Raw genomic sequence first — 392,510 nt, 5'->3', positions numbered from 1 at the left:
TTTTTATTGTATTTATATTTTCATCTATTTTTTTTGTATTATTTTCGTTGTATTCTATTGCTAGTTGTATTTTATTCCTGTTTTCTTTTACTTCACAAAATAGCTCATCTTGTTTTGTTAATATATCTCCACTAAAAACGGTGTATATGCTAAAGGGCTCGTCACTGTAAATTTTACTTAAAAAGTTGTCCTTGACAAGTGATGCTATCGAATTCTTGTTTAGAACCTCCAGCTGGCAGGCATAGCTATATATGGAGTTTATATTTTTAAAAGCATTGAAAAATTTTACATATTTGTTGTAGCTATCTTTTGCGCTAGTTGTTAAAGAGTCAACCTGGGTTGCTGGTTTTGTTTTTGTCTGATTGTTAATGATTCCCATTTTGTCTACGTTGTCTTCTTCTTGGCTCCTTTCCAATTCTTTGCTAGGATAACTTTTTATAAGGTATATCTTTTCCAAAAATTTATCAGGGTCGCTAGTAAATATGTTAAAGGAGGAGTCCTGTACACTTAGTTGGTATCTCAGCTGGTTAAAGTTGTTTATTTCAACCTGAACTTCTCCATTTTCTTTTACTCTAGTAAGTCTATCTTTTACTACTTCTTTCTTATTGAAGTCATATACTATTCTAGTACGCCTTCTGCTATTACTATCTTTGTCCTCATTTCCTTTTGCAGATTTAGTTATTTGCGTGGAGTCTTTCCCTTCTTTTTTATCGGTATAAACTTCACCTATGGCATCTTTACTACCATACAAAAAGGCAATAGAAAGAATTAAAAAAAGTTTAAAAGTTTTGCTTTTCATGGTTTATTCGGTTTGCGAGCAGTTTATATGTTTATGCAAGTTCAAGCCTGCCTCAATGTGGTGGCTTAACAAAAATCTACTAATCGAACGTTCTACGAAAACGCCTTTTACCCCTCTAATCAATCTCCTTCTTTCGTAAAACGATATCCATTTTAATTGGGGTGTTATCGGCAATAACCTTTTTTCTGTACTCCTCGTGGCACCCAATTTTTATGAAGGTCAGGTCTACCACATCGTAGTCAAATTTTCCGATGCGTAGCGTTCCTCCAGGTCCCGTGGTTCGCTCTAAAAGAACCAGCGGCTTGCCATTTTCAAAGCGTGTAGTCGAAGTTATTATCACCTTAGTATTTTCAGCAGGCTCTAAGGTTCCCTCGTGCACCACCCTTATCAGGATAGGCGTTTCGTTGCTCGAAGGTTCCTTTCGGTTATCGCGGTAAAATCGGTACGCTTCTGGCTGGGTCAGCCTTATAGTCTCCACAAGGTTGTCGGATTGCTTCATCAGCTTTCTGATCTTGCCGTTTACTAGATTCTGGATGTCCTGCAGCTGCTTGCTACGGGTATCGTCGTACGTCTTTATGTCGCTTTGCGCCTTGTTAAGCAGCGCCATGTGGCCATCAAGCTCCTCTAGCTCTACGTTGGTAATATTATATTTGGTTAGCTCGGTTAGGCACGAGGCGGTAACCTCCTTAATCTGCTTATAGATGGATGTTAGGGTATTACCTCCGGCAATCGTAATATCGGTAGAGGTGTGGTGAAAGCGGTTGGCCGATACGGCGTCGTGCTTTTCTTTAAATATAATCTCTAATGTTTTGGTTAAGTTATGTATACGGCTTTGCACTTTGTTGCGCGCGTCGTTATACGCAATCTTATGCGAGCAATCCTTCTTGTGGGCTTCCATTTGGGCGAGCTGTTCTACTACCTGTTTTTCAATAGCCTCCATTTCTACGATAAGCTCCTTTATGGCAGGAATGGAGTTCAATGCTGGATTGCTCTTTAGGGCTTTAATAATTGAGAGGAAGATGCTAAAGTTGTCTGTCAAATCTTTTCTCATGGCTGCGGTATTAGTATTTATTTTAATTTTTACAACTATAAATTTAAGTACAAAACATAAAAAATCACATATAAAAGTTAAAAGATATTTTATTTTCTTGATGTTTTTTTATGTCTCTATGTAAAATGGTGGATATAATGCATATAAGCGTGGTTTTATCTCTCTATTTATTTTTGTCGTAAGCTGTAAAACTTAGGTAGCTAGCGTTTTGTGAAACGATAATTCCGTATAAAAACACCTTAAACCGCATTTCGTGTGCATAAAAAGTGTTATAACGCGCTGGCAAACCTCAATTCGTCTGCCGTAAAATGGAAAAAGTGAAGCGGTAAGGCTCACTTCGTGCAGCACGAAATGCACTTAAAATGGTCGCAAAGTCTAATTAACGGGACTAAGTATGGGTAATTATCTCGGTATGTATTGTTTATACCCGCCTAAGTTGGCTGTAACATGGCGGCTAGCTCTGTAAGTTGGTGCTGAACGGCTTTAAAATTGTGCTTAAACCTATAAGGAGTGGCGGCAAGCCTACTTTTTATAGGCTAAAGTGCTGCATGTCTGCTCGCAAAAGCGTTCGGTGTAGGGCGAAGCTGCTTTTGAAAGCCGTAAAGCATCATAAAAATACCGTAAAGGGCTACTGGTGGCGGGCGAATCTTCTCATAGGTGTAGCCAGCTGCCAAAATATCGGAGGGTACCTTGTAAGTAGGCGCACGAAGTGCCTTTTGTATGGTGCTATAGGGTTACTAGTGCGCTGCCAAATGCGAGCTACCAGGTGGTGAATGGGTATAAAATCAAGGCGAAGGCTACTTTTAAAAGCATGGAATGCACCTATCGGTAATCCGAAGTAGGATTTAAGGGTGCAGAAGGTGTGGGTGTACCAGTCTAGGTTCGCCTACTCCTTGTTGCTAATCTTAAAGGTGTAGTGCTTTTGCGAAAAGTAGCTGTAAATGGCCACTATTACGGTGGTAATAGTTTTCGAAATGGTTGGGTACCATCCAAAAAATTCGACAAACAGCTTTAAAAATAGGTAGTTTAGGATGATGCACATCAGTACTGTCACCCCGTAACGGAAAAGCTGCACGTGGCCGCGTAGGTCCGACTGCGTAAAGGTGATGTACTTGTTAAGCAGAAACCCGGTTGGGAAGGTTATGCAGAACGACATGATAAAAGCCGCGATGTGAGGGCTTATAGCCACAAAGCCAAGCTCCACAATATGCTTTTGCAGCACAAAGTTGTAGAAGATAAAGTAAAGAAAAATGTCGAATACGGTATTTCCTCCTCCGCACATCAGGTACAGAAAGGTCTCTCGGGGCATAAATCGCGAGAAGAGAGGGTAAAACCAGTCGGCTACTTTTACTATTACGTTACGAACTTTAGAGGCAATAACCATTTTACGTGTTGTACGTTATCTGTCGTTTTTGCAAAGAAAGTAAATTGTTGGTTAAAAACGGCATGCTACCTGCTGGTGCTCCCCAATTCTTTGCCGATGTTAATATAATTTAGACGGATATTGGCCCGAGTGGCTGCAAATATGGCTCTCAGATAGATTTGTACGGTGCGCGATGCTCATTTTTTTGCCCCATTTCTAATTGTATTCTAATTTGATAGTTTGGCTATTTTATCTCGGCTTTAGTTTCTATAATTGGGAAAAAAATAAATGGAGCCAAGATTCGAAATGCTGCCGCCTAAGGTCCTCGTAGGCCAGCATCTTACCATGACATATGCCAGCAACCGTACCGCCGAGCTCTGGGGTCGATTTATGCCGCGCCGAAGGGAGGTTACCCAAACGGTTGACGGCAATTTCTACTCCTTGCAGGTTTTGGGGGATGACTTCGACTTTCAAAAGTTCGATCCGTTAAAAGATTTCGAGAAATGGGCCGCTGTCGAGGTGTCCAGTGCAGGCGATATTCCCGATGGGATGGACGCTTTTTTGCTCCAAGGCGGACTTTATGCGGTATTTACCTATAAGGGAGCCGCCAGCCAGGGGGCTAAATTCTTTCAGTACATCTTTGGCACCTGGCTTCCCAGCTCAGAATACCTGCTCGATAAACGTCCACATTTCGAGATACTTGGCGAAAAATACCGGAACGATCATCCCGACTCGGAGGAGGAGGTCTGGATTCCCGTCCGGCCACGCTAGCCGAGGGGCAACCCGTCTATAACAAAACTGCATCAACTTATAACGAATGCTTAACCGCTGGCGCGTGGCGGTTTTAGCTTTTTATGTCGGCGCTTAGCGTATAGATTTGCCGTCCGAATACAACAAATCAACCTCAAAAAAACAACCATGAAGAGAAAGATCACCTTATGCCTGTTGCTAACGGCCATATCGTCTATTCTATTTGCTCAAAACGTTGAGCTTAAGTTTAATGGAGATAGAAAGTTTAAAATTGTACAGCTAACCGACTTGCATATCCGCTGGGAAGATCCTCGTTCGGCCGTAGCCTTCGAATGTATCAGCAGTGTGGTTACTACCGAAAAGCCGGACTTTATTATGCTTACGGGCGATATCATTTATAGCGCACCTGCCGCCGAAAACTTTCGTAAGGTGATGCAGTTTGTGGCTAACTTCAATATTCCTTTTGGTGTAGCCTTCGGAAATCACGACAGAGAGCAGGGAATTCCCAACTCCGAGCTGCTAAAAATTGCCCAGTCCTTTCCAAACTGCGTAACTACCTCGGCAAAGGGGATTACTGGCGATGGTAACTGCGTACTAACGGTTAAATCTTCCGACAAGGGAAAACCTGCAGCTGCGCTTTACTGCTTTGATAGCCACCAAAGCTCTCAGTTTAAGGCTCAAGGGGTAAATGGTTACGACCACATCCGCCTCGATCAGGTAATGTGGTACGTTGATGCCAGCAAGGAGCTTACCAAAAAGAATAACGGCAAGCCGCTACCTGCTTTGGCCTTCTTCCATATTCCTACACCCGAATTTTTGCAGGCTGCCATCGATCAAAATGCCGCCTTGTACGGTATTCGTAAGGAGAAGGTTTGCTCGCCAGAGCTCAACAGCGGTCTTTTTACCGCCTTTAAGGAGCAGGGAGATGTGATGGGGGCTTTTGTGGGCCACGATCACGATAACGACTATGCGGTGTCGTGGTTTAACGTGCTGCTGGCCTACGGTCGTTTCTCTGGTGGACCAACCGAATATACTCATATTCCAAATGGCGCCCGTGTAATAGAGCTTACCGAGGGCGAACGCACCATTCATACCTGGATTCGTCAGCGCGATGGAAAGGTAGAGCAGGAAACTTTCTTCCCAAAGGATTATACGAAGTAACAGCTACCATATAGTGGTATGGTAAAAGGATATTTTTCAAGATTATCTTGATATTAGCATCATGTATCACGAAAAGTCATTGCTGTTTATGGTAACATTGGGCGCTTGTCGTGATGCGCATACCCTGATACGTTATACCTTTTCCTAGAGGGTCGTTTTTCGTGTCATAGGTAACAATACTGGCAGGTAGTAGCCGCTTAACGCGCTACTACCTGCCAGTTTGCTGTTTTTATGTGGTCTATGTACGCTACCGCGACTCGCTAATAAAGTCGTCGGTTAGCCTTTTTACGTCGTCAAAGGTTTCCGTTTCCATAAGGCGTGCCCTAAGATGCGCCGCATTGGGCAGCTGGTTGACGTATATCTTAAAAAAGCGGCGGAGTATGGCAAAGTTTTTTCCTCGTCCCCAGGTTTGCTCGTAGAGTAGGGCATGCTTCAGTAGCAGCTCAATTCGTTCGTCGAGGCTTACCGCGTGATTAGGGCCTGCAAATAGCCAAGGATTGTGGAAAATGCCTCTTCCAAACATGGCACCCTCGGCTCCTGTGCTCTGTACAAAGGCTTCAGCCTGCTCGGTGGTAAAAATATCGCCGTTGCCCAGCAGTACGGTTTCGGGCGATACGGCATTTCGCAGGGCTACCGCTATTTTCATCTGCTGGTAGTCTGCTGGTCGTTCCGACATATCGCTTTGGGTGCGGCAGTGGAGCGTTACCGCCGTGGGGTGGCACTCAAAAATATGGCTCAGCCAGCTTTCTGTCGTATGCTCCTTCAGCCCGGTTCTTGTCTTTACGCTTACAGGCAGGTGGGTTGCCTCTTGGGTAGCCCTGATTATCTCTTTGGCCAGCGTTGGGTTGCCAATTAGCGCCGAGCAGCCTCCCTGCTGCACAATCTTCCTTACCGGGCAGCCCATGTTGATGTCTATTCCATCAAAGTTGTACTCGTTGGTGATGAGCTTTGCGGTTTCCTGAAACTTCTCGGGGCGCGTTCCCCATATTTGAGCTACTATTTTGACGTTCTTCTCCTTTAGCAGCGCTCTTTCCGTTTCGTTTACCTGCAGGCGATGGATTACTTTGTCTTTCCCAACAGGATGGCAGAGGCCATCAGTCGAGCAAAACTCGGTGAACACCACGTTTAGCTGCTCGGACTGGCTAACGGCCAGCACAATCTCCCTAAAAACGGTGTCGGTAACATCCTCCATGGGCGCAAGCGCGTAAATGGGGGTGCTGATATCTTTCCAAAAGTTGGTTGGCATTGCTTATGCGCTAGGGTTGATTACTGTTGTGGGGCCATAACTATTTTTTGACCGCTGCTGCGTCTCCAGGTCTTACCTTTAAAGGGAACGCCTTTGGCTGCAGCTGGATTATCTAGCGCATCAGTACACTCGGGGCTGCAGCAGCTACGATTTTTGGCGGCACACTCCTCGCATTGAATAAAGAGCATGTGGCATTGGTCGTTGGCACAGTTTACGTGCGTGTCGCAAGGCTTTCCGCACTGGTGGCAGCTGGCAATAACATCCTCGGTAATGCGCTCGCCCATGCGGTTGTCGAAAACAAAGTTCTTTCCAATAAACTTTGACTCCAGGTTCTGCAGCTTTACCTGTCGGGCATACTCAATAATTCCACCATGCAGCTGGTTTACATCCTCAAACCCATGATGCTTAAGGTAGGCACTTGCCTTTTCGCAGCGCACACCTCCTGTACAGTACAGGAGTATCTTCTTATCTTTTTGCTCTTGTAGGATATCGGTTACCTGTTGCAGCTCCTCGCGAAAGGTTACCGCATCGGGGGTAATGGCAGTCTCGAATTTACCCACCTCGCTTTCGTAGTTGTTGCGCATATCCACCACAACCACACCCTCTTGTCCTACTAAATTATGAAACTCCAGCGCGGTAAGATGGTTTCCTACGTTGGTGGTGTCAAAGGCGTCGTCGTTAAGGCCATCGGCCACAATTTTATGGCGTACTTTTACAATAAGCTTAATGAATGATTTCCCGTCATCCTCCACAGCCCACTTTATGGGCATGTTGGCCAGCTCGGTAACGGAGTCTAGCCAGCTTAAAAAGGCGTCAAGGTTGGGGCTGGGCACGCTCATCTGCGCGTTGATGCCCTCTTTGGCAACGTAGATGCGCCCAAGGCATCCCATAATGTTTAGCGTGCGGTAAAGGCTATCGCGAAATTCGGATGGATCGGCAATGTTTACATATCGGTAAAAGCTAAGTGTCGTACGGGTAAATGTTTCCGCCTGTAGGCGTTCCTCCAGCTCCTTTTTTCCAAGTCTATTGTGTAGCATTTCTCTCTTACGTTTTTGCGATCAACAGGTTAGCTGCTTATTTGTTGGGGTACATTTGCAATTGTAAGCTAAACGTTACGTTTATCAACGTATTTTGGGATAATGGGGAAGCGAACCTGCCACTTTTGGGCGGCTACTGCCTATCGAAACCCGCTCTTGCCCATTTTTATGGCTGCTTGGTAAATATTTAAGGATGGTGAACAACGAGGTGCTTAATGTGCTATATTTATTGCTAAAATATTTGCTATGAGAATTATTGGTAACTTAATATGGCTAATCTTTGGTGGGGTAGCAATTGCTGTAGAGTACGCAATTGCCAGCCTTTTGCTGATGCTAACCATCGTGGGTATTCCTTTTGGGCTGCAAACGCTAAAAATGGGGATGCTGGCCCTTTGGCCGTTTGGCAGCGAGGTGGTTTACAAGGGCAGTACCCCCGGTTGCCTTCATACCATAATGAATTTAATATGGTTCTTTATCGGTGGGGTGTGGATTTGCCTAAGCCATGTTGCGATGGGGGTGCTTTTTACCATTACCATCATAGGTTTTCCTTTCGCCTTGCAGCATTTTAAGCAGGCAGGGTTGGCGCTAACCCCCTTTGGGCGCGAGGTTATTACTAGGTAGGATACAAAAAGCGCCGTGGAGTACTTTTCCGCGGCGCTGCTTTAAGATGTATGGTGCGGTTACCTTTTTTCGTTTAGGATGTAGTTTTCTAGCGCAAGGGTAATGCGTACAATTCGCTTGCGTAACCCTTTTACCACAATGGGGTTATCTTTATGGTTAACCTCTATGGCATCCTCAAAAAACTGGTCGAAAAATCTTTTAAGCCTGTTGGTTGGGCGGAAGAATACCGATGTCTCCGTTTCGTAGGTTAGCTCGTAGCCGTACTGCCCAAATATGTCGATAATGGCCTGCTTCTCCTGCGAGAAAGTTTTGTTGAGGTAGATATTTTTCTTCCCAAAGCCAATAAAAGGGTAGCTTAAGCCAAAAGCAAAGCCAAGTATTAGCAGCTGGTAAACCCGTGCAAGCTTGGCATACTCAATAAACGAAAAATCGTTGCCTCGCTGCAGCAAAAACATCAGAAGCGTTACCAGTATCATTAGCAAAAGAAAGTAAACAGTCGACTTTAGTGCTCTTATAGCGTATCTTTCCATGGGCTTAAAATTTTGAGGTTAAAATATGAAAAAAAACTTACGGATTAAAACCTTTTTTTGAATTATATTAAGGCTCTTATTCTTAATGTTGTAGTATTACAATTATGTGGATAAAGCATCTATTCAACCTTTTTTATCCGAGCATTTGCCGGATGTGCGCCAACCCCCTGCTTCGTGGCGAGTCCGTTTTATGTACCAGCTGCGTAGCCTCGCTACCCTACACGGGATACTGGAGGTATGCCGACAACCCTGTTGCCAAAAAGTTTTGGGGGCAAGCTGATGTTGCCGCAGCCTGCTCGTTGCTCTTCTTTCAGAAGGGGTATCGGGTGCGGAAGCTGGTGCATCTGCTAAAGTATAAGGGTGAGGTGCGGGTTGGCTACAAGCTGGGCTTTTTGCTTGGTGTACAGCTGCGCGAGTCTGCCCTTTTTTCTGATGTGGATTACGTGATCCCCGTCCCTCTCCATCCTAAAAAGGAGCGAAAGCGTGGCTTTAACCAGAGTATGGTAATTGCCGAGGGGGTTGCCGAGGCTCTTGGCGCAAAGGTTGGCCGAAATTTTGTGCGGCGTACGGTAAACACCCAAACCCAAACCCAAAAGAATCGGATAGAGCGCTATGCCAACGTCCGCTCCATCTTTTCGGTCTCCAATGTCCACCGATTAGAGGGGAAGCACCTGCTTGTGGTCGACGATGTGATTACGACAGGCGCCACCATAGAGTCGTGTGCGGCAGAGCTGCTTAACGCCGCAACGTGCCGAGTTAGCATTGCCTCCGTTGGTACCGTGTAGGTTTCACAAGCTGCTGCTACCCCCTAAAAGTAGGGTGGGGCATCCCTTTTGTGGATGAACTTGCTGCATCTTCAGCTGCGGATGTTCCATTTGTAGCTAATTCTGTTTCATCTTTAGCTTCAAATGCTCCATTTGTAGCTGATTTTGTTCCATCCTTAGCTACGGATGCTCCATTTGTAGCTGATTCTGTCGCATCTTTAGCTGCAAATGCTCCATTTGTAGCTGCGTTTACTCCGTTTTTAGATAAGGTTATCCCATCGTTGGTATTGTAGAAAGCATTGCGGTACTCATATCTTTCTTGCTGTATCGTGCACATATTTATGCCAGTAGTTCAGAATTTGAAGTGGTTAGATGGGCGTTGGGGTTCAATTTCTTCGTGTTATTCCGTTCCGCAGTAGGGAGGGACGGCGTTGGTTCCGATTATTAGTGAGGCATGCTGCTTATGCCTGTTTTATTGGTTGGCGCCGCCGTAGCAGCGCTTTGTAGGCCTTTTATAGTTTGGGCAAAGTAGGGTTACGACAGGAATTGTAGCAGGTGGTTGTGCCATCTGCCCTAGGTATCTACGGCCATCTTTTTTAGCCTTCCAAAAAAAATGTTTCTGACAATGAAAAAAAATCATCCATTTTTTGAACAAAAATAGGGGGGATTATTGTTTTAAAATTAGTTGCTAAATAATTAACAGCATATCTCTCTACGTGCAGGTGTCAAGCATCTTAAAAGCGGCAACGTGTATGCTTTGGTACCATTTGCAGGTAGGTTAGGAGGGTGTAGTATTAACAACCAACCTTTATTCATTTATGAATAATATTGAGTTACATGTTGGCTACAGCAACAAAAAGGATGACGAGCTGATTCCTTTTTGCGAGGGTGTAGTTTTGGGAGTAGAGAATAACCCTAACTTCAACGTGTCCAAAGAGGTGATTACCGAGCTACGGACTGCGACGAACGTATATCGGGTTGCTTTGGGTAAGAGCAAGAATGGCTCTACCTTGGATACTATGATAAAGAACGAGGCTAAAGCTTCGGTGGTTTCTATCTTAAATGGATTGGCCTTAAACCTTTGTTTTCAAGCGGATGGTGATCGTACAAAGCTTGCTACAACCGGGTTTGATTTGATAAAGGAGCCTGAACGTAAGAAGCAGCCTTCTAAGCCAACTGGTTTTACTTTCAGCTATGGAAATAACCCAGGTAGCGTAATTCTATCGGTTGATGTTTGTAAGGATAGCCGTATTTACCTGTTCTACTACACCTCTGATATAAACGCTGATCCAAATCCTACCTCTTGGACGACCATTGCTTCAACCGTTCGTAAGGTAACCATCGAAGGTTTAACGCGTGGTGTAGAGTATCGTATGTGCTGTGCATATCAGGGTACCGACAATAAGCCAGTTATTGGTAATGTACTTAATATAATGGCCATATAGCTAATATCCGCTTATATTTACGTCTTGACTTAAAAGAGCTGCATTAGTGTGGCTCTTTTTCTATTTTCACCCGTTAAATATTCTGCCGCAATTCAAAAATTATGGGTAATTCATGTCTGCTAAACAAGAGTATCTTACATGGTGATAGGGGGCGGAGGCTTTCCGTTGTTCTGCTAAGTGTTGTCCTAACGTTGGTACTAACGCTGATGGCCAACGAGGCATTTTCGAGAGCCGGAAGCGCTCCACGTGGAGGGGCTTCTGGAGTTGTAGGAGAAGGGTTTCGGATTATAGGCTACTGTATTGGCTGCGTTGTAGCCGCAGTAACGGGTATTTTGCTGGGTATGGCCCTTCATCGAAAAAAGAGGCGCAGCAAGGCGGTAATACTCGAAAGCCGCCTAAGCGACACCTTCTGGCATTTGGGCGAGATGGAGAAGCATTCGAAAAGAGTTTTTTTGGAGATGCAGAAGGCCTGGAAGGGGCGGGATATGGCCTCGGTTAGAGCGCTTGTTAGCGATAGCCTCTACAAAGACTACGAGCTGAAGCTCGAAAAAATGCGCGACAAGAAAGAGGTGAATATACTGAACTCCATCACGGTTAAAAATGTGGATATTATAGGTGCCGAAGACTATCTGAAGAATGAGGATGACAGGTTTTCGGTGTACATCGATGGGGAGATGCAGGACTACATGGTAAACGAGTGGACGGGCGACCTTCTGTACGGAACCTCGTGTGAGGTTAGGCCATTTTCCGACATATACCACTTTATTCGGGTAAACAACCAGTGGATTCTGAATAGCATAGATGGCAAGGTAACGGTGCTCGACGTGGTGATGTCGAAGAATAGTCGCGAGCGGGAGCCCGTGTAGCAGCAGGTGGTACCGCGTTGCACCACCTCTGCGTTTATCTTGTAAAAGGAAGGCTTAGCCTACTGGCACTCCTTTAGGAGTATCTCCATAAGCTGTAGCACCCCCACGCTGGCCTTTTCGCGGATGTAGGTAACCCGGTTCCCTTTAGACGAAACGGTTACGTCGTTGCTCGGATCTATGACGTAAAGCGGCGCATGGGTTGGGATGTAGCGGTAAAGGCTTGCCGCAGGGTACACGTTGAGCGACGTGCCCAGCACCACAAAAATATCGGCTTCCGATGCGATGTCTATCGCTAGATCCATGGCCGGAACCGCCTCGCCAAACCACACAATGTGGGGTCGAAGCTGCGACCCTTTCTCGCACCTATCGCCCAAGTTGATATCCTTGTAGCCAATATCGTAAACAAGGCGCTCGTCTACGCTGCTGCGCACCTTGGTAAGCATTCCGTGCAGGTGTAGCACCTTGGTGCTTCCTGCCTGCTCGTGCAGGTTGTCTACATTTTGGGTGATGATGGTAATGTCGTAGCAGCGCTCGAGCTCGGCCAGCCCGGTATGGCCCGCGTTGGGCTTGGCATTCTGGAGCTGCCGGCGGCGCTCGTTGTAAAAACGAAGAACAAGCTCGGGGTTGCGGTGCCATCCTTCGGGACTGGCCACGTCCTCCACCTTGTACTCCTCCCAAAGGCCGTTCATGTCCCTAAACGTTCTCAGACCGCTCTCGGCGCTGACACCGGCGCCCGTCAGTACAACTAGTTTTTTTCTGTTTGATTCCATCGTATAAGCTGCTGTTGTGCTACATTTAACTCAATAACTAGTATCTTTGACCATCAATTTCATCTATAAAGATAATACAGGGCAATGATAGACAAAACAACTGTTGACAGAATTATTGATGCCGCCAACATTGTTGACGTTGTGGGGGAGTTTGTTTCTCTTAAAAAGAGAGGGGTTAACTACCTTGGTAACTGCCCTTTTCATAACGAAAAAACGCCCTCTTTTACCGTATCTCCTGCTAAAGGTATTTTTAAATGTTTTGGATGTGGTAAGGCTGGCAACTCGGTATCCTTTGTTATGGAGCACGAGAAGCTGGAGTACGCCGATGCGCTTCGCTACTTAGCCAAGAAGTTTGGGATAGAGATTAAGGAGCGCGAGCTTTCGCGCGAGGAGGTGCAGGAAAATAACGACCGCGAGAGCATGATGGTGCTTTCTGCCTTTGCGCAGAAGTACTTCTCCGATATGCTCCATAGCCATGTCGATGGAAAGACGATCGCCATGAGCTACTTCCGTGAGCGGGGTTTTCGGGATGATATCATCAAAAAGTTTCAGCTTGGCTACTGCCTCGATACGCGCTCCTCGTTTTCGCAGTATGCGGCAAAGCAGGGGTACAAAAAGGAGTTTCTGGTAAAAACTGGGCTTTCGGTTGATCATAATGGCGACCTGTTCGACCGCTTTCATGGGCGGGTAATGTTTCCCATTCACTCCATAAGCGGTCGTGTAATTGCATTTGGTGGTCGTATTCTGAAGAATGATAAGAAGATTGCCAAGTATCTGAACTCTCCGGAGTCCGAAATCTACCACAAAAGCTTTACGCTTTACGGGATCTTCTTTGCGAAGAAAAGCATCACGCAGGAGAACCAGTGCTTTTTGGTGGAGGGCTACACCGATGTGCTGTCGATGCACCAGGCGGGGATTGAGAATGTGGTGGCCTCGTCGGGGACATCGCTAACAACCGAGCAGATTAGGCTTATAAAGCGCTTTACGCCCAACGTTACCGTTCTTTACGATGGCGATGCGGCGGGGATAAAGGCGTCGCTTCGGGGAATCGATATGATTCTAGAGGAGGGGATGAACGTAAAGGTGGTGCTGCTTCCAGAAGGCGAGGATCCAGACTCGTTTGCCAAGACGCATTCTGTTACCGAGCTCAAGGAGTATATCTCGGGTAACGAAACAGACTTCATAACCTTTAAGACGCGCCTGCTCCTGAAGGATACGAACAACGACCCCATCAAGCGAGCGGCTCTTATTACCGATGTAATGCACTCGGTGTCGGTTATTCCCGATTCAATTGTTCGTTCGGTTTACGTTCGCGAGTGCTCCCGCATGTTCGACGTTGCTGAAGAAACGTTGCTGCAGGAGGTTAATACCCAGCGAGGGAAAAAGATTGGGGCTACAGTTGCCCAAAATAGCAGTATAGTACAACAGGCTAAACCTGAATTTCATACGCCTGCCATTCCTACTTTTGTAAATAATATTGTTTGCGAGGAGCAGGAGAAGGAGCTTATTTACCTACTTTTAAAGTATGCCAACGTAAAGCTCTTTGCCTATACCGACGAAGCAGGAGAAGAGCAGGTTATGACCGTTGGGGAGTACATTATCTCCGAAATAGTTAACGATGATTTGGAGCTACAGAATTTGGAGTACCGCCAAATTTTTGACGATTTTGCCGAGATTATAGCCAACCACGAGGAGCCTAAAATAACCCGCTTTATTCATCACGAAAACCTGAAGATAAGCGAGCTGGTTATCAACATCCACTCGGGGGAGTACACCTTAAGCAACATTTGGAAGAAAATGGGGGCTGCAGAGGATAACGAAATAGACTTCCTTTCCGCGGCAGTACCAAAGGCGGTGACTAACTATAAGGCAAAAGTTATTGCTATGGCAATTAATAATTTGAGCGAGGAGCTGAGAACGGTAACCGAGGAGACGTTTGAGCAAACTGTTACCCGAATAAGCGCCCTAAACCAGGTGCGAACTGAAATTTCTAAGCAGCTTGATAGGCCGGTATTAAACTAAAATGAAAGGTATGAATGCAAAAATGCTAAAAGGTTTGTTTTTTGTGGCTGTTGTAGCGCTATCTGTTGCAGCAAGCTCGTGTGGGAATAAAAAAGCTGAAAACAAAGATAAAACGCTGAATAAAGACGAGGTGGTTAAGGATGTTATTAAGTATCCAATCCCAACACCTGCCGAAATAGCCAAGGCGCTAAATGATGCAAAGGCTCCTTTTATTTTTTCGCTTTGTAACCCGGTCGAAAAGGTGGATCTTTATATAACCGATAGGGATAAGGCGTTAAACTTGGGGGTGTATGGGGCGAACTTAAGCTATTCTAGTACCTACGGAATGAAGCAGGAAACCTTAAATTATCTTAAGGTTTCAAAGGTGCTGATTGATGAATTGCAGATATCAACCCGTTTTAATGCTGCTTTTGCTGAGCGAGTTGAACGGAATATTGACAATAAGGATTCGCTAACCGTTATTATCTCCAACTCGTTTTTTGACACCTATGCATTTTTGCAGAATAATGGAAAAGACTATCTTTCGATTCTTGTTATGACCGGAAGTTGGGTTGAAGGATTGTACACAACAGTGCAAATTGCCATCTCAACACCAAAAAATGGAGTCTTTTTAAAAGTAATTGCGAATCAGAAGCGAACATTAGATAAGCTTTTGGAGTTAATGGATCAGAATAAGGAGAGTAAGAATGTGGAAGATTCAATGTCGTTGCTTTTCCCTATTAAAAAGGCTTACGAAACGGTAAATGACGAGAATCTGACCAAGGAGCAGTTTGAGGCAATTGCATCGGCTGTAATAAGAGTGAGACAATCAATTGTAATGTAATAGAATGATTAACAATTTAGTATATACGTTTATCTGTTGTTGTTGTAAGGCAACATGTTGCGGCAAAACGCCACGGCAAGGGTAAACATATACTATATAGGAAACTATAACGTGTACCCCCTGCCATTGGCAGGGGGTTTTTTGTTATATAGAAAATTAGAAAGGATAATATGCAACAGGAAAATAAAAATCGGCAGCTGGAGGTTATCGTTCGTTCGAAAAACTACTTGAGTAGGCTTATTGCTCATGTTCATCCGCATGTGCTCTGCGAAACGTTATGCTACCCGCTGAAGGTGGAGTCGGAGGTGGAACTGAAGACGGAGCTTGTTAATATACTGTCTCTTATGAAAGTGTCTAACGTCGAAATTGTGAGCATCGCAGATCATTTCTTCGGCAACTTGCCCTTAGTTCGCGAGCGCCTACTCGAGGATGCTGCGTTTATTGCCGATAACGACCCTGCTGCATCGTCACCCGAAGAGGTTGCCATGGTGTATCCCGGATTTTTTGCCATAGCTACCTATCGAATAGCCCATTTGCTGCGGATTGCTGGGGTGGATATTATACCTCGCATTTTTACGGAGATGGCTCATAGTAAAACGGGTATTGATATAAACCCAGGGGCTCATATTGGGCGCGAATTTTTTATAGATCACGGTACGGGTGTTGTTATTGGCGAAACCTCCATAATCGGCGACCGTGTCAAAATCTATCAGGGCGTAACCATTGGTGCGCTATCTGTCCATAAGGTTGATGCCGATGCCAAGCGCCATCCAACAATAGAGGATGATGTAACCATTTATGCTGGAGCCACCATTCTTGGCGGTGCTACGGTTGTTGGAGCCGGTTCGGTAGTAGGTGGCAACGTGTGGCTTACAGAGAGTATTCCACCTATGACTAAAGTCTTTAATACGCTAGAATCGAAAATTGTTTTACAAAATAAATAACGAGATGAGAGTTAATTCTGTAGTAGATGTTATTGGGAACACCCCACATCTAAAGATCGGCAAGCTTTTTACTGAAGATGTTGAAGTTTGGGTAAAGTTGGAACGCCAGAATCCAGGAGGGAGCGTAAAAGATCGAATTGCGCTGTCGATGATTAGGGATGCAGAAGCGAGAGGAGTTCTTACGTCCGACTCTGTGATTGTTGAGCCAACCTCTGGTAACACTGGAGTTGGTTTGGCGATGGTTGGTGCAGCTTTGGGCTATAGGGTTGTGCTGGTTATGCCGGAGTCTATGTCGGTAGAGCGTCGTGCAATTATGAAGGCTTATGGAGCCGAATTGGTACTTACTCCAAGGGAAAAGGGGATGAAGGGGGCAATTGAAAAGGCAACCGAAATTCAGTCTGAAAATCCGAAGGTGTGGATTCCTATGCAATTCGAGAATCCGGCCAATAACGCAATCCATGAGCAGACTACTGCGCAGGAAATTATTGCAGACTTTCCAGATGGTTTAGACTACCTGATAACCGGAGTTGGTACTGGCGGTCATATCTCTGGAGTTGCAAAGGTTTTGAAAGCAAAATTTCCGAACCTAAAAGTTTTTGCGGTAGAACCCGTTAAATCGCCTGTAATTAGCGGTGGACAGCCATCTCCTCATCCAATTCAAGGGATTGGTGCTGGGTTTATACCAAAGAATTTAGAGGTAAACCTTCTTGATGGTGTTATTCAGGTGGATGAGCGCGATGCTTTTGAATTTGCTCGTCGTGCTGCTAGAGAAGAGGGGCTTTTTGTTGGGATTTCGAGTGGAGCTTCGCTATCTGCCATTAACCAAAAGCTACCTGAAATGCCTAAAGGCTCAAGGGTTTTGACCTTCAACTATGACACCGGAGAGCGCTATCTTTCTGTTCCAAACCTATTTATTTCCGACAGTGAATTGTAGAAAAAAAAAGGAGCCACTTATTCCGGCTCCTTTTTCTATTGTGTTTTTAATATTTACGGATTTAAGACCCAAGCATCAACGCCTAACTTCGATTTTGCATTTCGGGCGGCAGTAGCTGCTTGGCGCGAGTTGGGATATGCACCTATGCTGATACGAATCTTGCCTGAACCATTGTCGATGATTTGGGGTGTAAAGCCTTTTGCTTTTAATCGGGCAACTTCCCGTTGTACTTCGCCCTGAGTTCTTACGCTGGCTGCAATAACGTTGTAGTTACCGCCTGTTTGAACTTGTGCTGCAGCAGGTTTCGTTTGTGCTGCTTGCTTGGTTGTCGCTTTGGCATCGTTAACAGGTCGAGAAGATGCAGCCTTTGGCTGAGTATCTGACGTCTTTACGGTATTGCCAAGCTTGAGCTTTTCGTTGATAATGCTTTCCACCTCTTCCTTGGTCATTCTTCTTGTTTTGCCATCTTTTATAGTTGGCTTGGGAGAAGGTTTGGCTCCCGATTTAGAGATGCTATCAATCTTTTGCAGGTTTGCTCTTGCGCTATCAAGTCTTGCGCTGTCATTAATCGTCGCAGTGTCGTCTAGCGTTCCTGTGATTGCTTTATAGTACGAAGTATCGGAATCTGTTGGAATCTGAGGTTCTTCAATTTTGGTTGTGTCGTTCCAGCTCAAGAAGGAAAAAAGAGACGGCTTGTAGTGATATAGCGCTACAAAAGCGATGGCTAAAACACAAATAACAATTAGGAACATCCATATCCAGCTGTTTTTGCTTCTCTCAACTGGAATTTCATCATCTTTAGATCCTGGAATCTCTAGAATAACTTCTGGTTCTGCAGCCTTTATTGCTGCGGCTCTCGACTCTGCTTTGAAAGGTTCTTCAATCTTTTCGCTTGTAGCAGCAGAACTTTTTTCTGGCTCTTTAGCTTCAGCAACCTCCTCTTTTGTTCCAAAGGTTTCAACAGGAATCGCTTCCTCCATCTCTTCAACTTTTGATATTTCGGCAGAATCTTCAATAAGCTCAAAAGAATCTTCAATTTCGAACTCTGTTATCTCAGGAGATGAAATGTCTGCTTTTTTCTCTTGAGGAACAGCCTTTTCTGCTTGGGTTTGAAGGTTGATTGTTGGTAAACCAAAAGATTCACCAAGGCTACTATAGGTAGATATGGGCAAAAAAATGATTGATCCAGACCCTAGCATACGGAGTACGCCAATGCCATCAAGCTCGAATTCGTTTCCTTTTCCGAGGGTCTCTAGTATTTGGTTGGAGAATTCGTTTACCTCTTCTATTGCCTTACTTGCAGAAATATTGCACTTTTTGGCAATAAAGCTGGCAAGCACGCTATGTCCAGAGTCCTCGTTAAACCTAAACTTAATGGTTTTGGAGGGTGGCGTAATTGTTCCTGTAGCACTATCGATATGCGCTGGTTTGCTAACAAATTCGAAGGTGCCAATATTAGGTAGCGCTACCTGCTGCTTTGAAAAGAGCAACTCTTGTATGTAATGGCTAATATTCACGGGAAATTTTTTTACAAAATTATTTAAAAAAACGTCCGAAGGCTACTGTAAAAAATTACATTTTTTTCTTAGCCTATTTATCAATATAAATTAACGAAAAAAAAACAAGATTTTGCCCATTCAGGTTCTTTTTCTTTAATTGATTGGACGACTATTGTTCTTTATGGTTGAAAAAAATCATTGCTCGCAAGCATAAAAGTTGTACAGATGGTATTATGGGGCATGCTATAACCTTAAAAATGGGAGAAGACCAAACGTCGTAGATGATGAGGAGTATAAATGCAAAGAGAAGCATTACATCCAAAACCAGCATTAGCTTCATTTTTAATGGATTTAGCATGGATGCTTGGGTCAAATCGAATCGCTCGGCAAAGCCTAGCAGTAAGTTTAGCAAGCAGTAGCTGAAGATGCTGGGGATTAAGGCTCCACAAAAGAGCAGAATAAGCCAGCTGTAGGTAGGGTAGGTTATGCTAATTAGCCCTGCCACTGTAAAGCCAATCATATTTAGGAGTAGCCTTGCCGGTGTTCCAACAAGGTCAAAAGTCCATCTTAAAGTATGCGGGTTAGGGTACTGTTGGGGCATTTCAAAAATTTGTGCAAAGATAGCATAATGTATTTGACTTTTTCTTTGCCTTGTTTTTTTATGCAAAAGTCAGTTATCGAAAATGTTACGAGGAGGTAAATGTTTTCGCCTTTAAATTGTTGATAACTATTTTAAAGTTGTTAATAAAATAATATAGATTTATTTGCAAATAAAGTGCAAATAGTTTTATTTGGAGACGACTTCGGTTAAGGAGTGTATTTTAGTGTTCTTTGAGTATTAGATAGATAGTTTTAAACATAAAAAAAGTAGCTATGCGAGTATTTGTTTTCGATGAGGATGTGCTCAAAAAGTTATTAATTGAGGCCACCTACAGATTCTTAGTATTTGATGACCAAAGTGCCTATTCATTGCCATTAAACTACCGGTTAACAGCAACCTCTCGTCATTTTTTGGCAAACGATGTGAGTAGTGGCCAAGAAAATAAAATTTTAAAGTATAGTGCAATTAAAAGAGTCGTAGTAGACGACAAGGAATTTTTTATTAGCTAATTATTTAAGTTAAGGGCAAGACAATGTCCTGATGCTTTTGTCTATAAGCATCCATGTGCGGTTATGCCCTCTTTTATTCGGCGATTTTTCTTGAGGAAGAGCTGTTAGCGATTCTTAAAGTTTGATGGTCATTCTCTGGTAATGATTATTTTTGTCAAAACTTTAAGGTTTTCGATGGAGGATATTTTTAACGAACAGCGCCCAAGAGGAATTAAAGAATGGCTGATAGCTCATCAGGTTGGGTTATTGGGTACTGTTATATTCCACCTTGTTATCCTTATTTTAGTTCTAATAATGAAGTTAAATCCGGTAAAACCATCTAACGATATGGTTTATATGGAGCTTCAGCCAATACAACAACAAATTCAGCCTAATCCACAGAAGCTGGCAGATGAGATACTAAAAAAGGAAGATCCAAAGACAGAGGAGGCCGCAAAAAGAAATAGCGTATCGACAGTTCGAAATGTGGCGGTTAATAGCAACCTGAATAAGCTTACCGATAAGCTGGTAGACGATAAGTTTGGTAAAGCGAATCCGGTATACGATGAAGCTCGGAAGCTGGAGGAGAAAATGCGCGCCAATAGGGAACTTTATAAAAAATCTCTAGAGGCAAGTAAAGCTCCAGAGCAGCAATCCGGTTCGCAAGCAAGCTCAAGAGCTAGCTCTGAAAAGGCTTATCGAGGAGTTTCAGTTTTAGCATACTCATTGGGAGGAAGGCAAGGGGTCGAGTTACCTGTTCCTGCATACCTTTGCGAGGGCGGTGGCGATGTTGTTGTTGATATAGTTGTTAATCAAAGGGGTGCTGTTACTTCTGCCTCCATATCGTCTCAAACAAAAGCAAGCGAATGCCTTTTTGCAGAAGCATTGAAGGCCGCTCGTCGATCAAGGTTTACTGTTAAGGCCGATGCACCATCTGTTCAGAAGGGGTCTATTACCTACCGTTTTGTTGCTCAGTAATCTATTAAAAAGCAGCCATCAACAGGTCAATATCCTTAGATGGAATGTTGTAAATCTCGCCTAAATAGCTGTTGGTTAGCAATCCATTAAAAACATACACGCCATTTCTGATTCCCGGATTTTCTTTAAGGTACGTTGTTATATTGGGAGCATCTGCCATATTTAGAAGCAGCTGAGTATAAATGTTGCTGAGCGCAATGGAGGCTGTTCTGGCAACTCTAGATGTAATGTTTGGTATGCAGTAGTGAATAACGTTGTGCTTTACAAAAGGAGGTTCGTTATTTGTTTTGTACTCTGACGTTTTGAAACTTCCTCCTCTGTCAACAGTCATGTCGATAATGACCGCCCCATTCTTCATTTGCTTAACCAAGCTTTCATCAATTTGAATGATGTTTTTAGGATCTTCGGGGATGATAGTAGCTACAACAACGTCGGCTGTTTTGAGGATTTTTTCGATGATTTGGGGGTGGAAGTTGCTTGTGTAGATGCGCTGTCCGAGGAGATGCTGTATCTCGGTTAACCTTTTAATGGAGTGATCAACAATTTTTACCTCGGCTCCTAAGCCGATAGCTGCACGAGCTGCGTATTCGGCCGCAGTGCTTGCTCCGAGGATAACAACTTCGGCCGGTGTAATGCCTGGGATACTGCCTAGTAAAACGCCTTTTCCTTTATTGGTTGTGCTCATTAGCTCTGCAGCAGCAAGGATTGCGGTAGATCCAGCAATGGCGCTCATTGACCGAAGAACAGGATAGCAGTTTTCGCTATCTTTAATACCATCGGATGCAATTGCTGTCACCTTTTTGTGCATTATCCCTTTAATGTAATCTGGGGTGTAGTTGTTGATATGTAGAGCCGATATTATTGTTTGGTTGTTGTTCATCAGCTGAACTTCCTCTAGGCTGAAAGGTGAAACCTTGATAACAATGTCTGATTGAAAAACTTCCTTGGCTGTTTGCACTATTGTTGCTCCATTTTCGGCGTAGTGCAGGTCGGAGAAGTTCGAGTTTTTTCCAGCATTCGACTCAATAATTACCTCATGTCCGTAAGTCGAAAGAATTTTTACGGCTTCAGGAGTAAGCGGGACGCGAGTTTCTCCACAGGTCGTTTCCTTTGGTATACCAATGATCAGCCGTTTTGTTTTACGACCTATTTCTAGCATCTCCTCCAAGGGTTGTAATCCGCACGAAATGGGGAAGTTTGGTCTTATTTTGCTATTCTCCTGTACCATTAAACTAAAGTTTAATTAATTTCTATTACTCTTTTGTTTTCATCAACAACCTTGATGTGGAGCTTTACCGCATCATCAGGAATAAGCTCGTCTATGATCTCGGGCCATTCGATGAGGCAGAGATGGCCGCTATAGAAATATTCTTCGTAACCAAAATCGTAGGCTTCCTCTAGCTTGTTAATTCTATAAAAATCAAAATGGTATATCGGTTCTCCGTTTGGCTGTAGGTATTCGTTAACCAACGAGAAAGTGGGGCTGTTAACCACATCAGGTACTTGTAGAGATTCGCAAATTTGCTTTACTAAAGTAGTTTTCCCTGCTCCCATCTGGCCGTAAAGCGCTACAATTTTTCGATCGCCAATTGCTTTTACAACCTGCATCGCAGCATTTTCTAAATCGGACAACCCGTTTACCGTAATAGTCATTTACTTATGTTTGAAAGAAGTAGCGAATATAGTAATCGTCGTTAGATTTCAACGAATCTTACGTTATTAATGTTCAAGGCCACTTGCTAGGGTGGCCTTGAGTTATACGTAAAAATTTTACACTTGTTATACTTTATTTTAAGTATTCCTTCATAAAGAAGTCGGAATAGGTTGTTAGAGCCTTGTCCTTCAGTAGCAGCTCTAGGTTCTGAGCGGAAATGGCAAATAAAGCAAAGTTGCTAGCTCCCGATTGGTTTATCAGATCTTGCTTCTGTAGCAGCAAAAAGTAGTAATCAAGCGACTTTTTCTTACTGTCAAAGGCTTTTATTCTTACAATATCATTATTGCTATCGAATGATTCCTTTGTGATGTTGAACTCGGTGTCAGGGAATGATTCGAGGTTAAACGATATTAGGTTGAATTTAAGTTGATTAAAGTTTGTGTTTTGTGGTATTATAATGACTAGCTCATGGCTACCGTCTGTTGCAAGATATCTGGTTGTAGCGTCCGAATTATGGGTGGCTGCAATCTCGTTAGGAGTCGCTGATTTAGGTTGGTCTTCTTTGGGGTTTAAGCGATTGAGTGCAACCTTGTCTAGTTGAGCGACATATTCTGCAGCCGTTTTGGCTACTTCTGTATTCGGAAATTCTTCTATCAGAGACGAAAGTTCTTTTCTGTATGCATCTTTTCCTTCTAATCCTCCAATGGCAAGTGCTTTAGCAAGCGCAAATTGGGGAGTAAGCGGATTCTTTTTGTCTGTAAATGGCCTACTAATCTCTAAGCTTTCTTTGAATTTGCCCACATTAATTAGCTCGATGCATTGTTCTAGCGCTTTGCTATCTGCATTGCTCATATTCGAGATCGATGATGCTGTTTCAAAAGATTGTTTAGTTATACTCTGAGGGTATTTAGTTGCAATAAGTTTTTTATAGTGTTCTGCATTTGCCATGTCGTTAAGCGCTGTGTACGACTGATAGCAAATAGTATAGGCTTTTAGCCTATTTTCTGCTGATAAATCTTCTTTTAGCAGCGATTCTGCAGTTGTTATGGCTGATTTTGGATCTTCAATATCAACACGGTAAGCATCGGCAGCATCGAGTAGTGCGTCTTGTGCTTTTTTGATTGCAGCAGCTCTTTCATTCTCGTTTTTAGGGATATCAGCGAAGTAGTACTCGCGTGTTAGTGGCGAGCGAGTTTCTTCTGATTTTTTTTCTTCGGACTTGGCTGCCTCTGCAAAATCTGCAATGTTTCCCTTATTTTTTCGGCGCCAGTTATCTTCGAGCTTTCGTTGTCCCCATCTCATTTTAAATTCGGCTGCTCCAAAAGCTAATGCAGACTGGTTGTAAAAATACCAGCTGTTGCTTTGCTGGTTTCCCAAAGCAAGATTGTTTTGGTTCATCAGGTACGATTGCTGGCGATTCTGTTCTTCCTGAACTTTTTCCTGTTGCGTTTTTAGCTGTTCAATTTTTTTATCAACGAGCCGAGTAAGCTCATCTTTGTTGAGCATGGAAAGTTTTATGAGGCTATCCTGCTTTTGGTATTCACGCATGCTACTAGCGAGTCTTCCTAATTTTTGAGAACGCGTTTGAACGTCCGAGTACAACGGGTGGCTATCTGGGAGGAGTGTGCTTGCGCTATCATATAACGCTTGTGCCTTAAGAAAATCTTTTTTAGAAAAGGCTAAATCTGCTAAAGTAGCGAAGGTTACACCTTTTTGGTTGCTATTGGGGGATGCATACTCTAGCGATTTCTGAAAATTAGACAATGCTTCTTTTTCGTTGTTATCTTGAAGGTAAATTTTTCCAATCGTATAGTAGATCTGATCTCTATAAGGAGTATTTCGTTCGCTCTTCGCCATCTTTTGCAGCTCATTCTTTAAGTTTCCAGAATTTCCAGAAGAGTAAGAACGGGCCTCTTCCAAGCGGGCATTAAAGGTCATCTCGTACGATGAAGCACGTTTTGCTACCCGATGAAAGGTTTGCTGTGCGGCTAAAGTATTACCTGTTTTTTGGTAAAGTTGGCCTAAGATGTAAAGATAGCGGCACCTGTTTTCTTTCTGAGTTTCGAGGCGTGCAGCCTGCTCCAAAGATTCGATGGCTTTAGCGTAACTTTTAATTTTAATGTAGTAGTTTGCTAGTGCAGCCTGTAGTAAAGGCTGTAAACTGTTGGGGCATTTACCGTATTGTGTTATTGTGTTTAAGGCATCTTCGTATTGAACTAAATCGCCTTCGGCACCAGCAATTAATGCTAGCCATATTTGGGCTTCAACCTTGGTGTCGGTATTTGGATAGTTAAGGACGATTTGGTTAAAGGCTTGGCGGGCTTTATCGTAATCGTGCAGGTAGGTATTGCCTAGGGCTATTAGGAGGTAAGCATCATCAACATATTTGCAGAACTCTCGCTGGTTGTAAAAGGCTCTTTGGGCAGCCGTATTTTGCTTTGCTTTTGACGGCTTGGCTGTGATGGAGTGGTACTTAATTAAAAGACCGCTTTTCATGATTGCCCGATCCATTCCCTCGCTTGTTTTAGAGGGGGCAGCCTTATCCTCAAAAAGGAAAACAGGAAGAAGCGAATTGTACTCGTAGCTATATTCTTTGCTGTATTTTTTTGTGCTCAGGTTGTAGCTTTCTTGAGCGTTGAAAAGGTAGTTGTATTTTGCGGTGATGTTGTGGTAGGTACGGCTAACCAGCGTGTTCTTTTGAGTAGAACAACCAACCAGCAACCCTGCGAAAATGAGTATAATTAGCTTTTTCAATGATTAGGTGTTAATTGTAAAATGCCTAATGTTTTGCAGTAGGCAATAATAGCAAAAAAAGGTGATTATAAATATTAAAAAGGCACTCTTATTGATATTCAAATGAATATAAGAAGAGTGCCTTTCGGTATTTTTTCTCTATAAGCAGCGAGGCTATTCTTCGTCCTGAATGGCAATAACCTCCTTTATTTCGGGGACTTCCCTTTTTACTGCTTGCTCTATTCCATTTTTCAATGTCATTATGCTAAAGGGGCAGCTGCCACAGGCGCCAAGTAAAACAACTTTGGCCACCATCTCTTCCGAAACTTCTACAACCTTCACATCCCCTCCATCGTTTTTTAGAAAAGGGCGAATGGCATCTAGTGCTTTGTCAACTCTTTCGAGTAGGTTGATATTGGGGTCCATACAACTTTAGTTTGAGAATTTAGAAAACTCTTGAACAACCTTTTGGGCTATTTCATTGAACTTTTCGGCAATGAGCGTATTGGTTAGCGATGAAGGTTCGCCATTGTCACCCCCTTCGCATACGCTTTGCACGATAGGAATTTGTCCTAGCAGAGGAAGGTCATATTTTTCGGCGAGCTTTTTGCAGCCGTCTTTACCAAAAATATAGTACCTATTATCAGGGAGTTCGGCAGGAGTAAACCACGCCATATTCTCGACAATTCCTAGAATTGGAATGTTGAGGTTTTGCCCTGTAAACATTTTTATGCCTTTTATTACATCGGCCAGAGCCACCTCTTGAGGTGTACCCACGATGATTGCACCATCGGGTCTGAATTCGGTAGAAAGGGTGATGTGTACGTCACCTGTTCCTGGAGGTAGGTCGAAAAGGAGGAAGTCGAGCTCACCCCAGTTCACCTGCTGAATGATTTGGCGAAGGGCATTGGTAGCCATTGGTCCGCGCCAAACGAGGGCGTCTTCTAGCTTTACAAAAAAGCCTACAGAAAGCAGCTTAACTCCGTATTTTTCTACAGGTTCTATAAGTTCTTGCCCATCAACTTCCACCATAAAAGGTTTGGCATCTTCCACTCCAAACATTTTGGGCATAGATGGACCGTAAATATCGGCATCTACCAATCCGACCTTATAGCCAAGTTTTGCTAAGGTGACTGCAAGGTTTGAGGTGACAGTAGACTTGCCTACACCCCCTTTCCCAGAAGCAATTGCGATTCGGTGCTTGATGCCAGATAGCGAGTCGCTGTTTGGCTTAGCCGCTTTTGGCTTTGGCGCGGTTTCCTTTACCAGCTCTAGGATGTTTCCTTTGATCTGAAAATTGGGGAATGCCTGTTCTATAGCCAACTCGCAGGCTTTTTTTATGGATGAAGCAAACGGGTCGCGAGCTTTCTTAAAAGAAAGGGTGAATTTTATGTTATTGTCCTCTACCCTAATGTTCTCCACCATCCCTAAGGCGATGATGTTTTCTCCATTCTCAGGGTGAATTACTTGCGATAGGACTCTATTGATCTCTTGAATATCTAAGCTCATGATCGACAATTTGAGGTGTTTAAACACCATTTACAGGCTTTAGTTTAGCTCGTGCAAAATTATTGTTTATCTGGGTTATCGCAATTGGGCGTGCTATGCTTAATAACAGTAAATTATCGTTGACGGAGATGCCTCCTGCTGGATAGTGTTTTACGGTTCATAAACTTTCAGCTCTTCAAAAACGATCAGCCTTTGACGGTCTAAAAGTTTCTGTTCTGATGGATAGCTATTCTCCAGTCACCACTATTTTTTTTGCGATACGCTTGCCTCCTCCCACAACTTCTAGGATATAAAGCCCAGCCTGTACGTAAGGTAAGCTGAAATCAACTTGATCGTTGGGGCCCTTGAAAAGTTCTGCTTTTAGCTTTCGTCCCATGATATCGTACATATTTACGGTTACATCTCCATCAAAAATGTCGTATGAAGATTGCTTATCATCAGCGGGTTGTAGTTTTATATGAACGATCCCGTTTTGAACAGGAACAGGGTAAGCCACAATGTTTTGAGGTTGTATAAAATCAGAATAGTTAACGATTATGGTATTGGAGGTGCTAGCACAGCCAAAGGGAGTAAACGCTTTCATGGTGTAGCTTCCCTTCCCTTGAATTTGGATGCTTGATGTTGTGGTATTATTTAGCAAATTTCCATCTAAGTACCATTGTTTTAAGTCTAAGGAGGAAGTTTCGAGCGTAAGTCCTTTCTTATAGATTGTAGGTATAGCGGGGAAAGGCTTAACAGAAACCAAGAATACAGAGCCTAGCGGTGTACCGTTAAGTTCTAGGCTGGCGTAGACATCTTTGGCTTCACTGCCAGTTAATGTCCATGTTAAAGACTTAGTTCCAACTCCGTTAACTTCATTATAGCTATCAGCTTGTAGGTTGGTTATTTTCAAATTCGGATCTTCTGGAGTTATCGTTAAGTTGACAACTTCACCAGAGCAAGGAAACGGGTTGCTAACCTGGATTTGATATGGTAGGTTGGTGGCATATGCTCCATTGCAGGTTGAATCTCCTTTACTAATAGGATCTAGCCAAGCTTTTAGCTGGTAGCGAGGGTCGTTGTAATCGCTCCATGCCCGGTTTATGGCAGAGTAGTAGTCGTCTACAGATTGTTCGCAGCTTGCGAGTCCGCCAGAAAGATCACCTACAACTAGATGATTGTTGCTGAATAATGGGGATCCAGAAGAACCTCCTTCTGTTGTTCCAACGTCCCATTTTTCGACATGCCAGTGAGAGTTGGGGTCGAAGCTGGCCGTATTATCTAGCTCTTTTTGGTAGTCGCCAACAATGGGGGATTTAGCGGAAATTGATATTTTTTTTACATCGCCATTGGGGTGATGCAGGCAGGTTGCTCCTGCTGTTTTGAAAGGATTTTTGCGGATATCCCATCCTGCATAGTAGGCTTGGTAGCTTTGAGGAGGTGTTTGATTGAGTTCTACTAGCGTGAAGTCGAGCTTGCTTTCAAGGCCAGTTGCTCTAAGGGTTGATCCAGAGATTGATTGCCCTTGAATGATGGCATCCTGCCCGCATTCCTTTTTTTCGTAGCCAAAATAGAAGATAGAGTTTCGTGCTTGATCTGCCGTTTGGATACAGTGGTTGGCGGTTAGGATGTAGGGGCGTCTGTTGTTAGCCGTGTTGTTGATGAGAGTTCCCGTGCATAATCGGATTCCGTTTCCGGTATGAATTTCGATTTTAACGATGCTGGATTTTTCTATCTGCCAGTCCTTCCCTTCGTTACAGGCAATATCTACGTTGCAACTTTGCGAAATGTCCTTATCAATATCGTAGGCTTTTAGGGGTGATATATCTCCGTGGACAACCTCTGAAATTGAGAATTGAGCATTTTCTCCCAATCGTTCTTCTACTTCAACTACGGCGCAATCCCCAGGGATGGTTGGAAGTATAATAGAGGAACCTTCGCTAATTTTTGCAAGCGTGTTGAAAACGTATCGCCTATCGGGGGTGTAAATGAATATTTTTCGGCTATCGAAGGAGGTGATGTTTGTTGCAGAAATCTTTAACCCAAGACTTTTGGCACCAACCGATTTTACCATTAGGCGATGGATTACGGTACTGGTTACCGTATCTTTTCGGCCCTCTGCGGTCAGATTGATGTTGGTAGAGATGGTGGTTCCGAACTCCCTTTTCTTAAGAAAGCTCGCATTGTTTTGTTGCGCCTTTTTTGCAGAAAGGGATTTAAGCGGAATCGGTGCCAGTATTTTTACGGGGATGTCATCGAATCCTGCTCTGTTTTGAGAGAAAGATGGCGGCAATTGCTGCTGCCCGAAAGCGTTAATTAGCGAAAAGCAGCCAATTAAAGTAGCTACTAAAGTCGATCGGCTAAGCATAACGTTAGTTTTTTGAGCGGACGATTTAACTAAGTTAAATTCATCCTTATAATATGCTAATTACCCTAAATAAATATCTTTGCAAAACTAAGAGAACTTTGCTATAAATTTATATTAATTGGCGACATGTTTGAATACATTAAGGGCATACTAGAAGAAATTACACCTTCGAATGCAGTTGTTGAGGCAGGGGGAATCGGTTATAGCTTGAATATTTCGGTAAATACTTACTCACAGATACATCAGCAGAAAAATGTAAAACTTTTTTTGCACCACGTAGTTCGAGAAGATGCGGAGCTGCTTTATGCTTTTGCTGAGAAATCGGAGCGTGATCTTTTTCGTCTTTTAATTAGCGTATCGGGGGTAGGACCGAATACTGCGCGAATTATGCTTTCGTCTTTGACTCCATCCGAGGTGGCAACGGCAATTACTTCTGGCGACTTGAATCGCATAAAGAGCGTGAAGGGTATCGGGTTAAAAACGGCCCAACGCGTGCTGGTTGACTTGAAAGATAAGGTTGGCATGGATCTTTTAGATGGAGCAAACGCTCTTACTGGTGGTAATGCGGCTAAAGAGGAGGCTCAGGCTGCGCTGGTTATGCTTGGTTTTGTAAAAGCAAGCGTAGAAAAGGTGTTGGATGCCATTGTAAAAGATGCTCCAACCTTAAACGTAGAAGAAATAATAAAGGCAGCCCTGAAGAGGCTTTAAGAAGCGAGAATATAGGGGAATGATAAAAAAATTACTGATTGCAATTGCTCTATTGGGGAGTACATCTGCATTTGCAGGGACGCCGTTCCGAACGGTAAACTTTGCCGATCTTTCTCAGCAAGAAGAGGTGACCAAGAAGGATGGTGCCGGTATAAAGCCTCTTTATACAGACCCGGCGTCTGGCGATTACGTGGTTTACGATCCTAAAAGCGATCGGTATATTTTCTATAAGAACCAAAGCGCAGGAAGGGGAATTCCGTACAAGGTGATGAGCAGAGAGGAGTACCAGCGGTACCGAACTCAGACAGCCATGCAGGGGCTACTCCTTCAGCAACGATCTAATATGAGCACAGTCGGTGCTCCATTGGCCAATGCCCTAATCCCAACGCTCACGGTTGGAGGCGATGGCTTTGATAGAGTATTTGGAAGCAATACCATATCTATTATTCCACGCGGTTCTGTTGAGCTTATTCTTGGGATTAAATCAAACAGGACTGACAATCCTATTATTGCGCAGCAGTTTCGAAGGAGTACCATTTTCGATTTTCAGTCGAAACTGCAGATGAATGTTACTGGGATGGTTGGTGATAAGCTGAAGATGGACATCAACTACAACACCGAGGCAACATTTGATTTTGAGAATAACGTAAAGGTAGAGTATACCGGCTCGGAGGATGAGATAATCCAAAAGATTGAGGCGGGTAATGTATCCTTGCCGCTTCCAGGAACGTTGATTACTGGAAGCCAATCGCTTTTTGGATTTAAGACGCAGCTGAAGTTTGGTAACCTAACGATGACTTCCATTTTTAGCCGCCAAAGAGGGCAGAGCCAGTCGGTGGAGCTAAAGGGTGGTGCGCATAATCAACAGTTCGAGGTTGCCGCCGATAGCTACGATGCCAACCGTCACTTCTTGGTAGGCCACTATTTTAGGGAGAATTATGATAAGTCGTTATCAACATTTCCGCTAATTCAGTCGGGAATCAACATAACAAAGATTGAAATTTGGGTTACCAATAAGACCGCACAGTTTGAAAATGCCCGTAATGTGGTTGCCTTTCTAGATTTAGGCGAGTCGCAGCGGAACATATATAAGCCAGGAATATTTACGGGTAGTCCATCTGCGATTTTCCCCGACAATGGGAGCAACACCCTTTACTCCATGATGAATGGAGCCTACTCAGGAATTCGCCAAATCGACCAAACAACATCTATATTATCGGGACTTGGGCTAGCGCAAAGCGAAGATTTTGAGAAGTTGGAAAATGCGCGCCGTCTAAATCCGAACGAGTATACCGTAAATAGTAAGCTGGGCTACATCTCGCTTAATACGGCACTTAATAACGACGAAATATTAGGGGTTGCCTACGAGTATATGCTCAATGGTAAGACCTATAAGGTGGGGGAGCTTTCGACAGATGGGGTGGAAGCACCTAAGGCTCTAATTGTAAAGCTGCTAAAGGGAACAAACTTAACCCCTAAGCTGCCGAACTGGCATCTGATGATGAAGAACATCTACTCCATTGGAACCTATCAGGTTAACAAGGATAACTTCTACATGGATGTGCTTTACGAGGATAGCAAGGCAGGGACGAGCGTTAACTACATTCCGGAGGGAGCCATTAAAAACAAGCCTTTGCTTAGCGTAATGAATTTGGATAGGCTAAACTCTCAGGGCGATCCATATCCCGATGGCGTTTTTGACTTTGTAGATGGAATTACCATTCTGTCGCAGGGAGGAAAAGTTATTTTCCCTGTTTTGCAGCCTTTTGGAAGCTACCTAAGAAGTAGAATTGGGGATAATGCCATAGCCGACAAGTATGTATTTCAAGAGCTGTACGACTCGTCGCTTACCAAGGCGAAGCAGATGGCCGATAAGAATAAGTTCAAGATGTTTGGAACATTCCAATCTTCTTCGGGCTCAGAGATATCGTTAAATGCGATGAATGTTCCTCAAGGTTCGGTTTTGGTAACTGCTGGAGGATTGAAGCTGGCCGAAAATATAGATTATACGGTAGACTATGCTTTGGGTAGAGTAAAGATTATTAACCAGGCATATCTTGAATCGGGAGTTCCCATCAAGGTCTCCTTAGAAAGTCAGGCATTGTTTAATATCCAGACAAAGACGCTGGTTGGTTCGCATTTCGACTATAAGATCTCCGATAATTTTCATGTCGGAGCAACAATCTTAAATCTGACCGAGCGTCCGTTGACCCAGAAGGTATCCTTTTCGGATGAGCCTATATCTAACACCATTTGGGGATTGAACCTTTCGTACCAAAACAAGGCTCCTTGGCTAACCTCTTTGGTTCAGAAGATACCGCTGATAGAAACACAGGCTCCGTCGAGCATTCTTTTCGAGGCCGAGTTTGCCCACTTTATTCCAGGCCATTCAAAAACGGTAGGACGTGCAGGAAACTCCTACATTGATGATTTTGAAGGAGCAAAGATACCAATCGACCTGCGTAGCTGGAATGCTTGGGTTTTGGCTTCGACCCCACAAGGGCAGCCCGATAAATTTCCCGAAGGTAATCTTTCGAATAACCTAGCGTACGGGTATAACCGAGCTTTACTAGCGTGGTACTCCATCGATCCTCTTTTCTTAAGGAACAACAGCTACACTCCTGCACATATAAAAAGGGATAAGGAGCAGCAATCGAGCCATTGGGTTCGGGAAATTCGAGAGCGGGAACTTTTCCCCGAGAAGGATGAGGTGGCTGGGATTCCCAACGTGATTCCTGTTTTAAACCTAGCCTACTATCCTAAGGAGAAAGGTCCCTATAACTACGACATTACCAGCTCGACCTATTCGAAGGGGCTAACTCCCAATGGAACGTTGGCAGCGCCAGAAACACGTTGGGCGGGTATCATGCGCTCGCTACCCATTAATGACTTTGAAACAGCAAACGTTGATTACATCGAGTTTTGGATGATGGATCCGTTTGTTTACAATCCGAAGAAAAACGGGGGAGATTTAATTTTCAACCTAGGAAACATTTCGGAGGATATCTTACGAGATGGGAGAAAGTCGTTTGAGAATGGTTTACCCACAAGTAGCACCGTAACCAAGGTGGATACAACAGCCTGGGGACGAGTTCCGCTAGTTCAGGCGCTTGTGAATGCCTTTGATAACAACTCGACTGCACGGAAGTATCAGGATATTGGTTTTGATGGATTGGGAGATAATGATGAGAAGAGCTTTTTCTCCGATTACCTCAAAAAGTTGGAGCTGATGTTTGGTGCTGACTCAAAAATATATAAGGATGCGGCGAATGACCCATCGAACGACAACTACCGCTATTTTAGAGGGAAGGTGCTCGATGATCAGAAGATGAGTATTCTTGATCGCTACAAGCGATTTAATAATATGGAGGGAAACTCTCCTGCCTCGGAGCAAACGGGCGAATCCTATTCGACCTCGGCAACATCTATACCTGATGGCGAAGATATCAACCGCGATAACACAATGAGTGATGCGGAGTCTTACTTCCAGTATCGTATTCCGCTATCGGCGAATGGGCTAGAGGTTGGCAAGAACTTCGTTAGCGACAAGCGCGATGTGGAGGTTGACACGCCTACGGGGAAAAGCAAAGTAAGCTGGTACCAGTTTAAGATTCCCGTTTCGGATTACGAAAAGGTAATTGGAACCATCCAAGATTTCAAGTCTATTCGTTTTATTCGTATGATGCTACGTGGTTTTGACGATACCACTATTCTTCGTTTTGCTCGATTAGAGCTGGTTAAGGGAGAATGGCGAAAGTATAACTACTCGTTGCTGGATGGCCAAACAGGAACCGTGCCTAATATCACCAACGGATCGTTGGATATTTCGACCGTGAATATTGAGGAAAACTCGGCCAGAACGCCGGTAAACTATATTCTACCTCCAGGTATCGACCGTGTTATAGATCCAAGCAACCCGCAGATACGCCGGGAGAACGAGCAGGGGATGCAGCTAAAGGTGCTGGATCTTCAGGATGGCGATGCTAGGGCTGCCTACAAAACAACGGGATACGATTTCCGCCAGTATAAGCGACTAAAGATGGAGGTCCATGCGGAAGCTATTGATGGCCAACCGCTGAAAAATGGCGACTTATCGATTTTTATTCGCCTAGGAAGCGACTACCGTAATAACTACTACGAGTATGAAATTCCGCTTCAGCTAACGCCATACGGAAAGTACAGCAGCGATAGGGAGCACGACCGCGAGATTGTTTGGCCTAAGGAGAATGCATTCAACTTGGCGCTAGAGGTGTTCCAGAATATCAAGCTAAAGCGGTACGATGCCATGCGTGCGTTGGGCTCGGCGGTAAGTACAACCCAGCTTTTTGCGGTGAATGATGGAGCAAACATCGTTCGAATTTTGGGGAATCCCAGCTTGAGCAACGTTCGTACCGTAATGATTGGTATCAGAAACCCTTCCAAGCAAAATGGTATAGCAGATGATGGACAGCCCAAGGCAGGTATTGTTTGGGTGAACGAATTGCGACTAAGTAACTTTGATGAGTCAACCGGATGGGCGGCCAATGCGCGGATGATGGCCAAGATGGCCGATTTTGGTGTTGTTTCTCTTGCCGGAAGCACGATGACCCCCGGCTTTGGATCGTTGGAGAGCAAGCTGAACAACCGTAACCAGAAGGAGATATACACCTACGACCTTGCAGGTGATTTTGAGCTGGGGAAATTTTTCCCCGATAAGCTAGGAGTTCGCATTCCTATGCACGTAGGCTACTCGGAGGCAATAGCAAACGAGAAGTGGAGCCCAACAGATCAGGATATTCCGTTGCATACCTCTTTAAGCTACATTCCTACGCAGAGCGCTCGCGACTCGGTACGTAATTTGGCGCAGGAGTTAACTGTACGAAAGAGCATCAACTTTACCAATGTTGGAATTTCTAAGCCATCGGAAAGCTTTGCGCTCATTTCGCCATCTAACTTCTCGGTTACCTACGCCTACAACGAGATGTACTCGCGTACGCCGCAAATGGAACGCCAGCTGCAGAAGAACTACCGAGGAATATTTAGCTACGCCTACAATACAACGCCTAAGTACTTCGAGCCTTTGCGACGGGTTAACAACCGGGTTGTTAGTTCGCCCTATTTGAGGCTGATAAAGGATTTCAATATAGGCTATGTACCTTCGCAGCTTAGCTTTATATCGGAGATAACCCGCAACTACAACGAGATAAAGATCCGAAACCTATCGCCTAAAAGCGGAGTGGACATACCATCGTCGTATGCCAAGGATTTTTATTGGAATAGGGTTTACGCATTGCAGTGGGATATTACCCGCAACCTCAAGCTTACCTTCTCGGCAAACAACCTAGCGCGTATAGATGAGCCCGAAGGCATTGTTGATAAGCGAAGGGATAGGGATGCCTACAAGGTTTGGAAGGATTCGGTTTGGAGAAACATTGCCATGGGAGGACGTAACGTTCACTACGACCATGCCTTCAATGTTCGTTATACCATTCCAATAAATAAGATTCCGTTGTTTAACTGGGTATCAGCATCGGCTGGGTATGATGCCCGATACGATTGGGATGCAGGGCCTATAATGCCAGCAGGGTCGCAGTATTCGGTTGGTAATACCATAAAGAACATGAACCAAACTTCGCTGAATGGAAGTTTGAATATGGTAACGCTTTACAATAAGATTCCTTTTCTGCGAGCTATTAACCAGGAGTTTGATAATCCAAACTCCAAGCCGGTGGTGCTGGTTAAGAAGACGTATAAGACCGAAAAGATGACCCTTTACAAGGGGCGAAAGCGAAATATCTCCCACGACTTGGAGGGTGTAGATATAAAGATAGCGGTTTACGACGCCAACGGCAAGGCCGTGGATGCTGTTACGCAGGTTGTCTCTAAGGGGCGTGTTTCGGTTCAGGTTGCCGAGACTGTTAAGGGGGCTACCGTGCATATTACGGGTAAGGTGGAGTATACCCCTAACCCCTTAATCTATGCTGGCAAGCTCGGCTTGCGGATGCTGATGGGGCTTCGAAATGTAAGTGCCACCTACACGCTAAATCAGGGAACCATTTTACCAGGATACAGCAAATCTTCGAGCTGGTTTGGAACCAACAGCTCGTCGACAGGGTTGGCTCCGGGCTTAAGCTTCATACTTGGGCAGCAGGATGCTGATATCTACGACGTTGCTCAGGCAAAGGGATGGCTGGTAAACAATAGCGACTTTAACTCTCCATTCGTAATGACGAATATGGAGGTATTCTCTTATAGGGCATCCGTAGAGCCGATAAAAGATTTGATTATTGACCTAACCGGTAACCGTTCCTACTCGCGCAATCAGAGCCGTTACGGAACCGCGCAGGATGCTGGGACGGTGTTTAACGGAACCTTTAGCATCTCGGTGTTGGGTATTGGTTCGGCCTTCGAAAGTCCCACTTCGGGGAATAACTATAAGTCGGCGGCATTCGAACGATTCCTGTCAGACCGATCTGTTATCTCCCTTCGGTTGGCACAAGAGCGGGCCGCTGGTTCTACCAACGGGTATACGGGCAACGTTAAGGATGGCTATGCCGATGGCTACGGAAAGCTGGCGCAGGATGTTATGCTTCCGGCCTTCTTATCAGCCTACACCTCGTTTACACCAGGTAAAGTTGGACTAAAGCCGTTTTCAAGCATTCCTTTTCCGAACTGGACTGTTCGTTACCAGGGATTATCGAAAATGAAGGTGCTGAAGCCCTACATAAAGAATGCGGATTTGGAGCACTCGTACCGAGCTGTTTACACTATTGGCGGCTACAACTCTAATCCGACCTACGATCCGTTTACCGACGGATTTAGCTACGTCCGAAATGCGCAGAACGACTTCATTCCTCGCCACGAGATTGTGAACGTGAGCATATCGGAGTACTTTAATCCGCTGTTTGGTGTTAATGTGGGCTGGGCAAACAACCTTCAGACGCAGGCGCGTGTTAATAAGACAAGGGTTATTGCCTTAAGCCTTACCAACAACCAGATTACCGAAATTAGAACTAACGAGTGGAACTTCTCGGTTGGCTATCGCCTAGATAACCCGATTCGTTGGATCGATAACGAGACCCAAAAGGTGGTTGCCAGCTACCTAAAGGTTGATGCCGGGCTGGCCTTTAACAACAATATGACCATTATTCGGAAGATTGTGGAGGATTTAGTACAGGCTTCGGACGGGCGAAATACCGTTACAATGAAGCTGAGCTCGGACTATATGTTTAACGAGAAAATAAACCTTCGAGTTTTCTTTGATAGGGTCATAAATAAACCGTTGATATCCAACACCTATCCAACTGCAAATACTTCTTTTGGATTCAGTGTAAGATATAACATCGGACAATAGTTTAAGTTGGAAAATTGTTTAACTTTGGAAGCAAATCGAAAGGATTTTAGAGCGGTATGCTAACAATAAAATACTAAAGCTATGAATATTCCATCAAATCTTAAGTACACCAAGGATCACGAGTGGGTTCTTGTAGATGGCGACGTTGTAACTATCGGTATTACCGATTTTGCTCAAGGTCAGCTAGGAGATATCGTTTTCGTTGAGATCGAAACAGAAGGCGAAACTCTTGAAAAAGAGGAAGTTTTTGGTACCATCGAAGCGGTTAAGACAGTATCTGACGCATTTATGCCTCTTGCTGGTGAAGTTATTGAAGTTAATGGTGGTCTTGCTGACCAACCAGACAGCATCAATAAGGATCCATACGGAGCAGGCTGGATGATTAAGGTTAAGGTTGCTAACCCTGCCGAGCTAGAAGAGCTTCTTTCTGCAGAGCAATATGCAGCTCTTATTGACGCATAGTAAGATATCTTAAACGCAATTATAAAAAGTAAGGCTACCCAACGGGTAGCCTTACTTTTTTGGTGAAAGGGGATATCCGTTCCGTTTAGCCCCTTGGCTTATGGTATAGGCAGGGTAGCGTCGCTATGTGTGGCAGCACTTTGGCTGCTGCTGCTTTTTAAGGCGGGCTCCCATACTTTTTCCTACTGTCCGTTGCTGCCTTTCAGGTTCGGCTCCCTTTGATATTTTTACTTCCCGCTGGCGTGGTGGTCGCTTTTTGCTGCAGCGGCTACTACCGCCCTGCAGCTAGCAGGTAATGGAGGCCATCCCTTACACGATAGCTGCACCTAACGGCATTTCTGGCTAAGGGGTCCTGCTTAGGTAGCGATGGGTAAGGGCTCTGTGGCACCTACTCCTTATCAAGGTAGTAGGGTTCTTTCCTTTTATGGTTACACCTGCTTCTAAATCCGTTCGGTGCAATTGCTGTTTCTTATACACTTAAAACATCTTGAAATATAGTGCTTTGTCGTCGTTTGGTAAAAGGTTTTTGCTGTATTATATTTGGTAGTGAAGGGGGCATATATGGTCTAGTTTGCTTCATATATTACCTAGTTTGGTTCATATATTATAATATTTGCTTCATATATTATCGTATTTGTCTCATATATTATCGTATTTGCTTCATATATTGTCTACTTTGATCCATATATTACCTAGTTTGGTTCATATATTGTCTAGTTTGATCTATATATTATCGTATTTGTCTCATCTTTGATCTTGTTTGCATCATCCTAGATCTAGCTTGTGGAATCCTTGACCAAGGTTAAGGCACTATGGGGCAGGGCTGCGCTGCCTCTCATCTTTGGGCTTGTTTTAGCGCGCTACTTGCTCGTATTTCGCTCAATTTGGCAGTGCTGCCTAAGAGGGAACATGCAATTCTGAAAAGCGGGTGCGGGTAAGGTGACCGTCAGCACCTCGAAGCCGCTACTTTTGTGGGGGGATATGAAAAAACGCATACCCCTATGATGGAGGTATGCGTTACACTTATAGAAGAAGCGCTACAGCTAGGTCGCCTTCAGCGCTCTACCCTTCTTGGAGCCGGTAGCCCTAAAAAGGCTTGTAGAGGCGTAAGGCTTCTAAGCTATGCTATATGGATTCATGCTCGGTGCGAGTGATAATTTCGTTTTGGAGCTCAGGACCCAGATCGTTGAAGTAGTCGCTGAAGCCCGCAACTCTTACAATCAGATCGCGGTATAGCTCTGGTTGCTTCTGCGCTTTTCGGAGCGTGTCGGCATTAACCACGTTAAACTGAATATGGTGGCCATCTAGCTTAAAGTAGCTGCGAACTAAGCTGGATACACGCTTAATAGCCTCCTCGTTTTTAAAGAATTGGGGAGCAAATTTCATGTTTAGCAGCGTTCCTCCTGTTCGTACGTGGTCTATTTTGGAAGCCGACTTTATGGCAGCGGTAGGTCCGTTGGTGTCGCAGCCTTGCGAGGGGGATATACCTTCAGAAAGAGGGGTGTTGGCCTTTCTTCCATCGGGTAATGCTCCGGTTACCTTACCAAAGTAGATGTGGCAGGTGGTTGGAAGCAGGTCTACTCGGTGTACGCCACCTCTGGGGTTTGGCTTTCCGTCAACCGCGTTGTAGTATATCTCAAATACCTCGTTTAGGCATCTATCTGCGCGATCGTCGTCGTTACCATACTTTGGCGTATTGAATATAAGCTCGTTGCGCAGGTTTTGGTAGCCTTCGAAGTTGCTTCTTAGCGCTTGCAGCATGATGCTCATGCTTACGTTCTTCTTTTCGAAGACGTGGAATTTGATGGCCGAGAGGCAGTCGGTAATGGTTCCGAGTCCTACACCCTGTACGTAGGTGGTGTTGTAGCGTGCTCCGCCTGCGTTGTAGTCTACACCGTTGGTTATGCAGTCGTCCACCAAAATGGAGAGGAAAGGAACGGGCATAAACTGGGCAAATATGCGCTCGTTCTTTACGTTACCCTCAATCTTGATGCGCATAAAGTGGTTTACCTGCTCCTCGAAAGCTTTAAGCAGCTCCTCGTAGGAGGTGAAGGCGGCGGCGTCGCCTGTTTTGGGGCCAAGCTGCTGCGAGGTTCTGGGGTCGTATCCGTTATTTAGGGTAAGCTCGAATATCTTGGGGATATTGAAGTAGCCCGAAAGCCAGTAGGCCTCGGTTCCAAAGGCTCCCACCTCCACGCATCCGCTGGCTCCTCCGCGTCTGGCGTCGGTAATGCTTTTTCCTTGGCGGAGCATCTCCTGGATCATGGCGTCTGTGTTGAAGATGGAGGGCTGCCCGAAGCCAGTTTTGGAGATGTGGATGGTTCGATCGATAAAGCTGTCGGGGTTCTTCTTCGATAGCTGCACCATAGAGCTGGGTTGAAGCAGGCGCATCTCCTCGATAACATCGAGAATCATGAAGGAGACCTCGTTAACGCCATCGCTGCCATCCTCCTTAACACCTCCCACGTTTATTAGGCAGAAGTCGGTGTAGGTGCTGCTCTCCTGCGCGGTGATTCCTACTTTAGGAGGTGAGGGGTGGTTGTTGAACTTCACCCAAAAGCATTGGAGCAGCTCTATGGCCTCCTCTTTTGTTAGGGTTCCATTCTCTATGTCGGCGATATAGAAGGGGTAAAGGTGCTGATCTAATCGGCCGGGGTTGAAGGCATCCCAAGGGTTGAGCTCGGTGATTACGCCAAGGTGGATAAACCAGTAGTACTGGAGCGCCTCGTGGAATGTTTGGGGCTTATTGGCCGGTACGTTGCGGCATACCTGAGCCATCTTGCGGAGCTCCGCCTCGCGAGCCGTATCCTGTTCGGTTGATGCAAGGATTTCGAGCTCGTCGGCGTGCCTGTTGGCGTAGCTGATGATGGCTTGGGCTGCAACCCGCATCGACTTTAGCTCCTCGAGCTTATTGCTGTCGATATCCTTTTGGACGCAGATCTGCTTAATAACCCCATCAATTTGTTCGATGAAGTCGTTCATTCCCATCTGGTAGATTTTGCCACCGCACACCGTATGTCCGGGAGCGCGCTGCTCCATAAACTCGGTAAAGATGCCCGCTTCGAAGGCTTTCTTCCACTCCTTATTCTGGGCTCTCATTATTCGGTCGCGGTTGGTACGACCAGTCCAGTAGGGGGTAATGATATCCCTAAAGTCGATGCGTGTTTGCTCGTCGACCTTAAAGGATACATGCTTACGGTTGTTGAGGATTTCGAGATCGTCCTGGGTGTGGACGCAAATCTCGGGGTAGGTTGGTGTAGCCTTGGGCTTTGGACCTCTTTCGCCCACGATAAGCTCCCCTTTACCTATATATATTTTTTTATTGTTGAGGATGTAGTCGAAGGACATGGCCCTAAGCATAGGTACCGATATCTTATGATCCTCCATACTTTTAAAGAACTGGGTTATCAGTATCCCCCGTTCGGACGAAAGGGTGTTTACAGCATTTAAGCTCTCCTCTCGTAGTTGTTTAACTCTTTCGTTCATTGTTTGTCGTCGTTTATGTGATTTTAGTACTCTAGCCTCCAATAGTAACAGGTACATTAAGGTTGCGGAAGAGCTCGGCGTAGGATTGGAGATCCTCTGCGCCAAGCGAGCGCTCCTCAAACAGCTTGTTGGTAATGCCCATTCGTTCGTATTTAGATTGGGCTACCTTGTGGTAGGGCAGCAGGTCTACCTGCCTAATTCCCTTTAGGGATGTCAGGAATGTATAGATTCGCTGCATCTCCTCATCGTCGAAGTTGAGGGTGGGAATTACCGGTATCCGTATATGAAAGGGGATGCCGGTGCCCGATAGCCGTTTTAGATTTTCGATAATAGCCGCGTTCGATACGCCTGTCATGCGGATATGCTTGTCGTTATCGATGCATTTGAGGTCGTACAGGTAAAGGTTGGTGTAGGGATTTATTTTTTCAAATATATTCCAGGTGGATAGGCCCGAAGTATCTACAGCGGTGTGTACACCTCGCTGTCTTAGGCCCTGTAGCGCCTCCTTTAGAAGGTCGTGCTGCAGTAGCGGTTCGCCGCCAGAGAAGGTAACCCCTCCTCCCGAATCCTCCATGAATATTTGATCCTTCATAACCTCGGCAATAAGCTCGGTTGATGACGTTTCGTACCCTATGCGGTGAGGCATGCAGTAGCTTACCCCATCTACTTTTACGTTTTTGGTGCAAAGCTCTATATCCCTGCTTATTCCTTCGGGATTATGGCACCATTGGCATTTTAGGGGGCAGCCTTTTAGGAATATAACAGTCCTAATACCTGGGCCATCATTAACGGCAAAGCGTTTGATGTCGAAAGCAATTCCTTTTTCCATGACAATGCGAAGGAGTATCTATCTCCTTACGGCTATTAGTTATGTAATATGATGATTAAGGCACGAGGAAGAACTCCTCGCCTTTTTTATGTAGACGGGTTAAATCAGCAAAGCCAGCAGCTATATAGCCCCTTGCCTGATAGATGGTACATGTTATTAATGCGATCTTTAACCATGTGCGAAATATATTATATTTTTTTCGATTTATAATACATATGGCTGTAAAAAGCATCTATTTAGATGTTTTATAGCTTGCAGATGGCATCAATTATGTGATTATGAATGGCTGTTGACTGTCAAAATAAGTTTAAAAACGTTGTATTGGCTTATAATCTCGGAATGTGAAAGGCTATTGTTGGGGATCCTTTTTTGCCTCTGTGAGCTTCCTATCCTTTGCAGGGAAGATGTAGAGGTGGGGAGCCTTGAGGAAATCTTTTAGGATGTCCTTTAGCAGACGAACATATTCGGATGGATTTGCGCCGTGCGAGTAGAGCGCAATGGCTATGGATAGGCCAAAGCTTACAAAAACGTTTACCAATCCGATACCGAAAATCCCGATAGCAACTCCAGCCAGCATGTTAGCTGGTATTAGCCCTGGATATTCGGCCAACGCTATGCCAAAGTTGGCCGCAGAGAAGGTTACGTGCCTAATATCAATTGGGATACCTATAAAATGTCCGATAGTGGAGGTTACGCCAAGGAATACGCCAAGGAAAATATTTCCGGCAATATTGCCGAGGTTGTTCGAGAGGTAAAGCGAAAGCTTATCAAGGCGTCGTTGACCTAGAATTTTTCGTAATCGGTAGTGGCTCTTTAGGCGTAGGTAGAAGCTGTTATGCAGTATTAGGTTGTCGTAGTATCCGGCAATTAATCCCGAAATCATGAGATAAACCCCGGCAACAGCAGCATAGTAGAGCGATAGGCTAAGCCACGGGTTTATATCGTCCATAAGGGCAATACTTTTGGCGGGTGTTGCAATATGGCTGCCAAGGGCTAGCGTAAAGAGCTTTGTTAGGAGCCATGCAAAGGGGAGCGATGCGGCAACATTTCCTACTAGCGATACAATTTGGCTTCTTGCAATCTGTCTTATAAGTAGCCTGGTCTCGTTGGTAATAACGTTGGTGGAGTCCCCGTTGGCCAATGTTTTGGCTATGGTAGAGGCGGTCATGGCTGGCTGCTTGGTTGCCAAGGTGAAGTGGAGCATGTATATTGCAACAAAGCCCATTGCATAGTTTATGCTGTATCCTAATGCGGTTCCTAAAGGCGAGAAGGGAAGGTACGATATTCCTATCTTTAGGCAGGCTAGCAGGCCAACAATCAATCCTCCGCCGAGCGCCGATTTTAGCATTATAAAGTATTCCATTCGCGAAGCTACCTTGTAGTGCTCGCCTACCTTAGAGGTGTTAACGGCAATCTTATAAAGTAGCAGCTGCAGGTTGGAGTGTATGTGCTTTTGTATGCTGTTTTGTTGCTTCTCGGCCTTTAGCAGATGGGCTAGTAGGCGATGTATGCTGGTAGACTCCTGCCTTGTTCCTCTTGTAAGAACAACATCTGCTAGCAGCTGCAGCCGGTTGATTTGCTGTTCGAGCCTTTTAATAAGGTATACAAAGTGCATGTCTACTCCATACTGATCCTTGTTCTCATATATCTGCTCTACGCCTTGCCTGCATTGGGTAATGAGCTGCATGAGCTCCTCTCCACGGGTGCGAACAAGCTCGGGCTGCTCGTTTGCTTTAATTGCCTTTATGAAGAGAATTGCGCCTCTGGTTAAGTCGACATATGGCGAGGAGATATCCTCTATATCTGGGAGCTTGGAGTCGATCTCGGGTTCGTAGGCAATGGCCGTAATTCGTTGTGCCAGTATCTGAATAGATTCGAGGAGGTAGCTTGGATTGCTGTATATTGTCGAATCTGACTTGTCGGTTGTTTTTATAATATTGCAAAGCTGCTCCCAGGTTTCGTCAGATAGCGCCGATAGCCAAATGTAGTCGGTAGCGCGATGAAACACCTCCCTAATAAGGTGGCGAATGTCATCCTCTGGATAGTATTCTGGCAAGAATTTACGGTTTGCTTTTGCAAAAAAATCGGACCAGAAGCTTTTGGTCGAAACAATTCCGCATTCTGTAAAGAACTTTTGCAGGTGGTAGGAATCTGCTATTCTTAGGATTATTTCCGATAGGGTGGTTCCTAGACTTGAATCTTTAGTAAGAGCATCAATAATTTCCTTAAAACTGGCATTTGCTGCCTTGGTATCGGAAGCTGTAGCAGGGCGTACCATCCCAACAAGTGCACTTACTCGTTGTAGATCGGAGGCTCCTTCGGTGTATAGTATTTCTCTAAGTTTTGCTTCTACTGAAGTCGGATTCATATGCTCTTACTTTGCTTTTTTTGTGCCTAATTTTCAGAATGGTCACAATTTTTTGCTATAGGTCGCTATCTAGCCTTCAAGTAACTAAAAATTCTGCTGAAATTGTTGTTGTTGGCTGATAGATTTCTTAAGAATATAAAAATGGAAGCAAAGTTTATCTTTTTCCTCTGCATCTTATTTTGGTTACAAACAGCAAAGCCTGCTCTATAAAAGAGCAGGCTTTGCTGTTATTACGAGTTCCTGTTATTCTATTATGCCAACAAACCCACCTCCTTTGGCCATTGGGATGGTGATTGTTTGCCCTTTGCTAACTGTTATCTTTTTGGTTATGCAGTCTACCGCTGCCTTATCGGCGTTGGGGCCATCCTGCCAAAGCGTTAGCGTGTGCTCCCCTTCTGGCAGAAAATCGAGCTTAATGGTTGCATCTCGCGAGGTCCAGTCGGTCATTCCTCCAATGTACCATTGGCTGCCGCTGCGGCGAGCCATGATAATGAAATCTCCTACCTTTCCATCAATTCCTATGGTTTGGTCCCAAACGGTAGGAACTTTTGATAGGAAATCCATAGCAGCTGGTTCGTGGTAGTAGTTCGAAGGGCTATCGGCAAGCATTTGTAGCGGACTTTCGTAAATTACATACATTCCCAGCTGATGGCAGCGGGTTCCGTAAGCCATTGGACGACTCCAGTTGGCTTTAAACTCATCTTTGGTAGCGTTAAGCATTGCTCCAGGCGTAAAGTCCATTGGCCCTGCAACCATTCTGATGAAAGGAAGCGTTACGTTGTGGTCTACGGTTTCGTCGTCTGTCCACTTATTTTGCTCTAGGCCGTAAACACCCTCGAAGCTTATTACGTTCGGGAAGGTTCGCTGTAATCCGGTTGGCTTGTAGGCGCCATGATAGTCGACTAGCAGCTTATGTTCGGCCGCTTTGCTCGCTGTGGTATAGTAAAACTCTACCATCTTTTGATCGTCGCGCTGCATGAAGTCAACCTTAATGCCCTTAACTCCCCATTTTTCGAATTGGGTCAAGGCTTCATCCATCTTTTCGTTTAGGGCTTTCCATGTAACCCAAAGTATGATATCTACGTTCTTCGATTTGCCGTAGCTGATTAGCTCCTCTATATTCACCTCCTTTTTTACCTTTAGCACATCTTCGAGGTGGTACCATCCTTCATCAAGGATGATGTAGCGAAGGCCATATCTGCTTGCAAAGTCGATATAGTACTTGTAGGTTTCGGTATTTACACCCGATTTGATCTCTGTGTTGTATATGTTTAGATCATTCCACCAGTCCCAGGCAACTTTCCCAGGTTTAATCCACGATGGATCTTTTATTCTATTTTCGGATGCCAGCTTGTAAACCATCATCGACTCAGCCAACTTTATGTCGTTGTCGGTAATTACCATTAGGCGCCAAGGAAATGTTCTGGAGCCTGCGGTTTTAGCCAAAAAATCGGCATACTGGGTTACCACCTCGTCTCTATCCGATTTTGATTTTACCTCAAGCGGATATCCTGCAAATTTTCCGATCAACGAGTTTGGCTTTGATGCACTACCTCGTAGAAACATTCCTGGATACTCTTCCAAATCCGATTCTGAGAGGTAAACCTTAGCTTTCCCTAAGTCAACAAGCATTCCTGTTGATCCGAATCGGGTTGGTCCAACTTCCGCTAGGTTAATGTAGCTGTATTTACGCTCCTGATGCGAGTAGATGCTTTTCTCTTCCGGAAACCATAGCTTTGCTTTGTCGGGAAAGGCAAATTCAACCAGCTCATCTTTTACAATATGCTCTCCTTTGATGGTGGTTTGCCAGCGGTATGCAACACCATCGTTGTATGCGCGGAAAGCTATAGCGTATCCTCTCCTAAATTTGATAGTTAGCTGGTTGTAGCTATCGGCAATCTTGGAGGATTTTTGGGCAACTACCGCATCAATTATTTCGTCAACAGAGGTTTGTTTGGCATTTGCAACCTTGGGTTTAACGCCAAAGGTCTTTAGTCCGCCAAAGGTGAGCGTTAGCTTCGATGGTTGTAGGACGGTCTCTCCTTTGTAATCGACTTTATAGGTAAGGGTATCGCCTGCCGTAATTGTTGCAGTGATTTGCTTATCGGGAGATGTTAGGACATAGCGTTTTTGCGCATTTGCTATGCTGCTAATAGAAAGCACTCCTAGTAAAGCTATTAGAATTTTTCTCATAGTGCTTAGGCTTGTGTTTAAAAGAATATGCAAAGTAGGTTTTATTTGGCAATTGGCAATTGCTAAAAAGGCTCCCGTAGGAGCCTTTTCTTATCTTCTTCTTTTGCTGCTTGATTTTTTTCCTGCTTTCTTTTCACCGCTTTTTCGGCTTCCCGATTTTCGCTCTGTTTTGCGTCCTTCCGATCTGCTTTTATGCGGTTCTCTGCTGGTTCGGGCGCTTCCTTTTCCTGAGAATCCTGTGTTAACGGCAGGTTCAAAGGAAACTTCTTGGCCGCCAACTCCAATTAGCTCGTAGTCTAGCTGCTTGCGCGCTAGGTTGGTTCGTAGAACACGTATGCGCACTTCATCTCCAAGGGTAAAGCGTCTTCCAGTGTTGCGGCCAACTAGGCTGTAGCTGTCCTCATCAAAGATGTAGCTATCGTCGGTTAGGTCGCGGGTCGAAACCATTCCTTCAACCTTGTTTTCCTTGATCTCTACGTAGATGCCCCAATCCGTAACGCCAGAAACGATACCATCGAACTCCATCCCAACTTTATCCACCATGAACTCTACCATTTTGTACTTGATGGATGCTCTTTCGGCATCGGATGCTTTGATCTCCATTTCGGAGGATTGTAGGCATAGCTCTTCGTACGATTCTTGATCCTGAGAAGAGGCACCATGATCGTACATGTCGAGCAAGCGATGCACCATCACATCCGGGTAGCGTCGAATAGGTGAGGTGAAATGGGTATAGTAGTCGAACTGTAGCCCGTAGTGGCCTATGTTTTCAGTCGAGTATTTTGCCTTTGCCATCGAGCGTACCGCTAGGGTCTCTATCAGGTTTTCCTCAGTCTTGCCTTTTACGTCAGATAGCAGCTGATTTAGCTCTTTTGAGATGCCTTTGCTGTTGCTTGCTTGTAGGTAGTAACCAAATTTCACAACAAAACGGCGGAAGGTGTCGTACTTTTCGGGATTAGGCACGTCGTGAATACGGTAAACAAATGTTTTTGGTTTACTTCTTCCTTTTACCTTACCAATATGTTCTGCAACTTTCTTGTTGGCCAAAAGCATAAACTCTTCTATGAGCTGATTGCTCTCCTTTTGTGTCTTAAAGTAGACTCTTAGAGGCTTTCCTGTCTCATCTATTTCGAATTTGGCCTCTTCTCTATCAAAGGCAATGGCTCCGTGCTTGAATCTGTCGGCACGTAATTTCTGGGCCAGCTTATGTAGGGTTAGAATCTCATCTTTGTAGTCACCATTCCCTGTTTCAATAACCTCCTGAGCTTCCTCATAGGTAAATCTACGATCCGAGTGGGTAACGGTTCTGCCTATCCATGTGTTAATTACATTGGCATCTTCGTCCAACTCAAATACAGCCGAGTAGGTAAGCTTGTCCTCGTTAGGACGAAGCGAGCAGAGGAAGTTTGATAGCCGCTCTGGTAGCATCGGAACGGTTCTATCTACAAGATAAACGGATGTTGCTCTTTCTACAGCCTCCTTATCGATAATAGAGCCTGGCTGTAGGTAGTGCGAAACATCTGCAATGTGTACGCCAACCTCAATATGGCCATTGGGGAGCTTACTAAACGATAATGCATCGTCAAAGTCCTTGGCGTCAGCAGGGTCTATAGTAAACGTGGTAATGTGGCGCATATCTCGGCGCTTGGCAATTTCTGATGGAATTATGTCATCTTTAATGAAATCTGCTGCGCGCTCAACCTCTTCAGGAAACTTATATGGTAGTCCGTAATCGGCTAGTATTGCGTGCATTTCTACCTCATTGTCGCCAGGCTTTCCTAAAACTTCAACGATTTCTCCAATTGGATTCTTCCCTGTTTTAGGCATCTCGATAACCTTAACAATTACCTTGTCGCCATTTTGGGCATCGCCAGCATGGCGCATTGGTACAAATATGTCGAACGGCATTTGCTTGCCATCGGGTACTACGAATATATAGTTGGGCGACATCTCTACCGTTCCAACATATTGACGCTTTCCTGCTTCAAGTATCTCTACGATTTCTCCTTCTGGGCGTTTTTTCCCTTTATAGGGATAAACGTAAACGCGAACCGTATCGCCGTGTAGCGCTTGGTTCATTTTACTTGGCGAAATGAATACATCTTCTTCGGTATCTGGTGATATGATAAAGGCAGAACCACTCTGCGTCATATCTACCTTGCCGACAACAAATCCCCCCTTGGTAACAACCTTAAATACCCCGTGCTCAATCTCGTTCACCATGCCCATGCGCTTGAGCTCTGTTAGGCAAACCATCACGGTGTGCTTTTGTCCGTTATCCTTCAATCCCAAAGTTTTAGCAATCTCTTTGTAGCTAAATGATTTGTTGGGATGCGTGGAGATAATCTCAAAAATGTGCTTTTCGATACTTTTTTTCTTAATGCTTTTGCTGCTTGATTTTTCGTCGCTTTTAACTTTCTTCATAAAGTTATTCTATTAAAAATGAACGGGGGCGGGTGAAATGAACTATTCACAAAGGTACAAAAAACCAAGAAGCTTATTGCCATATTCTCGAATAAACTGCCTTCTAGCCTTTTTTAAGGGCTATAGAGCTGCGGTAATGCCTTTACGATATTCAGCAAAATGCAGTTTTATGCCAGTAGCATAGGTGGCTGGCTTTGCTATATTTCCATTTTATCTTTTCAGATGCTCGTCATTCGCTCATAAATCATTAACTTTGTGTTTCGAACTATTTTTTTTAAGTGATGGAAGGCAAATTGCAGATTTACAATACGCTTACGCGAAAAAAGGAAGATTTTATACCAATCAACCCTCCACATGTAGGACTATATGTTTGCGGTCCTACGGTTTATGGCGATCCGCATTTGGGGCACGCTCGTCCAGCCATCACCTTCGATTTGCTGTTTCGTTATCTCAAAAATAGAGGGTACAAGGTTCGCTATGTGCGTAACATTACCGACGTTGGCCACCTTGAGAATGATGCCGATAGCGGAGACGATAAAATAGGCAAGAAAGCCCGATTAGAGGAGCTGGAGCCCATGGAGGTGGTGCAGTATTACACCAACCGCTACCATGATGCAATGAAGCTTCTTAATGTGCTTCCCCCAAGCATCGAACCTCATGCTTCGGGCCATATTATCGAGCAGATCGATTTGGTTAAGAAAATCCAAGATGCCGGCTTTGCCTACGAAAGCCAAGGCTCTATTTACTTTGATGTTGAGGCATACAACCGCAAGTATCCTTATGGAAAACTTTCTGGTCGTATTTTGGACGATCTCCAAGCCAATACTCGCGAGCTAGATGGGCAAAGCGAAAAGCGCAACTCGTTCGACTTTGCGCTTTGGAAAAAAGCACAGCCCGAACATATAATGCGCTGGCCTTCTCCTTGGAGCGATGGCTTCCCCGGTTGGCACCTCGAATGTTCTGCTATGAGTACCAAGTACCTTGGCGAAAAGTTTGACATTCATGGAGGTGGTATGGACTTGATGTTTCCTCACCACGAGTGCGAAATCGCTCAGAGCACCGCTGCTCTTGGGCACGATTCCGTAAACTACTGGATGCATAATAATATGCTTACCATCAACGGGCAGAAGATGGGAAAAAGCTTAGGTAACTTCATTACCTTGGAGGAATTGTTCAACGGAAGCCATAAGCTCCTTGAGCAAGCCTATGGTCCTATGACCATTCGTTTCTTTACGCTTCAAGCTCACTATCGTAGCACGCTCGACTTCTCTAATGAGGCGTTACAAGCTGCCGAAAAGGGGTTACAACGACTTCTTACCGCAGCCAATACGCTTAGCAAGCTAAAGGCTTCGGATGTCTCTACCGTAAATGTCGACGAGTTGGAAACGGGCGTTTTTGATGCGCTAAATGACGACTTAAACAGCCCAATTGCTATCTCTGTTCTTTTTGACTGGGTGCGTAATATCAATTCAATTTACGATGGTAAAGAAAAGATCTCTGCTGCCGATCTCGAGCGCCTATCAAGCATCTTTAATACCACGGTATTCGAGATTCTAGGCCTACGCGACGATAGCATTGCTGGCGATACCAAAAGTAACCTTACCGCTGATCTTATTAACATGTTGCTTAATATTCGCATGCAGGCAAAGGCTAATAAAGACTTTGCCACTTCCGATAAAATTAGAGATGAGCTAAATAAAATTGGGGTTATCGTTAAAGATCGCAAGGATGGCTTTGATTGGGAAATTGCCTAACCAAGTTCTGCTGCTTTAAAGCGTACTGCTTACCACATAAAAACATCCGTTAGTAGAGAGGGACTCTATTAACGGATGTTTTTCTTTTAGAATGTGCAATATTTTAGCTTTTTCTGAAACAAAATTAGTTTCTTTATGTTTAAATACTTAATAAATGTAAACGAAACGCGATGGCAAGAGTCAGTACCTATCTCAATTTCCCTCGAAATACCGAAGAGGCTTTTAAGTTCTATCAATCTATTTTTGGGGGTGAATTTACTCGTGGTGGAATAGCCCGATTTGGCGATATGCCTCCTATGGAGGGAATGCCTCCTCTATCCGAAGAGGATAAAATGCTGGTAATGCATGTCGAACTTCCAATCCTTGGTGGTCATATCTTAATGGGAACAGACGCTCCCGAATCCTGTGGATTTCATGTTAACGCAGGTAACAACGTGCACATAAACCTCGAAACGGATACTCGCGAGGAGACTAAAAGGCTTTTCGACGCTTTGGCAAATGGCGGAAAGGTTACGATGGATCTTCAAGATATGTTTTGGGGGGCTTACTACGGCAGCTGTACCGATAAATTTGGGGTTCAATGGATGTTCAACTGCGAGAACCGCTAAAATCCTTCTAAATATATAGGTATGAATGCAAATAGTAAAATAGTTACGTTACGCATTGTTGTAAACGCACCAATCGATGTTGTCTGGAGCCGCTGGACTTCTCCTAGTGATATCCTAATATGGAATTGTGCTTCTGACGATTGGCATACTACTCGTGCCGACAACAATTTGCGTCCCGATGGGCGCTTCTGCTACCGAATGGAGGCAAAGAGTGGTTTGATAGGTTTCGATTTTAGCGGTAAGTATACTGCTGTGGTTCCTAAAGAGCAGCTTGCTTTTCTGCTCGACGATGGAAGGTCTGTGTCAATTCTATTCTGGAGGCAAGGTGGTTCTACCGAAATTGTGGAAACCTTCGAAACCGAAAATACGCATCCTATCGAAATGCAGCGCGATGGTTGGCTTTCGATATTAGTTCGATTTAAGAATTACTGCGAGTCGCTTAGCACAACGTAGGTAGTATTATTTTTTTGTCAAATAGATTTTGTTGAGCGAGCAAACTAGCTCAACCACCATCTGATTTAATTCTGCTGGCTCTTCCACTTTTGTCTCTCCTGCAGCCATTAGTACCCATCGGGCAAATCCATTTAAATCTCCGTTTCTGAAAAATAGCCGACGCCATCCTTCTGTAGCAGGTTCGTCGTAGGTAAATCCATACCAGTATTTCGAATCTTGAATGTAGCTCAGGCTATCTTCCTTTACTAGCAGCGTAATTCGATGCACTTGATGGTCTTGCTGCATTTGTTCAAAGTATTCCTCTAGGCAAATGTGTTTTTCCTTTGTAAAAGGTTCTTTTGTTCGCTGTAGCTGCTGTATCCGATCTAAGCGTAGGTCTCTATACTCATTTCTGAGCAGGCAGTAGCCTATAAGGTGCCAGCTGTTGCTGTAGTACACCATTCCAATGGGTTCTATCCTTCGTTGCGTTGTTTTATTGTTGTAGTAGGCGTGGTATTCTATATCGAGCACAGTTCTGCTTACTATTGCTTGCTGCACATCTACTAGCAGCGCCCTCTCTCTGCAATCGTTTGGCTGTTGACGTCCAAACACTCTAATGTTTTCTTGTAATACGTCAATCTCATGCTTCTCTTTGCTATTTAGTACCGATTTTATCTTGAATAATGCCGATCGGTAGGCTTCCCTAGTATGCGAATCGCTCATCTGCTCTACAAACTTGCCTCCAATTAGTAGGGCTGATGCTTCGCTATTGGTAAAGCTAACTGGTGGAAGGTGATAGCTCTCGTCAAGATAGTATCCGAGCCCAGCTTCTGCTCCAATGGGAACTCCAGCCTCCTCCAACGCTCTGATATCCCGGTAAACGGTGCGTACACTCAGGTTAAACCGCTCGGCCAGCTCTGCCGCGGTTACCACCTTCTTACTTTGTAGATGAATCAGTATGGCTTGTAGGCGATCTATTCTATTCATGGGGCAAAAGAGGATATTGTTTTCGAACGTACTACAAAATGCAAAAGTAAGCAACAGAAAAACGGTCGCTTACTTTTTGCTTCAACAGGTAATGTCTTAATTTTTTTGAGCCTACCTTCTTTTTATTGTTTGAGCCCCTTTTTCCGCCATCTCAACCGAGTAGGCCAGGTATCCCACCTCTTTTATGCGCTCAATACACTTTCCTCTGTCCGAGTTAAAGAGTACGCCAAATAGCTTGCCCATAAAATTGTTGAAATACGCACATTGCGCATGGCCAACCGTTTTGCAATCGGCGCAGCTGGCAATATTATTCTCCATGCAGCAAGATCTAACCTTGCACCATGTTGCTTTTACATTATCATGGCAACCCGGGCATTTACCGCTGGTATACCTTCTGCATGCTCCACAATAAAGACCGCAGTATGCAATCAAAGCCGTATCTGCCGTTATCTTTGGTTTATTTTCCATGGTAGTATAGTTAAAGGGGGATTAGCGTGCTACGCTACCTCCATCTGTATTTCTGTTACGCAGTTTTGCTGATTTTCAAAATCGCAATTTAGGTAAATCTCTCGAGATGTACCTACAAGGGTCAAGCCAGCATTGGCGATATTCGATACCAGCTGCTCGTAGGCAGCAGCAAGCTCGCTCCAGGGGCCTTTATGTATTACCGATACGTGGCGATAGCTTGGCAGGGTTTCAAATACAAAGCCATTTTGCTCTTTTCCCTCTTTAGATACGGGTATAGCTATAAGCAAATCAAATTCTGCCTCTGCCGATGTTCCGTCGCAGCCCGTGTAGCACCAAACCTGAGGTCCAACAGGGGCAATCTCTTGTGCAGCGAGCTCCTTCATTAGTGCTTCGGGTTTTACTCCTACGTGTTCCGTAATTTTGCTCATCGATGTACGTACTTTTATTCCGCACACAAGCATTGAACCAACTTCTTTTACTTCCATAATCGTATCATTTATAGTTTATAATGTAAAAGTAGCATGGGCTGGTGACAGCTGTATGTCAGTAGTCGTTGAAGGTATAGTTTTTTTATTTAGGCGGCTTTCATTTTATTTTTGATGCTTTTTCTTTTGCATGCAGCGGCTATTGGAAGTTGTGTATGGATATCTTGGACTGGTAGCTTTAAAAAAGTAACGCTCATCTTATCGCAAGAGGAGCGTTAACTTCTTCTACAAGTTTCTGCATGTTGCGTGGCTTGTAGTACAATAGGGTAGTATGGCTAGTACCCTTTTAGTCTGTAACAAAATTCTACTAAACAATCAAATGTGAATAACCATATTCTAACAACGTATCATCCTGTCGGCAGGTAGATTTTAATCCTCTATGCCAAATATTTGTTGGCTAAGAGGTATATTCTGATGGATTAAGCCTTTATTGCTAAGCCTAATCTTTTAGGTATTTCGTACTAAGAAAACTTCTATAATGGTGAGTTCGTTATCTGCAACGTATACGGTTATTACCTGGGTTTCGTATCCTGGTTTCGATATGGTAACGGTGTAGTTTCCTGCGGGTATCGATTTTACATGAAACGATCCTTTGTTTGCCGTCTTCTTTATTAGTATTGGACGTGTCCTTCCGTGTGTTGCATTTGGCTGCTGATGATTCTGTTCTGGAACGAACTCAAATAGCACACCCTTTATCCCCTCATTGCTTGCATGGTCAAATGCATGGGCTTTCACTTTAAGCGAGCTGCCTTGTAGCATTACTACTTTACGTACCTTTTGATAGTGGTTGTAAAAAATGGGGTGAATCTTTTTTTGGGTATTTACTATAAGGTCTACTTTTGATAGGATGGCATCTATTTCCGTAATCAGCTCTTCTATTCGTTTGGTTGCAACCGACTTTTCGGTTACCGTTATTCGGGGAGTTGTGATGTTTTTTTCAAAATCCTTAACCATTGCATTTAACGCGTCTAGCTCTTCTATTGTAAGATGGTACTCTTCCATCTTGGCTACATGCTCTCTTCCAGTAGTCTCTATAATGAAGCATCGTTCAATTAGCGTACTATCCGAAGAGCGCATTAGATTAGATTTGCTGAAGTTTATCTTTTGCGATATCCCTTTAACTTCTTCTAATCCAGCATAAGCAAGTATTTTATCCTTTATCTCGGTACTTAATTCGACAATCAGTCTTTTCTGGCTGTTTTTGTCTATTACAATACCTGTATTATTTACTGCTTGCTGATTTTTTGCTGTTGTTAAGCTGTTAAGAGATACTTTTAAGCTGTTAAGCAGCATTGAACCTTTAGGAAGGCTATTTACGATTGGTTCATTGAGAATAAGAAAATCTCGAGAAACATAGTACATCGCAGCTTTTGATTCTTGCCTGTTGTTCATATGTTCGAATATTGAGTTAGACATGTTCAATTTACAAAACATTCATCAAATAGCTTTATGTTTAATATAAGAATTTTTACATGAAATAATAAACGTTAGCTTGTGGGTTGTTGTTTTTGAATTTCAGTTTAAGTGTAATTATTGCAATACAGGCTTTTTAAAGCGGATTGATATGATTGTATTTATGTGTAAATGTTTGTTAGTTTGATTTATATGTATTTATGTGGTTAGATTGCTCGTTATAGCCTTAAAAATGCCTATTTTTTGCACACTGTTTCTTTTATCGAGGGATGTTTTATGCTATTCTTCCTAATTTTATTTAGATGATGGCTACTCTTTTGTTTTTTATGGTAGGGCTAACGCTTTTAATGGAGGTTAATGGTCTACTTTCTTTCCTAGGAGGTTATTGTTGCTCGTATTTAGTAGAAGATTTATTTGGTGTGTTATAGGTGTATATGTGAGCAGGTGCTTGCTTTTAGTACATGTCATTTCCTTTATGTTAGTAATGCTTCACCTCTGTTAGTACAAAAAACAGGTATGTCAATCGTTATGCAGATGCTGTAAAATATAAATGCAAGGTTGTAAGATGTATTACAGCGTATGTAAAGCTAAAAAACGGGCATGTAAACCGTAAAAACATCTGTGTAAATGGTAAAAACGGGATTGTAAGATGGTAAAATGGCATGTTAATCGCTTTAAAATGGCTGGTAATCGTTTAAAATGGCTATGTCAAACGGGTTACAGGTTATTTATTTGTAGCAAACATGCTCACATGATGGGTATCGGAGGCTGTCAATTTGCATAGCTTTTTATGCATTTGTTTTCTGCAGGATGTAAAAAAAAGAGATCGAAAACGTATTTGCTTCCGATCAATATTTACTAGGTTAGCTAGATTACTCGCAGTCGTATTTTCTATTTATAGGCCATTACCTGTTTGCTGTTATAGCATTTTCTTTTTGTGTACGCTATTTTGTATAGCGCTTAGTGGGTAGCGGGAGTCTTCGGCAGGGGTAGGGGACTGTAATCCTTTTTACATTAAATATATTACGTTTCCCTTCTCCACGACTATTTTATAATCTCATTGCTTTCCCCTGCTACATTCTCACCGTTACTTTCTCGGTAGGCTCACTCTCGTTGCTTAGCCTGTCAAGTGCTGTTACGCAGAAGCGTACCTTTCCCCGCTCAAGCGCTTGCCTTCTTTTTAGGGTGATACTTGTATCTCTTGTAATGGTATATATGTTGGCTGGGTTATTTAGGTCATCATCATCATCAAACCGGTAAACCACGTAGTAGCGACTTTTTTCCCCATCGGTAGCAGTGCTATCTCCTGCAGCCCAGCTCAGCTTTATGATCGAAGCTCCTTTTTTAGCCACAAGGTTGGTGGGTTTGGCGGGGGCAATGCTATCTAACCGTGGTGTGGTCGGAATAAGCGCAGGGTAGCGGTAAAATTCTTTTTTTAGCTTGCTGTTTAAGCCCATCGGATTTTGCATAAACGACTTGGCGCTATAGAAAAAGCTTCCCTGTATCTGTGGTATGCTTCGGTTCAGGGTTATTTGTCGTGCTATCTCCTTTCCATCTGCCCATGCCTTATCTTTTGATTGGGCATCTATCTTGTAAACACCCTGTCCAATATAGAGTGGTACCCCGTGGCAGTTGGCTGCCCACCATTTGGCCAGCGTTTCGTAGTTGGCCGATTTCATTCCGATATGCCAGTACAGCTGCGGCACAATGTAATCTACCCAACGGTTTTGTAGCCATAGCAAAATATCGGCATACAAATCGTCGTAATTTTGCCCACCGTTCGTTTCCGATCCGCGCGCATCCGATTTCTTATTTCGCCATATTCCGAATGGCGATACTCCAAACTTTACGTATGGTTTAGCGGCGTGTATGCTGTCGGCAAGCATTTTAATGATAAGGTTAACGTTGTCCCTTCGCCAGTCATTCTTTTGCGATGGCTTAAAACCTCGCGAATGCGCTGCAAAAGAGCTCTTATCGTTAAATTCAACGCCTTTTATTTTGTAGGGGTAGAAGTAGTCATCTAAGTGAATGCCATCCACGTCGTACCGACGTACAACATCCATAATTACCTGCGTTACGTATTCGCGCGTTTGCGGTAACCCTGGGTCTAAAACCTTTAGCTTGCCATACGTAACGAGCCACTCCGGATGCTTACGGCTTACATGCTGCGCATTCACCTCTGCATCGTCTGTCTTGGCTACCCTGTAAGGGTTAAACCAGGCATGAAGTTCCATGTACCGCTTGTGGCACTCCTCAATCATAAACGACAGCGGATCAAACCCCGATTGCGGTGCTACACCTTGCTTCCCTGTTAGGTATTTCGACCAAGGCTCTATTTTCGACTCGTAAAGCGCATCGCCGTAGGGCCTAATTTGTAGTACGATAGTGTTGATTCCTACCTCATTTAGTTTTTCAACTAAGGCGGTTAGCTCCTTCTTTTGCTCCTCAGCCGATAGCCCAGCTTTCGATGGCCAATCTATGTTTTCAACCGAGGCAATCCAGGCCGCCCGCATCTCCCGCTTGGGGGCAATGCTCTTAGCAGGACCGGCAAGACAAGTAGAGATAAGCGTAACAAGCGTAAATACGAGGGTCAATACCTTTTTCATACCGTTAATTCTCCGAGATAGGGCAGGGCACTCCCTGCATGGTGCTGGGTAACGCAAAAAAGGGCATCAAGTTCGATGCCCTTTTGGTATATGCTAAATTTGCTCTATTAGTCAAGCGTTTTCTTAATCTCAACCACTTCAAATCCTTCAATGAAGTCTCCCTCCTTCAGGTCGTTGTAGTTCTTGATGTTCAAACCGCATTCAAAGCCTGTCTTCACCTCTTTAACGTCATCCTTAAAGCGTTTCAACGAGCCCAAATCTCCGGTGTAGATTACAATACCGTCGCGGATGATGCGAATCTTGGTATTACGCGTTACAGTTCCTTCTCTTACGATACATCCTGCAACCGTACCCACCTTGGTGATTTTGAATACGTTCATTACTTCAACCGAGCAGGTAGTTTCCTCCTTAAGCTCTGGCGATAGCATACCTTCAATTGCATCCTTCACCTCGTTAATGGCGTCGTAAATAATCGAGTAGTGGCGAATTTCAATTCCTTCCTTCTCGGCCAAACGGCGTGCGTTAGTCGATGGGCGAACTTGGAAACCTACAATCACCGCGTTCGATGCTGCTGCAAGCAGTACGTCCGACTCAGAAATCTGTCCAACCGCTTTGTGAATCACGTTAACCTGTACCTCCTCATTCGAAAGCTTAATCAACGAGTCTGTAAGCGCTTCAATCGATCCGTCTACGTCACCCTTAACAATAACGTTAAGTTCCTTGAAGTTTCCAATTGCAATACGACGACCAATTTCGTCGAGCGTAATGTGCTTGGTGGCACGTAGCCCTTGCATACGTTGTAGCTGCTCGCGCTTGTTGGCAATATCCTTTGCCTCACGTTCGTCTAGCACGTTAAAGGTTTCTCCCGCAGTAGGTGCTCCGTTCAATCCCAGCATTAGTACTGGTGTCGATGGGCCCGCTTTGGTAATCTTCTTTCCGCGTTCGTTAAACATTGCCTTCACGCGACCGTAGTATTGTCCAGATAGAACAACATCACCGATATTAAGCGTTCCAGCATGTACCAGCATCGTAGTTACGTATCCACGTCCCTTATCAAGGGTCGACTCAATTACAGTACCTACTGCATTCTTATTTGGATTAGCTTTCAACTCTAAAAGTTCCGATTCAAGTAGCACTTTCTCAAGTAGCTCCTCTATTCCTAGTCCTTGCTTTGCCGAAATTTCTTGTACTTGGTACTTTCCACCCCAGTCTTCTACCAAGTAGTTCATGGCAGCCAGCTGCTCACGAATCCTATCAGCATTCGCTCCAGGCTTATCTACCTTATTAATGGCAAATACCATTGGCACGCCTGCAGCCACTGCGTGGTTAATTGCTTCCTTGGTTTGAGGCATCACGCTGTCGTCTGCCGCAATAATAATGATTGCAACGTCGGTAGCTTTCGCTCCACGGGCACGCATCGCTGTAAACGCTTCGTGTCCTGGTGTATCAAGGAAGGTAATTCTTCTATTATCGTCAATCTTTACAGAGTAAGCTCCAATGTGCTGTGTAATACCACCAGCTTCGCCTGCAATAACGTTTGCTTTACGAATGTAGTCGAGAAGCGAGGTTTTACCGTGGTCAACGTGTCCCATCACCGCTACAACTGGAGAACGTGGTAGTAAATCTTCTGGAGAGTCTTCTACCTCTTGAATTGCCTCCTGAATATCCGCAGCAACGAACTCTACCTTGTAGCCAAACTCTTCAGCTACTAGTACAAGTGCTTCCGCATCCAAACGTTGGTTGATAGATACCATCAACCCGAGGTTCATACAGGCTCCGATTACATCCGTTACAGGTGCGTCCATCATGTTTGCAAGTTCGTTTACGGTAACAAACTCGGTAACCTTAATGATGTTACGTTCTGCGTCGGCCATCTCCTGTTCTTCCATCATACGCTGGCGAACATCGTCTCTCTTATCTCTACGATATTTTGAGCTCTTCGTTTTGGCTCCCTTAGAGGTCAAACGGGCAAGTGTATCCTTAATTTGTTTTTGTACATCCTCATCGCTAACCTCCTTATGTACTGGGCGCTTGGCCGTAATCTTCGGACGGTTTGCATTGTTTCCTCCTGCATTGCGATTTGGTAAACTAGGACGGTTACCTCCCTGTCCTTGTTGTGCATTTCCAGGTTGGTTAGGTCTATTTCCACCTCCTTGCTGACGGTTTGCGTCAGTTTGCTTAGGCCCCTTTTGAAGCGGCTTGTCTCTTGGAGGGAATTGAGGGCGTTGTTCCTGTGGCTTAGCAGCGTTCTCTACGTTAACCTTTTGGTCCGGCTTTATACGCTTACGCTTCTTTTTATTCTTATCTGCCGCTGCTGCTGCGTTTGCAGCCGATGTTGCAACAGGTTTTTTCTTTGGCGCGAATGCTGATAGATCTATTTTTCCTACTACTGTAGGGCCCGAAAGCTTCTCAACTTCGGCTCTGTACAGCTCTTCGCCGTTTTCGGAGGCTGCTTCAGCCACCATCTCGTTTTCAACTTCTTTCACTAATTCTGTTTTCGTTTCTTCAACGCCCACCTTGCCCTCTACAGGTTTTGCCACCTCAGGTTTCGACGTTGGAGTTGGCTCTGGGCGATTATTATGTTTGCCTTCGCTTGTTTCGGTTTTCTTAGCAGGTTTAGCCTCTTCAGCTGGCGCTGCATTTTCTTTTGTTTCGATAAGGGTAACCGTGGCAGCAGCAGGTTGTGCAGGTTCAACTTTGGCTACTACAGGCTCTGCAACTTTGGTGGGTTCTTCCGATTTTAATTCTACTAGAGGTTTTTCAACCTCCGCAATCTTAACCGGTTCCTCCTTTGCCATAACTTGTTCCTTAACCTCTGGTTGTGCAGGCTCTTCCTCAGCAGCAGGACGTTTAGAGCGCATATCCTCAAGGTTAATTTTGCCAACTATGCTTGGACCCTTTATTTGGGGCACTTCAACCTTCTCAACTTCCGGTTCGGCAGGCTTACGGCGTTCCGTGCTCGTTGTATCTTTAACGATGATTTTCTTTGCAGAATCGTCATCATCGCCCTCTTCTTCATCGTCATCGGTAAGGTCGCGATTCTTGCTCACATCGTCTATAGACACGGGAGCTTTCTTCTCGCGCATGCTTTTTAAATCCACCCGGCTGGCTTCTTCTTTAAGCTTAAATTCCTTACCAAATTCTTTCTCGAGCAATAGGTATGCATCGGTATTTATTTTGGCGTTGGGGTTCGCTTCTACCTGAACTCCTTTTTTATGAAGGAAATCTACAATAGTTTGTACCCCTACATTAAACTCTTTCGCTGCTTTAAAGAGTCTGGTTGATTTGTCCTGCGTCATACTTATCCTATCGATTTTTATGAAGGCTAAAGTTAAAAACTATTCTTTACATATTACTACTCCTCAAATTCTGAGCGTAGTATGTTTACAACCTCGAGAACGGTTTCCTCTTCAAGGTCTGTGCGGCGAACCAGCTCGGCGACAGATATCTCCAAGATGCTCTTTGCCGTATCGCAGCCAATATTCTTGAGCTGCTGGATGATCCATCCTTCAATTTCGTCGCTGAATTCATCTAGCGATACGTCTTCTTCATCCTCAACGCTTTCGCGGTATACATCGATGTCGTATCCAGTCAGCTGTCCGGCCAACTTAATGTTTAGGCCACCCTTACCAATAGCCAACGAAACCTCGTTTGGTTTTAGGTAAACATCAGCCTTTTTGTTTTCTTCATCCAGCTTAATTGTGCTGATCTTAGCAGGGCTAAGCGCGCGCGAAATAAAAAGTTGGGTATTATTCGTAAAGTTGATTACGTCAATATTTTCGTTGCGTAACTCACGTACTATTCCGTGGATGCGGGAGCCCTTCATTCCAACGCAAGCTCCTACTGGATCAATGCGTTCATCGTAACTTTCTACGGCAACTTTTGCACGCTCGCCAGGTACGCGAACAATCTTTTTAATGGTGATTAAGCCATCAAAAATTTCTGGAACTTCCTGCTCAAATAGCCTTTCTAAGAATACAGGTGATGTTCTAGAAAGTATAATTAGCGGACTTGCGTTGCGCATTTCTACGCGTACAACTACTGCCTTTATAGTATCTCCTTTTCGGTAGAAATCGGCAGGAATTTGTTCGGTACGTGGGAGGATAAGTTCGTTATTTTCCTCATCAAGCACCAAAATCTCCTTCTTCCATACTTGGTAAACCTCGCCATTTATTACCTGCCCAATGCGATCTTTGTACTTGTCAAAGATGCTTGCCTTTTCTAAGTCAAGAATGCGGCCAGCTAGGTTTTGGCGTAGTGCAAGTATGGCGCGACGTCCAAATTTTTCAAATCGAACTTCTTCCGATACTTCTTCTCCTACCTCGTATTCTTCATCGATTTTTTTTGCTTCGCTAAGTGGAATTTCCTTGGTTGGATCCTCTAGTTCGCCGTCGGCTACTACAATACGGTTGTGGTAAATCTCCAGATTACCCTTGTCTATGTTGACAATGATATCGAAGTTCTCGTCGCTCCCGTAAAGTTTGATAAGCAGGCCTCGAAATACGTCTTCGAGTACGCTCATCATGGTAGGGCGGTCGATGTTCTTGAGCTGCTTAAACTCCGCGAACGTTTCTGTAAGGTTTAGATTTTCCATCTGCAACGAACTTATCTACTTGAATGATACTACTTCTTTTGTTGTTTTTACCTCGGTAAAAGCGAACTGCTTCTTTACCTCTACGGCTTGCTTTTTCTTAGTTCCCTCTATCAGCTGCTTTTCGCTGTAGGTAACCTCGAAATATTCTGTGCCAACATCGCTTAGCGTGCCTGCAATTTTTGTTCCATCGTTTAAAACGACCTCTACCTTGCGTCCTACGGATTTTAGGTATTGACGATGCACCTTAAATGGTTGTCCAACTCCAGGAGAGGCTACTGTTAACTCAAAATCCTCCTTTTCTCGGTCTAACGAACCTTCTACGGCACGACTTACTGCGATGCATTGGTCTATCCCAACGCCGTTGTCTCCATCAATGGCAATGTCAATTCTGTTGGCGGTATCTATTTTTAGATCCACTAAAAATAGGCCTAGTTCCACCAGCTTATCATCAACTATTTTTTGTACAAACGATTGATCTACCATACTTTTTTGATAACAAAAGGGGGGACAAACGTGTCCCCCGCGGTATTGGATCTTCTCCTTTACGGCGCAAATATAGTAACTTTCGCCCAAAATTAAAAATATTGCTGAAAATTAAGGAAATATATGTGGCAATACTGCGCAATACAGCCCCATATTGCTGTAATTCCGCTAAAAACAATTAGCGTTATTTATGTTGGTGGGTATTTATTTATGAGATAGCAACGCTTCCGTTAATCCCAAATTGTGATTTGGGAGCGCTGCTATTGCTTATTTTTTAGTCTACTTTTTGGAGTACAATTGCTGTTCGAGTCGGAATGTATAGTTTTAACCATCCCTTCCTCTCTTCCCTGTGTTGGGAGTCGGGCTGCGTGAAGTATTCAACGTTTTGGTCAACTAATCCAAAACCTCCAAATTCTATAAAATCGGTGCTTAACAGCAGCTGGTACTTCCCTTCTTTGGCTAGAATTCCGTAGTTGGTGAAAGAATTTGTTGGATGGAAGTTAAATACAAATACAAGATGGTTGCGGCTGAACGCAAACACTTGATCGTGCTCATTATCCCATAGCTTATGCAACGATTGTGTCTGAAAATTTCTCTCTTTTTTTATGAGTTGGATCATTGCTTTATCGAAAGCGTAAAGGTAGGTGTATTTAAGATCATTGTTTGTGCTCAAACTCCACTGTCTTCGTGCATACTTATACGACCATCCGTTGCCTTCTCTCGGAAAATCAATCCAATCAGGATGGCCAAATTCATTTCCCATGAAGTTAAGGTAACCTCCGTTTATGGTAGCGCACGTGATTAAGCGTATCATTTTGTGTAGTGCAATGCCCCTGTCAACCGCTAAAGATGCTGACGACCTCATCATGTGGGTGTACATTTTTTCATCAACAAGCCTAAAGATGATAGTCTTATCACCAACAAGCGCTTGGTCGTGACTTTCAGCGTAGCTGATCGTTTTTTCTTCCTTTCTACGGTTTGTTAGCTCCCAGTATATATCTCCAGGGTTCCATTTTTCGTCTTCGTAATTTTTAATAAGTCTTATCCAGTAGTCTGGAATGCCCATTGCCATTCTAAAATCAAAACCGAATCCTCCATTTTCTAGCTTGGTTGCTAATCCAGGCATTCCACTCATCTCTTCCGCAATGGTAATAGCGTAAGGATTGACTTGGTGGATGAGCTTGTTCGCTAGCATGAGGTAAACAATGGCATCTTCGTCCTGCTGCCCGTTGTAGTAGTCGTTATAGCCGGTAAATTCCTCGTTCAGTCCATGCGTATAGTAAAGCATGGATGTTACTCCATCAAACCGAAAGCCGTCAAATTTAAATTCGTCTAACCAGTATTTGCAGTTAGATAACAAAAAATGAATGACTTCGTTTTTCCCATAATCGAAGCAAAGAGAGTCCCATGCTGGATGCTCTCTTCTCGCTCCTCCATGAAAGTATTGAGTCTCTGTTCCATCAAACTTTCCTAATCCTTCAATCTCGTTTTTTACTGCATGCGAGTGTACAATGTCCATAATAACCGCAATTCCTAGATCGTGAGCGGCATCAACTAGCTGTTTTAACTCCTCTGGAGTTCCAAATCGCGATGATGGTGCAAAAAAACTGGATACGTGGTAGCCAAACGATCCGTAGTAGGGGTGTTCTTGTATTGCCATCACCTGAATGGCGTTATAACCAAGATCAGCAACTTTGGGGAGTATATTCTCCCTGAATTCGTTGTAGGTAGCTACTTTTTCCTCTTCAGAGGCCATCCCAACATGGCATTCGTATATTACAAGGGGTGATGTGTTTGGTCTAAAGTAGTCATGCTTAAACTTATACTCTACAACTGGGTTCCAAACTTGTGCCGAAAAAATTTTAGTATACTCGTTTTGTACAACTCTTTTAGCCCAAGCGGGTATTCTTTCAAATTTACCGCTATCTCCGTGAATGATCAGCTTGTAGTGTTGTCCATGTTTTAGCTGATTTGGATTTAGCCATATTTCCCATATTCCATTTTCAATATGAAATAGGCGATACGACTCCCGCTCCTGCCATTGGTTAAAATCGCCAACTAGGTAAATTCGTTTTGCGTTCGGAGCCCATTCCCGAAATACCCATCCGTCGGCTATCTTGTGCAGCCCAAAGTAGATGTAACCATTGGCAAACTCAGAGAGGGTGCTTTTGCCTCCTGTTAAGTTGATTTCCTTACAAATAGCTTTTGAAAACCTTTTCTCAATGATTTCAGCATATGGTCGTAAGTGCTTGTCGTGCTCAATGTATCCAAATTCCTTACTCATTGGTAAAATCTTGGTTTTGTTAATAAGCAATTCTGCTCGTTGTTAAATGTAGCGATTCTGCACTACATCTGGACATTAATTTAATATAGAAAATCAACAGATGTTGCTAAAAATGGTTTTACTCTCTAAAAGAATAGTTCCTTAAGGATGGAAAGTTTAAAAATTTCACGGGAGTCTAGGTTATTCAAACGGTATTTTTGTACATTGTAGTGCACCTAGATTTTGAATCATCTAAACAGGCAGAAGCTAATCAAAGCGTTGAAATAGGAATTCTTTAAACGTATTAACACTTAGCTGATATGGTTGTAACTTTCAATTTAAACTATCAAACAGCTTGGGGGCAAGAGCTACATATGAGCGGCTCTTGTAACCTTTTAGGAGCACTAAATGAAGAGAAATCGATTCCGATGGTTTATACGGGTAATGGAGGATGGTCTCTGTCTCTCGAAATTGGCGAGCTGGCAAATTTTGCTTATGGCTACCTTCTAAAGCGTAATGGGAAGGTTATTCGTAGAGAATTTGGCAAGTTTAGGACTTTCATCCCAACGGATAGGTGTACTAGCTATCGGATTTTTGACCATTGGCGTGATGTCCCATCTGAAAAAACATTCTTTTCTCTTCCGTTTACCGAGGTGTTTTATAAGCACAAGAGGCATGCTAAAAAATCTAATCATTACTCTAAAACGATAACTCTAAAGGTTTATGCTCCAATGGTAATGCCTTCTCATAAGGTTGGAGTTATTGGAAAATCGAAAGGATTAGGAAGTTGGCATGTCGAAAACGTAATTCCTATGGAGTGTCCCAACTTTCCTGAATGGGAGGTGAGTTTGGATGCGTCAAAGATTAGCCTACCCTTGGAATATAAGTTTGTTATTCTTGATGAGTTAAATCAGGTTGTTGTTTGGGAACACGGAGAAAATAGGCGTTTTTACCTGCAACCTCTTATTAAGGAAGAGTGTATTGTTATTGCTGGCCATGTATTTAATAATCCCTTGCCTCGGTGGAGGGGGGCTGGCGTAGCTATTCCTGTTTTTTCTCTTCGTACTGATCAAGCTATGGGAATCGGTGAATTTCTGGATCTAAAAAAATTGGCAGATTGGGCATCGCAAACAGGCCAGCGATTTATTCAGATTCTGCCAATTAATGATACTACAATGACGAAAACGTGGGTAGACACCTATCCATATAAGTCAATATCTATTTTTGCCCTAAATCCAATTTACCTGAATATTGAAAGCATTGGGAAGCTTAACTCTGAAACGGATATGAGCGAATTTGCTCGTATTAAAAGGGAGTTAAATAGTTTGGAAAACATTGATTTTGAATCTGTTTTTAGAGTTAAATGGGATTATTTTAGGAAGATATACGATCAAGAGGGAATAATGACGCTTGAAAGTAAGGAATTTAAAAATTTCTTTGCTAAAAATAGAGAATGGCTGGAGCCGTATGCCGCATTTTGCTATTTAAGAGACAAGTTTGGAACGTCCGATTTTAGTCAGTGGGGTAAATACGCGAGATATGACGCCTCTTTGGTTGCTTCGTTTGGGGAAAAGCGTTCTGCGGCTTATAAAGATATTGCTATTAGCTACTTTCTACAGTTTCATTTAGATAAGCAGCTGACGGAGGCTGTAAACTATGCCCATGAGTGTGGTGTTGCACTAAAAGGTGATATTCCTATAGGTGTGAGTAGGCATAGTGTGGAAGCCTGGGTCGAACCTCTGCTGTTTAACATGAATGGACAAGCAGGTGCGCCACCTGACGATTTCTCTGCGCTGGGCCAGAATTGGGGTTTTCCGACCTATAACTGGGAGGAGATGGAGAAGGATGGATATGGCTGGTGGAAAAAACGCTTTATGAAGATGGCTGATTATTTTGATGCCTATCGAATTGATCATATTTTGGGATTTTTCCGTATTTGGGAGATTCCTTTGCACTCTGTTCAAGGTTTGCTTGGTTACTTCAATCCAGCAATGCCTTATACTCGCGACGAAATTCAGTATTTTGGGCTCTACTTTAATGATGATCGATTTCTGAAACCATTTATACGTCGTCACTTTTTGGAGAGTTTTTTTGGAGAGCAGACTCAACTTGTTATTGACAATTTTTTAGTAGATAAGGGGTTTGGAATATTTGATTTAAATCCAAGCTTTGCCACTCAGCGACAGGTTGAAGCCTTTTTTGCTGGAAAAACGGACGAGCAGAGTATTCGAATACGAGACGGCCTGTATGGGCTAATTAATGAGGTTCTTTTTATTCGAGATCCCAATCAGTCGTATAATTTTCATCCTCGTATATCTGCACAGTTTTCGCATAGCTACAAGCATTTAAATGAAGGTGAAAAACGAGCCTACGACAGGTTGTATAACCATTTCTTTTACGAGCGTCATACCGATTTTTGGAAATGGGAGGCGATGAAGAAACTACCTGCCTTATCTAATGCTACGGATATGCTGGTTTGTGGGGAAGATTTGGGGATGATTCCTGATTCTGTTCCAGATGTTATGCATTGGTTACAAATACTAAGTCTCGAGATTCAGCGAATGCCCAAAGACCCCAAGGTGTTGTTTGGTAATACGCATCATTATCCCTATAATTCAGTTTGTACCACGTCTACTCACGATATGTCTTCTATTCGTGGTTGGTGGGAAGAGGATCGTGCTAAAACACAAATTTTCTATAACCACGTGCTGAACGAGTCTGGTGATGCACCATTTTTTTGTGAGCCATGGATTTGTGAGAAAATTGTAGATCTACACTTGTCTTCCCCATCTATGTTGTGTATCCTTCCGCTCCAAGATTGGTTATCTATGGATTCGGATTTGCGGCGAAAATTGCCAGATGATGAACGCATAAACATTCCTGCTAACCCCAACCATTACTGGCGTTACCGAATGCACCTCTCACTCGACCAATTGAATGAGTCTAAAATGCTTAATCAAAAAATTAGAGAAAAACTTAACTACTACGACCGTTAAAGCCTGTAGTAATTAATCGTTATAGGGAGACCAAGCGTGTTCCATTTTGGGTTACATCTAATTTGTGCATTCTTCCGAACAGGAGCGCCATATTTGGCTCTAAGTGTCCAGACGGAAAGTTAAAGGCAACAGGAATTTGGAGATCTTTCGTATGCTCGTGTATTATTTCTTCTGCTGTTTTCCCAAAAGGTACAGCGTTGTCGTGCATATCGTTCATATGCCCAATGACGATTCCTTTTAGCATCTTTAAAACGCCACTTTGCCTAAGGTTGAGGATAATTCTATCTATATGGTAGAGATATTCGTCTAAATCTTCAAGAAAGAGAATCTTATTAGTAGGGTTTACCTCAATTTCAGTTCTTTGCATGGCGTATACTAAAGATAAGTTTCCTCCAATTAGTATACCTTCTGTGCTTCCTTGGATATTTTGCGCATGAGGCTTAGCTTCTATCTGGCTAGACTTTCCTGTTAGCGCATTAATCAAACTTTGAACGCTATCATTGCTAATACCATCTTTAGGAAAATTGATTGGCATAGTGCTATGAATACTTGCTATTCCTAACTTATTGTAAAGCAAATGAAGGACGGTTGGGTCGCTGTAGCCACAAAGCCATTTAGGGTTGCGTACAATTGCGCTATAATCCAAATGCGGAAGTATACGTGCCGTTCCGTATCCTCCTCGCGCGCACAGGATCGCTTTTACATCCGTGTTATCAATCATTTGCATTAGATCGGCTGCGCGCTCTTCATCACTTCCTGCGAATTGGTTGTTTTCGCTAAAAAGATTGGAGGCAAACTTTACCCTAAAGCCAAAGTTTTGAAGCATCTTCGCTGCAGGTTCTACTTCTTCTCTGGATATTTTTCTGGCTGTTGCTACAATGCCAATGGTATCACCTTGCTTTAAATATGGAGGAATTATCATTCTACAGATCTTTTTTGCAAATATACCGAAGCAAATTGGGATGATATCCTGCTTATTCCAATTAGTTTAAGCTCTTGATGACAATATCCGATATGTTTTTTTTAATTTGATGAATGGGTTTGCCTTGTATGGTGTATCCTAGACTCCAGTAAAGGTATTGTGCTTTGCTAAAGTTGGTGGCTCTAATTCCGAATGTTCCGAACAGATTTTCCTTTAAGTAAGCCTTTATTCCCATTACCTGATACAGGCGTTGGTCGCTTTTATTTCCGTGAATAACGTTGTACCCAAGGTTGGCAAAAATGGAGTACATGGGCATAACAAGTTCTCCTTTTGCCGATATTCCAACAGAGATACGCTCTCCAAAACGCCCGAGTTTTACCCTGTCGTACAGTTTACCATCTTTCGTATTAAGTTCGCGCCATGCGCTCGCGCCCGAACTTTCATCATATAAAATATCTACTCCTGCTCCATATTTGTACTTATAACTTTTTACGATCATAGGGGCAAAGGTGATTCCAAATACGCTGAAGTTTTTATCGATGAAAGGGGATGGAAGTTTTGTTCCGGTGGTATCAAATTTTTTTTGACGCGATGAGATGTTAACTAAAAAATCGTAGTCGAATCGAGGCTCAATGCGTGGTGGTGTTAGCGTTTTCCTGAATTCGTATTTGGTGTTTTTGTTGAAATTGTATTTAAGTTCTACAAATGCGGATATAAGGTTGAGACCTTTGTTTGGAAGGCGTGACGCTCCATTCGAAAAATGGCTAATTCCTACGCCTGTATGTAGGTCCCAGTTGGGATTTAACTCAAACTTTGTATAGATATTGGCTCCAACGTAGACATTGGTTGTAGACCCTAAAGCTATATTGTCTGGATTGTCGAATGGATCGTAGGGTTTCCAGTTGAAGGATGCTCCTAAATTCCATTCGAAGTTCAGCTTTGTCTTTGCAGAAAGCTGCGAAAGCGTTGTGCCTTGAAAAGCGTACAGGGCAAACGGGTTTCCGAGCGCTTGCTGATCAAAAAAGCTGGCAACCATAAATCCGACACCTCCATATGGCATTCCGTAGGCGTAATCCTGCCAACGGCTACCTGTCGATGCATATCCGTATTTTAATGATGCGGAGGAGAAAGTCGGGGTGCTTTTACTTTGTATGATAAAGTCGTTTGTAGGCAAAACAACGCCTCCGTTAAGAGCTAGCGTTATAAATGGCTGTCGTTTTAAATGCGTTTGGGTGGTGTCATTTTTCGAATTTTGCGACCAAGATGCGTATGCAAAAAGTAAAATTCCTGTTAGTAGAATAAATTTTCTCATATAGTAAGTAAACCTTGTGTTGGATTTGGCTCCTGCAAAAATACTTCCATTTGACGAAGAATTAGGAAAATAAAGCAGTGGTGCCTGATTGTTTTAAGTTAAAAATACCAAAAGCGTCTCTCAACAGAGCTGTATTTCGCGTTTTTGTACTCGAAACTTGGATTAATGAGCCATTTTTTCTGCAAAAAAAGAGGTGATTGTAGAAAATTCGGAATGATGATCCACATTTTGGGGAACAAAGGCTTCCTGAAATATTTCATTTTGCTAGTTTTTGGTAAAATAGTCCTTTTATGCCAATCGGTTTGCTATTTTTGTTAGGTAGATCCAACAACGAGCAGAACGAATGTTATTTAAAGATATAGTAGGGCAGCAGGAGATTAAAGATAGGCTTATAAAAAGCGTTACAGATGAGCGTATAAGTCACGCGCAGATGTTTTTAGGAGAGCCTGGCTCTGGAACCATTCCGCTTGCTATTGCTTATGCTCAATACCTGAACTGCGAGAATAGAGGGGAGCACGATTCGTGCGGAGTATGCCACTCCTGCCACAAGATGCAAAAGTTGATGCACCCCGACGTGCATTTCACCTATCCGATAAACAAAACGTCGGAGGTGGATGATAAAATCGTCCTTAGCGACATGTTTCTTGATTACTGGCGTTCTATTGTCGGCGAAATGACCTATTTTGACGAGCAGGACTGGTACTCGCACATCGAGTTAGGAAATAAGCAGGGGATTATTAGCGTTCATGAGGCCGATAATATTATCAAAAAGCTTTCGTTTAAATCTTTCGAAGGCGAGTACAAAATTTTGATCATGTGGCTACCCGAACGGATGAACCTGAATGCATCCAACAGCCTGCTAAAGCTGGTTGAGGAGCCTCCGGCTAAAACTATCTTCCTGCTAGTTGCTCAGGAGGAGGGAAAGGTGCTGAAAACAATCCTGTCTCGTACGCAAATCATTCGAATCCCTCGAATTCGCTACAATGATTTGGTAGAATCCCTCGAAAAGAGGTATCCAAGCTCGTCCTTCCCGGTATCAAGCATTGCACGTCTTTCTTCGGGCAGTATGGTAGAGGCACGCCGTCTGCTGGAGCTGGACGAAGAGGGGAATGACTTTTTTAACTACGTTGTGACCATGCTTCGGCTCTGCTATCAATCTAACGTAATTGGTTTGCTAGAATGGAGCGAAGAAGTGGCCACTCTGGGGCGCGATCGTATTAAACGCTTGCTTACTTATGCCGAAAGGGTGATTCGGGAGGCTTTTATGCTTAACCTCCAAATGGAAAAAGTTAGCTATCTTCCGCTCGATCCTGCGCAGCAAAATTTTTACAACAATTTTAAGCCGTTTATTCGGCCGGGCAACATCGAAGAGGCATTTATGCTGCTTAATGGGGCCATCCACCATATTAATGCTAACGGAAATCCCAAAATCGTGCTGAGCGATATGGCGCTAAAAATGGTGAAACTCATTAAGCCGTAATTTTTTATTATTTTTGCCGATTGCAATACAACACTATATACCAAAGATGAACGAAAAACCCCAAAATATAGATTTTTCACGTGGATGCTGCTTTACCCACAACGATCAGGACGAAGCAACAGCGATAAGTCTCGATGGTGGCCAAAAGTTGAGCACCTACGACTGGCTGAGCGATTTACCGCAGTCGGCGATTGAGCACGATGTTTTCGAGATTCGATTTAAGAACACCCGCAAGAGTTACTACCGGAACGCCAATAAACTTTCCCTCAAAAAGGGAGATATTGTTGCCGTTGAGGCATCGCCAGGGCATGATATCGGAATCGTATCGCTTACGGGCGAACTTGTTGCCCGCCAGATGAAGAAAACGGGCGTGCACCCCAATAACCTGGAGTTTAAAAAGATTTACCGTAAGGCAAAGCCTGCCGATATCGAAAAGTGGCAGGAATCCATTGCGAGGGAGTTGGATACGATGATTCGTTCGCGACAAATCGCCAACAACCTAAAGTTGAACATGAAAATTGGCGACGTAGAGTTCCAAGGCGATAATACCAAGGCGATATTCTACTACATTGCCGACGAGCGTGTGGATTTTAGGCAGCTCATCAAAGATTTGGCCGAAGCGTTTAAGATCCGCATCGAGATGCGCCAAATTGGAGCACGCCAAGAGGCTGGACGTATTGGCGGGATTGGTTCTTGTGGCCGAGAGCTTTGCTGCTCGACTTGGATTACCAGCTTTTCGTCTGTAACCACCAACTCTGCCCGCCATCAGGAGATTTCTTTGAACCCACAAAAGCTCGCAGGCCAGTGCGGTAAGTTGAAATGCTGCCTAAACTACGAGTTGGATAGCTATATTGATGCGCAGAAGGACTTCCCGAAGATTAACGAACCGTTACAGCTCTTTGATGGGGTAGCCTTCCTGCAAAAAACGGATATATTTAAGCGCCTGATGTGGTTTAGCTCGGCGCCAGACTCTACTATGAATCTTACAGCCGTTCCGGTTGATCGTGTAAAGGAGATCATCGAGTTAAACCGTGCTGGGGTAAAGGTTGATAAGCTGCTTGGCGAAATATCGGAGGAGAGCTTGGCCAAAGCTAGGCTTATGCAGGAGCCCGACTTTAAGAATGTGGTGGGCGAAGATAGCATCACCCGTTTTGATCGCTCCAAGAGGAGTTCTGGGAACTCAAGGAATAAAAATTCTCGTCGAAAGCCAGGTGGGGCGCCTCAAGTTGGCAATCGTCCTTCGCAGGAGCGCCAACCGCAGCAGTCGCGCCCAAGCCGTCCGCAGCAGCCCGAAAGAGGCGAGCGCAGAGATGCTCCTAGCGTAAACAGGGGGCCTCGTAACGAGCAACGTTCGGAGCCGCGCTCTGAACCTCGCGAACCACGCGAACCACGCAACGAGCAGCGTCGTAACGATGCTTCTCAGCCTACCCAAGGTGGTGTTCCAAGAGAGGGAAGGGATAACCGCTTCAACAAAAACCGTCGTCCGAATCGTGGTAGAGGCGGAAATGGAGGTGCGAGCAACTCTGGAGGCGAACAGTAGCGTTTTTTTTAGTGTAAAAGGGAAATATTGCGTCTAATGAAGATGATAAAAAGCATAGCACTCCTATTCGTAGGGGTGCTTCTAATTTCGCTGGCATCGTGCGATAGAGCGCGAGTTTACGAAGGCAGTAAGGAGATAGGAAACCTCTGGTTTAAGGATTCTCTGGCTCGTTTTGAGGTTAACATCGAAGATTCGTTGAGCATCAACAATATTTTAGTTACCGTACGAAATACCAGCAGCTATCCGTACAAAAATTTGTTCCTCTTTGTTACAACCGTGGCTCCATCGGGCGTTTACGTGCGCGATACCATGGAATGCTTGCTGGCCAACGACGAAGGAAAGTGGCTGGGCAAAGGATTTGCCAAATACTGGGATCATCGCTTCCCAATGCGTAAAATGGTGAAGTTTCCCGAAAAAGGAATCTATGCCATCACCATCGAACAGGGTATGAGGCTCGACGAGCTCCCTGGGATCCACGATGTGGGCGTAAGAATAGAACGAGTTGAATCAAAATAGAATTTTAAGGTGGGAAAGAATAAGCTGCAGCGTTTTGCCGAAAACAAAACGTTTAAAATACTTGTACAGCCAGAGTTTGATGAGATTTTTAATAACGACTACCAGCTAAAAGGTTGCTGGCACGCCAATTTCTTCGAAAATAGCAAACCCATTGTGCTCGAGCTCGGATGTGGCCGCGGAGAGTATACCGTTGCGCTGGCGAAGAAATATCCAGAGAAGAACTTTATTGGAATAGACATAAAGGGCGCGCGCCTTTGGCGTGGAGCCAAAACGGCCGTCGAAGATGGCATGGGAAACGTTGGTTTTATCCGTACGCGCATCGAATTCATAAAATCGTTCTTTGCGGGCAACGAAGTTTCGGAGATATGGGTAACTTTTCCCGATCCGCAGCTAAAAAAGAGCCGACTTAAGAAACGCCTTACCTGCTCGGGCTTTTTAAATGCCTACCGCGAGTTTTTAGCACCCGATGGTATTGTACATTTGAAGACAGACAACCAAAATCTCCATTTCTATACCAAAAAATTGCTCGAAGAGAACGGAATGGAGATTCTTTATGCTACGAACGATCTTTACAACAGCGATATTGTTGACGATATCCTTTCTGTAAAGACGAAGTACGAGCAGGATTACCTAAGCAAGGGAATGCCCATCACCTACCTTAAATTTAAGATTGCCGGGGACAAACCGTTGGTTGAACCTGCCGATATTGAGCCTTTTGTTATATAATCGAGGGTTAATATCCAAAATTTAAGATCTTCCAGTGCTGTATTTTATTTTGAAGTTGATAAAAAGAGGGTGATTGCCCTCTTTTTCTTTGTGAAAGTGCTTAATATTGCTGTCATCTGTAATAACGGAACCTGTCCGGCTCGGAATTTTTAAAAATGTTGCCTGCTTGTGTTTAACTTCTTTACAATTCCCATAAAACACATTGAGCTTCCCTCTCAATTTCCTTCGCCATTTCATGCCGAGCCACATCCGATATGCGAAGTGGCCGCCCAGCAGGTGAAGGAGCATGTTTTGCTGCAAACGGGCTGGCACGACGAGCTGCAGCAGGGAAAAATGTTCGGAGTATTGGTTGTAAAGGATGCTAAAGGTCAAATCGGTTTCCTTGCGGCCTTTTCTGGAAACCTTGCGGGCAAAAACTACCACCCATTCTTTGTTCCTCCGGTTGCCGACCTGCTAAATCCTAGCGGATTCTTTAAAACTGGCGAGCAAACCATCTCTTTTATCAACCAACAGGTGGAAAACATGGAGGCAAATGCCGATTTTGCAGCTTGCAAGGCGCGGTACGAGCTTGCCAAGCAGCAGCGTGATGCCGAAATGGTTGCCGCGAAGGCTGCCGTAAAGGCTTCGAAGGTTTTGCGCGAGGAACGCCGCCGGCAGCAGCCAACCGACGAGGAGCGAGCCGCCATGGTGCGCCAAAGTCAGCATGAAAAGGCTGAAATGAAGCGGCTAGAACGTAAGTGGGTCGAAAAAATTGCTGCGCTGCAGGCCGAATACGAGATTTACGCACTACCGATAGAGGAGCTTAAGGTACAACGCAAAACGCTCTCTGCCGATTTGCAGCAGCGGCTTTTTGATGAGTTCCAGCTGCTGAATATTCGGGGAGAGGTGCGGGGATTGGCCTCCATTTTTCAAAACACGGTGCAAAAGGTTCCTCCCGGAGGGGCGGGGGAGTGCGCCGGACCGAAGCTGCTTCAGTACGCATTCCTACATGGCTTTACGCCTGTTGCAATGGCCGAATTTTGGTGGGGAAGCTCTCCCAAAACGGAGATACGCCACCATGGCAGCTACTATCCCGCCTGTAAGGGTAAGTGCGAGCCAATTTTGGGGCACATGCTGCTTGGAATGGAGGTGAAATATCCAGAAAGAAACGGTAATGAGGCGTTGCAGAAGGCGCTAGAGGTTGTTTTTGAGGACGATTGGCTGCTGGTAGTTAGCAAACCTGCCGGAATGCTGTCGGCTCCTGGAAAAACGGGAGACAAGTCGGCTGTTGAGCTGGTTAGCGAGCGATTTTTGGGAGGTGAAGGGGCTTTTTTGGTGCATCGTTTAGACATGTCAACCTCCGGATTGCTGCTTATTGCCAAGTCGGCACCGATACATAGGCAGCTTCAGGCTCAATTCGAGCGCCGTACGGTAAAAAAACGCTACGTCGCCATTCTCGATGGCCTGCTTACCGACAATGCGGGGGTTATCGACCTTCCTATTTCTCCTAATTTCCTCGATCGTCCGCGGCAAATGGTAGATTACGACCATGGAAAGCCAGCCATAACCCGATGGGAGGTTACTAACCGAAGCGAAACCCAAACGCGAGTGGCCTTTTATCCGCTCACAGGTCGTACCCACCAGCTGCGGGTGCATGCAGCCCACCGTTTGGGGCTGGGTTGCCCTATTGCGGGCGACGAGCTTTATGGAACCAAGGCGTTGCGCCTTTACCTACATGCCGAGTACCTCGAATTTTGCCATCCAGTCAGCGCCCTTCCCGTGTGCATCGAAAAGAAGGCTCCGTTTTAGTATTCCTGAACGTAACATCCCTAAAATATATTCCTAAGGGCTGCTATTGGCAACTGCGTTAGCCTTCAGTTGGTTGATGGGTTATTTTAAACCCCTTTCGGCTACTTATTTTTGTTTTTTGTAGCCAATCAGTTAGTGAAAGGGGCTCTTTTTTTGGACAAAATCTGATTTTTTTAGATTAAGGCACCTGTTTAATAATAAATAAAGCTAAATATTTATTTCAATCTATGGGAAATTACCTTAAGGGGTGGAATTTGACTGAAAACTTTCGGAATTTTATATCAGATCCTGATTTTCAGCATCTATAAACCATTTAAAAAATCAAAATCATGAAGGCTTCAGTTATTGCATTTGTAAAAAACTTTAGTGCAGTTACAAAGTTTTTCACGGGTTCAGAAAAAATTCAGTCGTACCCAGTTGCCAAGACTTTAACGTCGGTAATGGAGGGGTATGAGTCAGAAATGACGGAGATATTGACCGATTTGGAGAAAGATGATCAAACCTACGCCAACAGGATTGCGGCATCTGCTTCCAACGTAACAAGGGTAGCCTATCCTTTGGCAAAAGCGGTTGAAGACATTGTTCTTAATAGTGGCGACACCGTTTCTTCTAAGAAGATCCATTTTACCTATACCCAAATGATGAGTAAGGGGAGCGGCACCGTTTTAGCCGGCGCTCAGGAAATTTTGGAGCAGTCATCCAAGTATGTTTCCAACCTCGCTGGCTACAAACGTGGGCAGGAGAATATCGATGAGCTTAAGGAGGCTATCGATCAGCTTATAAAGGATAAAAAAGATCTAACCACATATAACGAAGGGCGACAGAAAAAGGCCGATCGGTTAGATGTCGTAATTGGGCTTGCAAAGAAGTGCGTAGAGCGTGCCGACCTATTTGTAGAGACTATACGTATTGACTATCCTAATATTCATAAGGGATATCAGGATGTTCGTAAAAGTAAGGAGGAGGTGCCTCGCTTATCGATGATTAAGATTATGGATAGCGTAACCAAGGAGCCCGTATTGGAGGCAACGGTTAGTGTTTACTCTACCACTCGCATGGTAAACGGGCAACCGCTTAAGATTATGGAACGTAAAACGGGTGTAAACGGTTTAATTCGGGTAGATAAGGCTGATTATGATGTTTACCGGGTGGTTGCTAAAAAAGTAGATCGTAACGACGGAGAAGGGATGCTGATAATTGCCGATAGCCGACCTGTCGTAGTTGAAATAACCATGCAGAAGCGTGATTTTAATTAGACTTGAATTTTAGATGGAAGAGACGCTAGCAATGGCGTCTCTTTTTTGTTTTCTGCAGGCCTATAAGGAGCTCGGAGTATAGGATGCATGCGGTATCGCTTTAAAAGAGGGATTTTTGCTTGCCTATGCGGTAGGTTTATGCAGTCATCTTGCCGTATAGTAGGCATTGGCTTCTTTTCTTCTACCACGAGTACCTGCAAAAGCTGTTGTTTGCTGCGGTACTGCTTGCTATAGGTTTCTATAAGTTACTCCCAATGGCCCCGCTTAAATCCCAACGATTCGATACACTCCTTTACCTCATTTTCGTGCTCTGCTTTATGTAAAAGCACCACGTATTCGTCTGCTTCGGTATCTATTAAGCTCAGCTGAAAGCCTTCCATTCTAAGTGCGCTATCAAACTTTTCAAAAACGCCTAGCGACGATATGCTTTCATTCTCCTTAAAGTCCCACGATTTAGGTATGGGCACTATTTTAAAGAAGTTATCCTCCAAAGCGGTTCTTATTCTCCATTCCAAATCGGCAATATCGGCTTTCCAATCTAGCGACATAATGAAATGGAACTCCTCGTTATCCAACCTTTCCGTAAAGTAGCTAAGCGTGGCGTAGCGGTTGTCTTCCGTATCGTAGCTTTTAAGGACATCGATAACCTTCATCACCCATCCTTTTCGGAAGTTGCGGTTTAGGCATATCTCGGCCAGCTTTTTATATGCCTCCTTTTGTTGGCTGGTAATGTAGGGCCTGTTTTCTTCCCTAAGCCGCTTTTTCTTCTCCTCCTTTTCTCTTTTTTCATCCTCTGCCTGCTTGCTGTAGGTTGATTCTATGGCGCGCTTCACCTCTAGTAGCGTATTTTTTACCCTTACCATAATTTTGGTATCGGTTACCTCTTGGTGCAGGTCGGCAATTTGAAACCACTGCACATCTGGACCTCCTTTACACTGCCTTAGCTCCAGCTGGTTGCCTATCTTAGCTACAAAGTAGAAGGTGGACGGAAAGTTGTAGTCCTCCTCGTCGTAAAATATGATGGCGTTTGGTAGGTAGAAGCTTCCCTGCATGGAATTGTAGGTTATGCCATCTCGACTTAGGAGCGTGGTCTTAAAATTGGAGCTCCTGCCTTTAAATATGCCCCATACATTCTTTTTTAGCGGGTCGTCTACTCTTTCAAACTTGCTTTCGTAGGTATTATCGAGTATAAAGTCGAATTCTTCAGTGGTTAAAATGCCGCTATCGATCGGGGTGCCGCATATCGCTTCTTGCCTGTAGTAAATTCGTGCCATAAAGTAGGAGTATTAGCTTATACCTTTTATTTGCAGCTTGCTGCAAGCTGGTTGTACTGTAAATTTACCACTATTTTTATTTAATGCTGCAGCTTACTCGTTTTTTGAGACGAGAATTTTCTGTTGCGGCCCGCCATTTTCTGTTGCGCCATAAATTGGCTGCTAATATGCTTCTCCAGCTCGGCGAAGCTGCATTTTAGCGTGCTGCTGGTTATGGTTATGGGGGTGCCGTACATTTTCATGTTTCCCATTACTATTTTTTTATAGAAGCCAGCCTTCCGTGCAATATACTTTTCGGGATTGGCGGTATAGATTAGCAGAAACTTGTTCGACATTATCTGCCCCGTTTTTATTTCGGTTATATCCTCCCAGCTAACAAGCCCCACGCTAGAGGCGTTGGTGTTATCTGTAATCCCGCGGGCATCAACGGTAAGACCAATGGTTTTATCAAGCAGCTTTTTTACGCCGTATGCTCCGGCAAAGCCAAAAAATAGCGCCGAAAGGATGCCCACCACGCGTACTACACCGGGACTGGGGGTTACTGGAGATAAAAAAGTGCTGGGTGTAGCCGTAAAAACTACGCCTAGGGCTACAAAAATGGCTGATGCCGCTACCAGAAGGGCAATCTTGGTTTTACTAAGTGGAATTTCTATTTTGTCCATATTGAGTTCTATTTTTTTTGTAGGATAGCTAAAGTTGTTGGTGTTGAGGCTTTTTTTTTGCAGCCTACCATGCTCGTTGCAGTGGCTATGCTAGCCGTTTTTTTCGAGGCGCGCAATAATTTTCAGGATACCGTCTCTATTTTTTGCCAATTTAATAAAATTCGGAAGCTTCCAGGTTAGCGCATGCCTTCCTCCGCTTGCCGATTCTCTCAGCTTTGCCTGCACGTACTCCTTTAGGTAGGCTAGGTGCTTGCGGTTGTATGCCCAAACCGTGTGGCTGCCAAATGGAGCCTGAAGCCATAGCGGAAGACCAAAATAGGGGTCGCTGGCCTGCTGACTGTTGGCGTACGTGCGCTTACAGGTCGTATCGTACAGGCGTGCCTGCCCACAGGCGGTGCAGGTAACCTCCATTTTGCTTTTGTACTCTTTTACGATGCGCCAAGCAGATTCTAGCGCCGATCCGCAGTGTCCGCATTGCGCATTTACCGGCGCGATGGCAACGGGACCATACCAGGCGTCTTCCTTTATGGATTTGTAGCAGCTGCTGCAAGCAAACCTCGCTTTAGGCGCAGGGCAGGGGTAAGGCACCGAGTTGGATGGCACATCCGACAGTATTGCCGCCTGCTGGTGGCAATGCGGGCAGCGTACCAGTATTTCGTCAGAGAATGCGGCTAAATTTTTAAACGATCGGTCTATTCTTTTACTTAAGGCTTTTGTTTTTACCATTTCATTCTGTTTTGAGGCACGGCTAGCCTCTGTTACTGATAGTAAAGCAGCTTGTAGCATAGCTTCGAGTCGCTAACATCGCTTCTCTACCGTCTTCAATTTGCGTGCATATGCCTCCGAAAGATTGCTGCACTATTTTATCAGCAAGATCCCCACCTTTTTGCTGTTGCTCAAGTTTATTTTGAGGGATACTACTCGGTTTGCAAAGATATTCCCGTTTTATTAGGGTTCGAGTATCTCTATCACATTTCGTGGAGGATTAACGAACGCCGTATCCAGCCTACATTTCCATTTTGTGTACGGATCTATCCCTTCTACCGTATTTCCATCCTTTATTACTGGTCCCTGCTCGTAAATGTAGCGTGCATACGCATGTAGGTAGCTGGCCACCTCGTTGGGGTTAAGATCCATGAACTGAAGCTGAAAATCGGGCAGCCCGATGCCGTATAATCCAACCGTATCCATTAGCAGCCCGCCTTCCTGCATATTATAGGTCCGAACGTTTAAAAGTCCGTAAAGCCAATCCTTTCCATCGGTCAAAACTTCCGATAGGTAGGCCGATGGCTTAACCATCTTTTCGCTTGTTGGAAAATAGATGGCCGTGGGCTGCAACGCTCGGCTAACGGCGCATACAAACTTCTGAAAGAGCTCCACACGCTGCTTGTAGTGCAGCGGTTTCGACATAAGATCGTTTAGTATGAGCTCGTACCTGCAGTTTTTTGTCTCCTGCCTTATTTCGGGCCAGTGTCCTGCCTGATGGTAGGCGGTTTGTAGGCATTCGTTTATGTAGCACGGCGTTTTGGAGGTAAAGATGGAGCATTGCGCCGGAAGCTGCTCGTCGAGGTACTGCACCATGTAATCGTGGAAGAAATACTGGCGCGAGTTCTCGTAAAGCTCGTCGGTTAGCGCCGCTTCGAAGTTTTGAAATAGAACGTGCAGCTCCTTCTCAATAAGCTCGTCGTTTATGGTTGGCTCCTCATCGAATAGCAGGCGAGCAACAAGTATTTGGCTTTCATTTAAAGCGCATTCATTCATCTCGCCTTCGGCTCTTTGTCTATTGCAAAATATTGACATATGGAGAGGTGTTAATGTTAATAATCGCGATATGGAGGCCAGATGCTGGCCATATTCCATATACTTTGGGTTGCAGATCATTTCCTACGTCGGTGCTTGTTTTGATTTTACGAATCCAAGCATGTCGGCTTTGCATATAGGTTTTCGAGGGTCTCCTTTCGTTGTAAATAGGTGAATATTGTGGGTTAATTATACATACAAATTAGCTGTTTTATAGTTTGATACAAGCGTGCTTCCTAAAACTAAAGGATAGTAGCGGTACTGCCATTACCTCCCTTTTTTGTATGGGTTAAGTGCTCCTATTTCACGTGTGTCTGCTTATTTTTGGTGACGAGTGCTGCCGCTATTGGCTGGAGGTAGTCTTAAAACGCAAATAATAGTATAGCGTACCCATTAAGGGTGTCGCTTGTTTTGGTCTGCCGTCTGCCGTTTGCCTAAGCTGGCTGTACGAAGGCCGATGCATCCTGTTTTTTTGCTGATAGCTGCATGCTGCTTGTTGCTGTCCAAAAGTTGTTCTCTTCGGCTCTCATATTTGCGCTGATGCTTAAAAAATATGCGATAATTCGGCAAAATGGCGGCACTATATTTCCATAAAATTGAACTAACACCTGCTTTTGCCTGGTAATCAGTGTAAATTTTAAGGGTGTAGGTATTGTTTAGCCTTTTACATTTTACCTTGCTCTGTTGATTTCTTCTTTTATTTTTGCATATCAATAAAAAGAATCTCAACTAAGCCACTTAAATAGGTTATATGCCCTCAAAAATTTATGAAGGGGTACTCATACACCCCGATTTGCCTTCCGGACGTTGCGGAGGCGAGATATCGGTTAGCTCTTTTGCTATCACGTTTACTTCTGGTGCTACACGCCACGCCATTTCCCTTTCCGAGCTGCAAATATCGGCAGGAGGAGCAGGTAACCGCTTTCTATTTTTTACAACCAACCGAGAATCGGACATCTCCATCTATACTGCCGACCGTTCTATCCTAAAAGAACCGGTGCTGGCTAGCAACACACGCCTCGAGTCCCAAATAAAATCGTCGTCTAAGGTTTTACGTAAGCTGGCTATTGCCTCCATGGTGGTGGTAGCCGTTGTAGGACTTGGCATCCTAGGTTTAGCGTTGTCTAAAGACCGTATCGTAAGGGGAATTGCCAACCAAATACCCGTATCGTGGGAGGAAAAGGCGAGCGACCAGCTTTTTGGAACGCTTACCGCTGGCCGCGAAATGGTGAAGAACGATTCCTTGAAGCGGGTGTTCGAGCGCGCAGCCCAGCCGCTGCTCTCCGAGGTGCGCCGCAAGGGATTTAAGATAGATCTTTACTTTGTAAAGGATGGAACCATCAACGCATTTGCCCTTCCGGGCGGTAAGGTGGTTATCCAAACAGGATTGGTGGAGAATGCCCAATCGTGGGAGGAGGTTATGGGCGTTTTGGCGCACGAGCTTGCGCACGTAACCAACCGTCATCACGTACGCGGGGTGATTGATAACGTTGGACTGTTCGCTTTGCTTTCCGCGATGTTTGGAGATGTGAGCGCGCTGGCTGGTACCTTTGCTAACATGGGCGGAGAGCTCGCCTCGTTGGCCAACAGCCGCTCATTCGAGTACGAGGCCGACGCCGATGGTTGGAACTACCTGGTAGCGGCCAAGATTAACCCTCGCGGAATGATTTCGTTCTTCGAAACGCTGCAGAAGCGCCAAACCACGCTCGAGAAGCTGCCCCTATCCATCATGTCTACCCATCCCGATACCAAAAGCCGTATCGAAACGCTTAAAAAGATGGGACAGGAGCTCAAAGCCCCATTTACGCCTATTGCGGGTAGCTTTGCCGACTTTAAAAGGGCGCTAAATAGGTAGGCAACCGCTTTTTTGCGGTAAAACAAGTAGAAACGTATTTCAGTAACTAAATACAATTAATCGATGAAGGTTAGCATTGAAGGGAAGCCGGTTTTTGCCCACGTAAAGGTGGAGCTCCAGCCGGGAGAATCGTTTATTGCCGAGTCCGACGCCATGTCTAGTATGGCTGCCGAGCTCGACATGGAGGCAAAGTTTAACGGAGGCCTCCTACGTGGCTTGCTAAAGAAGTTCTTTGGTGGCGAAAGTCTTTTTGTGAATCATTTTACCAACAACACCTCAAAACCGTTAACCCTCGAGCTTACTCAGGGCACTCCTGGCGATATGATGGTTAAGGAGCTTAACGGCGAAACATTCTGTATCCAACGTGGAGGCTACATTGCCTCAGAACCAGGCGTTAACTTGGGCGTTTCGTGGGCTGGTATCAGCTCCCTGATTGGTGGAGAAGGACTTTTTAGGCTTGAGGTGTCGGGTCACGGTAAGGTTATCTTTGGCGCCTACGGTGGGCTGGTAGAAAAGGAGATTAACGGCGAATATATTGTCGATACGAGCCACCTGGTAGCTTACGAGCCAGGAATGAAGCTGAAAACTCAGCTTGCGGGCGGCTTATTCGGTAGTTTTTTTGGCGGCGAAGGGTTTGTAACGCGCGTAGAGGGAAAAGGAAAGATCTACCTTCAAACTCGCAGCATCTCTGGTCTGGCCTCTTGGGTTAATCGTCATTTAAGATAGCATGGAAACATATTCAACAACAGATACGGCAGCAGGCGTTAAGGTCGAGCTGCAAATGCGTCCGGGTTCGTCGGCCGCAAAAATCACGCTGGCACCAAACAGCCAGCTTACAGCCGAAGGCGGAGCCATGATTGCCATGAGCCCCAACATTGAGATGACCACCTCGACGCACACCAAGCAATCTGGTGGCTTTATGCGTGGTTTAAAGCGCATGATCTCTGGCGAAAGCTTCTTCCTGAACCATTACTACGGTGGCAATCAGGGCGGAACGGTATGGTTAGGGGCAACTCTACCCGGCGATATGATGGTACACGAGCTTAATGGCGAAGGAATCATCGTGCAAGGTGGATCGTACGTGGCCAGCACCCAAGGAATTGATATCGATAGCAGCTGGCAGGGCTTTAAATCGCTTATCTCGCGCGAGCCTCTCTTCTGGCTAAAGGTTAAAGGTAACGGAACGGTGGTGGTAAACTCTTTTGGCGCCATCTACCCCGTAAAAGTAAACGGCGAGTACATCGTCGATACCGGACATATCGTGGCATTTGAGGAAAGCCTTAACTTTTCGCTTACAAAGGCAGGAAAAAGCTGGATGAGCTCCTTCCTTGGCGGCGAAGGGTTGGTGTGTAAGTTCCGCGGCAACGGAACCATCTGGCTTCAGTCGCACAACTCCTCCTCATTTGGTTCTACCCTTGGTCCAAAACTTAAACCTAGAAAATAGATGCAAACTTTAGATAAGAAGGGCTTAGATTTTCACTTCGACTGTAAGCCCGACTACGGTTTTATCACCGTACAGCTCCCTTCGGATGTTACGCTAAAGGTGGAAGCGGCCGCAATGGCAACGATGGACACCAACATCGAGATGAAGACCAAGCTTAAGGGTGGCTTTTCCCGCTTTTTAACGGGCGAATCGCTTTTTATTAACGAGTTCACCGCCCGCAACGGTGCTGGAGAGATTAAATTAGCCCCTTCGGCCCCCGGCGATGTGGAGCACGTGTATCTCGAAAACGAAACGATCTTCTTACAGAACACCGCGTTTGTGGCATCGGCCAATACGGTTAATGTAGAGTCTAAGTTTCAGGGTTTGATGAAGGGATTCTTCTCGGGCGAGAGCTTATTCCTTATTAAATGTTCCGGAACCGGCGATCTTTGGTTCAACTCCTACGGTGGTATCATTCCAATCGACGTCGAGGATGGCTACGTGGTGGATACAGGCCATATTGTTGCTTTTACCGAAGGTCTGCAGTACGATATTAGCCGAGTAGGAGGGTACAAGTCGTTATTCTTCTCGGGCGAGGGCTTGGTGTGCCGTTTTAGCGGCCGTGGTAAGGTGTGGATTCAAACCCGTAAGGTAAATCCGTTCCTGTCGTGGGTAAATCCATTCCGTCCGGCTAAAAATAACTAGAGACACTTGTATTTAACATAAAAGCGCAGACGTAAAGCCTGCGCTTTGTGTTTTATGCCCACTGCTGGCGATTTATGTCTTTCTTACGCAGTTAACTGGTTGATGCTTTTCTTCAATTAGTTGATTGTAAAGGGCGTATACAATAAGAGACGCGGTTAATCGCGCCTCTTGCAAGCATCTGTTCCCATATCTGTGTCTAATCAGATTTCAAGTTAAAATAAAGGTAAACCAGACGCTCTTGTTCACTATGTATATCTGCTACGTATTCAGTTTTGTGCGATTTACAAAAAATGCCTGCCTCCTGTCTCTTTTATCAGCTAAAATATATGTAAAGCCATCAAATTAAAGGGGCGTGAGTCTTTATTAATTTAGGCCTATCACAAATCCAACCCGAAGGCTAAAGTTTACCGGCTTTTCCTTATAAATCGTTTCATTTTTACTGCCGTTGCTAAAGTAGTAGCTCACGCCTGGCTCGGCATATATCCCAACATTTCGTAGTAGGCTGTACTGGATACCTGCTGCACCATTCACCGACCACTGTAGCGGTTCTATCTCTACATTTTCACTTCCACTCGACTCCTTTTGGCCTTCTACAATGTAGTCGGTTGTCATTTTTCCCGATATGTTTTTCTCCGCAAGCGCTCCTCCCGTTACGTAGAGCGACATATGGTTATACTTAAAGGCATTGTAGCAAATATTTACCGGGATACCAATATTATGGAGCGTTTGCTTGCTGCTGTAGTAGTTATGCTGGCTTCCCGATCGTAAAGTCGACGAAAGGAGGGTGTATACCAGTCCGCTTCTTATGCTTACCCTTTCGTTCAGGCTGTAGCTAAGCGAAATACCAAATGTTACTGGTTTTTTATGGTTGATGTTGGAGTAAACGGTGTTGTTCTTATTATTGGCAATGATGCTTCCATACGATTTTTGTTCTGTAGTTGTGGTATCAAGGCTTTCCTCATTAACCGTAATGCTTCCTCTCATTAAATTGGCATAACCTTCCTCCTTATTGGGGCTGCTGGGCCCTAAATTTACGGCATATACGTTTGCCTCCCATTTGGGGATATCTTTTTTGGGGGTATCCTGCTCTAGCAGTTTCGTGAAGTCTTGCTTATTTACCTGCTCCGAAAATCTGGTATTCCACGAGTAGCCAGGCTTGTAGTTTGGGGTATTTATTGCAAGGGCTGCCATCGGATTTTCTATGGCTACCTCATTATTCGACTCAATATACTGTTCTGCAGCAATAACTCTTACCGAATCTACCGCTGCAACCTCTTTTTCTACTGGCAAAGAGGCTTGCTTTGTGGTATCGGCTCCCGATTGCTCCTTACGGCTGGTAGCGGTTAAGGCGCTTGCCAAAACGTTTGCCTCATCTGCCTGTTGCGTTACCTTTACTTGTTGTGCAAAGGGCATAACATGCTCGTTGTAGCGGTTAAGAGTATAGTCTCCCATCAGCAGCACTATTATTGCTGCCGCAGCTACGGCTCTAAAACGGTTACCCCACGATACTTCCTTCACCTTCTGAATTGGCAGTACCGTCGAGCGTTCCTTTTTCATTGCCTGCTCAATACCATCCCACAAACCATCCGGCGTAGGCTCTACATGGGATTCCATCCTATCTCTTAAGTTATCACGCCACTTGCTGTTCATAGTTCCCCTATCTCTGTTAATCTGTATTCATTTATCTGTTTTACTAAGTAATTTTTAGCCCTGTATAGTTGCGATGCAGATGTATTTTCTGTAATGTTTAGTATCGATGCAATCTCCTTATGGCTTTTTTTCTCAAAAACGTAGAGGTTAAATACGGTTCTGTAGCCAACAGGAAGCGACTGTATTTTTTCTAAGATAAGCGAGGTAGGAATATCTGCAAAATCAGACTCCTCTTCTTCCTCTTCTACCTCCGGCAAGTCCCATGTCGGTTTAATAATCTCCTGCTTCTCTTTTTTCTTTATCGCCCTTAGCGACTCGTTCACCACAATACGAGTTGTCCACGCCTTAAGCGATCCTTTTCCTTTGTATTCAAAATTTTCTATCGAACGAAATATTTTTATAAAGCTTTCCTGTAAAATATCCTTAACATCATCCTTATTCGAGATGTACCGAGCACATACAGCAGTAAGATATCCCGAATAGCAGCCGTATAGCTCCTTCATTGCAGCGATATCTCCTCCTACTATCCGATTTATTAATTCCTGCTCTTTGCCCTCTTCCCCTATCATCAACTAGTTGGGTACACCTAATTTATATATAAACGAAAATTGTTGGCTGCTCGCCTCCGTGGCAAACAACCAACAATTATTATTCCTTACTATTTCTTTACCGAAGCATCGTAGGTTACCACGTCGTAAGGAGTTAATACAACATCGTCAACCATTACCTTTTCAGCTGTAAGTACAAATTTTAGGGTTTTGTCGTTGGCATATGTGCCAGCAGCCTTTGCAGCAAAGGTAACTACCACTTTTTTCTTTGCACCATCAACAGGAAGCTGAATCTCTAACGCCTTAGGAGCAAATGTTAGCGATACGCTCGTTTTGGTAGCCGATAAAGCAGCTGTGTAGTCTAACGAATACTTCACCTTGCCAAGATCCTTTAGTACGGTCTCAACTTTCTTTGCATCCTTCACGATAGAAGTTACAATCTCCTTTACAGGTAGATCTGCTATGGTAATTACGTTTTTGTCTGCAGTAAATGCTATAGTATTCTCGCTCTTTACCTTATTCTGTTCGGTGATTAGCTTTCCGGTGTAGCTTCCGTTTACATCTTCAACTTTTAGTGGGGCAGGAGTCTTATCATCATCCTTGCTGCACGATGCAAACGATAAAGCCAAGCAACCAACAAGTAATAGTCCACCTACATTTCTTAAACTTTTCATTTTACTCTTTTTAAAGTTTTACATTGGTATTCTTTTGAGCGCTCACTTACTAAACCCCGTTTTTTTAAAACCTTGCATCACTATTTTTTAAAATAAAGCTATTTAAAGTTGATGCATGTTTGCTTTTTGGCGCTTACTACCCCTTAATTACTGGCATCCAGCGGTGTAATTCTAGCTTTTGATGCTTTCTCTGTTTTCCATTATTTTTTCTTAGCCGGCAAAGCTTCTTCTCATACCTGTTTTTGATGCTGCTTTACTAGTCTGCACTCTCCTTTATACCTAGAGCCATTTTTATATGCCTTGTACTTGTTCGAAAAAGGCCTTAAGTTCCTTTATTTAATGCCTATCCCTTTTAATGTTGTCTCTCTGATCTTATTTTTTACCTTTTACTTCTGTTACCAACCAATGTAGCTAAGGTTCGCTGTTGCATTGCTCCAACCAAAAGCAAATGGGCAAACTATTTGGACTCCCTCTTACTTTCTTTTTATTCTGTTTTTTTTCGAGGAAATGAAGGTGATTTTAAAAACTATTTGGAATATTCATTCCATTTTCATTTCTTTGCCGCATGGAAAAGAAGGAGCAAATTATACTTAAAGCAATTCATCTGTTGGTAACCAATGGCGAGCATAGCACTCCTATGAGTCTCATTGCCAAGGAAGCCAATACTGGAATGGGTACAATTTATAACTACTTTCCAAGCAAGGAAGATTTAATCAACGAATGCTACAGCTACTTGCGCCAGAAGCAGCAGCTGTTTATCCAGCTGGAATCGAACGATGCTGGTGCAAAATTTTTAATTCAAAGCTACTGCCGTTGTGCCATAGCCTACATGCTAAGCAATCCCACCGAGTATTTATTCTTGAAGCAGTTCTACTTTTCTCCGATATTACGCGAAGATGTTCGTCGGAAAGATCAAGAATTCTTCTCGCCTATAATTAAGGTGGTTGAGCAGGGGCAAAAAGAGGGGTACATTAAGAATATCCCTACCGTAGAGCTTTTTTACTTTGTATTGGGCGGCGTTCGTTCCTTTATTTCTTATGCGCTTCTTACCAATATGCCTGTTTCTGACGACATGATCGAGCGTCAGGTTGCTTTGGTATGGGATACGCTTAAGGGATAAAAAATTTTCGCCTAAAAATGGAATGAACATTCATTCTGGATGAAAAACGATCTATTTTGAATAATATTTTAAAGTTAATGTTACACCACAACTTATTGAAGGTATGAAATTGACAGGTTTATTGGGACTTCTTCTAGTTATATTCGGATTTGGGTGCTCGAAGGAGGATGTTGGAACGGCTCCTGCTGTTACTACCGCTTCCTTTAGCAATCTTAGCAGCACCTCCGTAGTCACAGGGGGTAATATCCTATCCGACTCTAAGATTATTTTTGTCGAAAAGGGTATTTGCTACGGAACTGCTGCTAATCCATCTGTTTCAGATAGGACGGTTCTCGCTACAGAGAAGACGGCCAACTTTACCGTTACGCTTAACAATCTTACACCTAAAACGTCCTATTACGTTCGTGCATATGCAAAAAGTTCTACTGGAATGCTGTTTTACGGCAATCAAGTAAGCTTTACAACTCCCGAAGTTGCTGCTACCAGCCTGTTTTCCGACGTCCAGTATTCTTACACTGCCGGAAATATTCTTTTTAGTGGCACCAATACCTACACTTACTCTGCGGGCTGTAATCTTTACTGTAAATCAAGTGGAGGAGAGTTTCGTGTCGAAACCTTTAAGTCGCTAAGCGTTTACGGTGGTTGCTCTAAGGGGCAAGCCTTTTATTTTACCGTTAAAGCGCCTCAAATTGAGGTCGGGAAGGAGTATTCGCTGGTGGTTTCTAGCTCTGGAGATGCCGCTAATTGCAATTGGGCAAACTTTGCTAATCCCTCCGAGCTTGATAGCCATTTTTATATCTGGGATAACGATGTATCAAAGGTTACCTTCTCGGTATTTACCCCCAATCAGATAAAAGGAAAGATATCGGGTAAGTTTACGCGTTTCGCTACAGGTGTCAAGTCAGATGCCGAAGTTTCTTTTGATTTTAAGAAGTAAAATAGCTGTTCAGGTTGTGATTTTTTCTTTTTATTGAGATACATATATCTCCTTCATTGCTACAAAACAACCTGTTGCACAAACAAGCGAATACATATGTTTAGATTTAAAGTTTCTCTTGCATTTCTTTTAGTTATGCTCCTAATCGGATGCGCCAAAGAGGATGATAAGGTTGCATTAACTGTAAAAACCGCACCCGTAAGTAGCATAAGCGGCACTTCGGCTATTGCAGGCGGAACGGTTGAAAATAGCACAGGAATTGTTATTACTGAAAAGGGAATTTGCTATAGTACGACTTCTTCTTTAACGGGAGCGATTAAAAAGATCGTTTCTACAGCTAAAGATGAGAATTTTACAGTAACGCTTGCCGATCTAGCCGCGAAAACTACCTACTATGTTCGTGCTTATGCTGTAAGTAGTACGGGGACGGTATTTTATGGCGATCCAGTTAGCTTTTCTACTACCGAGGCGTCCGTTGTAGGGCTTTTCCCCGATGCTCAGTACTCCTATACCTCAGGAAGTATTCTTTTTGCTGGCGCAGATGCCTATAGTTACACTACAGGCTGTAATCTCTACACTAAAGCAGGCAAATATGGATTTAAACTCGAAGTCTTTAGGTCTTTAATAGTTAAAGATGCTACTTCACAAGGTCTGAAGCTTAGTTTTGCGATTAATGCTTCTCAAGTTGAGGTTGGAAAGGAGTACACTTTCGGTGTTCCTCTATACGGAGAGGCAACGTCTGATTTTTATGGGAATTTTGCCAATCCTACCAAGCTAGATGATCGTAACTATGTGTGGTATGATGATCAATCGACCGTTGTTTTTAGCATTTTCACCCCCAATCAGATAAAAGGAAAGATAACAGGTCGAGTTGCAAGGTTTAGCACGGGTATTCGTTCGCGTGCCGAAATATCATTCGACTTTACTAAATAAATTTTTTTCAATCACGGTAGCTTCCAAACAACCGCCAGTTTCTAATGTAAGTAAGTCACGTTATTACTTAGAAACAGGAAAGCCTGCGTCCCCATGCAGGCTTTCCTTATATCTAAAGGTTGCCTCAGCTAAATTTTAAGTTTAACAAAAACATGCAAGCAATGAAAAATGTAAAAGCTCTTTTTTGCCTAACCCTTATCCTATGGATGGCAGCCGGCTCCTCCGTTGCGCAAGATTCCCGCCAAGGAATGGTCGCCTCCATCTCCATCGAGGGTACCCAAGATACCGAAATGGCAACCTTTGGTAGTAGCTCTCGGGTCGCGGAATTCAACGAAAGCGTTAAATGTAAAACGCTTAAGCGTTTGGTTCAAATTTTTAAGCTCGACTCAGTAACCGTTAGTCCCAGCTTTGAAATAAAGTATAGGGAGGGGTTAAATCGGTTTGCAGGCATATCTAAGCTTAATGCAGAGCAGAAAGTTGCGGCTAAAACCTACTTCTATACCTTTAAGATTAAATGCGACATTGCTTTCGACCAAACCGTTGGTGGATTTATCTTAGACCAAACCTCCTCGCGCGCCATCGTCTACATAACCCTGGCTGTTTTTGATGCCAACGGCGAAAAAGTGACTACCTACAAGGGAAAAAGTAAGGATGGTATAATATTTTTGGGTAAAAATGCTCGTCGTGCACAGTGGCTAAGCGCTCAAGACTTCGAAAGCGTTTACCAATCTGCCTTAGAGCAGTTACAGCCTAAGTAGCCCTAGCCGTATATTCAGCAGCATAAGATGCAATGCTGCCTCTTTATTGCGGTTTCTATTTTCTTTTTTTATTTATGATTAAGAAAGGTTATCTGTAGATGTTTTAGAACAATTTTTTGATGACGTGTTGTATTTTAATATTTATACTTTTGTTGAATAAATCTTAATTTTTACATTAATGAAAAGTTTAATAATCTATTTTGTGTTCATCTCTCTGTTATTTTCATGTAGTGAGGTTCGTGAAGAAAATTTCAAGGAAAAATTTGCAAGTGAAGGTCAAAGTGAGTTATCTCGAAGAAAAAGTCTAGGAAATGCTGATTTTTATTCCTACTTGGGGTTTGGTGTTAAGGATGTTACTGACGAAATTACAACAAATAAAATTTTTATTGATAATTTTCTTGTTAGACCTGTGGATTGTAGTGAACAGTCTGAGTGGGACTATATTGTGACTACTAATGAATCAGAATTGCGGGATAAGGTTGAGAAAAAGTTTTCAACAAGTGCTAAGGCTGGCTATGCAGGATTTAGTTTTTCTGCAAGTTATGAAAAAATGCTTACCCAGGAAACTGTTTCAAAATCAAATAGCATTGTGGGGGTAGCAATTATGAAAATAGTAAAGGGAGAGATATCTATGGCTCCATTTGAACCATCTTTTAAGAATTCAATTCAGGAATCTATTTATAAAAGTAGAAATCCGGCTGATTTCAGACAAAAATTTGGAGATAAGTTCATTTCAGGTGCTGTTTTAGGAGGCGTTGTGATGGTAAAGTTTGAGTTTACTAATGTTAGTTTTTCAAATAGTACTTCATCTACTGTGAAGATGAGCGCGGAAGCTGCTTTCAAAAGTATGATATCAACAAAAGTTAGTTTTGAAGAAGTAAAATCGCAATATTCTGAATTCAAGAATTCTACATTAAAAATTAATTGTACATCAGGGGGGCCTATTCTTAATTTTACTGATAATATAGGTGGTGTTAGTGATATAATAAATAAAGCAATTGCAGATGTTGATCAAAATAAAAATCTTACAAGAATTTTAAATAGATATACTTTTTATAAAGATATAATAAATGATTATCCTTTTGTAAATACAACAGAGTTTTTAGAACTTAAGAATCAATGGGTATTTTATAGGTCTAATCTTATAAATGTTGAACCATGTTTTATACCTAATTCAGATAAACATACTGAAATAGTTAAAAAAATTATTGATTGCAATAATAATCTTACTAAAATATCAAAACTGGAAACTGTTAATCCTCCTGCAAATGATGCAAAACGAACATGCCTAATGCCTTGTGATCGAAATTTGAAAGTTTTGGGGAATTTATCTGGAAATTTTAAAATATCAGATACAAATATTCCATATAAAAATTTATTTGAGAGAGATGTGTATATTTTTTCAAATTCAGATATTTTCCCAGATCAGTTAGTCCCATTATATGCAGTTTCAAATAAGAATAAATACATTTATTCAACAAGTTCTAATCATGAAGGATGTGAAGTTAATCTAGTTGGATATATTTTTAGATCATATCATGAAGGGGCAATTCCTTTAGTAGAGCGTGAATTTGATTTTACAAAAACTAAACTAGGGAAGGTCGTTGGATTTCCTTCATATCGAGATGAAAATTTCACTATATCAGGAAATAGCCCCATTGAAAAAGGGATATTAGGTTATGTTGTTGAGAATCCTAATCTTTTATTAGACATCTAGACAGATTCAAAAATAGAAAAGGGACAGCATTAATGCTGTCCCTTTTCTATTAATGCTCAACATGAAATAAAATATTAAGAGGGAGTGTGTGAAAAAAATCATAATTCTATTATAGGATATTTATTGGAAGCATTGATCGAAAGATGAATAGAAATCTTTAGTTGATTTTTGTAATACTTTCCCCTTCCCCTGCTCCTCCATTTTTTAAACCAAACTCTAATCCCCATCCTCCCATCCCTATTTCCCGGCAGCAAGCACCTCTATGCAGGCCCCATATCCGTAGCAAATGGCAAAAAAGCAACAGCCATGGCAGGTAGCGCCATGGCTGTTTGTCAACCCCAATAAAATAGCACGCTCTAGCTAAGCTGAAGCCGCTCTAACTTAATTTCTAGCTTTATATGGCTGTTATCCGACACCACCAGCTTGGCAGCGGTCGCTTTACAGCCAATTTTGGTTACCATCACGTCATAAATATCGTAGTCCAGCTCCGAAATCCGCAGCTCGCCATTCTTTCCAGTCTTGCGCTCCACCACCGTTAGCGGTTTTCCATTTTCCATCCTTGTTGTCGAAATTATGGCCACCTTAGCCTCCCTTACAGGTTCGCCCGTCTCGCTATCGTACACTTTTATCTGCGTTATGCCGTTGATGTTCTCCTTTTCTTTCCGAATGGCGATATACATCTTGTAAAGTTCAGGTTGCTGCATTCGAAACGTTTCCATAAAGACGTCAACCTGTTCTATGTACGTTCGGCTTTGTTTTAGGTACTGCTCCAGCTGCATATTCTTATGCTTTCGATTTTGCTGGAAGTCATCCAGCTCTGCAAGCGTACGCTTCAGCTCCGTAAGGTCGTTGCCGTAATCTACCAGCATCTGCTCATCAATTCGGTACGATTTAAGCTGCTCAAGCAGGCGTAATGCCTCTACTTCTATCATCTTCCCATAATTATACGTTGCGTTGCAGCCTGCTCGGTTGATTTGCGTGTAGTTGGTGTGGATACGCTTTGCCAAAAACGGATCCTTCCTATCAATCGCGTAACTTTCTACTGCTTTGCCAATCGGGTACCCATTTTTGGAGATATTCTTTACCAAAAGGTTTACTTTATCCTGTAGGTAGCTCGAGTCCTGTTGCAGCTCCTCGTAAATGGGCGCTATCGCCGCGCTGTTGGCAACCATATTGCTAAGAATCGTTTTTGCTGCCGGGTAGCTCTGTATATCTGGCGAACTTTTAATAAAACGAATAATGTTGTTTAATGCCCTGTAAAAGTTAATGGTAGTTGATTTCATTTCTGTTGGTTTTTTAAGTTCTGAAAATAAATTTCGGGAATAGCCAATAATTTTTCCACTTTTTTAACCCCTTTTTACTAACAAAATGCAATTTATATTAAATCTAAATAACACACACAGACAAAAGCCGCATTCCCGAAGCCATTCTGCTTACCTTAAGCGCAATATGGCCTATTTTAGGGGCTACTTTAGCTATTCATGGCCACCTCATCTAAATGCATCTTTTAGTAGGTGCATGGCTGGCGCCATTTGCTCCTTTTCGCGGGCTGACTCCCCGTTTGCTAGGCGAGGGTAGGGGAGCATATGCACCAGCTTCTTAAAGTAGGCAGCGTATTGTGAAAAAACATGCGGCCACTTAGCTGCTACACGCTACCACTCTTCTACAAAAAAGGGAAGCTCCTCCAAAACATGGAGAAGCTCCTTTATTTTATGCAGGCATTTATTTGTCCCAAGCTGGCACTCTTCCGCTACACGGCGCCACTTACCCATTACCAAACCCCCATTCCTTTATAACCACACCTCAACTTACCGTTACCACACTCCAACTTACCATTACCACACCTCAACTTACCGTTACCAAACAGCCAACTTACCATTACCACACCGCAACTTATGGTTACCAAACCCCAACTTATCATTACCAGACCTCAACTTATGGTTACCACTCCGCTAATTTACCATTACAAACTTACTATCTTATCACTACTTACCGCCTCAACCACATTTTTCCGCTTCTTATGGCAAAATATGGCATTAAACGTTGATTGCCAGCTGGCCTTCAAGCACATTTCTTCGCTCTGCTTCTTTACTCAACCAAGCAAGAAACCCCAACTCTTCACCGCTTCCATTCACATTTTGGGTGAAGGGTTTTCTATAAACCTTAACGCAGTCGGGAACACCCTAACTGCCTACATACAAAGTTTATGTGTTGGTTTAACCAGCCGCAAACCATTTGGGTTGGTAGTAACTATTTTTTAATCACTCATATTATTCTACTGATTCAAGTTTAAGCCTTAGTTCACCGTATAACTCCCTAAGCAACATATATGTAAAAAGGTCTTGTTTTATTATCTTATTATAAGCAAAAGGCGTCTGTACCAATGCCGCCTTTATTAAATCAATCGTTTGGTTTCTAATTAACCCCAACGCCATCCCATTCTGCTTCACGGCCTCCATAAGAATTTCTTCATTTTGGAATTCGGCATACCTTAACGCGAAACCGTTCTGCTTCACTGCCTCTAAGCATATTTCTCTACTCTGTACCCTAACGCATTCAAGAACTAACCCGTCAACCCTTACCGCGGCCATACACAACTCTGGTGTTTGCTTTATTCTCAACCTTATCACATAAGGAAAATGTTTAACTACCTCCATCAACTTAGCATGACCCATGTTTATGTAATCTTGTTCCGTAAACTCTCTGTATTGTCCCATATTGTTGTTTTTATTATAGCCCAAATTTAACCAAGAGAAAAAAGCATCGACCATTATAACAGCCTATTTTTTTATAATATCAGCAACTGATATTATAAATGGGGTATTATTAACAATTCTAATAGCCCTCATATCTCTCCAACTTATGGTTACCACACCCTCACTTATGCATTACAAACCTCCAAACCTTCATTTCACAGGGGCACTTTTTCGCTCCTTCAAGGCGGTTACCCCATTCTACAAGGCGTATATCCATGTTTTTACGTAGTTGCCGCATTGTACAGCGGCTTTGTTCCGCTGCATGGGGCCTTTTTTTGTTTTGCACACCCAAGTTTACTTTAGCTTCGGCCTATTCTTTTTAGCTCCATTCAACTTCTTTGTAATCAATTAGCTCCTGCTGCGCTTTACGGTGCGCCTAATGTTATTTTGTGCTATAATTTTAGTTAAAATCGGAGGGTGTTAAGGGGATAACAGGCCAACATGCCTGATATTTCATCGTTTATACCCTTAAAAAAGGTGTTAACTGCTTAACAGCGTTGGTTGAACAATTTCCCGAAGGGCTATTGGAAAACGAAATTAAGCCTTTACTTTTGCCGCATTCTAAAAGCCAAAATAAACAAGATTATTAATTACTAAACTTTTGCGAATGCAAAAAGCAAAGCTTGGCTACGATTTGGCACCCCCCGTTTAGACGCTCGGCGTCAGGCTGTAAGCCTATTTTGTTGGCAACAATAGCGTGCTAGCGGTAGCCCCTATTGTGTTAACCGAAGAATGACTTATTAAATCAATATACTACTAAAACAGGTAATTAGTATGGGAAGTGTTTCACTCCTACTGCTAATGTTTTGCGGAATTTTCTTCGCTGCATTGGCTATTGGGCTTGGTAACGCCATGTCGGTGAGCAAGACCAATGAAGTAAAGGGAGAAGCTTACGAGTGTGGTATCCAAACAGAGGGTACCACCTGGGTTCAATTCCACGTAGGTTACTACCTTTTTGCCCTCGTATTCCTGCTTTTCGACGTCGAAATCGCCTTCATGTACCCTTGGGCCGCGGCCTTCAAGACGGTAGGCGTTACGGCATTTGTCGAAATGCTATTTTTCGTTATCGTATTGTTCCTTGGGCTTCTTTATGCCTATAAAAAGAAAGCGTTACAATGGATTTAACTCAGAAACCAGATTTTCCGGGCGAGGTATTTGCCGACGAAACCGGCAAAACCAACTTTTTGGTTACCTCAGTTGATGCGCTAGCCAACTGGGCACGCAGCAACTCCCTGTGGCCGCTAACTTTCGGAACAAGCTGCTGCGCTATCGAGATGATGTCAGCCGCCTCGGCTAAGTACGACTGGTCTCGCTTTGGTTTCGAGGTTGCCCGCGCAACCCCTCGTCAGGCCGACTTAATCATTGTGGCCGGTACCATCACCTACAAGATGGCCCCCGTGCTCAAGAGGCTTTACGACCAAATGCCAGAGCCCAAGTTCGTAATCGCCATGGGCGCTTGCGCCGTTTCCGGTGGCCCTTTCTTCTACAACTCTTACTCGGTGGTTAAGGGCGTAGACAACGTAATCCCCGTGGATGTATACATCCCAGGATGCCCTCCTCGTCCCGAAGCGCTGCTCGAGGGAATGATGGCCCTCCAAGCTAAGATTAAAAAGATGCGGGCTTACGTTATTGATAAACCTAAAAAGGTACAAGAGGATGAATAGAGAAGAATTGAAGGGATATTTGGAAACCACATTCCCTCAGTACACCGTAGAGGATACGTTCGACTTCCCCCTACTTTGGGTTCCTGCTGCCGAGCTGCTACAGGTGCTAACTGCGCTTAAGCAGGGCGACAAAACCAAGTTTAACTTCCTATTCTGCGAAACAGCTGTCGACCGAAACACCCACTTCGAGGTGGTTTACCACATCCACTCGTACGACTTTAAGCACGACATGGTGGTAAAGGTAAAGCTCGACGATCGCGACAACGCCGTGGTCGATTCGGTATTCCCCCTGTGGGCCGGCGCAGAATTCATGGAGAACGAGATGTACGACCTCTTTGGAATCCGCTTCAACGGGCATCCAAACCTTCGCCGCTTTATGCTAGGCGACGAGTGGCCTGGCCACCCGCTTCGTAAGGATTATGTAGATGAAAATATGATTTCGTTGTAACCTAAGACATGGAAATAAAAAATATTAGCAACGAACCGGGCGAAGACCAAAGCTTTATCATAAACATTGGTCCGCAGCACCCTTCAACCCACGGTGTGCTTCACCTAAAAATGAAGCTCGACGGGGAAACGGTAATGGATGTCGAGCCTCACCTTGGCTACATTCACCGCGGTATCGAAAAGATGAACGAGGCGCTTACCTACAAGCAGTGCGTTCACCTTACTAGCCGTATGGACTACCTATCGGCGCATATGAACAACCAGGCGGTTGCTTTAGCCGTAGAAAAGGGGCTTGGAATACAGGCACCTCCTCGCGCTCAGGCCATCCGTATAATTATGGCCGAGCTACAGCGCCTTGCCTCGCACCAGCTGTGGTGGGGATGCTTGGGATTGGACATGGGAGCCGTTACTCCTTTCTTCCTCGGATTCCGCGAGCGCGAAACCATTCTCGAAATTTTCGAAGAATCTACCGGAAACCGCCTTACCATGAGCTACATTACCCCTGGTGGCGTAATGCAGGACGTGCATCCTAACTTCGTAGCCGATGTTAAGAAGTGGTTGGTGCAGTTCAAAAAGAACCTTCCCGAGTTCGACCAGCTCTACACCGGTAACGTAATCGTACAGCACCGTCTTAAAGGTATCGGACATCTTTCTATGGAGGATGTAATCAACTTCGGCGCCTGCGGTCCTGTTGGTCGCGCCTCCGGACTAGCCTGCGACGTGCGTAAACGATTCCCCTACGATGGATACGATAAGCTAGACTTCAAGGAAATCATCTACACCGAGGGCGATAACTTCGCTCGCTACATGGTGCGCATGGATGAAATGCTGGAGTCTATCAAAATCATCGAGCAGCTCATCGATAACCTTCCCGAAGGTCCCTACCGCGAGAAGATTAAAGGTGTGCTAAAAGTTCCTGCAGGCGAATACTACCAGCGCGTAGAAACCGCACGCGGCGAGCTTGGCGTTTACCTGGTTAGCGATGGCGGTGCAAAACCTTACAGGTTGAAGTACCGTACACCAAACTTCGCCAACCTTGGGGCACTTCGCCAAATGTTCGTGGGACAAAAGATTGCCGACATGGTCGCAATCATGTCTACGCTCGATTTAATTATCCCAGATATTGATAGGTAGATGTTTCAGAAGAGAGATATGAGAAGTGAGATATGAAATAAGAGATGCGCGATAAGAGATGTGAGATTTTAGAAGAAAGATCATTAATCTCCTACCGCAAATAACGTATCGCATATCACAAGTCACAAATCGCATATCGCTGTACAAAAAAACAATAAGATGTTACTAACAATTACATTGTCAGATATTATCAAAACGATTGACGGTTGGCTCCACCAAACCTTCTCGCCCAACCTCGCGTTGGCAGCCGAGCTGGTTCTTGGCGGTGTTGCCATCATCGGGCTGGTAATTGTAATGGCCATTTTGATGGTTTACGCCGAGCGTAAGGTGGCAGGCTTTATGCAGATGCGCTACGGCCCAAACCGCGTAGGAAAGTGGGGTACGTTACAGGCTGTTGCCGACGTGCTCAAGCTATTCATGAAGGAATGCCTTACTCCAAAGAATGCCGATAAGCTCATGTTCTCCTTGGCACCTTTTATGGTGACTGCCGTGAGCTTCGCAACCTTTACTCCCATGTCATTTGCCCCTGGCGTACAGTTCTGGGACATCAACATCGGGGTATTCTTCGTTAGCGCCGTAAGCTCGCTTGCGGTAATCGGTATCCTTATGGCCGGATGGTCGTCCAACAACAAGTACTCGCTTCTCGGATCGATGCGTAGCGGTGCGCAGATTGTCAGCTACGAGCTTTCATCTGGCCTCTCGCTCATCACCATCGTTCTCATGGTGGGTAGCCTTAGCATCAAGGATATCATCGAGAGCCAAGGCGACATGTGGTGGATCTTCAAGGGACATATCCCTGCCATCATCGCCTTCGTTACCTATATCATTGCCTCTACTGCCGAGCTTAACCGTGCTCCATTCGACTTAGCCGAGGCAGAGCAGGAGCTTACCGCAGGTTTCCACACCGAATATTCGGGTATGCAGTTCGCCATGTTCTTCCTTTCGGAGTACACCAACATGCTCGTGCTTTCGATGCTTGCCGTTACCGTATTCCTTGGCGGATGGCAGCCTTTCCACATCATCGGTCTCGATAGCTTCAACCATTTCATGGACTATATCCCTGGCGTGGTGTGGTTCTTCGGTAAGACCTTCGGAATTATATTCCTAATTATGTGGTTCCGCTGGACATTCCCTCGCCTTCGTATCGACCAGCTCCTAAAGCTAGAGTGGAAATATCTGCTACCAATTAGCATTGTTAACATGATGATTGCCGCACTTATTACCCTTATGGGCTGGCACTTATAATCCGTATCCCGATGAAGTATTTATATAACTATTTCAAGACCATTTTCCTTGCCTTCCGTTCGCTTTGGCAAGGGATGAAGCTTACGGGCTACTACTTCACGCACCCTAAGGAGATGCTTACCCAGCCTTATCCTGAGAACCGTGATTCGCTAGTAATCCCAAGCCGTTTTAAGGGTGAGCTTATCCTTACTCACGACGAGAACAACGAGCACGCTTGTACCGCATGTACCATCTGCGAAATGAACTGCCCTAACGGCTCTATCAAAATCATTTCTAAGCAGGAGGAGCAGGAAGACGGAAAGAAGAAGAAGGTACTCGACAAGTGGCAATACCACATGGGCCTTTGCACCTTCTGCGGCCTTTGCGTAGACTCTTGCCCTAGCGATGCCATCACCTTCGTAAACACCTTCGAGCATAGCGCCTACAAGAGCACTACGCTTAACAAGGTGCTAAATAAACCAGGTTCGAAACTTAAAGCAAAATAGTATGAGCGCAGAAGCAGTAATATTCTACATCTTGGCGCTAATGGCGGTTGCTTTTGGTGCCCTAACCGTTTTCTCTCGCATGATTTTCCGTTCGGCGGTATACCTGCTGTTTACTATGGTAAGCATCGCCGGTATCTACTTCCTCATGAACATGGAGTTCGTTGCGGGTCTACAAATCTTGATCTACGTGGGTGGTATCGTGGTGCTCATCATCTTCTCGATATTCCTTACCCACCAATCGGGTAAAAAACTTCCTCCCGCTAAGCGTAAAAACGCTATTATAGGTGGAATTCTTGCTCTAGCTGGGCTGATATTTACATCAACCATCCTGCTGCAGCATGCCTTTACCCCAACTACGCAAGCTGCTGTTGATAGCTCTGTTAAGAATATCGGTGTGCAGATGCTCGATTACCAAAACCACGGCTACGCGCTACCTTTCGAGGTGATAAGCTTCCTGCTTCTTGCCGCGCTTGTAGGTAGTATCGCCATCGCCATGAAAGAAAAAAAGGAGTAGACTATGGAACAGATACCATTGACCCACTTTTTGGTGCTTAGCACCATGCTGTTTTTCCTAGGCGTATACGGTTTCTTTACCCGTCGTAACATGATTACGATGCTTATGTCTACCGAGTTAATTCTAAACAGCGTTAACATCAACTTTATTGCGTTTAACAAGTATCTCTACCCACATCAGCTCGAGGGGATCTTCTTTACCCTCTTCGTAATTGCCATTGCGGCAGCCGAGGTTACGGTGGCCATCGCCATCATCATCAACCTCTACCGCAAGTTCAATACGGTTGATATGGACGAAGCAGATAACCTAAAATACTAAGCTATGAATTTGGATATTGCAACTATTCTCATCCCCCTGCTACCGCTGCTAAGCTTCGTGATTATCGGGCTTGCTGGTAAGCGTATGGGGAATAAGATGGGCGGTGTTATTGCAACCACCGCAATCCTTGCTTCGTTAGCTTTGGCGCTTTTTGTAGCAAAGGGTTACTTCTTCGACTTTGGAAAGGTAAACGGAGCCTACGCTCCACACATTGCCTTCGACGTAAAATGGCTCGTATTCAACTCTGCGCTTAGCATCAACTTCGGGGCTATCCTCGATCCTATTTCGGTAATGATGCTCATCGTGGTTACGGCCATCTCTTCTATGGTGCATATCTTCAGCGTGCAGTACATGCATGGCGAGGAGCGCTATAAGAACTACTACTCGTACCTATCGCTATTCACCTTCTCCATGCTGGGATTGGTGCTTTCGATAAACATCTTCCAAATGTACATCTTCTGGGAGTTGGTGGGCGTGTCGTCGTTCCTTCTTATTGGCTACTACTTTACCAAGCAATCAGCTATTGCTGCGGCTAAAAAAGCGTTCATTGTTACTCGCTTTGCCGACTTAGGCTTCCTTATTGGTATCCTTGTTCTTGGTTTTGGTGCCGATTCTTTTAGCATTGCCGACATCAACTCTCGCCTAACCGAGGCTGGTTCGCTGCAAATGTTGGGTATGAAGTCCGTAACCTTCCTTGGCCTATCGTCATTAAGCTGGGGGGCGCTACTTGTATTTATGGGAGCTGCTGGTAAGTCGGCTATGTTCCCGCTACACATTTGGCTACCCGATGCAATGGAAGGTCCAACTCCTGTTTCGGCCCTTATCCACGCTGCAACAATGGTAGTTGCTGGGGTTTACTTGGTGGCTCGTCTATTCCCTGTTTACTCTATCTCCGCTCCCGATGTGCTTCACTTTATTGGCTATGTGGGTGTGTTTACCGCTATCTTTGCGGCTATTATCGCCACCACACAAACCGATATCAAGCGCGTACTTGCTTTCTCTACGCTATCGCAAATTGGTTTCATGATGTTCTCAATTGGCGTTGCTGGTTGGGGAGCAGAGCAAAGCGAAGGATTTACCGGTTCGATGTTCCACCTTTTCACCCACGCGTTCTTTAAGGCGCTTCTATTCTTGGGTGCAGGTGTGGTAATTCATGCTGTTCATAGCAACGACATGAAGGATATGGGAGGCTTGCGTAAGGCTCTTCCAATTACCAACATCACCTTCCTTATTGCATGTTTGGCTATCGCAGGGGTTCCTCCGTTTGCCGGATTCTTTAGTAAGGAAACCATTCTTAGCTCGGCATACCATGCCAACACAACCATCTTTGTGCTAGGAATCATCGCAAGCTGCTTAACGGCTTTCTACATGTTCCGTCTTTACTTTAACATCTTCTGGAGCAAGCCTGCTACCGATCACCATAACCACGAAAAGGGCAGCGGATTTATGACTATTCCGCTCATCATCTTGGCTATTGGCTCTGTTTTGGCCGGTTTTATTCCTTTCGGAGACTTTGTTACTGCCGACGGTAAGCCAATTGAAATAGTATTCCATGCTAGCTTCTCTATCCTTCCTGTTTCGGTAGGATTGTTGGGCATCATCATTGCCTACGTGCTTTACTTTAAGAAAAACGATAAGGCCGATAACCTCGCCAAATCGCTTGGTGGTATTTATACAACCGTTCTTAATAAGTTCTACATCGACGAGGTTTACCTCTTTATTACTAAGAAAATTATCTTCCCATTCATGGGCCGTCCTGCCGCTTGGTTCGACCGTAACGTTGTTGACGGAACCATCCAAGATTCGGGCATTCAAACAGAGAAGTTGTCTTATGGTATTAAAGGCGTGCAGTCGGGTAAGCTTCAAGGCTACACTATGTGGTTCCTTGGCGGTGTGATTGTGCTTGCAGCACTCCTAATCTTTAAATTCTTGTAATTATGAGCTTGCTAGTAATACTACTCCTCATACCAACGGTAACATCGCTGCTGCTTCTTTTCCCTAAAAAGGGCGAGCAGGTTAAGCAGATTGCTCTTACAGGTAGCATTATCCAACTTGGGTTTGCCACTTGGCTAACCACCCACTATATGGCGCTTCGCGCAGCGGGCGAAAAGGCTCAAATGCTATTTACAACTACCTACACTTGGTTTGCTCCGCTTAAAATCAACTTCGCAGTTGGTGTAGACGGAATTGCTTTGGCAATGGTAATGCTTACTGCAATGGTGGTTGTGGCTGGTGTATTGGTTTCGTGGAAGATTGAAAGCCGTGTAAAGGAGTTCTTCTTCCTGCTAACCTTCCTTAGCGTTGGAGCCTACGGCTTCTTCGTTTCGTTAGACCTATTTATGCTGTTCTTCTTCCTAGAGCTGGCCGTAATACCTAAATACCTTCTTATCGGAATTTGGGGTAGCGGACAAAAGGAGAAGAATGCCATGAAGCTAGCCCTTATGCTTATGGGTGGTTCGGCTCTAGTATTCCTAGGTTTGATTGGTCTTTACTTAGCTTCTGGCTGGTACTATGGCCACAACACATGGAACCTTATCGAACTTTCGAAGATGAGCTTCCCAATGGTTGTTCAGGCTCCAATTTACCTGTTGACATTCATCGGTTTCGGAATCTTTACCGCCATGTTCCCATTCCACACTTGGGCTCCAGACGGTCACTCGTCGGCACCAACGGCTGCTTCTATGTTCCTTGCAGGTATCTCTATGAAGCTGGGTGGATATGGTGCGCTTCGCGTGGCAACTTACCTGATGCCTAACGCGGCTGTCGATCTTTCTTGGATCTTCATCATCCTTGCAACAATAGCAATCTTCTACGGCGCGTTTGCCACTCTTATGCAGCGCGACCTGAAGTATATGAACGCATACTCTTCCGTTTCGCACTGTGGGTTTGTGGTACTTGGTATTGCCGTTGTTACCCAAACGGGGATGACGGGTGCTGTAATGCAAATGGTATCTCACGGTATCATGACAGCCCTCTTCTTTGCCGCTATCGGTATGATATACGAGCGCACGCACACGCGTAACGCCGATGAGCTGGGTGGAGTATTTACTCAAATGCCATTTATTGGTACCGCGTTTATCATTGCAGGTCTTTGCTCGCTTGGTCTTCCCGGATTCAGCGGCTTTGTTTCTGAAATGACCGTTTTTGTGGGTGCTTGGGAACGTGCTGGTATCTACTATAAGATTGCAACCATTCTTGCTGCATCTTCAATCGTGGTAACAGCAGTTTATATCCTTCGTGCGGTGGGTACTGCCATTTGGGGAACCATAAAGAACGCCGAGTTCAAGCAGCTTGTTGATGCTACTTGGAATGAGCGCGCTGCGGTAATCCTGTTGGTAGCAGGCATCGTGTTTATTGGTACTATGCCTTTCTGGTTGACAGATTTGATTAGCACCGATGTTCAGGAGATTGCTAAACGCCTAGTTATTTAACCCGTAAATTGAACGAAATGCTTCTTCAATATTTTACCCTAATGCGCTTTGAGTGGATAATGTCCCTTATCATCATCGCGCTGTTTATCTTCAACCTTTCTGGTTTCGATAAGAAGGAGAAATGCTTTCTTAATACCGTAAACTGGCTTTTGGGGATAAACTTTGTAGCTGGTTTTATTCCTATGATAAGCGGAACGCTCTTTACGGGCTTCTTTAACACCACTCCGCTAATTGTTTTCGAGAAGAATATCCTAAACCTAGGCCTACTTCTTATCTCGTTGGCATCGCGTAGCTGGTTGCTTACCCTAGGCAAGCGTACCGAGTTTTATATTTTGATGCTCTCCAGCATCCTTGGTATGTTTGTTATGCTTTCGAGTGGACACATCCTTCCTCTTTACATTGGATTGGAGCTTTCTACAATTCCAATTGCTGCTTTAGCTGCTATTCAAATCAACAGCAAGGCATCGTCTGAGGCTGGTATTAAGCTTATCATGTCGTCAGCTTTCTCAACTGGTATTACTCTTTTTGGTATATCGCTTCTTTATGGTGCGGTTGGTAGCCTTAGCTTCGAGAATATCATCGCAAACATCCATGTAACGCCACTTTTGCTTTTTGCATTTGTGCTTATTCTTAGTGGTTTTGCGTTCAAGATGTCTATCGTTCCTTTCCACCTATGGACTGCCGACGTTTATGAAGGTGCTCCAACGCCTGTAACCAACTACCTTTCGGTACTTTCTAAGGGTGCGGTGGTTTTTATCTTCATTACCGTTCTTTACCGCGTATTTGGTTCGCTTAGGGACGAGTGGCTTTACGCCATCAGCATCCTATCAGCGTTGAGTATGACTGTTGGTAACCTATTTGCCATGCGTCAAACCAACCTTAAGCGCTTTTTGGCATTCTCTTCAATTACTCAAGTTGGTTTTATCCTAGTGGGTATTGCTGGTGCTTCGCAAACTGGTATAGATACTGCTGTATACTTTATCATTATCTACCTGTTTAGCAACATTGCGCTATTTGGTATTATTGGCGCTATTGCCGATAAAACTGGCAAGGAGGATATTGAGAGCTACAGAGGATTGTTTAAAACGAATCCGTTCTATACGCTTATCTTTGCTATTGCGCTATTCTCTTTGGCTGGTGTTCCACCAACCGCCGGATTCTTTGGTAAGCTATTCCTGTTAACTTCTGGTTTAGGCTCTAAGGTGTACATCCTTTTAGGTATTGCTACGCTTAACTTGGTGCTATCTCTTTACAACTACCTACGTATTGTAAGAGCAATTGCTATTAGCCAGCCAGGAGAGGAGACCGTTCCAACAGTTAAAGGTTCGTTGGCCACCAACGCAGTGCTTATTATCTGCGTTATTGCGCTTATCGGACTTGGTTTTGTTGGTTCGCTTTACGGTTTTATCGATAAAATTAGCTCAGCACTATAAACGAATACAGCTATGGCAATAAATGCAAATCATACCGTTGAGGTGTTAAATGGCACCGCTTGTTCGATTGTAGAAAAGTCGGCTACTCCCGAGCGCGCTAAGCATATTACCGATATTCTTAAGGCAAACGGGTACGAGGTTATCTCCATCGAAGAGGAGGGAAAGGTTAAGGTTGGAGTTTCTGACATTCTTTTCTGCCCCGTAATGGCTGTTTACAACCGCAACCTAAAAACCACAGAAGGTAAGGTGGTAACTCCTGCAATTTGGTACCATAACGACCCAAGTTACAAGGGACTTTACTGGCTTCGTAACCGCTAAAAAAAGGTAAGGGCTGATTTTACCCTTACAAGATATAGTTAACCCCTGCTAGAGTAATCTGGCAGGGGGTTTTATTTGTTTGTAATCCTCTTTATGGCTTATTGAGATTTAAAGAGCCTCAATGCGGAGGCTATTCGGGGGGATATCTCCTGAAATATCTTTGTATGATAAAAAGAGGAGGATACGTATACTTTATCCTCCTCTCTTTTGCTTCTTTATGGTAAAAATTTATAGTCGGGGTAAATTGTAGAGAAAGGTTTGTAGCTTTTTCCGAGTATTCCAAAGTCTCCTTTTTCGTAAATATTTCCTAACTTATTAAATTCGGCTATTGCATGATCAAGGCTTAAGTTAAAGTCCATTTTAGGAAAGGTTGTGCTCCTGTTAACAACAGTTTGAGTTTCCTTTAGATACCTGCTAGCTGCTGTAAATTTGTCCCAAGTTGTTTTTCCCATAAGAACTTGGCGTAATCCAGCAATCGTTTCTAGTATTACAGCATCCTTACCGCTCTTCACATCAAAATTTGTAATGGTAATATTGGCTCCTGCAAAGTTGCCAAGTGTCATCGAGTTGACATATGAATTTCCATAGTTATTGTAAAATTGCTCTGGGGTTAGTTTAATCTCGCTTTTCTGTACATTTTGAACAAGCGACGTTTTGTAGGTTAGCAGCTCATTAATTTTCTCGTTTTGTAGGTTTAAAGAAACAGTTCCGAATCGTTTATATAGTATAAAACGGATGTAAAGCGTTGGATTTTTAGAAGTTGAATAATGAGAAAAATTGGAGATAAAGCTTTTATCCAACTTCAATCCTTTTTGGATAATTGAGTCTTCTAGATAATCTGTTCTATTAAGTTCCCAAGATGCAATAATTTGGGTGGAAAAGTATTCGTCCAATGATGTTTCTATGATGGGGCTTAAGGAAGGATTAGGATTGAAAATGGAAATTTTAGTTTCTTCTGCAATGCCATTTGTGCCTACTCCTAAATTATTTAGAAGGTTATTATCAAAGGTTAAGTTGTTAGAGTTTTCTTTCGTGAAATAATGAGTATTAGGGGTTACATCCTCTATTACGTAGGCTATTTTATCCTCTACTGTTGGAGTTAAATCCTCCTCTTTCGAGCTGCATGAGGCTAAGAATAATCCTATACCAATAATTAGGATTTGGTTGATTGTTTTCATTGTTAAACTATAATGTAAGTAATTAGGATAATCTAGATGTCCTGTTTATTCTGCAAAAATAGTAAAATAGGATCAATTCCAACGGAAGGAAAATTCTTCGGTTATTCCTATTCCATCTGTATGTTTTCATGTGCGTCGAAGGATAAAAAGGCTGTCCTAAACGTATTGCGACACAGGTATCATGTATCACGAGTTGCAACCACAACTTGCTACAACGTGGGGCAGCCTGTTGTGATGCGCATATCGAGATACGTGATACCTGCTTTTAGATAGCTCCTTTACATTGGAGATTAGTTAACCGCAATATCTAGCATTGTACTTTCCGACTCTACCACAAGGGAGACATTTTGAGATGTTGCAATGGTTGCGGCGGAGTAGAATACATGTCCTCCTTTGGTTTCGACTCCCATTACAGGCTGGTAGTTGGCTAAAAGGGTTACCAGTAGCGTTCCGTTGCAGATGGTAACCTCTCCAATAAATGGCTCTCCCTTGCGTAGCATATCCCAGCGCTGAAGCTCTTGGGTTTTATCGATCGTATGGTCGCAAAGAAGCATGTTAAACGACTCCATAAAGTCGTGATCGACCCCAAAGGTTTGAAGAAACTTCCCATTTGCCCACTCCAGATTCCCTTTTAGGTCGAATTCGGCAAGCAGAAAGGCCGCCCCAAAGGCATCCATGGTTCGTTTATGTACGGCTAGGCGCTCTAGGTAGTTGGCGCGCTCCCTATTTGCTTCGGCGCGTTCCTGCTCCATTTGTTCTTGGAAGAGGTGCATCTGCTCGCGCATTTCGTCCTCCCGTACCATAAGCGACTCCTGAGTGGCGTGCAGCTCTTCTAGGTTTTGACGCAGCTCCTCCTCCTGTGCAGCCATCTCCTGCGCTTGAAGTTTGGTTTGTTCGAGTAGCTTGGAGGTTGCAACGCTCGTTCTTAGCCCAAGTAGGCGTGCCGCAAGTATTCCTACCGAGCGCTCAAAGAATTCAATCTCGATTCTTTCAAATACTTTGAAGCTGGCCATCTCTATTACTCCGATGGCAATGTTATCTACCAGCAGCGGAAGTATTATCACGCATTTTGGGCTTGCTTCCCCTAAGGCCGACGATATGGAGCTGTAATCTTTAGGAACATCGGTAATGTATATCATTTCCTTTTCCCAAAAGCACATCCCCGCAAGGCCGTCGCCTATTTCCACCCTTTTTTGGTAGAATTTTCGGCGGTTAAAGGCGTAAGTTGCTACCATTTTTAGGTAGGGATTTTCGTCTTCGTCTACCTCTTCGAGCATGATGCCTGCCTGATTGAGGCCGGCGTACTTTACCACTCCGGTAATAAACTCGTAGCAGAGCTCCTCTATGTCGTCCTTCCCTTTGTTTACGATGTCGTTAACCAGCGTAATCCCCTCGTTGATCCATAGGCGCTTCTGGTTTTCTTCGGCTTGCACCGTGCGCTCCACGGCAACCTGCGAGAGCTTTTTGCGCATTTCCTGCAGGCTTTCGCCAACTTCGCCCGAGTTGCTAAACACGTTGATATCTGCCTCAAAGTTCCCGTTTCCTACCTCGATGGCAAAGTCGCGGGTGTTGCGTAGCGCTGTTATCAGCTCGTTAAGCGAATCCTCCATCTGCGCAACCTCGTCTTTACCCATAACGGTTATTTTCTCGGGCAATTCGCCCTTACCCAACCGCAGTATGTAGTTTTGCAGCTTTTTTATCGACTTTAGAATGTGGTTGGAGGAGACGTATAGAACGATGATAACCAATCCAGAAAGCAGAATGATGACCGCAAATAGAACAAAAAGCGACTCGTTGGTGCTGCTTTGCTCCTTATCTTTTACAACAGCCCGTGCGCTATTTAGCGCCGACTCAAAGGCGGCCGAATTTCTGGTTACGGCTGCATTTACGCCGCTATTTTCGTTTAATCCGATCTTTTGGTCTAGCGTTACGTACTCCTCGAAGTACTTTTTGTAGGTATACAGCAGGCTAATCATGGTTGGCGAGGTAACTTTGGATAGCATCGTGCCCATCTGCCCATCAAACTTGGAGATGTAGGCGGTATCCTTGCGGAGCATGTAGTCTTTTTCGTGGCGGCGCAGCATTAGCATCTCGCTGATGAGCTCAAAGCTGCTTTCGGTGTTGAGCTCGTTTTCCACCTCGTGAATGGCGCCGCGCATTTTGCCTATAACGCCTTCGTCCTTAAAGCCCAGCTCGCGGTGCAGCGCCACCAGCTCCTTAAAGGCCTTCCCATATCCATTTAGGCCAGTCTCCATTTGGGTTAAGTTACCCTGCAGCTCGTCGGTGCTAAACACATTGTTGCGCTTAAGGCCTTCGAGCAGCTTTTTGGTTCGCAAAAAGGTGCTGTCGAACTGTACCGTGCTGCGGCTTTGTCCCGATAGGAAGAACTGCGGGCTTTTAGTGTCGAGCATCACAAAATCTTTCTCGTTTTTTTTGAGCCTCAGCGCGCATTCGGTAAGCTCATCCATCTGGCTTAGGGTGGTGTAGTTGCTGATGGAACTTTTAATCGAGAAGTTGGTGGTGAGTAAGATGGCTAGGAGTACGGCAACAACGCCAAAAGAGGAAAAAAGGAGTAGCTTCTTGAGCGATAATCTGTAAAGAACCATAATTGCTTATACGTTATTTGATGTCTAAAGCTAAAAACATAGCCGATAGGCTGCGCAAAGCCTCCGTTATCTTTAGGTTAAGAATAAATATTGTTGGGGTAATATTCATTTAAAATATAATGCTGATATTTATGGGGCAATAGAGAACTAATGAAGAGCATGCTAGTAGATTTACACTCCCATACGACTTTTTCCGATGGGCACAGCAGCCATACCGAGATGTACCAGGCTGCCCAGGATAAAGGAATCGCCATCTACGGAATTACCGACCACCTCTGCTTTCACGACAACTTCTGGACCACCCCCAAGCACCGATTCCCCGAGATGAGGAACATTTTTCGGGAGATGAAGCTGCACGCCAACGGCACTAAGCTGCTTTTTGGAATGGAGGTAGACTACGTGCTGGGCTGCGAGCAGGAGGTTGTTCGCCTAAAGGAGGAAAATCAGTGGGACTACATAATCGGGTCGGTGCATTACATTGGCGATTGGAATATCGACAGCAACGCCGAAGATTGGGTGGGAAAGGATGTGAATGCCACCTACGCTCAGTACTACAATTTGCTCGAAAAAATGGTGGAAAGCCGCCTTTACCATATTGTAGGGCACTTCGATTTGCCCAAGAAGTACGGTTTTCATGCTACGGAGGATTTTACACCCAAGGTGGAGGCCATTGGTAGAAAGATAAAGGAGGCCAATATGGCCTACGAGATAAACACCGCAGGCAGGATAAAGGTGTGCAACGAGCTATATCCGACCCCAAGCATCGTTAGGCAGCTTTTTGAGTTGGGGGTAGACGTTACCTTAGGCTCCGATGCGCACCATCGCGATAACGTGGGGCAGTTTTTCGACGAGGCGCTTAGCTTGCTGCACGAGGTGGGCTACCGGCGAGTTTGCTACTTCGAAAAAGGGGAGAAGCGGTACCTTGATATTTAGGCGCAGCAGCGTTTGCTGTTCGGGTTATCGGGTCGCTCAGGAGTAGTAGGCCGTAACCAGGCTCACTGATGGTCTTAGCCTTTTCTGGGCTCTGTTTTCTATCTTTTCACCTCGATTTCTCTATCCAAAAGCTCTACTTTCCGATCGAAAAGCTCAACTTTTTGATTCAAAAGTCCAACTTTTCGATTCAAAAGCTCAACTTTTCGATTGAAAAGCTCAGGTTTTCGATTCAAAAGCTCAGCTTTTTGATCCGAAAGCTCAGCTTTTCGATTCAAAAGTCCGACTTTTTGATTCAAAAGCTCAACTTTTCAATTGAAAAGCTCAGCTTTTGCATCGCGAGGAAGGCCTTTTTGATTGAAATAGCCTGTGTCTAAAAGGGGAGATAGCCCTGCTGTGGGGTGCTGTAGGCCCTTTTTTTCAGAAACCACCCCCGTTCTTCTCCAGTAATGCCGTTAGCGGTACTCCACCAGCCCGCGGAAGGCTGTAGCGCCGCTTGCTTGGTTGATTCCCTCAAAGGCGAAGGAGCCATCGTCTGCTTTGCCCCTGCAAATGGCAACCGTATCACCCAGCATTGTCTCCTTTAGGTAGTTGATGGTTAGCTTGGCGGGGTAGGCGGTCAGCAGGAAGTCGGTAGGTAGCGTATCCACCATCCAATCGATATACCGGGTGGAGGTTACGTGGCGGTTGAGGTCGATATCGAAGAAGGTTGGGGTAACAATGCCCTGCTGCGATAGCTCGCAGGCTGCCGCCGATAGCTTAATGGGGGCGTAGGGCAGCGCATTCTTCTCCTTTAGCTTGGTAAAGTAGAGCATCTGCTCGCTGTTGAAGCGCTTGGGGCGCTTGGTGGCAAAATCGATGGCTAGCCATCCGGAGGTTGCTCTTGCTACCACCTGTTTTTCCGAGTCGCGTACCACAAAATCGCGGAGGTAGAGTACTCCCTCTATGTTTTTGGGCCAAGTTTCCACCTCTACCACCTCGCTCCACTTTATGGGGCGGTAAATTTCGACGGTAAGGTTGCGCAGCACCCAAAAGAGCTGCAGCTCGCGCAGGTTGCTAAAGCCAAAACCGAGGTTATCGGCCGACGATATGGCCGATTGGATCAAAAAGTTGACAATACCGCCCAACCGTAGGCGCGACTCCATGTCGGTATCGGCCGATGTGGTATTGTATGAGGTAAAAAGCGTTAGCTGCTGTTCTGTTAGCTCCATTATTTTGCTGTTAGATGGCCAGTAGGGTCATTTTCAAACCAAAATTAAACAAAAAAGGGGTTCGTCGAACCCCTTTTGCTGCTTTATGGTACACTTGCGGCGGCCATTGGTAGAGATGGTGCCGCAGGCTTTCTTTTTTACATTTTGTAAACCACCGCGTTGATGCTCATTCCGGCTCCAACCGAAGCTAGAACAACGGTATCGCCCTTTTCGATGGCATGTCCCTCCATTCTCGATTTCAGGATAAGGTCGAGTAGCGTTGGTACGGTGGCAACCGACGAGTTGCCGAGCTTGGCAATGGTCATCGGCATTATATCTTCGGGAACCTCATCAATTCCGTACAGGGTGAAAAGCCTTTTAAGGATCGCATCGTCCATCTTTCCATTGGCCTGGTGTATGAGCACCTTCTTAATGTCGCTAAATGGGGTGTTGCTCTTTTCGATGCACTCCTTTACGGTTGTCGGAACCGTATCTAGGGCGTACTGGTACAGGCGACGGCCATTCATTTTTATAAACGTATCGCCTCCTTCCTTTAGCTCGGGATTGTACGATGGGCCAACATGTAGCATCTGCGAGTAGAGGAGCGAATCGGTGCGGGTTTTGTGGGCAAGAATTCCGATAGGAGTATCGCTTTCTTTTCCCTCAAAGATGGTGGCTCCAGCGCCATCGGCATACAGCATGCTATCCCTATCGTGCGGATCGCTAACGCGCGATAGCACATCTACGCCAACAACAAGCACGCGCTTGGCGTCGCCCGATTTGATGAAGTAGTCGGCTTGTATGACCGCTTGAACCCAGCCTGGACATCCAAAGATGATATCGTAGGCAACCGTATTTGGATTTTTTATTTTAAGGAGGTGCTTTACGCGGGCGCCAAGACTTGGTACCATATCAACCCGATTACTGCCAGCGGCCACATCACCAAAGTTGTGGGCTACAATAATGTAGTCGAGCGTTTCTCGGTCTACTCCCGACGACTCGATGGCATCAAGCGCGGCTAGGTGGGCAATATCCGATGCCTTGAGGTTATCGGTTACGTACCTGCGCTCTTCGATGGTCGTAATCTCTAAAAACTTGTCGATAATATTGCGATTCGAACTATCAAGTAACTTCCCGTCACTTCCGTAGAAGGAGTTGCCAATAAAATCTTCGTTTGCCACGCGATTGGATGGGATATAGCTCCCAGTTCCTGCAATTACGCTGTAAATTTTGCTCATAGGTGTGAATAACTAGTTTGATTTACTTCACAACCGTTTCCCTATTGGCAGCAAATAGAATAGCCTGCCTTACAACCTTTTCAAATATGGTTTCTCAACCATTTGACTTTAGCAAAGATAAATGAAAAGATGAGAAATGGTGATTGAACGAGGGCTTTTATGTGTTATTAAATGTTTTGGATGACTTGCCCCGCAATATACGCTTTTTGTTTGGGCTAAATTAGCTCACTTGAAGCGCCGCTTCGGCCTATATTCTTTTATTTTGTTGGCACCTCTACATCAGGTATTGTAAGTAACCATTAGCTAGCAACGAACTCAGATAAAATGTTTGAATTCCCAGAGCCAGCGCGCAGCGTCCATCAACACGATGTGATTAAGCTGGCGTGCGAACCCATTGAGACGGTTAGAATTGCCTTTATTGGGCTAGGAAAAAGGGGAAAGGAATCGTTTAACCACTACTTGCATATTCCCAACGTGCAGGTGGTAGCCGTGTGCGATGTTAATCAGTCCAACTTGGCTTTTGCGGTCAACCTACTTAGCGAGCATGGCCTTCCGGCCGCTTGCACCTACAGTCAGCCCGATGATTGGAAGGCGGTATGCGAGCGTACGGATGTCGATTTGGTTTACGTTTGCACGCACTGGCTGCTCCATACCCCTATTGCCGTTTATGCCATGCAGCAGGGAAAGCACGTGGCGCTCGAAGTTCCTGCCGCGCTTACCGTGGCCGACTGCTGGGCGCTTGTTGATGCTGCAGAGCTTACCAGAAGGCACTGCCTTATGCTCGAAAACTGCTGCTACGGCAGGTTTGAGCTGGCGGTGCTCAACATGGTGCAGCAAAACGTGCTTGGCGAGGTTGTTCATTGCGAGGGAGCTTACATCCACGACCTCCGAGGCTTAGATTTTGAGACCAAACCCGACTATTTGGCTACTTGGAAAATGCACGGAAACCCATATCCAACTCATGGTTTGGGACCGCTGTGCCAAATCCTGAATATTCATCGTGGCGATAGGCTGGAGATGCTCGTATCCATGTCTAGCGGACAGTTTTGCGCCCCAAGTGCAGCCACATTTGAGAAGGGGGAAGCGGTTTTGGGTAATATGAACACCTCCATAATACGTACAAACCAAGGTAAGACAATTGTGCTGCAGCACGACATTAGCAGCCCGCGTCCCTACTCGCGGAGCTACCTGGTTAGCGGAACAAAAGGCTTTGCCGATAGGCGTGCAGCACCGGGTATTGCGCTGGAGGAGGCGTCCTGTACCTATCTACCCGATTCGGAAATGGAAAAGTTTCTACAAAAGTACGATCATCCTTTTTATGGGGAGCTGGGCGAGCAGGCCGTCAGGGTAGGTGCGCATGGCGGGATGGATTTTATAATGGATTACCGCCTAATTCACTGTCTCCGAAATGGGCTGCCGCTTGATATGGACGTGTACGATGCCGCCGAGTGGTCGTGCATGGTGGAGCTAACGCGCCAGTCGGTGCTGCTGGGATCGGTACCAGTAAAAATCCCCGATTTTACTCGGGGAGCGTGGCGTAAGCTGGATGGACTAGCGTTTGCTAGGTAGCCTAGTACATCTCTATAAACTCGTAGGAATTTCCTTGGTGCTCCAAAAAACGAACCAGATCGTCTTTTTTAATGATGAGCGAAGCGGTATTTACAAGAGGATGAAAGCTGAGCCTTTCGGCGTTCTGTAGGTTCTGGTCGATAAAGACGTGCACGTGCCTATCCTTATCGTTGATAAGACCGAATGGCGTTACCGATCCGGGTTTTACGCCGAGGTATTTAGCCATTCTTTCTGGCGACGCGAAGCTTATTTTTCCCTGCTTCAGGCGCTTTTCCAAATCGTGAATATCCAGCGCCTGCGAGCACTCCAGCAAAACGAGGTAGTGCTTGTTTCCTTTGTGGTTTCGGAAGAAGAGGTTTTTACAGTGGGTGGAGTCAAGGCCATCCCAGTACTGCATGGCAATTTCGATGGTTGGTGCCTCGGGGTGCTCGTGATACTCAAAGCCGATGTTTAGCAGCTCTAAAATCTTATAAAGTTCTGGACTTCCATTCATGACAATCTACGCTTATGTTGTAGCTACACTTTTTTTGGTGCAAATGTAATCATTTGATAATGTCATGCTTCTGAGCGCTAGAAACGCGAAGTGTTAAATTTGTGTTTGTTAAATCAGAATGCTACTTTTGCGCCATCAATTTATGCTTGACAAATGATTGTAATTTACAACCTGCTGCTGCGAATTTATTACATTTTGGTATTGATCGCCTCGGCATCCAATGGTAAGGCCAAGAAGTGGATAGATGGTAGGCGAAGGTTGTTTATGCGATTGAGGGAGGATATTCCTGCCGACGCCAGTATCGTTTGGTTTCATTGTGCGTCGTTAGGGGAGTTCGAGCAGGGGCGTCCGGTGATAGAGGCCTACAAGAAGGAGCATCCTTCGGTAAAAATTCTTCTGACATTCTTCTCCCCATCGGGCTACGAGGTTCGAAAAAATTACGACGGTGCCGATTTTGTTTACTACCTTCCTTTAGACACCTACTTCAACGCTAAGCGCTTCATCAGCATCGTTCGTCCCCAAGCAGCCATCTTTGTCAAGTACGAGTTCTGGTACCACTACCTTCAAGCCCTCCACAAAAACAGCATACCTACCTACGTTATATCGGCCATCTTTCGTCCCAACCAAATATTTTTCAAGTGGTATGGCGGAATGTTTCGTCGGATACTTAAAACGTACCGCCAGATATTTGTGCAAAACCAGCAGTCGTGCGATTTGCTGAAGTCGATCAACGTTACCAACGTTACCATCTCGGGAGATACCCGCTTTGATAGGGTTGCCGCCATTGCAAAGGGCGTAAAGGAGCTTCCTATTGTAGAAAGCTTTGCCAACGGGCACTTTACTATTGTTGCTGGGAGTACTTGGCCCGACGATGAGACCATTTTGGCAAAGTACGTGGCCGAGAATCCCTCGTTAAAGATGGTGATTGCGCCCCACGAGATTGGCGAGAGCCACATCCAGGATATACTGGCTAAGCTCGAAGGGGTAAAAGTAGAGCGCTATACCCAAACGTCAGCAGAAAAGGCAGCAGACGCTCAAGTGCTGCTGGTTGATACCATTGGAATTCTGTCTTCGGTGTACCACTACGGAAAAATCGCCTACATAGGTGGTGGTTTTGGTGTTGGAATTCACAATACGCTCGAAGCAGCCACTTTTGGCATGCCTATTCTGTTTGGACCAAACTACCATAAATTTCAAGAGGCAAAGGATTTAATTGAAGATAAAGCCGCTTTCTCGATAGAAAGCTATGAACAGTTAAGGGAAAAGTTTAACGACTTAGTGATTGATGAGAACGTGTTGAAAACTAGTTCAGAACAGGCTAAATTATATGTTTTATCAAAAGTTGGTGCTACCGAAAGTATTCTTGGGGGAATGAAATAGAGAAAATTTCGTGTTAAAGCGAAGAAAATTCTTGTTTTTATCTGGAGATTAACATAAATTTACAATCTCTAGCACTATTTGTATTCGTGTTATCCACAGGGAGTAGCTTAAACTTAATGCAACGTTAATGTCAGGCTGCCTTTTAGGGCAGTATTTACCGATATTTTTGCAAAGGAAACATAAGTTAATTTAAACGGTTCATAACATGAGAATTTCAATCAAAAGGCTACTGCTTACCTTAGCAGTCGCGATGATCACGACGTTTGCCTTTGGGCAGGGGGCCACTACGTCAGCCTTTAATGGGAAAATTTATGATGCGAAAGGAGTTTCCCTTCCAGGAGCAACAGTTCAGTTTACTCACCTTCCAACAGGAACCAAGTATGGTACAGTTACCAACGCCAATGGGGCTTATTTTGTGCCAAACGTTAAGTCGGGTGGCCCTTACTTGTTGACCGTAACTTTTGTTGGTTTTAGCGAATTTCAAAAAAATGACATTCAAGCAGAATTAGGCGAAAATGTGCAGGTTAATGCAAGTTTATCCGATAAGGATGTCAAAATTCAAGAGGTAGTAATCACAGGAACACTGAATAAGGTATTTAATTCGTCAAGAACAGGAGCGTCTACTAATGTTTCCACTAAGGACATGACCTCGATGCCTACTATTTCTCGTTCAGTTGCGGATTTTGCTAAACTTTCTCCTCAGGTATCTACATCAAATAACGGAATTTCAATAGCAGGTACTAACAATCGCTATAACAATTTCCAAATTGACGGAACTGTTAATAATGACGTTTTTGGTCTTTCAAGTTCAGGAACTAATGGAGGACAGGCCGGAACTACCCCTATTTCAGTAGATGCAATTGAAGAGATAAGCATCGTTGTTGCTCCATTTGATGTTCGTCAAAGTGGATTTACAGGAGGAGGTATTAATGCAATTACTAAAGGCGGAACTAATATGATAAAGGGAACTGCCTATATTCTTGGAAACAACGAGTCTCTTGTAGGTAAGTATAGTGTTGCTCAAAAGAAAGATGTGAAAGTTGGTAACTACGATGACAAAACCTACGGTGTAAGCATTGGCGGTCCAATAATTAAGAATAAGCTTTTCTTATTTGTTAATGGTGAATTTTCAAAAAAGTCGGTTCCTTCATCGTTTAACATTGATGGTGGATCATTAATTTCGAAGGCACAGGCACAGTCTGTTCTTGAAGAATTAGAGAAAAAGGGAATTATGGGCCATGGAGGTTATTCTTCTTTCAATACTAATACCGAATCAAAAAAACTGTTTACTCGTTTAGATTACAACATTTCTGAAAAGCATAAGCTTGTTTTAAGGTACAACTATGTTGATGCATTTGATGATAAGCTAAGTAGAAGCGACAAGAGTTTGACTTTCAATAATGGTGGATATAAGTTTAATAATAAAACCCATGGTTTGGTTGCGGAATTAAACTCTAGATTCAACCCTATTTTATCGAACGAATTTCGATTTGGGTATACGCGAATTAGAGATTCACGAGTTGGGATGGGCGGTCGAATTCCAAATATTACCATTGAAAATTATACATCAGGAGATGGGTTAAAGTTTTATGCAGGTTCTGAGCCATTTTCTACCGCCAACTCTTTAAATCAGGATATTTATACCCTAACGGATAACTTTAATGTTTTCTTAGGAAAGCATACCTTTACTATAGGTACGCATAACGAGCTGTATAAGTTCAAGAATATATTCATAAGAGATAACACTGGATCGTATGTGTTTTCAACATTTAATGATTTTGTAAACCTTAAGGCGAAGAGTTACAACTACTCATTTGCAGATCCTAATACTACAAATGGTGATAAAAGTTGGGGACCAACTTTCACCGCAATGCAGCTGGGCTTTTACGCACAAGATGAATTTAAGCCTTATGATAACTTAAAGTTAACGCTAGGTGTTCGTGCTGATATTCCAATATTTATGGATAAACCATCTTTGAACGCCCGCTTTGACACGCTTAGCGTTGCTGTTGCCAATGGTGTTAGCACTAATAAGTTACCAAAGTCAAGAGTTTTATGGTCTCCTCGATTTGGATTTAATTGGGATGTATTCAGTGACAAGACGACTCAGGTTAGAGGTGGTGCAGGCGTATTTACCGGAAGAGTTCCATTTGTATGGGTGTCAAATCAATTCTCGAATACAGGAAACGAATACGTTCGTGTTAGCTACGGTGGATCTAGCCCATTTCCTTCTGATTTCGCATTTAATAGCGATGCAGAGCAGCAGTATTATCCAGCAGCAGCTTTGACAGATCCAAAATTTAAATCTTCAGAAGTTGATGTTACTAGTAGAGATTTCCGCTATCCACAGGTATTTAGATTAAGCTTAGGTGTTGACCAAAAGCTACCTTATGACATTCAATTTACTGGAGATGTATTGTATTCAAAGACTTTGAATAATATTCTCTATAAAAATATTAAGTATACCGAAACTTCTACTACTATTAAAGAAGGTGGTTTAAGCGAACGTGTGCTCTATACTCAAGCGTATCCTTCGTCTATCTCTAACTTTACAGATATTATCTTGCTTGATAATACAAACAAGGGCTATTCGTATACAATTTCAGGTCAGCTATCTAAAAAATTCAACTTCGGTTTGAATACTATGGTTGCTTACACCTACGGAAAATCTAAATCGGTAAACGACGGAACATCAAGTCAGGCATTGTCAAACTGGAAATATAACTATGTATACACCAAATCGAATAGTCCAGAGTTGAGCTATTCTCAATTTGATGTGCGTAATAGGGTAATTGCAAGTGTTGGTTATACCCACAACTGGGGTAAAATAACATCAACTACAGTTTCATTATTCTATACAGGTTTTTCAGGAAATCCTTACTCATTAAACTACGGCTACTCAAGCAACGTTTCTGGAGTAGTTCGTGCAAATGCAAGTATCAACGGAGACTTCCAAACAGGGAACGATCAGATGTATATCCCTACAGATGCTGAAATCGATGCGATGAAGGCGAATAATCAGTTCCAAGCGATAGGTACTAGTGTTACTGTTGATGCAATGGTAGATGCTTATAAGAAGTTTTTGGCAACTGATGATTACACCAAAAACAATAGAGGTAAGTATGCTGAAAGAAATGGAGCGCGTACTCCTTGGGAAAATAGAATCGATTTGCATCTTGCTCAAGATTTCTACTTCACAATTGCCCAAAAAAAGCAAACCATTCAGGTTACTTTTGACGTTCTTAACTTTGCAAATATGCTAAATAAAGACTGGGGAGTATCTTATGTTACCAACTATAATGTACCAACGATTAGTTTCGTAGGATTTAGACCGACTACAACAGGAGGATCAACACCAGATTATACTAAACCTGTATTCCAGTTTAATCCAACTGCATTTAAAACTAACCAGACTTATACCCAACATGATTTCTTTTCTCGTTGGAGAGGTCAAATTGGTATCCGTTACATCTTCTAGTATTTGCTAGATTATAAAATAGAAAGAGGATGTCTAAAAAGACATCCTCTTTTATTTATGGAAGCTCTATCATTATCTCTTTCGATAAAACTCCGAGCCAGCCTTCCATTTTGGAAAAATACGGCTATTCGCCAGCTTATTTCCCAGACGGTAGAAAAGGATGGCATCCTCATAAACGCCGTCGATTTTGCTTCTTCCCACAATAAACCGATCGGTAGGCTTGTGGTATACTGTTTTCCAGTATTCAGCGTTGGTTAGCGCGGTATTTTCCTTTCCTAGGTCGATTGCCTCGACGTATCCTTTGGCAAATAGGGCTGGTACGCCAGCTTTAAGGAATGGCTGTTGGTCCGAACGGTAAAACATCCCGTTTTCGGGGGTTGGATCGGCCGTTACGTAGCGTCCTTGCGTGGCGGCAGCTTCGGTTAGCATTTCGTCGAGCTGAGAGTGACCAAGTCCTGTAACCGTAACATCCTTAAACTTGCCAAGAAAAACGAAGACATCGGTATTGAAGATGGCAACGGTTTTGCTCATTGGGAACCGAGGGTGCTTAACGTAGTATTCGCTACCTAGTAAGCCAGATTCTTCGGCTGTAGGCGACAGAAAAAGAATAGAGCGTTCGGGTGCGGGACCAGTTTTAAATGCCTTTGCAATTCCAAACATCCAAGATATGGCAGAGGCGTTGTCTGATGCTCCGTGGCAGATAGAGTCTCCTTCAATAGGGGTGGTAATGCCAAGGTGATCCCAGTGTCCAGTGTATACAATAACCTCGTTGGGGTATTTGCGTCCCTTTATGTAGCCCGCTACGTTCATCGATTTACATCGCTTAAACTCATTTTTGATGCTGATTGAGATTGTCGATTTAAGATCGATGGGAGAGAAGCTACGCTTAGCGGCGGCATCCTTTAACTGCGAAAGCTGGTAGCCGGCTTGAGCTAGCAGCTCATTGGCAGCTTGCTCTGTAATCCAGCCGTTAACCATGCATTGGCGTTTTGCCAAGGTGGGCTCGTCTATGTAAAATTCTGTACCGTTTGTGTGCTTATCTACAACGCTCCAAGGATAGCCTGCGCCAGATTCGTTGTGAATGATTAGGCAGGCTGCAGCACCTCTTCTTTCTGCCTCCTCAAACTTGTAGCGCCAGCGGCCGTAGTAGGTCATCGCCTTTCCTTTAAAGAGGGTGGTATCGTGGTTGTAGAATCCGGGATCGTTTACCAGCACGACAATCGTTTTCCCTTTTACGTCCATCTTTTTAAAGTCGTTCCATTGGCTTTCGGGTGCATTTACGCCAAATCCAACAAATATAAGCGGAGAGTTCTTTAGGTTGATCGAATGCTTTTTAGTAGGACTCCAAGCGGTGTAGTCTAGACCAGCACGAAGCGAAAATTCGCCACCCTTGGTGCTAACCTTAACGGTATTGGGGAGTAGGCTGCGTATGGAAACTAGCGGAACTGCCTGCGTGTAGCTTTTTCCAAAGGCAGGCAAAAGCCCAATTTCCTTCATTCGCGATTTTAGGTACGCGATGGTGCGTGTCTCGCCAATGGTGCAGGGTTCGCGCCCCTGTAGCGAGTCGGCTGAGAGGGTAAGGATATCCTTAACCATTTGCTGCGGGTTGATTGCCTTTTCGCCTCGCTGTGCTGAGGCAAAGGAGGTGATACAAGCTAGCGCAGCAACCATTATTTTTCGTTGCATAGTGCGGTTTTATTAAAGGAACAAAGCTACACTATTGTATAAAAGGGCAAAACTTTTTGAGGAAATCTTTCTTTTTTAACGCTGTTCGTTAGCTGTATGTTCTAGGTGGTTGCTCCTACACTTTTCACAATAGTAATCAGCGTTGATGAGCTTTTAAGTAGGAGAAAGGATGCTGTTGTTTCATTTTTTTGAAGGCTACTTACCTGATAGGGACGGAGAAGTTGTAGACGTTGTCTTAATGGATTCGGAAGCAGGTTGTGTTATGTCTAGAAAAGGAGCAGAAAGCAGGGGAATAATCGTATTCCCCTGCGGTTTTTATTGCTGATAAATTTTACCTCGTAGTTAAGCGAAAAGAGGCAAGTCCCGCTTTATGGTCGGTTGGCCATACGCCTGCGGGAATATCAAAAACATCCTCTGACGTTTCGACGATTCGCTGATTTTTGGCAACTGATCCTTTGGGTCCTACAATCGTTACTCCCTTTAGCCTTAATCGGGAGTCGGGGTGGTAAAAAATAAAGTCTATTCGATCTCTATCGTCTGCTTTAGGCGACCAGGCAAGTTTTTGAATGGCCACAGCAGGATTGTCGGCAGGGAAGGTGAAGCCCGGATGGGTTAGCGGATTGGGATATTGCTTTCTAAAGGCATCCACAAAGCCATTTTTCGAGAGTTCGAGCGTGTTTCTCCACGGCATAACCACTCCGCGATGATCGTATAGGTTTTTGGTTGCTTCCACCCAATCCTGATGGGAGGGTTCGTTAAAGTCACCCCCAAGCATTACGATTCTTCCCTTTGATCTTTCGATCTTTGCATCGGCAATGAAGGCGTCAATGGCTTCGTCGCGCTGCGACTTTAGGTTATCTTCTGCTATTGTAGCAGTATTGGTTATTGGTGCTGGGAGTTCGTCCCAAGTGGAGCCGTCGTATCCTCGGGGAAGGTATAGGCTGCAGTTTCTGTAGTCGAGATGCGCGCTATAGAGGGCTACCATTGTTCCCTTTACATCAATAAGCGCTTTGGTGATGGAGCCTCGGTCGTCCTTAACAGGGAAAAAGGCCCATTGCTGTACTATGGGATATCGAGAGAGAATTCCAGAGTCTTCGCTTCGCTCTGAGTAAAAGGTGTAACCTTTAGCTTTTAGCGCCTCTACCAGCCGTTTGTCTAGGCTGGTTCCGTTGTAGTTTCGAACCTCGCTTAGCGTAATGAGATCTGCCTTGGTGCGGATTATTTCGTCAATAATGGCGTCAAAACCACCTGCAACGATGGTTCCCTCTTGCCATATATTGAATTGAAGAACTTTTAGAGAAAGTTCTTTAGAGGAAGTCTTCTTGTTAGTTTGCGCCATACTGCTTAAACAGAGCCCTAGCAAGGCAATGAGGGTGGTTACCCGCCTGATGTGTTGTGCTACTTTCTTTACCGAATACATTGGTTCTTGATTTTTGTGGTTTAAAATAGAGGTTGTGTATAACGGTTACAAATATGTTCTATTTTGGCTGTGCAATTTTCGGTTTAACGAAAATAAATAGCTAAAAGTGACAAATATATGGCGTTTTGCAGACCAGTAGGCTGTTGTTTTTTAAGGATGTAGCCATTCTCAGTTGCTTTTTCGTATATCTTTAGCGCATCTTAATCTAAACTACCAACCATGAGAAGACACTTACTAGTAGCGCTGTTATGTTGCTTTGCCGGGGGGGCAGGTGCTCAGTCAATACCTGCTGAGCTGCAGACTCCGCAAGTTGTTGAAGTGAATAGGCAACCTATGAGAGCCTCGAGCTTTGCTTTCGAAAACGAAATGCTGGCAAAAAATCTAAAGAAGGAGAGCTCTTCCCGATTTCTTTCGCTAAACGGCAGCTGGAAATTTTGCTGGGTAAAGAACCCTAATGATCGTCCTAAGGATTTTTACCTTCCTGATTTCGATGATTCGAAATGGGATAACTTTAAGGTACCAGCCAACTGGGAGGTTAATGGCTATGGAATTCCAATTTATACCAACCATGCCTACGAGTTTACCGGGAAGGCAAAGATGGGGGGACGGTTAGATCCTCCGTTTGATATTCCCGAAAATTATAATCCAGTAGGTTCCTATCGTAAGACTTTTGAACTTCCCGAGGGATGGAAAGATCAGCAGGTGTTTATCCATTTAGGTGCGGTTAAGTCTGCCTTTTTTATCTACGTAAATGGGAAAAAGGTTGGCTACAGCGAGGATAGCAAGCTGGCAGCCGAATTTGATATAACCAAATGGGTAAAGCCTGGTAAGAATCTCGTAGCCCTTCAGGTGTACCGATGGAGCGATGGCTCGTATCTCGAGTGCCAAGATATGTTCCGTATCTCGGGTATCGAAAGGGAGGTGTACCTATTTGCTACTCCTCAGGTTGCTATTCGCGACTTTAAGCTGAAGTCTGAGCTTACCAATGGCTATACAGATGGGGCTTTTAAGCTCGATGCCAATGTTGCAAGCTACGTAGTTGATAAGAATACGCTTCATAGTAAGCCTCAGCCGTTTTTTGTATCGGCACGAATTGTAGATGCAGATGGGAAGGAGGTATTTCGCCAGCGGACAAATAAGAGCGAGGTGCTGGGTCAGTACCATAAAATGGTTTCGGTATCGGGAACTATTCCAAATGTGAAACCATGGTCGGCAGAGATCCCTAACCTATATACGCTTTACATTACGCTAGAGAATGAAAAAGGAGAGGTGCAGGAGGTAATCCCTCAGCGTATTGGATTTAGAACAATAGAGGTTAAGGGTGTTGATGTGCTTGTTAACGGGAAGCGAGTATTTTTTAAAGGGGTTAACCGCCACGAGGTAAGTCTTCGTAATGGGCATACCCTAACTCACGACGAGATGCGCAAGGATATCGAGATGATGAAAAAGCTTAATGTGAATGCTGTTCGTTGCTCTCACTATCCTCCCGATCCTTACTTTTTTGACTTATGCGACGAGTATGGCATTTATGTGATTGATGAGGCCAACATCGAATCGCATGGTCGTTACTACGATCTGGAGTACACGCTTGGTAACGATAAGGCTTGGTACAATCCGCACATGCAGCGTATTCTTCGGATGTACGAGCGCGATAAGAACCGTACATGCGTTCTTTTTTGGTCGTTGGGTAACGAAGCTGGCAATGGCTGTAACTTCTATGCAGGTTACGACTGGTTAAAGGCTAACGATAGTCGTCCTGTTCAGTACGAGCGTGCCGAGGATGACTATAATACCGATATTATTTGTCCTCAATATCCCGATCCTAACTGGATGGTTCAATATTCGAAAGAAAATCCAACACGTCCGTTGATTATGTCGGAGTATGCCCACATAATGGGGAATAGCCTTGGTAACTTTAAGGAGTACTGGGATGTTATTGAGCGCTATTCTTCGTTGCAGGGCGGATTTATCTGGGAATGGATAGACCAGGGGATTGACACGGTGAAAAATGGGAAGCGAATACTTGCTTACGGAGGTGATTTTCCTCTAGAAGGACCCGTTAACGAGCATTTTTCTGATAATAACTTCTGCGTAAAAGGGGTTGTAACAGGGGATAGGGGCTATACGCCAATGGCTCGCGAGGTAAAAAAGGTATACGAGCATATCAAAACAAAATCAGACGATCCTAAATCAGGGAAGATTATGGTAACCAACGGCTACTTCTTCCGCGACCTCTCTAACTTTCAGCTAAACTGGAGTATTCTAGAAGATGGGGTTGTAAAGGAGAAGGGAATTATTGCTGATATTAATACCGCTCCTCAAACATCTAAAAATATCACCATTCCTTTTAATACAAAGTTGAGGTCTGATAAGGAGTACTTCTTAAACATCAGCTATGTATTAAAAAAGGAGGAGCCATTTTTGCCAGCAGGCTATGAGCAAACCTACGAGCAGTTGGTACTTCAAGCAAAGGCTCCTCAGGTGGATGTTGCTCCTGTCAAAGGTAAGCTAACCATTGTGGAGAACGGGAAAAATATTGCCGTTAGCGGTGGATCTTTCGAAGTTAACTTCAACTTTGAAACAGGCGTACTGGTTTCTTACAAAGTAGGTAAGGAAACTGTTATTGGAGATGGTCCAAAGCCAAACTTCTGGCGCGCTCCAACCGATAATGATATGGGAGCTGGTTTTAATAGAAACTTCCGTATGTGGCGTAACGCTTACGATGGAGGAAAGGTTACTGCCGCTACTGTAAAGGATAACGGAAACGGTACGGTAGTAGTGAGTATCACAAAAAGTATTTTAAATGGCGATGCTAGCACCGAGCAGGTGTTTACCATTGATACGAAGGGAAATGTAAAGGTTAAAAACTCCTTTAATGCCATTAAGGGAGCCTATAAGGGAATGCTTCGTGTTGGAAATGCGATGAGCTTAAATAAAGCGTATAGCAATATAAGCTGGTATGGACGTGGTCCATGGGAGAGCTACTGGGATAGAAAGGCATCGGCAATAGTCGGTATTTACAAGGAGAATGTGAAGGATTCCTACTTCCCTTATGCCCGTCCTCAGGAGAGTGGAAATAAGTCTGATGTTCGCTGGTTGACGATGACTAATGCCAAGGGAAAAGGAATCAAAATAGAAGGGGAAACCTTGCTTAATGTTGGCGCTCTTCCTTACTCTGTAGACGACCTAGACCCTGAAATGGATAAGAAGCAGTACCATTCGGGTGAGCTTCAGCCAGCCCCATTTATCAACTTTAATGTCGATTTTGAGCAAATGGGGGTACAAGGAATTGACAGCTGGGGTTCATGGCCTTTGGATCAGTATCAGCTTAAGTTTAAGAGCTACAGCTACACCTACTGGATTAAGCCAATTTAGCAGTTTGTAAAAATAGGTTTTGAAAAACAACGGAAGGGACGTAACCCATATTGGGAGCGTCCCTTTTTTTATTTCTTTATAGATACATTTTTATTTAATAAGTTAGATTTTGTATTAAAAACAATTAAATTTGCAGCAATTGTGAATAAAACTATATCTTAATTATGAAATCATTGATGCGAGGGCTTCTTTTTGCAGCTATTCTATGCTCGGTTGGATGTGGAAAAGATTTGTCTGTTGATAATTGTGCGAAGGTTTATGTTGATCAATCTTCCTATTCTTTTGAAGACATGAGATTTGTTTCAACTAACAATTTGTTTAGTATCTCAAATAACATCAATAGCGGTATGGATCTTGATATCGTTCTAGATGGGGAAAAAATAGGAGATTATACAATGGGTTACTGGAATCGTGTTTCTTTCTCCATAGGGAGTGACTACTATACTTCTGTTTCGGGTGTAATTACTACTACTCTTTTCGAGAGTAATGTTATTAAAGGGTCTTTTGAAGGTGTTTTTGCTAAAAATGGAAAAGCAACTCAGCAGTATCGCGCTTCAGGTACTTTTAAGGCGTTTTATGCTGCTCCCAAATAAATCTAAAAAACGTTTAACTATATATTTTAATTAATGAAAAAAATACTCTTTTTCTCAATGCTAATATCTATTAGCATGTCCGTGTTTTCTCAATCGGTTGATTTAGACAGATTTCATGCAAAGTTTAACTATCGATCGCTTGCTAAGAAACCGCTACCCAAAGATCAACGCACGTTTTCTGTAAAAGCCAACTTTAGCGATGTCGTTAGCGCTGCTTATAGCAGGAGCGAATACGAGCAAAATGCAATAAAAATTGAAGGGCTTAAGAAAGTTGATGCAGATGCTGGTTTGAAAGTTGTCTATTCTTTTTCGCCTATCAATGTTTCTGAAATTAACGTTTTGGAAATTAAGCATGAAGATAAGGATAAGGATGGGAATGTAACTAAGGTATATTATACCTATGCGGGTATAATGAAGTATCGTCTGCAAAGTTCTGTTCAATTCTTGGATAAGTCTGGAACGGAGATTTTTGTGCAACCACTCAATTCTTCATCTAGTGAAAAAGTTTACCAAAGCCAAGATTACAAGGAATATAAAGAAGCTGCTACTTATATTAAATTGAATAAGGATATGCTTGTTGATAAGTTGACAGTTCAGTTTATAGCCAACGATAATAAGGAAGTAAATGCAACCGCTAATGAGTTGTTTGGTTATAAAGCATATTCTGATAATATGTTATTCTGGTATTTAGGTTCGGAAAAACATCCTGAATTTAAGGCGCACTCTGATAACTTTGCTCAGGTAAAAGCTATTATTGAAAAAATGACAGCTGATGGAGGTGTTGGCGAAGCTCGTGATTTGGCTAAGCCATTAATTAGCTACTTAGAGGATGTGAAAGCACGTTACACAGAGGACAACAAGAAGCATAAGAAGATGCGTTACGCTTCATTTTTTAACTTGGCTCAAATTTACTATTTAACTGATCAGCCAGATGAGGTTATTAAACAGGCTGAGGGCCTAATTGCAAATGATTATGACTCTGGCGATGGTAAAACCTTTATTAAGAAAGCCAACGAATTAAAGCAACTGTTACAAAATAATGGGGTTGAAAGTAGGCACTTTCAACTTGATTAGAAGAAATAAAAAAGAGGCAGCCTTGGCTGCCTCTTTTGCTTTTCGGATGAGCTTATTCGATTACTTTCCTTTAGCCTCAATGCTTAAAGTGGCGTGTGGAACAGCCCTTAGGCGTTCCTTCGGAATCAACTTTCCCGTTTCACGACATATTCCGTAAGATTTATTCTCGATACGAATAAGGGCAGCCTCAAGATGCTGGATAAACTTAGACTGGCGTTGAGCCAACCTTCCAGATTCTTCCTTCGAAAGAGTTGCCGCTCCTTCCTCCAACGTTTTAAAGGTTGGCGAGGTATCTTGCGTGTCGTTGCTTTCGCTGTAGTTGATAGCCGACTTAAGCAAGTCATAGTCCCGTTTAGCCTTTTCGAGCTTCTCTAGGATTAACTCTTTAAATTCGGCTAGCTCCTCATCCGAGTAGCGTGTTCTTTCCTTTTCTGACATACGCTTAAGTTTTAGCTAAAGTTAGTAAATTATTAGTTATACTATGGCTTTTTGAACATCGATTTTTAGAATAAGTTCGTTATCCAAATCGATTTCTACTCCATTGTTTACAGTTTCTGCTAGAATTATATCTGTAGCCAAGGTTTGTCCAGCGATATAATCCTTAAAGTTGGCAATTGCGGCATCAATCTCCGCATGCTTTTGAAGGGTGATAACCACCTTGTCGGTTACGTCGAAGTTGCTATCCTTACGGATATTTTGAATACGGTTGATTAGCTCGCGGGCAATACCTTCCTGACGTAACTCGTCGGTAATGGTGATATCCAGCGCAATAGTTAGCTTACCTTCCGATGCTACCAGCCATCCTGGAATATCCTCAGAGGTGATTTCCACGTCCTCGATGGTCATCTCAACCACGCCTGAGGCTAGGTTAAGGGTATACTTTTGCTCACGTTCAATTTGGGCAATATCCTCTTGGGTAAACGCTCCTACTGCAGCCGAAATTTCCTTCATCTGCTTGCCGTAGCGTGGACCTAGTGTCTTAAAGTTTGGCTTTATCTTCTTAACAAGGATCCCGGTTGTTTCGTGCAGATACTCCAGCTCTTTTACGTTTACTTCGCCAAGAATAAGCTGCTCTACCGCCTCTATTTGAGATTGTAGCTGCGCATCGAGCACCGGAATCATGATTTTGGTAAGCGGTTGACGCACCTTGATGTTTACCTTGCGGCGCAGCGCTAGTACCATCGAAGAGGCTAGCTGTGCGATATCCATTTGCTCCTCTAGGTTCTTGTCGATGTGCTGCTCGTTAGCCTCGGGGAATCGGGCAAGGTGAACACTCTTTTCGTTGTTACGCTTGCTGATTGCGTTAAGGTCGGTGAAGAGCCTATCCATATAGAATGGAGCAATTGGAGCACCTAGCTGGGCAACTGTTTCCAAACAGGTGTATAGGGTTTGGTAAGCGGCGATTTTATCTTTCGAGTATTCGCCACCCCAGAAACGCTTACGGTTTAGGCGAACGTACCAGTTCGATAGGTTTTCGGTTACAAAATTTTGGATGGCACGGCCAGCACGGGTTGCCTCGTAGCTATCGTATGCCTCTTCGCACTCTTTTACAAGCGAGTTTAGAAGCGAGATTATCCAACGGTCGATCTCAGGACGCTCCTCTACAGGAACTTCTGCCTCGCTGAAGGTAAATCCATCAACGTTGGCGTAGAGGGCAAAGAACGAGTAGGTGTTGTAAAGCGTTCCGAAGAACTTTCTACGTACCTCGTCAACGCCAGCGATATCGAACTTTAGGTTGTCCCAAGGCGACGAGTTGGTTACCATGTACCAGCGAAGCGGATCGGAGCCATACTCCTCAATTACTTGGAATGGTTCAACGGCATTACCAAGGCGCTTGCTCATCTTATTTCCGTTCTTATCGAGCACCAGACCGTTCGATATTACGTTTTTAAACGATACGCTATCGAATAGCATTGAAGCGATGGCATGAAGCGTAAAGAACCAGCCACGAGTTTGGTCTACCCCTTCGGCAATAAAGTCGGCTGGATAAACCTTTTCGAACTCCTCCTTGCTGATGGCAAAAGGATAGTGAACCTGCGCGTATGGCATGGCTCCAGAGTCGAACCAAACGTCGATAAGGTCTGTTTCGCGGGTCATCTTTTCGCCCTTGCTCGATACGAGTACAATGTTGTCCACATGAGGACGGTGAAGGTCAAACGACTCGTAGTTATCTTTAGTGTAGTCGCCATCCGTATAGCCAGCAAATGGGTTGCTGGTCATAAATCCTGCGGCAATAGACTTTTCAATTTCTGCTTTGAGCTCAGATACCGATCCGATGCACTTAATTTCACTATAGTCCTCGTTAGCCCAAACGGGTAGCGGGGTCCCCCAGTAGCGCGAGCGCGAAAGGTTCCAGTCCACCAAATTCTCTAGCCACTTTCCAAAGCGACCAGTTCCTGTTGACGCTGGTTTCCAGTTGATGGTGTCGTTTAGCTCGATCATCTTTTCGCGGATAGCGGTGGTTTTGATAAACCAAGAATCGAGCGGATAGTAAAGCACTGGCTTGTCGGTACGCCAGCAGTGTGGGTAGCTGTGCTCGTACTTTTCAATCTTGAATGCCTTATTTTCAGCCTTCAGCTTAACAGCAATGTCAACGTCAACCGAGTCGGTTCCCTCTACGTAGTTAGGGTCGTACTCGTTTTTCACGTAGCGACCGCTAAATTCGCCGCAGCCGTCGATGAACTTACCCGATTTATCTACCAAGGTAAGCGAGCCAATGCCGTTTTGCTTCGCTACGCGGAAGTCATCGGCACCAAAGCTAGGCGCTATGTGAACAATACCGGTACCATCTTCGGTAGATACGAAGTCGCCGCAAAGTACGCGGAACGCATCGCCATCTTCGGGTTGGTGGTAAGGCATTAGCTGCTCGTAGCGTAGCCCTTCAATATCTTTCCCCTTAAACTCTTTAAGAATTACGTATGGGATATTCTTATCGCCAGCTTTGTAATCTTCTAGCTTAAGCTCCTTATTTTTTTCGGAGAAATATTTTGCAAATAGCGGCTTTGCAAGAATCAGCACCACTGGAATGCCCGTGTATGGGTTAAAGGTGCGAACGCTTACATAGTCGATCTTTTCGCCAACGGCAAGTGCCGTGTTGGATGGTAAGGTCCAAGGGGTGGTAGTCCAAGCCATAAAGAACATCTCCTCTTCAACTCCTTCGAAAAGGAAGGCCGAGCGATCGTTCTTTACCACCTTAAACTGAGCCACAACGGTGGTGTCCTTCACATCGCGGTAGCAGCCAGGCTGGTTTAGCTCGTGGGTACTTAATCCGGTACCCGCAGCAGGCGAGTAGGGTTGTATGGTGTATCCCTTGTATAGTAAACCTTTTTGGTGAAGTTCCTTAAGCAGGTACCATAGCGTTTCGATGTAGCGGTTGTCGTAGGTGATGTATGGATCTTCCATGTTCACCCAGTAGCCCATTTTATGGGTAAGGTCTTGCCAAGCGCCGGTGTACTTCATTACCTCCTTGCGGCAGGTGTTGTTGTACTCTTCTACGGTAATCGACTTGCCGATGTCGTCTTTGGTGATGCCTAGCATCTTTTCAACACCAAGCTCTACGGGTAGCCCGTGGGTATCCCAGCCTGCTTTACGGTGTACTAGGTAGCCTTTTTGAGTTTTGTAACGGCAAAATGAGTCCTTAATGGTACGTGCCATTACGTGGTGAATGCCAGGCATTCCGTTTGCAGATGGTGGTCCCTCGTAAAACACGAATGTTGGATGACCTGCTCTTGTTTCGATACTTTGTTTAAAAGTATCGTCTTTGTCCCACGTTTTAAGAACGTCCTTGTTGACTTGTGAAAGGTCTAAGCCTTTGTATTCAGGAAATTTCGAACTCATTTTTTTTACCTCGTTTTCTCAAAATTCCCCAAAAATAGAATTCGCTTTTATTATATGCAACTTTTAGGCGGAATAGGAAACGTCTATATTGCTTCTGGCAGCTAAAAGAAGCTAGCGTTCTATAATAAAGTAGCTTTATTACCCCTAAATTTTGCCAGTAGCGACTTTGGAGTGCTTTTTCATGGAGCGTTGCTTAGACGGTTAATGCAGGGTGCCGCAACGTAAAAGGCGGAGGGGAATTTGGGTGATGATGTTTTTACATGCAAAGAGGCTCCTTCGATTGCCATCAAAGGAGCCCCCTCTATTTTTTGCTTATACTTAAATCGTCGGATTCATGGTTAGCGATTCGGAGCGGTTAATGCGCTGCGCATCGACGGCGGCAATGGTTGCCATGTTAACGATGTCTCGAACGTTGCTATCTAGCGGTACCACATGGATCGACTTAGGCATGCCTAGTAGGATTGGCCCAATAACTTCGAAGCCTGCAAGGTCTTGCATTAGCTTGTAGCCAATGTTGCTCGAAGCAAAGTTGGGGAATATGAGGGTATTTACCTCCATATCCTTAAGCTTGCTAAAAGGATACTGCGCCATGCGCTTTTTGGAGTTCAGGGCAAATGGAACCTGCATTTCTCCATCAACAATTACCTCGGGATAGTGCTCGTGTAGCAGCTGCACCGCCTCGTGTACAACGGCAGGGCTACCTTCTGCAACGGCTCCAAAGTTGGAGTTGGAGAGTAGCGCAATGCGGGGCTCCACGCCGTACGAGCGAACCTCGTCGGCCACCAAAAGCGTGGTGTTTACCAGATCTTGGGGCGTTGGATTCATGTTCATGGTGCTCGAATCGGCAAAGAAGATAGGGCCGCGCTTGGTCATAACGATGTACATACCGGCCAGCTTGCTGCCCTGCTTGGTCATACCGTAGTACTCTAGCGCAGGGGCAATGGTATAGGCGTAGCGCTTGGCGTAGCCCGAGATAAAGGCATCGGCATCGCCTGCTTCCACCATCATCGTACCGAAGTAGTCGCGGGTGTACATGCGCTCGATGGCCTCGGAGTAGATAATTCCGTTGCGCTCTAGCCTGCGGTGGTAAATCTTGGCGTAGCTTTCGCGGCGTTCGCGCTCCTCCTCGCCAAAAAATTCGATGATTTCGGCACCGGTAAGCTCCAGGTTATTCTCCTTAATGGTTTGGCGAATCTTCTCCTTGCTTCCCAACAGGATGGGGATACCGATTTTCTCGGTAAGCACGTTTTGTGCGGCGCGTAGGATGTTGATGTTGCCTCCCTCGGCGAATACGATGCGCTTAGGGTTATTTTTGGCCTTATTGCGTAGGCTGCGGGTTAGGCGGTTGTCGTAACCCATTCTGCGTTCTAGATCGAAGGAGTAGGTTTCCCAGTCGGTAATAACGCTGCGCGCCACGCCAGACTCGATAGCAGCCTTGGCTACCGCCACCGATATGGTGGAGATAAGGCGAGGATCTAGCGGCTTGGGGATAAGGTATTCGCGGCCGTAAACAATCGAGTTGTCGTTGTAGGCAATGGATACCACATCGGGTACTGGCTCTTTGGCCAGCGCGGCAAGGGCCCTAACGGCGGCCACCTTCATGGCCTCGTTGATGGTGGTTGCGCGCACGTCGAGCGCACCACGGAAAATGTAGGGGAATCCGAGCACGTTGTTTACCTGGTTGGGATAGTCCGAACGGCCCGTTGCAAAGATGATGTCGGGACGCGAGGCCTTAGCCAGGTCGTAGCTGATTTCGGGATCGGGGTTGGCCAAGGCAAAGATGATTGGATCTTTAGCCATGGAGCGAACCATTGCTTGGGTAAGCACATCGGCGGCCGATAGCCCAAGGAATACGTCGGCACCAACCAGCGCATCCTCTAAGGTGGTTACGTCCTTATCGGTGGCGAAGTAGGCCTTTGCGCCCGATAGGCCTTTGCGCGAGGTGGTGATGGCGCCCTTGCTGTCGCACATGATGATATTCTCCTTGCGTACGCCCAGCTCGATGTAGAGCTTGGTGGAGGCCACCGCCGAGGCACCAGCACCGTTCACCACGAGCTGTACCTCCTCGATCTTCTTACCCGCAATGTCGAGCGCGTTGAGCAGCGCTGCCGACGAGATGATGGCCGTGCCATGCTGGTCGTCGTGCATTACGGGGATGTTGAGCTCGTTCTTTAGGCGCTCTTCGATTTCGAAGCACTCGGGTGCCTTGATATCTTCGAGGTTAATCCCCCCAAAGGTGGGGGCAATGGCCTTAACGGCCTCAACAAACTTGTCCACATCGGGTTGGTCTACCTCAATGTCAAACACGTCAATATCGGCAAATATCTTAAACAGGAGCCCCTTGCCCTCCATTACGGGCTTGCTGGCGAGCGCTCCTATGTTCCCTAAACCTAGAACGGCGGTACCGTTGGAGATAACGGCCACTAAATTTCCTTTTGCGGTGTACTTGTAGGCATCCTCAGCATTCTCCTCGATGGCCAAACAGGGGGCGGCAACTCCAGGAGAGTAGGCCAGCGCCAAGTCGTGCTGCGTGCTGTAGGGTTTGGTCGGAACTACCTCTATCTTACCTGGTTTTCCTTGGGCGTGATAGCTTAACGCCTCTTCTTTTAACTTTTCCGATGACATTCCAATTAGTTTTAGAGCTGGCAATTTAGTAATGAATATCGAGATAACCTTTAAAAAAGCCGTTTGTTGGGTTGACGTGTGATAAATAGCACTAATTTCGTCCCATCAAAAAAATATGGAAAGATGGAATTCGATTTCTTTAATTCGATTGATGGTAGTATTACCGTAAGCGATACCGAAGGCAAGGTTCTTTACATGAACGAAAAGGCGGCCAGCGTTTTTGGCAGCATGGTTGGTAAGAACATGATGGGATGCCACAACCCCCGCTCTCAGGAGATCATCGCTAAGCTAATTGAGCAAAAGGAGACCAACGCCTACACCATCGAAAAGAATGGGGTAAAGAAAATCATCTACCAAACGCCCTGGTATAAGGATGGCGTGGTGGGTGGCCTGGTGGAATTCTCGTTTGTGATTCCGATGGAGATGCCCCACCACATACGTACCCCTAAGGCGGAGTAGCAGGCGGAGGGCCAAGCCCCCATTTGCACCAGCACCGCTGCCCCTAGGGCCATCCCGATACGGCCTGCCTCTTTGGCGCGCGCCCCTGTCGGCCTGTTAGCAACCGTTTAACCCCGCTATATCAACCATATGCTAGAGCTTATTCAACACCTTATCGACTTTATTCTGCACATCGATAAGCATCTTTTAGAGATTGTTACCGACTACCAAACGTGGACCTACCTGATCCTCTTCGCCATCATCTTTTGCGAAACGGGGCTGGTGGTTACCCCATTTCTTCCGGGCGACTCGCTGCTGTTTGCCGCTGGCGCCATTGCCGCCATGCCCGGGAATCCCATCGACGTAAACCTGCTGGTACCCATGCTGCTGCTTGCCGCCGTGCTGGGCGACAACACCAACTACTGGATTGGCCACTTTATTGGCGATCGGATTTACCACAAGGACTACAAGCTCATCAAGCGCAGCTATATCGATAAAACCCACTCGTTTTACGAGAAGCACGGGCGCATCACCCTTATTGTTGCCCGCTTTATGCCCATTATCCGCACCTTTGCGCCTTTTGTGGCGGGAGTTGGCCACATGAAGTACGTCCGCTTTTTCAGCTTTAGCCTTATCGGAAACGTGCTTTGGGTGTGCCTGTTTACCTATGCGGGTAACTTTTTTGGCAACATCCCGGTTATCAAGCAAAACTTTACGCTGGTGGTATTTGCCATCATCGGCATTTCGCTGGTTCCGCCGGTGTACACCTTTATCAAGGTAAAGTACTTTAGCCGCTAGGCGGATAGGCTCCTGTACGGGCGCTGCCACAACGGCTTTTTACGATACGATGCTAGCAGCCTCAACCCCTCACCTTAGGTGGGCGGTTGGGGCTGCTTTTTTTGGGGTTGATGGCACTTTTTTCGACCCTAAATTTTACGTTGGGCGGGTTAACCGGCCCCCTTCTTAGAACTCGAAGTGGTGATTAGTATAAAAAATGGGATTAAAGTTTTAATTATTAGGTTATATATGCGGATAGAAGGTTCTGAGTTTAATTTTGAAGAAGCGTGAGCAAAGTGTAGTTCTCTTTTTATCGAATAGGATTGAGGTTAAAACAATATTACTATCTTCCTGTTTGAACGATTTAAAATTCGAATTATGGTAAAAAAAATAGTATCGGTAGTGGCAGCGCTGCTTATCATCTACGGTTTTAGCCTACTGCATAGGGAAACCTACGGAATGGAGCGCACGGGAGGCATTCTAATTGGGGTAGGTTCGTTGTACTTTATTGTGCTGCTCTACCTGAGCAGCCGTAAGGGCGAGCAGAAGCAGTCAGACGAGGAGTAGTCCTTAAAACGAAGTGTCTATCTGAACTAGTTGAAATTCTTTTAGACGCATCATTTTGAATGATAGGCGATACCCCATTTAATTTGAAGATGACAGCTCTTCGATAAGCGAATGGTAGATATGGCTGTTTATGCGATAGGTGTATTTCAAGGTTCTTTTTTTGTAGAACGATGATGAATCTTTCACTCCCATTTTTGTGAAATAGTCGTAAAGTAGGTAGTTGTTATAAAAGTATGATCCATTGGACAGCGATTTGCGAGCGAACGCATGCATTTTTTCGTAATTACCTTCCAATTTTGCAACTGTACTTTTAAGCGCATCTGATAAAACTAGAAGTTCATTACTTTTACTAACATCACCTGCAATGTGTAATGGGGTGCTTTTTGTTCTTTTCGAAATAATTGCTTCTGTATTTTTTTTAAACTCATCTAATCCTCGTACCGCACCAATGATATTATATTCCCTGTCAATAATATAGGTAGTTGGAAAGCCAGGGGGAAATAGAGCCTGAGAAAGAAGCAAATTGTGATCGCTAAACTTGTAGTCTAGAGTAACTCTAGATGCGTTTAGCTTCTTGTCGATACTAACTTTACCAAGCTCGTGGCATAGGAGACAATCACTTGTGCCAATGGTCACAACTGCATAACGGTTATTTTTTAACAGGCTATCCAGAAGCAACTTCCCAAAATCAGATCGGCTGGTATACCAACCTTTTACTACTTGCTGCTCTAAATTTTTGGGAGTTACTGCCATTTTTGTATTTGTTTTTTGCTTGTTGTAGTATTTAATACCAACAAATGCAATAGTGACAATAAGGACAATACTCCATGCGGAGTAAATCAAAGATTTTGTAGTTTTTTTCATTGTAGAAATTTTTAAGAGGCAAATTTTTGCAATGTGTTTATTATTTTCTGTTATCTTAAGCAGCTACATCTATTATCGGGCCAATCACACGCCTTGATATTGCAGTTAAAAAATAGGCCTTCGGAACATTTTCCAACGATATACCCTCCTGGTACAAGGTAGTACCTAAAGGTAGTATAGAATACTTGTCTAACGCCACCATTAACACTATAAGCGTGGGTTATGGTCCCTGCGGGAGCTTGCCAGGCGTCATAATCATTTTTTGCGGCTTCTTTGTAATCTGAAGAGTTTTCAGAGTCTCCAACGTATGAAGACAGTGTAAATGCTAAAACAATTAATGTTAGCATGAAATTTACTTTGAAAAAAATTTTCATAATTGAGGTGTTTTAAAGTTTATTTTGCAAAAAATTGCCTCTAGTTGGTTTTGGTTTCGCTAGCAGAGTATCCGGTTATAGCAGCCTTATTTTGGGAGCCACGCACTGGTTTTACGTTAAATCGACCGAAGTTGTATTTGATACTAAGGAAGATGGGAGTTGCATTTCTTTCTATTCGTTCCACATATTCGAAATCGGCAGCATGCGTAGTGGAGGTGCGAGCCTTGCTCCAATCCAAAAGGCTACATTGCATAAGTAGCTCCCAAGTCGTTTTGTCTTTGATTACTACATTATATCTAGCGGACCAGATTAAATATACGGGTATAGAATTTCGGGTCTGCTGGTATCCCTTGCTCCATGTCTCGTAATAGTTGGTTATTAGCGAGGTACTGAAGTTTTTAGTAATGCGGACTCTACATGGCATAATGCAATGCATGCTAATACTCCTAGTTTGCTCTCCTGTAGATGTTTTGGAGCCTGTGAGATTTGTACCAGAAGTTAAATATAAGCTAGCGCTGTTCTTAGAGAGTATTGAAATTAGAGGGTATTCTATGGAAATGCTTTTATAGGAACCACCATTTTGCCAGCTGCTCACTATCTGCCCTTCCCTATTTAAATAGTTATAGGGCGTAATTTGGTTGTTAGAGAAAGAGTAGTTAACAGAAAAGCTGCTGTAGCGGGTGGAAATAGTATGCAGGAGCTGCGAGCGAAGATTTGGATTACCCTTTTGAATAAAATTTGGATTACCGGTACTGCTTAGCGTGCCCAACTGGCTAGGGCTGGGACGCGTTTGTGTAAAGGAGTATCCAAATGAAATTGTTATGCTTTTTGCCTCATTCACCAGATATTGAAAACTTAACGAGGGGGCTAAATTTAAGCCATTTTGGTGTATGTGGGTGGTGCCATTACTGGTGATGAACGTAAGCCCTCCTGCGTTTAGTAGGTAGTTAGCATTTGCTAAACCTGTAAATTGGAGTTTCTTGTAAATATTGCAAATAAAAACTGCAGTACCTTCCATCAACCGGTGGTTTTGGCTTAGCTGGTTGAGGGCATTTGCGTCCTCAATTTTGCTTCCTGTTTTGGTAAAAATGAATCGACGGTTGGTGTTGTCGAATGCGGTATTGGTAAAACCAGCAGATACATTCCACAAGATTTTTCTCGAGGAGTAGTTTTGGTAGCGGATCTGTAGCTTGTGGTTTGTTTGCTGAGCGTTGTACTGGCTTAAGCTGCTGCTGGGGTTGCTGCCATCTAATTCGTTAGAGGTTAGCCACTCATTTGTATTTTGGGGGTTGGCGCTAAATAGGTACGATAGGCTTAAGCTATTGGTGGGCTTACGAAGTTGCAGCTCTAGGGTAATGTTGGTGCTGAAGGAACTGTTTTCTTGCTGGCGCTTCAAGTCAGTAGCGTACTCGTTTACTACAATGCCATGTAGGCTCTCGCTAGAAAGGCTGCTTTGCCCAACATGAGCGCTCCTTTTGTTGTAGTTTACATCTACCAACAAGTACTGCTTGGGGCTAATGTCGTAGCTCATCATTAAATTCGATCCGTACTCTTTTCCCGAGCTCTTGTCCTTTTGTTGGGATGTAAGCAACGAATCGGAAGCAATGTAGCGCCTGCTGCGAAACACCCCAGCCCCGGGTGCGCTGGTATTGGTGAAATTTACCCCTGTAGAACCTCTTAGGTCGTTTTCAACGCTTCCAATTATGCCTACTTGAATTGGGGTAGATCCTTTTTGGATATTGTCTTCAAGCGTAGTACTGCCTATTGCTCCAGATACGAGGTTGCTCTTGTCTGTAATAATGTCTAGCAGGTAGTCTACCTTGCCATACTTCAATGGAGGGTTAGTAACTACGCACACCTTTGTAAATCCCATGGCCGACAGCCTATTCATTATTTGGGAGAGCGACAGCCTGCGCGTATCGAATAGCGCGTCGACTCTGCCGTTTCTCGTAATTACGTAGTTGCTGCTATTGGTTTCGCCCATCGTAATGTTTCCATCAATGTCTACCTTTATATGCGGCACTTTACCGAGAATTTGCAGCATGGTCGATTTTTCGCGTTCGGGATCGGCGGTAATGTTGTAAACTATCTCGCCAGCCGAAACTTCCACTAAGGGTTTTACAACCACCTCTTGGAGTTGTATTGGTGCAGGTGTTAGCTGTATATCGCCCAAATTTATGGTTGTATTTGAATCGGCACTTACCAATTTTTGGATGGGTTTGTAGCCAAGAGAAACAACATCAACCTTAAGTGCTTGATCTTGTGGTACGATAAGATGAAATTTACCATCGTCGGAAGAAAGGGTCCCTTTAAAGTGTTTTGCTTCTCCCATTTTTGTAGCAATAACGGAGACGTACTTAAGAGGCTTTCCTTGTTCATTGAGTATGCGGCCGGTGATGGTTTTTACGTTTTGGCCAGATAGGGATACAGCAAAGGCAACACCTAGGATTGTGTAGAGTATATTTTTCAAAATTGTAAGTGGTTAAATATTCTGGGCTAAAATACAATACTGTATTAAATAAGCAAAAAAAACATTAAAAACTGCGATTTTGATTTGTGCTAATATGTGATACTGGGAAGGATGTAATTTCGAAGTGGGCTGACGTCTTAAGTATAATATGTGCTATCATCCGATGGATGGGGTCAAAAATATTTGGGTAGATAGCAAATATTAGCGTAAAAGATGGTAGTTAGAAAAGTATCTGGATAGAATTTATTTTTAGAAGTTTTTTATAAAGGAATAACGGGAGGCATTCTAATTGGGGTAGGATCGTTGTACTTTATTGTGCTGCTCTACCTGAGCAGCCGTAAGAGCGAGCAGAAGCAGTCCGACGAAGAGTAGCCGGTAGGAAATTTATAGCCAAAAGGCCCCGCAGCATTGCAGGGCCTTTTGTATTGGATGGGGCTAGCCTATCCGCCTTATTTCGACGTGCGCCTTTAGGAATAGCAGCACAAACGCAGCGGAGGCCACAACGGATGCTACCAGTACTGCCATCCCGTTGTTTAGTACCGTTGTATCGTACCTGTCGATGTTGGGGATGCAGCAGATGGCGTTATTTATGAAGTGTAGTATCATGCCAGGGATGATGCTGCCCGTTTTGTAGAAAATCCAACCGAAAAGAAGGCCCATTAAAAACGCTCCGGGGATTTGTGCCGGATTGACGTGTATTAGGCCAAAAATAAGGGCAGAAAGGAAGATTGCCTTTGTAGGGGAGTACCTGTTGAGGAGTATTCGGGTAACAAAGCCTCGGAATAGGAGCTCCTCGCCTATGGGGGCAATAATTACCGCCATGATGATAAACGAAAAGGATGAGAGGTTGATGTTTTTAAGTACCAGGTCGGGGAGCGGGAAGAATGTATCAAAGGCGGTAAGCGGGATAGCCATGAGCAGGAAGAGCGCAAAGCTGTACAGGCTTACCTGCTTGGATACGGTTGAGAATAGCTCCCTTTTTAGCAGGCCCTCCTTGTTGGCTAGGTAAATGGCTCCTGCAAAAAAGAAAAGATCTACGAGGATGGCGCTAGCTGCATCAAGTACCGCTGCTGGTAAGCCTAGATGTTGGAGCCCGATCGTGATAATGGCGAGAGGGAATGCAAGAAAAATGGTCCAGAGAACCGGAAGTCCGATAATTTTTAAGATTTTACCCATAGATGTTTTATTAGAGAATAATTAATGGACCGAAAATAGTAAAAAACAAAAAAGCCTCGCATTTATGCGAGGCTTTTATTTTATGCGGTTACCGAGCTTACTCGGCAAGCTTAGCGCAAAGGAATTCGCGGTTTAGGCGAGCGATGTGAGAGATAGAGATACCCTTTGGACATTCTGCCTCGCAAGCACCGGTGTTGGTACATCCACCAAAACCAAGCTCATCCATCTTAGCTACCATGCTCTTAGCACGACGAGCACCTTCAACCTTACCTTGTGGAAGAAGGGCTAGCGACGATACGCGAGCCGAAACGAATAGCATAGCCGAACCGTTCTTACAAGTTGCAACGCAAGCGCCACAACCAATACAGCTGGCGGCATCCATACTTTCATCAGCTTTCTCCTTGCTAATTGGAATTGCGTTACCATCAGGTATACCACCTGTGTTTACGGTAACGAAACCACCAGCTTGAAGAATTTGATCGAAAGCTTGACGGTTAACCACCAAGTCCTTAATTACAGGGAATGCAGCCGAACGCCAAGGCTCGATGGTGATGGTATCGCCATCCTTAAACTTGCGCATATGCAGCTGGCAGGTGGTGATATCGTCATCTGGACCGTGTGCACGGCCATCGATGTATAGCGAGCACATTCCACAGATACCTTCGCGGCAGTCGTGATCGAATGCGATTGGCTCCTTGCCCTCGTGGATAAGGTTGTTGTTAACGATGTCCAACATTTCAAGGAACGAGCTGTCAGTTGAAATGTCGGTTACCTTATATGTTTCAAATCTTCCTTGGCTTGTTGCATCGGCTTGGCGCCATACTTTAAGCGTGAGATTTAGCTTGTTTTCCATAATTGTTCTCCTCCGATTACTCTTTATAGTTACGTTGAGCCACCTTAATAAACTCGAAGTTTAGTGGTTCTTTGTTAAGCTCTGGCTTTTGGCCTTCGCCCTTGTACTCCCAGCATGCTACGTAGGTGTACTCTTCGTCGTTACGCTTTGCTTCGCCTTCCTCAGTTTGGAACTCTTCGCGGAAGTGACCACCACAAGATTCGTTGCGGTTGTAAGCGTCGTAAGCCATTACTTCGCCAAGTTCTAGGAAGTCGGCCAAACGAAGTGCCTTTTCGATTTCTGGGTTGAATGAGTTGTTGGTTCCTGGAACGAAAACGTTCTTCCAGAACTCCTCGCGAAGTACCTTGATGCGCTCGATAGCCTGCTCAAGGCCTTTTTCGTTACGAGCCATACCAACTAGATCCCACATAATGTGGCCTAGCTCCTTGTGAAGCTCATCAACAGTCTTCTTACCCTTGATGCTGAATAGCTTTTCGATCTTAGCCTTAACTGCGTTTTCAGCCTCTTCGAACTCAGGAGTGTTGGTGTTGATCTTTGGAGTTGTAATCTCGTGAGATAGGTAATCTCCAATAGTGTATGGTAGGATGAAGTATCCGTCAGCTAGACCTTGCATAAGCGCAGAAGCTCCTAGGCGGTTTGCACCGTGGTCAGAGAAGTTTGCCTCACCGATAGCGTATAAACCTGGGATGTTGGTCATCAGGTTGTAGTCGCACCAAAGACCACCCATGGTGTAGTGAACCGCTGGGTAGATCATCATTGGCTCTTCGTATGGGTTTACGTCGGTAATCTTCTCGTACATTTGGAATAGGTTACCGTAGCGAGCTTCGATAGTCTTTTGTCCAAGGCGGTTGATGGCAGTAGAGAAATCTAGGAATACGGCCAAACCTGTTTCGTTAACACCGAAACCGGCATCGCAACGCTCCTTAGCAGCACGCGAAGCAACGTCACGTGGTACAAGGTTTCCGAATGCAGGGTAACGACGCTCTAGGTAGTAGTCGCGATCCTCTTCAGCGATAGAAGAAGCCTTGATTTGCTTCTTGCGAAGCTTCTCAACATCTTCCTTCTTCTTAGGAACCCAAATACGTCCGTCGTTACGTAGCGACTCAGACATAAGGGTTAGCTTAGACTGCTGGTCGCCGTGTACTGGAATACAGGTTGGGTGAATTTGAGTAAAGCAAGGGTTAGCAAACATAGCACCCTTCTTGTACACTTGCCAAGCAGCCGAACCGTTAGAGTTCATGGCGTTGGTAGAAAGGAAGAATACGTTACCGTATCCACCAGTTGCAAGAACAACTGCGTGTGCACCGTGACGCTCGATCTCTCCGGTAACAAGGTTGCGGGTGATAACACCACGAGCCTTACCATCAACGATAACTAGGTCTAGCATTTCGTGACGAACGTAAGACTTGATGTTTCCACGGGCGATACCCTTGTTAAGGGCTGCGTAAGCGCCAAGAAGCAGCTGTTGTCCAGTTTGTCCTTTAGCGTAGAAGGTACGAGATACCTGAGCACCACCGAATGAACGGTTGTCTAGAAGACCGCCGTAATCGCGAGCAAAAGGTACACCTTGGGCAACGCATTGGTCGATGATGGCACCGCTCACCTCTGCCAAACGGTAAACGTTGGCTTCACGAGCGCGGTAGTCTCCACCCTTGATGGTATCGTAGAATAAACGGTAAACAGAGTCGTTATCGTTTTGGTAGTTCTTAGCAGCGTTGATACCCCCTTGAGCGGCGATAGAGTGCGCACGACGAGGGCTATCAGAGATGCAGAAAACCTTTACGTTATAGCCAAGGTCGGCAAGAGAGGCAGCAGCAGAGGCTCCACCTAAACCAGTACCGATGATAATAACGTCTAGCTTTCTCTTATTAGCAGGGCTAACTACCTTGATGGCAGCCTTATGATTTTTCCATTTTTCCGCCAATGGGCCAGCAGGAATCTTAGAATCAAACTGTTTCATATCGTAATCTTTTTTCTTTTCTATTTAGTACGATTGCTCAACCAAATTAAGCGTCGAGGCCTAAAAGGAAGAATAGTGGAATGATGGCAAAGCCTACAGCAACGATAGTAGCGTAGATGTAAGCAACCGCTTTCCAACGTTTAATCCAAATTTGGTTGTTTAGACCGATGGTTTGGAATGCACTCCAGAAACCGTGAGTAAGGTGGAACCAAAGAGCAATCACCCAAATAACGTATACAACAGAGTAAATTGGGTTACGGAATAGCTCAACAACTAAGGCGTAGGCATTTTCCATTTGAACACCGTCTACATCTACCTCTGCAAGAAGTGGAGATCCTGTAAATTTGATTTTTACAAAGAAGTTAGCAAGGTGAATAGCCAAGAAGCCAAGAACAATCACTCCAAGAACGAACATGTTGCGAGAAGCAAATGTAGCGTTGCCCGATTGGTTGTTAACGGCATACTTTACAGGGCGAGCTTGCATGTTGCGAAGGGTCAAAACAAAGGCCCAAACGATGTGTAGCAAGAATCCAAGCGCCAAAACAGGCTCGAAAACCTTGATAAGAGGGTTGGTTGCCATAAAATGAGCGCCAAGGTTGAACAATCTTCCTGTGTTGTCGAACATCAGAAGAGAGTTAATTCCAAGGTGCACCAACAGAAATACAATTAGGAACAAACCGGATAGACTCATCACTAGCTTTTTCCCAATAGAAGAACTAAAAATGTTACTCATGTCGGAATTATTTGTTTAAATTTTAAGCTGTTCCAAATTTGCGATGTAAGTTATGAAAATAGAACTTCATGGCGCAAATGATTCGCAAAATTATCCCCTTGTTTACCAATTAACAAAAGAATTGCAGTTAATTTATAGGTTTTACAGCATAAATCGCCTAATTTAAACCGATTCTAGAATAACACCCGAAGCTATTTTTTACGGTTCGCTCTGTTTTTGAGCTATCTTTGCGCCAAAATACGGAGTATGGAAAAGTTTGTATTGTTTGGGGGAACTCCCATTTTTTACATCGATGAAGGGAAAGGGGCTCCAGTCGTTCTGCTTCATGGCTACTTGGAGTCGTCGTTAATTTGGGATGATTTTGCCAGCAACTTAAAGAAGACCAATCGGGTTATTCGCCTCGATCTTCCGGGGCATGGCCTCTCGGGCGTAAATGGAGAAGCGCATACCATGGAATATCTTGCAGATGCGGTTCACTACATATTGGATTTAGTAGGAGTTGAGAAGTGCACCCTTGTAGGGCATTCGATGGGCGGCTATGTGACGCTGGCTTTTGCCCAGAAGTACGCCAGCCGATTGAATAATTTTGTGCTTTTTCATTCGACACCTAACCCCGACACTGAGGAGAAAAGAGCAAATCGAGATCGCGAAATAGCGCTGGTTGAGGAGGATAAGATAGAGCTAATTGCTCGTACGAATGCTCCAATGGCATTCGCCCGCGATAATCGCAAGCGCTTTGCTAATGCGATAGAGGAATGCATCGAAATGTATGCCATTAATGAGAAGGAGGGAATTGTAGCGTTGCTAAATGGAATGAAGATTCGTCAGGATATGAACGAATTCTTGGCGTCAACTGCGCTGCCATTTATGTTTATTTTTGGGCGTAAAGACAACTACATAAGTAACGAGATGGCCGATTTGCTGATAGCGAAGTATCCACAGGCAGCGGTTTTGCTCCTTGAAAATTCAGGGCACATGGGCTTTATAGAAGAATCCAAGGTGTCGTTGGAAGCAATTCAGAAGTTTGTAGGATAGAGTCTTTAGTAAAAAATGCTTTTCTTTTGCGCAAAACCTGTTTGTGTTAGCTTAATTCCTGTGATTTTGTTTTTAATTATGTAAATAATAGTTAAATTTGCAGTGGAAATCTATTGAGATGTTTACCACTTTACTCTTTTTATTGTTTTAATCTACAGAAGGTTTGTAAGTTGTTTTAGTGCGAACCATTATGGACAGAGTTAATTTTAATATAAAGAGTGGCATGTGAGTTGATAAACCTTAATAAACTGCAGCTAGATGAGGAAAGTATTATTATTACTTGTGGGGTTTGTGATGTTGGGTTGTAGTGAGCAGGAAAAAGAGTTCTCAAAGGTAGAATTGCTTACGTTGACTCCAAATTCGGAATACACTTTAGGAAAAGGTGTGTTTTTGAAGACGAAGTACGTTATTGATATGCGTAAACCTATAGGTTCGAAGGTCGATTGGCGGGGGGATGCAAAGTTGCGCATTCAGCTCTATACTGGTAAGCGAACCGTTGATACTGTGATAGGAACCATATTTCCTAACGAGCTACTTCTCGATGGGTACCGTATAAGGTTAATGTCAATATATCCTTATCCGCAGCTAAATAAAACGAGGCATCAAAAGGATTACAGCATACGGGTTGCATGGGATAAAAGAAAGTAAGATAAATTAGCAGCATAAAAAAGGGAGCGAAAGCTCCCTTTTCTTTTTATGATTTCCCATTTAAGGGAGAATGGTAAGGTTCTTTTTGGATGTCTGTGTTGTCTCCCCACTTCTCGTTGATGCTATCGAGTACCACAAATAGCTCTTCTAAGGTAGCTAAGGTAACCAACTTCATTCTTGTTTCCTTAAAATTAGGAAGGCCTTTGAAGTAGCTGCTCAAATGACGTCGCATTTCAAGGATTCCTGTGCGCTCTCCTTTTATGTCAACCGATTTTTGTAAGTGGCGTTTGGCTATCTCTACGCGTTCGGGGACCGAAGGGGGGGCGAGAATTTCTCCAGTTTGTAGATGGTGCTTAATTTCTTTGAATATCCAAGGGCGGCCATAGGTGGCTCGTCCAATCATAATTGCATCTACCCCATAGCGATCAAACATTTCTTTTGCTTTCTCAGGCGACGTTATATCTCCATTTCCAACAATAGGAATGTTTATTCTCGGATTATTTTTGACATCGCCAATAAGCGTCCAGTCCGCCTCGCCTGTATACATTTGAGCACGTGTCCGTCCGTGGATTGTTAGCGCTTGAATTCCTACATCCTGTAGTCTTTCTGCAATTTCAACAATGTTTTTCATCGAGTCGTCGTAGCCTAGGCGGGTTTTGACAGTAACGGGCAGCTTTACGGCATTTACAATTTGGCGCGTCATCTCAACCATAAGGTCGGGTGTTCGCATCATTCCAGAGCCAGCGCCTCTGCCTGCAATTTTACGAACAGGGCAACCAAAGTTGATGTCGATAAGCTCGGGGCCAGCCGCTTCGGCAATTTTAGCGGCCTCTACCATGCTTTCAATAATATGACCGTATATCTGAATTCCAATAGGACGCTCGTAGTCGTAGATGTTTAGCTTTTCGACAGAGCCACGACCATCGCGGATCAGTCCGTCTGAAGAAATGAACTCGGTGTACATCATGTCTGCGCCAAATTCCTTGCAGATGAACCGGAATGACGGGTCGGTTACATCTTCCATTGGTGCGAGAAAAAGTGGCTGCTCACCAAGCTCAATTGTTCCAATTTTCATAACGTTCAATTTGAGCCACAAAAATAGAAAGAATTATTACAGTTTGCGTTAGGTACATTTTTGTAGATTTGCAGTAAATCTGAGCAAATGATAACAACCAAATCCGTCCTATTTAAGATCGTTATAAGCTTCTTGATCATTGCCCTTACAACGTTGGTAACGCTGCTATTAGGCGAAGCTATTTTTCCGAACTCTGCAAATGCAGTGGAGCTTCTGCTGAAGGATGGGGTAAAGCTTACGCCTCAGATACAGTCGCTATTGCTGCAAATGAAGCTGTCGCAAGGAGTACAAACCGTCGGAATATTTTTGATTCCAGCAGTGGTGGTTCTTTTTGTTTTCTATCGAAAAAGTGGGGTTCTTCTTCCATTGACTTCGAAAGTTGGGGGCTATGATGTTCTATATGTGCTCTTTCTTATCATTTTCTCGAACACGTTTCTTGCGGTTGTTGCTCAGTATTCTCAAATGCTGCCTTGGCCGAAGGAGTTTATAAGTGGTGCGGAGCATAACGAAACGTTGACAAAGCTTCTTTTGATAGGAACTGGATATGGAGATCTTGCGCTCAATCTTCTTATAGTTGCTGTTCTTCCAGCATTCTGCGAGGAATTTTTCTTTCGAGGTTTCTTGCAGCGGGTTTTAATGAAATGGATTAAAGATGTTCACCTATGTATTCTTATTGCAGCAGTTGTTTTCTCCGCGTTTCATTTTGACGCAGTTAATTTTCTGCCTCGTTTTCTTTTAGGGGCAATGCTTGGCTATCTATTCTATTGGACAGGTTCACTTTGGCTGCCCATTATTGCCCACTTTTTAAATAACGCCCAGTTTGTGGTGGGGATGTTTGTTATAAACAAATTAAAGGGTAGTTTAGGCATGGGGGATATTGATGCAAGCCTATCGGTAAGTTCCTTTCATCTTATATTATCCGTTGCTTTTATAGGGCTTTTGCTTTTATCCATTTATCGAAGATATATGAGCGTAAAGGATTATAGGTTGTTGGAATAATGATCTTTTTAATTCAAATTTTTAAGATAGACGAGGATATTCCCTTCATATTTTCACACCACATTGCCATATAATTCCTACTTTTGGTGAGTTAATCGCATAACACCCAAAAAAGGATTAGAGCTATGTACGGTAAAATTCAAGAACATCTTCAAAAGGAACTTGCCGCTATTGAGGAGGCTGGTTTATACAAGAAGGAACGAATTATAACAAGCCCACAAAAGGCTGATATTACAATTAATACTGGTCAGGAAGTTTTAAACTTCTGCGCTAACAACTACCTTGGCCTTTCGGATAACCTTCGTGTTGTTAAGGCTGCCAAAAAGGCAATGGAAAAGCGCGGTTATGGAATGTCTTCGGTTCGCTTTATTTGTGGAACGCAAGATATCCATAAAGAGTTGGAGCATGCTATTGCAGACTACTTTGGAACTGAAGATACCATTCTTTATGCAGCCTGTTTCGATGCAAATGGGGGCGTTTTTGAGCCGCTATTCACCGAGGAGGATGCCATTATCTCCGATTCCTTGAACCATGCTTCTATTATCGACGGTGTACGTCTTTGCAAGGCCGTAAGATACCGTTATGCAAATGCCGATATGGAGGATTTGGAAAATCAGCTAAAGCTGGCTCAAGCACAACGCTTCCGCATTATCGTTACTGATGGGGTTTTCTCGATGGACGGTAACGTGGCTCCAATGGATAAGATCTGCGCCTTGGCAGAGAAGTATGATGCGCTTGTAATGGTAGATGAGTGCCACTCTGCAGGTGTTGTAGGTAAAACCGGACGTGGAGTTACCGAGCTGTTTAACCAACGTGGAAAGGTTGATATCATTACAGGAACGCTAGGTAAGGCTTTCGGTGGTGCTATTGGAGGTTTCACAACAGGTAGAAAAGAGATCATAGATCTACTTCGTCAGCGTTCTCGTCCATACCTTTTCTCGAACTCTATTCCACCAGCAGTTGTTGGCGCGAGCTTAGAGGTATTTACTATGCTAGGCGAGTCGGATGAAATTCATGATAAGCTGGTTCGTAATGTAGAGTATTTCCGTACAAAAATGGTTGATGCAGGCTTCGATATCAAGCCAACCCAATCGGCAATATGTGCTGTAATGCTATACGATGCTAAGCTATCTCAAGATTTTGCAGCAAAGCTTCTTGAAGAGGGTATTTATGTTACCGGATTCTACTATCCTGTTGTTCCTAAGGGGCAAGCTCGTATTCGTGTACAAGTTTCAGCTGGACACGAAATGGAGCATCTTGAAAAGTGCGTAAATGCCTTTATCAAGGTAGGAAAGGAAATGGGAGTTCTTAAATAGAGCGTTTTTATTTCTCGATATGGAAGGAGGCTACCGTAAGGTGGCCTCCTTTGCTTTTGTACTAAGCGTAATTGGCGCGGTCTCTTGCCCTTTTATTGTTAACTTTGCAGCAAAGTTAATCGTAAACAAGAACCTCTATCGAGGGTTTTACTAATAAAAATTGCACTACATTATGTTACGATGGAAGGTTTTATCGCTCTTATTCATCTTATCTACTCCCTTTTTGTCTTTCTCGCAGCGTATTGTTGGCAAGGTGACCGACAATCAGGGGAACCCTGTTCCTTTTGCTACCATTTTTGTGAAGGAGATGAGCAAGGGGCTCTCTGCAAATGACAAGGGGCTATACCAGATATATGTTGAGCCAGGAACTTTTACCGTAAAGTTTCAGTCTATTGGTTTTAAGGCAAGCTTGCAGGAGATTAAGGTCGGAAATAAGGACGTAACTCTTAACGTGCAGCTCGAAGAGGCCGTGTACAACCTCTCTCAGGTTACTGTTTCGAGTAAGGATAATCCTGCCCTTTGGATTATACGGAAGTCGATAGCTCTGGGGCAGCAGTACAAGCGCTCTGTGGCTGCCTACAACTCCGATATATACATTAAGGGAAGCTTTAACGTGCGGAAGTACTCCCGTTTGCTGAAATACATGACTCCTAAAAGTATTGATATACCCAAAGAGGGAAAGACTTATTTTGCGGAGATGTTTACCAAGGTCAACTTTAATGCGCCCGACACCTATAGCCAGCGCATTGTCTCCTTTCGATCTACCTTACCAGGTGCCGATTCGAAGGATAACTTTCCTGGATTGGAGTTTTTAAATACAAGCATCTACGATAACTCCTTTAGCGATATCCCTTCGCCTCTTGGGCTTAACGCCTTTTCTTACTACAACTACAATTTGGTAGGATCTTCGTTGGAAAATAATGTTCCTGTATACAAAATTAAGGTTACCCCCAAGCGTCCATCTGGAAAGTTCTTTAAAGGCTTTCTTTACATTGCCGACAATACCTATGCGGTGAAGAATGCCGACCTTACCTTTGAAATGAGCTTTGGTATGGCAAACTTTAAGATCGCTTTCGATTTGATAGAGGAAAGTGCGGTGCTACCAACTAGCTACCAGCTCTTTGCTGATGGCGGTTTGCTAGGAAGCGCTGGTTGGGTAAAAAGTAGTGGATCGCTAAAGTATTCGAACGTATCAATTATTGGTCGTCGATCTAAACCAACTCCTAAGCCAGTTGCTGTAGATGCTAATGCGGCTCGCATTGCGCAGGAAAAGCGAGCTGCTGCTGAGCGAAAAAAGGAGGAGCAGCAAGCAAAGAGGCAGGCAAAGATTGATGCGCTTATGAATAAGACCGCAATGTCTAAGTCTGACATGAATAAGCTTGCTAAGCTGGTTAAAGCAGAGGAGGAGGCTAAGCGTCCGGATACGCTAAAAACCTTGGAGCTTCGAGGGCTGGATAAGGTCGATTTTTCTGATGACTTTAACCAGAAAGATTCGTCCTACTGGACAAACCTTCGTCCGATCCCGTTGGAAGAGGAGGAGAAAGAGGCATTTGTCAAGGTTGATAGCGTTAAATCATTTAAGGATAGAATTGCGGCTTTCGAGAACCTGACACGAACAGGCGAAAAGGTAACTCCTCTTGCGCTTGCAACCGGAGGTTACCTGTACCGAGGTAAGGGGCTTGACATTAAGACAAAGGGCTTTTTCAATCCAAACTATACCTACTTTAACCCCATTGATGGCTTTACCGTAGGCAACCGATTTGCCATTTTTAAAGATTTATCAGGAAGCCGCGAGCTGACAACCTACCTAATTCCGATGTACTCTTTCAACCGAAACCGGTTGATGGGAGTGGGGCATGCCAGTTATCTTCTTTTTCCAAGAAGGATGGCGTGGCTGACAGTTGGAGGAACCTACGCTTCGCGCGATCTTAATATCGATCAGCCGGTTCAGCCTTTGGTAAACTCGGTAACCTCGTTGCTGATGAAGGATAGCTATACCCGAGCAATGGATGTTCGTGGTGGCTATGTAAAGCTTACCTACGAGGTGGCAAACGGCCTTACTGCCGAAGGTATATTCTCGTACTACGATAGAAAGCTGGTGAGCAACAGCACCAACTTTTCGTTTCTTAAGCGTAGTAGCCAGTACGACGAAAACATTCCGGTAAACGAGTATCTCTCTACCCATCCGCTTACCGATCATAAGCAAGCATCGCTAGAGGCTTCGCTTACCTATACGCCAGTTCAGTATTACCGAATGGATGGGGAGCGTAAGCGTTACGTGAAATCGGACTATCCAACCTTTCAGCTCCTTTACCGTCGAGGTATACTCGATGAAAGCGCGAGCCAGTACACCCTGCTTAAGGCTGCGAGCTGGAAGAGATGGGATTTGGGCTTTCTTTCGGAGCTGTGGTACAAGGTGGAGGGTGGAACCTTTCTCAACTCGAAGAAGCTGCAGCTGCCCGACTTCTATTTCCCAAAAGTGGATTATACAATGGTTACCCTGCAGCCCACCAAGCAGTCTTTCCACTTAATCCCATTTTACCGTTTTGCTACGCCGGGCTGGTTTGTTGAGGGGCACATGCTTTACGAGGCCGACAACATCATTATTAAGCAGCTGCCCTTTTTTAAGGGAACCGTGTATACCGAAAATATCTACCTAAGCTACTTCAACAGCAAGCAGCTGCGTAACTATGTCGAGATTGGCTACGGCATAGATAAGATTTTTGTGCTAATGGAGATTAAGGGGATTGTCGGCTTTGAGGATGGCAAGTTCAGATCGGTTGGCTTGAGCATATCCTTTAACCGCGACTAGGATATATAGCAGCATATAGGGGCCGCAGGTTGGGTTGCACACCTATACCTGCGGCCTTTTCTGTTTTTGGAAGAGGCGGCGGGCGTTAGCTCGATGGCTGTAGCTTATTTGTAAGAGGCCAGTTTTATGGTTGATATATATGTCAATATCGGAACCCTAATCTTCAAATTTAGCAGTGGTATACGCTGTAAAGCTTTAGTAGCTTTTTCTAGTACATGTTTGTTAATTGGCGGATTCTTTCACGCAACCTCGTTTGGCTGCATTGTAGGAGTGTGTTTTGTTTTAAGTTGCTGTAATTCAATACAAAATAGATGGTTTTGTTTTGAAGTTTGCTGCTTTTGCTTTAGCAATTGGAGGTTTTGCTTCAACGAAATAAGATATTACTTCAACGAAATAAGGTTTTGCTCAAGCATTATGAGGTTTCCTTTAAACAAAACCTTATATCGTTGAAGCATTATAAGGTTTTGCTTAAGCAATATGTCATTTCCTTTAAGCGAAATAAGGTTTTGCTTAAGCATTTTGAGATTTTCCTTAAGCGTTATCTCTTTTTGCTTTTACAAATGTGCATGCTGCTAAAGTCAAACGATGTAGCTATTATGGGTTTAGGAAAGCGGGAGAAAGGTGCAGAGGTAAGGCTCAAGTTTATGCTGTTTAGGTTGCCGCTTTATGGGCTAAGCTCCATTCGTTGCAACCTACCTTGCTGATAATGGAGGGATTGGGAGATGCGTAAGGGGAATAATGTAGAGCTGCAGTAGTTTGGCCTGTTGCGAGATAGGCTTTTGCCATAAAAGTAGCCTAATAGGTAAAAACAAAAGAATCCCAAGCACAAGGTTGTTGGACTTGGAATTCTTTTAGAGGCTTATCGTACCCGAACAACTGCGGGTACCAGGTAAATGAGCGAGCAAATTAGAAGAAAGGCTCCCAGTGCGATCGAGCCGCCTGGGTATATAAACTCGGCAATCAGCCTAACAAAGAAGAAGATGGCAGATAGGAAAAGCACCGCTTTGCCAAGCCCAGAGTTAAGGATGTCGCGCTTAAAAAAGAGGAGCACGCACCCCAGGGCCAGCATCATTACAATAATCCCGATGTTCATCATCTGCATCAGGTTGCTGTTTACCAGATTCAATTTTAAAAGTTCGGTTTTCCAATCGAATATCAGCCAAAAGGACATGTGGAATAGGCCGAAGAATAGGAAGGTAATCCCCCCGATGGAGACCATTGTTTTTCTAAATTTTTCCATTGCGTATAAGTATTATAGTTTAACATAGATTTATTTATTAATGTGGCAAGGACGCTTGCCGTTAAGCCGCTAACCTTACTTATATATTTATACAGAAGCAACAACATTCCATCAGCACTAAACCATCCTCTGCATCTAAGGGGTGGGTATCTGCAGCCCAATCTGCTGTTAACCCACTAAAGATAGCAATTTGTCGGTCTCGTGATTCATCTCTCTTAAAATATTTTGACTTTTAGGTTTGCTATTAGCCGAATGCTGCTGCTTGTATTGGGGTTGCAAAGCGGAAGATTGCAGAGGGTGCCTAATGGCGGCCTCTACGATGTAGATTACGGCATAAAAAAATACCTAGCCATAAGTTGGCTAGGTATGTATCATTTGGGGTAACGATTAGTACATGTTATTATCGAGCGATGCGCCAAACTTTCGGTATCGGAATGCCAAATTTTCGGTGAGCACGCCCTCGCTGTTGTAGTATTTACGCTGCGAGATACGTCCCGAGTAGTAAACAATCTCCTCCTTGCCTAACATCTTTCCCATTTCGTCGTATCGGGTGGTAGATTCGAGCTTGCCTTCCTTATTGTAGGTGTAGGCGTAAAGGATGTTCTCCTTTTGCTTGTCGGCCTTTACGCTTTTGACCATCTTTTTGGCTACCCTGCCCAGCGAGTCGTAGGTGTAGGTGGTTTGGCGGCTAAAAGTGGAGTCGGCATCAAGGATAACCTTCATCGACGCCTTCATCTTAACCTCGTTGCCTTTAGCGTCGTACGAGTAGCTGAGGCTGGCAATAGACTTACCCTTGCCGTCGTACACCTTAATCTTCGAGGCGCGTCCGTTGGCATCGTTCGTAATCACATCCTTACGGGTTAGAACGGTGTCTGTTCCGTTTAGCTGGAAGTGCTCGCGTTGGGCCAAAAGGTTACTCTCAATTCGGTATAGGATTCTTCTATCGAGCTTCTCGTTGATGTAGCGTTCGAAGCGGTTGAGGCGCTTGTTGGCATCGTAGAAGTACCAGCGGTAGTTCTTGATGGCCAAGTTGGGCTGCTCCATGTCCAAATCGCGCGATACGTTCCAAAGGGTATCGGCCCATTTGAGGTTATAGATGGTAAAGTCGCTGGTGGGCTTTCCATCAACAATGTGTAACCGCGATGCGGTGATGGTGTACAGCGTGTCTCTTTTTGCCTTTTTGGCCTGCGCGTTTACGCCGGCAACGCCAATTAGCAGCAGTAGCAGAGATAGTAAGATTTTTTTCATGGCTGGTTAGATTTTACCGCAGTAAATGGCCTTCATCTCCCTTGCAGGAGCGTATCCCATCTTAATGGCCGTGTCGAAGTCGCTGCAAGCTCCCTGCATGTCGTTGATATTAACGCGCGAAATACCGCGGTTGTAGTATGCTTCGGCGTTTTTGGGGTTAAGCTTAATGGCGATGTTATAATCGGCAACTGCCTCCTTGTGCATTAGGAGAATACCCTTGCTTACGGCGCGGTTGTAGTAGGCATCTATATATTTAGGGTCTAGCTTAATGGCGGCGTCAAAGTCAGCAATCGAACCTTTGTAGTCTTTAGACATGGCCTTGGCGGTTCCGCGGCTATAGATGGCCTTCTTGAACTTAGGGTTCGCCTTGATGGCTTGGTTTAGGTCGGCGATGGCATTCTTAAAGTTGTTTTGGTACAGGTACTCCATGCCGCGGCTGTAGTAAACCTCGCTATACTTGGGGTTAAGGGTTAGCGCCTTGCTGTAGCAGCTCATGGCCTTTGCCAAACCCTTAGAGTTGGAGTAGGCGATACCCATTTCGTAGTACACCTGGGCATCTTGTCCGTTAATTTGGGCTGCCTTTTCAAGATCGGCAATTGCACCCTTGTAGTCCTTTAGCCCATTTTTGAAAAGTCCACGTTGCTTGTAGGCATCGAAGCTTTCTTTTCCGTTTCCTAGGAGCTTATCGTAGTCGCCAACGGCGTTCTTAAAGTCGTTAATGTTAACAAGGGAGTTGGCCCGGCTGTAGTAGGCCTCCATGTTGGTTCCATCTAGCTTAATAGACTTGGTGTAATCGGCAATGGCACCGTTGTAGTCGTGCTTAGAGGCTTTAATAAGGCCACGGTTGAAGTATGCCTTAGAGTTAAGAGAGTCTAGGGCAAGCGCCTTGTCCACGCTTTGAAGCGCGCCGTCGAAGTTGTTAAGCTTGCGTTGTGTTCCGGCTAGGTTAGACCAGTAGGCGGCTACAGCATCGTCCTTGTCAACCGCTTTTTGGAAATCGGCAAGCGCCTCATTGTCCATTTTTTGTGCCTCGTAGGCTAAACCTCGTTGGTTGTAGTACTCTGCCTTGCCGTTCCAGAAAATGGCCGATCCGTACATCTCAACCGCTTCGCTGTATTTCTTCTGCTTGTAAAGCTCTTCTGCCTGCTCAAACTTACTTGCTGCAATACGTGGTTTTACCACAAAAAACGCGATAGCAAGCACTACCACAAGCCCAATTCCAACAACAACTTTTTTCATCTTTGGTCGCTATCTAAAAATTCTATTTTAACTAACTAAGTTTTAGAAGCTCAAAGTAAAAACATTCTTGTGATAGTTAAAAATATTTAAGGTTAAAGTCCCAATTAATTTGAGGTTACCAAATAGAAAACATCTTAGGGGCATTCTTATGCTCTCCTTTGGCAAACCGTTTGAATAAAAAGATATCCAGCAGGCTAAATAGTAGAACGCCGAGCGATATTACGATAATGGTTTGCTGGTTTATGACGGAGCTTAGACCTAGCTGCTTGAGTAGCGTGCTTACTTGTGCGTAAATGGGCTCTAAGCTGACAGTAAGCGAAAGGATCGGCAACAGTATAGCCAGAAAAACGATTAGGCTGGGTATCTCCACCTTTGAACTTTGTGTTGCTTTTTGTGTCGCTACCTTACCTAGCACCTTGCTGGTAAAGTTTGCAGATGGCTGTTCGATGCCGTTGGCAAGTATCTCCTTTAAAAATTTATCCTGATCCATGGTTTAGAGTAAGTTTTTGGTTTCACCTTTTAGGAGCTTTTCGAGCTCCTCGTGCAGCTTTTTGCGAGCTCGATAGATTTTAACCTTTACGTTGGAGTCGGAGTATCCCGTTATTTGCGCTATCTCCTCCATCGACTTGCCATCGTAGTAGAACAGTATCAGCAGCAGGTTGTCGTCGCTATCGAGGCGCTCCATCGCTTTTTTGAGGAAGCGCTTCCGATCGTCCTGCTCTAAATCGCCAAACGCCTTGGCCTGCTGCTCGAACGACTCGGTTGCAACCACCTCTTCCTCGTAGGCTTTGGCGCGCTTCTGTTCGCGGGTTCGCGAGATTGCCGTGTTGTAGGCAATGCGGTATAGCCACGATGAGAAGCTGCTGTCCATTCGGAACAGGTTGAGCTTTGTAAATGCCTTGACAAAGACATCTTGTGCCACCTCTTCGGCTTCCTCCTTATTCTTCAGTATGTTTAGGGCAATGGTATACACCATTCCCTTGTAGCGGTTGATTAGCTCAGCCACTGCAGGGGAATGGTTCTCTTTGGCCCTTTGAATTAGAATAAGGTCAGAAGTCGCTTCCTGGGTGGTTACGCTCATGCCTAGAATAAATTAGGTAAAAAATAATCAGACCTAGTCCTCCAAATAGCATTGTAAAAGAGAAGTAGGCTGTAACTTCGTTAATCGAAGTTGTTTCGCTAACAATTCCTGCAACGAGTAGACCTACGGCTACTCCAATAAGGAAAAGTCCATTCTTTAATGAGGCATGCCTAGATATTTTCCTATTTGCATACACCTCCTCTGGTGTTGCCCCTCTTTCTATTAGCGCCATTCGTTCGCGGTTTCGCGATTTTATGGCGAAGTAGGCAATTCCAAATGCAAGCGCATTGCCAAAAACGATGGCGCAAATTGGAATTAGCATTGCCAATACTTTAGTTACCATGATTTAAAATTTTTAGTTCTTATCAGATAGACGCACAAGCGGCTACTTGGTTACAAGTTATTATACTTTATTACTTAAAGGTAGCATTTTTATGCATCGCAAAAAGCAGTATGGAATTGCGTTGGTAACATTTTCTTAAATCTGGTTAGATGGCTATCTTTGCAACAAACTCATCGACAATGTGGAATAAGCTCATTTGCGGAACACGCACCGGGAAAGAACATGCTTCTAGCACAACAACGCCTACCATTGGACGTTCTCATTTTCAGCGCGACTATGATAGGCTCATTTTCTCGTCGGCCTTCCGTCGGATGCAGAATAAGACGCAGGTTTTTCCGCTACCTGGTGCCGTTTTTGTGCATAACCGTTTAACTCATTCGTTAGAGGTAGCCTCTGTTGGGCGTACGCTTGGCTCTCTTATTGCCGATGAGCTGGTAAGCTGCCATCCCGATCAGGCAGAGTCGATTCGAGAAATCCCTCATATTGTAGCGGCTGCTTGCCTAGCGCACGACATGGGAAATCCTCCATTTGGGCATGCCGGCGAAACGATCATCTCGGGATACTTTCGCGACAACCATTCCGATTTGCAGGGACAGCTTACTAAGGGGCAGTGGAACGATCTGGTTTTTTTTGATGGTAATGCCAACGCACTGAGGCTGCTTACGGCTAAAATGAACGGTCGTCGCGATGGCGGATTTGGCCTTAGCTATTCTACGTTGGCCTCCATTATAAAGTATCCCTACGAATCGTCGCTTACCAATAAGAATAAGTTTGGTTTTTTTCAGGCGGAGAAGGAGCTTGCCCATAATATCGCCACCACGCTTGGACTAAAGGAGATAAGCAGCGATCCTTTGAAATTCGAACGCTATCCGCTGACCTTTTTGGTGGAGGCGGCCGATGATATTTGCTACCTGCTGATGGATTTGGAGGATGCCCATAAGCTCGGAATCCTCTCAAGCGATGAGGTGTTTAATCTTCTTTATCCGCTAGCCTACGATCCGAATAACGAGGGGGAGCTAACCGAGAATCTGAACATTGTTACCGACCCCAACGAGCGCATAGCGTATCTTCGAGCAGTGGCTATTAGCCGACTTATACAGCAATGTGCTGCTGCTTACATTGCGCATATTGGCGAAATTGAAACGGGGAATTTCCACACGCCGCTCATTAAGCTGCTGCCCCAGTCTTTTCTCGATGCCGCCGACCGTATTGTAGATATTTCGGTTAAGAAGATATACAACCATCACTCGGTTGTGGAGATTGAGATTGCGGGTTATCGTATTTTATCCACCCTCTGTAACGAGTTTACCGAGGCGATGCTTCACCCAGAGCGTAACCTTTCCAAGAAGCTCATAACCCGTATTCCTGTACAGTATAACACCCAATGCAAGGAGCCTTACGACCGCCTGATGACGGTTGTTGACTTTATTTCGGGGATGACAGATGTGTATGCGCTCGAACTTTACCGTAATATCACCGGAATATCCATCCCCGGAATTGTAAAGTAAGCTTTACAGGTGCAGGGTTGGATATCCGTGATGTATGTTTGGCGCTGGTAAGCGTTTGGATTTCGCTTTAGTAGCGTAGGAACTTGGTGAAAGAGAGCTCCACGCTTCGGTAGTGCATTCTCGGTTGATCTTCCATCATACGCTTAAAGCCGTAGCAGCAGCGTAAGGCCACCTGATTGTTCATTCCAATACCCCCAACCATTACGCTTAAGCCATAGTCATTCTTGTCTTTGCTAGCCATTGGCATCTTATCGCCGCTAACATAACGTTGAAAGGAGTAGCTGTAGTAGGGGCCAATGCCGAAAAATCCACGGCTTGAATTGTATGGAGAGATCAGCATAAAGTGTACTGGAACAAATATGCTGGGCATTATAATATTTCCGATGGCCGAACGCGATGTCTTTGCCTTAAGCAGCACATCAGATTGTATGGCACTTCTTTTCCCAAGCTGAATTAGTGACGAAATTCCAGCATTGAAGGTTAGGGTTGACTTATTGTCAACGCCTCCGCTAGTAAGCCTAAAGTGGTTTAGTCCTCCACCAAAGGTAAAGCCAAGGGCAACTGTAGGGATTGGATTATGGAAAGTTACATTGGGTTGTTCTGCAATAACCTCTACCAACTTTTTTAAGTTGTCTACAACAAACGCCATTCCTTCATAGTCAAGCGTATTGGCATCATCTTCGGGCTTGTGGTAAAAACCTTTTAGACCCGTGTCAATATATAACGCTGGAATGTTTTTTCTGAAAAATGGACCAGTATCGGTTCTAAAAACCATGCTAGATGGGCTTTTAACCAGCTTAACTTCACGATTCTTTTCGGACGAGAATAGAGAGGGAGAGATGGTTATACCTTTAAGCGATCCAATACCCGAAAAAATAACCCCATTGATAAGATCGGCACGTCCAATCATATCTACGCTCATCATTGCCTTAATCTTATCTAACGGTATAGGCGAGTTTTTTACAAACTTGGTCGATCCAACAAGGCCAACCTCTTCCGCATCAAAGGCAACAATCAAAATACTTCGAGCTGGTCTTTGATTATTAGAAAGTAGCAACCTCGCCAGCTCTATTATTCCAGAAACACCCGACGCATTGTCGTCGGCACCATTATAAATAACGGTATCGCCATCAGCGGTATAGCCAACATGATCGTAGTGGGCTCCGATAACCAAAAATTCATCCTTCAGCTTTGCGTCGCTTCCCTCTATATATCCCACAATGTTGGTAACCTCCTGGTTTCCGTCAAGCTGTTCGTGCCAGCTTACCTTATGCTCAAAGCTATTGCCGTAAGGCTTAAGTCCAACCTTTTGAAAGTTCTCGATGATGTACTCTCTGGCGAGCTTTATCTCTTCCGACTTGTAGGCTCTCCCCTTAAGAGAGTCGGAAGCAAGCACCTCCACCACCTTTCGGAGATTCGACACCGAAGCCTTTTGCTGGGCAAAGACAGGTGTGGTGAGTAGCAGTAAAATGATAACTCTAAAATTCATATTACGATTGTTTTAGTTTATATGTGGCTATTTTCCATTATTTGCTGATGATCTTAGCACCGCTTAAAAGCAGCTTGCTCTTCTTTGACGCATACCTATAACGAAGGTTACAAAAATAGTGTTCTTGCAATATTAGTAGGGAGAAAAGGTCGCCAATATTTGTATCGCCATTTAGGCATGTAGCTTTTGAACAACGAACCTTTCCGCTATATTTAGCCCATAATAAATTATAAAAATCCATCGGTAACACCTTAACAGAATATATCGGGATCATGGGAAACACTACAAAGCCATCTACAGAACACATCAATAGCGTGATGAATGAATCGGTTGCCGAACAAAGGGCAAAGGCAACGATTGAAACAGTAAAAAAGGAATTTGAGGCAGATGACGCCCTCCGATACCTAAAGAATGACTCGTTTAGCGCTGGTCCAGCATCATTGCTAGGGAAAATATTTTACGAAAAGGAAGGTGAGCCTACCTTAAAACGTTGGGCCCTATCTATTACACCTAAAGTTGACGAAGCATCGGTTCTTAAGGAGCCTATTACTCGAATGGAGCTTATTGTGGAGAACAAGGTGGCTGCAAATATTGAGTTTCTCTCCTTTCTATCATCGAGCCTTAGTAGCGATGAGATTTACGAGGTAAAGGTAATAGACAATGCGGTTGTCCGTTTGGTGGATCATGGCGAAGAGTGGGAGAAGTGCCTTATTAGCTGGATGCAATCGCCCTTTAATCATGAAATAATCAACGACCCCAAGGTAAAATCTATAGGTATTGTAACAGGTGTTGTTCAGAAGTTTATCATATCCAAGAAATATAAAAAATTTGATGCTTCGGTAAAAGGCGGCGCATACGGAGTAAACGTGGGAGGCGAGCTGTATACGAGCACCACGGAGTATTCGTTCGATACGCGTTACGGTATAGATTTGGTGTACCTACCTGCGGTGAAGTCTGTTGCCGAATTTTCTGATGTGGTGAGCAAAGGTATTAAGGTTCAAAATAGTAACCAGCTTGCGGCCATTAACAGCATGCTGAAGGAGGCCGACGAGAAAGCCTTTTTTGAAAGCATCTATATTTCGTAGCAAGCAGGGATGTTGCTGAATGCCTCCATTTTATTTAAAGGGCATTGAACTAGGTTCTAGAATTGGTGTTTAGCATACCTAATTCGTAAAATAAGGCTTATGGCAGCTACAGAATCTAATATGATCCCACTGGGAACAAAAGCCCCCGACTTTGCTTTGTTGGAACCATCAACAGGGAAGGTGCGAGGGCTTTACGAACTCAAGTCTAGCAAGGCTACTTTGGTAATGTTTATCTGCAACCACTGCCCTTTTGTGAAGCATATTAATGAAGGGCTGGTTGCCTTGGCAAACGACTATATGGAGAAGGGTGTTAGCATTATTGCAATCAGTTCCAACGATGCAGAGGCATATCCCGACGACTCTCCAGAGAAGATGGCAGAGGTGGCCGATCTGCTGAAGTATCCCTTCCCGTACCTGTACGATCAAACGCAACAGGTTGCAAAGGCGTACGATGCTTCCTGTACCCCCGATTTCTTCCTTTTTGACGGGGAACTATCGTTGGTATATAGGGGACAGCTGGATAGCTCGCGTCCATCAAATGGCATTCCAGTTACAGGTGAGGATATTCGTGCAGCAATAGAGGCTGTGCTAAATGGGAATAAGCCCACGGCAAAACAAATTCCAAGTATCGGATGCAGCATTAAATGGAAGGGCTAGCACATTTTTATAATTATTCCCTATTTGGTAGTAGGGATTTCGAGTAAGAATGCTATATTGGCCCTTGGTTAACTTTATTTTATTAACAAATTTAAATAGCTATGGTTGATATGGGATTAGGCGTTTTGATCGCTATTGTCGTGTTTGTGCTACTTCTGATACTGATGACTATTAAGGTTGTTCCTCAGCAGACTGCCTATATTATCGAACGTCTCGGTAAGTTTCACGAAGTTCTTAAACCTGGTATAAACTTTATCATTCCTTTTTTTGATAAGGTTGCCTACCGTTACACTTTAAAAGAGCAAACCTTCGATATACCCGAGCAAGTTTGTATTACCCGCGACAACGTGCAGGTAATTGTAGACGGTGTGGTTTTCCTTCAGGTTGTTGAACCTCAAAAGGCGGCATACGGAATTAGCAACTACATCTTTTCGGTAACCCAGCTGGCGCAAACAACAATGCGTAGCGAAATGGGTAAAATAGAGCTAGATCGTACCTTCGAAGAGCGAACCACCATTAATCGTGCAGTTGTTGAAGCTATCGACGAGGCTTCTCAGCACTGGGGTGTAAAGGTGTTGCGCTACGAGATTAAGAATATTACTCCTCCACAATCAGTTCTTCATGCCATGGAGAAGCAGATGCAGGCCGAGCGTGAGAAACGCGCCCGTGTACTTCAGTCGGAAGGAGAAAAGCAGTCGGCTATTAACGTTGCCGAAGGACAGAAGCAGAAGGTGGTTCTGGAGTCGGAAGGTGTTAAGCTGCAACAAATAAACACAGCCGAAGGACAGGCTGCAGCAATTAGAGCTGTTGCTGTTGCAACTGCCGACGGTATAAAGGCTGTTGCCGCTTCTATTAAGGACGAAGGAGGCTTTGAAGCCATTCAGTTACGTGTTGCGGAGCAGCTTGTTGAGCAGTTTGGAAAGCTTGCTAAAACCAACAATACGCTTATCTTGCCTGCTAACTTTGGCGATATGGCATCAATTGTTTCTGGTGCCCTAACCGTTGTTAAGCAGCAGCTACCACAGAATTCGGGTAACCCAACTCCTATAAAGTAATGATGGACGTAATTAGCCATTCGCAGCTTTGGCTCATCATCGGCTTTTTAATGCTGGTGATTGAGATGTTCTCGCTCTCCTTTTTCGCCTTCTTTCTTGCTATGGGAGCATTGCTTACAGCGCTTCTTACCTTCTTTGGTATTTTGCCAACAATTACCTTACAGGTTGTTGTTTTCAGCGTAAGCTCCGTAGCGTTTTTACTCTTGCTTCGTAAATTTTTAAAACAAAAGTTCTCGCAGGCAAAAGATGGGGTAGGATACTCCGAGTTTTCTGGAGAAAAGGTAAAGGTGGTGCGTGAAATTCCCGAAAATGGGAGCGGTAGAGTTTTCTATCGAGGAGCCGAGTGGGAGGCTGTTAGCCACGATGGGGCTAGCATTCCTTTAAACGCAACTGTTACTATTGTAAGGATGGATGGAATCGTTGTTATTGTAAAAGAATAGCATTCCTCAAAAAATATCAGCCAGCATTTTCTCGAAATATGCTGGCTGTTTTTTATTCATAAGTGTGATTTAAAATCAGGTCGTGCATCTTTCAAGTTATTTCTATTTATTCTATTTTTAGCTAACTTGCGATGTGTCGATTAAGACTACTTAAAGGCAATATTGAACACCTTCCGACTTTACCCGTTACTTGGGTTGGATAGCGTTGGTGTTTATATCGTAGGATTCAACCTTAATAATAAATGTATTAGGATGAAATTAAAAATAGTTTTTTTGTTAGCAGCATCACTTTTCTTTTCGGCAGCAGGAGATGCGCAGGAGACTTGGACTCTTGAAAGGTGTATTGAATACGCGCTAAGTAATAATATAACCATTAAGCAGCAAGGGTTAAACGTATCCAACGCCGAAAATACATTAAGGCAGTCGCAATGGAGCCAAACACCCACCATCTCGGGAAGCGGAAGCCAGTCTCTTTCTTTTGGACGTTCGCGAGATAACTCCAACTTCTCGGCTGTAGATAAAAACTCTTGGAGTGGAAGCTTTGGGGTTGGTAGCCAAGTCGAACTTTTTGGCGGTTTGAATAAGCGGAATACCATTGCCAAGAATAAGCTCGATCTCCAATCGGCTCTGCTAGATGTTGAGAAAACACGGAATGATGTATCGCTAAATGTTGTTGCGTCCTACCTGCAGGTGTTATTTAATGAAGAGCAGGTGCTAATCTCGCAAAGGCAGGTGGAGCTAACCAAGAGTCAGGTTGAAAGAACTCAAAAGTTGGTGGATGCGGGCAACCTCTCCCAGAGTAATCTTTTGGAGATTCGTTCTCAGCAGGCCCAAGAGGAGGTGGCATTGGTAAATGCGCAGAACCAGCTCGATATTGCCTACCTAACGCTTAAGCAGCTGCTCGAACTTTCTGCTGATACCCAGTTTAAGATAGATCATCCTAGTAATATCCCCATGAACGAGCAGTATGTGCTTGCCTCTCCTGGCTCTCTATTCGAAAGCTCGCTTGGACTTCCACAGATTAAGTCGGCAGAGGTGAAGGTGGAGAGTGCCGAACGTGGAGTAAAGGTTGCTCAAAGCGGTTACTACCCTACGTTGTCCTTTTCTGCTCAGTATGGAACAAGCTTCTTTAACCAGGCGCAGGAGCTGAAGTCGATGACAACCGATGCCAGCGGAAATCCGGTTGCCATCTACGGAAAGCAGGCTATAAGCGATCAGCTACGAAAGAATCAGACAACAAACTTGGGGCTCAACCTAAGCATCCCAATATTCAGCAGCTTTAGAAATAAGTACTCGGTTAATAACGCTCGTATAGGATATACTGCCGCGCAGCTTAACCTTCAGCAGCAACGAAACGTACTATATAAGGAAATAGCGCAAGCTCATGCCGATGCGGTTGGCGCTTTGAAAAAGTTTCATGCAACCCAAAAGGCTCGCGATGCCTTTGCCGAGACTTTTACCAATGCCGATAAGAAATTCAACGTAGGAGCAGCAAACTCCCTCGACTATAATACTGCAAAGAACAACCTTTCGAAATCGGAATCGGACTTGCTACAGGCAAAGTACGAGTTCATCTTTAAGACAAAAATTCTCGATTTTTACAAGGGTATTCCTATAAAACTGTAAGGCAATGAAAAAGAAAAATCTTACGAGATACATCATTATTGGCGCGGTTGCGCTTGTTGTTTTGCTTATTGTTGGAAAGAAGGCCGGATGGTTTGGTAAAGATGCCGTTACCAAAGTTGCCGTAGAAAAGCCTTTAGAGCGACGAATTGTGGAAACCGTTTCTGCTAATGGGAAAATACATCCTGTAACAGAGGTAAAGATCAGTTCCGACGTTTCGGGTGAAATTGTGGAGCTTCCTGTAAAGGAAGGGCAGCGGGTAAATCGTGGAGACCTACTGTTTAAGGTAAAGCCAGATCTGTATATATCTCAACGAGACAGAGCTGCTGCAGGCCTAAATACAGCAAAGTCGCGAATTAACCAAGCTCAGGTGCAGCTGCAAAAAGACGAGCAGGCATACAACCGTAATAAATCGCTTTACGAGCAAAAGGTAATATCTAAGTCGGAGTTCGAAAACTTCGAAGCCGCCTATAAAAACTCAAAGAGCAGCCTTCAGGCAGCGCAATCCGACTACCAAAGTGCGGAAGCCTCATTGAAGGAGGCTAATGAAAGCCTTTCCAAAACGACCATCTACGCTCCAATGAGCGGTGTAATCTCTAAGCTGAATGTGGAGCTAGGCGAAAGAGTTGTAGGAACAATGCAGATGACCGGTACCGAGGTTATGCGTATTGCCAACTTAAACCAAATGGAGGTTTATGCCGACGTAAACGAAAATGACATCGTAAAGGTAAAGCTGCACGACACGGCTTTTGTCGAAATAGACGCCTATCTGGGAAAGAAGTTTAAGGGGATAGTAACCCAAATAGCCAATTCGGCCACCACTAACGCTTCGAGCACCGATCAGGTTATCAACTTCGAGGTGCGTGTGCTTCTTTTGGAAGAGTCCTACGCTAGCTTGGTAAAGCCTAATAGCCCAAGCCCATTCCGTCCAGGTATGTCGGCATCGGTCGAGATCGAAACAAATGCTATACCACATGCCCTTTCTATCCCAATACAGGCCGTAACCAACTATATCGACTCTGCTAAGATAAAGGCACAGAAGGATAAGAAGGAAGAGGTAAAAGACCAGGAGGAGGCGACTCCTATTGACGATTCTGTTCTTGAAAAGTCGGGAGGCGAGGAGGTTGTATTTGTTTACAAGCCTAAAGAGAAAACGGTTAAAAGGGTAAAGGTAAAAACAGGAATTCAGGATAATACCTACATCCAAATCCTTAGCGGATTAAAGAAAGACGATCAGGTTGTTGTAAGCCCCTTTAGCGCCATATCGCGTAAGCTAAAAGATGGAACAGCAGTCGAAGTTGTTGCTAAAGATAAGGTATTTGAATAGAGCGCAATATTTAAGTATCTTTGCCGCCACAAGCCAAATGAAGGCTTAACAGCAAGCAAAAGATACATGAGCATCATACTTTGTATTGAAACGGGAACGGAGGTATGCTCCGTTTCCCTTTCAAAAGATAATCAGGTTATAGCCATACGCGAAAGTTCGGAACCGCAAGCCCACGCGCATTCTCTGGCGGTATTTATCGACGAGCTACTAGCATCTAACAACCTTACAGCAGCCGATCTTTCGGTCGTTGCCGTTAGCGAGGGACCCGGATCCTACACCGGCCTGCGAATTGGCGTCTCTACAGCAAAAGGAATATGTTTTGGAAGTAAGCTCCCAATGATTGCCATCGGTAGCTTGGCTGCGCTTGTTCAAGGAGCCCTAGGTCAGGTAACGGACCAAGGAGCGCTATACTGCCCAATGATAGATGCCCGTAGAATGGAGGTTTACACCGCGCTTTATAACGCTAAAGGCGAGAAGCAAACCGATGTTGAGGCGCTTATTATCGACGAAAACTCCTTTGCTAGCGAGCTCGAGCGTAACGTTATCTACTTCTTTGGCAATGGCGCTGGTAAATGTGCCGATGTAATTACCCATCCCAATGCACGCTTTATCGATGTAAAGGCCTCTGCCGCCAATATGGTTCCTATTGCACTAAATATGCTTTCTGCAGAGGTATTTGTCGATGTTGCCTACTACGAACCTTTTTATTTAAAGGACTTTGTGGTTACTAAATCGAAGAAAAATTTGCTAGGACTGTAATTTAGTGCAACCATTTTTAAAATCAATGAATTATATTTGCAACAAAATAAACTTGTAAACCTTTTATGGCAACTACAGCAGATATCAAAAACGGACTTTGCATCGAAATGAACGGTAAGCCATTTACAGTTGTTGAATTCCAACACGTAAAACCAGGTAAAGGTGCCGCATTCGTTAGAACAAAGCTTAGAAATCTAGAGAACGGACGTGTAATCGAAAATACCTTCAACGCTGGCGTTAAGATCGACATTATCCGCGTTGAGCGTCGTCCATACCAATTCCTGTACGAGGACGAGACTGGATACAACTTCATGCACAACGAAACTTTCGAGCAAATTACCCTAGAAAAGGATATCGTTGAAAACGCAGACCTAATGAAGGAAGGTCAGTACGTTGAAATGATGGTACACGCCGATAAGGAAGAGGTGCTAACCTGCGAGCTTCCTCCTTTCGTAGACCTAGTGGTAACCTATACCGAGCCAGGTCTAAAGGGCGATACCGCTTCTTCGAATGCGCTTAAGCCAGCAACCTTGGAAACTGGTGCTGAAATCCGCGTTCCGCTATTTATCAACCAAGACGAAAAGATTAGAATTGATACCCGTACTCGCAGCTACTCTGAGCGCGTAAAGTCTTAATTCTACCTTAAGAAATAGAACGAGGGGCTGTCCAAATGGGCGGCCCCTTTTTTATTCTGTAGGCTCCCTGGGTGATGCGTAGCGTACGGATCGCTAGCCAAAAGAAAATTCCGCTTGGCCGTGTAATTTTAGGATAGAGGCCAAAGCGGTCAATCCCCTGCAGTAAAGATTGCCTTACGTTACAAGCTGCTGGTGCGGATTTATTTGGACCGGTAGAACCAACTTTTGGAGCGAATCATCTCTAATTAATAGTATATATGTTTCTGATTATGTGGGCATATCCCGCCTGACGGCTATTGATAGTCGAGATGATCTGCTTAACTTTGCTCAGGATGATTGATTGAGTATGTGAAAGAGGTTAAGCATTAGGGGCTGTTAAGGCAGCAGCCGAATGCTCCGAATTAGACGGATAGTTTGTATGTGAAACCCTTTAAAATTTAATTTTCTATCCATAATTAATACTTTAATATATCCAACGGCCAGAAAAGGAGTTCTATCGGTGTGACACTGGCGGAGCTCCTTTCCTTACGTAAAGAGCGAAGCTTTTAAACGCTGCTTTATAAAACGGCACAGCCGTAGCTGACGTTGATTAGGGAGGGTACATCTCCGCTTATTGAATGAATTAATAGTTAACCTGTATTCTAATATTCCCAACAGCTGAGAAGCTCTACCGATGCGATACCGGTGGAGCTTTTGTTTCTTGTGGTTTTCTCCTTTTGGCAAGGGAAATACGTCTATAAGTAGCGTTTTATTAATGGTTGATATTTTTTGTAATCGTATGGTAATAATTTATATATGTATACACGGTACTTTGTTTTGCGCTTTAGTAAATCTTCTTTAATTTTAATGATCATCTATATCAGTCCAAGGCTAGATTCTGTTTGGTAGGATTCCTCAAATTTTACCGATTTGCAAAACCAAAAGTGTAATTTTTAAATTCGTTTAATATGGATTCCAACATTAAAGGTAAAGCCTCTGTTGGTGTGGTTGTGTTTTGAATATGAGCATTTATTTTTATTTAATCATAGTCTTAGACTACGACTTAAATTAGAGGAGTTCAATTACAAATTCCGACGATTTTTACACTTCGACTTAAATTATGTCTAATGAAAGTTACAGATCAAATTTGATTTGATTTGATGTAAATATTCTAGTGGTTAATATTTTAATCGTTTTTGAATCGTAAAAACCTTTTATTGATTCAATTTTTTCTATAAAAGAACTAATCTCAGAATCATCTTTTATTATTAAGTATTTAATATCTTGAGGTGTGAATTTTAAACTATAATAATTGCAAATTTTTTCGTTGTATATATCTCGTGTTTTCGAGTCATTAAAAGTTTTTTTATCTATACTTAAAGGTATTTCATCATTTGCAATATTAGGAATCCATCTCCATTCTCTTTCATCATAAAATTTTGTGAGTTCATATTTTCCGTTCCTGTACATCTTCCCTTCATAAGGCTTTATATGCATGAGTAATTCTGAAGTTATAAGCTTTATATCATCAGAATCTTTTAATTCATTGTTATTTAAATACCAAGTGATTAAATTTTCTATTGCATTTGAAGTCTTGGTGTTTGGCCTTGAATAAATTAAAGGGGTTAAGTTGTTTTTAAAGCCCCAATCTTTACTAAGACCTATACCGTATTCACCATATGTAATAAGGTGTGATTTAATTTTTGATAGAGGAATATCACAAAAGCAAACCATAGGATATGCTTGTTCTGTATTACTATATCCTTTTATAGAAAAATAGGATGAATCTTCTAGGCAATATCTAGGACTAAAGTTGGTTTTCAATATATTGACTAAATGGTCTATACTAGAAGTAAAATGAAAAAGAGTTTCAGCGCTTAAGTTTTCAGCAATTTTAGACATTTGTTTTATTTGAAAATTGTGTTTGTAATTTAATTAACAAATGCGATTTTCAAAATGTATTATATATTGAAAATCGCATTTGTAGATTGTTATTTATTTTTGTTTATATCATCTAAAGTGTCAAATACTTCGAATAATTTTATTAAAATCTCATTTCTTATCAATTCATCGATAGGCATCATTACCTCTTGCTTCATTAACTGATTGTATCTAGTTGATAATATAACGAGTCTTTTTTTTGTTTCAATGTCTTTCAACAGATCTACGATTGTCAAGCCTATTTTTATTGCTTCTTGAAATTTACCTAACCGCAATTTGTCTTTTGCGTTTTTTATTTTTTGTTCAATAGTTTCTTCTTCTTTTTCTTCTTTTTCTTTAATTACTTGTGATTTGTAATTGTTAATAGCAAGAGATGCAACATCTGATATTAATTGTAACGCTTTAATATCATAACTTGTAAATGTTGATGTGCCAATTTTATTTTCCGCTTTTATTACACCAAGTATGTTGTTGTCTATTTTTAATGGAGTTCCTATTAAGTTTTTAAATTCCCATCCTTTCTCATAATGTCTGTCTCCTAATTTTTTTGCGATTCCTTCTTTTTCCAAATTTGACAATTCTTCTTTACTATTAATTATCCAAAGTTGTCGGCTATCTGCAATTGCTCCTGTCAAACCATAGTAATCTCCAAGTTTATATTTAACTTCTTTCCTCCCTATGACAGATTGAGCATATCCAGCGCCTGCAGCACATTCTAAATAACCATCTTTTTCTAAGTAGAGAAAACAAACTTCTGTATTAAGAAAGTTCATTGTTAGTTTGACAATGTCTTCTAGTAATGTTTCAAACTTATTGTCTTTCTTAAGAAGGTTGGGAATTCTTTGAATAATAGACTCAAATTGTTCTGATTTTTTCCATTTTTGGTAGAAATCAATTTGAGTAATTGATAAAGAAAGTAATTGTCCTGCAAATTTCATCGCGTTAAACTCTTCATCAGAAAAGAATTCATCATCTATTTTGTTCTCTACTTTTATTAGACCAATTGATTTTTCATTTTGAAGTAAAGGAATTGCTATTAAATTTCTAAAATGTCGATTCCCAGTCCAAAGTATATCATCATATTTACCACTTGTGTTTATTTTGTGTGTTTTTATTTTTTCTATTAACTCAGTTTTATTTTTTATATTAAAAGGTTCTTGAGTGCGTAAGATGAAGCCTGTAAAACCTTCATCTTTTCTATACTCCGCTTTATTTACGATATCGCCTGCGTACCCACTACCCGCAACGCACGAGAATACTTCGTTATCTTCTTCTTTTTCAAGAAAAATCGAAAATGCTTCAGCTTTAAAATAATCAGTAACTTTCTGCAGAACTTCTTTTAATAATAAAAGTTTATCAAAGCTTCTTTTATCTCGTACACTTCTGGTAACAGTTGAAGAGATCGAATTTAAAAAAGAGTTTGTGTTTTCCATTTTTGTTGTTTTTAGTAAAAGTAAATGTAAGTTAGTGTTTTGTGGTGTTGTAATTTCATTTCTTTATAATTCAAGGTCTCATTCTTGTGTGAACATGAATTTCTGAGTATTGTTTTTCTTAACCTACTCGTCTTCGTAACTCTAGTTCTATACATCTAGTTTTGGCAAATGTAGAAAGAGACTATGGAATAATGTAGGAATGGATATCCTTGCATTCATCTAAATAGAAGTTCTACCACACTTCGAAGACGGTTCAACTTGAAAGGCCTAATTTAAGTATCTGTAGTGTATAATTCGATTTAAATGATGGCTACTAAATTAGCGCTTATTTGTACTTATTGTTATTTTTTATCAAAAATAAGACTATTCAAATATATGTTTTGCAACATCCAATTCCTGACGAAGTATGTTTTAAGATATAGAGAATAGAAAGAGCATAACAGAGGATGTTAAATGTTGTATGGAATTTTGTAAATTTAAATCATTCTAACAGCGAATGTTTTAACCCTAATAAATCACGCTATGGCTAGTACTTCAGAGACAGGCAACGCCAAAAATGTCGACAACTTTGGTGTGCTAATAGCAGACATCATTTCGTTTGGCGCTAAGTACAATCCCTCCAACCCTTTTTTACTGGTAACGGCGTTAAAGGCAAAGGAAACCTCGGCTCGCGCGTCCATCAATGCGGTTAGCTCGGCCTCCGTTCTGTACTCCAACGTAAGCAACAGGCGCGAAAATGCCTTTAAGCCGCTCAACTCCATCGTTACCCGCGCGCTCAACTCGCTGCGCTCCTCCACATCTACCCAAAATACCGATGCTGCTATGGCTGCCATTGCGCGAAAAATTTATGGTACGCGCGCCGCATCGACCAAGGCTGCCGCCAGGAAGGCCGCTGCGGCCAACCCCGAGGCGAAGGCCGTAACCGTATCTGTATCGCAGCGCAGCTACGATAGCCTAACCGACAACCTCGACCGCTACGTTGAGGCGCTGGCCAGTACGCCCGAGTATAATCCCAACGAGGAGGAGCTAAAGATTGTATCGCTCAAAGCCTTTGCTGCCGAGCTTCGCGCGCTCAACAGCGAGTGCAACACCGCATCCTGTGCCCTCTATGGTGCCCGTACAGCGCGTAACACGGAGCTTTATGCGCCCAACACCGGGTTGGTCGATTTGGCCATTACCGCAAAGACCTACGTAAAATCGGCCTTTGGGGCTGCAAGTCCCGAGTATAAGCGCATTGCATCCATCAAGTTTAAAACCATAAAGCCCTAAGCGACGGACAAAGAATCTCCCTAAATGGGGGATGCGCATCATACCATCTACAATAGTAGCGGAGGTTGCCTAAAGCGTCACTTCCGCTTTCTCTTTATGCATAGTTGATACTGCACTCAGCACAGCTGCCGCTGCCTCAAGCATAACAGCCACTGAATTCTGCACAATTATTGCTGCAGCTAACACAAAGCGTACTGCATTAAGCACAATTACCATTGTGCTGACAGTTGCTACTACTGCATTGAGCACAATTAGTACTTCATCAAGCACAATAGCTACTGTATTAAGCACAATAGCTACTGCTTCAATAACAATAGCTACTGCGTTGAGCGCAATGCTTACTGCTACGAACCGCTTTGTTCTCTTCCATCAATAATTCAGGTCCCACTTGCTATTGCTAGCTCCTCCATTTCTTACTCATAGTCTTCAGCAGCGTCTTATCCTTATTTTTTACTATTTTATCATGATGCTAGCGTAAGCAAGCAGCAGGAGGGGCCACTCTTCTACCTTTCTGTACTTTCGTGTACACCTTATTGCTCCTTTTTTGCATGCTATCAAAATATCTCCTACATTTGCATACCAATCGTTCAGTATTTTTAGATGAGTGATACCAAAGAGTACATAGTTGATAAGTGTTACGACCTGTTTTTGGCCCATAGCTACGAGGCTGTTTCCATTAGCGATATCAGCAAGGCTATAGGGATGACCAAGGGGGCGCTGTACCACCATTTTGCCAGCAAGGAGGATTTGTTTAGAAGCGTTGTGGAGAAGCACTTGGTGCTGCCGGTGGCAAGCTGCGATTTGGCAACCATCTCCTTTAGCGACTTTTTAGAAAGTAACATCCAGGAGATGCGTACCCTTATCGATACCTACATGAACTACAGCCCGCAGTTTACGCCTCTTAACTACATATCCTTTATTATCGATGCTTCGAGGCACTACAAGGGTTTCTTGGATGATAAGGAGAAGTACGTAAAGGAAGAGACCGCTAAGACGGAGCTTGTTTTAAAAAATTCGATAGAGCGCGGGGAGATTCGAGATGATATCAGCGTTTCGGTTACGGCCTACATGTTTACCACCGTATTTATGGGCTTTGCCGGTAACCTGGTGATGAGCACGCAGGATACCGACGAGGCGTTTAACATGCTGAAGCAGCAAATTTGGGAGTACTACAGGTTGCTAAAGAAGGAGTAGCGTTGTACAATTGCGTACGACGTTTTTTAGATAGCGTTGCATACCGTTCGGTCGGTATTTTTTTGAGGAATAACACATACCAAACGTTTAGTATTTAAAGGCAGGTTTTATGAGATTACTAGTTATTGCTACCGTTGCCGTGTTTGTGCTAGCAGGTTGTAGCCACAAATCTAGCAGCACGAAGGGCGAAGAACAGGGAATTAGGGTTAACGTGGCTAGCGTTAAGGAGGTAATGGTAAATCAGGATTTGCGCTACAGCGGGACTGTAGAGCCGCAGCAATCCATTCCGTTAACCTTTCAGTCGATGGGGATTGTAACTCAGGTGCTGGTACAGGAGGGCGATGCCGTAAGGAAGGGGCAGCTGCTTGCCAGCGTAGATAAGAGCGACAACGAGTCGATGTACAACGCGGCCGTAGCCAAGTACCGTCAGGCAAAGGATGCCTACGACAGGCTAAAGAGCGTGTACGACAAGGGAAGCCTCCCCGAAATAAAGTGGGTGGAGATGGAAACTAACCTCCGACAGGCGGAGTCGCAAATGGAGCTCTCGAAGTCGAACCTTTCGAAGTCGTACCTACGCGCCCCCGTTGCGGGAATTATTGGCCGCAGGAACATAGAGCCCGGACAGCACACCACCTCGTCGTTTAATCCGCTAGAGATTGTCAAGATAGAGCGAATTCAGGTAAAGATTTCGGTGCCCGAGAATGAGATTGGCAAGATGCGTAAGGGGATGAAGGCTACGTTTAGCATCTCGGCCCTAAACGATAAAAAGTTTGATGGAGTTGTAACCAACATCGGGGTGGTTGCCGACCAGATATCGCGTACCTACGAGGTAAAGGTGGAGGCTGCTAATCCGCAGCTCGAAATGAAGCCGGGTATGGTTTGCGACGTGTTTATACATCCTACAACGCAGATTAAGGCGATGGTTGCCCCCTACCAGGCGGTGGATAGGGATGCTAGCGGCGCCAGCTTTGTTTATGTGGTTGATGGTGCATCGAAGAGGGTAAAGAAGCAGCTCGTAAAGACTGGGACGTATGACGAAAATGGCATTATAATCCTATCGGGATTAGCGGCCAGCTCGCTGGTGGTTACCGAGGGTAGGGATAAGCTGGTAGATAACGCCCAAATAGTTTACTAGCATGAGCAATAGACGAATTGGCCTGATAGAGGCCGCCATGAAATACCGCAACATCGTGTTTACGCTGGCTGCGCTTCTGCTACTTATTGGAGCTTGGGCGTTAAAGGAGATGCCGCGTAACGAGTTTCCAGAGTTTACCATCCGCCAGGGGCTGGTGGTAGGTATCTATCCTGGGGCAACCTCGGCCGAGGTGGAGGAGCAGCTTACCCGCGAGGTGGAGAACTACATTTTTGGCTACAAGGAGGTAAAGAAGGCTAAAACCTACTCGCTATCGCGCGATGGGGTAATGTACATATTTGTCGAGCTGAATGACGATGTGAAGGATGCCGATAGGTTTTGGTCTAAGCTACGCCACGGGCTAAACGAGCTTAAGGCCTCGTCGCTGCCGTCGGGGGTGCTGGCGCTTGTTGCCAACAACGACTTTGGCGATACGGCTGCGCTGCTTATTACCCTCTCGTCCGACAAGAAGTCGTACAAGGAGCTGGAGCAGGATCTAAAGCGCCTGGAGGCCGAGTGCCGGAAAATACCATCAGTATCTAAGATAAAGCACTACGGCATTCAGAAGGAGCAGATACATGTAAAGGTTCGCCCCGAGAAGCTGAACGAATACCATATTAAATCGCTATCGCTGCTATCGTCGTACCAGTCAAACGGCATGGTGAATAGCGCAGGGGTTTTAAAGGATGGTAAGAATGATCTTACGGTGCATTTCCCTGCCAACTTCGAGTCGGAGAAGGAGCTCTACGAGCAGATTATCTACTCCGATCCAGCCGGGAATGTTGTTAGGCTAAGGGATATTGCCACCCTAGAGCGCAAGTACGAAGATCCGGACAGCTACATTCGTCAGAATGGGAAGAAGACCATTCTGCTATCGTTGGAGATGCAGCCCGGCAATAACATCGTTCAGTTTGGTAAGGATGTCGATAAGGCAATAGATAAGTTTGGCTCGTACACCTCTAAGGATGTGGCGGTCGAGAAGATCTCTGAACTTCCGAAGTATGTCGACGAGTCGATCTCGCACTTCCTAGGGGAGTTTGGCATTGCCATCATCTCCGTAATATTTGTAACCATGCTGCTGCTGCCCCTAAGGGTTGCCTCGGTGGCTGGGATTACGGTTCCTATCTCGGTTCTTATAACCCTTGGCATTCTATATTTTCTGGGCTTTGAGCTTAACACCGTAACGTTGGCCGCCCTAATTGTGGTGCTAGGGATGATTGTTGATAACTCCATTGTTGTTATAGACAACCATGTGGAGAAACTGGATCATGGAATGAATCCGTGGAAGGCCGCCATTAAAAGCGCAAGAGAGCTGGTGGTGCCAATCATTGCGGCAACGCTGGCTATCATTTCGGCCTACTTTCCGTTGGATATTTTCCTTCCGGGCGTCTCTGGCGAGTTTGTATTCTCGTTTCCTTATACTATTGCCATTGCCCTTTTCGTGTCCATCCTTGTGGCACTATTTATTGTGCCCTACCTTAACTTTCACTTCATTAAAAAGGGGCTGCTGCACCACGATGTAGAGGCTGGAACCAGCAAAAAGGAGAAGGAGGGAAAGAGCTTTTTGGATAGGCTTCAGGGTTTCTTTGATAAGTCGTTGGAGAAGGCGTTTAGGCATCCTAAGATTACCATTTCGCTGGGTGTTGCCTCTGTGCTGCTATCGTTCCTGCTGTTTAGTCAGGTAAAGCAGCAGCTTTTTCCCGAGATGGATCGTAACCAGCTGGCAATAGAGGTTTATCTGCCAACAGGCACGGCGCTGGAGGGAACCAGCCAGGTGATTGATAGCGTGGAGAAGGTGCTGAAGAGGGATAGCCGGGTAACCAACGTAACCTGCTTTATTGGTACCAGCTCGCCTCGATTCCATACGGTATATGCGCCTAATATGCCCTCGCATAACTACGGGCAAATACTGGTGAATACGACCTCAAACGAGGCTACCAAGGAGATATTTAACGACTACTCCTCTAAGCTGATGAATGCCTACCCCAATGCGCACGTCAAGTTTAAGATTCTATCGCTGTTGGCAACCAAGGCGCCTATCGAAATACGCCTTTCGGGCGATTCCATCTCCGATTTGCGTGCTGCCGAAAAGCAGGTAAACGCAATTCTGGCTAAAACACAGCATATCGATTGGGTTAGGACAGATTGGGATCAGTATCAGCAGAATATCCGTGTCGAGATGGATAAGGATAAGGCCAACAGAATGGGATATTCGAAGGGGTTGGTGGCTACATCGCTGCTGGCATCGCTCAATGGGCTTCCGCTGACAACCATTTGGGAGAACGACTATCCCGTGGCTGTAAAGCTCTACAAGGATAGCAACGCCCCTAAGAGCATAAAGACGCTTCAGGACGAGTATATAACCTCTCCTGCCACAATGTCGGGAATTCCGTTGCGCTCCTTTACCAAGCTAACGCCCGAGTGGACCGAAGGTACCATCGTACGACGTAATGGAGTAAGAACGCTTACCGTTCAGGTGGATGTATCCCCAGAAATGGTGCCATCGGAGGTGTTCTCGGTGTTGAAGCCTCAAATCGATAACCTTAAGACTCCTAACGTTACCATTTCGTACGGAGGCGAGCTGGAGTCGCAAATCGAAACCTACATTCCGATGGCCATTGCCCTTATGGTAAGCGTGCTCATCATATTCTTTATACTTCTCTTTCAGTTTAAGAAGATTAAGCTGTCGCTACTTATAATGAGTACCATGCTACTTGGGTTGCCTGGTGCTGCAATTGGGCTGTACGTAATGCAGTTTCCTTTTGGGATGACAGCCTTTATGGGAGTTACCAGCCTTTGTGGTATTGTTGTACGTAACGGGATAATACTGGTAGACTACGCCCACGAGCTGGTTGAAAAGAATGGCCTTTCGATATATGAGGCATCGCTTGCTGCAGGCAAACGACGTATGCGCCCAATCTTTTTAACCTCCGCCGCCGCATCGGTTGGTGTAATTTCGATGATCGTTAGCCGATCGCCGCTATGGGGACCATTGGGTACGGTTATTTGCTTTGGTTTGATGATTTCGATGGTGCTAACGCTATTTGTGCTGCCGGTGCTATACTGGTTGGCCTACCGCAAGGAATCGAATACAAAAGGAGGCAGAGAGATGGCAACAGCAGGCATTGGTATTATAGCCTTTCTGATGCTGCTACCTGCTGCTGGTAATGCTCAGGTAAAGCCAGCATCCCCCTCCCGTCTTTTGACGTTAGACTCCTGTAAGGCTATAGCGTTAAGCAACAGCAAAGCCTTGCTGCAGGCTCAGCAGGAGGTGTTGGAATCGGAGGAGCAGAGGAAGGGGGCTTTTACCAGCTACTTTCCGGTTGTAAAGGCAAATCTTACCGCGTTAAGAGCTACCGATTACCTTATAAAAACGCCAGCGTTAAACCTACCCGTGTACGATGGAAATCCGGCCAACTTGGCGCATCCTACCCAGTTTACCTATATTCCCGGCTTTAACCTTTTAGATAAGGCAAGTATGGCCATCGTTAGCGCAACACAGCCAATATATGCCGGTGGACGTATTGTGAATGGCAATAGGTTGGCGTCATTGGGTAAGGAGGTAAGCCAAAAGAAGCTTGAGCTGAGTACAACCGAGGTGATGGTGCATACGGAGGAGCTCTTCTGGACCATTATTTCGCTGCAGGAGAAAATGAAAACGGTAGATCGCTACCAGGGATTTCTGGATACGCTTGCTCGCGATGTAAGCAACATGTGTAAGGCTGGTTTGGTGCAGCGTAACGATTTGCTAAAGGTTCAGATTAAGCAAAACGAGCTGAAGATGAATCGGCTTAAGCTGCAGAATGCAATAAAACTAAGCAAAATGGCGCTTAGCCAGCATATAGGCTTACCTACCTCTACGGATATCTCTCTCTCTTATCAAATAGAGGGAGAGCCCGGTAAGCCTCAGCCGATTGGAAAGCAGCAGGCAACCCAAAATAGGATGGAATACCAGCTGGTGGGTAAGATGCTGCAGGCCGAAAAGCTGCAGAAGAAGCTTGTTTGGGGGGAATACCTTCCGCAGCTAGCGCTATCTGCCCAATGGAACTACATAGATGTAAACAACAGCAGCATGAAGCAGGCTTTTGCATTGGCCACATTAAGTATTCCTATTAGCGATTGGTGGGGTGGTTCGCGTAAGATTAAACAGCAGCAGTTTAAGGTGCAGCGTATCCAAATGCAGCTTGACGAAACCGCCGAGAAGCTGGATCTACAAATGAGCCAATCGGAGAATGCCGTAACCGAAAGCGTAAGCCAGATAGAGCTTTCTCAGAATATGGTTAAGCAGGCTACCGAAAACTTTAGGATATCTAACGACAACTATAAGGCGGGTATTATTGCCATTTCGGATTTGCTGGAGGCACAGGCATTGCTGCAGGAGTGTCAGGATGGGCTTTCGGAAAAGCTGTGCAACCACAGGGTGGTTGTTGCTAAATACAATCAGGCATTTGGTATATACACGAAGTAAGGAACGGCTACGGTGCTCATCCAGCACCGTAGCCTCCTTTATCTCTAGAAAATATAAGGGAGTATAGCTATGCGGTCGAAGAAACTTTACTATACGCAAAAGATTGCAGAATTCTTTATTGCACAAGGAAACACCACAGTTAAGGTAGACGAGTTGGCCTATCAGCTGGGGGTAACAAAGAAAACTCTTTACAACTACTTCGAGAGTAAGCAGCAGATGATAGAGAGCGTTGTAGATCATCTGTTAAAGCAGAAGATGGAGGAGGTACGGCTAATTCATTTGATGTATCCTTCGCCAGTTGAGGCTTTGAGGGCGATAGCCGGGAGCGTGCTGTCGTTTGCCAACGAGTATTCCTATATTCTTCGGATTTCTACGTCTGCCAACGTCTCTCCGTCCTTAGAAGGTGCCTTTATTCGTCGAAAGGAGGAGGTGGCAGAGATTGTTGAATGCTGCTTTGCAAAGGGGATTAGGGAGCATCTTTTTGAGGATGATACGAACATTGCCCTGCTGAGCCACTACTTCGTTTTTCAGCTGCAGCAGGTATTTACCGCCAACTGTAGGTTTGATAGCTTTGAAGAATATAAGGCTCAATTCATGGAGCTGCTATTCCTATTTCTTAGAGGTATCTGTACTCCTCGTGGACGCGATGCTTTGCGTAAGGCATTTAGCATGCAGGTGACGGAATGCTAAAAAGGTGGGTGATGGCTGTATGAAAAAGAAAAACTCTCCTCGTGCTAGGTGGCGTGAGGAGAGCTTCATATTTTATATCGTATCTGGATCTACATGTTCCAACGGATTCTTGGTAATCTCGTTGTAAAGGGTGCGATTGCGATGAACGTCTATTGCTAGGTAGATGGCGCTACGGAAGCTATCTGCCGATGCAATATCTTGTCCAACTAGATTGTAGGCCGTACCGTGTGCTGGAGATGTTCTAATTACAGGGATACCTGCGGTATAGTTTACTCCGCTGCTAAATGAGGTTAGCTTAAATGGAATCAATCCTTGATCGTGGTACATGGCAAGGATGGCATCGAACTTGCGGAAGTTATCTGTTCCGAAAAATCCGTCGGCAGGATATGGTCCAAATGCCATAATTCCTTCCTCGTTGGCAGCATTGATTGCTGGGATAATTACCTCGTTCTCCTCTATCCCAATTAAGCCGCTATCGCCCGCATGAGGGTTTAGCCCAAGCACAGCAATGCGTGGTCCGCGAATTCCAAAATCGGCAATTAATGCATGGTTTAGCGTCCTTAACTTTTCAAGGATAAGCTCCTTCGAGATAAGAAACGGAAGGTCTTTTACGGGAACGTGGGTAGTAACAACACCAATCTTCATAACATCGCTAACCATTACCATGAGCGATTTGCTGTTGTATTGGCGCTCTAAATATTCCGTGTGGCCTGGAAAGTTAAACGCATCCGACTGCACGTTCTGCTTGTTGATCGGAGCGGTAACCAGCACGTCTATCTTACCATCAGTTAAATCTTGAATGGCTGCTTCTAGGGATGTAACCGCAGCTGCTCCGCCCATTGGCGTTGATTTCCCTGCATCAACGCGAACGTTGTCGTCCATCACGTTAATTAGGTTCGAACGTCGAGGGTGAATGTCATCTATATTCTTTGCCGGATTGAAGGCAAAGTTGTCTAGGTTCATTTGTTTGCGGTGAAATGCGGCAACTTTAGGAGATCCGTATACAACAGGAATACAAATCTCGTTAATGCGGGCATCGGCCAGTGTTTTCATAATAACCTCGTAACCAATACCGTTTATATCGCCTTGTGTGATTCCTACAACTACTTTTCCGTCTATCATTGTAAATTTTTTTACAAAGTTATGTTTTGGCCTGTAAGGTAGCAATTATCTTGCTACAAATAAGCACCATTATATAAATGGAGTTTGACGCTATATGTTTAAAATAGACTGGCTAAATTGCTGATACAGTGCTGCGGCATTGCATCTTTCGCTCCATCTTTTTTTTGCGCTATCTCTAAGATTTTTTTCGCACACTCTTTTGGCTATTCTCTCAATGGCAGCAGCCAGCGCTTCTGCCGAAATATCAGAAGGTATCAGCTCGCCAACCTCGCTATCGACAATTTCGGGAGTCCCTCCAACAGCCGTTGCCAAAACGGGAATGCCCATAGATAGAGCCTCCATTATGGAAACAGGGACACCTTCGGAGCTGCTTACGTTTATAAATAGATCAACGGAATTATTGGTAAGGTAGGTAATCACCTCCTTGTTTGGCATTTTCCCTAAAAACTGGGCGGTAACATTGGAGGGTAGCTGCGCCGCAATCGATTTGACCTTTTCTGCCGTTTCGCCATCTCCAATATGAACCCAGCTTACCTTTGCTTTAACGTTGAGTAGGGCGCTGGCCAGCAGATCAAGGCGTTTTAGAGGCACCATGTTCGATATGGTGAGTATGCGGAAAATATCATCGGTGCTTTGAGGTGAAAGCCCTTGCTCATGAACGCCCAGTCTCGAAATCTCCGAAACGTTTTTGACAAAGGGATATTTGGATTCAATGTAGCTCTTCCCATATTCGGAGCAGAAGTAGGCACGGTCTACCCTCTCTAGCTGTCGCTTGCGTAGGGGGATATAGCCTCCGTTTGTCTCCTCGTAGGTATCGGAGCCATGAAACCGAATGGCAATCTTTTTATTTAACGATTTGGAGAGGAGCGGTATGATGAAAGAAGCCCTTATTCCCCAGTAAAAGTAAAAGGTGTCGTAGCTTTGGTCCTTCAGAACCCGCTTTACCTCCTTGTTGGCAAGAATGGTTCGAGCCATTAGTAAGCCAATTCCCCAGCTCCAAATTTTTTTACCAGACCGATATGCTCCAGAGGTAAATAGATCTTTGACATACGCACAAAAAGGCGAACTATTCAGTACTCCTTTTATGAGAAGCTCATCCTTTGCCTTGGAGTTATTCATGATAGGCGTGGTGTAGCTTACATTGTGGGGTACAGAACGGGTTTCGCGCGAAGTTCCGTAGTTTAAAGGAATTATCTTTATCTCGTCAAAGGTAAGGCTAAGATAGTCGAGCTCATTCCTTAAGAAGGGTTCTGCGCTTCCGTAGGGGTAGCTATCGGTGAATATGGTTAATTTTCTGAGGGGCATATGAAAACCAGTTTCTGACGTTGAATGGCTGTTTGATGGCGTTAAGCCAAAGAGTTTCTCGAACCCTTTGGCTTCTATTTGAGATTACATCGATTTACTCTGTAGCCCATCCTTGAGCCTGCAGCGGTATTTCACCTCCATCTGGGGTAACAATGTAGTTACCTTTGCTTTCTGCGGTTATATGGCCAATTACATCAATTCCTCCAAGGTTTTTCACCTCGTCATGTTTCTCTATTGGTATGGTAAAGAGCAGCTCGTAGTCTTCGCCTCCATTAAGGGCTGCAATGGCCGGGTCGAAGTTTAGCTCTTCGCCAGCCCTGAAGGTTTCGCTTGCAATTGGAATCTTCTCGAGGTAGATGCGTACGCCAGCCTTTGAGCTTTTGGCTATTTGCATTAGGTCAGAAGCAAGGCCATCCGAAAGGTCTATCATCGAGGTTGGCTGTATTCCCAGCTCGCGAAGCTGGTCAACAATATCCTTACGAGCCTCGGGCTTAAGCTGGCGCTTTAAAACATAGTCAAAACCCTCTAGCTGAGGTTGAACCTTGTCATTTCCGGCAAAGACCTGCTTTTCGCGCTCTAGTATTTGCAGCCCCATAAATGCGGCACCAAGGTTTCCGCTAACGCAGATCAAATCGTTTGCTTTTGCTCCGCTACGGTAGGTGATCTTATCCTTATCAACAAAACCCACAACGCTTACGCTGATGGCAAGTCCTGTGAGCGAGCTGGTGGTATCGCCACCCACCAGATCAACCTGGTAGGTTTCGCACGCAAGGCGAATACCGTCGTATAGCTCGTCGAGCATTTCAACCGAGAATCGTTTCGAAATTCCGAGCGATATGGTTAGCTGGGTTGGCGTTCCATTCATGGCGTAGATATCCATGATGTTGGCTACTACCGCCTTGTAGCCAAGGTGGCGTAATGGTGTATAGGTGAGGTCGAACTGGATACCTTCGAGCAGCAAGTCGGTGGTAAGTAGCATGTACTTATCGCCAGCATCGATAACAGCAGCATCATCGCCAACCCCGGTGCGGGTAGTTGGTTGATTTAGCTTGATTGATGAAGTGAGGTGATCGATTAGGCCAAACTCTCCAAGGGTAGCAAGCTCTGTTCGCTTTACATCGTTGTTCGACATTGTTTTTAAAACTCTTTTGGGTGAATAATGTGGATTTATGTGTTGTTAAGCGAGTCTATTTTCTAAAAAACTGATTATCTTTGCGCTAATTTAGATTAATTCTACATAACAACGCGTTGTCCGCTACAAAGGTAAACATTAATAGGTTACCTTTGTTAGTCCCGCAACCAAAGATTAGCGTAATGGAAAATCAAGATAATATCTTGGACGAGGTAACCAAAGGCGAATACAAGTACGGCTTTGTTACCGATGTTCAGGAGGATAAAATTCCGAAGGGGCTTAACGAGGATATTGTCAGGCTGATCTCGGAGAAAAAGGGCGAACCAGAGTGGATGCTAAACTTTAGGTTAAAGGCATTTCGCCATTGGCAAACGCTTAAGATGCCAGAATGGGCGCATCTTAATGTTCCTGAGATTGACTATCAGGACATCATCTACTATTCGGCGCCTAAGCAGCAGGCTAAGTATGCCAGCATGGACGAGGTTGATCCGGAGCTGAAGGAAACCTTCGACAAGCTGGGAATTCCTCTCGACGAGCAGGCACACCTTGCTGGTGTTGCTGTTGATGCAGTAATGGATAGCGTTTCGGTGAAGACAACCTTTAAGGAGACACTTGCTGAAAAAGGGATTATCTTTTGCTCGTTTAGCGAGGCGGTAAAGGAGCATCCCGATTTGGTTCAGAAGTACGTGGCCTCGGTTGTTCCTTATACCGACAACTACTTTGCTGCGCTTAACTCTGCTGTATTTAGCGATGGCTCGTTCTGCTACATACCACAAGGGGTGCGTTGCCCTATGGAGCTTTCCACCTACTTCCGTATTAATGCAGCCAACACGGGGCAATTCGAGCGTACGCTTATCGTTGCCGACGAAGGTGCCTACGTGAGCTACCTCGAAGGATGTACAGCCCCAATGCGCGACGAAAACCAGCTGCATGCTGCCATCGTAGAGATTGTGGTGATGAAGGACGCAGAGGTGAAGTACTCTACCGTACAAAACTGGTATCCTGGAAATAAGGATGGCGTTGGAGGTATCTACAACTTCGTAACCAAGCGCGGTATCTGTAAGGGTGAAAATGCCAAGCTGTCGTGGACACAGATCGAGACCGGCTCGGCCATCACCTGGAAGTATCCAAGCTGCATTCTGATGGGCGATAACTCTATTGGCGAGTTCTACTCGGTGGCCGTTACCAACAATCACCAGCAGGCTGATACGGGTACCAAGATGATCCATATCGGAAAGAATACCAAGAGCCGTATTGTATCGAAAGGTATTTCGGCAGGCTTGAGTAACAACAGCTACCGAGGATTGGTAAAGGTTACCAAGAATGCTGAGAATGCGCGCAACTTTTCGCAGTGCGATTCGCTGCTGATGGGCGATAAGTGCGGAGCGCATACCTTCCCCTACATCGAAACCAACAACAAGTCGGCCATTGTAGAGCACGAGGCAACCACCTCCAAAATTGGCGAAGACCAGATCTTCTACTGCAACCAGCGTGGATTATCAACCGAAGAGGCGGTAGGAATGATCGTAAACGGCTATGCCAAGGAGGTACTCAACAAGCTGCCAATGGAGTTTGCCGTTGAAGCCCAAAAGCTGCTGGCCATTAGCTTGGAGGGGAGTGTAGGGTAAGCTTCGCAGAAGTTAAAGAATTGAGAAGTTAAAGAAGAAAAGAATGGAAGGAACGAAGACATTTGAAGAATTGAAGGCTTGGCAAAGAGCACATCGGTTTACTCTTGATGTCTACAAAATATCCGAATCCTTTCCTAAGCGAGAAGATTTTTGTTTAACGAATCAATTCCGTCGTGCCGCAATTTCAATAGCAGCAAACATTGCAGAAGGTTACAAGAAAAAAGGGAAACTAGATAAGTTGAGGTTTTTTAATATGTCACAAGGTTCATTGGAAGAGTGTCGTTATTACTTAATCTTATCAAAAGACTTAAATTATATAACGGAAGATGAGAAAGGTAGATTGCTTGAATTGCTAAATGACTCAAGTAGGTTGTTAAACAGTTACTGTAAAGCTATATCAGATGATATTCATTAACTTCTTTAACTTCCGATAACTTCTTTGACTTCCAACATTGTAGTGCAAAACAGAACGAAATGCTATCAATAAAAAATCTTCACGCCAATATAAACGGCAAAGAAATTCTTAAGGGTATTAACCTTGAGGTGAAACCTGGCGAGGTACACGCAATTATGGGCCCTAACGGTTCAGGTAAAAGCACCCTAGCCTCGGTTTTGGCTGGCAAGGAGATGTTTGATGTTACCGAAGGAGAGGTAATATTTAACGGTAAGAACCTGCTAGAGCTGGCTCCTGAAGATCGCTCGCGCGAGGGTATTTTCCTTGGATTCCAGTATCCGGTAGAGATTCCGGGCGTATCGATGACCAACTTTATGCGTGCTGCGGTAAATGCGCACCGCGAGTACAAGGGTATGCCGGCACTTTCGGCTTCCGACTTTCTGCGCATGATGCGCGAAAAGAGCCAGATCGTGGAGATTGACGCCAAGCTTACCAACCGATCGGTAAACGAAGGTTTCTCGGGCGGCGAAAAGAAGCGTAACGAGATCTTCCAAATGGCCATGCTGGAGCCAATGCTTTCCATCCTAGACGAAACCGACTCTGGGCTCGATATCGACGCGCTACGAATTGTGGCTACCGGCGTTACCAAGCTAAAGAGACCCGATAACGCTACCATTGTAATTACCCACTACCAGCGTTTGCTCGACTACATCGTACCCGATTTTGTGCACGTGCTGTACAACGGCCGCATCATCAAGTCGGCGGGTAAGGAGCTGGCGCTCGAGCTGGAAGAGAAGGGTTACGACTGGCTAAAGAATGGCGAATTCTAATGCCCCAAAACACGAGCAGAAATGAGTAAGCCAATAGAAAATAACGTTGTTAAATCGTTTGTCGACCTCTACATCTCCAACATGGAGCTGATAACAGAGGGCGTATCAAACGAGGTAAACAACGTACGTGCCGATGCCATCGAAAGCTTCCTGCTGAATGGCATCCCCAACAAGAAGTACGAGAAGTACAAGTATGTCGATCTTCAATCGCACTTCGAAAAGGAGTTTGAAAAGTATTTTGCCACGCAGAACATAGGCGTACAGCAGTCGGACTTATTTAAGTGCGATGTGCCGAATCTTAACGCGCACCTTGCCATGCTGGTAAACGGCTTCTACTACGGCGATGCGCTAACCGAGCTTCCCAACGGGGTAGTATTTGGCTCGTTTGCCGCTGCATCTACCAAGTATCCCGAGCTGTTCGAGAAGTACTACAACCGCGTAGCCGACAACGCTACCGAGGGCTTAACGGCGCTCAATACCGCCTTCGCTCAGGATGGCATCTTTATCTACGTGCCCAAAAATGCCATCGTAGATAAGCCCATCCAGATTGTGAATGTGCTTTTAGCCAACGAGGACGTGATGGTGCAACCCCGCAACCTGTTTATCTTCGAGGCCAACAGCCAGGCAAAGGTTGCCATTTGCGATCATACCCTTTCGCCCAATAAGTTCCTAACCAACTCGGTTACCGAAATATTTACTGCCGACAACGCCATTGTGGAGCAGGTAAAGATGCAGAACGAGAATAACGAATCGGTAAACATTTCCAGCGTTTATGTCGATCAGGCATCCAACAGCCACTTCACATCCAACGCCATTACCCTACATGGAGGCGTGGTGCGCAACAACGTTACTGCATCGCTCAACGGCGTGGGAGGCGAAAACAACCTTACCGGGCTATACCTGGTAGACCAAAACCAGCATGTTGATAGCCGTACGGTGGTAAACCACAACGTGCCGCGCTGCCTAAGCAACCAGCTCTTTAAGGGTGTTTTGGACGATAACGGCGTTGCCGCCTTTAACGGGATGATTTACGTTGCCAAGGATGCGCAGAAAACCGAGGCGTTCCAAACCAACCGCACGCTGCAGCTTACCGACGAGGCCAAGGTGTACACCAAACCTCAGCTCGAAATATACGCCGACGACGTGAAATGTAGCCACGGAGCAACCGTTGGTCAGCCCGACACCGACCAGGTGTTTTACATGCGTGCCCGCGGTATTGGCGAGCGCGAGGCAACCCTGCTGCAGATGTTCGGTTTTGCCCACGAGGTTATCCAGCACATCGGCATAGAGCCGCTCCGCGACCGCATCGACGAGCTGGTGAACAAGCGCCTGCGCGGCGAGCTATCGCGCTGCAACGTGTGCGAGATGCACTGCATGTAATGAGATGCATCACGATTTACGACACACGTATCACGATAAAGGGTACTTAACCGTGTCTGAATCGTAAAGCATCCATAAAACAGGTAGAATAGATAGCACCATATCTTCACAATTGCGATGTCGTGATGCATGATACGTGATTCGTGATACTAAATAGAAGACATGTTTAACGTAGAAAGGATAAGGGAAGATTTTCCGATACTTAGTAGGGAGGTAAACAAGCGTCAGCTGGCGTACTTAGATAACGGCGCAACCACGCAGAAGCCCCGTGCCGTGCTCGACTCGGTAAACCAGATGAGCACGCTGTGGAATGCCAACATTCACCGTGGGGTGCACTACCTCTCGCAGCAAAGCACCGAGATGTACGAGGGTGCCCGCGAAACCGTTCGCTCGTTCCTAAATGCCGCCAGCACCCGCGAGATTGTCTTTACCGCTGGGGCTACGGCCTCCATCAACGCGGTGGCCTACTCGTTTGGCGAGCGCTACATTAGCGCGGGCGACGAGGTGCTGATTACCGAAATGGAGCATCACGCCAACATCGTACCCTGGCAGCTGATGTGCCAGCGCAAGGGCGCCATCCTTAAGTATATCCCATTCGACGATAACGGCGAGCTGCGCCTCGACCTGCTCGACAGCCTGATTACCGAGCGCACCAAAATCGTTTCGGTGGTGCAGGTATCCAACTCGCTTGGAACCATCAACCCCGTTAAGGAGATTGTTGCCAAGGTACACGCCAAGGGCATTCCGGTGCTGGTGGATGGCTCGCAGGCCGTGCCCCACATGCCTGTCGACGTGCAGGATATCGGCTGCGACTTCTACGTCTTCTCGGGCCACAAGCTGTATGCCCCAACGGGTATCGGCATCCTTTACGGTAAGGAGACGCTCCTCGAAGAGCTGCCACCCTACCAGGGCGGAGGCGATATGATTGCCCACGTACGCCTAGATGGCACCACCACCTGGGCCGAGCTGCCGCTCAAGTTCGAGGCGGGTACCACCAACTATATTGGTGCCGTTGGACTGGGCGCCGCCATCCGCTACATGGAGGAGATTGGCCTTAACAGCATACAGGCCTACGAGCAGGAGCTGCTGGCCTACGCCAACCAGCGTTTTGCCACCATCAGCAGCCTAAACATCTACGGAAAAGCGCCACACAAGGCCGCCATCATCTCGTTTTTGTTGGGCGGCATCCACCAGCTCGATACGGGCATGGTGCTCGATAAGCTGGGCATTGCCGTACGCACCGGCACTCACTGCACCGAGCCGGTGATGACCCACTTCGGAATCGAAGGAACCGTGCGCGCCTCGTTTGCCATGTACAACACCAAGGAGGAGGTAGATCGTCTCTACGAGGCCATCCTGGTGGTGCAGCAGATGTTTGGTGGAGCCTACTAGCTAGCTAAGCGGAGCAAATATAAAATAGTACTACGGAGGCGCCTTGCAAGGCGCCTCCGTGCGTTTTACCCCCTCTGGTGGCGCATACAGCATCGGCCTAAAGCCTTAAATGGGAGCCAGAGGTGCCTGCTTGGCGGTTTGCTGGCGGACTATCATTCTGGCGGAGGTCGGGATTTTAGGTGATTGGCCGCGTCGGCTCGCAAATGCCATTTTTTTTGCGCCATCCTTTTGCACACAAAATGCCAAGTTGAGGCCCGTAGCCCCATGTTATAGGGTAAGTTCGCGAAATGTGTATCGGCATATTTGCTACTTTGCGCCCCATTTTAGGGGGAAAACTGCCATTTTTTTGGGGGCATGGCGGTAGGTTCGCTGGCCTGCTGCCGTGTGCAGCTAGAGACATCTGCTCCAAAAAAAGGAGGTCGGCATCTCACGATGACGACCTCCAACATTTTGTCTATGGAACTAAATAATTACAATTTTTCTTCATCCTTCTTCTTCTTGGCAACGGTAGCGCGCGTTTTAAGAACGGGCATCACCTTGTCTATTTCCGGATTTATCTTCTGTATCATTTGTAGGTATTCGGTCTGCTCGGTTACGTGGTAGCAATCCTCCACCAGCTCCATGATGTACGAAAATAGCCTCGATGCCTTCTTGATAAGCTCGTACATGGCCGCTTCGGGCTTTTCCTCCATCAGCACCCCGTGGCGGTAGCCGTACTGCTGCTCAAATCGGCCCTGCTCCGACCATACCTCGAACCACTTGTCGGTGGCATGAAGCGTCTGTAGCGCCTCGTCGTAGCGCGGGTTGGTGGTAAGTAGGGTGTTGAGCTCGTGCAGCGCGGCCGTCTCCTCCTTTAGGCCAAGGTCGCCGATGCTGCCCCGCGTTTTGAGCTCGCGGTAAATCAGCGTGGCAGCCTCCACCTCCTTGGGGTCGGTGCTTAGGCGGCACGACTGGATGTACAGGTCGAAGCGGGTTAGCTTGCGGTCGCGCTGCACATCGGCCTCGGTTACCTGCTTGGTAAGCTCGGCCTGGCTACCCGTGCGCTGCGCCACCTCCATGGCCACCATGGTTTGCGCCAGCCCCTCTATAGCCTGCTTGAGCTTGCTGTTCATGGTTGGAAATACTTTTAGGTATGGGAGTACAATTGTTAAGAATGCATAAGCCTCGCCAGTTCGCATTGAGGACATTCTGAGTGGGTTAAATTTTATTTTCATACATCAATATTTGGTTTTGAGATATAAAATTATGAGATAGTAGCTAAAAAGTCAATATTTTTAAGAATTATTTTTTGGCTTGATGTTTCTGGCGATCCTAGCAGTGCTCTCCGCAGCTGCGGAGAGGGTAGGAAGGTGGAGGTGCGAGGCCTACTGGGCGAAGTAGTCGGATACGGGCTCGCAGGCCGCAAAGTACTGCGAGGGGGTGACGCCCGCCAAGGCGCGGAAGTCGTTTACCATGTGCGACTGGTCGTAGTAGCCGCAGGTGTAGGCCAGCTCGGTGAGCGAGAGGCCGGGGGTGCGCGCCTTTTGCAGCAGCGCATTTTGGAAGCGGAGTATCCGCAAAAACTGCTTGGGCGAAATGCCCACATGCGCCAGAAAGCGGCGCTCGAACTGCTTGCGGCACAGGCAGGCCTCGGCGGCCAGCGTACCGATGGCCACCAGCCCGCGGTGGTGGTTGATGATGCCCAAGCTGTGGCCCATGCGCGCCAGCTCGTGGGGGTCGGTTGGGGCTAGGCGCTGCAGCAGGAACCGTTCTGCGATGGCCACCCGCGCGGCAAACGAGGTGGCCTCCTGCAGGCTCTCCTCGAGCTGCGGCAGGCCATCCTTTAGAATATCCCTTAGGGGGATGCTGTGGTTGAGCAGCTCGTTGGCGGGGATGCCCAGCAGCGCCTTCACCCCGCAGGGCTGGAACGAGACGGTAAAGAGCAGCAGGCGGGGCGGCACCTCGAGGTCGAAAAAGGAGGTGGTGTGGCCGCAGAGCGTGAGGCCGCCGTCGAAGCGGTGGTGGGAGTTGAGCACGGTGGGGGTGTCGGCCAGGTAGAACACCAGCTCCATGAGGCCGTTGGGCACCACGCGCTGGATGGGCGCCTCGGCCTGGGGCGCGTACGCTTCGAGGCACCAGTACTGCTTGACGTAGGGGGCCAGCGCGGGCGATGGCTTTGCTTGGTGGAGGGTCACGGGTTGCTTGTTTGGGGTAAAGTTAGCCAAAAAAAGGGGCGCTACGGCGGGCGGTTACCTCGCCGCTGGGATTTCGATTTTACCATTTCATTCTGCTTTGAGCGCAGCCTTGGCCACAAGTAAGGGCAAAGGAACGTCCATAAGGATGATTGGAGATGCGAACATCGCCTCCGCACCTGTCTTAATCGGCGAAATTGGGTAGAGACGCATTGCATGCGTCTCCCGAAGATGGAGGCGCGGCTTTAAAGGCGCTACGGCGGCCGTTACCTCGCCGCAGCGCCTGCATCAAACTTGTTACCTGTTGCCGTAAAGGCCTACGCGGTTGCCCTCGCTGTCGGTAAAGAGGGCGAAGTAGCCGAGCCCCTCCACCTCAATCTTGGTTTTGGGCTGGGTGATGGTGCCGCCTAGGGCCACGATGCGCTCGATGGTGGCGTCGAGGTGGTCGCCCGTGTTGAGGCTCACCAGCGTGCCATCCGCCGAGGGGTTGAAGCCCGGCGAGTAGGAGATGGCCCCCTCGCCCGTTGGGAAGCAGGCCATCTTTTCGTTGGCGTGTACCGAAATGTTGAAATCGATGTTGAGGATGCCGCGGTAGAAGGCTACCGCGCGCTCGAAGTTGGCCGCTGGGATATCGACCCACGAAACTAGCTTTTCCATTGTCGTTTTTATTTTGGTTGACAATGCAAAAGTAGGGCGCGGGCGCGGGGCAAAATTGGAAAATTGCGACCTTCTTTACAGGGCCTTCAGCAGCTGGCCTAGCACGTGGGTCAGCCGGTTGATTTCGGTGGTGGTTATCACCAAGGGGGGCATCAGCCTAAGGGTGTTCTGCTTGCAGCCTACCACGATGCCCTCGTCAAAGAGCTGCCGGCCGATGGCATCGCCATCCACCTCGGGGGTAAGCTCTACGGCAAGCATCAGGCCGCGTGCCCTTACCTCCCTTATTTTGGTGGGATACTTGGTGCGCAGCTGCTCGAGCTGCTCCTTAAGGCAGGTGCCCATCTTCTGCGAGATGTCTACCAGGTTAAACTCCTCCATCATATCCAGCACCTTGGCGCCGATGGAGCAGCCCAGCGGGTCGTTTTGGTGCGACTGCGCGTGCCTAAAGGTGTTCTTTGCCAGCGCGGCGGCTAGGGGCTCGCTGACGGTTATCCCGCTAATGGGGTAGCCGTTGCCCAGGGCCTTGCCGGTAACCACCATGTCGGGGGTAACCTCGTAGTGCTGAAATCCGAACCACCTGCCGGTGCGGCCCAGCCCGGTGGTTACCTCGTCGGCAATAACGAGGCAGCCGTGCTCCTTGGCGCGGGTGGCCAGCCGCTTTATAAAGTCTTTGGAGGGGAAGCGCACCATGTCGTACGACGCTCCGCCTGTTTCGAGGACAAAGGCGGCCACCTCGTCGAACCGAAGCTGGTCGATGGCGGCGGTATCGTTTAGGGCGATGGTTACGGCCACCTCGTTTTCGGGGGATGCCTGTCCAAAGCCGTAGGCGCTCAGAAACGAGCTCTCTATCTTAACAATCTTGGGGCGCCCGGTAACGTGGCGGGCCACCACAATGGCGAGGTTGATGGCCTCGGAGCCCGAGCTCAGGAACACGCTGGCCCCCTCGTCGAAGCCCGTTAGCCGCAGAAGCTTTTCGGAGAGCTCCTCGGCGTGCTCGTTGCGGAAGTGGTAGCCGTGGTGTACCGAGGTGTACAGCTGGCTTTTCATCAGCTTGCTGATGCTCTCGTTGCAGTGCCCCAGGTTGGTGCACCACACGCCCGACTCAAAATCGATGTACTCCTTTCCATCGCTATCGTAAACGTAGCACCCCTTCGATCGTACCAGTACCCTATCGGAGGGGGTGTATAATGGAATAATAGCTTGCTTCATAAAGAAAGGTTTAGAGTGAAACCTAGGTATGCTGTTGCATGTAGTATGTAAGCGTATGCGCTAGAGCTTAACCAACCGTTCGGCACCAAAGCGGTAAACGGGCTCCTTTTTCATGGCGGTAAAGGCCGTGTCTTCCACCTCGCGGATGGAGGTTACCTCCACCTGCCACACGTGGAAGGAGAGCGTTCTCTTTGGGTTGATAACCTCTACCATTGCCTTTAGCCGGTTGGTGTAGGCGGTCATGGCCTCCTCGTTTTCCTTTTCGTAGAATAGCAAGTAAACCACGGCGGCCTTCTCGCTGCCGGCGCACGCCGAGGCGGTGCGGTGGTAGAACTGGTAGTCGAGCGAGTGCTGCAGCTGCGGGTTAATGCCCTGCGAGAATGGTTCGATGAGGCTAGTCCATCCCTCTAGCACCTGCTGGCGGTTGTCGCTGGTGGCTTTTTGCAGCCAGCCTTCGATATTTTCGGGGTGGCCATTTTCGGGCAGGTATTCGGTAAACTTAGCCTCGATGGCTATCTTGCTGTTTCCGCATATCACCATCAAATCGGTCATGGAGGCTTTGCCGTGGCCTTTAGGCGATACGGTGGGGTACTCGAAGCAGAGCGTAACGCTGTTGGTCGACTCCTTTAGGGCGTCGAGCAGCTGCTTGGTTCGTTGGTTGGTATCCTTCCAAAACTGCACCAAAGGAATGGTGGAGGTACGAATGCTATTGGTGTTTAATCCCGAGAAATGGTCGAGAAGAATTTCGTAATCGTAGCTGCAGGGCTTTCCGTAACGGACATTTGTAATCATTTCGACTAGCTATTAATAGGTCTTTAGGTTAGGTTTACTATATGCAAGGAGGGCTTGGCGCAATGTATTCTTAGCGATGAAAGAAGCCCTCACTTCGGATTAAAGCCGCTGCCAGGCGTTGCCTAGTGTCGGCAATAAATCTCAGGGGGTGAATATAGCTGAATAGCGCTACCGTTGTAGCGTTAACACTAATTTTATTTTGAAAAAGATGAAGTTAGCCCTACTGGGTGCGTAAAAACAAAAAGCCATAAGGTGGCTGCTAGCGGATATGGGTTAGCGGCTTGCGTAGGGCAGATGGCAAAAAAAATGCTACTTTGCGCGGCTAAATACAAATAAAATTACCGATGAAAAAAGCTATTACGATACTTCTTATGTGTGCCCTAACGGCCATACTTGTGCTTCCAGCATTTTACAGGAACGATGTTACGCTGCTACTTGCCAAGGGCGTTAAGTTTGCGGCAACCGTATCGATACTGATATGGCTATTCCGAAGGCATAGGAGCCGGGAGGAGCGCTTTATTGGAAAAGAGTAGGTAGGGCGCTGCCTACCCCAAAAATTCTTTAAGTAGGGCTAGGTTAACCTCGCGGTTGGGGTGCTTGGCGGCAATATCGTCGAAGGTGACCTTAAAGGTGCACCCCTCCTTCCAACGGCTGCAGCCAAAGGCGCTTTTGCCCTGCAGAATTTTACCCTGCTGGCAGGTTGGACAGGTTAGCTCGGTTACGGGAGCAGGCTTGGCTTCGGCCTTTTGCTCGTCGCGCTGCAGAAGAACTTGCCCCTGCTCGTCGAGGGTGAGGATGCCGTCGCACTTGGTGCCATCAACCGAAAAACCTTTAATCTTAGGCGTTTTCCCGGTGGCAATAAGCGTTTCGACCTGCTTGTCGGTTAGCTTTTTTCCGTAATGATCGAACGCCAAACGGAAGGTGCATCCCTCCTTAAAGGCGCTACAGCCGTACGAGCTGTTACCTCGTAGTACCTTTCCCTTCTTGCACTTTGGACAAATGAGCTCGGCGGGTTTATCGTCCTTAGCCTTTTTGGCACGCTTGCCTTTTGCCTTTTTCCCCTCCTCCGAGTCGTCGTCGGAGGCCTTCTTTTCGGGCTCCTCGGCCTCGATGGTGATGCTGCGGTTTTGCCTTTCGGTTAGCACCTCTACCACGAGCGATTTCACCATCTCCTTCATCTCTCCAATAAACTCCTCGGCCTTGTAGTCGCCCTTTTCGATTTGGCGCAGCTTGCGCTCCCAGATTCCGGTAAGCTCGACGGACTTAAGCAGCTCGTTGTTGATGGTTTGAATGAGTTCGATGCCGGTTACCGTAGGCTCGATGTTTTTCCGCACGCGGCGTATATACTTTCGCTTAAAGAGCGTTTCGATGATGTTGGCGCGGGTTGATGGGCGCCCAATGCCATTTTCTTTTAGTGCATCGCGCAGCTCCTCGTCGTCGACCTGCTTGCCGGCGGTTTCCATGGCGCGGAGCAGGGTAGCTTCGGTGTAGGGCTTTGGCGGTTGGGTTTGCTTTTCCTGCACGCCTGGCTCGTGCGGTCCGCTTTCGCCTTCGACGAATTCGGGCATGAGCTGGTCGTCCTTATCGGGCTCGTCGTCGTCCTTCTCGTCGTCCTTCTTTTTGAAGAGGATGCGCCATCCATCTTCGAGTATCTGCTTGCCGGTTGCCTTAAAGGGTATCTGGGCTGCCTCGCCCAAAACGGTGGTGTTGGAGACGATACAGTCGGGGTAAAAGGCGGCAATAAAGCGGCGAATTATGAGGTCGAAGACCTTCTTTTCGTTAAAGGCAAGGTTGGGGTTGAACTCGCCCGTTGGAATGATGGCGTGGTGGTCGGTAACCTTGCTGTCGTCGAATACCTTTTTGCTTTTTTTGATTTTGGAGGCCAGCAGCTGCTCGGTAAACTGCTCGTAGGGCTTTAGCCCTTTGAGTATTCCGGGAACTTTTGGGTAGATATCGTTGGGAAGAAAGGTGGTATCGACGCGCGGGTACGACACCTGCTTCTTCTCGTAGAGGCTTTGTATGTAGTTGAGGGTTTCCTCGGCGGTAAATCCGAACTTCTTGTTGCACTCGACCTGCAGCGAGGTTAAATCGAAGAGGCGAGGCGGCGCTTCGGTGCCCTTCTTTTTCTCGAACGAGGTGATGGTGAAGAGGCTCTCGCGAATCTTTTGCAGGATGTCGGCAGCGTCGGCCTCGGCGGTAAAACGGCCCTGCGTGGCGGAGAAAATGACGCCCCGGTAGAGCGTTTTGAGCTCCCAGTAGGGTTCGGGCTTAAAGTTGACGATGTCGAGGTGGCGGCGAACGATGAGCGCCAGCGTTGGCGTTTGCACGCGGCCAATTGAAAGCACGCCCTTGCCGTTGCTATACTTGGAGGTGTAGAGGCGGGTGGCGTTGATGCCCAGCAGCCAGTCGCTGACGGCTCGCGCATGGCCTGCAAAGAATAGCAGATCGTACTTGCTACCCTCCTGAAGGGAGTTAAATCCCTCCTTGATGGCCTCGGCGGTTAGCGAGGATATCCAAAGGCGCTTAAGCGGCTTGGCATTCTGCGCCAGGGTAAGCACCCAGCGCTGAATAAGCTCCCCCTCCTGTCCGGCATCACCACAGTTGATTACCTCGTCGCATTCGGAAACTAGGCGCTTGATGGTTTCGAACTGCTTGCGTATACCGGTGTCGTCTATCACCTTTATTTGAAACCGCTGCGGTATGATGGGCAGGGTGTAAAGGCTCCAGCGCTTGAGATCGGGGTGGTAGTCTTCGGGAAGCTTGAGGGTGCAGAGATGCCCAAAGGTCCAGCTAATCCAATAGCCGTTACCCTCGTAGTAACCGTCGCGGCGCGTACTGGCGCCTAGTATTTCGGCCAACTCCTTGGCAACACTGGGTTTCTCGGCAATGCAAAGCTTCACGGGTGAGGTATAAAGATAAACGAAGCACGAAGATAGCGATTTTAGGGGGAAGTTGAAAGGCTGCAGCTGGGTAAGAGGTGGCGCAAAGGGGGAAAAGGGGGTCGCAAGCTGGTGTTTTGTCCTACTATTAGCTGACATAGGCTACTTTTTTGTGTCAACCTATTATTAGGACGAGATAGCTGCCTGTCTAGCTATTTTGACAGGCAGCTTTATATTCTGTATCATTTTTTTAACGAGCGACTAAGAAGGGGTTACAACTCTTTTAGAGGGAGTTTTTCTGCCTGTAGAAGGGGAAGTAGCTTTTTCAAACCCTCTTCGGTATTTTTTATTGAACCCGCATTGATAGCATCTTTGAGTGCTTTGTTTTCGCTTATCCAGCTAGGGCACTCACTTATAGAAACAATTTGGGAGAGACGATAACCTCTTCTTTTGGGATTATTGGCGATTGGCTCGATAATGAAGGCATTGTCGCTATAGGCAGTTCTGTCTACAAGGACGTTAAATCCGTTGATAGAAAACTTGTATTCACAAAGAATCTTAATGTTAAAAATGGGATTATCTGTGATAAGAATGGGAATGAACACATTTTTACTTGAATCTTTCGCTGTTGTTATTACAGACTGAATGTCGCCTAAAAAGCGTGTTGTACCATAAGGGAAGTGAATGTATGTTTTAATGTGGGTACCACAAGATGTAGATAGATTGCCATTTGCATCTAGATCGTAAAATACAATATTAGAATAGCAGCTGCGATATGTTCCATTTTTGTAGTTTACAATTGTTTGTGCTCCATAGATGTTGCGCTTATCCATGGTTGCATTTTTATTTTTAATGCGCTCTTGGACTGCGGCCAAATCTGCAATTTGCTTTTGAGTATCAGCCAAAATACGAGCATTGAGCTCTTTTTCGAAGTAGTCGTTTAGCGTCATAGATTCAATGACATCTTTCTTTTCGTCAAAGGATTGGTAGTAGCTTCGATACGAGAATACGTTGAATAAGTCGAATAGAACAGAGCGGAGACTCCCAAAAACTCTGAAGCCAATGTTATCGTGGTCGCGAATCAGAAGGAAGGCTTGGTTGATATCCCCTATTAAGATGCGAGAAATTGCTGCATTTTTTAGGCAGGCAAGCTTTAAGTTTTTGTCTAAATTTTCCTTTTTAGCATAGGATTCGAAAAATTCGGCCGATTTTTTTAGTTTTTCGTTGTTCTCTTTAATAGCATCGAAGGAGGTAGTGGTACTTAGAAAGGAGAGAAGCTCGTTGGCATACTGGTTGTAATCTTCATAGGAAGAGGCCTCTTTAGGATTTACTATATTTATGGGAATTGTTGTTTTAAAGGAATATTCGCCATATAGGTTGAGTAGCGCAGTGCATGCCCTATTGTATATTTCGCAATACAGCTTATATTCGGCTAAGAAGCAGAATTTCTTAAGGGTGGGGCTGCCTGCTTTTAACGCATTTTCAAGAGCATCAGCAGAAGGAAAACCGACGTAGGGCTGCTGATAGTTGCTAGGATCTAGCCTATAATTGTCAAAAAGAGTTACCTTATAGGGTTGCCCACCATCATCTACCACCAATTCATGGATTAATTCTTTCCCTTTGTAAACTTTAAGCTTTGCAGGGAAGGTACATTGAAAATCTTGAACAAAACCGTCTTTGTAATCGGGACTGGTATAGGGAGCTCCTATGCGCACTAAAGGGGTTATACCATCAGTAATTAGCTCGAATGTGTAATCGGTAGGGATGTCGCCAAATATCTTCTTTGCGAGTAACCTGCGAGGATAATCGTTAACATCACCGTCGACATCGCAGAATTCTCGAGTATAATTATTCAAATTACTTTCGATGTAATGTCTTAACTCTTTTGGGTAGATAAACTTGTAGGTTACATCTTTTGATAGTAGGTTTTCGAGGGGAGGCACTTGAATTTTTAAAGTTGCCTTTTCCTTTTCTAGTTTAAGATCACCTGCCCATAAGCTACAGGTTATAAAAGCAGCGGTTAGAAGCAATACCAATTTTTTCATTTAGTAGAAAAATTTAAATGTTATTTGATTAATAATTTGATGCAAAAATAGGATTTATTATAGTTTTTTGCCTAAAGTAGGCTAGCGGTTGATTGTTGTTTAGGCAATCTCTATATGCATATCAGCCGGCTTATGTGCTGAAGATAGGTTTGCAGCTAAAATATGAGTATAACGTATATCCATATTTCTTTGCGCCAAAAAAACGTTACGTGGGAGTTCCCTGCTGCTATTTCCAACTTTCACTTAAATTTGTACACCGACGCAATACGATTTGAGAATGAAGGACGATAACAAGCTGCTGTACTACTTGGGTAAGTGGTCGGCTATAACCGAGGAGGATGAGGCCAAAATACGATTGGCTTTCGAGCCGGTGATGGTGAAGAAACGGAGGGAGGTTTTGGCTGCTGGTGAGGTTTGCAGCTACCTGTACTTCGTTACCAAGGGGTGCTTGCGATCGTACTACATCGACATGAAAGGGGGCGAGCATATCTACCAGATTAGGATGGATAACAGCTGGATTAGCGACCTGGAAAGCTTCTTCTCGCAAAGGCCATCGAGGTACAACATGGAGGCGTTGGAGGATTCGAACTTGCTGCGGATCTCGCGCGAGCGGTTTGAGGAGCTGCTGGCCGACATCCCAAGCCTTGAGCGGTATTTCCGAATTCTGTTTCAGAAGGCATACGTAAATGCGCTGAGCCGGCTAAACGCAACGATGTGGGAGTCGGCCGTTGATAGGTACAACGAGATGCTAAAAGAAAATCCCGAAATATTTCAGCGCGTGCCGCTGGTATACATTGCGTCGTACTTGGGCATCACCCCCGAGAGCCTTAGCCGAATTCGGAGGCAGCGATAGCGGAAGGGTGGGAGTCGATCTCCTTACCATAGGTCAGCTGCATTTCTTACCATAGATCAAGTGTAAAAAAAGGGGCCTTCTCTACCTTTGTATCGTAATGAGCTGCTAGTAGCGGCTTAAATTTTACGGTATGACACCCGCATGGCTTGCAGCCGCAGCTAGGAATGGGTAAGCGCTGCTGATGCGGGTTGCATCCAACCATTTAAAACAACTTGTAGGATGAAAAGAGTGAAAGTTTTAGGTGTTCTTCTGCTAGCAGGAGCCCTATCGGTATCGGCCCAAAAGAGTGAGATCGACGTTACAAAATCAGCCGTTAGCTGGACTGGGAATAAGATTGGTGGCTCTCATACGGGAGGAATTAAGGTGAAGAGCGGCTATCTTGAGGTGAAGAAAGGCAGCATTGCTGGCGGAGAGGTGGTGATGGATATGAACTCGATCACGAATAGCGACCTTAAGGATGCCGGCTACAACCAAAAGCTTGTTGGTCACCTAAAGTCGGACGACTTTTTTGGCGTGGAGAAGTTTCCAACCTCGGCATTTAAGGTAACAAAGGCCACCCGATTTGCCAACGGTAAGGCTACCTTGACGGGTGTGCTAACGATAAAGGGGAAGTCGGACAAAATTTCGGTTGATATTACCAAGAAGGACAACGCCTACTTGGCCCAGCTGAAGGTAGACCGCTCTAAGTTCGATGTACGATACGGGTCTAAATCATTTTTCGATAGCCTTGGCGATAAGGTTATTGATGACATCTTCGTGCTTGATATCCGAATTGTGCTAAAGTAGAACGATAGTATTGTTTAAGCGAAAATCTACGAGCATGTACGATAACCTAAAATCATTTTCGATGGCGGGCTGCGGGCTAAAGGAGGCTTTTATGCTGCGTGAGGTGGATAGGTGAAGATTTTTATAATCGCCCTTAGCCTTGCCATTGGGAATGGTAGTGGGTACAAAACTTGATGAAATGCGTATAGTTGGTGAATGGATGGCGAGCACGCCGAAAATGCCAGTTCTTTTTTTGGGACATGGCAGCCCGATGAATGCCGTTGAGGAGAATGAATTCGTTACGGGGTTTAGGGATATTTCGAAGGAGATTGAAACGCCCCAAGCTATTGTTGTTATTTCGGCCCATTGGGAGACGCAGGGGACGAAGGTGACGGCCATGGAGCAGCCTGCCACGATTCACGACTTTGGCGGTTTTCCGAAAGAGCTGTACGACATCCAGTACCCAGCCCCAGGAATGCCGCAGCTGGCCAGGGAGGTTAAGCGCATGGCGGCGAGCACCGAGGTGGTGCTGGATGAGAAGTGGGGGCTAGATCATGGCGCGTGGACGGTAGTTAGGCCCATGTACCCCAAGGCAAACATTCCGGTAATAGAGCTAAGCCTCGATTACTACAAAACGCCGCAGCAGCATTACGAGCTGGCCAGGGAGCTTTACAGCTTGCGCCATAAGGGCGTTTTGATTGTGGGAAGCGGCAACTTGGTTCATAATCTTGGAATGATTCGTTGGCAGCAGCTTAACGAATGCTACGGCTACGATTGGGCCAATGAGGCCAACGATAAAATGAAGGAGCTTATCTTGGATGGGAACCACCAGGCGTTGGTTGGCTACTCGAAGCTGGGTAAGGCTTTTGAGCTGTCGATACCGACCCCCGAGCACTTCCTGCCGCTGCTTTATGCCGTTGCGCTGCAGGATAAAAACGAGGAGATTAAGTTCTTTAATGATAAGCCCGTTGGTGGCTCATTAACGATGACATCCTTAAAAATAGGGTAGCCATCGATACAAATTTGGTCGATGGGTATGCAAATTTGGTCGGTGCCGATACTTTTTGGGTCGATGGGGATGCAAAAAGCATCGATGCCGATACTTTTTTGGTGGTTGCCGATGCAAATTCGGTCGATGCCGATGCAAATTCGGTCGATGGGGATGCAATTTTGGTCGATGCCGATACTTTTTGGGTCGATGGGGATACAAAAAGTATCGATGCCCCCTCTCGGAGATCCCCCATCGATATAAAATGGGTCGATGGGTATGCTACTTTGCGTAAGCTACTCTTGGGGAACTTCCTTGGCTATTTCGTGGAGTATGGCATCGATTTCCGTTACGGATTTTTTCATTTGGTCATTTATGGACGATGATATAAGGAGAAAGTTTTGGGCTTTTGATTTTACGCGGTTGGTGCAAACGTAGCTCATCAGGTTTTCGGCGTTATCGAAAATGGTTTCGATAAACTTGTTCGACTCCTGGCTGTAGTAGGTTTGTCCAAATTTTAGGTTGGGAATGTTGTCTTCGTAGTAGGCGAGCAGCTTTTTCTTGAGCTCCTTGTTTTTGATGTAGCCAATTTTGCCGCTTGTCTTAAAGCCCTCGTAGTTGCCGCATGATAGGTTGAGGGATCTTACCACGAAGTTGATCTTTATCTTGGTGGTGTCGGAGCTGCTCTTTGTTACCCGGATAATCTTTTGGTAGAGGAGGGAATCGCTGTTGTGGTATTGAACGTGGCGGAGGTAGGTTGCCCTATCTTTTAGCAGATCTTCTTTTATGTCGGTTAGGAACTCCTTAACCTCCTCCTGCTGATGCTTCTTTTCGTTTTGGTTATGAAACCATACGGATATGCTTACGGCGATAAAGATGATGAGTATTTCGAGAAGTACTTCTCTTACTTTTTTGGCTATGCTGGCGTTGCGATTGCCAGCAATGCTAAATATTTTCTTGCTGTGCTTTTTTATTTCCTCCTGCATCGGTTGTGTTATTGGTTATTTACCTGCTTACTTTTTGTAATTTTTTATGCGACGTTTGTGGCGTCGGTATTTATCGAGTTTCAAAAATAGCAACAATTGTGTAATGGCAACCGCATGGCGCTATTTTTTCAGGTTTTGTCTACAGTCCACAGCCCCTGCTACGCTGGATAGCAGGGAGAAGGATGTGGGGATTTGGAGGAGTGGCAAGGGCTACATCCAAGGCTCGTGGTCGCTTTCGGCTAGGTATAGCGCGTAGTCGCGAAGGGCAAAGGCTATGCTGGCCTCCACTTGGGGAAGCGTGATGGTTTCGCCAGCGGTGTATAGGCTTACGCTGGCTCTTGCTCCTTTTTTTTGCCAGATAGACTGCCGAACCGATATCCCCTGAATCTTGCGCAGCGGAATCATTACCTTTTCGTGGCTGATGCTGCCGCTTGATGCCACAAGCGTTGTTTCGTTTAGGTAGAAGTAGCGCTTTTTCCATGCAAGGAGGGCAAAGGGAATGTAGGCAAGGGCCCAAATCCAACCCCATACTAGGTTGTTGCTAGCCAAGTAGCCCGTGGTGGTTGCTAGGGCGGCAGGGATCAACCCAAATACGAGCCAGAGGTTTCGCATGTATAGCCAGTGGCTACGATGCACGGCTGCTGGCTGGTTTACCATATTGGTTCCCCATACCGATTGCTCTATGCTGGCCACCTGCTGGGCGCTGCAGCCCGGTATTTGTACTTTCATCTTTTCGGTTTCCACAATGCCCGACGCTTGGCTGATGCTTACCGAGTATAGCCCCAGAAGCTGGCGTAGCGGGTTGGATGTCCATCGAATGGCTTGTATCTTTTTGAAGGGGACAATAATGCGCTTGTGGTTGATGAGGCCAGCCTCGAGGGTTAGGCTGCTGCTGCTGTGGGTTAGCTTAAGGTTGAAAAACCAGGCAAAGCTGGCAACCACCGCTCCGGCTACCGATAGTACGATGGCGCTGACGATGGCCAGCAGCACGTAGAGGATGGCTTGCTGGGCGGCATGGTTGGAGATGGTGTCGAGGTGATGCTCGACCAGCACCTGGAAACGTTGCGGCAAGTCGTTGTATAGGCCCACGAGAAACGAGAAGGTGATAAGAATAACCTTTACGTGGTTGTTGGTGATGCCTACCTTTAGCAGATCGAGCGGCGAGAGGTGCAGAATGGGGTGCACCTCGTCGGTGGGCTGTTCGGTAAGGGGCGTATTTTCGTCTGCTGCCTTTTTTTCGATTAGGCTAACCTGGCGTTCTATTTCGCGGATGGCAGCCAGTCCGAGCGCCGGTAGCTTTACCTCGGCCCCCTTGGTGCCGGCCGTATTAATTTCGAGGGTGTATATTTTGATGAGCTGCTGGACGATGTTCTGCTTAAGGTTTAAGCTTTGGATCTTAGCCAAGGGGATTGAAACCTTCTTTTTACGGATGTAGCCGCTGCTAACGGTGAGCTCGCTGTTGACGATGCAAAAGGTGAAGTTGAGGTAGGTGAGTATGGCGTTGGCAACGGCAATGGCTACCACTGCAGCTGCAACTCCCCAAAGTAGCCAAGGCGATCTATCCCTATCAAAAAGGTAGATGACGATGATGGGCCATGCGCCACGAATGGTGCGCTGTATTGACATGCCAAAGAATACGAGCATGCCGCCAAGGTGCATACGCGTTGGGGTCGATATGTCGGTTGACCTACTGCTCATGAGCTATGGCTTTGGATAGGTGTTCCTTAATTTTTTCGGCATCGGCTAGGGTCAGTCCTGGTATTTTTAGGTCGACGGCGCCGCTGCCAGCCGTAAAGATTTGGAGGCTTGCCAGCTCGAATATTCTCGAAAAGATGCCGCGCTTGATTTCGAGGTGCTGAATTCTACTAAGCGGTACCGAAACCTGGCGTTTAAAGATGAGTCCACTGCGGTAGAGCACGTCGTGCTGGCGGATACAGAATCCTTTACACTTAAATCCTGCAAGAATAACGTAAACCTGAAGTCCGATGCATGCTAGAAACAGGGCAGCGTATAGAAGCATCGAGAGGATGATGCTATCGGTAAATAGCTCGAATCCGAATAGGAGTACGAGCAGCAGCGCTATAAATAGCGAAGCGTATAGGAGTATGGCGCTAAATAGCTGCACCATTATGTAGTCTTTTTCGAGGGGCTGGTAGGTTACCTCCGAGGCGTTGGGGAGGTTCTCTATGCTGATGGTGGGATTCTCGAATAGCATTTTTTCTTTCAAAGATAGCCATCGGGGGCAAACGGACAAGAGGGAGAGGTTATTATACACGTAGGGGGCGAAATTTTTTTCGCCCCCTACAATGTGTGTATTGTACTATTCGAATTATCCTACCTGCGAACCAGCCTTAACAGCCTCGTTAGGCTGAACTAGGCGTAGCTTGCCGTCGGCATCCTGCGCCATTAGGATCATACCGTTGGAGGTGATGCCCTTAATTTCGCGAGGGGCTAGGTTTACCAAGAAGCAGGCTTGCTGGCCAACGAGCTGCTCTGGCTCGAAATGCTCGGCAATACCCGATACAATGGTACGGGTGTCGATGCCTGTGTCGACGGTAAGCCTAAGCAGCTTTTTGGTTTTGGCCACCTTTTCGGCTGCCTTTATGGTTCCTACGCGGATGTCCATCTTCATAAAGTCGTCGAACTGGGCTTCGTCCTTTTGTGGTTCGGCCTTGTACTCCTTAAGGGCGTTGGCCAGCTTAGTATCCTCGAGCTTCTTTAGCTGAGCATCAATAACGCTATCCTCTATTTTTTCGAATAGCAATTCGGGCTTGCCCAGCTCGTGACCAACAGGTAGCAGCGCGGTATCACCCAACTTTTCCCAGCCAAACTCGTCGGCATTAATCATCTTAAGGAGCTTCTCGGTTGAGAAGGGAAGGAACGGTTCGAAGGCAATAGCCAAGTTGGCCGTAATTTGTAGCGCAACATTCAGGATTGTTCCTACTCGCTCCATGTCGGTTTTTGCAACCTTCCAAGGTTCGGTATCGGCAAGGTACTTGTTTCCTAAGCGGGCTAGGTTCATAGCCTCCTTTAGCGCATCGCGGAAGCGGTATCCCTCGATGTAGTCTTCAACTGCCTTTTTGATCTTAGGCATTTCGGCTAATGTCTCCTTGTCGAAGTCGGTAAGTTCGCCTGCAGAGGGAACCTTGTTGTCGAAATACTTTTGGGTAAGTACCAGTGCGCGGTTTACAAAGTTACCAAATATGGCTACCAGCTCGCTGTTGTTACGAGTTTGGAAGTCTTTCCATGTAAAGTCGTTATCTTTTGTCTCAGGGGCGTTTGCACAAAGCACGTAGCGAAGCACATCCTCCTTACCGGGGAACTCTTCGAGGTATTCGTGCAGCCAAACGGCCCAGTTGCGCGATGTTGATATTTTGTCGCCTTCGAGGTTAAGGAACTCGTTAGCAGGAACGTTTTCGGGTAGGATGTAGCTGCCATCGGCCATCAGCATTGAAGGGAAAACGATGCAGTGGAAAACGATGTTATCCTTTCCGATGAAGTGCACCATCTTACACTCGTCGCTTTTCCAATATTTTTCCCACTCGGGGGTAAGATCCTTGGTTGTGGATATGTAGCCAATAGGAGCATCAAACCAAACGTATAGCACTTTTCCTTCGGCACCTTCAACGGGTACAGGAATACCCCAGTCTAGGTCGCGGCTTACGGCGCGAGGCTGAAGACCTAGGTCGAACCAGCTTTTACACTGTCCGTATACGTTGCTTTTCCATTCCTTGTGGTCGGTTAGAATCCACTTTTCAAGATCTTTTTGGTACTGGTCCAGGGGGAGATACCAGTGCTTGGTTTCGCGCATTACAGGCTTGCTGCCGCTGATCATCGACTTAGGCTCGATTAGATCGGTGGAGCTAAGCGATGTTCCACATTTTTCGCACTGGTCGCCGTAGGCGCGGTCGTTGCCACAGTGGGGGCAGGTACCCATGATGTAGCGGTCGGCAAGGAACTGTTTAGCTTCCTCGTCGTAGTACTGTTCGGAGGTTTGCTCAACGAACTTACCCTCTTGGTGCAGCTTTTTGAAGAAGTCGGATGCTGTTTGATAGTGGGTAGGCGTGGTTGTACGCGAGAAGATATCGAACGAGATACCCAATCCTTTAAATGAGTCGCCGATAATCTTGTGGTACTTGTCTACAATATCTTGAGGCGTTACGCCTTCCTGCTTTGCCTTAATGGTGATGGGTACCCCATGCTCGTCGGTTCCACAAACGTGAATCACATCCTCGCCCTTAAGGCGCAGGTAGCGGGTGTAGATATCCGAAGGGATGTAAACCCCAGCAAGGTGCCCAATATGCACCGGACCGTTGGCGTAGGGTAGAGCCGATGTAACAAGGTGTCTCTTAAACTTCTTCATTGCTATGCTGATGTCTTTGTTATCGAAGATGAAACGTTAAACGTAGTAGAAACGCAAAGTTAACCAATTGTGCCGATAGCGCAAACAGGAGGCTAACATAATGAGGGCAACATGTTAAGATGCGGTAAACTGTGATGGTTGAAATCGGGCTTGAGGGCGTATTGCTTAAGAAGGAATATGGATAGGCAGATGTAGGCAAAGGCAGACCTAAACGAACCGATTTTTAAGCGTTCCCTCTTCGGGGGCAATCTCTCCGATATGGTTTTCTCGCCAAAAGCCTACGAGGGTTTCTCCGATAGCTTTGTAGATAACCTGCCCGTAAAAGCGGGTGCTTTCTTCCGTATAGTAAAAGTCGAGGGCAACTAGATCGCCCTTTATGAAGCCAAAGCCATGCTGAGGAGTTCGGGTGTGTCCAATTTCCCAGTAGGCCTTTATCAGGTTGCCTTTTGCCTGTAGGGATAGCGTTCCGAAATAGTCGGAACCTGTGCTGCTCGCATTTCGTCCCCTGATGGCGTAGTTCCCTGCAACATCGCTTGGTGTTAACTCGCAGCCATTGGGTAATGAAAAGCCAAAACCACTACTCCATTCTGTAAATAACGTTTCGACGTTAGAATGAAGCAGTGGTTCAATATCTAGTACCTTTTTCTTTTTAAAAAGGTGTTTTATCCAGGCTGTAAGCAGCTTCAATGGGAGCAGGATTAATGATGGCGGTTAAAGCAAGTTTTGCTCTAGCGCCTTTGCCAAATCTTCGGGGGTGTCAATCCCAATGCTTTGGTGTTCGGTGCGCTCTACCTTAATACTGTAGCCATTTTCGAGCCAGCGTAGCTGCTCTAGCGACTCAGCTACTTCCATGTTGCCCTGGGGAAGTTGGGTTAGCTGGTGGAGCACCTTCGTGCGGTAGCCATACAGGCCAATGTGCTTTAGGAAGGTGTGCTTTTGCTGCCACTCTTGTTGATCAACTCCACGAAGGTAAGGGATTGCCGATCGGCTAAAGTAGAGCGCAAAGTTGGTTGCACCTACCACCACCTTTGGCGAGTTGGGGTTGAATATATCCTCGTCGGCAGAAAACGGCTTAACAAGCGTAGCGATGTCCGTTTTGGCATCGTTAAAGCAGCTCATCACCTTTAGCAGCATTTCGGGGGCAATAAAAGGCTCGTCGCCTTGGATGTTAACAACCACATCGTAAACTTCCTCCCTTTCCTGTTCTGCTTTTTTTACCGCCTCCGAGCAGCGGTCGGTTCCGCTGCTATGCTCGGCTGATGTCATAACAGCGTTTCCTCCGAACGATTTTACGGCATTGTAGATGCGCTCGTCGTCGGTAGCAACGTAAACAACCGGAAGGACTTTAGAGGCCTGCTCGTATACGCGCTGCACCATGGGTTTGCCTTTAATATCAGCAAGAGGTTTTCCAGGGAAGCGGGTTGATGCATATCTAGCAGGAATGATTCCAATAAACTTCATTAAACATTAAAATTTAGGCAAAGATAAGAAAGAGTAAAGAAGCATTGGTTCGGATGTGTTACAAATAATGGTAAAAATAGGCGGATGTCGGTATGGAAGTTGATTTAGAAGGAATCTCTGATTGGACGTTGTCTGCTCTCTCAAAGTATGACAAAATGTCAATAAGGGTTTTAAAATAAAGTCTACCGCATTTTGAAATGTAGTTTGAATGCGTAATTTTGTCAGTATGCTAATTAGTTTACGATGAGTTTACAGAAGATTAAGCAGCGATTTGGGATAATCGGTAATTCACCGCTACTGGATAGGGCTATTGACATAGCCCAGCAGGTTGCTTTTACCGATTTGTCGGTTCTTATAGTTGGGGAAAGCGGGGTCGGGAAGGAGATATTTCCGCAGGTTATTCACCAGCTAAGCTCGCGAAAACATGCGCAGTACGTGGCCGTAAACTGCGGTGCTATACCAGAAGGTACGATTGACTCGGAACTCTTTGGTCATGAAAAGGGATCGTTTACAGGTGCACACGAAACCCGTAAAGGGTATTTCGAGGTGGCCGATGGCGGTACAATCTTTTTGGATGAGGTTGGCGAGCTGCCGCTCTCGACCCAGGTGCGGCTACTTCGTGTTTTGGAGACCGGCGAATTTATGAAGGTAGGTTCTTCTAAAGCGCAGAAAACTAACGTACGCGTAATAGCGGCTACCAACGTAAACCTGCCTAAGGCAATTCAGAATGGGAAATTCCGTGAGGATTTATACTACCGTTTAAATACGGTGCCCATAAATATTCCTCCCTTGCGCGAGAGAAAATCGGACATCAGCCTTCTCTTTAGAAAATTTGCGGCTGATTTTGCCGAGAAGTACCGCATGCCTGCCGTTACGCTTACCGATGATGCCAAGGAGATGCTGGAGGCATACCGTTGGCCTGGAAATATCAGGCAGCTTAAAAATGTCACCGAGCAGATATCCGTGATAGAGGAAGAGAGAATGGTTGATGCCTCTAAGCTGGCGCTGTATATTCCTAAAATTGAAGATAGAGCGCTACCGGCACTATACGTTGGTGGAGGTGCTGTGGCCGAGGAGAAGTCGTTTGCAAGCGAGCGCGAGATTCTTTACAAGATCCTTTTTGATATGCGTGATGATATTACTATTCTGAAAAAAAGGGTAGAGGATTTATCACGTGGAGCAATATATCAGCCCGACAATGTGGAGGCTACATCAACTTTTTCGCCTCGTGCGGTTTCGCAATTTGCCGATTATACAACCTTGCACAAGCATCCGATGGACGACCTAGAGGAGGAAAAGGAGGTTGAGGATGTTACTCACCTAGATATTTCTGGGGAATCTCAACCAGAGACACTATCTTTGGCAGAGAAAGAGAAGGAGTTAATCCGAAAAGCCATTGCAAAGTACAGAGGAAAACGTAAAGATGCAGCGTTAGAGCTTGGTATTTCGGAGCGCACGCTCTACCGTAAGATTAAAGAGTACAATTTGAACATTTAGAACGTATGAAATTAAATTCGCTACTTAAAACGCTGGCTCTGGTTTCCGTGTTTTCGATATTTTCTTCGTGTAGCATAAAATATTCATTCTCGGGAGCCTCAATTTCTCCCGAGTCTAAGACATTTTCGGTTAGCTATTTTCAAAATTTGGCACCGCTGGTTGTTCCTAGCCTAAGCAACACCTTTACCGAGGCGCTTAAGGATCGGTTTATTAACCAAACCAAGTTGAATTACGTGAATAATAACGCTGATTTGTCGTTTGAAGGGCAAATTGTAGGTTACAGCATAGAGCCAGTAGCCATAACGGGAGGCGATAAGGCTAGCCAAAATAGGTTGACGATTACCGTAAAGGTTAAGTTTACCAATAAGCAAAATCCCGAGTTTAACTTCGATAAGGAATTTAAGCAGTATAAAGATTTTCCAAGTTCCACTAACCTAGCTTCGGTACAGAGTGCCCTTAACAAGGAGATTACCGATTTGCTAGTTGATGCCATTTTCAATGCTTCGGTTGCTAACTGGTAAAACCAAAACTATGGATGCTCGAGAGTTTGTCGACTTGCTAGATAACCCACAAAACATAACCCCGAAATTGCTCGAGGATTTGTCGCGTGTGGTGAAGCAGTATCCCTATTTTAGTACAGGCGTATTGGCCTACTTAAAAGGACTAAAGGATGCGGATGATCCCAGATTCTCGAGTTTCTTGCCCTATGCCGCAACGCATGCTCAAAGCGGAGAGTGGCTATACCTTTTTCTAAATTCGAGTAGTGACTACTTTGGTGAAGAGATTGTTTCTACTGCTGTAGAGACTGTTATTTCCGAAAACAGATTTACCGAGGAGTTGGCTCCCGAATTAACTTCTGATGCGGTTGTCGAAGAGCAGAACGAAGTAGAAACCTCCCCCGAGCCGGATCAGGTGTTGGAGCATGAAAGCCTTACAGAGGAAACAGAACTAGAGGTTCAATTACAGAATGAAGGAATGCCTCAGGAAGAGGAGGCTGTTTTGGTCGAGGATGCCAATGTAGCGCCAGTTCCTGAGCCTGTAGCCATAGCGGAGCCTGACGTTGTAGAAGAAGAGGAGATATTAGAGCTAATAGATGACGATATTGACGAGAGTAGGCTTAATGAAGACCCAATATTTGAAATATTAGATCAAAAACTTTACACGCTCGACGAAACGGCGAATACGCTAGAGGTACAAAATAGCCTAATCGATCAGTTTTTAACAACGAACCCACGTATAACACCAAAAGGGGAGTTACCTCCTGTTATTGAGGATATTTCGGTAAAATCGCTGGTGGATGATGGGGAGATTGTAACGGAGATGTTGGCTAAAATTTATGCTGGACAAGGATTAATTGCGAAGGCAATCAATGTTTACGAGAAATTAATTTTGAAATATCCAGAAAAAAGAGCTTATTTTGTAGCCGAACTCGAAAAATTAAAGGAGTCAAAGTAATTAACATTCAGACAATAAACTATGTACACCCTTTTTTCTATATTAATCATTATTGCGGCTATTTTGTTGATACTTGCGGTTTTAGTGCAAAACTCAAAGGGTGGCGGATTGGCTGCAAACTTCTCTGGTGCTAACCAAATTGTTGGTGTAAGGCAAACTGCCGACTTTATCGAGAAGTTTACTTGGATTCTTGCTGTTGCTATCGTGGTTCTTAGCCTTGCAGCTACTGTTGTTATCGACAGAAAAGCAGGTCGTCAGGCAACAGAACTAGAGCAAAAGATTGCTAACCAGCCAGCTGCTGGAATGCCTCAGTTCCCTAATGCGGGAGCAAACAAGCAGCAACAGCCTGCTCAACCAGCACAAGAGCAACCTGCTAAGAAATAATTTTAGACAACTATAACAGTAAAGGGACTTCGTATTCGAAGTCCCTTTTTGTTTTTTACTATACGTATCCGTACCTTTAGGTTTCATTTTTTTGATGTAGGCCGTACGTTGCGGGTTTGGGGTATTGATAGGACATTGTGTGCTGCCTATTTTTGTTGCACCTGACAAAGCGGCATACAACCTGACAGAAGTTAGGCCTACAATCTGAAAAAATTGCAGACATATCTACTTTTGTACGCTTGGCACAAAATTGGATAGTTCTAGAATCAAACGTTGAATTAAATGTCAAACTAAAAATAAAAACGCAATGATTAAACCATTAGCTGATAGAGTAGTAGTAGAGCCTTCTGCTGCTGAGCAAGTTACCGCTAGCGGTATTTACATTCCAGATACTGCAAAGGAAAAGCCACAAAGAGGGAAAGTTGTTGCAGTGGGTACAGGTACAAAAGAGGTTACCATGGAGGTAAAGGTTGGTGATGTCGTTCTTTATGGAAAGTACGCAGGTACCGAAGTGGCCATTGATGGAGTTGACTACATCATTATGCGCCAATCGGATATTTTAGGAATTATCTAATTCACTTTAATTGTAAACTGTAAAATTGAGATAAAATGGCTAAAGATATTAAGTTTAACATCGAAGCTCGCGATAACCTAAAGGCTGGTGTAGATAAGCTAGCAAATGCAGTAAAAGTAACCCTAGGCCCAAAAGGTCGTAATGTGGTTATTGATAAAAAATTTGGTGCACCACAAATCACTAAGGATGGTGTAAGCGTAGCTAAAGAAATTGAACTTGCAGATCCATTCGAAAATATGGGAGCTCAAATGGTTAAGGAAGTTGCTTCGAAGACTGCTGATATGGCAGGAGATGGAACAACTACTGCAACTGTTCTTGCTCAGTCTATTATTGCAGTAGGACTTAAGAATGTTACTGCAGGAGCTAACCCTATGGATCTAAAGCGCGGTATCGACAAGGCGGTTTCGGCAGTTGTTGCTAACCTAAAATCACAAAGCGTAGAGGTGGGTGACGATATCAAGAAGATTGAAGAAGTTGCTACCATTTCTGCAAATAATGATAACACTATTGGTGCTCTTATCGCAGAGGCAATGGGTAAGGTAAAGAAGGAAGGTGTAATTACCGTTGAAGAGGCAAAGGGTACTGACACTACCGTAGAGGTGGTAGAAGGTATGCAGTTCGATCGCGGCTACCTATCTCCATACTTTATTACCGACACCGAGAAGATGGAAGTATCCCTAGAGAATCCTTTCATTCTTCTTACCGACAAGAAGGTGTCTACCATGAAGGATCTTCTTCCTGTGCTCGAGCCTGTAGCTCAGCAAGGTCGTGCGCTTCTTATCATCGCAGAGGATATTGATGGCGAAGCGCTTGCAACTCTTGTTGTAAACAAGCTTCGCGGTGCCCTTAAAATTGCTGCGGTTAAGGCTCCTGGATTTGGAGATCGCCGTAAGGAAATGTTGGAGGATATCGCTATCCTAACCGGGGGTACTGTAATTTCTGAAGAAAAGGGATTGCGTCTTGACGGTGCTACGCTAGAAATGCTAGGACGTGCTGAGAAGGTTTCTATCAATAAGGAAAATACAACTATTGTAAACGGAGCTGGCGCTAAGGATGCTATCGAAAACCGCGTATCACAAATCCGTAAGCAAATCGAAATTTCAACATCAGACTACGATAAGGAAAAACTTCAAGAGCGTTTAGCTAAGCTGGCTGGTGGAGTTGCCGTTCTTTACGTAGGAGCTGCTACCGAAATGGAGATGAAGGAGAAAAAAGATCGCGTGGATGATGCTCTAAGCGCAACTCGTGCTGCTGTTGAAGAAGGTGTTGTTCCTGGTGGTGGTATTGCCTACATCCGTGCTATCGACGCTATCGAAACTCTTAAGGGAGACAACGAAGATGAGACTATCGGTATCCAAATCGTTAAGCGTGCGATAGAGGAGCCTCTTCGTCAGATTGTTGAAAATGCTGGTGGAGAAGGAAGCGTAATCGTACAAAAGGTAAAAGAAGGCAAGGGTGATTTCGGTTACAACGCTCGTCTTGACAAGTTTGAAAACCTATTTGAGGCTGGTGTAATTGATCCAACTAAGGTTTCTCGTATTGCTCTAGAGAATGCAGCGTCTGTTGCTGGAATGTTCCTAACTACTGAGTGCGTTCTTGCTGAGAAGAAGGAAGAAAATCCTGCTCCAATGATGAACCCAGGCATGGGTGGCATGGGAGGCATGATGTAATCCAAAAATATAAAGAGAAAGCCCCAGATTGCAATCTGGGGCTTTCTTATTTTGATGCCATGAGGATTTACCGGTTGGTGTCTGACGCTATTGTTTGTAAAAAAGGCTCCGATGTAAATCGGAGCCTTCTGTATTTTTAGATTGCTAGATGTCCAAATCTTCGGCTTTTGCTCTCCCCTTGTATCCTTTTATAATACCTCGCTTGGAGTTCTTAATAAAGTTGACAATATAGTCGCGGAATTCGCTTTGTGGCACTTCTGCTTCGATTACTTCAACCGCTTTTGATACGATATATCCACTTTGGTAAAGAAGACGGAAAATATCCTGTATTTGATGAATTTCTTCGGGGTTAAACTGGCGACGACGTAGGCCAATAGAGTTAATTCCTACGTATGATATAGGATCGTGGCCTGCTTTTACAAATGGAGGCACATCCTTGCGAACGAGAGATCCTCCCGAAACCATCACGTGGCCACCAATACGGACAAACTGGTGAACAAGTACGTGCGCGCTTAGGATTGCAAAATCATCAATCTCAACTTCACCAGCGAGCTGTGTTCCATTCCCTAGAATTACGTTGTTCCCAACAATAGCGTCGTGTGCAACGTGAACGTATGCCATAAGGAGGCAGTTGTTACCAACAACAGTTTTTCCTTTAGCAACGGTTCCTCTATTAATCGTAACGCACTCCCTCACGGTGGTATTATCCCCAACTTCAGCAGTAGTTATCTCTCCCTTAAATTTCAAGTCTTGAGGGATAGCCGAAATTACGGCTCCTGGAAAAATTTTGCAGTTTTTCCCGATACGGGCACCATCCATGATGGTAACGTTGGCTCCAATCCAGGTGCCGTCGCCAATCACAACATCTTTGCCAATCCAGGCAAAGGCGTCGATGGTTACGTTAGCCCCAATTTTTGCTTCGGGATGAATGTAAGCCATTGGTTGACTCATCTTATTTACGATTTATTTATTCTTTACTACTTGTGCGGTTAACTCGCCTTCGGCAACTAGGGTATTTCCAACAAATGCTTGTCCCCACATGATGGCAATTCCTCTACGAATTGGCTCCATCAGCTCCATTTTGAAGATAAGGGTGTCGCCTGGGACTACCTTTTTTTTAAACTTAACCTTATCTATTTTAAGGAAGTAAGTCGAGTAATTTTCAGGATCTGGAACTTGTCCTAGAACTAAGATTCCGCCCACTTGTGCCATTGCCTCAATTTGAAGAACACCAGGCATTACGGGTTCGTCTGGGAAGTGGCCAACGAAGAACGGCTCGTTCATGGTCACATTTTTAACGCCAACAACCACTTCCTTATCTAGATGGATAATTTTATCGACCAATAGGAATGGTGGACGGTGGGGGAGCAGCAGCTTAATTTTGTTGATATCCATTACAGGATCCACGCAAGGATTATAGAAGGGGACTGGTACTCGCATGAATTCGCGCTTCATGATCTTGCGAAGCACTTTGGCAAATTCGGTATTTGCGTGATGGCCTGGGCGCTTGGCAATGAACTTCCCTTTAATTCTATGGCCAACAAGAGCCAAATCTCCTACCATATCAAGCAGCTTATGACGGGCGCACTCGTTAGGGAAACGAAGATCAAGGTTGTTCAAAATACCATCAGGACGACGTTCTACCGATGGCTTGTTGAAAAGCGTTGCAATACGATCAAGCTCAATTTGAGGAACTTCTTTTTCGAGAATCACAATTGCATTTTGCAGGTCGCCACCTTTGATAAGGTTGTTTTTATGAAGAAACTCGAGCTCGTGGAAGAATACAAACGTACGGCATGGAGCAATCTCGTCATTAAAGATTTCAATGGTTTCCATGTTGGCATACTGGTTTCCTAGCACCTTCGAGTTGTAGTCAATCATTACGTTGATGCTGAAGTGGTCATCGGGATAGGCAACAATTTCGATATTGTGCTTATCGTCGCGCCAAGCCGTTTTTTCCTTAATCTCGAAGTAAAGTCGCTCTGCACTTTGCTGCACTGTACCTACTTTAAGTATTGCATCGAGGAATGGCTTTGCGCTTCCGTCCATAATTGGAGTTTCAGGCGCATTAAGTTCTACAATTGCATTGTCGATATCGGCACCAATAATGGCAGCCATTACGTGCTCAATGGTGCTAACCCTTACGCCATGCTTTTCGAGGGTGGTTCCACGAGAGGTGTCCACTACTAGATCGGCAATAGCCTCAATAATTGGCTGGTTTTCTAGGTCAACACGCTTAAACTTGATGCCGCAGTTTGGTTCTGCAGGAAGTATTGATAGCGTAACTTCAAGTCCTGTATGGAGACCTCTGCCAGTTAGGGTTACCGCTTCTTTTATCGTTTTTTGCAATTCAGACATGTTCTTCTTCTTGTAAAAGTACCTCTTAATAAACGCACAAATCCCCTCGATTTAGATCTCTAGGGGAGTGTGGTATCCTATTTATTGGCCTTTAGGGCTTCAATTTCCTTTTTCAGCTGGTTTACCAACGTTGCTAAAGCAGGTAAATTTTTATAGTGGATCGAGCTGCGGTGGAAGTTGCTCATTTCAATAGCAGGTGTTCCACCATAGATATGATTCTCTTTTTTTAGAGAGTTGCTTACGCCTGTTTGTGCGGTGAGCTTTACTCCATCGGCAACTGTAATGTGCCCAGAAACGCCTGTTTGACCACCAAACATGCAGTTGGCTCCTATTTTCACAGAACCTGCAACTCCCGATTGTGCCGCAATTACGGTATTCTGTCCAACTTCTACGTTATGGGCAATTTGGATTAGGTTATCCAGCTTAACTCCCTTGCGAATGATTGTTGATCCCATTGTAGCGCGGTCGATGCAGCTATTGGCACCAACTTCCACATAATCTTCGAGTATAACGTTCCCTATTTGGGGTATCTTTTTATACTGGTTATCGGCTGATGGCGCAAATCCAAACCCATCTGCTCCGATAACGGTGCTTGCATGAATGGTTACATGGTTTCCAAGAACGCATTCGTGGTAGATTTTTACTCCAGAATATATTGTAGCATTGTCGCCAATGGTTACATTGTCGCCAATGTAAGCGTGTGGGTAGATTTTTGCGTTTTTACCGATGGTTACATTTTCTCCAATGTAGGCGAATGGACCAACGTAGGCATCCTCACCAACTTTGGCGCTGCTCTCTATAAAAGCTTGTGGGCTAATTCCAGATTTCTGCGCTTTAGCGTTTTGGTATAGCTCCAGTAGCGAGGCAAATGCGCTGTAGGCATCTGCAACACGAATGAGGGTACACGAAACGGGTTGCTCTAGCTGAAGATCCTTGTTGATTAAAACAATGGAGGCTTTGGTTGTATAAAGGTAGGGGGTATACTTAGGGTTTGCCAAAAAGGCTAAAGTCCCAGGTGTTGCCTCCTCTATCTTAGCTACATTGGTTACCGCAACATCTGCGTCACCTTCTATTTCGCCATTTAAAAATGCTGCAATAATTTGAGCTTTGAACTCCATTTTACGCTATTTATAAATTTGCACAAAACTAAGAATTAAAATTTAAACTCATAGTTACTTTTAGGGTAGCACAAGAAATATTTGGTCGTAACACCCCCAAAAGCAGCACTATTTAGCACATCGGAAGCGATATCGATGTCCTCTAATTTCCCTTTTTTATCAAGAATTTTTATTGATTGACTTTTAGGGCTGTATGCCTTGTTGCTAACCTCGTTCGAAAGTACAAAGTAGGAGGCTGTTTTTGCATCAATATGGAATTGTTGGCAGATTTCGCCTGTTTTTGTGGTAACTTTTTCGGTTTCGAAGGGTAATTTGCCGATCTCTATTTTTAGGATATTTCGGCTGTTAAGCATTGCGCATAGATTCTTTAAAATGAAGTCGCCCGAACGCTCCCACTCTTTGAGGCAAACAATAATATCCGAGTCGTCTAGCTGCACAAAGCGATCTATTAGCTCGTCGTTATTGGAGTGGTAACCCTCTTCGAATGTCTTATTGAGGAAGTAAAGTAGAGTTGGAGTTGTGTAGATGGGTATGCCACTTTTGATGCACTCTTTTGCCCTTTTGAATATTTGGATAAGCAGCTGCTCGGCGGCTACCACCGTTTTATGGAGGTAAACCTGCCAGTACATCAGCCTGCGTGCAATCAGAAACTTCTCTATCGAGTATATTCCCTTTCCTTCCACCACCAGCTCATCGTCCACAATTTCGAGCATTTTGATGATACGATCGAGCCCTACGGCTCCTTCTACAACGCCTGTAAAAAAGCTGTCGCGGCTCAGGTAGTCGAGCCTATCTACATCCAGCTGACTTGATATTAGCTGGTGCAAGAAGTGTTTGGGGTATTCGTTCTTAAAGATCTGAATGGCCAGCGTAAGCTTTCCGTCAAACTCAAGGTTCATTCGATTCATCATCATCAGCGATAAATCTTCGTGGCTTATGCCCTCGGCAATACTAAATTCGAGCGCATGCGAGAACGGGCCGTGCCCAATGTCGTGAAGTAGAATCGCGCAAATCGTCGCCTCCTCCTCCTGTTCGGTTATTTCGTGGTTTTTGCTCCGAAGCGCATCTATGGCCAGCTTCATGAGGTGCATGGCACCCAGTGCATGCTGAAAACGCGAATGTACGGCACCTGGATATACGAGATGCGTAAGCCCAAGCTGCTTAACACCTCTAAGGCGTTGAAAGTAACGATGCTCTATCAGCTCGCCACCAAGGTGGTTAGGTATGTCTATAAATCCGTGTACCGGATCATTGATTATTTTTTTGAGGCTTTTTTTCATAAGAATCTGTATGTAAACTCTTCGGCCACAATATAGGCAATATAGGTAACTCTATCGGACTTTGGCCTATAATTTTAAGGAGTAGTGATCAACCAGAAAGGGGATAGGACAAGCGGAGAGCTGTATCGTTCTCTAGAAAAGGGGAAAATGGCCAGCTGCTGCTTTATGCCTGTTATCGTCTATTCAAAACCCAGAAACAGCTAAAATTAGTTATTCAACTAACGTTGTAAAGCGCTTAAACCTAAATATAAACGGCTAATATGTGCTCATTTTCTTTCCTTATCAATTCTTTTTTTGCTACTTTTACATCTGCAAATTTTCGACTAGTTAAGTGTCAGTCATACTAACATCAATTCATAATGCAAACATTAGACAGCTACAACTTCAGCGGCAAAAAGGCCATTATTCGTGTAGACTTCAATGTACCATTGGATATGGAAACATTCGAGGTAACCGATGATACTCGTATTCGCGGTGCTCTTTCAACCATTAACAAGATTCTTGCCGATGGTGGTTCTGTAATCCTAATGTCTCACCTTGGTCGTCCAAAGGGAGTAGAGGAGAAGTCTTCTCTTAAGCACATCATCCCTGCATTGGAAAAGAACTTAGGCAAGAGCGTTAAGTTTGCCGACGACTGCGTTGGTGCTTCGGCTGTAGAGATGGCCGCTAGCCTACAACCAGGCGAGGTGCTACTGCTCGAAAACCTTCGTTTCTATGCCGAGGAAGAGGGTAAGCCTCGTTTACCTAAGGATGCCAGCGAAGAGGAAAAGGCTGCAGCCAAGAAGGTCGTAAAGGAAAGCCAAAAGGAGTTTGTTAAGAAGCTGGCTTCTCTTGCTGATGTTTACGTTAACGATGCGTTCGGTACTGCACACCGTGCACACGGTTCTACTGCGCTTATTGCCGATCTTTTCTCTGCCGAAAACAAGATGTTTGGTAACCTTATCAACAGCGAGCTTAAGGCTATGGACACCGTTCTTAAGTCGTCTGAAAAACCATTCACCGCAATTATGGGTGGTGCAAAGGTTTCTGATAAGCTGCTTATTATCGAGAACCTACTAGAACGCGTTCAAAACCTAATTATTGGTGGCGGTATGGCCTACACCTTTATTAAGGCGCAAGGCGGACAAATCGGAACATCTATCTGCGAAGACGACAAGCTAGAGCTTGCGCTAGACCTACTTGCTAAGGCAAAGGCTAAGGGCGTTACCGTTTACCTTCCTGTAGATGGTTTGGCTGCTGACAAGTTTGCTCCAGATGCAGACACTATCATCTGCAAAATCGACGAAGTACCTACCGAGAGAATGTCGCTTGACATCGGTCCAGAAAGCGCTAAGATTTTTACCGAAGTTATCGCCAACTCTAAGACCGTACTTTGGAATGGTCCAATGGGCGTATTCGAGTTCGACAAGTTTGCCGAAGGTACAACTGCCGTTGCTAAGGCGGTAGCAGCAGCCACTGCAAACGGCGCGTTCACCCTAATCGGTGGTGGCGACTCGGTTGCGGCTATCAACAAAAACAAGCTGGCCGACAAGGTAAGCTACGTTTCGACTGGTGGTGGCGCTATGTTGGAGTACATGGAAGGCAAGGTGCTTCCTGGTATTGCAGCTATTCGTGGCGAGTAATCGTATATCCGAATTCAATAAATAAAAAAAAGGTCGACATCACGTCGGCCTTTTTTCACAAACCACTCAAAAAACCATTAACGTTTTAACATTAATACTTAAAGAAATAACTATTAATTGGCCTGTGCTGCAACTTGCACACTCTTTATAACGCAAAACGCGAACCAATAGTTTCCAATCTTACCTCTTTTTAGTCTAACCTCACGAAGCTTAATACTGGTAAGCTTAAATTGCTGATAATCTAGCAGTAGTTAAGAAATCCGAAGATCGGCAGCAGCCGTTTTTTACGGTTGGATAGCCGTCCATTATGGGGGCGTGCCCCTGTCGGGTCGGGCTTTCCGCTGCAAGTCCTCGCCCTACGCTCTGCTGCGGGCTCTGGGCTTTTCGCTGCAATCCCTCACGCACGCTTTTGGGTGCCTCGGCCCGGTTTTGGAGTGCTCCCCTATCAATCCGATGTCGGAAATTCCTTTTTTTGATGCTAAATTTCTATATTAGAGGTATCCTACGGTTACCCTCTCGCTTCCCGATGGCGGCCGCAGGCCATCCCCAAAACCATTAACACGATACGCTATGTCTAAAGAGCTATACGAGCAGCAGGCCGAGGCTATCGAGGCCATTCCAAATGCGGTAAAGCCCAATATTCCCATTTCCGTAGCCCTACAGGAGGCCGAGGAGCTCCATATTTGGGTGCAGCCCGACCAGGCGGCGCTCGAGCAGGTAGGTTTGCAGTGGACGCTGGTGCAGGAGCTGCCCCGCCGTGCCGCCGCCTGCCGCTACATCGAAACACTGTGGCAAAGCCACCTCTCTACGGCCAGCGATGCCGAAAAGGAGTGGAAGCAGAAGCGAAGTACGGCCTCGCAGCTGAGCATCGACCTGACTCGCGCCCTGCGCTTTGCCTTTCGTGGTAAGCCTAACTTCTTGGGTAGGCTAAAGCCCATGTCGGGTTACCTTCGGCACGAGGCCCTTATCGACTACTACTACAACATTGGCTCGCTGGCCACCGAGCACATCGAGCTGCTGCGCTCTGTTGGCTTCGATGTTACGCGCCTCGATGGTGCCTGCGACGACGCCGAGCACCTTTCGAGGCTGCTGGCACAGGTGCGCACCGAGCAGCGCGAGCAGTACCTGCTTCGCGACCAGCGCAACAAGGCCTACACCTACCTTAAGCTCGCCGTCGATGAGGTTAGGCGGTGCGGTAAGTTTGCCTTTGCCCAGCAGCCCGATCGGCTTAAGGGCTACGCCTCGTCGTACTGGCGTAAGCGCTAGCTGCTGCTGGCGCAGACCTTCTTTCAGGTATCCGGTTACCATCCCTACCTTATGGGTTAAGCATTCAGCTGCCCATTGGTGTAGCGTAATGCATATCCTGATATGCTTAATCTTTATTCTGTAGGATAAATAGAAGTCCTGTAAGTTGTGCAATGCTTCCTGCTAGCTGTAGTAGGTGGTATGGCTGTATAAGTAGCCATCCTGCCTAGCAGGAATCTATTTTGAATAGGCAGAATAAAAAAATAGGCTAGCAGAAGGCAGCCTATTTATGAAGGATTGTATTTATGCTCTTGGGATAGCCGTAAATGGTAGCAGGAGGTACTTTATGCCGCAAGCTACTCCATTGCCCCGCTGTCGGTGCTGTTTACGTAGCCGTAGTCTACCTTTAGGTTCTTTTTGTCGGCGGCGGCGGCCACAGCTAGGCGGTCGCAGCGCTCGTTGCCCGGGATGTTGGCATGGCCTTTTACCCAAATAAACTTAACGCTGTGCTTGCGGTACTCGCGGAGGAACTCCATCCACAGGTCGGGGTTCTTTTTATTCTTAAAGCGGGTCTTTTCCCAGCCAAAAACCCAGCCTTTATCCACCGCATCCACCACATACTTGGAGTCGGAGTAGATGGTAACGTTACATTTAGGGAATTTGAGCGCCTGTAGGCCTCGGATAACGGCCAGCAGCTCCATTCGGTTGTTGGTGGTTAGCTCAAAACCTTCGGAGAGCTCCTTAACGTGTGGTCCCCAAATGAGCAGGGTGCCGTATCCGCCAGGACCGGGGTTACCGCTGGCTGCTCCATCGGTGTAGAGGGTGATATTGTAGGTTTCGTTGTTTTCCATGCCGGCAAAGGTACAAAAAAGAGGTGGTTGTGCCGTGCGACGAGGTGGACGTGCCCTCTAAATTTTGTAGTACGCCCTGTCTTTCCAATGCTGGCTGCCCTTTTTATGGCACGAGATGGCTTGGGGATGCTAACGGTATGAAAAAGGGAGAGGAGGCTCCCTGTTGGTGAGCCTCCTCTCGAAAAAAATGTGCGCGTATGGAACTATTTTGCAATAGTCATTTCGTCGATCAGGTGTTTTGCACCTGCAAACTTGTCTACAATAAATAGCACGTAGCGGATGTCTACGCTGATGGTACGCTGTAGGGCTGGTTCGAAGGCGATATCGCCGCTCATAGCCTCCCAGTTACCGTCGAAAGCGGCACCAATAAGCTCGCCTTTGGCGTTCATGATTGGGCTACCCGAGTTACCACCGGTGATGTCGTTGTTTGATAGGAAGGCAACAGGCATCTTTCCGTTTTTCATGGCGTACTGACCGAAATCTTTGGCCATGTATAGCTCCTTAAGCTTGGCTGGCACTACGAATTCCCAGTTGTTTGGATCTTCCTTCTCCATGATACCGTCCATGGTGGTGTAGAAGTTGTAGTATACCGCATCGGCAGGGTAGTAGTCTAGCACGTTGCCGTAGGTTAAGCGCATGGTGAAGTTGGCATCGGGGTAGTGAGGCTTATCCTTCTCCATGTCTAGTAGGCCAGCGATATATCCGCGTTGTCCCTTAGTTAGCTTCTCCATAAAAGGGGTAACCTTTTCAGAAAGGCCCTTAAGGGTGGTGTTGATGCTTTGCGATGCCAGGTAAGCTGGGTCGTTTTTGATTGCGTCAACCGATGGGTTGGCAAGGAAAGCGTTAAACTTCTTTTGGTTTGCAAAGATGGAGTTGTTGTAAAGGTCGTTTACGTATGCCTCGATGCTACCGTTAAACTTGTTTTGGATATCGGTATATACCGAAGGGTAGTAGGTTGGGGCAACATCCTTCTTGTAAACTTCGAACATGGCTACGGCCACCTTGCGGTCTAGCGCCTCGTTGTAGTCTTTGTAGAATTCGGCTGCAGCTTCTTTAACCTTATCCATATCCTTCTTACTTTCGATGGCTTGAATGGCCATGTTGCTGTAGCGAGCAGCGGCTCCAACAACTTCTATACCGCGGATGCTTTCTGCAATGTACTGTATAGCGTTGTAGTAGTCTTTGCGTCCTTGAACAGCCTCCTTAATTAGGCCAAGGGCGCTACCGTAGGTGGCAACTCTTTCTGGCGACTGGTTTACCCAAGCGGTAAAGGCTGCTTCCTGAGCTTCCTTCTTGTCGTGAACCTTTAGGCGCTTCAAGCCGCGGCTCATACCGATAGAGTTCTTCCAGTAGTTAGACGAACCAGCATATTTAGAGGCGTACTGAATGCGTACGGTGTCGTTAGCCTGCATGTCCTTCATCCAAATATCTTGGCGGATGCCACGAATTTTGATGCGGCTAGGGTTGCTGATACCCAACACCTCTTCAATTTCCCAAGAGGTCATGTAGCGGTTGGTACGGCCAGGGTTACCCATAATCATGGTGTAGTCGCCCTTATTTACGCCCTTTAGCGAGATGGTAAGGTGCTTTTTAGGCTTGAAAGGAACGTTGTTGGCTGAGTATTCGGCAGGATTTCCATCCTTATCGGCGTACACGCGGAACATCGAGAAGTCGCCAGTGTGACGAGGCCACATCCAGTTGTCGGTATCGGCACCAAATTTACCAATCGATTCTGGAGGAGTTCCAACCAGACGAACGTCGGAGAACACCTTGTAAACAAAAAGGTAGAACTGGTTGCCGGCATACATTGGAGTAACCTGCGCTTTAATGAACTTGCCCGACGATGCTTGGTCAGAGAGCTTCTTGCTAAGCTCAGCGATGGCTTTTGCACGCTCAGTTTCGCTCATCGAAGGGGTAAGCACCTTGTTGAACTCTGGGGTTACGTCCTGAATTCTTTCGAGGAAGGTAACGGTAAGGCCAGGTGCAGGAAGTTCTTCGCCCTTGCTCATTGCCCAGAAGCCATACTTTAGGTAGTCGTGTTCAACAGAGCTAAGCTGTTGGATAGAGCCGTATCCACAGTGGTGGTTGGTAAGAACAAGCCCTTGATCGGAGATCATTTCGCCAGTACAGCCACGGCCAAAGATCACAATGGCGTCCTTAAGGCTGCTCTTGTTGATGCTGTAGATATCTTCGGCCGAAAGCTTAAGCCCAGCCTTTTTCATATCCTTCATGTTGAGCTTTTCAATTAGGGGAAGTAGCCACATTCCCTCGTCTGCTCTTAGTGTTGTAGAGCCGAAAAGCAGCAACCCAACTAGCAGAATGCTGATTTTTTTCATACTTATAAATTGTTTTTCAATGGTTCTATGTCGCTCGCCATGCTGCGAGGTTCATATATGTTACTTTTCATTGTGGAGGTTGATTTTTCTCCCACCTAAATGTACAGCAAACACGGGTATTGGACACAACTTGAAATAAAAACTTGTGCGAATAGCTTAAATTTTTAACAGATCAAGGGTCGAAAACCTAATGATTGAAGCTTATTCGAATTTTATGCTCAGTTGCTCGTCGGTTAGCTTAAACGATTTGCGGTGGTACGGGCTAATGCCATGAAGCACGATGGCTGCCCTATGTTTTTTGGTGGGATACCCTTTATTCTTACTCCAATCGTATACGCTAAACTCGTTGTGAAGCGTTTCCATGAGCTCGTCTCTGTAGGTTTTGGCCAAAACAGAGGCTGCGGCAATGCTGGCAAACTTGGCATCGCCGCCAACTACGCACTGGTGGTTATACTCTTGGTGCTTTTTAAATCGATTTCCATCAATTAGAAGCAGCTTGGGGGCGATGGCGAGCTGATCTACCGCCTGCTGCATCCCCAGAATTGATGCGTTGAGAATATTAATTTGGTCGATGGTTTCGTTGTCGATAACGGCTACAGCCCAAGCCAGCGCCTGCTCCTTTATTTGCCCTTTTAGCGTTTCACGAACTTTATGGCTCAGCTTTTTGGAGTCGTCGAGAAGCGGAAGGTCAAATTCTTTTGGGAGAATTACTGCCGCAGCAACCACAGGTCCTGCTAGGCAGCCTCTTCCTGCTTCGTCGCAACCTGCTTCGAGCAAATCGGCATGTAAGTAGGGTTGGAGGTTACTCATGGGCTACTCTATTGCCTTTTGAATGGTGCTCCAAAGCAAGCTTGCCGTGTTGTCCCAGTTAAAAAGCTTCCCTCTTTCAAAGGCCAACGATGCTTGCGTGTTGCGGAAGTTATAGTCGGTAGCCATTTTGGTCATGGCATTTTTTATTTCGATGATGGAGAACGGATCAACCAGTAGGGCCGCATCGCCAGCCACTTCGGGCAGCGAGGTTACCGAAGAGGTTATAATTGGCACGTTGGTTTTCATGGCCTCCACTAGCGGAATCCCAAAACCTTCGAATATAGGAACGAAAACCAACGCTTCCGCAGCACCAACTGCTTTAGAGAGGTGCTCGTTTGATAGCCATCCAGCAAAAATTACATCCTTTTTGTGGTGCATCTCTCGGTAAATCTTTTCGATTTTAGGTGCTTTGAAATCTGGATTACCAACCATCAGGAACTTATAGTTCGAAGGCGTTTCATCCTTAAACCTATCAAAAGCGCGGAGCATTCTGCCCACATTTTTTCGAGGATGAATGGAGCCTACGTATATGAAGTAGGGGCATCCGTCGGTCAAATCGAAGCGTAAATCGTCTATTTGATTTTGGGTAAGCGGTGCAAATATTGGATCGGCTGCGTTGTAGGCTACATCTATTTTGTGCGGCGATATTTTGTAGCTGCCGCAAATGTCGGACTTGGAGAAGTTCGATACGGTAAGAATTCGGCTGGCTTTTTCCGCAAAGCGAGGGAAAAAGTGCTGGAAATACTTGCGTCTTCCCCACTTTTCGAGTTCGGGATAGTGCTCGAAGCTTAGATCGTGAATAACGGCCACCTGCGCTGTTGGTACTGATAGCGACAGAAAGCCATCGGGAGCAACAAAAACATCCGGTTTTATTTTTTTGAGCTGATCGGCAAGCAGCACTTCGTGCCAATACCACCAAGCCAGCGGATGCTTTGCTGGTGGTCCAACAACGATAGGCTCTACATTCCGTCCAAAAACGTGGTTATGCTGGTAGTTTCTATCAAAAATGAAATAGAACTGATGTTCTGGATGTGCCTTTACAATCCTACTGAAAGTTTCGTAGGTAAATCTACCAACGCCATCGCTATTTCCCTTGTTGAGGGCTTTAGCGTTTACCGCTATTTTCATCGTAACGTCTTGTTCTTGCTTTAATAATATCTTTCAAATATAATTGTTTATTGGGCTATTGGTTAAGGTGGGCAATAAAAAACAAAGGATGGCGATCCCCTAGGTTGTAGAAAACTTAGGGGATCCCTTTTTTAGTGTAATATATCTTCCTTCTGAGGATTTCCTGCTGCATCTGAAACCGACTGTGGTGGCTGCTGTTTTTTTGCGCCTTTAAGCCATATCGGAATTGCATCTGCAATAATAACGACAACACTTGCGAGTATTATTCCAGTTAGGGTAAGGTTTATTAGCCCAACTGTAAGCGTGCTGCTATCCGAAAGCAGAGGGAGGTATAGGTTTATGATGTTTAGGAATCCTGCATATATGGTGGTTACGCCTACAAAAGTCATTGGTACAATTGTTATCCATGCATAGCGACCTTTTCCTTGGTTGATGATGTAGGTGGTGCCTACAGTCAAGGCGATGGTTGCAAGAAGCTGGTTGGCGGTTCCAAACATGGGCCAAATGGTCGATACGCTTCCTGTATAAATAAAATATCCCCAAAAAAAGACAACAATTGCGCTTGCCAGTAGATTTCCGGCAAGGTTGGAGGAGTTGCTGAATGGCTTGTACGCCTTACCCATAATGTCCTGAAGAAGGAATCGGGCAATGCGGGTCCCAGCATCTATGGTGGTTAGAATGAAGAGCGCTTCGAACATGATGGCAAAGTGGTACCAATAGGACATAAGGCTATTCATTCCAGGTATTTTCGAGAAAATTTCGGACATTCCAACAGCAAGAGATACGGCGCCCCCTGTTCTGCCGGCAATATTCTCGCCAACTCCTTGAGAAAGCCTCGTAAAATCAGTTTCGGTGAAGCCCATTGCTTGTAGTTGCGGTAGCAGCTCCTGAAATTTCTCAGGCGAGAGGTTAATTTGGAAGTAATCGAGCGGGAATAGGCTGGCAGCAGCAATTAGGGCTAGGATGCTTACCATTCCTTCGGCTAGCATTGCTCCTGCTGCAATAGGACGAATATGCGACTCTTTCATAACCATTTTGGGCGTTGTTCCAGAGCTAACAAGCGCATGAAATCCGGAGATGGCTCCACAGGCAATCGTTATAAATAGGTAAGGGAAAAGAGTTCCTTTGATTATTGGGCCGCCTCCATGAATAAATGCAGTTACTGCTGGCATTTTTAATTCTGGAGCAACAACAATAATTCCAACGGCTAGCATGCCAATTACCGCTAGCTTCATGATGGAGCTAAGGTAGTCGCGAGGAGATAAAAGGAGCCAAACAGGAAGTACTGAGGCTAAAAATCCATATAGCGCAAGGATAATGGTTAGCTGCTTTTTATCAAAAGTAAACCAAGATTCGAACGGAGAGCCAGGGATGTATCTTCCGAATATAACGGCACCACTTAGCAGCAAAACTCCAATAATAGTTGCCTCTGCTGTTTTCCCTTTTCGAAAAACATACATCCAAACACCCATTAGTATGGCTATGGGAATTGTGCTCGCAATTGTGAATGTTCCCCATGAGCTTTCAGCCAAGGCGTTGACTACAACTAGCCCTAATCCTGCCATGGCAATAATAATTATTATAAAGGTTGCTATAGATGCGGTAACAACGCTTCCTGTTTTTTTTATTTGAGATTTGACAATTTCTACCAGCGACTTTCCGTCGGTACGGACGGATGCCGTTAAAATTACAATATCATGAACGGCACCTGCCATTACAGAACCTATTAGCATCCATAAAAAACCAGGGAAGTAGCCAAACTGGCAAGCAAGCACAGGTCCGACAAGTGGGCCTGCCCCCGCAATTGCTGCGAAGTGATGACCGAATAATACCCACTTAGAAATGGGAAAATAGTTTTGTCCGTCGTATAATCTGCCAGAAGGGGTTGCTGAGGCATCATTTAGTGTTAGAACTTTGGCAGATATAAAGCCAAAATAGAATCGGTAAGCTAGCGCAAATATGGCAAGAGCGGTAATTACCAATGGCATCGCATTCATAGGCCAGAAGTATATTTGTTTAGATTAGGTTAAAATTCTCCTAACAAATATAAACTCTTAGTGCATAAAATGAATCTGCTGAAAAGAAAACAGTATGCTATTCGTTGCTGATTGCCAGCGGCAACTCAACGAAAAAAGTGGTGCCAATACCTAGCTCAGATTCAAACCATATTCTTCCATTATAAGTTTCTAGTAAGTTTCGAGAGATAGCGAGCCCTAATCCCGATCCCGAGGTTTTGGTAGTGAAGTTCGGCGTGAAAATCTTGCGCTTGACTTCTTCGTCCATTCCTTTTCCATCATCCTTTACCGAGAGGATAACCAAATTATCGGTTCGTTCTACCTTAACGGATATGTGGGAGTACTTATCCTTATCTACGGCCTGTGTCGCATTTTTCAGGAGGTTGACAATAACACGCTTCATGTGCTCTTTGTCTATTTTTATTGATGCCTCTTTTTCGGAGGTGTGAAAGACGATTTCTAGATTAGGATATCCATCGTAAATGGGTAAAATTTCGTTTACGAGCTCTCGGAGGTCGAATACAGGTGTTTTTTCGTCGAAGTTTATTTTGGCAAAATCAGAGAATTCGGAGGCAATTTTTGCGAGCGAGTCAATTTGCTCTATTTGTGATGTGGCATATCTGTCAAATTGATCGAGCCAGCGCTCGTCTTTCTTACTTTTCATCATCATTAGGTACTGGAGGCTAAGCTTCATTGGCGTCAGCGGATTCTTGATTTCATGGGCTATTTGTCGTGCCATTTCGCGCCAAGCCATATCCCGCTCGGATGCTGCAAGCTTTTGTGCGCTAACTTCAAGCTGGCTTATCATTTTATTAAACTCAACAATAAGATCTCCGATTTCGTCATTTTTGATGTATGGAATAGGGTCGGGGTTGGTTTTGAGGTCAAAAGTCCTCATTCGGCTCCGAATAAGCGCCAGCGGACGGGTAATGGAGTTGGAAATCAAAACTCCAATGAAGATAGCAGGGAGAAGTAGCAGGATAAATATGTTGATGGTGGCTATAGCTATGGTATAAAGTTCTCTGCGTAAATCGTTATACTGCATAAAGTAGGGCAGGTTAACGTAACCTTTAAGAGCTCCATTATTATCGAAAATAGGTGCGTACGACGAGGTGAAGCTCATGTTTCCAACATGTTCCTCATCTACAAAGAAGCCGTCATGATCAATTACCAGCTGTTTATACGCCTTGGGCGATAGCTTAAATCCCTGCAGTCCTTCATAAAATATTTCGGGGCGCGAAGTTGCGAACAGTTCTCCTTTGGTATTGTATAGGTTTACATCGACATACAGGTAGTTTGAAACTTTTACCATTTCTGTAGATAGCGCATTAGGATTTGGGTTGTTAAGCGCGGTTTGTACGGCGGGTATTGCGCTTTTCATTTTGTCCTGAATGTTTTTTTGCTTGGTTGTGTTGAATCTGATCACACCAAAAACTAGCGAGGCTACGGCCGTTAGCAGCAGCGCTACGGTAAGAACAAAAATGAAGGATAGGGTTATTTTGCCTTTGAACGTTTTAAGCGTCAAGGAGTCGTCAAGGGGGAAGCGGCTTCGTTTTAGGATAATAAGACCTAAAAATGAGAGAAATAAAAAGATGTATGAGAAGCAGGAGGCTATATCGAAAACCTTGAGGTTTGGGCGCGATACTACCATGGTATTGTTTTCATCAAAGCGGTAGTAGAGGTGAGTGTAGCCGTTTGCTTTTTCGAGTAGTGTTTTTTGCTTTAAGGTTGGGGGGGTAATCATGGATGGAAACGAGTAGCTGCCGTACTTGGCTGCTAGTACGCCATTCATGTAGTGCGCGTAGTCGTATTTGTCGTTGTTATTATTTCTGGTAAATACTTTTTTTAGGAGAAGCTCTGGGTATCCAGGATTATTGTTGATGGTTTTTGCGTCAAATTCAACGTAAAGAGTTGTTTTGTCTTTTTGGGTAGGATAATCGATATACCCCATGTAGGATATTTGTCCAGGATAATTCCTGATATAGTAAAACTGGGAGTCAGGAACTTTAGAGCCCGATTGCAAGAACAAATTTTCGAAGTACTGCTTACAGTTGGTCGTTTTCTTTTCAGCAGATAGATAGAGGTTTGCATTGAGTGGACATATTGTAATAATAAGGCTGTAGCGGCTCATGTAGCCTCCAAAATACTTGTTTTTTATATGGTTGTAGATGGAGTCGTCGTTAAGGCTCGGATTTTGGATTAGCTTAGTAATGGTGGCATCCTTCTTTAGCATTTCAGTAATATCTGGTAGCGATGCCTCCACAATCGGGTCATTTTCGTTGTACAGCATTTCCGCAAATGCGATGCGATTCTTTGTATCTCTCGAAACAATAAAGTGGCTCACACAAATCGCCGTAGAAATAGCCCATGCGACAATTATAAGCGAAAGTCTTCCAATTCCAATTCGTTGGTAGGATTTGAGAACAAAGACAAGAATAGAAAAAGTAACTATTGACGCGGCAAAAAACAGGAAGACGGTTAACTCTGGTATGGCTATTTTAGCAATGAGGCTTACAATGGATATTGGCACTGCTAGTATTACGATCTTATTTTTTGCAGATAAGGAGCCAAATAGCCTAGCGAAAATTCCAACCAGCAGTATAATAGATATAACCAGCAGCGATATGATGGAATAGGTAATAAGCGTATACCTGCTCAACTCCGCAATTCTTATAACTCCAAATGCTATGGTTGAATCGTTAACAAGACTGTATATAATATAGTTGACAAAAATAACAGTCGTTGCTATGAAAAAAGATAATAGCCACGCATAAGGTTTGTACATCTTGTTTTTCGGTATTTTGTAGTCGACATAATGAAAGTATGCAACAGAGCAGGATACTACAAATACTAAAACATATATGGTAAGCGTACCTAGCGATGGGGCTATATTGGAGGAGTAAAGTTCTGGAGAAAATAGGTATAGATCGGTGAAGAATTTGGAAATCCAGCTGATGGAAAGGGCAAAAAGTAGGTTGAAGGAAATCAGCGAAAAAAAGAAAACTCGGGCATTCCTTCCGAATCCAAGCGAAAAAAACACCGACCAGCATCCGATAATAAGAAGTATGAAAGATAGGTAGGCGAAGAAATCCTTAAGAGTTAGATTATATCCTGGATTGGTTCCTTTGTTTAAAGCAAATATTGGTTTCCCTTTGTGGCGTACTACAAATTCATGGGTCGGGTTTTCTTTTCCACAAGGCTCGGAGGTTAAGGTAAAGGACGATGGAATGCCTAAGGTTGGATTAAACTTATTTTCGAGGAACTTATTGTTGATTCGATATTCCGATTGAACTTGGATTGACAGAACCGCTAGCTTCTGTTTTTTTTCTATACAAGAAACAAGGTACCATCCATCATTAAACTTCATCATCTTTAATGTTGAATCTAGGGATGGTATTATTTCTGAAGGGAAATTAGGGATGTTGCTCCACGCAACAAGCTGAGTGCTATCGTAAAAATAGACGGCGAGGTTTTCTTTATCGAACTTGTTGATTGTTTTTATGGGGAGTAAATCAAATGCTGATTTTTCGGTTTTGCACGTGTCGTTTAGCCATTTATTTCCAATTTCGGAGAGCGTTTCAAGGCGCTTATTTATGATATTCTCGAGGCGGTCTGCATCAGAAGTGCTAAACTGCGAGAGCTGAGGTGCAAAGAATGTCGCCAGAAAAAGGAGCAGGGATATCCCAACTATGGTTATTCCATGGTTGAATATCCGAGGACGTTTAACTATTTTTTTTAGCTTACTTATGGTGGTAAGGTTCTCCATTAATTATGGTAAATGCTCGATAAAGCTGTTCTACAAATATTAGTCGGACCATTTGGTGCGAAAAGGTCATTGCAGATAGCGACATTTTGGAGGTCGCTTTGGCGTACACTTCCTTAGAGAAGCCGTAAGGTCCACCAACCACAAAACACAGTTTTCGGGTTCCTGCAATTTGTCTTTTCTCTATAAAGTTAGCAAATTCTGTAGAAGAAAACCGATCACCTCGCTCGTCAAGTAGCATAAGAAAGTCGGCGTCTTTGGCCATATTGAGAATCTGCTCGCCTTCCTTTTCTTTTTGCTGCTCTTCGCTCATATTTTTGGTAGACTTAATATCTGGAATAACCTTGAGTTCGAAGGTGCAGTAGTGCTTCAGCCTTTTTAGGTAGATGTCAATTCCCTCCTGTAGGTATTTTTGATCGCTTTTGCCAATTAGAATGAGGTCTATTTTCATTTGAAGTGCTCTTTTATAGGGTAATTTATGCCGTTAAACGCACAAGAGGTTGGTTGTACGCTTACCGCCTATCTTCTAACGTTGTTTAAAAATCATAAAGAAATCCGGCTTAAGGCAATTCTGGCATGGTTTCCGCTAGAAGAATGGATACTATCAGCAAACATAAAATAATAATGAAATGAATGCAAGCCTGAAAGTTATACTTTTATCAGCATGCTTGCTTACTTTTGTTACATTTGTGGGAGGAACAAGGCAGCAGGACGATACTACTTTTCGGAGTATTGTGTTTTCTGGTCAAGTTCTGAAGCTTAGACCATACTTTGGTGAACGTCTTCAACTTAAGATAGACGGAGTGGGGCATATTTATAGCGCTCGGCAAGCCGCTGTGATTCTTGAAGATTTTTTGTTAAAAAATAGAATAAAAAGTTTCAAGAAAAAGGTGAAAGGTGGAAGTGGAAGCAAAATGTACATAGTTGGTACGCTTTATACTGATAACGGAAACTTTAATGTGTCGATTTACTACACTCATTACGATGGGCATCAGGAAATCGTGCAGCAGATTAGAATAGAAAAGCATGAAAAATAGTAGTTCAGATTTGGTTGATAAGCTCATAGAGCTCGCAATTCTGGAAGATATTGGGGATGGCGATCATTCATCGCTATCGTGCATTCCAGCCTCCGAGCAGGGCAAGATGAAGCTTCTTGTAAAGCAGGAGGGAATTATTGCTGGAATAGAGATTGCCAAGCTGATTTTTGGTCGGATAGATGGCGAACTAAAGATGGAGCAGCTGCTTACTGATGGCGCTCACGTGAAGGTTGGCGATGTGGCATTTTTTGTTGAAGGTCGTGTACATTCGCTACTTCAGGCAGAGCGCCTAGTTCTTAACGTAATGCAGCGTATGAGCGGGGTTGCAACACAGGCGAATGTTTATGCCCAAAAGTTGAAAGGATTAAAGACTAAAGTGCTTGATACTCGCAAAACAACGCCTGGCATGAGGATATTGGAGAAAATGGCCGTTAAAATAGGAGGTGGTGAAAATCATCGCATAGGGCTCTACGATATGATCATGCTGAAGGATAACCATGTTGATTTTGCAGGGGGAATTGAATCGGCAATAAAGAAGGCGCAGGATTATCTTAGAGTAAAAGGGCGCGATCTTAAAATAGAGGTGGAGACTCGTTCTATAGACGAAATTCGCAAGGTGATGGAGGTTGGCGGCGTACACCGAATTATGCTCGATAACTTTGATCTGGAAAAAACGAGGGCGGCCGTAGAATTAATTGATGGAAAATTTGAAACAGAGTCCTCCGGTGGAATAACTTTGGAAACGTTACGTGATTATGCGGAGTGTGGTGTCGATTTTATATCCGTCGGAGCACTTACGCATCAAATAAAGAGTTTAGACATGAGTCTAAAAGCCATATAATTCAAACTGACATTAGAATTTTTGGTTCGGCAGCCTTTTATAGGCTGCCTTTTTTGTTTTACAGCTTTGGTTGTTAAACAAACATCATTTTTTTGTGTTAGTGAAACCTCACAGAAACCGTCTTTTAGCAAGATTATTAATGTGGATTATTTTGTTAGCGGGTGCTTGTCTGGAGGGTAATATCGTTTCGATATTCTTTTAGACAGCTGGTTAAATTTTTATTGTATGAAAAGAAATATTGCTAATATAAGGAAGGAGTACGGGCAGCAGGAGTTTGATGAAGCAAATATAATTTCAAATCCTTTTGAGCAATTCGAGGTGTGGTTGCAGGACGCCATTAAGCGTGATGTTTTGGAGCCAACGGCGATGACGTTGGCAACGTCGACTTTTGAAGGGAAACCTTCGGCTAGAGTTGTTCTTCTTAAATCTGTAAGTGAGGATGGTTTTGGCTTTTTTACCAACTACGAAAGCCGTAAGGCTAAGAATATCTTGCAGAATCCTTACGGAGCATTGGTCTTTTATTGGGCAGAGCTAGAGCGTCAAGTTCGCATTGAAGGTAAAATTCAAAAAGTATCGGAGAAGGATTCCGACACCTATTTTAAAACCAGACCCGAAGGGAGTAAAATAGGGGCATGGGCTTCGCCTCAGAGTCAGGTGGTTCCTAATAGGCGCTATCTTGAAGATTTAATGGTTGACTTTAAGGAGGAATTCCGCGATAAGCCAATAAAGCGTCCTAAAAATTGGGGTGGTTATATTTTGAGTCCGACATTGATTGAATTTTGGCAGGGGAGAAAAAATAGGTTACATGATAGGATGCAGTATCGGTTGGATAATGGGATATGGACTATCGAACGGTTGGCTCCATAAAAAAGAAAAAAGCGACCCTCCCGGGGCGCTTTTCTATTTTACACCTTTTCCCTTAACTTGTGAGCATTAAATTTAAGAATACAAAGTGTCAATCCTAAACATTAAGTGTACTCGGTGTAATGAAGAGAGCAACTAATTACATCACATGCAAATACTTATCGACTAAAGCAGCAATTTGTTCTTCTTTACCATAGAGCACTTCGCTCAACTTGGCGTCATTATGTGATTTTAGAATCTTAATCTTATTGTCAATCAATCCTTTTGTGAAGATGCCGTATTTTTCAAAAACTTCACGTTTGGCTTTGAGCCTATCTGCAGATTCCCAGCATGATGCAGGAAGTTGGTCAAGCTTTTCTAGGATATGCTTGTTCTCATCCCTAAAGATGTTGCAGCCAACGTAAAGGTTTTCTGCTTTTTCAAGCGCATTCTCCATTTGTAGCCCATGCAATGATCCAACAACCAGGCCAGTCATAAGCAGGTAGATGTCAGCAGAACCATCTGGGGCTCTAAACTCTACAGTTTGCTTGCTGTCACGATTTAGTTTGAGAGGAGCACCGTTAGGATTTGCATCTTTAACCATATTTTCGGTACCAATGCCTCCAAGAGGAACTCTTACGAGTACAGAGCGGTTTCTATCTCCCCAGCAAATGTTGGTTGGGGCTTCTTGATGAGGCACTAGCCTTAAGTATGAGGTTGGAATGGTATTTCCAAAGGCTGTTAGCGCGTCGGCGATATCAAGAATACCTGCGATCATTTTTTTAGCGGTATCGCTAAGCTTACTTTCGCTAACCATCTGGTTTTTGCCATCCTTTTCTAGCATCATGTGGACGTGAAGTCCGCTACCAGCCTTTCCTACTGTAATTTTTGGGGCAAAGCTAATGGTTACACCGTACTTGTATCCAAGCATACGGATAATCCATTTGGCAACAATAAGCTGTTCTGCTGCGTCTTCAATTGGAGTTGGAAGGAATTCGATCTCCTGTTGCTCATAGTAGATGCCATCCTTTACGAAGCAGCCTACTTCTGAGTGTCCGTATTTCACCAATCCGCCTGCCTTTGCAATCAAGCTTAATGCTTCAACTCGGAGCATTTCCCATTTAGCATATGGAGTAGATGCGTGGTAACCTTTTTGGTCAACGCCAGGATAGAATTTTTCATCATCCGTAATGACGTAGTACTCTAACTCTCCAAGAGCCTTGAAGGTATATCCAGTTTCCTGCTTAAAGGTGTCAACTGCTTTGCGTAGCATGTACTCGGGAGAACTTTCCAGAGGTTGACCTTCGCTGTTGTAGAACGAGCAGATAAGGTTCAAGGTAGGCACTTCCGCAAATGGATCAACAAATGCAGTTCGGTATTTAGGGATCACGTACAAATCGCTCGAGCCAGCTTCGATGAAGGAGAAAAGGCTTGAGCCATCAACTCTTTCGCCTTGGCAAAGAATGGTTTCTAAGTACTCCTTGTTGTTGATAACGAAATTTAGCGTTTTAAGCTTTCCGTCTTCAGCAGCATAGCGAAAGTTTACCATCTCGATGCCATTTGCCTCGATAAACTTGATGATATCCTCGCAGGTAAACTCCGACGAGGGTTTCTGTAAGTATTTTACAAGCTCGTTCTGTGCGAGCTCAGTGTATTTTGTATTCATAGTCCGTCAGCTAAAAAAATCACCATCGATGATGGCGTCAAAAGTAATGAATTATTATTTCAATCCAATTTATATGGGTAAATTATCACAAAAATCTTTTTAAAACCGAAAAATAGTTATCAAATCAACCTTTGCAAACTACAAAAGTGAATGTTAAATTGAACAGAATCAGGCCTCGCTATCGCCTATACATCTTATAATGGCGCTATTTCTTTTTTTTACTAAAAGTTGCTTGGCCAAACAATAGCTTTACTAAACCGATTGTTTGTTGTACTTTTGTAGCCTAAAATACGCGTAATGTCTCATAGATCAGGCTTTGTAAATATCCTAGGTAATCCCAACGTGGGAAAGAGCACGCTCATGAACGAGCTGGTAGGCGAACGGTTGTCCATAATAACGGCTAAGGCGCAAACAACCCGTCACCGTATCATGGGTTTGGTGAATACTGATGACTACCAAATTGTGTTTTCTGACACCCCTGGGATACTGAAACCGAACTATAAGCTGCAGGAGTCGATGATGAAGTTCGTAAATACGGCTATCACCGATGCAGACGTATTTTTATATGTGACTGACGTAGTCGAAACTGCGGATAAAAACATAGAGTACGTAGAGCGGCTTAAGAAGACGGCCACTCCAATTATCCTTATTATTAACAAGGTTGATTTGACTACTCAGGAAAAGTTGGAGGAGATCGTAGAGCAGTGGAAGGTGCGCCTGCCAGAAGCGATGATAATTCCTGCATCGGCGAAGGAAAAGTTTAATACCGATGTCATAATGGGTACGATTACGAAGCTCTTGCCAGAAGGTCCTCCTTTTTTTCCAAAGGATCAGCTAACAGATAAGCCATTACGCTTCTTTGCATCAGAAATAATACGGGAGAAAATTTTTCTAAACTACGATAAGGAAGTACCTTATTGTACCGAAGTTGTCATAGAATCCTTTGTTGAGGATGCTAAGTTAATGCGTGTTTCTGCAGTTATCTATGTTGCCCGCCAATCGCAGAAAGGGATAATAATAGGTAAGCAGGGAAGCGCTCTGAAGAAAGTTGGAACGGAGGCTAGAAAGGAAATGGAGGCGTTTTTAGGAACAAAGGTCTTTCTCGAGCTTTTTGTAAAAGTGAATGACAAATGGCGCGACAATGAGCGCGATTTGAAAAATTTTGGATATATACAGGACTAAATAGCTGCTATGAGCAGCATATAAGCAAGTAAAATGGCAAACATTGTAGCAATAGTAGGGCGTCCCAACGTTGGTAAGTCGACCCTTTTCAACCGATTGGTAGGAATGCGTAAGGCCATAGTCGATGAGACTGCTGGTGTTACTCGCGATCGCCACTATGGTAAGTGCGACTGGAATGGACGTGATTTTTCAGTAATAGATACGGGCGGATATACCGTAAACTCTGACGATATCTTCGAGGAAGAAATTCGCAAGCAGGTGGAGTTAGCCATTGAGGAGGCTGATGTAATTCTCTTTGTAGTAGATGTAATGGGCGGAATAACAGACTATGACGCTGCGATTGCACAGCTGTTGCGTAAGTCTGGGAAAAAAGTATTCTTAGTTGCCAATAAGGTGGACAGTAACGATCGTGCATACTATTCTGCTGAATTTTATGGGCTAGGATTGGGCGACCCTTATAGCGTTTCTTCCATGAGCGGCTTCGGAACAGGCGATCTTTTAGATGCGGTTGTTGATAACCTGCCTAAAGAAGAAAACCTAGAAGACGAGGAGGATGTTCCTAAAATTGCAATCGTTGGCCGTCCAAATGTGGGGAAATCATCAATTGCTAATGCGCTTTTGGGGCAAGATCGCAATATTGTTACTCCCATTTCAGGAACCACCCGCGACTCTATTTTATCGCGATACAATAAGTTTGGTCAAGACTTTTTCCTAATTGATACAGCAGGACTTCGGAAGAAGGGAAAGGTAAATGAGGATATAGAGTTTTACTCTGTAATGCGCTCCATTCGCACCATCGAATCTTCGGATGTATGTGTGCTTATGTTGGATGCATCGCAAGGAATCGAAAATCAGGACTTAAACATCTTTAACCTCATTGTTCGTAATAAAAAAGGGGTTGTTGTTGTTGTAAACAAGTGGGATTTGGTTGAGAAGGATAACAATACCATGAAGAAGTACACCGAAATGATCAAAGAGCGGATGGCTCCATTTAACGATGTACCAATCATATTTACGTCTGTAATTACAATGCAGCGCGTGTATGATGTTATCCAATCTGTGATGCAGGTATATGAAAATCGCAAGCGTCGTATTCCAACCGCCCGCTTAAATGAATTTTTTCAGCCAATATTGGAGGACTATCCAGCTCCTGCAGTTAAAGGTAAGTATATTAAGATCAAGTTTGTAACGCAACTTCCAACTGTTACTCCTTCGTTTGCCTTTTTTGCAAACCTACCACAGTACGTAAAGGATCCTTACAAGCGATTTTTGGAAAATAAGCTTCGAGAAAACTTTGATTTTAAGGGAGTGCCTATTCAGGTGTATATCAGACAGAAATAAAATAGTCACAAGAAATGAGCCTTCGTATTTTAATACGGAGGCTTTTTATTTACGAAGGCATAAACTTCTGAAAGGCTTTGATGTTGATACTAACTCTTGATTTGTTGCTAATTTATAAAGGAAATGATTTCAAGTTCATCAAAAATGGCAGAGGTGATTTATCTAAATCACCATCTTTTATCGGTTATTCATAAAATTGGGATTTCTTTAGGTTTTGGAGATGCTACTGTGCGGGAGGTTTCCTTAAAAAACGGGCTTAATCCTGATTTTGTTGTAGCAATACTGAATACCTATAATGATCCGCACTACTTTCCAGAAGAGCATCTTACTACCTTCTCTGTTGGAGAGATTGTGAACTATTTGAGAAGGTCACATAGGGCGTATATTTTAGAGCAACTCCCCGAGTTGGCAAATCTGTTTGAGTTGTATGCGAGCGAGACAAAATCATCTTCCTATAACGGTTTGATTCGCAACTTTTTTAACGAGTATAGAAGCGAAATGGAGAAGCATTTTTATGCGGAAGATGAGTATATGTTTCCGTACGCTTTGGCAGTGGAGCAATCTTTTGAGGAGGAAGCATTTCCGGTAGAAATGGCGCGTAAATTTAAGGAGTATACTATTACGGATTTTCTTCAGGAGCACACCAACATTGAAGAAAAGCTTGATGATCTAAAAAATTTAATCGTAAAGTACGTTCCGCAAGAGAGCGATAGCATATTGGCATTTGATATTCTAGAAAAACTATTCCATTTAAATAACGACCTTGATGATCATTCTCGTATAGAAGAAAAAGTGCTGATACCTAAGGTTGTTGCGATGGAAGAGGAATTAAAAAGGAGGAAATAATGAGCTTCTCTGTCATATCATTATTAAGTCCAGATTTGCTGCAGCTGGGGGTACGATCATTAATAGAGGGGATCGATAAAAGTATTATTCAACCCGAAATTACGGAAGAAGATGTTGCTATGGCTGTCGCTCGAATTCGTCCTAACATTCTGGTTGTGGGGGAAGATTTGTTTAGTAATTCATGCATGGAATCGATCCTACGGGCATGCTTTTGCTACAATATTCTGATTGTTTGCATGTACAACGAGAAACCGCAAAGTTTAGTTGAGGGAGTGGAGTATCTTTGCGTGCAGCAGCAGTTACCTGAATTACAGCAGCGTTTTGAAGCCTTAATTTCTGATAAGCGGGCAAGTATAGGTGATGATGCTACCGAGGAACTTACTATTCGAGAGAAGGATATTATTAGGGACGTTGCTTTGGGGTTATCGAGTAAAGAAATCGCTGACAAAAACTTCATTTCTCCACATACGGTTGTTACCCATAGGAAAAATATATCGAGAAAGTTGGGGATTAAATCAATCTCGGGATTGACAATATATGCTATTATCAACAAGTTGGTTAGTGTTGATGATATTAGAGATAGCGAACATGGGTAAAATTCTTGCGCTTTACTTCTATTTTTTGAAAAATGAGAAACAATGAGTTCTCATTTTTCCTATTTTGCGGTGGGAATAAATCAAACACACACTTGATCATGAGGAGATTATTTTGGACAAAGATGGTGGCCTTTGCTGCGGTAGCACTATTTGTGATTGCAACTTCGTTGAGCGCTAGTGCTCAAAAAGTTGATAAAGCAACCATGATGGAAAATAAGGTTAAGCTAGCCGAAGAAAAGGTAGACAAGGCGCAAGCGAAGGTTGATCAGGCTGACAGCTTAATTACTGTTGGTAAGGAGATGCAGAAGGAGGGAAATCTGGAGCTCAAAGAACTTCAGGCTGAGGAAAAGTCGCTGATTAAGTCGTTTGAAAGTGAAGTTAAGCCAATTGAAAAAATGCTTAACAGTAAAGATAAGGATGATGTTGCCTCTGCAAAGAAGGATAAAAAGGAGTTGGAAACGAGGTATAAGGCCGAAATGAAGGCTCTGGAAGCAAAATTCAAGGAGGCAGATAAAAAAGTTCAGACAGGAATAAAGAATGTAGAAAAGGGAAAAGAGAAGAAGAAGGTTGCTGATGATTCTTTGAGGGAAGCACAACGTGCTCTGAAGGAGTTGGAAAAAGCGCTTTCAAAAGCATCAAAATAAGAGAAGGTGGCTTGACCACCTTTTTTTATGAATAGCATTTAAATTTTCTTTTACTGACGAAATATTTTACCTTGGATCGAATTAAAGACCAATTCCATGAGGAAAATTCTATTCTTTTTTATTGGGTTATTTTTTGCAGGAGAGGCTTTGTCTCAAGATCAGTATGTTGTGCTGGTTTCTATGGATGCATTTCGTTGGGATTATTCGAGAATATATAGCACTCCAAATCTGGATAAAATAGCCCAATCGGGAGTGAAGGCAAATTCGTTGATTCCTTGTTTTCCGTCAAAAACGTTTCCGAATCATTATAGTATGGCTACAGGGTTATACCCTGATCACCATGGGATTGTGAATAACTCATTTTATGCTCCAGAGTTTAAAGAGTCGTTTTCATTGGGAAATGAAAAGGCGAAGTACGATCAAAAATTCTATGGCGGAGAACCTATCTGGAATACAGCAGAGCGCCAAGGTGTGAAGGCTGCCTCTTTTTTCTGGGTTGGGAGCGAAATTTCAATAAATGGACGCCGTCCTTCAATTTGGAAGATGTATGATGCCAATGTCCCTTTTTCAGCACGAATAGACAGCGTTGTTAGCTGGCTAAGGCTACCTGAAAAGAATAGACCGCATTTGGTTCTTCTCTACTTTCAGGAGCCAGATGCTATAAGCCATAAGTTTGGCCCCATTTCTAACCAAACTAAGCGGCAGGTAGAGCAGCTTGATAGCCTTATGGGGGTGTTACGAATGAAATTAAAGGCGTTGCCAATAGGCGAGAAGATTAATTTGATTATAGTATCTGATCATGGGATGGCTCCCATATCCCACGATATGGAGGTAGAACTTTCTTCAGGCGTGAAGAGCGAATGGGTTGATGAGGTACAAGCGGATAATCCTGCGATGAATTTATCTGCCAAATCACAATATTATGACTCTGTATTTTCTGCGCTTACGAGAATGGAGCATATTAAAGTCTGGAAAAACAAGGAAATTCCAGCAAGATTGAACTACGGGAAGAATCCCAGAACCTTAGACTTTACGGTTGTTGCAGATAGCTTGTGGAGCGTAACTTGGAAAAGGCGGGTAGGTGCGTCGGGATATAATATGGGGACTCATGGTTACGATCCTGAGTATAAGGCCATGCACGGTATATTTTATGCAGAGGGGCCAATGTTTAGAAAAGGAATACAAACTCAATCATTTGAAAATTTGAATGTTTACAATATTGTAAGCCGTATTTTAAATATTTTGCCGGCTCCAAACGATGGAGATCCTGCTGTCCTTGAGATGGTTCTGAAAAAATAGAAAAAGGAGTGTTGCACTCCTTTTTATTTTATAGCAAGCCTAACTCAAGCATTGCTTCCTCCGACATCATGCTCTTATCCCAAGGTGGATCAAAGGTTAGTATGACGGTAACGTCACTAACGCCTGAGGCCATTCGAACCTTATCGTTAACATCTTGAATTACTGCCTCTGCCATCGGACAGTTTGGTGCGGTGAGCGTCATGCGCACGGTGGTATAGCCATCGGCTTCCACATCTATTTCGTATATGAGGCCAAGATCGTAAACATTTACAGGAATTTCGGGATCGAAAACTGTTTTTAGCAACTCTACGATTTCTCGTTCAACCTCAAGTATGCGGTTTGCGTCCATTTTAGTCATCAAATTTATTCGCCTTTTGCTTGGTAGGCCAATGCGTATAGCTTCATTTGCTTAATCATGGCTAGCAGCCCATTTGCACGGGTGGGCGAAAGGTTTTCTCTTAAACCAATTTTATCTATAAAAGTTAACTCGGCGCTTAAAATTTCTGCAGGAGTTCGTTCCGACAGTACTCGAATTAGCAGCGCTATGATACCTTTCGTAATGATAGCGTCGCTATCTGCAGTAAAGTGTATTCTTCCATCATTGAATTCGGCGTTAACCCATACGCGCGATTGGCAGCCTTTTATTACGTTTTGTTCGGTTTTTTGCTTTTCTTCGATAGGAGGAAGCTCTTTGCTGAGTTCTATCAGGTAGTTGTAGCGGTCCATCCAATCGTCGAAGATGCTGAATTCCTCTACAATTTGATCTTCTACTTCGTTTATAGTCATTGCGGAATCGTTTAAAACGGTGCAAAGATAGGAATCTAACCTTAGATTGGGAATTTTATAGCATAGAATCGTTTTATTGAAAAGGAATGGTTTTGTTTATACGTAAAATTGAGGCAATATAGTTGACTATTGCGCAGAAATATTCATAAAAGAACTCCAGATAATGTATATCGATGTTCTCTCTCCTTAATAAACGATAATTCAAGTTAATAATTGAGTGTTAAAATTAGGTTTTGTTGGCTTAAAAGACGTGTAATTGAGCTTCTCGAATTTTACATAACAACCTATTTGTTAATAATGACAAAACGATTTTAGGAGAGCGTGTCGTATTTTTACATTTGTACACAAATTGAAAAAGATGGGGATGATAAAGAGGGTGAAGGAATATTACCTTAATAGTAGTATTAGGGTAAAGATTAACATTTCAATTGTAGGGGCTGCTGGAATTATTCTTTTGGTGTTGCTATCAATTGTATCGTTACGATCTAGAAGTATTGTGCTGGATAATGCGGAAAAAGCAGCAACAGCGCTGGGGAAAGAAAATTCGTCTAAAGCGGTTGAGTTTGTTAACTCCAAGGAGAGCGCGCTACAAATGATGGCATCAAGCTTCGAGAGCCAGTCGGGAATGCTCGATATGAAGTTTGACCTGTACAAAAACACCATTAGGCATGTTTTGGAGGAGGATCAGGAGGTTTACGCTATCTGGTATATCGAAGACTTTAAGGTTAGCGATTCTTCGCAGGTACAAAAATTCTTGCATTGTAAAGAGGCTGCTGTTGACTCTAAAATGCTGCTTAGTAAGGTTGAAACCGATTTTGGTTATAGCCAAGTTAAAAGTACAGGGGAGGTCTGGATTAGCGATCCTATAAATGTAAGTGGAACGTGGCTTTTTGATATTGCAGTACCGCTTAAAGTTGACGGGAAAATAGTTGGAGCCGCAGGCTATATAATTAAAGTTGATTACCTTAATAAGATAGTCTCAGAAGCGCTAAAAGCAGAAGATGGTGCTTGTAAGATAATTACTGGTACTGGTATCGTGGTTGCCCATGCAGATAAGGGGCAAATTGGACATAAAACGGATGAAGGTGATGATACCGATGCTATTATAGAACGAGTTAAAAAAAATGAACTCTTCTCTGATTACGTTTACTCAAGCACCTTTAAGGGTGAAGCCTATAAAGTTTTTGTGCCAATCTCATTTGACGGAACAAAGTATACTTGGTCGTTTTGTACGGTTGTTCCCACAAGCAAAATGCTTCACGAAACGCATATGCTGGCTCTGGTTACCATATTTCTTATAATTGTAGGTCTGTTGGTGTTGGTATATGTCACCAATATTTTATCTAGAATGCTTACTAGGCCTGTTGTGTTGGCTTCCGAGCAGCTGTCTTTGATATCGGAAGGGCGTTTGGGTATGGCCAAAGAATTAGACATTCATTCGAATGATGAAATCGGACAGATGGTTGAAGGTTTAAACCAGCTTACTTTTAGTTTAAAGAATTTGGCCCATTTTGCCGATGAGGTAGGCCATGGGAATCTAGATGTAAGTATGGAAGCTAAAAATGAGCAGGATGTCATTGGCAAGGCGATGGTTGAGATGAAGCAAAACCTTATCGATGCGCGAGAAGCGGATGAGAAGCGTAGGCATGAAGATGAGCTTCGTAGCTGGAAGATAACCGGAAATGCACGAATTCATGAGGCTGTTCGTCGCGAAAATACCAGCATTAAGCAGCTTTGTACAGCCATTGTTAAGGAAATTATTTCGTACACTGGCGCCATTCAGGGTGGTATATTTGTTATTGACGATACTGATACCAACGAACGTTATATCGATTTAGTTGCCTGTATTGCTTATAGCCGTAAGAAAATGATGCAAAAGCGTATTCCTATAGAAGAGGGACTTATAGGGCGTTGCATTTACGAGAAGGCACCTATTTTGCTATCAGAAATCCCTCAAGACTATCTTTCTATAACATCGGGTTTAGGCGATAAGAATCCAAATTTCTTGGCCATCATTCCTTTGATGAATAATGAAGAGATTGTAGGTGTGTTTGAAATCGCCTCATTTAAGGAGTTTGATAGCCATGTAATAGAATATCTAACAAAAGCAGCTGAAGGGTTGGCTTCTGCAATTTCAAGCGTAAAAATTAATGAGCGTACTCAGCGTTTATTAGATCAAACGAAGCAGTATGCCGAAGAAATGGGAGCCCAAGAAGAAGAGTTGCGCCAGAATATGGAAGAGATGCAGGCTGCCCAAGAAGAAATGTATAGAAAGTCGAGAGACTATGAGGATACGATTGCAAGACTTAAAGATGAGCTTGCACAGAAAGCGTAGGGGTGTTGGAATATAGGGAAAAAAGCATGAGGGAGTAAGATTGGCTATTGGCATGTTTTCCCCCTATAAATGTACGCCGATCTTGCCCCTCATTTTTGAATCATTTTATGTATTGGGAATAGGGCGCACCATTTTTTGGTGCGCTTTTTTTATGCTGTAACCTGAGTATTTTTTAAAGTAAAAGCCCCATCCACCGATAGAGCTTTTACATTAAATGAACAGAACCAGCCTTTGTCGTAACAACTAAATGTTGTTAATCGTTTTTCCTATAGTTATTAGCATATGTTTATGAAAACAAAGAAAACCACAATCCATCAAACATAATTATGTCATCGTTGTCATTTTTTTTCATTTGTCTGTATGCTTCCTATCTGAAACTGGAGTTTGTGTTAAATAGTTTTTTAGACGAATAGCATCTTATTTGATAATAGGGGGTAGATACGATTTCAAAATCATAACTTTGGGCTATGAATTTGGAAAATGTGACAGAAACAAGTCGTGCTATTCGCGAAATGGCTGCCGCGTTAGGGGTTGATGCCGTAGGTTTTGCTCGTGCAGTGAGACTTGATGGAGACGCTTTGCGTTTGCAAGATTGGCTAAGCTCGGGTTATCATGCCGATATGGCGTGGATGGAAGGGCATTTCGAAAAGCGAGTAGATCCAATGCTACTTGTAGAGGGGACTAAGTCTGTTGTTGTTGCTCTTTTCTCTTATAAGCCAGCAGAAGTGCAATCTTCCAATCTTCCTCAAATTGCAAAATATGCCTATGGCACAGATTATCATATTGTGGTTAAGGACAGGCTATGGGAATTGTTGAAGGTGATACAAAAGAAATACCCAGAAGTGGAAGGTAGACCTTTTGTCGATTCTGCACCTGTGATGGAACGCGCTTGGGCGGTACGCGCTGGATTGGGGTGGATTGGAAAAAACTCTCTTTTGCTCAACAAAGATTTGGGCTCATTCTTTTTTATAGGGACGCTCATGCTAAATGTAGAGCTTGATTATGCTACACCTTTAAAGTCCTCTTGTGGTGGTTGTACGCGTTGCATTGATGCATGCCCAACTCGTGCGATTGTTTGGCCTAAAGTTGTAGATGCCCGTAAGTGTATATCTTATCATACCATCGAAAATAGGGGTATTATTCCAGATTCGATTAAGCCTCTGATAGGCAACCGAGTATTTGGTTGTGATACTTGTCAGGATGTGTGTCCGTGGAATGTGCGTGTCGCTCCTCATAATCATCAGGAGCTAGCACCTCGGCAGGCTATTTTAAGTAGTAGTCTAGAAGATTGGACTGCATTGAACGAAGATAGGTTTGCGGAAATTTTTAGAAAATCGGCAGTAAAGCGAACGAAATACAGCGGTTTTACAAGGAATATGCAGATTGTGGTTGAAAATCAGGCTTCATCTCGAATTGATAAATGTGAATAATTTCATATTGTTAATAATTGCAAATCATCCTACCTTTGTTTGTACTCTTAACCATAAAAAGATGAACATTAAGTTAGCAAGACTTACGATGCTAGTAGCAATGCTGTTTTCTTCGGTGGCTACTCATGCACAAATTTTTGATTCAACTGCAGTTGGTAAAGTAAAAGTAAGCGGTCGTGTTAATATGGATGGGGCTTACTTTACTCGTCAGCCTGATTTTGTAATGAGCGATGGGGTAACATTTAGCGAGCTGAGGGTGCGCTTTTCTACGATTCTTTCTTCTCGAACAGATTTTAGGGCTGAGATTGATTTTGCTTTGGGTAGCGTTGTTCCCCGAGATGTTGCCTTTCGTTACTTTGTTGACAAAAATCTTACGGTGACGCTTGGCAATTTTCGAGAGTCTTTTTCTCCTGCTGCCTATGCGAGCTCTACCGAGAATTTCTTTATATCTGTGCCAACTCCGGGACAAGCCTTTGGTTGTAGCCGTAATCTTGGCGTTGCTGCTCGCTATGTGGTTTCTAATTTTTTTGCGGAGGCAGGTGTTTTTGGGCAAGATTTGTTAGACCAAATAAAAGGAAGTAAGGGTTATGCTTTTACCAACCGAGTTCTTTATCGTCCACTTAATAGCGGTAGCCATGTTCTGCAGTTTGGTTTTTCAAACACCATCCGTCGGTCAGATGCTAATAATCTTTCGAAGGATGCTAGTGGCAAAGAGATCGAATTACGAACGGTGAACTATGGTTCGAGGGCCGAAACCAATGTCGACAGAAATCAGCTCATATCTGTAAAAAATCCGTTTGCAAAATATCAGGATAAGCTAAGTGTAGAGTTTCTTGGAATTTGGCAGAAGCTGGCTGTTCAGGGGGAATACATGAATGCTTTTGTGAAGGCGAAGTCGGGATACGATAATCAGCACTACCAGGGATACTATGCGCAGGCTATTTACCAGGTTCGAGGTAAAGGAATTGCGTATAACGACCTAGATGCTGTTCAAGCAAAATCTGGACTGGGAAGTATTAATGTTGGGATTCGCTACTCTTATACCGATTTGAACGATTCCAAAGGCTATTTGGTAAACGGAATTTACACCGATCTTCCCAACGGAAAAGAAGCGAATGGCTCTTTTAATGGAGGCGTTGTAAAAGGCTTTTCGGCGGCTGTATCATTCTATCCACTGAAAAACTTTATACTAACAATGGAGTACAACTGGGGGAAACTGTCAAGTATTACATTACCAAGTGGAAGTTTTCAGATGGCACAAGCGCAGGCTATTATCCAGTTCTAGCAAAAATACCTCAGAAGACCTGCTTTGGCAGGTTTTCTTGCTTTAGAGCTTCATCTTGCTTTTGTTGTATCTTTGTTTAACAAGATTGTTATCATGTTTAGTTTCGATAAATTTCAGACAGAGGTAGATATTCCCCAATTAGAAAGTAAGCTAGGTTACCGCCGTCCGTTTATGATGATGGGCTCCTGCTTTGCAACCAACATCGGGCAGAAGTTGGTGAGGCTGAAGATGCCAGTGATGGTAAACCCTTTTGGTGTTATTTACAACCCCTTATCTGTTGCTCAGAGCATTCATGCTTTGGCTTCGCCCTGTCATCTTGAAGCCTCAGATCTTTTTGAGCAGAACGGAATTTGGTGCAGCTATAGCCATCACTCCTCCTTTTCTGGACCTGATAGGGACGATTGCTTGTCGAAAATTAATCAGACTATAGATGTGGGGGCAATCATGCTGCGTGACTCGTCTCATTTGATTATTACGCTGGGTACATCTTGGGCTTACCGATTGAAAGATACCGGAAATACTGTGGCAAACTGCCATAAGACTCCCTCTTCAGCCTTCGATAGAGTATTTGTTGGCTGTGCTCAGGTGGTCGAACTGTTGGGCACTGCCATCGAAGCGGCAAGAAGGCTGAATCCTTCGCTAAAAATAGTGCTCACGGTAAGTCCCATCCGGCATGTAAAGGATGGGTTAGTAGAGAATCAGCGAAGTAAATCGAATTTGTTGGTTGCTTGTCACGAACTTGCCGAACGGGTGGATGGTGTATACTATTTCCCTTCGTACGAAATAATGATGGATGAGCTCAGAGATTATCGCTTTTATGCTGAAGATATGGTGCATCCATCTGGCCAGGCTGTCGACATCATCTTTAAGCGATTTGTGCTTGCGGCGGCTGATGAGGAGTCGCAGCGGGTAATGGCCGATGTGGAAAAGGTGATACGCGCGGTAGAACATCGGCCGTTTAATGCAAATACGGTGGAGCATTTTAAGTTTAAGGCAAAGATGGCAGACGTTTCTGAACGTTTGCAAAAAAGGTACTCCTTTTTAGACCTTTCTTCGGAGATTAGCTACTTTCGCCAATAGTTTTCAGTGCTACTTTTTATATACTTGCATCAGAAATTTTAAACGTTTAAATGGCCAAAAAGAATAGTAAGGCTGCAGGGGATGCCAACTTTGTCTGTCCATCATGTAAGAATGAAGTAAAACCTACAATTGGTACAATAACAGGGATTTCTCCACAAAAATGTAAGTGCGGAAAGTTTTTGGTAATTCCAATCTGGCTGTCTGCTTTGATTTTGGGGCTTTGTTTTGCCGTTTGGTATGGTGCATTGCTCCTTGTAGGCGTAATTCTACCACTGATAGTGCAGATATTCTTAATTCCGGTGTGGGCTTTTTTCGGTTATCGCATTTCGCGGAAGGTGGTATTTTTCCTTGTTACAGCAAGGGATATTAAGCAGTAAGCTATCGTAATAAATATACTAGAGGGAGTTGTATGGCTCCCTCTTTTTGTTTACTCTTCGTCTAATCTTTTTAGGAGTTCTAGCCCCCAGTGCCACTTGCCGTATCCCGAAGCGGGGTTAATGTGCCCTGCTTTTCCGATGTTTACCAGTTCGCTTCCCCAGCACTCGGCAAAAGCTTCCGCCCTTTCGTAGTTAACGAAGTTGTCGTCTAAGCTCGTAACCAAAATGGTGGGAAATGGCATCTCAATTTCAGGAATCGGTTCAAAGCCTTCGATGGTGAGAGGGGCGGTAACGGCTTCTGTATCGCAGGGAGCAACCAAAAGGGCGCCTTTTATGTAGGGGGAGTAGCGTTCGCACCAGTAGGCAAGGGCGATACAGCCAAGACTATGGGCGACTATTATTACATTCTCCGGATCGTGCTTATTAACTTCTGCTTCTATTGCTTCTACCCAATCGTCGCAAACTGCGTTTATCCAATCTTTTTGTTCGATGCGCTTAAAGCCAAACTCCTTTTCCCAAAGGGTTTGCCAGTGTGTTTCTCCAGATCCTGCATGGCCCGGTAGTGTTAGTATTGTCGAATTGAATTCCATAGAATTTCAATGTTTTGGCTGAATAATATTGGCTGTTTAATCCTCTGTCGGTTGGCGATGCGCTCTTTTATGGCTACTGGTTTTGCTTTTGGTCATAACCTTTAGGAGGCAACAGGTATTTCACAATACCATCCTACTAACTTGTGGACGTGGCTTCTGTTTCATTGCTGCGTTGGTACTCCAAGCGTGGCTATTTATTATAGCTGGACTAAAATAGCAATTAAAGTAAATTGTCAAACGGTTTTAAGGAGAAATGTTTAAAAAAGCTTATTTGTCGGCGGGTTGTTGAACTTTGTCCTTCGAAAAAACTTTAATCGAGTAATTTTGAAGTTATGTTGCAGCTAAGGCAAAAACTACGGATAGCTATTTCGACGGCATTGTTGTCTGTCTTTCTGTATCCGCTGTTTTTAAAGGCGGTTCACCACCACGATATTGCCTATGTTGCTATCGACAGGGTTAATACCAACATTCACCAACCGGTAGAAAGTTGCGAAATTTTCCAGTTTGAGTACCTTTCCTTTATTGTTGATGGAAACGGAGTCGCGCTTCCATCGCTTTCTGTCCTATTCCGATGGGTTGCCCTAAACGATTCTATTCCTTTTGTCGCTACCCAGTTCTACTACTCACTACGCGCTCCTCCTCACTCTTGCTGATAATCCAAGGGCCTTTGGGTATGCTAGCTTAGCACTACTCCTGGCATTCTATTGCCTGTGCATTTAGGATATGGCTTCAATAGCCCTGTTCTGATGTGCTATTGTTATTCATCAAAGAGATTAAAATGAGAAAATATATTTTTATGCTATTCATGCTGCTTGCTGTTGGAGCGGTGGCGCAGGGTGGTATTAAGGGTGCGGTGGTAGATACGAGAAGCCAAGCTCCGCTGGTTGGGGTTTCCATCTACCTACCTGATTTTAAAATGGGAACTACTACCGATTCTACGGGTAGATTTCATCTCGCGAATACTCCCGCATCGAAGGTGCTGCTTCAATCTTCGTTTGTAGGGTATAGGACAAGCGTTGTGGAGGTATTTCGGAACTCCGAGGTGCTGATTAAAATGGAGCCTGCCGCTACCGAGATAAACGAGGTGGTGGTTACAGGAATGTCTAAGGCTTCGGAGCAGAAAAGGGTGGCCTCTCCAGTGGCTGTTGTATCTCAAAAGATGCTCACTCAGATCTCCTCTACCAATATTATAGATGCCCTGTCGGTTCAGCCCGGCATTTCGCAGATAACAACGGGTGCCGGCATCTCTAAGCCTGTTATTCGGGGCTTGGGCTACAACCGTGTGCTGGTTGTGAATGATGGCATTCGGCAGGAAGGCCAGCAGTGGGGAGACGAGCACGGCGTTGAGGTTGACCAGTTTGGTGTTGATAGGGTAGAAATACTAAAGGGACCGGCCAGTTTGGCCTACGGCTCCGATGCAATGGCTGGTGTCATTAACCTGATATCTGCTCCGTTGCCTGCCGATAAGAAGATGGGCGGAAGTGTGACCTCCGAGTACCAAACCAACAACGGATTGATTGGAACATCGGCCAACGTGACGGGTAACGCGGGATTCTTTGTGTGGGATTTTCGTGCCAGCGGCCGATTGGCCCACGACTACAAGAATCGGTATGATGGCTATGTCTTTAACTCCGGTTTTAGGGAACATAGCTTTAGTACAACGCTCGGCATAAAGAGAGATTGGGGGTATTCCAACCTAATTCTTAGCTACTACAACCTAAAACCAGGAATTGTAGAGGGCGATAGGGACGATTTGACGGGTAAGTTCATAAAAAAAGTGGATGTTAATGGCGCAGAGGAGAGCCGCATTGTATCCTCCTCCGATTCGAAGAGCTACAATCCGAGCGTTCCCTTTCAGAAGGTGGGGCACTACAAGGCGGTGCTAAGCTCCTTTGTCCGTTTGGGCGATGGCCACCTGAAGAGCATTATCGGTTTTCAGCAGAATAGGAGAAAGGAGTTTGCTAATGTTCTGGAACCGTCTACCCCAGAGCTCTACTTTAAGCTCAGTACGGTAAACTACGACTTTCAGTACCAGCTACCCCAAGTTGGTGGCTTCGACATTGCCGCTGGCGTTAATGGCATGTTCCAACGATCGCAGAACTTGGCCGAAGAGGTGCTTGTTCCCGAGTATCACCTCTTCGATTACGGTATCTTTACCATTGTAAAGCGAAACTTTGGAAGGTTGGATGTTACAGGTGGCATTCGTTTTGATAACCGCCGTATTGACTCCAAGGCTTTATTTGTAGGGGCGAACGAAGAGACCTCAGAGCATCCGTTTGCTGGGGCCACCGAGCGTTTCTCTGCCTTTACGAGCACCTTCAACGGCATTTCGGGGAGCGTCGGAGCCACCTATCAGCTCTCAAAGGTGGCCTATATCAAGGCAAACCTCTCGCGAGGATACCGGGCTCCTAACATTGCCGAGCTCGGCTCCAACGGCGTGCACGAGGGAACCTTGCGCTACGAAGCTGGCAACGCTGCGCTTAAGGCCGAGCATAGCCTGCAGGCCGATTTGGGCGTTGGCCTTAGCACCGAGCATATCTCGGCCGAGCTAAATCTCTTTAGCAACAGGGTATTCAACTTTATCTACCTGCATAAGCTGCAAAATCGGTTGGGGCAGGACTCTACAATCGACGGTGCCTCGGTATTTAAGTTTACCTCGGGCGATGCGCGCCTTTTAGGGGGCGAGGTCCGTTTTGATATTCACCCGCATCCGTTCGATTGGATACATCTCGAAAACAGCTTTTCGTACGTTCTAGCTCGGTTAAAGGATCAGCCAGACACCTCGAAGTACCTTCCGTTTACACCTGCGCCAAGGCTGCTATCCTCCATCAGGTTCGAGGCACGCAAGGTTGCCCGCGGTTTGGGTAATGGCTTCTTTATGTTCGACGTGGAGAGTACCTTTGCCCAAAATAACGTTTATACGGCGTTTAACACCGAAACCCGCACGCCATCGTACGTGCTGCTTAATGCGGTGCTGGGTGTCGATCTGATTCGAAAGGGAATCACCCGAGCATCCTTGCAGGTAGGGGTAAACAACCTTACCGATAGGGCCTACCAAAGCCATCTCAGCCGGCTAAAGTATGCACCCGAAAATTTGGCTACCGGCCGATCGGGGGTGTACAACATGGGCCGAAACGTTACCTTTCGGGTAGCTGTTCCGTTCTAGCTTACACATAATAAAAAGGGGGATTCGGCATGCCGAATCCCCCTTTTTGCGTATCATACCAATCGCTATTTCTCTTTTAGCAAGTCTCTAATTTCGGTGAGCAGCGTAACTTCTGCGCTAGGTGCAGGTGGAGCCGCTGGTGCCTCCTCCTTCTGCTTTTTCAGCTTCATAAGCCCCTTAAGCATTAAAAATATGAATAGGGCGATGAGCAGGAAGTTTACCGTAACCTGAATAAAGTTGCCGATGTTCATGGTAACAGCCGGTTTGGCAATGCTGCCGTCTGCCGCCACCATGGCCTCCTTAAGCGTAATCTTGAACGATGTAAAGTCGATTCCGCCAATAACTGCGCCGATGATGGGCATCAGCAGGTCGTTTACGGCCGATGTCACAATTTGCCCAAAGGCGCCCCCAATTACTACCGCTACGGCAAGATCTATCACGTTGCCTTTGGCGATAAAGTTTTTAAATTCATTAATAAAGCTCATATCTATGGAATTTAATGGTACAACGTTGGTTTATCTCAGCAGGTTTATGCCGCTTTTAAGTTAACCACAATTTAGCGAAAATGTTTTTTTGAGGCCAATAAGAGTGCATGCTTGCGCTATTCGAAAGTTTTTTTGACGAAAATGTTGCCTTTGGGATGAAAAAGTGTAATAAAATCTTGACTTTGTGAGGATGTCGCCATAAATTAGCTTTAGTGGTTTTTGAAATAGCGGTTAAAATGGTTGATGCAACCGTGCTGTAGGAAGAAGAGCTTAGGTGCTTGGCAGAGGCAGCAGGTAGGCTGGCAGAGGTTGCTTGCCGGGAGGTGGAACCCTTTTTCCGGCTGGCAGAGGTGGCAGGTTGGCAGGTTGAAACCATTTCCCGAAGGGCTGAGGTAGCAGGTTGGCAGGCAGACGCCTCCTTCTGGCGGGCAGAAAAGATTGGTTGGTTGGCAGACACCATTTTCTGGCTGGCAGATTCCACCTTCTGAATGGTCGAAGTCGTTTTACGTTGGGCGCTGGCCAAATGTCGGCTCCGCAACGAGGCGCTGGTGCTCGGTTGAGTGTCAGCTTAAGGTTAGCATATAGTAAAAGTTTACCGGAAGGTAGACCACCCAAATAACTTTTAAAGATAGCAGCTATGTCAGGTTATAAGACAAAGGACGAAATCCTACAGCAAGCGGGGACATCGATTACCAACGTTGAGGCTAACCCTGTAATTGCTCAAAAGTTGACAACTTTTGGTTTTGACGAACAATCGTTGGCCGAGGGTAAACGTTTGGTGACGGATGCTTCGGCAAAAACGCAGCGGCAGCTGCGCGAGGTAGGCGAGCAGCGCAACGCTACTGCACGCAGCAACCAGCTCTTCGAGGTGGCCGATGTACGTTTTAAGGTAATCTATAAAATTTCTAAGCTGGCCATTAAGGAGAAGGGGCTGCTTGCGCAGCTGGGCGTCGAGAATCTTGATAAAACTTCGTTCCATAACTGGGCGCAGCGTAGGATAGACTTTTACGCCAACGCGCTAAAGAGTCCGGTAATCCTAGAACGTTTCGAAAAGTTCAACATCAAGGCTGCCGACTTGGAGGCCGCCCAAAAGATGGTGGAGCAGGCTGTAGAGGCCAACCAGGAGCAGATAAGGGAGAGCGGAGAGGCGCACATTGCTACCAGCGAGCGCGACGATGCCTTCGGCGAGCTGCAGCGCTGGTACTCCGAGTTCCGTCAGCTGGCAAAGCTGGCCCTCGATAAGCACGAATGTGAGATTGTAGGTTTCTGATCATATAGTAAAATTTAGATTTGGTCCCGTGCATGCTTCTGGCATGTGCGGGTTTTTTATGGCAATAATTATCGGCCAAAAAGGGGCTCTCTACCTGTCGCTTTTACGGGCGTTCGATCTTTATTCTGCCATCTTTTTACTACTTTCGCCTTGTAAAAGAGTAATTACATAGTTTATGGAGTACAATTTTGTCGATATAGAGAAGAAGTGGCAGCAACGCTGGCGCGAAAATAAGACCTACAAGGTTGATGTGGATGCTTCGAAGCCTAAGTACTACGTGCTGGACATGTTTCCTTACCCTTCCGGGGCAGGGCTGCACGTTGGTCACCCGCTGGGATATATTGCATCGGATATTTACTCGCGTTTCAAACGTTTAGAAGGCTACAACGTACTTCATCCTATGGGCTACGACGCCTTTGGGCTTCCTGCCGAGCAGTACGCCATACAAACCGGACAGCATCCGGCCATCACCACCGATATCAACATTAAAAGATACCGCGAGCAGCTCGATAAAATCGGCTTCTCGTACGACTGGAGCCGCGAGTACCGCACCTGCGATCCGTCGTACTACAAGTGGACACAGTGGGCTTTCATTCTGATGTTTGAGAGCTACTACAACAACCAGTCGCAAAAGGCCGAGCCTATTGCCAACTTGGTAGAGGCGTTTAAGGCTAACGGCAACCTTACGGTTGATGCTGCTTGCGGCGAGGTGACCAAATTCTCGGCTGCCGAGTGGGCCTCTATGCCCGAGGTGGCGCAGCAGGAAATTCTTATGCAGTACCGTATCGCCTATCTGGCCGATACCATGGTAAACTGGTGCGCCGAGCTCGGAACCGTGCTGGCCAACGACGAGGTGAAGGATGGTCTTTCAGTTCGTGGGGGATTCCCCGTTGTTCAGCGTAAGATGCGCCAGTGGTCGCTACGCGTTTCGGCGTATGCGCAGCGCCTGCTCGACGAGATGGAAACCATCGATTGGACCGACTCGCTAAAGGAAATCCAACGTAACTGGATTGGACGTTCGCAGGGTGCTCAAATGTTCTTCGACTTGGAAGGAACTGATAAGAAGCTGGAAATATTTACCACCCGCCCCGACACCATTTTTGGCGTTACCTTTATGGTAATGGCTCCAGAACACGAGATGGTAGGCGAGCTAACTACTCCAGAGTACGCCGAGGCGGTAAAGAATTATATCGAGGAGACTAAGAAGCGCAGCGAACGCGAGCGCATGATGGAGGCAAAGCGCGTAAGCGGTCAGTTTACGGGTGCCTACGCCATCAATCCTTTCAACGGAAAACAAATTCCAATATACTTAAGCGACTACGTGCTTATTGGCTACGGTACTGGGGCTATTATGGCCGTTCCGGCACACGACAGCCGCGACTACGCCTTTGCTAAGCACTTTGGTATCGACATCATCGAGGTGGTTTCGGGTGGCGACATCACCAACGAAAGCTACGACGCCAAGGAAGGTAAGCTGGTTAACTCCGACTTCCTAAACGGGCTCGATGTGAAGGAGGCCGTAACCCGCGCCATCGACGAGGTAGAGTCGCGCGGTATCGGAAAACGTCAGATTAACTATCGCCTGCGCGATGCCATCTTTAGCCGTCAGCGCTACTGGGGCGAGCCATTCCCAATTTACTTTAAAGACGGAATGCCCTATCCTGTTAGCCTCGACAAGCTACCTTTGGAGTTGCCCGAAGTTGATGCCTTCCTACCAACCGAAACTGGCGAGCCACCGCTTGGTCGCGCTAAAAGCTGGCAAACTGAAGATGGCTACCCATTCGAGCTTAGTACCATGCCGGGCTTTGCTGGGTCGTCGGCCTACTACCTTCGCTACATGGATCCAACCAACGATAAAGCGTTGGTGTCTAAAGAGGCCAACGAGTACTGGCGCAATGTCGACCTGTACATTGGCGGAACCGAGCACGCAACCGGTCACCTTATCTACTCGCGCTTTTGGAACAAGTTCCTTTACGATCACGGCTACGTGGTGGAGAAGGAGCCCTTCAAAAAGCTGATTAACCAGGGGATGATTCAAGGTCGCTCGAACTTTGTGTACCGTGTTCAGGGAACCAATAAGTTTGTTTCGTTAGGACTAAAAGATAGCTACCAAACGCAGGAAATTCACGTTGACGTAAACATCGTAAGCAACGATATCTTGGATGTTGAGGCATTCAAGAATTGGCGTCCAGAGTTTGCCAACGCCGAGTTCGAGCTGGAGGATGGCAAGTATGTTTGCGGATGGGCCGTTGAGAAGATGTCAAAGTCGATGTTCAACGTGGTAAATCCCGATGATATTGTAGAGAGATATGGCGCTGATACGCTTCGTATGTACGAAATGTTCCTTGGCCCATTGGAGCAGTCGAAGCCTTGGGATACCAAGGGAATAGACGGCGTTTACCGTTTCCTGCGTAAGTTCTGGCGCTTGTTCTTCACCAACGAGGGGAACTTCGAGGTGACCGCCGAAAAGGCAACTGCCGACGAGCTAAAAGCTTTGCATAAGACCATCAAGAAGGTTCGTGAGGATATCGAGAACTTCTCGTTCAACACCTCCGTATCGGCCTTTATGGTTTGCGTAAACGAGCTAACCGAAAGCAAGTGCAACAAGCGCGAAATATTGGAGCCACTAACCGTGCTGCTTTCTCCTTTCGCACCTCATATTACGGAGGAGCTTTGGTCGCTATTGGGTAATGCCACCACAATAAACGACGCCAAATATCCTGTTCATAACGAGGAGTATTTGGTGGAAACCAGCTTTGAGTATCCAGTTTCTTTTAACGGAAAGCTTAGGTTTAAGAAGAATTTACCGCTTAACCTTAACCCTAAGCAGATTGAAGAGGCCGTTCTTGCCGATGAGCAAGCTGCCAAATTCTTGGAAGGTAAGGCTCCGAAGAAGGTGATTGTTGTCCCCGGAAAGATTGTCAACATCGTTATATAAAATAATACTATGAAGAGCTATTTAAACGCACAAACCATTTGGTCGGAGTTTAAAAGTTATCTTGTAATGGCGTTCGGCTTGGCGTTGTATTCGCTGGGCTGGACAGCCTTCCTAATTCCTGCCAAGCTTGTTGGTGGTGGTATAAGCGGCGTTGGTGCCCTTATCTTCTATGCAACCGGAGGAGAAGCCGACGGTGGCTTTAAGATCGCCTACAGCTACCTAATCATTAACGTTGTACTGCTATATCTTGGGATTAAAGTCTTGGGAGGGAAGTTTGGCTTTAAATCGCTGATCGGAATCCTAATGACCTCCTTTTTTCTTTGGATCGGGCAGCAGCTTGTAACCGAATCGCCACTAAATGTGGAAACCGATAGGCTGCTTGCAACAATAATTGGAGGTGGACTTTGTGGTATAGGTTTGGGAACCGTTTTCACTCAGGGAGGCTCTTCTGGCGGTACGGATATCATTGCGATGATAATTAACAAGTATCGTAATGTGTCAATAGGTAGGGTTATCCTGCTTTGCGACGTAATAATAATAGGTACATCCTACTTCGTGCTTAAGGATTTTACGTCGGTAGTATATGGCTACATCAGCGTTGGTATTGTGTCTGTAACGCTTGATATGGTGCTACAAGGAACCCGCCAATCGGTACAGATGTTTGTTGTTTCGAAGAATTACCAAGTTATTGCCGACAGGCTTTCGAACGAAGTACAACGTGGGGTCACTGTTCTAAATGGTCAGGGTTGGTACTCGAAGGAGGATCAAAAAATAGTGATGGTGCTTGTCAGAAAGTTTGAAGCAAATCAGGTGTATAAGATTTGTAAGCAGGAAGATCCGAATGCATTTATATCCGTGGTGAATGCAATGGGTGTTTTTGGCAAAGGATTTGATACGATTAAAGCCAAGTAATTTTATCTTTGGCCCGTTAATCGGATTTTATGAGCATTCTACAAAAGTTCAAGAATAAAAGAGCCGTAACAATTACGGCTCTTTCTTTTGTTATTTTATTGGCTGCATCTATCGTATTGTGGCCTGTTATTCAGGAAATAGAGGAGCATTGGTTTAGGGAGAAGGTAATTCCTCCTGTTGTGCTGGAGTATGGTATTCCAGTCGATTCGTTTACGGTGGTTACCGGCGAAGTTGCACCGGGCCAAAATCTATCTCAGATTCTTGGCGATTTAGGTGTTACCCCCAGCCAAGTTGATAGCATAGGGAAACTTTCTGAAGGCAAGTTCGATTTGCGTTCTATACGTGTCGGAAATACCTATAAAGCGTTTGTATCGCCAGATTCTACGCAGAGTTTGGCGTACTGGGTTTACGAAATAACGCCCATTCAGTATGTAGTGTTTTCATTTAAAGGCAAGTTAAAGGTTGACGTTGCACAAAAGCCTGTTCGTATTGTAAGAAGGGTTGGTGAGGCTACTATAAAGTCTTCCTTATGGAACGCAATCGCGGAATCTAAGCTAAATACAGGGCTCGCGTTGGAACTTTCTGAAATATATGCTTGGGAGGTTGACTTTTTTGGACTTCAGAAGGACGATCACTTTAAGGTTGTATACGATGAGATGTACGTAGATTCGACTTCAATTGGTGTCGGAAAAATTTATGCTGCAGTTTTCAACCATCTTGGTAAGGATTTTTATGCATTCTTATTCATGCAAGATAGCTTAAATTCCTACTGGAACGAGAAAGGTGAAAGCCTAAAGAAGGCCTTCTTGAAGGCACCTCTGAAATTTTCTCGAATAACATCAGGTTACAGTAACCGCCGTATGCATCCAGTTCTAAAAATAGTTCGTCCTCACCATGGAATCGATTATGCGGCACCTACGGGAACGCCTGTTGTTTCGATAGGAAGCGGAGTTGTTGTTGCTAAGGCTTACAGCGGTAGTGCTGGGAATATGCTAAAGATTAAGCATAACTCGGTATACACATCGAGTTACATGCACTTAAGTAGATTTGCCAGTGGAATTCGTTCTGGTAGCCGAATTCGTCAGGGACAGGTTGTTGGCTATGTTGGATCAACAGGTTATGCAACAGGCCCTCATCTTGATTTTAGAATGTGGAAGGGAGGAATCCCAATTAATCCGTTAAAGGTACAAGCTCCGCCAGAAAAACCTATAAAATCGGTTAATATGGCAGCGTTTTCTGCGCATCGAGATAGCCTTTTGAGATTGTTAAAATAGATATAGTAAGCTCATCCTACAACGTAGCGATGAGCTTTTCTACTATCTTGGGGAAATGTTCGTACTCAAGGTGATGCACTTTGTCGGCAACCATTTCTGGAGTGTCGCTAGGGTTAACGGAAACTTTGGCTTGAAAGATAACGTTCCCTTCGTCGTATCTGCCATTTACGTAATGAATTGTTATGCCCGTTTCTGTCTCCTTTTCTGCAACAACTGCATTGTGAACGTTCATTCCAAACATGCCTTTACCACCATATTTGGGTAGTAGCGCAGGGTGTATATTTACAATTCGGCCGTCGTATTTATCAATTAAAGATTGAGGAACCAGCCATAAAAAGCCGGCAAGCACAACCATATCAATTCCTTGTTCTTCTAAAGTGCGAACAATTTTATTGCTGTTGTAGAAATCTTCGCGGTTAAAGGAGATCGAAGGAACGCCTAGCTGTTGAGCTCTTTCTAGCACGTACGCATCCTTTTTATTGGAAAGAATAATGGTAACACGAGCTAAATCATTATTCCTGAAAAATTTAACAATATTCTCTGTGTTGCTTCCCGAACCCGATGCAAAAACGGCAATTCTCTTCATTCTGGATTGATTTTCAGCACTAAAAGTGCCAGTGAAGTAAAAAATACAAATTGGTTTGACAAAAATAAGAACAAAAAGTTATACATTTGTCCCCGAATTTCGAAAAGAGAGCGATTTCGATTTTAGAAAAAATGTTTTTCTTTGCGAAGTTATTTTTAAGGTCAAATTCAGTACTAATCAAAATTTACCGTTATGTCTGATATCGCATCAAAAGTTAAGGCTATCATCGTTGAGAAGCTTGGCGTAGACGAGAATGAAGTTGTTCCAGCCGCTAGCTTTACCAATGATCTAGGCGCAGACTCGCTTGACACTGTTGAGCTAATCATGGAATTCGAAAAGGAATTTAGCATTTCTATTCCAGATGAGGATGCTGAAAAAATCGGAACTGTTGGCGATGCAATTTCTTACATCGAGCAACACGTAAAGTAAGAAGGAAGAATTAAGCAGAAAATTTTGTTATAAAACTTGGACGTATGGAATTAAGAAGAGTTGTAGTTACTGGTATTGGAACCATCAACCCGTTAGGTAATTCAGTTGAGGAATATTTCGCTAATCTTGAAAAAGGCGTTAGTGGAGTCGAACTGATCACCTCTTTCGATACATCCAAGTTTAAAACAAAATTTGCTGGCGTTGTTAAGAATTACGATCCAAATAACCACTTCGACCGGAAGGAAGTTAAGAAGTTAGACCTCTACGCTCAGTATGCTCTTGTGGCTTCTGAGGAAGCGTTTGGAGACTCTGGCCTTAGCGTTGAAACAATCAATCCTGACAGAGCAGGTGTTATTTGGGGTTCTGGTATTGGTGGTATTATCACCTTTTACCAAGAAGTAAAGGGCTTTGTCGAGGGAGGAGAAAACCCTCGATTCAACCCTTTCTTTATACCAAAGATGATTGCAGATATTGCTGCTGGCCACATTTCGATGAAGTATAACTTCCGTGGACCAAACTACAGCACGATTTCTGCTTGCGCATCATCTAACCACGCTATCATTGACGCCTTCACCGCAATTCGTATGGGAAGAGCAGACATAATGATAACAGGTGGTTCTGAAGCAACCGTTAATGAGGCTGGTGTTGGCGGATTTAACGCACTTCAAGCGCTATCTACCAGAAATGATGAGTATAAAACAGCATCTCGCCCGTTTGATTCGACCCGCGATGGTTTTGTGATGGGAGAAGGCGCTGGTGCGCTAGTACTCGAAGAGTACGAGCATGCAGTGGCCCGTGGTGCAAAGATTTATGCTGAAGTTCTAGGTGGTGGTATGACTGCTGACGCTTACCACTTGACGGCTCCTCATCCAGAGGGATTAGGGGCTAGCAATTCTATGCGTATGGCACTTCAAGATGCTGATATTTTGCCTACAGATATTGACTATATCAATGTGCACGGTACTTCGACACCTTTAGGTGATATTGCTGAAATTAAAGCAGTGAAAGATGTGTTCGGCGATCATGCAAAATCTGTGAATATCAGCGCAACAAAATCTATGACCGGACACCTTTTAGGTGCTGCTGGTGCTGTTGAAGCGCTTGCTTGTATCTTTGCTATTACGACAGATACAGTTCCTCCAACAATTAATAATGTAAGTTTTGATCCTGAGTTAGATCCAGAATTGAACTATACGTTGAATGTAGCCCAGAAGCGTGTGGTAAATTATGCTTTAAGCAACACTTTCGGCTTCGGAGGACATAACTCGACTGTAATTCTAAAGAAACATACAAAGTAGCATTTGTTTAAAAGGTTTCTACATCCGGTAAAGGTCACATTTTCTAAGGACAAAAAGTTGTACTTGGCGTTGAAGAATATGTTTGATCTTTACCCTTCAAACATTTCTCTTTATAAAGTTGCTATAACCCATAAGTCGGTATTGAATAGCCACCATCCAGTTATACATAACGAAAGATTGGAATTTTTGGGTGATGCCGTCTTGGATTTAATAGTAGCCGACTATTTGTACGAAAACTATGCTGGAAGAAGCGAAGGTTTTCTTACTAAAATGAGGGCAAAAGTAGTAAGCCGCTCTACCTTAAACCAGCTATCTATAGACATAGGGATCCCATCCTTACTGGTTTTACATACCAATCCTAACCATCAGGTAAAACACATATATGGAGATGCGCTAGAGGCCTTAATTGGTGCCATATATTTGGACAAAGGATTTACCTACACCAAGGGACTTATCATTAAGTTTATAAGCAAGCATATCGATTTTGCGAGTTTAGAAAACACCGAAACCGATTTCAAAAGCCGACTAATTGAGTGGGGACAAAAAAATAAGAAGGAATTGGCGTTTGAATATAACGAATCGTTTGCAGAAGAGGTAAAGACGATTACCTTTACGGTTAGCATTCTGTTAGGTTCATACGTTTTAGGTCGCGGAATAGGGCAATCAAAAAAAGAAGCAGAACAGAATGCTGCGAGGGAGGCTCTTAATTCGATTGCAGACCATCTCTCTTTGAATCTCAACTAGTAGATAATGGCTGGTAAGAATGCAGAAACGAAAATTATCCGAAAAATTAAGCTAACAGACTCTCCTTCTGATCCTGTAACGCTGGTAGCAATATGCTCGTCAGAAAATGAGTTTCGGCTAAGTTGGTTACTTAATGCCGAACTATCCACCAACTTTAGCCGTTATGTTTCGAATTCAACCGATAGTTCATCTTTAAGTGAAGTTGATATTTATCTAAGTCCTGATCCTAATTGGGCAATATTGCTTTCAAATAAGCTGGAAAATGGAGGGCTCTTGCTACCCAAACATAAGAAATTCGATTTTATATTAGGTCTTAAGAGTGTTGACGAGGAGCAAGTAAAGGCCCTTGTTGCTAAGATAAGAAAGGTCCCTGGCGTGATTACGGCAATTCTAGTAGAAGATCAGTCGAAAGCGGTACAAAATTTGCTTAGTTTATTTTAGCAGTTTGAACTTTTTTTATAGCTTAAGCTAAAGTTGTAACTATTTTTACCTTACTACCTTTACATGGTAGCAAAAAATCAAATGGTTTTGTAGATTTAAAAGTTAAATTAATAGCATTTAGCTGGCTCTTGATTATGAACAAAAAACAAATTTGGCTTTTAATTTCCATTATATTTTTAAGTTCTGTAGGATTGATACTCGTTCAAACAATCTGGATTCAGAATTCTCTTAAAATAAAGGAAGACGAGTTGGAGGATCAGCTCGATAACGTAATTCGGCAAGTCGTTCAAAATGTTCAGCAAAGTGAGATACTTAGCCAAACACAGCGCTCTATTTCTCCATATTCAAGCAAAGAAGGGGTTAACCCTTTTTCTGAAGATCAGTACGACATCATAAAAAAAACGCGATCTTCTATAAGAACAATAAGCAAAAACGAAAAAATATATAGTGTTGATCCGAAAGATTCCGCTCGGTTTATAAAGCAAATCAAGGGTACAATTGGTGACAGCAATGCGGCAAGTAGCCTAATTAGTAGCGTATATAATTTTGATAGTAAAATATCGGATAGGTTAGATGGAGATAGAATGAGCTTTCCTCTAAATGAAAAGTATAGAAGGAAAACAGTTTTTATCACAGAAACTATTGATAAGCTGATTCGCATTGAAGAGCCTATTACGCAGCGAGTTTCAAAGCAACAGCTCGACTCTTTGATAAAAAAAGAGCTAAAAGATAGGGGAATTAAGATCCCATTTGAATTTGCAGTTACAGATGAGGGTGCGAATGTTATTTTTATGACGGATAATTTTACCCGAAACCCGAAGGACGCTCTGCCGATACATCAGCAGCTTTCTCCTGAAGGCTACCGAAAGACATCTTTCCTGCATGTTAACTTTCCAAATACGCAAAAAGTAGCCTTTAGGTCAATGGCTATTTTAGCTTTAGTGTCGGTTGGATTAACTTTAATCATAATTTTTGCCTTTTCTCTAACTTTACTTGTTATATTTAAACAAAAGAAGCTATCCGAAATTAAAAACGATTTCGTTAGCAATATGACGCACGAACTAAAAACGCCAATATCTACAATTTCGCTTGCTGCTCAGATGCTGCAGGACAAAAATTTACCAAGTTCGGCAAAAAATTATGACTATCTTTCGAAGATAGTTGGTGATGAAAGTAAAAGGTTAGGATTTCTTGTCGAAAAGGTGCTACAGATGGCAATCTTTGATAAGGGCAAGCTGAAATTGAAAGAAAAAGAAATAAATGTACATCAAATAGCAAGTAAGGTTTGTGATAACATGCAGCTGCAGCTGAATAGTAAAGGGGCAGTACTAGAACGGTCTCTTTTGGCAGAAAAACATATAATTTTGGCAGATGAGGTGCATATTACAAATATTATAGCTAACTTGTTGGACAATGCGTTAAAGTACAGTAAGGAAAAACCTAAAATAAGGTTGAGTACATACAATAAGGATGCTGGTCTCGTTATAGAAGTGCAAGATAACGGAATCGGGATTAGCAAGGAGAACTTGAAACGCATATTTGAGCAGTTTTACCGAGTCCCAACCGGAAATGTTCATAACGTTAAGGGATTTGGCTTAGGACTGAGTTACGTAAAAAAGATTGTTGAAGCGCATGGAGGACGTATCTGGGCCGATAGTGAAATGGGCATGGGGAGTACCTTCAGCATCTACATACCATTTAAAAGTGAACTAAGTAACAATTAAACCTGTATAGAAATGGAAAACAAGGCAAAGGTTCTTTTAGCAGAAGATGATGAAAACCTTGGTATGTTACTAAAGGAGTATCTGAACGCCAAAGGTTATCAAACAGATCTATTTGTTGATGGAGAAAAAGCTTTTGACGGCTTTAAAAACAACAAGTACGACATCGTAATATTGGATGTTATGATGCCTATTAAGGATGGTTTTTCTGTCGCAAAAGATATTCGTATGATTGACGACAAGGTACCTATTCTCTTCCTTACAGCAAAGTCGATGAAAGAAGACGTGCTTGAAGGATTTTCGGTAGGTGCAGATGACTACATGACAAAGCCATTTAGCATAGAAGAACTTCAGTATAGAATTGAGGCTATTCTTCGCAGAACAAAGGGTGCTGGTGGTGTTGCGAGTCAAGATCAGTTTGTCCTAGGTGCATACACCTTTGATGCAACTAAGCAAATCTTAGGGCATGGTGGTATTGACCAGAAGCTTACTGCAAAAGAATCTGAACTTCTTAAGTTTTTATGTATTAACCGTAATGCGGTGCTTGATCGTAACTTTGCTCTCAAGACTATTTGGTCTGACGATAGCTACTTCAATGCACGTAGTATGGATGTGTATATCACAAAGTTAAGAAAGTACTTAAAGGAAGATCCTTCTATTCAAATTTTGAATATCCGTGGTAAAGGCTTTAAGCTGATTGGCTAGCCTCAAGAAAAAGTTTTAGGATTGATTTTTATCAATCCTAAAACTTGCTTACATTTAAGCCAAAATAAAAGTTGGCTTAAAGGATATGGGCAATCTTTTTGGAAATATTTCTTTGGCGTTAAAGCTGAAGTTGGGATACATTCCCTCAACTCTACAGTATGAGGCTAAGCTTCAGAAGAGTTGGGAGGATGTAATTTTTTTTCAACAATTTCCGGAAGGAAATTTGTGGAAGGAATATGTGGAGTTGAAAGGGAAGAAATATTCCTCAAAAAATGAGCAAAGAGCCTCTCAGGTAAGGTTGAAAAACATTGAAAAATCGGATGAATGGAGGCGCTATAAAAAACTAGCAAAATCATCACAAGTTTCTCGGATGATTAAGATGGAGGAGACATTTGCCGATAACTTTGACGGTAACAGTATCAACCAGGATAGATGGCTCCCTAAATACTTTTGGGGAGATAAGCTGATAGGGAAAGGATATTCGCATTCTGAGGAATTCCATCATTATACGGAAGGCCAAAATCTTCACGTCAAAAATGGGCGATTGATTATCAAAACGGAGGAGGGATCTCACGCAGGAATGGCTTGGGATAAGAAATTCGGGTTTATTCCCAAGAAATGTGATTTTACATCTGGTATTATTAATACAGGGCATAGTTTTCGGCAGCGTTATGGCCGATTTGAGGCTAAGGTAACGTTCTCTAGAATTGATGGAGTATACAACGCTTTCTGGATGATTGGAGACAACGCAACCCCTCATTTGAACGTTTTTAAAATTAATCAAAACCTTGAATTGGGTGTGATTAATGGAATAAAAGAGGTAAATCAGTCAAAGGTGTCTTCTGACCTACTGAAAGAGAATACCTATATTGTTGGATTGGAGTGGGGAAAAAAAGATCTAAAATGGTTGATAAATGGAGTTGTTGTAAAGAAAATGAGCAATAATCTGCCAGATACTCCTCTTTACTTAGTTTTTTCTTCGGGGGTTCAAAAGAAACCGAGCGGTAAAATAGCGAATGACTTTATTATAGATTGGGTACGATGCTATAAAAGAAACTAGATATAAAAAAGCCGTTGCATAAACAACGGCTTTTTTTATTAGAAATATGATTAATCTCCCATCTTGAGAACTGCAAGGAAGGCTTGTTGTGGTACTTCAACATTGCCAACTTGGCGCATTCTTTTCTTCCCTTTTTTCTGTTTTTCTAGAAGCTTGCGTTTACGCGAGATATCTCCACCATAACATTTTGCTGTAACATCTTTGCGCAAGGCTTTAATTGTTTCGCGAGCAATCACTTTAGCCCCGATTGCGGCCTGAATTGCAATGTCGAACTGTTGTCGAGGGATCAAATCCTTCAGCTTTTCGCACATTTTTCGACCAAAATCATAGGCATTATCGCGGTGGATTAGGCAGGAAAGTGCATCTACGGGCTCTCCGTTTAGTAAGATGTCTAATTTTACAAGAGTTGCCTGCTGATATCCATTTAAGTAGTAGTCGAACGAAGCGTAGCCACGTGAAATACTTTTTAACTTATCGTAAAAATCAAAAACGATTTCGCTTAGAGGCATGTCAAAGTTTACTTCAACACGATCGGTAGATAGGAAAACCTGGTTACGAAGAATCCCTCTCTTGTCAATACATAGCTTCATGATAGCGCCAAGGTACTCTGTTTTTGTAATCACTTGGGCATGTATAGTTGGCTCCTCAATAAAATCGATAAGGGTTGGGGCTGGTAATCCCGATGGGTTATGAACCTCCACCAAATCTCCTTTAGTTGTATGGATTTTATAGGAAACGTTTGGAACGGTGGTGATAACATCCATGTCAAACTCGCGGTACAAGCGTTCTTGGATGATCTCCATATGAAGAAGGCCTAGGAAACCTGCACGAAAGCCGAAGCCAAGAGCAAGCGACGATTCAGGTTCGAAGGTAAGCGATGCATCATTAAGCTGCAGCTTTTCGAGCGAGGAGCGTAGATCCTCGTAGTCATCCGAATCTACAGGATATAGGCCTGCAAATACCATTGGTTTAACATCCTCAAAGCCATCAATTGCTTTTTTACAAGGGTTTCCAACAGAGGTGATGGTATCTCCTACTTTAACTTCGGCTGAGGCTTTTATTCCCGAAATGATGTAGCCCACATCTCCAGCACGGAGCTCTTGTCGTGGATGCATTTTCATTTTAAGAACGCCAACTTCATCTGCGATGTATTCGTGCCCTGTGTTGAAAAATTTCACTTTCTCCCCTTGGCGAATTACTCCATTCACAACCTTAAAGTAGGCAATGATACCACGGAAAGAGTTGAATACGGAGTCAAAAATAAGCGCTTGGAGTGGGGCTTCAGCATCTCCAGTAGGCGCAGGGACCCTATTTACAATAGCCTCCAGTATTTCAGGGACTCCAACACCTGTTTTGGCACTGGCTGGGATGATATCTTCAGGTTTGCACCCAATAAGGTCAACAATTTGATCGGTTACTTCCTCAACCATTGCCGCTTCCATGTCAATCTTGTTGATTACAGGAATGATTTCCAAGTTGTGGTCTAAGGCAAGGTAAAGGTTAGAGATGGTTTGCGCTTGAATTCCTTGGGTTGCATCAACAATCAGGAGAGCACCCTCGCAAGCCGCTATTGCGCGTGATACCTCGTACGAAAAGTCTACGTGGCCAGGGGTATCGATTAGGTTTAGGATGTAGGTTTCATTACCATGGATGTATTCCATTTGGATGGCATGGCTCTTAATGGTAATACCCTTTTCGCGCTCCAAATCCATGTTGTCTAGAACTTGGTTTTGGAACTCCCTATCGCTAAGCGTGTGGGTAGCCTGTAGAAGTCTGTCAGCCAAGGTGCTTTTACCATGGTCGATATGGGCTATAATACAAAAGTTTCTTATGTTCTTCATTAACCGCTATTCTTAATGGACGCAAAGATAACTTATTAGTTTGAATTGTTGATATATTAAACAGTTACGTAGGCAAATGGTAGGTGTTTATTGGGGGCTAACATTATTATTTAGCTTATTATTTACGATCAAAATTTTTATAAAAAATGGAGAGCTCTCGCAAGAGCCCTCCATTCACCCTTAATTAACTAACACTTTTAGGCAATGATTCTGTCTACAGATACCACGATGGCAGCAACTCTTATTGCATCAAAAACTCTATCTTCACTAGCACCTAACTCGCGAACCGAATGTTCGTGCGAGTTAACGCATGCTTGGCAGCCATTCACCGCAGAAACTGCAAGACTAATTAGCTCAAAAAGTTCTTTGCCCAACACAGGGCTCATCATTATGTTCATGCGGATGCGCGCAGGCATATCGCTATATTTTTTATTGTCGCAGAAGTGGCGGAATCGGTATAAAATGTTGTTGGCACTTAGTAAGGATGCTACTGCCGCAGCTTCAGCAACCTCTTCGGTGTTTGCACCTGCTGCTGTTGCTCTTTTTTTGAAGGCCTCCTGAAGCGGAGCGTTTTTGGCATTAACAGCAACGGCATAAGCCGTAAGTAGGGCATCTTTCTCTCCTAAATTTTCGGATGAAAGGGCTGTTTTTAGGTTCACCTTAAGATCTCTAAGGTATTTTGTGCTGCTTTCACTTAGAGTTTCTAGTGCAGGATAGCTTTTATCAGCGCTTAGTTCAAGGTCGTTTAGTAATTCTAGTGCGGTTTCGTTGTACATCTTCTTTTAGTTTTATTGGTTGTTGGTATTCATTTTGGGTGCTACATCTAATACTCTAGGTAGCAAAAAAGGGCTTGTCTATTTGAGTTTGGTTGCTTTTAGTTGTAGAAGGGGGGCTTTTAAAGCCCCCCAATCTTTTTATGTGGTTATAGCTTAATGGTATCTTGACCTTTTTCCCAGTTACATGGGCATAGCTCATCGGTTTGAAGCGCATCTAGCACTCTAATTACCTCTTTAACGTTACGTCCTACGCTTAGATCGTTTACGCTAACAAAACGAATTGTTCCTTCAGGGTCTACAATGTAGGTTACGCGGTAGGCAACCTTCTCATTTGCCTCTAGAATTCCTAGCTCTTCGGCTAGAGACTTTGAGGTATCAGCTAGCATTGGGAATTTAAGCCCTTTTAGGTCGCTGTGGTTGTTGCGCCATGCAAGGTGTACGAATTCAGAGTCGGTGGATGCACCTACAAGTTCTGTATCGCGGTCGGCAAACTCGCCGTAGGCTTTATTAAACTCAGCAATTTCGGTTGGACAAACAAAGGTGAAATCTTTTGGCCACCAAAATAGCACTAGCCATTTGCCTGCCTTCTTGTGATCTTCTGAAGTGATGGTTGCAAACTCCTTACCATGTTCTAGAGATACTACTGCGGTCTTGCTAAATTCAGGAAGCTTGCTTCCTACACTTAAAATTCTGTTTGACATGATCGTAATTTTTTTATTTTTTGATTGTTCTTGTTTACTTATTGAGGTATGCCGATAGCATCCACACTGTCTTCTCCTGTTGCGAGATGTAGTCACTTAAAAGCGTTACCGAACCTTCATCTCCCGCTTCTTGAGCAACTTTAAGCAGCTCGCGTTGCTTAATAAGCAATGTTTGGAAGTTATTTAGAGTTGTATCTAGGGTAGATTTTGCATCGCTTAGGTTTTTAGCCTCTGCAATGAATGAAGTCTTGATGTAGTCGCTGTAAGAATGTAGGGGTGTATTTCCCAAAGTAAGTATTCGTTCTGCAACCTCGTCTATTTTTAGAATTGCATCGTTGTACAGCTCTTCAAATTTCAGATGGAGCTCAAAAAACTTCTCTCCTCTGATATTCCAGTGAAAGCCTCGCAGGTTTTGGTAAAAAATTTGGTAGCTAGCAAGTAGTTCATTTAGTCCGCCAGCCAATTGCTGCGCTAGATTTTTATCTAGTCCGATTGAATTAAGATTTGTGTTCATGGTTGATTATTTTTAAGTTTCTAGCTTCTTGTTCTGTTTTACGATACAAACATACGATGGGTTGTGATATAAATCAAATCGATAATATTTATATGTCGATAGATATAAATTATATTTGCAGAATATCATTGCATTGCAGCTGCGTTTAGTGGCTGCTTATATCAAAAAAAAGGAGATATGGTTACTTTAGTACAGCTCGAATATATTGTTGCGGTGGATACCTACCGCCATTTTGCGACTGCGGCCGACAGGTGTTTTGTTACGCAGCCTACGCTTAGCATGCAAATAAAAAAGTTGGAGGACGATTTGGGTGTGACGATCTTCGACAGGTCTAAGCAGCCCATAATTCCTACCGATGTGGGCGTCGAAATTATCGAGCAGGCTCGCGTTATTCTTCAGGAAGCAAAGGGAATCGATGCGATAGTGGCTAACCACCTTAAGGAGGTGACCGGAGATCTTCGAATAGGGATAATTCCCTCCTTGTCGCCCTACCTACTTCCTTTGTTTATGAACGATTTAACTAAAAAGCACCCGCAGCTTTCCATAAAGGTTCGCGAGATGATTACGGACGACATTGTAGATGCTTTGAAGAAGGATTTACTCGACGTGGGGATTCTTGTAACGCCTTTGCACGACGCTACCATCAAGGAGGAGCCTCTTTTCTACGAACAAATAGAGGTTTACGCCTCCGTGGGGCACAACTTTACGGGTAAGTCAAAGATTGCCATTAAGGAGCTGGCCTCGCCCGACCTTTGGTTGCTCAGCAGCGGGCACTGCTTTCGCTCGCAGGTGCTTAATCTCTGCTCGTACCACGATACTCAGCGACATTCGCTTCCTTTCGAGTACGAAAGCGGCTCTTTTGACACGCTGATGAAGATGATAGACCGGCATGGTGGCTTCACCTTGCTCCCAGAGCTGGCGGTATCGGAGTTGGACGACTTAAAGCGCAAGCAGGTGCGTACGTTTGTCGATATGGTGCCTTTGCGCGAGGTTGGATTGGCCTTTACCCGAAGTTTTGCCAAACGAAACATGCTTAAAACGCTTAAAGAGCATATTCAGGCAGCAGTACCTGCCGAGATGCTTAACAAGGAGCGTGGAACGATTATAGAATTTCGTTAGCCTCCCTTAAAAAGGTAGACGAGGAGTACCAGCTCACGCTGACCGCTCCTCGCCCTGATAGGTAAATTTGAAATTATAGGTTTTTCTTTTCTATAGGAAGATCTTAGCCCCAAAGGTTAGCGTGCGGGGCAATGCGGGGCCGTATACGTACTTTGCGTCGCGTAGGGCTCCCTTATCGAAATCCTTTTGGTAGCTATCAAAAATGTTTTGCATGCCTGCGTTTAGCTGCAGGTTCACCTCTTTAGATATTTTTAGCGTATAGGCTAGCTTTATTCCCATATCGAAGAATGATGGCGTAGTCTTTTCGGCAAAGGTGGTTATCGTTTTATTGCTATCGTTCGGGTCAACCGAGCCAATGTTGTGTTGGACTAGCATTGGCCCCGTATAGGTGCCCGATAGCGATGTTACAAAGTCCTCGGTTAGCTCATAGTTAGCCGAGAAGAACCCGTAGCTGTCCGGAGTGCGGAACATTTTACGCTGTGGCTTTAGTACGCCACCTCCCGACCAGTCGAAGGGCTTCTCGTAGCGGCTTTGTTGCTGCGTGTAGCCCATTTGGACGTCGAAGCGATGCGAAAAGACAGCTTTTGCCTCCACATTTACCCCTGTTACGTAAGCTCCAGGACCGTTAACTTTCTTTCTAAGGATGTTTCCATCGGCATCGCTACCGCTTTCTACTATTTCAAACTTATCGTTTAGCGTCGTGTAGAAGCCTTCCACCAAAAAGTTGGTTTTAATACCTCCTAAGTTGGGGTAAATATCCACCGAGGCGCTGTAGCTATGAGACTTTTCGGGCTTTAGGTTCGGATCGTTACTGATTAGCGCCACCTCGCCGCTAACGGCTAGAATATGCAAATCCTCGTCGTAGGTTTGCGGCGCACGGAAGCCAGACGAATAGGTAGCCCTGAAGTTAAAAATGCTCGACGGGTTGTATCGAAGGTTAATGCGGGGGCTTATAATCGCATCTTTTACCATATTATGCTTATCGAAGCGGGCTCCAACCAGAATGCCGAGCTTTTTTGTCGTCCATTCGTTCTGTAGAAACACGCTCGCTATTTTTGCCTTCTGATCGGTGAACCTATTGTATCCTGGGGCGTCATCTTCGAGGTGATTGAAGTTGTATTCGGCACCTGCCGTAAGCTCCGAGGGCATAAAAATCAGCTTATCGAAGGTTTTGGTGTACTGCGCACCTCCTACCCAGGTTAAGTCGTTGCTATTTCCGTATGCGTTGGGATCTTTTCCTGCTCCGTAGTAGCTCGAACGCTTATTGTGCTGAAACGAGGAGTATAAGTTAAGGCGCTGCTTCAGATCTTTGCCCAGCAAATCGAACTTGACACCCCCGCCGTTGGTATAGTACTGCGTTTGCTCGGCTATGTCGGCCATGTGAGGGGGTAAGTCGAACGCGTTACCACCCCTGCGGTACTCGTTAAGGTTATGGTACTCCACGGTAATCTTGCTAAAGTCGCTTGTCTTATGGTAGCCACGGAATCCGATGGTGCTAGCTTTGTTTTCGCCCAGCTCCGAGAAGCCATCGCCATCCTTGTCAAAGTGATTGCGGTTTCTCACCATCCCAAAAATGTACATTCCCGACTTAAAATCGTTGGTAACGAGCGATGCGTTGAGCATAGTATTCACATCGGGCGTTTTCATATCCATCAGCATGGTGTTGTTGGCAATGCTAAACAGGTTGCGCGTGGGTTCTTTGGTTATAATATTGATAATTCCGCCTACAGCATTCGATCCGTAGAGGGCAGAACCTCCTCCGCGGGTTATTTCAACGCGTTCCACCATGTTAGTGGGCAGCTGTTCTAACCCGTAAACCCCCGAAAGCGAGCTAAAAATCGGGCGGCTATCAATTAGAATCTGAGAATACTGCCCATCAAGCCCGTTTATTCTTACTTGTGGGAAGCCGCAGTTCTGACAGCTGTTCTCAACCCTTACTCCAGCTTGAAAATTTAGCCCTTGCGAGAGGTTGTTCGAGTTTGTTGTCTCAAAAACCTTAGGGTTGATGATGCTTACAATGATTGGGGCCTCCTTTTTATTCCTTTCGTTGCGGTTGGCCGACACTACGACCTCGTCCATCGATATATTTTCCTCCTCCGTTTCTATTTTGAGCTCGATTGGCTTGCTCCCGAAAGCGTCTAAATGCTGTTCGACCTTGCGAAAACCTACCCCGGAGGCGATTAGCGTGTGATGGCCCTTGGGAATATTCTTTAAAATGAACTTTCCCTCGGCATCGGTAATGGCGCCAATGGTGGTGCCCTTTATCATTACGTTTATAAAAGGGATGCTACCCTTTGTTTTGGTGTTTACTATTTGTCCAACAACCGATATGGGGTTATTGGCGCTAGCTGTACCTGCCCCAAACACGAGCAGCACTAGCAAGAATATGATGGTATTCCTTTTCATTTACTTCCTTCTTATTTAGCTGGTTGACACAACAATTTAGACCCTTGCTGTAGGGGTATAGCAGCTGCATAACGCTAGTAACATGGCCATAATATTGGCTACGCAAAGCAATAGCGCCAGTAAGTGGGAGGTAGGGAAGCCCTCGAATCGGCTAAGCCCTATTTAGAAGGATTGGTGGAGCCCTTAGCTGCTTAATGGCCACATCGTTGTAGCGGCAAATCTCGCTAAAGCTCCTATACTCCACCTTGATGGACGATAGCAGCGCTTCGATAATGTTCAGCGCAATCTCATCCAGCGAGTGGAATGTCGAGAGCTCGGAAATTTGCTGTACTTGGTTGGATGAGTGCCCGTGGCAGGGGTTAGAAAAGGGGTGGGAGTGGGTTACATTCTCCCCGTGGATGATATGGCTGTGTAGAAATAGGGTGGTGCTTCCATAGTACCCCATAAAGAGAACTACGAGTAGCAGCTGTACTATCTGATTCCACCTTTTAGTTGCCATTTTCACCTTTTGTTTGCCAAAACTATTCAAATATTAGCATACCACAATGGCTCCAAACTAAAATACCAACATGTAGGTATTCCCCTTTTATAGCTATATTTATGGGTAAGTTAAACCAATGTGTCGCCGATATGAAGCATTATGCGCCTATTGTACTGCTGCTTGCGCTCTGCAATTCGCTTTGGGGGCAGGCCGATTCTGGCTCAAAAAACGCCTCGCCTTTTACGTACTCCATCCTATACAAGGGAGATTGGGTTAGCTCTTTTAAGGGAGGGGTAAAGTCGGGCTCGAGCTATGCGGGTATTGCCACGGCGCATCTTGCCTTCGATTTGGAGAAGGCGCGCTGGTGGAAGGGGGGCCTGCTGCAGGTTTATTTATCCAATACGCATGGCCAGCAGCCATCAGAAAGGCTTGTTGGCGCGTATCAGGCCGTTAGCAACATCGAGGCGGGCAATAGAACCTTCTTTCAGGAGTTTTGGTTCGAGCAAACGGTTGGTCAGCTGAGCCTAAAGCTGGGCATACAAGACTTGAACGTCGAATTTTCGGCAAACGACTTTGGTAGCAGCTTCATAAACTCCTCTTTTGGCATACAATCTACCTTTAACGACAACCTGCCGGCCTCTATTTTCCCGGTAACAGGCTTTGGCGGCATCCTAAAATGGTCTATCAGCGCCATGCATACGGCTAAAATCGGACTTTTTGAGGGTAATCCCAGCTGCCTTTCAATTGATCCTTGGGTTTTTCGCATTCCATTCTTCGAAAAGTCGGGTACGCTTAATATTTTCGAGTATAGCTACAGCGGTGCAATTCCTGTGGGGGCCAATGGTTTTTACAAGCTCGGAATGTACTATCACAACCATACTTCGCCTGCTCAAGCAGCCGATACCAACCATGCAGGCCACAACTACGGCTTTTACTTTGTAGGCAACCAGCCTCTTTACCGGCGTTCCGACCATTCGTCGCTCAACCTTTTTACCCAGCTATCGCTTAGCCCAATTAAGCAGAGCAGCAACCATCTCTACTGGGGCGTTGGCCTCTCCTATAAGGGGCCATCTTGGCATGTGCCCGACGAGCTGGGCTTGGCCTTTGCCCAGGCCCGTTTCAACGAGAGCAATGCTCCGCTCGAGTCGGTTTGGGAGTGCTTCTACAGGTATTCGTTTGGACAATACTTCTACCTGCAGCCTTCGGCGCAGTATATCGTAAACCCCATGCGCTTTGGCTACCCTTTAAACGATGCTTTCCTAGCCATCGTACGCTTTGGCTTCCACTTCGAACCCCGCTAGCATACCTTCGCAGTAGTTTATCAGCTGCTCCAACGTTAGCGGAGGCAATAGCAATTCTCTTATACCTTTAGGCCAATCTTTCGCATTAGTATGGAGGCGTTAAGGCTGGTACAAACACCCGTTTTTACCTTATAGTCGAAATACAGCTCGTCCTTTTCATCTACCTGCACATCGAAGTGGTAGTTCGCAATGGCTTTGGGGTAGGTGTGCTGCGCTTCGGAGAGCGATAGGTCGTGCGTGGCAATGATGCCGCACACTTGGCTTTCCACCAGCAGGTCTACGAGCGCTTTCGAACCTATATGGCGGTCGTTGGAGTTGGTTCCGCGGAGTATTTCATCCAGTAGGAGGAACGCCTTCTCGCCCTCTTTTACCGCCTTTACAATTTCGCCAAGGCGTTTAATCTCCGCGTAAAACGACGAGGTGTTCTCTACCAGCGAGTCGGTAATTCGCATGCTGGTCCGAATGGGTACGTAGCTCACCGTAAGGCGCTGCGCGCAAACGGGCGCACCTGCGTAGGCTAGCACCATGTTAACGCCTAAGGTGCGGAGGAAGGTGCTCTTTCCGGCCATGTTAGATCCGGTTAGAAGGATGGTTTTACTATCTGTAATGCTAAACGTATTGCATACGCGCTGCTTAGCGGGTATCAGCGGATGGCCCGCCTCGGTTGCCTCAAGCCTAAAGTAGCCTTCGGCCACTTCGGGCATCGTCCAGCTGGGATTGTTGTACGCTAGCGTAGCCAAGGATGCCAGCACCTCCATTTCGCCAACCACCGCTACCCATTCGTCTATCAGCAGCTGGTACTTGCGCTTCCATCGGTTTAGCTTAAATACCACCCTAAAGTCCCAGAAGATGTATGCGCCCACTAGGAGCATGAATGCTGCATTGTTGCGGACATCGAGCTGCTGTACAAGCTGCGCAAACTCGGCTGTGATGGCCGATGGCTGCCTGCCAGACTTGGTGATTCGGCTCTTTAGCTCCATCAGCTGTGGCGAGCGGAACGTTTTTGCCTCTACAACCTTCAGCAGGCGCGCATAGGAGCGCAGCTCGTCGGCCGATTTACCCACCAACGACTGTACAACGGCAATCCGATTGCCATATTTACCGTATATAATAAAGTAGGGGAACAGCGACAGCGTTACAAGGCCGTTGAGAATGCCTACGCCCCAAAGCACCATCAGCCCGACAACTAAAATTGGGTATCCAACTACCATAAGGCGTAGCCCAAAGCTGCTCAAACCGTCATTGTCGGCCGTTAGCCACGTTTTGATGCTGGTCAGATTCTCCTTGTCGGCCTCCATTTCCGTTGCAACGGCCTGCAACTCCTGTCTCCACTCCATCTCGTTAGCTAGTTCGTCTACCGACTGCTGGTTGCGGGCAATTTCCTCCCTCTTTAGGGGGTGTTGCAGGCGCTGTGCCAGCAGTTGCTTACCTTTGGCGGTGCTGGCCCGGCACAGCAGCTGAAAAATTGACCTGTCGCCAAAAATATCCAAATCGTACGTGTAGGCATGCCTTATGTCGAAGTAGATGGCGCCTGTATCAAACGCGCTGGTGTCTCCGTTGATGCAAGCTACCTCGTTGCGGCATATCGCTATTAGGCTATCGTAGTAGGCTACTAGCCGCTGGTTTTTCACGTCGCGCGTAGCAACAAGCGCAAATAGCCCCATTAGCAGCAGGCTTAGCCCCACCGCTGCCACCACCGAAATGGCAAATAGCCCAAATAGTGCAGCAACAGCCGCTGCAAAGGAGAGCAGCCTCATCCACATAAGCCTTTTGCCACGCTTAATGGCCATCTCCTTCTGCCTTTCGAGCGCCTCAATGCGCTTCTCGTATATTTCTATTCTGCTAGTCATTTATTGCAAGCCTTTATTTGAAGCCAAATCTAGCTTAAAAAATGCTCATTGCTTACGCTTATGCTGCTGTTATGGCCTGTGCCCTGCCGAATAGCCGCCGCCGCTGGCTGCCTGTTCTTGCAGAATTACCAATGGCTATAGCTAGCAATAATGAGGGTTTAGTAGCTTGTTTCTGGCTTTTAGCTGCAAAGAATGGTGGTTTATATACGCGTAAAGACTTTCTGCCTAGTCTTTTTCTTTTTTTTAATGGGGTTGTACATGTTTAGCTACGCGTTTGGTAAGCTTAGCATTACACTTTTTTTGTTTAGCTGGCCACAATCCGCTCGGAATTCCGCTTTTAGCTTTCGGAAACGTGTAGCTAAACGTCGGAAAGGTGCAGCTAAATGGAGGAAACCTGCAGCTAAGCTTTTGCATTGTTAGGCAGATATAAGAAAGGTTATGCTAAGATGGGCAAGTCTGCCGCTAAATGCCGAAAAGGCGTTGCAAGGTGTAGCTAAAAGTTTACTAAACGAATTTGAGCTTCCGCAGGTCTTAAAAATTATATGCAGTAGATTCTGAGTGGATAACAGATGGAATATGGTGATAGCCGTTATAAAAGCAGCTTAAAAATATGTTGTAAAACATATAAAAATATTTGTAAAAATACTTGCGCGCTATTTTTTAACTTTCGTAACTTGTGTCTATAAGAGGCTAGCGAAGCATGATTTATTTCAACGTTGGTAGCTTAACTTCCTTTCGTGCTGTACCTAGCTTTTAGAGTTAACGCTTTATTTATTAAAAAAGTAAGACAATGAAAGATGTGAAACGATCTTACGCCATGTCTGACGACTCTATGCTTGGGGAGGCAAATACCATATTTGCTTTAGCTCAGAATGATTTTGGAGAGCTATCTGCAGTAGAGCCAGAATTAACCCGCGACCAGCTAACCACCTGGCAGAACGAAGCAAAAGAGTGTTCCTCCGACTTTTCGAGCCTAGGCTCTAAAAGTGCCATATCCTTAGAGACAAAACGGGTAAACGACGCAATGGATGTTTGTAAGGGAAAGACGTCCCTATTTTACTACCATCTTGATCGGGCCTTAATCGATATCCCTAACATTGAGGTTTTATTTGGACGAAGGGGTTTTGATGAGGCCAGAAAGAACCCTGAGAAGATGGTGCGCCAAATTAACCTTATTGTAACTACCGGCAAAAAGCCAGAGTATATGGCTAAGCTAACTAAGCGTCTTGGGGATAATTTCTTTACCGAATTAACGGATTTGCAAGCGAATCTACAGGCTGCTTTGGCAGCCCAAAACTTGGCAAAGGCAAATCAACCAGCCGAAACTGAAGCCAGAGTACTTAGGTATAATGCTATTTGGAACAATATTCGTTTTATAAACGAGGTCGCTAAGATTGCTTTTTATGGTAGACCTGCAAAATTGCAGCAGTACCAGCTATACGATTCTCCTGCTCCTAAGAAGCCAGAGAATCCAGACGAGAATAAGAACGATATGCCAGATGATATTTAGGAGTTGCTAAAGGAGGTATTCCGATTTTAGTGATGTTGCATTGGTGTTGGTCCCATAGCCTTGCTTGCAGGGCTGTGGGATATTTCACAGCCAGGTTTGTTAGGCTAAAAGGATATAAAATGGTAGGATATAAAGCATTTTCTTGAATGAGTTAGATTTTTTTTTCTTTGTTAGAGATTCATTTTTAGGTTACTAAAGCAAGGAGTTGATGTGAATCTGAACCCTTGTTTTGTAAAAGCAGAGCTTATCTCATAGCCGCCTAAAATGGGATGCTGTAGCTAATTTTTCGGTGCTAAGTTTGGCTAGCTGGGTGTAAGCCTGCTTTTAGGAAGGAGAAGTATCTACTATCACATTCTACATAAAGATAGCTGCTGTAAGGTTTAAGCAGCTTGGTATAATGTAGGATTGAAAGCCGCATAGAGGTAAGAATATTATATAGGTTTTGGATTTTAGGAATTACTATTCATAATCGTGGAATTTTTGTCATTCTTAATATTCTTAGAGTTAAGGTTCGATGTGAATCGAGAACTTTTTAGTATTTGGATTAAAACCATCCCATAGCATCCTTTACTAAGGTGCTATGGGAGATTTTAGGGATGCTAAGCAGGTGTAGCGGAGATTCACAAGCTATTGGACGCGTAAGATCTTTAAGCTTTAGCTTTAGGCTGCTGCTAATGCTGTAAGATTTAAGTCAAACGGATTAATATTTTGCATGGAAGCCATATAGAAAGAATATATACTTTGTTTGTTATAATCAGACTTTTTTAGGTTTTTGTATGCCCCTATAGCCTTTTTGAAGGGATATGGGGGTATACTTATTTAATGTGGGTGTTTTTGATGGCCTATTAAATTAAATAAAAGGGGAGCATAACTGGTAGAATGGCAGGCTTGTAGTTCGCTATGTGTGACCTTTTTTGTAACTTACCCTTTAAATAATGCAAGGTGTATGAAAAGAGTGCTTAAGGGAATGGCATGCCTTACCCTCGTTTTTATAGGGGGTGTTGCATTGGCGCAGGCTGGGAATGTGGCTCAAACGAGCGATTCTCTCAATTCTGCAGCGCTGCATAGCTACCATAGGCAGATGGCCGATATCGAAAGGAATCGGATTGCCGACTCGGTGAAAAAGGCCGATCTCGAGGCGCAGTTGAAGCGCTTAAAAACTACCGATAACCTGCAAAAGGAGGAGCTGCTGCGTAAACTAAAGGAGATTGCGGACAACGAGCAGCAGCGCATTGCCGCCAAAAAGGCGCGTATCGATTCCTTAAGGCGTTCGGCCAAGGGCTACCAGGCGGTGGGCGTTATGGAAGATACGCTATTTACCCTTTATGCCCGCTTGGGATCGCTCACGGCACAGGAACGTGCCGCGAACATCAGCCGGCGTATACAAAAGCTCTACGATGACGATTTTTTGAAGGTCGACTCCATTTTGGTGGTCAAATCGGAGAATGCTTACGACATTGTTTACGGCGAAATGGTGGTTATGTCGGTTACCGAAAACGACGCGCTTTGGTCGGGAGAGAACCTTTTAGCGTTGACCACCCACTACCATAAAGCTATAAAGGATTCCATCGTTAAAGCACGTCAGGAGAACAGCCTAAAGAAGCTCGGTATCCGTATAGGGCTGGTGCTGCTGGTTATAGCCCTTACATGGCTTATATTTTGGGCTATCGGCCGAGGTTATAGGCGGCTTTTGCTCCATATAAGAACCAACAAGGGGAGGTGGCTTAAGGATTTATCGTATAAAGACTACACGTTTCTTTCGGCAGAGCAGGAGCTGCAGGTTATACTCTTCTTTCTGAAGATTTTTAGATGGTTTATCTATGTCATGCTGCTCTACATCTCCCTCCCAATCATTTTTAGCATCTTCCCGTTCTCGCGCGATTGGGCCGATTCGCTGTTTCACCTTGTTTGGGCGCCTTTTAAAACCATTTTAATGGCGGTATGGCGCTATCTGCCCAACCTGTTTAGCATCTTGGTTATTTATTTTGTGATGAAGTACTTTATACGCTTTGTGAAGTACATTTTCCACGAAATAGAGGCCGACAAGCTGAAGCTAGCGGGTTTTCATGCCGATTGGGCAATGCCAACCTATAGCATTGTGCGGATACTGCTTTACGCGTTTATGTTTGTGCTAATTTTTCCCTATCTGCCGGGCTCCGATTCCAATATTTTTAAGGGCGTGTCGGTGTTTATCGGTATTTTATTTTCGCTGGGATCTTCCTCGGCCATTGCTAACATGGTTGCAGGATTGGTAATCACCTACATGAGACCGTTTAAGATTGGCGATAGGATAAAAATTGGCGACGCAACGGGCGATGTGGTGGAAAAGACGCTGCTGGTAACCCGCATAAAGACGATTAAGAACGAAATAATAACGATACCCAACTCCTCGATCCTATCGAGCAATACCACAAACTATACTAGCGAGGCCGAAGGTGTTGGTTTGATTATCCATACCACGGTAACCATTGGCTATGACGTTCCTTGGAAGGACATGCACCAAGCGCTGATCGACGCGGCGCTTCGAACGGATTTTGTGCTGGATAATCCGCGTCCTTTTGTGCTTCAAACCAGCCTCGAGGATTTTTATGTTGCCTACCAAATAAATGCCTACATCCACGAGGCGAGTCGGCAGGGTGGCATCTACTCGCAGCTGCACCAAAATATACAGGATGTGTGCAACGAGCGGGGAATAGAGATCATGTCTCCCCACTATCGTGCCGCTAGGGATGGTAATACCACCACCATACCGGCCAGCTACTTGCCTAAGGATTACCAGGTACCTTCGTTTAACGTAAAGGTGGATAAAAAGGAGGATTGAAGGACTTAGCTAAGGTCGTCATCGGCTTCGTCGGCACTTTTTTTAACCATAGAAAAGAACTGGCGAAGCTCATCTTTTCTGGGCCTATCGATAAGATGCCAGCGTATGCCTCGAATGGCTCCCTCTATGGCACAAAGCTTGCTAAAGCAGGCTTCGCTATCTACAGCCATAATTCTGATGAAGGTATTCTCCGTACCAACCTCCTGCAGCTTTTGCGGGGTGTCTATCTCCACCTTCAAGAGCAGCTCCTCCAACGATTTGCCTATATTCGGAAGCTTTGTAAGCTTGCTAACCTGTTTTGCCATAGATGAAGTTGCTATTAGTAGTTCGTAATATAGTATGTGGATTTTAATATTTGTGGCAATGTATAAAAAAAGGATTAAACATCAGGTCTCAACACAAACTATGGTTAAATAGGTTGTGCTTATATGTTCTTGTTGCTATAAAATGATGTTAATTTGCGGCAAAATCAGGGAAAGTATGTATTAAAAGCTTCTTTATTTGGTAAGGAAATATTTTTGAGGCTATATATCTTTCTTTTAAGTTAACATCATAATCATTTAATGTAATGAAAAAAATCCTTCTTTTATTAAGTTTGGTTGCGGTATTTGGGTTTAGCGCCCAGTCTCAGGAGAGTGTTAAGAAGAATGAGGTTGGTTTATTCTTTCAAAATCTAAATGCGTATGGTTTCAGGTATAAGCATGGAGGTGATGTTTGTAAACTTAGGGTTACAGGCCTATCTCTTTCGTTTGGTAAAGCAGAAAGTTCGGATAATGCCGTAGAGAAGGAGCGAAAAACGGCTGGATTTGGTTTAAATGTTGGGTTGGAGTGTCCCATAAAAATAGACGACAGTTTTAGCTTTTTCTATGGTGGAGAAATACAGAGCAGCTACAATTCTATAAAGAGAGATGGTGATTATAATATTTATATTGAGCCGAAAAAGAGCAAGAAAACATATGGAGTGGGTTTAGGTGTTGTTCTGGGTTTTTCTTACGCTGTTAATCCTAAAATATCGGTATCAGCCGAAATAGTTCCGAATTTTATGTTTGTGCGAGATGAAATAGATGATATAGAATCAACAAGATATAATTTGGGGATTACCAATAATGGAGCAGGAATAACTATTGGCTACAAGTTCTAGCTTATAGCCGTTTTATGCTGTTCAGAAGAAATAGTAAAAGCGCAGATGAAAAATCTGCGCTTTTTATTTGCAAAAAGGTCAACCTATTTAATGTATTCCACAATCCTTCGTCCAACTTCTGCGGTCGAAACGGGATTGACGGGGTTTAGGTCAACAGTAAGATAATTCTCGTTTACAACATTGTCTATCGATTGGTAGATGGCCTTTGCCGCAGCCACCTCGCCAAGATCCTCGAGCATCATGGCGGCCGACAAGATGGTGGCGATGGGGTTTGCAATGCCCTTACCCTTTGCCTGGGGGAAGCTGCCGTGTATTGGCTCGTAAAGTGCCACCTTCGAGCCCTTAGAGGCGGATGGCAGCATGCCGAGCGAGCCTGTAATAACGCTTGCCTCATCGGTCAAAATATCTCCAAACATATTCTCGGTTAGCACTACGTCGAAATAGGAGGGTTGCTGTATGAGCTTCATGGCCGCATTGTCTACAAACATGTAGTCAACTTCTACCGAAGGGTAATTTTGCTCCATCGATTGAACGGTTTCGCGCCACAGGCGAGATGTGGCCAGTACGTTGGCCTTATCTACCACCGTTAGCTTATTTCTGCGGGTTTTGGCGTACTCGAAAGCCATTTTGGCAACGCGCACAATCTCTTCGCGGGTGTATACGCAGGTGTCGAAGGCTGTTTCACCATTCTCACTACGTCCGCGAGGCTCTCCAAAGTAGATTCCACCGGTTAGCTCGCGTATCACCACGAAGTTCGAACCTTTGGTGATCTGCTCCTTAAGGGGCGAAAGCTGTAGCAAGCTGTCGTATGCCTTTACTGGACGAATGTTTGCGAATAACCCAAGGGTTTTGCGCATCTTCAAAAGGCCCTGCTCGGGTCGCACCTTGGCGTTGGGGTTATTATCAAACTTCGGATCGCCTATCGCACCGAAAAGAATGGCATCCGAAGCTTCGCAAATGGCCTGCGTTTCGGCGGGAAAGGGATCTCCAACGGTGTCGATGGCTATTCCACCAACCAGTCCCTCATTATAATCGAATTCGATGTTGTACTTATGTCCAACCGCGTTTAGCACGTTTATGGCTTCGTCTACTATCTCTGGTCCAATGCCGTCGCCCTTAAGTACGGCTATTTTGTAGGTGTTCATACACGTTTCTGTTCAAATTCAACAATCTTTTCCTTTAGGCTGATGAGGTAATCAACATCATCGTAGCCATTCATAAGGCATTCCTTCTTATATCCTGAAATGGGGAATGTTTCCGAAACGCCATTTACGGTTATCTGCTGCTTTTCTAGGTCTATCGAGATTTCCGTCGCCGGATTTTTGTCGATGGCGTTGAATAGCAGGTCCAGAAATAGTTCGCTTACCTGTACCGGAAGCAGCGCGGTGTTGAGCGCATTGTTTTTGAAAATGTCAGCAAACATGCTGGAAACTACCGCTGCAAATCCGTAGTCTTTTACAGCCCATGCGGCATGCTCGCGGCTCGATCCGCAGCCGAAATTTTTGCCGGCAACTAAAATTTTACCGCTGTAAAGCGGATTGTTTAGGGGAAAAGAGGTAACCTTTTCGTTATTCGAATCGTAGCGCCAGTCTCTAAAAAGGTTATCACCAAATCCTTCTCGGGTGGTTGCCTTCAAAAAGCGGGCGGGTATAATTTGGTCAGTATCCACATTGTCCACGTTAAGCGGTACGGCTGTCGATACTATTTGTTTTATCTTCTCATTTGCCATGATGCCTTTTTATTTCAGTTAAAAGTCGCATTAAATGGAGGATGTGCTTGTTTTAGACCTATCCATTTCCATCTAAGGAGGTTTTACGCCTTTCCTATTTGCGTTAAACGTATTTTATAGGGTAAGGGGGCCTTTTTATGCGCACATTTTTTGTTGATATTCGTCACGCCAGCTTACGAGGGTCGGTGATAACTCCCATAATGGCAGCAGCGGCAGCTGTAAGCGGACTAGCCAGTATTGTGCGGGCTCCAGGCCCCTGCCGTCCTTCGAAGTTACGGTTCGAAGTCGACACGCAGTACTTCCCGGCTGGAACTTTGTCCTCATTCATAGCTAGGCATGCCGAGCACCCTGGTTGACGGAGGTAAATACCTGCCTCTTCGAATATTTGGGTAATTCCTTCGGCTTTGCAGGCTGCCTCTACCTGTTTTGATCCAGGTACAAACCATGCGGTTACCTCCGAAGAGACTTTTTTGCCCTTAATAAGCTTTGCTGCTGCTCTAAAGTCTTCTATACGACCATTGGTGCAGCTGCCAATAAACACATGCGATATTTTAAGCCCCTCCAATGATTGTCCTTCATGGAAATCCATATACTCTAGCGCTTTTTTGAGCATCAGCTTATCGCTGGCATCTTCAAAATCACTCTGATAAGGTACTAAAGCATCTATGGCAATGCCCATCCCCGGATTGGTGCCATAGGTTACCATTGGTTTAATTTCTGAGGCATCAAAAGTGTATTCAGCATCGAACAGGGCGTCTTCGTCGGTGTACAAAGTCTCCCAGTAAGCCTGCGCTTTGTCCCATAAGCTATTTTTAGGGGCAAAAGGACGATTTTTGATGTATTCGAAGGTTGTTTTGTCGGGGGCTATAAGTCCGCCACGAGCTCCCATTTCGATGCTCATGTTGCAAATGGTCATTCGTCCTTCCATAGAAAGGGAACGAATGGCTTCGCCTGCATACTCTACAAAGAAACCGGTGCCACCTTTGGCGCTAAGCTTGCTTATGATGTATAGAATGACATCTTTTGCGGTAACAAAAGGTTCTAACGTGCCACTAACCGTAATTCGCATGGTTTTAGGCTTAACCTGTGGAAGTGTTTGCGAGGCAAACACCATTTCAACCTCAGAGGTTCCGATGCCAAAGGCGATAGATCCGAATGCACCATGCGTTGCTGTGTGGCTATCGCCACAAACGTAGGTACTACCCGGTTGGGTTATTCCTAACTCTGGACCAATTATGTGTACAATCCCTTGATAGGGGTGACCAAGCCCGTATAGTTCCAGTCCAAAATCGTTGCAGTTTTGTATAAGCTGCGTCACCTGCTTGCGCGACTGTTCTTCTACAATTGGAAGATGCTGGTTGGTGGTTGGAACGTTATGATCGGCTGTTGCAACGGTTTGTTGCGGTCTAAAAATGCCAATCCCGCGCTTTTTAAGCCCATCGAAGGCTTGCGGAGAGGTTACTTCGTGTATAAAATGGCGATCGATGTACAATATATCTGCTCCATCGGTATTTTGATGCACAACGTGCGCATCCCAGATCTTATCAAAAAGTGTTTTGCCCATTAGATATTCGTTAAGAGTTATACAACTTGCGAAAGAGCCTCCAGATAGGCCTCGATGGTTGCCGTTATGATATCTGTGTTAGCACTAAAGCCGTAAAAGACTTTTCCTTTGCTTTCTACCTGTACGTGGACTTTTCCCATATCATCGCTACCGCGTGTTATGGTATGTATAAGCAGCTCTTCGAGTGTTGTTTTGGTTGTTATAATAGTTTTAACCGCGTTGATAGCTGCATCAATAGGTCCATTACCAGTGTCGGTTCCTTCCCATGTCTGTCCCTCGTATTTTAAGCGGATGGTAGCAGTTGGAATAGCCGATTTACCGCATAAAACCTGTAGCGATTCGAGCTGTATTTTGCGATCATGTCTAGCTGTTTTGCCCATAAGTGCCATTAAGTCATCGTTATGAACTTCTCTTTTTTTATCAGCTAGGTCGAGGAACTCCTTATAGGCTTCGTCGAGTTCTTTCTGGTCTAACTTGTATCCTAAAGATGTTAACCGATGCTTTAGCGCTGCTCTTCCACTTCTTGCAGTCAGCACAATCGACGATTCGTTAACACCTACCTGTTTAGGATTCATGATTTCGTAGGTTTCTCGTTTTTTTAGCACCCCATCTTGATGTATTCCTGATGAGTGAGCAAATGCGTTACGTCCAACAATGGCCTTGTTTGCTTGTACGGGCATTCTCATTAGCGTAGAAACCAATCTACTGGTAGGGTAAAGGCGCTTGGTGTTAATAGACGTTTCTAGCGAAAGCCTTTTGTGGCTGTTGATAATCATTACCGCTTCTTCTAACGAAGTATTTCCGGCTCTTTCTCCTATTCCATTTATGGTGCACTCTATTTGGCGAGCTCCGTTAATGACGCCAGCAATAGAGTTAGCCGTTGCAAGTCCTAAATCGTTGTGGCAGTGGGTTGCTATTATTGCCTTGTCTATATTTTTTACGTTTTCTTTGAGGTAACGTATTTTGGCACCATACTCATCAGGTAAGCAGTATCCTGTTGTGTCGGGGATGTTAACAACGGTTGCTCCTGCTGCAATAACCGCTTCAATAACTTTTGCCAAAAAACGATTTTCTGAACGCCCTGCATCTTCAGCATAGAATTCGATGTCTTCTACATACTTTTTTGCGTACTTGACAGCAGCAACAGCCCTTTCAACTATTTGTTCTGGCGTTGCATTAAACTTGTACTTCATATGATGGGGAGAAACTCCAATTCCAGTATGTATGCGAGGATGCTTGGCAAAGCGTAAAGCGTCTGCTGCAACGTCAATATCTTTCTCAACGGCACGAGTAAGGGCGCAAATAGTTGGTTGGTTTACTGCTTTCGATATCTCTACCACAGACGTAAAGTCTCCAGGCGAAGAAACGGGGAATCCTGCTTCAATGATATCGACACCGAGCAGTTCTAGCGATTGGGCAACTTCAATTTTTTCGAGAGTGTTAAGTTGGCAGCCTGGAACTTGCTCTCCATCTCGTAGCGTTGTGTCAAAGATGTACACCTTTTCTTTGCTCATGGTATTCTGATTTAGATTAAAAAACTAGCTGAAAGTTTTGCTCGAAAGAACATAAAGGGAGGCGGTTAACGCAGGTTCTAGAGCAGTAAAAAGCGTCGGTTGAGGATATTGGCAAGCGCGATGAGCATATCCCAATATGGTATTGGGGTACTTGTATCAAAAGGCATATCAATGTAATCCTGCGTGTATTGCATATTGGTGGATATTTATGCTTCGGTAAGCATTTCACTTTCTGCAATCTTATGGATTATTTTGTAAAGTCAAGAAAGTTAGCAACAAGGTTATTTGTTGCAATTTTTATCGAAAGGGAGATTTTTTGTAGAAAAATGAAAGGAAAAGAAGGGAAACTTTCTTTCTATTTTTGGAGAAGAGGATTTGTAGCAGACGGATTAAAACAATGTTAAAAATAACAAAAATAATAGGAGAGCAAATTGCCCTCCTATTTAATCCTTTCAAATACCAAAAATTTATTGGATTTGGCATTGATTAGTTTTAGCGTTGAACCTATAAGTTCAATGCTACTTGCCATAACCGTAGCCTCATAAGTTTTGCCAATTTTTTTGCTGTTAAGAATAGCTTTGCTTGTTCTGTAGAAAATAGCCTTCTTATTTTGTTCATCTAGATGGTATCGTGCTGATAGAGCCTCTTCTCCAGCATTCAACGTGTACCTGTAGCCTTTTTGAAAATTTAGAAAGATGCCTTCAGAATTAGGTGTTACCTCTTTCTCTCCATTAAGGGCGTTTATTGACGCTAGGAGCCTCCATTCTGTACCGTCCAAATTGACATTGGAGGGCTGAACTTCCTTGCTACAACTTGATAGCAATAGCCAGCTAACAGCTATTGCTAGCGATAATTTTAGTATATGGGATAACATGGCAGTGTTAAATTATTGTAATGCAAATGTAGGAGAATTAGAATATCTGCAAATTTTTTGGATGAAAAATGATGGTTTTTGAAAAATATTTTTGTCTGCTAGCTTTTTATATGAAATAAATATTCCTAGATTTGCAGCTTCTTTAGCGACCCCGTAGTTCAGCTGAATAGAACGTCAGATTCCGGTTCTGAAGGTCATGGGTTTGAATCCCGTCGGGGTCACTTTTTTCCACTAATTTTATAATTTTATTCCACAAGATCCTGCTAAATTGCATGAGGGAGGCTCTTTTGATTATCTAAAATCACTCCATCTATATTGGGTTTAGTACTAGGGGACATAATTTTGAGATTAATATTTCTTTTGCACTAATTGCTATAATTGATAATAAGTAAACCAAGAGGCTTCAAGTGCCTCTTTTTTTGTATAAAAGTATCAGAAAACAGAAATGTGCTATTATATTTGAAATAGAAACATCCTACTACAATGATTGATTTCAACAATACAGAGATAGCATTTCGAATTCGCTCTAAAGGCGAACTGATAAAAGCGAAGCTGCTTTTTGGAGCAGTGAAAAATCCCGCTATGGTAAAAGCATTAAACGGAATAACCTCGTTTGCCTTAAAAGTAGGATTCCCGGTGGGGTGGCTTGTTAAACCGACATTGTATGTGCAGTTTGTAGGAGGAGAGCGGTTGTCGGATTGCGATAAAACCGCTCAAAAACTTTCGGCTTATGGTGTTAGTTCTATTTTAGACTATTCGGTAGAAGGAAAGGAGGATGGCGAATCGATAGAAGCGTGCTTTGAAGAAATTAAGCAAAGCGTTCTATTTGGAGCGAAGAGGAGCTATGTTGCCTTTGCGGTTTTTAAGCCTACAGGGATTACTCATGCTCAGATTTTGGAAAAGGTCTCATCGGAAATCCAGCTGTCCGAAGAAGAGCAAAGAGAGTATGAGCGATTTGTCAAGCGAGTTGACGTTCTTTGTGCTTTAGCCGCTCAAGTTGGTACTCCTATTTTAATTGATGCTGAAGATTACTGCTACCAAAAAGCAATTGATGAGGTGGTCGAAATGATGATGGAGCGCTATAACAAGGAGAAGGCTGTTGTTTATAATACGCTACAAATGTACCGTACTGATAGGTTGGATTACCTAAAGATGTTGCATCAGAAAGCCCGAGAAGTAGGTTTTAAGGCGGGGGTTAAATTTGTTAGAGGTGCTTATATGGAAAAAGAGCGGTTGCGTGCAACCGAAAGAGGCTATCCGTCTCCAATTAACCCAACAAAAGAGGTTACAGACCAGATGTATGATGATGCGTTAATCTATACCATGCAAAATATAGACGATTTTGCAATTTTTGTGGGAACTCATAATGAAGATAGCATCAAGCTGCTTGTTGAGTTGGTTTACAAGTATGATATTGATGTTAAAGATTCTCGAATTTGGCTTTCTCAGCTATATGGGATGAGCGATAATCTATCATTTAATTTGGCCTACGAAGGTTTTAACGTCGCAAAATATCTTCCATACGGTCCTGTAAAGGAAGTTTTGCCATATTTAATAAGAAGGGCAACCGAAAATACGGCAGTTGCAGGTCAAACTTCTCGTGAATTAAACTTGATAAACCAGGAAATAGAACGTCGTAAAGCATATAAGGAATGGTAAAAGTAAACAATGAGAATGAGGTTGCGGCCTATCACATAATTCGGATTTTATTGGCAACTTTATTTACGGCGTATGTTGTAAGTCTTTGGATATTTCCTGAATATTTTTCTTGGGCAGGAAATCATTTAGTGAAAATTATTGGCCATTCTTATGGAACTTTCTATGTTTTATTGTCGTTGCTAGTTTGGTTTAATGGAGGTGTCTGGTTTGTGGAGTTTACATTTGATGATAACGTATACGAATTTCGCTATTATGTTTTGACCTCTCCTTTTGGTGCAAAGAGAATGGTGCGGATTCCTACCGAAAATCTTTATGCGTTTGCGGTTAAGCCATCGTTGTTTGGGATCAAAAAAAAGCTCATATTATATCAAGAGAGAGAGGGAAAACTGTTTGAATATCCACCTATTCCGATAGGAAATTTGTTTGTAGAAAAGCAAAATGAAGTTTTGCTGGAACTTCGTAAATTTGGGACTGAACTAAAACCATAGTATATGCAGGACGACAACCTCCTCCGGTATAAAATTGCATTGGAAATGATTCCACATATAGGAAGCATTACTGCAAAACGGCTAATTGCCTACAGTGGAGGTGTTGAGGAGGTTTTTATTCAGTCGAAAAAAGCGTTATTGAAGATTCCAGGTGTAGGAGAGGCTTTAGCGTATGCCGTTTCTAACCAAAAGGTGTTGGATAGAGCCGACAAGGAGATCGAATTTTTGCAAAGGTATGAAATTAAGCCTCTTTACTATTTGGACGAGGACTATCCATATCGGTTAAAACAATGCGATGACTCTCCGATTTTACTTTACTATAAAGGAAATACTTCTTTATCACACGAAAAGGTTCTTTCAATTGTAGGAACCCGAAATGCAACAGAGTATGGGCGTGAGCTATGTGCTACGATTGTTGAGGGACTTCGATTAAAAGGCTACTCTGTTTTGATTATTAGTGGATTGGCTCATGGAATTGATACCGCAGCTCATCGAAATGCCATAAAAAACGGATTTCCTACCGTTGCTGTTTTGGCGCATGGGCTGAATATGATTTATCCATCTGCTAATCGTGGACTTGCAAAGGAAATGCTTGCAAATGGTGCGCTTGTTACCGATTTTATAACCGGCACAATGCCTGAAAGAAATAACTTTTTGAGGCGAAACAGGATTATAGCAGGACTGGCAGATGCTACTCTTGTTGTTGAATCAGGAGAGAAGGGAGGTGCGCTGGTAACAGCAGATTTGGCTTTCTCTTATAGTAGAGATGTGCTGGCTTGTCCTGGACGGGCGACTGATAAGTTTTCTTTAGGTTGTAATGCGCTTATTAGAACCAATAGAGCTGCGCTTGTGGAATCAGCAGAAGATGTCGAATTGGCGCTTAATTGGAATTCGGGGCACCCATCTGTGCGTTCGCCTCAGCAGCTGTCAATTTTTAGAGATTTTACTAGCGAGGAGCAACTGATTGTTAGTGTGCTAAAAGAGGTTGATTCTGAAAGTATTGATACAATTTCATTCGCTACAGGTTTGTCTATGCCAGCAACTTCTGCTACTTTGTTAACCCTTGAATTCGATGGGGTTGTGAAAAGTTTTCCTGGAAAAATTTACAGTTTGTCGAATAGTTATGCGTTAAGGTAACAAATTTGTAGATTTGTAGCGAATTTTATTTTAACCTGTAATATTTTGCGCTTAAATGGAATTTGTAGATACCCATTGTCACCTTTATGCCGAGGAATTTCGTTCTGACTATTTACAGGAATTGGATAAGGCGCGAGATCTGAGCGTAAATTCAATTATTTTGCCTGCAATAGATGGGGAAACCCACGAGCATTTATTTCAGCTGGCAGAGCAGCATGCCTCTTTCTACCCATTGATTGGGCTTCATCCAACGTCTGTAAATGAGAATTTTAAGGAGGAACTTCTTTTGGTCGAAAAGTATCTTTCGAGTAAAAAGGTGTATGGTATTGGAGAGGTGGGGATTGACCTCTACTGGTCGAAAGAGTTTAAGAAGGAGCAGGTTTATGCGTTCGATTACCAAATACAGCTATCTCTTCAGCATCGGTTACCTTTGGTAATCCATTCGAGAGATGCTTTTCCTGAAATATTTGATGTTCTTAAAGCGTACAAGAATAGCTCAATTTTTGGAGTGTTTCATGCTTTCACGGGCGATCTTGATACGTATAAAAAAATGGCGGAACTGGGAGATTTTGCTGTTGGCATAGGTGGAATTGTGACTTTTAAAAACTCAGGATTGGCTGATGTTGTTGAACAAATCCCGTTGGATAGAATTGTTCTGGAGACAGACTCACCTTACTTAGCGCCAACACCTCATCGAGGAAAACGAAATGCGCCTTCCTATATTCCATTGATAGCAGCAAAGATTGCTGCTGTAAAAAATGTAACTATCGAGCAGGTTGCCGATGTTACAACTACGACTGCTAAACGAATCTTTAAAATCTAACCTAATGAATAAAACGGCGATACTTATCATATACACAGGCGGAACTATTGGGATGAAACGTAATCCCGAAACGGGCTCGCTTTCACCTTTTAACTTTGAGCAAATTGTTGATGAAGTTCCAGAACTTTCGAAGTTCAACTTTGCGTTAGATACAATATCCTTTGATCCACCCGTGGATTCCTCCAACATACAACCTGAATTTTGGCAAAATTTGGCCGAGCAGGTTAAGTTGAATTATGACAAATACGATGGTTTTGTTATTCTGCATGGTACAGATACGATGTCGTATACCGCAACCGCTTTGAGTTTTATGATTCAGAATCTGACCAAACCAATTATTCTTACAGGGAGCCAGCTTCCGATCGGAGAGGTGAGAACAGATGGAAGAGAGAATCTTCTTTCTGCGGTGGAGGTTGCTGCTGCCTACAAGGAGGGGAAGCCCCTTATTCCTGAAGTGTGTATCTTGTTTGATAACGTGCTTTACCGAGGGAATAGAACATTTAAGTATAATGCTCAAAGCTTTAAGGCCTTTAGAAGTGAAAATTATCCGGAACTGGCAACCGCAGGAATTGAGGTTCAGTATCACCTGCCGTATGTTCGAAAGGTTGACTTTACCCAGCCTGTCCTGTTTAACTCCAACTTTGACCCTAGTGTTGTTACGTTGGCTCTTTTCCCTGGAATAAGCCAAAAAGTCGTAAATTCCATTTTAAACATAGGCGGGGTTAAGGGTGTCGTTTTAGAGACATTTGGTTCTGGTAATGCTCCTACCTACCCTTGGTTTATTGCGGAACTGGATGCTGCGATTAAGCGAGGGGTTGTTATCGTTAACGTATCTCAATGTCGTGGAGGCAGCGTAAATATGGAAAGCTACGAAACAGGACGCTTGTTAAAAAATATGGGCGTTTTAACTGGTATCGATATAACGTTTGAAGCGGCTATTGTAAAGTTAATGTACCTGTTTGGACAAAACTACTCAAGTTCAGAGGTTAAGGAGAAATTTGAGCTCTCTTTAGCTGGTGAAATGGGTTAGAAGTAGGATTTCTGGATTTTTTTTCCCTAATTTGCGGAACCTACAAATAGTTGGAGAGATGGCCGAGTGGTCGAAGGCGCACGCCTGGAAAGTGTGTAACCGCCAAAAGTGGTTCATGGGTTCGAATCCCATTCTCTCCGCTCTCGTAAGAGAAAATTAACCACAATTACGTTCTTTTTATTTAAATTAATCGACATCGACCATGAAAAAAATTCTTGCAATGGTTGCAGTAGTTGGTATGCTATTCGTAGCACCTGCTGCTTTTGCTCAAAATGATTCGGCAAAGACCGATAGCGCTGCTACTACTCAGGTAGATGCTGCTGCCGATCAGGCTGCTGTTTCTGCAGAAGGCGACATGCCAGTTCACCAGCAAATTAAAACTAAGTTCATTGAAGGAGGTCCTCTTTACATGGCCCCAATTCTTCTTTGCTTAATTTTCGGTCTTGCAATTGCAATTGAAAGAATCATCTATCTAAACATGGCTACGACCAATACTAAGAAACTTCTTCTTAACATTGAAGATGCTCTTAATAAGGGTGGTATTGAAGCTGCAAAGGAAGTTTGCCGTAACACTCGTGGCCCTGTTGCTTCTATTTTCTACCAAGGCCTTGATCGCTCTAGCGAAGGTGTTGACGTAGTTGAAAAATCTGTAGTTTCTTATGGTGGGGTGCAAATGTCTCAAATGGAAAGTGGTCTTACATGGATTGCTCTTTTCATTGCTATTGCTCCTATGTTAGGTTTCTTGGGTACTGTAGTAGGTATGATTATTGCGTTCGACAACATTGAAAAGGCTGGAGATATTGCACCAACCCTTGTTGCTGGAGGTATTAAGATCGCTCTTATCACGACTGTAACAGGTCTTATCGTTGCGATGATTCTTCAGGTATTCTACAACTACCTAGTTTCTAAGATTGATACTCTTGTAATGGAAATGGAAGACGCTTCTATTTCTCTAATCGACATTCTTGTAAAGTACAACCTTAAAAAGTAATTAACCATGACCATAACTAAATTTTCAAAAACATTCCTGTACGTTGCCTACGCCTTGGCAATTGTTTTTACAGTGATGTTTTTTATGGGATTGGATGGTACTGATGGAAAGACTGAACAGAATATTGCCGCAGCAGGGCCTTACCTTTCATATTCGTACGTGCTTGCTGCCATTGCAATTGGATTAGTGCTAGTGTTTTCCGTCGTTAACATCTTTGTAAATCCAGCAAATCTTAAATCGGCTCTAGTCGGGATAGGAGGAATATTGGTGATTGTAATTATTAGCTACTTGCTAGCTTCTGATGCTCCACTAAACTTTACCTCTAAGGAAGTTGCTGCCCAGTATAATGGCGATACTGCAACTCTAAAGTGGACAGATGCAGGTCTTATAACTGCTTACATCCTATTCGGAGTTTCTATAGTTGGTATGCTATTTACTGAGCTAAAGGACTTTTTTAAACGTTAGAACGTCACTTAGGTGATTAAAAGATAAATAATATGGCAGGAAGAGCTACACCTGAAGTAAATGCAGGTTCAATGGCCGACATCGCCTTCCTATTGCTAATCTTCTTCTTGGTGACTACTACCATGAACACGGATACAGGTCTACAACGTAGGCTTCCACCATGGACTCAGGAGACTAACGCCCAAGATCAGGAGGTAAACCAAAGGAATGTGTTCCAAGTTCTCGTTAACGGTCGCGACTGGTTGATGGTGAACGGGCAGCGCATGGATGTTACCCAGTTAAGAGAAAAAGTAATCGAGTTCGTTGAAAACCCTCAGAATAACCCAAACCTATCGGAACAAATTGCCAAAAACATACCTATGTTGGGCAATGTGAGGATTTCGAAGGGGGTTATATCGTTGCAAAACGACCGTGGTACCAGCTACAAGATGTACATGAAAGTGCAAAACGAAATTGTAGCGGCTTACAACGTACTTCGTGAAAAGGCTTCTCAGGAAAAATTTGGAAAAAAGTATGATCTTCTTTCCAATGACGAGCAAGAAGCGATAAAAAAGATGTATCCTCAGCAAATATCTGAGGCTAACCCACGTAACGCAGCAGGAGTTAAATAGCGATGGCAAAATTTTCTAGAAAAGGAAAAGGCGGTATGCCCGCCCTATCAACAGCGTCGCTGCCTGATATCGTGTTTATGCTTCTATTCTTTTTCATGGTGACAACCACCATGAGAGAGCAGGAACTTAAGGTAAAAGTTAAGCTGCCTGCAGCAACTGAAGTTGCCAAGTTGGAAAAGAAGTCGTTAACCAGCTTCATCTTTATCGGTCAGCCAACTCGTGAGTATCAGGCTCTATTCGGAACAGATGCTCGTATACAGTTGAACGACTCGTTTAAGACGTTGACAGATATACGCGACTTCATTTCAGCGGAACGTGAAAGCCTTGATGAGGCTGATCGTGGCTTTATGACTGTTGCGCTTAAGATTGACGAAGAGGCAAGAATGGGTCAGGTTACAGACGTAAAGCAGGAGCTAAGAAAGGCAAGTGCTTTAAAGATTAGTTACATTGCGCGTAAGGTTGACAACCTCGCATTGGTTGAATAAAACTTTTCGTACCACGATATAGAAAGGGCTCCTAAAAGGAGCCCTTTCTTATTAGGATTATGTATAATAAAAGGGAACTAAAGAGTTCCCTTTTGCTATTTTTGAGGTTGGATTGTTAGGGATAACTCCTTTAGCTGCTCTTCCGAAATTGTTGAAGGAGCATCAGTCATTACATCTCTACCTGAGTTGTTTTTAGGGAAGGCAATACAGTCTCGGATGCTATCGAGTCCTGCAAATAGGGAGACTAATCTGTCTAAGCCGAATGCTAATCCGCCATGAGGAGGCGCTCCATATTTAAAGGCGTTCATTAAGAATCCGAACTGAGATTCTGCGGTTTCTGGTGTAAAGCCAAGCAGTTCAAACATCTTATTCTGCAGCTGGCTATCGTGAATACGGATTGACCCACCTCCTAGTTCTACTCCATTAACAACCATGTCGTAGGCATTGGCACGAACTCGACCTGGATCGCTATCCAAATACTGGATGTCTTCAGGTTTTGGTGACGTAAATGGGTGGTGCATGGCGTAGAATCGTTGAGTTTCCTCATCCCATTCGAAAAGAGGGAAGTCAATTACCCAAAGAGGTTTAAATATATTCTTATCGCGAAGTCCAAGTCGAGCACCCATTTCTAGGCGTAGTTCGCATAATGCTTTCTGAGTTTTTGATTTGTCGCCTGCTAGGATCAAAATTAAATCGCCCTCTTTTGCATTAAACATGCTTGCAATTGCTTTTAAGTCTTCGGGGGAGTAAAACTTATCCACGGAAGATTTAAACGCGCCGTTGGCCTCGCATCGAATGTATACAAGGCCTTTAGCTCCTATTTGAGGGCGTTTAACGAACTCTGTAAGCTCATCGATTTGCTTGCGGGTATAGCTTGCACAACCCTCGGCACATATTCCAGCAACGTAGCTAGCGCTATCAAAAACAACGAAATCGCGGCCAGAAACAGCCTCTTTAAGTTCTACAAACTTCATCTCAAAGCGGATGTCCGGTTTGTCTGATCCGTAGAACTTCATTGCATCATGCCATGTCATGCGGGGGAATGCGCTATCAAAATCGACATTCTTTACAAATTTGAAGAGATGCTTAACCATTCCTTCAAAAAGTAGGAGTACGTCCTCCTGCTCAACAAACGACATCTCACAGTCTATCTGGGTAAATTCAGGTTGACGGTCAGCTCGTAAATCTTCGTCTCTAAAACACTTTGCAATTTGAAAGTAACGATCGAATCCCGATACCATCAGAAGCTGCTTAAAAAGCTGAGGCGACTGTGGAAGTGCGTAGAAATGCCCCAAATTCATACGAGATGGTACCACAAAATCGCGAGCACCTTCGGGTGTCGAGCCAATCAAAATGGGGGTTTCTACTTCTAAGAAGTCCATCTGATCGAGGTATCTGCGGGTTTCGAATGCGATTTGGTGGCGTAAAATCATGTTGTTGCGGACAACGCTACGTCGTAAATCGAGGTAGCGATACTTCATGCGTAAATCGTCGCCACCATCCGTGTCATCTTCGATGGTAAATGGAGGAAGCTCCGATTTATTAAGTATTGTTATATCGTTAAGGATTATTTCGATGCTCCCAGTTGGAATTTTTGAGTTTTTGCTTGCACGCTCAACAACTTTTCCGGTTGCATTAATTACGTATTCGCGGCCAAGATGGCTAACGGTATCCTTAATATTTTGAGCAGCATTGTCATCAACAACTAGCTGGGTGATGCCGTACCTGTCTCTAAGGTCTACAAAGGTCATTCCGCCGAGCTTACGCACGCGTTGAACCCATCCTGAAAGCGTAACTTCCGCTCCCACATTTTCTTGGCGTAATTCGCCACACGTATGTGTTCTATACATAATTCCTTAATTTCTAGTTGTGCGAAGGTACAATTTTTCGGGAAATTGATTAAATTTATATTTACCTTTGCTTTAGAGGCTGATATTTTTAACTGCTATTAAATGAACGAAATCGAAGAGAGCGACGAAAAATTTATGAGAGAGGCACTAAAAGAGGCCCTTATTGCGTTAAGTAGGGATGAGATTCCTATTGGTGCAGTAGTAGTGCTAGATGGAAGAGTTGTGGCTCGTGCTCACAACCTGACGGAGGCCTTAAATGATGCAACGGCACATGCCGAAATGCAGGCTCTCACCGCAGCAGCCAATACTATTGGTGGAAAGTACTTGGATAGATGTACGCTTTTTGTCACAGTGGAACCTTGTCCTATGTGCGCTTCGGCATCGTACTGGACCCATGTCGGACGTATCGTATATGGTGCCAAGGATGAAAAGAGGGGCTACCAAAAATTTGGAGATAAGCTACTTCATCCACGGACAGTGGTTAAGGCGGGAGTGCTTCAGGACGAATGTGCCGCTTTAATGGTAAATTTTTTCAAAAATAAGAGACAAAAAATATGAGCTCTATTGCACAGTAAAAATTTTGCCATTTCTTTGCATCCATTCAACAGTTTTTAGAATCAATAAAACACAGAATAAACCTATGAGAAGTAAGACAATTAAATTTTTCGGATTGTTAGGTGTATTTGCTTTGGCATTTACGCTTAATGCATCTGCACAAACAAAGGCGGATGCTGCGCAGCAGTATAACGACGGAGTTACCGCTTTTAACGCAAAGAACTATGCTGTGGCTATTGCTGCTTTTGACAAGGCTATTGCTTTAGCCGAGCAGGTAGGCGATGAGGCCAATGATGTGAAAGAAGGTAGTATAAAGCTTCTTCCTAGTAGCCACCTTCAGAATGCTATGCTATTCTACAAGGATAAGAAGTTTGTAGAGTCCATTAAGGAGTTCAATACGGCTATCCAAGTTGGTAAAAAGTATAATGATACGAAGGTTGTTGCTTCTGCTTCTAATGCAGTTCCTCAGCTTTACCGTATTATGGGAAATCAAGAGTATACTTCGGGCAACTACGATAAGGCAAAGGAGTACTACAACATGGGGCTTCAGCTTAACCCAGAAGCAACCAATAGCTTGCTTGGATTAGGTTTAGTTTATGCTAAGCAAAACAAGGTTGACTCTGCTTTGGTATACTTCGATAAGGTCATTGAAATTGGAAAGAGCACCAACAAGCTTGATGAGGTAGCTAAAGCAAACTCTCAAGCTAGAGACTTGATGCTAGAGCAAGCTTCTAATGCAGAAAAGGCAAAGAAGTACGAAGAGGCTGTTAACGATTACAACTCGGCTCTTAAGTATGCCCCTCAAAGTGAGGTTGTATACTACAAGTTGGCTTTCTGCAACTACACCATGTCTAAGTGGGAAGATGCTGAAAATGCCGCTAACAAGGCGCTAGAGTATACCTTGAATCCTGCAGATAAGGCAAAGGTTTACTTCCTACTTGCAGGTGTTGCCGAGTCTAGAAAGGACATTCCAAACGCTTGTGCCAACTACAAGAAGGCAATAACTAATCCAAAGTACAAAGCTCAAGCTGCAGCTCGTATTAAGGCTTTAAAGTGTCAATAATTCTTAATTAGATACTTGTGCGGGGGCTTCGAATTTCGAAGCCCTCTTTTTTTGCCTACATTTGTAGGCGTTTACTGAAAATGTAAAATGGCAGATAATACAAAACCTGTAAAGGCCATCCTTTCAGATATAGATGGTACTATTCTGAATAAGGATCGCGTTCTCTCTAAGTTAACTATTGATACCATTAAGACGATCAAAAAGGAGTATGGCATTCCTTTTATTCTAATCTCGGCTCGAATGCCCAAGGCAATAACTCACCTTGCCGATACGCTTGAAATCCGGGATCCAATTATTGCCTACAACGGAGGCCTCATTTTCAGCAACGACGCTAACCGAACCATCCATCAAAATCTCACCATTCCTACTGATGTTGCCTATGATGTTTACTCTTTCCTAAAGGAGACAGATGTTCACATCAGCCTCTTTAGAGAGGACGAATGGGTGGCAGAAACCGAGGATTTTTGGGCGAAGCGCGAGATAAATAATACTCGAGTTATGCCCGAGTTTGCTCCTATCGAACAAACTGTTGATAGGTGGGCACACAAGGGACTTGGGGTGCACAAGATAATGTGTATGGGCGATGCTGGCGCCATAGAGGAGCTAGAGATTTTCATGAAAAAGAATCATAAGGGCAACGCCAATTCGTATCGCTCTAAGGATACCTATTTAGAAATTACCCCAACAGGAACTAACAAGGCGTTGGCAATGCACAAGGTGCTTTCGGTGCTTGGTGTTGATGCTGCGGACGCCGCTGCCTTTGGCGATAACTACAACGATGTGGAAATGCTGAAGGAGGTGGGACATGGAGTGGCAATGGGGAACTCTCCTGATAAGGTGAAAAAGGCAGCAAATGTTGTTGGATTGCACCACAAGGAGGATGGGCTGGCTCATGAATTAATACGGTTATTCAACCTATAATATGTGACTACTTATATAGGAGGGCGGCTTTAGGGCTGCCCTTTATTAGTTAAAAGATAGTGCTAACTTTGCCTGTATGAATACTAAACGAACGCTAGAATTGTTATCGCCGGCTAAAAATTTAGAGCAGGGGATGGCTGCCGTCAGCTATGGCGCCGATGCGCTGTATGTTGGTGCACCCCGATTTGGTGCTCGCGAAGGAGCCTCAAATTCGGTTGCGGACGTGGAAGCGCTAATTCGTTATGCGCATCGCTATGGAGCGAAGGTGTTTGTGGTGATGAATACCATTGTGTACGAGCATGAGCTTGAGGAGGCCGAACGTATGGCCAACTGGGCCTACCAGGCTGGTGCCGATGCGCTGATTATACAGGATATGGCCTTTTTGGAGATGGGGCTACCTCCCATAGCGTTGCATGCGTCTACTCAAACCCATAATATTAGCGCCGATAAGGTGCGATTTTTTCAGGAGGTGGGCTTTGAGCGAGTAATTCTAGCCCGGGAGCTATCGCTTAGGCAAATTGAGGAAATACGATCCCAAACCAACGTAGAATTGGAGGCCTTTGTGCATGGTGCGCTTTGCGTTAGCTACAGCGGTCAGTGCTACCTTAGCGAGTCGCTTGTAGGCCGTAGCGCCAATAGAGGTGCTTGCGCGCAGCCTTGCCGCTCGTCGTACAACTTGGTTGATGATTCGGGTAAAATTCTAGTAAAAAACAAGCATTTACTTTCACTAAAAGACTTTAACCTTTCCCATAGCATAAGGGAGCTGGCAAATGCCGGTATCTCCTCCTTTAAGGTAGAGGGGCGGTTAAAGAATATCGACTATGTCAAAAATATAACGGCGCTGTATAGGCGGGAGCTGGATGCTATTCTATCGGATGGAACTTATGCTAAAGCTTCGTCGGGAAAAGTTTATCTGGGCTTTACTCCCGATGCCGAAAAGAGCTTCAATCGTGGTTTTACCTCTTACTTCACGGAGAATCGTCTTGCCGACCTAACTGGATTTAATACCGCTAAGGCTACAGGTGCACTAGTAGGCCGGGTAAAGGAGGTGATGAAAGGCAGCTTTGTGATTGATGGCAGCACTTCGCTTGCTAACGGCGATGGCATCTGCTTCATATCTAAGCAAGGGGGGCTTGTTGGTACCAACGTCAATAGGGTAGAGGGACGTACGGTATACCCCTTTAAGATGGATGGTATTACCAAGGGGATTCAGATATTCCGAAACTACGACCATCAGTTTGCCAAAACCTTGGAGAGCAATGCCACCGAAAGGTTGGTCGATGCCGAACTTCGCTTCGATTACGATGGAGCTAATGTGGCGCTCTCAGCCGTAGATGAGGATGGCTTTACGGTGTCGCATACTTGTGCTGTAGAGCTGGAGGTAGCGCAAAAGCCCGAACGGGCCATTCAGACAATCGAGCAGCAGCTCGGCAAGTCGGGAGGCGGAATGTTCCGAATTACGCGGGTGGAGATTGGCTGCGCAGACGTACCGTTTGTTCCTATGTCGATGTTAAACGGCTACCGGCGTCTGATACTTGGGCTGCTCGAGGAGCGACGTATGAGCGCGCTTCCTAAGGCTGGCCAGGTGGTTATTCCTTCCGATATACCATTTCCTGAAAAGGTACTCGACTATTCGGCCAACGTGGTGAACTCTCTAGCCCGAAAGTTTTATGAGCGGCATGGGGTTACATCCATTGATCAGGGCTATGAGCTGAGCCATTGCGAATCGGCGAACCTGATGACCACCAAGTATTGTATCCGCCACGAACTTGGCGCCTGTTTAAGAACCGATGCGGGAAGTAAGCTGCCCGTAATGCTCTATCTCGAGAATAATGGAAAGCGATTTAGGCTGACGTTTGACTGCAACCGATGCCAGATGATGATAAAAAAAGGGTAGCATGTGCTACCCTTTTTTACTTTTTCGTGCGCTGTGCGATAAAGAAGTAGGTGAGAAATCCCGCCGAAATAAAGATTAGAATGATAGACGGAATAATACCGTTAACCAGATACCACGAGTTCTCTCCATAATTCATTAGAAAGGGGTAAAGGCTGGTTGAGATTAGTGAACCTACACCCGTAAAAAGCGCTACAATGCCCCATTTAAGCGAAGGCTGGCTGGAGGTCTCTACCGTTGGATTTTCTCTAACAATAAGTTTGTCCGACTGGTCGACCATGTTGTTCTTTATGAGCAACCTTTTGATGCTGTGGTTTGACCATAGCTTAAAAATGGCGTACATGGCGTAAAAAATAATCGCCGTAATGAAAACTCCTTCTGACATGGCTGTGTTAATTTTGATTTGCCTATATGACACGGCTCCAGTCGTAAAGGTTGCAGCTTTTGCGAAAAAAATTACAGGTAGGTTTATATCCCTATAAAATGGGTAAGCGTTATCGGCAGCCTCGTGTTCCGTGTCGGAGTTCTGCATATCGGCTGTTTGCTGCAATACTGGTGATGAATAGCTCCATCCGAGGCTCTGACGGATAGAACTGGAGCAAGTTGGGCCCGTCCGAGCTTCTGACGGGTAGAACCGGAGCGAGTTGAGCCCATCCGAGACTCTGACGGATAGAACTGGAGCGAGTTGGGCTCATCAGAGACTCTGACGGATAGAACCGGAACGAGTTGGGCCCGTCAGAGGCTCTGACGGCTAGAACTGGAGCAAGTTGGGCTCATCCGAGACTCTGACGGATAGAACCGGAACGAGTTGGGCCCGTCAGAGGCTCTGACGGAAGCCAAGTAGCAAAAGCAACCAGCGGTGGGTAGTGCTGATGAGCAAGGTGTAAAGTTGGTAAAATAACAACCCTTGCGGAGCAAATTCATCGCTGCATTTCAATGCTTTGCCGCCTAAAGGGTATCCGGCGCTTGTAGGTAGAGCATAAGCCGATAAACTTTCTTTTAAAAAAATGAGAAAAGTTGAAACCTTATAGGATATTTTAGCGTCATATAGCCGATGAACGACGCAGATCTTATACAGAGTATCCTTAACGGAAATATGTCAGCATTTAGCTACCTGGTGAGCATCCACCAGAAGTTGGTGCTGCACATTGTTCGTCGTATGGTTACCAACGACGAGGTGGCTGCCGATATTTGTCAGGATGTGTTTGTGAAGGTGTACCAAAAGTTGGGAGAATTCAGGGGGCATGCAAAGCTATCGACATGGATTGCTCAGATTGCCTACCATCATGGTATCAACTACCTTCGAAAAAAGAAGCAGCTGATGGAGATTTCGGTGGACGAATCGATCGCGGTAGAGCGTCAGGTGAGCGCCGTGCATTACGAGGAGCCTGTTACTATGGACGAGGATGTGAGGCGCTTGCTGCTACAAAAGGTGGAGGAACTTCCTCAGCAGTACAGGGTGGTGCTTACCTTATTTTACCTCGAAGAATTTTCGTACAAGGAGATTGAGGAGGTGACAGGGATGCCTGAGGGAACGGTGAAAAGCTACCTTTCGCGAGCAAAAAGCATGCTCCGAGAAAAGCTTACATTTGTAAAACAAGAGATGTGGGGGTAACAGTGATGATGAAGGAAAAGCATAATTTTGACGATTTGTTCGAGAGCGCAATGCGCCAAGAACCGGGTTACCAGCTTCCTGACTATTTTATAAAAGGAGTAAACGAGCGGCTTGCCCGTAAGCTAGCTTTTCGGGTCCACCTAAAGATGATGGGTGGGTACGTTATCATCCTTGCTTCGATATTGGGGCTAATGCTTGCAGGCAACTACATAATTGCTCACTATTTACCCAAGTACAGCGACTATAGCGTTAGCCTAAACGTGGCCGGTGGGCTTGCGTTTTTGGTGCTTTTTATCCTGTTTATGGATCGGGTGGTGCTGTCTTACCTTGCTTCTCGTTATCAGCACTAGCGCATTTGCCGTAAAGGGGGTTGGATGAAGGTTCTAAAGATGCTACCTTTGCCCCATACAAAAAGATAGCAAGCATGTTTCAACAATACTCGGCAGCGGTAGGTAAATTTGGTAATGCCTACGCGCTTTTCGATGCCAGCCAAGTGGGCAAGATGGTTACCATAGAGTACTATTTAATCTTGGACGATAGCGGTAACGCCACCATTAAGGGAGGCATTCTGGAGGTGGAGGCACTTCTTGAGCAAACCATGGAAACCTACGTTCAGGAGCACGTAGCCGAAACGTTACCCTACATGGTGATTCGAACTTTGGTGGATAACCATACGCCCGAAGAGTTGGAGGGGATGGCAGAGGTGGTATTCGTAGCCGACGATACGGTGGTGGATACCCTTAAGGCTAAGTATGAAAAGTATGCTGCTTTGATTTTAGAAAAAGGCATTTCAGAAGCTGTAAAAGCGGCGATAAAATAAAAAGGCTCCAATATTGGAGCCTTTTTTATTTTTAGTGAATTGAGTTTTTATATTAAAGAATTGAAGTTGTTAAAAGAATTAGTCCAAAATAAGGTTTGGATTTTCAACAACAAATCCTAATGTTTCTTTCATTTCCCCATTGCTGAGGGGTTCTTCTTTATACATTGGAAGTCCAACCTGTTTCTTTTTGACTTGAGAACTTAGAACTTTTTCAACAAGAGGCACAGTTCCTTCATGGTATGACTTAAAAATATATCCAACTAATCGTTTGCGAGGATATTTGCTAATAATATCCGCTGAAGTTGTATATCTATATTCATAGTCGTTGTTCACAGCATACAATGCGATTAATTCGTTAGGGATTATATCTGGATTCGAATACATGTAAATATCTCTTGAGAATTCATTAATAATAGGTTCTGTCGGTGGTGTAATAAGAAATGTGTCATCGTGTCTTGCTAAATTTGTATAGAAGCGAATAATTCTGCGTGTACACGGATAAAGACAAGTCTTTTTTACATCATTTGTTGGTTCGCCTATGTTTTCTATGTTTTCTATGCGTTTTATATTTGAATTACACATGTTGATTTTTTTTACAATTTCAGTGTATTTGTCTGATGTTGGATCAAAACAAGGTAACGCATTGATTAGATTTGATCTGTATTTAACCCATTCTTTTTTATTTTCGTTATGTTTTTTTGTTGAAATGAAAGAATAATCATTTATAATATCACTATAGTAGGTGTATTTATTTAGTATACGAGTTAAATTTTTATTGTTGTTAATCTCATCTATTGCATTGTTAATTATTGAAGGAATTCCACTTATGTTGTCTGTAAAACTTAAAATTGGTCCCCCTGAAGTACAACTAATTCTCAAATTTGAATTTTTGAATTCTGAATATTTTGTTTTAACTTCTTCAAAACTAATTTTAGCCGACATTATAGATTTGAAGGCAATTTCAGCATTTGTTTTGATACTCAGAGAACTATTCGATGAATAATCAACGTTGGAGAATTCAAATTTAACCATGATAACCCCCCCTAATACAGCTCCTGATATAAATTTATCTCCATATATATTTCTGAAGTCTGAAGGAGATTTGCTTTTGTAAAGGATATCTCTAATTGAATTTTTTAGATTTGGATCAAAAGGATACATTGTGATTTCTCCTTTAACAATTTTCATCAATGCAACACCGTATATGTTATTGGTTTTATTAGTGTTCTCTTGAGTTAATTCTTTCTCAAAACTCGCAGACATACTAAATCCTGCATACCCTCCTTTGGCACTTGTAGAGAATTTGCTTACAATTTTATCTCGAAGTTCAGATGCTTCGGTTGTGATAGTATAGTCCCATCCTGATTGTTCAGAACAATCAACTGGACGAATTTCGAAATTGTCAACAAATATTTTATTTGTAGTAACTTCATCTGTGACATCTTTAACTCCAAAGCCAAGATAACTATAATAGTCTGAATTTTGTAGGCTACGCATTGGTCCTTTAGGAGTTTGATTAAGTTTTAAGGTCTCTTCCTTATCTAATGGTGTAATGTCACTACATGAGTAGAAGAAAAAAAAAGACAATAATAAAAAAGTTAAATTAGAAATTTTCATACTGATTTGTTTTAAATTTGATGTCAAATATATCGTTTTGTTATATTCGAATGATACATATTGCTTTATTTAAGGGAAATGAATGCAAGCTAGTTTAATTTTTTATTGATGGGAGTTTTTGACAGGAATATTGCTCCGCTAACTCTTTCTTTCAATTTCTCTCAGGTTTTCCATCTTTTTGGTCTCCAAGAAGTATTTAATATCACCAAGGTGCTCCTTCACCTTCTTGTTTCCAAATTCGTACACCTTGCTAACTAGGCCATCTAGGAAGTCGCGGTCGTGCGACACCACAATCAGCGTTCCGTCGTAATCTTTTAAGGCTTCTTTTAGGATATCCTTAGTTTTAATATCGAGGTGGTTGGTTGGCTCATCGAGTATTAGCAGGTTAACAGGCTCGAGCAGCAGCTTGATCATGGCTAGTCGGGTACGTTCGCCTCCCGAGAGAACTTTTACCTTTTTGGTGGAATTGTCGCCGCCAAACATAAACGCCCCTAAGATGTCTTTTATTTTGGTGCGGATATCGCCTTTGGCAACATCATCAATAGTTTGAAAAACGGTTACATCCTCGTCGAGCAGTGAGGCCTGATTTTGGGCAAAGTAGCCTATCATCACGTTGTGGCCTATAGTTAGGGTTCCGTCATGCTCAATCTCCTTCATGATGGATTTTACCATAGTCGATTTTCCTTCACCATTCTTTCCTACAAACGCAACACGTTCGCCACGCTCGATGGTAAACGATGCGTTTTGGAAAACAGCATGGTCGCCATAGGTTTTTCCAACGCCATCGGCAATAACAGGGTAGCTACCTGCGCGTGGTGATGGTGGAAACTTCAGGCGTAGCGAAGAGGTATCCTCTTCGTCAATCTCTACAAGTTCGAGCTTTTCTAGCATCTTAACGCGCGATTGCACCTGTAGCGTCTTGGAGTAGGTTCCCTTAAAGCGCTCTATGAACTCCATGTTGTCGGCAATCATTTTTTGCTGATCGTCGTACTGCTTTTGTTGCTGCTCGCGGCGTTCTTTGCGCAGCTCTAGATATTTTGAGTAGTTAACCTTGTAGTCGTAGATACGACCCATGGTTACCTCTATTGTTCGGGTGGTTATATTGTCAACAAAAGCGCGGTCGTGGCTGATCACGATAACTGCCTTGGCGCTGTTAATTAGGAACTCTTCGAGCCACTGTATCGATTCGATGTCCATGTGGTTGGTGGGCTCATCCAGAAGTATGAGGTCTGGCTTCCGTAAGAGAATTTTTGCCAGCTCTATGCGCATACGCCATCCCCCGCTAAAGTCGCCAGTGGGGCGGGTAAAGTCTTCACGAACGAAGCCAAGGCCAAGTAGTATTTTCTCAACCTCGGCGTCATAGTTGATATCTTCGATAGAGTAGAATTTTTCGCTAAGGGTAGATACCTCCTCTATAAGCCTAGAGTATTCGTCGCTTTCGTAGTCGGTGCGAATGCCCAGCTCCTCGTTAATTTCCTGTATGCGTCGCTCCATTTCGTGAATATTTGAGAATGCCAACGAGGCTTCCTCAAATACGGTGCGGCTATTCTCGGTCATTAGGTGCTGGGGAAGGTAGGCTATTACGGCATCCTTAGGGGCCGATACTCGACCTGCAGTTGGTTGGCGAGCGCCAGCAAGTATCTTTAGCAGGGTCGATTTTCCTGCACCGTTCTTGCCCATCAGGGCGATACGGTCTTTCTCGTTAACAACAAAGGTAACATCCTTAAACAGGGTGGTGCCCCCAAACTCTACGCTAAGCCCATCTGCAGCAATCATCTCGAAATAAAAAATTTGAGGGGCAAAGATAGAAAAATAGAATTGCGAAAGGATGAAGATTGTTTTTTGGCTCCACTTAGTCTGGTAAAAAGCTATGTTTTTTACTGTTTTTAAGGGAAATGGGGTGTGGCGGAAAACAATTAACAAAGCCTTAGCTGGAACTAACAAGGTGTTAACCCCGTTGGATGGCTGATCGCCTTATATTTGTATCAGAAATCGCAAAGACATAGATACAAATTAGCAGTTTGTTTTAGTTGGTTTATTTTTCATGATTTAAATTTTGGTTGACAATACTTAACCCTCGACGAGATGTCGAGGGTTTTTGTTTTATAGCATAGAAGCAACAGGCTGTTAGTCTTTCTTTACCACCCTGCTTTCGATGAAAATGCTAACTTTGCACAAATTTTTTACGACTATGAGTACTAGTTTGGACAATAGAGGCGCAGTGGACTTTAAATCCATCAGGCCTTTAATTAACGACACGCTGCCCAAGTTGTACATCGAGACTTATGGCTGCCAGATGAACGTAAACGACTCTGAAGTTGTGGTGTCCATCATGCAGAATAACGGCTACTCGTTGACACAGGATATGACGAAGGCGGACCTTATTCTCATCAACACCTGCTCTATTCGCGATAACGCAGAACAGCGTGTATGGGGACGTCTGGATGTATTTAAGCAGCAGAAGAAAAAGCGCTCGGTGTTAGTGGGCGTTATTGGTTGTATGGCCGAACGGCTAAAAAACAAGCTCCTAGAGGAGGATAAGGTGGTGGATATTGTGGTTGGACCAGATGCCTACCGCGACCTTCCTAACCTAGTGCATGGAGCCGAAGGTGGGCAAAAAGGGATAAACGTTCTGCTATCGCGCGAGGAAACTTACGCCGATCTTAGTCCTGTTCGTCTCGATCAAAATGGGGTTACAGCGTTTGTATCCATCATGAGAGGATGCAACAAGATGTGTACCTACTGTGTTGTTCCTTACACCCGTGGTGGAGAACGTAGCCGCGATCCGCATACCATTCTTCGCGAGGTTCAGGAACTGGCTGATAATGGCTATAAGGAGGTTACCTTACTTGGTCAGAATGTAGACTCCTATCTTTGGATTAATCCCGAAAACCAAGATGAAGAGGTAAATTTTGCCGCGCTGCTGGATATGGCTGCAAAGCAAAATCCAACCATGCGCTTCCGTTTCTCAACGTCGCATCCTAAAGATATGACCGATGAGGTGCTAAAGGTTATGGCTGCTCACGAAAATATCTGCAAGTACATACACCTTCCTGCGCAATCGGGGAATACCCGTATGCTAAAACAGATGAATAGGGGCTATACTCGCGAGTGGTACCTCGATCGTATTGCAGCTATCCGTAGATATATGCCAGATTGTGCTATATCCACCGATATTATTGCAGGATTTTGTACTGAGAGCGAGGAGGAGCATCAGGATACCTTGTCTTTAATGGAGGAGGTTGGTTACGAGTTTGCCTACATGTTTAAGTACAGCGAGCGTCCAAATACTAAAGCGCAGCGCACCTTAGCAGATGATGTCTCAGACGATGTAAAAACTCGTCGTTTGAATGAAATCATCGAACTCCAAAATAGGTTGTCGCTTAAAAGCAACCAAAAAGATATAGGACAGGTGTTCGAAGTTCTTGTAGAGGGAACCTCAAAGCGTTCTAAGGAAGAACTTTTTGGTCGTAATTCGCAAAATAAGGTGGTGGTATTTCCACGAAAAGATTATAAGATTGGCGATTTTGTCAAGGTAAAGATTAACCAGGCATCATCGGCAACATTAAAAGGCGAATCTGTAGAGTAATAATAAACAAGAAGAGGTGGAAATAGTATCCACCTCTTCCTATTTAGTTGCTCTTTCGTATGCTAATTAGTACAAGTCGATGTCTATATCAGCGCTAGGAATTAGTCCGCTTAGTTGGCCTAATGACGATATTTGAATGTCGCTGCCTTTAATTAGAATTAGGCTATTCTCCTTGTTGCTTTGAGTTATAACGATAAACTCTTTAATTTTTTCGCCCTCCTGCATGGCGTAGTACTTCACTTTTTTACCGTTGTCGTTAACGCTCATCATCTCGGTATACTTAGCCGCATCAATACAAGCGTTCGCTTCCTTAAGGATGGTTTCTCCAAGATCTTTATACTCCTCCTGTATTCTTTTTTGTTCAGCCTCTTTTTGTAATTTTTTCTCCTTTCTAAGCTTTTCTTGCGCCTCCTTGTCTCTGCCTGTTTTTGTTTCTAAGGTCATGTTGTCGGTATCAAAGTAAAAGCTGTCATTAGGCCCCATAATAAATGTCGAAATTTTGCTTTTAGGTATTTTTACCGATAAAATTTTTACAACGTTCAAATTCTTCAAATCACTATCATGATCGTTAAATCCACGCTGTTTCATCAAAATATTGAGCATTGCCTTGCTCATGTTGACGCTGTTGCATCGATTGTCGGATTTATACTTTTCAATAACATCTTCGACCTTACACTGGGCGTTTGCGCTGCTTGCAAAAGCTACTACACCTGCGATGGCAAGTATGGCCATCCTTCTAAACTTCTTCATATTGTTTGTTTTTAGTTACTGTTTTTATTTTGGAGGTACTCCTCTAAGTAGGCTAAACTTGTTAGTGGTGCCAGAGAACTGTTCATCTCTTGTATCACATCCAGCTTACGCATGCTTTTTTCCACCTGGTTTACATTTTTGATTGGATCAAAAGCATCCTTTTTGCGCGATCGTTGCTTGGGGACTTTCCTTTCTTTTGGTGTCTCCGTCTTTTTTATTCGATTCTTTTGGGGTGCTAACCCAATATTTTTTTGTTCTGTTGGCTTTATCTTTACCTCGATAGAAACATTAGGCTTTGGCCTAACAACCTCCACAACGGGTGCTGGTGCCAGCGAAGGTAGGTTTGGCTGTTCTACTTGAGGTATGATAAGGTAGGCTATGCATGCTGCTGTTGCCGCTACAATTCCCCATACCATTTGTCGCCTATTAGGCATCGAGCTGCGTAGATTAGTTCTGCTGCTTGTTATTGTCCGTTCATTTTCGAAATAGCCAAATAATGAACGGTATTGCTCTAAATGTGATGGCAAAACGAAGGTTGTTCGGAAGTATTCTTTAAGCCACTTCTCCTCTTCGATAGAGGTTTCTCCCTCAAAATATTTATCTAGCAGCTCTTCTACTTGTTTCATATTCCTTGTTTTGTTCGTTAAGCAGGGAGTCTCTCAGTTTTTTTCTAGCTCGCGAGAGTGTTACCCTTACCTGATTTTCCGTCATTTGCATGATGGATGATATTTCCGAATACTCCAGCTCTTCAATATCCCTCAAATGGATAACCAGCTTGTAGCTGTCGTTAAGTTGCTCCATTGTTTGCCTTATTAGGCTGTAGCTTTCGCTACTTTCAAGGCATGTTTCGGGGGTGTGGTTGTCCAACTTATGGGAGGCCTTGTCTAATTCCACCATCCTAGTTCGCCCTAGCTTTCTTTTTATATCGAAGCATAGATTTTTTGCCATAGTTACGGCGTATGCCTCCACGTTTTGCAACGATTGTATGTCGTTTCGTTGGCAAAGCTTTAGTAGCACTTCCTGAGCAACATCTTCGGCCTCCTCTTTACTACCGAGTAGGCGTTGCGCCACCCTTAATAACCTATCCCGTATGGTTGGACTGTTTACCCTTAGCATTCCTTGATTTGCTTGTTTATAGAGAAGACGAAATTCATGGGGATCTATTACACCGAAGCGGTAATTTTTTTCTTTTTTCTTCAAAAATAGGTCATAGGATCGATAAGATGAAAAAAGGGGATAAGCTACATTGCTTGTCCCCTTTTGCCTTTCCTGTTAAGGAAGCCTATTTAAAAAGTATCTTGTTTTTGGCGTCAAGGCAAAGTGCTGCCGCTCCAAAAATTGCAATATCAGGCGTTTCTGTCTGTACAATTTTTAACCGCTCGGCTGGCTCGCGGTAGTAGAATGAGCGAATTTGCTCTAGCATTGTCTTCTCGAAGTAAGAAAATGCCTTAGATAGTGCACCTCCAATGACAATGATGTCTGGGTCTACCGAGTACATGATGGTTTTGATGAGGTTTCCCACATCGTATCCGAATTGCTCGAATATGGCCAGCGCAATTTTATCTCCATCTTCGGCTCTATCCAAGAAAGTTTCGGCCTTAATGCCATATTTTTCCTCGAAATACCCTTCGGAGCAGTAGAATTCGTAGTCTTTTTCTTTGTATGGAATAAGTCCAAACTCTCCGGCCACACAGTTTCTTCCAGAGTAGAGGTGCCCGTTAAAGATAATGCCAGCACCTACGCCCGTTCCTATTGTTAGGCCAACAAGATTGTCATACGAAAGCCCGTGGCCGAAGTATTTTTCGCCAATAGCAAAGCAGTTGGCGTTGTTGTTTACGTAAACGGTAACCCCGAATTGCTGCTCGAGGATGGCTTTAAGGTGTACCTTCCGCCACGAAGGGATGTTGATTACCTTGTAGACAATTCCTTCCTTTACATCTACAACGCTTGGAACTCCAATGCCAATGCTGGTAACTTCAGGGGTCATTACCTCCTCAATGGTGGAGATTAGCTCGCGAAGAATTACATCTTCAACCTCACGGTTATTTATCTTGCGCGAAGTCTTCTGTTCGATAGCTTCGCCTTTTATACGGCCTACCTGGATGTTGCGCCCGCTCATGTTAACGCCAACAATAACCTCTTCGGTATCTCCTGTAAATATCATAGCTTAATATCTTTTCATTAGTTGAATTACCTAAAGCTTGTTCCTCGCACAAAAAGATCGGTTGGAACAATAATCGTATTGGAGGTGATGTGCTCATTATCTTCCGAGAGCATCTCCTCAACCTTGGCCGCTAGCTCGTCGGCCATTCGGTTGGCATCTACCTCTATGGTCGAAATAGAGGGGGTTATAAATTTGTTGTATTCGAACGAACCAAAGGCTATCACCGGAATGTCGTTAGGTACGTTGATGTTTTTGGCCTTCAACGACTGTATTAGCAGCAGCACATTGTGCGGTTTGGCTACGATCATTGCGTTGGGAGGCTCAGGTAGTGAGAATAGGTACTCAATGGCATGGTCTACCGAGTTGTCTTCCAAATCGCAGTTAACGACATACTCCGATCTCCAAGCCATTCCAGCCTTGTATACGGCCTGCTTGATACCTTTTACAATCTCCTCGTAAATGGGGCAGCGACGGCTACCTACTATAACCCCAATCCGATTAGCGCCGCTATTAATAAACTTGCTAGCGGCAGAAAAAGCCCCTTGGAAATTATCTGCAATGATCTTGGGCACGGGATAGTCGAAGTTTACACGGTTAAAGCAAACTAGCGGAATACCCGCATCAATGAGCTGCCCAAAGTGGCTATAGTCGGTGGTGTCTACAGAGGTTGAAAGCACTACAAGCGCAGGTTTTACTTCGATAATTCGCTCTACAATTTGCTTCTCCACTATCGTATCATTCCCTGTAAAGAATGATGAAACGATAATCCCTTTCGGAAGTAGAACCTTTTGAAGCTTATCTAGAGCGGTTCGGTACATTCGGCTATTCAAGTGGGGGCATACCAGCGCAACAATTTGCCCTGTGGAAACCAACCGCTTGCCGTAATCCGACAAACCTGGTTTGTAGCCCAACTCTTTGGCCATCTTTAAAACCTTCTGCTTAGTAGCATCGCTTATACGAGGATGGTTGTTTAGCGCGCGCGATACTGTTGATACCGAAATACCCAGCTCGCTTGCGATGTCATCTATGGTTATATCCATCCGTTTCATAAAAAGGACACTTTTGTTTGCACAATTTTACAATAAAAAACAATATGCCTTGCGCAAATCCAAGTTTTTTATTCAAATAATTGCGCAATTTCATCCAATTGCTGAATTAATGCTTTTTACAGGAAAAAGAATGGTTCACCGCACCTATTTTACTATTTTAGCCCCCACAAAATCTAACTTATGCGACTAGCGAAACTCGTAATTGCTATGCTGATAGCCTTAACGGTTGCTTCATGTAGCAGCTATAAGGATATCACTATCGAAAAGGTGTCTAATGTAAACGTTAAGGAGATTAACGGATCCTCCATAATTGTTGATTTGAACCTGCAAGTCAACAATCCTACCGGTAGCCGGGTAAAACTCAACGAAGTTAACCTCGATATCATCAAAAAAGATGCAAAATTTGCCCACATATCGTCGGTAGGGAAGGTTGTGGTGCCAGCACGCTCTGTTTCGGAGCGGACGCTAACCTTGGAGGTGCGCATTACCAACATTCTATCGTCGGGCATGATGCTGCTTGGCAAAAAGTTGAATCCTGACGACTTTACCGCCAACGGATATATAAAGGTAAGCTCATTTCCCTTTTCGAAAAAGATAAAGGTGGAAAACCAAAAGGTAGGTAGCCTAGTGAAAGGGCTAGAAACCTTGATGCCGGGAGCTAAGCGGTAAGACGAAGGCTTTGATTGCCCGTGGATGCTAATTAGTAAATTGATTTTGCTACCTTTGAAACCAAATAGTTCGCACCAGAACAGCAAACGAACTGAATAATGAAGAAATTGTTGATTGCCACCGTACTTCTGATTGGAGGATTAAAGGCTGGATTTGCCCAAAACTACAATCCTACAGATACGACACAGCACGTTGTTAGCTATAACATCTACGACGAGCTGGCAAAACAGGGCGACAAAGGGGCTGAAGTGACCCTTAATGAACCCTCTTTCCTAAAAATGGCCATGCAGCTGCAGATATCTAGAAATGACGGCGCATTTAGCATGGATGGTTACCGTATAAGGCTCTATTCCGACAACAAACAAAACTCCCGACAGGCATCCGAAGCTATGGTTAACGATCTTGCCCTGAAGTATCCCAACGAAAAGGCATATCGAACCTACTCATCGCCCTACTTCCGTGTTTCTATTGGCAACTTTAGAACCTTAAGTGAGGCCCGAGCCTTCCTCGAGATCATTAAGTTGGAGTACCCTAAGGCTTATCCTGTAAAGGAAAAGATCAGCTTCCCACCCTTATAGTGGGATTTTTTTATTCCCGAAATTCTTGAAAACAAAATAGATCAGAACAAAAGATGAGCGACCAAATTAAGCACGAGTGTGGCATAGCCCTGATTAGACTTCGCAAACCGATGGAGTACTACAAGGAAAAATATGGCTCGTGGACTTATGGAATCCAGAAGCTTTACCTCCTAATGGAAAAGCAGCACAACAGAGGACAAGACGGTGCTGGTGTTGCTAGCGTTAAAATAGACCTCGAACCAGGTAAACGCTACTTCGACCGCTACCGTTCTAACAACGCCGCTCCTATTAAGGATGTTTTCGACAACATTCGTAAAGGAATTGCTATGGCAGACTCCTCGCTGGTGCTAGACCCTGCTTGGGCCAAGGAAAATGTCCCTTTTGCTGGAGAACTTTACCTAGGGCACCTTCGTTATGGTACATTTGGTAACCACTCCATCGATTTTGTTCACCCGGTGATGCGCGCCAACAACTGGCGTACTCGCAGCTTGGTGCTTGCAGGTAACTTCAACCTAACCAACGTCGACGAGCTCTTTAAGCACCTTGTTGATCTGGGACAGCATCCAAAAGATTTTACCGACACCGTTACCATTCTTGAGATGATGGGCTTCTTCCTCGACGAGGAGAACCAGATGCTCTTCCGTAAGTACAAGAATGAGGGCTTCAACAATAAGGAGATCACCAAGCTGATTGAGGACAACCTCGATATTAGAAAGGTGCTTGAGATAGCCACCAAAGATTTTGATGGCGGTTACGCGCTTGCTGGCCTTATTGGGCATGGCGATGCGTTTGTTGCTCGCGACCCTTGGGGAATTCGTCCTGCCAACTACTACATCGATGATGAGATTGTGGTGGTTGCCTCCGAACGTGCCGTAATTCAAACTGTGATGAACGTTCCTGCCAGCGAGGTGCATCAGGTTAAGCCCGGAACGGCACTTATTATCCGTAAGAATGGCGATGTAGCCCTCGAGCAGATTCGCGTACCCCAAACCCGCAAGTCATGCTCCTTCGAGCGCATCTACTTCTCTCGTGGAACCGATAAAAACATCTATATAGAGCGTAAGGCCCTTGGAAAAGGGGTTGCCAACCAAGTTTTAAAGACGGTTGATTACGACTTGAAGAATACCGTGTTCTCCTTCATCCCAAATACTGCCGAAACTGCCTTTTACGGTCTTGTTGAGGGCGTTGAACGCTACATGGCCGAGCAAAAAAAGCAGCAGATCATTGAGGCAAACGGCAATATTACCCAAGAAAGGCTTATTGAGATTATCTCCGAGCGCCCAAGAATTGAGAAGATTGCCGTTAAGGACGTAAAAATGCGCACCTTCATCACGCAGGATCAGGACCGCGACGATATGGTTGCCCACGTTTACGATATTACCTACGGAACCGTTGTTCCTAACGTAGACAACCTGGTTATCATCGACGATTCTATTGTTCGTGGTACAACCCTACGCCAAAGTATTCTTAGAATGCTTGACAGGCTTAGCCCTAAAAAGATTGTTATCGTTAGCTCGGCTCCGCAAATTCGCTATCCCGACTGCTATGGTATAGATATGACCAAGATGGGTGACTTTATTGCCTTTACTGCTGCCATCGAGCTGCTAAAAGAGAAGGGAATGGAGAGCATTATCGAGGATGTATACCAGCGCTGTAAGGCTCAGCAGTACCTTCCTAAGGAGGAGATCATCAACCATGTTAAGGATATCTACCGTCCTTTTACCGACGAGCAGGTATCTGCTAAGATTGCGGAGATGCTTCGTCCTAAAGCCATGAAATCTGACTTGGAAATTGTTTACCAAACCGTTGAGGGGCTTCACGAAGCTTGTCCGAACGACCTTGGTGACTGGTACTTTACCGGAAACTATCCAACCGATGGTGGAAATCGCGTGGTAAACACCGCTTTCATCAACTACATCGAGGGAAAGAACCAGCGCGCTTACTAAGCCGATATTTTTACAATATAGAAAGGGGAGTAGCTTAATTGCTATTCCCCTTTTTGCATGTAAAGCCTTATCTCAGATAAATACGGTAAGGGTGATGCTGTATAGCTTATAGTTTCCAAGGTTTGGTAGGTGTACTAACCTTGCTTTGGGGAAGATTTCTATGCGCGAACGGCCATACTGGGTGGTTACGGTAACGCCTAATTCGCCCGAGTAGGTATTTGCGCTTAGCACCTCGTAGTTGTTGATGTAGGCATTTCTAAATTGCTCGGCTATGGGGCGTAGCTGTATGGCTTTGGGGTCATCGCTGGCAGCATTTTCGGTTGCTGCATCGATGGGGGTGAGGGAAATGGTGCTGCTATGGCTAAAGCGGGCGGCTACTCCTGCATGTGGTATCAGGTAGAGGCGTCTCCATTTAAGCTGGTGGTCGATGCTGGCATTAACCGACGTGATGGAGTAGGAGGCTTTTTCGCGGGGGATGGCGTAGGTCTCCTTGTAGCTCTGCTCGCTGGCTACGAGCTCTATTTTGCTATAATTTTTTGTGGTTGCGCGGCCTTTTTGGTAGATATATCTTGCTCCGTAGCTAGCTGTGCTATAGCTATACTTTTGCGAGCTGGCCGTTTTTATCCAGTTATATTCCGTTGTAGTTGGGTTGGCCAGTACCTTGGTAAAGGTATTCTCTGTTCCTTTTCCATTAAATGTAGCTGCAAATACCTGAAATAGCTGATAGCTCAGCTCTTTTTGCGATTCTAGCGAAGCACGATAGGTGGCCTCTGTTAGCTTATAGATGTAGGGGGTGAGCAGCGATGATTTTTGTTGCTCCTGTTTTATGCCTCTCAGCTGCATGTCTAACGAGAGGGTGGTTGCCCCAAGCTTGCGCTGTAGGGTCGATTCGAGCAGCGTTGTAGTGCCTACATACTTTGTTTGCTGGTAGGTTTCCTCCTCTGTCCACTGGTAATCGAACCGATGCAGCCCTAGTGGGCGCAGTAAAAGCACCTTTTTGCTGGGTGTAAAGACCCGTATATCCAAATCTTCTGCCGAGTTACCCAAGCTAAAGGCTGCTCCCATCAGCCATTTTTCATCATTATAGTGAGCCGATAGCCCAACCTGCAGATCGAAGAAGGTATTTTTAGGTCGAGGATCTGCCGTTTTGAATGCGGTACCCGCATTGTATCCAAAGTTTGCCCCTACCAGCAGCTTCGGACGTAACCTGTACGATAGCATTCCTCCAAAGGCGTAGCTTTCTGTATAAAAACGTCCTGTAGAAGTATCGGCCACCTGATACGGATTACCCTGCGCCAGCGTTAATGCATTTATCCACTTTGCGCCTGCCCTCATACCTCGTTGATAGGATGCATATCCTATGCTCGCCAGCTTATCGCCTCTTATTCCTCCATCTACCACAAAGCGGGTTTCCTCTGCGCTGTTTCCCTCTGTTAGCACGTACCGTTTACTTTTCGATTCGTCCCAATGTTGTAGTACCATGCGTGTACGAAAGGTTAACGAGTCGAGGTGCAAGGCAGAGGGGGCAAAGTGTACGTAGGGGGTAGCCCCCTTAGAGGCATCGATCTGAGCCGAAACCCCGATCGATGCCATGCAAAGGAGCATAACTAGAACAACACTATAATGTTTGGTTAAGTGCATAGCTATAATTTGCCTTCGTTGTTAAGGGTTTTAGTTGTTAACTCCGGGTGCTGTCTTCTGATTTATCTCAAAATCTTTAGCCGAGTTGTTGGTATCCTTATACACTACCCTTCCGTTTACCCTTTTTTCCACCTTGCGGCGTACGCATAGGCCCGAGTTGGAGGCATCTACGTAGGTGTAGCTGGCGTCTACGCTTACAGGTAGCGCTTTTTGCTTAAAGGCTGATGGATGGCTTAGCTCCACTCCATCAATTATCCTATCGTAGGGTATCTTTACTCTTATTAAAGGATCTTTTCCTGCCGAAACTGTGCGCTTAACGGTATTGGCTGTTATAAAATCTGCCATTTTTGCCTCCTGGAATATTAGGTAGCCTCGATATCCTTTTTGATGCAGCACCCATAGGGTGTTAGACGATACATGGTTTGGGATTAGGTTGGGAACTTCAGGAACATCCACATCAATACTACTCTTATCGTACCACTCGTAGTTTGCCTTTGTTAGATCTATGCTATTGGCATTTTCTTTTCGATGATCCATCGCAATATTTGCCAGTACGATGCTTTGTCCTGGCTTTACGGGTACCTCTTTCCCTGATCCGGGTATGGTATATATGCAGTTTACTACTACGCCATCTTTTACGAGCTCGGCCCACGGATTAACATCCAGCGTGGTTGTAAAATCTACCTCGCAAATGGATAGCCCATCGGCATAAAACTCCTTATCCGAGTTGTTGTATAGCTCTATGTACTGATCCTTCCAGTATGTCTTGTTTAGCGGGGTGCTTACTCCGGCAAAGTAGGCCTCCTTTATAATAAAACCTCCGCTTGCCATCGATGGTGTTAGCGAAACGGCTACCGAGAACTCTTTGCCGACAACCGAAACACTTTCGGTAAGCCCTCTAAAAATCATCTCCTGCGTAAATTCCTTTTGTGCATCGCCGCTACCTAGTGATGTCTTTACTGTTTGCTTCGATTCTACCGATATGGTATAGGTTCCCGATTCTACCATTGCTTCTGCAACCGAGTTGCTTCCTACCTTTGCCTTGTAAACTATTCCCGAGGTGGCGTTTTTTAGGTTAACCTCTATTCCTTCTGCCTTAGCGTCCGAATAGTCTGTAGGGAATTCCACCTTAACGGCCAGCTTGGTTGTTGCAACCGAGTCGTCGTCTTTGCTACATGACGAAAAGATCGCCAGCGCTGCAAATAATCCTAAGAGAGTTTTTCTCATGACTGTGTTATGTTTGATTGATACTTGTTTCGTTGTCTATTTTGGTGGTTGTAGGGCATTGCTAAATGCCCACCTTTAGCTCTACTCCAAAGAAGGGGATAGAGCTAACCTTTACTTTTGTTCCAGATATAAGCTTGTAGCTGGGTTTGTACTCTGCAATGCGGTTTACCAGCATCGAAACCTGTGCGTTTTTCCAGAATTCCTTTGTTAGGCGAAGGTTTACCTCGGTCATCATAGGTACCCTGCGCTCGTTGAAGTAGTAGTCCGAATACTTTTCGACCATACGGCTCATGTAGGGATCGTTTGCCATATCAGCGGTAAAGGGATGCTCTACGCCAGCCAAGTCGAGGTAGGCGCGGGGAAGTCCAGTACGTTTTCCGTAGCGTACCGAGCTAAACCATACGTTTTGGATAACGCACGAAACGATTAACCTATAGGCTGGGATGTTGGTAACAATCCGTAGGTTGGTGTTTAGCTGCTTGTAGGTGCTTTCCTCGCCCTTATCAAAGATTCCAACATAGCGGTAGGGCTCTCCCAAAATACGACCAGCAGGGTAGCTGTAGGTGCGGCTGTCGGGTCTTGTCTTTTGGTAAAAGAAGGCACCATCTACGATGATGGAGGTGTTTATTGCTTCGATTCTTTTCGACGAAAGGGCGTACTCCATCCCTTTTCGTAGGGTGTATATGCTATTTACAGGGGTGGTAATGCCGGTAAATAGGGTGTCGGGATTCCATTTAAAATCGGAAATGCTAGGTTTACCAGGGTTACTTCCATTGTAGCTGCTGTTGTCGTACTCCTTGTAGATTATGGGGAATATGGTGCTCCTAAAGTCAAACCCATTTTTTTGAACTTCGTGAAAAAGGGTGATGTTTGTGCTAAAAAGCGCGTTGTCCCAATCAATTCCGGCCTCCCATTTGGTGGTTTTTACAGGCTTTATGTTCCTGTTGGTTGTCTCCCTTACCATTGTATTTACCCAAAGTAGCCTTTTCGCTTCGTTTTGCGAGAAGTAGTTTAGCTCAACAATATCCTCGTAGTCTTTATCTGGATATAGATGTAGCAGGGTAGGTGTTTTAGACGATGTTCCTGCTCCTGCTCTTACGGCTAGCAGGTGGCACCAGCCGTTATCCCTGTTGGCGTAAGCAAGATATCGCATGTTGAATCGTGGCTCTACAAAGATTGTCCCCTCGGCCGATGTTTTACCCGCCGCATGGTAGGTGTTAAGCCTTACTCCACCTTGTAGCTGCAGCACCGATTGCCCCATCTTCACGTTTATCTCATCCTCTACGAATAGCGCCCCCTTTTTCATCCAAGGAAGCGAGTGGTATGCTCGTGGGCGTGTTGCTCCCAGCGTATTGGCCAGCGGTGGGCGTGTTGGGTCGAATACCTGTCCGGCGCCAAGGTTGGCATCGGTTCGGATATCTACCCCAGTAAGCAGCTTATGGCGTAGGCCAAGCAGCTTAAAGCGGTTGGTAAGCGATGCATTTGCCGCTAGGTTTAGCGGTTTACCATCTATCAGCAGCTTTGCATAGTATTCGCTTGGTAGGTATATCCCCTCGTACTCGCCCGATACCCTGCTAAGGGCTAGCGGTTGAGGTCCCTTTAGGGCAACTATCTTTTTCTCCATGCTCTCTTGGTGCGCATAGCTGCCCGATAGCCTATAGGTAAGCTGCCAGGTTCCTTTCTCCTTGGGCGATAGCGTTCCACCTGCGTTGAGGCGTATTCCTTTTTCTGTCGACGAGTATTTCTCCTCCAGCGTTATTAGCTCAGGGTCGCTTTTTCGTACATCGCTAGAGTAGCTTAGCCCCAGCTTGGCGTCAACCTTATGCTGAAGCTCTCTTTTGGCAAAGGTGCGCGCCCATCCTAGCTGCGAGGTGTACCTATCGTACCCAATATATGGCGTACGCAGGTCGGAGTACGAGCGGGCATAGTCGAAGTCGACGTTCACCACCCCTCTACCTTTTGTAAGGGCAACCCCTTTCCCTACACTTACCAGCTTAAGCGCTGGTTCCGATTTTATGCGGATGTATAGCGGCGTTTCGCCTGTTTTACTTTTCAAAATCATCATGCCACCGGTAACCTCTCCGTACTGAGCCGATGGTATTCCTCTAATAACCTCCACCTCCTGTAGCCTATCGGTGGTAATGCTTCGTACATCTACCCCGCCAGCTGCCACGGTCGAGTATTTTTCGCTAGCACCTGCTGTATTGTTTACCTGCATGTTGGCATCGTTGCTTATGGGGGCTCCATCTACCACGATGGCCGTTCCCAGCGCCGTGTTGTTGTCTGTTTTTATCTGCCTAAGGTTAAGCTGCTGTGCGTTGGCTATCGATCCATCTCGCGATAGCATTCCCGGTAGCAGCTGCATGACATCAGCCAGCGACGAAGCTTGCAGGTGCCCAATTGCCGCCTCTCCAATGCGCGAGGTGGAGGTTATTCCGGAGCTTCGTTTTGCCGTAACCACTAAATCTTTTATGCGTAGGTCGGCTTGTACCATAAAGGCATCTACCTGCCTTATGCTATCGCCCACTACAACTACCTTTTCTTGGGGCACGTAGCCTAACATCGAGAACTGTAGTACCGTCTCGCCCTTCTCAAGTGCCAACCGAAATGTTCCATCTTTGCTTGTTACCGCACCTTTTACCCCATCCTTTACCGATATGGAGGCGTACTGCAACGGTTTTCCCGTGCGTAGGTCGGTTATTCGCCCTGTTACTATGCCATTTTGAGGGTAGGCCAGCAATGCTTGAAATGCGATTAAAAGGAATAGGAAAAGCTTTCGTGAAAACATGGTAGTGCGTATCTCTAAAAAAAGTTCACAAATGTATCCTGGCATGTCGCGGAGGGCAATCCCATTATCCCATGAAAAGATGGGCTACATATACCTAATAATGGGGATGGACACGCCCTGCCACGTTCGTTACCTTTGTAGAAATAAAATATATGCTAAGGATTGTCCTACCGCATGCATCCAAAGTGGCATGGTAGGCATACATTCTGGTGGGGAACTAACAATATGGGTATGATAACGAGCGATAAGCTGCTGCTGGAGCTGAAAATGTCCGATTTAATCAACAAAAACTACCGGTTACTGCTGGTGCTACAGCGGTTAAACATCGGTTTGGGCTTTAAAGATTTGTCGGTTGAGGAGGTATGCCGCGAACATGGCATTGCCCCCGGATTCTTTTGTATTCTTGTTAAGCTTTACAACGAAGGGAAGGTTTTGATTACCTCTCCCGTAGAGCGGCGATACTTTCCTAACCTCGTACTTTTTCTCCGCAACTCGCACGACTACTTCCTAAAGGAGAAGATTGTGGAAATTGATGCCGCAATTAAGGATTTCTCGGCGTCGTTAGAGCATGGTGGGCACGGATTGTTGGAGCGCTTTTGGAGCGAGTACGCCCGCGAGGTGGAGAAGCACATGGGATACGAGAATCGTCAGGTTTTTCCGCTTATCATCTCCCTTTACGAGCAGAAAAGCTTCCCCCTAGAAGGGCTACAGTTTATCCAGCAGTTCGAAGAAAACCACGACGACATTGCCGAGGCGCTGATGGACCTCAAAAATTTGCTTATTAAGTATTTCCCGCTCACCGAAAAGGAGCGTAACCGCCACCGCATACTTAAGGATCTTTTTGAGCTAGAGGAGGATTTGCAGCTCCATCAGCAGGTGGAGAACTTTGTGCTTATACCGTTGGTAAAACAGCTTACGCAGGAGAACATACAGTTATGACCTACAACGTTCTTATACTCGATAGCTCTGAGCTTATACGCATTGGGATGTGTAAGGCCATTTCTTTGGGTCTTTCTGTAGGCCATTGCCATCAGCACGAGGAGGCTTCGAACCTGTGCTCGTGGTTGGAGCGTAATAAGGTAGATATTATGGTTTGTAATACCATATTTTACAACGATCTGCGCTGTATTGTTGCCAAGCTTCCTTCCGAAAGGCCTCTTATGGTGGGCGTTGTTTCCAACATGTTCGATGAAAAGATAGGTAGCTTTTTCGACGAGCTGATATACCTAAACGACCCGTTGGATAAGATAGCCAAAAAGCTGCAGATGCTTGTGGAAAAGGAGCATGTGCCAGCCGCTAAGCTAAGTACAGACCTGTCTGACCGCGAGCGCGAGGTGCTGCACCTTATTGCCAAGGGGTACTCGCATAAGGAGATATCTGACGAGCTATTTATAAGCATCCATACCGTTGTTACCCACCGTAAAAATATATCGCAGAAGCTGGGAATTAAATCGGCATCGGGGTTAACCGTTTATGCCATTCTGAATAACCTAATTGCTCCAGAAGAGATGCAGAATATGCTGCAGTAGCTGGCATTTTCTTTAGTAGTATTCTTCTATAAAACCCTCCTACTACCGTCCCACTTATGGGACGGTTTGCGTATAGCGTCCAACCATCCAACCTTAGCTGCTTATCCCATATTTATGGTATGGTGGTAGCCATTATTCCCCTTCATTGGGGATTTTTAGAGGGCTGTGGGCGCTATACCTTTGTCGCACCCTACCGCTAGGGCGGTGGTTAAACCAATTTTGAAAAACCAAATTACGACTCATCCAAAATGAAGAGAATTATTCTTATGATGCTTTGCGTTATGCTAGCAAGCAGCTACATCTTCGCCCAGAAAAAGGCTGGTACCGCTACCATTACTGCCAACGAGTTTTACGCCAATGCTCCAAAATATAAGGGACAAACGGTTATTGTTAAGGGTGTTGTTAAGCACATCTGCTCCCGTTCGTTTCAGAAGCTATTTCTTACCACCGACGATGGTAAGGGGTTTGTAAGGGTTAACATAGAGGGCAAGGATAAGTTTGCCAAGAATCTTATAGGTAAGGATATTGCCATTGTTGGCAAGGTAGAGGCGCTAGAGCTGGCTACCGCCAAGGGATGTGATGGCGGAAAGGCCTGCGACGATGATAAAAAAGCTTCGGCTGATGGCAAAACCATATACTATGTGCTTTGCCAATCTTACGCAGTAGAGTAGTAGTTCAAAATCAATCATCAAACAAGCCTTTTCTTCTCTGGAGAAGAGGCTTGTTCTTCTATCACGCTTTAATCGTAGCACTATATTCGCTTACCAATGAAAAAAATTGCATTGCTGGTTGCCGTACTTTTTGCCGCCAGCAGCTCAAAGGCCGACGGGGGCATGTGGCCTGTCGAATCAATACCTTCGTCTATTATTAAAAAGCTGCAGACCGATGGCGCTGGCGCCCTGCTTGATGGCAGCATGCTCAAGAAGCAGAAGGCGGTGGTAATTTTCGGACGTGGCTGTACGGGATCGTTCATCTCCAGCAACGGACTTATCCTTACCAACCACCACTGTGCCGCCGATTACCTGAAGCAGCTCTCGGCTGACGCCAAAAATATCCTCCGCGATGGCTTTGTTGCCAATACCCGCGAGCAGGAGATTCCCGTACCTGGCTTGTCCGTTAAGATTTTACATAAGGTGGTGGATGTTACCCCCGAGGCCGACTCGTTGCGCAAGCTGCTGGCCAACAACAACCCCATGTTTATTACCAAGCGTATTATCACCGTGCTTCAGAAGAAGTACTTCCCAAAAACCGACTTCGAATGCGAGATCGATAACGAGCAAACCACCGGCAAAACGAAGCTTTATGCCTACGAGGTGCTTAACGATGTTCGCTTGGTGGCTGCCCCATCAATGCAGCTGGGCCGATTTGGTGGTAACGCCGACAACTTTGAGTGGGAGCGCTACCAGCTCGACTTCTCGCTCTTTAGAGCCTACTCTAGCAACGAAGGTAAGGGGGTAGAGTACAATGCCAACAATAAGCCATTTGTGCCTAGCAGCTGGTTTGCCCTATCGGCTAAGAAGGTAAAGAAGGGAATGCCCCTTTACACCGTTGGCTATCCGGGCTCTACCAGCCGATATGTAACTTCGGAGCAGGTAAAGACCTTTGTTGCCAATGCCGACTCCATAACGGCTACCGTACGTAACCGCCATCTAGCATTTTATGCCGATCCGCTTCCTTTAAATACCAGCGCGGAGCGCGATTTGAGCGAAAAGATATTTTCGTATGCCAACGCTGCAAAGTATTCCGAGGGGAGATTTGAGGGTTACCGTAGGTGCAACCTTTACGGTATGCTAAGGGGCGACGAAGCAAAGCTTGCGGCCACCCAAAAGATGCTAGTAGATAAGATTAACCGCTTTGCCATTGAGATGCGCCCCATAGTTAGCACCCACACTACCCTTATCGAAACCATGTTTAAGGGAACCTCGGTGCTGATACCCGGTATGCGCGCAGGACAAATATCCAAAAGCTGGAAGGATACCGCTGCACGCGCTAAGGCCATTGCCAACCTAATGAAATGGTACGACGAGTACGCTGCTACTACCGATTTTGGAAGGGAGCGAGCCCATTTCGAAAGCCAGCTGGCCAACCTAAGCCATGCTCCTTTACTTTCTAAAAGTGCCGTCATCAGCCGTATTGCAACCTTAAGCTCCGAGCGCCTTCGCAGCTACTGCGATTCCGTTTTTGAGCATAGCATCTTTACCTCGCCCAAAAGGTTAAGCGCATTTGCTGCCAGCGGTACCGAGCAGCAGCTTAATAACGATCCGATATTTATTCTTGCCAACGAAACCTACGACTTTGCGGTAGAGCTTAAGAGGTTGGCCAACCCTTGGCAGGATAGCGTACGCGTTTACTCTAAAAAGCTTTGGGACGAAAGGAGGAAGGCTGGCATAGAAACCGCTCCCGACGCCAACTTTACCATGCGCCTAAGCGTAGGTGTTGCCGCCGATGCGCCCACCTATGGTGGTGCTACCAAGCCAATGGCAACAACCTTTGCCGATATGGCTCGCGTAAACGGTAAAAAGCCAACCTACAACGTAGATAGGGGGCTGCTGGATAGAATTGCTAGCGATAAAAAGCTGGCAAAGCAAGCCTTATGCTTTGCTTCTACCAACGATATTACGGGCGGAAACTCCGGTAGCCCAGTGCTCGATGCCGACGGCAACATTATTGGTCTTGCCTTCGACGGAAATTTCGAATCGCTCCTTGGCGATGTTCGCTACCTGCCCCAGTATAATAGAGCCGTTAACGTAAGCATGCAGGCCGTTGTCGAATTTATGAAGGTTGTTGCCCCATCTGCCAATGTGGTGAAAGAATTGCAATAAATAGGCGAATGGCTATTCGTTTTGTATATGTAGTTATTCATAGGGATTGATAGATGTGACCCTACCCACCAATGGCTACCCTTTACAGCGGAGTCCGGGGTGGCCGATATGGTAGGGAAAAAAAGGTTAGCACCCTTTTTAATGAAATGATAGAGTGTTTTGTTAAGCTTGCTTTCCTTTCCCCCACCTGTATAGATAGCAGTGCAGGTGGGGGATTATTTTTGTACTATAGCGTGGAGGAGGTAGCCCTTTTTGCTGCTGCGCTAGCTATAGCATCATTACTACTGCAATTTACTTCTTGGTGATTGCCTATTTTAGTCGAAACATTGCCATTGTACCTCTCAATTTTTGCTTTTCCAACGCTTACACCCCCTCCGTAGCTGATGAATTTAACAAAAACAACGCCTACACCCCCATTGTAACTCACGGATTTGGCAAATTCAACGCTTACACCCCCTATGTAATTAACGGAGTTAACAAAAACGACGCTTACATCCCCATCTTACCTGACTATGGAGGGTATTTGGTGTTAATAAAATTAATAAATATTAAAAACATTGCAATGTTATTGATTTCACTGATATTTTATTCACATCGCTATTGACATTGTTTCTTATTCGCCTTAACTTGTTTGCTATAAGTGTTAGTTAACCTAATGTATAATTTAAAAAAGGTTTGCTTATGGCAAATAAGTCAAGAGTAGATATTGGCCGCGGACCTACCGATTTAATTCGGGTAGCATTAAAGTTAGTTGATAAGCACAAAGAAGAAGGGGAAAAGTCGCCTTTACATGCTATTTTAGACATTGATTGGGTGTTAATTTCAACTTCTACACCTCTTGCACAGAAAAAGCATGAAGAGGCGGAAGAGCTTATGAGAAAGGCTGAAGCGGCTTACAGGGAACGTGACAACTTGCTAAAGCCTATTGACGAGGCAGTAAGAAGGAGTCGCAATCTGCTTAAAACCATTCATGAAAACAACCCTAAGTTGTTAGCAGAATGGGGTTACGACGTAAGCTACTCGGCACCAGCGAAAGCAAAGGCTGAGAAGGCTTCTAAAACACCAAAAGAATAGATAAAAAAGGCAACCACGGCAACACGGTTGCCTTTTTTAATGGTGGCTGGGGCTTATGCTGCAAACCGCAGCTAGCAGCCACAACGAGAATGGGCTCTCTACACTTAAAAAATTCCTCACCATATCAGCCTATTGCTACTCTTCCTACAGGAATCTCGCGGAGAGCCTTATAGATATTCTTTAGATGCAGCTGTAGCGGCAACAAAAAACCCCTTACGAGCAATTATGGCAGGCAAGGGGAATTTCTATCTAGCTGTATGGCATAATTCGATTACTCGTTTCCGAAGGTGTACCTGATACCCCATAGATGGCGTAGCCGTGCATCCGATTCTATCATAAATTCTGGGGCTACCTCTACCAAAAAGGAGAGCTTTTTGAACTCCTTTATCGGAAAAATCTCCAGCGATAGCGGAACGGTAAACGCGCGTAGCTGATCTGTTTCTGCAAAAGGTGTCAGATTTAAGCCAAATCCTACAGCAAACTTATGATAGGTAGATGCCTTGAAGTTGTAGAATAGGTCTAACTCCGTTTGTACAAATTCGAACTTGTCGTTGGCAAAAACCTTGAGTTCGCCGCTAACTGGCTTAAGCTTATTGGTACCTATCGCAAACGCATTGGTGTGGTAGGTGCTTACGTTTAGCTGAGATTTAGCGGAAAGGCTAAGCATGCAGATAAAAAGGAAAATAAAACCCTGTTTCATATTAAGATATTGAATAAAAAGTAAATCTTTTTTATGTAGCTAATTAGTGTACGCTTCAAAAGTAGAAAGATGGATAGTATTTTCAAAGATCCATTTTATTATATTGAAAACGCAGGAACTTTTTTTGTAAGGCTGGACGCCTCGAAGGGGAATCGGTTGGCTCTACCTCTCTATTTTCTATGGTAGGCGGCTATTAAGGGAGGTTAGGGGCAATGGTTGCTGGCTGATTTTGGCGAATGCGTTTGTCGTGAGGATACGTAAAGCAAAGGCGGGAGAACAACGTTCTCCCGCCTCGACAGCTGTAGCGGTTCCGCTACAGTAATCAGTATTGCTTTTCTTTACTAACTATTTCTAAGTTCGTTACCAAGCGTTCTTTTTCTTGGCGTCAACCTCCTTTAGGAGCTGCTTAACAGCTTCCTCAATTTGTTGGTCGCGGCCAGCATCAAGTACGGTAGATTGGTTGGCAACCTTAAAGTCTGGTTCGAGCTGGGTATTCTCCAAGAACTTACCTTCTTTGGTGCGGTAGCCAATAATTGGAATTCCGTAGGTAATGCTGTTGTCCTGCATGTTTTCCCACCAAACGCTGGTCATGGTTCCAGGAACGGGCATACCAACTAGCTTACCGATACCCATGTGCTGGTAAACCCAAGGGGTACCGTGCGCGTTGGAGTAGTTCGCTTCGCCGGTAAGCATGATAGATGGCTTAGTCCAACGCTTGGTTGGCTGAAGGCCCACGTACTGTCCGCGAGGAACCTGCTCAAGATACTTTGTTCCGCTGAATAGCGCTTCGATATCTTCGTGCATGCGGCCACCACCATTGAATCGGGTGTCGATGATAATACCATCCTTATCGTTGTAACGTCCAAATACGTCGGAGAAGGTGCTACGGAAGCTAGCATCTGCCATAGATCGGATATGAACATAGCCTAATCTGCCGTTCGAAAGCTTTTCAACTTCAGCGCGGCGGTTCTCGATCCAACGGTTGTACATCAGCTCGTTTTCGAGGCCAGCGCTGATAGGCTTAATTACCTCGTCGAAGCTGGTGCCCTTGGCATCCTTAAAGGTTAGAAGAACGCGCTTGCCAGCCTTTTGGTTAAGTAACGGGAAGTAGTCCATACCTGCGGTAATTGGGGTGCCATCAACGTGCGTTAGGATGCAGCCCTTGGTAACCTTAGAGGTGGCGCGGTCGAATGGACCATCCTTTAGCACCTCTTCAACCTTAACCCCTTCGCCGGTGTAGGTAACATCGGTAAGCAGGCCTAGGCGTGCGGTGTTATCGGCACCATCTACACGAGGAGCGCTGTAGCGTCCGCCGGTGTGCGAGGCGTTAAGCTCGCCCAAGAGCTCGCTTAGCAGCTGCGCAAAGTCGTAGTTGTTGTTGATGTATGGAAGGAAGCGCTCGTAGTTGTTCTTGTAGTACTCCCAGTCGCAACCGTGAAGGTCGGTACGGTAGAACTTGTTCTTTACGGTTTGGTAAACGTGGTTGAACATGTAGGCACGCTCGGCTGCACCATCAATTTCCACCTCGGCGGCAAAGGTTACCGGCTTGCGGCTACCGCTGTTCACATCAATCTTAGAGATGCCCTGAGAGGAGAAGATGAATAGATTCTTTCCATCCTTATCGAGTACCAATGAACCACCTCGGCCGTTGAGCTTGGTAAGTATCTTGGTTTCGTTTTTGCGAAGCTCGTTAACCCAAAGGTCGTATCCATCCTCGAAGGCGGCAAGGTAGAAAAGCTTTTCGCCATCGGGGGTAATAACGTAGTCGGATAGCTCGGATGAGTTGATGGTTAGGCGCTGAATTCTATCTTCGATGCCGTTTAGCTCGAGTTTGATAGGCTTAACATCCGATCCCTTCTTGGTGGTATCGGCTCCAGCGGCAGGTTTTTTCTTATCGTCGGCAGGTTTTTTATCCTTGCTGTCGGCGGCCTTCTTCTCGGCAGCCTTCTTTTCGTTCTCCTTCTTCAGCTTTTCCTGCTCCTTAATAAGGTCAAGATCTTCTTTCGAAAGGGTAGCCTTATCTAGCGCAGCTTTGTTGGTGTAGATACCAAACACGTCGCGCTCCGATCCCCACGAACCGTGGGCACGCATACCAAAACGGTCGGATGAGAAGAGGATAATATCGCCGTTCATCATCCACTTTGGCTTATCCTGCATGTAGCCCGAAAGGGTAATATTTTTAACCTCGCCGCCATTGGCGCTAACAATACCTATGTCGTTGTAACCCTGACGTAGCTTGTCGATGTAGGCTAGCGTAATCCATTTTCCGTCGGGCGACCAGTCGAAATCCATATCGCCATCGGAGTAGGAGAAGTTCTTGCTACCATCGGTTATCTGGCGGGTGGCCTTTGTTTTGGTGTCGATAACAAAAATCTTAGTTCTATCCTTTAGGTAGGCAACCTCGTTACCCGCAGGCGAGAACATAGGCTGGAAGGTGTCGTCTTTGCTAACCAGTAGAGGTTCCTCCTTAACGGCAGAGGCTGCGTAGAAGAACGGATCGGTAGCTTTGGCGATTGATGCGGTATAAAGATTCCAGCTGCCATTACGGAATGCAGCGTACACCAAGGTTCTGCCGTCGGGGCTGAAAGATGGGGTGCGCTCTTGGGTAGGTGTGTTGGTGATACGGCGGGTGGTGCCATAGTCAACAGAGGTTACGTAGATGTCGCCACGAATAACGATGGCGATTTCTTTTCCATTTGGAGAAAGAACAGCATCAGAAACGCCGCTACGGGCAACAGTCTCCTGCTTTTGGTTATCTGCATCGCTTACAATGGTAACCTTTACTTTCTCGGGTTGTCCGCCAGCCTTTAAGGTGTAAAGCTCGCCGTTTTGGCTAAAGGCCATTACGTCGTTTTTAGAGGCAGAAAGGAAGCGAACAGGATCTTTGGTAAACTTGGTAACCTGGCTGATGGCTTTTGGGTTGGCAACATCCATCTTCCATACGTTAAAGGAGCCAGAGTTTTCAGAAAGGTAGTACAACGTTTTCTCGTCGGCCGATAAAACTGGGTTTCTATCCTCTGCACCCTCAACTGTAAGCTGTGTAAAGGTATTGGTAGGGATGTTCCACTTCCAGATGTCGCGAGCTACAGAAGAGGTGTGGTGCTTACGCCAAGCATTTTCCTGTCCTTTGATGTCGTTGTAGAAAACAGTCTTGCCATCCTTGGTGTAGCAGTGGTTTTCGCCAGCTGCAGTGGTAATTTGCGTAGGGCGACCACCCTTTACCGAAACGGAGTATACCTCGGAGAGGAATGCCGCAGGGTATTGCTGGTTGCTTGCAGGCTTTTGGATGAAGGCAGTATAGATTACATTCTTACCATCGGGGGTAAAGGTTTGTACGGTTTCGCTTGCCGAGTTGGTGGTAAGGCGTACAGGTGCGCCTCCATCAGCCGAAACAACAAAAACGTCGAAGTTTCCGTTGCGGTCGGAGCTAAACGCGATAGATTTTCCGTCTGGACTCCAAGTTGGGTTGGTGTCGTAGGCGGGGTTGGTTGTAATGGCGGTTGCCTTGCCACCCGAAGCGGGGACGGTATAGATATCGCCCTTGAAGGTGAAGGCAATGGTCTTTCCATCTGGCGAGATGGAAGGATAGCGGAGCCATAGTGGGGAGTCCTGAGCTTGCGCAAAGGCAAATCCTACAAGGGCGGCCGCCGAAAGTAAAAATTTTTTCATCTGAATAGGTTACAATTTTAAACAATGTAGAGATGTAGCTCTCCAAATTGGGTAGCGCAACGACTACCATCCAAAAGTACATCCTTTTGGCAAAGATTCTACCGGGAAAAATCCCAGTAGAACCATTTGCATTGCTATTTTTATCTTACTACTTCTTAAGAAGCTCCTTTACGGCACGCTCAATTTGAGGGTCGATGCCGTTGGCTACATCTTCAGGAGTATAATCTACGTCAATATCAGGGTATAGGGTTTGGTTTTCGAGGTAGTTACCGTTTACATCGCGAACCCCAATTTGAGGAACCCCAATGGTAAGGGTTTTATCCTGAAGGTTTTCCCACCAAACTGCGGTCATGGTACCTGCTACTGGCTTTCCGATAAGCTTACCAATCTTTAGCGTCTTGTAGGTGTAGGGGAAGCCGTGCGCATCGGAGTAGTTTCCTTCTGAGGCTAAAACAACCGAAGGTTTAGTCCATTGCGAGATAGGCTCGGTACCAATAAACTGGCCACGAGGAGCAAATTCTGCGTACTTCTTGCCGCTTAGCAAAATGGCTAAGTCGTTGTGCAGCCATCCACCACCGTTAAAGCGGGTGTCTACGATGATAGACTCCTTGTTGCGGTACTTTCCTAGCATCTTAGAGTAAACTTCGCGGAAGCTATCGCTATTCATGCCACGTACATGCACGTATCCGATCTTTCCACCCGAAAGAGAGTCAACATAGGCCTCCTGTCTTTCAACGTAACGATCGTATAGGATGTTGTTTTCGGTAGATTTAGAGATTGGCTTAACAATCTCTTCCCACTGCTCGCCAGTTTTTGGGTTCTTTAGTCCAACTACAGTAGCGTCTCCAACCTTACGGTTAAGGAATGGGAAGTAGTCTACGCCTGCCTTAATGGTATCGCCATCAATAGATGTGATTAGGATACCTGGCTTAACCTTTGTCTTGCCATTGGCAAAAGGTCCCTGCTTCAACACTTCGGCAACCATAAGGCCATCGCCGTTGTAGCTCTCGTTGTAAAGCAATCCAAGAGTTGCCGTTTGATCGGCACCAGATGTAGGCATAGGAGAGAAACGACCACCAGTATGCGAACCGTTTAGCTCGCCAAGAAGCTCAGCCAAAAGGTCGGCAAAGTCGTAGTTGTTGTTGATGTATGGAAGGTACCTAGAGTACTCCTGGTGGTAGTACTTCCAGTCTACGTTATGCAGCTTAGGATCGTAGAATTTATCCTCAACCAAGCGAATGGTATGGTCGAGTAGATATTTTCTTTCCTGTGGGTAGTCGATGGTTTTAGGAGCCTTGTAGGATATGGTGCTACGCTTGTTGGAGGCAATCTCGATTTTGGTAAGCGCATTGCCTGCTACAAGGAATAGGTTTTTACCATCCTTATCGATAGTTAGGTTTCCGGCGTAGCCGTCAAACTTCATTACCAGCTTAGTGTTGTTTTCCTTAAGCTCGTTAACCCAAAGGTCGAATCCTTTTTCGAAGCGGCTTAGGTAGTATAGCTTATCGCCATCGGGGGTAAGTACTGCATCAGAAAGGTTCGAAGAGTTGATGGTTAGACGGGCAACACGGTTGTCTAGGTCGTCTAACTCAATCTCTATAGGAGCAACAGTAGCGGCAGAATCCTTCTTTACGTCGTCCTTCTTATCCTTTTTGGCGTCGGTATCCTTCTTGGTGTCGTCTTTTTTGTTCTTTTTGGCCAGCTTTTCAGCTTCCTTCTGAACTTCCAACTCCTCCTTGCTCATCTTAAAGGTATCCCAAGCCTTGCGGGTAAAGAACATGGCGTACACATCGTTCTGAGAGCCCCAGCTTCCGTGACTACGGTAGCCTTCCTTGTCGTTAGCCCAGATCATGCACTTACCGTTCATCATCCATTTGGGATTTTCGTCGCCGTAACCGCTATTGGTAAGGTTGGTTATGGTTCCTGTTCCATCAGCTTTTACAAGTCCGATGTCGTCAGAGTTCCATCCACCCTTCTCGAAGAACTTAACAAGGAACCACTTGCTATCTGGAGACCAAGCGTACTGCTGGTCGCCGTCTTGGTAGGAGTAGTTGTACTTTCCATCAACCACATCGCGAATTTTTTTGCTCTTTAGGTTGATTACGCTAAGGGTAACCCTGTTTTTTAGGAAAGCTACCTCCTTGCCATCGGGAGAGAAGGCAGGTTGGAAGGCATTTTCGGGGATGGAAACAAGATTTTCCTCCTTAACAGCGGTTGAGGTGGCGAAGAAAGGCTCATCCTTTTTTACTAGGCTGGCAGTGAATACCTGCCATCTGCCATTGCGCTCGCCTGCGTATACTAAGCTTCTGCCATCGGGGCTAAAGCTAACGCCTCTTTCCTGCTCGGGGGTGTTGGTAATGCGCTTTGTCGTGCCGTATTCGACAGATGTAACGTATACATCGCCACGGATTATAAAGGCAACCTCCTTGCCGTTAGGCGATACCTCCATTTCGGTGGCGCCAGACGAAAGGTCGTTGTTTACAAGTGCATTTTCAACCTGATCGTTAACGATGCTGATCTTTACCTTCTCGGGTTTAGCACCTTCCTTGTAGGTGTAAATCTCGCCAGCATAGCTAAAGGCAAAGGTATTATCGTTTGATTTTGTTAGGCTGCGAACGGGATTCTTTTTGAAGCTGGTTAGCGGCTCTACCTTGCTAGGGTTATCCAACGAGGTTTTAACTACGTTGAAGTCGCCAAACTGCTCGCTAAGGTAGTAGATGGTTTTACCGTTATCTCCAAAGATAGGGGTACGATCTTCGCCACCAAATGTAGTTACCTTGGTATGCTTCTTAGTTTGGGTGTCGTAAACCCAAATATCGCGGGTAACTGGCGATACGTGGTGCTTACGGTAGGGATCTTCGTAGCCCTTGTAGTCGTGGTAGGCCATATATCTACCGCTCTTATCAAAAGTAGGATCCTCGGTAGTGGTGGTTAGCACCTGGTGTGGGCGACCTCCATCAACAGAAATGCCGTATAGCTCGCGCATTCCTCCATCGGGGAACTGGCGGCTTTGTGGGCTGTCCATGATTTGTGCTAGGAACAGAATTTCTTTACCATCGGGGGTAAAGGCTACAGGTTGTTCCTTTACCGAGTTGGTGGTAATTCTTTTAGGGGTACCACCTTCGGCAGCAACGGTAAATACATCGAAGTTGCCAAATCTATCCGACCTAAAGGCGATGGTTTTTCCATCAGGGCTCCAGATTGGGTTGGCGTCATAGGCTGGATTGGTGGTAATGGCGGTAGCCTTTCCTCCAGCCGCGGGGACGGTGTAAATGTCGCCCTTGTACGAAAACGCTATTGTTTTTCCATCGGGAGAGATGGACGGAAAGCGTAACCAGAGTGGGTTGTCTTGTGCGCTAACGGCACCAAAACAACAAAACGCTACCGCAGACAACAGAAGTTTTTTCATGTAGTAGTTAGTCTGTAGGTTATTAAATTAAATAGATAAAAATGCTAAACGTGGGTGGGCTACTCTTCCTGCAGCGCTTCCCAGTACTCCAGCGCTCGACGAGTGTGAGGAATAACGATGGTTCCACCTACCAAGTTGGCAACCGAGAAGGCTTCCATTATCTGGTCGGTGTTTAGCCCAATCTCAAAGCAGGTTTCGAGATGGTATTTAATGCAATCGTCGCAGCGAAGTACCATGGAGGCAACCAGCCCCATTAATTCCTTTTCGCGAGTAGATAGCGCACCTTCCTGGTAGGTATTGGTGTCGATGTTGTAGATACGTTTAATCACAAGATTATTCTTCGAAAGAATCTTCTCATTCATTTTCGCCCGATACTCACGAAACTCTTTTACTTTTTGATTCATCTCTTTATCATAAATTGAGGTGTACGTAGCAGAATCTGCTACGCCTTCCATAAGACGTAGCAAATTTTCCATAATTGCACTTTTAGCAATGCAATTAAGCTTTATCTTGTTAAAACAAAGGGGAATGTAGCTGGGCTACCTTTCCTCTATCTTAACATTTCTGTCGATGAGCTCAAATATAAGGGCGTTCAGCGAGTTCTCGTCGAGATGAATCCGGTATTTTTGGCTATTTCCCGTCTCGTTTTCGAGAATAATGGAGGTTGCAATGGGGAGTAGGGCTCTTATGTTGCTATTTATAGGAATTCGTTTGACAATAATGGTGGTGACCCCATTTATGGAGAAGGAGGAACTCTTAATCTCCTTTTTCTTTTTGATTATCCAGAAGAGGAAAAACAAGTCTAGTAATAGGCAAAACGTGTAAATAATCCAATGTAGCCCACCTTCATGCGCCTGTTGTATAATTTTATACAGCAAGTATGCTGTAAAAAAGGTGTAAAAAACTGCAATGGCGTTGTAAAGGCGCAGCGCATCAGTTTTCCTTAGAATTGATTTGTCAGAAATAACCAACTCGTTAAGATTAAAGGAATAGTTTTCCATTTTTATATTAAATATGTTTCGAACACCACCTTAAATACTAAAGGACAATGTCAAAATACGAATGTGTGTATGCCCATTAATTTAGCATAATGTTTCTTCCTTAATGAAAATACACGTTTAAGATTAGATATATTTTAGTTTTCAAATATACTTTTAAAACGACTATTTAGTATCGAGAATATTAATTTAATTTGGGTATACTTTAGAAGACTTTGATATGAAGATTGTAAGGTGGGGAATAGTTGGATGCGGCAATGTTTGCGAAGTTAAAAGCGGACCAGCCTTTGCTAAGGTTGATGGATCGAAGTTAGTTGCAGTAATGCGCAGGGATGCTGTAAAAGCTAAAGACTATGCTCTTCGGCATGGTGTTGAGCAGTGGTTTATCAACGCTGATGATATTATTTTTAACCCAGATATCGATGCGGTTTACATTGCCACTCCTCCAAGTTCGCATGCAGAGTATGCCATTAAGGCATTGCGTGCAGGAAAGGCTGTATACGTGGAGAAACCTATGGCTCGGAACTATGCGGAGTGCCAAGAGATGATTCGGGTTGCCAAGGAGACTAATCAACCTCTTTTTGTAGCGCACTACAGGCGTGCATTACCCTACTTCCTTAAGGTAAAAGAATTGGTGGATGGAAAGCGTATCGGTGCTATTCTTGCTGTAAACGTTCGGTTTTATAGAGGAGCCGCACACGCCGATCGTGAGAGCCATTCGCACATCTGGCGAGTTGACCCCGAGGTTGCAGGTGGAGGCTACCTTTTCGATCTTGCTCCTCACACTATTGATATCATCGAGTATATTGCTGGTAAAATTGATGATGTAAAAGGTTCTGCGACCAATCTTGCAGGTTTATATGCTGCAGAAGATACCATTACTGCATCTTTTCGCTTCGAAAATGGGGCTGTTGGCTCTGCTCTCTGGTGCTTTGTAACAACCAACGACATCAGAACCGATACTATTGAAATTATTGGAACAAAGGGAAGCCTCACCTTCTCGACATTCGAATTTACGCCTATAGTTCTTAGGGCGGAAGGCAGGGAGGAACGATTCGCATTTAAGAATCCTCAGCATATTCAGCAGCCGCTTATACAAACCATTGTTGAGGAGCTTCAAGGTGTCGGGAAATGCCCTAGCAGCCCAGAGGAGGGCGCACGTCCCTGCTGGGTTATGGATAAAATTCTTGGACGAATCTAGCCTTCCGATCATAAAAATTAATAGATCAATGGTAATCATGGGTGTAACGTCTCTTTTTATCGTACTTTTGCACCACAATTTTTGAGAATGAAAGAAAAGCTGCTCACCAACCTTCTTGCCAACGTTGTTCGCAAGGTTGCCGTTGAAGATGTGTACCTCGATAGAGCGTTACGCGATCTATTTAAAGACAAAAAAGTTGTTGACCCCAATATTCGTAGGGCGCTGAGCCTTTACGCTCCTTTTGTATTTCGTTGCTGGTACCATTTTGGTGGAGGGAACAATGAAAGCATCATCAACATTGTAAATAAGGCGCTAGAGGTGCCAATGAACGAGCTAAATAGCTATGCCGAAGCGCATGTTACGCTAGATTTCCCAGAATGGTTTGTTGCGCTAGCAAAAGAGGAGGTAGGAGACGAATGGGAAATGGAGCTGCACGCTTTTTTAAGCCAACCTAAACGCTACATTCGTACCAATACGTTGAGGATTTCGACGCAGGAGCTGATTCTGCAGCTTCGGAGGCAAGAGGTGGTTATTCGCGCTGTACCCAATGTGCCCGATGCGCTAGAGGTTGTAGGTGGTAAGGAGGTTTTTGGAACCGTTCCATTTAAGGATGGGCTACTTGAGGTGCAGGATATATCCTCTCAGCAGGTTGCTCCGTTTTTGCTGGCCAACTTTACAGGTAATGGCTTGGTGGTTGATGCTTGTGCGGGGAACGGAGGCAAATCGCTACACCTTGGAGCGCTAATGCGCAATAAGGGGCGGATTATATCCCTAGATTTGTATCCTCAAAAGTTGGAAGAGCTAAAGCGTAGAGCGCTTAAGAGTGGTATTACCAACATCGAAACGCGGGTTATTGATACAACAAAGGTTATTAAGAGGATGTACGACAAGGTTAACTACCTTCTGCTGGATGTGCCTTGCTCTGGAACGGGAGTGTTCCGCCGTAATCCCGAGTCGAAGTTGCGAATTACACCAGAAAATATTGCTAACGTAAAGCAGCAGCAGGCAGAGATTCTAAATCGCTACTCCAAAATGGTAAAAGTTGGAGGCGAAATGGTTTATTCTACGTGCAGTATTCTAAAATCAGAGAACAGGGGACAGGTTGATGCCTTTTTAGCCATCCATCCCGAGTTTGTGCTGGATGAAGACTGTACTATATTCCCATCTTCGGGTGGCGATGGCTTTTATATGGCTCGACTTATACGGGAACGGTAGAAAGACGTTCTATTACGATATAAAGAACTGGCGCAACCTTCGTTAATTCGACAGGTTACGCCAGTTTTTATTTTACTAGCTTCCGAGTGCTGGTGTAAATAAAAAAGGATGAAGCGTTGCTCATCCTTATATTATTTTAGAAATTGGTAAAGCGGCAAAATACGCCAAGCGGTAGCTTTTTTGCATACCTATCTTTTAGGTAAAGTTCACCAATTTCCATGTTTAAGCCTTTCCCAAACGTTTGGTTGATGAGCGTTTCTGCGATGAGGGCAGAAAAACCCATAGAGTAAAGGTTAAGAACAAGGAATCCTTCTTTTGGATCGAGGAGTTCTTTGCAGCAGCAGATCAACTCCAAGATGCCATCTTCCAAAATCCAGCGCTCGCCATCTGGTCCGCGACCGTAGGCAGGAGGGTCAAGGATTATGCCGTTGTACTTGTTGCCTCGCTTAACCTCGCGACGGACAAACTTCATGGCGTCATCAACAATCCATCTAATATTGTTTAAGCCGCTGATTTCCATGTTTTCTCGGCTCCAAGTTACTACCTGTTTGATGGAGTCGACATGGGTAACATCGGCACCAGAGGCTTTTGCGGCAATAGAGGCGCCGCCAGTATAGGCAAAAAGGTTAAGAACTTTGGGTTGTGGCGTCTTCATTTTCTTTACCGATTCGTTAATGAAGTTCCAGTTCTCGCCCTGTTCGGGGAATAGCCCAACATGCTTAAATGAGGTAAGACCAAGGCGCATCTTTAGCGCCATATCCTTATAGTTGTAAGAAACTACCCACTGTTCGGGCATCCCTTTTTTCTTTATCCAAGTTCCTCTTTCGTCCTGGCCGCTTTTTTGTACTCCTTTGTCTTTTTTGAAGTAGGCATTAGCCATCTTTTCCCATTCGCCATCCGAGAGCGTTTTATTCCATACCGCTTGTGGTTCGGGGCGGGCAACAATGTAGCTGCCAAATCGCTCTAACTTTTCAAAATTTCCAGAGTCAATCAGCTCGTAATCCTTCCAGCTAAGAGGTTCTAATAGTAGCATTTCCATTTAACGTGCGTTATCGGGCAAAGGTACGATAAAAAGTGGAATGCTATAGCGCGTTTTAGGCAATTAGGGCTTCTGCTAACCTTGGTGCAGTTTCTCGTGGGCTATTTATAAGCGAAACTATTGCGCTTAGTTCGTGCGAGTAGGTTATCAGCTCCTCTATTTTGCTATCCCTTTTTATTACGTGGTGCTCTTCATCTCTAAGCGAACGATATCGGATGGTTTTAAGGTAGGCTATTTCGCCTAAAATGCCCAATTCCTCTTCGAGCATCATTACAGAGATGCCTGCAAAGCTTAGGAGGTCGGCATACTTTTCGGTATTAATTAGTAGATGTCTGTAAAGATTGTATGCGGTATGTAGCGATTCCGATTGTGCTAGCGTATCTACCACCGGAGGTATAACCTTCATCAGTTCTAAGTTGAGTGAGGCGGTACTATTCAGCTGCTTTACAATCGCGCAGTATCTTCTTTGCGCTTGCTCTGATATTACCCAGTAGCTGTTGGCTAGGTCGTATGGTTGCAGCGGCTCCTCTTGAAAGGAATAGAGTAGTGCATAAACCTCTTCTGCTAGTTCTATTCCTTTTTGAAGCATTTTGGTATCGTAGCCGTAATCTTTTAGCGAGGCGTGGAGTTCTGTATTGCTTGCAACGCGTGCAATGCTTTGGCAGTGGCACTCCAAAATTGCTTGTAGCTTTTGATTGTCTTCCATACTTCTTTTTTGTACCTAAAGATGGGCTTGCAATGCAACGTCAAGTATAAGCCAGCATGAAGTTTTAGCTAACAATCAAAACGAAGGTGGAGTGCATGTGTGTAAAAAACGGAGTTAAGCCGCTTGTAAACGATATTCTTTTTATATTTATGGCCAACCAACCTTGGTTTAGCATTTAAATCATCAGTAAAAATGATTAGACGCGCAAAGATAGAGGAGCTGAATAGCCTTATGCTGTTGCTTAGGGCGGTAATCGCCAACTTGAACTCGCTTGGTATTGACCAATGGGATGAAATTTACCCAGATGCAGTAACCATTAACAACGACATCCAAGAGCGTACTCTTTTTGTGCTGGAGGAGGATGGAGTGATAAAGGGTATGGTAGTCCTGAACGAATTTCAGGATAAGGAGTACATCGATGTTGAGTGGCGGCATGCCGTCGGTAAGGCGCTTGTTGTACATCGTCTGAGTGTTCACCCATCATATCAAGGGCAGGGAGTTGCCCGCCGTTTGATGCATTTTACAGAACGTTTTGCCGACGATAATGGCTATACCTCCATCCGGTTGGATACCTTTAGCAAAAATCCCATAACAATGAGCTTTTACAAAAGCCTTCGTTACGGCATTGCGGGTACCGTAAACTTCAGAAAAGGCCTCTTTTATTGCTTCGAAAAGGCTATTCGGGAGTAGTTTTTTGTTGGATTAGATATGAGAGTATCTGTAATGGCACCCCTATAAACGAATAGTCCTCGACATCGCGTCGAGGGCTAACTCTTAACCTAAAACATGAGAAAATTAATCTAATCTATGAGACGATTATTTGGTTGTTGTCGTCTATGCAAAGATAGGGTTGTCGGCACCTTTTCTCGGTTAACGAGTCAATATAAAGGGTTAATGCTCTGTTAACCTCCTGCCAATCTACCTTAAAATTGTTGTAGACTACAAAAAGCACGTTGTCCTATAGGATCAGATTCCTTTTGTAGAGGGATGAGGTTCTTTTACATTCCCCCTTTTTCAGTAGGGTGATTTTCTTTTTGCAGTTGTTATTTGGATAGTTGTTCTTTCAATGCTGTGGCAAGTTCGTTATTTACACGGTATCCGTGAATTACTAGTGGCTTTTCCATTTTCTTGATTGAATCTACCAGCATTTGTACCTGCTTTTTGTTGGTCTTGGTTATGGGGATGTTTTTTAGGTTAACACCGTAATCATCAAAAATTTTCATTTCTTCCTGAATGCGTGTTTTATCAGCAGGATCGTTGGGATCCAAGATACAGATAACCATTTTGTATGTTCCATTTAGGAGATAACCAAACATTTCTTCTTCTGTAGGGTAGGGCGTAAGATAAACCCCTTCTACCAATTTTATAATGGGCCCTCTTTCGAATTGGGTAAGATCGTCTAGCGAGCGCGTTTTTACTAGAGATGCGTTAGCTTCTAAAGCTTCTGCTGCTTGCGATTTGACGATGGTTTTAAAAACATTTACTCGGTCGCGTCCCAAATAGCAGTGTACGTAGTATTTCCCTTTTCCGTTTACGGCCAGATCCTTTATTTTTTGTACCGCTTCTTCGTTTCCTGAAATCCAAGGGAGCATAGGAATTCTAATGATTTTAATTCCTGCTTGTTCTGCATTTTCTTTTTCCTCCTCAATAAGAACAGGTTCCGCAGGGACCACCATTTCATGTAAAAGGCTGATGACTGCAGTGTAACCTTCATATTTCAGCTGATCAAGATGCGTTCTGTCTGGATAGGATCCTAAAATAAATTGAACCTTTCCAACACCCTTTATCTGTGCTTCTTGTATCCCTTGGGTATTGGCAACCATAACTTGTGGTTTGAAGGAAAAAATGAATAGAGATGCTACTAATGCAGCAAAGGGGAGAGCGAATATGAGAAAGCGAAATCCTTTACTTCGTATTCGACCTACCACCTTGGTAAGCCATAAGGCTATTAGGATGGTAAAAATTAAAAATAGAAGGATGATTACTTTTCCGAGAGTGGACTCTAAAGATAGACTCATGTTGGTTTTTTGGGCGTAGCTAGCCATCCAAGCGGCAGGTCCAATGGTTAGCACAAGTAATCCTAGCGGAAAGCCAAGACAAAAGGCAAGATATAAAAAGGTAATGCTGCTGCGCCATGTGAATTTCGTTTGTTTATTTGCCATGGTGTTGCGAGTTAAAATATTAGTTTAATGATTTTTGGCAAGAAAATGATGATGCCAATTATGGCAGCCGCGGTAGCACAAAATAGAACAGCCGCTGCGGCCAAATCTTTTGCCTCTCCTAAAAGTGGGTGGTGATTTAAGGATATCTTATCGGCAAGACGTTCAAGTGCGGAGTTTCCTGCTTCGGCTGCCAGTACAATTCCAATAAGAAGGATGATGATTATCCATTCGAAGGTAGAAATGCGCAGAATAACACCTAGGATTATGGCAATAATGGTTGCAACAAGATGTATTTGCGCATTATGCTCTTTAAATAGTAGCCAAACCCCCTTAAGCGCATACGTAAAACTGATCAACCGCTTGCGAATAGAAAAAGGTTCCTGTTTTTTCTGAATGGACATTTACTGGAGAATTAGATTTCTTTATATAACAATAGAGCGTTAAGAAATGGCTATTTTTTATCAGATTATTTATGTTGGGCTTATGTTAAAATAAGCCACCCTTAAAAATTGCTCTTTAAGGGTGGTAAAGTTTATTTGCTTGTGGGGGTGGTTACATCACCTTGAAAAGCCAACGAATGCCGAGGGTGATGGAGTTAAGTTCTTCTGTTGGTTTATTGGTAAAGGTGTATTTATAATCCGTGTTACGGTGTCCATAGACTAGATGAACCCTTAGATTTTCACCCTTTAACGGGTAGTATTCGATGCCAGTGTTGAGTCCCCAATCTTGAAAGGCCTTGCTATCTGCTTTGTAGTCTATACGTTGATCCCATAATCCTTTTACAAAAAATCCCCATTTGTCTTTATAGTACTTAAAGTTGGCTGAAAAAGATTGATCTTTTACGGTTGGATCGTTTACAGGATCGTAGGTTATGGATGGATTTTTAGAAATGCTCATCATTCTCATGCCATTGTAGTAATCAAGTTCGGTGCTAAATGCGCCTAAGTTGACTTGCAGCCCTAGCGTGAAAAAGTTGAAGTAATCGCCTCTCTCTTTTTGGGTGAGATGGTAGGAGCAGCGAGTTTTAAGAGTCCCGTCGAGCATATCACCAGCCCAAAGCAGGTTATAGGCAAGTGCCTTATTTTTGTAATCCTGTGTTGCGAATTGTGGTGCATCCGAGTTGACAATCTGAAAGTGAAACTCATGTTTTGGTACGTTAAAGACGAAGTCTACCCCTGTTTTGTAGGCATCCAAATCGTCGAAGCACAAGGTTGGTAGGTAAACATCGGCAGGGTTGTAATCGTATTCAAAAGTTCCGTACTGTACGGACTGTTTTCCTGCGATGATGGAGAAGTAGTCGCAAAGTTTAAATGCTAAGTAAGCTTGGTCGGTAGCTGACGAGAGGCGATCGCGGCCAAGCGGTTCGCTAAATCGGTTCCAACGTTGTCGTACCCGGTAGCTGATGTTGGGAGTTATCTTTCCTACAAGCCATACCTTAAAAGTTTGGCCTTTAAAGCTGGTTTCGTCATCAAGGTTCGAGTTGAAGGTGGTAACGAAGTCGGTGCGGAGGTCCAACTTAATGTGCATCATATCATTTTTCCACTTCAACTTTTCGAGTAGCGATTGATCGCTTTCCTGTGCAACCGCTGCTGCTCCGATTGCTGTAAAGCCAAATGTGAAGGCAGCTGCTTTAGCAAAAATAGATAGTTTCATGGCAACTGAATTTTGGTTGATAAAGGAATTATTGTTATATCCTACTTGCCATCCTACAATCAACGTAGGGGGATCTATTCGGGTATCAATTGAAAAACCTTTGAGTTGTAAACCAGTTCAATTGCAGGTGGCTTTTAATGTTGCTTTATAATGAAACGTTAAATGGTGAAGCCTAAAAGCCCGCATGCATTTAGAAAAAATGGACATACGGGCTTTAATTCTTATTTTTTGATCCTAAAGGTAGGCTTCGGAGGCCACTTTTGCGTTGCTTTTTTCTACCATTAGGCGATACTGGTAGATATCTTCGATAGTAACAACCGGCATATCGTGCTGAATCCCGAAGCGTATAATTTCGGGTAGGCGCGCCATTGTTCCGTCTTCGTTGGTGAGTTCGCAAAGTACGGCAGAGTCGCCAAGACCAGCGAGCTTAACCAGATCGATGCTTCCTTCTGTATGGCCGCGACGTTCGAATACGCCATTTGCTTTGGCTATTAAAGGGAAAACATGCCCAGGGTGTGCTAAATCACTTGGTTTGGCGTTTTTGGCAACAGCAGTACGGATGGTTTGAATTCTATCGGCTGCAGAAACTCCTGTAGTAACACCTTCCTTTGCTTCTATAGTGATCGTAAATGCGGTTTGGTTCTTGCTGGTGTTATCAATGACCATTGGACGAAGCTCCAACACTTTGCTACGCTCTGGAGTTAGGCAGAGGCACACGATGCCGCTACACTCCCGAATCATTAGGGCCATATCTTTTGAGGTCATTGTGGGAGCTGGAAAGATGATATCACCCTCATTTTCTCGATCTTCATCATCTACAAGTAGGATTCCCTTTCCTTGTTGTAGTTTGCTGATGGCATTCTCGATGCGTTCTTTGTAGTTGTTACCAAACTGTTTGATTGATTCCATAAGTCTTACCCGCTAAGTTGTTTTATAACCATACAATCGGGGCAAGATATCCCAAGGTGATGCAGGATAGCAGTTACGATGCGATTTATCTTCTTTCATCCAGACTTTAACTGTCGGTTTTGGAATTTCACCAAATCAGTCCTACCTAAAAGGTCGGAGTCGCGGACTATAACCGCCGGTAGGGAGTTACACCCTGCCCCGAAGTAAATCTGGTGCAAATCTAGGAATATTTATTTGGTGAGAAAATGTTATGCAGCAATACTTCTCTATTTGCAAAGAGGGTAGCACAAAAGCGACCCTCTTTGATCTTATGATCTAAATGTTCTTAAGTGCTGCAGGCTGCTTGGCAAAAAACTGTTGGTTGTTGACAACAATTTTGTCGAAGTTGGGGCCTAATATGTTGGTAAAATTTGTGAGATATTGCTTGAAGTTATCAATAAAGAGCATGTTTAAGTAGAAATCAGAACCATAGAGAATTTTTTTTCCAATTATCGGATCGTTCAAATAGTGGTTGTTGATATACTTTAAGTCATCGGTGCTGGTATAGCATGATAGATCGGTATATAAGTTTGGGAATGTTTTCATTAGTCCCGCTACGTAGTCTGTCCACGAGTAGCGATCTTTTATAGTATTTGCATCGCTAAAAATACCAAAGTGGGCAAGATTTAATCTTAGCTCAGGAAAGAGTAAAAGAACCTGCTCCCACAGCTTTGGGTGGTTAAGAGTGTTGGCTCTGTCTTCAATCCAGCCAGGGCTAAATAGTTTTTCGAACTGTACTGGATTTTGTGGATCTACAATTGCTCCGTTTCTATAAATTTTACCGTAAATATTGAGCGAATTGGCAAAAGAAGCGAATCCTCCAAGTGAATGGTGAGCTGTTATAGGAATACTGTGCTGTTGGCAGTAATCGTAAAGAGGGAGTAGTGTTGGATCAAGCGGAGAGTATCCGTTGGGTGCATATATCTTGATGCCAAAGAAATTTTTGCTTTCTATAGCATTTTTCGCCATTTGAACGACGTTTGGACGACGAGGATCTACGGCAAAGAAAGGGTAGATAGTGGTTGGGTACTTAGTTTTAAGTGATTTGATATCATTTAACTGATTTTCGAAACTACGAGTGGTGATATCAGCAAAACTCAGCACATCGTCTCCGTCTATGTTGAGAGTATTCAGAAAATTTTGGATTGCTCCGAAATCTTCGTTGTTGCTTTCTTCTTTTAAGAGGCTGAATCGATTCTTCAGATCACTTATTACTCTATCATGGATATTAGTTTCGCCTTGGGATGTGGCTTCTATGAAGCAGTATTCTACGTCAAACATTAAAGGGATTGCAGTGTCCAAAACGTATCCTTTTTGCTTATAATCGTTTAAAAGTATGTTAAATACATCAATGCTATTTTCCTGAAAGCCTATATGCAAAAAGTTTCGAATTCGAAGTAACTCTTCAAGAAAATCTGTGGATTTATTTTGGGTTCCTGTAGGACTGGCATTATTCCTGTTGAGGAGTGCTCTGATAATGAGGTAAATTGTTCGAACCGTTAGGACATCTTTGTTGAATGCATGAAAATGATAGTCGCTAATCGATTTTAGAGCATTGTTTGCTCCCGAAGGCTGATTGTTTGTCATATACTACATCCTTTTTTGTTGTGCCTACTCTTTACTGTTTTCGGCATCCCAGTTGAATTTTTTTGAAATCAGTTTTTTATACAACTATTTGGAAGCAGTAAAGGTTCTTTTTCTTCTATTAATTACTAAAAAAATCTAATCGTTAGGTTCGTATCTGCTCTATTTTTTTGCAAAAAGAAAAACAAAGGTGTATGTCACTTTGGGTTCGTAACCTTTTCTAGAGAAGGTTACTGAAATGGCTTTGTGGATTTCATTAATAACTTTTTCTTCGTACGTGATTTCTACATCAGGATATTTTGACTCTCCAACTACCCTTATAGGCTCTGTTGATGGATGTTTTTTTAAGTAATATTTGATAGCGTAATGGCCAGATAGGTCTTCACAGGGAGATTCGAGGTACATACCCTCAATGTTTATGGGAGCTAGGTTTTTTGTGTCCTTTAGTGGGAATAGTACAACTCCATTAACTGTAACCTGAGATATCCCAAGGACCGTATAATCCATTCTTGTATAGGTTGTTTCTTCCTTGCTGCAAGAAGAAAGCAAAAACACCAATGGCAAAAGGATACTAAATAGTTTCATTTTTTATCTATTATTTAAGTGATTTGATTGAGCGTGCAAATTTATGCAGTTAGCTATATCCTTCCAAAATTAAATGGACAAATTGTTTTTATTCCTGTACAGTAGCTTGTTGGTGTTGCTTGTGTTTTGGGCGAAGCATTCGTGCTGTTGTTCCCTTTAGTATGGTAAGGTTTATTAACGTACTCTTGATGTAAGAGTATGAGGATATTTGAGTTGAAAAAGAATATCTTCGAGAAAATTTCAGCAGTTTGTATGATTAGATTTTGGAAAAAAGGAGTGGTGCTTTTGTTTGCATTTTCAGCTATGAATGTAAATGCACAAGTGGCATTCGAAGGTGTGAACGTGAAAGGGATTGAGTCGCTGTTTACGTTTCCTAAAAGTTATTCCGCGGTACGAACCGCAGATCCCATTAAGTTGGATGGAAAGTTGGATGAGGTTACTTGGGTTAATGCACCATGGACTGATCGGTTTGTGGATATTGAAGGGAATTTAAAGCCTAATCCTAGATATGCAACTCGGGTGAAGATGGCCTGGGATGATAAATATCTTTATGTGGCGGCTGAAATTGAAGATCCACATATCTGGGCTAACCTTAAAAAGCATGATGAGATCGTGTTTTATGATAATGATTTTGAAATATTTATCGATCCAGATAACGACACTCACAACTATTTTGAGTACGAGGTAAATGCTATAGGAACAATTTTCGATCTATTTGTAGTAAAAACTTATAGGGTTGGAGCGCCTGCTATTCATAGTTGGAATTTCGATGGGCTAAAGCAAGGAATTAGTATTGATGGAACAATTAATAACCCAAACGATACAGATAAAAGGTGGACATTAGAAGTTGCAATTCCATTTAGCACTTTGGCTTTTGGAATGACAAATCCATCGGTAGCAACACCGTGGAGAATTAATTTTTCGAGAGTTGAGTGGGATACAAAAGTCGAAAAAGGGAAATACGTGAAGGAGGTTGATGTACAAACAGGTCGACAAAAACCTGAAAATAACTGGGTATGGTCGCCACAAGGTGTCGTTAATATGCACTGTCCAGAACGCTGGGGGTACTTGTCTTTTGTTAACAGCACAAAATTGAATGGTGTTAAAACTTTTGAGATCCCTCAAAATGAAATGGCAAAAAGTGCACTTTGGGCTTTATTTTATCGTCAGCAGGAATATGCCAATAAGAACGGGAAATATGCAACAACGCTGGCAGATTTGGGATTTAAAACAAACATCAAGGTGAATAACATTGATTATACTCTTATTTTAGAATCAACGTCCGACATGTATCAAGCATCATTGTTTGATGCTAAAGGAGTTCTTGTTGCAAAAATTAATAATGACAGCAAAATTTTTGCGGGTATTTCAAAAGACTAAGCGAATCAATATCTTTTATGGAGGCGACCTTATCGGGTCGCCTTTTTTGTACAGGAATATGCCATCATTTGTCTTTACAAAAATGTATCTTTAACCAAGATGAAATCTAAAATCATGGATAAAAGGAGAAAACAAGCGTTTGTCTTTGCTGGTTCAACTCTACTTGTCGGCTTGCTGATGTGGGGTACTGTGTATGTAGATTCGTTGTTGCCAATTGCAACTGGATATAGTGCAAAATACCTTTGTTCTGCTACTTTTATTTCGAATAGGGAGCAGAATGATGTGGAAAAACTTGATTTGAAGTTTTTTCCAATAAAGTATGTTTCTAATATGGTCAATTTTAAAGATTCCTCGGTGACAAGTCTGCTATTGTGGCGAAAATCTACAGCAATTTTTCGAAAGGGGATTGGCTCGACTCTGGACCGAGGAAAAATTCGCCCCTTTAAATTTGAAAATCGCTGGAATCGCAAAATGGAATATCAGTGCTGGCCTTTAGGCGATCGTTTTCTGGATTCTACGGTTGCTAATTCGAACGTAAAGTTGGAGAGCATTGCTAACCAGCTAGTAAATAAAGGGGCCTATGGGGGAACTTGTTTTGCATTTTTAGTAGTGCATAAAGGCATTCCCGTTGCTGAAGCCTATAGAAAGGGGATTACCTCAAAAACTCGATTGTTAGGATGGTCGATGGCCAAGAGCTTTACTAATGCAATTGTAGGTGTTCTAGTCAAGGATCGAAGAGTAAATATATTTAAACCGGTAGATTTTTCGGAGTGGAAAAATGATGATAGAAGAACAATTACTCCAAATGATCTTTTACGGATGCAAAGTGGCTTGATGTGGAATGAGGATTATGGGAATAGATCTGATGTAACTCAGATGCTTTACTGTAATGCATCCGTATCTCGATTTGTAAAAAATAAGCCGTTAGAGTTTGCTGTCGGAAAGCATTGGGAGTACTCTTCAGGAAGTACCAATCTAGTTTGTGATTGGGCTCGAAGCCATTTTGAAAGTGATGAAGTATTTTACGATTATGTATACCATAATCTATTTAATAAAATAGGAATGCAGGATGCTATAATAGAGCCTGATGATGATGGCTTGTTTATTGGATCATCATACATTTATGCAACGGCTCGAGATTATGCCCGATTTGCACTTCTATATATGCAAGATGGCATTTTTAATGGAGAGCGGATACTTCCTGCTGGTTGGGTTCAATATACAAGAACTGCAACAAGGGGAAGCAATGGTAGCTATGGTGCTGGTTTTTGGCTTAATGGAACTTCGGAGGTTAACCAATTACCTTCCGATATGTTTTCTTGCGAGGGACATGATGGCCAGCGGATTTATATGATTCCTTCCAAACAGCTAGTCGTAGTAATTTTGGGATATTCTCCAACCTCTACGAATAGGATGAGATTTGAAGACTTGATGAAAGATATTGTGTCGTCTGTAAAATAAAAAGAGGGGCGTAGCCCCTCTTTCTTATTTGCGTATTTTGCGTCTGATAAATCTTGGTATGAAAGACTTGATGTGGCGCTCTACTTTTCTGAGATAGATGTCGCCCACAGTAATGAGGATTCCCGTTTCTTCTACAGCTCCAAATTCGTGGTTAATGGCTGTTCCAAAAACTTTCATCGAAGGGGATAAGTTCATGTAGGAATTTATAAGTGGTGGGATATTTTCTCCGAGCTCACGAATTCTTTTTTGCAGGATTTTATATCCTTCTTCATATGGCTTATCATCAAACAAAGTGTCTAGCGCGTTCTGATCTATTTCGAGAACAAGAGGCTCTATTGGCGTTACCAAGTTTTCATGGTCGGGAAAGTATTTTCGTAAGAAGTAAAGGATCATATTACGGGCCTCTACATTGTAGGAAGTGTACATGGTAACTTTCCCAAAAAAGTACTTATGATCGGGATGCTCTACAACCAAAGCGCCAAGTCCGTCCCACAAGTTATCTAGGGCGTAAATGCCTTTGCTGCGGAGGCGTGTACTTTGGTAGTTGGGCTGCACGAACGAGCGCCCAAGCTCGATCATGTGTCCTAAGTATTCCTTTTTAAACTTATCCGAGAAGTTGAAAAGTTCCGAGGTTGCCATATTTTTTGCCTCAATATCGTCGCATACAATGTAACGATATCCTCCCAAAATTTCTTCTTCGCTCGGATCCCATACAATCAGCTGTTTATATGGGTGGGTTGGGTCAATATCAAACTCATCAATATCGGTGCTTTTACCAGTTCCTCCTCCCGCAGCACGGAAGGCTAGCTCTCGCAAGCGTCCTATCTCCTGCATAATATTGGGGGAGTCGTGATGGTCTACAATGTAAAGCTTGTTTCCGCCGTTGTTGGTATTACGGAGGAATTTATCTTTAGTCAACTCTTTTTTGATAAGCCTCTTATCAATCGGTTGAATAATTGGTTCCATGGCAATCTAATTGGTCTCTTGTTAAAATTCTAGTTGTTCAGCAAGTGCGTACGATTTCTCGCGAACGTATTCCGCCCATTGAACTAGGCTTCTGCTATTGTCGAATGTTTGATAAGCGATTGGATCTCCAATCACAATATCAATTTTCTTATTCTTCTGGCGGAACATTTCGTCAACCAAGTAAATGAACTCAAAGTTCACCTTGATCCCCAATTTTTTTCTGAAATTGGATAGATTGTAGAAAAAATCGGAGTTGCGACCTGAAAAGTATACTGGAACAACATCCCTTTTGTGCTTAATCGCTTTTTGGATAAAGCTTTTATGCCACTCCAAATCGATTATTTCTCCCTTAACTTTGCGCGAGCAAAGCCCCGCAGGGAAGTAGAGGATTTGGGTGTCGGAAGCATATGCTGATTCGATTTTTTCTGCATATTCGGCAGATTGGCGCCCATGCTTATTTACCGGAATAAATAGCGGCTCTAGCTGCTTAATGTTTAGAAGTAGATCGTTGACTACGAACTTAATATTGTCGTAGTGGCGCCCCATTTCGCTCATCATTATTAGTCCATCAAGTCCGCCAAGAGGATGGTTAGATGCAAAAAGGTAGCGACCTTCTATCTTTAGATTTTCAATACCGTACACTCGATAGTTGATATCCAACTCCTTGAGAGATGAATTTACAAACTCCAAGCCACTTTTATGCCCGTGGCGGCGCAAAACGCCATTCAGTTCGTCCTGATGGACAATGCGTTTTAGATAGTTGGTTATAAATTTTGGTAGGAACTTTTTTAGCCTTGGATTCTTACTGGCTATAATTTTATCTACGTCTATGTAATAGTCCGTATGGTCTTCCACGGTTAATTCGTTTTTTTCTGATTGGCAAAAGTAAGAAAAATATCGAATTCATGTAAAAAAATGACAATATCAACGGTGATAGAATGGACTAAAAGCCTTGGTTTATGTTAAACGACCATCTTTAACATAAAAAGTTATCAACAATGTGGGAAAAAGTGGGAAAAAGTGGATGCTTTTGCTTCAAAATGTAGTAATTTTACCCTGAATACAAGCCAAAATCAATGAACTCGTTTGTAGGAGATTACATTTGCAAACTCGATGATAAGGGGCGTGTACTCTTTCCTGCTGCTTTCAAAAAGCAGTCGGAGGGGGTGTTGGAGCGTTTTATCCTCAAGAAGGATATCTTTGAAGGGTGCCTTGTTCTCTATACTACCGCAGAGTGGGAGCGTCAGCTTGAGATTATCAAGCGAAAGATTAATCCGTACGTTCAAGCGCAAAATCGATTCTTGCGAGAGTTTTACAAATCAACAACCGATGTGGAGCTGGATTCTAGCGGCCGAATTCTTATCCCTAAACGATTTATTGAGATGGGAGGATTGGTAAAGGAGGTCGTTTTTATCGGTATTGGAGATAAGATTGAAATTTGGGATAAAGAAAAGTACTATTCATCAGAAATGTCGCAGGAGCAGTTCGCGGCTGATGCCGAGAAATTCTTGGGCGGCGAAATAGAGTAAGCTATGAGTGAATACCACGTACCCGTAATGCTAAAAGAGAGCGTCGAAGGGCTAAACATTAATCCTGACGGTATTTATGTTGATGTAACCTTTGGAGGAGGTGGTCATTCCCGATACATCCTCGAGCATCTAAAAGGGGGAAAGTTAATTGCTTTTGATCAAGACTTGGAGGCGCAAAACAATATTCCTACTCACCCGAACCTAATTTTTGTACATGGAAACTTTAGGTTTTTACGAAACTTTGTTCGGCATGCTGGCTATGAGCAGGTGGATGGTATTCTTGCCGATTTGGGCGTTTCGTCCCACCATTTTGATGATGAGCAGCGGGGCTTTTCTTTCCGATTTGAAGGACCATTGGATATGCGAATGAATACGCTATCTAAGTTCGATGCTGCTCATGTGGTGAATACCTATGATCCAGTAAAGCTAATGGAGTTGCTCCGCATTTACGGGGAGGTTGACAACCCTAAGGTGCTTGTTCGAGCCATTACAAAGAAAAGAGATGAAAAGCCGATAGAGACCGTTCAGGAGCTTGTAGAAGCGCTTCAACCACATATTCCTGCAAACGCACAGCATAAATTTCTTGCAAAAGTTTTTCAGGCGCTGCGAATAGAGGTAAATAGGGAGATGGAGGCTCTGAAGCAGATGCTAGAGCAATCTTTAAAAGTTTTGAAACCTGGTGGCCGACTAAGCGTGATAACCTACCACTCTTTGGAGGATCGGATGGTCAAGAACTTCATGAAGAGCGGAAATTTTGAGGGTAAGCTGGAGAAAGATTTTTATGGGAACGTCATTACGCCGTTCAATATTGTCAATAAAAAAGCGATCTCCCCAACAGAGAAGGAGTTGGAAATAAACAACCGCTCAAGAAGTGCTAAACTTAGAATAGCGGAAAAGAAGTAGAATGGAAGAGGTTTTAGAAAATATTGATAAAAAGACGGAAGCGCCTGAGTTTACGGATATAAAGCAGCCGAAAGTCGCTGCTGGAAAGCGTGTAAACCATGTTAAGGATGTGCTGTCGGGAAACGTGCTTGTGCGCGATTATCTGGTGAGGCATATACCTTATATTATACTACTGGTCGTTTTGGCGATATTTTATATAGCTAATCGTTATAAGAACGAGAAGATTGCTATTGAGGAACAAGCGCTTAAGGAAGATTTGAAAAATTTGCGCTCCGAATCTATAACAACGGCAGCGGAATTGATGCGCATTAGCCGTCAATCGGAAGTTGTTAAGTTAGTAAAGGACAAAGGTATAAACCTGGAGGAATCAACGGTTCCTCCTAAAATTATAGAAAATAAGTAGCATTAGCCTATGTCAATTAAGAAGGACATAATGTGGAGGGTAGGCGTTGTTTACCTATTCCTATTCATAATTGGAGTTCTAATTTTGGTTCAAGCTGTACGTTTGCAGTTTTTCCAAGGCTCTAAGTGGAGGGAACAGGCAAATGAGGTTACCTATAAGCGTATTAATATAGAATCTAGCCGTGGTGATATCTTGGCTGTAGATGGACGTATACTGGCAACGTCTATTCCTTACTATGAGGTTCGTATGGATCTTAGGGCAAAGGGACTTACCGATGAGATATTTTACGAAAAGATAGATTCGTTGGCTAATGGGTTGTCGAACTTATTTAAGGATAAATCGGCCAAGGCATATCGGAAGGAGCTGGTAAATGCTCGCGAGGATGGCAAACGGTATTTTGCGGTTGCGCCACGTCGGGTAAACTATATAGAGATGAAGCAAATTAAATCGCTTCCCTTATTTAACAAGGGAAAAAATAAGAGCGGTTTAATTCTGGTTCAGGTAGGACGTCGACTAAAACCTAACGCCTTTTTAGCTTCGCGGACAATTGGAGCAATAAACGAGGATGGCTACGGTGTTGGAATAGAGTATGCCTTTAATAGAGATTTAAAGGGGGTTGAGGGGATTGCCATGGCTCAACGTGTTGCTGGCAACGTTTGGATTCCAGTAAATGGCGAAGTTGATGTTGAGCCCAAAGACGGACTTGATGTGGTATCAACAATAGACATTAACCTGCAGGATGTGGCGCAGAGCGCACTTAATCGAATCCTTATTGAAAACGAAGCAGACCACGGTACTGCCATTTTGATGGAGGTATCTACGGGCGAAGTTCGCGCAATAGCCAACCTTAAACGGAATGTAGATGGAAGCTATTCTGAAAACTACAACTACGCGGTTGGCGAATCGGTAGAGCCTGGTTCCACCTTTAAGATTCCTGCCCTAATCTGTATGCTCGAAGATGGGCTAATAAGCTTAGACGAAGACGTTGATACCGAAAATGGAGAAATCTACATTTATAATAAGAGGATAAAAGACTCGAAGCATGGAGGGCATGGAGTGATTACCGCTCAACGTGTTTTTGAACTTTCGTCTAATGTTGGCGTAGCAAAGTTGATTACCAAATCATACAAAGGTCGCGAGTGTGCGTTTATCGATAGGCTTTATAGCATGCATCTTGACGAGAAGGTTGGGTTTGATATCAAGGGTGAGGTAAAGCCTTACATTAAGTATCCAACCGACCGACATTGGTCTGGCCTTTCTTTGCCAATGATGTCAATTGGCTACGAGGTAAAGATGACCCCTTTGCAGATGTTAACCTTCTACAATGCAATTGCCAATGGAGGGCAGATGGTTAGACCTAAGCTGGTAAAGGAGTTGAGATATCATGGAAATGTTGTAAAAACATTCCCGGCCGAAGTTATAATTCCTTCTATTGCCTCAAAGTCTACAATCGAAAAGGTAAAGAAGGTTTTGGAGGGCGTGGTAGATTCAGGGACGGCCACCAACCTTCGAAATCCAAACTATAAAATTGCAGGTAAGACAGGCACTGCCCAAATAGCACAAGGTACAAAAGGTTATGGTGCCGAAGGAAGCCGGGTGTACCAAGCTTCTTTTGCAGGATATTTTCCTGCGAGTAATCCCAAGTATAGCTGTATTGTGGTTATCAATGCGCCTTCGAAGAATGTTTACTACGCTGCTCAGGTTGCCGGTCCGGTATTTAAGGAAATCGCGGATAAGGTTTATTCAACAAGTTTAACATGGCATAAACCTTTAGAACCTAATGGCAAATTAGTAGATTTGCCGCGCTCAAAATCGGGTGACTTGAGGAGCTTAACAAACGTACTTGACGACTTGAAGATACCTTACCGCTTGAAGCAGGATTTTAAGAATGGTTTTGTTGGAATAGATACCACTACAGATAACGAGCTGCCTCTTTCTAAGCGCAGCATTGTCAAAAACATTGTTCCTAATGTTACAAAAATGGGAGCAAAGGATGCTGTTTTTGTTCTTGAAAATTCAGGTTTAAAGGTGGTATTTAAAGGTAGAGGTCTCGTTAAAAAGCAGTCGATAGCCCCAGGAGAGCGAATAACCAAGGGTGAAACGATTTATTTAGAAATGTCAATGTAATGAACTATGCATAATTTGGATGAATTACTGAATGGAGTTGATGTTGAGGTGCTGGTTGGCAGCAAGGCTGTTAAAGTAGCTGCCGTAGGATTCGATTCGCGTAAAGTTGTGCGTGGTCAACTTTTTGTTGCCGTAAGCGGAACTCAGGTTGATGGACATAAGTTCATTGCTGATTCGATAGAAAAGGGGGCTGTTGCAGTTGTTTGTGAGCACCTTCCTGAAGAGAAACCAGAAGGAATTACCTTTATTGTGGTTAAAAACTCGTTGGTAGCGTGCGGACGTATTGCTTCCAACTTTTACGGAAGACCTTCCGAAAAGCTGAAGCTGGTTGGAATTACAGGTACCAATGGGAAAACAACAACGGTAACCTTGCTCTATAGGATGTTTAGAGAGTTGGGGTATAAAGTTGGGCTGCTATCTACCGTTGTAAACTACATTGACGACAGAACGGTTGATGCTACGCATACTACCCCCGACGCTGTACAGCTAAATGCATTGCTCGCAGAGATGGTTGAAGCCGGTTGCGAGTATTGTTTTATGGAGGTTAGCTCTCACTCAATCGATCAGCATCGTATCGAAGGGCTACATTTTGAGGGGGCTATGTTCTCCAATATTACGCACGATCATTTAGATTACCATAAAACCTTTGATGCCTACATAAAGGCAAAGAAGGCATTTTTTGATTCGTTACCAAAAACATCGTTTGCGCTTACCAACGTCGATGATAGAAATGGCATGGTAATGCTGCAAAACTGTAGCGGCATAGTCAAGACTTATGGTCTTAAAAATCCATGTGATTTTAAAACGAAAATCATCGAGAGCCATTTTGATGGAATGCTAATAAACATCAACGGTGCCGATATCTGGACTCGTTTTCTTGGCGACTTTAATGCCTATAACCTAACCGCAGTATATGGTGCTGCGATTTTGCTTGGGGCAGATAAGGACGAGGTGATGAGAATCATCAGCATGCTAGGACCTGTAAATGGCCGTTTTGAGTACGTAAAGTCGAAAAACGGAATTACAGCCATTGTTGATTATGCGCATACGCCTGATGCCTTGGTGAATGTTATCAATACGATCAATAGAATGCGCAAGGAGGATCAGCGCCTACTGGTGGTGGTTGGAGCAGGCGGTAATCGCGATAAGACTAAGCGCCCAGTCATGGCTTCTGTTGCTGTTGCCAATGCCGATTTGGTGGTGCTTACATCTGATAACCCACGAAATGAAGATCCGAATGATATTCTTAACGATATGCGTGCTGGTATTAAAGCCGAGGATATGGGCAAGGTGCTAACAATAACCGACCGTAAGGAGGGTATTAAGACGGCCTGTATGCTTGCGCGTCCCAACGACATTATTTTGGTTGCAGGGAAAGGGCATGAAGACTATCAGGAGGTGCAGGGCGTTAAGCATCATTTTGACGATAAGGAGGTACTCCGCGAAATTTTTGAAACACTGCAATAACATAAAATATGCTATACTATCTTTTTAACTACTTAGATCGGTTAGATTTTCCAGGAGCGGGAATGTTTCATTACATCTCGTTTAGAGCAAGTTTGGCTATTATTTTATCGCTTACCATAGGACTGATATTTGGTAAAAAGATCATACGAATGCTTCAACGTCAGCAAATTGGTGAAGAAATTCGCGATTTGGGACTAGAAGGACAGATGCAAAAGAAGGGAACTCCAACTATGGGTGGAGTAATAATTCTTACTTCAATTATCATCCCAGTACTTTTGCTTGGCGACCTTAAAAATGTATACGTTCAGCTAATGCTTATTACTACCGTTTGGTTGGGAGGTATTGGCTTACTCGATGACTATATCAAGGTTTTTAAGAAGAACAAGGAAGGGTTATCTGGACGTTTTAAAATTTTAGGGCAGGTTGGTATTGGGCTTATTGTGGGCATTACCCTTTGGGCTAACAACGATGTGGTGATCCGCGAAAAGGTAAATCGTGATGCAAGTAATGCAGAGGTTACCATTATTGGGAATGCTGGAAATGCCAACGAGCGTGTTGTCTACCTTACTCCCGAGCACAAGGCCACAAAAACTACAATTCCATTTGTTAAAAATAACGAGTTCGACTATGCGAAGCTTGTTCCATTTAAAACGGAAAATAAGCAAGTATGGGGTTGGGTGGTGTTTGTCATTGCTACCATCCTAATTGTTACTGCTGTTTCAAATGGATCAAACCTTACCGACGGTCTCGATGGATTGGCAACTAGCGTTTCGGTGGTGATAGGGACAACTCTCGGAATTTTGGCCTACCTATCAGGTAACGTTATCTATGCCGATTATCTGCATATTATGTACATTCCGAATACGGGCGAGATGGTAATCTTTATGGCTGCCTTTATTGGGGCGCTTATAGGTTTCCTTTGGTATAATACCTTTCCTGCTCAGGTTTTCATGGGCGATACCGGCAGCTTGGCAATTGGAGGAATCATTGCCGTATTCGCAATTATCATACGAAAGGAGCTGCTAATCCCTATTCTTTGTGGGATCTTCTTTGTCGAGAGCCTTTCTGTGATGTTACAGGTTGGATATTTTAAGTACACGAAGAAAAAATACGGCGAGGGACGACGAATTTTCTTGATGTCTCCTTTGCATCACCACTTCCAAAAGAAGGGGTACCCTGAACCTAAGATTGTAATGCGATTTACAATTGTGGCGATTTTATTGGCTGTAGTAACAATCGTAACCTTAAAGATGAGGTAGTATGGAAAAGTGGGGAAGAATTGTTGTTTTAGGGGGAGGAGAAAGCGGTGTAGGAGCTGCGGTTCTCGCTAAAACCAAAGGGTTCGATGTTTTTTTGTCTGATCTCGGCGAGCTTAAGGATTCCTACAAGGAGACTTTAAGCAAGTTTGATATTCCCTTTGAGGAAAAGAAGCATACCGAGGAGCTGATTCTAAATGCGACGGAAGTCATTAAGAGTCCAGGAATTCCTGAAAAGGCGCCTATGGTGGTAAAGTTGAAGGAGAAGGGAATAAAGATTATCTCTGAGATAGAATTTGCTGGTAGATATACCAATGCTAAGATGATCTGCATCACCGGAAGCAATGGTAAAACAACAACAACTTCTCTCATCTACCACATGCTTAAGAAGGCCGAATTGAATGTTGGCCTAGGCGGAAATATTGGAAAAAGCTTTGCCTATCAGGTGGCTTTCGAAAATTACGACTACTACGTGCTAGAGTTGAGTAGCTTCCAGCTAGACGGAATGTACGATTTTAAGGCAGACATTGCGGTGCTGCTTAATATCACGCCCGACCACTTGGATCGCTACGACTATAAGATGCAAAACTACGTTGACTCGAAGTTTCGCATCACCCAAAATTTGAAGGAAAACGACTGCTTCATCTTCTGCTCCGACGATGAGGTTACGATGGAAAATATAGAGAAAATCGTATTCCGTGCTAAGCTGCTTCCTTTCTCTCACGAGTTTGAAGTTGAAGAGGGGGCATACCTCGACGGTGAAACGCTTAACGTAAAGTATGGCGATCATGAATTCGAGATGCCCGTAGAGGAGCTCTCGCTGAAAGGAAAGCATAACGTTTATAATTCCATGGCCGCTGCCATTACCGGTACGGTTCTAAATCTTAGGAACGACGTTATACGAAAATCGCTATCCGATTTTCAGGGTGTCGAGCATCGCTTGGAGCCCGTTCTTAAGGTGCGTGGTATAACGTTTATCAACGACTCAAAGGCTACCAACATCAACTCTACGTGGTATGCGTTGGAAAGCATGAAGGGCAAAAAGAACGTAATATGGGTTGTTGGTGGTGTAGATAAGGGTAACGACTACTCTACTTTGGCCAACTTGGTTAACGAAAAGGTGAAGGCTATTGTGTGCTTAGGTGTCGATAACGCCAAAATTCACAAGGCTTTTGAAGATATGATTCCAACTATCATCGATACAAAGTCGGCAGAGGAGGCCGTACTGGAATCTTACAAGCTGGGTGTAGACGGGGATGTTGTGCTACTTTCTCCCGCATGCGCTAGCTTCGATTTGTTTGACAACTACGAGGATAGAGGTCGTAAGTTTAAAAATGCAGTTAGAAACCTGTAGGTTGCATTGAAACCTACATATTAAAGAAATAGCTACAAATGAATAGTCTGCTTAGACATTTTAAAGGTGATCCTGTTATTTGGGCAATGCTCGCGGTGCTGTCGGTTGTATCCATATTGGTGGTATACTCGGCAACAGGCACGTTGGCATACTCTAAATTCCACGGCGAAACCTACCGTTTTTTGTTGAAGCAGACTGGCTTTGTGTTCTCCGGAATGCTCATAGCCTACATTGTGCATCTCTTTGATATTCGCATATACCAGAAGCTCTCCATCGTTGCTGTTGTGGTGAGCGTGCTGCTGCTTTTGCTGACAATGGCTATGGGAACCAACTTAAACGATGCTTCAAGATGGCTTTCCATTGGTGGGGTTACCTTTCAAACTTCGGATATTGCAAAGGTGGCGCTCATTATGTACGTCTCTAACATGCTGGCTACCCATCAGAATGATATAAAAGACTGGCGGGTATACGCTAAGATTGCGGCAGTTATTGGGCTGGTTTGTGTTATCATCCTGCCAAACAACTTCTCTACAGCGGCTATGCTTGGTTTTGTTTGTATGATGCTTCTTTTTATTGGCCGTGTTAGCGTAAAGCATTTGGCGCTTACAGGTGTTGGCGCTGTGGTGCTGGTGGCTGTTTTTGTGCTGGTAGCGCAGCTTACAGGATTCCAGAAGCATCGTATTGCCACTTGGGAAAAACGCTACCATACGTTTATGGGCGACAAGGATGGTGCAAAGCCTACCAAGGACGATACCTTCCAAGCCGACCAATCCAAAATAGCCGTAGCAACGGGTGGCGTATTTGGCAAAGGCCCTGGTAATAGCACCCAAAGAAACTATTTGCCTCACCCATATTCCGACTTTATCTATGCCATAATCATAGAGGAGTACGGATTGGTTGGTGGCTTCATAATAATGTTGATTTATCTCGCACTCTTATACCGAGCGGGAATTATCGTCAAGCGATCGGAAAAAACCTACCCCGCATTTTTGACAATGGGATTGATACTTCTGATGGTTGTTCAGGCCATGATAAACATGGGGGTTGCCGTTGGCTTCTTCCCTGTTACAGGGCAAACGCTTCCATTTGTAAGTATGGGGGGAAGCTCCATTTGGGTTACAGGTATGGTGTTTGGTTTGATACAAAGCGCTAACTGTAAAATTGGCGGAGATACAACCTCGAAGAAGGAACCGAAAGCTGCCGACGAAAAGCAAGAAAAGGAATTAAAGGAGGAGTTAGCTCATGAGTCGTAGAATTATCATATCAGGTGGAGGTACAGGTGGACATATCTACCCTGCTATCTCTATCGCCAACGCCCTTCGGCTGATTGACCCTAACATCGAAATTCTTTTTGTGGGTGCACAAGGTAGAATGGAGATGGAAAAGGTGCCTGCTGCAGGGTACAAAATTGTTGGGCTTCCAATAGCTGGAATCCAGCGTAGCCTATCACTAAAAAACCTTTCGTTGCCGTTTAAGCTCATAAAGAGCTTACAGGAGGCAGGTAGGGTAATTGACGAGTTTAAGCCAGACGTGGTGGTTGGTGTTGGTGGATATGCGAGCGGGCCGGTGCTTTACATGGCTAATCGTCGCGGAATCCCCACCCTAATTCAGGAGCAGAACTCCTATGCTGGCGTTACCAACAAGATTTTGGCTAAAAAGGCTAAGCGCATCTGTACGGCCTACGACGGTATGGAGCGTTTCTTCCCGGCTAAGTCGATAATAAAAACAGGCAATCCTGTTCGGCAAGATTTGGTCGACTTGGAGGCCAAGCGTTCCGAGGCTTACGCCTTCTTTAATCTCGACCCGAATAAAAAGACGGTTCTTGTATTGGGAGGAAGTCTTGGCGCACGAACCATAAATAGAACTCTGGTTGCTCATCTCGAGCAGCTCAAGGGTGCCGATTTTCAGATATTGTGGCAAACGGGTAAGTTCTACATCGCCGATACTAAAAAAGCGGTCGAAGAATCTGGTGCCACAAACATCCGGGTGATGGACTTCATCTATAAGATGGATTTTGCCTTCTCGGTGGCCGATGTGGTCATATCGCGAGCCGGAGCAGGTACCATCTCGGAGCTGTGTTTGGTTGCTAAGCCATGCGTGCTGGTGCCTTCGCCCAACGTATCCGAGGATCATCAAACCAAGAATGCGATGGCGTTGGTAAATGTAAATGCCGCCGAGTTTGTTGCCGACATCGAGTGCAACGACAAGCTGGTTTCCATGGTTGTCGGGCTGGTGAAGGATGCGCCTAAGTGCAGCACCTTGTCAAAGAATATTGCTGCGCTCGGAATTTCGAACTCGGCCGAGCTGATTGCTACCGAAGTTTTGAAGCTGGTAAAATAACCGCCGATTGAACGATTAATAAATCGAAAGAAAAGGTAACTTTATAATAGTAAATAGATAATATGCAAACACCGTCATACAAATACGTGTACCTAGTAGGAGTCGGAGGCATCGGAATGAGTGCGCTGGCCCGCTACTTTAACCATCAAGGGTTGAAGGTGGCTGGCTACGACCGTACCGAAACCGAGCTTACTCGTGCGCTCGCTTCCGAAGGGGTAGAGGTACACTACGACGATTGTGTTACATTAATTCCTGAAGAGTTTAGGCATAATCCGGCCGATACGTTGGTGGTTTACACCCCAGCAGTACCTGCCGATCATAGCGAGCTAACCTACCTTTTGGCCAACGGCTTTAAGGTAATCAAGCGGAGCGTTTCCTTGGGCGTTATTGCCGCCTCTAAGCGTGCGCTTGCGGTTGCTGGGACACACGGAAAGACAACCACCTCTACCATGCTTTCGCATTTGCTGGTGGAGGCCTTAGGAGGGGTAAATGCGTTCCTAGGCGGAATAGCAAAGAACTACAACACCAACCTTCTTCTCTCGAAGAACGACGTGCTGGTTGCCGAGGCCGACGAGTTCGACCGCTCCTTCCTGCAGCTCTTCCCCAATGCCGCTGTGGTTACATCTACCGATGCCGATCACCTCGACATCTACGGTTCGCACGACTCCATCCTGCGCTCCTTTGGCGATTTTGTCAACCAGATTAAGCCAGGTGGCGTGCTCATAGCCAAGCAGGGCATCGAACTGCCTATCGAAAATAAGGATATCACGGTATTCCGCTACTCCATCGATAAGGGTGGCGACTACCATGCCGAAAATATAGTACGCAATGCTAACGGAACCTACACCTTCGACATTGTCACCCCTACAGGTACAATCAAGGAGTGTACGCTAGGTGTTCCTGGCTGGATTAATGTAGAGAATGCCATTGGTGCCGTAGCCCTTGCGCTTACGGTAACCGACGACAAGGAGGCCATTAAGCGTGCCCTACGCTCCTTTGGTGGGGTTAGGCGCCGTTTCGACTTTTACATTAACACCGCTACGCTAACCTTTATGGACGACTACGCCCACCATCCCGCCGAGCTCAGAGCTTCCATCTCGTCGGTAAAGGCTATGTTCCCCGATCGGAAGGTGTGCGGAATTTTCCAGCCTCACCTCTATACCCGTACGCGCGATTTCGCCGAAGGCTTTGCCGAGAGCTTAAGCCTGCTCGACGAGGTTATCCTGCTCGATATCTATCCTGCCCGCGAGCTGCCCATACCGGGTGTCTCCTCGCAGATAATATTCGATAGAATAACCGCACCAAGCAAGGTGCTTATCACCAAGGAGCAACTGCTCGACGAGGTGGCTCGTCGCCAGGTAGACGTGCTCATGACGCTTGGCGCTGGTGACATCGACAAGCTGGTAGAACCAATTTCTGAACTCTTAAAAACAAGGTATAACGTAAATGAAGCTTAACAAAAGAAAGTGGAAGATGGTAGGAACGATGGTTCTTTGGGTAGGGATTATAACCTATCTGGGAATCACCATTGCTTTTGTTAAGAATAAGCGTGGCGATGTGGTGTGCCGAAAGGTGGAGGTGGTAATTGCCGACAGCACCGAGAATCGTTTCGTAAACAAGGACGACGTCATAAAGGCGGCCAACAGCGTGGTTAAGCAGCTCGTTGGTACGCGCATCAGTAAGATAAATAGCTATAGGATTGAAAGGAAGCTTTTGGAAATGCAGCTTCTGAAGAGCGCTGAGGTGTTCTCAACCGTTGATGGCGTACTAACCATTCGCGTTAGCCAACGCGATGCCATCATGCGCGTTTACAACACCGACGGTAGCAGCAACTATATCGACAGCGAGGGCTATATCATTCCCCTCTCGGCCCGATATGCCGCTAACGTCATCGTGGTAAACGGAAACATCAGCATACGAGCTAACGGGAAAGGGAGAGTTCGTATTTTCAGAAACGCTGCCGACACAACCAATCGTAAAGGTTTGCTCAACGAGCTGTACAGCTTTGTTAGCTACATCCGAAACGATAAGTTTTGGGGCTCGCAAATTGTGCAGGTGTACATAAATAGCGAAAAGGATGTTGATTTGGTGACCCGCGTGGGAAACCATACGGTGAAGATGGGCTCGCTTGAAGGGTACGAGAACAAGCTCAACAAACTCTACGCGTTCTATAAAAACGCCCTTCCTCTCGAAGGGTGGAATAAGTATAGTGTAATTAACTTAAAGTACGGTAACCAGGTAATCTGCAAAAAATAAATACCATGACCAGCAAAAATGATTATGTAGTAGCTATCGATCTGGGAACAACTAAGATTGTTGCCCTAGTTGGTAAATTAGAAAGTAACGGACGGCTTAAGATTCTAGCGCACAGCAAAACCGTGTCGACAGGAGTGAGGCGTGGAATGGTGCAAAATATTGACGAAACGGTTAAGGCGATAGAAACGGTAGTTGCAGATGTTAGACAAAAAGCTGGGCTCGATTTCACCGAGGTGTACATCGGAATCGCAGGTCAGCATATTAAGGGTATTAAAAACCGTGGACTAATCAACCTTAACACCTTCGATGCCGAGGTATCCAAAGAAGATGTTAGGCGCCTGATTAACGACATGCATAAAATCCCGCTCGAACCGGGCGATAAAATATTGCACGTTATCCCCCAAAACTTTATTGTGGATAACGAGGTAGGCATTAAAAACCCCGTTGGTATTTCGGGTCGCCGCCTAGAGGCTAACTTCCACATTGTGGTAGGGCAGATTGCCGCAATGAAGAACATTGAACGATGCGTAGAGCGTGCTGGTCTCTCCGTAAAGGAGCTGATGCTCGAACCGCTGGCTTCGGCTCGTGCCGTACTTACTGAGGATGAAATGGAGGCAGGTGTTGCCCTTATCGATATAGGGGGTGGTACCACCGACTTGGCCATCTTCCACGACGGCATCGTACGCCATACCGCCGTTATTCCTTTTGGTGGAAACATCATCACCGACGACATCAAAAAGGGATGCAGCATCCTTCAGCGCCATGCCGAGCAGCTCAAGGTGCAGTTTGGTTCCGCCATTGGCGAGCTGGCCCCTTCCGACAAGATCGTAACCATCCCCGGCATCTCGGGCCGCGATCCCAAGGAAATCAAGTTCAGCCACCTGGCGCACATCATCCAGTGCCGCCTCGAGGAGATCATCGACATGCTGAAGTTCCAGATAACCAACTCCGGATTTGCCGATATGCTCAACGCTGGTATCGTAATAACCGGTGGCGGCTCCTTGCTCAAGGATCTTCCCCAGCTATTTAAGTACCACACCGGCTACGACGTGCGCGTGGGTAAGCCCAACATCAACACCGTAGCCAACTCCGACAACGAAATGAATAGCCCAATGCATGCAACCGGTATCGGCCTCATGCTGCTGGGTTTCGAAGATATGTACAACCGGGCCGAAGAGGAGCAAAAAAAGGCCGAAGCCGCCCCTCAGCCAGTCCAAACGGTAGCTGATACCACAACAACTGTAGAGCCAAAGATCGAAGTCGAGCCCGAAGAGAAGCCCAGAAAGCCTCATAAGGCAAAATCCTCCGAATTCTTAGGCAAGTGGAAGGAGAAGATTGGAGGTTTGTTCTCCGACGACGACTTTACGTTCGATCAGAAACCTTAATATAGTAAAGCAATGTTCAACGACGATTTGATGAATTTCGACATTCCAACAGGGGAGCCTTCTATCATTAAGGTCTTCGGAGTTGGTGGAGGCGGTGGTAACGCAGTAAACCACATGCACAAGCTAGGTATTAAAGATGTAGAATTTGTTATCGGGAATACCGACTCTCAAGCGTTGATTAAGAGTCCTATCCCCACCAAGATACACCTTGGCAACGCCCTTACCCAGGGGCGTGGAGCCGGCAATAAGCCCGAAGTGGGCATGCAGGCCGCCAACGAGGCGCTCGACGCCATCATCGAGGTACTTAGCACCAATACCAAAATGGTGTTCATTACCGCTGGGATGGGCGGCGGTACCGGAACCGGTGCCGCACCCGTAATCGCTAAGGCCGCCCAGGATATGGGCATTCTTACCGTCGGAATCGTTACCCTACCTTTCCGTTTCGAAGGCCCCAAGCGCTTCAACAACGCCTTGGAGGGTATCATGGAGATGAAGAACTACGTAGACTCGCTGCTGGTAATCAACAACGAACGCATCCGCGAAATCTACGGAAACCTTCCCCTTTCCGACTCCTTCGCCAAGGCCGACGATGTGCTGGCCATAGCCGCTAAGGGTATCGCCGAAATCATCACCGTACCCGGATATATAAACGTCGACTTTGCCGATGTCGAAACCGTCATGCGCCAAAGCGGTGTCGCCCTCATGGGGTCAGGCCGCTCAAGCGGTCCCGACCGCGCCCGCATAGCCGTCGAAGCCGCCCTAAACTCGCCGCTGCTTAACAGCTGCAACATCCAAGGCGCTAAAAATATCCTTTACAACATCCAGTCGGGCGATACCGAAATCACCATGGACGAGCTCGGCCTAATCGGCGACTACATCCAGAATGCCGCCGGTAACGGTGCCGACGTAATCTGGGGTAATGGTATCGATAAAACCCTTAAGGACGAAATCAGCATCACCATTATCGCTACCGGATTCAACTCGTCGGTTATCCCCGAGCTGCAGAGCATGACCGCTCCGGAGGTCGTTAAGGTTCCACTTCCCGAGCCAGAGGCCGATGCCGCTAAGCCCGAGTACGTGGTGCTTAACCTCGACGAGCTCGAGCCTGCTGCCGCAACCGCCACGGGCTTCGAGGAGCACGACGAGCTGGTACAGGATATCGATGGCTTCACCGTTCGCACCATCCGCAACCCGCTTGGCGGTCAGGGGATGGGCGCCCAGTCGGCCACCGCTGTCTCCAAAAGCAACGAGCTAACCGATAAGCGTATCGACGAGCTGGAGAAAATCCCAGCCTACGAGCGTCGCCGCATGAATGCCGACAACGGCATGCGCAGCAACGATCCCGTTTCTCGGTACACCATTTCCGAGGAGAGCTCGCTCTTCATCCGTCCAGATAACTCCTACCTGCACGATAACGTAGACTAAGCATACGCTACCATACTCCACGAGCCACCCAGCACACCGCTAGGGTGGCTTTTTTATGCCTCCTCATGCGCCCCATCCGCCTCCGTCGTCCCTCAATCAGGGATCGTAAGGCTCGTTTCTCACTCCATTGCTGAGTGCGCCGCCTTGGTAGTTTAGTGCGGAGCCTTCGTTGCCGAGTGCGCCGCCTTCGTTGTTTAGTGCGGAGCCTTGGTTGCTGAGTGCGGAGCCTTGGTTGCTGAGTGCGGAGGCCTCGTTGTTTAGTGCGGAGGCTTGGTTGCTGAGTGCGCCGCCCTCGTTGCTGAGTGCGGAGGCTTGGTAGTTTAGTGCGGAGGCCTCGTTGTTTAGTGCGGAGGCTTCGTTGCTCAGTGCGGAGGCTTCGTTGCTCAGTGCGCTGGCTTGGTTGTTTAGTGCGGAGGCTTGGTTGCTGAGTGCGCTGGCTTCGTTGTTGAGTGCGCCGCCTTGGTAGTTTAGTGCGGAGCCTTGGTTGCTGAGTGCGCTGGCTTCGTTGTTTAGTGCGGAGGCTTCGTTGCCGAGTGCGCTGGCCTCGTTGTTTAGTGCGGAGGCTTCGTTGCTCAGTGCGCTGGCTTCGTTGTTTAGTGCGCTGGCTTCGTTGTTTAGTGCGGAGGCTTCGTTGTTTAGTGCAGAGCCTTCGTTGTTGAGTGCGCCGCCCTCGTTGCTCATTCCTTTTTTAGGGCGCTGCCCGAGTAGTTGTGGGCGGATGTTCACGAAATATAGCTCGGCTGGAGGATAGGGAGCGCCCCTAGGGGCTACCTTTGCCTTCCAAAACCACCCAGGATCATGTACGATAAAATCTGGAATCGAAACTTTATTCTGCTCACGCTTTCCAACTTTTTAATTTGTACCACCTACTACGCCATCATCTCCGCGCTGCCCATCTACCTGGTGGGCGAGCTGCAGGCCGGAAAATCGCAGGTCGGACTGGTCCTGGCGGCCTACACCATCGCCTCGGTGCTCATACGCCCCTTCTCGGGCTTTGCGCTCGATAAGTTCGGCCGCCGAACGATATTCCTGCTGGCTGTTGGCCTTTACGCCTTCTTCTTTTCGGGATACCTGCTGGTGGCATCGGTGGCCTCGCTTATAATTCTCCGCTTTCTGCAGGGGCTCACCTGGGGGGTAACCACCATCTCGGGCTCCACCATCGCTGTCGATATAACCCCCGCCCAAAAGCGCGGTGAGGGGATTGGCTACTTCTCGCTATCCACCACCATGGGGATGCCCGTAGGCCCCATCGTTGGCCTCTTCGTGTGCCATCAGTGGGGGTACACGGCCATGTTTCTGGTCGGATTGGTGGTCAGCGTGGCGGCCTTCTGCTGCACGATGGCCATCCGGCTGCCCAAGCGCTTTGTGGTGGGGCGCAAAATTTCCTTCAGCTGGCGGGGCCTTTTCGATAGGGCTTCGCTGCTGCCTTCGCTCAACCTGCTGGTCATCATGTCCACCTACGGCGGGCTGCTCTCCTTTATTGCCCTCTACGGGCGCGAGCTCGGTATTGCCAACACCTCGCTCTTCTTTACCGTATTTGCCGTTGGCATCATCGTCTCTCGGCTGGTTGTGGGTAAGGTGTTCGATAGGCATGGCCCCGGCGGCATTCTTACCTACTGCCTTATTCTTCTAACGTTGGGGTTTGTCATTTTGGCCTTTGTGAAGAATGGGTTTGGGTTCTACCTCTCGGCCATAACCATCGGTTTTGGGATTGGGGTGGTGTTTCCCACCTTTCAGGCCATCGTCAACAACCTCTCCGACGCCGAGCATCGGGGGGCTGCCAACTCCACGCTCTACACCTCGCTCGATATCGGTATGGGTATGGGGATGATCCTCTCGGGGCTGGTTGCGCAGTACGCCTCCATAACCATGGTTTTTGTGCTAAGCATCGGTGTTTGCCTTTGGGGCTTGCTCATTTTTAGGCGCTACGTGCTCAAGCATTACCACGCTAATCTTGTAAAGGGGTAGCTTGTTCCGTTTTTTATCTTTAACAATGATGCCTTTTTGTGACCAGCCTATCCTCTGAACATTTAAACATGTAGGTTTTACTATTTTACCGCTTTTGTTTTTTCTTATAGCCAATAATTGCAGCTAGTTAGGATGTTAATTTAACAATATAATTAAGTTATCCTATTTTAAAATTCTTTTTAAATAGGCACCTTTGCGGCCAATATAAAGGGAATGGTAGGTTTATTTTAATTGTATTTGACCATGAATTTGGCGTTGGAATTTTTGAAGGGCAGCCTCAAGAAGAGGATGCTGTGGAGTATTATAGGTAGCGTTAGCATCGTATTTCTTTTTACCGCAGTTGTTACAATTGTTCGTGTTAGGGCAACCCTAATCGAAGAAAAGCATCACGAAATAGACGCCTATTCAGAGCAATGCACCGAAAGGTTATCTCTTAGCATTAACCAAGTTCGCGAGCAGGTTAAGGTGTTGGACGTCTCTTTGGAGCAGTCGTACAACCTTCCTAAAGGCGACCGTCGGCGGCTAACGGAGGTAAAGCTTAAGGAGTCGCTCGAAGGCACCAATGATATGCTGAAGGCGATTTGGACCGAATGGGAACCTCAAGCTATCGATAGCCTCGACGTGCAAATGGTAGGTTCCAAGGCGGCCTCTTCGACGGGAAGGTTTAGCTGTGCCCTGTTTAGGGATGCTGGCGGCGTTCACCTGAAGGATGTAAGCGCCGACGATGATGCTTCTGTTTTTAGTAGCGAATACTATTCGGGAGCTAAAGAGTCGGGGGCCATTCATACTACCAAGCCTTACTTCGACGATTATGCAGGTGTAAATATTTTGATGATTAGCGTTTCTGCTCCTATAAAGGTTGATGGCTCTTTCAAGGGTGTTGTTGGTGCCGACGTAAATATATCGAGCATTAATAGTACCATTAAGAGCGCGCTCGAAGAGCAGAAAGGTCGTTTTTTTGTAATTGATTCCGACCAAAAATTGCTGCTGTACGACGATGAGTCAAAGGTTGGTAAAACTACCGCAGAGGTGCTTTCCAACGGTACAAGCCGAAACGACGAAATACTATCGGCTATAAAGGATAAGAAAACAGGCTTCTACGACTACTACGACGAGAATGGGGATCGTTTTATTGCCCATGTGTCGGAAGCGAAGATATTCAATGAAGGGGAGGTTTCTGTTATTGTAATACCATACTCCTTTATCAGCAAAACTATTGGCGAAATTGTTGGCATAGGACTTATTCTAATTGTTCTAGCGCTTTCCATTGTCTACTTCGTAACGGTCTACATTGTTCGTAGAATCGTTCTGCCAGTCGAGAAGGTAACCAACGTGCTAAAGGCATTGGGCGATGGCGATTTTGATAAGGCCTCGCATGTGGATGTAAAAACCCACGACGAGATAGAAACTATGGCAACTTCGTTGAATAGCCTTTACGACTCCATCGAGGAGGTGGCCGTTTTTGCCGAAAATATTGGAAGCGGAAAGCTCTCGGTCGAGTTCAAATCTAAAGGCAACGGGGATATCCTCGGAAACTCCCTCATCAAAATGCGCGAAGGGTTGGTTAAGGCCGACGAGGAGGCTAAGCTTCGCAAGATGGAGGATGAAAAGCAGTCGTGGATAGAGCGCAGCGTAGCCAACTTTGGTAAGGAGCTGCGCAACGAGCATGGCGATACAAAAAGCTTCTACAATAACATAATTAGGATAATCGTTAGAGATTTGGAGGTCAATCAGGCCGCTCTTTATCTTATTAACGATAACGACGAAAGCAGCAAATTCTTTGAGGTTGTAGCCTGTATGGCCTGGGGCCGCGAGAAGATGCAGAAGAAGACGTTCATGCTGGAGGAAGGGCTGCTCGGCGCCTGCTACTTCGAAAGGGAGCCTATCGTTCTTACCGAAATTCCGGAGGATTATGTGAGCATTACCTCTGGTTTGGGTGGTGCTAACCCAAAAGTGCTAATGCTTGTTCCGCTTATCTACAACGAAAATGTAATTGGTGTGGTGGAGGTTGCCTCATTCAAGGTTCTTGAGGATCATAAGAAAACCTACCTGCTGCATGTTTCGGAGATATTTGCTTCAACGCTGGTTTCTATCCGTGTTAACGCACGTACAAACGAGCTGCTATCCATCTCGCAAATGCAAGCCGAAGAGATGGCTGCGCAGGAAGAGGAGATGAGACAGAACTTGGAAGAGCTTCATGCTACGCAGGAGGAAATGAAGCGAAAAACGCAAAAAGCTGAGCTGATGCAGCAGGCCGTAGAGGAGTCATTCATCTCCATTACGATTGACAGGCAGTTTTCTGTGGTACATTCTAACGCTATTGGCGCTAGCATTATTGGCGAAAACGCTCTGTCTGTTGCCGGCATTAACTTAGAATCTTTGGTTGTCGAATCGGATAGGGAAGCTCTAAGGGCAGCTGTCGGTGCAGCACTTGCGGGAAGAATCGAAACCGTAGGGCTAACATTTAAGGGGCGTCAAGGTAGCAGGCATATTCAGGCAACCTTGGTGGCCGAGCAGGAAATGAACTCACACATAACCATTATTGGCTACGAAGTCCGCTAGCCAGCGTGGTGATTTAGGATAATTATAGTTCTAGAGACTCAGCCTTGTTTTGAAATCAAGTTCGAAAAAACCTCGAAGAGTAATCTTCGAGGTTTTATTTTATAGGGTTGGTGGTACTACTTATAAAGAATTCGGGCTGTTCGGCGGCTCTTTTGCATCAGCAGCACCTCCTTGTTGCAGGAGTAGTTTTCGAGAATTTGCTCGTTGTAGTTTTGGATGGTTAGGAGACTTAGGTTCTCGTTGTACTTTACCCTAAACGAGTTCATCATCTCCTCTAGCGCATCGTTTAGGTAGTGGTTATTTCCATCTACGCAGATGCTGATGCTTATGGCAGAATTTTGAACTAGGTTTGTCTTTAGTCGGTGCTTTTGCATTATTGTAAAGAGCTTAATCCAGCTATCTTCTAATGCGAAGGAGTAATCTTTGGGCTCTACGGATATAAGTACCTGCTGCTGCTTTAAGATGTATACGGGCACGGCATCAATCTTCGAAATGGAGGCCGCAACCTCGGTTCCAACGGCACTTGGCTCTACAAACGACTTTACGTAAAGGGGAATTCCCTTGTTTTGTAGTGGCTTTATGGTTTTGGGGTGGATAATTTGCGCTCCAAAGAATGCCAGCTCTATTGCCTGCTTGTATGATACCGATGGCAGATGTACCGTTTCATTAAATATTCGAGGATCTGCATTTAGTACGCCTGGCACGTCTTTCCAAATGGTAACGCTTTCTCCGTTTAGCAGGTTGGCAATTATTGCTGCGGTGTAGTCCGAACCTTCGCGGCCAAGCGTAGTCGAGAAGCCTTTGTGGTTGGCGCCAATAAAACCTTGGGTTAGGTATACTTGGGTTTTGCTAAAGTCTATCTGGTTTTTAAATAGCTCGGCAGATTTATCGAAGTCGACGTTGGCATCGCGATAGGTGCTGTCGGTGCGGAGTATGGTCCGTACATCTATCCACTCTGCATTTACATTTTGGGTGGCTAGGTAGCTAGCTACAATTTTTGTCGATATCAGCTCGCCTACAGATACAACCTGATCGTAGCAGAAATCGTAGTCGCGCTTGGTGTTAATGGAAAGAAAGTACAAAAGCCCTTCGAAAGTTGCTTCCATTTCGAATAGAGGCTGTGCTGGATTTTCGAATAGGTTCGAAATTATTTCCTCGTGGTATTTCTTCAGGGCCTTAACCTCTGCCTGTAGGATCTCCTGCTTATCGTCAAGATAGGCGTTTAATATCCGTTCAAACGCATTGGTTGTTTTTCCCATGGCCGAAACAACGACCACCAAATTTTCTGGGGTACTGGAAATAATACCGCATACATTTTTAACTCCGTTGGCATCCTTAACAGATGCTCCTCCAAATTTGAATACTTTCATCCGAATATGCTGTTTTACGGTTGGATGAACCCGCATGACAAGGTTGTTTTGATGCATGTACGCGTTGTACAGCATGCAGGTTGCATTTAACGCCAATTTATGGCGGGTCGAAAGTTACTAAAAATAGTAGGGATAGCATGTTTTGTCTTGAATTTAGCTTCTGTTTTAAGGTATAAGTAACCTCAAAACCGATATAAATCGATGTAAAATTAAAAAGATGGAAAAAACAATGCTGAATAGTAGGTGTTGTTGCTGCTTGTTGTTTGAATATAACAAATAGTAATGTATAAATGTCTTGTTGGTTGATAAATGTAGCTTTAATTTCATTTGTCTATTTTAAATTATAGCGCAAACGTTTGCATGGGTGGTTTTATTTATATTAATTTGCAGCATGTCCAACCGGTAGGTAGCAGTGTAAGGTTCTATTATCTTTATAAGTCATGAATGCTATTTTAAAAAAGTACAAGGTTACAACATTATCCGAGTTTATTATTGAGCGCCAAGCCGATTTCCCATACGCAACAGGCGAATTTACCCGCTTGCTGCACCATATCAGCGTAGCGGCTAAGATTGTAAACAGGTCGATAAACAAGGCAGGTCTTGCAGACATTTTAGGAACTATAGGTACTGTAAATGTCCAAGGGGAAGAGCAGCGAAAGCTTGACTATATTGCCAATGAACTTTTTATTAATAGCTTAAAAAATAGCACCGAATGCTGTGGGGTAGCCTCAGAGGAAAATGATGAAATTGTAAACTTTGAGGATGAAATGTCGAGAGAGGGAAAGTACATTGTGTGTATGGATCCGCTTGACGGCTCGGCGAACTTGGACTCTAACGTTTCGGTAGGTACAATTTTCTCCATTTATCGCCGTATTAGTCCTCGTGGAGAGAAGGCCGTTTTAGAGGATTTCTTGCAGGAAGGGCAAAAACAGGTTTGTGCAGGTTACATTATTTATGGTTCCTCTACCATGCTGGTGTACACTACAGGTAAAGGAGTTTACGGTTTTACCTTAGACCCTTCTATCGGAGAGTTTTGCTTGTCGCATAATGGAATCGAAACCCCTAAGTCGGGAAAGATATATTCGGTAAATGAGGGGAACTATAAATCCTTTCCAACAGGCATAAAGCGCTATATCGACTATTGTAAGGAGGAATCCCCAGCAACTAACAGACCTTATTCCGCTAGATACATTGGGAGCTTGGTGAGCGATTTTCATCGAAATCTTCTCTATGGTGGGATTTTTCTTTACCCACAAACGCACTCGAAACCAGAAGGTAAACTTCGTCTGATTTATGAGTGCAACCCTATTGCTTTTTTGGCCGAGCAGGCTGGAGGTAAGGCTTCTACTGGCACCAAGCGAATTCTTGAAATAAAGCCAACTTCATTACACCAGCGAATTCCTTTTATGGTCGGATCGTATCGTTTAGTAAAAAAGGCAGAGGAGTTTATGCAGGAAGCGTCAGTAAATCAAGGTTGAATACTATTGCCGAATACTCCTTGTGTTGAGAATTATTGATTAAATTTGCGTTCGAAGTTAAAATCAAACAACTTGAACGTTCAACAGCTTGTTAAGAGAATAGAGCAGCAGGACTCTGTCCATGCATTGAAAACGCATTTGAAGTCTGGCTGCTCTTCAATAAAGATAGATGGGCTAAATGGCTCGGCACAGAGTGTGGTGGCCTCGCTGATTTTGGCCAATGAGCAGGTTCTCTTTTTCGTGCTAAACGAAAAGGATGATGCCGCCTATTTTTATAACGACCTCTTTAATCTAACACAATCCGACCGAATCCTCTTTTTTCCTTCGGCCTATAAGCGCTCTATACAGTATGGGCAAGAAGACCCTTCTGGAATTATTCAGCGTACGGCTGTGCTTAATGCGCTAAAAGAGGGAGCCCCCAAAGATGGTTTTTTGGCAATTGTTACCTATCCCGAAGCGCTTATCGAAAAGGTCGTTTCGTCGGAGAAGTTAAGAACCAATACCCTTAAAATAAGTATCGGAGAGAAGGTCTCTATAGACTTTGTTCGTGATGTTCTTTTGGAGTACAATTTTGAACGGGTCGATTTTGTTTTTGAACCAGGACAGTTTGCGGTGCGTGGTGGTATTGTAGATATTTTTTCCTTCTCGGACAACAGACCATATCGTGTAGATTTTTTTGGAGACGAAGTGGAGTCTCTTCGGACCTTTAATATAGATACGCAGCTTTCCGAGGATCGTCTTCCGTTTATTGAGGTTGTTCCTAACCTCAAAAATGCGTCGCTATCAGAGCTAAAGGTTAGCATATTCGACTATATTCCTGAATCCTCGAAGTTTTGGGTTGTAGAGCCTGATTTTGTGCATCGGCGTTTTGTTGAAATAGATGCAAATACGGATGTTACAAAAATCGAATCTGCGCAAGGAAAGGGAGAAAAACAGGAGTGGATAATCACCCCCGATAACTTGTTAGAGGGATTTACCCGTTTCTCTGTAATATCGCTAGCCCCTTCGGTATTGGTCAGCGGCAATACTGTCGTCGAATTTTCAACAACCCCCCAGCCAACCTTCAATAAAAACTTTGAGCTACTTTCCAACACCATAATGGATAATGGAGAGATGGGATACACCACCTGCCTCATTTCCGAGAACCCCGCTCAGGTGGAGAGGTTGCATGCCATTTTTGATTCTATTACAAAAAAGCATATTGAGTTTGACTTTGTACAGCTTGCCCTGCATGAGGGGTTTGTGGATCATCAGGCGAAGTTGTGCTGCTATACAGATCACCAAATTTTTGAGCGATACCAAAAGTATAAGCTTCGCGGAGAGTTGAATAAAAGTGAGTCAATTACGATTCAGGAGTTGAGCAACCTTCAAATTGGCGATTTTGTAGTGCATATAGACCACGGTGTTGGCGTATTTGGAGGCTTGGTGAAAACAGAGGTCAACGGGAAAATGCAGGAGGCTATTAAGCTGGTATATCGTGATAACGATGTCCTATTTGTAAATATTCATGCGCTGCATCGTATTTCAAAATTTAAAAGTAAGGATAGTGAACCTCCTAAAATTTATAAGCTCGGTAGCGGTGCTTGGCAAAAATTAAAAACCCAGACAAAGAAAAAGGTAAAGGATATTGCAAAGGACCTGATAGCCCTCTATTCGCAGAGAAGAGCATCGAAGGGATACCAGTTTTCTGCCGATTCCTTTATGCAGTATGAGCTGGAAGCATCGTTTATTTACGAGGACACACCAGATCAGGTTCGTGCCACAAAGGCCTTTAAAGAGGATATGGAATCGGAGATGCCGATGGATAGACTGGTTTGTGGAGATGTTGGTTTTGGTAAAACGGAGATTGCTGTTCGAGCAGCCTTGAAAGCAGCGGCAGATAGCAAGCAGGTTGCGGTTCTTGTGCCAACAACGATTCTCGCCCTTCAGCATCTAAAAACATTTAGGGATAGGCTTAAGGATTTCCCAGTTAGAATAGAGTCGATAAGTCGTCTGAAAACGGCAAAGGAATCTAAGGAAATCTTAAAAGATGTTGTGGAAGGAAAGGTCGATATTCTAATAGGAACGCATCGTATTGTCGGAAAGGATGTAAAATTTAAGGATCTTGGGTTGCTTGTTATCGATGAAGAGCAAAAATTTGGGGTGTCTGCAAAAGAAAAGCTTAGGCAGATGAAGCACGATGTAGATACGCTTACCCTTACCGCAACGCCAATTCCTAGAACCTTACAGTTTTCCCTTATGGGGGTTCGAGATTTGTCTATCATCCAAACGCCGCCGCCTAATAGGCATCCAGTTTCGACAGAAGTTCACACCTTTAACGAGGAAATAATTCGCGAAGCAATTGCTTACGAATTGGATAGAGGAGGGCAGGTTTTCTTTGTTCATAATCGGGTAATCGATATTCTTGAAGTCGAAAACTATATCAAAAAGTTGGTTCCCAACATAAAAACATTGGTTGCTCATGGTCAGATGGAACCTGAGAAGTTGGAGAAAACTATGATGGCATTTATCAACGGAGAAGCGGACATTCTTCTGGCAACCTCTATCATAGAGTCTGGATTAGATATTCCGAATGCGAATACCATTATTATAAATAACGCCCATCAGTTTGGGTTGAGCGACTTGCATCAGCTTAGAGGCCGGGTTGGGCGTTCTAATAAAAAGGCTTTTTGTTACCTGCTAGCACCTCCTGTCTCTGGTCTTCCACAAGATTCACGGCGTAGGTTGAAGGCTATTGAAGATTTCTCCGATTTGGGAAGTGGCTTTAATATTGCGATGCAGGATTTGGATATTCGAGGTGCTGGTAACCTGCTAGGTGGAGAACAAAGTGGGTTTATCGCAGAAATAGGATTTGAAGCCTACCATAAAATATTGAATGAGGCAATCCAAGAATTGAAGGATTCTGAATTTCGCTATCTATTTGAAAACGCAGAGAGCGAACCAGAAAAGCACGATATTAATTTTGTAACAGATTGCCATATTGATACCGATATGGAACTCTTACTGCCCGATGCCTACATTGGAAGTATCCCCGAAAAAATTCGGTTGTATCGAGAACTTGACGCAATTGACGATGAGGAGGAACTTGAAAAATACAAAGCAAGGCTTGTCGATCGATTTGGCCCAATGCCGTTAGAGGTTGAGCAGCTGCTGCATGTTGTAAAGTTAAGGCGGTTGGCTATGTCGTTAGGATTCGAAAAGATTATCTTAAAAAATGGCATTATGATCGTTTACTTCATATCTAATCAGATGTCTGGTTACTATCAAATGCCGATGTTTGGGAAGTTGATTGCATATCTTCAAAAATCGCCACAAAGCTTTAAGGTAAAGCAGGCAAACGAAAAATTGTACATATCCATTCCAAATGTTAAGGATGTAGATGCGGCTTATTCCGTTCTATCCAAAATGCGGGAGGCGGCACTATGAACTTAGTTGTAGATGTAGGCAATACCTGCATAAAGTTGGCCTCGGTAGAGAATGGGGAGGTTACCAGCATCGAAAGATGTAGCTCTTGGGAAGATCCTCTAGCGCGTCTTTTTTTTGAGACAAATTCTACGTTTGAAAAGGGAATTGTCGCGTCTGTAAGAACAGAGCCTATTCCTTTGTGGATCAATAGTTATATAGAGTCAGAATTACTGTTATTTAACCACAAAACGGCAATTCCGTTGGTAAATGGGTATGAAAGTCCAACTACCTTAGGGCTCGACCGTTTGGCAGCAGCAGTTGGGGCAAACAATATTTACCCCAACCGAAACGTTTTAGTAGTTGATTGCGGAACGGCAATCACCATCGACGTTATTTCCGACAAAGGAGTTTTTGTAGGAGGAAACATATCGCTAGGGATTGCAACCCGATTTAAGGCATTAAATTCCTTTACTTCGAAGCTTCCTTTACTCGAAAAAACGGAAGAATTTTCTTTAGTTGGTAAAAATACCACCGAGGCAATTAGGGCTGGAGTTTTGAATGGTGTTATATTTGAGTTGGACTCTTATATCGACAAATTTGAACCTATTTACCCTGATATGAAGGTGATATTTACTGGCGGGGATGCATTTTTCTTTGATGGAAGATTAAAAAATAGCATATTTGTCGTTCCCAATTTGGTAGTCCTAGGTTTGAACCGAATTTTAGAGCATAATGTATAGCAAAACTTTACGTACTTCGTCTTTACTACTATTTGCTGTTATTGGATTGACAGCTAGCGCTCAAGAATATAGCAAGAATATATATTCACCATCCACATTGTATGGAATAGGACAACTATCTAGTCCTGGATTTTCAAATACAAGGGGAATGGGCGATGCAGGTATTGGCTTGAGAAGCCGATTTACCATAAATCACTTGAATCCAGCGGCTTTGACAGCACAAGACACAACAACCTTTATAGTTGATTTTGGTGTTGAGTCGAATAATATTTATGCTGAAAATCGCACTAAGAAATCGAGCTTCAACGGTTTTGCCTTTGACCACCTTTCCTTAGCGTTTCCTATTTCGAAGCGCGTTTTTACTGCGTTAACCATTCAGCCAATGACTCAAGTTGGATATAGGATGGCCTATGATGAAACGGATCAAAAGATTCTTGCCGAGGTTGGAAATGTATCCTACGAGAATAACGGAAAAGGCGGAATCAATTTGGGACAGATCGGAGTGGGAGTGAAGATTCTCGAAGGTTTATCTGTAGGTGCAAATTTTAACCTCTATTTTGGTTCGATAGATAGAACTTACAATACCATATTTTCCAGCACCAACCCGAATTACTTGTCCTCTACCCGAGAAACACGAGTAATGGTGTCGAATGTTGGATTCTCTACCGGTATGCAGTATTTTAAGAAGATTGGAGACGAAAAGTTTGTAAATATAGGTTTAACCTATCAGCCTAAATTGAAAATTAGGGCTTCATATAAAGATTTTATTTATTCCTCAATTGGAGTTACCGATACCATAAAGGATAACAATTCTAGGGTTAACTTTGGAATCCCTTCAAAGTATGGACTCGGTTTTTCTTACGGTAAGTTTGATGCCTTCACACTTGCTCTTGATTACGAGTTTACACAATGGACTAAGGTTGATCCTTTAGACCACCTTTCTCAGTATGTGAATACAAATGCCGTAAGAGCAGGGGTTGAGTTTACGCCCAATGTAAGAGATTTTAGAAACTACTTTAGCCGAGTTACGTATAGAATTGGTGCGCGCTACTCTGATCTTTACTACAAGGTAGATGGCAAAAAATCTAAGGATATTGCTGTAACTGCAGGGATCGGATTTCCGTTGAAGGGATTGTCGTATATTAACACTTCATTTGAGTACGGGCAGCGTGGCACAAAAGCTGCAAGTGGAATAAAGGAGAACTATTTTACCTTTACAGTAGGGGTTTCCTTATTTGACCGTTGGTTCCTCAAACCAATGTTTGATTAGCATTATATGTAAAAGTTTTAATATTATCTGTAGCATGAAAAGTAAATTGGTTCAATTAGGAGTATTAGCTGTTCTGCTATTTATGGCAGTTAGTGCTTCTGCTCAATCGTACCTTCAGGATCCGAAGTATGGACCCGACGAGGACGCAAGAAAGACATGTGCCACAAATCTAAATCTTTATAAAGATGGATTTAAGGCAAAGGATTACAAGGAAGCTTATAAGTACTGGAGAGTTGCATATAAGATTTGTCCAGGAGCGTCACTAAAAGCCCTTCAAGAGGGGCGTGTAATTTATCAGCACTTCATTGAAACGGCTCCAAATGAGGCCGCTAAGCAGGCTTATGTTGATTCTTTGATGGCTCTATATGATACACGTATTAAGTACTTTCCCAAGTATGCAGCAAGTGCATTAGAGTTTAAAGTACAAGATCTATTGGTTTATAGACCAGATCAAGCTCCTCACGCATTGGATATGATTAACTCGCTAGTTAAAAGCCAAGGTGATAATGCTAGCGCAGAAATTATAGCTTACGGAATGGTTATTACATGCGATTTGTATAAGAAGAAGGCCGCGACTGCAGATCAAGTAATGAGTTACTACTCTACCTACGGAAGCGTGGTTGAGAAGCAGCTTGCTGCAGATCCGACAAACGAGGAGGTGAAGAACGCAAAAACAACAATGGACGCCACATTTGTAAATAGCGGCGTTGCAAGTTGCGATAACTTGATTGCTTTATATTCTTCAAAATTTGAGCAAACTCCCAATGATGTGGATATGCTAAAGCGTATCGTTTCCTTGCTTTCAGCAAATCGTTGCACTAAGTCCGATCTATTCTTTAAGGCGGCTATAGCCTTACAAAAGGCGGAGCCTAGCCCTGAAGGAGCACTGAATGTTGCCAATCTTTTTGTAGAAAGAGGGGAATATGGGAAAGCTCTTCCATACTTTAAGGAAGCTGCAAGCGCCAAATCGGGTAAAGATAAGGCGAATATCTACCTATATGCAGCTAGTTCAATGATGAAGTCAGGAAATAAGTCAGAAGCGAAGTCTCTAGCACGTCTTGCCCTAGATGCTGATGGAAATAGCGGAATGGCTTACATTATTATAGCCAATATCATAGGATCAGAGAAATGTAATGCAGCAGATCCAATTTTGAGTGCAGGACCTTACTTTGTGGCCGTTGATTATCTTCGCAAAGCAAAACAAGTTGACTCTTCAGTTGCAGATGAGGCAGATCGTTTGATAAATAACTATTCAGCAGCTTTCCCAAGTAAGACTGATTTATTTAGCTACGCTTACGAAGTTGGTCAAACAATTACCGTTGGTTGCGGTATTAATGAACGTACAACCGTTAGATCAAGATAGTTTTAGTATATGCGAAATACAGCTTCGCTTTTGAAGAAAGTAATGGTGGCATCTGCATTGGCAGGTGCTACCTTTTTAGTATCGTGTAAGAGCGATCTGGAAACCGTTAAGGCGATCTCGAATTTTGAGAATAAGCCTTCGGAGACGATGGATAACTTTAGATCAGTCTATACCCAGGGTGGTAAGCCTAGAATGATTGTTTCTGCTCCGTATGTTCAGCGTTACAGCTTGAAAAAGGAGCCTTTTTCTGAGTTTAACAAGGGGATTAAGGCGGAATCTTTCAACGAGGCAGGTGCTCTTGTTGCAAGTATTACGGCTAACTACGCTATTTATCATGAGAACCAGAAGCTGTGGGAAGCGAGAGGTAACGTAGTTGGTAAAAACAGTAAGGGGGAAACACTTTATACCGAGAAACTTTACTGGAATGAGCAAACCCGCAGGGTTTCTTCCGATGTCTTTGTTAAGGTTGTTCGTGCAGATGGTTCGACTAGCACTGGCGAAGGTATTGATGCCGATGAAAAATTTCAGGATTATAACGTAAAAAAGCCTAAAATGTCAGGCTTTTCATTCTAATTGAGATGAAGATTTCTGCGAAAAAGAATAGAATTTGGATGTGGATCTGGGGAGTAATGTCATTATTCCTCATCTTTTTTTCTGCATTTTCATTTCTTACCATTGGGAGTGATGCCGGAATGCGTATGCTTATCTTGGCAGGACTTTGTCTTTTGATGTTTCTTGTGAGGTATAGAATCCGTAAGCAGGCCATCTGATGGATACCGTGATTGTAGTAATTTTGCTCACCCTTGTAACTTCTGCCTTTTTTTCGGGAATGGAAATAGCCTTCCTAAGTTCTAATAAGTTGCGGATTGAGTTAGATCGCAAGCAGGGGAAAGCATATGCATCCATATTTGACATATTTATAAAGCATCCTGGACAGTTTATTTCCACGTTGCTTGTGGGCAATAACATCGCGCTTGTAATTTATGGAATTTACACCACTCAGCTGGTCACTCCTTTATTGCAGCAGCATATTAAATCGGATGCTACGATATTGGTCGTAAATACCCTGCTGTCAACAAGTTTGATATTGGTTGCCGGTGAATTTCTTCCTAAGGCATTTTTTCGGTTAAAGGCTAACTCTTTTCTTCGTTTTTTTACTTTTCCGTTGCTTTTTCTTTACTTCATTTTTTACCCTGTCGCTAAGTTTAGTACTTGGTTTTCCGTTCTAATCCTGAAAATTTTCGGAGTGAAGATCGGCGCGAAGGATGCTAGGCCAATTTTCGACAAGGTAGATTTAATCAACCTCATTGATGAATCAACGCGACATCAAGATGTGGAGTCGAACCATGATATTAAGCTATTTCAGAATGCGCTCGATTTTTCAGAGGTAAAGGTGAGAGATCGTATGATTCCGCGAACTGATATGAGAGCAATTGACGTAAACTCTGGGATTGAAGAGCTGCGGAATATTTTTGTTGAAACAAATTTTTCTCGGATACCGGTCTATCAGGATAGTATCGACAATGTGATAGGCTATGTTAATTCTAAAGATCTTTTTAAGTCTCCAAAATCTGTTAGGCAAATGCTCCTCCCTGTGAGCATTATTCCAGAAACAATGTCTGCCCAGAAAATGCTGACAAGATTTATTAAGGAGCATAAGTCTATTGCCATTGTGGTGGATGAGTTTGGAGGAACTGCCGGAATGGTTACTATTGAAGATATTATTGAAGAAATTTTTGGGGAAATTGAAGACGAGCATGACGAAAAGGATACTGTTGACAAGCAGGTAAAAGAGGGCGTTTTCCTGCTTTCGGGGAAATTAAAAGTTGAAGACATTAACGAAAAGTATAGCTTGAAGATTCCAGAATCGGAAGAATACGATACGATAGCAGGCTTTATTCTCTACTACAACCAGAACATTCCGCTTCCTAACGAGATTATCCTTATCGATCAATTTAAGATAAAGATTCTAAGGATGTCTTCAACCCGTATCATACTCGTTCATTTAACGGTTCAGGAATAAAAAAGAGTGCAAAACCATTTGGTTTATATGGTATTTTACTATATTCGTGGTCTCAAAAAAATGAATTAATTTAAATTAAATACTTCATGGCAACACTAGAAAAAATTAGAAGCCGCTCCGGTGTTTTGATTGCTGTTGTTATTGGTTTTGCTCTCCTTTCATTCATTTTGGGGGACATAATCAATTCAGGGAGTTCATTCCTGAACAGTTCTAAAATGCAGGTGGCTGAAATCGACGGGCACAAGATATCTGTTACTCAATTTCAGAAACGAGTTGATGAAATGTCTGAGACTCAGAAGTTGCTTTCAGGCAAATCGGCCCTAACCGAGGAGGAAAATACTGCCATCAGAGAACAAGCATGGGAAGAGATGGTACGTGAAATCGTACTTGACCAAAAAATGAAGGAAGAGGGAATTGATGTATCTGACGATGAGATGGCAGATATGATTCAAGGGAATCATATCTCTCCAGTTGTTCAGAACTTCTTTCAAAATCCGCAAACAGGTCAGGTTGATCGCAATCAGATTGCAGCCTTTGTGAAAAATCTGGATGCAGATCAAACCGGAAGAAGCCGAGTTTACTGGGATTACATTCAAAGCCAAGTTAAGGTTGAACGTTTAACTCGTAAGTTCTCTTCGTTAATTCAGCGTTCTCTTTACGTAACTTCGTTAGATGCCAAGCGTGCTCTTTCAAATGATGCCAACAAGTATAGCATTCGCTTTGTTGCTCAGAACTTTTTCGCAGTTTCTGATTCAACAATTAAGGTGTCAGATTCAGACTTAAAGGAGTACTACAACAAGCATAAAAAGATGTTCGAACAGGAAGATGGTCGTGATATCGAGTATGTGGTTTTTGATGTAAAGCCTTCGAAGGACGATTTCGACAATGCGCTAAGTTGGGTTAAGGGATCTGAGGCAGAATTTATGGCTGCTCAAAATCCAGCTCAGTACGCTCAAAATAATTCGGATAAAGGGTTTGATGAAAAGTTCTATGCAAAAGGTCAGCTTGCTGCTAAATTGGATAGTTTTGCATTCAACGCTAATACAGCTTCTTTCCTTAAGCCGTATTTCGACGGAAACTCATTTATCATGGCCCGCATTGCTAGCATCCGAATGATGCCAGACTCCGTAAAGGCTCGTCATATTTTAGTGGCTTCTAAGCCTCAAGCTGATAGCGTTCTTGCCGCAGTGCGAGGAGGAGGTAACTTTGCCGAATTAGCAAAGAAGTATTCGGCTGATAAGGGCTCTGCAGAAAAGGGAGGAGAGTTAGGTTGGTTCCGTCAAGGAATGATGGTTCCTGCATTTAACGATTCTGCGTTTGCGGCACCTGTTGGTTCAACAAAGTTGGTTCAAACTAATTTTGGCTACCACATTCTTCAAGTTACAGATCGTGGTGCAGCAACAAAGAGAGTTCAGCTTGCCGTTGTTCAGCGCGATGTGGAGCCAAGCAGCCATACCGTTCAAGCGGCTTATAATGCGGCAAACCGTTTCGTAGCAGACTGTAAGAGCTATGAAGATTTTAACAAGAAAGTTGCGGCAGAAAAGTTGAATAAGAGAGCAGCATCTCGTTTGGGTGCAAATGAGCGTAATATTGCTGGCTTAATCAATCCTCGCGAAATTGTTCGTTGGGCATACGAAACAGATAAGGGCGAGATCTCAAAAGTGTTTGAGTTGAAGGATCAGTTTGTTGTTGCAGTTGTTACTGGAATTCGCGAAAAAGGTATTGCTCCTCTAGATCAGGTTAAGAAGGATGTTGAGTACTTAGTGAAGCGCGAAAAGAAGGGTGAAATGTTGGAGAAAAAGATGGAAGAATCGCTTAAGGGTGTTTCTAGCATCGACCAACTTGCCCAGAAGTTAGGAACAACCGCTGCAGATGCAAATGATATCGCTTTCAGTTCGTACATTGTGCCTAATGTAGGTATCGAACCAGCCTTAATTGCAGCAGCAACAACCATTAAGCCAAATACAATAAGCAAGCCAGTTGTAGGTTTAAATGGAGTTTATGTGCTTCAGCAAACAGGAAAGACGGTAGATCCTGCATTTAGTATCGAGTCCGAAAAAGTTCGCATTAGTGGAATGAATGCTCAGCGTGCGGTATACCAATCGTACGAAGCTCTTCGTAAAGCTGCAGACATAAAAGATACTCGTTACAGATTCTACTAGTAGATTCTGTAAATAAAAAGGGGACTTCAAAATTGAGGTCCCCTTTTTTATTATCTATCGAATTTCAATCGAACTCCGTTAGGCTTATCGGAAACAAATGCCCCTGTATCGTATACTAGGATTCCATTCACAAAGGTCTTTTTTACATTGTTTGATAGTTTTACACCCTCAAACGGAGACCATCCACATTTGTAAAAGATATTTTCTCTTGAAATAGTCCATTCTGCTTTTGGATCTACTAGAACAAGATCGGCATGATAGCCTTCTCGGATAAATCCTCTTTTAGAGATATTGAAAAGGGTTGCAGGTGCATGGCACATTTTTTCAACAACCGCTTCAATGCTGTAGATCCCTTGTTTAGCAAGTTCGAGCATAAGAACTAGGGAGTGTTGCACGGCTGGTCCTCCTGATGGTGCGGTGCTATACGGATTAGATTTTTCGTTAAGCGTATGCGGAGCATGATCCGTTGCAACGACATCTAACTTTCCTATAGATAAACCTGCCCTAAGTGCATCTCGATCTTCTGCAGATTTGATTGCTGGATTCCATTTTATGAAATTACCTCTTGAACTGTAATCCTGATCAGAATACCAAAGGTGATGAACACACACTTCCCCGGTGATTTTCTTTTCTACAAGCGGTTTTTTGTCAAATAACGCCAGCTCCTCTTTGGTCGAAATGTGCAAAACATGGAGTTTTGAACTGTATTTTGTTGCTAAACCAACGGCAATATCCGTTGAGCGCAGGCAGGCTTCGTTAGATCGGATTAGAGGGTGCGCTTCAACGGGAATTTTATCTCCATACCTCACCTGAAATTCTGCAAGATTTTTTTTAATAGTCGCCTCATCTTCGCAGTGTGTTGTTATTATGGTGGGGCACTCTGCAAAAATCCCCTCCAGCACCTTTTTTTCATCTACAAGCATATTTCCAGTGCTAGATCCCATAAAAACTTTAACTCCACAAACCGAATTGGGATCAATTTTTGAGATTAAAGCGAGGTTGTCGTTGGTTGCTCCGATATAAAACGAGAAGTTGGCAAATGAGCTCTTTTCTGCGATTTCATATTTTTGATCAAGAAGTTCAAGGGTCGTTGTTGGTGGTTTTGTATTGGGCATTTCCATAAAGGAGGTAACGCCGCCTGCTACTGCTGCCCTAGATTCCGATTGTATGTCTCCTTTCTGTGTTAGGCCAGGCTCTCGAAAATGCACCTGATCGTCAATTACGCCAGGAATGAGGAGCAGCCCTGTAGCATCAATAATGGTGGCTTCTGCTTCTATTGGACAAGTGGATATGCGGTTAATTAGTCCATCCTTTAGAAGGACATTTCCAATAAAGGACTTGCCTTCGTTTACTATCGTAGCTCCGTTTATGAGGAATGTTGCCATTATGCGTTTGGATTTTCTTTTATATTACCAAACAGACTTCTTAGCCTCATGTTTAGTACACCCCAAAATGCTTCGCCAAATATCCCTCCAGACATCTTGGAGGTGCCTTTTGTTCTATCTCTAAATATAATTGGCACTTCTGCTATTTTGAATTGAAGCAGGTAGGTGTTATACTTCATCTCTATTTGAAATCCGTACCCCTTCATCTTGATATTATCGAGATTGATGGTTTGAAGAACTTTTCTTCGGTAGCATTTGAAGCCTGCGGTTGTATCCTGTACAGGCATTCCAGTAACAAAACGAACATATGCAGATGCATAGTACGACATTAAAATGCGTCCGATAGGCCATTCTACAACGGTGACGCCATTAACATATCGAGATCCAATTGCTAAATCAGCACCCTCTCTGCAGGCTTCGTAAAGGCGGATTAAATCCTCTGGGTCATGAGAAAAATCCGCATCCATTTCAAATATATAGTCAAAATCGTTTGCAATAGCCCACTTGAAACCAGTTAAATAAGCAGTTCCTAACCCTAATTTGCCGCTACGTTCGATTAGATGAATACGCCCTTCGTTTTCTTGGAGGGATTGCATTCTTTTAATTTCATCAGCAGTTCCGTCAGGCGATCCGTCGTCTATAATAAGGATGTTAAAGTCTCCAAGTAGCCCTAGAACCTTAGTAATGATAGCATTAATATTTTCTATCTCGTTGTAGGTCGGTATTATTACCACCTTTTTGTCGTTATGCATATACAATACGGTATTTAAGTCCAAAAATAGCCTATTTGACGACTTAAACAAACCTTCTTTTATTTCATTTTTCAACACTCAGAAAAACAGATAAATGTAACTTTTTGAGATTTTTTAGTTGGGAAAAAGTACGCAAGACTATTGCAGATTCAAAAAATAGCGCTACTTTTGCATCCGCTTTCCGAAAGGAAATACGCTCTTAAAACGATTGAAACAGCAGAGGTGTAGCATTTCTGAAATCAGATTTTCAAAAAATGAAAATTAATTTTGAAATTTAAAAATAACACTTACCTTTGCAGCCGCAATCAACAAGTTTGTTGAGCGAATAATAAGAGTTCTTTGAGGCACTGAGAAGAGATAGAAAAACAAAACAATTCTAATTTTAGATTAGAGTTCAAAATTAAGGCTAGGAACAACATTCGGAGACTTTGGTCTTCAAAACAATCTTCTACTATGGAGAGTTTGATCCTGGCTCAGGATGA

326 protein-coding genes, 2 tRNA genes and 1 riboswitch are annotated in these 392,510 nt (G+C 44.5%); of the genes, 180 read left to right on the top strand and 148 right to left on the bottom strand.

The window, feature by feature from the left end; genetic code table 11:
• From L990_RS02355 to L990_RS02345, 3 genes are all read right to left on the bottom strand, one after another.
• Window positions 1-799, bottom strand: a 799-nt coding sequence (locus tag L990_RS02355) for a hypothetical protein (protein WP_047445058.1), incomplete at its 3' end; no start/stop codon positions are given.
• 115 nt (window positions 800-914) lie between these two features.
• Entirely contained in the window at window positions 915-1,850 is a 936-nt protein-coding gene (locus tag L990_RS02350; protein WP_047445055.1) for a hypothetical protein, read from the bottom strand.
• A gap of 886 nt (window positions 1,851-2,736) precedes the next feature.
• Window positions 2,737-3,234, bottom strand: coding sequence for a GtrA family protein (locus tag L990_RS02345; protein WP_047445053.1), 498 nt, complete (start codon window positions 3,232-3,234; stop codon window positions 2,737-2,739).
• Window positions 3,235-3,501: 267 nt separating this feature from the next.
• Between L990_RS02345 and L990_RS02340 the strand changes: the two genes are divergently transcribed.
• Both L990_RS02340 and L990_RS02335 read left to right on the top strand, forming a co-directional pair.
• Entirely contained in the window at window positions 3,502-3,984 is a 483-nt protein-coding gene (locus L990_RS02340; protein ID WP_047445052.1) for a GyrI-like domain-containing protein, read from the top strand.
• 147 nt (window positions 3,985-4,131) lie between these two features.
• Window positions 4,132-5,124 (top strand): metallophosphoesterase family protein, encoded by a 993-nt coding sequence (locus tag L990_RS02335; protein WP_047445049.1) that lies wholly within the window; start codon window positions 4,132-4,134, stop codon window positions 5,122-5,124.
• A 247-nt stretch (window positions 5,125-5,371) separates the two neighbouring features.
• Here the strand turns inward: L990_RS02335 and L990_RS02330 are convergent, their stop codons facing one another.
• Both L990_RS02330 and L990_RS02325 read right to left on the bottom strand, forming a co-directional pair.
• Window positions 5,372-6,370, bottom strand: coding sequence for a tRNA dihydrouridine synthase (locus L990_RS02330; RefSeq protein ID WP_047445047.1), 999 nt, complete (start codon window positions 6,368-6,370; stop codon window positions 5,372-5,374).
• A 20-nt stretch (window positions 6,371-6,390) separates the two neighbouring features.
• Window positions 6,391-7,407: a rhodanese-related sulfurtransferase gene (locus tag L990_RS02325; RefSeq protein WP_047445045.1), complete on the bottom strand. Its 1,017-nt coding sequence runs from the start codon at window positions 7,405-7,407 to the stop codon at window positions 6,391-6,393.
• A gap of 246 nt (window positions 7,408-7,653) precedes the next feature.
• On the opposite strand from L990_RS02325, the gene L990_RS02320 reads away from it, so the two are divergent.
• Window positions 7,654-8,028, top strand: coding sequence for a YccF domain-containing protein (locus L990_RS02320; protein ID WP_047445043.1), 375 nt, complete (start codon window positions 7,654-7,656; stop codon window positions 8,026-8,028).
• 59 nt (window positions 8,029-8,087) lie between these two features.
• Here L990_RS02320 and L990_RS02315 read toward each other — a convergent pair whose 3' ends face one another.
• Window positions 8,088-8,558, bottom strand: coding sequence for a hypothetical protein (locus tag L990_RS02315; protein ID WP_156121281.1), 471 nt, complete (start codon window positions 8,556-8,558; stop codon window positions 8,088-8,090).
• 104 nt (window positions 8,559-8,662) lie between these two features.
• Between L990_RS02315 and L990_RS02310 the strand changes: the two genes are divergently transcribed.
• A complete protein-coding gene (locus tag L990_RS02310) occupies window positions 8,663-9,343 on the top strand; it encodes a ComF family protein (RefSeq protein ID WP_047445040.1) in 681 nt (226 codons plus the stop codon).
• Window positions 9,344-9,359: 16 nt separating this feature from the next.
• On the opposite strand, the gene L990_RS02305 is transcribed toward L990_RS02310, so the two are convergent.
• A complete protein-coding gene (locus L990_RS02305; RefSeq protein ID WP_047445038.1) occupies window positions 9,360-9,659 on the bottom strand; it encodes a hypothetical protein in 300 nt (99 codons plus the stop codon).
• A gap of 481 nt (window positions 9,660-10,140) precedes the next feature.
• Between L990_RS02305 and L990_RS02300 the strand changes: the two genes are divergently transcribed.
• Entirely contained in the window at window positions 10,141-10,767 is a 627-nt protein-coding gene (locus L990_RS02300) for a hypothetical protein (RefSeq protein ID WP_047445036.1), read from the top strand.
• A 101-nt stretch (window positions 10,768-10,868) separates the two neighbouring features.
• Window positions 10,869-11,633: a Tim44 domain-containing protein gene (locus L990_RS02295; protein ID WP_081981570.1), complete on the top strand. Its 765-nt coding sequence runs from the start codon at window positions 10,869-10,871 to the stop codon at window positions 11,631-11,633.
• Between the two features lie 59 nt (window positions 11,634-11,692).
• Here the strand turns inward: L990_RS02295 and L990_RS02290 are convergent, their stop codons facing one another.
• Entirely contained in the window at window positions 11,693-12,403 is a 711-nt protein-coding gene (locus L990_RS02290) for an SIR2 family NAD-dependent protein deacylase (protein ID WP_047445032.1), read from the bottom strand.
• Between the two features lie 84 nt (window positions 12,404-12,487).
• Here L990_RS02290 and dnaG point away from each other — a divergent pair, with 84 nt between their 5' ends.
• From dnaG to cysK, 4 genes are all read left to right on the top strand, one after another.
• Window positions 12,488-14,425 (top strand): DNA primase, encoded by a 1,938-nt coding sequence (gene dnaG, locus L990_RS02285; RefSeq protein ID WP_047445030.1) that lies wholly within the window; start codon window positions 12,488-12,490, stop codon window positions 14,423-14,425.
• Window positions 14,426-14,435: 10 nt separating this feature from the next.
• On the top strand, window positions 14,436-15,248 hold the full coding sequence (locus L990_RS02280; protein ID WP_156121280.1) for a hypothetical protein: 813 nt from the start codon (window positions 14,436-14,438) through the stop codon (window positions 15,246-15,248).
• A 170-nt stretch (window positions 15,249-15,418) separates the two neighbouring features.
• Entirely contained in the window at window positions 15,419-16,192 is a 774-nt protein-coding gene (gene epsC / locus L990_RS02275) for a serine O-acetyltransferase EpsC (protein ID WP_052180655.1), read from the top strand.
• A 4-nt stretch (window positions 16,193-16,196) separates the two neighbouring features.
• A complete protein-coding gene (gene cysK / locus L990_RS02270) occupies window positions 16,197-17,126 on the top strand; it encodes a cysteine synthase A (protein ID WP_047445141.1) in 930 nt (309 codons plus the stop codon).
• 53 nt (window positions 17,127-17,179) lie between these two features.
• On the opposite strand, the gene L990_RS02265 is transcribed toward cysK, so the two are convergent.
• Both L990_RS02265 and L990_RS02260 read right to left on the bottom strand, forming a co-directional pair.
• Window positions 17,180-18,643, bottom strand: coding sequence for an SPOR domain-containing protein (locus tag L990_RS02265; protein WP_047445028.1), 1,464 nt, complete (start codon window positions 18,641-18,643; stop codon window positions 17,180-17,182).
• 151 nt (window positions 18,644-18,794) lie between these two features.
• Window positions 18,795-19,226: a hypothetical protein gene (locus L990_RS02260; protein ID WP_156121279.1), complete on the bottom strand. Its 432-nt coding sequence runs from the start codon at window positions 19,224-19,226 to the stop codon at window positions 18,795-18,797.
• A 272-nt stretch (window positions 19,227-19,498) separates the two neighbouring features.
• Between L990_RS02260 and L990_RS02255 the strand changes: the two genes are divergently transcribed.
• Together L990_RS02255 and L990_RS19010 are read left to right on the top strand one after the other, a co-directional pair.
• Window positions 19,499-19,735 (top strand): hypothetical protein, encoded by a 237-nt coding sequence (locus L990_RS02255; protein ID WP_047445025.1) that lies wholly within the window; start codon window positions 19,499-19,501, stop codon window positions 19,733-19,735.
• 174 nt (window positions 19,736-19,909) lie between these two features.
• Window positions 19,910-20,692 (top strand): hypothetical protein, encoded by a 783-nt coding sequence (locus L990_RS19010; RefSeq protein WP_052180654.1) that lies wholly within the window; start codon window positions 19,910-19,912, stop codon window positions 20,690-20,692.
• A 4-nt stretch (window positions 20,693-20,696) separates the two neighbouring features.
• Here the strand turns inward: L990_RS19010 and L990_RS02245 are convergent, their stop codons facing one another.
• From L990_RS02245 to L990_RS02220, 6 genes are all read right to left on the bottom strand, one after another.
• The gene (locus L990_RS02245; protein WP_047445022.1) at window positions 20,697-21,920 is read right to left on the bottom strand and encodes an alanine dehydrogenase; all 1,224 of its coding nucleotides are present in this window, start codon (window positions 21,918-21,920) and stop codon (window positions 20,697-20,699) included.
• A gap of 11 nt (window positions 21,921-21,931) precedes the next feature.
• On the bottom strand, window positions 21,932-22,345 hold the full coding sequence (gene tsaE / locus L990_RS02240) for a tRNA (adenosine(37)-N6)-threonylcarbamoyltransferase complex ATPase subunit type 1 TsaE (RefSeq protein ID WP_047445020.1): 414 nt from the start codon (window positions 22,343-22,345) through the stop codon (window positions 21,932-21,934).
• A gap of 133 nt (window positions 22,346-22,478) precedes the next feature.
• Window positions 22,479-25,100 carry a tetratricopeptide repeat protein gene (locus L990_RS02235; protein WP_047445018.1) on the bottom strand — a complete coding sequence of 874 codons (2,622 nt, stop codon included), beginning with the start codon at window positions 25,098-25,100 and terminating at the stop codon, window positions 22,479-22,481.
• 153 nt (window positions 25,101-25,253) lie between these two features.
• Window positions 25,254-25,505, bottom strand: a complete 252-nt coding sequence (locus tag L990_RS02230; protein ID WP_047445016.1) for a NifU family protein — start codon at window positions 25,503-25,505, stop codon at window positions 25,254-25,256.
• Between the two features lie 6 nt (window positions 25,506-25,511).
• A complete protein-coding gene (locus L990_RS02225) occupies window positions 25,512-26,588 on the bottom strand; it encodes an Mrp/NBP35 family ATP-binding protein (protein ID WP_052180658.1) in 1,077 nt (358 codons plus the stop codon).
• A 226-nt stretch (window positions 26,589-26,814) separates the two neighbouring features.
• Window positions 26,815-28,935, bottom strand: coding sequence for a T9SS type A sorting domain-containing protein (locus L990_RS02220; RefSeq protein ID WP_047445013.1), 2,121 nt, complete (start codon window positions 28,933-28,935; stop codon window positions 26,815-26,817).
• A gap of 126 nt (window positions 28,936-29,061) precedes the next feature.
• On the opposite strand from L990_RS02220, the gene ruvA reads away from it, so the two are divergent.
• The 3 genes from ruvA (at window position 29,062) to gcvH (ending at window position 37,438) form a co-directional block, all read left to right on the top strand.
• Entirely contained in the window at window positions 29,062-29,643 is a 582-nt protein-coding gene (ruvA, locus tag L990_RS02215) for a Holliday junction branch migration protein RuvA (protein ID WP_047445011.1), read from the top strand.
• A 19-nt stretch (window positions 29,644-29,662) separates the two neighbouring features.
• Complete coding sequence (gene sprA, locus L990_RS02210) at window positions 29,663-36,976, top strand: cell surface protein SprA (protein WP_047445009.1); 7,314 nt, start codon at window positions 29,663-29,665, stop codon at window positions 36,974-36,976.
• Between the two features lie 81 nt (window positions 36,977-37,057).
• Window positions 37,058-37,438 (top strand): glycine cleavage system protein GcvH, encoded by a 381-nt coding sequence (gcvH, locus tag L990_RS02205; RefSeq protein WP_047445007.1) that lies wholly within the window; start codon window positions 37,058-37,060, stop codon window positions 37,436-37,438.
• Between the two features lie 1,125 nt (window positions 37,439-38,563).
• Here the strand turns inward: gcvH and hypD are convergent.
• From hypD to rnr, 5 genes are all read right to left on the bottom strand, one after another.
• Window positions 38,564-40,924, bottom strand: a complete 2,361-nt coding sequence (gene hypD / locus L990_RS02200) for a trans-4-hydroxy-L-proline dehydratase (RefSeq protein ID WP_047445004.1) — start codon at window positions 40,922-40,924, stop codon at window positions 38,564-38,566.
• A 31-nt stretch (window positions 40,925-40,955) separates the two neighbouring features.
• Entirely contained in the window at window positions 40,956-41,753 is a 798-nt protein-coding gene (locus L990_RS02195) for a glycyl-radical enzyme activating protein (RefSeq protein ID WP_047445002.1), read from the bottom strand.
• A 349-nt stretch (window positions 41,754-42,102) separates the two neighbouring features.
• Window positions 42,103-44,121 (bottom strand): hypothetical protein, encoded by a 2,019-nt coding sequence (locus tag L990_RS02190; RefSeq protein ID WP_047445000.1) that lies wholly within the window; start codon window positions 44,119-44,121, stop codon window positions 42,103-42,105.
• A gap of 243 nt (window positions 44,122-44,364) precedes the next feature.
• A complete protein-coding gene (locus L990_RS02185) occupies window positions 44,365-46,314 on the bottom strand; it encodes a glycoside hydrolase family 97 protein (RefSeq protein ID WP_047444997.1) in 1,950 nt (649 codons plus the stop codon).
• A 90-nt stretch (window positions 46,315-46,404) separates the two neighbouring features.
• On the bottom strand, window positions 46,405-48,738 hold the full coding sequence (gene rnr / locus L990_RS02180) for a ribonuclease R (RefSeq protein WP_081981569.1): 2,334 nt from the start codon (window positions 48,736-48,738) through the stop codon (window positions 46,405-46,407).
• Window positions 48,739-49,019: 281 nt separating this feature from the next.
• Between rnr and cysS the strand changes: the two genes are divergently transcribed.
• From cysS to L990_RS02165, 3 genes are all read left to right on the top strand, one after another.
• Entirely contained in the window at window positions 49,020-50,492 is a 1,473-nt protein-coding gene (cysS, locus tag L990_RS02175; protein WP_047444995.1) for a cysteine--tRNA ligase, read from the top strand.
• Window positions 50,493-50,662: 170 nt separating this feature from the next.
• Complete coding sequence (locus L990_RS02170) at window positions 50,663-51,100, top strand: VOC family protein (RefSeq protein ID WP_047444993.1); 438 nt, start codon at window positions 50,663-50,665, stop codon at window positions 51,098-51,100.
• Window positions 51,101-51,121: 21 nt separating this feature from the next.
• Entirely contained in the window at window positions 51,122-51,553 is a 432-nt protein-coding gene (locus tag L990_RS02165; RefSeq protein WP_047444991.1) for an SRPBCC domain-containing protein, read from the top strand.
• A 6-nt stretch (window positions 51,554-51,559) separates the two neighbouring features.
• Here the strand turns inward: L990_RS02165 and L990_RS02160 are convergent, their stop codons facing one another.
• From L990_RS02160 to L990_RS02120, 9 genes are all read right to left on the bottom strand, one after another.
• Window positions 51,560-52,519 carry a helix-turn-helix transcriptional regulator gene (locus L990_RS02160; RefSeq protein WP_047444990.1) on the bottom strand — a complete coding sequence of 320 codons (960 nt, stop codon included), beginning with the start codon at window positions 52,517-52,519 and terminating at the stop codon, window positions 51,560-51,562.
• A gap of 111 nt (window positions 52,520-52,630) precedes the next feature.
• On the bottom strand, window positions 52,631-52,987 hold the full coding sequence (locus L990_RS02155) for a DUF3795 domain-containing protein (protein WP_047444988.1): 357 nt from the start codon (window positions 52,985-52,987) through the stop codon (window positions 52,631-52,633).
• A gap of 29 nt (window positions 52,988-53,016) precedes the next feature.
• Complete coding sequence (locus L990_RS19005; protein WP_052180653.1) at window positions 53,017-53,472, bottom strand: GyrI-like domain-containing protein; 456 nt, start codon at window positions 53,470-53,472, stop codon at window positions 53,017-53,019.
• Window positions 53,473-53,919: 447 nt separating this feature from the next.
• Window positions 53,920-54,864, bottom strand: a complete 945-nt coding sequence (locus L990_RS02145) for a carboxypeptidase-like regulatory domain-containing protein (RefSeq protein WP_047444986.1) — start codon at window positions 54,862-54,864, stop codon at window positions 53,920-53,922.
• 1,094 nt (window positions 54,865-55,958) lie between these two features.
• Window positions 55,959-57,491, bottom strand: a complete 1,533-nt coding sequence (locus L990_RS02140; protein WP_047444984.1) for a glycoside hydrolase family 10 protein — start codon at window positions 57,489-57,491, stop codon at window positions 55,959-55,961.
• Between the two features lie 107 nt (window positions 57,492-57,598).
• The gene (infB, locus tag L990_RS02135; protein ID WP_047444983.1) at window positions 57,599-60,790 is read right to left on the bottom strand and encodes a translation initiation factor IF-2; all 3,192 of its coding nucleotides are present in this window, start codon (window positions 60,788-60,790) and stop codon (window positions 57,599-57,601) included.
• 56 nt (window positions 60,791-60,846) lie between these two features.
• Complete coding sequence (gene nusA / locus L990_RS02130) at window positions 60,847-62,085, bottom strand: transcription termination factor NusA (RefSeq protein ID WP_047444981.1); 1,239 nt, start codon at window positions 62,083-62,085, stop codon at window positions 60,847-60,849.
• Window positions 62,086-62,100: 15 nt separating this feature from the next.
• Window positions 62,101-62,568, bottom strand: coding sequence for a ribosome assembly cofactor RimP (gene rimP / locus L990_RS02125; RefSeq protein WP_047444979.1), 468 nt, complete (start codon window positions 62,566-62,568; stop codon window positions 62,101-62,103).
• A 274-nt stretch (window positions 62,569-62,842) separates the two neighbouring features.
• Complete coding sequence (locus L990_RS02120) at window positions 62,843-64,852, bottom strand: alpha amylase C-terminal domain-containing protein (protein WP_047444977.1); 2,010 nt, start codon at window positions 64,850-64,852, stop codon at window positions 62,843-62,845.
• A 299-nt stretch (window positions 64,853-65,151) separates the two neighbouring features.
• On the opposite strand from L990_RS02120, the gene L990_RS02115 reads away from it, so the two are divergent.
• Complete coding sequence (locus L990_RS02115; protein WP_047444975.1) at window positions 65,152-67,827, top strand: 4-alpha-glucanotransferase; 2,676 nt, start codon at window positions 65,152-65,154, stop codon at window positions 67,825-67,827.
• Between the two features lie 19 nt (window positions 67,828-67,846).
• Here the strand turns inward: L990_RS02115 and L990_RS02110 are convergent, their stop codons facing one another.
• Together L990_RS02110 and L990_RS02105 are read right to left on the bottom strand one after the other, a co-directional pair.
• Window positions 67,847-68,749, bottom strand: coding sequence for an LD-carboxypeptidase (locus L990_RS02110; protein ID WP_047444973.1), 903 nt, complete (start codon window positions 68,747-68,749; stop codon window positions 67,847-67,849).
• A 61-nt stretch (window positions 68,750-68,810) separates the two neighbouring features.
• On the bottom strand, window positions 68,811-70,061 hold the full coding sequence (locus L990_RS02105) for an acyloxyacyl hydrolase (protein WP_047444971.1): 1,251 nt from the start codon (window positions 70,059-70,061) through the stop codon (window positions 68,811-68,813).
• Window positions 70,062-70,404: 343 nt separating this feature from the next.
• On the opposite strand from L990_RS02105, the gene L990_RS02100 reads away from it, so the two are divergent.
• The 6 genes from L990_RS02100 (at window position 70,405) to L990_RS02075 (ending at window position 77,367) form a co-directional block, all read left to right on the top strand.
• The gene (locus L990_RS02100; RefSeq protein WP_047444968.1) at window positions 70,405-71,541 is read left to right on the top strand and encodes an ATP-binding protein; all 1,137 of its coding nucleotides are present in this window, start codon (window positions 70,405-70,407) and stop codon (window positions 71,539-71,541) included.
• Window positions 71,542-71,587: 46 nt separating this feature from the next.
• Window positions 71,588-73,081 carry a stage 0 sporulation family protein gene (ricT, locus tag L990_RS02095; RefSeq protein ID WP_081981567.1) on the top strand — a complete coding sequence of 498 codons (1,494 nt, stop codon included), beginning with the start codon at window positions 71,588-71,590 and terminating at the stop codon, window positions 73,079-73,081.
• Window positions 73,082-73,117: 36 nt separating this feature from the next.
• A complete protein-coding gene (locus L990_RS02090) occupies window positions 73,118-73,597 on the top strand; it encodes a gliding motility lipoprotein GldH (RefSeq protein WP_047444966.1) in 480 nt (159 codons plus the stop codon).
• Window positions 73,598-73,606: 9 nt separating this feature from the next.
• Window positions 73,607-74,323: a tRNA (guanosine(46)-N7)-methyltransferase TrmB gene (gene trmB / locus L990_RS02085; protein WP_052180652.1), complete on the top strand. Its 717-nt coding sequence runs from the start codon at window positions 73,607-73,609 to the stop codon at window positions 74,321-74,323.
• A gap of 168 nt (window positions 74,324-74,491) precedes the next feature.
• A complete protein-coding gene (locus L990_RS02080; protein WP_047444963.1) occupies window positions 74,492-76,111 on the top strand; it encodes an RluA family pseudouridine synthase in 1,620 nt (539 codons plus the stop codon).
• Window positions 76,112-76,440: 329 nt separating this feature from the next.
• Window positions 76,441-77,367 carry a hypothetical protein gene (locus L990_RS02075; RefSeq protein WP_047444962.1) on the top strand — a complete coding sequence of 309 codons (927 nt, stop codon included), beginning with the start codon at window positions 76,441-76,443 and terminating at the stop codon, window positions 77,365-77,367.
• Between the two features lie 245 nt (window positions 77,368-77,612).
• Here the strand turns inward: L990_RS02075 and L990_RS20170 are convergent, their stop codons facing one another.
• The 4 genes from L990_RS20170 to L990_RS02055 all read right to left on the bottom strand — a co-directional run bounded on the left by L990_RS20170 (window position 77,613) and on the right by L990_RS02055 (window position 81,103).
• Window positions 77,613-78,641, bottom strand: a complete 1,029-nt coding sequence (locus L990_RS20170; RefSeq protein ID WP_047444960.1) for a hypothetical protein — start codon at window positions 78,639-78,641, stop codon at window positions 77,613-77,615.
• Window positions 78,642-78,721: 80 nt separating this feature from the next.
• Window positions 78,722-79,303 carry an STM3941 family protein gene (locus L990_RS02065; RefSeq protein WP_197057211.1) on the bottom strand — a complete coding sequence of 194 codons (582 nt, stop codon included), beginning with the start codon at window positions 79,301-79,303 and terminating at the stop codon, window positions 78,722-78,724.
• Between the two features lie 90 nt (window positions 79,304-79,393).
• Complete coding sequence (locus L990_RS18995) at window positions 79,394-80,029, bottom strand: hypothetical protein (protein ID WP_156121278.1); 636 nt, start codon at window positions 80,027-80,029, stop codon at window positions 79,394-79,396.
• Window positions 80,030-80,251: 222 nt separating this feature from the next.
• Entirely contained in the window at window positions 80,252-81,103 is an 852-nt protein-coding gene (locus L990_RS02055) for a DUF4261 domain-containing protein (protein ID WP_197057210.1), read from the bottom strand.
• 751 nt (window positions 81,104-81,854) lie between these two features.
• On the opposite strand from L990_RS02055, the gene L990_RS18990 reads away from it, so the two are divergent.
• The 4 genes from L990_RS18990 to L990_RS02035 all read left to right on the top strand — a co-directional run bounded on the left by L990_RS18990 (window position 81,855) and on the right by L990_RS02035 (window position 85,086).
• A complete protein-coding gene (locus L990_RS18990; RefSeq protein WP_081981565.1) occupies window positions 81,855-82,958 on the top strand; it encodes a M48 family metallopeptidase in 1,104 nt (367 codons plus the stop codon).
• Window positions 82,959-83,021: 63 nt separating this feature from the next.
• Complete coding sequence (locus tag L990_RS02045) at window positions 83,022-83,684, top strand: TIGR00266 family protein (RefSeq protein ID WP_047444958.1); 663 nt, start codon at window positions 83,022-83,024, stop codon at window positions 83,682-83,684.
• 1 nt (window position 83,685) lies between these two features.
• On the top strand, window positions 83,686-84,402 hold the full coding sequence (locus L990_RS02040; RefSeq protein ID WP_052180648.1) for a TIGR00266 family protein: 717 nt from the start codon (window positions 83,686-83,688) through the stop codon (window positions 84,400-84,402).
• Complete coding sequence (locus L990_RS02035; protein ID WP_047444956.1) at window positions 84,403-85,086, top strand: TIGR00266 family protein; 684 nt, start codon at window positions 84,403-84,405, stop codon at window positions 85,084-85,086. It begins immediately after the preceding gene.
• A 363-nt stretch (window positions 85,087-85,449) separates the two neighbouring features.
• On the opposite strand, the gene L990_RS18985 is transcribed toward L990_RS02035, so the two are convergent.
• The 3 genes from L990_RS18985 to L990_RS02020 all read right to left on the bottom strand — a co-directional run bounded on the left by L990_RS18985 (window position 85,450) and on the right by L990_RS02020 (window position 87,958).
• A complete protein-coding gene (locus tag L990_RS18985) occupies window positions 85,450-86,736 on the bottom strand; it encodes an outer membrane beta-barrel protein (RefSeq protein ID WP_052180647.1) in 1,287 nt (428 codons plus the stop codon).
• Window positions 86,733-87,305: an RNA polymerase sigma factor gene (locus tag L990_RS02025; RefSeq protein ID WP_047444954.1), complete on the bottom strand. Its 573-nt coding sequence runs from the start codon at window positions 87,303-87,305 to the stop codon at window positions 86,733-86,735. The genes L990_RS18985 and L990_RS02025 overlap by 4 nt, the downstream gene beginning before the upstream one ends.
• An 89-nt stretch (window positions 87,306-87,394) precedes the next feature.
• On the bottom strand, window positions 87,395-87,958 hold the full coding sequence (locus tag L990_RS02020) for a DUF4840 domain-containing protein (RefSeq protein WP_047444952.1): 564 nt from the start codon (window positions 87,956-87,958) through the stop codon (window positions 87,395-87,397).
• A gap of 565 nt (window positions 87,959-88,523) precedes the next feature.
• Here L990_RS02020 and L990_RS02015 point away from each other — a divergent pair.
• The 5 genes from L990_RS02015 to L990_RS01995 all read left to right on the top strand — a co-directional run bounded on the left by L990_RS02015 (window position 88,524) and on the right by L990_RS01995 (window position 93,423).
• Window positions 88,524-89,078: a TetR/AcrR family transcriptional regulator gene (locus L990_RS02015; RefSeq protein WP_047444950.1), complete on the top strand. Its 555-nt coding sequence runs from the start codon at window positions 88,524-88,526 to the stop codon at window positions 89,076-89,078.
• Between the two features lie 103 nt (window positions 89,079-89,181).
• The gene (locus tag L990_RS02010) at window positions 89,182-90,015 is read left to right on the top strand and encodes a hypothetical protein (protein WP_047444948.1); all 834 of its coding nucleotides are present in this window, start codon (window positions 89,182-89,184) and stop codon (window positions 90,013-90,015) included.
• 96 nt (window positions 90,016-90,111) lie between these two features.
• A complete protein-coding gene (locus L990_RS02005; RefSeq protein ID WP_047444946.1) occupies window positions 90,112-90,948 on the top strand; it encodes a hypothetical protein in 837 nt (278 codons plus the stop codon).
• Window positions 90,949-91,109: 161 nt separating this feature from the next.
• Window positions 91,110-91,706: a hypothetical protein gene (locus L990_RS02000; RefSeq protein WP_047444944.1), complete on the top strand. Its 597-nt coding sequence runs from the start codon at window positions 91,110-91,112 to the stop codon at window positions 91,704-91,706.
• Between the two features lie 178 nt (window positions 91,707-91,884).
• The gene (locus L990_RS01995) at window positions 91,885-93,423 is read left to right on the top strand and encodes a hypothetical protein (RefSeq protein ID WP_047444942.1); all 1,539 of its coding nucleotides are present in this window, start codon (window positions 91,885-91,887) and stop codon (window positions 93,421-93,423) included.
• Between the two features lie 356 nt (window positions 93,424-93,779).
• Here L990_RS01995 and L990_RS01990 read toward each other — a convergent pair whose 3' ends face one another.
• From L990_RS01990 to L990_RS01980, 3 genes are all read right to left on the bottom strand, one after another.
• On the bottom strand, window positions 93,780-94,706 hold the full coding sequence (locus tag L990_RS01990; protein ID WP_047444940.1) for a carboxypeptidase-like regulatory domain-containing protein: 927 nt from the start codon (window positions 94,704-94,706) through the stop codon (window positions 93,780-93,782).
• A gap of 488 nt (window positions 94,707-95,194) precedes the next feature.
• A complete protein-coding gene (locus tag L990_RS19810; protein WP_156121277.1) occupies window positions 95,195-95,344 on the bottom strand; it encodes a hypothetical protein in 150 nt (49 codons plus the stop codon).
• Between the two features lie 349 nt (window positions 95,345-95,693).
• Window positions 95,694-96,140: a DUF4116 domain-containing protein gene (locus tag L990_RS01980; RefSeq protein ID WP_197057209.1), complete on the bottom strand. Its 447-nt coding sequence runs from the start codon at window positions 96,138-96,140 to the stop codon at window positions 95,694-95,696.
• An 813-nt stretch (window positions 96,141-96,953) separates the two neighbouring features.
• Here L990_RS01980 and L990_RS01975 point away from each other — a divergent pair.
• From L990_RS01975 to L990_RS18980, 12 genes are all read left to right on the top strand, one after another.
• Window positions 96,954-97,304, top strand: a complete 351-nt coding sequence (locus tag L990_RS01975) for an NADH-quinone oxidoreductase subunit A (RefSeq protein WP_047444935.1) — start codon at window positions 96,954-96,956, stop codon at window positions 97,302-97,304.
• Window positions 97,295-97,843: an NADH-quinone oxidoreductase subunit B gene (locus L990_RS01970; protein ID WP_047444933.1), complete on the top strand. Its 549-nt coding sequence runs from the start codon at window positions 97,295-97,297 to the stop codon at window positions 97,841-97,843. Before L990_RS01975 ends, L990_RS01970 begins: the two co-directional genes overlap by 10 nt.
• The gene (locus tag L990_RS20320) at window positions 97,836-98,291 is read left to right on the top strand and encodes an NADH-quinone oxidoreductase subunit C (protein ID WP_047444931.1); all 456 of its coding nucleotides are present in this window, start codon (window positions 97,836-97,838) and stop codon (window positions 98,289-98,291) included. Before L990_RS01970 ends, L990_RS20320 begins: the two co-directional genes overlap by 8 nt.
• An 8-nt stretch (window positions 98,292-98,299) precedes the next feature.
• Window positions 98,300-99,424, top strand: coding sequence for an NADH-quinone oxidoreductase subunit D (locus L990_RS01960; protein ID WP_047444930.1), 1,125 nt, complete (start codon window positions 98,300-98,302; stop codon window positions 99,422-99,424).
• A 159-nt stretch (window positions 99,425-99,583) separates the two neighbouring features.
• Window positions 99,584-100,669, top strand: a complete 1,086-nt coding sequence (gene nuoH, locus L990_RS01955; protein ID WP_052180645.1) for an NADH-quinone oxidoreductase subunit NuoH — start codon at window positions 99,584-99,586, stop codon at window positions 100,667-100,669.
• 11 nt (window positions 100,670-100,680) lie between these two features.
• Window positions 100,681-101,154, top strand: a complete 474-nt coding sequence (locus L990_RS01950) for a 4Fe-4S binding protein (RefSeq protein ID WP_047444928.1) — start codon at window positions 100,681-100,683, stop codon at window positions 101,152-101,154.
• A 1-nt stretch (window position 101,155) separates the two neighbouring features.
• Window positions 101,156-101,668 carry an NADH-quinone oxidoreductase subunit J gene (locus L990_RS01945; protein ID WP_047444926.1) on the top strand — a complete coding sequence of 171 codons (513 nt, stop codon included), beginning with the start codon at window positions 101,156-101,158 and terminating at the stop codon, window positions 101,666-101,668.
• 3 nt (window positions 101,669-101,671) lie between these two features.
• Window positions 101,672-101,986, top strand: coding sequence for an NADH-quinone oxidoreductase subunit NuoK (gene nuoK / locus L990_RS01940; protein WP_047444924.1), 315 nt, complete (start codon window positions 101,672-101,674; stop codon window positions 101,984-101,986).
• Window positions 101,987-101,989: 3 nt separating this feature from the next.
• Window positions 101,990-103,921, top strand: coding sequence for an NADH-quinone oxidoreductase subunit L (nuoL, locus tag L990_RS01935; RefSeq protein WP_047444921.1), 1,932 nt, complete (start codon window positions 101,990-101,992; stop codon window positions 103,919-103,921).
• Window positions 103,922-103,923: 2 nt separating this feature from the next.
• On the top strand, window positions 103,924-105,417 hold the full coding sequence (locus L990_RS01930) for a NuoM family protein (RefSeq protein ID WP_047444919.1): 1,494 nt from the start codon (window positions 103,924-103,926) through the stop codon (window positions 105,415-105,417).
• 17 nt (window positions 105,418-105,434) lie between these two features.
• Window positions 105,435-106,850 (top strand): NADH-quinone oxidoreductase subunit N, encoded by a 1,416-nt coding sequence (locus L990_RS01925; RefSeq protein ID WP_047444917.1) that lies wholly within the window; start codon window positions 105,435-105,437, stop codon window positions 106,848-106,850.
• A gap of 12 nt (window positions 106,851-106,862) precedes the next feature.
• Window positions 106,863-107,168 carry a hypothetical protein gene (locus L990_RS18980; protein ID WP_052180644.1) on the top strand — a complete coding sequence of 102 codons (306 nt, stop codon included), beginning with the start codon at window positions 106,863-106,865 and terminating at the stop codon, window positions 107,166-107,168.
• Between the two features lie 215 nt (window positions 107,169-107,383).
• Here L990_RS18980 and L990_RS01915 read toward each other — a convergent pair whose 3' ends face one another.
• Window positions 107,384-108,346: a hypothetical protein gene (locus L990_RS01915; RefSeq protein ID WP_047444915.1), complete on the bottom strand. Its 963-nt coding sequence runs from the start codon at window positions 108,344-108,346 to the stop codon at window positions 107,384-107,386.
• Between the two features lie 290 nt (window positions 108,347-108,636).
• Window positions 108,637-110,952 (bottom strand): HAMP domain-containing protein, encoded by a 2,316-nt coding sequence (locus L990_RS18975; protein WP_052180643.1) that lies wholly within the window; start codon window positions 110,950-110,952, stop codon window positions 108,637-108,639.
• Window positions 110,953-111,102: 150 nt separating this feature from the next.
• Here L990_RS18975 and L990_RS01905 point away from each other — a divergent pair, with 150 nt between their 5' ends.
• Window positions 111,103-111,885 (top strand): histidinol-phosphatase, encoded by a 783-nt coding sequence (locus tag L990_RS01905; protein ID WP_047444913.1) that lies wholly within the window; start codon window positions 111,103-111,105, stop codon window positions 111,883-111,885.
• Window positions 111,886-111,983: 98 nt separating this feature from the next.
• On the opposite strand, the gene L990_RS19805 is transcribed toward L990_RS01905, so the two are convergent.
• The 3 genes from L990_RS19805 to L990_RS01890 all read right to left on the bottom strand — a co-directional run bounded on the left by L990_RS19805 (window position 111,984) and on the right by L990_RS01890 (window position 114,310).
• Window positions 111,984-112,181: a hypothetical protein gene (locus L990_RS19805; protein WP_156121276.1), complete on the bottom strand. Its 198-nt coding sequence runs from the start codon at window positions 112,179-112,181 to the stop codon at window positions 111,984-111,986.
• A 156-nt stretch (window positions 112,182-112,337) separates the two neighbouring features.
• Window positions 112,338-113,093, bottom strand: a complete 756-nt coding sequence (locus L990_RS01895; RefSeq protein ID WP_047444909.1) for an acyl-[acyl-carrier-protein] thioesterase — start codon at window positions 113,091-113,093, stop codon at window positions 112,338-112,340.
• A 137-nt stretch (window positions 113,094-113,230) separates the two neighbouring features.
• The gene (locus L990_RS01890; protein WP_047444907.1) at window positions 113,231-114,310 is read right to left on the bottom strand and encodes a 3-oxoacyl-ACP synthase III family protein; all 1,080 of its coding nucleotides are present in this window, start codon (window positions 114,308-114,310) and stop codon (window positions 113,231-113,233) included.
• Window positions 114,311-114,634: 324 nt separating this feature from the next.
• On the opposite strand from L990_RS01890, the gene L990_RS01885 reads away from it, so the two are divergent.
• Entirely contained in the window at window positions 114,635-115,879 is a 1,245-nt protein-coding gene (locus L990_RS01885) for a Gfo/Idh/MocA family protein (protein WP_047444905.1), read from the top strand.
• 1 nt (window position 115,880) lies between these two features.
• On the opposite strand, the gene L990_RS01880 is transcribed toward L990_RS01885, so the two are convergent.
• On the bottom strand, window positions 115,881-116,372 hold the full coding sequence (locus L990_RS01880; RefSeq protein WP_047444904.1) for a prolyl-tRNA synthetase associated domain-containing protein: 492 nt from the start codon (window positions 116,370-116,372) through the stop codon (window positions 115,881-115,883).
• 153 nt (window positions 116,373-116,525) lie between these two features.
• Here L990_RS01880 and L990_RS01875 point away from each other — a divergent pair, with 153 nt between their 5' ends.
• Both L990_RS01875 and L990_RS01870 read left to right on the top strand, forming a co-directional pair.
• The gene (locus tag L990_RS01875) at window positions 116,526-117,752 is read left to right on the top strand and encodes a 3-deoxy-D-manno-octulosonic acid transferase (protein WP_047444902.1); all 1,227 of its coding nucleotides are present in this window, start codon (window positions 116,526-116,528) and stop codon (window positions 117,750-117,752) included.
• A 205-nt stretch (window positions 117,753-117,957) separates the two neighbouring features.
• A complete protein-coding gene (locus tag L990_RS01870) occupies window positions 117,958-121,230 on the top strand; it encodes a TonB-dependent receptor domain-containing protein (protein WP_081981564.1) in 3,273 nt (1,090 codons plus the stop codon).
• A 72-nt stretch (window positions 121,231-121,302) separates the two neighbouring features.
• Here the strand turns inward: L990_RS01870 and L990_RS01865 are convergent, their stop codons facing one another.
• Window positions 121,303-122,916 (bottom strand): M28 family peptidase, encoded by a 1,614-nt coding sequence (locus tag L990_RS01865; RefSeq protein WP_047444899.1) that lies wholly within the window; start codon window positions 122,914-122,916, stop codon window positions 121,303-121,305.
• 331 nt (window positions 122,917-123,247) lie between these two features.
• Window positions 123,248-124,255: an endonuclease/exonuclease/phosphatase family protein gene (locus tag L990_RS01860; RefSeq protein ID WP_231562238.1), complete on the bottom strand. Its 1,008-nt coding sequence runs from the start codon at window positions 124,253-124,255 to the stop codon at window positions 123,248-123,250.
• A gap of 300 nt (window positions 124,256-124,555) precedes the next feature.
• Here L990_RS01860 and L990_RS01855 point away from each other — a divergent pair, with 300 nt between their 5' ends.
• From L990_RS01855 to L990_RS01845, 3 genes are all read left to right on the top strand, one after another.
• On the top strand, window positions 124,556-127,711 hold the full coding sequence (locus L990_RS01855) for a glycoside hydrolase family 2 TIM barrel-domain containing protein (protein ID WP_047444897.1): 3,156 nt from the start codon (window positions 124,556-124,558) through the stop codon (window positions 127,709-127,711).
• Between the two features lie 164 nt (window positions 127,712-127,875).
• Window positions 127,876-128,304: a hypothetical protein gene (locus L990_RS01850; RefSeq protein ID WP_047444896.1), complete on the top strand. Its 429-nt coding sequence runs from the start codon at window positions 127,876-127,878 to the stop codon at window positions 128,302-128,304.
• A 33-nt stretch (window positions 128,305-128,337) separates the two neighbouring features.
• A complete protein-coding gene (locus tag L990_RS01845) occupies window positions 128,338-129,378 on the top strand; it encodes a hypothetical protein (RefSeq protein ID WP_156121275.1) in 1,041 nt (346 codons plus the stop codon).
• 60 nt (window positions 129,379-129,438) lie between these two features.
• On the opposite strand, the gene L990_RS01840 is transcribed toward L990_RS01845, so the two are convergent.
• The 3 genes from L990_RS01840 to L990_RS01830 form a co-directional block, all read right to left on the bottom strand.
• A complete protein-coding gene (locus L990_RS01840) occupies window positions 129,439-129,816 on the bottom strand; it encodes a TraR/DksA family transcriptional regulator (RefSeq protein WP_047444893.1) in 378 nt (125 codons plus the stop codon).
• 36 nt (window positions 129,817-129,852) lie between these two features.
• Window positions 129,853-133,215 (bottom strand): isoleucine--tRNA ligase, encoded by a 3,363-nt coding sequence (ileS, locus tag L990_RS01835; protein ID WP_047444891.1) that lies wholly within the window; start codon window positions 133,213-133,215, stop codon window positions 129,853-129,855.
• Window positions 133,216-133,533: 318 nt separating this feature from the next.
• Window positions 133,534-135,840: an NADP-dependent malic enzyme gene (locus tag L990_RS01830; protein ID WP_047444889.1), complete on the bottom strand. Its 2,307-nt coding sequence runs from the start codon at window positions 135,838-135,840 to the stop codon at window positions 133,534-133,536.
• A 123-nt stretch (window positions 135,841-135,963) separates the two neighbouring features.
• Between L990_RS01830 and L990_RS01825 the strand changes: the two genes are divergently transcribed.
• The 3 genes from L990_RS01825 (at window position 135,964) to L990_RS01815 (ending at window position 137,622) form a co-directional block, all read left to right on the top strand.
• A complete protein-coding gene (locus L990_RS01825) occupies window positions 135,964-136,299 on the top strand; it encodes a hypothetical protein (protein WP_047444888.1) in 336 nt (111 codons plus the stop codon).
• Window positions 136,300-136,440: 141 nt separating this feature from the next.
• Window positions 136,441-137,076, top strand: coding sequence for a DedA family protein (locus L990_RS01820; RefSeq protein WP_197057213.1), 636 nt, complete (start codon window positions 136,441-136,443; stop codon window positions 137,074-137,076).
• A gap of 357 nt (window positions 137,077-137,433) precedes the next feature.
• The gene (locus L990_RS01815) at window positions 137,434-137,622 is read left to right on the top strand and encodes a hypothetical protein (protein WP_047444884.1); all 189 of its coding nucleotides are present in this window, start codon (window positions 137,434-137,436) and stop codon (window positions 137,620-137,622) included.
• A 78-nt stretch (window positions 137,623-137,700) separates the two neighbouring features.
• Here the strand turns inward: L990_RS01815 and L990_RS01810 are convergent, their stop codons facing one another.
• From L990_RS01810 to L990_RS01780, 7 genes are all read right to left on the bottom strand, one after another.
• Complete coding sequence (locus L990_RS01810) at window positions 137,701-138,486, bottom strand: hypothetical protein (RefSeq protein WP_047444882.1); 786 nt, start codon at window positions 138,484-138,486, stop codon at window positions 137,701-137,703.
• A gap of 50 nt (window positions 138,487-138,536) precedes the next feature.
• The gene (locus tag L990_RS01805) at window positions 138,537-138,860 is read right to left on the bottom strand and encodes a hypothetical protein (protein WP_047444880.1); all 324 of its coding nucleotides are present in this window, start codon (window positions 138,858-138,860) and stop codon (window positions 138,537-138,539) included.
• 40 nt (window positions 138,861-138,900) lie between these two features.
• Complete coding sequence (locus tag L990_RS01800) at window positions 138,901-141,330, bottom strand: outer membrane beta-barrel protein (RefSeq protein WP_047444877.1); 2,430 nt, start codon at window positions 141,328-141,330, stop codon at window positions 138,901-138,903.
• A gap of 435 nt (window positions 141,331-141,765) precedes the next feature.
• Entirely contained in the window at window positions 141,766-142,506 is a 741-nt protein-coding gene (locus L990_RS18970; RefSeq protein WP_052180641.1) for a CPBP family intramembrane glutamic endopeptidase, read from the bottom strand.
• A 97-nt stretch (window positions 142,507-142,603) separates the two neighbouring features.
• Window positions 142,604-143,359: a succinate dehydrogenase/fumarate reductase iron-sulfur subunit gene (locus tag L990_RS01790; protein WP_047444875.1), complete on the bottom strand. Its 756-nt coding sequence runs from the start codon at window positions 143,357-143,359 to the stop codon at window positions 142,604-142,606.
• A 16-nt stretch (window positions 143,360-143,375) separates the two neighbouring features.
• Window positions 143,376-145,319 carry a fumarate reductase/succinate dehydrogenase flavoprotein subunit gene (locus L990_RS01785; protein WP_047444873.1) on the bottom strand — a complete coding sequence of 648 codons (1,944 nt, stop codon included), beginning with the start codon at window positions 145,317-145,319 and terminating at the stop codon, window positions 143,376-143,378.
• A gap of 46 nt (window positions 145,320-145,365) precedes the next feature.
• The gene (locus L990_RS01780; RefSeq protein WP_047444871.1) at window positions 145,366-146,052 is read right to left on the bottom strand and encodes a succinate dehydrogenase cytochrome b subunit; all 687 of its coding nucleotides are present in this window, start codon (window positions 146,050-146,052) and stop codon (window positions 145,366-145,368) included.
• 246 nt (window positions 146,053-146,298) lie between these two features.
• Here L990_RS01780 and L990_RS01775 point away from each other — a divergent pair, with 246 nt between their 5' ends.
• Both L990_RS01775 and L990_RS01770 read left to right on the top strand, forming a co-directional pair.
• On the top strand, window positions 146,299-147,087 hold the full coding sequence (locus L990_RS01775; RefSeq protein ID WP_047444869.1) for an alpha/beta fold hydrolase: 789 nt from the start codon (window positions 146,299-146,301) through the stop codon (window positions 147,085-147,087).
• 258 nt (window positions 147,088-147,345) lie between these two features.
• Window positions 147,346-147,735: a hypothetical protein gene (locus L990_RS01770; protein WP_047444866.1), complete on the top strand. Its 390-nt coding sequence runs from the start codon at window positions 147,346-147,348 to the stop codon at window positions 147,733-147,735.
• A 46-nt stretch (window positions 147,736-147,781) separates the two neighbouring features.
• Here L990_RS01770 and dusB read toward each other — a convergent pair whose 3' ends face one another.
• Entirely contained in the window at window positions 147,782-148,810 is a 1,029-nt protein-coding gene (dusB, locus tag L990_RS01765) for a tRNA dihydrouridine synthase DusB (RefSeq protein ID WP_047444865.1), read from the bottom strand.
• A gap of 87 nt (window positions 148,811-148,897) precedes the next feature.
• Between dusB and L990_RS18965 the strand changes: the two genes are divergently transcribed.
• The 3 genes from L990_RS18965 to L990_RS01750 all read left to right on the top strand — a co-directional run bounded on the left by L990_RS18965 (window position 148,898) and on the right by L990_RS01750 (window position 153,937).
• On the top strand, window positions 148,898-149,809 hold the full coding sequence (locus L990_RS18965; RefSeq protein ID WP_052180640.1) for a CPBP family intramembrane glutamic endopeptidase: 912 nt from the start codon (window positions 148,898-148,900) through the stop codon (window positions 149,807-149,809).
• Window positions 149,810-149,934: 125 nt separating this feature from the next.
• Entirely contained in the window at window positions 149,935-151,125 is a 1,191-nt protein-coding gene (gene kbl, locus L990_RS01755; protein WP_047444863.1) for a glycine C-acetyltransferase, read from the top strand.
• Between the two features lie 172 nt (window positions 151,126-151,297).
• Window positions 151,298-153,937, top strand: a complete 2,640-nt coding sequence (locus L990_RS01750) for a DUF5686 and carboxypeptidase regulatory-like domain-containing protein (RefSeq protein WP_047444861.1) — start codon at window positions 151,298-151,300, stop codon at window positions 153,935-153,937.
• Between the two features lie 859 nt (window positions 153,938-154,796).
• Here the strand turns inward: L990_RS01750 and L990_RS01740 are convergent.
• From L990_RS01740 to L990_RS18960, 6 genes are all read right to left on the bottom strand, one after another.
• Window positions 154,797-155,177 carry a hypothetical protein gene (locus L990_RS01740; RefSeq protein WP_047444858.1) on the bottom strand — a complete coding sequence of 127 codons (381 nt, stop codon included), beginning with the start codon at window positions 155,175-155,177 and terminating at the stop codon, window positions 154,797-154,799.
• Window positions 155,178-155,564: 387 nt separating this feature from the next.
• On the bottom strand, window positions 155,565-156,425 hold the full coding sequence (locus tag L990_RS01735) for a hypothetical protein (RefSeq protein WP_047444856.1): 861 nt from the start codon (window positions 156,423-156,425) through the stop codon (window positions 155,565-155,567).
• A 6-nt stretch (window positions 156,426-156,431) separates the two neighbouring features.
• Entirely contained in the window at window positions 156,432-157,664 is a 1,233-nt protein-coding gene (locus L990_RS01730; protein WP_047444854.1) for a tetratricopeptide repeat protein, read from the bottom strand.
• Between the two features lie 115 nt (window positions 157,665-157,779).
• Complete coding sequence (locus tag L990_RS01725) at window positions 157,780-158,154, bottom strand: hypothetical protein (protein WP_047444852.1); 375 nt, start codon at window positions 158,152-158,154, stop codon at window positions 157,780-157,782.
• 3 nt (window positions 158,155-158,157) lie between these two features.
• A complete protein-coding gene (locus L990_RS01720; RefSeq protein WP_052180639.1) occupies window positions 158,158-158,745 on the bottom strand; it encodes an RNA polymerase sigma factor in 588 nt (195 codons plus the stop codon).
• Window positions 158,714-159,088 carry a DUF6249 domain-containing protein gene (locus L990_RS18960; protein ID WP_052180638.1) on the bottom strand — a complete coding sequence of 125 codons (375 nt, stop codon included), beginning with the start codon at window positions 159,086-159,088 and terminating at the stop codon, window positions 158,714-158,716. Before L990_RS18960 ends, L990_RS01720 begins: the two co-directional genes overlap by 32 nt.
• A 149-nt stretch (window positions 159,089-159,237) precedes the next feature.
• On the opposite strand from L990_RS18960, the gene dgt reads away from it, so the two are divergent.
• Complete coding sequence (gene dgt / locus L990_RS01710) at window positions 159,238-160,596, top strand: dGTP triphosphohydrolase (protein WP_156121274.1); 1,359 nt, start codon at window positions 159,238-159,240, stop codon at window positions 160,594-160,596.
• Window positions 160,597-160,663: 67 nt separating this feature from the next.
• On the opposite strand, the gene L990_RS18955 is transcribed toward dgt, so the two are convergent.
• Window positions 160,664-162,085 carry a M20/M25/M40 family metallo-hydrolase gene (locus tag L990_RS18955; RefSeq protein ID WP_052180637.1) on the bottom strand — a complete coding sequence of 474 codons (1,422 nt, stop codon included), beginning with the start codon at window positions 162,083-162,085 and terminating at the stop codon, window positions 160,664-160,666.
• Window positions 162,086-162,357: 272 nt separating this feature from the next.
• Between L990_RS18955 and L990_RS01695 the strand changes: the two genes are divergently transcribed.
• From L990_RS01695 to efp, 8 genes are all read left to right on the top strand, one after another.
• Window positions 162,358-163,170, top strand: coding sequence for a hypothetical protein (locus L990_RS01695; RefSeq protein WP_047444846.1), 813 nt, complete (start codon window positions 162,358-162,360; stop codon window positions 163,168-163,170).
• Between the two features lie 99 nt (window positions 163,171-163,269).
• The gene (locus L990_RS01690; protein ID WP_047444844.1) at window positions 163,270-163,827 is read left to right on the top strand and encodes a thioredoxin family protein; all 558 of its coding nucleotides are present in this window, start codon (window positions 163,270-163,272) and stop codon (window positions 163,825-163,827) included.
• Between the two features lie 101 nt (window positions 163,828-163,928).
• Complete coding sequence (locus L990_RS01685) at window positions 163,929-164,882, top strand: SPFH domain-containing protein (RefSeq protein ID WP_047444842.1); 954 nt, start codon at window positions 163,929-163,931, stop codon at window positions 164,880-164,882.
• Entirely contained in the window at window positions 164,882-165,322 is a 441-nt protein-coding gene (locus L990_RS01680; RefSeq protein WP_052180636.1) for an NfeD family protein, read from the top strand. Before L990_RS01685 ends, L990_RS01680 begins: the two co-directional genes overlap by 1 nt.
• Window positions 165,323-165,574: 252 nt before the next feature.
• Complete coding sequence (locus L990_RS01675; RefSeq protein WP_047444840.1) at window positions 165,575-166,948, top strand: TolC family protein; 1,374 nt, start codon at window positions 165,575-165,577, stop codon at window positions 166,946-166,948.
• A gap of 4 nt (window positions 166,949-166,952) precedes the next feature.
• Window positions 166,953-168,272 carry an efflux RND transporter periplasmic adaptor subunit gene (locus L990_RS01670; protein WP_047444838.1) on the top strand — a complete coding sequence of 440 codons (1,320 nt, stop codon included), beginning with the start codon at window positions 166,953-166,955 and terminating at the stop codon, window positions 168,270-168,272.
• 66 nt (window positions 168,273-168,338) lie between these two features.
• The gene (gene tsaB / locus L990_RS01665) at window positions 168,339-169,031 is read left to right on the top strand and encodes a tRNA (adenosine(37)-N6)-threonylcarbamoyltransferase complex dimerization subunit type 1 TsaB (RefSeq protein ID WP_047444837.1); all 693 of its coding nucleotides are present in this window, start codon (window positions 168,339-168,341) and stop codon (window positions 169,029-169,031) included.
• 65 nt (window positions 169,032-169,096) lie between these two features.
• The gene (gene efp, locus L990_RS01660) at window positions 169,097-169,666 is read left to right on the top strand and encodes an elongation factor P (protein WP_047444835.1); all 570 of its coding nucleotides are present in this window, start codon (window positions 169,097-169,099) and stop codon (window positions 169,664-169,666) included.
• 1,113 nt (window positions 169,667-170,779) lie between these two features.
• Here the strand turns inward: efp and L990_RS01655 are convergent.
• Both L990_RS01655 and L990_RS01650 read right to left on the bottom strand, forming a co-directional pair.
• Entirely contained in the window at window positions 170,780-171,547 is a 768-nt protein-coding gene (locus L990_RS01655; protein WP_047444833.1) for an abortive infection system antitoxin AbiGi family protein, read from the bottom strand.
• Window positions 171,548-171,636: 89 nt separating this feature from the next.
• Window positions 171,637-173,019 (bottom strand): GAF domain-containing protein, encoded by a 1,383-nt coding sequence (locus L990_RS01650; protein WP_047444831.1) that lies wholly within the window; start codon window positions 173,017-173,019, stop codon window positions 171,637-171,639.
• 522 nt (window positions 173,020-173,541) lie between these two features.
• On the opposite strand from L990_RS01650, the gene L990_RS01645 reads away from it, so the two are divergent.
• The gene (locus tag L990_RS01645; protein WP_047444829.1) at window positions 173,542-174,288 is read left to right on the top strand and encodes a hypothetical protein; all 747 of its coding nucleotides are present in this window, start codon (window positions 173,542-173,544) and stop codon (window positions 174,286-174,288) included.
• Window positions 174,289-174,357: 69 nt separating this feature from the next.
• Here the strand turns inward: L990_RS01645 and L990_RS01640 are convergent, their stop codons facing one another.
• Entirely contained in the window at window positions 174,358-174,558 is a 201-nt protein-coding gene (locus L990_RS01640; protein WP_231562237.1) for a hypothetical protein, read from the bottom strand.
• 330 nt (window positions 174,559-174,888) lie between these two features.
• Here L990_RS01640 and L990_RS01635 point away from each other — a divergent pair, with 330 nt between their 5' ends.
• The 4 genes from L990_RS01635 to L990_RS01620 all read left to right on the top strand — a co-directional run bounded on the left by L990_RS01635 (window position 174,889) and on the right by L990_RS01620 (window position 181,772).
• Window positions 174,889-175,482 carry a TetR/AcrR family transcriptional regulator gene (locus L990_RS01635; protein ID WP_047444825.1) on the top strand — a complete coding sequence of 198 codons (594 nt, stop codon included), beginning with the start codon at window positions 174,889-174,891 and terminating at the stop codon, window positions 175,480-175,482.
• Between the two features lie 109 nt (window positions 175,483-175,591).
• Complete coding sequence (locus L990_RS01630; protein ID WP_047444824.1) at window positions 175,592-176,617, top strand: efflux RND transporter periplasmic adaptor subunit; 1,026 nt, start codon at window positions 175,592-175,594, stop codon at window positions 176,615-176,617.
• Between the two features lies 1 nt (window position 176,618).
• Window positions 176,619-181,082 (top strand): efflux RND transporter permease subunit, encoded by a 4,464-nt coding sequence (locus L990_RS01625; protein ID WP_081981563.1) that lies wholly within the window; start codon window positions 176,619-176,621, stop codon window positions 181,080-181,082.
• Window positions 181,083-181,151: 69 nt separating this feature from the next.
• Complete coding sequence (locus L990_RS01620; RefSeq protein WP_047444822.1) at window positions 181,152-181,772, top strand: TetR/AcrR family transcriptional regulator; 621 nt, start codon at window positions 181,152-181,154, stop codon at window positions 181,770-181,772.
• A 72-nt stretch (window positions 181,773-181,844) separates the two neighbouring features.
• Here L990_RS01620 and pdxA read toward each other — a convergent pair whose 3' ends face one another.
• The 3 genes from pdxA to thiL form a co-directional block, all read right to left on the bottom strand.
• On the bottom strand, window positions 181,845-182,894 hold the full coding sequence (pdxA, locus tag L990_RS01615) for a 4-hydroxythreonine-4-phosphate dehydrogenase PdxA (RefSeq protein ID WP_047444820.1): 1,050 nt from the start codon (window positions 182,892-182,894) through the stop codon (window positions 181,845-181,847).
• 90 nt (window positions 182,895-182,984) lie between these two features.
• Window positions 182,985-184,199, bottom strand: coding sequence for a glycosyltransferase (locus L990_RS01610; RefSeq protein ID WP_047444819.1), 1,215 nt, complete (start codon window positions 184,197-184,199; stop codon window positions 182,985-182,987).
• 94 nt (window positions 184,200-184,293) lie between these two features.
• Complete coding sequence (gene thiL / locus L990_RS01605; RefSeq protein ID WP_047444817.1) at window positions 184,294-185,331, bottom strand: thiamine-phosphate kinase; 1,038 nt, start codon at window positions 185,329-185,331, stop codon at window positions 184,294-184,296.
• A gap of 182 nt (window positions 185,332-185,513) precedes the next feature.
• Between thiL and sufB the strand changes: the two genes are divergently transcribed.
• The 5 genes from sufB to L990_RS01580 all read left to right on the top strand — a co-directional run bounded on the left by sufB (window position 185,514) and on the right by L990_RS01580 (window position 190,955).
• Complete coding sequence (gene sufB, locus L990_RS01600) at window positions 185,514-186,959, top strand: Fe-S cluster assembly protein SufB (protein WP_047444815.1); 1,446 nt, start codon at window positions 185,514-185,516, stop codon at window positions 186,957-186,959.
• A 43-nt stretch (window positions 186,960-187,002) separates the two neighbouring features.
• The gene (locus tag L990_RS01595) at window positions 187,003-187,374 is read left to right on the top strand and encodes a four helix bundle protein (protein ID WP_047444813.1); all 372 of its coding nucleotides are present in this window, start codon (window positions 187,003-187,005) and stop codon (window positions 187,372-187,374) included.
• 59 nt (window positions 187,375-187,433) lie between these two features.
• Entirely contained in the window at window positions 187,434-188,183 is a 750-nt protein-coding gene (gene sufC / locus L990_RS01590) for a Fe-S cluster assembly ATPase SufC (protein WP_047444812.1), read from the top strand.
• Window positions 188,184-188,204: 21 nt separating this feature from the next.
• Complete coding sequence (gene sufD / locus L990_RS01585) at window positions 188,205-189,563, top strand: Fe-S cluster assembly protein SufD (protein WP_047444810.1); 1,359 nt, start codon at window positions 188,205-188,207, stop codon at window positions 189,561-189,563.
• A 162-nt stretch (window positions 189,564-189,725) separates the two neighbouring features.
• On the top strand, window positions 189,726-190,955 hold the full coding sequence (locus L990_RS01580; protein ID WP_047444808.1) for a cysteine desulfurase: 1,230 nt from the start codon (window positions 189,726-189,728) through the stop codon (window positions 190,953-190,955).
• A 470-nt stretch (window positions 190,956-191,425) separates the two neighbouring features.
• Here the strand turns inward: L990_RS01580 and L990_RS01575 are convergent, their stop codons facing one another.
• The 5 genes from L990_RS01575 to L990_RS01550 all read right to left on the bottom strand — a co-directional run bounded on the left by L990_RS01575 (window position 191,426) and on the right by L990_RS01550 (window position 195,784).
• Entirely contained in the window at window positions 191,426-192,169 is a 744-nt protein-coding gene (locus tag L990_RS01575) for a DUF6261 family protein (RefSeq protein WP_156121273.1), read from the bottom strand.
• Between the two features lie 150 nt (window positions 192,170-192,319).
• Complete coding sequence (locus tag L990_RS01570; protein WP_047444804.1) at window positions 192,320-193,129, bottom strand: helix-turn-helix domain-containing protein; 810 nt, start codon at window positions 193,127-193,129, stop codon at window positions 192,320-192,322.
• A 294-nt stretch (window positions 193,130-193,423) separates the two neighbouring features.
• Window positions 193,424-193,783, bottom strand: a complete 360-nt coding sequence (locus tag L990_RS01560; protein WP_047444800.1) for a VOC family protein — start codon at window positions 193,781-193,783, stop codon at window positions 193,424-193,426.
• A 75-nt stretch (window positions 193,784-193,858) separates the two neighbouring features.
• Window positions 193,859-194,992 (bottom strand): aspartate aminotransferase family protein, encoded by a 1,134-nt coding sequence (locus L990_RS01555; RefSeq protein WP_047444798.1) that lies wholly within the window; start codon window positions 194,990-194,992, stop codon window positions 193,859-193,861.
• 60 nt (window positions 194,993-195,052) lie between these two features.
• Window positions 195,053-195,784 (bottom strand): DUF6946 family protein, encoded by a 732-nt coding sequence (locus L990_RS01550; RefSeq protein ID WP_047444796.1) that lies wholly within the window; start codon window positions 195,782-195,784, stop codon window positions 195,053-195,055.
• A gap of 344 nt (window positions 195,785-196,128) precedes the next feature.
• On the opposite strand from L990_RS01550, the gene L990_RS01545 reads away from it, so the two are divergent.
• On the top strand, window positions 196,129-196,317 hold the full coding sequence (locus L990_RS01545) for a hypothetical protein (RefSeq protein WP_047444794.1): 189 nt from the start codon (window positions 196,129-196,131) through the stop codon (window positions 196,315-196,317).
• A 12-nt stretch (window positions 196,318-196,329) separates the two neighbouring features.
• Here L990_RS01545 and L990_RS01540 read toward each other — a convergent pair whose 3' ends face one another.
• Window positions 196,330-198,684 carry a type IA DNA topoisomerase gene (locus L990_RS01540; protein WP_047445092.1) on the bottom strand — a complete coding sequence of 785 codons (2,355 nt, stop codon included), beginning with the start codon at window positions 198,682-198,684 and terminating at the stop codon, window positions 196,330-196,332.
• Window positions 198,685-198,935: 251 nt separating this feature from the next.
• Window positions 198,936-200,708 carry a hypothetical protein gene (locus tag L990_RS01535; protein WP_047444791.1) on the bottom strand — a complete coding sequence of 591 codons (1,773 nt, stop codon included), beginning with the start codon at window positions 200,706-200,708 and terminating at the stop codon, window positions 198,936-198,938.
• A gap of 277 nt (window positions 200,709-200,985) precedes the next feature.
• Between L990_RS01535 and L990_RS01530 the strand changes: the two genes are divergently transcribed.
• From L990_RS01530 to ygiD, 3 genes are all read left to right on the top strand, one after another.
• A complete protein-coding gene (locus L990_RS01530; RefSeq protein ID WP_047444789.1) occupies window positions 200,986-201,561 on the top strand; it encodes a Crp/Fnr family transcriptional regulator in 576 nt (191 codons plus the stop codon).
• 219 nt (window positions 201,562-201,780) lie between these two features.
• Entirely contained in the window at window positions 201,781-202,347 is a 567-nt protein-coding gene (locus L990_RS01525) for a YceI family protein (RefSeq protein ID WP_047444787.1), read from the top strand.
• Window positions 202,348-202,525: 178 nt separating this feature from the next.
• Window positions 202,526-203,335: a 4,5-DOPA dioxygenase extradiol gene (ygiD, locus tag L990_RS01520; protein ID WP_231562236.1), complete on the top strand. Its 810-nt coding sequence runs from the start codon at window positions 202,526-202,528 to the stop codon at window positions 203,333-203,335.
• A 275-nt stretch (window positions 203,336-203,610) separates the two neighbouring features.
• Here ygiD and L990_RS01510 read toward each other — a convergent pair whose 3' ends face one another.
• The 6 genes from L990_RS01510 to kdsB form a co-directional block, all read right to left on the bottom strand.
• Window positions 203,611-204,300: a hypothetical protein gene (locus tag L990_RS01510; RefSeq protein WP_047444782.1), complete on the bottom strand. Its 690-nt coding sequence runs from the start codon at window positions 204,298-204,300 to the stop codon at window positions 203,611-203,613.
• Between the two features lie 210 nt (window positions 204,301-204,510).
• Window positions 204,511-205,998: a PH domain-containing protein gene (locus tag L990_RS01505; protein WP_047444779.1), complete on the bottom strand. Its 1,488-nt coding sequence runs from the start codon at window positions 205,996-205,998 to the stop codon at window positions 204,511-204,513.
• Window positions 205,988-206,515: a PH domain-containing protein gene (locus tag L990_RS01500; RefSeq protein ID WP_052180635.1), complete on the bottom strand. Its 528-nt coding sequence runs from the start codon at window positions 206,513-206,515 to the stop codon at window positions 205,988-205,990. Before L990_RS01500 ends, L990_RS01505 begins: the two co-directional genes overlap by 11 nt.
• A 114-nt stretch (window positions 206,516-206,629) precedes the next feature.
• Window positions 206,630-208,663 (bottom strand): methionine--tRNA ligase, encoded by a 2,034-nt coding sequence (gene metG / locus L990_RS01495; RefSeq protein WP_047444775.1) that lies wholly within the window; start codon window positions 208,661-208,663, stop codon window positions 206,630-206,632.
• A 207-nt stretch (window positions 208,664-208,870) separates the two neighbouring features.
• Entirely contained in the window at window positions 208,871-209,350 is a 480-nt protein-coding gene (locus L990_RS01490) for a hypothetical protein (protein ID WP_047444773.1), read from the bottom strand.
• Between the two features lie 24 nt (window positions 209,351-209,374).
• Complete coding sequence (kdsB, locus tag L990_RS01485) at window positions 209,375-210,124, bottom strand: 3-deoxy-manno-octulosonate cytidylyltransferase (RefSeq protein ID WP_047444771.1); 750 nt, start codon at window positions 210,122-210,124, stop codon at window positions 209,375-209,377.
• Window positions 210,125-210,367: 243 nt separating this feature from the next.
• On the opposite strand from kdsB, the gene L990_RS01480 reads away from it, so the two are divergent.
• The 6 genes from L990_RS01480 to groL all read left to right on the top strand — a co-directional run bounded on the left by L990_RS01480 (window position 210,368) and on the right by groL (window position 215,704).
• Window positions 210,368-211,621, top strand: coding sequence for a sigma-54 interaction domain-containing protein (locus L990_RS01480; RefSeq protein ID WP_047444769.1), 1,254 nt, complete (start codon window positions 210,368-210,370; stop codon window positions 211,619-211,621).
• Window positions 211,622-211,626: 5 nt separating this feature from the next.
• Window positions 211,627-212,142 (top strand): LptE family protein, encoded by a 516-nt coding sequence (locus L990_RS01475; RefSeq protein WP_047444767.1) that lies wholly within the window; start codon window positions 211,627-211,629, stop codon window positions 212,140-212,142.
• Window positions 212,143-212,152: 10 nt separating this feature from the next.
• On the top strand, window positions 212,153-213,076 hold the full coding sequence (locus L990_RS01470; protein ID WP_156121272.1) for a hypothetical protein: 924 nt from the start codon (window positions 212,153-212,155) through the stop codon (window positions 213,074-213,076).
• A 21-nt stretch (window positions 213,077-213,097) separates the two neighbouring features.
• On the top strand, window positions 213,098-213,460 hold the full coding sequence (gene secG / locus L990_RS01465; RefSeq protein WP_047444763.1) for a preprotein translocase subunit SecG: 363 nt from the start codon (window positions 213,098-213,100) through the stop codon (window positions 213,458-213,460).
• A 307-nt stretch (window positions 213,461-213,767) separates the two neighbouring features.
• Window positions 213,768-214,034 (top strand): co-chaperone GroES, encoded by a 267-nt coding sequence (gene groES / locus L990_RS01460; RefSeq protein WP_047444761.1) that lies wholly within the window; start codon window positions 213,768-213,770, stop codon window positions 214,032-214,034.
• A gap of 35 nt (window positions 214,035-214,069) precedes the next feature.
• A complete protein-coding gene (gene groL / locus L990_RS01455; RefSeq protein ID WP_047444759.1) occupies window positions 214,070-215,704 on the top strand; it encodes a chaperonin GroEL in 1,635 nt (544 codons plus the stop codon).
• Between the two features lie 144 nt (window positions 215,705-215,848).
• Here groL and lpxA read toward each other — a convergent pair whose 3' ends face one another.
• The 4 genes from lpxA to L990_RS01435 form a co-directional block, all read right to left on the bottom strand.
• Window positions 215,849-216,655, bottom strand: coding sequence for an acyl-ACP--UDP-N-acetylglucosamine O-acyltransferase (gene lpxA / locus L990_RS01450; RefSeq protein ID WP_047444757.1), 807 nt, complete (start codon window positions 216,653-216,655; stop codon window positions 215,849-215,851).
• A 12-nt stretch (window positions 216,656-216,667) separates the two neighbouring features.
• On the bottom strand, window positions 216,668-218,062 hold the full coding sequence (locus tag L990_RS01445; protein WP_047444755.1) for a bifunctional UDP-3-O-[3-hydroxymyristoyl] N-acetylglucosamine deacetylase/3-hydroxyacyl-ACP dehydratase: 1,395 nt from the start codon (window positions 218,060-218,062) through the stop codon (window positions 216,668-216,670).
• A gap of 77 nt (window positions 218,063-218,139) precedes the next feature.
• Window positions 218,140-219,180 carry a UDP-3-O-(3-hydroxymyristoyl)glucosamine N-acyltransferase gene (lpxD, locus tag L990_RS01440; protein WP_047444753.1) on the bottom strand — a complete coding sequence of 347 codons (1,041 nt, stop codon included), beginning with the start codon at window positions 219,178-219,180 and terminating at the stop codon, window positions 218,140-218,142.
• Window positions 219,181-219,215: 35 nt separating this feature from the next.
• The gene (locus tag L990_RS01435) at window positions 219,216-220,460 is read right to left on the bottom strand and encodes an HD domain-containing protein (RefSeq protein WP_047444751.1); all 1,245 of its coding nucleotides are present in this window, start codon (window positions 220,458-220,460) and stop codon (window positions 219,216-219,218) included.
• 359 nt (window positions 220,461-220,819) lie between these two features.
• On the opposite strand from L990_RS01435, the gene L990_RS01430 reads away from it, so the two are divergent.
• The gene (locus tag L990_RS01430) at window positions 220,820-222,082 is read left to right on the top strand and encodes a phosphoglycerate kinase (protein ID WP_047444749.1); all 1,263 of its coding nucleotides are present in this window, start codon (window positions 220,820-220,822) and stop codon (window positions 222,080-222,082) included.
• A gap of 570 nt (window positions 222,083-222,652) precedes the next feature.
• The gene (locus tag L990_RS01425; RefSeq protein ID WP_047444747.1) at window positions 222,653-223,348 is read left to right on the top strand and encodes a hypothetical protein; all 696 of its coding nucleotides are present in this window, start codon (window positions 222,653-222,655) and stop codon (window positions 223,346-223,348) included.
• Between the two features lie 335 nt (window positions 223,349-223,683).
• On the opposite strand, the gene rnhA is transcribed toward L990_RS01425, so the two are convergent.
• The 7 genes from rnhA to rlmH all read right to left on the bottom strand — a co-directional run bounded on the left by rnhA (window position 223,684) and on the right by rlmH (window position 234,681).
• Window positions 223,684-224,178, bottom strand: coding sequence for a ribonuclease HI (gene rnhA / locus L990_RS01420; protein ID WP_047444745.1), 495 nt, complete (start codon window positions 224,176-224,178; stop codon window positions 223,684-223,686).
• 203 nt (window positions 224,179-224,381) lie between these two features.
• Window positions 224,382-226,514 carry a S46 family peptidase gene (locus tag L990_RS01415; protein WP_047444743.1) on the bottom strand — a complete coding sequence of 711 codons (2,133 nt, stop codon included), beginning with the start codon at window positions 226,512-226,514 and terminating at the stop codon, window positions 224,382-224,384.
• 201 nt (window positions 226,515-226,715) lie between these two features.
• On the bottom strand, window positions 226,716-227,324 hold the full coding sequence (locus L990_RS01410; RefSeq protein ID WP_047444741.1) for a ribonuclease HII: 609 nt from the start codon (window positions 227,322-227,324) through the stop codon (window positions 226,716-226,718).
• Window positions 227,325-227,327: 3 nt separating this feature from the next.
• Window positions 227,328-228,452: a glycosyltransferase family 4 protein gene (locus tag L990_RS01405; RefSeq protein ID WP_047444739.1), complete on the bottom strand. Its 1,125-nt coding sequence runs from the start codon at window positions 228,450-228,452 to the stop codon at window positions 227,328-227,330.
• 131 nt (window positions 228,453-228,583) lie between these two features.
• Entirely contained in the window at window positions 228,584-230,449 is a 1,866-nt protein-coding gene (locus L990_RS01400) for a carbon starvation protein A (RefSeq protein WP_047444736.1), read from the bottom strand.
• 97 nt (window positions 230,450-230,546) lie between these two features.
• Window positions 230,547-234,233, bottom strand: coding sequence for a sensor histidine kinase (locus L990_RS01395; protein ID WP_047444734.1), 3,687 nt, complete (start codon window positions 234,231-234,233; stop codon window positions 230,547-230,549).
• Window positions 234,208-234,681 carry a 23S rRNA (pseudouridine(1915)-N(3))-methyltransferase RlmH gene (gene rlmH, locus L990_RS01390; RefSeq protein WP_047444732.1) on the bottom strand — a complete coding sequence of 158 codons (474 nt, stop codon included), beginning with the start codon at window positions 234,679-234,681 and terminating at the stop codon, window positions 234,208-234,210. Before rlmH ends, L990_RS01395 begins: the two co-directional genes overlap by 26 nt.
• Window positions 234,682-234,859: 178 nt before the next feature.
• Here rlmH and L990_RS01385 point away from each other — a divergent pair, with 178 nt between their 5' ends.
• The 3 genes from L990_RS01385 (at window position 234,860) to pdxH (ending at window position 236,975) form a co-directional block, all read left to right on the top strand.
• Window positions 234,860-235,267, top strand: a complete 408-nt coding sequence (locus tag L990_RS01385) for a DUF4783 domain-containing protein (RefSeq protein ID WP_047444730.1) — start codon at window positions 234,860-234,862, stop codon at window positions 235,265-235,267.
• Window positions 235,257-236,108 carry a carboxylating nicotinate-nucleotide diphosphorylase gene (gene nadC, locus L990_RS01380; RefSeq protein WP_047444727.1) on the top strand — a complete coding sequence of 284 codons (852 nt, stop codon included), beginning with the start codon at window positions 235,257-235,259 and terminating at the stop codon, window positions 236,106-236,108. The genes L990_RS01385 and nadC overlap by 11 nt, the downstream gene beginning before the upstream one ends.
• Window positions 236,109-236,333: 225 nt before the next feature.
• The gene (gene pdxH / locus L990_RS01375; RefSeq protein WP_047444726.1) at window positions 236,334-236,975 is read left to right on the top strand and encodes a pyridoxamine 5'-phosphate oxidase; all 642 of its coding nucleotides are present in this window, start codon (window positions 236,334-236,336) and stop codon (window positions 236,973-236,975) included.
• A gap of 136 nt (window positions 236,976-237,111) precedes the next feature.
• On the opposite strand, the gene L990_RS01370 is transcribed toward pdxH, so the two are convergent.
• Window positions 237,112-238,617 carry a glutamine synthetase family protein gene (locus L990_RS01370; RefSeq protein ID WP_047444725.1) on the bottom strand — a complete coding sequence of 502 codons (1,506 nt, stop codon included), beginning with the start codon at window positions 238,615-238,617 and terminating at the stop codon, window positions 237,112-237,114.
• Window positions 238,618-238,914: 297 nt separating this feature from the next.
• Between L990_RS01370 and era the strand changes: the two genes are divergently transcribed.
• The 6 genes from era to L990_RS01340 all read left to right on the top strand — a co-directional run bounded on the left by era (window position 238,915) and on the right by L990_RS01340 (window position 244,525).
• A complete protein-coding gene (era, locus tag L990_RS01365) occupies window positions 238,915-239,799 on the top strand; it encodes a GTPase Era (protein ID WP_047444723.1) in 885 nt (294 codons plus the stop codon).
• 33 nt (window positions 239,800-239,832) lie between these two features.
• Window positions 239,833-241,140, top strand: coding sequence for a ribosome biogenesis GTPase Der (gene der, locus L990_RS01360; RefSeq protein ID WP_047444721.1), 1,308 nt, complete (start codon window positions 239,833-239,835; stop codon window positions 241,138-241,140).
• 123 nt (window positions 241,141-241,263) lie between these two features.
• Window positions 241,264-241,986 carry a hemerythrin domain-containing protein gene (locus tag L990_RS01355; protein ID WP_081981562.1) on the top strand — a complete coding sequence of 241 codons (723 nt, stop codon included), beginning with the start codon at window positions 241,264-241,266 and terminating at the stop codon, window positions 241,984-241,986.
• Complete coding sequence (locus L990_RS18950; protein WP_052180634.1) at window positions 241,986-242,582, top strand: response regulator transcription factor; 597 nt, start codon at window positions 241,986-241,988, stop codon at window positions 242,580-242,582. The genes L990_RS01355 and L990_RS18950 overlap by 1 nt, the downstream gene beginning before the upstream one ends.
• A 98-nt stretch (window positions 242,583-242,680) precedes the next feature.
• The gene (locus tag L990_RS01345) at window positions 242,681-243,226 is read left to right on the top strand and encodes a hypothetical protein (RefSeq protein ID WP_047444717.1); all 546 of its coding nucleotides are present in this window, start codon (window positions 242,681-242,683) and stop codon (window positions 243,224-243,226) included.
• Window positions 243,227-243,322: 96 nt separating this feature from the next.
• Window positions 243,323-244,525 carry an ectonucleotide pyrophosphatase/phosphodiesterase gene (locus tag L990_RS01340; protein ID WP_047444715.1) on the top strand — a complete coding sequence of 401 codons (1,203 nt, stop codon included), beginning with the start codon at window positions 243,323-243,325 and terminating at the stop codon, window positions 244,523-244,525.
• A 28-nt stretch (window positions 244,526-244,553) separates the two neighbouring features.
• Here L990_RS01340 and L990_RS01335 read toward each other — a convergent pair whose 3' ends face one another.
• Window positions 244,554-244,874 carry an iron-sulfur cluster assembly protein gene (locus L990_RS01335; protein WP_047444713.1) on the bottom strand — a complete coding sequence of 107 codons (321 nt, stop codon included), beginning with the start codon at window positions 244,872-244,874 and terminating at the stop codon, window positions 244,554-244,556.
• Window positions 244,875-244,888: 14 nt separating this feature from the next.
• Window positions 244,889-245,311 carry a SufE family protein gene (locus L990_RS01330; protein WP_047444711.1) on the bottom strand — a complete coding sequence of 141 codons (423 nt, stop codon included), beginning with the start codon at window positions 245,309-245,311 and terminating at the stop codon, window positions 244,889-244,891.
• Between the two features lie 358 nt (window positions 245,312-245,669).
• On the opposite strand from L990_RS01330, the gene L990_RS01325 reads away from it, so the two are divergent.
• The 5 genes from L990_RS01325 to L990_RS01305 all read left to right on the top strand — a co-directional run bounded on the left by L990_RS01325 (window position 245,670) and on the right by L990_RS01305 (window position 251,818).
• On the top strand, window positions 245,670-247,646 hold the full coding sequence (locus tag L990_RS01325) for a GAF domain-containing protein (protein WP_081981561.1): 1,977 nt from the start codon (window positions 245,670-245,672) through the stop codon (window positions 247,644-247,646).
• A gap of 467 nt (window positions 247,647-248,113) precedes the next feature.
• Window positions 248,114-249,076 (top strand): tRNA epoxyqueuosine(34) reductase QueG, encoded by a 963-nt coding sequence (gene queG / locus L990_RS01320; RefSeq protein ID WP_047444706.1) that lies wholly within the window; start codon window positions 248,114-248,116, stop codon window positions 249,074-249,076.
• Between the two features lie 61 nt (window positions 249,077-249,137).
• Complete coding sequence (locus tag L990_RS01315) at window positions 249,138-250,361, top strand: porin (RefSeq protein WP_047444705.1); 1,224 nt, start codon at window positions 249,138-249,140, stop codon at window positions 250,359-250,361.
• A gap of 93 nt (window positions 250,362-250,454) precedes the next feature.
• Window positions 250,455-251,441, top strand: a complete 987-nt coding sequence (locus tag L990_RS01310) for a GSCFA domain-containing protein (protein ID WP_047445086.1) — start codon at window positions 250,455-250,457, stop codon at window positions 251,439-251,441.
• Between the two features lie 50 nt (window positions 251,442-251,491).
• Complete coding sequence (locus tag L990_RS01305; protein ID WP_047444703.1) at window positions 251,492-251,818, top strand: hypothetical protein; 327 nt, start codon at window positions 251,492-251,494, stop codon at window positions 251,816-251,818.
• Between the two features lie 50 nt (window positions 251,819-251,868).
• Here the strand turns inward: L990_RS01305 and L990_RS01300 are convergent, their stop codons facing one another.
• Complete coding sequence (locus L990_RS01300; protein ID WP_047444701.1) at window positions 251,869-252,408, bottom strand: RBBP9/YdeN family alpha/beta hydrolase; 540 nt, start codon at window positions 252,406-252,408, stop codon at window positions 251,869-251,871.
• 332 nt (window positions 252,409-252,740) lie between these two features.
• Here L990_RS01300 and L990_RS01295 point away from each other — a divergent pair, with 332 nt between their 5' ends.
• Window positions 252,741-253,061, top strand: coding sequence for a hypothetical protein (locus tag L990_RS01295; protein WP_047444699.1), 321 nt, complete (start codon window positions 252,741-252,743; stop codon window positions 253,059-253,061).
• Window positions 253,062-253,186: 125 nt separating this feature from the next.
• The gene (locus L990_RS01290) at window positions 253,187-255,574 is read left to right on the top strand and encodes a TonB-dependent receptor (protein WP_047444697.1); all 2,388 of its coding nucleotides are present in this window, start codon (window positions 253,187-253,189) and stop codon (window positions 255,572-255,574) included.
• A gap of 65 nt (window positions 255,575-255,639) precedes the next feature.
• On the opposite strand, the gene mscL is transcribed toward L990_RS01290, so the two are convergent.
• A complete protein-coding gene (gene mscL / locus L990_RS01285) occupies window positions 255,640-256,059 on the bottom strand; it encodes a large-conductance mechanosensitive channel protein MscL (protein WP_047444695.1) in 420 nt (139 codons plus the stop codon).
• A gap of 637 nt (window positions 256,060-256,696) precedes the next feature.
• Between mscL and L990_RS01275 the strand changes: the two genes are divergently transcribed.
• The 4 genes from L990_RS01275 (at window position 256,697) to L990_RS01260 (ending at window position 262,453) form a co-directional block, all read left to right on the top strand.
• Window positions 256,697-257,329 (top strand): hypothetical protein, encoded by a 633-nt coding sequence (locus L990_RS01275; RefSeq protein WP_047444691.1) that lies wholly within the window; start codon window positions 256,697-256,699, stop codon window positions 257,327-257,329.
• A gap of 175 nt (window positions 257,330-257,504) precedes the next feature.
• Entirely contained in the window at window positions 257,505-260,267 is a 2,763-nt protein-coding gene (leuS, locus tag L990_RS01270) for a leucine--tRNA ligase (RefSeq protein ID WP_047444689.1), read from the top strand.
• 9 nt (window positions 260,268-260,276) lie between these two features.
• Window positions 260,277-261,179, top strand: coding sequence for a YitT family protein (locus tag L990_RS01265; protein WP_047444686.1), 903 nt, complete (start codon window positions 260,277-260,279; stop codon window positions 261,177-261,179).
• Window positions 261,180-261,208: 29 nt separating this feature from the next.
• On the top strand, window positions 261,209-262,453 hold the full coding sequence (locus L990_RS01260) for a peptidoglycan DD-metalloendopeptidase family protein (RefSeq protein WP_047444684.1): 1,245 nt from the start codon (window positions 261,209-261,211) through the stop codon (window positions 262,451-262,453).
• Window positions 262,454-262,469: 16 nt separating this feature from the next.
• Here L990_RS01260 and purN read toward each other — a convergent pair whose 3' ends face one another.
• Entirely contained in the window at window positions 262,470-263,039 is a 570-nt protein-coding gene (gene purN, locus L990_RS01255; protein WP_047444683.1) for a phosphoribosylglycinamide formyltransferase, read from the bottom strand.
• 192 nt (window positions 263,040-263,231) lie between these two features.
• On the opposite strand from purN, the gene L990_RS01250 reads away from it, so the two are divergent.
• The 7 genes from L990_RS01250 (at window position 263,232) to L990_RS01220 (ending at window position 269,437) form a co-directional block, all read left to right on the top strand.
• Window positions 263,232-263,468, top strand: a complete 237-nt coding sequence (locus L990_RS01250; RefSeq protein WP_047444681.1) for an acyl carrier protein — start codon at window positions 263,232-263,234, stop codon at window positions 263,466-263,468.
• Between the two features lie 44 nt (window positions 263,469-263,512).
• A complete protein-coding gene (fabF, locus tag L990_RS01245) occupies window positions 263,513-264,766 on the top strand; it encodes a beta-ketoacyl-ACP synthase II (RefSeq protein ID WP_047444680.1) in 1,254 nt (417 codons plus the stop codon).
• Window positions 264,767-264,844: 78 nt separating this feature from the next.
• A complete protein-coding gene (rnc, locus tag L990_RS01240; protein ID WP_052180632.1) occupies window positions 264,845-265,510 on the top strand; it encodes a ribonuclease III in 666 nt (221 codons plus the stop codon).
• 6 nt (window positions 265,511-265,516) lie between these two features.
• On the top strand, window positions 265,517-265,951 hold the full coding sequence (locus tag L990_RS01235) for an IPExxxVDY family protein (protein ID WP_047444678.1): 435 nt from the start codon (window positions 265,517-265,519) through the stop codon (window positions 265,949-265,951).
• A gap of 134 nt (window positions 265,952-266,085) precedes the next feature.
• Window positions 266,086-267,675: a sensor histidine kinase gene (locus L990_RS01230; RefSeq protein ID WP_047444675.1), complete on the top strand. Its 1,590-nt coding sequence runs from the start codon at window positions 266,086-266,088 to the stop codon at window positions 267,673-267,675.
• Between the two features lie 12 nt (window positions 267,676-267,687).
• Complete coding sequence (locus L990_RS01225; RefSeq protein ID WP_047444673.1) at window positions 267,688-268,377, top strand: response regulator transcription factor; 690 nt, start codon at window positions 267,688-267,690, stop codon at window positions 268,375-268,377.
• A gap of 85 nt (window positions 268,378-268,462) precedes the next feature.
• The gene (locus L990_RS01220; RefSeq protein ID WP_047444671.1) at window positions 268,463-269,437 is read left to right on the top strand and encodes a family 16 glycosylhydrolase; all 975 of its coding nucleotides are present in this window, start codon (window positions 268,463-268,465) and stop codon (window positions 269,435-269,437) included.
• A 50-nt stretch (window positions 269,438-269,487) separates the two neighbouring features.
• On the opposite strand, the gene lepA is transcribed toward L990_RS01220, so the two are convergent.
• The 4 genes from lepA to L990_RS01200 form a co-directional block, all read right to left on the bottom strand.
• Window positions 269,488-271,278: a translation elongation factor 4 gene (lepA, locus tag L990_RS01215; protein WP_047444669.1), complete on the bottom strand. Its 1,791-nt coding sequence runs from the start codon at window positions 271,276-271,278 to the stop codon at window positions 269,488-269,490.
• Window positions 271,279-271,475: 197 nt separating this feature from the next.
• On the bottom strand, window positions 271,476-272,054 hold the full coding sequence (locus L990_RS01210) for a carboxymuconolactone decarboxylase family protein (protein WP_047444667.1): 579 nt from the start codon (window positions 272,052-272,054) through the stop codon (window positions 271,476-271,478).
• A 146-nt stretch (window positions 272,055-272,200) separates the two neighbouring features.
• A complete protein-coding gene (locus L990_RS01205; protein ID WP_410488756.1) occupies window positions 272,201-272,743 on the bottom strand; it encodes a peroxiredoxin in 543 nt (180 codons plus the stop codon).
• A gap of 46 nt (window positions 272,744-272,789) precedes the next feature.
• Window positions 272,790-273,269: a Dps family protein gene (locus L990_RS01200; protein ID WP_047444663.1), complete on the bottom strand. Its 480-nt coding sequence runs from the start codon at window positions 273,267-273,269 to the stop codon at window positions 272,790-272,792.
• 177 nt (window positions 273,270-273,446) lie between these two features.
• Between L990_RS01200 and L990_RS01195 the strand changes: the two genes are divergently transcribed.
• A complete protein-coding gene (locus tag L990_RS01195) occupies window positions 273,447-274,388 on the top strand; it encodes a hydrogen peroxide-inducible genes activator (RefSeq protein WP_047444661.1) in 942 nt (313 codons plus the stop codon).
• Window positions 274,389-274,478: 90 nt separating this feature from the next.
• Here the strand turns inward: L990_RS01195 and L990_RS01190 are convergent, their stop codons facing one another.
• The gene (locus L990_RS01190) at window positions 274,479-276,794 is read right to left on the bottom strand and encodes a TonB-dependent receptor (protein ID WP_047444659.1); all 2,316 of its coding nucleotides are present in this window, start codon (window positions 276,792-276,794) and stop codon (window positions 274,479-274,481) included.
• Between the two features lie 151 nt (window positions 276,795-276,945).
• A complete protein-coding gene (locus tag L990_RS01185; protein WP_047444657.1) occupies window positions 276,946-277,293 on the bottom strand; it encodes a hypothetical protein in 348 nt (115 codons plus the stop codon).
• Window positions 277,294-277,394: 101 nt separating this feature from the next.
• Between L990_RS01185 and L990_RS01180 the strand changes: the two genes are divergently transcribed.
• Complete coding sequence (locus tag L990_RS01180; protein ID WP_081981560.1) at window positions 277,395-278,576, top strand: carbohydrate porin; 1,182 nt, start codon at window positions 277,395-277,397, stop codon at window positions 278,574-278,576.
• Between the two features lie 59 nt (window positions 278,577-278,635).
• Here the strand turns inward: L990_RS01180 and L990_RS01175 are convergent, their stop codons facing one another.
• On the bottom strand, window positions 278,636-280,426 hold the full coding sequence (locus tag L990_RS01175; protein WP_047444653.1) for a MutS-related protein: 1,791 nt from the start codon (window positions 280,424-280,426) through the stop codon (window positions 278,636-278,638).
• 41 nt (window positions 280,427-280,467) lie between these two features.
• On the opposite strand from L990_RS01175, the gene L990_RS01170 reads away from it, so the two are divergent.
• The 3 genes from L990_RS01170 to L990_RS01160 all read left to right on the top strand — a co-directional run bounded on the left by L990_RS01170 (window position 280,468) and on the right by L990_RS01160 (window position 284,757).
• On the top strand, window positions 280,468-280,692 hold the full coding sequence (locus L990_RS01170) for a hypothetical protein (protein WP_047444651.1): 225 nt from the start codon (window positions 280,468-280,470) through the stop codon (window positions 280,690-280,692).
• Between the two features lie 524 nt (window positions 280,693-281,216).
• A complete protein-coding gene (locus L990_RS01165) occupies window positions 281,217-281,936 on the top strand; it encodes a hypothetical protein (protein ID WP_047444649.1) in 720 nt (239 codons plus the stop codon).
• Between the two features lie 946 nt (window positions 281,937-282,882).
• Window positions 282,883-284,757, top strand: a complete 1,875-nt coding sequence (locus L990_RS01160; protein ID WP_047444647.1) for a mechanosensitive ion channel domain-containing protein — start codon at window positions 282,883-282,885, stop codon at window positions 284,755-284,757.
• 5 nt (window positions 284,758-284,762) lie between these two features.
• On the opposite strand, the gene L990_RS01155 is transcribed toward L990_RS01160, so the two are convergent.
• Window positions 284,763-285,062, bottom strand: a complete 300-nt coding sequence (locus L990_RS01155; RefSeq protein ID WP_052180631.1) for a TfoX/Sxy family protein — start codon at window positions 285,060-285,062, stop codon at window positions 284,763-284,765.
• Window positions 285,063-285,325: 263 nt separating this feature from the next.
• Here L990_RS01155 and L990_RS01150 point away from each other — a divergent pair, with 263 nt between their 5' ends.
• Window positions 285,326-285,898 carry an outer membrane beta-barrel protein gene (locus L990_RS01150; protein ID WP_047444645.1) on the top strand — a complete coding sequence of 191 codons (573 nt, stop codon included), beginning with the start codon at window positions 285,326-285,328 and terminating at the stop codon, window positions 285,896-285,898.
• 83 nt (window positions 285,899-285,981) lie between these two features.
• Here L990_RS01150 and leuB read toward each other — a convergent pair whose 3' ends face one another.
• The 5 genes from leuB to L990_RS01125 form a co-directional block, all read right to left on the bottom strand.
• Entirely contained in the window at window positions 285,982-287,043 is a 1,062-nt protein-coding gene (gene leuB / locus L990_RS01145) for a 3-isopropylmalate dehydrogenase (RefSeq protein WP_047444644.1), read from the bottom strand.
• A complete protein-coding gene (gene leuD, locus L990_RS01140) occupies window positions 287,040-287,627 on the bottom strand; it encodes a 3-isopropylmalate dehydratase small subunit (RefSeq protein ID WP_047444642.1) in 588 nt (195 codons plus the stop codon). Before leuD ends, leuB begins: the two co-directional genes overlap by 4 nt.
• A 163-nt stretch (window positions 287,628-287,790) precedes the next feature.
• Complete coding sequence (gene leuC / locus L990_RS01135; protein ID WP_047444640.1) at window positions 287,791-289,191, bottom strand: 3-isopropylmalate dehydratase large subunit; 1,401 nt, start codon at window positions 289,189-289,191, stop codon at window positions 287,791-287,793.
• 17 nt (window positions 289,192-289,208) lie between these two features.
• Window positions 289,209-290,705 carry a 2-isopropylmalate synthase gene (locus L990_RS01130; protein ID WP_047444638.1) on the bottom strand — a complete coding sequence of 499 codons (1,497 nt, stop codon included), beginning with the start codon at window positions 290,703-290,705 and terminating at the stop codon, window positions 289,209-289,211.
• Between the two features lie 439 nt (window positions 290,706-291,144).
• On the bottom strand, window positions 291,145-291,579 hold the full coding sequence (locus L990_RS01125; RefSeq protein ID WP_047444636.1) for a hypothetical protein: 435 nt from the start codon (window positions 291,577-291,579) through the stop codon (window positions 291,145-291,147).
• 147 nt (window positions 291,580-291,726) lie between these two features.
• Here L990_RS01125 and L990_RS01120 point away from each other — a divergent pair.
• From L990_RS01120 to L990_RS01070, 11 genes are all read left to right on the top strand, one after another.
• Window positions 291,727-291,800: transfer RNA gene (locus L990_RS01120), tRNA-Arg, on the top strand.
• 262 nt (window positions 291,801-292,062) lie between these two features.
• Window positions 292,063-293,238 carry a proline dehydrogenase family protein gene (locus tag L990_RS01115; RefSeq protein WP_047444634.1) on the top strand — a complete coding sequence of 392 codons (1,176 nt, stop codon included), beginning with the start codon at window positions 292,063-292,065 and terminating at the stop codon, window positions 293,236-293,238.
• Window positions 293,232-293,726: a hypothetical protein gene (locus L990_RS01110; protein ID WP_047444632.1), complete on the top strand. Its 495-nt coding sequence runs from the start codon at window positions 293,232-293,234 to the stop codon at window positions 293,724-293,726. The genes L990_RS01115 and L990_RS01110 overlap by 7 nt, the downstream gene beginning before the upstream one ends.
• A gap of 3 nt (window positions 293,727-293,729) precedes the next feature.
• Window positions 293,730-294,863, top strand: coding sequence for a DNA-processing protein DprA (gene dprA / locus L990_RS01105; protein ID WP_047444630.1), 1,134 nt, complete (start codon window positions 293,730-293,732; stop codon window positions 294,861-294,863).
• Window positions 294,864-294,918: 55 nt separating this feature from the next.
• Window positions 294,919-295,686: a TatD family hydrolase gene (locus tag L990_RS01100; protein ID WP_047444628.1), complete on the top strand. Its 768-nt coding sequence runs from the start codon at window positions 294,919-294,921 to the stop codon at window positions 295,684-295,686.
• A gap of 4 nt (window positions 295,687-295,690) precedes the next feature.
• Window positions 295,691-296,716, top strand: a complete 1,026-nt coding sequence (locus L990_RS01095; protein ID WP_047444627.1) for an asparaginase — start codon at window positions 295,691-295,693, stop codon at window positions 296,714-296,716.
• A 52-nt stretch (window positions 296,717-296,768) separates the two neighbouring features.
• Window positions 296,769-296,856, top strand: a tRNA-Ser gene (locus tag L990_RS01090).
• A gap of 62 nt (window positions 296,857-296,918) precedes the next feature.
• On the top strand, window positions 296,919-297,707 hold the full coding sequence (locus L990_RS01085; RefSeq protein ID WP_047444625.1) for a MotA/TolQ/ExbB proton channel family protein: 789 nt from the start codon (window positions 296,919-296,921) through the stop codon (window positions 297,705-297,707).
• A gap of 6 nt (window positions 297,708-297,713) precedes the next feature.
• On the top strand, window positions 297,714-298,172 hold the full coding sequence (locus L990_RS01080; RefSeq protein WP_047444624.1) for a hypothetical protein: 459 nt from the start codon (window positions 297,714-297,716) through the stop codon (window positions 298,170-298,172).
• Between the two features lie 32 nt (window positions 298,173-298,204).
• Complete coding sequence (locus L990_RS01075) at window positions 298,205-298,783, top strand: ExbD/TolR family protein (RefSeq protein WP_047444622.1); 579 nt, start codon at window positions 298,205-298,207, stop codon at window positions 298,781-298,783.
• Between the two features lie 2 nt (window positions 298,784-298,785).
• Window positions 298,786-299,268 carry an ExbD/TolR family protein gene (locus L990_RS01070; RefSeq protein WP_047444620.1) on the top strand — a complete coding sequence of 161 codons (483 nt, stop codon included), beginning with the start codon at window positions 298,786-298,788 and terminating at the stop codon, window positions 299,266-299,268.
• Window positions 299,269-299,363: 95 nt separating this feature from the next.
• On the opposite strand, the gene aspS is transcribed toward L990_RS01070, so the two are convergent.
• Window positions 299,364-301,118, bottom strand: coding sequence for an aspartate--tRNA ligase (aspS, locus tag L990_RS01065; RefSeq protein ID WP_047444618.1), 1,755 nt, complete (start codon window positions 301,116-301,118; stop codon window positions 299,364-299,366).
• Between the two features lie 102 nt (window positions 301,119-301,220).
• Here aspS and L990_RS01060 point away from each other — a divergent pair, with 102 nt between their 5' ends.
• The 4 genes from L990_RS01060 (at window position 301,221) to L990_RS01045 (ending at window position 305,554) form a co-directional block, all read left to right on the top strand.
• A complete protein-coding gene (locus tag L990_RS01060) occupies window positions 301,221-301,676 on the top strand; it encodes a nucleoside deaminase (protein WP_047444616.1) in 456 nt (151 codons plus the stop codon).
• A gap of 82 nt (window positions 301,677-301,758) precedes the next feature.
• Window positions 301,759-302,736: a tetratricopeptide repeat protein gene (locus L990_RS01055; RefSeq protein ID WP_047444614.1), complete on the top strand. Its 978-nt coding sequence runs from the start codon at window positions 301,759-301,761 to the stop codon at window positions 302,734-302,736.
• A gap of 87 nt (window positions 302,737-302,823) precedes the next feature.
• Complete coding sequence (locus L990_RS01050) at window positions 302,824-303,657, top strand: Cof-type HAD-IIB family hydrolase (RefSeq protein ID WP_047444612.1); 834 nt, start codon at window positions 302,824-302,826, stop codon at window positions 303,655-303,657.
• Window positions 303,658-303,733: 76 nt separating this feature from the next.
• Complete coding sequence (locus tag L990_RS01045; protein WP_047444611.1) at window positions 303,734-305,554, top strand: peptidase U32 family protein; 1,821 nt, start codon at window positions 303,734-303,736, stop codon at window positions 305,552-305,554.
• Window positions 305,555-305,570: 16 nt separating this feature from the next.
• Here L990_RS01045 and L990_RS01040 read toward each other — a convergent pair whose 3' ends face one another.
• Entirely contained in the window at window positions 305,571-305,936 is a 366-nt protein-coding gene (locus L990_RS01040; RefSeq protein ID WP_156121270.1) for a hypothetical protein, read from the bottom strand.
• Between the two features lie 669 nt (window positions 305,937-306,605).
• Between L990_RS01040 and L990_RS01035 the strand changes: the two genes are divergently transcribed.
• The 3 genes from L990_RS01035 (at window position 306,606) to L990_RS01025 (ending at window position 307,986) form a co-directional block, all read left to right on the top strand.
• A complete protein-coding gene (locus L990_RS01035) occupies window positions 306,606-307,166 on the top strand; it encodes an RNA polymerase sigma factor (RefSeq protein ID WP_047444606.1) in 561 nt (186 codons plus the stop codon).
• Entirely contained in the window at window positions 307,157-307,516 is a 360-nt protein-coding gene (locus L990_RS01030) for a hypothetical protein (RefSeq protein WP_156121269.1), read from the top strand. Before L990_RS01035 ends, L990_RS01030 begins: the two co-directional genes overlap by 10 nt.
• Before the next feature lie 74 nt (window positions 307,517-307,590).
• On the top strand, window positions 307,591-307,986 hold the full coding sequence (locus L990_RS01025; protein WP_156121268.1) for a hypothetical protein: 396 nt from the start codon (window positions 307,591-307,593) through the stop codon (window positions 307,984-307,986).
• A gap of 78 nt (window positions 307,987-308,064) precedes the next feature.
• Here the strand turns inward: L990_RS01025 and L990_RS01020 are convergent, their stop codons facing one another.
• The gene (locus tag L990_RS01020; RefSeq protein ID WP_047444600.1) at window positions 308,065-309,603 is read right to left on the bottom strand and encodes a hypothetical protein; all 1,539 of its coding nucleotides are present in this window, start codon (window positions 309,601-309,603) and stop codon (window positions 308,065-308,067) included.
• Window positions 309,604-309,741: 138 nt separating this feature from the next.
• On the bottom strand, window positions 309,742-311,379 hold the full coding sequence (locus L990_RS01015) for an ABC-F family ATP-binding cassette domain-containing protein (protein WP_047444598.1): 1,638 nt from the start codon (window positions 311,377-311,379) through the stop codon (window positions 309,742-309,744).
• A gap of 415 nt (window positions 311,380-311,794) precedes the next feature.
• Between L990_RS01015 and miaB the strand changes: the two genes are divergently transcribed.
• On the top strand, window positions 311,795-313,192 hold the full coding sequence (gene miaB, locus L990_RS01010; RefSeq protein ID WP_052180630.1) for a tRNA (N6-isopentenyl adenosine(37)-C2)-methylthiotransferase MiaB: 1,398 nt from the start codon (window positions 311,795-311,797) through the stop codon (window positions 313,190-313,192).
• A gap of 66 nt (window positions 313,193-313,258) precedes the next feature.
• Here the strand turns inward: miaB and L990_RS01005 are convergent, their stop codons facing one another.
• The 5 genes from L990_RS01005 to L990_RS00985 all read right to left on the bottom strand — a co-directional run bounded on the left by L990_RS01005 (window position 313,259) and on the right by L990_RS00985 (window position 317,155).
• Window positions 313,259-313,942: a DUF4252 domain-containing protein gene (locus tag L990_RS01005; RefSeq protein ID WP_081981559.1), complete on the bottom strand. Its 684-nt coding sequence runs from the start codon at window positions 313,940-313,942 to the stop codon at window positions 313,259-313,261.
• Window positions 313,943-313,953: 11 nt separating this feature from the next.
• Window positions 313,954-314,568: a hypothetical protein gene (locus L990_RS18945; RefSeq protein WP_052180629.1), complete on the bottom strand. Its 615-nt coding sequence runs from the start codon at window positions 314,566-314,568 to the stop codon at window positions 313,954-313,956.
• Complete coding sequence (locus tag L990_RS00995) at window positions 314,540-315,058, bottom strand: RNA polymerase sigma factor (protein ID WP_156121267.1); 519 nt, start codon at window positions 315,056-315,058, stop codon at window positions 314,540-314,542. Before L990_RS00995 ends, L990_RS18945 begins: the two co-directional genes overlap by 29 nt.
• 166 nt (window positions 315,059-315,224) lie before the next feature.
• The gene (locus tag L990_RS00990; RefSeq protein ID WP_047444595.1) at window positions 315,225-316,106 is read right to left on the bottom strand and encodes an ROK family protein; all 882 of its coding nucleotides are present in this window, start codon (window positions 316,104-316,106) and stop codon (window positions 315,225-315,227) included.
• 26 nt (window positions 316,107-316,132) lie between these two features.
• Window positions 316,133-317,155 (bottom strand): LacI family DNA-binding transcriptional regulator, encoded by a 1,023-nt coding sequence (locus L990_RS00985; protein ID WP_047444594.1) that lies wholly within the window; start codon window positions 317,153-317,155, stop codon window positions 316,133-316,135.
• Window positions 317,156-317,335: 180 nt separating this feature from the next.
• Between L990_RS00985 and L990_RS00980 the strand changes: the two genes are divergently transcribed.
• The 3 genes from L990_RS00980 to L990_RS00970 all read left to right on the top strand — a co-directional run bounded on the left by L990_RS00980 (window position 317,336) and on the right by L990_RS00970 (window position 320,348).
• Window positions 317,336-317,824, top strand: a complete 489-nt coding sequence (locus tag L990_RS00980) for an LEA type 2 family protein (RefSeq protein ID WP_047444591.1) — start codon at window positions 317,336-317,338, stop codon at window positions 317,822-317,824.
• A 98-nt stretch (window positions 317,825-317,922) separates the two neighbouring features.
• Complete coding sequence (locus tag L990_RS00975; RefSeq protein WP_047444587.1) at window positions 317,923-318,402, top strand: SPOR domain-containing protein; 480 nt, start codon at window positions 317,923-317,925, stop codon at window positions 318,400-318,402.
• A gap of 53 nt (window positions 318,403-318,455) precedes the next feature.
• The gene (locus L990_RS00970) at window positions 318,456-320,348 is read left to right on the top strand and encodes an amidophosphoribosyltransferase (protein ID WP_047444585.1); all 1,893 of its coding nucleotides are present in this window, start codon (window positions 318,456-318,458) and stop codon (window positions 320,346-320,348) included.
• A gap of 72 nt (window positions 320,349-320,420) precedes the next feature.
• Here the strand turns inward: L990_RS00970 and L990_RS00965 are convergent, their stop codons facing one another.
• The 3 genes from L990_RS00965 to L990_RS00955 form a co-directional block, all read right to left on the bottom strand.
• Complete coding sequence (locus L990_RS00965) at window positions 320,421-321,941, bottom strand: DUF6850 family outer membrane beta-barrel protein (protein WP_047444584.1); 1,521 nt, start codon at window positions 321,939-321,941, stop codon at window positions 320,421-320,423.
• A 78-nt stretch (window positions 321,942-322,019) separates the two neighbouring features.
• On the bottom strand, window positions 322,020-323,216 hold the full coding sequence (locus tag L990_RS00960) for a DUF4876 domain-containing protein (protein WP_047444583.1): 1,197 nt from the start codon (window positions 323,214-323,216) through the stop codon (window positions 322,020-322,022).
• Between the two features lie 61 nt (window positions 323,217-323,277).
• Window positions 323,278-326,004, bottom strand: a complete 2,727-nt coding sequence (locus L990_RS00955) for a TonB-dependent receptor (protein ID WP_047444582.1) — start codon at window positions 326,002-326,004, stop codon at window positions 323,278-323,280.
• Between the two features lie 231 nt (window positions 326,005-326,235).
• On the opposite strand from L990_RS00955, the gene L990_RS00950 reads away from it, so the two are divergent.
• From L990_RS00950 to L990_RS00920, 5 genes are all read left to right on the top strand, one after another.
• Entirely contained in the window at window positions 326,236-326,943 is a 708-nt protein-coding gene (locus L990_RS00950) for a hemerythrin domain-containing protein (RefSeq protein WP_047445075.1), read from the top strand.
• The gene (locus L990_RS20555; RefSeq protein WP_052180626.1) at window positions 326,940-327,533 is read left to right on the top strand and encodes a response regulator transcription factor; all 594 of its coding nucleotides are present in this window, start codon (window positions 326,940-326,942) and stop codon (window positions 327,531-327,533) included. Before L990_RS00950 ends, L990_RS20555 begins: the two co-directional genes overlap by 4 nt.
• A gap of 248 nt (window positions 327,534-327,781) precedes the next feature.
• Window positions 327,782-328,204, top strand: a complete 423-nt coding sequence (locus L990_RS00940; protein ID WP_047444580.1) for an OB-fold protein — start codon at window positions 327,782-327,784, stop codon at window positions 328,202-328,204.
• Window positions 328,205-328,300: 96 nt separating this feature from the next.
• Window positions 328,301-330,355 (top strand): S46 family peptidase, encoded by a 2,055-nt coding sequence (locus tag L990_RS00935; RefSeq protein ID WP_047444578.1) that lies wholly within the window; start codon window positions 328,301-328,303, stop codon window positions 330,353-330,355.
• A gap of 681 nt (window positions 330,356-331,036) precedes the next feature.
• On the top strand, window positions 331,037-331,429 hold the full coding sequence (locus tag L990_RS00920; RefSeq protein ID WP_047444573.1) for a hypothetical protein: 393 nt from the start codon (window positions 331,037-331,039) through the stop codon (window positions 331,427-331,429).
• Window positions 331,430-331,700: 271 nt separating this feature from the next.
• On the opposite strand, the gene L990_RS00915 is transcribed toward L990_RS00920, so the two are convergent.
• The 5 genes from L990_RS00915 to L990_RS00895 all read right to left on the bottom strand — a co-directional run bounded on the left by L990_RS00915 (window position 331,701) and on the right by L990_RS00895 (window position 340,208).
• On the bottom strand, window positions 331,701-332,129 hold the full coding sequence (locus L990_RS00915; RefSeq protein WP_047444572.1) for a hypothetical protein: 429 nt from the start codon (window positions 332,127-332,129) through the stop codon (window positions 331,701-331,703).
• A 360-nt stretch (window positions 332,130-332,489) separates the two neighbouring features.
• The gene (locus L990_RS00910; RefSeq protein ID WP_047444571.1) at window positions 332,490-335,798 is read right to left on the bottom strand and encodes a S41 family peptidase; all 3,309 of its coding nucleotides are present in this window, start codon (window positions 335,796-335,798) and stop codon (window positions 332,490-332,492) included.
• Between the two features lie 148 nt (window positions 335,799-335,946).
• Window positions 335,947-339,207 (bottom strand): S41 family peptidase, encoded by a 3,261-nt coding sequence (locus L990_RS00905; protein ID WP_047444569.1) that lies wholly within the window; start codon window positions 339,205-339,207, stop codon window positions 335,947-335,949.
• A gap of 59 nt (window positions 339,208-339,266) precedes the next feature.
• Window positions 339,267-339,683: a carboxymuconolactone decarboxylase family protein gene (locus L990_RS00900; protein WP_231562235.1), complete on the bottom strand. Its 417-nt coding sequence runs from the start codon at window positions 339,681-339,683 to the stop codon at window positions 339,267-339,269.
• 63 nt (window positions 339,684-339,746) lie between these two features.
• A complete protein-coding gene (locus L990_RS00895; RefSeq protein ID WP_047444568.1) occupies window positions 339,747-340,208 on the bottom strand; it encodes a hypothetical protein in 462 nt (153 codons plus the stop codon).
• 217 nt (window positions 340,209-340,425) lie between these two features.
• On the opposite strand from L990_RS00895, the gene L990_RS00890 reads away from it, so the two are divergent.
• Together L990_RS00890 and L990_RS00885 are read left to right on the top strand one after the other, a co-directional pair.
• The gene (locus L990_RS00890; RefSeq protein ID WP_047444567.1) at window positions 340,426-341,406 is read left to right on the top strand and encodes a Gfo/Idh/MocA family protein; all 981 of its coding nucleotides are present in this window, start codon (window positions 340,426-340,428) and stop codon (window positions 341,404-341,406) included.
• An 87-nt stretch (window positions 341,407-341,493) separates the two neighbouring features.
• Window positions 341,494-342,621 carry an RsmB/NOP family class I SAM-dependent RNA methyltransferase gene (locus L990_RS00885; protein WP_052180625.1) on the top strand — a complete coding sequence of 376 codons (1,128 nt, stop codon included), beginning with the start codon at window positions 341,494-341,496 and terminating at the stop codon, window positions 342,619-342,621.
• 136 nt (window positions 342,622-342,757) lie between these two features.
• On the opposite strand, the gene L990_RS00880 is transcribed toward L990_RS00885, so the two are convergent.
• Together L990_RS00880 and L990_RS00875 are read right to left on the bottom strand one after the other, a co-directional pair.
• Window positions 342,758-343,660 carry a class I SAM-dependent methyltransferase gene (locus tag L990_RS00880; protein ID WP_197057206.1) on the bottom strand — a complete coding sequence of 301 codons (903 nt, stop codon included), beginning with the start codon at window positions 343,658-343,660 and terminating at the stop codon, window positions 342,758-342,760.
• Window positions 343,661-343,715: 55 nt separating this feature from the next.
• Window positions 343,716-344,366 carry a hypothetical protein gene (locus tag L990_RS00875; protein ID WP_047444566.1) on the bottom strand — a complete coding sequence of 217 codons (651 nt, stop codon included), beginning with the start codon at window positions 344,364-344,366 and terminating at the stop codon, window positions 343,716-343,718.
• Between the two features lie 192 nt (window positions 344,367-344,558).
• Here L990_RS00875 and L990_RS00870 point away from each other — a divergent pair, with 192 nt between their 5' ends.
• A complete protein-coding gene (locus L990_RS00870) occupies window positions 344,559-345,056 on the top strand; it encodes a GNAT family N-acetyltransferase (protein WP_047444565.1) in 498 nt (165 codons plus the stop codon).
• A gap of 353 nt (window positions 345,057-345,409) precedes the next feature.
• Here the strand turns inward: L990_RS00870 and L990_RS00865 are convergent, their stop codons facing one another.
• The 6 genes from L990_RS00865 to L990_RS00840 form a co-directional block, all read right to left on the bottom strand.
• On the bottom strand, window positions 345,410-346,528 hold the full coding sequence (locus L990_RS00865; RefSeq protein ID WP_047444564.1) for a hypothetical protein: 1,119 nt from the start codon (window positions 346,526-346,528) through the stop codon (window positions 345,410-345,412).
• Between the two features lie 11 nt (window positions 346,529-346,539).
• Entirely contained in the window at window positions 346,540-346,929 is a 390-nt protein-coding gene (locus tag L990_RS00860) for a diacylglycerol kinase family protein (RefSeq protein WP_047444562.1), read from the bottom strand.
• A 151-nt stretch (window positions 346,930-347,080) separates the two neighbouring features.
• On the bottom strand, window positions 347,081-348,181 hold the full coding sequence (locus L990_RS00855; RefSeq protein WP_156121265.1) for a porin: 1,101 nt from the start codon (window positions 348,179-348,181) through the stop codon (window positions 347,081-347,083).
• A gap of 234 nt (window positions 348,182-348,415) precedes the next feature.
• Window positions 348,416-349,090: a 3,4-dihydroxy-2-butanone-4-phosphate synthase gene (ribB, locus tag L990_RS00850; protein WP_047444559.1), complete on the bottom strand. Its 675-nt coding sequence runs from the start codon at window positions 349,088-349,090 to the stop codon at window positions 348,416-348,418.
• Between the two features lie 83 nt (window positions 349,091-349,173).
• Window positions 349,174-349,300, bottom strand: a riboswitch (FMN riboswitch).
• Window positions 349,301-349,405: 105 nt separating this feature from the next.
• Window positions 349,406-350,716: an amidohydrolase family protein gene (locus tag L990_RS00845; RefSeq protein WP_047444558.1), complete on the bottom strand. Its 1,311-nt coding sequence runs from the start codon at window positions 350,714-350,716 to the stop codon at window positions 349,406-349,408.
• Window positions 350,717-350,875: 159 nt separating this feature from the next.
• Window positions 350,876-351,298: a hypothetical protein gene (locus tag L990_RS00840; RefSeq protein ID WP_156121264.1), complete on the bottom strand. Its 423-nt coding sequence runs from the start codon at window positions 351,296-351,298 to the stop codon at window positions 350,876-350,878.
• A 252-nt stretch (window positions 351,299-351,550) separates the two neighbouring features.
• Between L990_RS00840 and L990_RS00835 the strand changes: the two genes are divergently transcribed.
• Both L990_RS00835 and L990_RS00830 read left to right on the top strand, forming a co-directional pair.
• Entirely contained in the window at window positions 351,551-352,678 is a 1,128-nt protein-coding gene (locus tag L990_RS00835) for a carbohydrate-binding family 9-like protein (protein ID WP_197057205.1), read from the top strand.
• 114 nt (window positions 352,679-352,792) lie between these two features.
• On the top strand, window positions 352,793-354,139 hold the full coding sequence (locus L990_RS00830; RefSeq protein ID WP_197057204.1) for a serine hydrolase domain-containing protein: 1,347 nt from the start codon (window positions 352,793-352,795) through the stop codon (window positions 354,137-354,139).
• A gap of 24 nt (window positions 354,140-354,163) precedes the next feature.
• Here L990_RS00830 and L990_RS00825 read toward each other — a convergent pair whose 3' ends face one another.
• Together L990_RS00825 and L990_RS00820 are read right to left on the bottom strand one after the other, a co-directional pair.
• Window positions 354,164-355,105, bottom strand: a complete 942-nt coding sequence (locus L990_RS00825; RefSeq protein ID WP_047444554.1) for a GNAT family N-acetyltransferase — start codon at window positions 355,103-355,105, stop codon at window positions 354,164-354,166.
• Between the two features lie 21 nt (window positions 355,106-355,126).
• Window positions 355,127-355,960 carry a 1-acyl-sn-glycerol-3-phosphate acyltransferase gene (locus L990_RS00820; protein ID WP_047444552.1) on the bottom strand — a complete coding sequence of 278 codons (834 nt, stop codon included), beginning with the start codon at window positions 355,958-355,960 and terminating at the stop codon, window positions 355,127-355,129.
• A 221-nt stretch (window positions 355,961-356,181) separates the two neighbouring features.
• Here L990_RS00820 and L990_RS00815 point away from each other — a divergent pair, with 221 nt between their 5' ends.
• From L990_RS00815 to ftsZ, 13 genes are all read left to right on the top strand, one after another.
• Window positions 356,182-356,634, top strand: a complete 453-nt coding sequence (locus L990_RS00815) for a division/cell wall cluster transcriptional repressor MraZ (RefSeq protein ID WP_047444551.1) — start codon at window positions 356,182-356,184, stop codon at window positions 356,632-356,634.
• Between the two features lie 3 nt (window positions 356,635-356,637).
• Window positions 356,638-357,537: a 16S rRNA (cytosine(1402)-N(4))-methyltransferase RsmH gene (gene rsmH, locus L990_RS00810; protein WP_047444549.1), complete on the top strand. Its 900-nt coding sequence runs from the start codon at window positions 356,638-356,640 to the stop codon at window positions 357,535-357,537.
• A 1-nt stretch (window position 357,538) separates the two neighbouring features.
• Complete coding sequence (locus tag L990_RS00805; RefSeq protein ID WP_052180623.1) at window positions 357,539-357,940, top strand: FtsL-like putative cell division protein; 402 nt, start codon at window positions 357,539-357,541, stop codon at window positions 357,938-357,940.
• A gap of 9 nt (window positions 357,941-357,949) precedes the next feature.
• Window positions 357,950-360,067, top strand: coding sequence for a penicillin-binding protein (locus L990_RS00800; protein WP_047444548.1), 2,118 nt, complete (start codon window positions 357,950-357,952; stop codon window positions 360,065-360,067).
• A gap of 6 nt (window positions 360,068-360,073) precedes the next feature.
• Window positions 360,074-361,534, top strand: coding sequence for a UDP-N-acetylmuramoyl-L-alanyl-D-glutamate--2,6-diaminopimelate ligase (locus L990_RS00795; RefSeq protein ID WP_047444546.1), 1,461 nt, complete (start codon window positions 360,074-360,076; stop codon window positions 361,532-361,534).
• Between the two features lie 8 nt (window positions 361,535-361,542).
• Window positions 361,543-362,793 carry a phospho-N-acetylmuramoyl-pentapeptide-transferase gene (gene mraY, locus L990_RS00790; protein WP_047444544.1) on the top strand — a complete coding sequence of 417 codons (1,251 nt, stop codon included), beginning with the start codon at window positions 361,543-361,545 and terminating at the stop codon, window positions 362,791-362,793.
• A gap of 1 nt (window position 362,794) precedes the next feature.
• A complete protein-coding gene (gene murD / locus L990_RS00785) occupies window positions 362,795-364,144 on the top strand; it encodes a UDP-N-acetylmuramoyl-L-alanine--D-glutamate ligase (RefSeq protein WP_047444543.1) in 1,350 nt (449 codons plus the stop codon).
• A 38-nt stretch (window positions 364,145-364,182) separates the two neighbouring features.
• The gene (locus L990_RS00780; protein ID WP_047444541.1) at window positions 364,183-365,397 is read left to right on the top strand and encodes an FtsW/RodA/SpoVE family cell cycle protein; all 1,215 of its coding nucleotides are present in this window, start codon (window positions 364,183-364,185) and stop codon (window positions 365,395-365,397) included.
• Complete coding sequence (murG, locus tag L990_RS00775) at window positions 365,387-366,484, top strand: undecaprenyldiphospho-muramoylpentapeptide beta-N-acetylglucosaminyltransferase (protein WP_047444539.1); 1,098 nt, start codon at window positions 365,387-365,389, stop codon at window positions 366,482-366,484. Before L990_RS00780 ends, murG begins: the two co-directional genes overlap by 11 nt.
• Window positions 366,485-366,546: 62 nt before the next feature.
• A complete protein-coding gene (murC, locus tag L990_RS00770) occupies window positions 366,547-367,941 on the top strand; it encodes a UDP-N-acetylmuramate--L-alanine ligase (RefSeq protein WP_047444538.1) in 1,395 nt (464 codons plus the stop codon).
• Window positions 367,931-368,740, top strand: coding sequence for a hypothetical protein (locus L990_RS00765; RefSeq protein ID WP_047444536.1), 810 nt, complete (start codon window positions 367,931-367,933; stop codon window positions 368,738-368,740). The genes murC and L990_RS00765 overlap by 11 nt, the downstream gene beginning before the upstream one ends.
• 5 nt (window positions 368,741-368,745) lie before the next feature.
• Entirely contained in the window at window positions 368,746-370,125 is a 1,380-nt protein-coding gene (ftsA, locus tag L990_RS00760) for a cell division protein FtsA (RefSeq protein WP_047444534.1), read from the top strand.
• A gap of 12 nt (window positions 370,126-370,137) precedes the next feature.
• Window positions 370,138-371,550 carry a cell division protein FtsZ gene (ftsZ, locus tag L990_RS00755; protein WP_052180622.1) on the top strand — a complete coding sequence of 471 codons (1,413 nt, stop codon included), beginning with the start codon at window positions 370,138-370,140 and terminating at the stop codon, window positions 371,548-371,550.
• Window positions 371,551-371,646: 96 nt separating this feature from the next.
• Here ftsZ and L990_RS00750 read toward each other — a convergent pair whose 3' ends face one another.
• A complete protein-coding gene (locus tag L990_RS00750) occupies window positions 371,647-372,231 on the bottom strand; it encodes a hypothetical protein (protein WP_047444532.1) in 585 nt (194 codons plus the stop codon).
• 117 nt (window positions 372,232-372,348) lie between these two features.
• Between L990_RS00750 and L990_RS00745 the strand changes: the two genes are divergently transcribed.
• Both L990_RS00745 and L990_RS00740 read left to right on the top strand, forming a co-directional pair.
• Window positions 372,349-373,518: an MFS transporter gene (locus L990_RS00745; RefSeq protein ID WP_047444531.1), complete on the top strand. Its 1,170-nt coding sequence runs from the start codon at window positions 372,349-372,351 to the stop codon at window positions 373,516-373,518.
• A 243-nt stretch (window positions 373,519-373,761) separates the two neighbouring features.
• A complete protein-coding gene (locus L990_RS00740) occupies window positions 373,762-376,080 on the top strand; it encodes a GAF domain-containing protein (protein ID WP_047444530.1) in 2,319 nt (772 codons plus the stop codon).
• Between the two features lie 116 nt (window positions 376,081-376,196).
• On the opposite strand, the gene L990_RS00735 is transcribed toward L990_RS00740, so the two are convergent.
• Window positions 376,197-377,450, bottom strand: a complete 1,254-nt coding sequence (locus L990_RS00735) for an aspartate kinase (protein WP_047445061.1) — start codon at window positions 377,448-377,450, stop codon at window positions 376,197-376,199.
• Between the two features lie 440 nt (window positions 377,451-377,890).
• On the opposite strand from L990_RS00735, the gene fbp reads away from it, so the two are divergent.
• The 8 genes from fbp to L990_RS00690 all read left to right on the top strand — a co-directional run bounded on the left by fbp (window position 377,891) and on the right by L990_RS00690 (window position 389,891).
• Window positions 377,891-378,928, top strand: coding sequence for a class 1 fructose-bisphosphatase (gene fbp, locus L990_RS00730; RefSeq protein ID WP_047444529.1), 1,038 nt, complete (start codon window positions 377,891-377,893; stop codon window positions 378,926-378,928).
• A gap of 72 nt (window positions 378,929-379,000) precedes the next feature.
• The gene (gene mfd / locus L990_RS00725; RefSeq protein ID WP_047444528.1) at window positions 379,001-382,354 is read left to right on the top strand and encodes a transcription-repair coupling factor; all 3,354 of its coding nucleotides are present in this window, start codon (window positions 379,001-379,003) and stop codon (window positions 382,352-382,354) included.
• Window positions 382,351-383,073, top strand: a complete 723-nt coding sequence (locus tag L990_RS00720; RefSeq protein WP_047444527.1) for a type III pantothenate kinase — start codon at window positions 382,351-382,353, stop codon at window positions 383,071-383,073. The genes mfd and L990_RS00720 overlap by 4 nt, the downstream gene beginning before the upstream one ends.
• 148 nt (window positions 383,074-383,221) lie before the next feature.
• Window positions 383,222-384,343 (top strand): hypothetical protein, encoded by a 1,122-nt coding sequence (locus L990_RS00715; protein ID WP_047444526.1) that lies wholly within the window; start codon window positions 383,222-383,224, stop codon window positions 384,341-384,343.
• Between the two features lie 34 nt (window positions 384,344-384,377).
• Window positions 384,378-385,706 (top strand): tetratricopeptide repeat protein, encoded by a 1,329-nt coding sequence (locus L990_RS00710; protein WP_047444525.1) that lies wholly within the window; start codon window positions 384,378-384,380, stop codon window positions 385,704-385,706.
• 9 nt (window positions 385,707-385,715) lie between these two features.
• Window positions 385,716-386,279 carry an LPS export ABC transporter periplasmic protein LptC gene (lptC, locus tag L990_RS00705; RefSeq protein ID WP_052180621.1) on the top strand — a complete coding sequence of 188 codons (564 nt, stop codon included), beginning with the start codon at window positions 385,716-385,718 and terminating at the stop codon, window positions 386,277-386,279.
• A gap of 196 nt (window positions 386,280-386,475) precedes the next feature.
• A complete protein-coding gene (locus L990_RS00695) occupies window positions 386,476-387,729 on the top strand; it encodes a hemolysin family protein (protein ID WP_047444520.1) in 1,254 nt (417 codons plus the stop codon).
• Window positions 387,730-387,815: 86 nt separating this feature from the next.
• Complete coding sequence (locus tag L990_RS00690; protein ID WP_047444517.1) at window positions 387,816-389,891, top strand: peptidylprolyl isomerase; 2,076 nt, start codon at window positions 387,816-387,818, stop codon at window positions 389,889-389,891.
• Between the two features lie 50 nt (window positions 389,892-389,941).
• On the opposite strand, the gene L990_RS00685 is transcribed toward L990_RS00690, so the two are convergent.
• Window positions 389,942-391,276, bottom strand: coding sequence for a dihydroorotase (locus L990_RS00685; RefSeq protein WP_047444516.1), 1,335 nt, complete (start codon window positions 391,274-391,276; stop codon window positions 389,942-389,944).
• The gene (locus L990_RS00680) at window positions 391,276-392,028 is read right to left on the bottom strand and encodes a polyprenol monophosphomannose synthase (RefSeq protein ID WP_047444514.1); all 753 of its coding nucleotides are present in this window, start codon (window positions 392,026-392,028) and stop codon (window positions 391,276-391,278) included. The genes L990_RS00685 and L990_RS00680 overlap by 1 nt, the downstream gene beginning before the upstream one ends.
• Window positions 392,029-392,510: the final 482 nt, after the last annotated feature.

Source organism: Alistipes sp. ZOR0009, assembly GCF_000798815.1.
Taxonomy (GTDB): domain Bacteria; phylum Bacteroidota; class Bacteroidia; order Bacteroidales; family ZOR0009; genus Acetobacteroides.
The sequence above is the reverse complement of the archived record's forward strand: the minus strand, read 5'-3'. Positions and strand labels throughout refer to the sequence as shown.

Excerpts from the sequence above, each read along its gene's own strand:
- L990_RS02350 (WP_047445055.1), bottom strand. The coding sequence starts at position 1,850 with ATGAGAAAAGATTTGACAGACAACTTTAGCATCTTCCTCTCAATTATT.
- L990_RS02345 (WP_047445053.1), bottom strand. The coding sequence starts at position 3,234 with ATGGTTATTGCCTCTAAAGTTCGTAACGTAATAGTAAAAGTAGCCGAC.
- L990_RS02340 (WP_047445052.1), top strand. The coding sequence starts at position 3,502 with ATGGAGCCAAGATTCGAAATGCTGCCGCCTAAGGTCCTCGTAGGCCAG.
- L990_RS02335 (WP_047445049.1), top strand. The coding sequence starts at position 4,132 with ATGAAGAGAAAGATCACCTTATGCCTGTTGCTAACGGCCATATCGTCT.
- L990_RS02330 (WP_047445047.1), bottom strand. The coding sequence starts at position 6,370 with ATGCCAACCAACTTTTGGAAAGATATCAGCACCCCCATTTACGCGCTT.
- L990_RS02325 (WP_047445045.1), bottom strand. The coding sequence starts at position 7,407 with ATGCTACACAATAGACTTGGAAAAAAGGAGCTGGAGGAACGCCTACAG.
- L990_RS02320 (WP_047445043.1), top strand. The coding sequence starts at position 7,654 with ATGAGAATTATTGGTAACTTAATATGGCTAATCTTTGGTGGGGTAGCA.
- L990_RS02315 (WP_156121281.1), bottom strand. The coding sequence starts at position 8,558 with ATGGAAAGATACGCTATAAGAGCACTAAAGTCGACTGTTTACTTTCTT.
- L990_RS02310 (WP_047445040.1), top strand. The coding sequence starts at position 8,663 with ATGTGGATAAAGCATCTATTCAACCTTTTTTATCCGAGCATTTGCCGG.
- L990_RS02305 (WP_047445038.1), bottom strand. The coding sequence starts at position 9,659 with ATGTGCACGATACAGCAAGAAAGATATGAGTACCGCAATGCTTTCTAC.
- L990_RS02300 (WP_047445036.1), top strand. The coding sequence starts at position 10,141 with ATGAATAATATTGAGTTACATGTTGGCTACAGCAACAAAAAGGATGAC.
- L990_RS02295 (WP_081981570.1), top strand. The coding sequence starts at position 10,869 with ATGGGTAATTCATGTCTGCTAAACAAGAGTATCTTACATGGTGATAGG.
- L990_RS02290 (WP_047445032.1), bottom strand. The coding sequence starts at position 12,403 with ATGGAATCAAACAGAAAAAAACTAGTTGTACTGACGGGCGCCGGTGTC.
- dnaG (WP_047445030.1), top strand. The coding sequence starts at position 12,488 with ATGATAGACAAAACAACTGTTGACAGAATTATTGATGCCGCCAACATT.
- L990_RS02280 (WP_156121280.1), top strand. The coding sequence starts at position 14,436 with ATGAATGCAAAAATGCTAAAAGGTTTGTTTTTTGTGGCTGTTGTAGCG.
- epsC (WP_052180655.1), top strand. The coding sequence starts at position 15,419 with ATGCAACAGGAAAATAAAAATCGGCAGCTGGAGGTTATCGTTCGTTCG.
- cysK (WP_047445141.1), top strand. The coding sequence starts at position 16,197 with ATGAGAGTTAATTCTGTAGTAGATGTTATTGGGAACACCCCACATCTA.
- L990_RS02260 (WP_156121279.1), bottom strand. The coding sequence starts at position 19,226 with ATGCCCCAACAGTACCCTAACCCGCATACTTTAAGATGGACTTTTGAC.
- L990_RS02255 (WP_047445025.1), top strand. The coding sequence starts at position 19,499 with ATGCGAGTATTTGTTTTCGATGAGGATGTGCTCAAAAAGTTATTAATT.
- L990_RS19010 (WP_052180654.1), top strand. The coding sequence starts at position 19,910 with ATGGAGGATATTTTTAACGAACAGCGCCCAAGAGGAATTAAAGAATGG.
- L990_RS02245 (WP_047445022.1), bottom strand. The coding sequence starts at position 21,920 with ATGGTACAGGAGAATAGCAAAATAAGACCAAACTTCCCCATTTCGTGC.
- tsaE (WP_047445020.1), bottom strand. The coding sequence starts at position 22,345 with ATGACTATTACGGTAAACGGGTTGTCCGATTTAGAAAATGCTGCGATG.
- L990_RS02230 (WP_047445016.1), bottom strand. The coding sequence starts at position 25,505 with ATGGACCCCAATATCAACCTACTCGAAAGAGTTGACAAAGCACTAGAT.
- L990_RS02225 (WP_052180658.1), bottom strand. The coding sequence starts at position 26,588 with ATGAGCTTAGATATTCAAGAGATCAATAGAGTCCTATCGCAAGTAATT.
- L990_RS02220 (WP_047445013.1), bottom strand. The coding sequence starts at position 28,935 with ATGCTTAGCCGATCGACTTTAGTAGCTACTTTAATTGGCTGCTTTTCG.
- ruvA (WP_047445011.1), top strand. The coding sequence starts at position 29,062 with ATGTTTGAATACATTAAGGGCATACTAGAAGAAATTACACCTTCGAAT.
- sprA (WP_047445009.1), top strand. The coding sequence starts at position 29,663 with ATGATAAAAAAATTACTGATTGCAATTGCTCTATTGGGGAGTACATCT.
- gcvH (WP_047445007.1), top strand. The coding sequence starts at position 37,058 with ATGAATATTCCATCAAATCTTAAGTACACCAAGGATCACGAGTGGGTT.
- hypD (WP_047445004.1), bottom strand. The coding sequence starts at position 40,924 with ATGAACGAAAGAGTTAAACAACTACGAGAGGAGAGCTTAAATGCTGTA.
- L990_RS02195 (WP_047445002.1), bottom strand. The coding sequence starts at position 41,753 with ATGGAAAAAGGAATTGCTTTCGACATCAAACGCTTTGCCGTTAATGAT.
- L990_RS02190 (WP_047445000.1), bottom strand. The coding sequence starts at position 44,121 with ATGAATCCGACTTCAGTAGAAGCAAAACTTAGAGAAATACTATACACC.
- L990_RS02185 (WP_047444997.1), bottom strand. The coding sequence starts at position 46,314 with ATGAGAAAAATTCTAATAGCTTTACTAGGAGTGCTTTCTATTAGCAGC.
- rnr (WP_081981569.1), bottom strand. The coding sequence starts at position 48,738 with ATGAAGAAAGTTAAAAGCGACGAAAAATCAAGCAGCAAAAGCATTAAG.
- cysS (WP_047444995.1), top strand. The coding sequence starts at position 49,020 with ATGGAAGGCAAATTGCAGATTTACAATACGCTTACGCGAAAAAAGGAA.
- L990_RS02170 (WP_047444993.1), top strand. The coding sequence starts at position 50,663 with ATGGCAAGAGTCAGTACCTATCTCAATTTCCCTCGAAATACCGAAGAG.
- L990_RS02165 (WP_047444991.1), top strand. The coding sequence starts at position 51,122 with ATGAATGCAAATAGTAAAATAGTTACGTTACGCATTGTTGTAAACGCA.
- L990_RS02160 (WP_047444990.1), bottom strand. The coding sequence starts at position 52,519 with ATGAATAGAATAGATCGCCTACAAGCCATACTGATTCATCTACAAAGT.
- L990_RS02155 (WP_047444988.1), bottom strand. The coding sequence starts at position 52,987 with ATGGAAAATAAACCAAAGATAACGGCAGATACGGCTTTGATTGCATAC.
- L990_RS19005 (WP_052180653.1), bottom strand. The coding sequence starts at position 53,472 with ATGGAAGTAAAAGAAGTTGGTTCAATGCTTGTGTGCGGAATAAAAGTA.
- L990_RS02145 (WP_047444986.1), bottom strand. The coding sequence starts at position 54,864 with ATGAACAACAGGCAAGAATCAAAAGCTGCGATGTACTATGTTTCTCGA.
- L990_RS02140 (WP_047444984.1), bottom strand. The coding sequence starts at position 57,491 with ATGAAAAAGGTATTGACCCTCGTATTTACGCTTGTTACGCTTATCTCT.
- infB (WP_047444983.1), bottom strand. The coding sequence starts at position 60,790 with ATGACGCAGGACAAATCAACCAGACTCTTTAAAGCAGCGAAAGAGTTT.
- nusA (WP_047444981.1), bottom strand. The coding sequence starts at position 62,085 with ATGGAAAATCTAAACCTTACAGAAACGTTCGCGGAGTTTAAGCAGCTC.
- rimP (WP_047444979.1), bottom strand. The coding sequence starts at position 62,568 with ATGGTAGATCAATCGTTTGTACAAAAAATAGTTGATGATAAGCTGGTG.
- L990_RS02120 (WP_047444977.1), bottom strand. The coding sequence starts at position 64,852 with ATGAGTAAGGAATTTGGATACATTGAGCACGACAAGCACTTACGACCA.
- L990_RS02115 (WP_047444975.1), top strand. The coding sequence starts at position 65,152 with ATGGTTGTAACTTTCAATTTAAACTATCAAACAGCTTGGGGGCAAGAG.
- L990_RS02110 (WP_047444973.1), bottom strand. The coding sequence starts at position 68,749 with ATGATAATTCCTCCATATTTAAAGCAAGGTGATACCATTGGCATTGTA.
- L990_RS02105 (WP_047444971.1), bottom strand. The coding sequence starts at position 70,061 with ATGAGAAAATTTATTCTACTAACAGGAATTTTACTTTTTGCATACGCA.
- L990_RS02100 (WP_047444968.1), top strand. The coding sequence starts at position 70,405 with ATGTTATTTAAAGATATAGTAGGGCAGCAGGAGATTAAAGATAGGCTT.
- ricT (WP_081981567.1), top strand. The coding sequence starts at position 71,588 with ATGAACGAAAAACCCCAAAATATAGATTTTTCACGTGGATGCTGCTTT.
- L990_RS02090 (WP_047444966.1), top strand. The coding sequence starts at position 73,118 with ATGAAGATGATAAAAAGCATAGCACTCCTATTCGTAGGGGTGCTTCTA.
- L990_RS02075 (WP_047444962.1), top strand. The coding sequence starts at position 76,441 with ATGAAGGCTTCAGTTATTGCATTTGTAAAAAACTTTAGTGCAGTTACA.
- L990_RS20170 (WP_047444960.1), bottom strand. The coding sequence starts at position 78,641 with ATGGCACGAATTTACTACAGGCAAGAAGCGATATGCGGCACCCCGATC.
- L990_RS02065 (WP_197057211.1), bottom strand. The coding sequence starts at position 79,303 with ATGGACAAAATAGAAATTCCACTTAGTAAAACCAAGATTGCCCTTCTG.
- L990_RS18995 (WP_156121278.1), bottom strand. The coding sequence starts at position 80,029 with ATGGTAAAAACAAAAGCCTTAAGTAAAAGAATAGACCGATCGTTTAAA.
- L990_RS02055 (WP_197057210.1), bottom strand. The coding sequence starts at position 81,103 with ATGTCAATATTTTGCAATAGACAAAGAGCCGAAGGCGAGATGAATGAA.
- L990_RS18990 (WP_081981565.1), top strand. The coding sequence starts at position 81,855 with ATGCCCTCAAAAATTTATGAAGGGGTACTCATACACCCCGATTTGCCT.
- L990_RS02045 (WP_047444958.1), top strand. The coding sequence starts at position 83,022 with ATGAAGGTTAGCATTGAAGGGAAGCCGGTTTTTGCCCACGTAAAGGTG.
- L990_RS02040 (WP_052180648.1), top strand. The coding sequence starts at position 83,686 with ATGGAAACATATTCAACAACAGATACGGCAGCAGGCGTTAAGGTCGAG.
- L990_RS02035 (WP_047444956.1), top strand. The coding sequence starts at position 84,403 with ATGCAAACTTTAGATAAGAAGGGCTTAGATTTTCACTTCGACTGTAAG.
- L990_RS18985 (WP_052180647.1), bottom strand. The coding sequence starts at position 86,736 with ATGAACAGCAAGTGGCGTGATAACTTAAGAGATAGGATGGAATCCCAT.
- L990_RS02025 (WP_047444954.1), bottom strand. The coding sequence starts at position 87,305 with ATGATAGGGGAAGAGGGCAAAGAGCAGGAATTAATAAATCGGATAGTA.
- L990_RS02020 (WP_047444952.1), bottom strand. The coding sequence starts at position 87,958 with ATGAAAAGTTTAAGAAATGTAGGTGGACTATTACTTGTTGGTTGCTTG.
- L990_RS02015 (WP_047444950.1), top strand. The coding sequence starts at position 88,524 with ATGGAAAAGAAGGAGCAAATTATACTTAAAGCAATTCATCTGTTGGTA.
- L990_RS02010 (WP_047444948.1), top strand. The coding sequence starts at position 89,182 with ATGAAATTGACAGGTTTATTGGGACTTCTTCTAGTTATATTCGGATTT.
- L990_RS02005 (WP_047444946.1), top strand. The coding sequence starts at position 90,112 with ATGTTTAGATTTAAAGTTTCTCTTGCATTTCTTTTAGTTATGCTCCTA.
- L990_RS02000 (WP_047444944.1), top strand. The coding sequence starts at position 91,110 with ATGAAAAATGTAAAAGCTCTTTTTTGCCTAACCCTTATCCTATGGATG.
- L990_RS01995 (WP_047444942.1), top strand. The coding sequence starts at position 91,885 with ATGAAAAGTTTAATAATCTATTTTGTGTTCATCTCTCTGTTATTTTCA.
- L990_RS01990 (WP_047444940.1), bottom strand. The coding sequence starts at position 94,706 with ATGAAATCAACTACCATTAACTTTTACAGGGCATTAAACAACATTATT.
- L990_RS19810 (WP_156121277.1), bottom strand. The coding sequence starts at position 95,344 with ATGATAAGTTGGGGTTTGGTAACCATAAGTTGCGGTGTGGTAATGGTA.
- L990_RS01980 (WP_197057209.1), bottom strand. The coding sequence starts at position 96,140 with ATGGGACAATACAGAGAGTTTACGGAACAAGATTACATAAACATGGGT.
- L990_RS01975 (WP_047444935.1), top strand. The coding sequence starts at position 96,954 with ATGGGAAGTGTTTCACTCCTACTGCTAATGTTTTGCGGAATTTTCTTC.
- L990_RS01970 (WP_047444933.1), top strand. The coding sequence starts at position 97,295 with ATGGATTTAACTCAGAAACCAGATTTTCCGGGCGAGGTATTTGCCGAC.
- L990_RS20320 (WP_047444931.1), top strand. The coding sequence starts at position 97,836 with ATGAATAGAGAAGAATTGAAGGGATATTTGGAAACCACATTCCCTCAG.
- L990_RS01960 (WP_047444930.1), top strand. The coding sequence starts at position 98,300 with ATGGAAATAAAAAATATTAGCAACGAACCGGGCGAAGACCAAAGCTTT.
- nuoH (WP_052180645.1), top strand. The coding sequence starts at position 99,584 with ATGTTACTAACAATTACATTGTCAGATATTATCAAAACGATTGACGGT.
- L990_RS01950 (WP_047444928.1), top strand. The coding sequence starts at position 100,681 with ATGAAGTATTTATATAACTATTTCAAGACCATTTTCCTTGCCTTCCGT.
- L990_RS01945 (WP_047444926.1), top strand. The coding sequence starts at position 101,156 with ATGAGCGCAGAAGCAGTAATATTCTACATCTTGGCGCTAATGGCGGTT.
- nuoK (WP_047444924.1), top strand. The coding sequence starts at position 101,672 with ATGGAACAGATACCATTGACCCACTTTTTGGTGCTTAGCACCATGCTG.
- nuoL (WP_047444921.1), top strand. The coding sequence starts at position 101,990 with ATGAATTTGGATATTGCAACTATTCTCATCCCCCTGCTACCGCTGCTA.
- L990_RS01930 (WP_047444919.1), top strand. The coding sequence starts at position 103,924 with ATGAGCTTGCTAGTAATACTACTCCTCATACCAACGGTAACATCGCTG.
- L990_RS01925 (WP_047444917.1), top strand. The coding sequence starts at position 105,435 with ATGCTTCTTCAATATTTTACCCTAATGCGCTTTGAGTGGATAATGTCC.
- L990_RS18980 (WP_052180644.1), top strand. The coding sequence starts at position 106,863 with ATGGCAATAAATGCAAATCATACCGTTGAGGTGTTAAATGGCACCGCT.
- L990_RS01915 (WP_047444915.1), bottom strand. The coding sequence starts at position 108,346 with ATGAAAACAATCAACCAAATCCTAATTATTGGTATAGGATTATTCTTA.
- L990_RS18975 (WP_052180643.1), bottom strand. The coding sequence starts at position 110,952 with ATGGTTCTTTACAGATTATCGCTCAAGAAGCTACTCCTTTTTTCCTCT.
- L990_RS01905 (WP_047444913.1), top strand. The coding sequence starts at position 111,103 with ATGAAGAGCATGCTAGTAGATTTACACTCCCATACGACTTTTTCCGAT.
- L990_RS01895 (WP_047444909.1), bottom strand. The coding sequence starts at position 113,093 with ATGGAGCTAACAGAACAGCAGCTAACGCTTTTTACCTCATACAATACC.
- L990_RS01890 (WP_047444907.1), bottom strand. The coding sequence starts at position 114,310 with ATGAGCAAAATTTACAGCGTAATTGCAGGAACTGGGAGCTATATCCCA.
- L990_RS01885 (WP_047444905.1), top strand. The coding sequence starts at position 114,635 with ATGTTTGAATTCCCAGAGCCAGCGCGCAGCGTCCATCAACACGATGTG.
- L990_RS01880 (WP_047444904.1), bottom strand. The coding sequence starts at position 116,372 with ATGAATGGAAGTCCAGAACTTTATAAGATTTTAGAGCTGCTAAACATC.
- L990_RS01875 (WP_047444902.1), top strand. The coding sequence starts at position 116,526 with ATGATTGTAATTTACAACCTGCTGCTGCGAATTTATTACATTTTGGTA.
- L990_RS01870 (WP_081981564.1), top strand. The coding sequence starts at position 117,958 with ATGAGAATTTCAATCAAAAGGCTACTGCTTACCTTAGCAGTCGCGATG.
- L990_RS01865 (WP_047444899.1), bottom strand. The coding sequence starts at position 122,916 with ATGCAACGAAAAATAATGGTTGCTGCGCTAGCTTGTATCACCTCCTTT.
- L990_RS01860 (WP_231562238.1), bottom strand. The coding sequence starts at position 124,255 with ATGGCGCAAACTAACAAGAAGACTTCCTCTAAAGAACTTTCTCTAAAA.
- L990_RS01855 (WP_047444897.1), top strand. The coding sequence starts at position 124,556 with ATGAGAAGACACTTACTAGTAGCGCTGTTATGTTGCTTTGCCGGGGGG.
- L990_RS01850 (WP_047444896.1), top strand. The coding sequence starts at position 127,876 with ATGAAATCATTGATGCGAGGGCTTCTTTTTGCAGCTATTCTATGCTCG.
- L990_RS01845 (WP_156121275.1), top strand. The coding sequence starts at position 128,338 with ATGAAAAAAATACTCTTTTTCTCAATGCTAATATCTATTAGCATGTCC.
- L990_RS01840 (WP_047444893.1), bottom strand. The coding sequence starts at position 129,816 with ATGTCAGAAAAGGAAAGAACACGCTACTCGGATGAGGAGCTAGCCGAA.
- ileS (WP_047444891.1), bottom strand. The coding sequence starts at position 133,215 with ATGAGTTCGAAATTTCCTGAATACAAAGGCTTAGACCTTTCACAAGTC.
- L990_RS01830 (WP_047444889.1), bottom strand. The coding sequence starts at position 135,840 with ATGTCATCGGAAAAGTTAAAAGAAGAGGCGTTAAGCTATCACGCCCAA.
- L990_RS01825 (WP_047444888.1), top strand. The coding sequence starts at position 135,964 with ATGGAATTCGATTTCTTTAATTCGATTGATGGTAGTATTACCGTAAGC.
- L990_RS01815 (WP_047444884.1), top strand. The coding sequence starts at position 137,434 with ATGGTAAAAAAAATAGTATCGGTAGTGGCAGCGCTGCTTATCATCTAC.
- L990_RS01810 (WP_047444882.1), bottom strand. The coding sequence starts at position 138,486 with ATGAAAAAAACTACAAAATCTTTGATTTACTCCGCATGGAGTATTGTC.
- L990_RS01805 (WP_047444880.1), bottom strand. The coding sequence starts at position 138,860 with ATGAAAATTTTTTTCAAAGTAAATTTCATGCTAACATTAATTGTTTTA.
- L990_RS18970 (WP_052180641.1), bottom strand. The coding sequence starts at position 142,506 with ATGGGTAAAATCTTAAAAATTATCGGACTTCCGGTTCTCTGGACCATT.
- L990_RS01790 (WP_047444875.1), bottom strand. The coding sequence starts at position 143,359 with ATGGAAAACAAGCTAAATCTCACGCTTAAAGTATGGCGCCAAGCCGAT.
- L990_RS01785 (WP_047444873.1), bottom strand. The coding sequence starts at position 145,319 with ATGAAACAGTTTGATTCTAAGATTCCTGCTGGCCCATTGGCGGAAAAA.
- L990_RS01780 (WP_047444871.1), bottom strand. The coding sequence starts at position 146,052 with ATGAGTAACATTTTTAGTTCTTCTATTGGGAAAAAGCTAGTGATGAGT.
- L990_RS01775 (WP_047444869.1), top strand. The coding sequence starts at position 146,299 with ATGGAAAAGTTTGTATTGTTTGGGGGAACTCCCATTTTTTACATCGAT.
- L990_RS01770 (WP_047444866.1), top strand. The coding sequence starts at position 147,346 with ATGAGGAAAGTATTATTATTACTTGTGGGGTTTGTGATGTTGGGTTGT.
- dusB (WP_047444865.1), bottom strand. The coding sequence starts at position 148,810 with ATGAAAATTGGAACAATTGAGCTTGGTGAGCAGCCACTTTTTCTCGCA.
- L990_RS18965 (WP_052180640.1), top strand. The coding sequence starts at position 148,898 with ATGATAACAACCAAATCCGTCCTATTTAAGATCGTTATAAGCTTCTTG.
- kbl (WP_047444863.1), top strand. The coding sequence starts at position 149,935 with ATGTACGGTAAAATTCAAGAACATCTTCAAAAGGAACTTGCCGCTATT.
- L990_RS01750 (WP_047444861.1), top strand. The coding sequence starts at position 151,298 with ATGTTACGATGGAAGGTTTTATCGCTCTTATTCATCTTATCTACTCCC.
- L990_RS01740 (WP_047444858.1), bottom strand. The coding sequence starts at position 155,177 with ATGGAAAAATTTAGAAAAACAATGGTCTCCATCGGGGGGATTACCTTC.
- L990_RS01735 (WP_047444856.1), bottom strand. The coding sequence starts at position 156,425 with ATGAAAAAAATCTTACTATCTCTGCTACTGCTGCTAATTGGCGTTGCC.
- L990_RS01730 (WP_047444854.1), bottom strand. The coding sequence starts at position 157,664 with ATGAAAAAAGTTGTTGTTGGAATTGGGCTTGTGGTAGTGCTTGCTATC.
- L990_RS01725 (WP_047444852.1), bottom strand. The coding sequence starts at position 158,154 with ATGGATCAGGATAAATTTTTAAAGGAGATACTTGCCAACGGCATCGAA.
- L990_RS01720 (WP_052180639.1), bottom strand. The coding sequence starts at position 158,745 with ATGAGCGTAACCACCCAGGAAGCGACTTCTGACCTTATTCTAATTCAA.
- L990_RS18960 (WP_052180638.1), bottom strand. The coding sequence starts at position 159,088 with ATGGTAACTAAAGTATTGGCAATGCTAATTCCAATTTGCGCCATCGTT.
- dgt (WP_156121274.1), top strand. The coding sequence starts at position 159,238 with ATGGCTATCTTTGCAACAAACTCATCGACAATGTGGAATAAGCTCATT.
- L990_RS18955 (WP_052180637.1), bottom strand. The coding sequence starts at position 162,085 with ATGAATTTTAGAGTTATCATTTTACTGCTACTCACCACACCTGTCTTT.
- L990_RS01695 (WP_047444846.1), top strand. The coding sequence starts at position 162,358 with ATGGGAAACACTACAAAGCCATCTACAGAACACATCAATAGCGTGATG.
- L990_RS01690 (WP_047444844.1), top strand. The coding sequence starts at position 163,270 with ATGGCAGCTACAGAATCTAATATGATCCCACTGGGAACAAAAGCCCCC.
- L990_RS01685 (WP_047444842.1), top strand. The coding sequence starts at position 163,929 with ATGGTTGATATGGGATTAGGCGTTTTGATCGCTATTGTCGTGTTTGTG.
- L990_RS01680 (WP_052180636.1), top strand. The coding sequence starts at position 164,882 with ATGATGGACGTAATTAGCCATTCGCAGCTTTGGCTCATCATCGGCTTT.
- L990_RS01675 (WP_047444840.1), top strand. The coding sequence starts at position 165,575 with ATGAAATTAAAAATAGTTTTTTTGTTAGCAGCATCACTTTTCTTTTCG.
- L990_RS01670 (WP_047444838.1), top strand. The coding sequence starts at position 166,953 with ATGAAAAAGAAAAATCTTACGAGATACATCATTATTGGCGCGGTTGCG.
- tsaB (WP_047444837.1), top strand. The coding sequence starts at position 168,339 with ATGAGCATCATACTTTGTATTGAAACGGGAACGGAGGTATGCTCCGTT.
- efp (WP_047444835.1), top strand. The coding sequence starts at position 169,097 with ATGGCAACTACAGCAGATATCAAAAACGGACTTTGCATCGAAATGAAC.
- L990_RS01655 (WP_047444833.1), bottom strand. The coding sequence starts at position 171,547 with ATGTCTAAAATTGCTGAAAACTTAAGCGCTGAAACTCTTTTTCATTTT.
- L990_RS01650 (WP_047444831.1), bottom strand. The coding sequence starts at position 173,019 with ATGGAAAACACAAACTCTTTTTTAAATTCGATCTCTTCAACTGTTACC.
- L990_RS01645 (WP_047444829.1), top strand. The coding sequence starts at position 173,542 with ATGGCTAGTACTTCAGAGACAGGCAACGCCAAAAATGTCGACAACTTT.
- L990_RS01635 (WP_047444825.1), top strand. The coding sequence starts at position 174,889 with ATGAGTGATACCAAAGAGTACATAGTTGATAAGTGTTACGACCTGTTT.
- L990_RS01630 (WP_047444824.1), top strand. The coding sequence starts at position 175,592 with ATGAGATTACTAGTTATTGCTACCGTTGCCGTGTTTGTGCTAGCAGGT.
- L990_RS01625 (WP_081981563.1), top strand. The coding sequence starts at position 176,619 with ATGAGCAATAGACGAATTGGCCTGATAGAGGCCGCCATGAAATACCGC.
- L990_RS01620 (WP_047444822.1), top strand. The coding sequence starts at position 181,152 with ATGCGGTCGAAGAAACTTTACTATACGCAAAAGATTGCAGAATTCTTT.
- pdxA (WP_047444820.1), bottom strand. The coding sequence starts at position 182,894 with ATGATAGACGGAAAAGTAGTTGTAGGAATCACACAAGGCGATATAAAC.
- L990_RS01610 (WP_047444819.1), bottom strand. The coding sequence starts at position 184,199 with ATGCCCCTCAGAAAATTAACCATATTCACCGATAGCTACCCCTACGGA.
- thiL (WP_047444817.1), bottom strand. The coding sequence starts at position 185,331 with ATGTCGAACAACGATGTAAAGCGAACAGAGCTTGCTACCCTTGGAGAG.
- sufB (WP_047444815.1), top strand. The coding sequence starts at position 185,514 with ATGGAAAATCAAGATAATATCTTGGACGAGGTAACCAAAGGCGAATAC.
- L990_RS01595 (WP_047444813.1), top strand. The coding sequence starts at position 187,003 with ATGGAAGGAACGAAGACATTTGAAGAATTGAAGGCTTGGCAAAGAGCA.
- sufC (WP_047444812.1), top strand. The coding sequence starts at position 187,434 with ATGCTATCAATAAAAAATCTTCACGCCAATATAAACGGCAAAGAAATT.
- sufD (WP_047444810.1), top strand. The coding sequence starts at position 188,205 with ATGAGTAAGCCAATAGAAAATAACGTTGTTAAATCGTTTGTCGACCTC.
- L990_RS01580 (WP_047444808.1), top strand. The coding sequence starts at position 189,726 with ATGTTTAACGTAGAAAGGATAAGGGAAGATTTTCCGATACTTAGTAGG.
- L990_RS01575 (WP_156121273.1), bottom strand. The coding sequence starts at position 192,169 with ATGAAAATAAAATTTAACCCACTCAGAATGTCCTCAATGCGAACTGGC.
- L990_RS01560 (WP_047444800.1), bottom strand. The coding sequence starts at position 193,783 with ATGGAAAAGCTAGTTTCGTGGGTCGATATCCCAGCGGCCAACTTCGAG.
- L990_RS01555 (WP_047444798.1), bottom strand. The coding sequence starts at position 194,992 with ATGAAGCAAGCTATTATTCCATTATACACCCCCTCCGATAGGGTACTG.
- L990_RS01550 (WP_047444796.1), bottom strand. The coding sequence starts at position 195,784 with ATGATTACAAATGTCCGTTACGGAAAGCCCTGCAGCTACGATTACGAA.
- L990_RS01545 (WP_047444794.1), top strand. The coding sequence starts at position 196,129 with ATGAAAAAAGCTATTACGATACTTCTTATGTGTGCCCTAACGGCCATA.
- L990_RS01535 (WP_047444791.1), bottom strand. The coding sequence starts at position 200,708 with ATGAAAAAATTGGTATTGCTTCTAACCGCTGCTTTTATAACCTGTAGC.
- L990_RS01530 (WP_047444789.1), top strand. The coding sequence starts at position 200,986 with ATGAAGGACGATAACAAGCTGCTGTACTACTTGGGTAAGTGGTCGGCT.
- L990_RS01525 (WP_047444787.1), top strand. The coding sequence starts at position 201,781 with ATGAAAAGAGTGAAAGTTTTAGGTGTTCTTCTGCTAGCAGGAGCCCTA.
- ygiD (WP_231562236.1), top strand. The coding sequence starts at position 202,526 with ATGCGTATAGTTGGTGAATGGATGGCGAGCACGCCGAAAATGCCAGTT.
- L990_RS01510 (WP_047444782.1), bottom strand. The coding sequence starts at position 204,300 with ATGCAGGAGGAAATAAAAAAGCACAGCAAGAAAATATTTAGCATTGCT.
- L990_RS01505 (WP_047444779.1), bottom strand. The coding sequence starts at position 205,998 with ATGAGCAGTAGGTCAACCGACATATCGACCCCAACGCGTATGCACCTT.
- L990_RS01500 (WP_052180635.1), bottom strand. The coding sequence starts at position 206,515 with ATGCTATTCGAGAATCCCACCATCAGCATAGAGAACCTCCCCAACGCC.
- metG (WP_047444775.1), bottom strand. The coding sequence starts at position 208,663 with ATGAAGAAGTTTAAGAGACACCTTGTTACATCGGCTCTACCCTACGCC.
- kdsB (WP_047444771.1), bottom strand. The coding sequence starts at position 210,124 with ATGAAGTTTATTGGAATCATTCCTGCTAGATATGCATCAACCCGCTTC.
- L990_RS01480 (WP_047444769.1), top strand. The coding sequence starts at position 210,368 with ATGAGTTTACAGAAGATTAAGCAGCGATTTGGGATAATCGGTAATTCA.
- L990_RS01475 (WP_047444767.1), top strand. The coding sequence starts at position 211,627 with ATGAAATTAAATTCGCTACTTAAAACGCTGGCTCTGGTTTCCGTGTTT.
- L990_RS01470 (WP_156121272.1), top strand. The coding sequence starts at position 212,153 with ATGGATGCTCGAGAGTTTGTCGACTTGCTAGATAACCCACAAAACATA.
- secG (WP_047444763.1), top strand. The coding sequence starts at position 213,098 with ATGTACACCCTTTTTTCTATATTAATCATTATTGCGGCTATTTTGTTG.
- groES (WP_047444761.1), top strand. The coding sequence starts at position 213,768 with ATGATTAAACCATTAGCTGATAGAGTAGTAGTAGAGCCTTCTGCTGCT.
- groL (WP_047444759.1), top strand. The coding sequence starts at position 214,070 with ATGGCTAAAGATATTAAGTTTAACATCGAAGCTCGCGATAACCTAAAG.
- lpxA (WP_047444757.1), bottom strand. The coding sequence starts at position 216,655 with ATGAGTCAACCAATGGCTTACATTCATCCCGAAGCAAAAATTGGGGCT.
- L990_RS01445 (WP_047444755.1), bottom strand. The coding sequence starts at position 218,062 with ATGTCTGAATTGCAAAAAACGATAAAAGAAGCGGTAACCCTAACTGGC.
- lpxD (WP_047444753.1), bottom strand. The coding sequence starts at position 219,180 with ATGGAGTTCAAAGCTCAAATTATTGCAGCATTTTTAAATGGCGAAATA.
- L990_RS01435 (WP_047444751.1), bottom strand. The coding sequence starts at position 220,460 with ATGAAAAAAAGCCTCAAAAAAATAATCAATGATCCGGTACACGGATTT.
- L990_RS01430 (WP_047444749.1), top strand. The coding sequence starts at position 220,820 with ATGCAAACATTAGACAGCTACAACTTCAGCGGCAAAAAGGCCATTATT.
- L990_RS01425 (WP_047444747.1), top strand. The coding sequence starts at position 222,653 with ATGTCTAAAGAGCTATACGAGCAGCAGGCCGAGGCTATCGAGGCCATT.
- rnhA (WP_047444745.1), bottom strand. The coding sequence starts at position 224,178 with ATGGAAAACAACGAAACCTACAATATCACCCTCTACACCGATGGAGCA.
- L990_RS01415 (WP_047444743.1), bottom strand. The coding sequence starts at position 226,514 with ATGAAAAAAATCAGCATTCTGCTAGTTGGGTTGCTGCTTTTCGGCTCT.
- L990_RS01410 (WP_047444741.1), bottom strand. The coding sequence starts at position 227,324 with ATGAGTAACCTCCAACCCTACTTACATGCCGATTTGCTCGAAGCAGGT.
- L990_RS01405 (WP_047444739.1), bottom strand. The coding sequence starts at position 228,452 with ATGAAAATAGCGGTAAACGCTAAAGCCCTCAACAAGGGAAATAGCGAT.
- L990_RS01400 (WP_047444736.1), bottom strand. The coding sequence starts at position 230,449 with ATGAATGCGATGCCATTGGTAATTACCGCTCTTGCCATATTTGCGCTA.
- L990_RS01395 (WP_047444734.1), bottom strand. The coding sequence starts at position 234,233 with ATGGAGAACCTTACCACCATAAGTAAGCTAAAAAAAATAGTTAAACGT.
- rlmH (WP_047444732.1), bottom strand. The coding sequence starts at position 234,681 with ATGAAAATAGACCTCATTCTAATTGGCAAAAGCGATCAAAAATACCTA.
- L990_RS01385 (WP_047444730.1), top strand. The coding sequence starts at position 234,860 with ATGAATGCAAGCCTGAAAGTTATACTTTTATCAGCATGCTTGCTTACT.
- nadC (WP_047444727.1), top strand. The coding sequence starts at position 235,257 with ATGAAAAATAGTAGTTCAGATTTGGTTGATAAGCTCATAGAGCTCGCA.
- pdxH (WP_047444726.1), top strand. The coding sequence starts at position 236,334 with ATGAAAAGAAATATTGCTAATATAAGGAAGGAGTACGGGCAGCAGGAG.
- L990_RS01370 (WP_047444725.1), bottom strand. The coding sequence starts at position 238,617 with ATGAATACAAAATACACTGAGCTCGCACAGAACGAGCTTGTAAAATAC.
- era (WP_047444723.1), top strand. The coding sequence starts at position 238,915 with ATGTCTCATAGATCAGGCTTTGTAAATATCCTAGGTAATCCCAACGTG.
- der (WP_047444721.1), top strand. The coding sequence starts at position 239,833 with ATGGCAAACATTGTAGCAATAGTAGGGCGTCCCAACGTTGGTAAGTCG.
- L990_RS01355 (WP_081981562.1), top strand. The coding sequence starts at position 241,264 with ATGATTTCAAGTTCATCAAAAATGGCAGAGGTGATTTATCTAAATCAC.
- L990_RS18950 (WP_052180634.1), top strand. The coding sequence starts at position 241,986 with ATGAGCTTCTCTGTCATATCATTATTAAGTCCAGATTTGCTGCAGCTG.
- L990_RS01345 (WP_047444717.1), top strand. The coding sequence starts at position 242,681 with ATGAGGAGATTATTTTGGACAAAGATGGTGGCCTTTGCTGCGGTAGCA.
- L990_RS01340 (WP_047444715.1), top strand. The coding sequence starts at position 243,323 with ATGAGGAAAATTCTATTCTTTTTTATTGGGTTATTTTTTGCAGGAGAG.
- L990_RS01335 (WP_047444713.1), bottom strand. The coding sequence starts at position 244,874 with ATGGACGCAAACCGCATACTTGAGGTTGAACGAGAAATCGTAGAGTTG.
- L990_RS01330 (WP_047444711.1), bottom strand. The coding sequence starts at position 245,311 with ATGACTATAAACGAAGTAGAAGATCAAATTGTAGAGGAATTCAGCATC.
- L990_RS01325 (WP_081981561.1), top strand. The coding sequence starts at position 245,670 with ATGGGGATGATAAAGAGGGTGAAGGAATATTACCTTAATAGTAGTATT.
- queG (WP_047444706.1), top strand. The coding sequence starts at position 248,114 with ATGAATTTGGAAAATGTGACAGAAACAAGTCGTGCTATTCGCGAAATG.
- L990_RS01315 (WP_047444705.1), top strand. The coding sequence starts at position 249,138 with ATGAACATTAAGTTAGCAAGACTTACGATGCTAGTAGCAATGCTGTTT.
- L990_RS01310 (WP_047445086.1), top strand. The coding sequence starts at position 250,455 with ATGTTTAGTTTCGATAAATTTCAGACAGAGGTAGATATTCCCCAATTA.
- L990_RS01305 (WP_047444703.1), top strand. The coding sequence starts at position 251,492 with ATGGCCAAAAAGAATAGTAAGGCTGCAGGGGATGCCAACTTTGTCTGT.
- L990_RS01300 (WP_047444701.1), bottom strand. The coding sequence starts at position 252,408 with ATGGAATTCAATTCGACAATACTAACACTACCGGGCCATGCAGGATCT.
- L990_RS01295 (WP_047444699.1), top strand. The coding sequence starts at position 252,741 with ATGTTGCAGCTAAGGCAAAAACTACGGATAGCTATTTCGACGGCATTG.
- L990_RS01290 (WP_047444697.1), top strand. The coding sequence starts at position 253,187 with ATGAGAAAATATATTTTTATGCTATTCATGCTGCTTGCTGTTGGAGCG.
- mscL (WP_047444695.1), bottom strand. The coding sequence starts at position 256,059 with ATGAGCTTTATTAATGAATTTAAAAACTTTATCGCCAAAGGCAACGTG.
- L990_RS01275 (WP_047444691.1), top strand. The coding sequence starts at position 256,697 with ATGTCAGGTTATAAGACAAAGGACGAAATCCTACAGCAAGCGGGGACA.
- leuS (WP_047444689.1), top strand. The coding sequence starts at position 257,505 with ATGGAGTACAATTTTGTCGATATAGAGAAGAAGTGGCAGCAACGCTGG.
- L990_RS01265 (WP_047444686.1), top strand. The coding sequence starts at position 260,277 with ATGAAGAGCTATTTAAACGCACAAACCATTTGGTCGGAGTTTAAAAGT.
- L990_RS01260 (WP_047444684.1), top strand. The coding sequence starts at position 261,209 with ATGAGCATTCTACAAAAGTTCAAGAATAAAAGAGCCGTAACAATTACG.
- purN (WP_047444683.1), bottom strand. The coding sequence starts at position 263,039 with ATGAAGAGAATTGCCGTTTTTGCATCGGGTTCGGGAAGCAACACAGAG.
- L990_RS01250 (WP_047444681.1), top strand. The coding sequence starts at position 263,232 with ATGTCTGATATCGCATCAAAAGTTAAGGCTATCATCGTTGAGAAGCTT.
- fabF (WP_047444680.1), top strand. The coding sequence starts at position 263,513 with ATGGAATTAAGAAGAGTTGTAGTTACTGGTATTGGAACCATCAACCCG.
- rnc (WP_052180632.1), top strand. The coding sequence starts at position 264,845 with ATGTTTGATCTTTACCCTTCAAACATTTCTCTTTATAAAGTTGCTATA.
- L990_RS01235 (WP_047444678.1), top strand. The coding sequence starts at position 265,517 with ATGGCTGGTAAGAATGCAGAAACGAAAATTATCCGAAAAATTAAGCTA.
- L990_RS01230 (WP_047444675.1), top strand. The coding sequence starts at position 266,086 with ATGAACAAAAAACAAATTTGGCTTTTAATTTCCATTATATTTTTAAGT.
- L990_RS01225 (WP_047444673.1), top strand. The coding sequence starts at position 267,688 with ATGGAAAACAAGGCAAAGGTTCTTTTAGCAGAAGATGATGAAAACCTT.
- L990_RS01220 (WP_047444671.1), top strand. The coding sequence starts at position 268,463 with ATGGGCAATCTTTTTGGAAATATTTCTTTGGCGTTAAAGCTGAAGTTG.
- lepA (WP_047444669.1), bottom strand. The coding sequence starts at position 271,278 with ATGAAGAACATAAGAAACTTTTGTATTATAGCCCATATCGACCATGGT.
- L990_RS01210 (WP_047444667.1), bottom strand. The coding sequence starts at position 272,054 with ATGTACAACGAAACCGCACTAGAATTACTAAACGACCTTGAACTAAGC.
- L990_RS01200 (WP_047444663.1), bottom strand. The coding sequence starts at position 273,269 with ATGAACACAAATCTTAATTCAATCGGACTAGATAAAAATCTAGCGCAG.
- L990_RS01195 (WP_047444661.1), top strand. The coding sequence starts at position 273,447 with ATGGTTACTTTAGTACAGCTCGAATATATTGTTGCGGTGGATACCTAC.
- L990_RS01190 (WP_047444659.1), bottom strand. The coding sequence starts at position 276,794 with ATGAAAAGGAATACCATCATATTCTTGCTAGTGCTGCTCGTGTTTGGG.
- L990_RS01185 (WP_047444657.1), bottom strand. The coding sequence starts at position 277,293 with ATGGCAACTAAAAGGTGGAATCAGATAGTACAGCTGCTACTCGTAGTT.
- L990_RS01180 (WP_081981560.1), top strand. The coding sequence starts at position 277,395 with ATGGGTAAGTTAAACCAATGTGTCGCCGATATGAAGCATTATGCGCCT.
- L990_RS01175 (WP_047444653.1), bottom strand. The coding sequence starts at position 280,426 with ATGACTAGCAGAATAGAAATATACGAGAAGCGCATTGAGGCGCTCGAA.
- L990_RS01170 (WP_047444651.1), top strand. The coding sequence starts at position 280,468 with ATGCTCATTGCTTACGCTTATGCTGCTGTTATGGCCTGTGCCCTGCCG.
- L990_RS01165 (WP_047444649.1), top strand. The coding sequence starts at position 281,217 with ATGAAAGATGTGAAACGATCTTACGCCATGTCTGACGACTCTATGCTT.
- L990_RS01160 (WP_047444647.1), top strand. The coding sequence starts at position 282,883 with ATGAAAAGAGTGCTTAAGGGAATGGCATGCCTTACCCTCGTTTTTATA.
- L990_RS01155 (WP_052180631.1), bottom strand. The coding sequence starts at position 285,062 with ATGGCAAAACAGGTTAGCAAGCTTACAAAGCTTCCGAATATAGGCAAA.
- L990_RS01150 (WP_047444645.1), top strand. The coding sequence starts at position 285,326 with ATGAAAAAAATCCTTCTTTTATTAAGTTTGGTTGCGGTATTTGGGTTT.
- leuB (WP_047444644.1), bottom strand. The coding sequence starts at position 287,043 with ATGAACACCTACAAAATAGCCGTACTTAAGGGCGACGGCATTGGACCA.
- leuD (WP_047444642.1), bottom strand. The coding sequence starts at position 287,627 with ATGGCAAATGAGAAGATAAAACAAATAGTATCGACAGCCGTACCGCTT.
- leuC (WP_047444640.1), bottom strand. The coding sequence starts at position 289,191 with ATGGGCAAAACACTTTTTGATAAGATCTGGGATGCGCACGTTGTGCAT.
- L990_RS01130 (WP_047444638.1), bottom strand. The coding sequence starts at position 290,705 with ATGAGCAAAGAAAAGGTGTACATCTTTGACACAACGCTACGAGATGGA.
- L990_RS01125 (WP_047444636.1), bottom strand. The coding sequence starts at position 291,579 with ATGTTATCCCATATACTAAAATTATCGCTAGCAATAGCTGTTAGCTGG.
- L990_RS01115 (WP_047444634.1), top strand. The coding sequence starts at position 292,063 with ATGATTGATTTCAACAATACAGAGATAGCATTTCGAATTCGCTCTAAA.
- L990_RS01110 (WP_047444632.1), top strand. The coding sequence starts at position 293,232 with ATGGTAAAAGTAAACAATGAGAATGAGGTTGCGGCCTATCACATAATT.
- dprA (WP_047444630.1), top strand. The coding sequence starts at position 293,730 with ATGCAGGACGACAACCTCCTCCGGTATAAAATTGCATTGGAAATGATT.
- L990_RS01100 (WP_047444628.1), top strand. The coding sequence starts at position 294,919 with ATGGAATTTGTAGATACCCATTGTCACCTTTATGCCGAGGAATTTCGT.
- L990_RS01095 (WP_047444627.1), top strand. The coding sequence starts at position 295,691 with ATGAATAAAACGGCGATACTTATCATATACACAGGCGGAACTATTGGG.
- L990_RS01085 (WP_047444625.1), top strand. The coding sequence starts at position 296,919 with ATGAAAAAAATTCTTGCAATGGTTGCAGTAGTTGGTATGCTATTCGTA.
- L990_RS01080 (WP_047444624.1), top strand. The coding sequence starts at position 297,714 with ATGACCATAACTAAATTTTCAAAAACATTCCTGTACGTTGCCTACGCC.
- L990_RS01075 (WP_047444622.1), top strand. The coding sequence starts at position 298,205 with ATGGCAGGAAGAGCTACACCTGAAGTAAATGCAGGTTCAATGGCCGAC.
- L990_RS01070 (WP_047444620.1), top strand. The coding sequence starts at position 298,786 with ATGGCAAAATTTTCTAGAAAAGGAAAAGGCGGTATGCCCGCCCTATCA.
- aspS (WP_047444618.1), bottom strand. The coding sequence starts at position 301,118 with ATGTATAGAACACATACGTGTGGCGAATTACGCCAAGAAAATGTGGGA.
- L990_RS01060 (WP_047444616.1), top strand. The coding sequence starts at position 301,221 with ATGAACGAAATCGAAGAGAGCGACGAAAAATTTATGAGAGAGGCACTA.
- L990_RS01055 (WP_047444614.1), top strand. The coding sequence starts at position 301,759 with ATGAGAAGTAAGACAATTAAATTTTTCGGATTGTTAGGTGTATTTGCT.
- L990_RS01050 (WP_047444612.1), top strand. The coding sequence starts at position 302,824 with ATGGCAGATAATACAAAACCTGTAAAGGCCATCCTTTCAGATATAGAT.
- L990_RS01045 (WP_047444611.1), top strand. The coding sequence starts at position 303,734 with ATGAATACTAAACGAACGCTAGAATTGTTATCGCCGGCTAAAAATTTA.
- L990_RS01040 (WP_156121270.1), bottom strand. The coding sequence starts at position 305,936 with ATGTCAGAAGGAGTTTTCATTACGGCGATTATTTTTTACGCCATGTAC.
- L990_RS01035 (WP_047444606.1), top strand. The coding sequence starts at position 306,606 with ATGAACGACGCAGATCTTATACAGAGTATCCTTAACGGAAATATGTCA.
- L990_RS01025 (WP_156121268.1), top strand. The coding sequence starts at position 307,591 with ATGTTTCAACAATACTCGGCAGCGGTAGGTAAATTTGGTAATGCCTAC.
- L990_RS01020 (WP_047444600.1), bottom strand. The coding sequence starts at position 309,603 with ATGAAAATTTCTAATTTAACTTTTTTATTATTGTCTTTTTTTTTCTTC.
- L990_RS01015 (WP_047444598.1), bottom strand. The coding sequence starts at position 311,379 with ATGATTGCTGCAGATGGGCTTAGCGTAGAGTTTGGGGGCACCACCCTG.
- miaB (WP_052180630.1), top strand. The coding sequence starts at position 311,795 with ATGAGTACTAGTTTGGACAATAGAGGCGCAGTGGACTTTAAATCCATC.
- L990_RS01005 (WP_081981559.1), bottom strand. The coding sequence starts at position 313,942 with ATGAAGAAGTTTAGAAGGATGGCCATACTTGCCATCGCAGGTGTAGTA.
- L990_RS18945 (WP_052180629.1), bottom strand. The coding sequence starts at position 314,568 with ATGAAACAAGTAGAAGAGCTGCTAGATAAATATTTTGAGGGAGAAACC.
- L990_RS00995 (WP_156121267.1), bottom strand. The coding sequence starts at position 315,058 with ATGCTAAGGGTAAACAGTCCAACCATACGGGATAGGTTATTAAGGGTG.
- L990_RS00990 (WP_047444595.1), bottom strand. The coding sequence starts at position 316,106 with ATGATATTTACAGGAGATACCGAAGAGGTTATTGTTGGCGTTAACATG.
- L990_RS00985 (WP_047444594.1), bottom strand. The coding sequence starts at position 317,155 with ATGAAACGGATGGATATAACCATAGATGACATCGCAAGCGAGCTGGGT.
- L990_RS00980 (WP_047444591.1), top strand. The coding sequence starts at position 317,336 with ATGCGACTAGCGAAACTCGTAATTGCTATGCTGATAGCCTTAACGGTT.
- L990_RS00975 (WP_047444587.1), top strand. The coding sequence starts at position 317,923 with ATGAAGAAATTGTTGATTGCCACCGTACTTCTGATTGGAGGATTAAAG.
- L990_RS00970 (WP_047444585.1), top strand. The coding sequence starts at position 318,456 with ATGAGCGACCAAATTAAGCACGAGTGTGGCATAGCCCTGATTAGACTT.
- L990_RS00965 (WP_047444584.1), bottom strand. The coding sequence starts at position 321,941 with ATGGCATCGATCGGGGTTTCGGCTCAGATCGATGCCTCTAAGGGGGCT.
- L990_RS00960 (WP_047444583.1), bottom strand. The coding sequence starts at position 323,216 with ATGAGAAAAACTCTCTTAGGATTATTTGCAGCGCTGGCGATCTTTTCG.
- L990_RS00955 (WP_047444582.1), bottom strand. The coding sequence starts at position 326,004 with ATGTTTTCACGAAAGCTTTTCCTATTCCTTTTAATCGCATTTCAAGCA.
- L990_RS00950 (WP_047445075.1), top strand. The coding sequence starts at position 326,236 with ATGATAACGAGCGATAAGCTGCTGCTGGAGCTGAAAATGTCCGATTTA.
- L990_RS20555 (WP_052180626.1), top strand. The coding sequence starts at position 326,940 with ATGACCTACAACGTTCTTATACTCGATAGCTCTGAGCTTATACGCATT.
- L990_RS00940 (WP_047444580.1), top strand. The coding sequence starts at position 327,782 with ATGAAGAGAATTATTCTTATGATGCTTTGCGTTATGCTAGCAAGCAGC.
- L990_RS00935 (WP_047444578.1), top strand. The coding sequence starts at position 328,301 with ATGAAAAAAATTGCATTGCTGGTTGCCGTACTTTTTGCCGCCAGCAGC.
- L990_RS00920 (WP_047444573.1), top strand. The coding sequence starts at position 331,037 with ATGGCAAATAAGTCAAGAGTAGATATTGGCCGCGGACCTACCGATTTA.
- L990_RS00915 (WP_047444572.1), bottom strand. The coding sequence starts at position 332,129 with ATGAAACAGGGTTTTATTTTCCTTTTTATCTGCATGCTTAGCCTTTCC.
- L990_RS00910 (WP_047444571.1), bottom strand. The coding sequence starts at position 335,798 with ATGAAAAAATTTTTACTTTCGGCGGCCGCCCTTGTAGGATTTGCCTTT.
- L990_RS00905 (WP_047444569.1), bottom strand. The coding sequence starts at position 339,207 with ATGAAAAAACTTCTGTTGTCTGCGGTAGCGTTTTGTTGTTTTGGTGCC.
- L990_RS00900 (WP_231562235.1), bottom strand. The coding sequence starts at position 339,683 with ATGGAAAATTTGCTACGTCTTATGGAAGGCGTAGCAGATTCTGCTACG.
- L990_RS00895 (WP_047444568.1), bottom strand. The coding sequence starts at position 340,208 with ATGGAAAACTATTCCTTTAATCTTAACGAGTTGGTTATTTCTGACAAA.
- L990_RS00890 (WP_047444567.1), top strand. The coding sequence starts at position 340,426 with ATGAAGATTGTAAGGTGGGGAATAGTTGGATGCGGCAATGTTTGCGAA.
- L990_RS00885 (WP_052180625.1), top strand. The coding sequence starts at position 341,494 with ATGAAAGAAAAGCTGCTCACCAACCTTCTTGCCAACGTTGTTCGCAAG.
- L990_RS00880 (WP_197057206.1), bottom strand. The coding sequence starts at position 343,660 with ATGGAAATGCTACTATTAGAACCTCTTAGCTGGAAGGATTACGAGCTG.
- L990_RS00875 (WP_047444566.1), bottom strand. The coding sequence starts at position 344,366 with ATGGAAGACAATCAAAAGCTACAAGCAATTTTGGAGTGCCACTGCCAA.
- L990_RS00870 (WP_047444565.1), top strand. The coding sequence starts at position 344,559 with ATGATTAGACGCGCAAAGATAGAGGAGCTGAATAGCCTTATGCTGTTG.
- L990_RS00865 (WP_047444564.1), bottom strand. The coding sequence starts at position 346,528 with ATGGCAAATAAACAAACGAAATTCACATGGCGCAGCAGCATTACCTTT.
- L990_RS00860 (WP_047444562.1), bottom strand. The coding sequence starts at position 346,929 with ATGTCCATTCAGAAAAAACAGGAACCTTTTTCTATTCGCAAGCGGTTG.
- L990_RS00855 (WP_156121265.1), bottom strand. The coding sequence starts at position 348,181 with ATGAAACTATCTATTTTTGCTAAAGCAGCTGCCTTCACATTTGGCTTT.
- ribB (WP_047444559.1), bottom strand. The coding sequence starts at position 349,090 with ATGGAATCAATCAAACAGTTTGGTAACAACTACAAAGAACGCATCGAG.
- L990_RS00845 (WP_047444558.1), bottom strand. The coding sequence starts at position 350,716 with ATGACAAACAATCAGCCTTCGGGAGCAAACAATGCTCTAAAATCGATT.
- L990_RS00840 (WP_156121264.1), bottom strand. The coding sequence starts at position 351,298 with ATGAAACTATTTAGTATCCTTTTGCCATTGGTGTTTTTGCTTTCTTCT.
- L990_RS00835 (WP_197057205.1), top strand. The coding sequence starts at position 351,551 with ATGATTAGATTTTGGAAAAAAGGAGTGGTGCTTTTGTTTGCATTTTCA.
- L990_RS00830 (WP_197057204.1), top strand. The coding sequence starts at position 352,793 with ATGGATAAAAGGAGAAAACAAGCGTTTGTCTTTGCTGGTTCAACTCTA.
- L990_RS00825 (WP_047444554.1), bottom strand. The coding sequence starts at position 355,105 with ATGGAACCAATTATTCAACCGATTGATAAGAGGCTTATCAAAAAAGAG.
- L990_RS00815 (WP_047444551.1), top strand. The coding sequence starts at position 356,182 with ATGAACTCGTTTGTAGGAGATTACATTTGCAAACTCGATGATAAGGGG.
- rsmH (WP_047444549.1), top strand. The coding sequence starts at position 356,638 with ATGAGTGAATACCACGTACCCGTAATGCTAAAAGAGAGCGTCGAAGGG.
- L990_RS00805 (WP_052180623.1), top strand. The coding sequence starts at position 357,539 with ATGGAAGAGGTTTTAGAAAATATTGATAAAAAGACGGAAGCGCCTGAG.
- L990_RS00800 (WP_047444548.1), top strand. The coding sequence starts at position 357,950 with ATGTCAATTAAGAAGGACATAATGTGGAGGGTAGGCGTTGTTTACCTA.
- L990_RS00795 (WP_047444546.1), top strand. The coding sequence starts at position 360,074 with ATGCATAATTTGGATGAATTACTGAATGGAGTTGATGTTGAGGTGCTG.
- mraY (WP_047444544.1), top strand. The coding sequence starts at position 361,543 with ATGCTATACTATCTTTTTAACTACTTAGATCGGTTAGATTTTCCAGGA.
- murD (WP_047444543.1), top strand. The coding sequence starts at position 362,795 with ATGGAAAAGTGGGGAAGAATTGTTGTTTTAGGGGGAGGAGAAAGCGGT.
- L990_RS00780 (WP_047444541.1), top strand. The coding sequence starts at position 364,183 with ATGAATAGTCTGCTTAGACATTTTAAAGGTGATCCTGTTATTTGGGCA.
- murG (WP_047444539.1), top strand. The coding sequence starts at position 365,387 with ATGAGTCGTAGAATTATCATATCAGGTGGAGGTACAGGTGGACATATC.
- murC (WP_047444538.1), top strand. The coding sequence starts at position 366,547 with ATGCAAACACCGTCATACAAATACGTGTACCTAGTAGGAGTCGGAGGC.
- L990_RS00765 (WP_047444536.1), top strand. The coding sequence starts at position 367,931 with ATGAAGCTTAACAAAAGAAAGTGGAAGATGGTAGGAACGATGGTTCTT.
- ftsA (WP_047444534.1), top strand. The coding sequence starts at position 368,746 with ATGACCAGCAAAAATGATTATGTAGTAGCTATCGATCTGGGAACAACT.
- ftsZ (WP_052180622.1), top strand. The coding sequence starts at position 370,138 with ATGTTCAACGACGATTTGATGAATTTCGACATTCCAACAGGGGAGCCT.
- L990_RS00750 (WP_047444532.1), bottom strand. The coding sequence starts at position 372,231 with ATGAGCAACGAGGGCGGCGCACTCAACAACGAAGGCTCTGCACTAAAC.
- L990_RS00745 (WP_047444531.1), top strand. The coding sequence starts at position 372,349 with ATGTACGATAAAATCTGGAATCGAAACTTTATTCTGCTCACGCTTTCC.
- L990_RS00740 (WP_047444530.1), top strand. The coding sequence starts at position 373,762 with ATGAATTTGGCGTTGGAATTTTTGAAGGGCAGCCTCAAGAAGAGGATG.
- L990_RS00735 (WP_047445061.1), bottom strand. The coding sequence starts at position 377,450 with ATGAAAGTATTCAAATTTGGAGGAGCATCTGTTAAGGATGCCAACGGA.
- fbp (WP_047444529.1), top strand. The coding sequence starts at position 377,891 with ATGAATGCTATTTTAAAAAAGTACAAGGTTACAACATTATCCGAGTTT.
- L990_RS00720 (WP_047444527.1), top strand. The coding sequence starts at position 382,351 with ATGAACTTAGTTGTAGATGTAGGCAATACCTGCATAAAGTTGGCCTCG.
- L990_RS00715 (WP_047444526.1), top strand. The coding sequence starts at position 383,222 with ATGGGCGATGCAGGTATTGGCTTGAGAAGCCGATTTACCATAAATCAC.
- L990_RS00710 (WP_047444525.1), top strand. The coding sequence starts at position 384,378 with ATGAAAAGTAAATTGGTTCAATTAGGAGTATTAGCTGTTCTGCTATTT.
- lptC (WP_052180621.1), top strand. The coding sequence starts at position 385,716 with ATGCGAAATACAGCTTCGCTTTTGAAGAAAGTAATGGTGGCATCTGCA.
- L990_RS00695 (WP_047444520.1), top strand. The coding sequence starts at position 386,476 with ATGGATACCGTGATTGTAGTAATTTTGCTCACCCTTGTAACTTCTGCC.
- L990_RS00690 (WP_047444517.1), top strand. The coding sequence starts at position 387,816 with ATGGCAACACTAGAAAAAATTAGAAGCCGCTCCGGTGTTTTGATTGCT.
- L990_RS00685 (WP_047444516.1), bottom strand. The coding sequence starts at position 391,276 with ATGGCAACATTCCTCATAAACGGAGCTACGATAGTAAACGAAGGCAAG.
- L990_RS00680 (WP_047444514.1), bottom strand. The coding sequence starts at position 392,028 with ATGCATAACGACAAAAAGGTGGTAATAATACCGACCTACAACGAGATA.